The organism is Njordella calcicola, assembly GCF_056494125.1.
Window position 1 is genome coordinate 4,037,004 of sequence record NZ_CM151396.1, and the last position, 461,373, is coordinate 4,498,376.

355 protein-coding genes, 3 tRNA genes and 1 pseudogene (2 of these 359 running past the window's edge) are annotated in these 461,373 nt (G+C 52.9%); 179 read left to right on the forward strand and 180 right to left on the reverse strand.

Going from position 1 to position 461,373, the window contains the following annotated elements; genetic code table 11:
• Both SH302x_RS15715 and SH302x_RS15720 read right to left on the reverse strand, forming a co-directional pair.
• Positions 1–1,060: the 5' portion of an IS701 family transposase gene (locus SH302x_RS15715; protein WP_479363345.1), read on the reverse strand. 404 nt of this gene lie to the left of the window's left edge; 1,060 of the gene's 1,464 nt are visible here — the first part of the coding sequence; the start codon lies at positions 1,058–1,060; the stop codon falls past the left edge of the window.
• A 102-nt stretch (positions 1,061–1,162) separates the two neighbouring features.
• Positions 1,163–3,925: a protein kinase domain-containing protein gene (locus SH302x_RS15720; RefSeq protein ID WP_479363346.1), complete on the reverse strand. Its 2,763-nt coding sequence runs from the start codon at positions 3,923–3,925 to the stop codon at positions 1,163–1,165.
• A gap of 382 nt (positions 3,926–4,307) precedes the next feature.
• On the opposite strand from SH302x_RS15720, the gene tnpA (SH302x_RS15725) reads away from it, so the two are divergent.
• Positions 4,308–4,760, forward strand: coding sequence for an IS200/IS605 family transposase (gene tnpA / locus SH302x_RS15725; RefSeq protein ID WP_479363347.1), 453 nt, complete (start codon positions 4,308–4,310; stop codon positions 4,758–4,760).
• Positions 4,761–5,672: 912 nt separating this feature from the next.
• A complete protein-coding gene (locus tag SH302x_RS15730; RefSeq protein WP_479363348.1) occupies positions 5,673–8,117 on the forward strand; it encodes a hypothetical protein in 2,445 nt (814 codons plus the stop codon).
• 64 nt (positions 8,118–8,181) lie between these two features.
• Here SH302x_RS15730 and SH302x_RS15735 read toward each other — a convergent pair whose 3' ends face one another.
• The 3 genes from SH302x_RS15735 to SH302x_RS15745 are packed head-to-tail and all read right to left on the reverse strand — an operon-like array spanning position 8,182 to position 11,371.
• A complete protein-coding gene (locus SH302x_RS15735) occupies positions 8,182–9,393 on the reverse strand; it encodes a type III polyketide synthase (RefSeq protein WP_479363349.1) in 1,212 nt (403 codons plus the stop codon).
• Positions 9,390–10,583: an NAD(P)/FAD-dependent oxidoreductase gene (locus SH302x_RS15740; protein WP_479363350.1), complete on the reverse strand. Its 1,194-nt coding sequence runs from the start codon at positions 10,581–10,583 to the stop codon at positions 9,390–9,392. The genes SH302x_RS15735 and SH302x_RS15740 overlap by 4 nt, the downstream gene beginning before the upstream one ends.
• On the reverse strand, positions 10,580–11,371 hold the full coding sequence (locus SH302x_RS15745; RefSeq protein ID WP_479363351.1) for a methyltransferase domain-containing protein: 792 nt from the start codon (positions 11,369–11,371) through the stop codon (positions 10,580–10,582). The genes SH302x_RS15740 and SH302x_RS15745 overlap by 4 nt, the downstream gene beginning before the upstream one ends.
• A gap of 159 nt (positions 11,372–11,530) precedes the next feature.
• On the opposite strand from SH302x_RS15745, the gene SH302x_RS15750 reads away from it, so the two are divergent.
• From SH302x_RS15750 to SH302x_RS15800, 11 genes are all read left to right on the forward strand, one after another.
• Positions 11,531–13,768, forward strand: coding sequence for an efflux RND transporter permease subunit (locus tag SH302x_RS15750; RefSeq protein WP_479363352.1), 2,238 nt, complete (start codon positions 11,531–11,533; stop codon positions 13,766–13,768).
• A gap of 132 nt (positions 13,769–13,900) precedes the next feature.
• Positions 13,901–15,169, forward strand: a complete 1,269-nt coding sequence (locus SH302x_RS15755; protein ID WP_479363353.1) for a radical SAM/SPASM domain-containing protein — start codon at positions 13,901–13,903, stop codon at positions 15,167–15,169.
• A gap of 640 nt (positions 15,170–15,809) precedes the next feature.
• Positions 15,810–16,250 carry a CBS domain-containing protein gene (locus tag SH302x_RS15760; RefSeq protein ID WP_479363354.1) on the forward strand — a complete coding sequence of 147 codons (441 nt, stop codon included), beginning with the start codon at positions 15,810–15,812 and terminating at the stop codon, positions 16,248–16,250.
• Positions 16,251–16,561: 311 nt separating this feature from the next.
• Positions 16,562–17,950 (forward strand): Na(+)-translocating NADH-quinone reductase subunit A, encoded by a 1,389-nt coding sequence (locus tag SH302x_RS15765; protein WP_479363355.1) that lies wholly within the window; start codon positions 16,562–16,564, stop codon positions 17,948–17,950.
• A 7-nt stretch (positions 17,951–17,957) separates the two neighbouring features.
• Positions 17,958–19,247 (forward strand): NADH:ubiquinone reductase (Na(+)-transporting) subunit B, encoded by a 1,290-nt coding sequence (locus tag SH302x_RS15770; protein WP_479363356.1) that lies wholly within the window; start codon positions 17,958–17,960, stop codon positions 19,245–19,247.
• 13 nt (positions 19,248–19,260) lie between these two features.
• The gene (locus SH302x_RS15775) at positions 19,261–20,073 is read left to right on the forward strand and encodes a Na(+)-translocating NADH-quinone reductase subunit C (RefSeq protein ID WP_479363357.1); all 813 of its coding nucleotides are present in this window, start codon (positions 19,261–19,263) and stop codon (positions 20,071–20,073) included.
• Positions 20,054–20,680 carry an NADH:ubiquinone reductase (Na(+)-transporting) subunit D gene (locus SH302x_RS15780; protein WP_479363358.1) on the forward strand — a complete coding sequence of 209 codons (627 nt, stop codon included), beginning with the start codon at positions 20,054–20,056 and terminating at the stop codon, positions 20,678–20,680. Before SH302x_RS15775 ends, SH302x_RS15780 begins: the two co-directional genes overlap by 20 nt.
• 5 nt (positions 20,681–20,685) lie before the next feature.
• Entirely contained in the window at positions 20,686–21,318 is a 633-nt protein-coding gene (gene nqrE, locus SH302x_RS15785) for an NADH:ubiquinone reductase (Na(+)-transporting) subunit E (RefSeq protein ID WP_479363359.1), read from the forward strand.
• A 79-nt stretch (positions 21,319–21,397) separates the two neighbouring features.
• Positions 21,398–22,630: an NADH:ubiquinone reductase (Na(+)-transporting) subunit F gene (nqrF, locus tag SH302x_RS15790; RefSeq protein WP_479363360.1), complete on the forward strand. Its 1,233-nt coding sequence runs from the start codon at positions 21,398–21,400 to the stop codon at positions 22,628–22,630.
• Positions 22,623–23,699, forward strand: a complete 1,077-nt coding sequence (locus tag SH302x_RS15795) for an FAD:protein FMN transferase (protein WP_479363361.1) — start codon at positions 22,623–22,625, stop codon at positions 23,697–23,699. Before nqrF ends, SH302x_RS15795 begins: the two co-directional genes overlap by 8 nt.
• Before the next feature lie 60 nt (positions 23,700–23,759).
• Complete coding sequence (locus SH302x_RS15800; RefSeq protein WP_479363362.1) at positions 23,760–23,999, forward strand: hypothetical protein; 240 nt, start codon at positions 23,760–23,762, stop codon at positions 23,997–23,999.
• Positions 24,000–24,094: 95 nt separating this feature from the next.
• On the opposite strand, the gene SH302x_RS15805 is transcribed toward SH302x_RS15800, so the two are convergent.
• The 4 genes from SH302x_RS15805 to SH302x_RS15820 form a co-directional block, all read right to left on the reverse strand.
• The gene (locus SH302x_RS15805; protein WP_479363363.1) at positions 24,095–24,637 is read right to left on the reverse strand and encodes a shikimate kinase; all 543 of its coding nucleotides are present in this window, start codon (positions 24,635–24,637) and stop codon (positions 24,095–24,097) included.
• Positions 24,634–25,842, reverse strand: coding sequence for a DNA polymerase IV (dinB, locus tag SH302x_RS15810; protein WP_479363364.1), 1,209 nt, complete (start codon positions 25,840–25,842; stop codon positions 24,634–24,636). Before dinB ends, SH302x_RS15805 begins: the two co-directional genes overlap by 4 nt.
• Positions 25,843–25,988: 146 nt before the next feature.
• Positions 25,989–27,335: a glycosyltransferase family 4 protein gene (locus tag SH302x_RS15815; protein WP_479363365.1), complete on the reverse strand. Its 1,347-nt coding sequence runs from the start codon at positions 27,333–27,335 to the stop codon at positions 25,989–25,991.
• Complete coding sequence (locus tag SH302x_RS15820) at positions 27,335–28,207, reverse strand: hydroxypyruvate isomerase family protein (RefSeq protein WP_479363366.1); 873 nt, start codon at positions 28,205–28,207, stop codon at positions 27,335–27,337. The genes SH302x_RS15815 and SH302x_RS15820 overlap by 1 nt, the downstream gene beginning before the upstream one ends.
• Positions 28,208–28,769: 562 nt before the next feature.
• Between SH302x_RS15820 and SH302x_RS15825 the strand changes: the two genes are divergently transcribed.
• Positions 28,770–28,842 (forward strand) — tRNA-Arg (locus SH302x_RS15825).
• 633 nt (positions 28,843–29,475) lie between these two features.
• Here SH302x_RS15825 and SH302x_RS15830 read toward each other — a convergent pair.
• From SH302x_RS15830 to SH302x_RS15840, 3 genes are all read right to left on the reverse strand, one after another.
• Entirely contained in the window at positions 29,476–29,697 is a 222-nt protein-coding gene (locus SH302x_RS15830) for a putative toxin-antitoxin system toxin component, PIN family (RefSeq protein ID WP_479363367.1), read from the reverse strand.
• Entirely contained in the window at positions 29,697–29,984 is a 288-nt protein-coding gene (locus tag SH302x_RS15835) for a hypothetical protein (RefSeq protein ID WP_479363368.1), read from the reverse strand. Before SH302x_RS15835 ends, SH302x_RS15830 begins: the two co-directional genes overlap by 1 nt.
• A 288-nt stretch (positions 29,985–30,272) precedes the next feature.
• Positions 30,273–32,735, reverse strand: a complete 2,463-nt coding sequence (locus SH302x_RS15840; protein ID WP_479363369.1) for a DUF6288 domain-containing protein — start codon at positions 32,733–32,735, stop codon at positions 30,273–30,275.
• A 439-nt stretch (positions 32,736–33,174) separates the two neighbouring features.
• On the opposite strand from SH302x_RS15840, the gene SH302x_RS15845 reads away from it, so the two are divergent.
• From SH302x_RS15845 to SH302x_RS15865, 5 genes are all read left to right on the forward strand, one after another.
• Positions 33,175–34,548 carry a flavin monoamine oxidase family protein gene (locus SH302x_RS15845; protein WP_479363370.1) on the forward strand — a complete coding sequence of 458 codons (1,374 nt, stop codon included), beginning with the start codon at positions 33,175–33,177 and terminating at the stop codon, positions 34,546–34,548.
• Positions 34,549–34,888: 340 nt separating this feature from the next.
• Positions 34,889–35,458 carry a sigma-70 family RNA polymerase sigma factor gene (locus tag SH302x_RS15850; RefSeq protein ID WP_479363371.1) on the forward strand — a complete coding sequence of 190 codons (570 nt, stop codon included), beginning with the start codon at positions 34,889–34,891 and terminating at the stop codon, positions 35,456–35,458.
• Position 35,459: 1 nt separating this feature from the next.
• Positions 35,460–35,717: an anti-sigma factor family protein gene (locus SH302x_RS15855; protein ID WP_479363372.1), complete on the forward strand. Its 258-nt coding sequence runs from the start codon at positions 35,460–35,462 to the stop codon at positions 35,715–35,717.
• An 860-nt stretch (positions 35,718–36,577) separates the two neighbouring features.
• A complete protein-coding gene (locus tag SH302x_RS15860; RefSeq protein WP_479363373.1) occupies positions 36,578–37,222 on the forward strand; it encodes a hypothetical protein in 645 nt (214 codons plus the stop codon).
• A gap of 178 nt (positions 37,223–37,400) precedes the next feature.
• On the forward strand, positions 37,401–38,105 hold the full coding sequence (locus SH302x_RS15865) for a Crp/Fnr family transcriptional regulator (RefSeq protein WP_479363374.1): 705 nt from the start codon (positions 37,401–37,403) through the stop codon (positions 38,103–38,105).
• Positions 38,106–38,165: 60 nt separating this feature from the next.
• On the opposite strand, the gene SH302x_RS15870 is transcribed toward SH302x_RS15865, so the two are convergent.
• From SH302x_RS15870 to SH302x_RS15880, 3 genes are all read right to left on the reverse strand, one after another.
• The gene (locus SH302x_RS15870; protein WP_479363375.1) at positions 38,166–38,588 is read right to left on the reverse strand and encodes an anti-sigma factor family protein; all 423 of its coding nucleotides are present in this window, start codon (positions 38,586–38,588) and stop codon (positions 38,166–38,168) included.
• A gap of 11 nt (positions 38,589–38,599) precedes the next feature.
• A complete protein-coding gene (locus SH302x_RS15875; RefSeq protein ID WP_479363376.1) occupies positions 38,600–39,052 on the reverse strand; it encodes a thioredoxin family protein in 453 nt (150 codons plus the stop codon).
• Positions 39,053–39,203: 151 nt separating this feature from the next.
• The gene (locus SH302x_RS15880) at positions 39,204–40,208 is read right to left on the reverse strand and encodes a DUF3179 domain-containing protein (RefSeq protein WP_479363377.1); all 1,005 of its coding nucleotides are present in this window, start codon (positions 40,206–40,208) and stop codon (positions 39,204–39,206) included.
• A 260-nt stretch (positions 40,209–40,468) separates the two neighbouring features.
• Here SH302x_RS15880 and SH302x_RS15885 point away from each other — a divergent pair, with 260 nt between their 5' ends.
• A complete protein-coding gene (locus SH302x_RS15885; protein ID WP_479363378.1) occupies positions 40,469–40,711 on the forward strand; it encodes a hypothetical protein in 243 nt (80 codons plus the stop codon).
• Positions 40,708–40,887 (forward strand): hypothetical protein, encoded by a 180-nt coding sequence (locus SH302x_RS15890; RefSeq protein ID WP_479363379.1) that lies wholly within the window; start codon positions 40,708–40,710, stop codon positions 40,885–40,887. Before SH302x_RS15885 ends, SH302x_RS15890 begins: the two co-directional genes overlap by 4 nt.
• 39 nt (positions 40,888–40,926) lie before the next feature.
• Here the strand turns inward: SH302x_RS15890 and SH302x_RS15895 are convergent, their stop codons facing one another.
• The 4 genes from SH302x_RS15895 to SH302x_RS15910 form a co-directional block, all read right to left on the reverse strand.
• Positions 40,927–41,550: a peroxiredoxin-like family protein gene (locus tag SH302x_RS15895; protein ID WP_479363380.1), complete on the reverse strand. Its 624-nt coding sequence runs from the start codon at positions 41,548–41,550 to the stop codon at positions 40,927–40,929.
• A gap of 6 nt (positions 41,551–41,556) precedes the next feature.
• Positions 41,557–42,141: a peroxiredoxin-like family protein gene (locus SH302x_RS15900; protein WP_479363381.1), complete on the reverse strand. Its 585-nt coding sequence runs from the start codon at positions 42,139–42,141 to the stop codon at positions 41,557–41,559.
• Positions 42,138–42,713, reverse strand: a complete 576-nt coding sequence (locus SH302x_RS15905; RefSeq protein WP_479363382.1) for a carboxymuconolactone decarboxylase family protein — start codon at positions 42,711–42,713, stop codon at positions 42,138–42,140. The genes SH302x_RS15900 and SH302x_RS15905 overlap by 4 nt, the downstream gene beginning before the upstream one ends.
• A 65-nt stretch (positions 42,714–42,778) precedes the next feature.
• Positions 42,779–43,363: a TetR/AcrR family transcriptional regulator gene (locus SH302x_RS15910; protein ID WP_479363383.1), complete on the reverse strand. Its 585-nt coding sequence runs from the start codon at positions 43,361–43,363 to the stop codon at positions 42,779–42,781.
• A 275-nt stretch (positions 43,364–43,638) separates the two neighbouring features.
• On the opposite strand from SH302x_RS15910, the gene SH302x_RS15915 reads away from it, so the two are divergent.
• Together SH302x_RS15915 and SH302x_RS15920 are read left to right on the forward strand one after the other, a co-directional pair.
• Positions 43,639–44,295, forward strand: a complete 657-nt coding sequence (locus SH302x_RS15915) for a thioredoxin family protein (protein WP_479363384.1) — start codon at positions 43,639–43,641, stop codon at positions 44,293–44,295.
• A gap of 165 nt (positions 44,296–44,460) precedes the next feature.
• Positions 44,461–45,435 carry a vWA domain-containing protein gene (locus SH302x_RS15920; protein ID WP_479363385.1) on the forward strand — a complete coding sequence of 325 codons (975 nt, stop codon included), beginning with the start codon at positions 44,461–44,463 and terminating at the stop codon, positions 45,433–45,435.
• Here SH302x_RS15920 and SH302x_RS15925 read toward each other — a convergent pair.
• The 5 genes from SH302x_RS15925 to SH302x_RS15945 form a co-directional block, all read right to left on the reverse strand.
• A complete protein-coding gene (locus tag SH302x_RS15925; protein ID WP_479363386.1) occupies positions 45,432–45,803 on the reverse strand; it encodes a hypothetical protein in 372 nt (123 codons plus the stop codon). The two genes, SH302x_RS15920 and SH302x_RS15925, sit on opposite strands and share 4 nt — an antisense overlap.
• 170 nt (positions 45,804–45,973) lie before the next feature.
• A complete protein-coding gene (locus tag SH302x_RS15930) occupies positions 45,974–46,330 on the reverse strand; it encodes a hypothetical protein (RefSeq protein WP_479363387.1) in 357 nt (118 codons plus the stop codon).
• A gap of 44 nt (positions 46,331–46,374) precedes the next feature.
• The gene (locus tag SH302x_RS15935) at positions 46,375–46,581 is read right to left on the reverse strand and encodes a carbon storage regulator (RefSeq protein ID WP_479363388.1); all 207 of its coding nucleotides are present in this window, start codon (positions 46,579–46,581) and stop codon (positions 46,375–46,377) included.
• Between the two features lie 104 nt (positions 46,582–46,685).
• On the reverse strand, positions 46,686–48,203 hold the full coding sequence (locus SH302x_RS15940) for a mercuric reductase (RefSeq protein ID WP_479363389.1): 1,518 nt from the start codon (positions 48,201–48,203) through the stop codon (positions 46,686–46,688).
• Entirely contained in the window at positions 48,200–49,033 is an 834-nt protein-coding gene (locus SH302x_RS15945) for a TVP38/TMEM64 family protein (protein WP_479363390.1), read from the reverse strand. Before SH302x_RS15945 ends, SH302x_RS15940 begins: the two co-directional genes overlap by 4 nt.
• 281 nt (positions 49,034–49,314) lie before the next feature.
• Between SH302x_RS15945 and SH302x_RS15950 the strand changes: the two genes are divergently transcribed.
• The 6 genes from SH302x_RS15950 (at position 49,315) to SH302x_RS15975 (ending at position 56,829) form a co-directional block, all read left to right on the forward strand.
• On the forward strand, positions 49,315–50,142 hold the full coding sequence (locus SH302x_RS15950) for a DUF547 domain-containing protein (RefSeq protein WP_479363391.1): 828 nt from the start codon (positions 49,315–49,317) through the stop codon (positions 50,140–50,142).
• 415 nt (positions 50,143–50,557) lie between these two features.
• Positions 50,558–51,370: a glycosyltransferase family 2 protein gene (locus SH302x_RS15955; RefSeq protein ID WP_479363392.1), complete on the forward strand. Its 813-nt coding sequence runs from the start codon at positions 50,558–50,560 to the stop codon at positions 51,368–51,370.
• Entirely contained in the window at positions 51,363–53,027 is a 1,665-nt protein-coding gene (locus tag SH302x_RS15960; RefSeq protein ID WP_479363393.1) for a hypothetical protein, read from the forward strand. The genes SH302x_RS15955 and SH302x_RS15960 overlap by 8 nt, the downstream gene beginning before the upstream one ends.
• Before the next feature lie 116 nt (positions 53,028–53,143).
• Complete coding sequence (locus SH302x_RS15965; protein WP_479363394.1) at positions 53,144–54,322, forward strand: DUF8838 domain-containing protein; 1,179 nt, start codon at positions 53,144–53,146, stop codon at positions 54,320–54,322.
• A gap of 35 nt (positions 54,323–54,357) precedes the next feature.
• Entirely contained in the window at positions 54,358–55,407 is a 1,050-nt protein-coding gene (gene arsS, locus SH302x_RS15970) for an arsenosugar biosynthesis radical SAM (seleno)protein ArsS (protein WP_479363395.1), read from the forward strand.
• A 75-nt stretch (positions 55,408–55,482) separates the two neighbouring features.
• Complete coding sequence (locus tag SH302x_RS15975; RefSeq protein WP_479363396.1) at positions 55,483–56,829, forward strand: TIGR04283 family arsenosugar biosynthesis glycosyltransferase; 1,347 nt, start codon at positions 55,483–55,485, stop codon at positions 56,827–56,829.
• A gap of 176 nt (positions 56,830–57,005) precedes the next feature.
• Here SH302x_RS15975 and SH302x_RS15980 read toward each other — a convergent pair whose 3' ends face one another.
• Both SH302x_RS15980 and SH302x_RS15985 read right to left on the reverse strand, forming a co-directional pair.
• On the reverse strand, positions 57,006–58,040 hold the full coding sequence (locus SH302x_RS15980; RefSeq protein WP_479363397.1) for a cytochrome-c peroxidase: 1,035 nt from the start codon (positions 58,038–58,040) through the stop codon (positions 57,006–57,008).
• A gap of 165 nt (positions 58,041–58,205) precedes the next feature.
• Positions 58,206–58,820, reverse strand: coding sequence for a class I SAM-dependent methyltransferase (locus SH302x_RS15985; protein ID WP_479363398.1), 615 nt, complete (start codon positions 58,818–58,820; stop codon positions 58,206–58,208).
• Positions 58,821–58,899: 79 nt separating this feature from the next.
• Here SH302x_RS15985 and SH302x_RS15990 point away from each other — a divergent pair, with 79 nt between their 5' ends.
• The 4 genes from SH302x_RS15990 (at position 58,900) to SH302x_RS16005 (ending at position 62,332) form a co-directional block, all read left to right on the forward strand.
• On the forward strand, positions 58,900–59,034 hold the full coding sequence (locus SH302x_RS15990; protein ID WP_479363399.1) for an ArsR/SmtB family transcription factor: 135 nt from the start codon (positions 58,900–58,902) through the stop codon (positions 59,032–59,034).
• A gap of 6 nt (positions 59,035–59,040) precedes the next feature.
• The gene (locus tag SH302x_RS15995; protein ID WP_479363400.1) at positions 59,041–59,355 is read left to right on the forward strand and encodes a hypothetical protein; all 315 of its coding nucleotides are present in this window, start codon (positions 59,041–59,043) and stop codon (positions 59,353–59,355) included.
• 217 nt (positions 59,356–59,572) lie between these two features.
• Positions 59,573–60,175, forward strand: a complete 603-nt coding sequence (locus SH302x_RS16000) for a LemA family protein (RefSeq protein ID WP_479363401.1) — start codon at positions 59,573–59,575, stop codon at positions 60,173–60,175.
• A gap of 168 nt (positions 60,176–60,343) precedes the next feature.
• Positions 60,344–62,332, forward strand: a complete 1,989-nt coding sequence (locus tag SH302x_RS16005) for a M48 family metallopeptidase (protein WP_479363402.1) — start codon at positions 60,344–60,346, stop codon at positions 62,330–62,332.
• A gap of 15 nt (positions 62,333–62,347) precedes the next feature.
• Here SH302x_RS16005 and SH302x_RS16010 read toward each other — a convergent pair whose 3' ends face one another.
• Both SH302x_RS16010 and SH302x_RS16015 read right to left on the reverse strand, forming a co-directional pair.
• Positions 62,348–62,914 carry a chalcone isomerase family protein gene (locus tag SH302x_RS16010; RefSeq protein ID WP_479363403.1) on the reverse strand — a complete coding sequence of 189 codons (567 nt, stop codon included), beginning with the start codon at positions 62,912–62,914 and terminating at the stop codon, positions 62,348–62,350.
• Positions 62,915–63,099: 185 nt separating this feature from the next.
• Positions 63,100–63,984 carry an SDR family NAD(P)-dependent oxidoreductase gene (locus tag SH302x_RS16015; protein ID WP_479363404.1) on the reverse strand — a complete coding sequence of 295 codons (885 nt, stop codon included), beginning with the start codon at positions 63,982–63,984 and terminating at the stop codon, positions 63,100–63,102.
• 296 nt (positions 63,985–64,280) lie between these two features.
• Here SH302x_RS16015 and SH302x_RS16020 point away from each other — a divergent pair, with 296 nt between their 5' ends.
• Positions 64,281–64,853 carry a hypothetical protein gene (locus SH302x_RS16020; RefSeq protein WP_479363405.1) on the forward strand — a complete coding sequence of 191 codons (573 nt, stop codon included), beginning with the start codon at positions 64,281–64,283 and terminating at the stop codon, positions 64,851–64,853.
• Between the two features lie 176 nt (positions 64,854–65,029).
• Here SH302x_RS16020 and nhaR read toward each other — a convergent pair whose 3' ends face one another.
• Both nhaR and SH302x_RS16030 read right to left on the reverse strand, forming a co-directional pair.
• The gene (nhaR, locus tag SH302x_RS16025) at positions 65,030–65,953 is read right to left on the reverse strand and encodes a transcriptional activator NhaR (RefSeq protein ID WP_479363406.1); all 924 of its coding nucleotides are present in this window, start codon (positions 65,951–65,953) and stop codon (positions 65,030–65,032) included.
• Positions 65,954–66,365: 412 nt separating this feature from the next.
• Positions 66,366–67,196: a transglutaminase-like domain-containing protein gene (locus tag SH302x_RS16030; protein ID WP_479363407.1), complete on the reverse strand. Its 831-nt coding sequence runs from the start codon at positions 67,194–67,196 to the stop codon at positions 66,366–66,368.
• A gap of 661 nt (positions 67,197–67,857) precedes the next feature.
• On the opposite strand from SH302x_RS16030, the gene SH302x_RS16035 reads away from it, so the two are divergent.
• A complete protein-coding gene (locus SH302x_RS16035; RefSeq protein WP_479363408.1) occupies positions 67,858–69,138 on the forward strand; it encodes an aminotransferase class I/II-fold pyridoxal phosphate-dependent enzyme in 1,281 nt (426 codons plus the stop codon).
• The gene (hemG, locus tag SH302x_RS16040; protein ID WP_479363409.1) at positions 69,138–70,616 is read left to right on the forward strand and encodes a protoporphyrinogen oxidase; all 1,479 of its coding nucleotides are present in this window, start codon (positions 69,138–69,140) and stop codon (positions 70,614–70,616) included. The genes SH302x_RS16035 and hemG overlap by 1 nt, the downstream gene beginning before the upstream one ends.
• Before the next feature lie 369 nt (positions 70,617–70,985).
• Here the strand turns inward: hemG and SH302x_RS16045 are convergent, their stop codons facing one another.
• The 5 genes from SH302x_RS16045 to SH302x_RS16065 all read right to left on the reverse strand — a co-directional run bounded on the left by SH302x_RS16045 (position 70,986) and on the right by SH302x_RS16065 (position 75,122).
• Positions 70,986–71,777 (reverse strand): hypothetical protein, encoded by a 792-nt coding sequence (locus tag SH302x_RS16045; protein ID WP_479363410.1) that lies wholly within the window; start codon positions 71,775–71,777, stop codon positions 70,986–70,988.
• A 40-nt stretch (positions 71,778–71,817) separates the two neighbouring features.
• Positions 71,818–72,207: a hypothetical protein gene (locus SH302x_RS16050; RefSeq protein ID WP_479363411.1), complete on the reverse strand. Its 390-nt coding sequence runs from the start codon at positions 72,205–72,207 to the stop codon at positions 71,818–71,820.
• Entirely contained in the window at positions 72,207–72,986 is a 780-nt protein-coding gene (locus SH302x_RS16055; RefSeq protein WP_479363412.1) for a PepSY domain-containing protein, read from the reverse strand. The genes SH302x_RS16050 and SH302x_RS16055 overlap by 1 nt, the downstream gene beginning before the upstream one ends.
• Before the next feature lie 2 nt (positions 72,987–72,988).
• Positions 72,989–74,029, reverse strand: a complete 1,041-nt coding sequence (locus SH302x_RS16060; protein ID WP_479363413.1) for a DUF1559 family PulG-like putative transporter — start codon at positions 74,027–74,029, stop codon at positions 72,989–72,991.
• Between the two features lie 226 nt (positions 74,030–74,255).
• Positions 74,256–75,122: a dihydroorotate dehydrogenase electron transfer subunit gene (locus SH302x_RS16065; RefSeq protein WP_479363414.1), complete on the reverse strand. Its 867-nt coding sequence runs from the start codon at positions 75,120–75,122 to the stop codon at positions 74,256–74,258.
• A gap of 650 nt (positions 75,123–75,772) precedes the next feature.
• Here SH302x_RS16065 and hemB point away from each other — a divergent pair.
• The 5 genes from hemB to SH302x_RS16090 all read left to right on the forward strand — a co-directional run bounded on the left by hemB (position 75,773) and on the right by SH302x_RS16090 (position 79,799).
• Positions 75,773–76,783, forward strand: a complete 1,011-nt coding sequence (gene hemB / locus SH302x_RS16070; RefSeq protein ID WP_479363415.1) for a porphobilinogen synthase — start codon at positions 75,773–75,775, stop codon at positions 76,781–76,783.
• Between the two features lie 22 nt (positions 76,784–76,805).
• Complete coding sequence (locus SH302x_RS16075) at positions 76,806–77,555, forward strand: hypothetical protein (RefSeq protein WP_479363416.1); 750 nt, start codon at positions 76,806–76,808, stop codon at positions 77,553–77,555.
• A gap of 113 nt (positions 77,556–77,668) precedes the next feature.
• On the forward strand, positions 77,669–77,974 hold the full coding sequence (locus tag SH302x_RS16080; protein WP_479363417.1) for a hypothetical protein: 306 nt from the start codon (positions 77,669–77,671) through the stop codon (positions 77,972–77,974).
• A 2-nt stretch (positions 77,975–77,976) separates the two neighbouring features.
• Entirely contained in the window at positions 77,977–79,023 is a 1,047-nt protein-coding gene (locus SH302x_RS16085; protein WP_479363418.1) for a tRNA dihydrouridine synthase, read from the forward strand.
• Complete coding sequence (locus SH302x_RS16090) at positions 79,020–79,799, forward strand: M90 family metallopeptidase (protein WP_479363419.1); 780 nt, start codon at positions 79,020–79,022, stop codon at positions 79,797–79,799. Before SH302x_RS16085 ends, SH302x_RS16090 begins: the two co-directional genes overlap by 4 nt.
• Before the next feature lie 14 nt (positions 79,800–79,813).
• Here SH302x_RS16090 and SH302x_RS16095 read toward each other — a convergent pair whose 3' ends face one another.
• The 3 genes from SH302x_RS16095 to SH302x_RS16105 form a co-directional block, all read right to left on the reverse strand.
• Positions 79,814–80,377, reverse strand: a complete 564-nt coding sequence (locus SH302x_RS16095) for an A24 family peptidase (protein ID WP_479363420.1) — start codon at positions 80,375–80,377, stop codon at positions 79,814–79,816.
• A gap of 325 nt (positions 80,378–80,702) precedes the next feature.
• Positions 80,703–80,891: a Flp family type IVb pilin gene (locus SH302x_RS16100; RefSeq protein WP_479363421.1), complete on the reverse strand. Its 189-nt coding sequence runs from the start codon at positions 80,889–80,891 to the stop codon at positions 80,703–80,705.
• Positions 80,892–81,500: 609 nt separating this feature from the next.
• Positions 81,501–82,247 (reverse strand): Fe-Mn family superoxide dismutase, encoded by a 747-nt coding sequence (locus SH302x_RS16105; RefSeq protein ID WP_479363422.1) that lies wholly within the window; start codon positions 82,245–82,247, stop codon positions 81,501–81,503.
• Between the two features lie 316 nt (positions 82,248–82,563).
• On the opposite strand from SH302x_RS16105, the gene SH302x_RS16110 reads away from it, so the two are divergent.
• Both SH302x_RS16110 and SH302x_RS16115 read left to right on the forward strand, forming a co-directional pair.
• On the forward strand, positions 82,564–83,796 hold the full coding sequence (locus tag SH302x_RS16110; RefSeq protein WP_479363423.1) for an amidohydrolase: 1,233 nt from the start codon (positions 82,564–82,566) through the stop codon (positions 83,794–83,796).
• A 59-nt stretch (positions 83,797–83,855) separates the two neighbouring features.
• A complete protein-coding gene (locus tag SH302x_RS16115) occupies positions 83,856–84,983 on the forward strand; it encodes a carboxylate-amine ligase (RefSeq protein WP_479363424.1) in 1,128 nt (375 codons plus the stop codon).
• Positions 84,984–85,016: 33 nt separating this feature from the next.
• On the opposite strand, the gene SH302x_RS16120 is transcribed toward SH302x_RS16115, so the two are convergent.
• The 5 genes from SH302x_RS16120 to SH302x_RS16140 form a co-directional block, all read right to left on the reverse strand.
• On the reverse strand, positions 85,017–85,223 hold the full coding sequence (locus SH302x_RS16120; protein WP_479363425.1) for a hypothetical protein: 207 nt from the start codon (positions 85,221–85,223) through the stop codon (positions 85,017–85,019).
• Entirely contained in the window at positions 85,216–85,611 is a 396-nt protein-coding gene (locus SH302x_RS16125) for a Minf_1886 family protein (RefSeq protein WP_479363426.1), read from the reverse strand. Before SH302x_RS16125 ends, SH302x_RS16120 begins: the two co-directional genes overlap by 8 nt.
• A gap of 56 nt (positions 85,612–85,667) precedes the next feature.
• On the reverse strand, positions 85,668–87,449 hold the full coding sequence (gene ilvB / locus SH302x_RS16130) for a biosynthetic-type acetolactate synthase large subunit (RefSeq protein WP_479363427.1): 1,782 nt from the start codon (positions 87,447–87,449) through the stop codon (positions 85,668–85,670).
• Between the two features lie 4 nt (positions 87,450–87,453).
• A complete protein-coding gene (locus SH302x_RS16135; RefSeq protein WP_479363428.1) occupies positions 87,454–87,585 on the reverse strand; it encodes a hypothetical protein in 132 nt (43 codons plus the stop codon).
• Between the two features lie 1,190 nt (positions 87,586–88,775).
• On the reverse strand, positions 88,776–88,958 hold the full coding sequence (locus SH302x_RS16140; RefSeq protein ID WP_479369273.1) for a transposase zinc-binding domain-containing protein: 183 nt from the start codon (positions 88,956–88,958) through the stop codon (positions 88,776–88,778).
• Between the two features lie 166 nt (positions 88,959–89,124).
• Between SH302x_RS16140 and SH302x_RS16145 the strand changes: the two genes are divergently transcribed.
• From SH302x_RS16145 to SH302x_RS16170, 6 genes are all read left to right on the forward strand, one after another.
• Entirely contained in the window at positions 89,125–89,349 is a 225-nt protein-coding gene (locus tag SH302x_RS16145; protein WP_479363429.1) for a hypothetical protein, read from the forward strand.
• A 211-nt stretch (positions 89,350–89,560) separates the two neighbouring features.
• Entirely contained in the window at positions 89,561–90,619 is a 1,059-nt protein-coding gene (locus tag SH302x_RS16150) for a cytochrome c family protein (RefSeq protein WP_479363430.1), read from the forward strand.
• Between the two features lie 114 nt (positions 90,620–90,733).
• Positions 90,734–91,975 (forward strand): protein phosphatase 2C domain-containing protein, encoded by a 1,242-nt coding sequence (locus tag SH302x_RS16155; RefSeq protein ID WP_479363431.1) that lies wholly within the window; start codon positions 90,734–90,736, stop codon positions 91,973–91,975.
• Positions 91,976–92,258: 283 nt separating this feature from the next.
• On the forward strand, positions 92,259–92,969 hold the full coding sequence (locus SH302x_RS16160) for a hypothetical protein (protein WP_479363432.1): 711 nt from the start codon (positions 92,259–92,261) through the stop codon (positions 92,967–92,969).
• Between the two features lie 14 nt (positions 92,970–92,983).
• Positions 92,984–93,949 carry a 2-amino-4-hydroxy-6-hydroxymethyldihydropteridine diphosphokinase gene (gene folK, locus SH302x_RS16165; RefSeq protein WP_479363433.1) on the forward strand — a complete coding sequence of 322 codons (966 nt, stop codon included), beginning with the start codon at positions 92,984–92,986 and terminating at the stop codon, positions 93,947–93,949.
• Between the two features lie 4 nt (positions 93,950–93,953).
• Entirely contained in the window at positions 93,954–94,208 is a 255-nt protein-coding gene (locus SH302x_RS16170) for an RNA-binding S4 domain-containing protein (RefSeq protein WP_479363434.1), read from the forward strand.
• 27 nt (positions 94,209–94,235) lie between these two features.
• Here SH302x_RS16170 and SH302x_RS16175 read toward each other — a convergent pair whose 3' ends face one another.
• Positions 94,236–98,042, reverse strand: coding sequence for a S1 RNA-binding domain-containing protein (locus SH302x_RS16175; protein ID WP_479363435.1), 3,807 nt, complete (start codon positions 98,040–98,042; stop codon positions 94,236–94,238).
• A 532-nt stretch (positions 98,043–98,574) separates the two neighbouring features.
• Between SH302x_RS16175 and SH302x_RS16180 the strand changes: the two genes are divergently transcribed.
• Positions 98,575–99,696: a hypothetical protein gene (locus SH302x_RS16180; protein WP_479363436.1), complete on the forward strand. Its 1,122-nt coding sequence runs from the start codon at positions 98,575–98,577 to the stop codon at positions 99,694–99,696.
• A 153-nt stretch (positions 99,697–99,849) separates the two neighbouring features.
• On the opposite strand, the gene mog is transcribed toward SH302x_RS16180, so the two are convergent.
• Positions 99,850–100,344 carry a molybdopterin adenylyltransferase gene (gene mog / locus SH302x_RS16185; RefSeq protein ID WP_479363437.1) on the reverse strand — a complete coding sequence of 165 codons (495 nt, stop codon included), beginning with the start codon at positions 100,342–100,344 and terminating at the stop codon, positions 99,850–99,852.
• Between the two features lie 295 nt (positions 100,345–100,639).
• Here mog and SH302x_RS16190 point away from each other — a divergent pair, with 295 nt between their 5' ends.
• The gene (locus SH302x_RS16190; RefSeq protein WP_479363438.1) at positions 100,640–101,389 is read left to right on the forward strand and encodes a sugar phosphate isomerase/epimerase family protein; all 750 of its coding nucleotides are present in this window, start codon (positions 100,640–100,642) and stop codon (positions 101,387–101,389) included.
• 215 nt (positions 101,390–101,604) lie between these two features.
• Here the strand turns inward: SH302x_RS16190 and SH302x_RS16195 are convergent, their stop codons facing one another.
• Positions 101,605–101,967 carry a hypothetical protein gene (locus SH302x_RS16195; protein WP_479363439.1) on the reverse strand — a complete coding sequence of 121 codons (363 nt, stop codon included), beginning with the start codon at positions 101,965–101,967 and terminating at the stop codon, positions 101,605–101,607.
• Positions 101,968–102,364: 397 nt separating this feature from the next.
• Between SH302x_RS16195 and SH302x_RS16200 the strand changes: the two genes are divergently transcribed.
• The 3 genes from SH302x_RS16200 (at position 102,365) to SH302x_RS16210 (ending at position 105,638) form a co-directional block, all read left to right on the forward strand.
• Positions 102,365–103,369 (forward strand): hypothetical protein, encoded by a 1,005-nt coding sequence (locus SH302x_RS16200; RefSeq protein WP_479363440.1) that lies wholly within the window; start codon positions 102,365–102,367, stop codon positions 103,367–103,369.
• 259 nt (positions 103,370–103,628) lie between these two features.
• Positions 103,629–104,339, forward strand: coding sequence for a hypothetical protein (locus SH302x_RS16205; protein ID WP_479363441.1), 711 nt, complete (start codon positions 103,629–103,631; stop codon positions 104,337–104,339).
• A gap of 105 nt (positions 104,340–104,444) precedes the next feature.
• On the forward strand, positions 104,445–105,638 hold the full coding sequence (locus SH302x_RS16210; RefSeq protein ID WP_479363442.1) for a BtaA family protein: 1,194 nt from the start codon (positions 104,445–104,447) through the stop codon (positions 105,636–105,638).
• A 52-nt stretch (positions 105,639–105,690) separates the two neighbouring features.
• On the opposite strand, the gene SH302x_RS16215 is transcribed toward SH302x_RS16210, so the two are convergent.
• Positions 105,691–106,644: a S1C family serine protease gene (locus SH302x_RS16215; protein ID WP_479363443.1), complete on the reverse strand. Its 954-nt coding sequence runs from the start codon at positions 106,642–106,644 to the stop codon at positions 105,691–105,693.
• 341 nt (positions 106,645–106,985) lie between these two features.
• On the opposite strand from SH302x_RS16215, the gene SH302x_RS16220 reads away from it, so the two are divergent.
• From SH302x_RS16220 to SH302x_RS16230, 3 genes are all read left to right on the forward strand, one after another.
• A complete protein-coding gene (locus tag SH302x_RS16220; protein WP_479363444.1) occupies positions 106,986–110,705 on the forward strand; it encodes a caspase family protein in 3,720 nt (1,239 codons plus the stop codon).
• A gap of 269 nt (positions 110,706–110,974) precedes the next feature.
• Positions 110,975–112,165, forward strand: coding sequence for a Gfo/Idh/MocA family protein (locus tag SH302x_RS16225; RefSeq protein ID WP_479363445.1), 1,191 nt, complete (start codon positions 110,975–110,977; stop codon positions 112,163–112,165).
• Between the two features lie 24 nt (positions 112,166–112,189).
• Positions 112,190–112,846, forward strand: a complete 657-nt coding sequence (locus SH302x_RS16230; RefSeq protein WP_479363446.1) for a hypothetical protein — start codon at positions 112,190–112,192, stop codon at positions 112,844–112,846.
• Here the strand turns inward: SH302x_RS16230 and SH302x_RS16235 are convergent.
• The 5 genes from SH302x_RS16235 to SH302x_RS16255 form a co-directional block, all read right to left on the reverse strand.
• Positions 112,833–113,921, reverse strand: coding sequence for an NHL repeat-containing protein (locus SH302x_RS16235; protein WP_479363447.1), 1,089 nt, complete (start codon positions 113,919–113,921; stop codon positions 112,833–112,835). The two genes, SH302x_RS16230 and SH302x_RS16235, sit on opposite strands and share 14 nt — an antisense overlap.
• A 33-nt stretch (positions 113,922–113,954) precedes the next feature.
• Positions 113,955–116,219 (reverse strand): hypothetical protein, encoded by a 2,265-nt coding sequence (locus SH302x_RS16240; protein ID WP_479363448.1) that lies wholly within the window; start codon positions 116,217–116,219, stop codon positions 113,955–113,957.
• Positions 116,216–116,797 carry an RNA polymerase sigma factor gene (locus SH302x_RS16245; protein ID WP_479363449.1) on the reverse strand — a complete coding sequence of 194 codons (582 nt, stop codon included), beginning with the start codon at positions 116,795–116,797 and terminating at the stop codon, positions 116,216–116,218. The genes SH302x_RS16240 and SH302x_RS16245 overlap by 4 nt, the downstream gene beginning before the upstream one ends.
• A complete protein-coding gene (locus tag SH302x_RS16250) occupies positions 116,781–118,052 on the reverse strand; it encodes a DUF1501 domain-containing protein (RefSeq protein ID WP_479363450.1) in 1,272 nt (423 codons plus the stop codon). The genes SH302x_RS16245 and SH302x_RS16250 overlap by 17 nt, the downstream gene beginning before the upstream one ends.
• 71 nt (positions 118,053–118,123) lie before the next feature.
• Positions 118,124–119,872, reverse strand: a complete 1,749-nt coding sequence (locus tag SH302x_RS16255; RefSeq protein WP_479363451.1) for a DUF1549 domain-containing protein — start codon at positions 119,870–119,872, stop codon at positions 118,124–118,126.
• 590 nt (positions 119,873–120,462) lie between these two features.
• Here SH302x_RS16255 and moaC point away from each other — a divergent pair.
• A complete protein-coding gene (moaC, locus tag SH302x_RS16260; RefSeq protein WP_479363452.1) occupies positions 120,463–121,008 on the forward strand; it encodes a cyclic pyranopterin monophosphate synthase MoaC in 546 nt (181 codons plus the stop codon).
• 1 nt (position 121,009) lies between these two features.
• On the forward strand, positions 121,010–122,155 hold the full coding sequence (locus SH302x_RS16265; RefSeq protein ID WP_479363453.1) for a polyprenyl synthetase family protein: 1,146 nt from the start codon (positions 121,010–121,012) through the stop codon (positions 122,153–122,155).
• A 114-nt stretch (positions 122,156–122,269) separates the two neighbouring features.
• On the opposite strand, the gene SH302x_RS16270 is transcribed toward SH302x_RS16265, so the two are convergent.
• From SH302x_RS16270 to SH302x_RS16280, 3 genes are all read right to left on the reverse strand, one after another.
• Positions 122,270–123,151: a YciI family protein gene (locus SH302x_RS16270; RefSeq protein ID WP_479363454.1), complete on the reverse strand. Its 882-nt coding sequence runs from the start codon at positions 123,149–123,151 to the stop codon at positions 122,270–122,272.
• Positions 123,152–123,378: 227 nt separating this feature from the next.
• Positions 123,379–125,823 carry a PVC-type heme-binding CxxCH protein gene (locus SH302x_RS16275; RefSeq protein WP_479363455.1) on the reverse strand — a complete coding sequence of 815 codons (2,445 nt, stop codon included), beginning with the start codon at positions 125,821–125,823 and terminating at the stop codon, positions 123,379–123,381.
• On the reverse strand, positions 125,820–127,238 hold the full coding sequence (locus SH302x_RS16280) for a hypothetical protein (RefSeq protein WP_479363456.1): 1,419 nt from the start codon (positions 127,236–127,238) through the stop codon (positions 125,820–125,822). Before SH302x_RS16280 ends, SH302x_RS16275 begins: the two co-directional genes overlap by 4 nt.
• A 287-nt stretch (positions 127,239–127,525) precedes the next feature.
• Here SH302x_RS16280 and SH302x_RS16285 point away from each other — a divergent pair, with 287 nt between their 5' ends.
• A complete protein-coding gene (locus SH302x_RS16285; protein ID WP_479363457.1) occupies positions 127,526–128,719 on the forward strand; it encodes a dienelactone hydrolase family protein in 1,194 nt (397 codons plus the stop codon).
• Positions 128,720–128,840: 121 nt separating this feature from the next.
• On the opposite strand, the gene SH302x_RS16290 is transcribed toward SH302x_RS16285, so the two are convergent.
• The 6 genes from SH302x_RS16290 to SH302x_RS16315 form a co-directional block, all read right to left on the reverse strand.
• Entirely contained in the window at positions 128,841–129,185 is a 345-nt protein-coding gene (locus tag SH302x_RS16290) for a cupin domain-containing protein (protein ID WP_479363458.1), read from the reverse strand.
• Between the two features lie 93 nt (positions 129,186–129,278).
• Positions 129,279–130,385, reverse strand: coding sequence for an AI-2E family transporter (locus SH302x_RS16295; RefSeq protein ID WP_479363459.1), 1,107 nt, complete (start codon positions 130,383–130,385; stop codon positions 129,279–129,281).
• Positions 130,386–130,507: 122 nt separating this feature from the next.
• Complete coding sequence (locus SH302x_RS16300; RefSeq protein ID WP_479363460.1) at positions 130,508–130,696, reverse strand: hypothetical protein; 189 nt, start codon at positions 130,694–130,696, stop codon at positions 130,508–130,510.
• Positions 130,697–131,046: 350 nt separating this feature from the next.
• Positions 131,047–132,924 carry a serine/threonine-protein kinase gene (locus SH302x_RS16305; RefSeq protein WP_479363461.1) on the reverse strand — a complete coding sequence of 626 codons (1,878 nt, stop codon included), beginning with the start codon at positions 132,922–132,924 and terminating at the stop codon, positions 131,047–131,049.
• Complete coding sequence (gene tssG, locus SH302x_RS16310) at positions 132,925–133,950, reverse strand: type VI secretion system baseplate subunit TssG (RefSeq protein WP_479363462.1); 1,026 nt, start codon at positions 133,948–133,950, stop codon at positions 132,925–132,927. It abuts the gene before it with no gap.
• 10 nt (positions 133,951–133,960) lie between these two features.
• The gene (locus SH302x_RS16315) at positions 133,961–135,340 is read right to left on the reverse strand and encodes a S41 family peptidase (RefSeq protein WP_479363463.1); all 1,380 of its coding nucleotides are present in this window, start codon (positions 135,338–135,340) and stop codon (positions 133,961–133,963) included.
• A 255-nt stretch (positions 135,341–135,595) separates the two neighbouring features.
• Here SH302x_RS16315 and SH302x_RS16320 point away from each other — a divergent pair, with 255 nt between their 5' ends.
• Positions 135,596–137,545, forward strand: coding sequence for a GumC domain-containing protein (locus tag SH302x_RS16320; protein WP_479363464.1), 1,950 nt, complete (start codon positions 135,596–135,598; stop codon positions 137,543–137,545).
• A gap of 78 nt (positions 137,546–137,623) precedes the next feature.
• On the opposite strand, the gene SH302x_RS16325 is transcribed toward SH302x_RS16320, so the two are convergent.
• Both SH302x_RS16325 and SH302x_RS16330 read right to left on the reverse strand, forming a co-directional pair.
• A complete protein-coding gene (locus tag SH302x_RS16325; RefSeq protein ID WP_479363465.1) occupies positions 137,624–140,020 on the reverse strand; it encodes an FAD-dependent oxidoreductase in 2,397 nt (798 codons plus the stop codon).
• 356 nt (positions 140,021–140,376) lie between these two features.
• Complete coding sequence (locus tag SH302x_RS16330; protein WP_479363466.1) at positions 140,377–141,351, reverse strand: hypothetical protein; 975 nt, start codon at positions 141,349–141,351, stop codon at positions 140,377–140,379.
• 261 nt (positions 141,352–141,612) lie between these two features.
• Between SH302x_RS16330 and SH302x_RS16335 the strand changes: the two genes are divergently transcribed.
• The 4 genes from SH302x_RS16335 to SH302x_RS16350 all read left to right on the forward strand — a co-directional run bounded on the left by SH302x_RS16335 (position 141,613) and on the right by SH302x_RS16350 (position 147,793).
• Positions 141,613–143,655 carry a GAF domain-containing protein gene (locus tag SH302x_RS16335; RefSeq protein WP_479363467.1) on the forward strand — a complete coding sequence of 681 codons (2,043 nt, stop codon included), beginning with the start codon at positions 141,613–141,615 and terminating at the stop codon, positions 143,653–143,655.
• A gap of 46 nt (positions 143,656–143,701) precedes the next feature.
• Complete coding sequence (locus SH302x_RS16340) at positions 143,702–144,991, forward strand: HlyD family secretion protein (protein WP_479363468.1); 1,290 nt, start codon at positions 143,702–143,704, stop codon at positions 144,989–144,991.
• Positions 144,992–145,039: 48 nt separating this feature from the next.
• On the forward strand, positions 145,040–147,280 hold the full coding sequence (locus SH302x_RS16345) for a hemolysin D (RefSeq protein WP_479363469.1): 2,241 nt from the start codon (positions 145,040–145,042) through the stop codon (positions 147,278–147,280).
• A gap of 159 nt (positions 147,281–147,439) precedes the next feature.
• Positions 147,440–147,793: a DUF3467 domain-containing protein gene (locus tag SH302x_RS16350; RefSeq protein ID WP_479363470.1), complete on the forward strand. Its 354-nt coding sequence runs from the start codon at positions 147,440–147,442 to the stop codon at positions 147,791–147,793.
• Positions 147,794–148,069: 276 nt separating this feature from the next.
• Here the strand turns inward: SH302x_RS16350 and SH302x_RS16355 are convergent, their stop codons facing one another.
• The gene (locus SH302x_RS16355; RefSeq protein ID WP_479363471.1) at positions 148,070–149,110 is read right to left on the reverse strand and encodes a sugar phosphate isomerase/epimerase family protein; all 1,041 of its coding nucleotides are present in this window, start codon (positions 149,108–149,110) and stop codon (positions 148,070–148,072) included.
• Between the two features lie 269 nt (positions 149,111–149,379).
• On the opposite strand from SH302x_RS16355, the gene SH302x_RS16360 reads away from it, so the two are divergent.
• The 3 genes from SH302x_RS16360 (at position 149,380) to SH302x_RS16370 (ending at position 152,518) form a co-directional block, all read left to right on the forward strand.
• Positions 149,380–149,943, forward strand: coding sequence for a GNAT family N-acetyltransferase (locus tag SH302x_RS16360; RefSeq protein WP_479363472.1), 564 nt, complete (start codon positions 149,380–149,382; stop codon positions 149,941–149,943).
• A 198-nt stretch (positions 149,944–150,141) separates the two neighbouring features.
• On the forward strand, positions 150,142–151,500 hold the full coding sequence (locus SH302x_RS16365; protein WP_479363473.1) for a cytochrome P450: 1,359 nt from the start codon (positions 150,142–150,144) through the stop codon (positions 151,498–151,500).
• Positions 151,501–151,678: 178 nt separating this feature from the next.
• Positions 151,679–152,518 (forward strand): MBL fold metallo-hydrolase, encoded by an 840-nt coding sequence (locus SH302x_RS16370; protein WP_479363474.1) that lies wholly within the window; start codon positions 151,679–151,681, stop codon positions 152,516–152,518.
• Between the two features lie 22 nt (positions 152,519–152,540).
• Here SH302x_RS16370 and SH302x_RS16375 read toward each other — a convergent pair whose 3' ends face one another.
• Positions 152,541–157,067 carry a hypothetical protein gene (locus SH302x_RS16375; RefSeq protein ID WP_479363475.1) on the reverse strand — a complete coding sequence of 1,509 codons (4,527 nt, stop codon included), beginning with the start codon at positions 157,065–157,067 and terminating at the stop codon, positions 152,541–152,543.
• Positions 157,068–157,359: 292 nt separating this feature from the next.
• Here SH302x_RS16375 and tssK point away from each other — a divergent pair, with 292 nt between their 5' ends.
• The 15 genes from tssK (at position 157,360) to SH302x_RS16450 (ending at position 173,730) form a co-directional block, all read left to right on the forward strand.
• On the forward strand, positions 157,360–158,853 hold the full coding sequence (tssK, locus tag SH302x_RS16380) for a type VI secretion system baseplate subunit TssK (RefSeq protein ID WP_479363476.1): 1,494 nt from the start codon (positions 157,360–157,362) through the stop codon (positions 158,851–158,853).
• On the forward strand, positions 158,850–159,551 hold the full coding sequence (locus SH302x_RS16385) for a DotU family type IV/VI secretion system protein (protein ID WP_479363477.1): 702 nt from the start codon (positions 158,850–158,852) through the stop codon (positions 159,549–159,551). Before tssK ends, SH302x_RS16385 begins: the two co-directional genes overlap by 4 nt.
• Positions 159,552–159,605: 54 nt before the next feature.
• Positions 159,606–161,216: a hypothetical protein gene (locus SH302x_RS16390; protein ID WP_479363478.1), complete on the forward strand. Its 1,611-nt coding sequence runs from the start codon at positions 159,606–159,608 to the stop codon at positions 161,214–161,216.
• A gap of 70 nt (positions 161,217–161,286) precedes the next feature.
• Positions 161,287–161,682 (forward strand): hypothetical protein, encoded by a 396-nt coding sequence (locus SH302x_RS16395; RefSeq protein WP_479363479.1) that lies wholly within the window; start codon positions 161,287–161,289, stop codon positions 161,680–161,682.
• Positions 161,679–162,374 (forward strand): sigma-70 family RNA polymerase sigma factor, encoded by a 696-nt coding sequence (locus SH302x_RS16400; RefSeq protein WP_479363480.1) that lies wholly within the window; start codon positions 161,679–161,681, stop codon positions 162,372–162,374. The genes SH302x_RS16395 and SH302x_RS16400 overlap by 4 nt, the downstream gene beginning before the upstream one ends.
• Before the next feature lie 160 nt (positions 162,375–162,534).
• The gene (gene tssA / locus SH302x_RS16405) at positions 162,535–163,692 is read left to right on the forward strand and encodes a type VI secretion system protein TssA (RefSeq protein ID WP_479363481.1); all 1,158 of its coding nucleotides are present in this window, start codon (positions 162,535–162,537) and stop codon (positions 163,690–163,692) included.
• 243 nt (positions 163,693–163,935) lie between these two features.
• A complete protein-coding gene (tssB, locus tag SH302x_RS16410) occupies positions 163,936–164,439 on the forward strand; it encodes a type VI secretion system contractile sheath small subunit (RefSeq protein WP_479363482.1) in 504 nt (167 codons plus the stop codon).
• Positions 164,440–164,548: 109 nt separating this feature from the next.
• Positions 164,549–166,051, forward strand: a complete 1,503-nt coding sequence (tssC, locus tag SH302x_RS16415) for a type VI secretion system contractile sheath large subunit (protein WP_479363483.1) — start codon at positions 164,549–164,551, stop codon at positions 166,049–166,051.
• A gap of 181 nt (positions 166,052–166,232) precedes the next feature.
• Positions 166,233–167,867: a type VI secretion system contractile sheath large subunit gene (gene tssC, locus SH302x_RS16420; protein WP_479363484.1), complete on the forward strand. Its 1,635-nt coding sequence runs from the start codon at positions 166,233–166,235 to the stop codon at positions 167,865–167,867.
• Between the two features lie 80 nt (positions 167,868–167,947).
• Complete coding sequence (locus SH302x_RS16425; RefSeq protein ID WP_479363485.1) at positions 167,948–168,742, forward strand: type VI secretion system accessory protein TagJ; 795 nt, start codon at positions 167,948–167,950, stop codon at positions 168,740–168,742.
• A gap of 31 nt (positions 168,743–168,773) precedes the next feature.
• On the forward strand, positions 168,774–169,265 hold the full coding sequence (gene tssE, locus SH302x_RS16430) for a type VI secretion system baseplate subunit TssE (protein WP_479363486.1): 492 nt from the start codon (positions 168,774–168,776) through the stop codon (positions 169,263–169,265).
• Entirely contained in the window at positions 169,265–171,085 is a 1,821-nt protein-coding gene (tssF, locus tag SH302x_RS16435) for a type VI secretion system baseplate subunit TssF (protein WP_479363487.1), read from the forward strand. The genes tssE and tssF overlap by 1 nt, the downstream gene beginning before the upstream one ends.
• A 131-nt stretch (positions 171,086–171,216) precedes the next feature.
• Positions 171,217–171,585 carry a hypothetical protein gene (locus SH302x_RS16440; protein ID WP_479363488.1) on the forward strand — a complete coding sequence of 123 codons (369 nt, stop codon included), beginning with the start codon at positions 171,217–171,219 and terminating at the stop codon, positions 171,583–171,585.
• Between the two features lie 1,422 nt (positions 171,586–173,007).
• Positions 173,008–173,175: a hypothetical protein gene (locus tag SH302x_RS16445; protein WP_479363489.1), complete on the forward strand. Its 168-nt coding sequence runs from the start codon at positions 173,008–173,010 to the stop codon at positions 173,173–173,175.
• Positions 173,176–173,430: 255 nt separating this feature from the next.
• Positions 173,431–173,730, forward strand: coding sequence for a hypothetical protein (locus tag SH302x_RS16450; RefSeq protein ID WP_479363490.1), 300 nt, complete (start codon positions 173,431–173,433; stop codon positions 173,728–173,730).
• 20 nt (positions 173,731–173,750) lie between these two features.
• Here SH302x_RS16450 and alaS read toward each other — a convergent pair whose 3' ends face one another.
• Positions 173,751–176,573, reverse strand: coding sequence for an alanine--tRNA ligase (alaS, locus tag SH302x_RS16455; protein WP_479363491.1), 2,823 nt, complete (start codon positions 176,571–176,573; stop codon positions 173,751–173,753).
• Positions 176,574–176,808: 235 nt separating this feature from the next.
• Here alaS and SH302x_RS16460 point away from each other — a divergent pair, with 235 nt between their 5' ends.
• The 3 genes from SH302x_RS16460 (at position 176,809) to SH302x_RS16470 (ending at position 178,234) form a co-directional block, all read left to right on the forward strand.
• A complete protein-coding gene (locus SH302x_RS16460; protein WP_479363492.1) occupies positions 176,809–177,561 on the forward strand; it encodes an LON peptidase substrate-binding domain-containing protein in 753 nt (250 codons plus the stop codon).
• Between the two features lie 66 nt (positions 177,562–177,627).
• Positions 177,628–177,711 (forward strand) — tRNA-Leu (locus SH302x_RS16465).
• Positions 177,712–178,000: 289 nt separating this feature from the next.
• Positions 178,001–178,234, forward strand: a complete 234-nt coding sequence (locus SH302x_RS16470; protein WP_479363493.1) for a PDZ domain-containing protein — start codon at positions 178,001–178,003, stop codon at positions 178,232–178,234.
• 519 nt (positions 178,235–178,753) lie between these two features.
• Here SH302x_RS16470 and SH302x_RS16475 read toward each other — a convergent pair.
• The 3 genes from SH302x_RS16475 to SH302x_RS16485 form a co-directional block, all read right to left on the reverse strand.
• A complete protein-coding gene (locus SH302x_RS16475; RefSeq protein ID WP_479363494.1) occupies positions 178,754–179,065 on the reverse strand; it encodes a hypothetical protein in 312 nt (103 codons plus the stop codon).
• Positions 179,066–179,130: 65 nt separating this feature from the next.
• A complete protein-coding gene (locus SH302x_RS16480; RefSeq protein WP_479363495.1) occupies positions 179,131–179,508 on the reverse strand; it encodes a DUF2513 domain-containing protein in 378 nt (125 codons plus the stop codon).
• Positions 179,462–179,725, reverse strand: a complete 264-nt coding sequence (locus SH302x_RS16485) for a hypothetical protein (RefSeq protein ID WP_479363496.1) — start codon at positions 179,723–179,725, stop codon at positions 179,462–179,464. Before SH302x_RS16485 ends, SH302x_RS16480 begins: the two co-directional genes overlap by 47 nt.
• Before the next feature lie 1,101 nt (positions 179,726–180,826).
• Here SH302x_RS16485 and SH302x_RS16490 point away from each other — a divergent pair.
• From SH302x_RS16490 to SH302x_RS16525, 8 genes are all read left to right on the forward strand, one after another.
• Positions 180,827–183,544, forward strand: coding sequence for an SDR family oxidoreductase (locus SH302x_RS16490; RefSeq protein WP_479363497.1), 2,718 nt, complete (start codon positions 180,827–180,829; stop codon positions 183,542–183,544).
• A gap of 228 nt (positions 183,545–183,772) precedes the next feature.
• Positions 183,773–185,131, forward strand: a complete 1,359-nt coding sequence (locus tag SH302x_RS16495) for an AGE family epimerase/isomerase (protein ID WP_479363498.1) — start codon at positions 183,773–183,775, stop codon at positions 185,129–185,131.
• 62 nt (positions 185,132–185,193) lie between these two features.
• Positions 185,194–186,018 carry an NIPSNAP family protein gene (locus tag SH302x_RS16500; RefSeq protein ID WP_479363499.1) on the forward strand — a complete coding sequence of 275 codons (825 nt, stop codon included), beginning with the start codon at positions 185,194–185,196 and terminating at the stop codon, positions 186,016–186,018.
• A gap of 166 nt (positions 186,019–186,184) precedes the next feature.
• A complete protein-coding gene (locus SH302x_RS16505) occupies positions 186,185–187,876 on the forward strand; it encodes a trypsin-like peptidase domain-containing protein (RefSeq protein ID WP_479363500.1) in 1,692 nt (563 codons plus the stop codon).
• A 67-nt stretch (positions 187,877–187,943) separates the two neighbouring features.
• Positions 187,944–188,666, forward strand: a complete 723-nt coding sequence (locus SH302x_RS16510) for a lysophospholipid acyltransferase family protein (RefSeq protein WP_479363501.1) — start codon at positions 187,944–187,946, stop codon at positions 188,664–188,666.
• A gap of 150 nt (positions 188,667–188,816) precedes the next feature.
• On the forward strand, positions 188,817–190,181 hold the full coding sequence (locus tag SH302x_RS16515; RefSeq protein ID WP_479363502.1) for a tetratricopeptide repeat protein: 1,365 nt from the start codon (positions 188,817–188,819) through the stop codon (positions 190,179–190,181).
• Position 190,182: 1 nt separating this feature from the next.
• A complete protein-coding gene (locus SH302x_RS16520; RefSeq protein WP_479363503.1) occupies positions 190,183–191,940 on the forward strand; it encodes a CRTAC1 family protein in 1,758 nt (585 codons plus the stop codon).
• Between the two features lie 673 nt (positions 191,941–192,613).
• Positions 192,614–193,054: a nucleoside deaminase gene (locus tag SH302x_RS16525; RefSeq protein WP_479363504.1), complete on the forward strand. Its 441-nt coding sequence runs from the start codon at positions 192,614–192,616 to the stop codon at positions 193,052–193,054.
• Between the two features lie 189 nt (positions 193,055–193,243).
• Here the strand turns inward: SH302x_RS16525 and SH302x_RS16530 are convergent, their stop codons facing one another.
• The 8 genes from SH302x_RS16530 to SH302x_RS16565 all read right to left on the reverse strand — a co-directional run bounded on the left by SH302x_RS16530 (position 193,244) and on the right by SH302x_RS16565 (position 204,107).
• On the reverse strand, positions 193,244–195,241 hold the full coding sequence (locus SH302x_RS16530; protein WP_479363505.1) for a DUF1592 domain-containing protein: 1,998 nt from the start codon (positions 195,239–195,241) through the stop codon (positions 193,244–193,246).
• Between the two features lie 203 nt (positions 195,242–195,444).
• Positions 195,445–196,533 (reverse strand): Gfo/Idh/MocA family protein, encoded by a 1,089-nt coding sequence (locus tag SH302x_RS16535; RefSeq protein ID WP_479363506.1) that lies wholly within the window; start codon positions 196,531–196,533, stop codon positions 195,445–195,447.
• Positions 196,530–197,342, reverse strand: coding sequence for an acyl-ACP--UDP-N-acetylglucosamine O-acyltransferase (gene lpxA, locus SH302x_RS16540; protein ID WP_479363507.1), 813 nt, complete (start codon positions 197,340–197,342; stop codon positions 196,530–196,532). The genes SH302x_RS16535 and lpxA overlap by 4 nt, the downstream gene beginning before the upstream one ends.
• A gap of 79 nt (positions 197,343–197,421) precedes the next feature.
• Complete coding sequence (lpxC, locus tag SH302x_RS16545) at positions 197,422–198,309, reverse strand: UDP-3-O-acyl-N-acetylglucosamine deacetylase (protein WP_479363508.1); 888 nt, start codon at positions 198,307–198,309, stop codon at positions 197,422–197,424.
• Between the two features lie 50 nt (positions 198,310–198,359).
• Positions 198,360–198,977 carry an OmpH/Skp family outer membrane protein gene (locus tag SH302x_RS16550; protein ID WP_479363509.1) on the reverse strand — a complete coding sequence of 206 codons (618 nt, stop codon included), beginning with the start codon at positions 198,975–198,977 and terminating at the stop codon, positions 198,360–198,362.
• A 195-nt stretch (positions 198,978–199,172) separates the two neighbouring features.
• Positions 199,173–201,128 (reverse strand): M28 family peptidase, encoded by a 1,956-nt coding sequence (locus SH302x_RS16555; protein ID WP_479363510.1) that lies wholly within the window; start codon positions 201,126–201,128, stop codon positions 199,173–199,175.
• Between the two features lie 109 nt (positions 201,129–201,237).
• Positions 201,238–203,046, reverse strand: coding sequence for an ATP-binding protein (locus SH302x_RS16560; protein WP_479363511.1), 1,809 nt, complete (start codon positions 203,044–203,046; stop codon positions 201,238–201,240).
• A gap of 161 nt (positions 203,047–203,207) precedes the next feature.
• Positions 203,208–204,107, reverse strand: coding sequence for a deoxyribonuclease IV (locus SH302x_RS16565; RefSeq protein ID WP_479363512.1), 900 nt, complete (start codon positions 204,105–204,107; stop codon positions 203,208–203,210).
• Positions 204,108–204,357: 250 nt separating this feature from the next.
• Between SH302x_RS16565 and SH302x_RS16570 the strand changes: the two genes are divergently transcribed.
• Positions 204,358–205,020, forward strand: coding sequence for an ABC transporter ATP-binding protein (locus tag SH302x_RS16570; protein WP_479363513.1), 663 nt, complete (start codon positions 204,358–204,360; stop codon positions 205,018–205,020).
• Positions 205,021–205,323: 303 nt separating this feature from the next.
• The gene (locus SH302x_RS16575; RefSeq protein WP_479363514.1) at positions 205,324–206,058 is read left to right on the forward strand and encodes a hypothetical protein; all 735 of its coding nucleotides are present in this window, start codon (positions 205,324–205,326) and stop codon (positions 206,056–206,058) included.
• A gap of 150 nt (positions 206,059–206,208) precedes the next feature.
• Here the strand turns inward: SH302x_RS16575 and truB are convergent, their stop codons facing one another.
• Positions 206,209–207,084, reverse strand: coding sequence for a tRNA pseudouridine(55) synthase TruB (truB, locus tag SH302x_RS16580; protein WP_479363515.1), 876 nt, complete (start codon positions 207,082–207,084; stop codon positions 206,209–206,211).
• A gap of 163 nt (positions 207,085–207,247) precedes the next feature.
• Between truB and SH302x_RS16585 the strand changes: the two genes are divergently transcribed.
• The 5 genes from SH302x_RS16585 (at position 207,248) to tssH (ending at position 218,786) form a co-directional block, all read left to right on the forward strand.
• Complete coding sequence (locus tag SH302x_RS16585) at positions 207,248–210,103, forward strand: FtsK/SpoIIIE family DNA translocase (protein ID WP_479363516.1); 2,856 nt, start codon at positions 207,248–207,250, stop codon at positions 210,101–210,103.
• A 151-nt stretch (positions 210,104–210,254) separates the two neighbouring features.
• Positions 210,255–212,630 carry a SurA N-terminal domain-containing protein gene (locus SH302x_RS16590; protein WP_479363517.1) on the forward strand — a complete coding sequence of 792 codons (2,376 nt, stop codon included), beginning with the start codon at positions 210,255–210,257 and terminating at the stop codon, positions 212,628–212,630.
• A gap of 157 nt (positions 212,631–212,787) precedes the next feature.
• Positions 212,788–213,996, forward strand: coding sequence for a bifunctional glutamate N-acetyltransferase/amino-acid acetyltransferase ArgJ (argJ, locus tag SH302x_RS16595; RefSeq protein WP_479363518.1), 1,209 nt, complete (start codon positions 212,788–212,790; stop codon positions 213,994–213,996).
• Positions 213,997–214,425: 429 nt separating this feature from the next.
• Positions 214,426–215,703 carry a hypothetical protein gene (locus SH302x_RS16600; protein WP_479363519.1) on the forward strand — a complete coding sequence of 426 codons (1,278 nt, stop codon included), beginning with the start codon at positions 214,426–214,428 and terminating at the stop codon, positions 215,701–215,703.
• A 344-nt stretch (positions 215,704–216,047) separates the two neighbouring features.
• The gene (tssH, locus tag SH302x_RS16605) at positions 216,048–218,786 is read left to right on the forward strand and encodes a type VI secretion system ATPase TssH (RefSeq protein WP_479363520.1); all 2,739 of its coding nucleotides are present in this window, start codon (positions 216,048–216,050) and stop codon (positions 218,784–218,786) included.
• Between the two features lie 67 nt (positions 218,787–218,853).
• On the opposite strand, the gene SH302x_RS16610 is transcribed toward tssH, so the two are convergent.
• On the reverse strand, positions 218,854–219,678 hold the full coding sequence (locus SH302x_RS16610) for a 3-keto-disaccharide hydrolase (RefSeq protein WP_479363521.1): 825 nt from the start codon (positions 219,676–219,678) through the stop codon (positions 218,854–218,856).
• On the reverse strand, positions 219,675–220,619 hold the full coding sequence (locus SH302x_RS16615) for a helix-turn-helix domain-containing protein (protein WP_479363522.1): 945 nt from the start codon (positions 220,617–220,619) through the stop codon (positions 219,675–219,677). Before SH302x_RS16615 ends, SH302x_RS16610 begins: the two co-directional genes overlap by 4 nt.
• 379 nt (positions 220,620–220,998) lie before the next feature.
• On the opposite strand from SH302x_RS16615, the gene SH302x_RS16620 reads away from it, so the two are divergent.
• The 4 genes from SH302x_RS16620 to SH302x_RS16635 all read left to right on the forward strand — a co-directional run bounded on the left by SH302x_RS16620 (position 220,999) and on the right by SH302x_RS16635 (position 224,868).
• Positions 220,999–222,111: a sigma-70 family RNA polymerase sigma factor gene (locus tag SH302x_RS16620; RefSeq protein ID WP_479363523.1), complete on the forward strand. Its 1,113-nt coding sequence runs from the start codon at positions 220,999–221,001 to the stop codon at positions 222,109–222,111.
• A gap of 66 nt (positions 222,112–222,177) precedes the next feature.
• Positions 222,178–223,587: a TIGR01777 family oxidoreductase gene (locus SH302x_RS16625; protein ID WP_479369274.1), complete on the forward strand. Its 1,410-nt coding sequence runs from the start codon at positions 222,178–222,180 to the stop codon at positions 223,585–223,587.
• A 773-nt stretch (positions 223,588–224,360) separates the two neighbouring features.
• Positions 224,361–224,555 carry a Sec-independent protein translocase subunit TatA/TatB gene (locus SH302x_RS16630; RefSeq protein WP_479363524.1) on the forward strand — a complete coding sequence of 65 codons (195 nt, stop codon included), beginning with the start codon at positions 224,361–224,363 and terminating at the stop codon, positions 224,553–224,555.
• A 22-nt stretch (positions 224,556–224,577) separates the two neighbouring features.
• Positions 224,578–224,868, forward strand: a complete 291-nt coding sequence (locus SH302x_RS16635) for a Sec-independent protein translocase subunit TatA/TatB (RefSeq protein ID WP_479363525.1) — start codon at positions 224,578–224,580, stop codon at positions 224,866–224,868.
• A 29-nt stretch (positions 224,869–224,897) separates the two neighbouring features.
• Here SH302x_RS16635 and SH302x_RS16640 read toward each other — a convergent pair whose 3' ends face one another.
• Both SH302x_RS16640 and SH302x_RS16645 read right to left on the reverse strand, forming a co-directional pair.
• Positions 224,898–225,512 (reverse strand): hypothetical protein, encoded by a 615-nt coding sequence (locus SH302x_RS16640; protein WP_479363526.1) that lies wholly within the window; start codon positions 225,510–225,512, stop codon positions 224,898–224,900.
• A 64-nt stretch (positions 225,513–225,576) separates the two neighbouring features.
• Positions 225,577–226,632: a transaldolase family protein gene (locus SH302x_RS16645; RefSeq protein WP_479363527.1), complete on the reverse strand. Its 1,056-nt coding sequence runs from the start codon at positions 226,630–226,632 to the stop codon at positions 225,577–225,579.
• Between the two features lie 346 nt (positions 226,633–226,978).
• Between SH302x_RS16645 and SH302x_RS16650 the strand changes: the two genes are divergently transcribed.
• A complete protein-coding gene (locus SH302x_RS16650) occupies positions 226,979–228,739 on the forward strand; it encodes a SulP family inorganic anion transporter (protein WP_479363528.1) in 1,761 nt (586 codons plus the stop codon).
• A 42-nt stretch (positions 228,740–228,781) separates the two neighbouring features.
• On the opposite strand, the gene rarD is transcribed toward SH302x_RS16650, so the two are convergent.
• Positions 228,782–229,717 carry an EamA family transporter RarD gene (gene rarD, locus SH302x_RS16655; protein WP_479363529.1) on the reverse strand — a complete coding sequence of 312 codons (936 nt, stop codon included), beginning with the start codon at positions 229,715–229,717 and terminating at the stop codon, positions 228,782–228,784.
• Between the two features lie 258 nt (positions 229,718–229,975).
• Between rarD and eno the strand changes: the two genes are divergently transcribed.
• The gene (gene eno, locus SH302x_RS16660; protein ID WP_479363530.1) at positions 229,976–231,256 is read left to right on the forward strand and encodes a phosphopyruvate hydratase; all 1,281 of its coding nucleotides are present in this window, start codon (positions 229,976–229,978) and stop codon (positions 231,254–231,256) included.
• Between the two features lie 109 nt (positions 231,257–231,365).
• Here the strand turns inward: eno and SH302x_RS16665 are convergent, their stop codons facing one another.
• The 5 genes from SH302x_RS16665 to SH302x_RS16685 form a co-directional block, all read right to left on the reverse strand.
• Positions 231,366–234,746 carry a PAS domain S-box protein gene (locus tag SH302x_RS16665; protein WP_479363531.1) on the reverse strand — a complete coding sequence of 1,127 codons (3,381 nt, stop codon included), beginning with the start codon at positions 234,744–234,746 and terminating at the stop codon, positions 231,366–231,368.
• Positions 234,747–234,771: 25 nt separating this feature from the next.
• The gene (locus tag SH302x_RS16670) at positions 234,772–235,281 is read right to left on the reverse strand and encodes a response regulator (RefSeq protein WP_479363532.1); all 510 of its coding nucleotides are present in this window, start codon (positions 235,279–235,281) and stop codon (positions 234,772–234,774) included.
• Between the two features lie 207 nt (positions 235,282–235,488).
• Positions 235,489–237,000: a PAS domain-containing sensor histidine kinase gene (locus tag SH302x_RS16675; protein WP_479369275.1), complete on the reverse strand. Its 1,512-nt coding sequence runs from the start codon at positions 236,998–237,000 to the stop codon at positions 235,489–235,491.
• Between the two features lie 19 nt (positions 237,001–237,019).
• Complete coding sequence (locus tag SH302x_RS16680) at positions 237,020–237,196, reverse strand: hypothetical protein (RefSeq protein ID WP_479363533.1); 177 nt, start codon at positions 237,194–237,196, stop codon at positions 237,020–237,022.
• Between the two features lie 321 nt (positions 237,197–237,517).
• Entirely contained in the window at positions 237,518–239,278 is a 1,761-nt protein-coding gene (locus tag SH302x_RS16685; RefSeq protein WP_479363534.1) for a putative bifunctional diguanylate cyclase/phosphodiesterase, read from the reverse strand.
• 1,359 nt (positions 239,279–240,637) lie between these two features.
• On the opposite strand from SH302x_RS16685, the gene SH302x_RS16690 reads away from it, so the two are divergent.
• Positions 240,638–240,952 carry a response regulator transcription factor gene (locus SH302x_RS16690; protein WP_479363535.1) on the forward strand — a complete coding sequence of 105 codons (315 nt, stop codon included), beginning with the start codon at positions 240,638–240,640 and terminating at the stop codon, positions 240,950–240,952.
• Between the two features lie 362 nt (positions 240,953–241,314).
• Here the strand turns inward: SH302x_RS16690 and SH302x_RS16695 are convergent, their stop codons facing one another.
• Together SH302x_RS16695 and SH302x_RS16700 are read right to left on the reverse strand one after the other, a co-directional pair.
• Positions 241,315–242,736 (reverse strand): DUF1501 domain-containing protein, encoded by a 1,422-nt coding sequence (locus tag SH302x_RS16695; RefSeq protein ID WP_479369276.1) that lies wholly within the window; start codon positions 242,734–242,736, stop codon positions 241,315–241,317.
• 191 nt (positions 242,737–242,927) lie between these two features.
• Entirely contained in the window at positions 242,928–246,221 is a 3,294-nt protein-coding gene (locus tag SH302x_RS16700) for a DUF1553 domain-containing protein (RefSeq protein ID WP_479363536.1), read from the reverse strand.
• Positions 246,222–246,517: 296 nt separating this feature from the next.
• Here SH302x_RS16700 and SH302x_RS16705 point away from each other — a divergent pair, with 296 nt between their 5' ends.
• Positions 246,518–247,084, forward strand: a complete 567-nt coding sequence (locus tag SH302x_RS16705; protein WP_479363537.1) for a hypothetical protein — start codon at positions 246,518–246,520, stop codon at positions 247,082–247,084.
• Positions 247,085–247,501: 417 nt separating this feature from the next.
• Here the strand turns inward: SH302x_RS16705 and SH302x_RS16710 are convergent, their stop codons facing one another.
• The 3 genes from SH302x_RS16710 to guaA all read right to left on the reverse strand — a co-directional run bounded on the left by SH302x_RS16710 (position 247,502) and on the right by guaA (position 252,445).
• Positions 247,502–249,025 (reverse strand): hypothetical protein, encoded by a 1,524-nt coding sequence (locus tag SH302x_RS16710; protein WP_479363538.1) that lies wholly within the window; start codon positions 249,023–249,025, stop codon positions 247,502–247,504.
• A 138-nt stretch (positions 249,026–249,163) separates the two neighbouring features.
• Positions 249,164–250,837, reverse strand: a complete 1,674-nt coding sequence (gene ettA, locus SH302x_RS16715) for an energy-dependent translational throttle protein EttA (protein WP_479363539.1) — start codon at positions 250,835–250,837, stop codon at positions 249,164–249,166.
• Positions 250,838–250,849: 12 nt separating this feature from the next.
• Positions 250,850–252,445, reverse strand: coding sequence for a glutamine-hydrolyzing GMP synthase (guaA, locus tag SH302x_RS16720; RefSeq protein ID WP_479363540.1), 1,596 nt, complete (start codon positions 252,443–252,445; stop codon positions 250,850–250,852).
• A 582-nt stretch (positions 252,446–253,027) separates the two neighbouring features.
• On the opposite strand from guaA, the gene SH302x_RS16725 reads away from it, so the two are divergent.
• The 7 genes from SH302x_RS16725 (at position 253,028) to SH302x_RS16755 (ending at position 267,699) form a co-directional block, all read left to right on the forward strand.
• Positions 253,028–254,455, forward strand: a complete 1,428-nt coding sequence (locus SH302x_RS16725) for a phytoene desaturase family protein (protein ID WP_479369277.1) — start codon at positions 253,028–253,030, stop codon at positions 254,453–254,455.
• A gap of 57 nt (positions 254,456–254,512) precedes the next feature.
• Positions 254,513–257,509, forward strand: coding sequence for a CRTAC1 family protein (locus tag SH302x_RS16730; RefSeq protein ID WP_479363541.1), 2,997 nt, complete (start codon positions 254,513–254,515; stop codon positions 257,507–257,509).
• A 746-nt stretch (positions 257,510–258,255) separates the two neighbouring features.
• Positions 258,256–258,492: a hypothetical protein gene (locus SH302x_RS16735; RefSeq protein ID WP_479363542.1), complete on the forward strand. Its 237-nt coding sequence runs from the start codon at positions 258,256–258,258 to the stop codon at positions 258,490–258,492.
• Between the two features lie 581 nt (positions 258,493–259,073).
• Positions 259,074–261,149: an FG-GAP repeat domain-containing protein gene (locus SH302x_RS16740; RefSeq protein WP_479363543.1), complete on the forward strand. Its 2,076-nt coding sequence runs from the start codon at positions 259,074–259,076 to the stop codon at positions 261,147–261,149.
• Positions 261,150–261,193: 44 nt separating this feature from the next.
• Positions 261,194–262,573: a GntP family permease gene (locus tag SH302x_RS16745; protein ID WP_479363544.1), complete on the forward strand. Its 1,380-nt coding sequence runs from the start codon at positions 261,194–261,196 to the stop codon at positions 262,571–262,573.
• A gap of 415 nt (positions 262,574–262,988) precedes the next feature.
• The gene (locus SH302x_RS16750) at positions 262,989–266,312 is read left to right on the forward strand and encodes a DUF1592 domain-containing protein (RefSeq protein WP_479363545.1); all 3,324 of its coding nucleotides are present in this window, start codon (positions 262,989–262,991) and stop codon (positions 266,310–266,312) included.
• A gap of 4 nt (positions 266,313–266,316) precedes the next feature.
• The gene (locus SH302x_RS16755; RefSeq protein WP_479363546.1) at positions 266,317–267,699 is read left to right on the forward strand and encodes a DUF1552 domain-containing protein; all 1,383 of its coding nucleotides are present in this window, start codon (positions 266,317–266,319) and stop codon (positions 267,697–267,699) included.
• A 108-nt stretch (positions 267,700–267,807) separates the two neighbouring features.
• Here the strand turns inward: SH302x_RS16755 and SH302x_RS16760 are convergent, their stop codons facing one another.
• Complete coding sequence (locus SH302x_RS16760) at positions 267,808–268,509, reverse strand: histidine phosphatase family protein (protein WP_479363547.1); 702 nt, start codon at positions 268,507–268,509, stop codon at positions 267,808–267,810.
• 51 nt (positions 268,510–268,560) lie between these two features.
• A complete protein-coding gene (locus tag SH302x_RS16765) occupies positions 268,561–268,821 on the reverse strand; it encodes a hypothetical protein (RefSeq protein WP_479363548.1) in 261 nt (86 codons plus the stop codon).
• Between the two features lie 286 nt (positions 268,822–269,107).
• Here SH302x_RS16765 and SH302x_RS16770 point away from each other — a divergent pair, with 286 nt between their 5' ends.
• Positions 269,108–270,208, forward strand: a complete 1,101-nt coding sequence (locus SH302x_RS16770) for a glycosyltransferase family protein (protein ID WP_479363549.1) — start codon at positions 269,108–269,110, stop codon at positions 270,206–270,208.
• Positions 270,209–270,213: 5 nt separating this feature from the next.
• On the opposite strand, the gene SH302x_RS16775 is transcribed toward SH302x_RS16770, so the two are convergent.
• Positions 270,214–271,740 (reverse strand): sulfatase family protein, encoded by a 1,527-nt coding sequence (locus SH302x_RS16775; protein ID WP_479363550.1) that lies wholly within the window; start codon positions 271,738–271,740, stop codon positions 270,214–270,216.
• 400 nt (positions 271,741–272,140) lie between these two features.
• On the opposite strand from SH302x_RS16775, the gene SH302x_RS16780 reads away from it, so the two are divergent.
• Positions 272,141–273,406: an efflux RND transporter periplasmic adaptor subunit gene (locus SH302x_RS16780; protein WP_479363551.1), complete on the forward strand. Its 1,266-nt coding sequence runs from the start codon at positions 272,141–272,143 to the stop codon at positions 273,404–273,406.
• Positions 273,407–273,446: 40 nt separating this feature from the next.
• Here SH302x_RS16780 and SH302x_RS16785 read toward each other — a convergent pair whose 3' ends face one another.
• Positions 273,447–273,941, reverse strand: coding sequence for a hypothetical protein (locus SH302x_RS16785; protein WP_479363552.1), 495 nt, complete (start codon positions 273,939–273,941; stop codon positions 273,447–273,449).
• Positions 273,942–274,157: 216 nt separating this feature from the next.
• Here SH302x_RS16785 and SH302x_RS16790 point away from each other — a divergent pair, with 216 nt between their 5' ends.
• Entirely contained in the window at positions 274,158–274,898 is a 741-nt protein-coding gene (locus tag SH302x_RS16790) for a dienelactone hydrolase family protein (RefSeq protein WP_479363553.1), read from the forward strand.
• Here SH302x_RS16790 and SH302x_RS16795 read toward each other — a convergent pair.
• Positions 274,893–275,099: a hypothetical protein gene (locus SH302x_RS16795; protein ID WP_479363554.1), complete on the reverse strand. Its 207-nt coding sequence runs from the start codon at positions 275,097–275,099 to the stop codon at positions 274,893–274,895. The genes SH302x_RS16790 and SH302x_RS16795 overlap by 6 nt on opposite strands.
• 132 nt (positions 275,100–275,231) lie before the next feature.
• Positions 275,232–275,915 (reverse strand): response regulator transcription factor, encoded by a 684-nt coding sequence (locus SH302x_RS16800; protein WP_479363555.1) that lies wholly within the window; start codon positions 275,913–275,915, stop codon positions 275,232–275,234.
• 240 nt (positions 275,916–276,155) lie between these two features.
• Between SH302x_RS16800 and SH302x_RS16805 the strand changes: the two genes are divergently transcribed.
• Positions 276,156–276,470: an Hpt domain-containing protein gene (locus tag SH302x_RS16805; RefSeq protein ID WP_479363556.1), complete on the forward strand. Its 315-nt coding sequence runs from the start codon at positions 276,156–276,158 to the stop codon at positions 276,468–276,470.
• Between the two features lie 352 nt (positions 276,471–276,822).
• On the opposite strand, the gene SH302x_RS16810 is transcribed toward SH302x_RS16805, so the two are convergent.
• The 4 genes from SH302x_RS16810 to SH302x_RS16825 form a co-directional block, all read right to left on the reverse strand.
• Positions 276,823–277,794 (reverse strand): 3-keto-disaccharide hydrolase, encoded by a 972-nt coding sequence (locus SH302x_RS16810; protein WP_479363557.1) that lies wholly within the window; start codon positions 277,792–277,794, stop codon positions 276,823–276,825.
• Positions 277,795–278,106: 312 nt separating this feature from the next.
• A complete protein-coding gene (locus SH302x_RS16815) occupies positions 278,107–279,552 on the reverse strand; it encodes a hypothetical protein (RefSeq protein WP_479363558.1) in 1,446 nt (481 codons plus the stop codon).
• Positions 279,553–280,277: 725 nt separating this feature from the next.
• Positions 280,278–281,339, reverse strand: coding sequence for a protein arginine kinase (locus SH302x_RS16820; RefSeq protein WP_479363559.1), 1,062 nt, complete (start codon positions 281,337–281,339; stop codon positions 280,278–280,280).
• A 21-nt stretch (positions 281,340–281,360) separates the two neighbouring features.
• Positions 281,361–281,900, reverse strand: coding sequence for a UvrB/UvrC motif-containing protein (locus SH302x_RS16825; protein WP_479363560.1), 540 nt, complete (start codon positions 281,898–281,900; stop codon positions 281,361–281,363).
• Between the two features lie 274 nt (positions 281,901–282,174).
• Here SH302x_RS16825 and trpE point away from each other — a divergent pair, with 274 nt between their 5' ends.
• Both trpE and SH302x_RS16835 read left to right on the forward strand, forming a co-directional pair.
• Positions 282,175–283,671 carry an anthranilate synthase component I gene (gene trpE / locus SH302x_RS16830; protein WP_479363561.1) on the forward strand — a complete coding sequence of 499 codons (1,497 nt, stop codon included), beginning with the start codon at positions 282,175–282,177 and terminating at the stop codon, positions 283,669–283,671.
• Positions 283,668–283,904, forward strand: a complete 237-nt coding sequence (locus SH302x_RS16835; protein ID WP_479363562.1) for a hypothetical protein — start codon at positions 283,668–283,670, stop codon at positions 283,902–283,904. The genes trpE and SH302x_RS16835 overlap by 4 nt, the downstream gene beginning before the upstream one ends.
• Before the next feature lie 217 nt (positions 283,905–284,121).
• Here the strand turns inward: SH302x_RS16835 and SH302x_RS16840 are convergent, their stop codons facing one another.
• The gene (locus SH302x_RS16840) at positions 284,122–286,191 is read right to left on the reverse strand and encodes a hypothetical protein (RefSeq protein ID WP_479363563.1); all 2,070 of its coding nucleotides are present in this window, start codon (positions 286,189–286,191) and stop codon (positions 284,122–284,124) included.
• A gap of 79 nt (positions 286,192–286,270) precedes the next feature.
• Here SH302x_RS16840 and SH302x_RS16845 point away from each other — a divergent pair, with 79 nt between their 5' ends.
• The 3 genes from SH302x_RS16845 to SH302x_RS16855 all read left to right on the forward strand — a co-directional run bounded on the left by SH302x_RS16845 (position 286,271) and on the right by SH302x_RS16855 (position 290,270).
• A complete protein-coding gene (locus tag SH302x_RS16845; protein ID WP_479363564.1) occupies positions 286,271–287,638 on the forward strand; it encodes a dihydroorotase in 1,368 nt (455 codons plus the stop codon).
• Between the two features lie 343 nt (positions 287,639–287,981).
• Positions 287,982–289,769 carry an outer membrane protein assembly factor BamB family protein gene (locus SH302x_RS16850; protein WP_479363565.1) on the forward strand — a complete coding sequence of 596 codons (1,788 nt, stop codon included), beginning with the start codon at positions 287,982–287,984 and terminating at the stop codon, positions 289,767–289,769.
• A gap of 159 nt (positions 289,770–289,928) precedes the next feature.
• Positions 289,929–290,270 (forward strand): hypothetical protein, encoded by a 342-nt coding sequence (locus tag SH302x_RS16855; protein WP_479363566.1) that lies wholly within the window; start codon positions 289,929–289,931, stop codon positions 290,268–290,270.
• Between the two features lie 63 nt (positions 290,271–290,333).
• Here SH302x_RS16855 and SH302x_RS16860 read toward each other — a convergent pair.
• Positions 290,334–290,489, reverse strand: a pseudogene (locus SH302x_RS16860) (type II toxin-antitoxin system RelE/ParE family toxin); the annotation flags it as partial.
• Between the two features lie 125 nt (positions 290,490–290,614).
• Positions 290,615–290,851, reverse strand: coding sequence for a ribbon-helix-helix domain-containing protein (locus SH302x_RS16865; protein ID WP_479363567.1), 237 nt, complete (start codon positions 290,849–290,851; stop codon positions 290,615–290,617).
• 629 nt (positions 290,852–291,480) lie between these two features.
• On the opposite strand from SH302x_RS16865, the gene SH302x_RS16870 reads away from it, so the two are divergent.
• A complete protein-coding gene (locus SH302x_RS16870) occupies positions 291,481–291,915 on the forward strand; it encodes a hypothetical protein (RefSeq protein ID WP_479363568.1) in 435 nt (144 codons plus the stop codon).
• A gap of 1,013 nt (positions 291,916–292,928) precedes the next feature.
• Here the strand turns inward: SH302x_RS16870 and SH302x_RS16875 are convergent.
• Positions 292,929–293,168, reverse strand: a complete 240-nt coding sequence (locus SH302x_RS16875) for a hypothetical protein (RefSeq protein ID WP_479363569.1) — start codon at positions 293,166–293,168, stop codon at positions 292,929–292,931.
• A 401-nt stretch (positions 293,169–293,569) separates the two neighbouring features.
• Here SH302x_RS16875 and SH302x_RS16880 point away from each other — a divergent pair, with 401 nt between their 5' ends.
• On the forward strand, positions 293,570–293,797 hold the full coding sequence (locus SH302x_RS16880) for an addiction module protein (RefSeq protein ID WP_479363570.1): 228 nt from the start codon (positions 293,570–293,572) through the stop codon (positions 293,795–293,797).
• Positions 293,794–294,084 carry a hypothetical protein gene (locus tag SH302x_RS16885; RefSeq protein ID WP_479363571.1) on the forward strand — a complete coding sequence of 97 codons (291 nt, stop codon included), beginning with the start codon at positions 293,794–293,796 and terminating at the stop codon, positions 294,082–294,084. The genes SH302x_RS16880 and SH302x_RS16885 overlap by 4 nt, the downstream gene beginning before the upstream one ends.
• Before the next feature lie 286 nt (positions 294,085–294,370).
• Here the strand turns inward: SH302x_RS16885 and SH302x_RS16890 are convergent, their stop codons facing one another.
• Positions 294,371–294,703 (reverse strand): group II intron maturase-specific domain-containing protein, encoded by a 333-nt coding sequence (locus tag SH302x_RS16890; RefSeq protein ID WP_479363572.1) that lies wholly within the window; start codon positions 294,701–294,703, stop codon positions 294,371–294,373.
• Positions 294,704–294,967: 264 nt separating this feature from the next.
• Here SH302x_RS16890 and SH302x_RS16895 point away from each other — a divergent pair, with 264 nt between their 5' ends.
• The gene (locus SH302x_RS16895; RefSeq protein WP_479363573.1) at positions 294,968–295,393 is read left to right on the forward strand and encodes a nucleotidyltransferase; all 426 of its coding nucleotides are present in this window, start codon (positions 294,968–294,970) and stop codon (positions 295,391–295,393) included.
• A gap of 1,222 nt (positions 295,394–296,615) precedes the next feature.
• Here the strand turns inward: SH302x_RS16895 and SH302x_RS16900 are convergent.
• The 4 genes from SH302x_RS16900 to SH302x_RS16915 form a co-directional block, all read right to left on the reverse strand.
• Positions 296,616–299,069, reverse strand: coding sequence for a hypothetical protein (locus SH302x_RS16900; RefSeq protein ID WP_479363574.1), 2,454 nt, complete (start codon positions 299,067–299,069; stop codon positions 296,616–296,618).
• Position 299,070: 1 nt separating this feature from the next.
• On the reverse strand, positions 299,071–300,711 hold the full coding sequence (locus tag SH302x_RS16905; protein ID WP_479363575.1) for a serine/threonine-protein kinase: 1,641 nt from the start codon (positions 300,709–300,711) through the stop codon (positions 299,071–299,073).
• The gene (locus SH302x_RS16910) at positions 300,708–301,322 is read right to left on the reverse strand and encodes an RNA polymerase sigma factor (RefSeq protein WP_479363576.1); all 615 of its coding nucleotides are present in this window, start codon (positions 301,320–301,322) and stop codon (positions 300,708–300,710) included. Before SH302x_RS16910 ends, SH302x_RS16905 begins: the two co-directional genes overlap by 4 nt.
• A 172-nt stretch (positions 301,323–301,494) precedes the next feature.
• Positions 301,495–301,568 (reverse strand) — tRNA-Asp (locus tag SH302x_RS16915).
• Positions 301,569–301,827: 259 nt separating this feature from the next.
• On the opposite strand from SH302x_RS16915, the gene SH302x_RS16920 reads away from it, so the two are divergent.
• A complete protein-coding gene (locus SH302x_RS16920) occupies positions 301,828–301,971 on the forward strand; it encodes a hypothetical protein (protein ID WP_479363577.1) in 144 nt (47 codons plus the stop codon).
• 254 nt (positions 301,972–302,225) lie between these two features.
• Here SH302x_RS16920 and ppdK read toward each other — a convergent pair whose 3' ends face one another.
• From ppdK to SH302x_RS16940, 4 genes are all read right to left on the reverse strand, one after another.
• Positions 302,226–304,871, reverse strand: a complete 2,646-nt coding sequence (gene ppdK / locus SH302x_RS16925) for a pyruvate, phosphate dikinase (protein ID WP_479369278.1) — start codon at positions 304,869–304,871, stop codon at positions 302,226–302,228.
• A 348-nt stretch (positions 304,872–305,219) separates the two neighbouring features.
• The gene (locus SH302x_RS16930) at positions 305,220–305,543 is read right to left on the reverse strand and encodes a FliH/SctL family protein (protein ID WP_479363578.1); all 324 of its coding nucleotides are present in this window, start codon (positions 305,541–305,543) and stop codon (positions 305,220–305,222) included.
• A gap of 141 nt (positions 305,544–305,684) precedes the next feature.
• Entirely contained in the window at positions 305,685–306,248 is a 564-nt protein-coding gene (locus SH302x_RS16935; protein WP_479363579.1) for an Rpn family recombination-promoting nuclease/putative transposase, read from the reverse strand.
• 36 nt (positions 306,249–306,284) lie between these two features.
• On the reverse strand, positions 306,285–307,073 hold the full coding sequence (locus tag SH302x_RS16940) for an SDR family NAD(P)-dependent oxidoreductase (RefSeq protein WP_479363580.1): 789 nt from the start codon (positions 307,071–307,073) through the stop codon (positions 306,285–306,287).
• 188 nt (positions 307,074–307,261) lie between these two features.
• Between SH302x_RS16940 and SH302x_RS16945 the strand changes: the two genes are divergently transcribed.
• The 6 genes from SH302x_RS16945 to SH302x_RS16970 all read left to right on the forward strand — a co-directional run bounded on the left by SH302x_RS16945 (position 307,262) and on the right by SH302x_RS16970 (position 311,532).
• The gene (locus SH302x_RS16945) at positions 307,262–307,663 is read left to right on the forward strand and encodes a DMP19 family protein (protein ID WP_479369279.1); all 402 of its coding nucleotides are present in this window, start codon (positions 307,262–307,264) and stop codon (positions 307,661–307,663) included.
• 485 nt (positions 307,664–308,148) lie between these two features.
• Entirely contained in the window at positions 308,149–308,358 is a 210-nt protein-coding gene (locus SH302x_RS16950) for a type II toxin-antitoxin system HicB family antitoxin (RefSeq protein WP_479363581.1), read from the forward strand.
• Complete coding sequence (locus SH302x_RS16955) at positions 308,355–308,540, forward strand: type II toxin-antitoxin system HicA family toxin (RefSeq protein WP_479363582.1); 186 nt, start codon at positions 308,355–308,357, stop codon at positions 308,538–308,540. Before SH302x_RS16950 ends, SH302x_RS16955 begins: the two co-directional genes overlap by 4 nt.
• A 1,038-nt stretch (positions 308,541–309,578) precedes the next feature.
• Complete coding sequence (locus tag SH302x_RS16960; protein WP_479363583.1) at positions 309,579–309,986, forward strand: hypothetical protein; 408 nt, start codon at positions 309,579–309,581, stop codon at positions 309,984–309,986.
• Positions 309,987–310,428: 442 nt separating this feature from the next.
• The gene (locus SH302x_RS16965) at positions 310,429–310,836 is read left to right on the forward strand and encodes a hypothetical protein (RefSeq protein WP_479363584.1); all 408 of its coding nucleotides are present in this window, start codon (positions 310,429–310,431) and stop codon (positions 310,834–310,836) included.
• A 72-nt stretch (positions 310,837–310,908) separates the two neighbouring features.
• Positions 310,909–311,532, forward strand: a complete 624-nt coding sequence (locus tag SH302x_RS16970) for a hypothetical protein (protein ID WP_479363585.1) — start codon at positions 310,909–310,911, stop codon at positions 311,530–311,532.
• 63 nt (positions 311,533–311,595) lie between these two features.
• Here SH302x_RS16970 and SH302x_RS16975 read toward each other — a convergent pair whose 3' ends face one another.
• Positions 311,596–312,102 carry a group II intron maturase-specific domain-containing protein gene (locus tag SH302x_RS16975; RefSeq protein WP_479369280.1) on the reverse strand — a complete coding sequence of 169 codons (507 nt, stop codon included), beginning with the start codon at positions 312,100–312,102 and terminating at the stop codon, positions 311,596–311,598.
• Positions 312,103–312,372: 270 nt separating this feature from the next.
• Here SH302x_RS16975 and SH302x_RS16980 point away from each other — a divergent pair, with 270 nt between their 5' ends.
• The 5 genes from SH302x_RS16980 to SH302x_RS17000 all read left to right on the forward strand — a co-directional run bounded on the left by SH302x_RS16980 (position 312,373) and on the right by SH302x_RS17000 (position 315,475).
• On the forward strand, positions 312,373–312,570 hold the full coding sequence (locus tag SH302x_RS16980) for a hypothetical protein (RefSeq protein ID WP_479363586.1): 198 nt from the start codon (positions 312,373–312,375) through the stop codon (positions 312,568–312,570).
• Between the two features lie 134 nt (positions 312,571–312,704).
• Positions 312,705–312,869, forward strand: a complete 165-nt coding sequence (locus tag SH302x_RS16985) for a type II toxin-antitoxin system RelE/ParE family toxin (protein WP_479363587.1) — start codon at positions 312,705–312,707, stop codon at positions 312,867–312,869.
• 1,385 nt (positions 312,870–314,254) lie between these two features.
• Positions 314,255–314,689 carry an Xre family toxin-antitoxin system antitoxin gene (locus SH302x_RS16990; RefSeq protein ID WP_479363588.1) on the forward strand — a complete coding sequence of 145 codons (435 nt, stop codon included), beginning with the start codon at positions 314,255–314,257 and terminating at the stop codon, positions 314,687–314,689.
• A 2-nt stretch (positions 314,690–314,691) separates the two neighbouring features.
• Complete coding sequence (locus SH302x_RS16995; RefSeq protein WP_479363589.1) at positions 314,692–315,192, forward strand: RES family NAD+ phosphorylase; 501 nt, start codon at positions 314,692–314,694, stop codon at positions 315,190–315,192.
• Positions 315,193–315,283: 91 nt separating this feature from the next.
• Complete coding sequence (locus SH302x_RS17000) at positions 315,284–315,475, forward strand: hypothetical protein (protein WP_479363590.1); 192 nt, start codon at positions 315,284–315,286, stop codon at positions 315,473–315,475.
• 70 nt (positions 315,476–315,545) lie between these two features.
• Here SH302x_RS17000 and SH302x_RS17005 read toward each other — a convergent pair whose 3' ends face one another.
• The 9 genes from SH302x_RS17005 to SH302x_RS17045 all read right to left on the reverse strand — a co-directional run bounded on the left by SH302x_RS17005 (position 315,546) and on the right by SH302x_RS17045 (position 325,496).
• The gene (locus SH302x_RS17005) at positions 315,546–315,797 is read right to left on the reverse strand and encodes a hypothetical protein (protein ID WP_479363591.1); all 252 of its coding nucleotides are present in this window, start codon (positions 315,795–315,797) and stop codon (positions 315,546–315,548) included.
• Positions 315,794–316,015 (reverse strand): hypothetical protein, encoded by a 222-nt coding sequence (locus SH302x_RS17010; protein WP_479363592.1) that lies wholly within the window; start codon positions 316,013–316,015, stop codon positions 315,794–315,796. Before SH302x_RS17010 ends, SH302x_RS17005 begins: the two co-directional genes overlap by 4 nt.
• A gap of 753 nt (positions 316,016–316,768) precedes the next feature.
• Positions 316,769–319,960, reverse strand: a complete 3,192-nt coding sequence (locus SH302x_RS17015) for an efflux RND transporter permease subunit (RefSeq protein ID WP_479363593.1) — start codon at positions 319,958–319,960, stop codon at positions 316,769–316,771.
• Positions 319,948–321,213, reverse strand: a complete 1,266-nt coding sequence (locus SH302x_RS17020; protein ID WP_479363594.1) for an efflux RND transporter periplasmic adaptor subunit — start codon at positions 321,211–321,213, stop codon at positions 319,948–319,950. Before SH302x_RS17020 ends, SH302x_RS17015 begins: the two co-directional genes overlap by 13 nt.
• 49 nt (positions 321,214–321,262) lie before the next feature.
• On the reverse strand, positions 321,263–321,973 hold the full coding sequence (locus tag SH302x_RS17025) for a TetR/AcrR family transcriptional regulator (RefSeq protein WP_479363595.1): 711 nt from the start codon (positions 321,971–321,973) through the stop codon (positions 321,263–321,265).
• A gap of 166 nt (positions 321,974–322,139) precedes the next feature.
• Entirely contained in the window at positions 322,140–322,763 is a 624-nt protein-coding gene (gene rdgB / locus SH302x_RS17030; protein WP_479363596.1) for an RdgB/HAM1 family non-canonical purine NTP pyrophosphatase, read from the reverse strand.
• Positions 322,764–322,933: 170 nt separating this feature from the next.
• Entirely contained in the window at positions 322,934–323,386 is a 453-nt protein-coding gene (locus SH302x_RS17035) for a hypothetical protein (RefSeq protein WP_479363597.1), read from the reverse strand.
• A gap of 319 nt (positions 323,387–323,705) precedes the next feature.
• Entirely contained in the window at positions 323,706–324,239 is a 534-nt protein-coding gene (locus SH302x_RS17040) for a hypothetical protein (protein ID WP_479363598.1), read from the reverse strand.
• An 825-nt stretch (positions 324,240–325,064) separates the two neighbouring features.
• Positions 325,065–325,496, reverse strand: a complete 432-nt coding sequence (locus tag SH302x_RS17045; protein ID WP_479363599.1) for a hypothetical protein — start codon at positions 325,494–325,496, stop codon at positions 325,065–325,067.
• 311 nt (positions 325,497–325,807) lie between these two features.
• On the opposite strand from SH302x_RS17045, the gene SH302x_RS17050 reads away from it, so the two are divergent.
• Positions 325,808–326,734, forward strand: a complete 927-nt coding sequence (locus SH302x_RS17050) for a hypothetical protein (protein ID WP_479363600.1) — start codon at positions 325,808–325,810, stop codon at positions 326,732–326,734.
• A 28-nt stretch (positions 326,735–326,762) separates the two neighbouring features.
• Here the strand turns inward: SH302x_RS17050 and SH302x_RS17055 are convergent, their stop codons facing one another.
• Complete coding sequence (locus SH302x_RS17055; protein ID WP_479363601.1) at positions 326,763–327,848, reverse strand: S49 family peptidase; 1,086 nt, start codon at positions 327,846–327,848, stop codon at positions 326,763–326,765.
• Between the two features lie 95 nt (positions 327,849–327,943).
• Between SH302x_RS17055 and SH302x_RS17060 the strand changes: the two genes are divergently transcribed.
• From SH302x_RS17060 to SH302x_RS17070, 3 genes are all read left to right on the forward strand, one after another.
• On the forward strand, positions 327,944–329,140 hold the full coding sequence (locus SH302x_RS17060) for an ABC transporter permease (RefSeq protein WP_479363602.1): 1,197 nt from the start codon (positions 327,944–327,946) through the stop codon (positions 329,138–329,140).
• Between the two features lie 349 nt (positions 329,141–329,489).
• Complete coding sequence (locus tag SH302x_RS17065) at positions 329,490–336,173, forward strand: SDR family NAD(P)-dependent oxidoreductase (RefSeq protein ID WP_479363603.1); 6,684 nt, start codon at positions 329,490–329,492, stop codon at positions 336,171–336,173.
• Between the two features lie 6 nt (positions 336,174–336,179).
• On the forward strand, positions 336,180–340,373 hold the full coding sequence (locus tag SH302x_RS17070; RefSeq protein WP_479363604.1) for a non-ribosomal peptide synthetase: 4,194 nt from the start codon (positions 336,180–336,182) through the stop codon (positions 340,371–340,373).
• 7 nt (positions 340,374–340,380) lie between these two features.
• Here the strand turns inward: SH302x_RS17070 and SH302x_RS17075 are convergent, their stop codons facing one another.
• Positions 340,381–341,067: an ABC transporter ATP-binding protein gene (locus SH302x_RS17075; protein WP_479363605.1), complete on the reverse strand. Its 687-nt coding sequence runs from the start codon at positions 341,065–341,067 to the stop codon at positions 340,381–340,383.
• Positions 341,068–341,214: 147 nt separating this feature from the next.
• Between SH302x_RS17075 and SH302x_RS17080 the strand changes: the two genes are divergently transcribed.
• Positions 341,215–342,336: a hypothetical protein gene (locus tag SH302x_RS17080; protein WP_479363606.1), complete on the forward strand. Its 1,122-nt coding sequence runs from the start codon at positions 341,215–341,217 to the stop codon at positions 342,334–342,336.
• Positions 342,337–342,634: 298 nt separating this feature from the next.
• On the opposite strand, the gene SH302x_RS17085 is transcribed toward SH302x_RS17080, so the two are convergent.
• The 9 genes from SH302x_RS17085 to SH302x_RS17125 all read right to left on the reverse strand — a co-directional run bounded on the left by SH302x_RS17085 (position 342,635) and on the right by SH302x_RS17125 (position 350,844).
• Complete coding sequence (locus SH302x_RS17085; protein WP_479363607.1) at positions 342,635–343,414, reverse strand: enhanced serine sensitivity protein SseB C-terminal domain-containing protein; 780 nt, start codon at positions 343,412–343,414, stop codon at positions 342,635–342,637.
• A 907-nt stretch (positions 343,415–344,321) separates the two neighbouring features.
• Entirely contained in the window at positions 344,322–344,531 is a 210-nt protein-coding gene (locus SH302x_RS17090; RefSeq protein WP_479363608.1) for a hypothetical protein, read from the reverse strand.
• 444 nt (positions 344,532–344,975) lie between these two features.
• On the reverse strand, positions 344,976–345,443 hold the full coding sequence (locus SH302x_RS17095) for a hypothetical protein (RefSeq protein WP_479363609.1): 468 nt from the start codon (positions 345,441–345,443) through the stop codon (positions 344,976–344,978).
• A gap of 105 nt (positions 345,444–345,548) precedes the next feature.
• On the reverse strand, positions 345,549–345,914 hold the full coding sequence (locus tag SH302x_RS17100; protein WP_479363610.1) for a hypothetical protein: 366 nt from the start codon (positions 345,912–345,914) through the stop codon (positions 345,549–345,551).
• A 122-nt stretch (positions 345,915–346,036) separates the two neighbouring features.
• Positions 346,037–346,534 (reverse strand): hypothetical protein, encoded by a 498-nt coding sequence (locus tag SH302x_RS17105; RefSeq protein WP_479363611.1) that lies wholly within the window; start codon positions 346,532–346,534, stop codon positions 346,037–346,039.
• A 691-nt stretch (positions 346,535–347,225) separates the two neighbouring features.
• The gene (locus SH302x_RS17110; protein ID WP_479363612.1) at positions 347,226–347,840 is read right to left on the reverse strand and encodes a GyrI-like domain-containing protein; all 615 of its coding nucleotides are present in this window, start codon (positions 347,838–347,840) and stop codon (positions 347,226–347,228) included.
• A gap of 117 nt (positions 347,841–347,957) precedes the next feature.
• Positions 347,958–348,578 (reverse strand): ankyrin repeat domain-containing protein, encoded by a 621-nt coding sequence (locus SH302x_RS17115; RefSeq protein WP_479363613.1) that lies wholly within the window; start codon positions 348,576–348,578, stop codon positions 347,958–347,960.
• A gap of 480 nt (positions 348,579–349,058) precedes the next feature.
• Positions 349,059–349,460, reverse strand: coding sequence for a hypothetical protein (locus SH302x_RS17120; RefSeq protein WP_479363615.1), 402 nt, complete (start codon positions 349,458–349,460; stop codon positions 349,059–349,061).
• A gap of 895 nt (positions 349,461–350,355) precedes the next feature.
• Complete coding sequence (locus SH302x_RS17125) at positions 350,356–350,844, reverse strand: hypothetical protein (RefSeq protein WP_479363616.1); 489 nt, start codon at positions 350,842–350,844, stop codon at positions 350,356–350,358.
• Between the two features lie 1,114 nt (positions 350,845–351,958).
• Here SH302x_RS17125 and ltrA point away from each other — a divergent pair.
• Positions 351,959–353,032 (forward strand): group II intron reverse transcriptase/maturase, encoded by a 1,074-nt coding sequence (ltrA, locus tag SH302x_RS17130; protein WP_479363618.1) that lies wholly within the window; start codon positions 351,959–351,961, stop codon positions 353,030–353,032.
• Here ltrA and tnpC read toward each other — a convergent pair.
• The 3 genes from tnpC to tnpA (SH302x_RS17145) all read right to left on the reverse strand — a co-directional run bounded on the left by tnpC (position 352,998) and on the right by tnpA (SH302x_RS17145) (position 355,609).
• On the reverse strand, positions 352,998–354,740 hold the full coding sequence (gene tnpC / locus SH302x_RS17135; protein ID WP_479363298.1) for an IS66 family transposase: 1,743 nt from the start codon (positions 354,738–354,740) through the stop codon (positions 352,998–353,000). The two genes, ltrA and tnpC, sit on opposite strands and share 35 nt — an antisense overlap.
• A gap of 72 nt (positions 354,741–354,812) precedes the next feature.
• The gene (gene tnpB, locus SH302x_RS17140) at positions 354,813–355,202 is read right to left on the reverse strand and encodes an IS66 family insertion sequence element accessory protein TnpB (protein ID WP_479363297.1); all 390 of its coding nucleotides are present in this window, start codon (positions 355,200–355,202) and stop codon (positions 354,813–354,815) included.
• 26 nt (positions 355,203–355,228) lie between these two features.
• Positions 355,229–355,609 carry an IS66 family insertion sequence element accessory protein TnpA gene (gene tnpA / locus SH302x_RS17145; protein WP_479363620.1) on the reverse strand — a complete coding sequence of 127 codons (381 nt, stop codon included), beginning with the start codon at positions 355,607–355,609 and terminating at the stop codon, positions 355,229–355,231.
• 127 nt (positions 355,610–355,736) lie between these two features.
• Here tnpA (SH302x_RS17145) and SH302x_RS17150 point away from each other — a divergent pair, with 127 nt between their 5' ends.
• Entirely contained in the window at positions 355,737–356,018 is a 282-nt protein-coding gene (locus tag SH302x_RS17150; RefSeq protein WP_479369281.1) for a group II intron maturase-specific domain-containing protein, read from the forward strand.
• Between the two features lie 88 nt (positions 356,019–356,106).
• On the opposite strand, the gene SH302x_RS17155 is transcribed toward SH302x_RS17150, so the two are convergent.
• Positions 356,107–356,520, reverse strand: a complete 414-nt coding sequence (locus tag SH302x_RS17155) for a hypothetical protein (RefSeq protein ID WP_479363622.1) — start codon at positions 356,518–356,520, stop codon at positions 356,107–356,109.
• A gap of 103 nt (positions 356,521–356,623) precedes the next feature.
• Positions 356,624–357,070 (reverse strand): hypothetical protein, encoded by a 447-nt coding sequence (locus SH302x_RS17160; RefSeq protein WP_479363623.1) that lies wholly within the window; start codon positions 357,068–357,070, stop codon positions 356,624–356,626.
• Positions 357,071–357,247: 177 nt separating this feature from the next.
• Here SH302x_RS17160 and SH302x_RS17165 point away from each other — a divergent pair, with 177 nt between their 5' ends.
• A complete protein-coding gene (locus SH302x_RS17165) occupies positions 357,248–357,583 on the forward strand; it encodes a hypothetical protein (RefSeq protein WP_479363624.1) in 336 nt (111 codons plus the stop codon).
• 1,780 nt (positions 357,584–359,363) lie between these two features.
• Here the strand turns inward: SH302x_RS17165 and SH302x_RS17170 are convergent.
• Together SH302x_RS17170 and SH302x_RS17175 are read right to left on the reverse strand one after the other, a co-directional pair.
• Positions 359,364–360,362, reverse strand: a complete 999-nt coding sequence (locus SH302x_RS17170; RefSeq protein WP_479363626.1) for an ATP-grasp domain-containing protein — start codon at positions 360,360–360,362, stop codon at positions 359,364–359,366.
• 9 nt (positions 360,363–360,371) lie between these two features.
• Positions 360,372–360,905, reverse strand: a complete 534-nt coding sequence (locus tag SH302x_RS17175; RefSeq protein ID WP_479363628.1) for a MerC domain-containing protein — start codon at positions 360,903–360,905, stop codon at positions 360,372–360,374.
• Positions 360,906–361,090: 185 nt separating this feature from the next.
• On the opposite strand from SH302x_RS17175, the gene SH302x_RS17180 reads away from it, so the two are divergent.
• From SH302x_RS17180 to SH302x_RS17205, 6 genes are all read left to right on the forward strand, one after another.
• On the forward strand, positions 361,091–361,696 hold the full coding sequence (locus SH302x_RS17180) for a phosphoesterase (RefSeq protein ID WP_479363630.1): 606 nt from the start codon (positions 361,091–361,093) through the stop codon (positions 361,694–361,696).
• Between the two features lie 287 nt (positions 361,697–361,983).
• Positions 361,984–362,181 carry a hypothetical protein gene (locus tag SH302x_RS17185; protein ID WP_479363632.1) on the forward strand — a complete coding sequence of 66 codons (198 nt, stop codon included), beginning with the start codon at positions 361,984–361,986 and terminating at the stop codon, positions 362,179–362,181.
• 338 nt (positions 362,182–362,519) lie between these two features.
• Entirely contained in the window at positions 362,520–362,867 is a 348-nt protein-coding gene (locus SH302x_RS17190; RefSeq protein ID WP_479363634.1) for an HU family DNA-binding protein, read from the forward strand.
• A gap of 189 nt (positions 362,868–363,056) precedes the next feature.
• Positions 363,057–363,278: a hypothetical protein gene (locus SH302x_RS17195; protein WP_479363635.1), complete on the forward strand. Its 222-nt coding sequence runs from the start codon at positions 363,057–363,059 to the stop codon at positions 363,276–363,278.
• Positions 363,279–363,610: 332 nt separating this feature from the next.
• Positions 363,611–366,337: a DNA gyrase subunit A gene (gene gyrA, locus SH302x_RS17200; protein WP_479369282.1), complete on the forward strand. Its 2,727-nt coding sequence runs from the start codon at positions 363,611–363,613 to the stop codon at positions 366,335–366,337.
• A gap of 186 nt (positions 366,338–366,523) precedes the next feature.
• Positions 366,524–367,708, forward strand: a complete 1,185-nt coding sequence (locus SH302x_RS17205) for a S1C family serine protease (protein WP_479363637.1) — start codon at positions 366,524–366,526, stop codon at positions 367,706–367,708.
• 479 nt (positions 367,709–368,187) lie between these two features.
• On the opposite strand, the gene SH302x_RS17210 is transcribed toward SH302x_RS17205, so the two are convergent.
• Complete coding sequence (locus tag SH302x_RS17210; protein WP_479363639.1) at positions 368,188–371,670, reverse strand: transglutaminase family protein; 3,483 nt, start codon at positions 371,668–371,670, stop codon at positions 368,188–368,190.
• 301 nt (positions 371,671–371,971) lie between these two features.
• On the opposite strand from SH302x_RS17210, the gene SH302x_RS17215 reads away from it, so the two are divergent.
• Positions 371,972–372,715, forward strand: coding sequence for a hypothetical protein (locus tag SH302x_RS17215; RefSeq protein WP_479363641.1), 744 nt, complete (start codon positions 371,972–371,974; stop codon positions 372,713–372,715).
• A gap of 10 nt (positions 372,716–372,725) precedes the next feature.
• Here the strand turns inward: SH302x_RS17215 and SH302x_RS17220 are convergent, their stop codons facing one another.
• From SH302x_RS17220 to SH302x_RS17230, 3 genes are all read right to left on the reverse strand, one after another.
• Positions 372,726–373,019: a hypothetical protein gene (locus SH302x_RS17220; protein WP_479363643.1), complete on the reverse strand. Its 294-nt coding sequence runs from the start codon at positions 373,017–373,019 to the stop codon at positions 372,726–372,728.
• A 250-nt stretch (positions 373,020–373,269) separates the two neighbouring features.
• Positions 373,270–374,346, reverse strand: a complete 1,077-nt coding sequence (locus SH302x_RS17225) for a ParB/RepB/Spo0J family partition protein (RefSeq protein ID WP_479363645.1) — start codon at positions 374,344–374,346, stop codon at positions 373,270–373,272.
• A complete protein-coding gene (locus tag SH302x_RS17230; RefSeq protein ID WP_479363647.1) occupies positions 374,339–375,094 on the reverse strand; it encodes a ParA family protein in 756 nt (251 codons plus the stop codon). Before SH302x_RS17230 ends, SH302x_RS17225 begins: the two co-directional genes overlap by 8 nt.
• A gap of 394 nt (positions 375,095–375,488) precedes the next feature.
• Between SH302x_RS17230 and SH302x_RS17235 the strand changes: the two genes are divergently transcribed.
• The gene (locus SH302x_RS17235) at positions 375,489–376,151 is read left to right on the forward strand and encodes a Uma2 family endonuclease (protein WP_479363649.1); all 663 of its coding nucleotides are present in this window, start codon (positions 375,489–375,491) and stop codon (positions 376,149–376,151) included.
• A 265-nt stretch (positions 376,152–376,416) separates the two neighbouring features.
• Positions 376,417–377,079 carry a Uma2 family endonuclease gene (locus tag SH302x_RS17240; protein ID WP_479363650.1) on the forward strand — a complete coding sequence of 221 codons (663 nt, stop codon included), beginning with the start codon at positions 376,417–376,419 and terminating at the stop codon, positions 377,077–377,079.
• A 709-nt stretch (positions 377,080–377,788) separates the two neighbouring features.
• Here SH302x_RS17240 and SH302x_RS17245 read toward each other — a convergent pair.
• Complete coding sequence (locus tag SH302x_RS17245) at positions 377,789–379,111, reverse strand: DUF1015 domain-containing protein (RefSeq protein WP_479363651.1); 1,323 nt, start codon at positions 379,109–379,111, stop codon at positions 377,789–377,791.
• Between the two features lie 124 nt (positions 379,112–379,235).
• On the opposite strand from SH302x_RS17245, the gene SH302x_RS17250 reads away from it, so the two are divergent.
• Positions 379,236–380,036, forward strand: coding sequence for an SDR family NAD(P)-dependent oxidoreductase (locus SH302x_RS17250; protein ID WP_479363653.1), 801 nt, complete (start codon positions 379,236–379,238; stop codon positions 380,034–380,036).
• On the forward strand, positions 380,033–381,133 hold the full coding sequence (locus tag SH302x_RS17255) for an RluA family pseudouridine synthase (protein ID WP_479363654.1): 1,101 nt from the start codon (positions 380,033–380,035) through the stop codon (positions 381,131–381,133). The genes SH302x_RS17250 and SH302x_RS17255 overlap by 4 nt, the downstream gene beginning before the upstream one ends.
• Positions 381,134–381,251: 118 nt before the next feature.
• Here SH302x_RS17255 and SH302x_RS17260 read toward each other — a convergent pair whose 3' ends face one another.
• From SH302x_RS17260 to ald, 4 genes are all read right to left on the reverse strand, one after another.
• Entirely contained in the window at positions 381,252–381,644 is a 393-nt protein-coding gene (locus SH302x_RS17260; protein WP_479363656.1) for an endonuclease domain-containing protein, read from the reverse strand.
• Between the two features lie 146 nt (positions 381,645–381,790).
• Entirely contained in the window at positions 381,791–383,272 is a 1,482-nt protein-coding gene (locus tag SH302x_RS17265; protein WP_479363657.1) for a Gfo/Idh/MocA family protein, read from the reverse strand.
• Positions 383,273–383,446: 174 nt separating this feature from the next.
• Entirely contained in the window at positions 383,447–385,189 is a 1,743-nt protein-coding gene (locus tag SH302x_RS17270; RefSeq protein WP_479363658.1) for an AAA family ATPase, read from the reverse strand.
• 272 nt (positions 385,190–385,461) lie between these two features.
• Positions 385,462–386,550 (reverse strand): alanine dehydrogenase, encoded by a 1,089-nt coding sequence (gene ald / locus SH302x_RS17275; RefSeq protein WP_479363659.1) that lies wholly within the window; start codon positions 386,548–386,550, stop codon positions 385,462–385,464.
• A gap of 81 nt (positions 386,551–386,631) precedes the next feature.
• Here ald and SH302x_RS17280 point away from each other — a divergent pair, with 81 nt between their 5' ends.
• From SH302x_RS17280 to SH302x_RS17290, 3 genes are read left to right on the forward strand one after another with little or no spacing between them, the layout of a single operon-like run.
• Positions 386,632–388,209: an Nramp family divalent metal transporter gene (locus SH302x_RS17280; RefSeq protein ID WP_479363661.1), complete on the forward strand. Its 1,578-nt coding sequence runs from the start codon at positions 386,632–386,634 to the stop codon at positions 388,207–388,209.
• Between the two features lie 6 nt (positions 388,210–388,215).
• Positions 388,216–389,385, forward strand: a complete 1,170-nt coding sequence (locus tag SH302x_RS17285) for a cysteine desulfurase family protein (RefSeq protein ID WP_479363663.1) — start codon at positions 388,216–388,218, stop codon at positions 389,383–389,385.
• Positions 389,386–389,407: 22 nt separating this feature from the next.
• Positions 389,408–390,550 carry a hypothetical protein gene (locus tag SH302x_RS17290; RefSeq protein WP_479363664.1) on the forward strand — a complete coding sequence of 381 codons (1,143 nt, stop codon included), beginning with the start codon at positions 389,408–389,410 and terminating at the stop codon, positions 390,548–390,550.
• Between the two features lie 17 nt (positions 390,551–390,567).
• On the opposite strand, the gene SH302x_RS17295 is transcribed toward SH302x_RS17290, so the two are convergent.
• Positions 390,568–391,230, reverse strand: coding sequence for a redox-sensing transcriptional repressor Rex (locus tag SH302x_RS17295; protein WP_479363666.1), 663 nt, complete (start codon positions 391,228–391,230; stop codon positions 390,568–390,570).
• A 562-nt stretch (positions 391,231–391,792) separates the two neighbouring features.
• On the opposite strand from SH302x_RS17295, the gene SH302x_RS17300 reads away from it, so the two are divergent.
• The 4 genes from SH302x_RS17300 to SH302x_RS17315 all read left to right on the forward strand — a co-directional run bounded on the left by SH302x_RS17300 (position 391,793) and on the right by SH302x_RS17315 (position 399,739).
• On the forward strand, positions 391,793–393,454 hold the full coding sequence (locus tag SH302x_RS17300; protein WP_479363667.1) for a hypothetical protein: 1,662 nt from the start codon (positions 391,793–391,795) through the stop codon (positions 393,452–393,454).
• Positions 393,455–393,808: 354 nt separating this feature from the next.
• Positions 393,809–394,297 carry a hypothetical protein gene (locus SH302x_RS17305; protein ID WP_479363669.1) on the forward strand — a complete coding sequence of 163 codons (489 nt, stop codon included), beginning with the start codon at positions 393,809–393,811 and terminating at the stop codon, positions 394,295–394,297.
• A 332-nt stretch (positions 394,298–394,629) separates the two neighbouring features.
• Positions 394,630–397,002, forward strand: a complete 2,373-nt coding sequence (locus tag SH302x_RS17310; RefSeq protein ID WP_479363671.1) for a CRTAC1 family protein — start codon at positions 394,630–394,632, stop codon at positions 397,000–397,002.
• A gap of 697 nt (positions 397,003–397,699) precedes the next feature.
• Positions 397,700–399,739, forward strand: a complete 2,040-nt coding sequence (locus SH302x_RS17315) for a WD40 repeat domain-containing protein (RefSeq protein ID WP_479363672.1) — start codon at positions 397,700–397,702, stop codon at positions 399,737–399,739.
• 31 nt (positions 399,740–399,770) lie between these two features.
• Here SH302x_RS17315 and SH302x_RS17320 read toward each other — a convergent pair whose 3' ends face one another.
• From SH302x_RS17320 to SH302x_RS17330, 3 genes are all read right to left on the reverse strand, one after another.
• Positions 399,771–399,992, reverse strand: a complete 222-nt coding sequence (locus SH302x_RS17320) for a hypothetical protein (RefSeq protein WP_479363673.1) — start codon at positions 399,990–399,992, stop codon at positions 399,771–399,773.
• Positions 399,993–400,120: 128 nt separating this feature from the next.
• Complete coding sequence (locus SH302x_RS17325; protein WP_479363674.1) at positions 400,121–400,957, reverse strand: hypothetical protein; 837 nt, start codon at positions 400,955–400,957, stop codon at positions 400,121–400,123.
• A 611-nt stretch (positions 400,958–401,568) separates the two neighbouring features.
• Positions 401,569–402,555 (reverse strand): hypothetical protein, encoded by a 987-nt coding sequence (locus SH302x_RS17330; protein WP_479363676.1) that lies wholly within the window; start codon positions 402,553–402,555, stop codon positions 401,569–401,571.
• Between the two features lie 540 nt (positions 402,556–403,095).
• Here SH302x_RS17330 and tpx point away from each other — a divergent pair.
• Positions 403,096–403,614 carry a thiol peroxidase gene (tpx, locus tag SH302x_RS17335; RefSeq protein ID WP_479363678.1) on the forward strand — a complete coding sequence of 173 codons (519 nt, stop codon included), beginning with the start codon at positions 403,096–403,098 and terminating at the stop codon, positions 403,612–403,614.
• A 273-nt stretch (positions 403,615–403,887) separates the two neighbouring features.
• On the opposite strand, the gene SH302x_RS17340 is transcribed toward tpx, so the two are convergent.
• From SH302x_RS17340 to SH302x_RS17365, 6 genes are all read right to left on the reverse strand, one after another.
• The gene (locus SH302x_RS17340; RefSeq protein ID WP_479363680.1) at positions 403,888–404,682 is read right to left on the reverse strand and encodes an RsmE family RNA methyltransferase; all 795 of its coding nucleotides are present in this window, start codon (positions 404,680–404,682) and stop codon (positions 403,888–403,890) included.
• Between the two features lie 52 nt (positions 404,683–404,734).
• Positions 404,735–405,301, reverse strand: a complete 567-nt coding sequence (locus SH302x_RS17345) for a glutathione peroxidase (protein ID WP_479363682.1) — start codon at positions 405,299–405,301, stop codon at positions 404,735–404,737.
• Between the two features lie 1,446 nt (positions 405,302–406,747).
• The gene (locus SH302x_RS17350; protein WP_479363684.1) at positions 406,748–408,532 is read right to left on the reverse strand and encodes an aspartate kinase; all 1,785 of its coding nucleotides are present in this window, start codon (positions 408,530–408,532) and stop codon (positions 406,748–406,750) included.
• Between the two features lie 87 nt (positions 408,533–408,619).
• Positions 408,620–409,825 (reverse strand): cofactor-independent phosphoglycerate mutase, encoded by a 1,206-nt coding sequence (locus tag SH302x_RS17355; RefSeq protein WP_479363686.1) that lies wholly within the window; start codon positions 409,823–409,825, stop codon positions 408,620–408,622.
• A complete protein-coding gene (locus tag SH302x_RS17360; RefSeq protein WP_479363688.1) occupies positions 409,822–411,135 on the reverse strand; it encodes a homoserine dehydrogenase in 1,314 nt (437 codons plus the stop codon). The genes SH302x_RS17355 and SH302x_RS17360 overlap by 4 nt, the downstream gene beginning before the upstream one ends.
• 348 nt (positions 411,136–411,483) lie before the next feature.
• A complete protein-coding gene (locus tag SH302x_RS17365; RefSeq protein ID WP_479363690.1) occupies positions 411,484–411,732 on the reverse strand; it encodes a hypothetical protein in 249 nt (82 codons plus the stop codon).
• On the opposite strand from SH302x_RS17365, the gene SH302x_RS17370 reads away from it, so the two are divergent.
• The 3 genes from SH302x_RS17370 (at position 411,731) to gmd (ending at position 415,396) form a co-directional block, all read left to right on the forward strand.
• Positions 411,731–413,290 carry a hypothetical protein gene (locus SH302x_RS17370; protein ID WP_479363691.1) on the forward strand — a complete coding sequence of 520 codons (1,560 nt, stop codon included), beginning with the start codon at positions 411,731–411,733 and terminating at the stop codon, positions 413,288–413,290. The genes SH302x_RS17365 and SH302x_RS17370 overlap by 2 nt on opposite strands.
• The gene (locus SH302x_RS17375; protein ID WP_479363693.1) at positions 413,287–414,255 is read left to right on the forward strand and encodes a GDP-L-fucose synthase family protein; all 969 of its coding nucleotides are present in this window, start codon (positions 413,287–413,289) and stop codon (positions 414,253–414,255) included. Before SH302x_RS17370 ends, SH302x_RS17375 begins: the two co-directional genes overlap by 4 nt.
• Positions 414,256–414,379: 124 nt before the next feature.
• On the forward strand, positions 414,380–415,396 hold the full coding sequence (gene gmd, locus SH302x_RS17380) for a GDP-mannose 4,6-dehydratase (protein WP_479363695.1): 1,017 nt from the start codon (positions 414,380–414,382) through the stop codon (positions 415,394–415,396).
• 930 nt (positions 415,397–416,326) lie between these two features.
• Here the strand turns inward: gmd and istB are convergent.
• Both istB and istA read right to left on the reverse strand, forming a co-directional pair.
• Positions 416,327–417,172, reverse strand: a complete 846-nt coding sequence (gene istB / locus SH302x_RS17385) for an IS21-like element helper ATPase IstB (protein ID WP_479363697.1) — start codon at positions 417,170–417,172, stop codon at positions 416,327–416,329.
• Positions 417,169–418,386, reverse strand: coding sequence for an IS21 family transposase (gene istA / locus SH302x_RS17390; protein ID WP_479363699.1), 1,218 nt, complete (start codon positions 418,384–418,386; stop codon positions 417,169–417,171). The genes istB and istA overlap by 4 nt, the downstream gene beginning before the upstream one ends.
• A 562-nt stretch (positions 418,387–418,948) precedes the next feature.
• On the opposite strand from istA, the gene SH302x_RS17395 reads away from it, so the two are divergent.
• The 3 genes from SH302x_RS17395 to SH302x_RS17405 all read left to right on the forward strand — a co-directional run bounded on the left by SH302x_RS17395 (position 418,949) and on the right by SH302x_RS17405 (position 422,442).
• Complete coding sequence (locus SH302x_RS17395) at positions 418,949–420,307, forward strand: transglutaminase domain-containing protein (RefSeq protein ID WP_479363701.1); 1,359 nt, start codon at positions 418,949–418,951, stop codon at positions 420,305–420,307.
• Positions 420,308–420,363: 56 nt separating this feature from the next.
• Positions 420,364–420,849: a hypothetical protein gene (locus SH302x_RS17400; protein WP_479363703.1), complete on the forward strand. Its 486-nt coding sequence runs from the start codon at positions 420,364–420,366 to the stop codon at positions 420,847–420,849.
• A gap of 225 nt (positions 420,850–421,074) precedes the next feature.
• Positions 421,075–422,442 (forward strand): IS4 family transposase, encoded by a 1,368-nt coding sequence (locus SH302x_RS17405; RefSeq protein ID WP_479363704.1) that lies wholly within the window; start codon positions 421,075–421,077, stop codon positions 422,440–422,442.
• A 68-nt stretch (positions 422,443–422,510) separates the two neighbouring features.
• On the opposite strand, the gene SH302x_RS17410 is transcribed toward SH302x_RS17405, so the two are convergent.
• Positions 422,511–423,926, reverse strand: a complete 1,416-nt coding sequence (locus SH302x_RS17410; protein ID WP_479363290.1) for a transposase — start codon at positions 423,924–423,926, stop codon at positions 422,511–422,513.
• On the opposite strand from SH302x_RS17410, the gene SH302x_RS17415 reads away from it, so the two are divergent.
• A complete protein-coding gene (locus tag SH302x_RS17415; protein WP_479363705.1) occupies positions 423,927–424,154 on the forward strand; it encodes a hypothetical protein in 228 nt (75 codons plus the stop codon).
• Between the two features lie 161 nt (positions 424,155–424,315).
• On the opposite strand, the gene SH302x_RS17420 is transcribed toward SH302x_RS17415, so the two are convergent.
• Positions 424,316–427,021, reverse strand: a complete 2,706-nt coding sequence (locus SH302x_RS17420) for a hypothetical protein (RefSeq protein ID WP_479363706.1) — start codon at positions 427,019–427,021, stop codon at positions 424,316–424,318.
• A gap of 670 nt (positions 427,022–427,691) precedes the next feature.
• Here SH302x_RS17420 and SH302x_RS17425 point away from each other — a divergent pair.
• The gene (locus tag SH302x_RS17425) at positions 427,692–428,093 is read left to right on the forward strand and encodes a CoA-binding protein (RefSeq protein ID WP_479363708.1); all 402 of its coding nucleotides are present in this window, start codon (positions 427,692–427,694) and stop codon (positions 428,091–428,093) included.
• 5 nt (positions 428,094–428,098) lie between these two features.
• On the opposite strand, the gene SH302x_RS17430 is transcribed toward SH302x_RS17425, so the two are convergent.
• On the reverse strand, positions 428,099–429,136 hold the full coding sequence (locus tag SH302x_RS17430) for a zinc-dependent alcohol dehydrogenase (protein WP_479363709.1): 1,038 nt from the start codon (positions 429,134–429,136) through the stop codon (positions 428,099–428,101).
• 178 nt (positions 429,137–429,314) lie between these two features.
• On the opposite strand from SH302x_RS17430, the gene SH302x_RS17435 reads away from it, so the two are divergent.
• Positions 429,315–430,649, forward strand: coding sequence for an SPFH domain-containing protein (locus tag SH302x_RS17435; RefSeq protein WP_479363711.1), 1,335 nt, complete (start codon positions 429,315–429,317; stop codon positions 430,647–430,649).
• Positions 430,650–430,671: 22 nt separating this feature from the next.
• Positions 430,672–431,646, forward strand: coding sequence for a diacylglycerol/lipid kinase family protein (locus SH302x_RS17440; protein WP_479363713.1), 975 nt, complete (start codon positions 430,672–430,674; stop codon positions 431,644–431,646).
• Positions 431,647–431,777: 131 nt separating this feature from the next.
• On the opposite strand, the gene SH302x_RS17445 is transcribed toward SH302x_RS17440, so the two are convergent.
• The 8 genes from SH302x_RS17445 to SH302x_RS17480 form a co-directional block, all read right to left on the reverse strand.
• Positions 431,778–433,913: a HEAT repeat domain-containing protein gene (locus SH302x_RS17445; protein WP_479363715.1), complete on the reverse strand. Its 2,136-nt coding sequence runs from the start codon at positions 433,911–433,913 to the stop codon at positions 431,778–431,780.
• A gap of 28 nt (positions 433,914–433,941) precedes the next feature.
• The gene (locus tag SH302x_RS17450; RefSeq protein ID WP_479363716.1) at positions 433,942–435,288 is read right to left on the reverse strand and encodes a DUF1552 domain-containing protein; all 1,347 of its coding nucleotides are present in this window, start codon (positions 435,286–435,288) and stop codon (positions 433,942–433,944) included.
• Between the two features lie 163 nt (positions 435,289–435,451).
• Complete coding sequence (locus SH302x_RS17455; protein WP_479363718.1) at positions 435,452–437,773, reverse strand: DUF1592 domain-containing protein; 2,322 nt, start codon at positions 437,771–437,773, stop codon at positions 435,452–435,454.
• A 416-nt stretch (positions 437,774–438,189) separates the two neighbouring features.
• Positions 438,190–439,491: a glucose-1-phosphate adenylyltransferase gene (locus SH302x_RS17460; protein ID WP_479363719.1), complete on the reverse strand. Its 1,302-nt coding sequence runs from the start codon at positions 439,489–439,491 to the stop codon at positions 438,190–438,192.
• Between the two features lie 158 nt (positions 439,492–439,649).
• The gene (locus SH302x_RS17465; RefSeq protein WP_479363720.1) at positions 439,650–440,936 is read right to left on the reverse strand and encodes an anti-sigma factor; all 1,287 of its coding nucleotides are present in this window, start codon (positions 440,934–440,936) and stop codon (positions 439,650–439,652) included.
• 84 nt (positions 440,937–441,020) lie between these two features.
• Positions 441,021–441,722 (reverse strand): RNA polymerase sigma factor, encoded by a 702-nt coding sequence (locus SH302x_RS17470; RefSeq protein ID WP_479363721.1) that lies wholly within the window; start codon positions 441,720–441,722, stop codon positions 441,021–441,023.
• A 578-nt stretch (positions 441,723–442,300) separates the two neighbouring features.
• Entirely contained in the window at positions 442,301–443,365 is a 1,065-nt protein-coding gene (locus tag SH302x_RS17475; RefSeq protein WP_479363722.1) for an alpha/beta hydrolase, read from the reverse strand.
• A 258-nt stretch (positions 443,366–443,623) separates the two neighbouring features.
• Positions 443,624–445,930, reverse strand: coding sequence for a beta strand repeat-containing protein (locus SH302x_RS17480; RefSeq protein WP_479363723.1), 2,307 nt, complete (start codon positions 445,928–445,930; stop codon positions 443,624–443,626).
• Between the two features lie 191 nt (positions 445,931–446,121).
• Between SH302x_RS17480 and SH302x_RS17485 the strand changes: the two genes are divergently transcribed.
• Positions 446,122–446,679 (forward strand): sigma-70 family RNA polymerase sigma factor, encoded by a 558-nt coding sequence (locus SH302x_RS17485; protein WP_479363724.1) that lies wholly within the window; start codon positions 446,122–446,124, stop codon positions 446,677–446,679.
• On the opposite strand, the gene SH302x_RS17490 is transcribed toward SH302x_RS17485, so the two are convergent.
• The 4 genes from SH302x_RS17490 to SH302x_RS17505 form a co-directional block, all read right to left on the reverse strand.
• Positions 446,669–450,097, reverse strand: a complete 3,429-nt coding sequence (locus tag SH302x_RS17490; RefSeq protein WP_479363725.1) for a bifunctional serine/threonine-protein kinase/formylglycine-generating enzyme family protein — start codon at positions 450,095–450,097, stop codon at positions 446,669–446,671. The two genes, SH302x_RS17485 and SH302x_RS17490, sit on opposite strands and share 11 nt — an antisense overlap.
• 87 nt (positions 450,098–450,184) lie before the next feature.
• Positions 450,185–452,404 (reverse strand): serine/threonine protein kinase, encoded by a 2,220-nt coding sequence (locus SH302x_RS17495; protein WP_479363727.1) that lies wholly within the window; start codon positions 452,402–452,404, stop codon positions 450,185–450,187.
• Entirely contained in the window at positions 452,404–453,255 is an 852-nt protein-coding gene (locus SH302x_RS17500) for a protein kinase domain-containing protein (RefSeq protein ID WP_479363728.1), read from the reverse strand. The genes SH302x_RS17495 and SH302x_RS17500 overlap by 1 nt, the downstream gene beginning before the upstream one ends.
• A 76-nt stretch (positions 453,256–453,331) precedes the next feature.
• Positions 453,332–461,373, reverse strand: the 3' portion of a protein-coding gene (locus SH302x_RS17505; protein ID WP_479363729.1) for a PKD domain-containing protein. The gene runs 9,916 nt beyond the window's last position; 8,042 of the gene's 17,958 nt are visible here — the last part of the coding sequence; its start codon lies off the right edge, out of view; the stop codon is at positions 453,332–453,334.

Consider the following 461,373-nt stretch of genomic DNA (forward strand, 5'->3'; position numbering starts at 1 on the left):
AATTACCCCTGGTGTATTCCAGCAGTACCACTCGAACTGTCCCACCCACAACTTGGCTTGTCGCCAAAAATGTCTTGTAGCGACGCTCGACCATAACGCCGCGACAACAGTAGCTAATCGTTTTCCAACCTCGACGATTAGTCGCTCGCTTTTTGAGGCTGATACGGTTCTTGCCGTATTTGCGAGGCCGACCACGCTGTCCGGTTTTGTTCACGGGAAGCTCAAACAGCTTGGCGTCACTACGCAGCCTCGTCACTATGATCGCCCCTTCGGCAATCAGCGGTCGGATCAACACCATCGCTGCATACGCTCCGTCGAACACGACGATGAACCCAGCCTTGCTTCCCAGGGCTCTAAGGGTCCGCATCACTTTTCGGCAGAGCTCCAAGGCGAGTTCGTGTTTAGTGCGAAATTCCCATTCATATCGCTGTTTCAGCTTGGTGATGTCAACTTCGCGAACGTACAACATCGACAATATGGGCAGCGCGATTATGCCAAACAGCGGACGGCTTATCAGCATCGCCAAGCAGACCCAGTTGTGTCCGTAGAGCCAGTCTCCATCACCCGGGCCAGGAGTCGGATTGTGGTGAATGTTGGCCGCCTCCACGCATGGCCCAAATCGTCTGGTTGGCGAATCGTCGATGGCCATCGTCCAGTAACCTTTTTCACCAGGATCAAACTTTCTGAGGATTACCCCAAGAACCGCAAACGCCAACGCAGCGGCGTTCTTGCCGACGGATTGAAGCAGTTCATAAAAGCGATCCCAATCGTCTTTGACACCCGCACATCGAAACCAACTGGCGGCCGTCCGGCGACCTCCGGCCAGCAAAGCTCCGGCAACAACAATCGGCAGCCGGAACGCGATTCGCTTGTCCAGCAAGCTGCTCATGGCGGTAGTGAGTGTGGCTATACCGCCCAGCAGTGGCACGCTGGCAGCTTCAGTGGATTGACGATTCGGATTGGCCGTAACCAACCTCTGCCGTTTGTCGTGTTGAGACGACGTGGATTTCGCAGCATGTTGAGCTTGTGGAGGTCTGCCGGAGTGTTTACGCTTAGCCATCCTTGGCCCTTTGTGGATGATTGGTTTGGTGTGGTAACCTCCAATTTCCCGAAGGGCCTTTTTCGTGGCAAGATCAATCCTCGACTTGATTGATGAGATTCCCTAAAGTGCAGGTCGTAACGAAATGGTGTTAAATAGAGCGCACATGCCTCCTACCCAACTACCGTGCATAACTTCGCCGGCAGCGTAGATCTTGGAATTGTCTGGGGACCAGTGCAGTTGGGTGACGCTGTTCTTTGCGTGATGTTGCACCGATAGCTCACCATCTTCATCCGGTATCTGTGCACGCAACTCTGTCCCAACCGAACCTTGGCGAAGTATTTTGACATCCCTAGTGGAACCAATGACAAAGCGATCACCGGCTGGATCGACCGCTACGGAGTAGACCGGAGCATCCGACACGTGCCAACATTGCTGCTCCGATGTTTCGTTAACATCCCACATTCGAATCGAACCATCCTGCGATGACGACAGCAGATGCCGCTCATTGACCCAAGCCAAATCCGTAACGGTAGAGACATGGCCTGTGAAAGTGGCGACATCCTCGCCGTGGTCGGTTGCGATCCGGATATTTATGCCTTCCGAGGTTGCTAGCAATTTTCCCGACGGATTCCAAACTGCGGCATTTCCAACTTCGAGGCCTTGGGAGATTAAATTGGCTTTCGATTTGTCGGACAAATTGAATATCAGGCGTTTGCCGAACCGCATACTTGCGAGAATACGCTCTTCATGCGGATGCCAATCTAAATCACCTAGATAGTTTTCTCCTTCCACCGAGTATACGACTTCTGTCGTCCGATTTGCAATATTCACAATTGCGATATCACCATAGCGAGTTCCAATAGCAATACGATCGTTGTCGGCGTTCCAGCACAGTCCGCCAATCCTGGCCCCATCCATTTGTGAAGGGCGTGTTTCCAAAGGTTGACATCGCCACACCAATTGCCCGTTGCGGCTATTGATCACGAACAACTCAGTTTTATCCGTACCTACAGCGATGTGATCGCCGTTTGGCGACCAAGCGGCTTTTACAATGTGTCCTTGGCACTCCAATTGTCGAAGTTTCGTCAGCGTTTTTGCATCCCAGATATCAATTGAACCCTGAGCAGTTGAGATAGCAATTTCACGCCCATCAGGACTGAAGCCACCCCATGGATTAGCATTGCTTACCTCTCGAATATGCAAAACTTGATTAGCAGCCTCTACACGTTGTTTCATGTAGTACCATTCCCAACCGCGAAAATCGACCTCACCTGCTTCAGGTGAACTGTTTTCCAATAACGTAGAGAGCCTTCCGAAGCTGCGTTCCTTGAGCGCCGTCTGCATGGCCGCCAGATTCGCTGCATAGAGATTCCACTGCGACTCCCGAATCGCCGACTCAGCTTGTTGCCGCAAATCTTTCTCGATAGTTGCTGCCATTCGAGCTTGCGCCGCGGCTTGTTCCGCTTGGCTGCGAAGCTTTTGCTGCTCGATTTCCGCAGCTTGCACTTTGACTAGGGCGTCGCGAGTGTTTGACTGCTCAATTGTCACCTCCTGTAGCTTCTGCTCGACTTCACGCTCGGCATTCGTGGCGCGGATTGCTTGTGCGACACTCACTACGGTCCCGACCATAAGCGCAACAAACAGAAGAGCAAGTGAAGTCAGTGCTCCACGGTACTTATACATAGTCTTCTTGGTCGAATACCAGATTGAAGGCGGGCAAGCGTGCACTGGCGCGTTATCGAGAAACCGCTGAATGTCAGCCGCGAATTCCGACGCTGTACCATACCGGCGTCTGCGATCTTTCGCGAGCGCCTTCAGCGCGATCCAATCGATCTCGTTCGCAATGGCCTTTGATATTTCCCGCTGGTCCAAGCCGCGACTTTCTGCGACCGTAGATAGTGCGGCTTTGGGCATTGTTGTTACACGATGGCTCGGCCGAGGCGGATCTTCTTCACGGATAATCCGTCTCATTTCGTCGAAGCCAGACTTCAACAGCCGATCACGGTCAAAGGGAGTAACGCCTGAGACTAACTCGTACAACAAGACTCCCAACGAATAAATGTCAGTACGTGTATCGATGTCTAAACCGCTTAACTCGAGTTGTTCGGGGCTCATATAAAGCGGTGTACCTACGACTTGATTAAACGTGGTGTAGACTGTGTGCTGCGAAAGGCTCTGATGAAGTGCTTTCGCAACGCCGAAGTCAATGACTTTGACGACAGGCTTGCCATCGTGCAATGTTACTAAGATATTCGGCGGCTTTAGATCGCGGTGAATGATCCCCTTTTGATGCGCATGTTGAACAGCGCTGCAGACATCGATGAAAAGTCTAAGCCGCTCTGCAATGGTTGCTTTCGAATGGTCGCAATATTTAGTGATGGGAAATCCACGGACCAGTTCCATCACAAAGTAGGGAAGTTTCTGTTGCGTTGTCCCTGCGTCGAAGACTCGGGCGATGTTGGGATGTTCCATCATAGCGAGTGCTTGACGCTCGGCTTCGAAGCGAGCGATGACCGCTTTGGAATCCATTCCGGGCTTGATAACCTTTAGCGCAACTTTGCGTCGTACCGGTTCGGTCTGCTCGGCGACATAAACCACCCCCATGCCGCCTTCGCCTATTTGCTCCATAAGCCGGTAGCGATCGATCTGACAGCCAACGTCAATCGCATCCATTGGCGTAGTGACGTTGAGATCCACCGCGGGATTGGCCATGAAGCTGCCCGTATTATTGACGTTGGCCAGTAGATTTTCGACACGGCTTTTCAGGTCGCGGTCCCCTTGGCAAGCTTTTTGTAAGTAGGAACTTCGCTCCGCCGTTGGCAGTTCGAGCATTGCCAGGAGTAGGTCTTTTTCATTCGGGACCGAGGGGGTGTCTTCTGGCACGATCAATCATCCGGCAGGTAGGTTAAGAAAGAGTGTCCATGCTTTAGGGCGTAAGACTATTGCCGATTGTCGCATGGGATTAGGAGAAAAGCATCAAATTTGTTTGAAAGCCACAAGGCCCGACGTTTATCGCACGATGACGCGTTGATGGGGATAGGAAATCGGAACAAAATTTCGAAAATCGCCATCGAGTTAAGCCATTTGATTTAGGCCTGAAAGGCCGGGCTATTTCAGCCCAGGCCAAAGGCCTGGGTTGTTGGATCCCCCGGAATAAATGAGGCCTGAAAGGCCGTCTCAATTGCATATGTCTGTTGGGGGGGATTAAAATTGGGTCGTCATTCTCAGACACGATCATCATTTCCCTGACCACAAGAGGAATTTTATGTCGCAATCGCTTGCCAAAATCTATATCCATCTCGTTTTTTCAACAAAGAATCGAGAAAACAACTTAGCGGACGCTTGGCGGGAAGAATTGTTTTCGATATTGGGCGGAGCAACCAATAGTGTTCAATGCCAATCGTTGATCGTTGGCGGCGTAGCCGATCATGTGCATCTATTGTTTCAGTTGGGGCGGACTGTGACCATTGCTGACGCCGTAGGTAAGATCAAGTCGTCAGCGTCTTCTTGGATTAATAGCACGAGAGAGCTCTCAGAAGAGTTTCATTGGCAAGGCGGATACGCCGCATTTTCAGTGAGCCAATCCAATGTTGAGGCGGTCAGAGATTACATTCGCCGCCAGCCCGAGCATCATGCCAAACAATCGTTTCAAGATGAGTTACGAGAGTGGCTCAAGAAATACGAAATCGAATGGGATGAACGATATTTGTGGGATTGAACCTTAACCGCGTCCAACGAATGAACGGCCCCTACAGGGCCGAACGGTCATCATGTGATCCGTAAACCCAGGCCTTCGGCCTGGGCTGACAGAACGGCCCCTTCAGGGCCGGAGGATATTGGTTTTCGGCCTGAAAGGCCGGTCTCTACCAGCCCAGGCCCAAAGGCCTGGGTTGTTGGTCCACCCAGATTCATTAAGGCCTGAAAGGCCGTGCTCAATTTCGATCGCCTGGATAGGAACGGCCCCTACAGGGCCGGATGATCATTATGTAAATCGTAAACCCAGGCCTTTGGCCTGGGCTGACAGAACGGCCCTTTCAGGGCCGGAGAATATTGGTTTTCGGCCTGAAAGGCCGGTCTCTACCAGCCCAGGCCAACGGCCTGGGTTGTTGGTCCACCCAGATTCATTAAGGCCTGAAAGACCGTGTTCAATTTCGATCGCCTGGATAGGAATGGCCCTTTCAGGGCCGAAGGCAAATCTGAATGGATGATTTTCTCGACCAAACCTGTGCGGTGGCGTTTCTACATTTCTGAATGTTATGAATATTCCATGAGACAAGCCAGTCGATTTGTGCGCCCGTAGTGTTGAGGCAGATCATTTGTCACAAATGCAAACCTCAACGATGTCGGTTTTTCTCTGGACGGTTTACGGCTGTTTCTTGCATTGAGAATTGTCAGTCCGCAAGCGTCTGCCCGCGCAACTCAATCAGGCACAAGGATCTCAGGTATGTTTCACCGGTCAACATCGAAAGTCGCGGCAGTGCTGAACGCTGTGAGGAGCAAGGGTTCAGGCGGAACAGGTCGATCTAATTCACCGTCAACAACGAAGCTGCAAAGGCAACCCTTCAGCCGAGTACTTCGCACAGAGCAACTCGAAAATCGCGATTTGTTCGCTGGCTTAGCATTTGATTCTGTGATCACCACAGAAAGCAATTGGCCCATTGGTAAGTCCTATGGACATGCAGTTGTCTCAGATTCTTCTGGCAATATGTATCTGGGCGGCATTTTTGAAGGAACTACTGATTTCGACAGACACGCTGTTCATGCAGATTCTGCCGATATTCTGACGGCTCGCGGAGCGGGGGACGCGTTCATCGCCAAGTACGGACCAGCCGGTCAATTTCTATGGGCGCGTAGGATGGGAGGCGACTCGACTCGCAACTCGGATGACTCGATACTTCGAATGGCAACTGACCAAGCAGGAAATATCTTGCTTACAGGAAACTTCGCAGCCACTGCAGATTTCGGTGGAAGCTCACTAACGTCTCAAGGATCAAAAGACTCGTTTGTCACAAAGATTGACCCGAATGGTAATTTCCAGTGGACTTCAGGTTGGGGGACGGTCCATGATGAAAACACCAGCCAAATCGTCGTCGATGACAATGGCAATACTACTGTAATCTCTAGTAGCTCAACTCTTAACACTCCGCGGATAACGACTTCCAGTCTGTTTCAATTCGATGCGCACGGGAACATGGTTTGGACATCGCAGTTTCCGACAAATGCTACTGCAAGTGAACTTGTTCGCGATTCAAATGGTGATTTATATGCCTCTGGTATTTTTAAAGGAACGGTCGATCTTAATTTGGGGCAAGGAGATTTCCTCGTAACAGGTTCATCATCATCAAACAATCGATTCCTTACTAAGATTTCTGCAGATGGAGAATTTCAATGGGCTAATTCGTTTATCGCTGACACATCCGCAGTACCCGCTTCGACTATTATTGTTAACTCATTGGCAGTAGGCAGTAATGGATCCATCACCATTGTTGGTGCGTACGGTGGTCAGGTGCGATTTGAACACAGTAACAGCGTATACTCATTACCATCTGAGCAAGCATCCCGAAACTTCTTCGCGACATTTAATGAAACAACTGGTGCTCTTGAGATAGTAAACTTGAATGTTGGATCCTTCACAAGTAGCTCGCTGATCGGCGTGGATAATGGATTTATTGCAACAGGAATTACTGGCGTAAGTGGTTTCAATCCAGTAAGCGGGATTTCATTATCTGGAATGGGCAGCAATGACGTTTGGATCATGACCCTTGATCAGACTGGAAATATTACATGGGCTGGAATCGTAGGTGGGCAAAGCATCGATACGGTTGGGCAAATTTCACCAGATGGAAATGGTGGAGTGCTGCTATCTGGATTGTCGGCGTCGGCGGCCTTTGATTTTGATCCGCATCCAACCCAAGTTCATAGCGTGTTAAAGCCGGGGGCGTTTCTATTGAAACTAAAAGCAATGCCAGCGACAAAATTCTACGTCGTCGATGATGCCAGCGCGGATCGTACGTTTGAGTATGCCGCTGATGGCACAGCCGTTGAAAACTATGGCTTGGGTAGCGGAAATACAGCGCCACGTGGAGCGGCTAGCACGGTGGCGGGTGACAAAGTTTGGGTCGTCGATGCGAACAAGAAAGTCTACATCTATAACGATAGCGGCGTGTTACTAGGTTCATGGACTGCTGGCTCGGTGGCTTCCAATGCGACGATCGAAGGGATCACGACCAACGGGACCGATGTCTGGTTGGTTGACGCTCGGCAAGATCGTGTCTATCGCTATGCCAACGCAGCCAGTCGATTGTCTGGAAGCCAAAACGCAGCGAGCAACTTCGCACTCAACAGCGGCAACCTCAGTCCCAAAGATCTTGTAACTGATGGAACACACATATGGGTAGTCAACGATAGTACTACCGATAAAGTCTTTAAATACACGATGACCGGAGCGCTGGTCGGAAGCTGGACGATCGCTTCAGTGAATTCGAAACCGACTGGTCTTACCATCGATCCCTCAGGAGCAAGCCAAAGTATTTGGATCGTCGATAACGGCACCGATCGCGTCTACGAATATACCAACGCTCGCAGTCGAAACTCGGGCAGCCAATCAGCAGCTGCTTGGTTTGCATTGTCGAGCGGGAATGGCAATCCTCAAGGAATCGCCGATCCACCAGCCGTTGGAAGCAGTACTAACCTAATCCCGGCCACAGCAGCAGTGGCTGTCAGCGATATCGCGGTTGCGGAACAATGGACAAATCCTCTGACTCCCACGTCTTCCAATGCGACTGCCAATTACCAAGCCATTCCCGTCACTGTTCAAAGTGCTTCTGGCTTGCTAACAGCACACCGAAGCGTCCTTGACGAACCCGCTTCGATGCTGGTGTCATCGGGCGGCGTCACCGCAAAGCAAGCTGACGGCTCTATGAAATCGTCTAAGTTGCGATCAGACTCAGCGTCATCACAAAAGCCATTATTCACTGGAAAGCAGCTTAAGAATGCTCCTAACCAGCGAAACGAATCTGCAACTGCCGACAACGTTTTTGCTGATCTCGATTCGCTGGCAAGTATCTTCCGCTGAGAGATCGCTCTTCAGAACGTCAAGGAGTGCGGAGCGATCGTCGACAAACCTCAAGCAGTCAAACTCAATCGGTTACGCTGCAGTGCATGAGGCATGCTTCTACTGTCAGTCCCGGCCCAAAGCCCAGCATGACAGTAGGGCCTTCCTTTGCACTAGCAGCTAATTCTTCCATGATGAAAAATACGGTGGGCGACGACATGTTCCCGCATTGCCGCAGCACATGCCATGACGCTGTTAGTGTCGATTCGGTCAACGACAAACTCTCGACGACAGCGCTCAAAATTCTCGGACCACCAGGATGCACAATCCAGTTGGCGATGTCATCGATCAACAGATCGTGCTTGGCCAACCACGACCCCAGCCAGTCCTGCAATCGCTCTTTGATCACCTCAGGCACCTTGGGCGAAAGTCCCATTTCAAATCCAAAGTCTCCCACATGCCAGCTCATCATCTCACGCGTCTCTTCCAGCACGCTCGATGCATTATCCAGAACGTACCAAGCTGGGCTAGACGTAGCGTTCTGCGTTACATCCTCTGCCTGATCGGCATCCTCGGGCAGGGTAGTCGCTTGCATCACAACTGCAGCCGCACCGTCAGCAAACAAAGAGTTGGCCACGAGTTGCTGAGGATCATCGGTATACTGTTGATGGATCGTGCACAACTCTACCGAACAGATCAACACCGTCGCTTCCGGTTGCGATTCACATATTGCCCGCCCAACGCGCATTGCATTTAAGCTTGCGTGGCATCCCATAAATCCAACATGCGTACGTTGGACATCAGGGGAAAGTCCAAGGGCCGTGATCATTTCAAAGTCAACTCCCGGCGCTGCAAAACCACTGCAAGAGACGGTGATTAAATGAGTGATCGCCGCTGGAACAACTCCGCTAGCCGCGATCGCTCGTTGGCTCGCTTGAATTGCCAGAGCTGGTGCATACTTTCGATAAGCGGCCATGCGTTGGCTGGTCGAAGGCGCAAGCCGCTGGCGCTGCTGCGCGTCGGCGTCCTGGGGGATGACAGGAAAGAACGATTGGCGATCCATCAGCGGCGTATCCTCGCCATGCTCAATCAACACGCTGAAACGCTGCATCACTCCGGACTGCTTGTAAAGCATCTCCAGCGCTTTGCGATACCGCAAGGTCAGTCCCGCGTTGCGAGCGAACAAGCAAGCCTCGTCTTGAGTGATCGCATAGCTGGGTAACGCTGTCCCTAGCCCAACAATGTGGGCCTGTAATCGATCTTCGCGTACAGGAATCGCGATCTGAAGATGGGTCACTGGGCGCTCACTTTCTGTATGGCCCAATTGCGAATCATGGGAACATGATCCGCAACTTGAGCTAGGATTTTCGCTTGGAATGGCCGGCGCAGCAGTCGCGAGAACTGAGTGCAAAACCACTGTTTCCGAAATAAGGATTGATGCAGTTCCGATTGCCACTGACCGATGAATGCGTCGGACCAATTCCCAATGGCCTGCGGTGCAACCTTGTGTACTAATTCCGCAGACCTCAATGCCCACGACATGCCTTCGCCGGTAAAAGGCTCGACGTAACCCAGCGAATCACCCAGCAGAAGCAATCGAGTTGAACCGCAGCGCGTGGACTTCCGCGTCAATGGGGGCGTGGCTAACCATTTGCAGCCAGCCAAGTCCTCTGCCATCAACTCGATGTGGTTGTTGCGTAAAATGTGATGCACCACTTGCCAAACCTTTTGCCCCTCGGCCAAACTTTTTGGAGCAATCGCGGCTGCCAAATCGAATCGATGGCCCTCAACGGGAGCAAGTCCGACATATCCATTGTCCGAAACCACCATGGTCAACTGATTTTGTAATTCCTGTGGAATATTTCGCGGCTGTAGTAGCGCGTGGACACCGATGTGGGCGGTGGAGCAAACCTCGGATTGAAATTCGGGCAGTTTCGTCAAACTGGATTGCGTCAGCCCGTCTGCCACTAAAACCAACCGCGCTTTTACGAATGCTACTGCTTGTTCATTGCCACGTAATTCCACTTTACGCGTTGAACTATCTTCTGGTTCAGTGATTGGTAAAACAGTTGCCCGAGTGCTATCCAAAAAGACTCCGCCAGCCAATTGCACCTCTTGAACCAGCATCGCATCGAGCGTACTTCGCTGCGTCGAAATCATCGTCGGGATCTTCCAGCGAAACTTTTTTGCTTGCAGGTGCAATTCCATCATGTCAATCTCCGCTCCACCGCATGCAAGCAGTCGTTCGAATAAGCCAACTCGTCTCAGTACATTCTGACCTCGTTGATTCAAACAACTGCCACACACCTTGTCGCGCGGAAACGCTTTGGCTTCGACCTGCAGAACAGAATAACCATCGCGGCAGAGAAGCAATGCCGCCAATGAGCCCGCTACGCCAGCGCCGATGACCACGCAATCAAACTGTTGCTGGTGGAAATCGGTTGCGGATTGCTGCGCAGATGTGGCGCTCTGAGTTAGCTGAATCATTGTGTCGAAGCCTTCGCTGCATCGTTTGTCATGCCGCGTCGAGGATTATCGTGCAAGTACAACAACGTGAATCGCTGAGGCCAATGCGACGATAGCTTGATCGACTCCATCCCAGCCGCTTTTGCTAAACTAGAAACTTCATGCAACGTGTATGCCGCTCGCACCGACTGCGGACCATCAAAATGCACGATCTTGGATCGAGATAAGACATAGCACCCAAACTTAGCTAGTCCATAGCCAATCCTTGTTCGCTGAAGGTCATCAACGATCACACCGCAGGTAGCGCGACGCTTCATCGCCGTCAGCAATTGGATCGACTGCTCGTCGCTCAGATGATGCAGGAATAAACTGCAATAGATAAAATCGAACTGGTCATCAATCTCCAGCAGCCCTTCGATCGCTTGATGCACATGAAACGTCAACGTCGCATCACCGCTCTTGGTTTGCGATTGAGCTCTCGCAAATTGGATCGCCGTTTCGCTCATGTCCCAGCCTTGGACATGACAGGATTCGACCAGCGAATTCAACTGCCGCCAAACGCCGAAGGTCACGTCGCCACCACCACAACCTAGATCCAAAACGCGTAAAGGTTGAGTGTCCGGAGCATGGCGTGCAATCGTGCGAGCAATCCGGCTCGATGTGCCACTCCAGAAATTCACGCGGCGCAGTCCAGACAAGGCACGCTGGTGTTCTTGCGGGTCCAGCGCGGGATCATCCATTAACTCTGGGACAAGGTTGCGGTGTTGCATTAAGCCGATAAAGAGGATTATAAATAGACCGATGAACATGCATTTTCGCATGCTTTGCAGCTCGCGGCAATGAATATTCCGGGCATTTTAGAGAACCTTCGGAGAATCCGTGGTGTTGATCAACGATTTGAGCGTCTTGGTTGGTGCGCATACATTGTAGATTACGACATTCATTGGATGTAGAAGAAAGTTAGGTTCGTGCTTCGACAGATTGATCGCTACTCAACTTTCGCCGCCGTGTTTGTGCTTTTCGCGCTGCCACTGATCCTTTGGGGCGCATTGTCAATCCGCAGTGGAGCTGCCCGAGTGCATGATTGGATTCCCAGCCATCATGCTCATCGATCGGAATATGAAAATTTTCTTCGCTGGTTTGGCGACGACCAGTTTGTCTTGGTCTCTTGGGATGGCTGTGTTTTAGGAGATCCGAGATTGGCGGAGTTTCAACAACTGCTCTTGGCTCGAAATGCAAGTGTTGATGAACCTGTATTTGCTAAAGTCGAAACAACCGACTCCGTACTAGAACGCCTTACTAGCCCCCCTCTATCCCTATCACGTTTGCAGGCCGAGCAGCGCGTTGGTGGCTTCTTGATGGGTCCCGATGGCACGGCTTGCTTGGTAATCGAGATCGCACACGCAGGGACTGATCAGGGGCCTGAAACGATCGATTTAATTTATGAAGTTGGTGCCCGTGTGAAAGGGCTACAACGAGACCAGATCATTATGATCGGTACCTTGTTTGAAGAGGTTTCGGTCGATCGCGCAGGAGATCGTAGCTTAAGATATTTAGTTCCCCCGTCGACGCTAGCAGCGATCGTGGTAGCCATCGCTGCGTTAGGAAAATGGCGAGCGAGCCTGTTAGTTTTTATCTTAGCGGGCATTGGTCAAATGCTTGCCGCAGCTCTCGTTTACTACACAGGTGGTGAGTTCAGTGCGGTGATGATCGTACTGCCTACCTTGGTCTTCATGCTGACGCTTTCGTCTGCAGTCCATTTGGTCAACTACTATCGCGATGTCCCTCATGCGCATCACCGCGGCCCGCGAGCGTTGCTGGTTGGCCTTCAGCCGACTGCACTTGCCAGTTTGACAACCATGCTAGGCATGGGTTCGCTGATGGTCAGCGAGCTTGGGCCTGTCTCTTCCTTTGGATTCTATGCGGCCGCTGCACTTGGGCTATCTACGCTGACGGCCCTTGCAGTTTTTCCTTTTCTAGCAGACAAGCTACTGAAAAGGCAATTCCGGGCGACGGAGTTTGAGCCAGCAGGTTTGGAACCTTGTCAGCGCGATCGACCATACCATCAGTTCGCTGGCTTCGTTGAAAGGTTCTGTTGGCCATTGGTCATGATTGGTGGTGGATGCCTTGCCGTCACAGCCTGGGGCGCGATGCAATTATCGGCAACTACGAAATTTGATCGCATGTTCCCAAAAGATAGTCCGACTGTGAAAGGGATGGCATGGGTCGAAGATCGCATAGGCCCCATTGTAGCGATCGAAGTGCTGCTGCTGTTCGACGCTGGAGCGAACGATTTGTTACAGCAAGTTCGCTGGTTAACAAGCGTGGAGCATTCGCTGCGTTCGCTTGACGATATTGGCGGAACACTTTCCGCGGCAGACTTTCTACCGCCGGTACCGAACACCCGAGGTATCCGAGCGACCGCTTCACGGGCTGCTTATGAGAAGCGACTGGAGAGCCATTTGCCAGAGTTGGTCGATCAAGGCTGGCTAGCGATCGAAAACGAAAAACATATCTGGCGGATCACTTGCAAGTTCACAGCCTTGAACGAAGACTATGGGCATTTCATCCGGCAAGTCCGCCAGAGGGCGGCAGCGACTTTGGACAAGTATGCCGCCCAGCCCAACGCGCCGCAGGAGTTAATCGTGACTGGCTTGTCACCGATCGCTCATGAAGCACAACTGCTACTCATTGGAGATATGTCGCGCAGCTTCATGACCGCCTTTCTACTCATTACACCGGTCATGATGGTGATCGCACGCAGCGTCAGCGTTGGCCTGCTGTTGATGATCCCTAATATCTTACCCATCACGTTGGTATTTGGAACGATGGGGCTGCTGGGAGTTCGAATTGACATTGCCAGCTTGCTGACTGCGAGTGTGGCGTTGGGCATTGCGGTGGACGACACGTTGCACTATGTCAGTTGGTTTAGTCGCGGGAAGAAAAAGGGGATGTCAATACACAACGCTGTAGTGCATGCGTATCATCATTGTGCGCCAGCGATGTTAGAGACCACTTTGATTTGCTGCGCCGCCATGCTGCCGTTCATGTTCGCGGATTTTATCCCAACGCAACGCTTTGCGATCTTGATGATTTGCATGCTGGTGTTGGCGATTGTCGGGGATTTGTTGTTTCTCCCCGCTTTGCTGATCGCTTATGGCAAAGTCGCGTTACCGATTCGGGCATACGTTCGAAAATGGTGGTAATTGCGATTGAATTTTCATTTTGCCGCTTTGGCGGGTTTTGCGAGGAGACTGCCTAGCGGTACAATGTTGGGAACGAGGCGTAAGTTTCGTTGTGCCCCAAGCTGATACCTGAACAACCTTTCAAAATCCCCCATGTACCTTCGATTTGCAAAAAGACTGCTGGTTGAGACCGATAAACGCTTGCTCTGGAAGCTCGCTTATCAAGCAGGCTGGCGTGGCTTGCGCAGTGTGCAGAAGCACAAAAAGCGATTGAAGGCCGGTGAGTTCTTTCCACCGTTCTTGTACATCTCCATTATCAACAGTTGTAACCTCCGTTGCCAAGGGTGCTGGGTCGATGTTGCAGGCAAGCAAACCAAGATTGAGTTGGACGCGGCCAATCGATTGATCAACGAAGCGAAAGCGATGGGCAATGCGTTCTTTGGGATTTTGGGTGGCGAGCCCTTTATGCACAAAGATTTGCTAGAGATCTTAGGGTCGCACCCAGACGCGTACTTCCAAGTGTTCACCAATGGGCACTTCATCACCGACGATGTCGCCAAACAACTGCGTAAGTTCGGCAATGTGACGCCACTGATCAGCGTGGAAGGCAGCGAGATCGTCAGCGACACGCGACGAGGCAAGCTGAATGTGCTAAGCAAGACCATGGAGGGGCTGCAGAACTGCTTAAACAACAAGGTCATGACCGGCGTATGTACCAGCGTTTGCAAAACGAACATCGATGACCTGTTGAATGAACGTTGGGTCGATCGACTGATTGAGATGGGAGTCATGTATTGTTGGTTCCATGTCTATCGCGTCGTTGGACCGGAAGCGTCGCCGGAGCTGGCGCTGGATACCGAGCAACTGCAACGCGTGCGACGTTTCGTCGTTGAGACGCGAGTGAAGAAGCCGATCATTGTCGTGGACGCTTATCATGACGGGAATGGCCAAGCACTCTGCCCGGCGGTAACTGGTTTTACGCATCACATCGGCCCGGGTGGACATGTCGAGCCTTGTCCGATCATTCAGTTAGCGACCGAATCGATTCACGATGACCAATCGATGAAGGCGGTGTTTAACGAGAGTGCTTTCTTGCGCGATTTCCGTGAGACAGTAGCCAGTCAAACCCGAGGCTGTGTTGTATTGGAGCGGCCGGATCTTCTATTGGAGTTAGCACAGCGTCATGGCGCTCGCGATACTACGCAACGGCAAACGGTGATGCAAGAGTTGGCGGCAACTCAGCCGCGACGCTCGCAGTATGTTCCAGGCAACGAGATCCCAGAGAAGTCTTGGGCCTATCGATTGGCCAAGTGGTATGCCTTTCATGACTATGGCGCGTACACTCGACATTTCACGCCGGACGACTGGGTGGACCCGGAAGCCAGTCGTCCGTCGGCAGAACCCGAGCCGGTCTCGGTTTAGCGTCATTGATCTAGCATCGCTTTCGTTAAATCGCTTGCAGCAGGCGTATGCGTTCTTCTTTAACCTCCCGTTTCGGGAGGGTCGGCCGCGAGTTCTTAGTTCGTAGTCCCGGCTTCAGCCGGTCTTAGTTCGTAGTCCCGGCTTCAGCCGGTCGTAGTTCGTAGTCCCGGCTTTAGCCGGACAGACGTTCAAAAAAACATACAAAGATTCCGCCTGAAGGCGGTACTACAAACAGCAGCCGTCCGCGATCTTCTTCACCCTCCCGTTTCGGGAGGGTCGGCCGCGAGTTCCGCGAGCGTCCGGGGAGGGAGCACCATAGCCAACGCCCACTCACCAGATGATCTAGCATCGTTTTCGTTTAACCGCGTGCCCAGCGGGCCGCGTTACTACTGGCCGCCACCACCAACGCGGGGCGTTGCCCGCGCGGTTAAACCAAAACGAAGATTTTTTCCGTACCCCTGATTGAATCCACCTGCTACGGTGGTTAGAATCACTTTGTCGCTCCTGAATGAAGCCTTACGATCCCGAACGAGCTGAGCTCGATTTCGTCGCAGGTTTGCTAAATCGGCTTGTTTTTCAAGGATGCTCACCGTCGGTACGTTTGTTGGGTTTCGCAACGTCAATTAGCTGAGGTGGTTCTATGTACGTTCAGGATATTCTCCGCGCCAAAGGCGATTCTGTGTATCAGATTTCGCCGGATGCATCGCTGGCAGATGTCGTCGATCGTCTTGTCAAATTCAATGTTGGTTCTCTTATGGTCTGTGAAGACGAGTCCGTTTTGGGCATCATCACCGAACGGGATATTCTGCGGACGATGGCCGTATATGAATGCCCACTGAGCGAATTGATCGTGCGCGATTTTATGACGACTGAGATTGTCGTGGGCACACCGCAAGACGAAGTGTCCGAGGTCATGGGCAAAATGACCAGCCATTGTGTGCGGCATCTCCCCATTATTGATAAAGGCCAACTGGCTGGCATGATCTCGATTGGCGATGTTGTGAAATCGCAGTTCGATATCTTGGCCGTCGAGAACCACTACATGAAGGTTTACATCCAGCAAGGCCAAGACTTGTCTTAAATGGACTAGGTCTGGGACCTGGAATGGTCTATTAATCTCGAACACCTTGTCGCTACGTCCGCATGCGAGCCGTTACTGTGAACGGTCGGAATGCGCAGCGGCAGGGGTTCGTGGATGGCAAGTTGAGCTTGGTCGGCGTTGTCGACCATCGAATCGTGCGTGACCGCACGATGTGTCAACTCAAAGCGACTGCATGTTCGTGAACGTGCAAGAAAATTGGGAAGCGGTAGTACCGCTGTCGTGAATTTTTGTAGAATGACCCCAGCGTCATCAGCGATATCCATTTCTGACTAACGAATCGAAGTCGAACTATGGTCGAACGGTTTGAAGTATCGAAAGGACTCACCATACCGATTGCGGGGCAACCAGCTCAGCAGATCGATGAGAGAGCGGTCCGTCAGGTCGCTTTGGTGGGTAGCGATTATCATGGCTTACGTCCAACGCTTCTGGTCTCAGAGGGAGATGAAGTGAAATTGGGGCAGCCGGTTATGCTCGACAAGCAGACGGAAGGTGTGGTCTTTGTTGCACCAGCCGGCGGTCGAGTGGCGGCGGTCCATCGTGGCGAGAAGCGTCGCTTTCTTTCTTTGGTGATTGATGTTGCTGATTCTGAGTCGGTGGAGCAGCATGAATCATATACTGCAAGTCAGATAGCGAGTCTTTCGCGTCAAAGCGTTGTAGAACGAATTGTGGCAACTGGCTTGTGGCCTGCATTGCGTACGCGTCCATTTGGCAAGATCCCAAGCCCCAATGCAACACCAGCGGCGATCTTTGTCAACGCAATGGACACCAACCCATTAGCGGCGGATCCAGCGCCCATCTTACGAGCGGCTGAAACGAATTTCACTGCAGGATTAAACGCGATCCGCAAGTTGACTGATGGCGAAGTGTTTTTGTGCCGCGCAAAGGGCAGCAGTACTCCGGGCGAAGGTGTAGAGGGAGTCAAGCTGGCGGAGTTTGGCGGGCCGCATCCTGCAGGACTTGTGGGGACACACATGCATTTCTTGAAGCCGGCTTCCGTGCTGCGAACGAATTGGCATTTGAATTATCAAGATGTGATCGCAATTGGGATCGCTTTCTTAGAAGGTCGGCTCGACCCCTCGCGGGTCATTTCACTGGCTGGTCCAGCGGTGGCTAACCCGCGATTGATCTTAACGCGTTTGGGTGCATCGATCCCTGAACTGACCGACGGTGAGCTGAAGTCGGCAGCGGCAGGAGCTGATGATGATAAAGCTGCTTCGCTAACCACGCGAATTGTGTCGGGTTCGGTATTGTGTGGTCGGAGGTTGGAAGAGCATCCAAGCTTCTTAGGCCGCTATCATTTGCAAGTGTCCTGCTTGGTGGAAGGAAACCGTCGCGAGTTGTTTGGCTGGCAGATGCCGGGCTTTGACAAGTTTTCTGCGACGCGTGCCTTTGCTGGTGCATGGACTGGTAGAAAACAATTTGATCTAACAACCAGCAACGAAGGCAGCATGCGAGCCATGGTGCCCATCGGGACGTATGAGAAGGTTATGCCGCTGGATTTGTTGCCCACTTTGTTGCTGCGAGCTTTGATCGTCCGCGATACGGCGCATGCTCAAGAGTTGGGATGTTTGGAACTGGATGAAGAGGATCTGGGGCTGTGTACTTTCGTTTGTCCCGGCAAGTACGATTACCCCGGTATCCTTCGCGATAACCTGTCTATTATTGAGCAAGAAGGATAGTCCGCCTATGAAGTTCCTTCGGAATTTGTTGGATCGAGTCGAACCATGGTTTGCTAAAGGAGGCAAGCTTGAAAAATTGCATCCATTGTATGAAGCGGGCGACACTTTTTTATATACACCAGGTTATGTCACCAAAGGCTTAACACATATCCGCGACGCACTAGATCTCAAGCGCATGATGACGATGGTCGTCGTGGCATTGATACCGTGCACGCTCTTTGGCATGTGGAACTTAGGGTACCAATCCAATCTTGCTATTTCATCTTTGATCGCCAAAGGGATCGAACCAGCGTTTGATTGGCATCACTCGATCCACAGCACGCTGGGCCTAGCGCATAATCCTGGAAGCTTCTTGGATTGCTTTGTGCTGGGAGCGATCTACTTTTTACCGATCTACCTCGTTTGCATGACCGCTGGCGGCATCTGCGAAGTCATCTTTAGTATCGTGCGTCGCCACGAAGTCAACGAAGGCTTCCTGGTTACCGGTTTACTATTTCCGTTGACGTTGCCACCTGACATTCCGCTATGGCAAGTTGCTGTGGGGATCGCTTTCGGGGTGGTGATTGGCAAAGAGATCTTTGGCGGCACAGGACGGAATTTTCTCAATCCAGCCCTAACCGCTCGCTGCTTTCTGTACTTTGCCTATGCCGCTGATATCTCGGGGAATGTGTGGATTGCATCGAATTATGTGAATGAAGCCGCGAAGGTCGATGGCTACTCAGGAGCGACAATCCTTGGTCAACTGGCGAACGCGAATGTTGCCGATTATCCCAATCCGATCGATTCGCTCAGTTACATCGCGACGACCGGCGGTGAGCGCAGCTACACTTGGATGGATGCTTTCATTGGCACGATTCCCGGTTCGATCGGCGAGACCAGTGCGTTATGTTGCTTGATCGGAGCGGCCATCTTAATCGTAACGGGCATCGGCTCTTGGAAGATCATGCTGTCGGTTTGCTTGGGTGCGTTGGGAGTGTCGTCGATCTTCTACGCAGTAGGCAGTGAAACAAATGCGATGTTCGGTGTCTCACCAGCTTGGCATTTTGTCATCGGAGGGTTCGCGTTTGGAACCGTGTTTATGGCAACTGACCCAGTGAGCGCGTCGATGACGGAGACTGGCAAATGGTTCTTTGGCGCATTGATCGGGGGCATGACGATTCTGATTCGAACAGTAAATCCCGCTTTTCCGGAAGGCATTATGTTGGCGATCTTGTTCGCGAATGTCTTTGCTCCTTTCATCGATTACTGCGTTGTCCAAGCCAACATGAAACGGAGGGCTGCACGCTATGCACGCTGATCGAAAAGATTCCATGGCGAACACATTTATTGTGACGATTGTCTTGTGCGTGGTCTGTTCACTGGTCGTCAGTGGCGCCGCCGTGAGCTTGAAGGAGACTCAAGAGAAAAACAAACTGCTGGACCGGCAGAAGAATATTATCGAGGCTGCGGGATTGGCCGAAGACGTTAGCCGATTACAAGCGGACCAGATCACCGGGATGTTCAAGGATGGGACGATCGAGCCGATGATTGTGGATCTGGAGACGGGCGAGTATGTCGACGATCCCGCGATCGCTCAAGAATCATTCGACCAGCGCAAAGCAGCGCGGGACCCGGAAATGAATACGACCGTTGATAACTCGCGATTCAACATTGGCGTGGCAAAACGCGAAAAGTACACCTGGGTCTATCTAGTGCAGGATAAATCTGGGACGCTGCAACAAGTCATCTTGCCGATTTATGGCCAAGGCTTATGGTCAACCATGTACGGGTTTGTAGCCATCGATCGAGATTTAGAAACGATCAATGGTTTGACTTTCTATGAACATGGCGAAACGCCTGGCCTAGGCGGCGAAGTTGACAATCGCAATTGGAAACGCCAATGGGAAGGCAAGAAGATTTGGAAGGGCGAACCAGAGGATTCCAATCTGGCGGCCGGTGTTGCCAAAGGCAGTCCAACTCCTGAAAACCAACCCTACATGGTGGATGGGCTATCCGGCGCAACAATCACCAGTCGCGGTGTAGATCATTTGATCAAGTATTGGCTCAGCAGCGATGGCTTCGGACCGTACTTGCAGAAATTGGCTAATGAACAAGGAGTCAGAGATGCTAGCCCCAGCCCCTAAGCGCGTTTTGCTTAACCCGTTGATCAATGACAATCCGATCACTTTGCAGGTGCTTGGGATTTGTTCCGCGTTGGCGGTAACGACCCAATTGCTTACCGCTACGGTGATGTGTATCGCGGTGATCTTTGTGATCTGCCTTTCAAACGTCACGATCGCTGCGATTCGAAACTATATCCCCAACAGCATTCGCATGATTGTCCAAATGGTGGTCATCGCGTCGCTGGTTATCCTGGTAGATCAAATTTTGAAGGCTTACTTGTTTCAAGTCAGCAAGACGATGAGCGTCTTTGTGGGATTGATCATCACCAATTGCATCGTGATGGGGCGGGCTGAGGGGTTCGCCATGAAGAACTCGGTCTGGTTGAGCTTTCTGGATGGACTGGGCAACGGTTTAGGGTATAGCTTAGTGCTGATCCTAGTCGCTTTTGTGCGGGAACTCTTTGGCTCAGGAACGTTGTTCGGATACACCGTGCTCGCACGAGTGAACGATGGTGGTTGGTATTTGCCGAACGGCTTGATGTTGCTTTCGCCAAGTGCATTTTTCTTGATAGGAATTCTGATTTGGATTATTCGATCTTTCAGACCTGAACAGGTTGAGGAGGCATAAACGCAATGATCATCCATAGCTTCCAGCACTACTTGAGTATCTTTCTGACAGCGGTCTTCATCGAGAATTTGGCGTTGGCCTTTTTCTTGGGGATGTGCACTTTCCTGGCAATCTCCAAGAATGTGAAGACCGCGATTGGTCTAGGGATCGCAGTGATCGTGGTGCAAGGTATCACGGTTCCGGTCAATAACCTTTTGTTTCAATACTTGTTATCCGAAGGGGCGTTGGCCAAGTTCTTGGGGCCTCGATTCGCAGAAGTGGATCTTAGCTTCTTGGGTTTGATCAGTTATATCGGCGTGATTGCTGCAATTGTGCAGATTCTGGAGCTGACGTTAGATCGATTCTTCCCAGCCTTGTACAGCGCGCTGGGTGTCTTTCTGCCGCTGATTACAGTGAACTGTGCCATCTTGGCGGGTTCGCTGTTCATGGACCAGCGCGAGTACGACTTTAGCGAAAGCATGGTGTACGGTGTGGGATCGGTCGCAGGGTGGGCGTTGGCCCTCATCGCGTTGGCTTCGGTCCGAGAAAAGATGCGATACAGCAACGTACCGGCCGGTCTACGTGGCCTAGGTATTACTTTCATTACCGTTGGATTGATCGCGATGGCGTTTATGGCATTTTCTGGCATCCAGCTTTAGAGCGACGGTGGTCCAGCAAATCGCAGACAAACAAGGATTCGATTTCTATTCCGCAAAAGAGATTTTGGATTGAATAACCATGACGGGCATTTCCCTTGTACTACTAGGTGTACTCTTCTTTACGCTAGTCGTACTGGCGCTGGTCGTTCTGATATTGTTAGCCAAGCGTGTTTTGGTTGCTCAGGGCGACGTACAGATTGTTGTCAACGATAGCAAGACGCTGGTGGTCCCGGTCGGCGGCAAGCTGCTGGGTTGCTTGGCAAACAACGGCATCTTCGTATCCAGCGCTTGTGGCGGTGGGGGAACGTGTGCGCAATGCAAAGTCCGCATTGAATCCGGGGGGGGCGAAATTCTGCCAACCGAGCGGAATCATATCAGCAATGCGAAAGCGAAAGAAGGCTATCGCTTGAGTTGCCAAGTGGCTGTCAAACAAGACATGAAGATTGAAGTCCCGCCCGAAGTTTTCGAAACCAAGAAGTGGGAGTGCACGGTTCGATCGAATGACAATGTAGCGACATTTATCAAGGAACTGGTGCTCGAACTACCTGAGGGAGAAGCCGTAAACTTTAAACCCGGCGGCTACATTCAGATCGAAGTACCGCCGCACACAGTCAGCTATAAGGATTTTCTCGTCAGCAAACACTTCCACGAAGATTGGGATAAGTTCAAGATCTGGGAATATATTTCAACGGTTGCCGAACCGGTGTATCGCGCTTACTCGATGGCGAATTACCCTGGCGAAAAAGGCATTATTATGCTGAATGTTCGCATCGCATCGCCGCCGCCGCGAGCGCCAGCAGGCACACCACCCGGCAAAGTCAGCTCGTACATCTTTAATCTAAAGCCGGGCGATAAAGTGACGATCTCGGGGCCGTATGGCGAGTTCATGATCAAAGAGACCGATAACGAGATGGTCTATATCGGCGGTGGTGCGGGGATGGCGCCGCTGCGCAGCCACATCTTCGAACTCTTCAAGAACCGAAAGACAAAACGCAAAGTCTCTTTCTGGTATGGCGGACGCAGTGCTCGCGAACTATTTTACGTCGATCAATTCCAAGCAATCGAGCGCGAGTTTCCGAACTTCAGCTTCCATATCGCTTTATCAGAACCCAAGCCGGAAGATAACTGGACGGGACACGTCGGGTTTATCCATCAAGTCGTGCTTGAGAACTACTTGAAGAATCATCAAGCGCCAGAAGATATCGAGTACTATATCTGCGGACCACCAATGATGAACGCGGCGGTCTTTAAAATGCTCGATGATCTAGGCGTACCACAAAGCAACATCGCTTACGATGATTTCGGTGGCTAAATTGTCGAATCGACTACTGCGACGTTCATTCTTTCTGCTGCTGTTGATGGCAATGATCGTTACTGCCGTCATCTACAAGAAGCCAGAGCGTGGACAGATTCAGCCGGGGGACGATCATGTCGTCTTCCAGGGGCCGACGATGGGTACGACTTACATGGTCCGCTATCGCCCCGCCAATAGCGGGCTGTCGACGCAGAATTTGCAGCCACTGGTCACTCAAGAGTTGGCTGTGGTCAATCAGCAAATGTCGACGTACTTGACTGATTCAGAACTGAGTCGTTTCAATCAGTCGCAATCGCTTGAATGGTTTCCTGTTTCTTCGGAGACGGCTCAAGTGGTTGCACTAGCTCAAGAGCTTGCCAAGCTATCCGATGGAGCATTCGACGTGACAATTGGGCCAGTAGTCAACCTTTGGGGTTTTGGACCAACGGGGGCTCGATCCGATGTGCCAAGCGACTCAGAAATTGCCGAAGCGTTGTCCAACTGCGGTTATCAATCATTGTCCGTTCGATTGGATCCTCCAGCACTGAAGAAGTCGCTTCCGCTACTACAAGTTGATTTGTCGGCGATTGCGAAAGGGCACGGCGCTGATCGCGTGGCAGCGGTGCTGAAAGCCCAGGGACTGGAACATGTCTTTGTTGAAGTGGGGGGGGAAGTCGTTACCTCGGGATATCGAGCTGCTACACAGGCTTGGCAGATCGGCCTGGAAAAGCCATCGACGGATGCTAGGTCGGTACAGGCCGTGGTAGGTTTGTCTGGCGCGGCGCTTGCCACCAGTGGTGATTATCGCAATTTCTTTCAAGTTGCCGATCAAAAGTATTCACACACAATCGATCCCAAGACCGGTCGGCCAGTGAGTCACAAACTTGCCTCCGCCTCCGTGGTTGCGGATAATTGCGCATTGGCCGATGGCATCGCAACCTGCATGATGGTCTTGGGGCCGACCGCAGGTTTAGAGCTGGCACAGGCACAGCAGTGGGCAGTGATGTTAACATACTACGAAGACACAGGGTTTCAGACGATATGTTCCGATCGATTCGCTCAGCAATATCCAGAGTTATGTAAATGAGTGCCGGTACAGCGGGTTAAGCGACAAGCGGCCGAGGTTTTAAGTCAAAGGGGGTGGGAGATGAGTTGGATAAGTTTCGCGGTCGTCTTCGCGATCGCAGCGGCGGTATTCATGATTGTGGTCATTGGCATGGCTGTGGGCGTGATGTTTGGCCGCCAGCAACTGAAGGGCTCATGCGGTGGACTTGCGGGCAAGTTCGACTCTGGTGATTGCTCCAGAGACCGCAGCGGCTGTTCGATGTGTTCTCGCAACCAGCAAGCTAGCTCTTCAGCCAGCGATGAAGCGGCAGCTTCGCGATGATGATGTAATAGCGAGGTGATTCCGCGGACGGTGATGATACCGCAGCCCAATCGCTCGCTGCGGGTACGTGGGCAATGACCAATTGCTTGCAGGTGTTACGAAGTTCTCGCTGCGACTTCTTCGTTCAACCACAAAAAGATCTCTTCGACTATGTCGCCGATGGACTTATCTTCGGTGTTGACCGAGCAGCCTGCACACTCTTCATACAGCGGCGTTCGTTCCTTCATCACTCGGTTCACCTCCTCCAACAGTTCATTGGCATTGGTCAAGCGTGGGCGTCGATCCGCCGTGTTGCTGTCATGCGAAATCCGCTCGGCCAAGGTTTCCGGCCTTGCCTGCAGCCACACCACAAAACCAGATTTGATTACCTCGCGATTGCGAGGGCTGAGTACCGCGCCGCCGCCCAACGAGACAACTAATGCTTCGGGTTTGTTGATTAAACGCGTGATCGATGTCGTTTCTAACTCACGAAACTTCTTCTCGCCCTCCTGGGCAAAGATCTCTTTGATCGACTTGCCAGCGCGTTGTTCAATCCAATCGTCGGTGTCTATCGAGTTCAACTCTAACCGCGTCGCTAATTCGCGAGCGACCGTCGATTTACCGGAGCCTCGATAGCCAATCAAAAAAATATGTTTCATGAATCAGGTAGATTTCTGTCGCTGGGATTGTCTACAAACTTCTTGCTAACGTATGCATGTGCCGTACCACGGTAAACGGCTTTCTCGCCCAATTTGGCAACGATTGAATCCGTGAGCGATTCCAGTCGTTGGTGATGTGCGACCGTTTCTTGATCGAACAGTTGCAATTGCCGCGGCGCGTTCTTTTCCAAAAGTTCGCTGACAGCCACGCCGATCAAACGCACGGGTCGCCGATGGTTTTGATGCATGCTGGTCAATAGTTCGGTTACAGTTGGCCAAAAGTCATCGTAGCTATCGGAAGCATCCTGCAAAGTACGCGACTTATTGTAAGTGACAAAGTCTTGGGTGCGATACTTGATCGAAAGGCATTTTCCGCGACGCTCCGAATTTCGCAAGCGGCGGCACACTTGGTCAGTTAAGAAATTGGCAACCGATAGCAGAATCTCTAGTTCGGTAATGTCCTCAGCAAACGTTCGTTCGTGGCTGACCTGTTTTGCTTGATGGTCCGTCACCACCGGACGCGGGTCAATGCAGTTTGCCAGTTGATGCAAGTGCTTGCACCAATCGCCCAACAGATCAATCGTGGCTGGTGGCAGTTGCCGCAGATCACCAATGGTTTTGATACCATAGCGTTGTAGTTTTGTTTGCGCAACATTGCCCACTCCCCACAAGCGCCCGATCGGCAGCGGATCCAGAAAGCTTTGCATCTCAGCATGCGACACGATGCGGCAGCCGTCAGGTTTGTCGAGATCGCTTGCAATCTTCGCGATAAACTTGAGCGGCGCGGCCCCTACAGAAGCAGTTAGTTGCAGTTCCGTTTGAATCGTGCTCTTGATCTCATGTGCAACGTGCTGGACGCTAGGGAAGTGCCGTAGGGTACCAGACATATCGATGAACGCTTCATCACAAGACAAAGGTTGGATGACCGGTGAGAACCGCTGAAGAATCTCTCGCACTTGTCGTCCCACGGCGCTGTACAGCGCATGGTTTGCTTTGACGAAGACCGCGTTTGGACAAAGCTGAGCGGCCCGATATCCGCTCATCGCAGAATGCACGCCGAACTTGCGTGCTTCATAGCTAGCTGCGGCAACGACGCCCCGGCCTGTTTTCGAGCCGCCAACAATGACCGGCAAACCTCGCAGTTCAGGATGATCGCGCTGTTCGACGGAGGCGAAAAAAGCATCCATGTCAACGTGAAAGATCATAGCGTCAACGACTCCCGCAAGGTAGTAGGCACTCTCCGAGTGCCGTCACAAAGGTACTACACACACCCCGTGTGCCGTCACAAAACTCAACTATAACTTACTCCGCACCGCAACAAAAATCGATCGCCACATCACCGCAACACAGGCTATTTCGACAGCCCCGCCTGCGGTGTCGCGTGCTCGTCTACCGCACTTGTGCCCGCGAGCACCGCTAGCTGTCGCTTCGCCATCGTCGCTATGTCAATCTCCGCAATTAGTTCACTGGTTGTCCGGATGGATCTAGCGATTTGTTGTTTGGGCGGCAGGCCAGCTTGGGCAATCGATTCTAGCTTCGCAATCAAGTCTTGAGCGTTACGAGGTTGGAATAGCCAGCCGTACTGCAATCGCTCGTGCAGTTCAGTAAATGCACCATGAGCTGGCAGTAAGTAGGGAGTTGACGCGGTCACCGATTCTAAAACGAATAAGCCTTTGGGCTCCTCGTACTCAGTGGGGACACACAACAAATCGATCGCATTCAAAAAGCGAACTTTCGCTTCACGGTCCACGCTACCATGATATTTGACGCGGTGGTTCAAGCCTGCGGAGGCCAGTAATTTTTGCTGCTGGTTCCAGAACTCAACATTCTGAGGGCCAAGGTAGCCAGCGATTTCTAGTTTGAGGTGCGAGAATCGAGGCTGGCTGGCCACTGCGATAAACGCCTCCACTAGGTGGTGCAAGCCTTTCTCGCGTGATAGTCGAGCGAAATAGCCGATGGACAGCGAGCCATCCGATGGTACCGGCGTCGGCTGGACAACTGTCGTAAATGAACTAGTTTCAATTCCCAAGGGGACACAGTGGAATTTATTGCGAGGGATCGAAAGCATCTGGCTCATGCGATCGGCGTAGTCGAGCGAATGCGTAATGAAGCCATCAACATACTGGCTAAGCTGCGACATTTTGGAGATCGATTGTTGCCGGTAAGGGTCAGGCAAACTGTTCAAGAAGATATCGTCGCCTTGTAAGACGACCCACAAACTGGACTTCAATCGCTTGCGCAAGTCTGGCAGGATTCCGGTGATCATCATATTCGAGAAAATGATACACTCCGGAGCGACGTCGTTGCTCAGCCAATCGCACAGTCGCGCGGCTTCCTTGCGTTGATTGCCTGCGGAACCTTGCAACATGGATACGGTCAGTTGCCCCAGTAGTTTGGGAGACGTTTTCCCAGTGTTCTTGGTCAGTTGACGCACAAAGCCCGAATTGTTCAGCGGAGCGTCCAGCCAACGCGGCAACCAATTTAGAAACGGTAGCTTCTGCTGTAAGAACACGTTGACTCCGCCAAAGAAGACTTGGTCGATGCTAATGTCTTCTTCATCGGTGCGGATCGGAGTGTACAGTGGAACCAACAAGCACTCGTGACCAAGCCGGATTATCGCTTTTGCTAAAGCGTTATCCAGCATGCACGAACCGCAATACATGCCAGCGGCGCCAGCGGTCAGATAAGCGATCTTCATTAGACGGTGCAAACTTTGACGGCTTCGACCAGCCCTTCAAACGGGTCACGTGTCGGCATGAACTCGTGCACAAAGTATCCGTCGTACGGTGTTTCTGCGACTGCTTTGGCGATAGGCGGATAGTAAATCTCTTGTGATTCGTCCAGTTCATGCCGGCCTGGATTTCCTGCCGTGTGATAGTGGCCGAAATACTGATGGTTATTCTGGATGCTGCGAATGATGTCACCTTCCATAATTTGCATATGGTAGATGTCATACAGCAGTTTGAAGTTATCACTGCCCACACGCTTGACCAGTTCGATGCCCCAATCGCTGCGATCGCACATGTAGTCTGGATGGTTGACGCGAGAGTTCAGCAATTCCATGTTGAGGATGACTTTGTTCTTCTCCGCAATCGGCACGATCTTTTTCAGGGCCTCGACACAATTCTTCATCCCCGTTTCACGATCGATGCCTCGAGCGTTCCCAGAGAAGCAGATCACATTTCGCCAGCCTTCTTTTGCCGTCGCTTCGATGGCGGAGTTTAACTTTTCGAGTGACATGTCATGGTACTTGGGATCACACAGACCGTCGGTTAACGGATGCGAAGTGACCATGGTGCAGACTAAGCCATGTTTCTTGACGATTTCGAACTTGTCAGGCCCTAGCAGATCGATACCAGGCATGCCCAATTTTTTTGCCCACAGGCATTGCTCTTCAAGGGTCGCTTTGCCATCGAAGCACCAACTGCAGAAACCTTGCTTGAGTTTACCGGTCGAGCTGGCAGGAATTGCGTCAACTTGATTTGCGGTTTCTTGCGCAGTTGCGTTTTGAGCGAGACAAAGTGCCGAAGCGGTGACGGCAGAAGTGATACCGAAGTTACGTCGATTCATTTTTTGGATGTGTGATTGAGAGGGCTAGGCAGTCGAGTTTCGCGCGTGGGCAGGCGGTTGGGCGTGGACGATGCGTTGAGTCGCATTGAGGAACGCCCGCTTTAATATGATAGCACACCTCATTTCCAATTTGCAGGAAGCTTGCGAAATTTGGCGACAAGCGTTTGAGGGCCAAAAGGCTATAGCTTGATTGCTTTTCAGGGGTGATTGGATTGTAAGTTTGGGGGAAACCGTGAGCGAGCGGCATCCCTAGATTGGCTGTGTGTGGAAGCTCGGTGATGTTGAAGGCAGGTTTTCGAGGGGTTAGTAGATTCCGGCGCAATGGGTACGAAGAAGTCGAAATGGGTAGAGACCGGGCGCATGGTTTGGACTGGTTGAAGGGGAAAGGATGGATTTTTCCAGTAGGAACAGGGGAACCTTAGACTTCATACCAGAAATCCGTTGGAGCCCCTTTGAGAGAAGCCCGAAAGCCGCTAAAATCCCGCATCAGACAGTTTGCTTTTGAGAGCGACGAACATTTATGAGAAATGAATGTGAGTCCATGAATGAGGCAAGCTAACAAGCGTCCGTAGCTCAATGGATAGAGCACTGGTCTTCGGAACCAGGGGTTGTAGGTTCGAGTCCTACCGGGCGTGCTCATTTCATCCTGCGAACTTAAGGTTACCCGCCAGTTCGCAGAGTGAGAGGATTTCTTATGCGACGACTCAATCGCTGAAATCCCCAGTGTTTGGGGCGTTTTCGATTTTCTAGTCCTCGTTTGCCGCGCTCTCGACGCTCTTACCGCGGGCAGATTTTCCGAATGTTGCTTCCGTCCGAACGGAATTTTCGACCGCGAACTATCGCGCTCTCTTTTTTGTAAGGGGTTGCTTGTTAGAACGCCGATTGCTTCCGAACCACCGAACCCGACCTCAAACTACCCGACCGCCAGGTTAACAGCGGGGCCAAAATGGAGATTTCAGCCAAATAGCACGGCCTGAAAACTGCTCGTTCGCCTGAACTCGCTTGTTTGTTCCTGCAGAACTTCGCCGTCGGAAGTACTATTCGTGCGTTTGATTGCGGAGGATTGCGATGAGCGTTGTATCTGTGACAACCTCCACCCCGACTACTTTGCAATGGTCGAAAACCTCCTTTGCTCCGATATCTTTGTCGATGCTGCAAAGGTAGTTTGCTTTGGAGCGGATCGCTGTCTCAATTACCGGATCGTCGTCTCTATCTCGCGTAACTCGAACCGATTTTGCAGCGTCAACTTCGACGACTAAAGCGACCTGCTAAATAGATCGGACGAAGTCTTCGATTTCGGTGTCGGAGAGACCATGAATTTTTTGCACGCGCGGGTACCGTAATACTTGGTCCAATTCCGCTAACATGAAGTTGGACGTACAGAGCAAATTTCGATCTGAGATCGTGCGGCGCAACAGTTCAGATGCTAGCCCAGAAGGTGAAGCGACAGCACGAACGATGATATTCGTGTCGAGTACGATCTTTGCCATTACTCGTCAACGCTTTGAATAGCTTCGTCGATAGCGGCCTCAATCTCGCTAGGTGCCAAGTCTTGCTGCTCGGCATTCTGATGGGCTTTGAAGAGAAGCTCTTCAATCCGACTTCGAGCAACAGATTTTTCAGCTTCGGTCGGTTCTACCCCCGGGCGATAAGCAAGAACGAAGATCCTTTGGTCAGGAGCCAGATCTCCTCCGACCAGCTCTTCAATAGCGTGACGCTGATTGGGAGTAATGTCGCTAACGGTTCGGTCAACGGATGTTTGGATGGATTGGGTCATGAGTTTTGCTCCTTCTCCAATTATAGCACCTATCCGAATGACAGTCACGTTCAAAGACGAGACCTAGCGGATAAGGCCTTGATTGCCAGCCCTGAGGCAAGCAAGTGAATGCGCCATTGTTGCCGAAATCTATGATGAGATCGATTTTCCCGGCAAGCCAATTGTGCTTTGTCGCAGCCTACTCCATATCTGCCGTTGCTTGTTCCAATCGAACTTTTTGGCGATGGGGCGGATGTCGGCCTCTTTGATTGCGTCACGGCCATGAGTGGTCCCGGGCAGTAAGAGGATCTATTTCAATCGCTTCAAGCGAGGGCGATCCTGCGATGCTTCGATCTTCTTGATCGCTTCATAGACCGCGTTCGCTTTTTGTTCGCTAAGGTGCATTGGGAAATCCTGCTCGCCTTGGTCGAACATCGTGGCAGTTTCTCGTAAGTGAGGGATAACACGCTGAGCTTCGGCTCCGTACGGTATCAGGATTTTTAGAATCTCTGGCGTCCGGTGCTCACTTGCCCAAGGGTTCTGAGTGCGAAGGTAGTCCGCGCTGGCTTGCATCCCTTCCTCGATCTTATGCGAGGCCAACACTTTTAAGCCGTTGAGCCGCACGCCATCAGCAAACATTTCACCACTCGGCGCGGGTTTCTCGATGGCTTCAAGCACGGCGGGCAGAAGCGGCTTGAGTTCATCGTAGCTCAGACGGCTGTAGATCTCACTAATTTCGCTGCGCGCACGACCGTCTTGATTCTGCAGTCCGCGCGCAATGGCAATTCGAAGTCTATCGCGATCGACGCCGTCAAGCGAGTTCGAGCTGTTAAGCATTCTTCCGAAGATGGCGAAGGAAATGAAGCGCTGCTCCATTCCGCGAGGATCATCCGACGACGGTCCTCGAGCAATAAGTTCCAGCATGTCAGGCAATGCAGGCAGCGCAGGTTGGCCAATCGCAGCGAGCGCAGTGGCGGCTCGGACTCGCAGCCAAAGATCGTTGTGATCGAGCGAGCGTTGAAGCTGCGGCACCGCGGATGCCGATTTGCCTCGCAACTCCTCCAACGCATGGCATGCGCCGACACGCGCGTCGGGATTCTCGGAATCAAGCAATGCAATAATCTCGGACAAGGGTGCCTGCGTACGACGAGCGATCGCTGCCGCCGCCCGCTCACGCACAATCGGTGACCATGGGCCGAGTCTCGCGAGAAGTTCACTGTCGTTAAAACTGTCGTAGGTACTCGTGCGGTCTTTATTGTCCCAGCCGCGACCGTCAGCAATAAGGCTTTGCGCTTCCTCGGGTGCAAGCGTTTGTACCGTGCTGGGCTTGCGACCGGTCAGCGAAATCTTCTTGAGCGGCAACGCGTAAGCCAGCAAGTAAGCTCCTCTTGCGTCCCAACCACGGTAGCTATCGTAATCTGGTTCTGGCGGACCTTGATGTGAGAATGAACCATCCCAGCGCCGCGCGAGATCATGATAACTCGCGCCGAATTCTTGCATCCATTTGCCCGTCGCATGTGGCCCGGCCTGCGCGATAGCGGGCAAAGACCACAGCAAACTAAAGTCGTTACCGGTGTGCCCGCAGTCTCGTTCGCTGCCATGCGAGGCCACCGCCATGCGAGTGAAAAACGCCGCGTTATTCGCCTCGTCAAGATGATTGAAAAGAACTGCGGCCATACCGCACTTGCCATTGTCTTCGTGCGTCTCGGTCCAAGCCGCATGGTCACCATAGGGGATCGCTCCTTTCCCAGTGTAGAAGCGCAGGAGTTTTGCGCTGCGTTCGATGGCCCGCTGGACTTCGGCGTCCTTTACACCCGCATCGCGAGCTAGGACCATGCCGATGGTCAGCGGCAGGCCGGGAGCATTCATCATGCCGTAGCCTTGCAAGCGTCCGTCCGGCAGTGCGAAGGTGTGTCCCCACGAACCTACCGCGCTCTGTCCACCCGCGGCTTCCATGGCCAATCGGCGCAGACCAGGCAATACAGAATCATCACCCGTTACCGAGATGTACTCGGCAAGAAAGATCATTACATAGCCGTAGTACCAAGTTCGGAAGTCGCGCGTCGCAAATTCCGCTGCCCACCGCGACTCTCGCTGAACCAGCGGCAGATGGGCTGCATCTCCGCCAGCAAGTAGAGCGAGTGCATTGAGAGAACGCGGTATAGGGTCCTCAGTTTTCGCGTAGTCTGGCTTCGACATCCGCGCCGCAAGTGACTTCAGGCCTTGCGCAAGAATGCGCTGTGATTTGGGGCAGTCATACGGCGCCGTGGCGCTGAACGATCCAAGTACGGGAAGCTTCAACGCGATTTCTTCCGAGTTCCCAGATCGCCATCGTGTGAGCACGAACTTGCCGCCCCCAGCGTCTGTCTCTGCGACCGTGACCGCTTGTCCAAGCTCGGTACGAGGATCATAAGAAAACGGTTTGCCACTTACACCCAGAAGCACATCGCCAACTGCGATATGTCCGTCCGCCGGAGAGCCTGGATCGACCGCGGTGATCGCAATCTGCCGTGCGTCGGAGGTGACCAGTTGGTCACAGTACATCCAACCGCGCAGTCCGGTGGGACCGAGATTCCAATCGTGTTTTGCTGACGCGGGAACGGCATCCCCTTGAGTGAAATCGGGGATCTTTAAAGTCCGCTCATCAGCCGCGACCCATGCAGTTGCAGTAAAGCCGAACCATGCCGCGCCAAACCATGTCGCGCCGATCAATGTGTTTAGCAATAAGCAGACACTTTTTTCTCGCATGATTTTCAGCAGGTTATTTATCATGGCATTGACTGTTCAGCAATTCTTCTATTCTGGTTCTACCAGCATTTGGATGTGCACTTCAACGAACGCTTTGCCCATCGGCATCGGGATGGTTCAGATTTTGGATGTCGAAAAAGTTCGTTGCTGATTGATCCTTGCTCGCATTTCATCGATTGTACCAAGTTCATTGGACCAGAACGGAGCAAGCTGAACTTTTGATGCGCATGATGAAGGCGATAGTACGTTCGCGGCAGGGAAACTAGAAAGAATTTAAAGAAGATGTGTCTGCAGAAATTCGGCGGCTAACATATATTCTTGATCTTGATTGCGGAGAGTTGCAATGAATACTGTATCTGTAAGGCCCTCCAACCCTACTGCGATGCAGTGTTCGATGACTTCCGCAGCTCAAAAAGCAATCCTGAAACCCCGCTGCCTTACAATAGGCACTTAGGAGGCACACTTGCAACGAAGATCTCTTTTCCGGCTCGTCAACGCTCTGCTTCTGTCGACGTTTAGTCCATCCAGGATCTTTGTTGAGGGCAAAACAACTTCGAGTCAAAACCTAGAACAAATTCTGATTATTGGTGCCGGATTGGCGGGGCTGGCTGCGGCGAGAAAGTTAGCTGCAGAGGGGTATCAGGTTAGTATCTTGGAAGGGCGTGATCGGATCGGAGGGCGTCTCTGGACAAGTACGAAGTGGAAGGAACTTCCTCTCGATTTGGGCGCTAGTTGGATACATGGTGTCGATGGCAATCCGCTTACTGATTTAGCACTTCAAGCCAATGCCAAGACTTTGGAAACGAGCTATGACAGAAGCGTTCTCTACAATACCGACGGCCGTGTGCTAACAGCCAAGCAGGAAGAGCAGTTAGAGCGACTGAGAAAACAGTCTCGCGCCGAACTGAGATCGGCCCAGAACCAAGACCCGGATCAAAGCGTCCGGCAAGTTGTCAGTAAACTAGCAACCCGTCTTAAGAATGAGCCAACTACGGTGCGCTTGTTGAACTTCCTTGTCAGTTCGCAGATCGAGCAAGAATATGCCGGCAGCGCCGAGCGACTGTCAGCCCACTGGTATGACAGCGCACAGGCATTCGAAGGAAACGATGTTCTCTTCGCGCAAGGCTATCGCGTTATTGTGGAGCTTCTTGCCAAGGATTTGCATATCAAAACTGGTGAGGTCGTGCGTGAGATTCGCTGGCATGAAAAGCCCGTGCGAGTGATGACCTCGAAAGCTGAATACACTGCAGATAAAGTGCTCGTTACGCTTCCGCTTGGAGTACTGAAGTCCGGAACGGTTCACTTCGATCCTCCGTTACCGGCGTCCAAGCGGAAAGCCATTGCAACGCTTGAAATGGGAGTGCTTAACAAGTGTTATCTCAAATTTGCCAAGTCATTTTGGCCACGCGATATCGATTGGCTAGAGTACATACCGGAAGCGCATGGCGAGTGGACCGAATGGGTTAGCTTGACACGTACTACCGGCGAGCCAGTCCTGCTGGGTTTCAACGCCGGTGTTCGTGGCCATGAAATCGAATCCTGGACCGACCAGAAGATTGTCGCCAGCGCGATGCAAACCTTGAGGACAATTTTTGGAAAGCAGATACCAGAACCTATCGACTATCAAATTACACGTTGGTCCATCGATCCGTTGGCTGGTGGTTCGTACTCCTATAATCCAATCGGTGCAACACCTCAAACGCGAACTCAACTAGCCGAGCCGCTTGACGATGTATTGTTCTTTGCCGGAGAAGCGACCGAGAGCGAGTATTTTGGAACAGCGCATGGTGCTTATCTGTCAGGAGTCCGCGCGGCGGCTGAAATGAACGAAGGATAGGCCCGGTGCAGAACTCTTGCTGCTTAACTTCAACAACTCCTGAATCTAGTTGGAGCACAGAAGCTTGTCCGTTTCGCCACAACTGATGTGCAATGGAGTTTATGCCTAGAATCACATCACGGCGCAAGCCAAACGTGTTCCGAGTTTTAAGATATTAACGCCATGACAAGGCCAGTAACACTGCAGAGAGTGCGACAGCCCGTGCAACAGAGGGCGGCTCTGTTGAGCAAACCAGCCAATACATCTAGTCAAAAGTTGCGGAGAATGCTACATTTGGGACCGTATGGTCCAAAACGGCGGGTTGAGTGACCAGTCCCGGTTCTCCAGGTGACGATCGCAGATGCAAGAGCAGTTACCAAAGCTAGACCCTAGCAAATGGGTATCCGAACACGGAGAAACCCTCTACGCATACGCGATGTCGCGACTGAAAAACGCTGATGCGGCCGAAGATGCCGTTCAAGAAGCACTTCTCGGCGGGCTGAAGAACTTGAGCCATTTTCCTCCGGAAAGCGATGTCGGCCCATGGCTGATGGGAATTCTGAAGAAAAAAGTCGTGGATCGGCAGCGTCAATCAGCTCGGGTGGACACTGCAACCGGTGACGTAGATCCCATCCTCGACACGCTTTTCGACAAAAATGGTCACTGGTCCGAGGCGGCTCGGGCAGCTGACCCGCTTCGCCTGGACTCCCTTGAACAAGCAGAATTCACAGGAATACTGAAGCGTTGCCTGAAGGGCCTGCCGCCGAATCAAGCTGCTGTTTTCGTTGGTCGCGAGCTAAATGAGCGAAATCCAGAAGATTTGTGTAAGGAACTTGGTGTAAGTTCGACAAACTTATGGGTGCTCATGCATCGAGCTAGGCTTCGCCTTGCTGAGTGCATTCGTGCGAGATGGGCGATGGGGGAGGCCTAATATGCTCAACTGCAAAGACATGACGAAACTGATCTCCGATTCTTTGGAACGAAAGATATCGGTTCGTCAGCGCATGGAGCTCTGGCTTCACATTATGATGTGCGGCATGTGCCGACGGTTTCGTTCCAACATCATCGAACTCCGCAAACGCGTCCGTGGCTCAAAAGGTCTTCTGGATCAATCCGATATTGGCCCAGCTCCTCTACCACCTGCGACGAAAGCTCGGCTCGAAGAGGCGGTCAAACGGCAGCTCGGCTAAATCCATTCAGCCGAGTCCAAGCATGCCTTCTTCGTTATCGGCAACTTCGGCTCGTGACCGAACCGGAGCAACTGCTTATCGGTGCCGATGAAAAGACTTGAGTTGAACCGTAATGCATGGTGTATGGGGAATACGAAGTTGAGCTCGGTACCGGGTAGTACGCGTTATGAATTGGTTGCGGTGAACTCGTCACGCTCGAACCCATGACAACCGGATACTGAGTTACCGAATAGGTCGAGTGATTCATGATCGGTGCGGCTGATGACACAACCGGAGCCGCAGCGCTACGTGCCGAACAGCTACCATTTGCACAAGTCTGTCCTGTAGCGTAAGTGCCACTCGAAAGCGATCTGACGTTCGAGCCTTGATAGTAGCCGCCAATTGGCTGACTGCTTCGGTAGCTGCCTGATGGAAAAGCTGGCGACGAGGCTGCGGGCGACGAGTAACCGCCACGCCAATTATCGATATTACTGGCGCTTTGCGCAAACGCAGACGTCGCACAAAGGGCTGAGGCCAACAACAGGGCAAGCGAGAAAAGCGGATTTCGAAACACGGTGCATTCCTTCTGTGAAGTTGAATCTGTACAGGCTCCCTTCTGAGCCTGCTGCCTAGAGGCACGAGCATTTTGCCGATCGCTCCCCTCGGGCTCTGTGTGATTTCACACATTCAGAAATATTTGTTTAACCGCATGGGCAACGCCCTGCGTTTCATCAACCCAATCGCGGCCCGCTGGGCACGCGGTTAAACAAATTCTTCGTCGTCGCTGTAAGGTGCGAGGCTCTGCGCCGACAGTCAGATAGTCAGCAGTGGATTCGTTGGAGAATTGCTGCGCATTTCGGCGCAAATCAAGGGAACAAATTATGACCATTCGGCTTCGACACAAGTTAGTTTTTGCTTTGGGATTGTCTTCAGCACTGGGGCTTTCATCGCTCGCATGGGCTCAATCAGGTACAAAGGCTCCGGCGGGATCTTCGAAAACAGTTGTGCAAGGAAGCGGCACAGCAAAGAAAGAAGCAACAGTCGCTCTGAGCGGCTATTGCCCTGTCTGCGTGATCGAAATGAAAAAATGCGTTAAAGGCGACAATCGTTTTGCTGTGGTACAAGACGGCAAGACATACTTGTTCCCAAGCGACGAGCAAAAGCAAATGTTCGTCAAAAATCCCGACAAGTACACGCCTGCGTTGGGCGGTAAGTGCACCGTCTGTCTCGTAGAAATGGGTAAGACGGGAGATGGCTCAGTGCAGTTCGCCACGATGCACGAAGGAAGACTCTTCCTTTTTCCAGGCGACGAACAGAAGCAGATGTTTCTAAAGAACCCAGCCAAATACGCCAACGTGGATCTTGTGGCACAGGGACAATGCACCGTCTGCCGAGTTGAAATGCAGAAAGAAGTTCAGGGAAAGCCGGAGTTCGCAGCCATCCACAAGGACATGCGATATTGGTTCCCGTCCGAAGATCAGCTCAAGATGTTCGTCTCGAATCCGGCCAAGTACGAGGTCAAGTAGGGCTTTTTACGAACACCTCGTGTCTTGGAATCGCGGTCCGTGTTGCTCGCGAGTTTTCATGTGATGCATGCCCAGCGAGATGCTCTCAGCAGCTCGCCGGGCTCGCCGTCATAGAGAAGCAATCGTCGCGACTCAAATCACTGCAGTCCAAGCATGCACTCTGGATATTCTGACATCCATGCAAGAACGAATCTGGTACCTCAAGTCAAGCCAATTGCTGGAGATGTTTGACGCCGATCAACTCGCGGCGATCGAACGTCAATCTCGGTGGAAGAAGTATTCTCGAGGTACACCCATCTACTTGCCAGGCGAAGACGCTGACTCGGTCTACATTGTCTCCGAGGGATTAGTGAAGCTCTGCCACCTGACTGCTGATGGCAAAGTATCCACGCTGGCGTTCATCAAGATCGGCGAAGTCTTCGGCGAATTGTCGCTGTTAGAGTCGGGTAATCGTGGCGAGTACTGTGAGGCCGCGGCGGACACAACAATCATTCGCATTCCTCGCGAGACGTTGCTGCCATACATGGATGTGAACATGCAATTCGTAGTAGCCATCACGAAGATCGTCGGATTTCGCAGGCGACGAATCGAGAACCGACTTAAGAGCCTGTTGTTCTCGTCCAACCAACAGCGGCTCGCCCATTTGCTGCTCGACTTGGCGGAGCAGTTTGGATCGGCAGTTGACGATGGCATTCGAATTGGCCTCAAGCTCTCTCACCAGGAACTAGCGAACTTGATCGGCACCACACGCGAAACGGTAACGATCATGCTGGGCAAATTGAAGGCAGATGGCATGATCGGCGGTAAGCGAGAAAGCGTTGTACTCACGGACATTTTGCGACTGGCATCCTCAGTCGATCGCGAGTGGCATGGGCTAAAATAGCTTAGCGACAAATTCAGTGCCATTGGCGTAGTGCTTTGCGTCTTCGCGCCTTTGCGTGAGTCAATTATTCGCACGCAAAGGCGCAAAGCTCGCAAAGTGCCTGAGTTGATCAGGAGAAATGAGAGCTGTTTGCGATTCAATTTCACCGGCCTGCATCTCGCGTAGCTTCATGCGACATTTCTCACAGTTAACCAGGTGTTGCTCTACGAGTTGTCGGTTTTCTTGATTTAGATCCCCCGCCACGTATCCCGCCAACATCCCGCCGACGTCTCGGCACTCGCGGTTGATTGAGTCGAGGTCGATCGAGCTAGGTGTGAGGTAAAATGAAGCGACGACAAGAAGTAAAGCGCCAGTTAAAGTACTCGCGCCGAATCGGAGTAAATTGGCCTGTCGCCTCTTGGAGCGTACTCGCGCGACAGTTGAGGAGAGTGTTCCTTCTGCGCAGGGTGCCCAGCCGGCATCGTCTTTCGGTAGCATTTGCATCGTTTCCTTGTTTAGCGTAGTGGTGGTGTTTGAGTGGATTTCTGGCTGTCCGCGATTCGGATCTTTTCCAACAGGAGAGCCATTTTCTCAGCGTCGACGTAACCTTCCATTTTCGTCACAAACTTTCTGTCCGATGTGAAGACCAACGTCGTCGGAAATGCGTTAATTTGCATCACAGCCAAAAGCTCGTGATGTTTTTCGTCTGTTAGCTTTAAAGGCACATAATTCTGTTTGATCGCTTGCTGGACCTTTCCGTCCGTCCACGTCTCGCGGTCCATCTTCTTGCAATAGTGGCACCAATCGGCTCCCACACTGACCACGATCATTTTTCCCGAACGAGCAGCAACGCCCGCGGCTTCATCCGGAGAGTCAAACCATTTCCGATCCTGAGCACCTGCTGTCTGTGTCATTGCAAACATTAGAGTCAATGATGCGACCATTCCTCGAATAACATTCCGTTGCATGCTTTTTCCTCTGTATTGAGTGCGTCGTCGTCCGCTCAGCGAACGGTCCGGGGAGTCGCTACACTACGGAGCGACTGGCGATGTTGGGCGTCTGTGATCAATATCGTTCCAAGTGGCCTCTGCGATCTGTGCGAACCATCACAGCCATCTTCTATTTTTGGAAGATCTTTGTTGATGGATGAAACGCATGCCAGGCAAACCAAAATGCGTTCGCCCATTGGACGCCTTCGCCAGCGGCATTCACGCGAAGCGAATCGGTGGGAGCGTCATACGCGACCTCAACTTGCTCGCCATTGACTGCGACCGAAGCTGTCCCCGACTTTCCTCGGAAATAGGACGCCGGCACAACGATCGAATCCGTACCCGCCCAGACGGCGATAACTCGTTCTTTGAGAGGCAAGCTCGCGTTCTGTGGAACTGCAGGGAACATGAGCCCAGGCTGCTTGAAGTAGCTGGTGTAGAAATTCCTGCGATAGTCTCGTTGGAACCCGAGTTCAGTTGACATGACATCGGTTTCCGGATGTTTTGCCTGCCACGCGTTCCAACTGGTCAACTCCATGGGCAGCGTTTGCAGCTTGATCCCTTTGGCTGGCCCTGAGACGCCTTCCATCTTCATCTGTGACCAGAGGCTCTCCTTTTCACTGCGGTCGTACATCAGCACATTGCTGTTGTAGAGCAAGCCAGAAACGCCGAACTCCTTCACGCCGATGTCTGTCGTTCGGTCGAACACGATTACGGAATCACACAGCGGGCAGTAGGTCACCGCGATGGGTGTATCGCCAAGCTTGTCGTTGACGATTTCGTGCTGCGTTAGTATCGAGATCGGGTACGCCCGAGCTTGTCCATTTAGGGCCACCCCGACGACACGATCGTTGGCTTTGAGGAAGCGGGCGTCAGCGGCTGCAACGGTCTGTGGGCTGGTGATCGCGGGAATGCCGTCTTTGGGCGGGCCACCCCCGCGTATTTCTGCTGCAGGAATACTCAGATCGCGTAGGTCAAAGGACGGGGGCTGTCGCTGTTGGACTTGAGTCACCTGCGAGGGATCTAGGCGATCACCCTCGTTTAACCGCGTGGGCAAAGCCCCGCGATTCGTCCATACAGCAATCGAGACAGCCGCCAGTAACAGAATGCTGCCCATAAAGATCGATCTTGCCATCGCTAACCTCCCAGTATTGCCCTTCGCGCTGCGAAGGTAGTGCTTGCCGACTCGTCCGCAAAGCGAACAACATCAATCTTTACCACGATCAGTTCCCACTTCTGTGATGATTCGCACATTCACCGGATCACGTACGGCAGGTATTAGCTCGCCGCGATGGACTTTCTAGGCAACAGGCGCGAGACGCTCGCTATCCTGGATTTGGCGGGCTACAATAGGCGAAGAGATTCGATTTTTCGATCAACAAAAAGGAGTTCACCTTGAAAAATGAAGAATCAGTAGCAACCGCCGCTCGACCAATCTTTGAATCATTGAAAAGTCAGCTTGAAATGGAGCACCTAAACCGGTTTGTTTCAATTGAGCCGCAGTCCGGCGAGCATTTCGTTGCTGACACATTAAGCGAAGCCATCGGACAGTCGAGAAAAAAGTACCCTGATCGACTAGTCCACACGTTTCGGATCGGCCACGCTGCCGCTGTACACTTCGGAATGCAGACTCAATGAAGGGCTTTGATTGCCAGTTGACTTGGTTTGGGCGAATCAGGGAACTGGAGGTTATCGCAAATTCTGGCCAAACACCTTTGTTAGGTGTTGGCTTGCTGTTGGCAAAAGAGCTTTGTGTCGACTACACAAATCTTGAGTTATCTCTTGAGCTAAAGCCTAAGTACGCAGCAGAATAGCCCACCAAAAGATGTTATCTGCCCAAAAGGTTGAGCAACTCATTTGCTGATCTCCTTCAGCAGCTCCTTCACATCAAGCCGCTGACGATAGTCTGGGTTGCTATGTGCGAATGTGACCACGCCTTCCTTGCTAACGACATAGATGGCCGGAATGGGCAGCGCATGGTGGGTTTGGCCAGATGCCTTCTCGAGGTCGATGCCAAACCCCTTGTATTTGGTAACCGTTGCGTCGTCGACTTTGAACGCCAAGCCAAAACCCGAGGTCGCGTTCAGCTCAGAATCTGAATAGAGCGAGAACGGAATGGAACTCTTATCGATGTTGGCTTTCGTGCTCTCAACTGAGTCAGGGCTGACGCCGATCATCTCGAAGCCTTTCTCCATCAGTTCCGGATAGACTTTGATAAGCTGTTGGGTGTGCTTGGTACAAATGGGGCACCATCCACCGCGAAAGAAGACGATAACCAGCGGCTTCTCCTGATGAAGCGATGCAAGCGAAACATCCTTTCCATCCAAGCCCTTTAACGTCACCTCCGGAATTTTCTGCCCCTTCTCCAACGGCTTGGTCGCCGTTGGCTCGGCTGCGATCGGGCGTTCTTGAGCTGATGCGCCTGGCAACATGACGAATGAAGGAAGTAAAGCCGCAAAGAGTAATCGAGTGATCATTTTGAATTAACCTTGTGTTGATGAAAAAAAACTAAGTCCGGTTGCTGGTTTGGAAGCCGACCGCATCGCGAATGCGACAACTTCCGACATCGGCAAGTGATCTCCTTCGTCCTTGCCGTAGTACGCTTTGACGATGACGCCATCGCCATCAATTAAGAAATCCGCCGGCATTGTCGTCATGCTGCCGCGTATGGTCGTCGGCAGGTTCCCCATGAGCATCGATTTGATGAGCGTCGGGAACCTGAATATCATACCGCGCATGACGCCGGCCAATGAACGCTCGACGCGATAGGCCTTGTAGGACTGATTGGATTCGTCGGCCAGCACTGGAAACGGTGCCTCATGCTTGGCAACGTGCCGCTGCAGATTCTCGAGCGAAGAATCAAAGACGGCCACAAGTTCGAAATTGCCACCGAATTCAGCATACGAGTTGACGAGTCGGTGCATTCGCAAGTTGCAGAAAGGGCAGCCGGCAAAGCGATAAAAGGAGAGCATGTAAGCTCGACCAGCAAGGGTACGAGTATCGAAAGCACTTCCGTCAATGTTCGGAAGCAATATCGCAGGTGCGGTCTGCCCAGCTTGCAATCTCATGACGCACTCTGCGTTTCGCTCGTTACCGAAGGTGTCCAGGCATACTTTTTGGCAAAGTCGTCCAAGGGCGTTTGCGCTAAATGATTTACGAAGTTGGAGAGGGTCTTCTGTGCAATCCCAACGAGTACTTCCAGCGCATGCTTGGGTTCGTATCCCGCAGCCAGGAACGCCGATTGTTCTTCGTCCGAAACCTGTCCGTTCTTCTTAACCAGTGCTAGCGTGAACTGGCGCAATGCTTCCAACTTCGCATCCGCCAACGACTCGCCGGTTCGAAGTGAATCGATGAGCGGTTGTTCCAATCCGTCCATGTGCGCGATGGCGGTGTGCGCCGGCACGCAATAGTGACATTCGTTCGCGGTACTCACGGTCAGCCATACGACGCTTCGCTCTTCTGCTGTCAGCGAGGTTTGAGTGAACAGGTGATGTAGGTCCTGGTAGGCTTGAAGCGATTGGGGCGACTCCGCCATGACCGCGTGCAGATTCGGGATCATCCGCCAAGCCTTAAGCGACTTCTCGAGCAGTGGTTGCGAACCTTCAGGGGCGGTTTCGACGGTGTGGGTGGTAAATTGCATGGCATTACTCCTAGTTAACGCGAACGTAGTAACGGACCGAGCGGTCCAAAATATGGCAAAAAAAATTATGTGAGGATCGAATCGAGCACTTTTTGGGCGACCGCCTTGGCATCCCTTGGTGGCATACCGCCTTTAATCATGGTTCGCACGCCGCTCATCAGGGTCGTGATCGCTTTGGCAAGCAACTTCGGCGAGCTAGTGGTTGCGAACTCACCGTTACGAACCGCCATTTGAATGGCTGACTCGAATGCCTTCTGAATGGCTTCCAGTGCGACGCGAACGTCCTCGGTAAACTGCGTCTTGTGCTGACCGAACTCGACGGCCGAGTTTACGATCAGGCATCCTTTGGGATCACCAGAGGTCGCATCGTCGATCGCCTCCTGAAAGATCGCGTCCAGAAAATTGCGAAGCGATGACGCCCCCGACCGGACTTGATCCAAGTGGCAGACGATCATCTGCTGGTAGTCCTTCAGGCACGCACGATAGAGAGCCTCTTTGCTCTTAAACTCAGAGTAGAAGCTGCTCTTTGACAGCGACATGACGCCCAGCAAGTCGTCCAACGACGTAGCTGTGTAGCCTCGTCGCCAGAATAAATCCGTGGCGGCTTGAAGCGCGACTTGTTGGTCAAAATTCTTTGGTCTGCCTATCATGTCCCCAGTATTGGACCGCTCGGTACGGAAGTCAAGAGCTATTACCTCCTTCGAAAAGTGCAGACGCTCTGGGTGTTTGATTTCGCACAGAAGTATTTTTGCCGAACGTCGATAATCGAACCGGTCACCTGTGCGTGTGCGGGGTGACGACAGTCGAAAGATTTTAGCCTAAATCGCGAGCGAGCTGTAAGAACGGCGAGGTTTGAACGACAGGCTAATAGGACCTGCGCAAGGTCGATAAGTGTTCGCAGAAACTTTTTAAGGAGCGTTTTGTTATGGCAATTTTCAAGTCTCTCGCAGTGGTGGCTTCCATCGTTGGATTGGTCGGCATCGGTACGGTCGTGCGTCGCACCGTAGATTCGAAAGCTAGCCCGGTTTGCAGCGATTCATCCTGTCAGCTTTGCAATGTGGCCGGAGCGAGCGTCGACGGCACGTGCTCCTGTGGCCAGTGCTCCGATAGCGAGTGTTTAGGGCATGTCGATGGAACTTCGTTTGTCTTTGAAGGTAAGGCACCGGCCTGCTCGGCTTGCGCTCATGAACTAAATGTCGTGCCTGACGGTGACGTCGTTCCCGGAGAGATAACGGATACGGGAGACGTCCTCAACGATATGCGCAACGACAATCTGGTCACCGCAACAGATGTGACATTTGCGGCGCACGTTAACTCCAAGTCAGGCATGGTTCTTGTTGACTTCTACGCCGATTGGTGTTGGCCATGCAAAGTCCAAGGCACGATTCTGGCTGACTATGCTCGCAGCAATCCAAGCGTCACCGTTGTCAAAGTCAATGTGGACGACAGTCCCGAATTGGCCGCCAAGTTCAAAATCACAGGGATTCCCGCCCTGAAAGTCTTCCGTGGCGATGTGCTATCGGCTGAGCACGTTGGGGTTGCTGATGCTGCAACGCTCGATGAACTGCTGGGTGGAAAGTAGTGATGTCTGTCCGAACGCAGCACATTCATTGGCAACTTCAACAAGGGCCTGCCGAAAGGAGGCGAGATGCTCACGAAAAGAACAGTGTTCGTAAGTGGCGTATTCACCAAGCGCTTCTGCTGGCCGGTTGTCGCAAGTGCATTTTGCCACCTGGTTCTTGCGTCTATGGCTGCGCTACTTTTGATCGAACTACCGCAAGATGACGTGTTTCAGTTGGAGCTTCGGTTGCAAGCCCCGGAGATATCCGAGTTGGAGGTGATCGCACATTTTGAAGTTCCACCTCCAAAGGTCGAGATCGAAACGCAAGTCGAAGTCGAAGATGTCGTAGTTCCCAGCATAAATTTGGACGTCTCGCTGGTCAGCCTCGGTGGCTTACAAGGAACGTTACCGACTGAGTCGCCGTCGAGCCAGATGATGATGGCAATCGGCAGGGCAACTTCTGGAATTGGGCAAGGCAGCGGTGACGCAGAACGCCGATCGGGCAACGGTCATGGTGGCATCGGAGCCTATGAACCATTCAACGCGTTGCTGGAGAACTTGCGACAAGGACTCGATCTAGTCATCGTGTTCGACAGTACGGGCAGCATGGAACGTGAGATAAACGTCATGAAATTGAACTTCATGCATCTCGCAACGCGGTTGCTAGAAGTGCTGCCGAATACGCGCATCGCTTGTGTGACCTACAAAGACACGACCGACACTCCGGCAGTGGCTTACTCATCGCTAACCAATGATCTTCGACACGTTCACGCTTTCCTGTCGCAGGTACAAGCGTCAGGTGGTGGACAGGACATCCCCGAGGCAGTCGAATTGGGACTCTGGCAGGCCATCGAGGGCTATCCTATTCGCGAAGACGCAGTGAAGGTTATCCTCCTTTTCGGAGACGCTCCGCCGCGCCCAGACGGATTCCAAAAGGCGATGGGCTTGGCTCAACAGTTTTCATCGAATTCCAAAAGCTTCATCAGTACCGTTTCCGTTCGCCGTTTGCAGCCCATTCCTGAGTTCTTCCATATTGCGTCCGCAGGTGGTGGTGACGCAATGATTCTGGGCAATGGAAACATTCTTCACGAACTTCTTCTGTTAATCTTCAGGCAAACGCACCGCGAAGAGGCTGCTCGTATTCTCAACATCAACAACTAGAGCCATGAATCAACTGACAACGCGACGGGTAACACACCGGCGGAGATTGCAGGCGCGACAGGCGAACGCAGCCCGCGAACGATTGAAATGCAAAGCACGATGGCAAGGAGCATGGACAGCGGGCCATAGGGAAATGCATTCACAATGCACACCCCTACAACGCCGGTCAGCGGTGGAGTTAATGCCAGAAAGAACGGTGACCGCGCCCACTTGCCACCTGGGTTTCGAATCACTTCATATGCCAGTGCCGCTAGCTCAGGAAAGAAGAGCAGCGGAAAGTTCAATATCGCGGCCAGTGCAGCGATGAATCCGAGGTAGCAAACCGAACACGCCTCTTGTATAAATTGAGTTGTTCGCGAAGCACTCATCTTGCAGGAAGTTGTGTTCCTAGAGAATTGTCTTGGTTCAGCTGGCTGGCGGAAGTGGCGTCTATCGGTTGAATTTGCCGGAAGGCAGTAATGATCCACAGAATTCCCGAGAGAAGCAAGAGTGGAATCAGCGGCCAGTCCACGGCAGTCACGACCGCAAATCCACACCTTTACCAAATGTAGTCCTTCGACCATGCACCGGCCTGGGGCAGCCAGACTAGCCACTGCCATGCGACAATCGCTAGAACCCCGCTTAGCCCCGTGGAGAATAAGCCAAGCGACATTCTGCGAATGGCCGAACTCGACCACTTCAACCGCAAGGGGAAGTAGACCAATGGAGGGCCAATGACGGCGAGCCATCCAGCATGCATGGCGACGAGCGCGGAGGTTTCGGGACCGCAACCCCAAGGTCCACAGACTGAATGAGCTGACGCCGAGACAAGTAGTTTGGTCTGGAGCGATCCCAACACGAGTGCTGCCCATGCGATGGGCAGCACGATGATCTCGCCAATTCTGAACAACATCATCGCCATCTTTCGTAATAAAAGTTGGTAACGCTCCCGCGGTGAAGCTACTTGGGGCGAATGCACACGGCTTCCACTGGATCGCTATCGGGCACTGTGGCTAACAACTCGCTCCGCCGAATCGCCACGTCGATGGGAGCGTCGAAGGCGATCTGGACGCGACCTCCGGAGATGCGAACCACCTTGATCCATACCTCGTTATGATTGTCCGATACGACGACGCTCTCACCAAGTTTTCGGGATAGAACTAACACTTTTGCACCTCCTGGCAGGGACTGATTTCCAAAACAAACAGATTCTCTCATCTATGGAATCACACGGCTGTGTGAATTAGCACGTTCGCAACGTTTTCTCTGATTTATCGAGTCCATCTTAACCATGTATTGAACAGCGACTTGACGGTCGGTGTCAGCTTCGTCCGATTGAACTGGTCGCCCAGCTTTCGGACCGCTTCCGCCTGCGTTGGATAGGGATGAATGACGGATGCGATCTTCCCGAGGCCGATGCGATGCTTCATCGCCATGACAATCTCACCGATCACGTCACCAGCATGTGCAGCCACGATGGTGGCACCGAGAATTTGGTCTGAACCTTTCTTGCAATACACACGAACGAAGCCATCCGTTTCACCGTCGAGTATGGCCCGGTCGACGCCCGAGAGTGGCTGAGGGAAGGTGTTTAACTCGATCCCCTTGTCGGCAGCTTCATGGGGATAGATACCCACGTGCGCGACTTCAGGAGACGTGTACGTGCACCACGGAATAATCAGCTTGCTGGCTTTGGCCCGCCCCATGAACAGCGTATTCTGAATGACGATACGAGCGAGAAAGTCGGCAGAATGCGTGAACTTATACTTGGAGCAGACGTCGCCTGCCGCATAGATATTCGAGTTGGTCGTTCGCAACCGATCGTCGACCTCAACGCCCTGTTGTGGGTGCGCCGCCACACCGACTGTTTCAAGTCCGAGTCCGTCGAGATTAGGTGTTCGGCCAATACCGACCAGAATTTGATCGCCACTGATTCGTTCTTCTTGCCCAGACCGCGATACGACAACCACGCGATCGGAACCATCCTTCTCGACACGAATCACTTTCGCTTCGAGCACGAACTCGACGCCATCCTTTTGCATAGCATTTTGGACGATCAAAGCGGCGTCGTCTTCTTCACGGCTCATGATGTGCGACGCTTGCTCGATCAGCGTGACTTGTGATCCAAAGCGAGCGAAGCTTTGAGCCATCTCGCAGCCGATGGGACCGCCGCCAATGACAATCAGGCGTTTGGGCAATTCCGTCAGAGAAAATATCGTCTCGTTGGTGAGGTAGCCGGTATCCTTCAAGCCTGGGATGGGCAGTTCAGCGGCACGTGCACCTGTGGCGATAACTGCCTTCTTGAAATGCAGCGTTTGGTCTCCGACGATGACCGTATTGCTGCTTGTGAAAGTACCCTGGCCAAAGTAGACGTCGATATCAAGTTCACTAAACCGTTTCGCGGAGTCGTGAGGACTGATCGAGGCTCGCAGTCGTCGCATGCGCTGCATGACTTCGGCAAAGTCAATATTCGGCGATGTCGATTGAATTCCGTAGTGCCCGGCGTCACGTATCGATGCTGCGTGGCGCGCAGCGGAGATCAGAGCTTTGGAAGGGACGCAGCCGACGTTCAAACAGTCGCCTCCCATCAACCCGCGTTCGATCAGTGCGACTTTGGCCCCCAGCCCAGCGGCTCCAGCAGCGGTTACCAACCCCGCAGTACCAGCCCCAATAACGACGAGGTTGTATCGACCATCAGGTACCGGATTCGTCCAGTCGATCGGATGGACATTCGACTGCAGCGTCTGGTTGTAATGGTCGGTTGGTTTCAGTTGTTCGAGATAGCTCATGGTTGACTTTCCGTGGTGGTGTTGGCTTTCGTTGAATCTTCTGCATGCTGCTGGCAGTCACGCTGGTAATGGGCAAAGAAGGCCATGACACGTTTAATCACCAGCGGTAGCAGCCCAAGAATCGCAAACGCGAGCAACAACTGCCAACTGATGACCTTGCCAACGCCTTCTTCCGCAAGTTGCTTCAGACTTGGAACCGTCGAACCTGCGTAGACGTAGGCTGCGGTTCCTGGCAACATGCCAAGTTGACTTACCCACCAAAACGTGATTGCACGAATCTTGGTCAGTCCCATAACTGCGTTGATGACAAAAAACGGGACTGCCGGAATCAATCGCAGGGTAAAGAGGTAAAACGCTCCTTCGCGATCAAAGGCGTCGTTAATGGACTCAAGCCGCTTCGCAAACTTCTGCTGGACCCAGCCCTGCAAAAAGTACCGCGTCATCAAGAACGCCATGGTTGCACCGCCCGTCGAGCCGAAGCTCACGACGAGTAGACCTTGCCAGAATCCAAAGTACCAACCGCAGGCCAAAGTTAGTACTGCAGCGCCAGGCAGCGAGAAGCCAGCGACCGCGACGTAAACTGCGATGGCCACGACCGCCGCCCAAAACGGGTAGCTTTGGCGATATTCGCGTAGGGCTGATTCTTGTGTCGCCAGGTACTCAAACGACAGCCGATCGCCAAGCAGCCAATATCCGCCTAAAGCCACAACTGCCAGCAAAGCTAGCAAGCCGATCTTTTTGGCGTTCCCTTGTTTCTGCTGAACATTGTCTTCCTGGGATAAATTGGCCGAATGGTTGGAGTTCGGCAGCGAATCGAGGTCTTTGACCATGGACACATCTTTCCCTTTAGGGTGGTCTGAACGAAAGGATGTCGGCGCAAACGGCCCAAGCTTACAGTCGCCGGAGCGGATTTTCTGAATACGGCTCGCTTATCACAAATTTCTTTCAAATTGAGCGATCAGCTGTAAGCAACGACCTTTTTCCACGACAGTCTGGAGAAGGATCGCGGAAGTATGAAACCACACAGAACGGAAATTGGTATTCGCCTACCATTTCGCCTGTGTCAGTTCGACGGAACGAGCCAAAGTCAAAATCAGCAGGAGCAAGTAATATGCAAACCAAAGCCTTAACGACCGCCATTGTCCTTTTCTCTGTCCTCGCACTCACGCTTGGCAGCGGTCTCTTGGCCGCAGACGTACTCGTCGGTGCGAATGTGGCGGCTGCCAGACAAACGCCGCTTGATCAAATCGACCATTCGGTCTGGGATGGACTTCTTAAGAAGTACGTCGACGACAAGGGCATGGTGAATTACAAGGCCTGGAAGGCCAACTCAGGAGATGCAGAGGCACTGGATCAGTACCTCGCTCACCTGTCACAATCCAACGGCAAGGGGACCAAAGAGCAGCAACTTGCCTTCTGGATCAACGCCTACAACGCGGTGACCGTCAAGGGAATCTTGCGAGAGTATCCGACGACGAGCATTCGCAATCACACGGCAAAGCTATTCGGATACAACATCTGGAAGAATCTGAAGCTAGTCGTCGGTGGCAAGCAAGTCTCGCTGGACGAAATGGAGCACCAAGTCCTTCGCAAAATGGGTGAACCGAGGATCCATTTCGCGATTGTGTGCGCGTCGATTGGCTGCCCTCGACTGTTGAATGAAGCGTATGTTGCTGAGCGGCTGGATGAGCAGCTTACGGTGAATTCCAAATCATTCTTCGCCGACGCATCGAAGTTTCGTTACGACGCCAATCGCCAGACTTTCTACACCTCGCCGATCATAGAGTGGTTTGGTGAAGACTTTGGAAACTCAGAGCCCGCACAGTTAAAAACGATCGCACCGTACATTTCGGAAGCTGCCGCATCTCAAGCGGCCGCGTCCGGTCGAGGGTCGATGTCGTTCGTTGACTACGACTGGGGACTAAACGACCAGAAATAATGTCGAGTGTGAGAGTCGGCACATTCGCGCAGGAAGCGCCGTGCCGATGAAGGGTAATGACACCCCGAATTGGTACATCGCGTTTCATATTCGTCATATGAACGCACAAACAACGAAATGAAAGGAATCAAATGAAAACGAGAATCGTAACATTAACCACGTTCATGATTGGATGCGTGACGTTGGCAAGTGGCTGTCATCATAATCGCGGATCCGTCGGAGGCTCATGTTCTGGAGGCTCTTACGGCACACCAAGCTATGGTGCAGCCGCTTCACCACCGGTGAGTTACCCAAGCGGTGGATCGTATAGCTCACAAGAAACCTATGCACCGTCGGGTAGCGGCGGTTCGGGTACAAGATCGGCTCCAGTCTTCCAAGGCTCAGGCAGTCGATAGTCACCAACACGGAGTCACTCATGATTAGATTGCTCGATCAAAACGCAACCCCATGCCAGAAATCCGATGCATTCGAGAATGAGTGGCTCTTGCAGACCGCGGTGATCATCCCTGCCAGGAACGAAGAGAAATCGCTAGGGCTCGTGCTCGGTGACCTGCCTAAAGTCGGCAAGGTCTTTGTGGTCGACAACGGATCAACCGATATGACGTCCCACGTTGCGCAGGCAAACGGCGCGTTCATCGTGGATGAGGAAGTCCCCGGCTACGGTCGGGCGTGTCGCGCCGGGATTCATGCCTTACGGAGGTACAACCGTCAGCTTAAATCCAAGCCTGACGCGACTGAGAAGCGGCATTCAATCGTCTATGTCGCCTTCCTGGATGCTGATTACAGCGACCATCCAGAATTGTTACCCAAGCTGATCGAACCACTTGCGAGCGGTACTGCTGACTTCGTGCTCGGATCGAGATTGTTGGGGGAGCGAGAGAAAGGGGCGATGCCCATGCAGAGCATTTGGGGCAATCGGCTGGCCTGCTTTCTGATCAACTGCATTTGGGGAGCACGCTACACTGATCTTGGACCGTTTCGTGCGCTGCGACTCGATACGCTCAATCAACTGAACATGAAAGATACCAACTTCGGTTGGACAGTCGAGATGCAGGTGAAAGCAAGCCAATCGGGCCTGCGCGTACTTGAGATCCCTGTGCCCTACCGTTGTCGAATCGGCCAGAGCAAGATCAGCGGAACGATCTCAGGTACGATCCGGGCTGGATACAAAATTCTGTTCACCATCGCAAAGTACGCGATGCTTCGTAAGAACAGTCGCGATGTCTGACGTTGCAAAACAGCGGATGCCACGGTCGGTCCAGGTACTCATCGGCGTTCAGTTAGCGATCTATGGCGTGATCGCCTGGCTTTCGCCACTCTTCGACTTCTACGCGGCCGAACGCGAACGTCCATTGCTGTTGGCGGTGAGTCTACTGCTTACCAACTTCGCACTGCATCTGTGGTCGCTGGCGATACTTTTGAAATCGCCCGATTCGAGGAGCCTCGGATGGCGAATCGTCTTGGTCGCTCTAGCGATGCGAGTGATCCTGATCGGCTCGACGCCGATCCAAGAAGTCGACATCTACCGGTACATCTGGGACGGCATCGTGGCGACGCAAGGGATCAGCCCATTCCGCTATCCGCCTTTAGCCATCGCGGATAAGGACAAGCCAACGAACGAACCAGAGCTCCAGCGCCTTCGCAGCTTAGTCGCCCAGGATGCCGGCATTCACGAGACACTGCATCGCGTTCACTTCCCCGAGTTGCCAACCGTCTATCCAACGACGAGCCAGTTTGTGTTTGCGGGCGCGGCCTTGGTTACCCCGGCTGACACATCGGTAACGACTCGCCTGTTGATCATGAAATCATGGATCGTTGCGTTTGACCTTGGTGCATTGGGCCTGATCTGGCTGCTGCTGCGACGTTTCGGTAAACACTCCGCTTGGCTCATAGCTTGGGGATGGTCGCCGCTTGTTCTTAAGGAGTTCGCCAACAGTGGGCACTTGGATTCGATTGCCGTGTTCTTCACCTTGGCCGCAACATACGTCTTAGCGATACAACCCACGCGCAAAAGTCGATGGGCCAGCGGTTTACTGATGGGGTTGGCCGTTGCATCCAAACTTTATCCAGTGATTCTCCTGCCACTCTGGATCGTCGCCTATTCAAAGCGAACCGGATGGCTAAAAGGAATTCAATTAGCAACGCTTGCAAGCCTGACCAGCTTTGCATTGCTTTTACCGATGGCATGGGATCGATTGCCATTCAGTCAACAAACAAGCGTGGCATCAGCCGACGCAACCGATCAAGGGTCGCTGCAAGGTTTAAGCACCTTTCTGATGCGATGGGAAATGAACGACTTGCTGTTCATGATCGTTGAAGAGAACATCCGGCCGGCCCATCATGTTCCGCAACAGCCATCGCTTTGGTTCGTGATCGTCCCAGACACCGTTCGACGATCTGTTACCGGGCAGTTAGCAGCGTGGTCAGGGCTGCCTGAAGATCGCATTCCTTTTCTGGCCACCCGAGCATTCACGGTGGTGATCTTCGGAATCATTCTTTGCTGGCTCGCTTGGCAGGCATGGCGAGAGCCTGAGCAACTGCCTCAGTGGATGTTCTTGGCATTGGCTTGGTTATGGTTTCTGTCGCCGACGCAGAATCCATGGTACTGGTGCTGGGCGCTGGCCTTTGTGCCTTTTGCCAACTCAAAGGTGTGGCTCGCCGTATCGGGTTTGAGCCTCATCTACTATCTGCGATTTTGGTTTCTATACCATTTTCCCGATGCGGGAGCCGCCGACGTCGGGATTCTAGGCACGGCTTATCGCGGAACAAGCTTTTTTGATTTTGTGGTCGTTTGGCTGGAATTTGCACCTTTCTTAGCGATCCTCGCCTTCATCGCTTTTCGGCGAAAACGAAAAAGTTCTCACAAAATGGGCGAGGCAGTGTAAGGACGGATCGATTCAAACGACAACCTGGTATGCAGCCAGCCACAGCTCGTGCTAATCGCGACGATGGAATTGCATCAAACCAACTAAATGACACAACAAAGTGAGGAGAATAAAGGATGAGTAGGACTCAAGAAGCGACCGGCGAAGTAGCTGAAGCAAGTGTCTATCGCCGATATGCCGCAGCCGCTAACGAACGAGAAGCCGCACTGTGTTGTCCCGTTGAGTACGCTGCCGATTTTCTTTCCGTGATTCCCGACGAAGTGATCGAGCGAGATTACGGCTGTGGTGATCCCACGCCTTACGTGAAGCCCGGCGACACCGTGCTTGATCTTGGCTCCGGGGGTGGCAAGCTGTGCTTCATCGCGGCTCAAGTCGTCGGTGCGGAGGGACGCGTCATCGGCGTGGACTGCAATCGCGAAATGTTGGCGCTGGCCAAGAAACACGCTCCGACCGTCGCCGACCGAATTGGACATGCGAATGTCGAATTCCGTTACGGTATGATCCAGGATCTTCGGCTAGATCTTGCTTTGCTCGAAGAAGAGTTGGCCAAACACCCGGTGCGAAGCTCTGAAGATTTCCTGCGACTGCGGCATCTGCAAGAAACGCTGCGTTACGACCATCCCTTGATCGAAGATGACTCTGTGGATTGTGTCGTATCGAACTGCGTGCTGAATTTGGTTCGCCAAGAAGATCGCAAGACACTCTTCGCCGAGCTTTTCCGAGTTCTCAAGCGTGGCGGCCGAGCAGCGATCAGCGACATCGTTTCCGATGAGACAGTCCCTGAAGAGATGAAGCGTGATCCGGAACTCTGGTCAGGTTGTCTCTCCGGTGCATTTCGGGAAGATGAATTCCTCAAGGCCTTCGAAGACGCCGGATTCTACGGCATCGAGATCGCCAAACGAGCCAAGGATCCTTGGCAAACCATCAATGGCATCGAGTTCCGATCCGTGACGATCGTTGCTTACAAAGGAAAGCAAGGGCCATGTCTCGAGCGGAACCAAGCAGTCGTTTATCGCGGTCCGTTTAAGAAGGTCGAGGACGACGATGGTCACATTTACTGCCGTGGTGAGCGGATGGCTGTTTGTGACAAGACCTACCAGTTGTTGTCTCGCGCACCCTACGAAGGCTTGTTCGACGCCATTGAACCTCGAGTCTCGGTACCTCTCGAAGCAGCGGGCGTGTTCAATTGCAAGCGCGCTAAGATCCGCGACCCGCGTGAAACCAAGGGGCAAGACTACGAAGCCACGACCGACTCTGCGGGCCCGTGCTGTGGCCTAGACACGGATTGTTGCTAGGGCGAGTTGATACTTCAAAACCAATGGAATCGATCATGAAACTTCAAACCCTACAAAGAACGGGCAACTCGCTTGCTTCGCCAATCGAGCAATTGCATATCTTGCAAGACAGGCGGCCGAGTCACGTGGCTCCGTTCAGCAATAGGCTTGCCGAGCACGGTGTTTTGCCGCTGTACCGCAAGCAACTGACTACGCTACAAATCAACGTCGGCAAGGTATGCAACCAGACATGCACGCATTGCCATGTCGATGCTGGGCCCGATCGTCGCGAGAGCATGACTTACGAAACAGCTCGACAAGTGATTGATTTCCTGGCCAGGTCAGAAGTCAAAACGCTCGACATCACTGGCGGTGCTCCCGAGATGAATCCGCAATTCCGAATGCTGGTGAAAGAAGCCCGAAAGCTCGATAAACAAGTCACCGATCGTTGCAACCTTACGATCTTGCTCGCTAATGGTTTTACGGATCTGCCAGAGTTCCTAGCTGAACATCAAGTTAGCGTCGTCGCGTCGCTGCCATGCTACTTGGAAGAAAACTGCGATGCTCAACGAGGCAGCGGTGTGTTCGTCAAATCGATCGAAGCTATTCGCAGACTGAACGAACTTGGCTACGCGCAGCCGAATTCCAATTTGCAACTTGACCTTGTCTACAATCCAACCGGCCTCGGTCTACCCCCAGAGCAACTAAAGCTGGAGGCCTCCTACAAATCGGAACTCGACGCGCGTTATGGCATTCAGTTCAACAATCTGCTGACGATCACCAATATGCCGGTCAGTCGATTCCTGGATGATCTACTTCGACGCGGCAAGTATGAAGAGTATTTAGGGAAGCTGATTCAAAGCTTCAATCCGAGCACCATCGACAATTTGATGTGTCGCTCTCTGCTCTCGGTGGACTGGAACGGATTCATCTACGATTGCGACTTCAATCAAATGCTCGACCTTGTAGTCTCGGAAGGTAATGAACGAGTCCACATATCTCAATTGACCGACGATCTCCTTGCGGATCGCCCCATTCGAACCGCCAACCACTGTTATGGATGCACAGCGGGTTGTGGATCAAGTTGCGGAGGCAGCCTTGTTTAACCGCGTGGGCATCGTCCCGCGTTCGAGTTGCGAAACGTCAGGAACAACGCGGCCCGTTGGGCACGCGGTTAAACGATGGCTAACCTAACTGATCATCTGCTAATTTTTGCCAGACTGCCAAAGGCTGGAGCCAACAAGACGAGGTTGATCCCTGCGCTCGGAGCGGAGAATGCGACGCTGGTGTATCGTCAGTTGGTTGACCGAACCCTGAGCCAAGCACGGCAACTAGCAACCGAACGGCGCTGCCAAGCAACCGTCTGCTACACCGGTGGATCGGCCTGCGAAGTTCGAGCCACATTTGGTGACGATCTGACGTATTGCGAACAGAAGGGATCGTCGCTGGGCGATCGGCTGCAACATGCAACGAAATCGGCATTTGAAGCCGGCGCCAAACGAGTCGTTGTTATCGGCACCGACTGCCCGAGTCTAACCTCAAGTGATTTGACAAACGCTTTCGATCAACTCGAAACACATGACGTTGTCATCGGGCCGGCACAGGATGGGGGATACTATTTGATTGGCCTCAACGCTCAACGTGCCTCGCTGTTTGCCGATATCGACTGGAGCACTTCTCAGGTTCTCGAGCAAACATTGCACAGGACCAGGGAGTTGGGGCTACGCGTTCATCTGTTACGAATGTTGCCCGATGTTGATTATCCGGAAGACTTATTGCCGTTACGCCGAGACAACGATTGTCATCTTCTTCCATTCCAGACAGCAGCGGATAGGCTCTCCGTCATTATCCCAACGCTCAACGAAGAAATGAATCTGCAGCGAGCGCTCGACTCCGTGGGCTCGCCCAGTGACAATTTGGAAGTGATCGTCGTCGACGCGGGAAGTTCGGACCATACGGTCGAGATTGCCCAACGTCATGGCTGCAAAGTCTTCGGTGGCAATCCAGGTCGTGCAAATCAGATGAACGCAGGAGCCGCCATCGCCACGGGCGATCACTTGCTGTTTCTCCATGCCGACACGCGACTCCCAACCGACTACCGTTTCGAAGTCGATCGTGTTCTCGCCACAGCGGTCGCCTGTGGAGCTTTCCCATTGCAAATTGATGCCCCAGGACTTGCTCTCCGAATGGTCGAATTAGGCGTTGCATTCCGATCGCGGATACTGCAGATGCCTTACGGAGATCAAGCGTTGTTCTTTCGATCGGCTGACTTCTACGCACAGAACGGCTTCAAGCAGATGTCTATCATGGAAGACTACGAGCTTGTGTCACGAATGCGCAAGATAGGAAAAATTGGCATTGCAATGGCACCTGTGAAGACCTCTGCACGGCGATGGCTAAAGAAAGGAGTTCTGAAAACAACATTCATCAATCAGTTGTGTGTGCTTGCCCATCATCTTGGATTCTCAGACAAAGCCATCGTAAGGCTATACCGTCGTCGTCCTGAGGTCGATGATGAAGTACGCTGAGGAAGGTTTGCAGGACCATGAGAGAAGTCGAATCGTCGCAGTTTGATGCTTTGCTCATTAGGGTAAATTAATCGTCAAATTAATCGTGAGCGAAAACTTTTGGACTGCCGTAACTGGCGAAAGAATCAATCTTCGATGTTTGCCGTAAGTGCGCGGTGCTTGTTGCGGCTTACGTTCTAAGGCGTACTTTGTTGAATGAGTAGATCGGTGTAGTTTGGCGGAATATCGCCCGTCAAGGAACTTAGGAGCGCGACAATGGATTGAATCTGGCTATCGTTCAGTTCCTGGTCGAGCTGAACTTTTGCCATAACTCGAACTGCTTCGCCTAAGCTGGCTACCGAGCCATCATGAAAGTAAGGTGCCGTCTTCTCAATGTTGCGCAGCATGGAAACGCGGAACTGATACTTATCCTCTTCCTTATTCGATGATTCAAAAAGGCCTGCGTCCGTCTGCTTCGACCCCGTCGCCTTCCAATAGTCCTGATGAACGCCAAACTTCTCGAGCCCTTCGCCACCGAGCAACTTTCCCGAATGACAATCCACGCACCCAATGCTCATAAACAGTCGAAGCCCTGACTTCTGCTGTTCAGTTAGTGCCTCCACATCCCCACTCAAGTAGCGATCAAAGGCTGCTGGGGTGCTAAGCGTGGATTCGTACGCTTCAATCGCCTTGGCGTAGTTCATGGGATTCATTGGGTTTTCTGTCGCTGGAAACGCAGCTTTAAACTTGGCCTCGTAGCCATGCTGCTTCAGCAATTCAATGACGTCATCTGCGCTGGCAAATCCCATCGAACCGGTGAGTGACTTTTCCGCTTGATGAGCACCCGACTTGCGATCACCAGTCCACCGCAGTTTGGGTTGCAGCATTGCGTTAAACACTGTTTGCGAATTGCGCTTCGTTGGCTTTTCTTTAGCGTCGATCGAGAACTGCGCAGAGTCGGCTCCCCAGTCGCCTGCCGCATGACAAGAGGCACATGCAATTTTGCCATTGGCCGAGAGTCGCTTGTCCCAGAATAAGTGCTGCCCCAGGACAACCAGTGGCTTCTCCAGTTCTTCGGGTGCTGCAGATGTGATCAAGCCAAAATTAGCTTGAGCATCTTTATGCAGTTCATCGGCTGGCTGGTCTGCAAGCGATTCTAACATGCATACAATGAACGCTGCTGCGAACGATAGCAGCGTCGAGCACCTGAAAATACGGTCGAATTGGTTCATGACGGAATTCCTATTATTGAAGTATCGGTATCCTGTGTTTTGCGACGACAACGCTCCTCGACCAGACGTAGGCCACAACAATCGCAGCGCTGTTACGGCAATGGCCTTGTATTGTATCGTAACGCCGTAACTGCGCTTTGCTTGTTACGGCCTACCTTCTCTCGATTACATCACGCGCCGAAAGACACCGAAAAAGAACAACTGCTGCTTATCCGAGGGCGTAAGGTGCTCATAGTTGCAGCAACTCAATGATTCAAAAGACGGCCCCAGCGTTTCTTCCATCGTATCCGCATCGTATTGTTGGATCTGGAGTCCGCTACATTTCTCTGGACCACCGACGGCGAATGTTCCTACGACGAAGTAACCGCCAATAGGTAATGTTCGCTTGAGCAAATCGAGATAGCGCCGACGATCTTCGATATCGGTAATGAAATGAAACACCGCTCGGTCATGCCAGATGTCGAACTCGCCCTGCGATTCCGTTTGGGTAATGTCGGCAACGATCCATTTCACTTGCGACGCTCGTTCGCCGAGTCGAGCTTTGGTCGCTTCGATGGCGGCGCTGGAAATATCCAGCACAGCCACCTGCGGGAATCCCACGTCGAGCAGACGATCGACGAGAAACGATTGCCCGCCACCCACATCGATGATTCGGCCTCGCTTTTCACCGGCGGCCTCGAGGATCAAGTCCAGCGATTGTTTCGGATTGGGCTCGTACCAACTGACCTCGGTTGAGCTCTTCGTTTGGTAGACGTTTTCCCAGTGCGATGTGCGGTCCATAAAATCCTTGCTTGTTTGAGTCTTCAAAGGAAGTAAGATTGTATTCGGATATGCGAATACAACAACCCGGAGCAAGACCTTGACGGAGATCGACACAAAATCAGCCACCGTACTGCTGCGAGCCTTTGCGCATCCAACGCGACTGGCCATTTTGCAAGTGCTCTTTGGCGGACCCAAGTGCGTCACAGACCTGGAAGACCTGCTCCCGGAGTAGATTGTGGTGCCACTTGTTGGAGACTGGGGCACCGGGCTTGGCCGATCGCTTTACCAAGTGGCCGTGATCGCACAGCTCGGAGCTCACGAACAGTGTAGGCAGTTCACAGAAACCCAATGGCGAGGTCAGCGGACAGGTCGCCAGTCGGTCTCGCAGATCAAGCCTGGTACTGCATTGGAAATTACCTGCAAGAAGAAAGAACTCGACCGTTACGAGTCGCACCTACGACGCTTCGTAAGGAACACAGTGCTCGATGGAATCTTGTGGGTGAATATCGCGATGGGCTGCCTACGATTGCAAATAATCAAGCGGGAGCTGTGAAAGAAAGATGGTTGGCCAAAAAGATGAGGCAAGCGGAATGGATTACGAGCACATTGCTCGTCGAATACGCAATTACGGACTTGTTCTGCCGTGGGCGTGAAAATCGGTTATACTTCTGGCTCGCTGCAATTCACTTCCCATAATTGATTGGAAGTGTAAAGTTTGCGAGACATTGTTTTCGCTCATTGTTCTCATTCGTCGTTTCAGGAGACTTGCCGTGGCTGTTTGGATCATTCTAGCTGTACTAATCGGTATCGCTTTGATCGCTGTTTTTTGGATCGTCGGGATCTACAACAGTTTGGTCGCCTATCAAAATCGATTCAAGAACGCATTTTCGCAGATCGAAGTCCAGTTAAAACGCCGCTATGACCTTATCCCGAATTTGGTCGAAACGGTCAAAGGCTACATGGCTCATGAACGCGAAACCTTGGAAGCTGTCATCACTGCACGAAACCAAGCCGTCAGTGGTTTGCAACAAGCTTCGATGAACCAACAAGATCCTGCTGCCATGCAGGCGCTTTCCGGCGCGGAGCAAGGATTGACCGGCGTTCTTGGTCGGTTGTTCGCTCTGTCCGAATCCTATCCTGACTTGAAAGCCAATCAGAATATGGCTCAGCTCACCGAAGAGATTACTACGACCGAAAACAAAGTCGCGTTCGCTCGGCAAGCCTACAACGACTCAGCAACTGCTTACAACACTTACCGCCAATCCTTTCCGCCAGTTGTATTTGCTGGAATGTTTGGGCACACGCAAGACGCTCAATTGCTGCAATTCGACAGCGCTGCCATCGCCGATGCGCCCAAAGTATCCTTTTCCTAAAGCCTGATGTCGCAGTTGCGTTGATCCTCGACTGCAATTGGCCGCGGCACCTTAATGTGCTCACTCGTCATCATCAAGTGCTTTGGCTAGTTAAAGCTCAAGATAGATCGCGCAAGCAATCCGCCAAAGCAAGCTGGTCTCGCATCATCATTCCCTTTGAGTAAGTTTATGGCGACTGACTTTTTTCAGCGACAATCCGACGCGCAGCGCAGTACCGGTTGGCTTATTGGCATGTTCGTCCTATCTGTAATCGCGGTTGTCGGCACAGTCATGGTGGTGGCTTTCATTGCCGTGCGAAGTCAGATACCGATTACCAAAGAGCCTCTGGACCCATACCCCGAGCAGTGGATGATCCCTTTGCTCGCCGGTGCCATTACGCTGCTGGTTGTCTTGGGCGGCTCGTTATACAAGGTCTTGGAGCTTAGAATGGGGGGCGGCAAACGAGTTGCCGAATCGCTGGGAGGTCGCCAGCTTTATCCGAACAGCGAAGATCCCATCGAACGGCGTCTGATGAATGTCGTCGAAGAAATGGCGATCGCTTCTGGGACACCTGTGCCACCAGTTTTCCTGCTGGACGAGCAAGGCATCAACGCCTTCGCCGCTGGCTATTCCCCCAGCGACGCGGTGCTGGGAGTTACGCGAGGCTGCGCCGAGTCACTCACGCGAGAACAACTGCAAGGAGTGATTGCTCACGAGTTCAGCCACATCTTGAACGGCGATATGCGAATGAGTATTCGCCTCATCGGCATTTTGCATGGTATCCTCCTGCTCGGGTTGACGGGGCAACTGATCTTTCGACTTCTTTTTTATAGCGGTTCGGGGCGTTCCAGCCGAAACAGCAATGACAAAAATGGTGGTCAGATTGTCTGGATTATCATGGGGATCGGACTGGCGCTGATCGTCTTGGGGTATCTGGGGACGTTTCTAGGGAATCTCATCAAAGCGGCCGTATCGCGACAACGCGAGTTCCTGGCTGATGCTTCAGCCGTTCAGTTCACTCGTAATCCTGACGGGATTGCGGGTGCATTGAAGCGAATTGGTGCCTCGAGCGCAGGCTCGCGATTGCAAACCGCCAACGCATCCGAAGCGAGCCACATGTATTTTTCACAAGGAGTCTGGGAAGGATTTTCCAGCTTACTGGCAACCCATCCACCGCTGAAAAGCCGAATTCGCGCAATCGAGCCGACCTGGGACGGTAAATTCCCAGCGATCTACAACCCTCGCGCTGCAGTTGCCTCCAATGCCGCCTCGCAATTTGCCGGTGCAAGCAACTTGGGAACAGACACAGATCTCGTCCCTGTCGACGTGGTTGATCACGCTGTAGATCACGTTGGCGCACCCAGCCAGGAGCATCGACATTATGCGTCAAGCTTGGTCGCCGCACTCCCACCAACGATCGTTCAAGCAGCACATGAACCTTACTCCGCGCGTGCTGTCATCTACGCTTTGCTTTTGGACAAACAGCCAACTATTCGAGCGACGCAGATCGCTTCTCTACAGAACCATGCAAAGCCCGACATTGTGCATGAGACATTAAAGCTCAGTGACGAAGTTGATCGATTGGATGCGAAAGTGCGTTTGCCGCTGCTTGAGATGACGATGCCAGCGCTAAAGTCGATGTGTGAGACGCAGCACAAAGAATTCAACCGATGCTTTGTTGAGCTATCGAAGGCCGATCAACGTTTGGATCTCTTCGAATGGATGCTTTCCCAAGTGCTGCTTCGTCATCTTGCACCTCAGTACGAACGTGTCGAATCGCACCGAGTTCACTACTATGGTTTACAAAAGTTGACGCAGGAATGCTCCATCCTACTATCGATTGTGGCTTCGGCGGGTAACAGCGAAACAATCACTGAAAAAGCGTTTCAAGCGGCTGCTGGTCACTTGCCTGAGTTAAAGTTGGCATTGGTGCCTAAAGCAGACCGCAAGTTGCCGCAATTGCAAGCGGTGCTACGAACGCTGGTCCAAGTTACGCCGAAGCATCGTGTTCGCATTGTCGATGCTTGTGCGGCTGCGATTTGCGCGGACAACCACGTGCAGTGGCAAGAAGCAGAATTACTGCGTGGGATTTCCGACCTGCTTGATTGCCCCATGCCGCCGCTCTTGGTCAAATCGACTGCTGACCAATCAAAGGTCGCGGCGAAAGGGACTAGATAGACTGAGACGAAGTACTCAACGCACTTTGCCTGGAGCAAGCAGCGCTTGCCTCAAACCAGCGTCGGCTGGCTTGTTGGAAAGCCAGATACTGAACAGCGCTTGTTTGAACTTGTTGCCCGCTACCAATCCCAAGTACTTGCCATTCTTATTCACGATGACGCCGTGCTGTGGAAGATAAACGAGATCGAAGATATCACCCTTGGCAATATCATCCTTGAAGCACACGCGGAACTCGTCGATCTGTTTGCGAATTTCGCGTGTGTCCCCACCCGTTGCGTTTTTGAAACCATCTTCCAGCGAATCGAGCAGACTGCTTTGGCTGACAAAGCTTGATGTGATCTTGATTCGAATTGCCATCGGTTGTTCGTCGGCGATAATCGCCGCAGCATTAGAACTGGGTTGCTTCAGGTAAAGTCCCGCGACATACAGCTCGAGAAACGCTTTTGTTCGAGATCCTTCTCCGTTCAGGACCAAGCGATGTTCGCCCGCTCGAATCTCTGAAGGCAACTCGCCCGCGTTGGCAACCAGCGGAGCAACGCTTAGTCCTAAGGCGATGAAGGCAACGGCTACTGTCTTCCACATTTTACGCTCCTCCTGAGCTTTGATACTGCAAGCACTCGTTGGCATGCACAGCCTTGAGCATTCGTCAAACCGGCATGGACTTTAGCAACTTCTGCATTGGAGAGACAACAGAAGAACAGCTCGGCGGCTGCAGTTTTGCCAAACTAATCCGCCCGACAGCACCACGAACCAAGTCAGAATTGCCGTTAAACAAAAAGCTTCTTGTAATCTGGATGGGCGATTTGGTCGACGGCCGGCCCGCTGTAACAATGACGCCCTCCGTCCACATGCAAGCATTCGCCGGTGACGAATCCAGACTCCGTCAAGAATAATGCGGCTTGAGCAATGTCCGCTGGCGTTCCAATCCGTTGCACCAGCGCCGCAGACTCGAGTTCCGCTTGCTCGGTCTCCGATCGATGTGCACCCAACAAGACAATCCCGGGCAGAATTGCATTAGCGCGAACTTTGGGGTTGCGCGACGCGAGCTCGACGGCCATCGTACGCGTGAGTGTTGGGATCGATCCCTTGCCAGCAAAATAGCCTGCGAATCCCGGATAGGGTCGCGCAACGGCCCAGTCACCTGTCAGAACAATGCTCCCACCACTAGCTTGCGACGCCATCTGCAAGCCCGCGTGCTTCGCGATCAAGAAGCTGCCAAGGCAGTGATTATTCAAGTTCGCTTGGATATCGCTGGCCGACGTCTCTTCAAGTGCCTTACGTTCCCAGCTTGCCGCGCAATGCACCACCGCATCCAGCCGTCCATACCGTTGGCAGATCGCTGTGACCCATTGCTGCACGTCCGCCTCCTGTTGGATATCGCCGCAAACCAGCATCGCTTGCAACCCCAGCGACTCACACGTTGCGACACACTGCTGCCCCTTTTCTATGCTGCGATGTGCGTGAAAAACAGCGCGATAGCCGTGGCACAAAAAATACCTGGCTACATAGTTCCCAACGCGAGCCGAAGCGCTGCCGGTCACCAAAACTACCGGTTGATCGGTCTCAAAACGCTCTATTTGTCGTTGTCGGTCGGCCGCAGATCGGTAATCGCTGACGCTGTCAAGTTGTGGGTCAATCCAGATGTCAGTCATTTTTGTTCTGTGCAATTGTCGGTTCGTTTCGTCATGTGGCTCACGCACCTTTAATGCTAGAGCACTGTCAATGTTTGCCAAGCACACCGTACTCGCGTCGCCAATATTACCCATTGTGTCAACGAAGGCCGCAGATTGCTTGCCATGGGGTGCTTGCATTGACGAAATCGAGACCAAGTTTCGAAATTTTGAATCGGACGCTCGGCCGAATTTGAGCGTAACACCTGCTAGCGATTGAAGGTCGCCAAACGGCTTTAACGGTTGAATCGTCTCATGAAATCTTGGAGAAGTTGATCATGGTTACATCCAATAATCTATCTCGCAAACTGACACGACTGGAAGATGTTCGATTTCTGCGCGAGGAAATTCTCCTGCGTAAGAACTTAAATGGCTTCTTTACTCGAGAGAAGCAGCGGCGTGAGCTAATAGACGCCACAAGCATTACGGACCTAGGTTTGATAGATCGATTGCGCGACGCGGGCATATGCACCAAACGGTTGCTCGCGTTGGAGCTTGTGCCGATTGCCGTAATGGCGTGGGCCAGCGGTAATTGCACTGCGGGCGAACGTTCAGCCGCATTGGCTGCTGCGAATGTTTTTTCGCTGCCCAGTAGCGATGAATCGGCTGCCTTATTCGAAAGCTGGCTGGACCAACGCCCAGGTGCGCAATGGATGGACTTGTGGTCGGACTACATGTCGTTACGCATGAAGGGTATGCCAGCGAGCCAACTGCAGTTGTATCAGCTAGAACTGTTGAATCAGGCCAAACGGGTTGCTGAGGCCGCAGGTGGTTTCGCTGGATGGGGCAAAATTTGCGGTGCCGAACAAGCGATCTTGGATCGGGTCGGACAAGTGCTTGGCGATACGTAGCATGCCTGCTCAACCGATTGCTGCTCAACTTCGCCCCCCCGTAGTGGATCTTGTTAAGGCTCACTCGCGAAATCCTTCCAAGGTCCGCTACGAATTTTCCATATACTGTCATCTTGCAGTGCCAACCCGTCAGCGATTCAGCATAAGCATACCGAAACACACCCTGGTTGGGACCGCTAGGACACAGGGCTGATTTGGTTGGCGAACAGGCCTTCGCGTGCTGCATTCGATATCGCCATCACGGCAGGATGCTTCAGCCTGCGATCAATCGACACACAATAGAATCTTTCGACAATCTTTGAGATACGGCCAATGGGCTGCAGAGCGTACTGTCGTCCAACCTCTTTCGCCAAAATACTTGGAATAACAATCATGCCTTCGCCAGCTTGCGCGAAAACCTTAAGCAGCGCGCTATCTTCGAATTCGTGAACGACTTCAGGCGAGATCTCTTGATCATCGAACCATAGTTCCAGTGCCCGGCGCAACGTCGTGTTCTGAGTCGGCAGCAGCATCGGGGCATTGTTAAGCGAATGCGGAAAGCCTTCGGCGTACTGTTCGTGCATCTGTGCATTGCCAAAGACCATCACATCACATTCACCTAGCAGATGATTGAAGGCGCGGATGTTCAAGTTGGGGGCCAGCGGCGAATCCGCTAGCACGACATCCAGTTTGTGCATTGCCAGCTCGCTTAACAGATCATTCAGCTTACCTTCGTAACACACTAGCTTCACTTTCACATCAAGTTCCAGTGCTGGCTTGAGCAATTTATAGACGACCAGCTTTGGCAAAACATCGGGCACCCCGACAGTCAAACGCAAGTTATCATGGCTAGTACGTCCTTTCATCGTATCGGTCAATTCTCGTCCCAATGAAAAGATCTCATCGGCGTAACGAAACGCAATTTGTCCAACATCTGTCAAGACAATCGAGCGTCCTTTGCGCTCGAACAACTGGATACCCATCGATTTCTCCAGTTTCTGTATCTGCGTGCTGAGCGTCGGCTGTGACAGATGCAGCAACTCGGCCGCTTGCGTAATGCCGCCCTCTTTTGCAACCATCCAGAAATAGAGCAGATGGTGGTAGTTCAACCATTCTACCATGATGTTTCCTTGCTAAAGCTTAGCTTTTCTCAATGCGAGAAATCGTATTTATCTATAGGTCTTTTCAATCCAAATGCCTTGCGCACTTAGCTTTTGGTTATGAATACTATTTTGCTGAAAAAGAAGGGGTAGTTCACAAGAAAGGCTGAAAATAGTGAAGTTCCCACGGATTGTGTCGCGATTTTTTCGCCGTCTAATCTTTCGTGAATCTTCCGCAAGCAAGTTCCTGCAGTCGGCACTGGCATCCACACAAGTACTCGCGATGCCAAAGTAGTCGTCCGCCTATTCTGCGAAGTGAACCTGCAGCGTTTCGATTAACTTTATGAGGCAGCAAGTTCTGCAGACCACCGGCCAATAGATAACAAGCGGCAAGTTGCTGGCCAAGCTGGTGCAGGCTGGCTCGAGACTGCCGCTAGGCCGTGGATACCGCGGCGACGGTCGCTTGCGAAGGCATGGCGTCCACCGAACTCGCCTCAACACATTTCTCTAACAGCTTGGCCATTCCCGTCATAGTGGCAAACGCGCAATCCGCGGCGTCCCGCCCAACTCCAATCCGAACAAGTCCCTGCACCGGAGCAAGCTTCGTCGGATCAAACAAATACCAATTGCCATCCAAGTACGCTTCCATGAACCCGTGGAAATCAGGCGGTTGTAAGTCGACGGCATATCCCGCAACATAACGAGCCGGGATACCCACGCCTCGGCAAAGCGTTATTGCCAAATGAGCATAATCTCGGCAGACGCCAGTCCGCTGCAGCAGCACACTGGCCGCGGTGCTGTTCACGTTCGTGCTGCCAGAAGTGTAATCCAGATGGTGATACACCCAATCACAAATACCGGCGACCCGCTGAAAGCCCTTGGGCTTACTGCCGAACTCTTCGAAGGCGAATCGAGCCAACAGGTCGCTTTCACAGTATCGACTAGGATTCAAATAAGTAAGCACTTCTGCTGGCATCTGAGCGGCCGATAGTTCAGCGATATCGGTTGGCAAGTCGATCGCTGGCGATAATTCAACCGTGGCAGAGTAATCGATGCTCAACTGACATGGCTCAACCAAGATGCGATGCAGTTGATTGCCTTCGCTGCCCGGTTGGCATTTTTCAATCAACAGCGAAGGGGTGATCTGCAAGTTTTCTTCGATCACGTTCTGACGAGCAGTGGCTTGGCAAGCAATCTGAAACAGGAATGCGGTTTCTGTTAAGACTTCGTACACTAGCTTGGAGTGCACTTTGATACGCGGCATAAAGCTTATCTGCTATAGAAGTGAAAGATTCAGTGCTGGGCATAACAGAGCTCAGCCTGTCGCATAGAGTTTATTCGTTTTTCGAACCGCTGTCCAACGTATTGATCACATGCAAGCCGACTTTCATGGCCGTGTCACTGCAATACGGATCATCGAAACCGGCATGGTGGTTTGTAGCACCGCCTTTAGGCGGAAGTCAGTGGTTTGTAGTACCGCCTTCAGGCGGAAGTCAGTGGTTTGTAGTACCGCCTTCAGGCGGAAGTTTCCCAATATCTTAACCGCTATTTGTTGGCAAATATTTCGCAAACCGTTCGACCAATGGTCGTTTAACCGCGTGCCCAGCGGGCCGCGCTGGTCGAAGATGCGGCACACGGAGAGTGCCTACTACGTTGTTACGGCCCACGGAGAGTGCCTACTACCTTGGCTGCCTGCGGGGGGGTCGAACAGTTCCCGGACAAAAATGCCACTGCGAATCGCATCTATTGCTACCAGTTAGCGGATTCGAGTAAATTTCGGGCTAGGACTGGCTAGACCAGCTCGCTTTTGAAACGCATTGAGGATTTGGAAAAATTGGTTCTAATGATGCCACTGAACCTCGATGTGGTGATTTGGCTCCTTTTTTGAGCCTCATTTCCCGCAAACCGCCTTACTAATTTTAACCATGTCAACTTTTCAACTGACCCAAGGGCCCGATAACGAGCCCTTGATCCAAGAAGTTCCCTCACACCCGATCGAGGTCAGTTACGCGTCGCGAGTACATCGGCTGCCACCCTATTTGTTTGGCCGCATCAATAATTTGCTATACCAGAAACGTCGCGCGGGCCAAGACGTAATCGATCTGGGGATGGGAAATCCTTCCGATCCCCCCGATCCGACCGTGATCGAAAAATTGGCCGAGGCTGCTCATGATGTCCGCAACCACGGTTACTCCAAAAGCAACGGTCTGCTGAATCTGCGTCGCGAATTGACCAGCAAGTATTTGCGAAAATATGGCGTGCGATTGGACCCAGAAACCGAAGCCCTCGTCTGCTTGGGGTCCAAAGAGGGTTTTTCTCACATGTGCCTGGCATTGATGGGACCAGGCGATACCGCGATTATTCCTTCACCCTATTTCCCAGTGCACCAGTTCGGCGTTGTGTTGGCGTCTGGCAATGTGGTCGCTTTGGAAGTCGCCGATAGCGAAAAGTTTCTATCGAATATCGCGTACACCTGCCAGCATTTTTATCCACGGCCCAAAGTGCTAATCATTAACTATCCACACAATCCATCGACGGTAACGGTCGAGCCGGAGTTCTTTGTGGACGTGGTTAAACTCGCCAAGAAGTACAACCTGATGGTGATCAGCGATTTCGCTTACGCCGACGTTGCTTTCGATGGTTACACGCCGCCTAGCTTTCTTTCAGCTCCGGGGGCAAAAGATGTCGGTGTTGAGTTTACGACGATGAGCAAAGGCTACAACATGGCAGGCTGGCGGGTCGGCTTCTGTGCTGGAAATGCCGATATGGTCCGTGGTTTGGCGACCATCAAGGGCTATTACGATTACGGTATGTTCCAAGCGATCCAGATTGCAGCTATTGTTGCACTGCGCGATACGGACACGACCGTGGAACGCCAATCGGAGATCTATCAAGGCCGTCGGGACGTGTTGTATGATGGGCTGAAGCGAATTGGTTGGGAAATGGCCAAACCGAAAGCTGGCATGTTCATTTGGGCGAAGTATCCTCAACCATGGCGAGATCGTATGAACTCGATCGATTTCTCGATGCACTTACTGGAGCATGGTAACGTCGCTGTCAGTCCTGGGGGCGGATTTGGCCCTGCTGGCGAAGGCTATTTGCGAATGGCTTTGGTGGAAAACGAGAATCGATTGCGACAAGCGGTCAAGCAGATTGCAACTTGCCTTGAACACACCAGCCCACCTGAGCCTTCCACATCGCGCTGATGGAATCAACACGACCTACTAGCCCACGAATCGCTGTCCTAGGAGCTGGGATCAGTGGGCTTTCGGCTGCCGCTTATGTCGCTCTTGAACTTCCGCATGCCAATGTCGAAATTTTAGAAGCTTCCGATCGCGTGGGCGGAGTCATCCATACGCAATATGCTGACGGCATGATTCTGGAACATGCCGCCGATAACTTTGCGATGAATCTTGGGCATGTAGAAAAGCTGCATCAACGCTTGAACATCGCACCTGATCTGTATCGACCGAATCAGGATTATCGATATGCGCAAGTGTTGTACCGCGGCCAAGTGCATCGCATCCCGGTCGGTTTTTCATTGCTGCAGCCGACGCGGTTATCCAGTGTGCTGCAATCGCCCATCCTTTCGACAGCCGGTAAAGCGAGACTGTTGGCTGAGCAATTTATTCCGGAGCGAAAGTCCGGCGACGATGAATCGCTGAAAAGTTTCGCTTGTCGACGCTTGGGACGCGAAGTGTTTGAACGATTGGTCGAACCGATTGTCTGCGGAATTTTCACTGCACAACCCGATCAATTGAGCATGCAAGCTGCGTTGCCTCAGTATGTCGCGATGGAACGTGAGCACGGTAGTTTGATCGCTGCGGCGCGGGCCGCTCGCAAGAAGGCTCGTGCCGAGAATCCTCAAGCCGATTCCGCTCGTGACGCGACTGGCGCTCGCTACGATATCTTTGCTGCACCCAAGTCGGGTATGACGCGCTGGCTTGAACAACTGGTGCAAGCGATGCCTGCTAATGTTGCGATCAGGCTGGATCATCGCGTACAAGGTATGACTCGAACTGCTAGCGGACGCTGGAATCTGGATGTCCGTGTTGGCGGTGCCTTTCAGGACATCCTTGCGGCCGAGTATGACGCTTGCATTGTCGCGCTGAACGCTCCGCAAGCGGCAGCAGTATTAGCGAATGTCGCGCCAGTGGCAGCCAGCGAATTGAAGTCGATCGAATACGCCAGCAGTGCTATTGCCGTTTTTGGTATACCAGCAAGCGAGCTGTCGGAGCAGGTTAAGTGCTTCGGGATCGTCGTTCCTCACATTGAGAATCGCCAAGTGCTTGCGATCAGCCTATCCAGTTTGAAGTATCCTGACCGGTGCAGCGACGACACAGTGATTGCTCGTGTTTTCATGGGGGGGGCGATGCGACCTGAGATGTACGCTATGGCTGATGACCAATTGTTGCAGATTGCTTGGAAGGAGACACGCGGCATCCTGGCTCTGAAATCACCGATCGCTAAGTGGACGCGCATGGTACGTTGGCCAAGTTCGATGCCGCAATATGCCGTGGGTCATTTGGAACGTGTGACGAAGATTCGCGAGGACTTGAACGCTCACCCCTCCATTGGGTTATGCGGGAATGCTTATCAAGGTGTTGGCATACCGCAATGCGTTCACAGCGGTGAATTAGCGGCTAAGAAGCTAAGCGCTGCATTGCAAGCCATCTCAGGTTGATCGTAAGTCCAATGAAGGAAACTGATGGCCTCGTTGGTAGCCCCGCCGGAAGTCCGTAGTTCGTCGTACCGCCTTTAGTCGGAAGTTGAGCTACATCGATACCGCTAACTTGCAATTTGATTGGTCAAATGTCGTTTAACCGCGTGCCCAGCGGGCCGCGTTATCACCTCCGCAGAGCGCAACAAACGCGGGACAAGACAAACGCGGGGCGATGCCCGACGCGGTTAAACGGCCTGCCGTAGGCCGGGAACAAGCAAAGCCACCACCACGCCGGAACATCAGTCGCTTGAAACCATTCAACGTCACCAACCCAATCGAACATCTAACGATTGGCTTTGCGCAGTTCCGGCAAGAACCGTCGCGACCTTGTTACCGGCCTACGCCGTCCGCCGAAGGTGATAGCGATTCGCCGTCAAGCGACACTTCCGCATCATTCACCAAAATCTTGCGAGCGTGACATTGCACCGATCCTTCTTTCGTCAAATGAGCGTGACCATGGACCACAATATCCTGATCGATACTGACCGCTGATTGAATACCGATGGCAGTCCTGGGAGGAAACTTCACTGCGGTATGTGTAGCGACCACAAGTCCATCGACCTCGCCTTTATCATTCTTGTGAAAGGAAGTAACCTTGCCACTGACTGTCATCGGCATGTGCTGATCAGTCGCTCCCATTTCCACTTTACTCTTGGGTGAATGCTTATTGACCAGCATCGCTTGTTGGCCCGATTGAACCACAACCGCTTCGTAAACAGTCTCACCTTTTGGACGTACTTTTTTCTCTGCAAAAACGGTAATAGCATCTCCCTGTTTCAACCATCCTTTAATCTCGGTTGCATGATGAGGTGGAACATGAACCCATTCGCCGTTTTCAGTCTTCCAACCATCAATATCTCCCTTCTTGTTGATGCTCCATTCCGCGATGGGGCTTTGAATCACGTTCAACTCGCTGAGCGGAGGATGTTCGGCGGGGGGCTTGGGATGACTTGCAGGTGATTCGTTCGCTTTCGCGGTACTGGCTGCTGCTGGCAAGTCACTAGGATTTTGTGCTGCCGCTTGTCCCAACCACATGCGGCCTTGGCCGACGGTCATGGCCGATACGATCGCAATAAGCACGATCAGCAGTCCCAAAGTGACAGGGTGGAAAACTTTCATCATGGTCGATCTTTGAGTATTTCAATAGTAGGGAGGAGGAATGTCAGTTGCCGGACTGCTTTGTCGCTTCGGATAATTCGAAGTCCCAAATGTTTTCTGCATGCCTTTGGATTCTGCACAAGTCGGGAAAAGAAAGCTCTTCCTCTTGTGCATCAACAGCAGGCCGAGCCTTGACGAGGACACGGTATGTTCCGGACGGCATCGAAGTGTCTCTGTCAAATATATATTCGCCAGAAAGAATATCCGTCGAATACGCGGTAACGGGCTCAGTGCCCTCTAAGTAAAAACTAATAGTGCCTTTGGGTAGCAACTGCCCACGGTTGGTGACCGTGCCCTTCACGATGGTATCGCTTGGAGCTGGCTGGCAACCCGCGACCATGATCGTCAACATACAAGCAGCGAGTGTGCTGCATAAAATTCGCAACTTGAACATTAGACAGTTGTTTCTACCAGTTCCGTCGCTTCGCTCGATGCAAGCGATTCGGTGCTACTGGGGACTCGTGCCGTTGGCTGCACAGGCTCGGGTGACCTTACTGCTCGGGCACCGACCGCAACCTGCGGTTGTTTGGGAACGCTTTGAATCCTTCGTTGCTGATTGGCTCGTTTTTTGTAAATCGGCAATGCGTACAAAACCACTCCTGTGACTCCCAGGAAAAGAATTGCAAAAGCTCCGAAGTCCGACCACAGGAATCCATACTCACGACTGAAAAATGCGCCGGTGTGTAAGTCATGCACAACTTTCGCCCAGTCTGTACCGCCCTGGCCATTTGCAAGTTTGGGACCGCCCTTGCGCTCAATGATACGTTCTTCAGCCACCGACCATACAATCTCGTGAGCAGTCGAGACAGGCGCGTTTCGAGAAGCAACCTTGACGACCAAACCAAGCGCGGGATCATTTTTGATCTCCAAGCGATCGATCGCCAAGTCTTCATCGCCCCAAAGTGCTTTCGCCGCTTCAATTCCCTGGCTTGCTGCAGCAAGATTGGCAGGAGATAAGGCCGCGCGCAAACTGAGCTGCGTGTCAGAGTTCCCCGCACTGGTTTGCTTGGCAGCTAGCTGAGACTTCATTTCCGGCTTAGCCTGCTCGATGGGCTTTAAGCCTAATGTCTTTTCATGCATCCAGAGTACGCCGGTGGCCGAGGTCAACAGAATCGGTGCCAGCAAGACAAGCCCAAACCAGTTATGCAATGATTTGTAAGTGCTGTACTTCATGATTACTCCGCTAGTTCCGGGAAAGAGTCACCGCAAGCTGCCGTTGCAAGAGCAGCGAGTACTGACATGTTCATACCATCCGACATGAAATGCACACTACCATCGGCACGAACCGCGTTCGCTCCACCCACATGGAACGCATAAATGTTCTTCTCATTGGTGCAGTTGATAGCACACGGCCCCCCCTTAGCCTTCTTCTTCTCCCAGACTTGTTTATTCTCATCGAAGACTTCAATGGTCTCGGTTCGATCCAGCGTGCCATCAACCAGCGCGCCATGCAATTCGAGCGAGACCTCTTTCATCGCCCAACCACCACCTTTATTTGCAGCGGCAAAACCGTCTTTGAGAACCATGGCCTCACGGCCTAGCCGATAGAACTTGGAGCGGCCTGCAGCCTCAGAAATCATGATCGTGTTCGACAGTCCGTCAGTGACTGCTGAAGCCGGGTTGCCTTTGAAGTAGTCTTCGTCATCCTTCTCGGGTTTGGCAATAACGCCAAACAACTCCGACTTGCGTTTGACTGTAAAGAATCCCAAGTGGCCTAAATCTTCTTTCACACCGCGAATGGGAGCGTAGTCGCCTTTGGCAGCGGAATATTCTTTTTTAACTCGTCCCGTCTTCTTATCGAACTCCAGTACCCGGTCCAACATTTGACCGGCGGGTGTCGATGGGCAACGAAATATCGACAATTGCGACTCGCGGTAAACACGATTCGCGGGCTCGTCCACTTTCACAGCCGCATTATGTTGTTGCCAAACGCTGTGTTGTTCGAGGAAAGGCAATATCTGCCAAGCCCAACCATTGTCACTAGGTGTTTTGATTTCTGCGGCCGGGAAATATTTGAAAGCAAGCTCATGGTTGATAGCGGCGATCGCCAACTGGCGGAGATTGCTTTGGCAGTTCATCCTGCGCGCCGACTCTCTGGCCGAGTTAATTGCTGGGAGCAGCAAACTCGCTAATATTCCAATGATGGCGATTGCGACCAGCAATTCAACTAGTGTAAAGGCGCTGCGAGTCCGCTGCGCTCCGCGAAACAATTCCATAAACCAGCCCTTCCTCGTTCACTCCACGTTCCGTCTCTTGGATCGGAACTTGATACAAACTGCTGGCTGGCTACGTTTGGCTTGAAAGCGCCTTTTTGCTTGCCGAAATCACTCAAAACTAATGCTACTGAGAATTAGTCTCAATAGGATTGCGAAACCGATAACTTTTGTCAATCTGGGATGCGAAAAAACTGTGGGGAAGCCGAAGGAATTTTCTTCAGGCCGTCTACCAGCTCACATTTGCACAGTCAAAGACCGGGCCTTCGACACACGTGCGACGATAGTCCCATCCGCCGTCAGGCTGGTTGATTTTTGCAACGCAGGAATAGCAAATGCCAATCCCGCAGGCCATCGGCGTTTCTAATGACACTTCGCAAGGGACTTGAAAAGCCTGCGCCATCTCACCGACCGCTTCCATCATCGGTTCGGGACCACAACATGCAACTCGCAGGCTTTCGCCGCTTGCGCGACCAGCCAGAACCGAATTCAGTTCATCGGTAACGCGTCCGGCGCGGCCAAGGCTGCCGTCTTCGGTGGTCAAACGCACATCCAACCGATCGACCTCAGCGAACTTTGGTAGCCCAGCCAGATAGTCTTTCGATCGTGCGCCATAGATGAGCGTAACTTTCCGAGCGTAATTCGATGCTCGCGCCGGCACGCCGAACTTCTGCAAACCTAATGCTTCTTGGGCGACGGTCAACATCGGAGTTTGTCCGACTCCGCCAGCCACCAACACCAAATGATCGACGGGACTATTGCAGAATCCGTTTCCTAGCGGCCCCCAAACTTCCAACATTGTCCCAACGGGCATCGTGGCTAGCGGTTTGGTCAATCGGCCTTTCACTAGATAGACGAACTGGACACCATCCGGCCGCCCATCGTGATCGATGGTCCGATCCCAAAACGCGAACGCTCGGCCCAAGATCGCATCTTGGCGTCCTGCCAGCCGTAGCATCGCGAACTGGCCTGGCACAAAGCTCGCAGCGAGATCTGGGCAACGCAGCCCAATTTGCCAAGTCGCAGCGGCAATTTGCTGGTGAGAGCTGATAGGGGAGCGAACGAATTGTATGGAGGAGTCCGCTGGCGATGGCATGGATGGAGTGTTGATTCGAATCGTTGAGCGTAAGTGGATGGGACAGTGGGAGATTGTACGTAGGACTTCCGGTTCGTCGAGCCTCTCCAGGAAACGCGGGGCGATGCCCAACGCGGTTAAACGAAGACTTGGGGTAGGCCGGTAACAAGCAAAGCCGCCGCCAGCGCCGGAACATCGGTCGCTGGTAACTATTCAACGTCACCAACCCAATCGGACAATGATTGATTGGCTTTGCGCAGTTCCGGCAAGAACCATCGCGACCTTGTTACCGGCCTACGCGTCAGACGTGGATGTACGCGTTTTGTCGTTTAACCGCGTGCCCAGCGGGCCGCGATATCACCGCTGGGCACTACAAACGCGGGGCGATGCCCGACGCGGTTAAACGAAGACTTGGGGTAGGCCGGTAACAAGCAAAGCCGCCGCCAGCGCCGGAACATCGGTCGCTTGTAACTATTCAACGTCACCAACCCAATCGGACATCGATTGTTTGGCTTTGCGCAGTTCCGGCAAGAACCATCGCGACCTTGTTACCGGCCTACAGTTGAACGATTGCTTGGGGTATCCGCTGGCGGGCATTCACTTAGAATAATCCGTCTGAAACGATACTTTTTGTGATGCGTGTTACCCCAAGAGTCCCATTAATACCACTTATGGCCACAGAATTTCCACGAGGACCTTATCCCCGGACACGACTGCGACGTCTGCGACGTTGGGCGTGGACACGCGAGTTAGTCTCCGAAACCACGCTCGCTCCAAAACACTTGATTTGGCCTATCTTTTTAATCGAAGGCCAAAAACAACGCGTAGCGGTTCAGTCCATGCCGGGCGTGGACAGGTTGACGGTGGATCTAGCCGTTGACGCTGCTAGCGAAGCGGTCGATTTGGGCATCTCCTCGTTGGCCTTGTTCCCCGTCGTGCCAACGGACCGCAAAAGCGATTGCGGTAAAGAAGCTTATCGCAGCGATAACTTGATCTGCACCGCCACGGCTGCGATTCGTAAACGCGTTGGCGACCGTTTAGGGATCGTTTGCGATGTTGCACTGGATCCTTATACCACGCACGGACAAGATGGCTTAGTTGAACGCGACTACGTTGTTAACGACCCAACGATTGAAGTCTTATGCAGGCAGGCTGTAAATCAAGCCAACGCGGGCTGCGACTGTATCGCGCCTTCGGACATGATGGATGGACGCATCGGTGAAATTCGAGACGCATTGGACCGAGCGGGACATCATGAAGTGGTCTTGATGTCGTATGCTGCAAAATATGCATCCGCGTTTTATGGTCCGTTTCGCGATGCGGTCGGTTCTGCGAAGAACCTGGGTACGGGCGACAAGAAGACTTATCAAATGAATCCAGCGAACTCGGACGAAGCGTTGCATGAGGTGGCATTGGATCTACAAGAAGGCGCCGATATTGTGATGGTAAAGCCCGGTATGCCTTACTTGGATATTGTGCAGCGAGTTTCGGAAACCTTTCGAGTGCCCGTAACGGTCTACCAAGTCAGTGGGGAGTATGCGATGCTGCAAGCGGCGGCGGCGGCAGGCATGCTGGACCTCGACAAAGTAATGCTCGAATCGCTTCTTGCCTTTCGTCGTGCGGGAGCTTGCGGGATTCTTACCTACTTCGCACCGGCGGCGGCCAAGCTTTTGAATCATTAGACCAAGAGGATAAGCGATAGCCATGCGTCAGAATGATCAACTTGCGATCTTTAAAATTATCCCCCCGAAGCTTGCGATCGCGTTGATCGTGGTTGCAGTGCTTTATGCATTCCTGCAACCGGTCGTCAACGCAAAGTTCGGCTGGACATTACCATCGCTGGCGTCGATCGCCGAACTGGACTTCCGACCAGAAGTTAAACCGGAAGACAAACCAAAGTCCGCTCCACGATCTACATCAAAGGCCGACGAAGCGGTATCCGACAAGTCAGCAAAAGCGACCGCACCCACTAAAACCGATACAACCGCGACCGCGACGAACAAATCGACGGCCGACAAATCTGTTGACGCGAAGTCGACTACTTCGCAAAGCAATTTAAGATACGGGCTACTCAAATCGATAGGCCGCGATCGTTTTGAATCGCCAGCGGGATTGGTTTACGGTCCTGGTAGTCAAGAAGGCCATCGCTTAAAACACATTGAACGACATCTGCAAGATCAACCCAATCGCCCCGGCAGTCATGGGGTATTCAACGGCGACATGTCCGCGTTTCTCAAAGCGATTGATGACGCCTATACAAGGGCAGCGCGAGGTGCAAAGGGGACCAATCGACGCGATGAAGATGATACGATAGTGTATGAAGCTTCGTTTACCAAACCGATTGGTTACTTGGGTGGCAGCGAAGGCAAACGTCGCAACAACCCTGATCTACGACGGCTGCGCATTGTCGTGTCGGAGCGAAACCAGATGGTGATTACTGCTTTTCCGTTTTAGATCCAAACGTTGACTGCGTCCCGTTCCAAGGCTCCTTTCATCGACCGCCCGATTGACGCAGATTATCCTTTCACTATCGCGCAACGGCTTTCACACACAACGCACATACAACTATGCATGACTGGCTAATCTACACACGACATTGCCCACGTTGCCAACAAGGATTATGCCGCGTTCGCGTTTGCCAAGCGAGCGACGGTCCGCTCTACTTTCTATTGTGTGATGAATGCGAAGCGACGTGGAGTTGTCCTCAGCAAATGAATGCAGAAAAGCAATTCGATGCCGCTCAAGCGGTCTGCCCAAATACTCAAACATCCGTATGGGCAGACCAAACGCACTGGGCTTCGCTATTGGAAACAATCGATGCCGGGTGGTTTGGGCATGTTTACGTCGAGCGAAATCGATCGGAAGATAGCTGAAGATGCAAAACTTTCAAATTGGCAACGTAAACATTGCGAACCCGTTCGCTCAAGCGGCACTCAGCGGCTACAGCGATTGGCCAATGCGCATGATGGCTAAGCGTTTCGGGGCCGCTTACTCGCTGTGCGAAGTGATGTTGGATCAGTTCCTCGTGAACTTAAAAGATCGCGAACGCACTCGACATTTTCTGTACAACACCGCGGATGAACAGCCTGTAGCGGGCCAGTTGATGGGGGCCGAACCAGAGCAGTTTGCCTTGGGCGCTCAGCGTTTATCACAAGCGGGCTTTGCGGTGATCGATATCAACTTTGGCTGCCCAGTGAAAAAAGTGCTTGGCCGTTGCCGTGGTGGTTTTCACTTGAGCCAACCAGACGTTGCGATTGAGATCGTACAACGCACTCGCGATATTGTTCCACCGCAGATCCCGGTGACGTTGAAGATGCGACGTGGCATGGACGATTCGGCTGAAAGCCGCGATGCGTTTTACACGATTCTAGATTCCGCATTCGCTTATGGGATCGCTGCGATTACGGTGCATGGCCGAACGGTGGTTCAGCGCTATAACGGTCCCAGTCGCTGGGAGTTTTTGGCTGAGGTGAAACGCCATGTGGGCGAGCGAATCATTTTGGGCAGCGGAGATTTGTTTACCGCAGAAGATTGCATCGCCATGATGCGACAAACGGGCGTCAATGGCGTCACGATTGCCCGTGGATGCATCGGCAATCCCTGGATCTTTCAACAAGCGATCGCTCTGCTGGCTGGCCAAGCGCTGCCACCAGCTCCAACGTTATTCGAACAGCGCGAGGTGATGGCCGAACATTTTCGATTAGCCCAGCAGATTTATGGCGAGAAGCGAGCTTCGGTGACGATGCGAAAATTTGGAATAAAGTACGCGGCGAATCATCCCGAGTTTGAGTTGGTACGTAAAGCATTTACGCAAGTTCAATGTGGCGATGACTGGTTCGCTGCACTTGACCGCTGGTACAGCACCGATGGTCCGGGCTGCTACCCTGATACTATCCTTTCCGCTGCGATGTCCGAATCTTGATTTTCCCTTTTACTAAAGCTGCTCGTCGACGCAAACTGCTCAGCAAACCGGTCGACCTTGCTGAAATGCGAATGGCTGAAAAGTCGATTTGGCAATTTGCGCGGTTAGATAGACAACTGCAGCAAGACTTGATCTTGTGGTGTCGCGTATTCTTAAACGAGAAGTACTTTGAGGGCTGCAGCGGATTTACGATCACAGATGAAGTTCGCTGGACCATCGCCATGAGTGCGGCTCTCTGTGTACCAGCCAACTCGGGTTGGTACTTTGACAAAACGGAATCGATTTTAGTCTATCCGCAAGCGTATGTGGCTGAGGTCAAACCGAGTGTCTACAGCCAGTATGAGATCGTTGGCCAGTTTGCGCGAGCTGGCCAGACGATCTATCGTGGCCCGGTAATTTTGAACTGGGAGGATCTTGATGACGCACGTCAGTCAGATAACTTCGGTCATCAGATCGCGATCCATGAATTTGCGCATCAGATTGATATGATCAATAGTCCGCATGCTGACGGAATACCACCGTTATCGGCAGATGTGGAAGCGGCCTCGTGGATTGAAGCGATGCAGGTTGAACTAACGTATGCACGCAAGATGCGCGAAGACGGGTATCGCATCTACATCAATGACTACGGATTGACGAGTGCTCAAGAATTTTTTGCCGTGGCCAGCGAGTATTTCTTTCAGACGCCGCACAAATTGGCGGAGTTTCATCCTGGTGTATTTGCTCGGCTGATCGACTTCTATCGTATCGATCTGCGCAAGTACTTATCGACCTAGATTGGCCACCCGATTTAGAAGTACATGCCGCAGAAGGCAAAGTATCCCAGAGCAGCCACGGTCATTGGAATACCGTAGGGCAAGAGCAACATGGTCGGCTTGCGTTCGGTAGCGATTTCATAAAGTTTATCAGGGTTACGAACATGGAACCACTCGCACAAAATCTTGCCAGCTTGGCGGAAGTGATGTGACCAGCGACCGGTCCAAGCGACCATGATGACAGCCATCACTGCGCCGACAATCGTAGTCGCTACGAAGATATTCCAGACGTGTTCGGTGTAGACCCAAGCACCGATGGCACCCAGTAGTTTTACGTCGCCGCCCCCCATACCGCCGACCGCATGCAGGAAGTACAGCAATGCCAAACCGACGAAGGTACCCAAGACGCTCCAACCCAGAGCACTAGCGCCACCATCGACGCAGCTCCATATCCAACCGCCGATGATCAGCGGGAAAGTAATCTTGTTGGGAACTTTCAAATACAGTCCATCGATCACTGCAGCGACCACGAGCACCACCGAAAGCAACCAGATCGGCCAGTTTTGATAAATTGATGTGTAAAACCAAGTGCAGTCCATGTCAATCTTCCAACAAGATCAATTCAATGTGATTTAGTATACAGACAGACGCAGGCGAGGCCATGTTTGATGCGAGCCGAATGCCAGATCTGTTGCGAAAAAGAGTTGTGCTCTTTCTCTCGTTAACGAGCGACGAACATCCAAGCGATGGTTGCCATCAGCATCGTGCCCATGCAAGTGATCAGCTCCCATGCTCCGACAATCGCTTCGGACGGTAGATAAGTGGGAATCATGATAGTAAACCAGTGTGTAAGGAAAGTTGCAATAAAACGCCCAGCGATTGGGCGAACCAATCGCTGGACGTGAGCAAGCGTAACCGAGTCGATTACTTGTTTTCGTCAGCCGAAATTTGTGCAGCAACGCCATTGAACGTTGCTTGCGCGTTTTGACCAATCGTCTTTACTGCGGTCAAGCAGAGAACGATGATCAACGATAGCATCACCGCGTACTCAACTGCGGTTGGTCCATCTTCATTCTTCAAAAACTTCTTTAGCCTTAAAGCCAAATTCTTCATCGCAAACCTCCCAATAATGAAACCGGAGTGATGAATTCCAGTCTCGGACGATCTTTATCGCCAACCGTCTCGAAAGGGCACTCTACATCGCCATGCAGAATGTTGAGTTACGGCTGATCAACACGTATTCACTACGCGGTTGCGTAGTGGCCAATCGAACATCGATTCGCTGTAAGAAAGTTAGGTTACGGTTACTCGTAGGCAAGCAATTCACTTCAGTGAAAATGTCGCTTTTGCGTAATCCCTTTCGTTGCCCCCCCTATCAAGTTGATACAATCCGTACAACCGAACGTAGCAGGGGAGTCAGGGCGAGTCAGGAATTCAGTCTGCGCGATTAGCCGGAATGCGTTAGCACCGGTTCTCTCAGAAACCGTGAGCTAAGGCTCAACGGCTAATTGACGTGGATTCAAAAACTGACTCGCCCTCATGAGGGGAGTGCTGCTTGCTGAAGATTGTCGTAAGCGCGAGGCTGTGAGATCGATTCGATATTGTTGTCTGGCTGGAGGCTGGAGGCGTAGGTTGAGATTGCGATTGACGCGTCTGCTACGGCACTCGGAGAGTGCCTGCTGCTACCATTATTGCTGCGGCACACGGAGTGTGCCTGCTACTCTATGCGGGCATATTCTTGGCAACTTGGCTCCAGTTCACGACTTGCCACCAAGCTTTGACGTAATCCGGTCGTCGGTTTTGGTAGTTAAGGTAATAAGCGTGCTCCCACACATCTAAACCTAACAAAGGCGTCTTGCCACTGGAAAGTGGACTGTCCTGGTTCGCGGTCGAAATCACTTCCAGCCCGCTGCTGCCAAGCACCAACCAAGCCCAACCGCTACCAAACTGATTCAATGCTGCGGATGTGAAGAGTTCCTGCATCTTTTCTAACGAACCGAATTTGGCATCAATCGCTGAGGCGAGCTGCCCTGTTGGCCGCGGGTCTTTTCCAGGACTCTGCATCACTTCCCAAAACAAAGCATGGTTCGCATGTCCGCCGCCATTGTCACGCACCGTTTTACGAACGGACTCAGGAACCTTGTCCAAATTCTTGAGCAACTCTGCTACCGACTTGCCCTGCAGCTCGGAATGCTCAGCCACTGCTGCATTCAGCTTGGTTATATACGCCTGATGGTGCTTTGTGTGGTGGATCATCATGGTCTGTTCATCGATCACCGGCAACAAAGCATCGTAAGCATACGGTAATTGGGGAAGCTCGAATTTCCCATCCACCGGCGTTTGAGCCAGCACAGATCGCGTGAGCGACGAAGCGATTCCGCCCGCGACAACCGCAGTCGCCGTCGCTTGTAAAAAACCGCGACGACCGATACCCGAGTGGTTGTGCTCATGGTTACCATCTAAACTCATTGCGTATCTCCAATGTTATGTGTCAAAATCAAACTCAATTCGAGGTTCAATGCACCTCAGCAAGCGATATGCCTATAGCGTCCACTATTGGCATCGCAGAGCTCTGGGACATGTCATTGCATGCGACCGTACATTTGACCTGCTGAACATTATACCCAAAGTTAGGGCGTAGGTGATTGGATTCGAAAAAGTCGGCGGCTAACTGGGCGCTGAACAAAGGTTGGAAGTCAGCCGTTTGGCATGGGATGTTGATTGGCAGCGAGGTACACTAAAATCGCACGTAGCGAAAACGAGCAATCATCCGCACAACCATATTATGAGTTTAGTCGATCATCCAATGCAGTTTATCACATCTTTGGAGAACGAAACGATGCAGTTGGCGCCGCTGCTGATGCGCACGAGGCGCCATTTGCATCGGCACCCGGAACTGTCGATGCACGAGCAACAGACAACCAACTATCTAGCAGGAATCTTGGCAGAACATGGCTTGGCACCGAGAAAAACGAGTGCTCAAATCGGTTTGGTGTGTGACACGAATCACGAAGTTCCCGCGACTTGCACAGCACGCATAGGTATCCGCGGCGATATCGACGCGCTTCCTATCCAAACTTGCCTAAAGACCGCTTATCACAGCAGTCAACCGGGTATCATGCACGCTTGTGGCCACGATGCTCATGCAACAATGGCACTGGGCGCGACGCTTTTGATCGATCGCTTACGCAAGGCCGGTCAGCTTCCCTGGCCCGTTTATACGCGCACTCTTTTTCAACCAGCGGAAGAGACAAGCGAAGGCGGATTATTGATGATACAAGAAGGGCTGCTGGACGGTTTGAGCGCAGTTTTCGCGTTGCATGTTGAGCCGAGCTTGACGATTGGTCATGTTGCGACCAGAGCTGGTGCATTGACCGCGGGTTGCACAATGATCGAAATTCATATCACTGGAACATCTGGCCACAGTGCTCGACCACATTTGGGAGCGGACGCAATTGCGGCTGGAACATTGCTGATTAACCAAGCTTACGCGCTAACGCCACGAGCGGTCGATTGTCGTGATGCCGCTGTGCTGCATTTTGGTACCTTCCATGCCGGTAACGCGGCGAATGTTGTCGCCGACCAAGCGACGCTCACGGGTACGCTTCGCACACTAGGCGACTCCACGCGTGACATCATCCTTGCTAAACTTAAGTCCATCGCCGACTCTGTTGGTGCCATGACGGGCTGTCAAATTCAGATCAGCATGAGCTCTTATACGCCAGCCTTGCAAAACGATGCGAAGTTGGCATCAAAGGTGCTTACTTGGTGTCGTCAACTTCCGCGCGTTGAATTATCTACCGAGATACCAATGCCGAGCATGGGTGCAGAAGACTTTGCTTTTATCGCAGCGAAGGTACCATCGTGTTTATTGCGAATTGGGACCGCTAGTCGTGATGGAACCAGCAATCGTTACCCTCTGCATTCCGCAAGTTTTGACATCGATGAAGAGGCACTGTGTATCGGAGCTCAAGTTCTGGCAGCGGCAGCAATTTTCGCTTGCCAGCCCGACTTGTAGGGTCTCGACTAGCAAGCCTCAACGCGCGGAAGTTCTCATCTCTCATTTTATGCATCCCTATGAAATCAGGAATTCGAGTACCTTCGGTCGGTATTGAAGAAGAGTATCAGTTAGTCGATGTTCACTCTGGCGAATTGGTACCAACGGGACGTCGAGTCTTGAGGGCCGTTGCGCATAAAGCGGACGCCGATATCCAGCATGAACTGCATCTTGAGCAAATCGAGATGGCTTCGCCGATCCTAAAGAGTTCCGATGAAGTTCTTGAATGCCTCATAGACACTCGTCGAAAACTGGCAGAAGCAGCGGCTAGGTCAAACTCAAAGATCGTCGCCACGGGCACTCATCCGATGACCGTGCCCAGCCATGCGAACATCACTCCTGTAGCCCGATATCGAGCTATGGCGGAACGTTTCCAGTCGTTAGCAAACGAATTGATGATCTTCGGTTTTCACATCCATATCGATATGCCGGACCGCGAACTGGGCGTCCAAGTGATGAACCGGATGCGAATGTGGTTGCCGCTCTTGCAAGCGATCACGGCAAATTCGCCTTTTTGGAATGGCCACGATTCCGGTTATGCCAGTTTTCGTCGCGAACTTTGGGGGCAATGGCCGCTGGCGGGTATCCCGCCGATGTTCATCAACTATGAAGATTACCTCGATTGCGTTCATGAGTTATCTGATAGTGGTGCGATCGATGAACCGAGCAAAATCTACTGGGACATGCGCTTGCCGACCAAGTTGCCGACGATCGAAATTCGCGTCTGCGATGTCGTAACGCGGATTGATCATGTGGTTGCGCTGACAGCGCTGCTGCGTTGTTTGGTGATGCGTTGCGAGCTTGATTCTTTGGAACAGATTTCCTATCACAGCCCGCGTGCCGAATTGCTCAAAGGTGCCATGTGGCAAGCAGCGCGTTTTGGGCTAAGCGATTCGCTGATCGATCCCATTGCCAAACGCCAAATCCAAGCCCATGAACATCTCGATCAGTTGTCAGATTATATTCACGATGTAGCAGCAGAGTTGGGTGACTGGGACCTTATCGCTGAATATATCAGCGATCTGAAACGTGTCGGAAGTCCTGCCGAACTGCAGCGAGTGTACTTCAACGATGCGAGCGGTAATCTGGCCGAGGTTGTCCTGCGACTCGCTGCGGATACGTTGAGTGGAATTGCTGCGGGAGATTGAGCTGAAGTCGTTGATCAATGAGCGAAAACAGTTTCAGCGAATTTGAAATACGACATAAATAAGATAAGCGGTCCAAGTCAAATAGATCAGTACCCAGATGGCCGTTGCCGTGACGGAGCGCGGCGGTGGTTGCTTGGGATGGAACGCCGATGAACTGCGACGTTTCGACAGTTCGCTGGTCGAGTTCGACTGGACGGCGGAATTAGATTGACCCGTATCCGATGAACCCGATTTAGTCATTATTCAGCTCAAACACGGGCTGAAAAGCTTCATCGAAGTTGTAGCAATCGTCAAAATCGCTTCTCTTATCCGTCTTGCTTTTCCGCATTTCTTTGATGCGAATCAAGTTATAAACAATCTCGCCAAAATCACCGGTGGTGTAGACCCCCCAACTGTTGAAGACCAGCTTGGCCATATAGCCATACTGTTCATTTGCGAACAGCCGAATGGCCTCGCACAATTGTTGTCCCGTCAGATGCTTTCGTGGTCCAGCGCCTTCGCCTTGGCTGGGCATCTGCAGCACTTCCTGAGCGTACTGCAGAGCTTCACGAACAAAGCGATACGCTTCCAAGCGATATCGCTGGTCTTGTTCTAACAACTGGATAATTGTCGCCAACTCTTCTTTCATATCACTCTTCCGACGCGGAAAACCTGTCTGTTGGATAACCAGTTGCAAAACTACTATTACTTCAAAATCATATCGTCGGCGGTCAAGCCGGATGGAATCATCGGCAGCACGTGCTCTTGATACGGCACCTGAACGTCCAGGACATAAGGGCCGGGATAGTCAATCATCTCTTTGAGCGCCGCTTCCAATTCTGACTTTTTGTAGACGGTAGACGCCCCGCATCCATAGCCTTTGGCGATCTGGACAAAGTTAGGGTAACGATCTTCGACGAACGAGTGCGGTACCAAACTGCCTTGTCCACTAGCTTCCTCGTGATCGATGGGGCCAAGGTAAGTATGTGCGCGGTTGGCATTCATGAAGCGATCCTCCCACTGTACCACCATCCCCAAGTGCTGATTGTTCAGCAGCAGGACTTTCACCGGCAGTTTCTCACAGTACAGGGTTGCAAGCTCTTGGATGTTCATCTGAAACGATCCATCGCCATCAATGTCGATTACCAACGCGTCTGGGTTTGCAGCTTGAACACCCATGGCGGCAGGCAGACCAAAGCCCATGGTGCCCAGACCACTGCTGCTGAGCCAGCGGCGAGGTTTTCGGAACTTGTAGAACTGAGCGGCCCACATTTGATGCTGACCAACGCCCACGGTTACGAAAGTCTCGCGGTCCTTGGTCATGTCCGACAAAGTGCGAATCGCATGCTGCTGCAAAATGCCATTGAAGGATTGGTCATAGTCGAAGGGATACTTCAGCTTCAACTCTTTGCAATTCTTTAGCCAAGCCGACATGTCCTCTGGTGGCTCAACGATCTTGTTGAGTTCACCCAAAGCGAACTTCACGTCGCTGCAAACCGAAATGTGCGCGACCTTGTTTTTGTTTAGTTCCGACGGGTCGACGTCGATATGAACAATCTTCGCATGCTTGGCAAATTCAGCCAGCTTGCCCGTGACGCGGTCGTCGAAACGAACGCCCAGTGCGATCAGCAGATCACAATCGCGGACCGCATAGTTGGCATAAGCCGAGCCGTGCATGCCCAACATATCCATCGACTGTTCGGCATCTCCGGGATAAAGCCCCAATCCCATCACCGTCATCGTTACGGGAATTCCAGTCTTGTCGGCCAGCGCTCGCAGTTCGGCAGTTGCATCCGCGTTGATAACTCCACCACCGCAATAAATGATCGGACGCTTGCTGTGCTTGATCGCTGCAGCAACTTGGCGAATCTGCTCCGGTTTGGCATTCGGACGCTTGTAAGTTTTATAACCGGGCAAATTCATGGGCACATCCCAATCCACGACGCAACGATCAAGCTGAACGTCTTTGGGCATATCCACGAGAACAGGACCAGGCCGCCCGGTAGTCGCAATGTAGAACGCTTCCTTCATGACACGGGCAACGTCGTCGACTTTGGTAACCAAATAATGATGCTTGGTGATCCCGCGACAAACTTCAACAATCGGAGTTTCTTGGAATGCGTCGGTGCCAATGACCTCCGTGGGCACTTGGCCAGTGATTGCAATCAATGGAACGCTGTCCAGTTTGGCGTCAGCAATCGCGGTGACCAGATTGGTGGCTCCAGGACCGCTGGTTGCCATGACCACGCCAACTTCGCCGGTCGAACGAGCGATGCCTTGAGCGGCGAACGCTCCGCCCTGCTCATGGCGAGGCAGAATGGTTCGCAGTTTGTCCGCATATCGCGTTAAAGCCTGATGCATGGGCATCGAGCACCCGCCGGGATAGGCAAAAATCGTCCGCACACCATGATCCACCAAAGATTTGACGACGATATCCGCTCCGGTCATCAAAGCTTGGTCGGTCGTAGGTTGCGTTGCAGTTGCCATCAATTTACTCTCCATACAGCAGATCGAATTCCTGGGACGCTGCAGCGACTGGCAGTTCCGAGGCGTAGTTTTCGCGTGTCAGTTTCGACACGTCTTGGAATCTTATCAAGATACGAACCGAATTGACTTTCTTCAACGGTTAATTGCCAATATGTGCGTCTGGATACCTATTTCGGTCGTTAATGGTGGCGTAACCGGTAGGAAAATCGCCCCCGCAACCGAGAAATCGGACCCAACCCTCAAAATTGGCAGCCGTTGGAAGATTGCTGTTAGAGTCACTTCCGTCCATTTTGGTTCGCCCCAAAGTCGGTGCTTGGCACAAATTACGAATGCTGGCGTTTCTCCATCGAATTGAGGATGCGGAAGGTGCCTCGCGTGCTGCGGAAAGTGCCTGGCGGAAAGTGCCTGGCACCGATTGCGCGCGAGCTCTGAGCGACCGTTGGGCTTGCCCCAACGCGTCGCAATAGGATTGGTGTGCTAAATTCGTGAGGGTCCCCGCCCACCCTTGCTAGAGCCAGTCGCCGAAGGCGACTGGCTCTAACAGGAGAAGGGTTCCATTGGGAATGCTATCTAGTACTCCAAAGCGGTGTCCGATGGGGGCAAGCCCCAATCGGACATGCTCGCACGTCATACTTTAGCCCACCAATCCCATGGCGAGGTCAGGGCAAGAGAATGGGGGCAGGAGAATGGTCATGGAATCTATTCTACTGCCCTGATTCTGCTGCCATAAGAAATCCGGTCGCTTTTAGCGCACCAATCTCATGGCGAAGACTGAGCGCATCGCCCCGCTTCGCGTCGATGCATGCACCGCAGCGCGATCCAAATCCCACTGGCTTGTCCAGTGGATCGTTCGGCTTCTCGCTACAACAAAGAGCCCGCCATAACGGGAATCCCACCGGCTCGTCCGGTGGATCGTTCGGCTTCTTGCTTTGCAGTAACGACTTTAGCAGGAAACGGAACGATCTCCTGGGCAAGCCAGGAGCATTAGTGGTAGAGGGGTCGTTTGTTCGTAGGCATGTAGCGAGAAACGTAACAATCTCCCGGACAAGCCGGGAGCATTGCAAAGACAGAAGACCAAGGCACATCGTTCTGAGATCGCGAGCTCTGAGCGACCGTTGGGCTTGCCCCAACGCGTCGCAACAGGATTGGTGTGCTAAGCCTCGTGCCAACCCCCACCCCTTTTCCGGTTGGCCGCTCAGCGGCCAACCAAAAATGATCGGTAAGTGGGAGGCGTTTGCAGTTAGCGCACCAATCCTATTGCGAAGACTGGGCACAAGGCCCAGCTTCGCTTTCCCAATGCCGCTGCTTCGCAGCTCTGACGGGTGCCTAATGCATTTGCATTTGCCCTCCTCCGAATAGCTCGGTCAGTTCGTGTGGCGCGGTGAAGACGACGTGATAGTACTTGGTGTCCAGCTCCCAGGACTGGATCGTATCGAGCCATTTCTTACGCTTAAGCCTACCGCAGTTGGGGCAATGACGGTAGGAGCATGGCGAATACAGAATGCGTATGTCTTTGCCAGCAGTGGTTGGCGGTGCGAAAAAAGTCGAATGAACGGGAACTCAGATGCTAGGAATACACCGCAAGAGTTGGGAGTTTCGCCAGAGTTGCCTTCAAAATAGTTGTTCATTCATCCTCTCGCGGTTCTCTTTTCTCTCGCGGTGAAAAAAAAGGCGAATGATCTGGCAGTACTTGAAGGATATTTTGCATCGAGTACTAGCAGGCGAGACTCAATACGAAAAGCTTTTGCCGGACGTATGGAAGCAGGAGCATCCCGAAGCGATTCGCCAGTACCGGGCAGAGGAAAGCCGCTATAAATCGCACCGCAAGCAGATAACACGAGCCCGCAGGATCATCTCCGCCAAACTCAAGCGTCAGCAAACCCAGGGCCAATCCAACTAACCCCAACAACTGGTTGTGGTGGACGCTTACTCTTGTGGCGATTTTTTATTTGCTCTTGGCCTTGCGGATTTTGCAGGAAAATCTGACTACCTGCATTTCATGAGCTAAGGTTTCTTGGTCCGAGAAATCGCTGTTCGTCTGGGTTCTAGGCGACCCGGTGGCTCGGGGACCAAATTCGCACTCCAGCCGCAGGTCCGATTGCATTCATCCGATGAGCCGATTCAGCACACTTTTTCGCAGCAAAACCGCCCGAATCCTGACCGGTGTTTCCTTGTACGCCATCCTGGTTTTGGCCATGGGTGCCACGTCGCTGGACTCACAGATCGCTGACCCTCGCGATACCGCTTGGGATCTAGCCATTGACCCCCACAAAGTGACTGGGGCTCAGTCGTGCGAAAAGTGCCACGCAAATGAGACCAAAATCTGGAAACAGACCCCGCACAATAAGACCTTTTTGACCCTGCACCGCAAAAAAGAAGCGCAGGAGATCGCGAAAAAGTTGGGGATCGGGTCCTTCAAAACGGACGCCAACTGCATCCAATGCCACTATACGATGCAGCAACAAGGCGACCATTTGGAAGCGATTTCGGGTGTTTCTTGTGAGTCCTGCCACGGAGGAGCCAAGGATTGGTTGGAACTGCACAATGACTACGGCCCCGGCGTAACGCGACTTACAGAAACCGTCGAGCATCGCCGAAAGCGTCTGACTACCAGCATCAAAGCGGGCATGCGAAACCCGGTCAACGTCTACTTGGTGGCTCAATCCTGCTATCGCTGCCACACCGTGCCCGACCAGCGACTGGTCAACGTGGGCGGTCACACAGCGGGCAGCTTAGATTTTGAATTGGTCAGTTGGTCTCAGGGGTCGGTGCGGCATCGCTTTTTGGACGCCGACGGAGAAGCAAATAATGCGGCACCACTGGAACGCCAACGCTTGCTGTTTGTCGCAGGCATGATTGCTGACCTTGAGTTTTCATTGCGAGCGACTGCCAAAGCAACCGAAAAAGCAACATTTGGCGTCACCTCCGCTCAGCGAGCCGCCCGCGCCGCCAAGCGATTGCAGTCGGCTCAAGCGAAAATCGAAAATCCTGTCGTGGCCGAAGTGCTCGCGGTGTACGGTTCCATCAAGTTAAAGATCAACAATGAACAGGAGCTGACGCAAGCGGCCGAACAAATTCGCAAGCTGGGCATGCGGCTGGCCGCAACCACCAAACCCGAAACGTTGGCTGCAATCGACGATTTTATTCCACCGGAGCAGAGCTGGAAGTAACGCGGTCGGCGGGCTGATTTGTTCTGAAAAGTTCGTGCACCTACTTCAAACCCCGCTCGGGAACGTTTATCGTGTTGACGCGCAGTCAAACCGTTAGACCTTTTACTCGACGTTATGCACGAAGCTAAAAACACTCAACGAGCCCTCGTCCGTATCGCCTACGACGGCAAAGTCCACAAGCAGTTTCGTGGCCCGAATGCAGAGGAACGCTTTGCGAACGAAGTCCGCGTGCTGCGTTATTTGGAAGACCGCGACTGCCCGTTTGTTCCCCGGATCATCAGCAGCGACCCCAAAGAGCTGATTGTGGTTTTATCTAACTGCGGTTCGCGCGTGGAGAAGATTAGCGATGAGAAGATCAAATCGCTGTTCGAAGAATTGGAATCCTTTGGAGTTCGCCACGATGACCCTTTTGATCGCAATGTAACGTATCGATCTACCGACGGTCGGTTTTGCGTCATCGATTTCGAATTCGCAAAGATTCTAGACGAGTCCTATGACGATTCCGCTTTGGAAGACGAAGAAGTCGTTATCAGTCCAAGTGCTCCGACGCGATTGCAATGGTCTGCTCGGTCGCATCGTGGTCGATTTCGGCCAAACAATGAGGACACGTATTTAGCGGCCAAGATTCACAAAACTGGCTTGCGATTCTTGGGCGTTGAAGGCGGCGATAGTTTGGACAGCAACGAATGGCTGTTTGCTGTCAGCGATGGCATGGGGGGGGAGAAGTCGGGGGAGTTTGCTAGTCGAATTACCGTGCAACGGTGCAGCTCGATCCTACCGAATCATCACGGAGGCAATCTTTGTCCCACACGCACTTTTTCTCAAGCGATCTTGAGCAATCTGTTTCAGCAGATCCATCATGATTTGTTGATGTTAGCGAAATATGATGAGAATCTGCGCAACATGGGCGCGACCTTGACGCTGGTTTGGTTGCGCGGAACAACCGCCTTCTGGTCGCATGTGGGGGACTGCCGATTGTATTTGCAACGCGGTGATGGCGGGTTGACCCAACTGACCGACGACCATTCGCATGTAGGTTGGCTGCTGCGCAACAAGAAGATCAGCGAGATGGAGTTCCGTTCGCATCCAGGACGCAGTGTGCTGAGCCAGTGCTTGGGGTCGGGGCATCAATTCTTAAAGCCGCAGACTGGTTTTCTTGAGATCGAGAAAAACGACAAATTGGTTCTTTGTACCGACGGGGTTATTGATGGTCATTTTGATCGCGGGCTAGCTGAAATGGTCTGTGATCCCCCCCAGCGATGGAAGAACGCGTCGGCTGCCGATCGATTAGTTTACGCTTCGGTAGAAAACTCGGGCCGCGACAACAGTTCGGCGGTCGTCGTCGAGTTTTCTTAGCCGTTCAAGCTTTGTTGCCTATCCTAGCGTGCAGCCGATCGGCGAGCGTCCGTAGTTGACGGATAAACGATTCAAATATGCTAGCCGACAGCTTTTGCTCCTTGGCGCTTGCAAACCTTTGGGAGAGGGATAACGTAGAAGCCCGGATCAGAATATGATATCTAACCAATGGCAGGGAACTGCCTGGACTATGAAGCGAACGTTGGTCGAAAACGCCGGTGAAAATTTCGCTGAGCGGGTTGGTCGGCGTGAAGTTGGATTTATGTGAGGCTGGGTAGAAGACGTGGCGAAAAGCATCGAAGAACTAGAATATGAAGGCATGTCGATCGACGTCGAGGGCGTGACCGATGTGGCAGAACAATCGAAGCTAGCGATTGCGGCGGCGATTGTGTTGCTGATTGGCTGTCTGGCGCCGATTGAACCGAGACTTGCGATTTTGACTGCTGCGGCCACATTCTTGGCCGCTTTGGTATTGATCATCGCTCGTAAGAAGCAAATCGCAAAAGCCTCTGTCTTCATCGCGTCAGCCGTTGTGCTGCTGGGCAGTTTGCTGACCGTGTGGGGCATTACAACAAAACAAATGGCCAACGCGAAACTGTATTCAACGGCCACCGACGTCGCACGCCAATACATGGAGGCACTTCAGAATGGCGAAATGTTGACTGCCATCCAGATGGTTGGACTGGATCCTGTCGTACAAGATTTGCAAGAAGACGAGCTGACGCCTCCACAGAAAGCAGTCCGACTCTATCTAGAAGACTACACGATTAACCAAGTGATCAAACGCGGCAAAGCAGCCAAATGGGAAGCGAAAGAAATCATCGAGCATGTCCGTTTGATGGACGAACATCGATTCAAAGTGCGTTTTATCGACGCGAATCTAAACAATCCATTACCGTTTGACGTGGTCGTTTTATTTTCGCCGCCAAACAAGTACTCGCCAGAAGAAATTGATCGTTGGATGGTCGACCATGTCGAACAACCGTCTCGATAAAGGCGATCGGTCCAATGGCGTTTGCCTTAGTCAGTCTCGGTGCGAATCTTGGCAACTCACGCGTTACCATCAATCGGGCAGCGGCGTTGCTACGAGACGACTTTGGGGCAGATCAAGTTCGGCTGTCCGCGTTAATCACAAGCCCTCCCATCGGCGGGCCTGCACAGCAAGATGACTTTTTCAATGCCGTAGCCGCGGTAGATTACTCTGGCGACCTGTTCGACTTCTGGCATGTGCTGCGCAAGATTGAGTCGCAGTTGGGGCGGCAAAGGCGGCAACGTTGGGAGTCGCGCAAGATTGATTTAGATATCTTGATGTTCGATTCCGTTCGTTTGTGGACGCCGCACTTGAAGATACCTCACCCGCGAATGAATACCCGCAGTTTCGCCATCTTGCCTGCCGCTGAACTGCTGCCTCATGTCGTAGAGCCGGTTTCGGGTTTGACCCTGCAACGTTTGGCTGGCCGACTACCCTACGTCTATAAAACTGCAGCACAGCCGAGCCAAGGTCGCTTGCAACGGATCGAACCGTCGCAATGGAGTCGCGGTCCGGGCGAAGTAGTCGTCGTGTGCTTGGGCGATGATCTGCAGCATGAATTGATGCCGAAAATCTTGGACTGCGGATCGCCCTGGTTCAAGCTGCGAACGTTAGCGATCCGTGCCGCCGCCCCCTGGTCGCTCAGCCAGTCGCAAATCGCTGCGGCAGTCACCAGCGAAACGGCGCTGCTGGTCTTCGCGCTGCGTTGTCCGGATCCGATGGAGGTCGCTTGGGAAGATTACTCGCGGAAGTGGGCCGATCGATTAGGCTTCGAATCGACGGAATCCGAAAAAGATGGCTTGCGTTTTTCAGTTCCGAAGTATCTTCTGAATTGCTTCGATTTAGATTGGGCCGTTCACGAATTGTCGGCCGCCGTCTCGGCCATGAGCTGTGAGATTTCGTTTTCCAATCCTGGCTGGACGATCGACCAACAAAACGAGTGATACGATGACAGAAGAACTAGTAATCCGGTTGGACAATTTCCTGAAGACCGCAGGTTTAACGGCCACCGGCGGTCAAGCAAAAGTGTTGATTCAGAGTGGTCAAGTAACCGTGAATGGCGAAGTAGAAACGCGTCGCCGCAAGCAACTGCGCCCTGGCGACATCGTCGAGACCTTAGGCGCGTCGATGGAAGTCACCGCCGCACAGGCGAGCGACCAAGACGATGAAGAGGACGATTTGCAGTCACCGTCCCCTGAATAGCTCACGCGGGTCGCCCCGAAATCGAACTCACTCGTCCTTCGGCGGTTGTTTCGCGTCTTCATGCTTGGTCTGAAAACGTGCCAGCAAATCGGAAAAGGAACGCATGGGCTCTTTGCCCGAAGCAGCCACATCGCTGTTCGCAGCGTTGCCCTTGCGAGCTCCCGCCGATAGCTCCTTGCTTGGCAGATCGACGACCGTTGCCGCTCCGATGTTCGGCGGTCCGCGACGACCACCTCGATCTCGCCCTTTGCCGCCGCCACGTTGGTCACGACGATCGGACGAATACGACTTGCTTCCGCGGTCTTGCTGAGGTCGATTTCCTTGGCCGCCACCTTGGCCGCCGCCATGTCCACCACCTTGGCCGCCACGATTGGAGCCGCCTTGGGGACGCGAATCGCCAGCACGAGCACCTTGCGGGCGCTGAGCGTCGTTGGGAGCACCGCCGCGGGCATCCTGGTAGCCGCGAGCTTCTCGAGGCTTCTGATCACCGCTACGATTTTGACCGCGATTTTGACCGCCACCGCGATGGCCGAAGTTTCGATCGCCGCGATGTTCGCCACCGCGTTGCTCATTCCCATCTTGGAACGCTCGCGATTGTTGTGATACGCCAGGCGGCAAAGCACTCAACGAAATTCGACGTTTGGCTTGATCAACTTCTTGCACCCAGACTTGGATCAAATCGCCAACATTGACAACTTGGCGAGGATCTTCGACATAGTTTTTACTTAATCGCGAAACGTGGATTAGGCCGCTGCAGTCAGGGCCCAAATCCGCAAATACACCGAAGTCGGCGATGCCGCTTACGATGGCCCACAGCGTCGCGCCGACTTGTAAATCTTCGATCTTGGGAACGCGCTCCATCAACGGGATCGACAGCGAAAGTTCGCGTGGATCGTCAAACGGATGCTGCAGCACGTGGGCGACGAACTTAAGTTTCTCACGCCCGACTTGCCACATGCGAGCAAGCTTTTCAGCATCGACTTTGGCCGCGTCGACCGCTTTGGTTTCCAGCGAGAAGTTTGGCGTCACGCGGACCAATTCGTGCCCTCCAAAAGTTTTGACCTGCCCACCAGCCGCAACCGGTGGTGGTGCACCTGCATTCGACTGAGCATCCGCAGTTTCGCTTGTTGCCGCAGAGTTCGCATCGCCCGAAGTGTCGGACGCCGCAACATCCGATACAGTACTGGCCGCTAGTTCGTCGGTTGAATCAGTTGCCGCTAACGGTTCAGCGTCGGTTTCAGGCGGTGCAGATTGATCGGCAGTTGCCTCTTGGGCGAGTCCTTCGTCGGAAGCTGCCGCCGAAGCTTCTTCGCCAGTGTCGCTGGCATCGTCGGTTGATGGCGCAGAGCTGTCCGAAGCGTCGACATCAGAGATACCTTCGGCAAACGATTCAGGAGCCGCTTCGGGGTGTAGTTCGGGGTCGACTTCCGCAGCCGACTCGGGCACATCGGCCAGCGTCAACTTGCTCCAACCCGCAGGGGCCGCAGGTGGTGCTTGCAGTTCCGTGTTGCTGATCAAACGCTGAGCCAAACGGTAATCGTCGGGATGGATCAGGGTGCCATCGAGTGGTTCTTGCGATTCAAAGATACGCAGGAACCCGATCGATTGACGCAGGCTAATAGCCGATAGTTTCTCTTGCAAGGCTTCGACCAGTGCTTCGCGGGAAGCAGGCCCGAGCGCATCGCGAACTTCGCAAATGACACGAGCGGATTCCGCGTTCAGACCTGGCACACAAGCGATCGCTTTGCTGTGTCCATTCCAATAATCGATACCGCGTGTGGCGACCGAAGCAGCGACTGCTTCCTGCAACGATTCTTCGATAAGATCTGGTGGCAATTCCGCTTGGAAGACCGCTAGTCGCAATCGCGTTGGATCGACTTTCAGCAACTGAACCAGCGGATCTTGTAAACGCCATGCGAGCCACGCTGCAGCACGATGACGACGCGAAAGGTTCGGAAGTTCTTGCAACGCTATCCGCGTTGTGCAGTACGTGTCCGCTCCATCACGATCGACCATCGTCCAGCGAATCGTCGACGAATCGCACTGGCTCATGAACTCACGGATCGAAGGCAGTACGAAGCGACGCGCCGGACCGGTGCTGACCGCAAGTACGCTCACATTAAAGTTATGAGCCCACTCGCCTAGCAGTTTGACGTTTTGGTTGACAGCATCTGGACGCGAGCTGTTGCAAGGAAGCTCGGCAACGTGATCGATACGACCTTCTGGATCGACAATCACCACTGCAGCCGATTTGGTTCCGATGGCATCGATCATCATAATGCGATGATCGCGCAGAGGGCGCTGCATCAAGAGAGCCTGCAAGTGCTCGACTGCATACTCGATCAACTCTTGCTGCGCATGCTCTTCGGCAGCCGATAGTACTTCCTGCTCAATCCGATTGGTCAGTGCACCATCGACGGCAGTATCAACCGCATCGTTGAGGAAATCTGCCAGCGGATGGTCCTTAGGAAACAGCGACTCGCGAGCCATCCGTCCGACCGCTTTGCGATCGTAGTCCAATTCGACTTTGAGAATCTGTGAACGGCTGCCGCGGCCCAGCATAACGATTTGGAACGGGGACAGTTTGGCCAGCGAGCGACGCAACTTATAGTAGGGCTCAAGCTGGAACTTCAACCAGCGACGACGACGCTGGCGCGGTGAAAGTTCTTTTGCGGAAACGGCCCGCGTCTTTTTAGTCGTCTTGTCAAAGCCGGGGATAACCGGTGTTGGGTCAATCGCTTCCGAAGCTTCCGTCACCGCAGGCACACTTGCCGCCGCATCAGACGTTGTCGCGTCGCTAGGCTGCGTGTCATGGGAGGCTGAAGCGGGAGCGTCGACTTGATCGATTTGGCCAGCAGGTCTCTGGTCGTTGGAATCGCTGAAGTTGCCCTCGGGAGACGAAACATCGGACTCTTGTTGACTGAGGCTAGATTCGGAATCCGCACCGTCGGACGATTGTTGCTCTTGCGTGGAAGGCGATTCAGCGGCCTGAGCAGCAGGAGCGGTCGCTTCGGCAGCAACCGTCGATTCCGCAGCTTGCGCGGCAACTACTGGCTCAACGGCATTCTGAGGAGCAGCCTCCGAGCTTGTCGGGGATGACTCGAGTTGACCGGCCGTCGAAGCCACCGCCGTCGGATCGCTGCCGCCACTTCCGCCACCGCCGCCTCGGCGACTTTTCCGTTTCTTTTTGCCACGTTTGGGTTTTCCATCGGTGTCTTCGCCGGCATCTTCGTTAGCTGAACCAGGCGTTGGTCCCAGTTCGGTCGACTGCAGGACAGCACGTTGACGAATGAAACCGAAGATCTTGGAGACTAACGTAGAGTCTTCCAAAAGTAATGCTTGCAAGTAGTTTTTCGTTTCGCCCAGCAACGCATCGATCTGCGATTCGTCGACGCCGGCGGCTCCGCAAGCCCACTGCCGAAAGTCTGCGGGAGTTGGCCCGCTGTACATCAAGATTTCGGTCGCCAGTTTTTCGGACGCCGTATTGACCGCAGCGAGGGCTTTGGTGCCGCGTCGCGACGAACCGAATTTGGTCAGTGCGTTGACTTCGGCTTTGGATTCTGCGGCAGAGATTGCGGTCGCGAGTGATTCCGACCAAGTACCCAGGTCGCGCATCGATTGCTGAGCGGACTCCTTGTAGGCTTCCAACTGATCGCGATACCGCAGCGCGCGTCGCAATCGCGAAAGCGTTGCCGCGTCCAACTGATTGAGTTCGTCGGGACGAACGCGAGCCAAGTAGGAGGGATCGTAACCTTGTCGAAGGAGATCAGCAGGGAGACGAAGGTGTTCTTCGGGTCGGCGCAGATCGCGAGCGATCGCTTCCAGTAAACTCATGTGATTCAGACCGCTAATAGAGCGTGCACTTACCTAGGTTTATCCGAGGACCAACTGCACTCGCGCCACGACGAAACTAAACTTCCTCGCAACGATAGCCCTCGAAGCAGCAAGCAGCGAATCTATGACAGAGCCTATAAGTTGTCAAGCGCTTTCAACTTGTGACATGCGTGGACGGGCGTCAACGGCACCGACCTTAGAGCGAGCCGCCTTAACAAGATCGTGCGTCAAGCGACTTGCGACGCTGCGCTCATGTGGCGCCAGCGACACACAAACCGGCGAACAGCCCAGCTTTCCTAGACCTTCAATAGCACTCGGTTAAAACTTGAGGATAACCGGTATTTTTGTCGAATTTGTTAGTCCGTAACGATTTTTCATACAGTGACGGTAAATCCAAGTCGATGCAATGGGCAGGCGTGGAACTACAAACAAAAAGTGGATTTAGCCTCAAAAACTGATCTCGCGTGTTGGCATAAGATTTCGTATCGTCCCAGCGGAGACTCAGCTCGCATCAGAATCAAGGAAGAAAACAATGCGTTGCACTTTAAGCACAGCCAACAAAATCGCGATTTGCGGATTGATTGCCGTAACCGCGTCCAGCACGGGCTGCAAGAGCGGCTGGAAAATGCCAGGAGCGAGCATGTTCGCTTGGGGCAAAAAACCTTCGGAAGAGACATTGGCCGGTAAAGGGCCAACGATGACCACGCCAACCTCTCCCTCAACCACGCAAACACCAAGTTTGCTGGCTGGCAGCAACGGCAAAACAACCACGCCTAAGACGAGCCCTTATGGGTCACCGACTTCTCCAACCACACCGACAACCGGCGCGAGCTCTCTCGCGGCGAAAACACCGTCCACATCGCCCTATGGAGCTCCTGCCACCGCACCTTCGACGACAGGCATGGGCACCGCAGCGACAGCCAACGGTTACGCAACCGGACCATATAATACGTATGCCCAGCAGCCGAACCCTTACGCTTCGGCTGGCACCACCTACACAGGCACGCCAGCAAACGCGTACGCTCAAGCCGCGATGCCACCTAGCACAAGCACTGCGACGGCTCGCACCGCTAGCTCCACCAACGCCTACCCAGGCTTAGGTCCCAACGTAACCAGCGGCGGAATGGGCACGCCAGCAACACAGCCTCAGTTCGCTCAGCAAGCACCAGGCATGCCAGCAACACAACCTCAGTTCGGTCAGCAAGCAATGGGTATGCCTCCCGCATCGACTCAGTTCGCTCAGCAAGCTCCGGGCATGGTCCCCAACGCGACGAGCATGTATTCGATGCCGAACATGATGCAAGGACAGATGCCACCGCAACAACCCAGCGGTGGATTCGCGGCTTTGCCCAGCAATGTTCCCGTCGCAGGCGCGCCGATGACTCCATCCACCAGCGTCTACTCACCAGTTGGCGCCAGTGCAGCCAGCGGCAGCTTAAGCAGTTTTTCGACGCCGCCTACATCGTTCCCTTCGTCGGGCACCGTGCAAGCTTCCACGGCTAGCTTCCGTCCAGGCAGCACGCAACGGGCAACCGGCTACGACTTCTCCACCGGCGGACAAGCCGCTGGGGCAGACGCTGCACCAGCAAATACCGCGACCAGCACATCGAACCCAGGCTATCAACTGCCGCCAACCGGTTCCTTCAGCCGCTGATCCCACGGACGATTTCCAAAGGCCGCCTGCCTCTGCTTGCAACGCAGCATGGCGGCCGACGAAAAGTCCGCTGAGCGCAATGCGAAACCAACAAAAGGCGATTCGATGTCGCCTTTTTTCCTGCGCCGCTGCTTAGGAACCCCTGATTGGAAGTCAGCTCTTCAAGCGAATCTTCGGTCCGCCAATCAATTCGATGCAATAGGGTACAGCTCCCATAATCACGCTCAGGCACTCCGCAATGGCCGCGGGTTTGCCCGGCAAGTTGACGATCAGCGATTGCCCACGATAGCCCGCGGTTTGCCGTGAGAGAATCGCCGTCGGGACTGTCTTTAAGGAGTGAGCTCGCATCGATTCGCCAAATCCTGGCAAGATTTTTTCGCAGATCGCTTCGGTCGCTTCCGGAGTCACATCCCGCAAGGCTGGACCAGTGCCGCCAGTGGTGGCGATCAAGCTGCAACCTACTTTGTCGCATAACTCGATCAGCGTCTGTTGGATCAATTCTTGCTCGTCAGGAATCAAGCGATAGACAAATTCCAATGGACCATCCAGTTGCGAGCCAAGATAGGCTTGGATTGCAGGCCCGCTCAGGTCTTCGTAGACGCCGGTGCTCGCACGGTCTGAAATCGTCAGAATTCCGATTTTGGTCATTTGGTTCCCGCTTTCTTCATAAGACTGGCTATTATTTTTGACAAGTTGATGTGATAGTGCCGCGAGCCCCTGGACGACTTAAATTCTTGGCGACCTGCAGAAATGGCAACTTATCGCAAGCGCGTTGAAACTCAAGATCTGCTACAAACCCGAGTTGTGCCCGAAGCGACTTGCTGGATAATGTCGGCACAGGATTTTAGTTTGATAGACCAGACGCCCTGCTGGCTAGGCCGATAGCGAAATCGGGCGGGCCTGCAGAGCGGGCTGTACTAGAGATGTTGGAGTAAACGAAAAAGTGTTAGTTGCTGCTACGACTGCTTGCTTCCCAGAAGTTCCCTTCCCAGATGTCATTCAGCTCTTAATTGATTTGGAGTTTACGGCGGTTGAGGTCGCGATTCATGACCATGGCACGCAAATGACCTCGGATCGGATCGTGAATGACTTGCACGAAAGCATGCGGCTGATCTGGGACACACACCGTTTGGACATCGTGGCTTATGATGTCGTAATGAGTTGCAAGGGACAGGAGTACTACGATCGTTTTCGTAAGATCTGTCATTTCGCGAAAGCGACCAAGGTCGTGACGATCAACATTCCAAGCGCCGAGCAAGGAACGCCGTTCAATGAAGAGATCGAGCACTTGCAAAAGTTGGTTGCCATTGGCGAAGAAGACGGCGTACGGATAGCGATGCGCAGCAAAATCGGCTGTATGAGCGAAGACCCAGATACGGTAAAGAATCTGTGTGATTACGTTCCAGGCCTAGGACTAGCACTCGACCCAAGCCAGTATCACTGCAGCAATAATCGGAATCGCAATTACGAAAAACTGATGTCCAACGTATTCAACGTACACTTGCGAGATTCCAAGCGAGACAAGTTGCAAGTCCGCGTGGGTCAGGGCGAAATCGAATACGGACGCTTGGTCACACTCCTGCAACGCGAGGGCTATGACCGCGCACTGGTGGTCGATATTTTCCCAGATGGCGAGATCGATGTTCGGCAAGAGTTGCGCAAATTGCGTTTGTTGCTGGAAAGCCTTTTATAGAGGCATCGACTATTGCACGTCGATCCCACACGCCTCTGTAGAGCAACCGCTTGAGCTTGAAGTACAGTACGACGTGACTTCCAAGTCCGTCGCGTCTTCAACGGACAAGAATGCCCGTTGGTACTTTTATGCCGCGCAGTTGCCTCGGGCGATAGGACGCAAGCCATCCGCTCATTGGACAACCGTCAATCGCAGTGTGAAGCGAGTTGAGGATACTAAGTTCCCGATGGGATCGTTCGCATCGAGTTCAAGTTCGGCTGAATAGTTTCGCCAAAGCTGATGGAACCTTCGCTGTAGCCCGGCATGTATTCTCCATGCATCGGGTATTCGGGATAGCCTAGCGTCTCGGTACCACAAGTTGAGCATCCCGGCATGATGGCCGCTTGAGGCATCATAGGAGCCATCGGAGGCATCGGTTGTCCGCATCGACCGGAAGCGCACGGTGCACCCATGGATGAATCGCCATGAATGCGATTGTAGATACCGGAGAAGAAACCTGGTCGTCCATCCGAGCGACCAAAAATGCAGCCCGTGTTTATGCTCAGTAGGGCTAGTACGATTAAACTGCAGCGTTTCATGGAAATGCTCTTGGAAAAACTGAAAGAACTGTACGACTTTTAGGTTTGTACGTGTTGAAACCGCACAACTCTACGACACAGAAAACGTTGAGCAAACGAAACACGTCGATTATTTTCAACAATCCGAAAACTTTGACTGAAGTTTTGTAGCCTGAGTGCTACATTTGAGTACGTCATCGCCCTTGCACGTGATGTGATGTAGGTTGTTTCTCTCCTTCCTCACCAATACACCATGAGACTAGCCAAGGCCCTCTTCCAGATATCGTATTCATTCTCAGGCACAACTCTGCGACTCAGCAGGTTGTGCGCACTGATCGCAATGTGCAGTGTTGGTCTAAGTAGCCTTCCTGCGCAAGAACTTGTGGTCATACCTCATCCGCAAATGCATTCTGAAACGATGCCGTTGAACGTTCCCCTGACAGAAGTCGCTTTGCCAGTGGTCGATAGCCTTCGTCCGCCTGCTGGAACAATCGCACCGTCGATACGTCGATGCTATCAAGGAGATGTGTGGGAAGTTTCCACTCGCCATTTACCTTGTTGCAAGAACACAGCCATGTTTGCCAATCCCGACTTCCGCGTCTATCGCGTGGAGAATGGGCGTTGGAGAACAAAGACGATACAAGACTTTTTCGATGCAACACATACGGCGGACTATGCGAATGATGCAGCCGAGGTGCAGCAGCCACCGTTGACGATTTTTTACGTCCACGGCAACTGGATGACCGAGCAGAACACTCGCGAACGTATTCTGATTGTTAATCGAGCGTTATCCAAGCATGCGCTGCGACCCTATCGCTTAGTTGTATTGTCCTGGCCCAGCGAGCGTGATCGTGGTTTTGTATCGGACATCCGTGAGAACGCGGATTGCGCGGACGTCCAAGCGCACTACTTGAATTACTTGATTCAGCGCGTTTCGCCAGCGTCGCAAGTAAGTTTAATGGGTTTCTCGTTTGGCGCAAGAACAGTCATCGGTTCCTTGCATTTGCTGTCCGGTGGTTCGTTGTATGGTTTGCCCAGCCAGTGCGGCAATTGCAACTTTGAACGTCGCTACCGAGTCACCTTGATTGCGCCAGCGGTCGATCGCGATTGGATTGCTCCTAACGGTCGGTTTGGCGAAGCGACTCGTTCGATTGAATGGATGGTCAATCTTTACAATTCGAAAGATCCTGTGCTTCGTCGCTTCCGTTACATCAATCGTGTATCGAATCCGATTGCGGCTGGTTTTCGCGGTTTCGGGCCAATGTTCAATCCCCGTGCCACCTCGCCTTTGAATTCAGGCGATTTGATCGAGCAGTTTGACTGTGGTTCGGTGGTGGGTAACTCTCATGACGAGAAGACTTACTATGCCGAGTGCCCATACTTCGCCAAAGGCATTCAGAATCTGCTGTGGCAGTATCCTTGATGCGGTCTTTTTGGCCGGCAACAAAGGTAGCCGAGTAGCAGGCACACTCCGTGTGCCGTCCGCAGGAAGTTTTGCCACGGCACACGGAGTGTGCGTACTACCTTTTGCCACGGCACACGGAGTGTGCGTACTACCGATGCCACCAGCGGGCAATCTTGGAATTAATCTTCTGGACTACCAAAGCCACCTGTCGCGATGGCCGCGATTTCCGCTAAAATGATGGCAGCGTGGCGGACTCTTCCTACCAGGAGCAAATACGATGGACAAGCAAATTGAACTAGACTTAGTACCAGAACAAACAACGCAACCGTGCTGCGGCTTCACCACTTTCACTTCCATGCTAGGCACCAAATCCATGGTGCTTGGTATGCTCCTACTCAGCTTTGCCTCAATCGCAACCGCGGCATTTCTGGTAGGACGTTCACAAAGTACCACAGTAAGCCAACTGCCGCCGGAGTTTCTGCGAGCGACAGCCACGCATGGTGGCACCGATATGGCAATCGCGACAGCGACTGTCGATGAAGAAAATGAAGCGATCTTCTTTTTGGACTTCAAAACAGGTGACTTAACCTGCTACGTCTACTACCCACAGTTCATGCGTTTCGGTGCCAAGTACATGTGCAACGTTACCGAGCAACTAGCGGCGACCAAAAACGCGGAATACCTGTTGGTCTCAGGGCGCATGCAGAATCCGCCAGCGTCATCCAATACACGTTTGGCTCGCAGCCTCATGTACGTGGTCGACACCAAATCTGGACAATTTGCCGCTTATGGAATTCCTGTAAATCGAGCGATGCAAAATTCTGGCCAGATTCAAGCGGGCCCGATTGTGTTCGTTGGCGGTGGCGAGGTTCGAGCTCCTTCGGCAGGCAGCTCACGCCGTACAATTCCCAGTGGTGCTGACCCAGCGGCCGTTCCCGCGGATCCAAATGCCGCAGCGCCACCACAACGCAAACCGAATAATCGGTAGCGATGATTCTGGGCAAGTGGAAAACACTTGCTAGATTATGATCTTTCGGCTGGAACATTGAAGCGTCCAGCCTTTTTTACTTTATAGCGATCTTCGTCGAATAATATGGCATTCCAGGAGTGGGTCAGCGGCCGCGTTTTCAAGTTCGTACATGGCAATAACTTGGTCTACAACACTTGCTGGGAAGATCCACGGTTGGATCGCGAAGCCATGCAGTTGACCAGCGATGACCGTGTCTTAGTGATCACTTCCGCTGGATGCAATGCGCTGGATTATGCGCTCGCCGGCGCGGGCGAAGTCCATGCGGTCGACATGAACCCTCGGCAAAATGCGCTTTTGGATCTTAAGTTGGCAGCCGCCCAGGCGCTGGAGTATGAAGATTTCTTCCAAATGTTCGGATCGGGAACGATGCCTGGCATTGACGGGCTGTATGCATCCAAGCTCAGACCTCATCTGCATGATTGGTCGCGACGTTACTGGGACCGCTGGATCAAGTTCTTCGATAATCCGCGACGCAGCTTTTATTTCCGCGGAACCAGTGGCGCGTTCGCTCGAGGCATCAGCGTCTACATCGACCGCGTGGCTCGTATCCGCAAGGAAGTTAACGAACTCCTCGAAGCCAAAGACCTCAGCGAGCAGCAAGCGATCTACGAACGCGTGCACGAAAAAATGTGGTCGCGATGGCTGAAATTTGCGATGAATCGCGATACCACGTTAAGCTTGCTGGGCGTCCCGAAAGCTCAACGGCGACAAATCGACACTCAGTATCCCGGCGGCATTGTGAAGTTCATTCAAGATGCGATGGAAGCGGTCTTCGCCAAACTGCCGATGCATGACAACTATTTTTGGCGAGTGTACATCACTGGGAAATACACGCGCACGTGTCTGCCCGAGTACTTGAAGCCTGAATCGTGGCAGCAACTGCGCAGCGGACTGGCTGATCGGATTCACATGCATTCCGATAGCGTACAAGGTTTCCTTGAGAAATATGATGGCACCATTTCGCGATTTGTCTTGCTGGATCATATGGATTGGCTAAGCGACCATTTTTTTCCGCTGCTGGAAAGCGAATGGCAAGCGATCATTAGTCGCGCGGCTCCTAATACGCGGATCTTATGGCGCAGCGGTGGGCTGCGTACCGACTTTATCGACAACGTCAACGTCAGAGTGGCCAATCAAGAAACGCGACTGCCCGAACTGTTGCGATACCAAACCGATCTCTCCGATCGGCTTCACCAACTCGATCGTGTCCACACTTACGGCTCGTTCTACATCGCCGATCTAACCTTGCCTGCGTAAGGTTGGAACGATCTACGAAGTCTGGATCATGCGTTGGACTTAGAAGGTGTTTTTAACGTGCTGGTTGAACGGTTGGAGTGACCGTCAACTTCTGCTGTTCGGAACGCCGCTGAACTATAACGCCCAGCGGCTCACCGGCTTTTGCAGCCGCGATCAAGCGAATCGCTTGCGTCGGCCCAAAGACCTTTTGTCCGTTGATTTCAACCAGCAAGTCGCCTCGCTTCATCCCCGCTCGCTCCGCCGGCGTGTCTGTCCCCAAAAAACTTTGCACGATCGCACCCGTCACGTCTTTTCGGCCAGCGAGTATGGCATCGTCTTGGCTAACTTCCGCCAGTTGGACTCCGATCCAGGCTCGGTCAACCGCTCCCGTTTGTCGAAGCTGTGATATGATTTCGTTGGCAATGTTCGACGGAATCGCAAACCCCACCCCCGCGAACTGATCGCCAGCAATCGCGGTATTGATACCGATGATGCGACCAGTGATATCGACTAAAGGGCCACCGCTGCTGCCAGGGTTGATTGTTGCATCGGTTTGTAAAAAATCGTGGAAAGGGTTATCGGCATACAAGCTGCGAGTGGGCGAACTGATCACGCCTAAGCTTACGCTGCCATCCATTCCGAATGGACTGCCGAAGGACCACACGAGCGAGCCGGCTACCACGCCACGCGAATCGCCCCACTCCATTGCTGCAGGGACTTTATCCGCGAGCTTGATCAATGCAAGATCCGTCAAGGGATCATACCCGACAACCTTCGCCGACGTCTGTTGGCCATTTGCTAAGGTTACGCGGATCGCCTGCGAACCTCGGATCACGTGATAGTTCGTTGCCGCCCAACCGTCAGTGTCCACGATAACGCCCGAACCAATTTGCGATTGTTGCGGGATCATGCCAAAGAACTCTTCCAATCGATCGCTGATGGGTTCGCGTTGATAACTGATATCCAACCGAATTACCGCTGGCGAAACCTTCGCTACGATCGCCTCAGACCCTTCCGAGAACGACATAAGAACATTGGTGGTACTATCCGGACCTCTGTGTGCATCGCGTTGCCAGCAGCCAGCTAGACAGATCATCGTCAGCAGTGCGATAGATTTCGCTGATCTTGTCGAGTATGTCAAAAGCGTAACTCACTCGTTGCGAACCGAAGCCACGATGTTGGCCAAGCGTATCAGGAAAGGAACACAACGGGTTATAACATAATCGCGTACGATTGTCGTTTCCCCTGACCTGCTATTCAATTCCGGTTCATAGCCCCGCTTGATTTACAAAATGACCAGGAATCTACGCAACCTTGCCGATCAAGCTGCGATAATCTTGGCATCCACCTCTTCGCCCCGAGATTCTTATGACGCGTTCAAGCTCTTCTAATGCCGTGTTTTGTATGCTGGCTGTTGCCACGCTGTGGACCTCCGCATGCCAGATGGCAACAACTCTTCGCGCTCAAGACTCTTCCAAGCCAATTGCAATGCCCAGCGAATCGCAACTGCCTGGTCAAAAACGCACCGTACCCGCAGCCGACAAATTGCCCAGCGAATCGAGCTTGCCTCGCTTCATCCAATCCGACCCCAACCGTCCCGACGCGACCGATTCGAGTCCCGACGATTCTAACGCTGGGCGAGATCGACTGGACGCAGTGCTTGCAGAAAGTCGCGATCAAACAACATGGCTGCGACTTGTGGAAGCAGAGCATACTGCCACAATCAACACGCTGCGTTTTGACCACACAAGCGATCGGTTGTTCTCTGCAGGGCACGATAAAGTTGTATTGGGTTGGAGTCGTCGGGCTGACCAACGTTGGTTTCACTCTGGCACGTATCGCTGGCAAGTGCAACGGGCTGAGCGAGGCGTAATTCGCAGTATCGACGAAGCGAACGGACGGCTTGCCATCGCCGGGACAAGTGCCGAAGGTCAGTTGGGCGATATCGCGATCATTGATCATCAACGCAACCAATGGTTGCCACCCGTGGTCACTCCGGATGACGCGCATCGGTTCGAGGTTCACAAGGTGTGTTGGGTAGGTAAAGATCGCCGTCAGTTGGCGGCTATCGATTCAGGCAACGGGCTTGCGATCTGGAGCGAACTGGAATCGGGAGCTTGGCAACCACGCTGGCTGAGGAAGGCAGGCGTTGAACAAGAAAACCGTCGACACTTGGCTGCACTCGGTCTCGAATCGATCGTTTATCAAGCTGCCGATGATGCCAATGGAGTTTGGCGTTTAGGGATTTCCGATGTGGCCACGGGGCAAACAACTTTGACTTTGTCCCCGCTGATTGCTCGCGAAGATCTTGACCGCGTCCTGCAATCGTCCGTGACTAGGTTTCAGCAGTTCGCTCAATCCAAAGGCGTAACTGCGTCGCGCGAACAAGCCCTGCAAACGCTCGCTCAGCCAGCCAAGCTGGCGAGTATCGCAGCAGCCAAGTCGGGTAAGTATCTGTTCGCAAGCGACGATGCTGGATTCCTGTATGCTTGGAATGCCAGCGGCAAGCTGTTAATGAAACACAAATGCTCGTTCGAAGACAGGTTGGCTTATGTCGATGTCGCGACAAGTGGCGTTGGCAATCGATTCGCCGCTTTAGCCGTGAATCCGCAGGAAAGCCAATCGCTGGTCGAAATTTGGAACATCGAAAACGATGATAACTTGCAATGGATACGTTCCAGCAAGTTCGCTTCGCGTGCGATTGGCATTGATCTTGATTCGGGGAACCAACGCATCGCGATTGGGTTAGATCGCAGCGTTCGCTTGGAACCAATCGATGCACCGGAGCAAGCGGTCGAATTGCCCCAGCAGAAGACGATCTCTTCAATCGCTGCTGCACAGTTCAGTACCACGTTGCCTTATCGCTGGAAAGTCACTCTTCCGAGCGCGGCCGCACCGCAGCAGTCCAGTGGAGTCGCCTTCAGCAGCGAAACGATGAACTGGATCGGAGTCGACGAAGCGCTGTGGCATCCATTATCCAAACAGAGCGACAACTTTCAGAGTGATGTGCTATCGATTGTGCATGAACCGCCCACGGTGGCAAATCCCGTCGGCTTGACTTGGATTATGCGCGATAACATGAAGTGGACGGAGCTGCCTCAAATCAATGGCGACAAATCCTTACCGATCCGCCAGCCACGTTGCGTGGCATGGTGCTGCGACGTTGCCGCCGCGATCGCTCAGCGGACGCCGATCCTGTTCGCTTTGGCCGATGACCGCGAAGCAGCAATCTTTATGTTTGCGATCCGCGATCCGTTAGCGCCCAAATGTGAGTTGGTGCGCGTGTTTCGTGGGCATGAATCAAGAATCCATTCGCTCGATTGTTCGCCCGACTATCGATACGTGCTCTCTAGTGCGTCGGACTGTACGCTTCGATTCTGGTCCCTGGATCAGATACTAGCCGAACCCAAGGATCGAACACGACGGACTTGGGGTTGCGATTTTGAAGCGATTGAAGATGGAGTCGAGGTTTCCGCCGCTTTGTCCGCTGGGCCGCTGTATGCAAAAGGATTGCGGCAAGGGGACGTTTTGACAGAAATCTCATGGGAAAAACGACTGGATGGCGGGACAAGCGAGCGAATCCGCTATCAGGAACCACAAGAGATCGTTGCCTTTCTGGCTCAGGCCCCCTTGGACTTGCCGTTGCGTTTCATTTATCGTCGCGGCCAGCGCCAGAACTTAGGCTTTCAAGCGTACCCGCACTGGCGCGAAATGGCGACACAGCTTGTGGCCATCGATCGCGAGTGGGCGATGTGGACTCCGTCGGGCATCTATGATGCATCCTTCAATGGCAACTCTCTGTTTGGATGGCAAGTAAATCGAGGGCTTCGGCAAGCGCCCGATTTCTATCGCGCCGATCGGTTCCAGCAAGTACTGGAACGACCTGACTTGATGAAGCTGCTTTTGCCCTCTGGCAGCATCGACAATGCAGCGTTGACTCTCAGCGACAATCGGCAAGGCATGCAAAGTGTGCTTGACAATGCGGTCGCGCTGACGCCGCGTATCGATATCCGCTGGCCGTCGCCCAATGCGGTGATCGATAGCAACGTGATCGAAGTCAGCGCCGACATTCTACTGAGCGTTGGTCAGTCGCTCGATAAAGTCCAGGCGTATGCTAGCGGCGTGCCCGCTCAGCGTGTTACTATCGCACAAGCTCAACCTCTGAGCGATGGGTTCATGGTCGCTCGAGCGACTTTCGAAATGCATCTACCATCCGACGAAAACCAAATGATCCAAGTTTACGCGTCAACTCGTGAGCGGTTGGTGGGGGCTGCCGAAGTCACGGTCAGTCGTCAGAACGTGACGCGACCGGCGTTGAGCAAAATGCTGGTTGTCGCAGCCGGCGTCAGCAAGTATCGCGACAGCCAAATTCCAACTCTGGACCGTGGCAGCGATAACGCGTTGGCATTTACGCGAGCCGTACAAGCGTCGGCCAAAAGTTTGTATCAGGTCGATACGATACTGATGGTCGACGAAGAGGTGAATCGAGCGAATTGGCGAACGACACGCCGGGAGCTGCAGCACCAAACACAAGATATGCAACCTGATGACGTGTTGATCATTTACCTTTCTGGCCATGGCGTTGCGGATCCTGATTCTGACCAATACTACTTTGTTTCCGCCGATGCAAGCTATCGCGATTTGAAGCTTGGTAATTTCGTGGACTGTTTAAACTTCGCAGACATCGCCGTGTGGAAGGATGTCGCTTGTCGCAAGATCGTGATACTGGACACTTGCCACAGTGGTGCAGTGCAAACGTTGCAGCGTGAGCGGCTGAAGAACGCGGTCCGGATGTTGCAAAGCGATTTAGTGCTAACGCTCACGGCGACCGAAGGCGATCAGTTGGCGGCAGAGTATGTTGGGGAGCAAGCCAGTGTATTTACCTCGGCGATGGTAGCGGCATTGCAAAGCCAAGTGGACGACAACAACAACGGCTACTTGGACTGGCCAGAGATCACACGTCAAGTTTCGCAATCCGTGGTACAGCGATCGAAGTCATCCGCAGTGCCTCAGTTTCCGACAGCAGGCCCTCGCGAGTTGCTAGAGTATATCACGCTTCCATTTCAGAAGCTGCAAGCGAGCCGTTAGCGAGTTGCACCCGGCAGCGACGACGCGGCCCGATGGGCACGCGGTTAAACGAAAACGATGCGCAGCGTAGGCCGGTAACAAGGTCACTTGTGCTCTTGCCGGAACCGCGCAACGCCAACTAGCAGGAAAACTGCGATATGGTAAAACCTGAAGTGCGGATTCCCCCCGCCAGCAACGTGCGAAATCGACCTGCTGGCCGATCGACCGGGGACCTACATCCCAACTCAGAACACAACTCTCCCAACCACACTCAAAGAAGGAAATGCAACATGACGAATGATCCCCTGAACCGTATGCTGCGAATGGGCTTGGTCGGCGGCGGAATCGGTTCTTTTATCGGCAAGGTGCACTCGATCGCCGCTTGCTTGGACAACCGCGCCGAAGTGATCGCCGGGGCATTCAGCAGCGACCCCAAACGCTCCAAAGATTCCGCCGCGGCTTATGATGTCGCGCCCGATCGAGCCTACGGATCGTTCGAAGAAATGATGAAGGCCGAAGCAGCTAAACCAGCCGGTGATCGGATCGACTTCGTCAGTGTGACAACCCCCAACCATACGCACGCCGCAATCGCCAAAGCGGCTCTCAAAGCGGGCTTCCACGTCGTCTGCGATAAGCCGATGACGTTCGATCTGGCGGAAGCAGAAGATCTTTGCAATACGGTCGAAGAAACCGGCAAGGTCTTCTCGCTAACGCACACGTACACCGGTTACCCAATGGTGCGTCAAGCGCGTGAGATGATCCTGAACGGTGAGTTCGGCGAAATCCAAGCCATCCGCTCTAACTATATCCAAGGCTGGTTACGCTCCAAATTGGAAGACTCCGATCAGAAGCAAGCCTCTTGGCGTACCGACCCCAAACGCAGCGGTGCCGCTGGTTGCTTTGGTGATATCGCGACTCACGCCTATAACATGGCTCGCTATATGACCAATCTCAAGCCCGCTGAGATCGCTTGTAATCTAAAGACATTCGTCGAAGGCCGCGCGCTGGACGATTACGGCACAGCACTTGTCCGGTTTGAAAACGGGGCCTTAGGGACCGTCACTGCCAGTCAAATCTCGCACGGTCGAGAAAACGACATGTACATCGAAGTCGATGGGACCGAAGCGTCGTTGTTCTGGCGACAAGAAAACCCCAACGAACTTTACGTTCGTCGAAACGGCAAACCGCATCAAATCTACACGCGCGATCCAGGCGGCGGATACTTGCACGGTATCGCCAACGCCGCTTGCCGTCTGCCCAGTGGCCATCCAGAAGGCTACTTCGAAGCGTTTGCAAATATCTACACAGCCACTTACGAATCGATCTTGGCTGCCGAAGCAGGCAAACCTTTCGAAGCAAAGGACACGGTCTACACTAACGTGTATGATGGCGTCGAAGGTATGTTGTTCATTCAGCAGTGCGTCGCCAGCAGCAAAGCCAATGGCGCTTGGATGCCGATGAAGCACCCTCGCATTCGCTAGCCCCCCCCAACCTGCAGATATCTTATGACCCGCATCAGTATCGCTCCCCATTTGATGTTTCAGTTTGCCGCTCAGATTCACCAGTTGAAACCAAGCGTCAAACAGAAGGACATGTGGGAGCTCGCGGGCTCATACGCTCTACCTTGCTTTTCAAAACTGCAGAACGAAAAACTTAATCCCCCGCAGATCGCGGCCGCCATGGCTTGGTCGTTGCAAGGGATCTATCTGCAAGGTAGCCTGCCTATCGATTTGGTCAGCGGCTCGTTAGCGAAATCCAACAAGACAGTGTTTCGATTTTTCATCGATACACGCGGCGCGCTTGCTAACAAGAGGTTGACCAAGTTCTGTCACCAGATCAACTACGATATCCAATCGGGGACACAGAAAATTCAAGCGTCCCTGATCCAAGGAAAATCGGATCTCAACCCCAACTCCCGGGAAACCAACCACAACAGCGCAATCCAATGCCGAAGCGCAGTAAACGGGGACGCTTGGACCTTGTACAGCTTTTTGCCGGCTGAATTACTGCATGGGTATCAACCCAGTGAGTTCCCGCAAATCAGCTACTTCTTTGACTTGCTCAGCGGCCTGCAATGTATCGTGAATGCTGGGACGGACAACAAGATTCGCTACGACCAGGATCCCAGCGTTTGGATCCGCGGCCAACTTAAGGCAGAATGATTCGCACGCGATGGTTCTCGCTGTCGCCAATCAAAATCGCTCCGTCGGCTTCCACCCACACGCCATGCGGGCGTGCCAATCGACATGCCAGCGGATCGACGGAGTCTTGCCCGTCGCCGCGCACACCGTCGCCGGCAATCAGTTCCAAGGTCCCGCGAGCTCGATCAATCATACGAATAGAATGCGATTCGGTGTCGGCCAAATAGATGTTCCCATCGCGATCCAAACTTACACATTTCGGCCCTGACAAAGTCGCTTGCAACGCCGGGCCGCCATTGCCAGTAAAGCCGCTTTTGCCCGTTCCCGCAATTCGCGTCAACGTGCCTTTCTCCAAATCCAATTGCAGTACCGAATTGCCCTCGCGCAGCGCGACAATTAGACTTCCATCCTTGGCAAACGCCAGCGCCCGGGGGCCATGCAGCGACGAGCCGCTGATTGTCGAACCATCCGCCGCAGTAGTCCGCTCGCCCGTTCCTGACCACGTTTCAATCGTGCCCTGCCGGACATCAAGTCGGCGGATTCGATGATTTAAAATGTCGCAAACATAGAGCAACCCATCGGGACCAAAAGCCAGGCTATGCGGCTGGTTGAACTGCGCAGCTATCGCGGGACCGCCATCACCGGAAAAACCTGCTTGCCCAGTTCCAGCTACGGTGTGGATCAGACCTGTCTGGTGGTTGATCTTTCGCACAACATGGTTGCCAACTTCGACAAAGTACAGTTCGCCGGAGTTGTCCCAAGCCAGTTCGTACGGCTGATTCAAAGCTGCCGCAGTGGCAAGCCCACCATCGCCGGAGTAACCTTGCGTACCATTGCCGGCATACGTAGAAATTGTCCCGCGATCATCGATCCGACGAATACGGTGGTTGTCGACATCGCAGATATAGATCGCGCCATCAGGCCCTCTCGCAACTGCAAACGGATTGTTCAACCGAGCGAGTTCCGCTGGACCACCATCGCCGCTAAAACCTTTTTGCCCGGTCCCTGCCAGCGTAATGATTTCAGCGCTGCTAGCAGTGCTGAGCCAGCAGCATAAAACGGCAAGTCCCCACGCCAACGACAGCCACCCTCGCATGCCGAACTCCTGCTTGCTTCTATGGATTCAAGATCACTTCAACGACAGACTTGCCAGTATCCTAGCCAATGCAATTTCACGATTGCCGCTTAACTCCAGGAATTCGCGAGCGCGGCTGACTTCCGGACCGGACGCTTCACGTCCCAGTTTCGCCAAGTAAAGATGCTGGACCACTTGTGTCCAATCCAGCTTGGAAGCGGCCAGCTTTGCGATCCATTGCGATGTCGCGGGTGAAGGATGTTGCGATCGAATCAGCCAGTCTAGCTGGCCAGCGCTAATGCTGCGCGCAGCCGTCGAGCTCGCCGAGGGACGTGGAGGATTCGAATTCAACTCGAGCTGTTTGGGTTGCGCCAATACGACCGGAGAAGGTCGGTTCTGTTCCGACAGCCAAGCAATCAAGCGTTCGTCAGAAGTCACCGTCGCGTCAGGGTTGGGAGAATAACGTGCGAAGGTCTTCATCTGCTGTCGCAATTGTTCGATGTTCTCTGGCCGAGACACAAGGTACCACGATTCGGTAGGATCAGCCGTCGGCACCGAGAACGCGCTGGACATCACCATCGTCCGCAGCAAACTACGCAACGAATCACTGGAGCCACCTTTGGCTGTCGCTAGAAAGCTGCGCAACTCGCTCAGCTCACTAAACTCGGCCGTGCTCTCAGGATCACTTGCCAAGCGATTTCGAAACAACGCACTCCAAACGGCGTCAACGTACGCTTCATGAGCTGGCTGGCTGCGAACAAGCCACTGCACCCAAGTTGTCAACGCAGCGGACGCTTGTGCCTCGTCCTGCACCACGCGGCCGGTCAATCGGACTGCTGGCCCAAGCTCAGGGATTTTCGCCGCGGCCAACTGCACTTTGCCCTCGGCATCGTCATAGAAAAGCTCTTGCTTGACATTCCAAGCCAAACGTTCACCATCCACTTGAAGTTTGTTGACCAAACCAGCAAGTCCCCAGAAGCGATCAAAGGCGGCGCGGTCCACTGCCACCGCCGAACCGCTCCATGCCGCTGGCGAGTCGTTAGCGCTGTGGCACTGAGCACACGCGGCTTGACTGCCTTCGGCCATCGCAATCAAACGTGAACCACGCTGACGGCCATCCAACTGACGGTGAATTCGCCACCAAGCTCCCTTGGCATTCGCGTTGCCCGCGATCCCACTGGAGCCGCGGGAGGCAACTTCTTCGGTATCGACAGCCAACAGGTCTTGCCACAGTTGCACGACCGATTGATCTTCACGCAATGCTGTTGCAATCAACTCCTTCGCTGCTTTCACATCGACTGCACCTTGCGGCGAAGCATTCGCGGTCAAGCTAAAATAGCTGTCAGACAATCGATCGGTCCACAAGCGAATAAACGCGTCAGTGCGAGTCAGCGAATTGACAAATTCAGCCCGTGTTTGCTCATTATCCGGTTGGCTGGTAATCGCCAGTTCGATCGCTTCGTCAAGCGGTTCGCCAGTCAGTGCCAGCGATACGCGGGTTGCCCATTGGGCCAATGGAATCAGTTCCGGCCTTTCGTAACCCAGTTTCGCCCATAGCTGTTCAAATTGCGAGTTGATGGTGGCAACAATCTGCTGCTCGTCCGCACTCCAAAGTTCGGTCGTCCCCCCTGTCCATCGCTCATCGCCGCTGGCTTGGTTGCGATCGCGATCCAAACCAAAGGGAAGTTGAGCGATCGCAGTGCTTGTTGCATCCGCTGCATCGCCTTGTTCAGCCAACGAACTTCCGGAATCGCCAACTGCCAATTGACGCTCGCTGCTGTTTGCGATGATCGTCGCAGCAGGTGCCTCGTCTGGATTCCCGATGTTGGACTCCGTCGTAGAACCGCTTGTCGAACTGCCATTGGATGCAATGCGATCGGCGTCGGGCAAGTTCCAAGCATCATTATTGTCGGCGATGGAATCCGATGGATCATTCGTTTTAACTGGCAGCAGCGAAGCGGAGAAGATCAGCAAACTGGCGGCCAACGCTGCGGTAACGCCCATCGCAATTCTCGCTGGCAGCGAACGGAATCGCGGCTCGAATTCAACGCTTGCGGAACCAGTTCCCGCCGTATCGGTGTTAGCGATCTGTGATACCACGCGGCCTGTCTGAGACCAAGCAGCGAGCTCGAGCTTTCCAGCCGCTTGCGCCTTGTCCAAACGCTGAACATCCGACTCTTCCAAAAAAGTGGCACTTGCTAGAGCGGCTGAAAGCGTATCGCTATCGAGCATACGAGGCTTTTTTGACCGGAAGTGTTCGTCCAGCAAAGCATCGATGAGCGGATCGGCGTCGTCAGGGGGGAGATTCATAATGTTCATGTTTTATCTCGGCGGTCTTGAAGTCGGGCTTCAATGCACTCTTTGAGTTGTGATTTTGCCCGTTGCATCAAGTTCTTTGCGCCATTGGGACTTATCTTTAAGGCTTCAGCGATCGATTCGCGGCTGTTACCGTCGCGGAACCGCATCTTCAATGCCAGTTGCGCTCTGTCTGTTAAGCGATCGAAGCATGACTTTAGGTACTCAAAAATCTCGTCTTCGGAGTCTGCATTAATCCAGCGAACCCACAGTTCATCGCATTGATGAATCTCGGCTGACAGAATTGTGCGTTTTGTCTTGCGCCGGTAATCGATCAATAGATGGTAAGCGACGCGACGAAGATAAACGGCAGTCGCCGCGTCGTTGACGACTTCAAAAGGTTTGCGCAGCACGGCCACGAACGTATCCTGGGTCAAGTCGTCAGCCAGCGTGTCATCGCAACCCAAGACGCGCAGATATCGCCAGATCTTGACCTGATGACGGTCAATCAACGCTTGCAGGTCGATAGCAGGGTTCGCAGGGACGGTGCCTTCAGACTGCGAACCTTGCATAACCGAGTAATCCTTAAGCGAACAATCCATCGATCAATTTTCCGCCGCCAGCGATTTTCATCGGACGACCGTTCTTGGCAGTATACGTGGTTTCCAAGGATATCCCCAACGCGTGGCAAACGCTGCTCATCAGGTCTTCACTGCTGTAGGTTTGGCCTAGAATTTCGGTACCATCTTCATTGGTCGCACCGATCGCTTTGCCACCTGCGAATTTGCCGCCACCGACCACGACGCTCCAAGCTCGCGCCCAGTGATCGCGCCCAGTGTCAGCGTTGATTCGAGGTGTTCTACCAAATTCACCCATCCAAATGATAGCGGTATCTTGCAGCAAGCCTCGTTGCTCCAAATCTTCCACCAGAGCGCTCATGCCCCGGTCCATCTCGGGCAAGCGTTGATCTTCCAGCGAGCGGAAAATACCTGCGTGCATATCCCAGCCGCCAAGGTCCACTTCGACAAACGGCACGCCAGCTTCCACCAGACGTCGCGCCAACAGGCAGCCTTCGCCAAAGCCTCGACCATAGCGATCACGCACAGCTTGAGGCTCTTTCTCGATACGAAACGCATCCATTTGTTTGGAAGTCAACAAATCCAAGGTCTTGCCTAAAATCTTGCGGTGGTCTTCCGAAGCAGAACCACGTCGTTGCGATGCAAAGTTCGTTTCGATCATATCGAGCGCTTGCATGCGTTGCATCAAACGCGCTTGGTTCAGTCTCATATCCAAGTCGCGAATCTGCCCATTGCGAGAGACATTGAACGGTGCCCACGCCATACCTAGGAAGCCGGGCCCTTCGCTCGCGCCGCCGACGCTAACAAACGGCGGAATTTCCAAATCGGGTCGCGTATGAGCCAGCTCATGCGCGATCACCGCACCATAGCTTGGATGCTCGACGTTCGCATTGGGCACGTAGCCCGTATGCATATAATAGCGACCTCGGTTATGGTCCGCTTCTCGAGTGCTCATGGAACGCACGATCGATAGATTCTTCATCTGCTGAGCGATCATCGGCAAGTGTTCGCAGATTTGCACGTCACCAGTGGTCGAAATTGGTTTGAAAGGACCGCCGGTAGCTGAGCCTGGTTTGAGGTCCCACAAATCGATCGTCGAAGGGCCGCCCCCCATCCACAACAAGATCGCGCTCTTGTTATTCTTCTTCAGCGTGTCAGCATGCACGCGAAACGAGTGACCCAGCGACAGCGAAGCACCCAGCATGGCCGATGCACCCGCCATATGGCTCATGAAGTGCCGTCGATTCATTCCCGTTGGTGTAGCGTAACGATTCCACATGGTAGGTTCCTCAGAATGGTGATTGAGACGTTTAGATAAGAGCGAGCAAATGACGAAAAGAGACCTATCGATTAGTGAATAATGATAAATTCGTTGGAATTTAAGATGGCCCACCACAAATCCTGCAACATCTCGGCTTCATTGCCGTTGCGTGCAGAAAGTAAGTTTTTTGCAATAACCAATTCGTTCGGACGTGCCTTACGAGCCAGCCCCGCGGCGAACAAGTAATTCACCTTCTGGACCAGTGGCGCTTTGTTCTCGGCGATTTGCCGCAGCCAAGTCCCCGGTTCAATGCTGATCGCGTTGTTCATCAATTGGCCGTTGAACATCATCAACGCTTGTGGGATCGAACCATTGAAGGTCGTCGTCTCGTCCCCTTCGTCGGTACCGAAGGCAACCACGAATTGCTGCAACCACTGATTGCGGTTCGCTTGTTGCTTCTCCAGCGAATCGTTACGGTTCACTTGAGTGGCCACCACTAGCGACTGATAAAGTTGCTCGGCAGACATTTGCCTTGAGTAGAAGTGCGTGAAGCGTGGCGGTTCGCCAACGTTCGGATCGTCCACTTCGTTCTGTTTGGTTGAAGACGAAGAAAGCTGATAGGGTGTCGACAAAACGATCCATTCCATCAGCGCCTTCATGTCGTAGCTCGCCTTGCGAAAATCTTCGGCTAAAGTGTCCAGCAACTCGGGATGAGTTGGCGGATTGTGCGGCCCCAAGTCATCGATTGGCCGAGTGAAGCCGTAACCTAAGAAGTGTGCAAACATACGATTGACAATGGTTCTGTCCATGTAAGGGCTCGCCAACACCAGTTTGCCCAACTCCGTACGTCGGTCCACTTGGCTTAGATAACCGCTGCGTCCGATCGCTGTATCGTCTACAAAAACTGGGTACGCAGTGCGTACGACACTGTTGCGCAGTTCGTAGAAGATTTCCGCTTCTGTCGCATTACCGCTTTGTCCGGGGAAGTCTTCATTGATCAGTTCAATATGATCAATCTGGTTAGTGCCTTGCACATAACGCATCAGCGATCGCGATTGCCGGAAGAAGGCGTTCAGTTCCCAGAACTTGCGTTGCTTCCATTCGTTGAAAGGATGGTCATGGCACTGCGTGCATTGCACTTGCAAACCCAAGAACGTTTTGCTGACCGACGCTGTGGCCTGCGTGCCGTCCTCTTCGTTGACTTTCATCGCCAGATAGTTGACTGCTCCGTTAAATTTGTCCGTGCCAGGCTTGCTGGTACCGGTGGCCGTGATCAACTCGTAAACCATTTGGTTGTAGGGTTTGTTCCTTGCGAAACTATCGCGGAGATACTTCTCCATACCTTGCCGGTTCGTCAGCGAGCGGTCTTCCATTCCGCCATTGCGACCGATCAAGATATTGGTCCAAATGGTCGACCAGTTGGTTGCGTACTCTTCGGTGTAGCGGTCGTCGTACAACAGCGTTTGGACAAGCTTCTCACGTCGATTCTTGTCGGTATCTTTCGCGAAAGCTTCCAACTCCTGGAAGCTGGGGATACGGCCCAAGATGTCCAAGTAAACGCGGCGGCACCATTTCCAGTCATCTTCTACGGCGCTAGGGGCCAGTTCATAATCCCGCCAGCCTTGGGAAATCAGTTCATTGATCTTTTCTCGAGTTGTCGCGGTCGCGAAATCAAACTCCGTTGCCGCTCCTGCCGATTTGGCGACTGGGCGAGCCGAAGCGGTCGGCGATTTGCCATCAGGCTTGGTTTGAGCCGACAGTCCGCTGGCCAGAGCGACCAAGAGGCAGCAGGCCAAGGTGCCATAAAGCGATCGGTATCTCGGGAAAGTCGTTTTCATGAGGAACAGCTCCCTCCACGGGGCAGCGTGGAAATGTTGGCTTGCATGCGACTGGCGAAACGCCATCCATTGCGGAATAAACAACCAAAAGAACGCTCAGTCAACCTCAATTGTACTCTAGATTTCACAGCGAACGCGGGCTTACGGGCAGTTAAGCTCGTTTTGTCGACCAGCATCACCGTTAAAACCGTCGTTTCTGCGGAAGCACACGCAGCGCTTGAACTTCGGGACCAGCCAGCGACTGCCTGCGCACGACGGTCCGCTGAGCCACAGGGCAAGTCAGTTTTTCAGTCTTCGCGATTAGCCGGAATGCGTTAGCATCGGTTCTCTTGGAAACCGTGATCTAACGCTCAACGGCTGATTGACCTGGATTCAATAACTGACTTGCCGTGCGCTGAGCCATAGAAAAGTGGCTGAAACGGCCAGTCTGGCTAGATATTTAGCCACCATTTCTGGTAATCTGCTCCTATTCGCGGAACCTTTTAGAAAGTTCAATGTCGCGGTTTTTGTCAACCGTTCGATCCTAAACGCACTGGAAGCTAGCGAAAGTAGTTACGTTGTCTTGCAAAAAGCGGTCATGAAAGCGTTGGATGGCCGGAAAGACGACAGATTTTGAACCGCTGGATTTCCGCTGCATGGCGATCGAAGATCAAAAGATATCCTTAAGCCATTTGGACCGAGACGGATCGGCCCGAATGGTGGATGTATCGATGAAGCCAATCACGCAGCGGAGTGCGATAGCACGCGGTTGCTTAGTGATGTCAGCTTTGGCGGCTGAAACAGTCCGATCGGGGGCTTCGAAGAAAGGTGATGTGCTGCAGATTGCTCGCATCGCCGCCATTCAAGCCACGAAACAGACCAGCCAACTCATTCCACTTTGTCACGTCCTGCCTTTAGAAAAGGTCAATGTCGACTTCGTTTGGATCGAAGATTGCAGAATACAGTGTACCGTCGAAGTGCTCGCGACGGCCAAAACCGGCGTAGAAATGGAAGCCTTGACGGCCGTTAGCGCGGGGCTTCTAACGATCTACGACATGTTGAAAGCAATCGATCGATCGATGGTGATCCAAGACATTGCACTATGGACGAAAGACGGTGGTGCCAGCGGACCTTATCGACGCGAAAGTACTACTTAACATGGCTCCTATCACGGCAATTACCGACGACTTTACCAAGGCCAGCAAGATGCTCAAAGCCAACTTTCTACCAAGTCGTACTGGGACGTTTGAAATTCCCAAGTCGCGTGTAAACCTTCCCAACCGCTTGCGAGCCAACCGTGTTTCTTCTTCGATAACCAAGGCCGAGATGGACTACCGCGCTGAATTGCAAGACGCTTTGCGTACGATCGGCCAACCACTTGCCGATTGCGAACGCGTGCTCAGCGAATCGCTGACGAGCAATCAAGCGGCGATTCAACCGATGCTGGATTACGTTAAATTGCTCGGGGGCAAGCGACTGCGACCGGCGCTGCTCCTGCTGTCTGCCCAAGCGATCGGCACGGTTACAGAGGAAGCCATTCGTCTGGCAGCCGTGGTCGAACTTGTGCATACAGCCACCCTAGTTCACGACGATATCCTGGATGCCGCTCAGTTTCGTCGTCACCGTGCAACGTTGCATACCAAATGGGATGTGCACAGCGCTATACTTATCGGCGATTGGTTGTTCACACAAGCTTACAATCTAGCCAATGCTGGTGAATCGACATTGCCTGGCCGCTGGATCGCGTGGGCATCCAAGTCGGTCTGCGAGGGCGAGATTTTGCAGGGCCGCGCAGCAGGCGATGCGACGCTGGCGCAAAGCGACTATCTCCAAATGCTGGCTGGCAAGACGGGCGCGTTGTGCGCAATCAGTTGTGGCTTAGGCGCATGGGCGGCAGGTGCCGAACTGGATTGCTGCGAACAACTGTACGACTTTGGAATGAAGCTGGGCATCGCTTTTCAGATCCACGACGACTGGTTGGATATCTGGGGCGACAATCAAGCTACCGGTAAGAGCATTGGTGCCGATTTGCAAGCGAGAAAGTGGACGCTGCCGTTGCTTCGTTTCCGCGACACAACCAGCGCTGCACAGGGTCAGGCTTTGCAAAGTTTGCTTGATGCAGAAACGGTCGACGTGGAAGGGGTAAAGGCGTTGTTGGCTCAGACCGACGCTGAAGATTTCACGCGCGAACTGGCTTGCGATTTCGCAGCCCAAGCGTTGGCCAGCATCGATTGCCTCAAAGGCACTGCCCAATACGATGCTTTGTCTCGTTTGACGATGGCCGCAGTGCGTCGAGCTCGATAGGCTTGCGATCCGCCGCGCGGTCAAACATCAAAGCTCGTTGCGGTTGCTGAACTCCATCTTGAACCTACACTGTGCGCAAGACTCATAAAAACACCACCCATAAAAGGAACTCGGCTAGGAAACGCTACTTTTCGCGGCACGTCGCCACTGATTTATCTGCGCCAGATGATAAGCTTCATGGGACGCAAGCAGATATACAGCAACTGCTCCAACGTTTGCCGCGAACTGGCGAATCTCAATCGGCGTCTCGCGAGAAAAATGCGTCGCATGTTTGGCGCGTACTGCGTTCTCTGTCATGACATGCAATTGCTTCAGTTCCGACAGCAACTCCGCTTTGCTCTGGTAATCACTTCGATCCGTCGTCGGGATGGAGCCAGGACCAAATCGTTGCTGCTCCTCGGCAGTTAAGCTAACTTGATGCTCGTCGAGCAATGCAAGCAGGAACTTCAACGATACATTTAAGTGGCTGAGCGTCCAAGCAGGATGATTGACCAAGCCATTGGGTTGCTCTACAAAGCTCTCGTCAGGGATATCTTCAACAGATTGTTCGATGTAACCCAGATGATCCTGAAACACTTGCAACAGCGTCCCAAGCTCCTGGCCGGCAGGTCGATGCACAGCCATAACTCGCGCTTCGATCAGTGCATTGATGGTCTCGTCGGCTGGCCGAATCTCGAACGGCCCAAGCTTTACTCCCGGATGCTTCGACATCAGTTCGATGGCGTGAGCCATGTCATCCGCCTCCAGCAGCAGGATGCCGCCTAGCTGCTCTTTGGTTTCAGCAAACGGACCATCCGTGGCAATCGCTTTGTCGCTGCGGAAATGCAAGGTGACTGCATTTTTGGCTTCTTGTAGAGCTTCGCCTCCCAGGAAATGGCCATCTTTTCGCAATTGTTGGTCGTAAGCGAAACATTCTTCCATCGCGGCTTTCAATTCAGATTCGCTGAAGTTGGCAAACTTGCTGTGATCAGCGAATCCGAGACAAACGAATTTCATAATATTGGCACTCCTTGAAAGTGGATCGCATGTGGTTTTCGCATTAGTCGCTTGGCAACTTACCAATTCGACCGAGCGGAAGAAAAAAGTTTTGAGGCGAGATGCAGCGATCAATTTGCCGTGGTGGGATTCGCCAAAATTCTATTTTACAGAAGGAACTTTGGCGAAACCCACTGAGTTAGGGACGTTTTCTACCGTTCACGCAGGTTTGACCAAAAGTTGCCGAACTACAGTCGCATCAAGTAAGCGAGTAAGTCATTCATAGAATTGACGTCGATTGTTGATTCGAACCCTTCGGGCATGAGCGATCGACCGGTGTTCTTGATCGCGTCAATGTCGATTCGCAGAACGGACAAGATCTCATTCTGTGCGCTTCGCAGCGTCATGCTGGTTGAGCCTTCGTCAATAATATTGCCTGACAACATTCGGCCCTCCTGCGTCGAAATGATGTAGTGAACATATTGCGGATTCACTTCGCGGTTGGGATCCAGTATCGCGGTGAGGATCGATTCAACGCCTCGCGATTTGATGGTTGCTAGGCTTGGACCAATTTCATGACCGACGCCTTCCACTCGATGACAACCGCTGCATTGGGCGCGGAATATCAACCGACCTCGATCGATATCACCATTGGCTTCTAAAGAGAATCGATATGCGTCAATCACTTTCTGCCGCTGCTCTGCCTGCGTAACCGAACGCTTTTCTGACGCAGAGTCCACTCCACCTTGCACCGCGAAATCGTGCCGTATCTGCGTATGGCGTTGTCGATTTGCGGCTTGATCGTACAACTGCTGCAAGAAGTCTTCAGCGGTACTTTCCCGTAAGAGGGATTCGTTCTTGATTAGCTCGCCAAGCTGCTCGGATTGCGAACCGATCGAGCAGAGCACGGCTGCTTTCAACCAACGATCAGTCGGATCTTGCCGCAGAAGATCAGCCAAACGCGCCACGCGATTCTCAACTGGGAGCACGCCCAACGTAAAGGCCAATTGATATCGCACTTCGATCGATGGATCTTGCTGCAGCTCCTCCAACTTGCTCAACAGATGAGGCGTCAAATCGATATGCTCGATCAATTGCACAGCGTGTCTTCGCACTTGCTCATGAGGATCGCTGAGCCCTGCAAGCAAGGTCGGCTCGTCCAGCCCGCTGACTCCATCGAGCGCGCGCATGGCATGCATCCGTCCCAGCGGTGAGGGACATTGATGCACGAACCGCCGCAGCGACGCAATAGCTGCTTGGTCTTGTCGTTCATACAACAGTCGTGCTGCCGTTTCACGATGCCAAGCGTTAGGATGTGCGAGTGTTTCCACAAGGTCGTGTGTACTAAGCCGGTTCAGATTTGTACTGCGCGCTGGAGCAACAAAACCAGTTGGTACCACTTGATAGATGCGGCCTCGCTCACGTCCGGAAGTTAGATCAAGATGCTTCTTAATTTCATCGGGCAGTGATTGCGGATGCTCGATGACCTCACGGTACATATCGATCACATGCAGCGAACCATCGGGCGCGTTAGCGAACTGAGCAGGACGAAACCAGACATCGGTCGACGTCACAAACTCACTGTGCTGGTCAACGCGCAACGCGATGAATTCCAAACCGTTTGCCTTCAGATACTTGCGATGGATCAGATTGCTGCCAACATCTCCCACAATTGCCAGCCCGTTCCATGCCTGCGGCCAAGCATCCCCGCGATAGATTGTGGCACCGGTAGCACCGGTAAAATAGCCGGCTGCTCTACCGCCCCCTTCGATCGGTCCTTTCGCTTGCCCTGAAACCCGCAACCGCGTACGCAAAACCCGCCATGGCTCCACTGGGCTAGTGCGATAGACTTCCGCTTGAGGGCCATCGACAGCAATCGAGATCCTCGATGGCGGCGGAATAACGAAAGGGTTACGAGCAAAGTAGCGGTCTTCGTACATCACTTGCTGCAGGTGGTCGCTGTTGGATGAGACGAATTTGCGGCCCCAATCGTCAAAGCACATGCCATGTTGCGCTGCGCCGCTGGTCGCTTCGAATTCGTAGGTCCGCGGATTGATCGCAAGATCACGGCCACGTACATTGAGTGCAGGTCGATCGGCTTGGTCATGCACCAAGCGAATTTCGCCCCCCAGGCTACTGCATGCTAGGTGAACTCGATTGTCCAATCCCCATCGAAGCGAGTTCATCAACCCTTGGACATTGGAAGTTCCAAAGCCGGTCAGCACTCGCTGTCGCAAGTCCGCCTTGCCATCTCCATCGGTGTCTTTCAAATACAATAAGTGGGGTGCATCGCCGACAAACAAACCACCATCGTAGGGGAACAAGGCTGTTGGCCAAAGGAGACCCTCAGCGAATTCGGTGCGCTGATCATAAATGCCATCACCGTCGGTATCGGTCAGCTTTGCAATTCGCGAAATTTTATCCTCGCGGTTCTCGCTATATCCACGCATCTCGCAAACATACATCGCACCTTCAGCATCCCATTCAATGGCTACTGGACTCGCTACCAGCGGCTCGGCGGCTACCAAACGCATCTCGAATCCCTCTGCCACTTGGAATGTCGCCGTGGCAGGTCCAGGTTCGGTCGGCAGTATCCTTGGCAGTTCATTTGCATAGTCCAATTGCTGTGAGAAGGCTGGTGTTCCAAGCAGACCTACGAGGCATCCGAAAATCAACCGCGGTAGTACGCTCATGGCTGCGCCTCGTCAACTTGCAACAGTACTTTTATGCCGTTCATCAGTACCGCTTCTACCTCAGGGCTCACGTTAGATGCGGGCTCGCTGGTTTCGTAGCCACCTTGTCCATAAGCTTCTGCAGTACCGATATATCCTGGGCCGTAGTCGCCATAAGCGGCCATCGCTACGCGCAAATCAGGTCGTAGTTGTTTCGCTGCCAATTGGTACTCAACAAACAGTTCTCCAGGCATGTGCAAGATTCGAACATCTCCCACGGAGAGACAGCTTAAATCGATCTTGTGGCCATTCTCACAACGCAAGACCCAAGCTAGTTTGTCGGGACTTCCCCAATAGGTAACGCCATCCCATTTGCGGAGCTCTTTGGCCAAGTTATCGCGTTGCAGATGTTTGGCTAGCGGCAATGCAACAGCCTCAGTTGTCCAACCAACATGCGCCGATGTGACTTCAAATCTATTAGTAACCTCCAATGATTCACGCATCGCATCGGCCAAACGTCTTCCTAACAGCAAGCGATTCTCATTGGAGCCGTCGTTATACTTGCCTGCACCAATGTTTCCACCAGCACCGTTGAAATGGACGTAAAAAGGGCCAGGCGTGTCTTGGCTGCGGATGAATCTTGCAATGCCGGGAAAGTCTGGACTAGGTATTCCCGTTCGATAGTAGCTTTGCGGATGACAAGCATAGTAACTAAGCACAGCGACCGGAGTCTCGCCATTCCAAAACGAAAGTGAGCTGAGTTCTGGGTCGATGATGCCAACGGGTAACGCACGCAGTTTTTCATCTCGAGTGGCTGTGTAGCGTGTCGCGATGATCCTGCCCGACTCATCTGCAATACGCCGATTGGAAGCGACCTCCTTCACCATAGCCGATCCATAGCCTGCATGCGTGATGGAAGTCGCTGTTTTCAATGACGCTTGGATAGCGAGTGTAACTCGATCGAGCACTTCGCGAGCAAACGTGCCATCGTGAGCGCCCAGTTGCGTGGCACCAATTTCTTGCAACAACGCTTCTGCGCCAAAGTCACTACGCGGTGCATCATGTTGATGCAGCGTATGGACCGCAACTCGAGAGGGCAAAGTCCCAGCGGCCTGGGCAATTCGCTGCCGAAAGACATCTTGGCTTTCGTTTGCAATACCGATCCAATCTACAGCACACAACACAATAGGTTCACCGGCACCCAAAATCACAATGCCGCGACACCGCAAGCCAAGCTCATCAACGCGCCGAACGAGATCGTAAGCCATCATGAAGCCAACCGGCGGCGTCGCGTCGACGTCAAAGGTGGCCACCGAAAGCCTACCGGAAGGCTCCTCATCGGCCGCAACCAGGAGACTCGCATGGGTTAGCCCAATACTCAACAAAGCGAATAATTTGCAGACCAAGAGTGGTAAAGTTTTCGATGCAATATTCATCGATCAGCTCGACTTGTAAGGAGGCGGGGGGAGATGAAGGCTAGCCGTTCACGAACGCGAACCGGCGTGTTGTTCAGGGGTGGGGCGCAGTTTTTGGCTTTTTGACCGCAATTGGAAACGGGGAAGGGACGCTCAGCGGCAACCAGTCACACATGACCGCGTTCACTTAGAGCGTGATCCATTCTACACGTTTATATTCAGCAGCGGGTACAATACGAGGCACATCTGCGGCGATCGTCCGACGATGGAATACGATTTTAGTTCGTGTTTTAATTGAGGTAGCTCTTATGACGAAGGCAATTCGAGTTGGCTTGAAGTTTTTGGCGCTGTGCTGCCTGTGGATGGAAACTTCAGTGGCATGGACGCAGGAGCAACGCGGTGGACAAGTCGATGTCGAATCGGTTTCAACGACAGCGTGGAGTCGCATTGCGACGCACTTTCAACCGCCCCCCGGACTGGAAGATGCGTTGGGCAACTACCGCTCGCCCTTGATCTTTAATGATGGCCAGCTTGTTGCTACCAAAGAAGCATGGGCACAGCGTCGCGGTGAACTGCTGAACGACTGGCAAGAACTGCTTGGGAAATGGCCTGCACTTATTACCGAGCCGAATGTTGAAGTGCTGGATGAACAGCAGCGTGAGAATTTTCGTCAACTCAAGATCCGTTTCTTGTGGACTCCAAAAGAGACGACCATTGCTTATCTCCTGATACCCGATGGCGAAGGAAAGCGGCCTGCAGTCGTGACGGTGTTCTACGAACCGGAAACAGCGATTGGCGATGGTAAGGAATATCGGGATTTCGGTATCCAGTTAGCGCGTCGAGGTTTCGTCGTCCTTTCACTGGGAACGACGGAAGCGACTGCCGCTAAAACTTACTCGCTCTATTATCCATCATTGGATGACGCTCAAGTGCAACCGCTTGCGATGCTGGGATATGCAGCGGCAAATGGCTGGTATGTCTTAGCGTCACGGCCAGAAGTTGATTCCGCTCGGATTGGCATCGTGGGTCATTCATTCGGCGGAAAATGGGCGATGTTTGCATCTTGTTTGTTCGAGCAGTTTGCGTGCGCAGCGTGGTCCGATCCAGGCATCGTATTTGACGAAAGTCGCCCGAACGTCAACTATTGGGAGCCTTGGTATCTAGGCTACTATCCACCGCCGTGGCGAACTCGAGGAGTGATCACCGCTGGCAATCCCGCTCACGGACTTTATCCAAGTCTGACTGCTGCAGGACGAGATCTGCACGAGCTGCATGCCCTAATGGCTCCGCGGCCATTCCTGGTATCAGGAGGTTCGGAAGATCCTCCCGAGCGCTGGCAAGCTCTGAATCATGCTCGGGCAGTGAACAAGCTCTTAGGATTCGACGATCGCGTTGGCATGAGCAATCGTCCTGAGCATTCGCCAAATGCGGAATCCAATGCGATCATCTTCGATTTCTTTGAGCACTGGTTAGCGTCAGATCCAGTCACCGCAGCCGAGTAACGCGGCAGGAGCAAACAAGCTTTGGAATACCCAATACAACTTGCGTTACGGAAGCTGTTTAGGCCAACCGCGATTAAAAAAAGCAAAGCGTACTGCCAATTGTCCGCTGAAGATGCCTTCGTTATGCTTCGTTTGCCGTGCTAGGTAGCAACAAAGTCAGCAAGAGGCTTGAGTCTTCAATAGCGGTTACTGCGTGCGGCTGCTTCGCATTCAAGTAAAGCAGTTGCCCGGCTGTCATCTCAAGCGGCTTGCCTGCGACCGTGAAATGAATCCGACCTTCCAAACATTGGACGGTGATGTCCCCTTTCGCTTGATGCTCTGCGATAACTTTGCCGGCTGGAAGTATCAATCGGATAACCTCAAAGTGGCTCGTCTTAATCACCGCATACGTTTTTGTATTACTAAGTTCCAGACCAAGCGGTCGTACATCAACAATTTCGCCAGCTTGTGCATGTTGGATTGCCATGGAATAACTCCTGAGGGATAGTTGCCGCCGTTTAAACTACATTCATGCAGTCTTAATGTAACGTCATTTCATCATATTGATCCGAGAAACTGCTCAAGGCAGCTCAGGTTTGTCTTTCTCTTCGATGTTATCCTCAGGCGTTGCGATATCATCGCTGAGCACGTCTTCGACATAGAACATTTTGACGAGAACAAGGACCACTGCGGTCAACGGAGCGGCCAGCAAGACGCCAAGTGGACCGGCAACGATGGCCATAAAAATCTGCGCCAGGATCGTCAGCACGGGTGGTATACTGACGGTCTTCTGCATGACCAGGGGGGAAACAACCAACCCCTCAAACTGCTGAACCGCCAGATAGACCAAGATGACATAAAACCCCATTTGCGGTGATTCCACCATCGCCAAGAGCACAGCGGGCACTGCGGCGACGATTGGACCAAAGTTTGGTACGGAATCCAACAAGAAAGCTACGAATCCCAGCAGCAATGCCATGGGCATACCCAACAACCACAAGCAGATCGTTGTCAGAACGCCTACAACCGACATCACGAACAATTGGCCGATCAGCCACCATCGGAGCGTGTAACCGACCGACGCCAACACAACGCTCGCCCTTTCGCGTCTCTGGATGGGAACCATCCGCAAGATGCCTCGCATGTAAAGGCCAGGATCTGCTGTCAGGTAGATGGCGACGAAGAAAACAATGAATCCGCTGAACAAAGCCATCGACATCGAGGTCAAAGCCCCTCCGGCTCGCAGAAACATGTCGTTCTTTTGCAACAGCATCGACTCCAGGGCGGGCATATGGCTCAGTAACCATCGCGTCCAATCATTGCTATTAAGATACGCTTCGATGCTGGCCACTGATGCAGGCAGCTTGCGAGTCAGTTCGTTGGCTTGATTTGCCAATATGGGTACAGCATACACGCCCAGAGTCACGCAAAACGCGGCTAACAGCAGCAGCACAATTCCCAGTGACCATGAACGTGCTAGCCCACTTTTGCCCTCCACATAGTCCGTGGCGGCGGATAACAAGATTGCTAGCAGGACCGCCGCGATCAACAGTAGGATCACGTGAACGGCATACCACAAGAATGCAACCAGCAGTAACAATCCAATCACTATGCTGGCAACGATCAACGATCGGACCGCGATGTCGTGGTAGCGACCATGGGCTTGCGATTTTGGTGGCGTTTGCATTGAGCGGCGTCCTTGAGGCGATGCTGAAGCAGGCACGACGGAAGCCACACTCCAGAGTCATGACCTATGATGCGGTAGCCCACCGCCTCGTACTACCACTGAACCTTGAGCCGCTCCCGCGTTCAGCTAGCGTGATGAAGCGTCGGACCGCTTTTCTCTTGGACGATCAGCCCTAGCATCGAAGCCAGCTTTTGCTGACGCTTTTCAGCTTCTATTGATCGAGCGTCACGTTCCGATTTCGTCCAGGTCTTCTTGATCGCGCGGACTCGTTTGGCTACTTCACGATCTGTTAAGAGTCGGATGGTCTTCATAACTTGCTCCTACGAGAAAAGGTAAACATCTGAATGTTGGGTAATGCACTTTCCGGGCCAACTTTCTCGTCAATCAGCGTTTTTTGATTACGTCCCTCAAATTGCAAGGGTTTCAAGTTATTATTACTAGCAGTCAATCGTAAAACCGAACCTGACGGCAAGTTGAACGTTGAATTATTTGCAACCAGAGTTGCAAGTCGAACAAGAATGGCAGTTACCGATCAGCGATCAAAAAGTATGCAAGCATTGGCCGATCTACCGTTGGCTTGCAAATCGAATCACGAAAAGTCGATTGCTGCCAAGGCAACGAGACATAGCTATGATTCTGCTTCGCTATGATTCTGCTTCGTTCAGAGGTCGTCCAGCAAGCGTTTCGCTTTTGCGACAATTTCGCTGGCAAAGGGTTTGTTGGAATACAACCGGATGACACTTTGGTAAAATTCTCGCCGCTTTGCGGGAGGCAATTGCAACGCGGAGTTAAGCTGGTCGGCCAAGTAATCCGCCTTGCTCGCTTCGCCACGAGACTCAATGTTCGTCAACCGTTGCAGTTCGCGGGCTGCATAATCGACTAACTCTTTTTGTTCCGGGTCCAGCAGTGTCCGATCTTGAAAGACGACTAAGAAATCTTGCAAACTTTGGATCGCTTGCAGCTCGTTCTGGTCTCGCATCTGCATGGCTTCCACAAACGCAAGTTCAAGCGGCGAGACCGTCGCATCGCCAGTTCTGCGCGCGCGGCGCGCTAAGCTATTGACCTTTCGCTGCATCGCGATCTCTTCTTGATAATCGCTGAATTCGCTCAGCCGCGAGTCGTTCGGGTAGCTAGTCTCGAAATCCTTCAAAGCGACTTCGATCGTATCGAGCGACGCTGAGCTTGCGACGGCGGCCAGAGTTGTTCGATAGAGCGTGTCGGCCGATGGCTTGCGAGTCGAATAATAGATTGCAGCGATGCAGCCCAGGATAGCGATGCTCAACGTAGCAATCGACAAAAAGTTGCTCCAGTTACCAATCGGCTGCTCCTGAGTTTCGAACGTCATCCGTCGGCTGCGCGGCGCTTCTTCTTCGACGGTGGTGAAACGCGTAGTCGGAGTTCCGCCAGGTGCTGCTGCATCGCTCGTCAAAGCCGTCAAGTGCGTGGCAACATTGGTTGTGTGTCCCATATGCGACGCCGCCATCAGTTCCTCACTGGCGAAGGTAACATCTTTCCCCTTGGTCGCCGGCGCTTCAGCCGATACCGCTTCGGTCAAATCGCCTGGGACTCGAGTCTGTGTCGCATCTCTGGACTTCCGTCTCACTTCGTCCGCCAGATGTGTATCTAATTCGCTTAGATCGATGGACGACTCCGGTATGTTTCGGTAGCCATCGGCGATGGCTGTGTCAGACTTACGATATATTTGTGGCTCTTGGAATTTGCTGAGCCCCGCTTGCATCGCGGCCAAACGATTCCAGACCACGAGTGCTGTTTTTGGCCGAAGCTTTGGATCTTTCTCCAGCAGTTCAAGAATAAGGATGTCTAGCTCGCGAGGGACGCCGGGAATCCGTTGGCTGAGCGGATCGGGGATTTTATAGCGAACATTGTAAAGCGTTTCGGGAGTCGTTTTTGCATAATGCGGCGATCGCCCCGATAGACATGTATACATGACCGCCCCCAAAGCATACAAATCGCTTTGTCTTGTCACCCGCGTTCCTTCGGCCTGCTCCGGCGGCATAAAATCTGCCGTACCAAGGATCGATCCCAACGCGGTTTCATCCGTGCTACCATAGAGCTTGGCAATTCCAAAGTCAGTGATCTTTAGGTTGTCGGCTTTATCGATGAGCAGATTCGATGGCTTCAAATCACGATGGATAACGCCGATATCGTGCGCGTGTTTTAAAGCAGAACAAATACTGATCGCATATCGCAGCGTGTCTTGCCAGGACAAGACCGCTTGTCGTTTAATCTTATCATGCAGCGTTTCTCCCTCCACATATTCCATGGAATAGAAAAGCCGCCCCTTCTCTTCGCCGTAGCCTACCAGTTTGACAATATGCTTATTGGAAAGCTGACGCAGCGATTCGATCTCGGCGTCGAACCGGCGGCGAAAGCGTTCTTGGTTGGCGATCGCATCTGCGATAATCTTCACCGCCACGACTTCACCCGTCTTTGCATGATGGGCTCTATAAACAGACCCCATGCCGCCTTTGCCCAAAATCGAATCGATCTTGTAGGGCCCTAAGTATTCGAAATCCATTTAGTTCCCTTCACTGAATACAGCTTCACCAGGATCATGCTGATAAGGCCAATTCCCAAGCCACGTATTCCAACCTAGACGACCGGGATTTTCTTGACAGCCCAAGCGAATCCCTGGCACGTCACGTCGGTCCAAGATCACTTGCACATCATAATCAAACTGGGGACCAACATAGATGCGAATAAAGTCAAACAACTGACCTAATACCGAACCCATCGGCGAAAACTCGCGAAACCGCGTGGCCCGTAATGGGCCAATCACCACTCGAAATCGATTCTCAACATTCCAAATACGTGTACCAGCTACGACGTTCAGCCCCAGTTGATTGTTCAGCAAACTGCCCAGCGGCGCACTGCCCATGCGGCTTTGATCGCTGGCATCAATCCGAATCCACTGCCCTCGGAACTGTTGCACATCGACTTTCACACCAAAACTATCAGAGATAATGGCAGCAAGTGAAGCGGCGGTCGGACGGCCAGCGGATGCATGCCCGCTGTGATGCAGCAAAATCGATTCACGAAATCGGACTCGCGCTTGCAAGCCGTCAGTACCCAGGCCAACCAAGCACCAAAGCAACTGTGTGACGGAATCCTCGTGACCGGCGGCCTGTGAAGTCTCATAAGCGGCGGGCAGAAAATTCTTTTCCCAGCCTCGGTAAAACAAGGATAGCCAACGATGATTAAACAAATTGAGAAAATCTTGTAACGTCGCGTCTTTGGCTCGCAATCGATCGATGATCGCTTGCGTGTAATGCTGCGGCAGCGCACCCGATGGTCCGAACAGGCCAAGGAACGATACGGCCGCAGTCAGCTTGCCATCCGCTGCGTCGCTAATGCGAGCCACTTCAGTCGCCGGATAGCTGATCGATGGATCGGCCGCCAAATGGATCGGTTCATCGGCAACATTAGTATCGTCACCGATGCGACGTTTCGAGACCACTTGCAAGTAACGAATCGCAGCGAAAAAATCGGTACTCGATTGCAGCTTCTCTAGCATGCCCGTTTCCAGCGTTTGTTCTGATGTCATCTACGGCAACCTACTTCGACTGCTGGTCAATCCAACACAAGACACGCAACAATTGCGGATCGTCAATCAAACTGGGGTCGGCCGCAAGCAGCCGATCGATCGATTCGGCGCTGCCTAAACTGCGGATATCATATTGACCTGGCGCAGCATCTTGCGTGTCCGATGGCGTTTCCGCAGTTGAAGATTCGTCACTGAGCCCGAGTTGTCCGGAGTCGCGTCGAAACATGCGATTGAATACCGCCGCACGTTGTTTGCTGTCGAGTTCTACCTTCAGTTCGGGGTCAGGTTCGACTCCCCATTCTTTCTGCTGCGGATTCTTTAAGTCGCGGTGAATCCTTCGTTCCTTAGGCGAGTACCAATAGGCGGTGGTCAGTTTCAATCTCGCTCGACCGCCATCCATTTCGATCACGTTTTGGACCGAGCCTTTGCCATACGAGCGCTGGCCCGCCACTTTAGCGCGCTGCAAATCCTGCAAACAAGCGGCCATCACTTCCGACGCGCTAGCAGACCCTTCGTCAATCAATATTACGAGCGGTATCTCGCTGGGCAGCAACACACCAGGTTTCGCTTTGATCACACTGGCCGCTTGAGCGATTCGCCCCTTGGTCGAAACAATCGTCCCCGCGTCCAAAAACATATCGCACAGATCTCGCGCGGTATCCAATAGGCCTCCTGCATTGTCGCGCAAGTCCAATACAACCGCTTTGGCTCCTTTGGCTTCCTCGCGCAAGAACTTCTCCATCTCCTTCGGACTTTGCTCGCCGAACACAGACATATGGATATAAGCGATCTGATCATCCGCTTGCATACGGTGAATCGTTCGCCCATTCTGATCGCGATAGTCACCAATGATCGACGGCGTTTCGATCATAGCACGTTGGACAGTGACCTCCCGCGTCGAATCGCCATCGGCTGATTGAATGGTTAGAACCACTTTGGAGTCAGGAGGGCCCCTGAGATACTTGCTCGCTTGATCCGTCGTCAGCGGAGCGGTAAGCTGACCGTCGACAGCCAAGATCAATTCGCCCACTTTCAAACCAGCTCGTTCCGCCGGCGCATCATGGATGGTACGGACCACTCGCAGCGGCGCATCCTCGGCTGACTTGGTGATGACAACTCCCAAGCCCGCGAAATGCTGCTCTATCTGCGCACGAAAGGCATCTAAGTTATCTGGCGGAATGTAGCCACTGTAAGGATCCAAACTGGACAGCATGCCTGACAGCGCCGATCGACTCATGTCCGCTCGATTGACTGGTTCGACGTACAACTGCTGCACCATGTCCATGGCTAACGCAATGTCGCTGACGTCGCGGAACCGCCTTGCTTGAACCGCGCAGGCACAGCAGCCAATCATGGCCATGATCAATATTCGAAGATTTCGTCCAGTCATTTTTTCGCAGTCGTTAAGTTTCCCGTAATCGCAACTCTAATTGTAGCGACTGTATCAATTCTGCGAGCGCCTGTTCAAAAGAGTTCTTCGTTAGATAACGAGAAACGTGATCGATTCTTTATGAAGAGCTAGGTTTGCTCGCTGGACGATAGCGGATAGTTGACTACAGATCCGACGCCATGGCAACCTCAGCCATCGCAAAGGGCTCAACCGCTCGCGTCCTTGATATCCTACTCATATGCGAGTTGCCAAGCGATGTTTTTACAACAACCTGCCGTCAAATCGATTCTACGCGGAATCGTCTTGTGGGCTCCTTTGTGGATTGGTACCACTCTTGTGTTTGGTGCTCTAGGGGCAGCGTACGCATTTGTACTGAAACAGGACACTTATCGAGCCTCCCAAGCATTGCTGGTTCGCGATGAAGCCAAAGCGACGATGATGCGACTGGGACGTTTTGAGTCGCAATCGCAAATGAAAGCAGCTCAAGAGACGATTATGGAAATGTCCAAGAATCGTCAAGTCATCCGCTCCGCATTGCAAGAAGTTGGCCCAGAAGGCTCCGTGTGGTCGCCTTGGTCGCTGATCGGTTTGCCGGCAACGACCGACAAGTTTCCAACGGACCGCGAAGTCGAAGTCTTTGCCACCCAAAACGTCTCCGTGCACGCTCCCAAAGGTGTTGAGTTTGGGAACACGGAGGTGATCTACCTGGACGTCGAAGCGAGCAACCAGAAGCGGGCTCTAACGCTGGTGCAAGCGGTCTCCAAAGCGCTCGACTTGCGGCTTCGTCAAGTTCGCGAGGCACGCGCCACCAGTATTATCAGCGAGCTAGAAACCGCGAAGCTTGCCGCTCAACACGAACTGTCTGAGACTACGGAACGCATTCAACGCATGGAATCTCAAGCCGGCTCGCTGCTGCCTGACCTGCGTGGATTGACCGATACGATTGGCTCGTCCACTTCCCGGTCGCAGATCGATACGATCATGAATGAACTGCGAGTCGCGCAAGCTCAACTGGAACAACTGCTGGCCGATCAAAGGTTGCTAGACGAAGCGCTCGCTGATCCAACAGCGTATGTGGTCGCTCCAGGCAGTTTGCTGAACGCTCAACCAGGACTCAAAAAGCTGCGTGAGGGATTGGCCGACGCTCAACTGAGCACTTCGCAATTGCAAGGACGATATACCGACGCCCACCCCCTGGTTGTGGCTGCCCATGATGCTCAAACTACGATCGAACGGCGCTTGATTGATTCCTTGCAAGCATCGAAGGTCACTTTGGTGCAAGACATCCAGACCAGCCAGAAACGCATTGACCAATTGAACCGGCAAAAAGAGTTGGCCGAAGAACGCCTCGACAGCTTGGCGAATATCCGGACGCAATATGCGAACCTGAGCGCTGAACTCAAGACGCGCAGCACGATCCTGGAAGAAACAGAACGCCAACTTGCAGAAGCGTACGCTTCGAAGCAAGCGTCGATCTCGGTCAGCTTGTTAACCTTGTTGGATGCCCCACAAGTTACCGATAAACCGATCGGTCCCGGCCGGATCACTTTAACTGCCATGGCAGCCATCGGCGGATTGTTGCTTGGCCTAGGCTTCGTGTTCGCGGTAACGCCAATCGATGGCGCCGGGCGATTTGGACGACGCTCTAGCGACCAAATGAGCACCGATCGCCGCGCATCGGACGCTCAAGCTCCTGCAGTTCCAACTCCGGAACCCAGCGCTGCCAACCAACCTGCTACGCCACGACTACGGCCGATGGTGACGGACGTCCCAGCCCCCCCCGCAACCGCTCCCACCGATGCGGAACTTGCACTACAGCGACGATTGTCGGCTGATCGGTCCAGCAACATGCACGCGGCACGCAGCGCGCTAGCACAACACAGCAAGACCACTCCAGCCGTCGGCTTGGAATCGTTGATGGCCGACGAGAAGGACTATGAGAGCGCGGCCGAGAAGGTACGCCAGACTAAAGAAGATGATTCGGCTTTGACCATTTTAGAACGATTGTCGCAGGTTCAGGAAGCGTTCGAAGACAAACAACGCGAACGAGAATCGCAGTCGGACAACAAGACGACGTTGCCACATGTCGTTGACCAGAAATCGAAAGCTGCTGCCGATACCGGTGAGCGTCGTACCAGACCTCGCAGTGAAGAGAGCGTGGATGCGCCAATGCAAGTCGCCGTTCGCTCCAAAGGCGATCGTTAGAATCGCCGATGGTTGGGATCGTCGTTTGACCGTCATCCGCAATCTTTTTGCCGGTCGACATGCGACCGGTCATGCACGTCATCGAGCACGACGCAGCACGGCACCCGCGGCCGCCATACCGCTCAAAAACGCGCCTTCAATCTTCGCTCCACCAGCCCAATCACCGCAAGCCACCAAGCGACCTGAATCGCTAACATAACAACGTTCCGGATGCGTGTGCTCCGATATCGCGTAACGCCAACGATGGACACTCTGCTCCACAATCGCACTCGGCGGAAGATCAAACAAAGCCAAAAATTCCGACTGCATTTCCGCTCCTACGTCCGCTGGCTCTCGCTCAATGTTCGCCGCAGACCACTCGAACGCAGCATGCACCACGACCGTCTCGGCAATCTCACTTCGCTTCGGCTTGGTTCCGTTGCGAGCAAGCCAACGCAAGCTGGAACCGCTGATGAACGCGGCATCCCAAGTCTCCGATAAACGCTGTTGCAATTGCAACATCATCGCCCAGCATGGAGACATTTGAATCTGAGCGATCTGCGCCGACAACTTACGATCGATACTCAGCAGCTTGGCCGACTGTGGGGCCGGTGCGCTGCATATCACATAATCGTAGTCCGATAACTCGCGACCATCGCTCAAACGTAACAAGTTGGTTTCGGCGGCTTGAATCGATTCGACCTGCGAGCCCAGCTCGACCGTCAACCCCTCGACTAAATGCCGGCAGATCGATTTCATATCGGACACTCCAACGTAGCGATCAGGATTGCTAGTCAACAGCGTCTGCTGCTGATGCTCAACCACCGCAATGCGAGGGTTCCACAAATCGACAAGGCCTTGCTGACGCCAAGCGTGCACGTAACGACGGAAATCAGGATGCCGAGCAGTGAAGTATTGAGCGCCATGATCGTACGCCCCCCCCGCTGCTGTGCGGCGAGTCGCCATGCGACCGCCAACGCCGCGACTTTTCTCGAATACTGTCACTCGAAAACCATGATCGGCCAAAGTTCTCGCGGCAACGCAACCGCTCAAGCCAGCTCCGATGACTGCCACTGTCGGCACATGGCGCATGCGTGGCAAAGTCGCTTTACGAACATATTTTGCAAGGTCCATACGCTGAGCATGCTCGCTGGTTGACCTCCCGCGCACCGTACCGCTGATCGGTTCTTCCGGTGTAAAAGGACGATCAAATTGCCCTAGGCACCAGAGCAGCCCACCGTAAGAGCTGGGATCGCGCCCATCAAGCGCATAGCGGTGATTTAAGTCGATCAGCATTCGCAGCGCAGTCTTAGCATCTGGCGTCCATTGCAAGATCGCTTTGCCCCAAGTCATGCGAACGTTGTTGTGCAGCTCGCCATGGATCAGCAGCGACTTCTGTGCAGCGTCCCATAACGCATCTCCCGTTTGTCCACGTGCAAGCTGCTCCCAGCTCAATATCTGCGGCCTAACATCCGATTCATGCTTGCTCAAAGTTTCCAGCGCCCAAGCGGGCAGCGTTTTCAACGTACCGTGCTCGGGACGATAGAAACAAAAGTTGTAAGCAAGCTCGCGCCATATCAATAGCTCGTCCAAGTACTTTTCAGCTCCTTCATGCCGCCGATCGGCTGCTTCCCGTGCAAGCCGCATCGGCGACACCATCCCATAGTGCAAGTAAGCTGACATGCGACTGACGCCATCGATCGCCGCGTTATTGCGAAGCTTTGCATAATCGCGAAGCCCTTTGCCACAGAACGCAAGCCATCGAGTATATCCCGCGGTAGAACCGCCCAACGTATCGGCCACTGGGCCAACACCATGGTCGATGTCACATTGCCCAATCAGTTCCGCAAGATCCGCGTGCTGCAGATCCAGCGGTTGGAACGACAAGCGTTCAAGGTCATAGGGCAACGCGGTTTGTTCGACAGTAGGCCAATCGCTGCTAACTCGTTCCGCGTATAGCTTGGCGGTCGCTCGCCGAAACTCGAACGCTCGATCGTACGCTCGACCGACCAATTGCATGGGGACTACGCAAGCGGTATCGACCGCCAACATCGAGACTTCATTATTCGTGGCTAAAGCTTGAGCAAACAGGCGCGCGGGGTCAGTGGGCATATCTTCCGTGATGACCAGCGCACTTTGCTTAGCCAACTCACGCAGCACTGGCTGACGCGTTTGCGAAGTCTCTAAGTAGAATGCATAGCTGATCGACTGCTGTGCACACGCCGACTGCACGTCACGTGCACCTTGCAAAATGAATTGATGATGTCGATCGGACGCCATCGGATAGCGTTGGGAGAGCGCATGGTAAACCAACAACGGTTGCTTCAATTGGATGGCCAGAAGCTTGGCCACGTCCAAAGCAGGATTCTCATCGGTTCGGACGCCGGTGCGCATCCAATACACAACGCCATATCGTTGAGGATCAATTTGTTGTGCAGTCAGCCAACGACAGCGCTGCTGTAAATGTTTGGGAAGATTTTCGAGTGAAAGATCCATGCGCGGTTTCTGTGGGCAACTAAGCTTCTATGTTTCGCGTAACTGTTCAAGCCACCACGTCGATCCAACGCAATTCCCTTCAACGAGCAGTTACCGTGGGGCATTGTATCGCTGATGGAACCCCTTGCATGCGGGGCAATATGCTGACGCAAAATTGAGTAGACGTTCACACCTCGACACCGCGCTCAGCGGCAGGGAATAAGCTCAAGTTTTTGTAGCCTTGCACATGAGACAACCGCGGCTATCGCCCAGCGGCTATTGGACGCGTGAACGTTTGCAAAAGGTCCAACGCTAAGACAACCGCGGCTATCGCCCAGCGGCTAATGGAGGCGTGAACGGTTGCAAAAAGTGCAAAGCTAAGACGGATGGAGTTGGCTGGCTATGGCGGACGGTTGGCGTTGGCCAGTTGCAACGGTGCGATGCGGTTTGTCGATCACAACCAAGCTTGGCAGTTCGTTGCGGCCGCCATGCATCGTGCGTCGTCCGTGGATCCGATGATCAAAAACAAAACAACCTGTCGTGCTATTTCCCGCTTTGAGGCACCGCAAGATGGCCGCTTCCCCGCAGGTTGGGCATTGCAATCGCAAGCCATTCTCTTCGAGCAGTAGGTGGACAGCGCGGGCCATCTGCTGGTTTTCTTTTAATGTCGGTAGCCGTTTGCCCTCCAGCGACCTTAACTGCTGCGTGATACGGTCGCAAAGCAATCGCCGCTGTTGCAATAAATCCAAGGCGACGGAATCGACCAGCGAAGCGGTCCGCTGGGGTAAGCCGATCGGCAACCAAAGCGAGCTGGCATAACGTTCGACCAAGCCCACGCAGTTCTCTAACCCCAACAATATCGCGTCGCGATGGATCGGCAATTCGGCCGCTCGGCTGACTTGATACGCCAGCTCAACCACCATCGACGATTGCGGCGTACTTCCAGTTTCTATCCGCCCAAAGACCAAGCACGCGGACGAGCCACTGGACGGCTCGACCCAAAGAATCCCTGCTTGTCCGCTGGCTAACTGCAGCAGCCGCGTTTTGGTCGGATCCGCTGCCGACCAGCTCAATTCTCCACGGTGGCCGCTGTAGGCGACACGATCTGGGCCGTCGCTGGACAGCTTCCAAAGCGTCGCATGGTCGGCGGACCAAAGCTGTCGAAGCGATCCGATCAGTTCACTTGGCCACTCCAAACAAGCAGAATCGCTGAACGTTCGGCCAGCGTTTTCCTGCAAAGCTCCCCGCAGAAACTGTTCAAACAGCTCCAGTCGCTCGGGGACCGTCATTGAGTGGGTATCGGACAATTCCGAAAAATCCGTGGGAAGAATCTTGCCATGTCGTTTATACATCTGGTATAAACCATGCTAATTCGGGTTTGGGAGGCTGGAAAGGCCAATTTGTTAAGTTCTTGTAATCGATAGATTCGGCTTGGACGTCCCAATCGGTCCGGTCAGCTTGTCCGTTCCAGAATGCTTAGTCGACATAGATGGCCCTAGGTTTGTGGAATCCGCAACCTTGGTACGGCAACGAACTTTGCAAGCCGCCTGGGCCTGTCTAACCTCGTAAGTTCACACCCAATCATGGAAAAGCCAGAGTGAGGCGGTTAGCGAATGTCGAGCGCATCGATGGATGAAAGCGTTGAAAGCACCAAACGTCAGATACGAACGTTGGTCAATGAAATTGGCGATTTGTCCAAGACTCAATGCGAGCCCAGCGAATATTATCCAGCGGTTCTGCAGCGGATTGTGCAAGCCTTGGCCGCCCCTGGCGGTGCAGTCTGGCTGGTTGATAACGGTTCGTTGTCTTTGTCGTATCAAGTGCAAACGCAACCCGACGAACTTAGCGAAGAGGGTGAAGACACCAAACGTCATGGTCGCTTGTTGACCCAGGTGATGCAGCAAGGCAAGCCCGAGCTGATTTCGCCCAACGCGGTGTTTGGTGACAAAGAACAATTAGCGAATCCAACTCCATATCTGCTGATTTTGGCTCCGCTGGTTTCAGCCTCCAAACCGGTTGGGATTATCGAGGTATATCAGCGACCAGACACCCAAGCCGATGCGCAACGTGGTTACCTGCGCTTCATCGAGCACATTGCGAAATTCATATCAGAATGGTTGAAAGGACATGCCTTACAGGAAGTATCGACGCGGCAGGAACTGTGGCAGCAGGCCGACGAGTTCGCGCGATTGGTGCACAATAGCTTAGATTTGCGAGATACGGCATTTACCATTGCCAATGAAGGCCGCCGTTTAATCCAGTGCGATCGTGTCAGTATCGCGACGGTCAAACGGAACAAGGCGAAAGTGATCGCCGTCAGCGCACAGGACTCGATCGAAAACCGATCTAACGAGATCCAAGCACTCAATACGCTTGCAACGCGCGTCGTACGTTCGAAAGAACCGCTGTGGTATGACGGGGCCACAGAAGATTTGCCGCCTCAGATCGAAGAAGCGATTGAGGATTATGTCGACCTATCGCATGGCCGTACGGTAACCGTGTTGCCAATTCTGCAACCTGAAAAACCGATCGAAGGCGACGTGATGGCTGATCGGGAAGCGATCGATCAGCGTGGGCGACACCGAACGATTATTGGTGCGATCATTATCGAACAGATCGAAACTCAACTATCGCGGACGGAGCTAGAAGGCCGCGTGGACTTGGTTTACGAACATGCTTGCAGAGCGATGTCCAATTCGCTGGTGCACAGCAATCTATTCTTGATGCCTGTCTGGAAGACGCTGGACCGAGCGACATGGTTTTTCCGCGGGTCGGCTCTTCCCAAGACATTGTCCATCCTGACATTAATTGGGCTAGCGATCGCCGCATTGTGCTTGGTCAAAATCGATTTTGATATGGAAGCCAAAGGGAAACTAAAGCCCGCTTCGGAACGCAACGTTTACGCGCACGTCAACGGCGAGATCCAAAGCGTGTTGGTCAAGCAAGGGGATTATGTCAAAGCGGGTCAGGAAGTCGTCTTGCTGAAGAATAATGAATTAGAAGTCCGCTTGAAAGAGATCCAGGGGCAACGTGATATCACGAACAAAGCCAGGAACTCGGCCAGCTATTCACTGCAAGTGCCCAACTTGAGTGAAGTGGAACGTCGTCGTTTGGCATCGGAGCAAGCCGAACGCGATCAACAATTGCTCAGCCTGCGAGCTCAAGAAGAATTGATCCTGGAGCAGATGCGGCAGCTTGTCCGAACTAGTCCGATTGATGGCATCGTAACAACCTGGGACGTAGAAAAAACGTTGCGAGCCAGACCGGTCGTAACCGGACAAGTGTTGTTGAACGTGGCGAACTTCCAGCAAGGTTGGGAGTTGGAAGTGTTAATGTCAGAGAAGCGAATGAAGCACATCGACGCCGCCTTTGCTGAAACCACAGAGGAATATTTGCCAGTCGATTTCATCTTGAAGTCGGACCCTTCGAAAAATCATAAAGGCAAACTGTATCGCTCGGGCGTTCATCAACAAGCGGAGATGAATGGCGACGAGGGAACTGCGGTGAAGCTGCGAATTGTGCCCGATACGATGGAAGGTATATCCGAGCTTCCAGGTGCTGAAGTCATTGTCGATGTCAAATGCGGTAAGGCGGCTGCAGGTTATGCGTGGTTCCATGAGATCCCGGAATGGATCCGTGCGAACATCATTTTTTAGTTTCAATCTACCTCCGAATTGCCTCCTCTCATCGAGTGTTTTTTATATGAAGTATTCATTACAACTCAAACCTTTCATCGCATTTTGTGCACTGGCATTGCTGCAGCCAGGTTGCGATTATTTGCCTGAAGCGTTTTCAGGAAAAGCGGCTCCCGACTCCAAAGTCATCCAGGCGGTGGGTCCGCAGGGCACGCCAGCAAACATGGCTTCCGTAACTGCCGCTGGACCTGTCGACGTTGCGCTGGACGCTAACGATCCCAACTACAAATTGATCGACAATCCTTCGTCGCCTATCAATGCGGGAACTGGTACACAGCGGCTCAACTCGCTGGGGGCTGATGGTCGCCCCTCCCAGATCAAAACCGTGGCGGAAACGCGGCTGTTGGATAATGCGGAAACTTTGCCGGCGGTACCCAACGGTATTAATGTCCCCGCAATGCCACGCGAGGAATTCGCTCCCAACACAGACCGGCCAACTTATGCGTCCACGTCTGCGGATTCGACAGCAACTGTGGATGGAGTGGTCGTCGTCGATTTCGCGAACTTGAAGTTTGTAGATGACATCGAAGTCGCTGCTCATGCCGACGGAATCATTACCAAGCTAACTGCCAGCGAAGGCGATTTGGTTCAAAAAGATAGTATCGTCGTCGAACTAGACACGCGGCTTGCAGAAGCGGAATTGCAGGTAACCACGCGGGAACTGGAGTCGGCGATTGAAAAGAGCAAAGATGATTCGGAGATTCAGTATGCGAAGTCTGCCGAGCAAGTCGCTAATCAAGATTTAGAGAACAGCAAAGAGCTGATGAATCGCCGAGTGGAGAGTGCTGGCGATTATCGGAAGAAGTGGCTAGAACATCATCGCTCGGAACTCGCCATTACGGTCGCTCAACTGAAGAACAAAGAAGCGTTCTCTGCGGTGGGAGTTAACGAAGCGAAGAAGCGAGCTGCAGAAGTACAGATTGAGATGCGGACCATTCGCGCGCCGTTCGATGGCATCCTGGCGGAAAAGAAGAAGCATGCTTTTGAATGGGTTCGCGCTGGAGATGTGATTATGCGGTTGGTTTCATTAGACAAACTGCGCGTGGTGGGTATGGTTCGCGTCGACAGCCTCGAAGCTCCCCCGCATATGCTGCTGGGAGCTCCTGCGGACATTACGATCCAGTTGTATCCAGGTGCAGCTCGGGAGGTCAAAGGCAAGGTTGGCTTCGTTTCACCGGTTATGCAGTCTTCTGGCGCTTACAAGATTTGGGTCGAAATCCCCAATCAAAAAGAGAACGATCAGTGGCTGTTTCGTGAAGGCATGACCGCCATGATCCGCATCAATACTCGGCCTTAACGCAAGCGGCGCTTTGCATTTCATCACGCGATCGGGCTTTGGTTCAGCATGACTTCCTTGGCGGATTCCTTTGTCAACAGTGCCGCACGTTCGTTGCAATTGCGGAAACGCCCTGACTTGCGTTCCAAGAAGCAAACGTACCAAGGCCGCTCGTATTGGGTGGTCAAAGATCCGATTGGATTGAATTACTTCCGATTCCACGAGGAAGAGTACTGCATCCTCAATTGGTTGGATGGGCACCGTTCGCTGCAATCGATTCGCGAGTTGTTTCAAGCGAAATTTGCGCCTCAGCGAATCTCGCTGCAGGAACTCCAGCAGTTTGTGGGCATGCTGCATCGCAGCGGGTTATTGATCAGCAACAACAGCGGCCAAGGCAGGCAGTTGCGTCGCCGTGGCGACAAGAAAAAACGCAAAGAGTTGCTCGGCAAGCTGTCGAATGTCTTTGCCATGCGATTTCGTGGCATCGATCCAGAGAATATTCTGAACAAGCTGTTGCCATGGTTTGGCTGGCTGTTTACTCCATGGGCGTTGCTATGTGCGATCGCTTTTGGTCTTTCCGCTTTGCTGTTGGTTTTCGTTCAATGGCAAACGTTTACCGCCAAGCTGCCGTCGTTCCAGCAGTTCTTTGCGGCGGACAACTGGATTTGGCTGGGATTGACCATGGCGGTGGTCAAGATCCTTCATGAATTCGGGCATGGTCTGTCATGCAAAAAGTTCGGCGGCGAGTGCCATGAGATGGGCGTAATGCTGTTGGTCTTCACGCCATGTTTATACTGCAACGTTTCAGATTCTTGGATGTTACCTAACAAGTGGCAGCGAGTATTTATCGGTGCAGCGGGCATGTATGTCGAATTGATCTTGGCGTCCATTGCGACGTATTTGTGGTGGTTCAGTCAACCTGGCATGCTCAACTTCCTAAGTTTGTCGGTGATGTTTATCTGTTCGGTTTCAACAGTGGTCTTTAATGGAAATCCGCTATTGCGATTCGATGGTTATTACATCTTGATGGACATCATGGAGATACCGAACTTGCGTCAGAAAGCGACGGAAGTCTTGAAGCGATGGTTCCAAAAGACATGCTTGGGATTAGAACTGCAAGACAACCCATTCCTGCCCCAGCGTAACAAGTTTTGGTTCGCGACCTTTACCGTCGCCGCGGGGATCTATCGTTGGGTGGTCGTGTTCGGAATTATCTGGTTCTTGAATCAGGTCCTCAAACCGTATGGGCTCGAGTCTGTTGGACGCACGATCGCGATGGTCGGATTCATAGGAATGGTCGCTCAGCCGATCAAACAAACTTACAAGTTCTTTAAAACACCTGGAAAGGCCGCAAAAATGAAGCCAAAGCGCGTGCTGGGCAGTTTAGCAGTTTTGGCTGCTGTGATCGGTTTTGTTGTTTTCGTACCGCTGCCCTTTCATGTCAATTGTGCGTTTGAGATCCAACCGCAAGACGCTTATCAAGTCCGCGTGATTCAACCAGGCGTACTGGTCCAATGGAACAAACGCCCAGGTGACATGGTTCAGATGAACGAGCCGATTGCTCAACTGAAGGACATGCAGCTAGAGATGGACTTGTTAAGCTATCAGTCGCAGCGCGACTTAGCTCAAGTGCGACTGCAACAAGCTCAACTGTTAGCGGCGGTTGACCCAGCGATGGAGAATCAAATTCAAGAGCAACGAGCTCAGGTTGCCAGCAAAGACGAACTGATCGCGATTACACAATCGAAACGCAAGAACTTGATGATCCTCGCACGTCGGGACGGCGTCATTATTGAACCACCTAGCAAGGAAGACCAAACGCGAAAGGTGGACGACGAACAGTTGCCAACTTGGTACGGTTCCCCGTTTGCTACCAAGAATGCCGACGCCTATTTTTCCGAGAATGATTTGCTTTGCTTTGTCGCGGACCCCTCCAGGATGGAAGCGGTGATGATTGTCGATCAAATGGATGTTGAATTGCTGAAGATTGGCGACGATGTCGAAATGATGCTCGATTCCGCGCGGCTCAATAGCATTCACGGGAAAATTGAAAAAGTGTCACAGGCACAGATGAAAGAAGCTCCGCAGTCCCTAGCAGCTCAGGCCGGCGGATCGCTGGAAACGATCGCTGATCCTTCCGGCAGATTGCGCCCGATCAGCACATCTTATCAAGCGCGAGTGCCAATCGAATCGTCGCACGTGCCATTGCGAGTTGGCTACCGTGGGCAGGCGAAGATTCATTTGGAGTGGAAGTCTTTGGGATGGCGCTTTATGCGATTCCTTAACAAGACCTTCAAGTTTGAGTTTTAGTTCGATCCTGACGGTGAGTTATCGGCTGCTAGCGGCATAATGTTGTATTCGTACTGTCGCAGATGTTTAGTTCGTGCTAAAACAACAGCAAAGCAATTCCAGAGATGAGTAACTCTGGCAAGTTTTGCATTTCTTGAGGAATTAATAAGGAGTTATCCCATGTCCGGAGATGAAACAACTGCACAGGATGATAAGGGCGCTGTGGAGCCACAGCGAGCTCAGCAGCAAACCGTACAAGTACAAGTAAAAGATGAAGACGCACTGGCACTATACGCCAATTTCTGTCGCGTGACCGGATCGCCTGAAGAGTTGATCATCGATTTTGGTTTGAATCCACAACCAGTGGGTGTCCCCAAGGACCCGATCTATGTCAAGCAGCGTATTATTCTGAATTTCTTTACCGCCAAGCGATTGCTAGCGGCACTACAAATGTCGGTCCAACGACACGAAGCCGTCTTCGGAGTTTTGGAAACCGATATCAACAAGCGTTTGCGCATTCAGCAACCTGGATAAGGTTCGTTGGAAGTGCTTAGCCCGCTGCGATCAAGGCTTAGCCCGCTGCGATAGTAATGACCCGCGGGCTGCGTCCGTTTCTATTTCCCCCTCCTTCGCGAGGGGGCAAAGGTAGTAAGCACTCACCGTTTGCCGTAACAACAAACGTAACCGTTCACACCTCGATCAGCCCCAGGGCGATAGCCCCGGTTCTTGTGACGGCGAGCCGGACAACCGGGGCTATTGCCCTGCGGCTAGTTGCCCCGTTTAAAGGCTCAGCCCCAGTTCGGCAAGGCGTTACGACTTACGACCCAAGATTCTATCCAATGAATCGGAAGTCTGATAAATGAGCGCCTCGGGATAATGCGTATAGGGATGAAAGTATTCGAAGGTCACAAAGCCTTCGTAATCCTGCTGCTCTAGCGATTCTGTGACTGCGGGCCAATTCGTGGTGCCATCCAACAACGGTCGGAACGTCTCTAGCGAGTAGTCGGTGCCCTTCTTGGTAAACTCTTTGAAATGGATGTTCTTGGTTCGTTTGCCCAAGATAGCAATCCAATGCTCAGGAAACTGAAACATCGCAATGTTTCCAGTATCAAAGTGGACTTGGATCGCTTCACTAGCAAAGCTATCGACAAATGCATTCATCTCCATCGGAGTGAGCAGATAGCCGTTAAAAAAGATGTTCTCAATATTCAGCGATAACTTTCGCTTCTCAGCCGCCGCGACCATACTTCCAATCGCTTCACGAGCGCGCGAGTCGCAAACATCATTCGGTACTGGCTCGTGATCGTCGCGCCACGGTATATGTACCGCCCCTGGCACGACCAAGACATTTTTTACCGACATATGATGAGCAGCATCTGCAATCAAGCCCGCCAATTCTAAACCACGCGCACGCTTCTCAGGGTCATTGCTAGTCAATGGATATGGCCAAAACAAAAACGAACACAAGCCGCTGATTTCTATCCCGATGTCATCAGCCATTTGACGAATCGCCGCTAGTTCTTTTGGGCTTGCCTTCGGGGACAGGTCGCTTTCGAGATCAAAGTTCAATTCAATGCCGTCGAACCCAGCGTTCTTTGCCAATTGCATCGACTCACGCAAACTCATACGATCAGGATATGGGAAGGCCCAAAGATTGATGGACTTCTTCATACGATAACGTTTAGTGGCACCTTTGCGACTATCGCCAGTTGCAGGAACGTTGCTTGATTGTGTTTGGCCATACGTGCTATCAATGCTGCCAGCCGCAGCCCCAAGTCCTAAAGCGATTGTGCTCCAGCGTAACATATCACGACGATCAATTGATTTGTTTTGAGCGAACGGGCCTTGCATAAGCGTAACCTTCTGGTGGGACAAAGCGGGAGGGATCGAAAAAATTGAAGCTTCAATATACATGACTCAGCACCTCAATTGTATAACAATGTGCCAGTACTAGGTGCACACCGTCAACGAGCTGGAATGCAGAATCCGAAGCGTTAGCTTGGGAACGGTCAACTCGATTCCCTGACATTCGCCACGTGTTATGAGTCCAGTTATACTGAGGGAGCCAGCGAGAGTAGTGGCCTTGATGCGTTTGAACGAATGGTAGCCTGAAATTGAGTGTGCCTTATAAAATCGAGATTCTTAGCAGGCGATGTATTCCGGCTGGCTTTTTCCAGTGGCGTTGGCAGCGATTGGGAGTGATGCCGCTGGTGACATCTGCGGGCAGTAAAAAATCGGCGGTGGACATTCGACTTGCCGATCACGGCCAGCGCGACGTCGCCTTTCTGCAGCAGCAAGCTGGCCACCGCGTCTGCTCCGATCGACTGGCGGCTGGCCATCAAGCGATTGTGGCCGAGGAGTCAGGTGAGCTGATCGGGGTCTGCTGGTTTGCGCTACACAGCTATCACGATGCCGATACCGGATTACTCTTTACGCTTGAGCATGACGAAGCGTGGCTGTATGGTTCTTGGGTACACCGTGACTTTCGAGGCCGCGGAGTCTACCGGAGCATGGTCGCGCTACTTTCGGACCATCTTTCATCCAAGCATGTCCATCGCATCCTGTTTGCGGTCGACCAATCCAATCGATTATCGCGGATCGCTCATGAACGATTCGGCGCGACGTGGAATGGAACATGCTGGGGCTTAAAGGTTTTCGGGCGCGGAACGTATCGCAGAAGCTAGTGCTAATTTATGCATCTGTTGCGGCAGTGCGCAAGCGCTCTGGTGTTCGTTAGCGGACGGATAGCAGCGTACCAAGTATAACCGCGACGCTATGGGGCTTGTCATGTGACGTGAAGATGCCAAGCTATGCGTTGCATGCAACTTCCCTATCTGGCATGTGAGCATCCGCAACCTCCATCTTTGATTAGCAAATCGTATATGAACCAGCAAGCCGATTCAGTGCAGGCATCGTCGTCGGTTCGACTGCCCCCGGGTCCGCGAGGATCGTTGCTTCCAACCTTGCAGCTTATTCGGAATCCTCGATTAGCGATGGAGGGATGGGCCAAAAAGTATGGCGACCCTTTTCTGGTGCACGCCTTGAATGGACCAGTGGTGGTTACAGGACGCGAAGATTTGATTCGAATCATTCACGGCCAAGACCCCAAAATTTATGCGCCGTTCGCGTCAGCAACGATCGATCCACTGATGGGAAATGGTTCCATGTTGACGTTGCAGGGCGATTCGCACCGTCGCGAGCGGCGTTTGATGATGCCCATGTTTCATGGCGATCGCATGAAGGCATATGGTCACAGCATGCAACAAGGCGCACTGGACCGATTCGCAGCCTATCAAGCCCAACCTGCAATCCCAACCTTGAAGCTGATGACCGATATCTCGCTAGAGATCATCGTGCGGACCATCTTTGGCGGCAGCGACCCGGCGATAGTGGAACAACTGATGCGGGCCAGTCAAAAAGTGGTTGCGGGCGCCTCGCCATTGCTGTTCTTTTCGCGAAAGTCGCATTGGCCGTTCTTCGGACTGTCTCCATGGGATCGTTGGAACAAAGCCAAACACGAATTGCAAGATTGCCTTGATCGGATCATCGCACAACGGCAACAGAGCGACCAGCCTGGTGAAGATATCTTGTCATTACTTTGTTCGGCGACCTACGAGGATGGTCTGCCTATTACGCGTGAGCATATTCATTCCGAACTAATCACGTTTCTGTTTGCAGGTCACGAAACTACGGCTTTAACGCTCACCTGGGCCATGTATCATCTGCACCATCACCCGGCCGCGTACAAGACGTTATTAGAAGAGCTGGATTCCCTAGAGGATGATTCGCCAGAAAAACTAGCGTCGGCAGCCTATTTAAAGGCAACAGTGCAAGAGACGTTGCGGATCCATCCCATCGTGACAGAGACGCTGCGTAAGTTGCTGTCGCCCTTGGAGCTTGGCGAGTATCGGCTACCGGCTGGAATGGCAGTTGCGCCAGCTACCGTATTGGCACATTACAACGCTCAAACATATGAGTCGCCTGACGAGTTTCGCCCCCAGCGGTTTTTGGATCGCACTTACTCGCCGTTTCAGTATATGCCATTTGGAGGCGGGCATCGTCGATGCATCGGTGCCGCGTTTGCTTCCTTTGAAACCGCAATCGTATTGGGAACGTTGCTGAAACGCTATCGGTTTGAGCTGATCGACAATACGCCAGTAGTGCCAAAACGCAGAAATGTCACTATGGGCCCGTCGACCGATGTCCCGCTCCGTTTCATTGGTACGCGTTCTCAGCCCTAGCAGAAGTGCATCTACACTATGGTCGCGTCATTTGAGGTTAGTTCGGATCGTTCCGCTGGAAGTGTTGCAATACTGCTTGCCGATGAGCGGCCGACGTGGATGCATTGGTGTGAAGAAAGATGTTCGTAAAAACACATACTTACTTCCGTGCAGAGCCGCGGTTCGGTACACTTTGGAAATGGAAGTCATCACTCTGCAATCAGGAAGTTCCGGTAACTGCGTGTTCGTGCGGAACAGCGATACGTGCGTCCTCTTTGATGCTGGGATCAGCGGTAGCAAAGCGGAATCGCGTTTGGCTCAGTTCGGCTATAACATTCGCGATTGCCAAGCCCTTGTGATCTCGCACGAGCATAGCGATCATATCTGTGGAGCTGGAGTATTTCACCGCAAATTCAAACTGCCAGTCTATGCGAATCAGAGGACTTGGAATGCGACGTGCGCAAGACCGAGCTCAGGCTGCTTGGGGAAGCCCAACCACTTCTGCTCTGACCAGCCATTCCAAATTGGTTCGCTGCGGATTGAGCCGTTACGAACTCCGCATGATGCCATCGAAGGCGTCTGCTTTGTGATCGAAGACACGAATTCTGGTCAGCGATTCGGTTTACTTACCGACTTGGGGCACGTCTTTCGTGGCCTGCGACAAATCATTAGCACACTAGATGCCGTACTGATCGAAAGCAATTATGACGACCACATGCTGCGGTATGGTCCGTACCCTCAACACTTGAAGACCCGCATCGCAGGCAAGGGGGGGCATATTTCCAACGCGGAAGCTGCAGAGTTGCTGGATGCTTGCCATGCGGCGCAGTTGCAGTGGGTATGCCTCGGGCACTTATCGGCCCACAACAACTCGCCCGAAGTGGCGTTGGCCACTCACCACCAGCGCCATCAAGGTCGCTTTCAGATTTTCTGCGCCGATCGCGAAGGTGCCACCCAATTGCCCTTCATCCAGCATCAACACGCCGTCATTGGATCAGAATTTAGCGGAGCGGAACAGGCTGCTCGGTATTGCCCCTAGCTGCAATTAGGTGGTGCGGCTGCTACTTCTCGGTTACCGATATCACCCAATCCTTTTGGGAGTCATTCGGGCCTTGGAAGTCAACGGGCAATTCACCAACATAAGTCTTGCCCTGATAGAGAATCTGGCCAATTAATGTGTACTTGCCTGCTTCAATACCGGTGAAACTAAAGCGACCGCCATCAATCGGCGCTTCCTTCCCCAACTCCTTGATCGTCACCTTGTTCTGGCCTAGATTCGCGCCTGAATGCGGTCTGCCTGACGTGCCTAAGGCGACGATGCCTTTCAACGTACCCTTGTAAGCTGGAACAGTGGACCCTGGCGTACCAGGCAACGGTGCCGGAGGTGGCTTGGGGACATAGCGAAATGGCGCATAGGAGTAACTGGCGGTGTTCCCAACATGGTCGACGGCATTGATCGTGACGACGTAGGCACTGTCGGGCGCGAGCTCTTCACTGGCAAGGTTCAGAGAATACTCGATTGCGTACTCCTTGCGGTTACTGCCCGATCCCAAATCACGCTCAACCGGCTTGCCTTTTGCCAGCTTCGCTGGTTCTCCAGGCTTGTTGATAGAGACAGTAGCCGATACGGGTGAACGATCACGCACGGTGAACTTCAATGTCGGAAGCCGGCCTTCCTGATACGATGCATCCAACCGCGAACCATTGATGGAAGGTTTCGCATCGTCCATTACAAACTGTGCGAGGTTTTGTCGACCGCCATTGCTATCGGTCAGGACAAGCGGCAAATCTTGCTTGCTTGCGTTGCGAAAATCAAGATCGAAGACCCAGTCGCTAACATCACACTTCATGACAAAAGCGTTTCCATCGAGCGGTTGGACGGTCACCAATACATTACGGTCGCCGTAGAACACTTCTCTAGCTTGGGTATCGTCACCAAAAGTAAACTTTGCTGGATACTCATCGGTCCGTGTCGTCTGTGATCGATAGTCTAGATTCATGAGGACGGAGACGGTTTCATTCAAACGTCCAGGAAAGAATGCATCAAGCTTGTTCAAATCAAACTGGCGCTCTGCTGGCATCAAAAAGCTGTTGCGGTCATAAGTGAAACCATTTTCTTTTGCGTTCTGTTGGATTCGCGCGATAGAAAAGGATTCGCGATGTTCAAACGGGTCCGCCTTGCGAATCGCGGTTGTATCTAAACGATAGATCAATGCGCGAGGATTCTGATCCACCGTGATTAGGATCGGGATATCGGTTGGTAAAGTCGATGCCGCGGTCGCTTCGAATGTCACCGCTGGAGTCTCTGGATCGAGTTCGCGGTCAGCGTTGACCGCCAGCTCTTCCGTTTGCCAAGGCCATGTGATCCACTGCAGCGAGATCTTCTTCTCTTTCGAAAAGTCGACTGGGACTAGATCAGGAATTCCATTGCCAAAGTCATCGCGCAGCGCGACTGTCATTTCAATTTGACGGCGTCCCGGTTTGGTCCGCGCGTCCACCGTCAAAAACTCTGCCGCATCGCGAGGGATCGTTTCTAGCCAAGTCGCAACTGTTTTGCCCGACTGCGTGGCGCGGACAATCGCCAGTAAACCATAGTTCGCTTCGCCAGCAACTGGACTTGCCGTTGCAGTTCCATTGGCGCTGGAATTCGCTGTACTTCCAGAGGCAGGTGCGGGGGTTGAAAAACGAACGTCGCTGGTCATTCCGGCGTCTAATGAGATCGCTTCTGAACTAGCGATCAGCCTCATACGGTTCGTTTCAATACTCGAAAGTCCTCGGAACAGTTGGCCGTTCTCATCGCGCAAACGTCCCAACGGGCGAGACTGTTGCGAGGGGACCGGGAGAGCATACAGTTCAACCGTCGCTTGCAAAGGAGCGTCCGCTTTGTTGCGCAGCTTGAATCGAAACGGAGTGTCGTGATTAGGGAATGGTCGCAGCGTCACAATGTTTGATGGGCGATCCAAAGGCTCCCATCGCTGTTCGCCGTCCAGTTTGCGGCTCTCTTCGACAATCAATTCGAACGGCTCTTTTGGATCGACAACAACCGCAAGTTTCGCAGCTAGTGGCAATTGGCCCGCATCAGCAAACTGAACTTGAAAATTGATCGATAGCGGTTCGCTATCGGAGCGGTTGGCAATCGGTTGAACGTCTAAATACAATGCGACCTCTTGACCGGCGTTGGTCATGCGAGCTGCATTGTCCCAGTCCGCTTTGGTCAACTCAATCGCGCGCGATTCCATGGGTTTCGCAGTTCGTTCGACAACGCGCCCTTGCATACGATTGAATTGGATCTTCACTGACGAAACATCTGGTGGGGTGCCTGTGCGAGTCAGTACCAGTTTGACTTGTTGGCTCTTGTTGTCATCAATGAAGCGGAGTTTTTCCAGTGTGGAATTGTTGGAAGCATCCGCGATCGATACTTGCCAAGCCGATCTTGGTTTTGGTCGGGCGGGCAAGGCTGGCAGTTGGCGTTCCAGGTACATGGCGTCGCCGGAGCTCAATTGCCACTGGCCGTTGACCAAGTCGCGACGGTCCAGCAGCAGCCACGCTAGCTCGATGTCGCTGGCACCGCTGCGCAAGTTTTCACGCAAAAAACGATTGACGTGCATTACGATCGCTGATTGTTCCTTAGGCACTTCCAATCCGGACTCTGTGCTCAACAGCGCTGTCGAGTAGAGTAAGCCCATCGTTCGTTCGTCATCGCCGTTGACGGCTTGTGGCAGTGAGCCAACCGTATTCACCGAGTCGATGCGCAGCGTTGGTAAACGTTCTGAGATCGCAGCCCATAACTTCTGACGTTGTTCCAAGGTCGGCAGTGCCGTGCGCAGAATCGCTTGGCAGTACACGTAACGATTCTTTCTTGAAGACGCAGCGTCATTGCAAATTCGTTCGATGCTGCTGGTCAGCGCCGCGTCGGCTTGTTGAAACGCATTGGTATGGTCGGACCAAGCGATCGAGCCAAGCGACGACGGTGTTCTGACGGCCGCTTGCCAATCGGGTCGCCAAGCTGTTGTTGCTTGGACCATGTTGGATACCACTCCGTCCAGCGGATGCTGAATGCCAAGCGCTTTGAATGAGTACGACAACTGGGCTGCATCATGGAAGCGTAGTGCGCTGGCTCGATACGCCTTGAGTGAATCGATCGCGGCAAGCCACTTGGGATCTTCGGCCGGATTGATGTTCCTTTCAAACAGTGCTTTGGTTTTGTTGTGACTGGCGAACTGATTGAGCGCGTTTTGTTGAGCTTGTCGAGCAACATCGATCAACATTGAAACGCTGGCAGCGATCTCTGCATCCAAGATCGTATCGCGACGGTAATCGTTGCCCGCTTGCGCTCTCGCTTCAAGGCGAACTGCATGCGCGGCAAGCTCTTTGGCGGCAGCAGGCATGACTTGCGCGAGCGACCAGCCTTTCAATTGCTGATCGTTGGGAGCGGACCATTGTTGGATCAGCTTCCAAAGCTCATCCGCGGGACTGATAGACATGTTAGCGATTGAGGCGTCTTGAGCAGCCGGAGGATTGCTCGCAGCGGAAGTCGCCTCGTCTTCTTCCGTCGTATCGATGGCGGGCAAGCCGATGGGGCGACCGATGCGGCTGAGCCTAGCGAGCGTAGTGCTGCGAGCGGTAACGAAGTGACTGTTTTCATTTTCAATATGTACCAAGCCCGTTTGACCGCGAAACAAGAGAGGTCGTTGTTCTTCGTGCGAAGCTTCCCGAACGCGGCGGATGACGTATTCGGAGTAGTCCGCTAAGTTCAATAGCTTGGGATCGTTGCTGAGATCCATCAGCCGCTTGGTAAAGGGTTCCTGGCGTTGGCACAAGAGGCCCTCCAAGCACGCTTGAAGGAAGATCGCATCACCGCTTAAGGATGAAGGAGCCTTGCCAGCGCGAAGGTCTTGTGAGATTTCATTTGGCCCGTGCGAAGCGATGACCCATAAGCGATTTGGGGTAGCGGTTGAGGCTAGTTGCTTTTCCAAAACATTGATGAATTGGTTTTGGCCAACGCCCATGCGAGCGTCATACAGCACGCTTCCCCAGTCCAGTAGCAGCAGCGTGGTGCCTGTGTGCCTTGAAGCTGCGGCCAGCACGTCATCCAACGGTTCCAAATTTTCTACCGTATCCAGTTCGTCTGGCAACAGATATAGGTTCTTGACCAAGTACGCTTTGCCGTTAAGCACGACGGCGTGTTGGCGGCAGATGACCACCAAGATATCCGTCGACTTAAGTTTTACGCTGGCGCGGCGAATTTGTTCCGCAAAGGACTCGCTGGTCGCGCCGCGCTGGAAGGCCATGTATTTTGCTTTTGGCTTACCTGAAAGGACATCCAGCTTGCTAAGCGTTTCGGAGTTGAATCCCAGTGGCGGCAGCGTGCTTGAAATCGACTCGCCAGCGTTCAACCAGAGGATCGCCGTGTTGCGTGCCGGTCGAGTAATCAGGTATACCGCCAGCGCAACAAAGCCTGCGATGGCGATCGTGGCCAGTGTTGTGGCGACCAGACGCTTGCTGCGAACGGTTGTTTTGGGCTGCCCGCGACGCGGAGCTTTGCTGTCCCGCCAGCTCTGTTTCGATTTATGATTCTGTGGGGGCATAGCATAAAATCCGATGGATAAAACGTTGGAATTGGAAGAGCATCCACCATAGCGGGCTTTGTTTATAAAGGGGGCTGACCCTCGCGGGCGCTGCAGTGGTTCCAGAAGCTCCCGATCGCCTCCGACGGGGGCAACCGCCTATATAATCAAAGACTACCATCTAACTTCCGAGCGTAGAACCGTTTTTTTGGCCAATGTTCGCTGATCAACCCGTGTTGTGGGGTAGTAAATGCAGTCATGAAGTGCTTAAGATATCACCTCGCCGTTGATCCGTGTGATTCGAGGTCCTCATATGTGGCTACACAGACCAGATTGGGACCGGCGTATCAACTCCGCTTACTCGACTGTAATGATTCATACGATGCGACAACAGCCTGTCAATTGGTTTGAGGGAATGTTTTTGCGACCGCAGCATTTTCAAGCTTCGGATCGCTATTGGCAAGACACCATGGGGCTCGCAATGCGTTGGCAGACGCATTATGCGTATGGTATCCGTAGCTTCCAACATCAGCGAGACGCACTGCCCGCTTATTTCTTTCAGTTAAACGCTTGCGAAGCGATCTTGCGCGATGGCACGTTGCTGCAGGTCGACAGTGGCAGCATGCGCATTAGCATTCGCGAAGCGTTGCAGGCGGCCAGCGACGTGACAGTATATCTGGCGGTATCCAAGTTGGTGTTGGGCCGCGCGAACGTTGGCGACGAAAGCTATGTTGAACGCCGCAATACGCCTCGTACACTCGAAGTGCCGGACGAAAATGCCGGTGGTGGCGAGACCGAGATTGTCTTCAAGCCCTTGCATGTGCGTCTGCTGCTATCGACAGATAATCTCGAAGGCTATGAGACTTTGCCGATTGCGAAGATTAAACGCATTGGTAGTGAAGAAGCGAGTCCGGAACTAGATCCCGATTACTTCCCCCCCCTGCTGGCTGTCGACGCATGGTCGGATTTAGCTCAAGACGTGGTGCGTTCGGTATATGATTTGATCGGTCAAAAAGTAGATGTGCTTGCGCAACGTGCCACACAACGAAATCTTGCTTTCAATAGCCAAGAGCCAGGGGAGCTGGACGACTTGTGGATGCTCGGGCAGCTCAACCAGGCGTTGGCCACGCTGCATGGGCTGACGTTTGCAACCGGCATTCATCCGTATACTGTGTATGTGGAAATGTGCAGGATTGTGGGGATGTTGAGCATCTTTGATCCCACGCGTCGTTTGGACCCACAACTGCCAACCTACGACCATGATGATTTGGGTAGAATATTCCGCTGGCTGCAGCGACGCATTGGCGAGTTGATGGGGACAGCCAAGCGATTGGAGTTCGAGCAACGCTTCTTTGTCGGCGTCGATCGCGGCATGCAAGTAACCTTAGATCCGAAGTGGCTGCATGCCAGTTGGAAGTGGTATATTGGTGTGCATGGCGAGAACGTATCGCAGGATGTGATTCGAGATTTGTTGCGTGAAGGTGCGATGGATTGGAAGATGGGGAGTGTTCAGCAAGTCGATTTACTGTTCAAACATCGTATGCCAGACGTCAAAGCGGATGACGAACTGCGTACACCGCCACGCGCGCTGCCATCCCAGCGCGGTTGGCTGTATTATGAAGTGCGACGTGAGGGGCCTGCGTGGAAAGATGTCCTGGCAACTCAGTCGCTGGCAATGCGTTTCAATACCAATGTAATCGGAAATCTCGATCGACTGCCCAATCAGCGGCGATTGGAAGTCATCTATCGAGATAAACGTGCTATCCTAGAATTTGCTTTATTCGCTGTACCAACAACTAACGCATGAGTCCAGAATTCGCTGAAGCCGTCGATCCTATTTTTTTACACGTGATCAACGCCATGGAATTGGTGGCGAATCATCAGCGTGTGGATCCGTCCAATTTACATACGGCGGTGCAAGTCAAACTGCGACAGGCCGAAGATAAACTGCAGCATGGCGAGAACCATGAGGTTTGGCAGCTAGCGCGATACGCCCTGTGTGCTTGGATCGATGATTTGATGATCAACACGACTTGGGAAGGCCAACGTTGGTGGGAGAATCACACGCTAGAGTTTCAGTTCTTCAACTCCAAAGACGCGGGGACTTTATTCTTTCAAAAGGCCAAACAAGCACAGCAGTTGCTGCGACGTGACGCAATCGAAGTCTATTATGTCGCCGTCGTGCTTGGTTTCCGAGGATTGTACGCTTTGTCGGAGTCCACGTTTCTCGCTCAGCAATACGATTTGCCACCCACGATTGAAGACTGGGCTCGACGTACCGCCGGCTTGTTGCAGACTCGGCGACAAAGACCTGCGTTGTCAGGTATTGCCCAACCGGTGGATGGTGCTCCTCCGTTGGACAGCAAATTTACTGTCGTTGGTGCTGCTGTGTTGACCTTGATGCTTTTCGTGATCGCCAGCGTCTTAGGCTATTACGTCTTGATTTATGACGATCGCGTTGCGACCGATGCGGCAGCTTCCACCACTAGCAGCTCGTCACCCTGAAAGGCTTGCCGTCGTGAAAACTGAATTGAACATAGTTTCGAGAGAGGCCTTCGCGTGTTGAATTGGATACTCAGACCTTTCCGTTGGTTGTTTACTTCACCGGCCCGCTGGCTGGGGGGGGCTCGCAGTTGGACCGGTTGGTCCTTGCCGACTCGAGTGTCGGTGATCATTTTTATTTTCCTGCTGCTGTGCATCCTGATTTATTACACGTTCGCTTACTTCAATTCTGAAGCGGCTATATCGCAAGCGGCCAGCGAAGTTCCTTTCAACTTGGCCTTGCTGTTGCTGCTGGTTGCTATTCCAAGTGCTTCTTATTTTGCGGTCAAAAGCTGGCTGGAAACCGAGCCTAGTCAATTTCCAGATATCGATGACGCGTGGAACGAAGGGTTGGCTGCGGTGCGTCGCAGTGGTATTGAGCCCAATGAGACACCTCTGTTTCTCGCTTATGGTGTGTCGACTGCGAAACAAGCCGACCAAATCATGGAGGCTACCGATTGGGAATTGGTGGTCAAAGGGCAACCCGAAGGGCGAATGCCATTGCGCTGGTATGCGAATGAAAATGGCATTGTTGTGTTCATGCTGGATGCATCGGCAACTTCGAAAGCGCAAGCGATTTTGGGCCAAGCCGCATTTGCCAGTGGCGATAGTCTCGCAGGCGGAGCCGGTGGTTTGCGAGGAACGCTAGTGGGCAACCAACCTGCCGCAGCACAAGCACCCAATGTCGGCGGAGGCATGCGTGGCACCATTGTCGCTTCATCGGACGCAGCCGCAGCGGCACCCGTTGCCCAAGCTGCCAACGTTGGGCATCGTGGTACGATCGTGGTGTCGGGCCCAACGAATCTGCTGAGTCCAGCTCTGCAGCCAACCTCGAATCAACCGGCCTCCGTGTTGGACAAACACATGTTGGCGACGCAATTGGAGCGACTTAAACGCGTTTGCCAACTCGCAGTGCAAGGCCGACAGCCGCTGTGTCCCATCAACGGATGTATCGCAGTGATCGAATGGGAAGTACTGCTGCGTTCTACACCTGGGCAGTTATCGGGCCCCTTACGCGATGATACGCGAGCGATCATCGAAGCGGCAGAAATACATGCACCTACAGCGGTCTTGATCACCGGCCTCGAAGATGAGCTTGGCTTTATTGAATTGGTGCGGCGAGTGGGTGAGAACAAAGCGCGCGAGAATCGATTTGGCCATGGCTACAATCATTTGGCACCGGTTGCGCCGGATCAACTGCAGTTACTTGCGGCGCATGCTTGTGGCGCATTTGAAGATTGGATTTATGATTTGTTCCGTCACCCTGAGTGTTTGGGACGCAGCAAAAATGACAAATTGTTCGCGTTGTTATGCAAGATTCGCAACCTAGCGCAGCCCAAGATTGTGGAGTTGCTAGCATGCTTTGCGAGTGTTCCCGAGACGGTCGACCAGCGGGGTCCCTTATTGTGTGGCACCTATTTTGGTGCGGCAGGAAGTACTCGAATTCGGCAAGCGTTTGTTCGAAGTGTATTTGAAAAACTGTTTGATTTAGAAGAAGATTTGGAGTGGAGCGAAGCGGCTTGGCAACGCGATCAAGGATATCGCGTCGTTGCGAGAACGTTAATTGGAATTAATGCCCTACTCACGGTTTTCATTGTCGGCTTAATCGTTTACCATCTAATGTCATAACAAAAAAGAGCGAAGCATGGGCGACGCTGTTATGGTTTAGCAAGGCACTTGGAATTGAAGGGGACACACGATGTCGCAAGGCTTTGGCGAACATCAACCGCCCACCCATGACTCGGTCAACGGTGCTGCTGAACAAGCCTCGGATATCTTGCGATCCGTGTTGGAGAACACGTTGGCTCGTGGCTCTCAAGACATCACGCCAGCGGAGCTGGAGCAATTGAAGGCGGTGGCGGTAAAGCATCAAGTTGATTCGCTGCCCCTTTCGCAGGTAGCGGAGCTGCTGGTGGCCAAATTCTTGGAATCACGCTTTGGAAGCGTTGGAACCGGAAGCAATCAGACTGCCGATGCGCGGCAAGTTCAGTTTCGTTTGATGACCAAATCCATCTCCGAGACCTTGTGCAGTGATCCTACGAGCGCAAGCCGTTTAACTCAACTATGGCGTTTATTGCAGCAGTCGAATCCATGACCACCACAGACGCTCAAGAACGAATGAACTTGATCGAAGAGGGCCAAGCGCTAGTGCGTTCCCTTGCATTGCGTATCATGCGAAACATTCCGGTTCGCGTCGACTTGGATGACTTGATTGCTTACGGAGAGGTTGGATTGGCTGAAGCGGCACGCGACTTTGATGCGTCGCTGGGCAATCAATTCAGTACGTTCGCTTATTATCGAATTCGTGGCGCGATCTACGATGGTGTCGCAAAGATGACGTGGACCAGCCGGGCACGCTATCGACGTTTGCGTTACGAGCGAATGGCCGATGACGTGTTGGAAGCGGAACGCGATGTTGATTACCGCGAGCCGCCGACATTGGACGATGCGGGGAACTGGTTTGCGAGAGTGACGGAGAAGCTAGCTGTTGTCTATTTAGCTAGTGGTGGTGACGAAGCGATGGAACGTGCTGCCAGCGTAGAAGATCCGGATCGTAGCGGTGCGCAGGCTGTTTTGCACAAGGAAGCGAGTGAGAAGCTTCGGAATTTGGTAGAAACTTTAGATCCGACCGAACGTCACATCATTCGAGCTGTATATTTCGAGGGATACTCGCTGCAAGACGCTGCTAGTCAGATCGGTATCAGTAAGTCGTGGGCCAGCCGGATGCACGCTAAGATTTTAGAGAATTTGGCCACCAAGCTTCGGCGGCTCGATTTGCACGATTAAGCGAACGACAGATGAAAACGTACCCGATGTAGTGGGATTCGCCAGATTTCCCGAAGTAGAAATGGAAGTCTGGCGAATCCCACTACGGTAATATCATTGCTGCCGCTCGCTTTACGGTTTGCACAACGTTTCCTATTCAAGTCCGCACTGATGAACTCCTATGGCAACACCCGCAATCTTTGAACTTGAAAATTTCCTGCGGCCTTTGAGCGACGAGGAGCCAAGTGGCCCTGCGGCACGCGAGCATCCGGAGCTCAGCCGGAGCTTCTATGCGATTCGCGAGGCCCGGAACGCGGCGCTCGATTCGGAAAAGATGATCGCGAAATTCGAGCTGATGACGGACGAAGAGATTCAGCAGGAGATGGCCGGCCGCTCGGACGACCCGCGCAAACCACCCGATTGGCGCAAAGTGTACCAATTGGCAGAGAAGATGCTGACGGAGCAATCCAAGGATTTATGGGTCGTCAGTTGGTTGGTTGAAGCGGCCACGCGGCTGCATGGGATTGTGGCGATTCGTGACGGACTGACTTTGTGTGTTGATATCTGCAGCCAGTTTTGGGACACACTGCATCCGCGCCCCGACGAAGATGAAGAAGGCGCACGTTATACACTTTCGCAAATTGAAGGCTTAAACAATTCGCTACCGGGAGTTATTGAGAACGCAAAGATCTTCCCAAACGACAGTCGTTTCACCTGGGCCTCGTACCGCAACGCATTGCTGATGGAAGCCGATCCATCGGACGTCCGGGCGATGAAGTTGGAAGCTGGCGAGATCTCGCTGCAAATGTTCAACACTGCGATGGCCCAAGTCGGCGAGGAAGTCCTAACGAGTGTTGCCGAGGACATCCAGCAAGCCATCGACGCTTGCACGCGATTTGACCAAGTGATGTATGATGCTTGCGGCCGTGACGATGACGGTGTGATTGCACCGTCGATTTCGCGAATCTCCGAAATGCTACAGAAGATTCAAAAGGATTTTGCGGACATGTCGGCGTCCGTGTTGGGCAGTTCGGACGACATCAGCTCGATCGACGACAGCAGTGGAGCAGCGGCGGGGGGGCTGGCAACGCCAAGTGGTCTGGGCGCTCCCAAACAAGTGATGTCTCGCGAGGACGCCTTCCAGCACTTGCTGAAAGTCGCAGAGTATTTTCGCAAGACCGAGCCGCACTCGCCGGTTTCGTATGCTTTGGAGCAAGCAGTGCGTTGGGGACGAATGCCGCTGCCAGAACTGTTGCAGGACTTGGTGGGAGACTCGGATGCACTGGCCTCCATGTACAAGCGGATGGGGATCATTCCGCCAAGAAATGATGATTACTAGAATTTTAACGTTTGCCGTTATTGATTAGCTAGGCGCTATACCGCACAATAGGCTTTTGAGTCATGGCCAACGACGCTTTGTTAAGACAAAGTCAGAAAACATGCGTGCCGCTTTTGCGACCCACTGTTTTTAGGATGTTTCCGACTGTCACACCAAAAGGCTAGACACCTTTTCAAAAAGTCTATTTGAATGTTAACTGCGATCGCAGGTATGGTTAGTTATTGAAACGAAAGAGGTTACTCGATGGGTTCTTATCAAAGCAGACTGGGTCGTGTTCGCAAGCCACGCGTACATATCACTTATGATGTGGAAACTGGCGGCGCGATGGAAAAGCGAGAACTGCCATTTGTGGTTGGCGTCTTAGGTGACTTTTCTGGCCATCCCACGCAGAAGCTCAAGCCTTTACGTGATCGCAAGTTTGTCGAAATTGATCGCGACAATATTAATGATGTCTTGCGTCAAATGACACCGGGACTAAACCTTAAAGTTGAAAACACGTTGGCCGGTGACGGCAGCGAATTGGGCGTGCAACTGAAGTTCGAGTCGATGGAGGACTTTGAGCCAGCCAAAGTGGTCGAGCAAGTTGAGCCACTGAAGAAGTTGATGGAGACGCGAAATCAGTTGCGTGACCTGCTGGCGAAAATTGATGTGAGTTCCGATCTAGAGGCGACGCTAGAAGATGTGCTGCAGAACACCGAGAGTGCAGCCAAACTAGCGAAGGAATTGGGAATCGATCCGAAGAGCTAAAGGCATCTGCCTGCCAAGAATTTCCTCTGCGAGCGTGCATCGTGCTCTGCAGTAACCCATACCTAAGATCAATCATTGTTTTGGATACGACACAGGGAGCACTCAATTTATGGCCGCTCAGAAGCAAGAGAACACAGCCGCCTCGGAAGTTACCACCAGCGAAGGTAGTTTGCTAGAATCCGCGATTGCTGCAACACGACAAACAGAACGTTCACGAGCAGAAGAACTACTTCGTACGTTCACGGAGCAAGCACTCGAAGGTGCCGTGACCTTCGATAAAGACATTTCGCGTTCGATTCGCCGAACGATCGAGAAATTCGACGAACAAATCTCGAAACAACTCGCCGCAGTGATGCATCATCCCGATTTCCAGAAGCTGGAAGGCTCATGGCGCGGGTTAAGCTACCTGGTCATGAACTCGGAAACCGGTACCGAACTGAAAATCCGCGTGATGAACTGCAGCAAGAAAGACCTGCAAAAGGATTTGGAAAAAGCAGTCGAGTTTGACCAAAGCGATCTGTTCAAGAAGATCTACGAATCAGAATTTGGTATGCCTGGAGGCACGCCATACGGTGCTCTGATCGGTGACTATGAATTCCAGAACCACCCTGACGACATCGCGATGCTTAAGAGTGTGGCTGGTGTTGCGGGGGGGGCGTTTGCTCCGTTCTTGTCGGCTGCCTCGCCCGCTCTCTTTGGGATGGAGGATTGGACCGATCTTTCACGACCTCGCGATTTGAAGAAAGTGTTCGATACCGTCGAACATACCGCTTGGCGAAGCTTCCGTGAAAGCGATGACTCCCGATTCGTGACCTTGACGATGCCGCGTACGTTGGCTCGCTTGCCGTACGGTGCTAACACCAAGCCGATCGAAGAATTCATGTACGAGGAAGTTGAACTGGGTGCAGATGGGAAACCAAAAGCAGTCGATCATGATGAATATTGCTGGATGAACACCGCTTATGTTCTAGGCGCGCAAATGACCAGAACGTTTGCGGAAACCGGTTGGTGTACCGCGATTCGTGGCGCTGAAGGCGGCGGTAAAGTGGAAGGCTTGCCAGCCCACGTATTCAAAGCGGACGACGGTGACATCGCGCTCAAGTGTCCGACGGAAGTTGCGATTACAGAACGCCGCGAAAAAGAACTCAGCGATCTGGGCTTCCTGCCGCTCTGCCATTACAAAGACAAGGACTACGCGGTCTTCTTTGGCGCACAAACGACGCAAAAGCCGAAGGAGTATCAAGGCAAAGAGGGCCCTGCGGCGACAGCAAATGCCGCCATCAGTGCTCGTCTACCATACATTATGGCCACTTCACGTATCGCTCACTATCTAAAGGTGATCGCCCGCGACAAGATTGGTTCATTCCAAGAGCGCGAAGATATGGAGAAATGGATGAACGACTGGATTATGAACTATGTGTCGGCTGATTCAAAAGCAGACCAGAACACCAAAGCGCGTTATCCATTGGCCGAGGCAAAGATCGAGGTCCGCGAGATACCTGGCAAACCAGGTTCGTACAACGCGGTTGCTTACCTGCGACCTTGGCTGCAGTTAGAAGAGCTGACCGCGTCGCTGCGTATGGTTGCTGAGATTCCAGGCAAGAAGGGCTAAGCTAAGATTGCTTGGCGGTAGTCGGTAGTTTGTAGTACCGCCTTTTGGCGGGACGTTCGTTAGTTCGTAGTCCCGCCTTTAGGCGGAATAGTTTCCTGAAAACATAAAATGCAAGACCGCCTAAAGGCGGGACTACAAACAGCGGGCACTTACTTATTCACTCGTATACAACCTTGGTAGCATGTCAGAAGCGGATCGAACGACGAATTCGACGGGCCACCAAGAAATCGTTCTAGAGCGGGCTCCTAACACTCTTACGCAGGCCGCTAACTCGGGCAGTGAACCGACGGTCCCGCTTTCACTGCTGGACGGCTTGGTGCAATCGACGTTGCCAGTCAACTTGCTTGCCAGCGATGCGACGACAGCTTCGACTGAAAAGCAGAATCGGGTTTCTCTGGCAGACTTTCTGGCCGAATCAAGTGTTCAAGGCAAGCTGTCGCTATGGTTCGGCGAAGCGGTATTGGAGCGGTTGGCCGCTGAGCGTTGGAGCGTGCTGGCCCGCAAGCTGCAGGCGGAGATCGCTCGGATCGACGCCATGCTGAACAGTCAGATCAATGCCGTACTGCATCATCCCGACTTCCAAAAACTGGAGGCAACTTGGCGAGGCATTGAATACCTGACCAAGTGCCTTGATGCGGCGGGCGATGCTCCGATCAAAATACGGATGTTGAACGCGAGTTGGCCCGAGTTGTGCCGCGATTTTGACCGCGCTGTGGAACTGGACCAAAGCCAACTGTTTCGCAAGGTCTATGAAGAGGAGCTGGGAACTCCGGGGGGCACTCCCTTTGGTGTCCTGATCGCCGATTATGACGTTCAACCACGTCCCAGTCGCGAGCATCCGCATGACGATATCGCGATGCTCAAGTCGTTGTCCAAGGTGGCGGCAGCCGCGTTTTGTCCGGTGCTGATGAATGCAGATCCGACGATGTTTTCATTGGACAGTTTTGAGCAGATGCAACCCGCGATCGATTTTTCCAAGATCCAGGACGACCTAACCTTTCTGTCTTGGCGACAATTTCGCGAGACCGAAGATTCGCGGTTCGTTGGATTGGTCATGCCGCGAATGTTAATGCGCCAACGTTATCCCGACTTCGCGGACCGGCACGATGGTTTTCCCTTCCAAGAAAACATCCAATCTGCCAAAGACCAGCTTTGGGGGGGGGCTTGTTTTGCAATGGGAGAAACCCTGATCCGCTGTTTTTCCGAGAACCGATGGCTGGCAGACATTCGCGGGGTAAAGCGAGGGAACACGGGCGGAGGCTTGGTACTGGGAAATGCACAAGAAGATTTCCAAACCGACTCGCACGGCATCGCGATCAAACCATTTACCGATTTGATGGTAGGCGATTCGCTGGAAACGCAGATGGTGGAGTTGGGTTTTATCCCGTTGTGCAATTGCAAAGACGCAGGAACAGCGGCATTCTTTTCGACCCCTTCGACGCAGAAGGCAAAAACCTATTCGGATCTGTCGGCCAGTAGCAATGCGAAGATGTCCGCGATGTTGAATTATATATTTTGCGTTTCGCGGTTCGCACATTACATCAAACTGATGGGCCGTGATAAGATAGGCTCGTTCAAAGAGCCTGAGGACCTGCAGTATGAGCTCAACGATTGGTTGAGAGGCTACGTGACGGCTGATTCGGAAGCAGATGAGTACATTAAAAGCAAGTACCCGCTGCGAGATGCTGAAGTCCGCGTGATCGGAACACCAGGCAAGCCGGGCGCGTTTGAAATCACGATGAAGCTATCGCCGCACTTTGAATTGGAGGATATGCAAGCTTCCATACAATTGCGAGCGGAACTGGTGCGGAAATAATGTGTGGCCCCTTATTCCGATGTTCTTTTGCCGTTAAAAATTATTTCAATTCCAACTTTAATTTCTGAAAGTGCCCGCTCATGAACGCAATCGAACTCTACAAGCAAGGAAAACTGAATGAGGCGCTTGCTGAGGTGACGGCTCATTTAAAATCGAAGCCGACTGATATCGACGCTCGCATGTTCTTCGCAGAACTGCTTTGCTTTGCAAAACAATATGATCGTGCCGACAAGCAGTTGGAAACGATCGGCCAGCAGACGACCAAGGCGGCCGTGACTCTTGCATTGTATCGCCAGATCCTGCGAGGCGAGATCGCTCGAGAACAAGTCATGCGGGAGGGCCGCGCGCCGGAGTTGGTTGGCGAGCTGCCGAAGTTCGCGCAACTGACGCTTGAGTCGTTGGTTGCCATGCGTTTGGGGCAAACCGATGAGGCAGCACGCTTAATCAGTGAGGCTCATTCCCAACGTCCACTGATGCCTTGCAATTGCAACGGCAACCCATGCAGCGATTTTGGTGATTTGGATGATCGCGTCGCAGGAGTCATGGAAGTCATCACCAGCACTGGGAAATACTACTGGGTGCCCATGCATTTGATTGGCTCCATGGAGTTTGAGGCACCGGAAGTCCCACTGGAATTGGTTTGGCGGAAGGCTCAAATCAGCGTCAAAGGTGGCCCGGAAGGCGAAGTCTACATTCCAACTCGCTATGTGTGTGCAGACGAAGAGGACGAATCCTTGCTACTGGGTCGAGCGACAGATTGGACGGCCGACGACCAACCGATCATTGCCGGGAAAGGCTTGAGGACGTTTGTGGTCGACGACCAAGAGATGACCATTATGGAGTTAAAATCGCTGGCCTTTGACGAATCCACTTGATGCCTAGTTTCTCTGAAGCGATCGCGAAATCATGAGCCGCATTCGTCCCAACCAATTGCTTCTGCCATCGGTCTTCGATCGACTGCTGGACTTCGACCCAAATTTGAGTACCGAGACGCCGAAGAATCGCAGTCAGTTGTTGCGTGAACTGAAGCAAAGCGTTCGGCGTGATCTCGAAAACTTGCTCAATACCAGAATCTGTGTGTACCCAATCCCAGACGATTTGCCTCAATTGAAGACGTCCGTGCTCAACTATGGAATTCCTGACTTCACAGGGCTAACAATGGGTTCGCGTGAGAATCGCGAAACGTTGCGTGAGATTGTGGAAGCCACGATTCGGCGTTTTGAAACGCGATTTCAATCGGTGAGGGTCGAGATCTCGGAGGATTTCGATTTGCGCAAACGTACGCTACGCTTTCGGATCGACGGTGTCTTGTATGCTGAACCGGCGCCAGAGCCCGTGGTGTTCGATTCGGAGTTGCGACCGCAGTCTTGCGAGTTTGAAGTGAAAGGTGAAGCGTAGTGATCGATCGCTTGTTGGACTACTATCAACGCGAGTTGACTTTTATCCGAGACTTGGGAGCCCAGTTTGCGAAACTACATCCCAAGATCGCAGGACGGTTGCGACTGGACGCCGACTCGGTAGAAGACCCGCACGTCGCTCGATTCATCGAAGCTTCGGCCTTGCTATCGGCTCGTACGCGATTGAAGATCGATGACCGCTTTCCAGAAATTTGCCAAGCGATTTTGCAAACGCTTTATCCGCACTACTTGGCTCCGATTCCTCCGTCGGCCATCACTGAGTTTGTACTCAACGAAATGTCGACCGATAGTGTAGTCGGCTATCAGTTACCGCGCGGTAGTCGTGTGGAGACCGAGCCGATTGGCGGCGAACCTTGTCGCTTTCGTACTTGTTTTGATACCGAGCTTTGGCCAATCAAAATTTCGCAGATCGATTACTTGGTACCACCGCTGCCCTTTCCAGCTAGCCCTTGGAATCGTGAAGTCCATGCGGCAGTTCGTATTCGATTCTCGGCTCCGTCACCGAAAGTCAAAATCGATCGGCTGCTGATCAAGAAGCTGCGGTTGTTCTTGGGTGGTTCGCCAGCCTGCTCGAACACTTTAGTTCATGCGCTGTTGGGGCAAAGTTTAGGTGTCGCATTGTCCAATGACAAGCAGACGCTATTTTTGCCCAAAGATAATATCCAACAGGTTGGTTTTGCTAATGAGGAAGCACTGTTGCCGCACAATCCTCGCGGCATTCCGGGCTACCGCTTGATCAGCGAATTCTTCAGCTCAAATCAGAAGTTTCGGTTCGTGGATGTGCATTTTGGCGACCAGTGGAACCAATTGGAAGAATCGTCACATGTCGACTTGGTTTTTTTCATCGGCCGGAATCACCCGTTGCTCATGCGCGAATTAGATGCCGACACGATTCGGCTGGGCTGCGCGCCGATGGTCAACTTGTTTTTTAAACGAGCTGAACCTATACGCCAAACGGCCAATCAAACCGAATATCGAATCATACCCAGTGCGCGAGCTCAATCGAAGATCGAGATATACTCTATCGATCGAGTTACGGCTTTGACGGTGGCAGGACAAGAGCAAACGTTCTTGCCTTTCTATCATCCCAATCATTCCAGTGAAGGTTCTTTGTACTGGCATGCCCGTCGCGAGCGAGCGCTGGGAGTCACCTCGGAGGATGACCGTGGGACTGAAATGTATTTATCGACCACTAATCTCAGTGGCATGGCAAACTCCGACGAGAATCGAACGTTGGATGTTGAGACGACCTGCCTGAATCGCGATTTAGTAGCGTCATTACCCTTTGGCGGCGGTCAACCTCGACTGAGCGTTGCCAGCGCAGCGGGTGCAGTCGGAGCGAAATGCGTAACTCCACCTACCCCCACGTTGCGGCCCGCGGACCATACCGAGTATTACTGGCGACTGGTGTCCCACTTGTCATTAAATCAGCTTTCGCTTACCGACTCCGATTCGGGTGCGACCGCGATTCGTGAGATTTTGCGATTGTACAACCACGACGAAGAGGGCGAGAATCCGAAAGCGATTTCTTCCATTGTTAGTATCAAATACAAAAGGTCGACAGCACGTGTGGTTGACAAACATGGCTCTAATTTTTGTCGTGGAATTGATGTCGAGATCGTCGTAGACAGCGAACGATTATCGGGAACTGGCGAATATTTGTTTTCATCGGTGTTGGATCATTTCTTCGCGCTGTACAGTACGATAAACTCATTCACACGCCTGACCGTTCGGTCTCGCGAGAACAATGCCGTGATCTATTCTGGTAAACCAAGAGCAGGCATGCAGCAGTTGATCTAATAGGGATGGTAAAGCAACGTTCCCTGGTGGTCCAGTTTTTGAAGTGCTCGAGACTGATTTGCAGAACGTAACACGGGACTGGATTTGGCTGGGAGCAAAGCAAAAAGAATAGATCACCCGAGGCTAAGTGGATGAGTGACGACAGGTTGGTAGATGAGCTATTCCATGATCCGGACGATGGAGCAATGGAAGTCAAAGACAACGCGTACATACCTTTGACGGAACGCGTACCACAAGATGTCTGGCATGACAACTTTGTTCCAAAGTACAGTGCGTTAGCCACTGCGCCGCCAACGAAGTTAACCCTCATCGGTGTGTGGTTACTCATGGTCCCGATGATTTTCATCCATTGGATTTCCATGACTGCGTTGCGGCTGCCCGGAGAAAGTACAATCGCATCTGTACTGTTTTCTGCATTCAATGGAATGATGTTGATACTGGTGACCGCAGTGCTGTTCACCCAAACAGCGCGCTTTTTTCGCCGCAAGGAACTGGAATAGCTGGGCCATGTGCCCAGACTTCGCAATAGGATTGGTGCGTTAAGAGGACGAATTTAGCACACCAATCCTATTGCGACACGTTGGGGCAAGCCCAACGGTCGCTCAGAACTCGCGATCTCAGAACGATGTGCCTTGGTCTTCTGTCTTTCCAATGCTCCCGGCTTGTCCGGGAGATTGTTACGTTTCTCGCTACATGCCTACGAACAAACAACCCCTCTACCACTAATGCTCCTGGCTTGCCCAGGAGATCCTTCCGTTTCTTGCTGGAGGGCGTTACTGCAAAGCAAGAAGCCGAACGATCCACCGGCCGAACCGGTGGGATTCTGCAGGCTATGGCGGCCTCTGTCGTTTAGCGAGAAACCCAACCATCCACTGGACAAGCCAGTGGGATTCGGTTCGCGCTGCGGTGCAAGCATCGACGCAACGCTTGGCCTTGTGCCCACTCTTCGCAAGAGGATGGGTGTACTAAAGCATGACGAGCGAGCATGTCCGATCGGGGCTTGTCCCCGTCGGGAACCGCCTTGGTGTTCTAGACAGCGAGCCCATTGCGACACGTTGGGGCAAGCCCAACGGTCGTTCAGAGCTCGCGATCTCAGAACGATGTGCCTTGGTCTTCTGTCTTTCCAATGCTCCCGGCTTGCCCGGGAGATTGTTACGTTTCTCGCTACGTGCCTACGAACAAACAACCCCTCTACCACTAATGCTCCTGGCTTGCCCAGGAGATCCTTCCGTTTCTTGCTGGAGGGCGTTACTGCAAAGCAAGAAGCCGAACGATCCACCGGCCGAACCGGTGGGATTCTGCAGGCTATGGCGGCCTCTGTCGTTTAGCGAGAAACCCAACCATCCACTGGACAAGCCAGTGGGATTCGGTTCGCGCTGCGGTGCAAGCATCGACGCAACGCTTGGCCTTGTGCCCACTCTTCGCAAGAGGATGGGTGTACTAAAGCATGACGAGCGAGCATGTCCGATCGGGGCTTGTCCCCGTCGGGCACCGCTTTGGCGTTCTAGACACCAATCCCATTGCGACACGTTGGGGCAAGCCCAACGCTCCCTCAGAACTCGCGTTCTCAGAACGATGTGCCTTGGTCTTCTGTCTTTCCAATGCTCCCGGCTTGCCCGGGAGATTGTTACGTTTCTCGCTACATGCCTACGAACAAACAACCCCTCTACCACTAATGCTCCTGGCTTGCCCAGGAGATCCTTCCGTTTCTTGCTGGAGGGCATTACTGCAAAGCAAGAAGCCGAACGATCCACCGGACGAGCCGGTGGGATTCTGCAGGCTATGGCGGCCTCTGTCGTTTAGCGAGAAACCCAACCATCCACTGGACAAGCCATTGGGATTCGGTTCGCGCTGCGGTGCAAGCATCGACGCAACGCTTGGCCTCTTGCCCATTCTTCGCAATAGGATGGGTGTACTAAAGCATGACGAGCGAGCATGTCCGATCGGGGATTGTCCCCGTCGGGCACCGCTTTGGCGTTCTAGACAGCGAGCCTATTGCGACACGTTGGGGCAAGCCCAACGGTCGCTCAGAACTCGCCTTCACGCAACAAGCGACTGAATCTCTTATGGCAGGAGAATCAGGGCAGTAGAATAGATTTCATGACCATTCTCCTGCCCCCATTCTCTTGCCCATTCTTCGCAAGAGGATTGGTGCGCTCAGAGCTGTTCACCCAAACAATGCGTTTCTTCCGCCGCCAGGAACTGGAGTAAGTTTGAATCCTTACGAACCCTCTTCGAAGTTGACCGAGCGACAAGTGGTTGTTGGGATGCGATGCCCCGTTTGCAGCCAGCCTTGTCGACGCGTGAAAATAACGTTTCGCATAAGATGCGGCGGATGTGGCCAGATGCTGGGCGTCAAGAACTTAGCTTTACTCATTCCTTTGCAGATGCTTCTGACCGTCGGGTTCTTGCTGTTTTCCGTCTACATCAATTCTTTTGTGGGCAACGCAGGAGCCGCTTTTCTAGTTGCGGTCGTTTTAGCGTTGATCGCAAACTCTATGCTAGATTCTTGGCTCGGGAAGCCTTGGCCATATAGGGGCTTCCGCGCATTGTCCACTGCCGAAGTACAGGAACTGCGTGACCACTACTGGGCGCAAAGAGACGCGACCCTGTTACCGGATCGCGTGAATAAAGATCGTGAATGACATTTGGCGCGTGCTGGCGGCTACCAAACTCGTTTGGCTTCGGCGAGCGCTTCGTCGATTTTTGCGATTTCGCGTCCTCCGGCTTGAGCCAAATCTGGTTTGCCTCCGCCGCCGCCACCTAAGATCTTCGCGACGGGGCCGATCCATTTGCCCGCGGATTTGCCTTGTTTCACCAAATCGCCGCTCAGGCCAGCAATCAATGTGACTTTATCATCCTCCGCAGGAGCCGCCAACATGATCGCTACCGGCTCGGCCAACGTATTGCGAATCTTGTCGATCCACTGACGCATGACCAACGGCGTTGCTCCGTCCACACGTTGAATGATCAATCGCACGCCTCCGACCACTTCACCTGCGGCAATCAAATCCTCAGCGGTCAGTGTCGTTGCACCAGCCGCATTCTGAATCTGGCTTCGCAAAGTAACTTGATCATTCAGCAGCGTTTCTAGTCGCGATGGAATTTCTTCAACGGGAACATTCAAAATGCGAGCCGTTTGACGAATGACCATGCGGATCTGCTGACTGGCAACACCATCGGTAGAAACCGCAGTGACCGGAGTCGATACGTCACGTCCGACGGCTGGTAGCAAGTTGTCCGCGCTGGAGCCTGTAGCAGATTTCTTGAGCTTGCGGATCGCTTGCATCAATTCGTTTGCGACATCTGGGATCTGAGCAACACTGCAACCCAAAATGCCAGCGGCTTGAGAAGCGGTTTGAGCGATCTGTTGGCGATACGCATCGGCGCGAGGACCGGTTAAGGCGGTGATGCGACGCGTCCCCGACGATATACTTTCCTCATTCAAGATCAGTAGCGTACCGATGTCGCCGGTATTATCGGCATGCGTGCCACCGCACAGCTCACGCGAAAATTCGCCCATGCTGACCATACGAACTGGGTCTGGATATTTCTCACCAAAAAGCATCATCGCACCTGCGGCGCGTGCGTCGGCTAACGAGACTTGCTTCCAACTGATCGGCTCGCCGCTCTGGATACGTTGGTTGCAGATCGATTCAATCTGCTCAAGCTGCTGTTCTGTCAGCGATTCTTGGTTCGTGAAGTCGAATCGCAGCCAGTCGCAATCCACCTTGCTGCCTTGCTGTTGAGCGTGACCGCCAACGGTTTTCTGCAATGCGTGATGTAAGACGTGTGTGGCCGAGTGAGCGCGACGGATGCCGTCCCGTCGCTCGTTGTTGACGTTGGCAGTCACGGACATGCCTTCATCCATGCTGCCGCTGGCCAATCGTCCGTAGTGTACGACGAGGTCGCCCGCCTTCTGTGTATCGGTGACTTCGAAGGTCATCGCGCCAGCGGTAATGGTGCCTGTATCGCCGACTTGACCACCGCTTTCACCGTAGAACGGAGTCTTGTCCAGGACAATCCGCATCTTGTCCGTGCCTTCATCGGAACTGGTGACAGTTGAAACGAGCTTCTCGGAATCGGCTTCACCGACGACGATGCCCTTCAATTTGCTTTGCGCGGCCGTGGAGATGTAACCCAAGAACTCGGTGGACCGCAGCGCTTCTTTCAAGGTTTCGATAGGACCGGTTTTGAAGAGCTCCTTTTGCTCGTCACCACTGATCGCTTCGTGTTCAGCCATGGCATCGCGGTAGCCTTCCCAGTCGAAGGTGAAACCTTTCTCGGCTGAGAGTTGCTGAAACAGTTCGGGAGGCACGCCGTAAGTTTGATACAAACCAGCGGCCTCGCGACCGTCGACCATTACTTTGCTGCTAGACTGCATATCGCTGAAGACGCGGTTGATTCGATCCATCGCCGAATCGATCGTGCGATAGAAGTCCGCTTCTTCGCGCTGCATGACTCCACTGACTCGTTCGATCGTGTCCATCAATTCTGGATAAGGCGACTTCATCATCTCTGCCACCACCGGCACCAAGCGATGGAGGAAAGGTCCCTTCATACCCAGTTGGTAGCCGTCCAGCACAGCGCGGCGCAGCAATCGCTTGATGACATATCGAGCTTTCTTTGGGCCGGGATACACGTTCTCATGAATCGCAAAAGTGCAAGCACGAACGTGGTCGGTGATACGTCGCAAGCGGCGTCCATTCTCGCTGTCGTACGAGTAATCAACGCTGCAAACTTGTGACGCAGCCTGTACGATTGGGAATAGTGAATCGATATGAAAGTTGCTGGGTTTGCCTTGAAGTACGCTGGCCGTTCGCTCAAGCCCCATGCCGGTATCGATATTCTTGCTAGGCAGCGGGCGTAAGTTATCTGGTGGTTCGCCCACGCGATTGAATTGCGTGAAGACCAGATTCCAGATTTCGACGTTCTTGCCATTTTCCAGTTCGTAATAGATCTCGCTGCACGGACCGCAAACTCCGTCGGGGCCTTGGCTTGGGGCGCTAGCTGGCCAGAAATTCTCGTCCTCTTCCATCCGCGAAATCCGTGTAAATGGCAACCCAATCATTTCGTTCCAGAACTTGGCCGCCTCATCATCATCCTTGTACACCGTTACAGTCAGACGGTTGGGATCGATGCCAAGCCACTTTTTGTCGGTCAGAAACTCCCACGCCCACGCGATGGCGTCCTTTTTGAAGTAATCGCCGAAGCTAAAGTTGCCCAACATTTCGAAAAACGTGTGGTGGTAAGCTGTACGGCCGACATTGTCGATATCGCCCGTTCGCAAGCACTTTTGGCACGTGGTGGCGCGGGTAAATTCTAGTTTAACTTTTCCGAGAAAATGGTCTTTAAACTGGTTCATCCCTGCCGGCGTGAACAAGACCGAGGGGTCCCAGGTCGGCACCAGGACGTCACTGCCCTGTAGGTGGTGGCCCTTAGAAACGAAAAAATCTAGGTATTTTTGGCGTAGTTCGTCAGTTTTCATTGAATGCGACTGTGGAGTATCGTGCATCGATAATCGAAGCGATTTCGACATGTCGCCGAGTATATCGAACTATGGATTGATAGTTAAAGGGTAGAGTTGCAGAAATTCCTCCGCTTGTCTGCTCCATACTATGTCTTAGGATTAGAAAGCGTTGGCTACAATCGACGACGACCAGTAGGACAACGTCGGAAATACGTACGATTCGAAGCGCGACACTACTAACGGCGAGGACCTTGTGTCAGAACCAATCCAGGAAATACGACTGCCCGATGACTTTAATGGTCACGTGCGCCTATTTCCGCTTCCCAAATTGGTGATGTTCCCAAATGTGGTGCAACCATTACACATTTTCGAACCGCGTTATTGCGACTTGCTACACGATGCGATGCTGGACGACGGGTTGATTACGCTGGCCACATTGCGACCGGGGTGGGAACCTTCGGTGTCTGACAAACCAAAGATAGCGCCGATTGTTTGCATTGGCAAAGTATTCAGCCATATGCCGACCGAAGATAGTCGCCACAATATTTTGTTGGTGGGGGTTCAACGAGCGAAAATTATCGAGGAAATCTCGGTCAAGACAGCTTATCGGCAAGCGATCGTGGAACCAATTCCTGACATTTACGATCCCAATCGCGACCATGACCGCCCCGCTCGGCAGGACGCATTGGTGGCTGCTTACAAACGTGCGTTTCCAGCGGTCAGTGCGGCGGGCAGTGGATTGACCAAGATTCTCAAGAGCGGCATTCCGCTTGGCCCCCTTACGGACATTATTGCCTACAGCGTTGAATTCCCCGTTGACTTGAAGACCAATTTGCTCAGCAACGGCGATGTCGATGTGCGAAGCGACCTTTTGAAACGGATGCTCGAGAACTGGGATGGCTCATCAAAAAAGTTTGACTTTGAAGAGTTCAACGATTTGGGCTCTGCCAAAAGTACAACGCACAAGGATGATGACGACTACGTTCCACCATTTTCGGTCAATTGAGTGACCATAGTTCGCTTGACGGAATCCAGGAACGCTTTAGACTTTGGGACTTCGTCAGTAGAAACCGCGGCCATGGCGGAACTGGCAGACGCGCTAGGTTGAGGGCCTAGTGGGGTAACTCCCGTGGAGGTTCGAGTCCTCTTGGCCGCACTTAGTCTTCCGCGATTTTAGTTCGCGATGGGTCGACGCTAATAGTAAAGCGTGTTCAAAATCCGTACTGTTCCCGCAGCAGGGCAGCTACGGAAATGTCACAGGAAGGACCCAAATGTGTTCCAGACGGCACCTAAGAAATTCTCCCTTACTGACTCATATTCTTTCGCTGCAACTACTTTGGTGTCTTATCGGCGGTCTTTTGCTGAATGCAAATGAAGTCAATGCATTCACTGCTAACGATCAATCGTTGGGATGAAAAACCGTCAAAGCCTCTTCAGTCAAAGAAATGCATGATCTTCCTGCATCCAGGCGTGATTCCCTCGCCGTCTCGGTTGTCGTTCCGAAGGGGCCGGTCGTCGGTATCTTGAAAGCAGGAGATGTGATCGTCGCGGTGAACGGAGTTGACGTAGAAACTCATGAGCAGCTTACACACGAATTGAACACAGCTCCGTCCCAAAAAAGGGTCCGGATAACAACCAGCGTCACAGCCATGACAACCAGTGTCATCCAACAACCCTAACTCGTTCCCTAGAAGAAACAACAACAACAACTCTTGCGCTGAGAACTACTCACCCGCCAACTGCTGCTTCACCTCGCCCACTTGTGGGAGAGGGGCCAGGGCGGAATGTAAAATTGTTGCTTTGGAGGAATGTGGAGTTTCATTGGCGGATGCTACGGTCGACAAGGCTCGGCGGCTAGGGTACACGCCTCAGCGGTGCCAGGAGCTGATCGGCCAGTGGCGAAACTCTGAGTTCGTGGACAATCCAGGTGTGCTCTATCGTGGGTGACCATAGCCAGGTCGGCCCCCAAGCCGGCAGCCGTCTCATCGCCTCGAGGTACACGGAGCACGATCGGAGCTACGCTTAAGGCAGAGTTCGAGCGAAATGCCGCCATCAACCGCTGACGCGAGGAACTGAAACGGCGTTACGGCATAGCGGCCCTTGGGGAACAGAAACAGGCAGAGTTGGACCGTTTTATCGAATGGCTTAGTACCAATCACCAGGAGGCAATTCGCATTGATCCGCAGATTATTTACCCTCTATGCGCGGTATTCAGGACGGTGTTCCGCTGTAACCACGCGAACCCCATCCTGCACTTCGTTGGACGTAATGAAGTACTTGTGAATGGTTGTCTTTTTTGCAACGTCTTTTGGGAGTGCATTATTACGCATCGCCGTAGTTGCCATCGGGCCGACAGACATCGCACCCTTTCCAACAACGCCTTCAGTAATCTCGAATGTGCCACGAGCTAACGTACTGACGTCATCAGATGAATCGGGAATCGGACTACCCTCCTCAAACTCAATGGTTCCATCTAGTGGACCGCCGATATGCGTCATTCGAACAAGCATTTAAGTTCCTTCCAACTTAAGATATTGCCCTGGCGGACTATACAAGGTTTGGTCAAGGTGTGGGGCTACCAACTGCCAGGTTCTAAGCCGACTTGCCTAGCTGCTTCTTGCTTTAAGTATCCTATCATCATCTTAATCGTAAGCTCAATTCCTTTTTCTTTGAGTGTACGCTTCGCGGTATTCCAAATAGATTCGCTTCGAGCCGCATCTACAAAGTCATGTCCTCGGCTTGTCAAACGTTCAATGATAAACTCGGCATACTTGGAGCCAAGATGCGATGCGTCAATCACCTTTAACAGTCCCGCTTCATTCATGATTTCTAGGTGGTACGCAATCTTATCTTCCTCGTATCCATCGATCTTGATGTTCAATGAATACACCTGGTCAGTCGCTTCTTCAATCTTGAATGCGAGCTGGCGAATTAAATCCATGTCTCGTTTCATGAGTTGCCTCGTATAAGTTCGCCAATTTCTTTTGCACCACCACGCCCACGAACCGATGTCCACCGATCGTATAGTCGTACTTCACGAATCGGTCGCCGAAGTACTTCTTGATCGTGACGTCGTCCGTCAAGGCATCGATGCGGACGGTCTCTTGGCCGCGGGCCATCTTCGCGAACTGCTCGGCTTCACACTGGGCAGCGGTTTCAATCTGTGTCACGAGTCCTCCATCGGAATCGCCGAGTCCACGGAGTTTGTATCCCTATTCTAAAACGAGTTGCCAACGGCAGTGCAAAGCGCCTGCAATTTTAGCAAGTTGTTCTCCGGCAGGATACTGCTTGCCATTCACAATGTCCGACGTCAACGCTCGACTCTAACCGCATACCGACGCTAGCTCGTTGATGCTCATCGATCGATCCGAGCGAGTTGGCCAACGTCAACACCGCGTTGATCAACGCGAAGCTCAAGAGCAAGCGTAAATACTAAATCGAACAGCACCTCGCCCCAGAGACGATGCAGTCAGAGATCGATTCCGAAAGCAACGGCAGCCAGGCGACCAACGACTCGGGGTCCGCTCATAGCGCCGACGGCACGCTGGCCGAGGAGTCACCGACCGGAGTGTTTGCGGCGCTCACCAGAGCGCAGCTCATCGCCAGATATAGTCCGAGGCTCAAGATGCAACTTCACCCTGCGAATTGTTAAATCAGAGCGCAACTCTTCGATCGACTCTACTTTCTGAAGACGCTCGTTAGCGCTTCGCAATCGCGAAAGTAGCTTACTCTCGAAAGCATTGAGTCCATCGCCTTTACCGCTTATTTTGCTGCTTTTCTTGTCCATAATTTTACCTCTTTTTATCCATAAACCTTCAATAGTCTTGCCTTGATCTCCTCAGCTTCTTGCTTAAACAACTTCAACGCCTTGGCCCCAACATTGTCCCTAACGGACTTGGGATAGACAAGGCTGAAGACGCACTGCTGAGCATGCCCCCCGGCGGATCAAGCGGAGATCTGCTCCGGACTCAAAAGCGGTTTCCCGTGGAAGCCAAGCTTAGGGCGGAAGCTCTTCGAGCATGAAATCATGCCTGCTGGTCGCACGATTACTCCAGCAAACAGATCGTGTGCTAATCGACAAAGTTAAGCTGTCAGGCTCGAGTGCGTTGACCGCGTGTATGCAAAGTTTCGGACGATAGGCCACGCTCCGCTTGTAGACTTACCGCTAGTATATAGTCGTCTGGGCGGAGATGATACGAAACTGAATATTTCGCGTTGAAGTTACACCGTCCGTCAATGCTTTTCTTGATCGCTATTAATCCGGAAACTAAGTGAATAAGCCAGACAATCGTGGTGAAACGATCTTTGTAACAGGTGCGACGGGCTACGTCGGCGGCCGGCTCGTGCCTGCGTTGCTGCGAGCTGGCTATGCCGTCCGATGCTTGGCCCGCGAGCCACGGAAGCTGGCGGAACGTCCTTGGCGGAATAATGCTCAGGTCGATGTCGTTTCGGGCGATCTTTCCAGTGTCGCTCAGATCGAACAGCAGTTACAAGGGTGCAGCGTTGCCTACTTCTTGGTCCATTCGATGGAAGCAACCGGTGGAAAGTACGCTCAGCGAGATCTGCAACTGGCGTCCAATTTCGCTCAGGCCGCCAAAACTGCAGGCGTCCAACGCATCATTTACCTTGGTGGCCTGGGCGAACAAGGCGATGGTCTAAGCAAGCATCTGCGTTCGCGTCGCGAAGTCGAAGAGGCGTTGGCATCCACCGGTGTCCCAGTCACCACATTTCGCGCAGCAATGATTATCGGTTCGGGTTCGGCTTCATTTGAAATACTGCGATATCTCGTCGAACGACTTCCAGTGATGGTCACTCCATCGTGGGTTTCGACCGAATCACAGCCAGTTGCAATCATCGACGTGCTGCATTGGCTGGTGCGTTGTCTGGAAGTTCCGGCGACCATCGGTCAAACACTGGAGATAGGCGGGCCCGATATTTTGCCTTACCGCGAACTGATGCGGATCATGGCGGAAGAATTGCACATCCCCAAAAGGTTGATTGTGCCCGTACCCATCCTCACACCGCGGCTCAGTTCGCTGTGGATCAGTTTGGTCACGCCAGTCTCGTACAAGATCGCCAGACCATTGGCAGAAGGCCTTCGCAATCGTGTTGTAGTTACGGACGCCAAAACGCAACGCATGATGCCGCATGACCCCTTGGGCGTTCGGGAAGCTATTCGACGCGCACTCCAAAAGATCAACGCGAACGAAGTCGAAACGCGATGGTCAGTCGCTGGACCCATTGTAGGCGATCCCCATTGGGCTGGCGGCAAAGTCTTCATCGACCAACGCTCGGTGATGATCAAAGCGGACGCCGCTTCCGTCTTTGCCGCGGTGTGCCGTATCGGTGGCGGCAATGGATGGTATGCCGGTGATATTCTTTGGCGACTTCGCGGTTGGATGGACACGTTAGTGGGTGGGCCGGGACTGCGGCGAGGCAGACGTCACAGCGAACATGTAGAGTTTGGCGAAGCACTTGATTTTTGGCGAGTGGTTGGCATCGATCGAGATCGATCGTTAGCACTGCTGGCAGAGATGAAACTGCCTGGCGTCGCCATGTTGAACTTCGACCTCGAATCGATAGGCCAAGCGGATCGGACCAAGCTAACAATGACGGCGCGATATCGCCCTCGGGGCTTAATTGGCATCCTGTATTGGTATGCCGTCGTGCCGCTACATAACTTGGTTTTTGGTGGGATGTTAAAAGGGATCCGCAAGACGGCTGAGACCATGCACTTCAACAAGACCCAAACCGCGTTGCAACCGCTGGAGCACGATCATTTCGAGACCAGCTCGCAAGCTGCGCGCACCGCCACAGTTGAGCCCAACTCCACCGCTGAGTCTCGTGCCATCGCCAAGCCGGGATATGGAAGAGCTCGACTTTGGCTGGGCATCTCCGCGGTTGGTACGATGGTTACCTTAGCGACGTTGGCGTTGGCATTTGGGTTACCGCGTGCGCTGCAGCCTGCTGGGGACGCCAGTTTACCAACGCAGATAGCTGGACTGGTGATGTTCTTCATCGCTTATACGTTGATCCAGTTGCCGTTCGATTGGATGGGAGGATACTGGTTGCCAAAACGTTTTGGCCGGGCTCACCCTTCGTTTAGAACGTTTATAGTGCGACTTGCTCGCGGCATCGCAGTTCATAGTCTGCTTTTGTTTCTGGCTGCTGTGAGCATTATGGTGGCGGGAAGATTCGGCGGCGTTGTCGGGACGATGATAGCGGGGGTGGGCATCGCTTTTTTGCTGCTGTACTTGCGAACTACGATTGCAACGCTGATGTCGCCATTGATCGTGATACCCGACACGGCAGCAACAGATTTGCCTCCCGAGTGTTTGCCGATCAAGATTGCGGACAGCAACGACGAAGGATTCACGGGTGGTATCGTGGGAGTGTTTAGCGCTGGTCATCATTTGATGCCGATGCGATGGCGAGAAGTACTTGGAGCCGACGGGTTCCGGCTGGCTGCTAGTCGACGAACGTTAGCGGTCCGAACTGGCAGTTGGATGCGGGGACGTATGCTTGCGATAAGCTTCACCGCACTGGGGCTGTTGCTTGCGACCTATCTTGTGGGCCCAGCGCAGCTTGGCACGGCTGCAGGGACGATGGAGTTGAGTTTGTGGTTCAGCCTCTGGTCATTCTTTGGTTTACTGACATTGCCAACACTCAGTCGGCGTGGGGTCATTGAGATCGACGAGCGTGCGCAAGGCCAGGGCCACTCAACCGCATTGATACGACAGAACACCGAGCGGCTCGATCGATTGCAAGATGGCGAGCCGGTGCGACCGACGTTGATTGAGACGATTTTTCATCCCGTGCCAAGTGTCGAGAACCGACTTGAAGGGCCACGCTCGCATGATGTGGTTGGATATTGGGATGCGGCTCGGACCTCCATTTATCTGAGCACCGTGGGGCTAGGGCTACTTGGTCGCGCCGTCCATTGCAACTGCGGGCGTCCTTCGTTATGGGTGTTCTTGCCAACTGACTGACCAATGCCAAAGGGCTAGTTACAGTTCGGCAGCCTGAGGTCGCCGCGCGTCGAGCTGACGGCTTTTGTTTCTACCGTGAAAATTCCGTGCGTCCGCCTCGTGACGCTGGATCGATGTATACTCGGGATTGCATCAGCAACAACGACGGATCGTGACGCGAGAACGCGCCACGGTACGCTGTTTCGAAGATGTTGTTTTGTATGCTTCGATAATCACTTTGGTCAACAGATGAAACTTGGTGCCATCTTGCGTTTGAAATCACTTCGGTCGAGGGCCGCTTTGCTCTGCAGTTCGTGCGTTTTTGCGATTGCGGTCCTTGTATCCAGCACTTGTAAGTTGTGGGGCCAGTCGATTACCGCTGATGCTTTGCGAGAGCAAGCGGCGGAATGTTTGCAACTGGCGGAGTCCACGGTCTTGAAGTTCTATTTGCCAGGTTGCATCGATCGCCAGCACGGTGGCTATTATGAAGAGCTCGGGCCTAACGGTGACTTCCGATCATCGGGAGCTAAGTTTTTAACGCTTCAGGCACGGCAGGTTTGGACCTTTAGCACTTTCGCAACTCGTGGGATCCAAGAAACCGCTTGCTTGGCGGCGGCGAAGCATGGCTATGATTATTTGCGTGAAAAGTTTTACGATGCGGAGTTTGGCGGCTACTTCAATGAACTGCACGATGACGGGTCGGTCAAGGATTCAAACAAGCATGCTTATTTGAACTCGTTTGTGATCTATGCATTCGTAGCGTACTACCGCGCGTCGGGCGATGAAGGTGCACTGGTCGCTGCAAAAGAGTTGTTCGATCTGTTGGATCAGAAAGCGTACGACCAAACACATGGAGGTTACCAAGAGTTCTTCCATCGCGATTGGACCTTGATCACCGATCCAAAGCAAGCAGGGATTGTGGGTGCTGTTGGGACCAAGACCTACAATACGCACTTGCATTTGCTGGAGTCGTTTGCCGAACTGTATCGAGCGACGCAGGACACTCGAGTGGCCGGTCGGCTAGCGGAATTGTTGACGATCAACACAACGACCGTGCAGCACACCAGCTACCCATGCAATATCGATGGATGGTCGCCCGATTGGACGATGGTCGAAACCGAACAGAATTTGCGTGCCAGCTACGGTCACGATGTCGAATGCGCGTGGCTGGTGCTGGACGCGGCCGATGCGTTGGGTTGGCGAGAATTTGTCTTGCGGCCTTGGGCGGTCAGGATCGTAAGCTACAGCATGCAGTATGGCTACGACCATCAACATGGCGGTTTTTATTACTCTGGCCCCGTCGGCCAGTCAGCGACGGATCTGCATAAGGAGTGGTGGGTGCAAGCCGAGGCGTTGGTCTGTTTGTTGGAAATGTATCGTTTGACGCAAGACCCACGGTACTTGGCGGCCTTTGAAAAAACGTACACGTTCGTCAAAGAACATCAGATCGCCCAGAAAGGAGGCTGGTGGGCGGCGCGCGAGGCGGACGGCTCACCTTCCCGAAATCAATCGCGGACGTCAAAATGGCAAGCTGGTTATCACAATGGCCGCGCGATGTTACGATGTGCTGATCTTTTGCATGCCTTGGCAGACGATGCAGGGCGTTAATCGCGATTCCTGCTTAGTGTTTCCGTTTCTTTTTCCTTTCCGTTGTTAATGTAGGTCCCGCTATGAAGTTATTCGACCGATGGCAATCGCTGGCAAGCGTTGTCCTGATGAGTGTTCTGTTTTTTGCAATCAGCAGCGTCCACAGCTTGCGAGCGGATGACGAAGCAGCAGCAGGCAAACTGTATGAATTGCGTATCTATGTTGCCAATCCAGGCAAATTGGAAGATCTGCACAATCGATTTCGTAACCATACCGTCAAGCTTTTTGAGAAGCATGGCATGGAGAATATCATTTATTGGGATGTTGTCGAAGGCGACAGGTCGGATGGTGAGCGAGCTGCGAACATGATGATTTACATCGTAGCTCACAAAGACGAGGCCGCTCGAGATGCTTCATGGAAAGCATTCTCGGCCGATCCTGATTGGCAAGCGGCATTGAAGGCTTCGGAAGAGAACGGCAAGATATTGGCGGAAGCACCAATCGCCATTTTGATGCGAGATGTTGAATTTTCACCGGCGGACGAAGCGGTCAACGCGACGTCGGACGCAGCCGCCAGGTTGTACGAGTTACGTCATTATAAAGACGGACCGGCTCGCGTGCCTTTTACGATCGATCGCTTTGGTTCTGGTGAAGTGGAAGTGTTCCAGAAGGCTGGCATGGAGACTTTGAAATTTTGGCGGGCCAGCGATGACAGCGCGTTCATTTACCTGCTAGCCCACAAAGACCGTGAGGCTTCGAAGAAGTCATGGGAAGCCTTCATGGGGGACTTCCGCCCGTTCATGAAAGCTTACACGGACAGCGGTAAGGGCCCGCCAGCCGATGCTCCGCGCGGCAATGGGATTGAAGTCCGATTCCTGAAGCCTACCGACTATTCACCGCGTAAGTAGGAACTTCTTTCTTCTTGCTACGACTGGAATAGTTTCACGCGACAGCCAATTTTGGTGAATAAATTTCCCGAAATTGGCTTTACCGTGCCGACACTGGCCTTCCGCGGCGATTATCATTACCAAACGTTCACACTTTGGTAGTTCAAGTTGCGGGGGGCGTCCAGTTATGATTCTTTCTACTTTCCGAGCATGCAATGGTGGCGCTCGTTCATTCTCATTGGCACTCACAGTCTGTCTTTCGATAGTTTGCCTTTCTACTGAGCAGCGGCAGTTACATGCTGCGGAAGATCTCGCCGATCTGATGGAAAGATCGGAGAAGTGCGTCGTCCGAATCAACACGCAGTCGACCAGCGGCGGTGGGCAAGGCAGCGGTTTCTTGATTGATGACAAAGGAACCTTAGTCACCAACTGTCACGTGCTGGCAGGTGCGGCATCTGCTGAAGCGGTCTTTGCGAACAAACGCAGCTATGTCATTGAAGGAACGTATTTGATCGACCCGGAAAGAGATATCGCCATTGCTAAGATTTCCGGTTCCGGACTGCCCTATTTGCCAGTTGCTTCCCAGGTTCCACGAAAAGGGGAATCGGTAATTGCGATTGGAGCACCCATTGGATTTGATTTTACGGTCACGCGTGGGATCGTGAGTGCTGTGCGCACGGAAGCGCAGATGCGAGACACTGTGATCAAAGATTTAAAAGGCACATGGGTGCAAGTCGATGTTGCAATTTCGCCTGGCAACAGCGGAGGTCCCATTATCAATTCGATGGGGCAAGTGATCGCGATGAGTACATTCATCATATCAGATGCCCAAAATCTGAACTTTGGCATTTCATCGATCGATATTGCGGAGGCTATTAGTAAAGCTCGCTCTATGCCTTTACAAAAACTCTCTAGCGGTGCTGCGAATGTTTCAATGCCCAAGAGCCAGCCATCGGTTGGTGATTTGCCCGAGGTCCCAGGACCGGCTATTGATGCTTACATTTCCGAGGGTCGCGCCAATTACACAAAACTGATCGCGAGTCTGAAGGCTGATATTACCGCCGAGCAGGTTATTCTTAAGGAAATGAAGAAAGGCATCATTGGTGACGTCGTCACGTTGGGCGGGCGTCCTGTTGAGGCAGGTCAGGTGCGCAATGATTTCCGCGGTACGATGGAATGGGTCTTTCGCAACGAGCGCATCCGGCAGTCTATGGTTTCCAAGCAATTGTCGGTCATTAAGGACATGGTGGAAACCTACAATGCTGGGAAAGACAAGCTGACCGATGAGAGCTTGGCAGAGATTCTTTGCAAGGCGGGCCCCAGACTAGATACTCGTAGAGTACACACGTTAGGTTTCGTGCGCGATGCGGTGGCCGTTACCACGCTGGGAGATCATTTAGCGTTGTTGATGTACGAGTCTAAACCTTACTTTGCTGCTTTGGAGTCAACGGCGGGGCTTTATCCTGGCGATAAGATTTTGCCAAGCACATTCTATGTGGGCGGGACGATGACGTTTGATACCAAAGATGGAAGCCTTACCTTAACCCAATTGCAGCAAGTACCCGACAAAAGTATTCGCAGGGCGGTCGGCGCACCGGTCAAAGTCGATATGCCTCCTAGCAGTAGTCCGAACTTGTCCAGTCCCAGCAGCGGCAGTACGGAAGCCGTTGGGAACAAAGCGAATGAGTTTGCTGACTTCTTCTCTACCCCGTCGGATGGAAGTCGCATGTGGACGAGCCGTAACGGTCATCAGATCAAGGCGGTTTTGCTGAGTCGATCGCCGACGCATATTCGGATTAAACGCACTGACAATGGTAAAATTGTCGAGGTTCCCATCAGTCAGCTTTCCGATGCAGATCAAGCGTACTTGAGGAATTAAGTAGACTCGCCAACAACGCACCTCGGATTTAGAATACTGCTTCAGAGTTGTTCACTGGATTGATTTCTTGACTATCGAATCGGGCGTGCGATTGCTTCCTTTCATCGTGTTTTTGTCCCTTGTGGGTTATGTACTATGGCGGTTACTGCAGTTGGTGACCGCCAAGAGCGAGTACTCGTTGTTTGAGAAGTTGTTGTATGCGCCGGTATACACGTTTGCCAGACTGATGTGGCGAGTGCGTGTTGGGACGCGTGCCAAGATATCGGATTTGCCGATTCGTGGGGCGATTTTGGTTGCCAACCACCGCTGCTCGTTGGACCCATTTTTCGTACAATTGGCCGCTGGTCGCCGCGTGCATTGGATGGTGGCTTCGGAGTATTTCAAGCATCCGTTGTTTGGAGCGATCTTGCGGGTTTTCCAAGCGATTCCGACCACTCGCAGTGGTGCCGATAACTTGGCAACGAAACAGGCCTTGCGACTGGCTTCCGAAGGCAGGCTAGTCGGGATGTTCCCAGAAGGCAGACTCAATCGTACGCGACAACCGCTGATTTCGATGCGTCCTGGGGCAATTTTGGTCGCGCAAAAAGCGTCCGTTCCCATCGTCCCGCTATGGATTCGCGGAGCGCCCATCGGCGATGATGTGTGGAAGCCGGTGCTCATGCCCGCTGCTGTGCAAGTGAATATCGGAGTCGCGACGCCAGCGAGCGAACTGCCGACGAGTCTAAGTCGTACGCTGCAAAGCGATTGGTTACGCGATCAGATCTTGGCTGCAAAATCGATGGCAGAATAAATCTTCTTGCTCAAGTCGCTGGGGTCTGCCTGTGTCTACCCGCAGAAAACATGGTAGACTGTTTTGCAAGAGCTAAGCTTTTAACGAGCTAAGCTCGTTGTCACTTTATTATCCTCCAAAAAACTCTTTCGGTAATTACCTGTGTCTCCTATGCAGTCGGCTAGTTCAACCGATACCCATGACGGTAACGAGAATCCCACTCAAAACTCTGCGCCTAAACGTTTGCGTAAACCGAAAAAGTCCATTGTCGATTCCAAGGCGATGACGGTTTTGGAACGTGTGCGGTTGGCAATCTTGTTGGTGGCGTTAGTCGTGCTAGCAACATACGCTTGGCGCTATCACACGTGGAATGGACAACTCAAAGAGGTCGGCGTGCTGCTGGAAACAGAAGATGCGCATGCCGCATTAGAGATGGTGCGAACGCTGGAACAGAAGTGGGGACGCAGCGGCGCGACGAGTTTCTTACGAGCTCGAGCTCATCGATATCTAAACGAAGTCGAGCTTTGCGATCGAGCTTTGAATCAATCGCGAGTCGCGCAGTATAACGCCGATCGCTTGGACCATGAGCAACAATTGCTGTACGTCCAATGCGTAGCGCCGGAAATCAGCGAAGATCTAGCCAAAGCGATCCTTACTTCTTATCAAGCAGACATTGATGAAAACGGAACCGCCTTGGTACGTGGCCTGATTCGTTTGAACGATGTGTTTGGTGCGCACGCAGTGCTCAGCTTATGGAATCATGAGCAGCCCGATTCCTACCGCATGAAGTATCTGACGGGAATCGTCGCGGTTCAGATCAATGAGTTCGTCAAAGCCAAAGAGGCCTTTGAGACCGCTTACCAATCGCGTCCAGATTATATCCCATTGTGGTTAGAACTCGCCAAGACTTACTGGCGTGATACGCAGCCAGAGCAAGCTTACGAGTACTTTGACAAGTATTATCAAAAGCGACCTGACGATCCGCAGGCCGAAGGCGGACGCATCGAGTCGCTGCTCGCTTTAGGCGAGTACGAGAAGGTGGATGACTATTTTAAAACGTACAAGGACTCGCTGGACATCAATGGCAGAGCGCGCATTTTTCGAGCTCAATCTTACGAAGGCTTGGAAAAATATCCGGAAGTGATCGAAACGCTCACGCCGCTGATTAAGGTCTGGCCGCGCGACATTGCCGCCAACCAACTGCTGGCCGTTGCTTATCAAGCTGTGGATAAACCAGAGGAAGCGGCAAAGTATGCAGAGCAAGCGAGACAGTCAGTCGCGGAGCAAGCGGACATTCTTGTCTTGCGCCAGCGAATCGCCGCCAACTATGAGGACGCGGCGGCACATAGCCAATTGGGAGCTACGCTGCTGCATCTTCTGTCGCGTCCCGAAGGTGTCAGTGAGTTGACCATTGCATTGCAATTGGATCCTACGAATCGTTTGGCTCATGAGAATCTCGCAATCTATTTCGAAGCCGCCGGTAACTTTGAACGTGCGAATATGCATCGCGCAGCCCTTGGGCAGGAACCTCAGTAAGATGCGTTGGTGGTTGATCTCGCTATGTCTTTTGGCTTGCGTAAATGTCGGTTGTCGTCCCGCTCAAACACCCGGTTCTACAGGGGAATCCAAACAGCCGGCTGCAAGCGGACTTGCAGACAGCAAGACGAGCGCCGCGTCGAAATCGCCGATCCGTTTCCAGGATGTGACGCAGCTAAGCGGGATTGAGCATACGATCACGACCGGCTACGAAAGCAACATTCATGGCATGACCGAAGTTCTGGCTGCCGGCGTGGGCGTGATCGATTTTGACTTGGATGGTAAACCAGATCTGTTTTTCGCTGGCGGAGGCTACTACCCGACTGAGACGACGATCGCTGGCAGGCCTGGAGCGTTGTATCGCGGGCTAGGGGATTTTCAGTTTGAGAAGATCTCTGCCTCGGCAAAGATTGATCTAACACGCGCTTACAACCATGGCGTATTGATTGACGATTTTGATGCGGATGGTTTTGACGACGTGTTGGTGACAGGGTACGGCCAGTTGCAAGTGTTCCTCAATCAAGGCGATGGGACCTTTGCGTTTGCAGCGGACTATTTAAATTTGCATGACGAGCTTTGGTCAAGCACCGCTGGCAGTTGTGACCTCAATCAAGATGGTTTGGTCGACTTGTACGTTGCCCACTACGGCAATTGGTCAATGGAGAATAACCCCGTCTGTGTCTCGGATGCGTTGCCAGGCAAGCCACGGGTGACTTGTTCGCCGGATGTCTTTCCAGGTATCGACGACAAGATTTTCATCCTTGGAGCAGACTCAAAGTATTCGAATCAATCGACGGAGATGGGAGTTGGCAAAGGCGGCCGAGGCTTGGGCGTACTGTGTGCCGATTTCGACTTCGATGGCGATGTCGATATCTATGTGGCTAATGACGAGGACACGAATTTCTATTACTTGAACGACGGGACCGGTAAACTGGTCGAAAGCGGTATCCAACTGGGCTGTGCCACCGATCAATATGGTTCAGCACAAGGCAGCATGGGTGTTGCAATTGGCGACTTTCAAAAGGATGGAGCATCGGACATTTTCGTTACCAACTTTCGAAACGAGTTGTGCGCGTTGTATTCAGGTCGAGGCCGGTTGGGATACCGATTTGCAACGACGCAAGCGGGCATTTCGACGTTGGGGCCCGCTCAAGTAAGTTGGGGGACGGCGTTTGCGGATTTCGATTTTGATGGCGATGAAGATCTGATTGTCATCAGCGGCCACGTGGATTGGCAAGACCCGCAGTTTCGACAGTTTCCAACAATTTTGACCAATGAGAATGGCAGTTTCACAGATACGACCAAAGAGGCTGGCGACTACTTCAACCAACGCTGGCCGGGGCGAGGGTTAGCATTATTGGATGCTGATGGAAACGGTAGCTTGGATGCGGTGACGACACATCGCGACGATCCTTCGCATGTATTGAAGAACATTACCGAACCGGTCGGAAAATATCTAAATGTGCATTTGGTAGGTAGGCAAAGCAATCGGAATGCAATAGGTGCTGTCGCTCGATTTTTGGATCATGATGGCAAGACGCAAGTGCGACATATGTACGGCGGCGGCTCGTACCTGTCGACCTCTCAGCGATTACTGTCGTTTGCGACTGCCGCGGTAGAGCCCCAAGTTCCTATCAAAATTGAGATACAGTGGCCCAGTGGGCTTCAGCAGGTGGTCAACGTAGATCAGTGGAATCAGGCGATTACAGTGGTCGAGCCGTTGGGTTCGGACTTGGCAGGATACTGGTTCGTCAATTAGTCGTCCGCATCGCGTCCCGGACGCTGGTACAAGAACGGTGTTTGGCGTTTGTACGTAGTGCCGCCTTCAGGCGGAGTTACCCTGTTCGTAGTACCGCCTTCAGGCGGAAGTCTTCGTTCGTAGTACCGCCTTCAGGCGGAATTGCCCTGTTCGTAGTACCGCCTTTCGGCGGGAATGCCACGCCAAGAATGTAGAGCTCAGCCGCACTAGCGCATAAAAAAAGCGTCAGTTCCAGAAGCAGTGAAACTGACGCAAGTGTTCAAAAACAGGTCTTGATTTGAACGTTTAAGGATTTGAGCCTTCTTTGTCAAATCCGTGTGCTTAACGAACTTAGTTCGCAGAGCTTACTTCTTCTTTGCAGCAGGCTTGGCAGCAGGCTTGGCGTTCTTTGCAGGAGCTTTGCCTTTGGGTGCGGCTGGCTTTGCAGCAGGTGTGTTCTTGGCCATAACTAAAGACCTCTTTACATATCCTGTGGACCAGCCGCTCGACACATTCGAACATCACTGTCCACGTCATAACATAAGCTTCCAAATTTCTTGGTCGCAATGCAACGTCAGCATAGGAGCATAAGCAAAGAATTTGAAAAAAACTTTTGATTTGTTGTCGCGTCTGACATACGATCCATGATGTTAACGCAGTGAATCTATAGCTCGATTTTTAGAAGGATGAATCGATGGATCCGTTTCTTTATGAAGCATACTTGGAAGCTCGCAAGGGGTTGGATGAAGGTGGCATTCCAATCGGATCGGTCTTGGTCATCGATGACCAGATCGTTGGCCGTGGTCACAATCGCCGGGTCCAGCAGGGAAGTGCGATTCTGCATGCAGAGATGGATTGTCTAGAGAATGCCGGTCGATTGTCCGCCAGGAAGTATGCCCAGGCGACGTTGTACTCGACGCTTTCGCCGTGCGATATGTGCAGTGGCACCGCGTTGCTTTACAAGATCCCGCGAATTGTGATTGGGGAGAATATGAATTTCCAGGGACCGGAAAGCTATACCGCTTCACGGGGAATTCAATTGGAGGTCGTCAACGATGCTAAGTGTATCGAGCTGATGCGAACCTTCATCGAAACGCATCCTGAGCTATGGAACGAAGACATCGGCGAGACCTGAGCGTCCCTGCCGATCGCCCAAAGTAGCAGGCCCACTCCGTGGGCCGTAGCAAAGTAGCAGGCTCACTCCGTGGGCCGTAGCAAAGCCGTTGAGCAATAGCTCACGGTTTCCAAGACAACCGATGCTAACGCATTCCGGCTAATCGCGCAGACTGAAAAACTGACTTGCCCTGAGTGACAGGATTCCCACCTATGGCTGAGCTGGCGACTGCGGTAAAAAAGTTGGCGATGTCACCACCGCAACGACCAGTTCGCGAAACACAAAACCTGAATCTCGAAACTTTTCATAGACTTCATCGATAACCGGCTGGTCAGCCGCATTTTCTTCGCGGCCAAAAGCGTATCGAAAGAATTGCTTTACGATACTGCGTTGGCACGTTTCACTATCGGCCAAAACGCGTCCCAGTTGCTTAGGCTGTTTGAATTCCGAATCAACTAGCCCTTGCACATAAGCATGTGTATCTAAATCTAATTCGATCGTCTTGGGATTATCGCGACTGCCAAATCGCAGCTCCATCTTCTCTTGATATCGTCCAACTGCATCATATTGTTCAAATCCGTAACCAATCGGATCGATCAGCCGATGGCAACCCGAACACGCTTCGCTGTTTAAATGAATATCCAACCTTTGACGATTGGTCAGCGGTTGGTCGACCGTCAATTCCGGTAGCACAGAATTGACACCCGGCGGTGGCGGCGCGATCTCTTGCGACAGAAATTGATGTCGCACAAAGAGCCCTCGGGCCGTTGGCGAGGTCTCCGCTGGTTTACTGGTCAGCACCAAAAACGATCCGTGCCCCAATACTCCTGACCGACCAGATTCCGGAGGATAAGCGACTTGGGCGAAGTCTTCGGCAGGAGCCGGCAGGCCGTAAATCTGAGCCAATGTCGAATTGACGAAGGTGTATTCGGCCGTAAAAAACTCCATAAAGTTCACGTCGTTCCATACTAGATGCCGGAACAACTGCCGCGTTTCTTGAGTCATCGCGGCGGCCACTTCCGAGTTGAAATCGCGATACTTACGGCGGTCTCGAGTTGCAGCCAACACGTCATCGAACCGCATCCATTGCGCAAGAAACTCGTCCATCGCGTCTACTGCACGTGGGTCGACTAGCATCCGCCTCGCGATCGCTTCCACGTCGTCCGCAGTGGCCAAACGCCCTTGCTCAATCGCTTGCCAGATCGATTCATCGGGCATGGTATCCCAGAGCAAATACGACAGTCGGCTAGCCAAATCCCACGCATCCATGTTCCCCTGCGTTTGCTTTGCCGTGCGGAAGAGAAAATTCGGTGACTGCAGCATCGCTTCAACCACCAATTGCAAGCCAGCCATCGATTCCGAAGTGGCCAACTGTTCGGCTTGAAACAACCGCATGTACTTGCCCAACTCGTCCTCATTCAGCGGTCGCCGAAACGCTTTAAATCCAAAGTTGCGAATCAACTGCTTTGCTGCTTCCTCATCGATAGCAGCATCGGAGGTAGCTGGCAGGTAGCCTCGCAACGCTTGTCCGCGAAATGCACTGCGAGCCAATCGCTCGGCCGCGTCGCTGTACGCTTCCGCCTGCAACGGAGAAATGCTTTGCGCCTCGATCTGGTTCTTAAAGCCGCGAACATAGTCCTCTTTCGGAAACCGATTCGCAGGCTGGCTTTGATCTCCCAGTAAATCACGTACCGTGTTGTTGTACTGGCTATGGGTCAGTCGCGCGATCGACAGCGGTTGTTCGTTGTACACCTTGGCGGATTCCATCAACTCCAGTGCGCGTTGCTGCTGGTCGGCGGTAAGTCCCGATAGGTATGCGATCCACTGCTTGAGCCACTGCTCTTGTGGACTATCGATCAAAATCCGCTGGCCACCGGTATGTTCGTCACGGTTGGTGGGGACACGCAACAAAAGCGAATTGTCTGGTTGCTCTCGATCCACATATTCCATCAGCGTGTAACCAAACGCCAGAATTTGGCTGGGGGTCGCTTGTCCGCTCGGAAACTCAATCCCGTAAGCTGACGCGACGCCGTTATCGTTGTGGCACAAATTGCACTGTACCGCTTTCATCGCGGGATACAGTTGATCGACAAACAACGCTTCCGCGTCTTGCGTAGCTAAGCCGTCGCCTTGCAATCGACCGCCGCATGCAGAAACGACAATCATCGTGATCGCAATACAACGGAAATAGCGTGCGAAAATTTGCATGCTGAAAACTTGTGAAAGAATAACTGCTAACCGCCACAGGCGACGGGGTATCGTCGCAACCATGTAAGCATCCTTCAGGCTGACCTAGAGGACAGCAGGTGGGTAAGGATGCCATGGCGCGGATCTATGCCCTACGACCAGCAAACATTATAGCAGTTTTCGCTGGCCTGTGGCACAAAAAGACATTTACAAACGCTACCAAACTAGGCTGCGACTCGACGCGGCTTTGACAGCACGCTGGGAAAAGTAAGCACTTCGGGCTTAACTTGCGGCTGTTGGCTGCGTTCCCAGTTTGAATGTTCGATTGCCGCTAGGACTTGTTCAGCCATAGTCACAGCCCGCAAACCGCGCGCACCCGAAACAGCCGGTTGGCTTGACGTCTCGATGGCATCCGCGAAATCAAGCAATTCTTGCTCGATGGCGTTCGTCGATTTGAATTGATGAACTTCGGTTGGCATCCACTCAGTAAACAGCGACTCTTTAACACGTAAGCGTTGTTCGTAAGGCAACGAGTCAGCGTTGTTGAAATCGCTATTCTGTCCGCAATGGCACAGCCGTGCTGAACCATCGGCAAAGTTGAGATGGGCCGTCAAGCTTTCGCTGTAAACTGACATCGTGCGTTGCAAGTGTTCATCCAGGCGACTGGCGCGAACTCGCGCGATGGTTCCGTTATGGAAATGGAAGTGAGCCTCAGCAAAGTCTTCTTGCTTCGATAGCACGCTGAAGCCGAATGCTGAAACGCGTTGAACAGTCGAATCAACTAGTTCGGCGATCAGATCCAAATCATGAATCATCAAATCCATCACGATACCGATATCGGTACTGCGTCCGGTGTAGGTTCCACTGCGAACGGCATCGATGAATCGAACGTCGTGTAAACGATTGCGAACTCCGGTCCACACAGGGTTGAAGTTCTCAACATGCCCCACTTGGATGGTCGCTTGATGCTGATCCGCCAATTGAATCAGATCGCGGCACTGTTGCATGTTCAGAGCAAATGGCTTTTCTACAAAGCAGTGTTTGCCCTGGACCAACAAACTGGAGCCAATCTGATGGTGCGTCACCGTCGGGGTGGCAATAATCGCGGCATCGATTTGGTCGAGCACTTGATGGACCGATGCTGCTGCGTTGACTCGTAGCTGTGAAGCGATCGCGTTTGCTCGCTCAGTGTCGCTTTCGACCACCGCGACCAGTTTTAACCGGCCGGTATCATTTTCGATCTTGCGAATTAAGCCAGCATGGATCTTGCCCAAGTGACCGGTGCCGATGACAGCACAACGAATGGAACTCACGCTGCTTTCCTCCGATCTCGGCCACGACCATGACGGCCCTCGGTCGAGTTGTCAATGAATTCGAACAGGACTTGAATCTCAGGGACCAATTGGTCGTTACCAGCCAGAATTTCGCGAGCGTGCTTGAGTCCAACTTTGGAGCGATAGATCAGCTTGTGAGCTTCGCTGATGGCACGGATGGCTTCGGAGCTGAAGTTCTTCCGCTTTAACGCGACAACGTTGACGCAGCGTGGTCGAGCTGGAAAGCCTTCGGCTAGCATATAAGGTGGTACGTCTTGCAAGACGCGAGACAAACCGCTGACAAAACTGTAGCATCCGATCGAGGCAAAGTGATGTACGGCCACGCCACCGCTGAGCGTTGCGTCATGCTGGACGCAAACGTGTCCACCCAGCATCACGTTGTTAGCCATAATGACGCGGTCCTCAACGGTGCAGTCGTGCGCTACGTGCGAACAGGTCATCAAGTAGCAGTCATTGCCGATGGAAGTGATCCCAAGATCCTTTTCGGTACCGCGGTTGACGGTCACCGATTCGCGGAACACGTTTCGATCGCCGATAATGACTTGAGTTGGACTGCCTTGATAGGAAAGATCTTGAGGTTCGGCTCCAATGACGCAACCTGGGAAGAAATGATTGTCACGTCCGATGGTCGTATTGCCGGTTAACGTGACGTTGTTTTCAAGTCGCGTGCCACTGCCAATTCGCACGTGGGGGCCAATAACACAATGATGTCCGATGCGTACGCCCTCTTCGATTTCCGATCGAGGGTCAACGACGGCGGTGTGTGCGATGATGGTAGGCATGTTCATAGTGGGCTAGAGCTTTCTAGCATTCGGAAGCTTGTGGTTTTTCATGGGTGTCATCCTGCATTGATGCTGATACAAGTTATCAAGCAGCCGCCACGACGGAATGGGAATGATTGTACTGATCAACGATTGCAGCGGCCATTTTGGCATTCAAAGCATGCCCGCTGCGACTGGCGATAATTCGCCCTGAAATCCGGAGCCCTGACAATGCGAGGTCTCCGACAAGGTCCAACAGTTTGTGCCTTGCGCACTCGTTGGAGTATCGCAACTCGTTCTCAATCGGTCCGCTATCACCGAAGACAAGCAAGTCTTGATATGTCACATGTTCAGCCAATCCGAGCGATCGGATATGACTGGCTTCATACTGAGTCACAAACGTTCGCGCTTCTGCAATCTGCTCGGCGAAAACGCCAGGGCTCAAAGTTGTCTGGTACGAACATGGTTCGATTACGCTGCCCAGTCCGTAATCCAAACGATATTCCAGCGTTAACTGATCACCCATCGCAGGAGAGGCGATGATCCAGTGCTTGTCGTCACCCAAACGGATAGCGTTTTCGATCTCAAAGACCTTCGCCTCGCAAGCTTGCTCTCGCACGCCTGCATCCGCAATGGCTTGCAAATAACCAGCCGCACTGCCATCCAAGGCAGGCAGTTCTTGTTCATCGCACTCAACGCGGCAATTATCAATGCCAGCCGCGTACAAAGCAGCCAGCAAATGCTCGGTCATATCGATTGCCGCTGACCCATGAGCCAGACGCGTTCGAAATTGCGTTGGCCGCACGGAATCGACACTTACCGCGATGCGTGGCGAACCAGGCAAATCCACGCGATAAAAGCAGATGCCGCTATTGGGAGCGGCTGGCAAAAGCCGCACCGTCACCCGCTGGCCGCCCCAAAATCCAGTCCCCTGAATTTCGACGGCCGTTTCTAACGTTCGTTGCTGCAGTGTCGGCTTCATATCGATGGCCATTAACCGTTGCTTTGAAAGTACGAAAATCAAATGCTCCGCAGAGCAACAAACTATCGACGAGGATTTTGTCCACCGTTGGCCTGCTGCGGTGTCAACATTTGCAGAATACCTGCAGTCATGTCGATCGAGCCGTTAAAGTAGACGATATCACGGCCGATTCCTTGAGTGACCGAAGCAGGCTTCTTGGCATCCATCTCGTCTTTGGTGTAACGGAACACAACGCTAATCTGGTTGTAGTCCGACAATTGCTTGACAGCGCTTTGGACTTCCTTGTAGGTCTCCAACAGCACGCGAGCCTTAGCTTCGGCGAACTCTTTTTCCTTGCGAACGAATTCAAGCTTCAGCTCGGATTCGGCAGCCGCGATCTTTTCTTCCAGCTTGCGGTAGTCAGAAGTTTCTTCTTTGTATTCGACACGCAGCTTTTCGAGATCCTTTAGGATCGCTTCGCGGCGAGTGTTGATGCTTTGCTCTTCAGCTTGAATCTGAGCATCAATGGCTTCAATCTTCGACTTCATCGTCGGGTGATTCATGAAGATGTACTGCATGTCAATCACACCAACCCGAGTAGGTTGAGCAGTCGGAGCAGCTCCTTGCGCGTTGGTGACCGATGGCACTGCCGCTGCACCCGCCAATAAAACTGCAACTGCAAAAGTTTTCCAGATACGCACTGTTCAGCACTCCTTGCTAAGCGTAAGCGTTTAATCGTAATTTCGCCAAAGGCCCAGCAGCCGATGGTCTGTTTCCTAAGAGCCGGGATGTGAATCATCCACAACCGACTCAATTTTTCGTGGCCGAGCATTTCTGTTCGGCTACAATTCGCATAATTAGCGTAAACCAGGTAGCCAAGTGAAGATCAATCCAGATTAATAGTGCCCTAAAATCACCGGAATTTTGATCTTTTCTCCGTTCCTCTCGACGAAAACTTCGACTTTTTGCTTGGGAGCGAAACTTCGAAGCGTGGCCAAAAGGTCCGTTACATTGTTCAATTGCTGACCCTCTATCGCTAATATTCGATCACCGCTCGCAAGGCCAGCTTTTTGAGCTGGCCCGTCGTTATCCACCATCGCAATGGTTGGGGCCGTTAAATCGCCGCGGAGGCGGACGCCTAACGAGCCTTGCTCTTGACTTGCAATCTGGATATTCGCTCGCCCCCCGACCCGCACAAACGCGGGACGTACAGGTCGCTGAGCCAAATCATTAGCGACTCGATAAACCATATCGGTTATTCGGACTATGCCGGTTGTATTAATCTTCTCAAAATCGTCACTTGGTCGATGATATTGCGGGTGGATGCCCGTAAAGAAGTGCAAAACGGGCACTCCTAGCTCAAAAAAAGGTTGATGATCGCTTGGTCCCATCGCTGGCCGCTGCAAGTCCGTATTCAGCCCCACTTGCTCCGCGGCCCCTGTCACAAGCGAACCGAAATCAGGCGAACTGCCAACTCCGTACACCACAATGCGATTGGAACCCAACCTTCCAATCATGTCCAAATTGATCATCGCGACGGTATCGGAAATAGGATGCACCGGATGTTGGACATAATACTTACTGCCCAGCAACCCCTTCTCCTCGGCCGAAAATGCTATCAATATCACCTTGCGGTAGTGCTCAGGACGATCACCGCGATAAGCGGCAAATCGATTTGCCAGTTCCAGTAGAGCGGCCGTGCCCGACGCGTTGTCATCGGCTCCGTTATGCACATCATAGATGCCCGGCGCGAGCGAACCATATTCTCCCATGCCCACGTGATCGTAATGAGCACCGACTACCACTGCTTCTGAAGCGAGATTGCCTTTGCCCTCCAGCACCGCGATGACGTTCGACGTCGTGAGTTTCTGTTGACTCAGTTCAACATTGCCCATCAAACGTAAACCGCTCAGGCTATGTGATTGAGGCACCAATTGCTCGTCGATCGCTTGCTCGAGCTTCGGCAAGTCTAGATTCGGATCGCTCATTCGCAACAGCGATTGGGCCGTTGCTCGTGTGATGAACATCGTGGGCAAACGTGCGTCGGCATTGAACTTCCCAGCGGCATCAAAAGGTGGCAACCCGTCTCGCGCCGCCCCTGCTTCACCTGCGTTTTCGCCCGCACTGACAAAATCGTTGACCAGCAACATGGCTTTAGCCCCATGCAGCTTGGCATTATTCAGCTTAGTAGTGAACAACGCATGTTGCGAGGTCGATTGGCCATCGAACGGGCTGTGGACATCTGCTTGTTGCGGTTCTTTGCGCAAGACGATCACCACTTTGCCGTTGGCATCGATCGACTGATAATCGTCGTAAGCCCAGTCGATTCCACTGGCCGTAATCCCGTAGCCTGCAAAGACCACTTCGCCTTCGAACGCGCCATTTCCACCGACCGACATGGGGCGAAAATCTTCATCGATCACCAGCGATTGCAGCCCCCCCTCGCCAGTCTGGACTTGCAAGGAATTATTGCTGGTGCTGGCCAGCGACGTCATGTTGCTGACAGGAAAGTATTGGTAGGGCAACTGATCGAACAAGTTAATCCGCAAGCCTGTAGCCGCTAGCGAGTTGGCGATATAGTGAGCCGCAGCGGCAAGCCCCGGTTTGCCCAAACCGCGGCCCATCAATTCGTCGGACGCTAGATACTGAACCGTTGCGGCAATCCGTTGCTCCGCCATCGGGACACTGAAAAACGATTCAAGCTCGGCAGATTGGGTGAGCAGCGTGACATCAGCAAACGGTGTATTGCTCTGCAGCAACTCTAAACCGTCGGCCCGAATAATATTGCATTTGAGACACTGGGAAGCCAGCAAAGCGACGAGAATGAGGTGGCACCGTGCTGTCAATTTCAACAGTTTGTCTCCGTACATAGTTGCTGATGATTCCGTTGGATGATTCGAAAAGTGGCCTGACTCTCGCTTCAGCGAAAGGTCCCCCCTTCCCTGAAAGCTGGTTTGGTTTCTAGTAGGAAATCGTTTGTTCGCTAGTTCCACGCGAGGCATCGGGGTCGACATCGGCCGGTAGCTGGATGATAAAGCAAGAGCCCCTGCCGATCTCGCTGGTTACCAGGATATTGCCGCCATGTTCATTGGCAATCTTGCGGCTGACAGCCAAACCAAGTCCGCTGCCACGAGCGCCCTTGGTCGATTCAAACGCCACGAAGGACCGTTCCGCTTGAGCTTGATCCATTCCCGCGCCGTTGTCCAGTACATGAGTCTCGACATGAGCACGATTTGATTTGATTTCAACGAACACTTGCGGCTGATAATCGTCATGCTCCTCATTCTTTTTGCGATCCACACAAGCGTCGATGGCATTGGTGATCAAATTTACCACCGCATGATAGATCGCGTCCGATTCGCCGTAGATTCTGGCGGGATGAGTGGTCGCTTGAAACAACAGTTGTACACCTTGATCGCTGGCATTGGCCATCAATAGATCGACCGCATCTTGCACAATGGTATTCATGTCATGTTCGGCCATTTGCGGCTGGCGCTCTTTGCCATAAGCTAACATATCCAAGACCAGCGATTTGATGCGGCGTTGATTCTTTTCCACTACCTTCCAACCTTGTTGCACCGCTTGCAAGTCGCCGTTTTTTAACGCTGTATTGACCAGAAAGCTACCGCCCTCGATGCCTTGGAGAATGTTCTTGATATGGTGCGAGATGGAAGCGATAACGGTCCCCATCGCGGCCAATCTTTCAGACCGCAACATGGTTCGATAGTTGTAAGCATCTTCGACGACCAATGCCGCGTGGTGGCCAATCGCGCTCAGCAGCTTCAAGTGCTCCATGTTCAGCAGTTCTTGTTTTTGCTCTGCCGAAAGTTTGCCCAATGACATCGATGTGTCGATATAGATGACCCCTACAATTCCATGGCGGCCTGGCATGGGGACACAGATCGCTTCGCGAACGCCAGCTTGAGCAATACTGGCACTGACGTCCCAACGTTGATCGCTGATGGCATCGCCCGTTAAGACCGCTTCGCCGGTCTGCAAAACATAATCCAGAATCGTTTCGCTGATACGAAGTGCCGAACTGCGAGCGGACTGGTTTCGATCCAGCCTACCAGCAGGCTTGAGCGTGCGCGTCACCGGATCTAAAAACAGGATGCAAGCTCGATCGCACCGAATCCACTGAAAGATCATTTCCAAGATCTGTTGCACAAGCCCTGGCAGATCGCTGGTGCGAGAGATCTGAATGACCGCGCGGTACATCATCTGCCAATACTCTTCCGACGGCTGGTTAGCGATCGCAATATCCACTGGCTCTAATGGATCAACCGGGTTCTCAAGCCGCTTTTTGACTGCTTGGTCGATCGCCGCTGACGATTTCATATCCAGGACGTGTCGGATCTGAGACAAATTTCCTTCTTCGGACGCTTCGGAATCTTCTTCTTTGATGATCTCGATATCAAAGACGCTTGCGGACGCGGATTCGAACGCCCCAGAATCGGTGACTTTCGACTTTCGTCCCTGTTCGCCAGCGACAAAAACCATCAAATTGCGACCGATTTGGATTCGATCACGGTCGCAAAGCACATGCGTTACCACGCGTTGGCCGTTGACCAGCGTGCCATTGCTGCTGCCCAAGTCACGCAATTGAATTTGATCATTTGCGGCGGAAACTTCGGCGTGGCGTCGCGAAACCTCGCGATCTCGCAGCACGACGGAACATCGGGGACTGCGCCCGATAACAAGCTCTGCACGTTGCTCCAGTTCGATACGACGATCGACATCAGGGCCTTCGAGAATAAGTAAATAAGCCATGCGGTCATTAGTCCAGTAAGCTCGACGGGCGATAGCCGAGTTGGGCTGTGGTAGGCAGCAAGCGTCACGCAGAACACTTGACAAGCCGCAATTATGACCTGGATTGACGCTGCTGCAAGCAAGGCAAATAAAGAACTCTGCCGGTGGATGGCGACGGTGCGTTAGACATACGTTTCTGGGCCGGGCACGGGGTACTCTTGGCCAATCAGTTTGTAGATCAATCGCATATTGACCCAATCCCAGTCTTCGCGATTCTTATTCAACCCCTTCTCCGTTTCCAGAATCATCGGATGCTTCTTGATCTCGGGATGGTGAATAAAGCGGCTGATGCCCTCTTCGCCGATGGTTCCCATCCCTAGATGATGATGCCGATCCACGCAGCTTCCAGCAGGCTTCTTGGAATCGTTCAAATGAATCACGCGGACCTTGTCCAGCAATTGATGCTCCTGCAACTCTTCGATCAATCGCTCTAGACCTTCATGCGCGGACAGATCGTAACCGGCCGCATGCGCATGGCAGCTATCGATGCAGATTCCCAATCGCAAATCAGATCGATACGGGCTTAACATGCTGCTCAATTCGCTGACCGATCGCCCCAGCGTTGTGCCTTGTCCAGCCGTATTCTCAATGATCAATTGAGTATGCTTAGGCTCAAAGCGTTTGAGTAATTCATCCATCGACTGGTGGAAGCGTTGGATACCCTCGCTGGCTGAATCGGTAACAAATGCGCCGGGGTGAACGACGACGCCTTGCAACTTCAGTGCATCGGCCCGCTGCAGTTCCACTAGCAAGGATTCAATTGACTTTTGACGCAGTTCTTCTTTGGGCGATGCCAAGTTGATTAAGTACGACGCATGGCTAAAGATATCTCCGATAGAAGACTCGTTCCAGTCAGATTCAAAGGTTTGGATAGCCTCCGGCGTTAAAGGTTTGGCTTGCCACTGGCTTGCATTTTTCGTAAAGATTTGGCAGGTCGTCATGGCCAACTTGGCGGCTGCATCGATTGCCAAATGCAAGCCACCTGCGACGCTCATATGCGAGCCTAGGGTCCAACCGTTCATCGCGATGTCTGTCTACTGTTAAGGAATAATGGACTTGATACGGAAAACCATACAAACCAGCTTCGCGAAGAAAGGTTTTGCCGCAAGCGGTAAAATCATTTTGTCGCAGTTGCTCATGCGGCTTAACAAAGCTGCGGTTGGATTGAGCTCCCGTAGCGACAAGCACCAAGTACGCGTAAGATAACGGCCTTACGATTTGGAGATGCAGCTTGATTCGACCCCTTCGAGATTGCGGAAGATTGTTAAACCAATGAGCAAACTGATTGCTGAAAACTTACGCAAAGCGTACCCCACCCCTGGCGGCGAATTGGTCATTTTTGAATCGCTGTCGTTGCAATTAGCGGCGGGCGAATCGATCGCTATTGTTGGCCCCAGCGGCTGCGGCAAGTCGACTTTACTGCACTGCTTAGGGACATTAGATCCTCCCAGCGGCGGGACGGTGATGATCGATGGCGTGAACCCATACGAATTGTCCGCTTCCGAAATGGCTTTGTTTCGCAATGAAAAGATTGGCTTCGTTTTTCAAGATCATTTCTTGCTGCCGCAACTGACAGCTCTGCAAAACGTTTTGATCCCAGCGCTAGCACGCGGCAAAGTCAGTCCGCAGATGGCGGACCGCGCCCAAAAGCTTCTCGAGCGAGTCGGGTTGGGCGGTCGACTTGATCATCTTCCCAGCCAGTTAAGCGGCGGGGAACGAGCTCGTGTGGCAATTGCCCGAGCCCTCGTGGCGCAACCCAGCGTCATTTTTGCCGACGAACCGACTGGAAGCCTTGATCCCAAAAACGCAGGGATGGTCGCGGATTTATTGCTGACGATTCAGCAAGACGAAAACGTGGCCTTATTGGTAGTGACACACAGCGTCGAGCTAGCTGGCCGGCTGCCCCGGCAACTACAAATGGTCACTAACGCCTGAGTTCGTGTTTAAAGCCACGCACCGCTTCAATGCCGGGATCCGACCGTCGAGCGATTCAAACTGCAGATAATCAAGCCTAAACAGAAAAGTTTGCCAAAAATTGCGTTTTTGGAGCGGCATTTTGGAAATGTTGTTTCGAGCAGCTTAACTAAAGTTTGAAAATCGAGCCGATACAGCTTGAGATGACTAGGACACGCGTGGAACAACATTACCGCTGCGAACGAAACGCCTGGTCAATTTTGGGACTTCCGCCCGCGGCATGGATTGCATCGCTGGCAAAGCTTTCGCAAAGGACTGTGACAAATGCGTCGTACTTTCTTAGCCATTTTTGCTGTAGCTGCGACCGTCGCTCCAGCGCTGTTGAGCGCTAGCGGACTATTTCACAAATGTGATAAGTGCGGCAAGGACTGCGAACAACATGTATTGGTTGAACGCACCATCATGGTCCCAATGAAAGTGATGGAGACTCGCGTCAAGTACTGCTTGGTGGAAACAACCGAGGAACGCGAAGAGACCTACACCATCTTCCAAGCTAAGCCTGTTAAACGTGAGATCAACAAAGATTTTTGCTATCTCGAAGTTGAAGTCAAATCCAAAAAGATCACGCTAAGTGAATGTAAAATCATCGATGTCCCGGTCAGCATCGCCAAGAATGTCAAGGTACCGCAGATTGAATGCGTCGAAGAGACGTACTTGAAAGAAGTCTGCACAGAATGCGGCCCAGTGTGCGTTGAAGAAACTTGCTTGGTAGAAAAAGCCCGCATGGTGGACGATGTCCAAGTCACGCAAGCGTGTGAGCCTCGCTTGGTATTCGAAAAGACGACCAAGGATTTCTTCTACTGTGTGAAGACACCTAAGAAGCATACGGTCGAGTGCGCGGTGGAAGAGACCGTCGAACTGATTCCGGTTGAGAAGACTCGCAAAGTGTGTGTCACCGTACCGAAGTTCGAGAAGCAGTGCTATGAAGTGGAGACCGTGAAGATGGTTCCCAAGAAGATCATGTGCTGTGCCAAATGTTCGCAAGCACATCATCGCTAAAGTAGCTGGCACACTCCGTGTGCCGTCCGCAGAGGTACATTATACGTCTGACGCCAGTTCGTAGTATCGCCTTTAGGCGGCATGTTGAAATTGAAGACATCCGCCTGAAGGCGGTACTACAAACGAAGGCGGTCTGTGCGCAGATGAGCCTTACTCCGTATCCGCAAGATCAAAATTCTTGATTGATTGCCAATAGGCATTCTTCTTAAACACAATCGATCGCAGATTGTTCTCCGGGTCCAATACAGCCAGTTCTTCCACTGCGACATGATCCAGCTCAACCAGCTTGCCTTGCCGCAACGCAATACACTGCGATTGGGTCGCGACATACTGAGGTAACGCAGCAACTGCCAGCCGCGTCGGCAATAAATCACTGGCCACAAACTTGCCTTGCTGGAAATCCGTGATAGGTAACGCATGGTCGATTGAAAACACGCCCACCGCTTCTCGCAACAGGGATTTCATCACCGCGCCCGTGCCCAACTGGCTGGCAATATCACGAGCGATCGAACGTACATAAGTTCCCGAGCCGCAGCGAATGCTTAGCTCAAACTCCGGATACCGATAACTTAGTAACTCGCAACGTTCAATTGTCACCAATCGTGGCGGCAATTCCACTTCCACACCTTTGCGGGCCAAACCGTACGCTCGCTGGCCGTTGATCTTTACTGCGCTGTAAGCTGGCGGGCGTTGCTCGATCACACCCATTTGGCTGCGGCAGGCCGATTGCAGTTGCTCCCAAGTCGCAGTAATTTCCGCGCCGACTGGTTCCATGGGCGTTTCAACATCCAGCGAAGGACTTTCTAGCCCCAACAGAAAAGTTCCTCGATAACTTTTGTCTTGCCGCTGGATATACTCGATCAGCCTCGTCGCGGTTCCGACTGCGATGACTAAGACACCTTCAGCGATTGGATCGAGTGTACCGGCATGTCCGACTTTGCGAGTATCCAGGCATCGCATGACGATGTTCACGCAATCGCGACTGGTCATACCCGCTGGTTTGTAGAGATTGATTAAGCCGAACATAGGGATGTTGCCGCGCGTGCTTTAGGTTCTAAATTGAAGGTCGCAAAATCTACAACTTAGATCATTTCGTGTCTACTCGTGGACGATAGCAGTCGATGGTGCCTGATTGTGGACCAGGATTGTATTGTTTCACAGCCCAACTCCCACGTTACGCTCGAGTTGTATGTCCGAATCGCGAAACATCCGTTGGGATATAGCCGCTCTGATCCTCGCCACCTTTGCGCTTTTCGTGTGGGCATCGCTGCTCACCTACGATCCGGCCGACCCGTTGACTCCCGCTCCGGTTCTGTTGAATGTCATCTTCGAACCCTATCCGGCCCAGCAGATTTCGTATCCGCCCAACGAATCGATCACCAACCGTTGCGGCTACATCGGCGGTTGGGTCGCGCAAGCCATGATGCACGCCTTTGGAGCGGGTGCGTTTATCGTCTCCGCCTTGCTTGTTTTGGCGGTGGTGGTCATGATTCGCCAGCGCCCGTTGGCGTCACCGCTGGGCCGATCGCTGGGGTGGACGATCGTACTTACAACCCTGCTCACGCTGATGGAACTTACGCGACTGCGACTGCCGATGGCGTTACCGCTAGGTGCAGGCGGTGCGATCGGCGCGATGGGAGCGATGTGGATCAGTAGCCAGTTCGCCTTTGCCGGTGGCATTTTGGTGTGTTTGTGTTGTTTGACCATCGGCTTGATGCTCAGCACCGAGTATGCGGTCTTTCGGGGCGTGAGTTTTTTAACCATAGGCATGATCGTTATCTGCAAACGCATGGGCTGGCCGGTCGCCGAAGCGGTCCGACAAGGCGCGGCCTTGGGCAGCCGCACCTTGGGGCGAACTCAACATCAACCCTCCGTGACCGTCAAAGCCAGCGAAGCCGAGAAGGAAAAGCTGGTGCTGGCCGCCACCGAAGACCGCGAACCTTATCAAGGCGAACTCAATGGTCCCACCATCCGCATCGGGGGCAAGCAAGGGGACGGCAAACTGCCGGACAGTAAGCCAGCGGATGCCAAGTCGGATGCAGTCACCGGCCATGACGCGAAGGTTAGCGTGGCAGGCGAGTCGTCTGCGGAAGAGCCCAAGAAGCATCAGAACCCACGCACACGCAGCATTACGACGACAGCGGTAGGTAAGCTCGCTGGCAAACTAAGTTCGATTGCAGGTCTGAAAAGCAAGCAGGATGCAGACGACGCCCAAGGCGAAGACCATCACGACGAAGATGCGAGCGACGATGCCTTCGTGGACCTGAACGTTGATGGTGAAGATATCTCGGCCCGCATCGATGACTCGCACGATGGCAGCGAGCCCAAGATTAAAACTCGCAAGTCGCGTAACGAGAAGCCAGCGACGAACTTCTTGGAAACACTGGATGATACGCGTTTGCCCGATGGTGCCGAGGAATACGTCCTGCCTGGCATTGATCTGCTGACACCTTCGGAAGATTTCTCCTACGAAGAGCAGATGGTCGAGATTCGACGCAAAGCGAAAATCCTCGAACAGACGTTTGCCGACTTTGGCTTCAACATCCGCGTGGTTGAGATCGAAACGGGACCGGTGATCGCGCAGTACGAGATCGAATTGGAAGCCGGATTGCGGCTCAGCAAAATCACGTCGCTGGCGGACGATCTCGCGATTGCTTTGCGCGTACCCAGCGTTCGTATCGTCGCGCCGATCCCGGGCAAAAATACCGTTGGTATCGAAGTGCCTAACGAGAAGCGGCAGATCGTGCGCATGCGTGAGGTCATGGAAGAGACCGGCAGCGAAATCCGCAAGATGAAGATCCCTCTGTTCCTAGGCAAGGACGTGTCCGGTAAATCATTGTGTGTCGACTTGGCTTCGATGCCCCACTTGTTGATCGCTGGTCGAACGGGTACCGGTAAATCGGTTTGCTTGAATACGATTATCACTTCGATGTTAATGACACGGCGACCAGATGAAGTCCGCATGCTGATGATCGACCCGAAGATGGTGGAGCTATCGGGATATGGGCGTTTGCCTCACTTGATGCATCCCGTGGTGACCGATATGCAGAAGGCCGAAGCGATTTTGGCATGGGCAGTCGACAAGATGGAAGAGCGTTATGCGTTGCTTGCGCGGGCCGGTGTGCGCCATCTGGTCAGCTATAACCAGTTGGATCGTACCGAACTGATGGAGCGTATTAAACCGGAAACGCCAGAGGAAGAACAAGCGATCCCCGAACACTTGCCGTTCATTGTCATTGTGGCTGACGAGATTGCGGACATGATGATGACCGCGGGCAAGGAAGTCGAGCAGCATATTATTCGGCTGGCTCAAAAGAGCCGAGCGGTTGGTATCCATTTGATCTTGGCCACGCAAAAACCGACAGTCGATGTTATTACGGGATTGATCAAAAGTAACTTGCCTGCTCGTATTAGCTTCCAAGTCGCCAGCCGCACCGACTCGCGCGTCGTCTTGGACGAGATGGGGGCTGATAAGCTGCTGGGCAACGGAGATATGCTGTTCTTATGGCCGGGCACTTCGACGCTTCTGCGCGGCCAAGGCACGTACTTGGGCGACGACGAGATCAATCGGGTGGTCGATTATTGCAGCCAAGGCGAGCAGAAGTTTGTGCAAGAACTGATGCACATCGACGTCAACAAGGAAGAAGGCGATTCCAAGGAGAATGCCGCTCCGGGCAACTTCCGCAAACGAGACGACTTGTACGAAGCGGCCGTCGATGTGGTCGTAAGGGAAGGCCGCGGGAGCTGCTCGTTGTTGCAACGAGCCCTTGGGATCGGGTACGGTCGAGCCGCTCGCTTGATCGACTTCATGGCCGAAGACGGCATCGTGGGGCAATATAATGGCTCGCAGGCCCGCGACGTAACGATCTCGCTGGCACAGTGGGAAGCGATGCGAACCGGAGGCGAAGTCCCCGCAGCCGCAGCAGAACCTGCCAGAAAGAACCGCGTCCGTCGCGACGATGGCTGGGACGCTCCGCAAGCCTCCAATAAGGTGCTGGCGGGGGCAGAAGACGACGAAACGGCCTCTTGGGACGAAGAAGACTAAGAAACAATGGCCTGTTTTCGACCAAAGTTGCTTATACAGCTAGGGTTGCAATTGCGTTGAATCGCTAAATTCTTAAAATCGTGCGACTTTCGATGAGGCTGGGTGTCAGCTTCGTCGGCCATTTCTTCCCTAGTCTCGCTAGGTTTGCAGGATGTCAAGCCCGTTCTCTCTATTCCGAAAAAACCAACGTGTCTGGATGGCTTTGCTAGTCGTCCTGGCGATGGTGTCCTTTATCATTTTGCCAATGCTTGGTTCCTTGGGGGATCCGACCGGCGTTGCTAATCGCACGACCGCCGTCCGATGGAAGAATGGTTCAATGAGCATCGACGATGTCAGAAATCTGACGGCATCGTACCAGCGATCCTACCAATTTTTGGATCGGCTCGCTCGCGAAGTCGTCCAATTAGGTGGACGGCCAACCGTTCCACGCTTCTTCCAAAGCGGCACCGAGATCGATTTAGGGCTTGAGCGTCCGGTCGACGCCAGCGTCGCGATTCAAACCAAACTGCTGGCTGATGAAGCTCGTCGCCACGGCGTCAATATCGACGACGAAACAGTCGACATCTACATCCAAGAGCTGACCAATGGCAAAATCTCGCAAAGCCGATACTTGGAGCTGATGCGTGAGACAGCCGGTCGCGATTTGAACCGCTTCCAGCTTTATCGTTACATCAAAGACGAAATCAGCAAGCAACTGTTGCTGCAAATGCAGTCCGCTAGCTTGGGCTACAACGGCGGCCCATTGGTTACGCCCTCGGGCAATTGGGATAACTTCCGTCGCTTTGAACAACGTACCAAGATCGAAGCCTTCCCAGTGTTCACGCAATCGTTTGTCGATGAAGTCAAAGGCGAACCGACTGACCGCGAGCTGCGCGAGATCTACGAAACCGGCAAGAATTTCTTCGCTGGCTCAGTCAACACGTCCGAGTTTGGCTTTGCGGAACGTTATGCAGCCGACTTCGAGTACGTGAGAGGCTACTTGGATCGCTATATCGCTGAAGCCAAGAAGAACGTGACCGAAGAAGAAATCAAAGCGGAATACGATCGCCGCATAGGTTCAGGCCAATATCAGGAAGAGGACAAAACCGGCAGCTTGGAACCCACCACACCAAGTAAATCGACCGAGCTAGCCGAAACGCCCGCTCCGTCCGATACGCCAGAGCCTGCAGCCACGACGGAAGAATCCAATGTGCCAGCAGAGACGGATACGCCTGCCGAACCTGCGGCGGAAACGCCCGCCGAAAGTGAAACACCCGCCGATACGCCTGCCGAAGCGGGAGCTCCCGCCGCGCCAGAAACACCAGCCACCGGCGATTCAGGCAGCCAAACTCGCACCAATTCGTTGCGATTGGTCGCTTTCCAAGACGAACCGACTGCTGAGACGGCTGAGCCTGCGGGCGATGCCGACGCAGTTGCGGCCGACGATGCGGTCCCGGCCGAAACTGGGCTAACAATTACTGACTCGCCTGCGGAAGAGGCAACGCCTGCGGAAGCAGAAACGGCATCTGATGCCGCGCCAAACGCCCCAGAAACGTCCGCTCCAGCGAACGCCAAACCTACGATGCGCACCAAAACGCTGGATGAAGTTCGCGACGAAATTGCAGAGTCACTCGCATACGGGCCCGCCCAAGAGAAACTCCAAGAGGCTTTGCAAAAGGCACTGGCCGAAATGGAAAAGTACCAGCAGGAGATGCAATACTTCTTGGACGCTGAACGCACGGGCTTTGACAAAGTCGCCAAGCCTGCGCCGCTGGATTTAGCGAAGATCGCTGACGCCAACGGCTTGGAGTATGGCCGCACCGGTATGCTGAATCAAGTGACGGCAATCGATACCGATTTGGGCAAGAGCTTTTTCCAAAGTCAACGCTCGTTTTCGGCGACTCGCTTTCCGGATTTGATGTTCAACAAGCAAGTGCCGTTGTACGTTCCGTACGGTTTCGATTCGCTAGGAATTGGGTCATCGCTGTCATCGTTCTTGACATGGAAGATCGAAGAGAAAGACGCTTATGTTCCCACGTTTGAGCAAGCTCGAGCTAACGTTGCGGCCGCATGGAAACAAAAGAAGGCTCGCGAGTTAGCGAAAGCGCGTGCCGAGGATCTGGCCGCTCAACTAATCAGCAAGGATGGCTGGGAATTGGTCTTGAACGAAACCGAACAGGCACTGGTTTTACGGCCGACGCCTTTCACTTGGCTGCAACAACCGTCCTTCACATCGCGTGAGATCATGACTTCGTTGGTTGAAGGCATTGGGCCAGTGGATAACGATTTTATGGAGCAAGTCTTCGAGACCGAGCCGGGTAAATATGCGGTAGCGCCCAGTATTAGCCAGGATCGCTTCTTTGTGTTCAAAGCGATTGAGCGGACGCCTAACGACAGTGATTTGCTACAGAAGTTTGCTTCCAATCCGCTGAGTCCTGCGACACAAGCATTGGCCAGTGCGCAGTTGCAAGTCTTGCGAGCAGCATGGTTCGACAAGTACCGCGAGGACCTCAAGCTGGACATGTCCGCTTTGACCTCCGAAGAGTAATCCCAAAGTAGCGGCACACTCCGCTGTGCCGTAACAGAGTAGTAGGCACACTCCGCTGTGCCGTCAAAGTACTAGGCACACTCCGCTGTGCCTGCTACAGAACTGTGCGGGCGGCACACGGAGTATGCCTGCTACCATTCCCTAACGCATACTATCCATGAAGCTCCCACAAGGTTTTCAATTCGCAGGCGTCTCAGCGGGCATCAAAAAGAAGGCCGCTTCACGCGACGTCGCGCTGGTCGTCTCCGATCAACCCTGCACGATCGCTGGCGTCTTTACCACTAACCAAGTCGTCGCGGCACCTGTGGTCATCTCGCGCCAGCGCTGCCCACGCAGCGACCTGCGAGGCATCGTCATCAACAGCGGCAACGCGAACGCTTGCACCGGCGAGCTTGGTTACGCCAACGCTTTGGAAATGTCACGGCTCGCAGCCGAATATGTAGGGAAAGCTCAAGGAAGCCCGATATCGGCCGAATCGTTCTTGATCATGAGCACCGGCATTATTGGGCATCAATTGCCGATGGGCAAAATTCGTTCTGGGATCGAAGCGGCTAGCAACGCTTTATCCGCAACCACGGAAGGCTTCATGGCCACCAGCGATGGGATCATGACCACCGACGCTACGCGGAAAATAGCCGACTGCACGGTGACCATTGCCGGGCGCAAGTACTCCATGGTCGCGATGGCCAAAGGCGCAGGCATGATCGGCCCTTCCATGGCAACTATGCTAGGCATTGTCGTGACCGACGCGCCACTGACGGCCGATCAAGCCCAGCGGATGTTGCAATATGCAGCGGACCGATCTTTCAATTGCATCAGCGTAGAAGGCCACACTAGTACTAACGATTCGCTAGTACTGATGGCACAGTGCCCCGGCGAATTGCAGCAAGAGTTCGACGGCGATGAATATACAGCCTTCCGAGATGCGTTAACTTCATTGTGTATTCAGCTTGCCAAAATGATTCCAGACGATGGCGAAGGGGCAACGCATACGATTGAGATCATGGTGTGCGGAGCTCGCTCGGACAAGGACGCTGATACAATCGCGCGGACCATTGCGATGAGCAATTTGGTGAAGACGGCGATCTATGGCAGCGACCCAAACTGGGGACGTATCGTGTCCGCGGCCGGTTATGCTGGTGTCCCGATCAAGGTAGACGCGTTAAGCTTGTTTCTCAATGGTCACATGATATTCAGCCAAGGCCAGCCAGTTGATTTTGATGCCAAGCAGGTCAGTGCCTCGATCCGTGAGAAGCGGAACACGAACATTGAAATGGTGGTTGGATATGGAAGTGGCACAGCGACGCATTGGACCAGCGACTTAGGTTGTGCGTATGTCGAGTTTAACTCGGAGTATTCGACATAGGCTTGCCTGTTCCTACTCTCACGTTGAGGCGAGCGGCAGGTGGAATTCTGCCAGCCACACCTTTGTACGACGGACTTCCAACTGCAAGTAACCCTCCTGCGGCTGATCGAGGTGTGAACGGGGACCGAGGTGTGAACGGGGAGGTGTGAACGGGGAGGTGTGAACGGGGACACACAAGCATGCTCTCGACCATTTCTGCGGCTGCCTTACCGAATATCGCCACCTTGCACACCGGCACGCTAAGATCGCATAACGCCAAATTGGTAGCTTAGGCAAACTGTAGCGATGACCTACGACTTGGTTGGTATCGCATTGCATTATCGGCTGAAGAATCCCTCCCCCCGGCTCCGATAGGCAGATGGAGATACGGACTTATAGTTCTGCTAAATCAATGATTGATTCGCAGCCGGTGCAAAGGAGTGCACTCCCATGCCAACACGCAAAACCTCGTTATCGCTGGCCATTCTAGCCGCGTGTGTTTCCGCTCCGGTCCACGCCCAGGAGGAAGTCGAAGCACTCGCTGCAATCGCGGCGGCAGATGCCGCTCCATTGGCGGCGCCTGCAGCGCCAGCTCCCACGTTGTGGAATTACTTGGGTGTCCCCACCGGCATGCAGAAGGTACGCGGAGCACTCACCAATCGCCGCGGAAACCTGCCTGCCACTGAGCCCAGGCCGGGACTGACCGCCTTGAACGCTCCCCAAAACTTAGACTCCCCCGTCCCGGCGATTCGTCGAGCTGCAGAGATCAAGCAAGAGGAAGATTTAGCACCACAAAAAATTAAATCCGTTAAATACCTAGCGACCATTGGTTGTGGCTGTTATGACGCGGATGGATCCGTGACTGACGCATTGATTGCCGCTTCGGAGAACTGTACGGAGTCGGTGCGACTGGCCACTGTAGAAGCTATCCATGATGCAGCCAGCGGAAAATGTTGTTCGCAGTGCGGCCAAACTTGCTGTTGCAATGACACTTTGAAGAAGAAGCTTGCCGAAATAGCTTTCGACGTTGACGAAGCTGGCTGCTTTAAAGAACCGTCCAAGCGAGTTCGCGTCGCAGCCTCTGCTGCCTTAGCCGCTTGCTGTCCTAGCACAACGCCACCGATCATTGAAGATTACGCCGAAGCGCCTCAGGATCTGCCCAAACCCACGCCGGTACCTCCCAGCATTGCTCCCGAAGTCAACCCCAGCGATGGAAAGCAGATCGCGCCGGAAGCAGGTAGCTTAACGTCCGCATGGGGACACAGCGGATTTGGTCCTGCGATCGGCACCAATCCGGTTGCTCAACACCCCGCTACTGGTAATGCAATGCAGTTGGTCTCACGCAGCGGGAGCTTTGCTGGCGAGTTTGACAATGGTCTCGCTCGCATGCAAAAACTGCTTGCCTTTACGCCGCATGTTGGCAACATGACGCCTAACCCCGCAGGCGGAATCGTGTTGGCGTATGACGCGGTGAATGCGATTGCCTACATCCAGTTTGAGGACGTGCACCGGCACGTTGAACCTGGAACGCGGATGCAGTTGAATTCCGACCCACGCTTTGGCTCTATCCCCAAGGGCATTTGGGAAGTTGTCGAATCTTTGCCTGGCCAAGCGAATCTGCGCCCTATCCATCGATTCAGCAATGAATCGATACGGATCAGTGATCACGCAGTATTCGCAAGTGCACCGTTTGTTGCTGATGGCCAGTACCCCAATATGAATCGATGACAGCAGCTCCACCGTAGTGGAGTTTGTTAAGGATTCTTCTCGCACACTGCTGCGGATGCCGGTTCAACGAAAACGATGCGGGATCATCGGTTCAATGGGCATGGCTATGATGCTCCCTCCCCGGTCGCTCGTGGAACTCGCGGCCGACCCTCCTCCCGAACCGGGAGGGTAAAGAACTCGGACGCTGCTGGGTGTAGGCCGGAAACAAGTAATGGCCCCCCCCGCGTCGGTGCCGCCTAAGTTTATTTTGGATGGGCGATTGTTTCTGCGGACAGATTGGCCACAATACTTGCAATCGCAGCGCCTCGCTTATTTGATCCGCGTTCACTTCTTGAAAGGTAATTATGGTCCAGGTTAATCTGAAGAAATTGATCGACCGTCTCAATCCAACTTGCAAGCGAACGCTTGAAGGGGCCGCAGGTCTCTGCCTATCCAGGACCAACTACAACGTTGAGATCGAACACTGGGTCGCCAAACTACTGGAATCCAACTCAACCGATATCATAGCGGCACTGAACGCATTCGACGTCGATCTATCGCAACTGCAGCGCGACGTTACTAAGGCAATCGACAAGTTCAAGACCGGGAATGCGAAGCCACCAGCGTTGAGTCCTGACGTGGTCGATTGGGTTCGTGAAGCTTGGCTGCTAGCAGGCATCGAATACTCCGCCGCCGCGGTCAATTCAGGCCATCTGCTGTGTGCACTCTTAGGCAGCGATACGTTGTCGCGGTCCGCCCTAGCGATGTCCAAAGAGCTTGAAAAAGTATCTTCGGAATCGCTTCGCAAGAATATGTGGCAGATATCAGCCGACACCGACGAAAGCAAGGAAACACCGTTAGCCAGCAGCGATCACTCCGGCGCATCCGCCCGCGGGCCAGCTACCCCAGGCGGTCCCAGCCGTACGCCATCTCTTGACCAATTCACCATTGACCTGACCGATCGTGCTCGTAATGGCAAAATCGATCCGGTCTTAGGCCGCGATGCCGAGATACGTCAGATCGTTGATATCCTCACCCGCCGCCGTCAGAACAATCCTATCCTGACTGGTGAAGCGGGGGTGGGAAAAACTGCTGTTGTCGAAGGTTTCGCTTTGCGCATCGCAGCCGGTGATGTCCCCCCCGCCTTAAAAGACGTCGCCGTGCGCACGTTGGACTTGGGTCTGTTACAAGCAGGCGCTGGGGTCAAAGGCGAATTCGAGAATCGACTGAAGTCGGTGATTGACGAAGTGAAGGCGTCCGCCAAACCAATTATTATGTTCATCGATGAAGCGCATACGTTGATCGGTGCCGGCGGATCGGCTGGCCAAGGGGACGCAGCCAATTTGCTGAAGCCCGCGCTGGCGCGAGGTGAATTGCGAACCATCGCAGCGACAACTTGGGCCGAGTACAAGAAGTACTTTGAGAAGGATGCCGCTCTGGCGAGACGTTTCCAAGTGGTCAAAGTGGAAGAACCGTCGGAAGCCGTTGCGATCGAAATGATCCGCGGTTTGACGGATACCTTGGAACTGCACCACAGTGTTCGCATCTTAGACGAAGCGATCGTCGACGCCGTGAAACTTTCCAATCGCTATATCAGCGGTCGCCAATTGCCCGATAAAGCGGTTAGCTTGATCGATACGACCTGCGCGAGGATCGGGATCAGCCAGTCTTCAACGCCCCCTGCTCTAGAAGACGTTCAACGTCGCATCGACCAGCTTGGGGTATCGGAGGAGATCTTGCAACGTGAATCGCTGACGGGGTCTGACCATGCCGAACGCATGCAAGAAATCGCCGCGGAACGTACGCGTTTACTGGACGAGCAGACCAAATTGCTGGCGCGCTGGGAGCAAGAGAAGGAATTGGTAAAGAGCGTCAGTGAGCTGAGCGATTTGCTGGAAGGGCCGCGTCGCAACAAAGCGAAACCCAAAGCGGCCGAAAAGACCGCTCCAGCCGCAACGGACAAAGCGGCCGCCGCCAGCAGCGATGCAAGTGAGGATCTGTCTGCAGAAGATCGACTCGCGAAGCTAACGGAACTGCGACAGAAGCGTGACGAGCTGCATAAGCTGCAAGGCGAACAACCATTGGTGCATCCTTGCGTCGATTCGCAAGCGGTCGCTGAAACCGTCGCGTCATGGACCGGAATTCCTGTTGGACGGATGGTGGCCGATGAAATCAATACCGTCTTGAATCTTAAGAACTTGATGGAAAAGCAAATCGTTGGCCAGGGGCATGCACTGGACCGCATCGCTCAGTCGATTCGTACTTCGCGCGCCGGACTGGCTGACCCACGTACACCCATTGGCGTGTTCTTGCTAGCGGGCACTTCCGGCGTGGGCAAAACGGAAACTGCGATCACTCTTGCGCAACTGCTGTACGGCGGCGAGCAGAATATGACGGTGATCAACATGTCGGAGTTCAAGGAAGAGCACAAAGTGTCCTTGCTGATGGGTTCACCTCCGGGCTACGTTGGTTACGGTGAAGGGGGCGTCTTGACCGAAGCAGTACGTCGCAAACCGTACAGCGTGGTGTTGCTGGATGAAATGGAAAAAGCGCACCCCGGCGTGCAAGACATCTTCTATCAAGTTTTCGACAAAGGCATGATGAAGGACGGCGAGGGTCGCGACATCGATTTCAAGAACACGGTGATCTTGATGACATCCAATGCTGGAACGGACCTCATCAAGAGTCTGTGCAGTGACCCCGAGACAGCGCCGGAACCAGACGCGTTTATTGAAGCGTTGTTTCCTGAGCTGCTGAAGACGTTCAAGCCTGCATTCTTAGGCCGCGTGGCGGTGATCCCATATTATCCGCTCAGCGATGAAGTGTTGCGAAGGATTGTGGAGCTGAAGCTGGGCAAAGTTGCCAAAAGGGTGGTCGAGAACTATCGCGCGAAGTTCACTTATGCGCCGGAGCTGGTGGAGACGATTGCCGCACGATGCACCGAAGTGGACACGGGAGCACGTAATGTGGATCACATTTTAACGCGTTCGTTATTGCCGGAGCTGTCAGCGGAGTTCCTTTCCTTCCTCGCTGAAGGCAAAGAGGTCAATGAGGTTCACATCGACATCGATGCGGACCAAAGGTTTGTGTACAAGATCACGTAGCACGCGGCCCGATGGGCTCGCGGTTAAACGAAAATTGATGCAAGATCGTCGGTTGAGTTAGCGCGGTTCACGGCAGCTCGCGCAGATAAATCTCTCGGAAATCGATCGGAGCTCCCTCGGACTCCAAACATAAATAGCCGCTGGCTGGCTGACAATCGGTTCCTCCAGATACCTCTTCGCCATTAACCCACAAACGAATCTCGCCGTTGATGCCGCGAACATAATACTGATTCCACTGGCCGACGCCTTTCGACAATTGCTTCTTGGGAAAACTTCGCGAACCATTGGGCGACAAAGGTGGAAAGGGCTTCATCTTCGACTGACCAACCGCGAACACATCGCCATGCGTTGTAAAGAAATCAGGCTCGCGATTGTTACGCTCGCGAAAGTACTCAATGTAGCCTAAGTCCAACATTTGGATCTCGATGCCACTCTTGGGCAACTCGCCAGGCGGCAAATCCTCCAGTGCAGCAGGATCAACCCATGCAAAAACGCCTGAGTTACCGGCTGATTGTAAGTGCCGCCACTGTATCAAAAGCTCAAAGTTGCGTACTTGATCTTTCGTCCGCGTTACGCCAATTGGTAGTCCGCTGCCATGCGCCATCGTGCCTTCCCAAACCAACGTCTGATCGTCGCCGTTGACGCGCACGAAATCTGGTTCGCTCAACTGACGCCATCCGGTTTGGGCCGCTACATCGAACTTAATTTCAGGTACAGACTGCCCCACCACGGTCGAACCATGCAAACAAATGCATAGCATCGCCCATCGGTATGAATGACCTTGCTGGCTTAATGATTGGATCAAACGCTGCAACGCGATGACGCTAGCGGAAATGTGGTCAGCAAGGGAAGCAAAGCAGAGAGCAAAGGGCTGGGAGTAAAGGTGGGTCATGACAATTGATTACGAATAGGGGACGCGTAGAAGGTTTGCACAAACTCTTCTAACTGTCGCATATTCGTAAAGCAATGTAAACGATCCATCTCGGGCAGATCGATCCAATTAGCCACGCGTCCACCGACCAAACAATTGCAATCAAGCGGCAGCTCACGCAAGAATTCCGAAAAGTCGGCCGCAAAGCTTTCGCGATTCTCCACGTGAGACACACTGACCCAAACCAAGTTGGGGCGGTAAGCATGGACGGCTTTGAGCAGGTTCGAAAAGGGAATGTTGGTCCCAAGATTGGTCGCTTGGAAGCCGTTTTGACGCAGCACCATCTCGACTAGCGAAGTTGGCAACAAATAGTCATCGCCCGACAGGGAACAGCCTACGGCGACTCGTCCACCGGTCGCTTCCGGCAGCAACCGTCGCAGTTCGTGCAGCGTTTGCAGCGTGATCCCCACGGCCCGTCGTTCTTGAAACACGTCGACTTTGCCCGTCGACCACGATTTACCGATCTCTCGGAAACATGGAGCAATCAAATCGTCAGCGACCTGGGAAATCCGCTCGCATATGGAAAAATGCTGAGTGATCAATCGCCGGGCGTCCAATTCGTTGCCGGAAACCAAGGCCGCCAGCAGCCGCTGCTGCTGAATCGTAACGTCGGTTTGCAGACCACGAAAATCGGATCTAGGCTCCGGCTCAGCTTCGTTTTTTGGAACAGCGGCCGATTCCGAATCAAAAATCTTTAAACGAGTTTCAAGCTGATTCGACTCTTCCAGTCCAGTCGAACTGGCGGTTTTCAGGAAAGAAGCGATAGCGTCGCGAGTGATTCGCCGATGCCCACCGCCCGTACGATGGAACTCAATCAAACCACGATCGCACCAGCGTTTCACAGACGATTCGCTAACATTCAGCAATTCGGCAACCTGCTTGGATGTGTAATCGTTCGTCATGGGCTGTGTAGTAAACCGGTAAAGAGTGAACGTTTTGACCGAATAGAATTCGTTCCAAAACCGTTCTACGAAGTGCGGAATGGTGTGGCAGGCCGCAACACGCTTAGTCAGTGTATCGCAAGTGGGCCTGTAAAACTATAGGCTTTGATCAAGGGTTTTCAATATAAAACCTATTCTTTTGCGAATTAGCCAGCCAAGCACTTGCCAAGTGGTAGCAAAAAAGCGTATAAATCTTGTGAACGATTTGAACGTTTTTCGGTTCGGGAACGTATCCCTTATAACCGATAAAACTGGCACGTCTGGACGGATTGAACGTTTCCACGCCCTCATGCCAGCACAAGCGGTCAATTAATTAGTATCCTTAGTAAAGGTTGTCGTCATGCCCGCTATGAAAACTCGCCCTGCGAAAGATTCGAACTCAGCTACCGTGGCTCTCGCGAAACCGAAAAAGTCGACCCGATCGACCAAGACCCCGAAGGCTGCCGCATCGAAGCCGCCCTTGAATGTGTCGAAGACAGATGTCTTTGCAACCGGCTCGATTCAAAAAGATTTCCAGGCATTCTGCCAAGCGCACTTTGCGGACTTGCGAGGTTTGGAGAAAACCATCGCTTCGCTTAAAAGTCCAATCGAGTTTATCGACAATGAAGTTTTTCCAAGCCACGAAGCTGAGCAGCTTGTGCTGGGCGAAACTTTGTTTTCTTTCGGAGGCGACGCTGGCGAACGGAAGCCGGTGAAGCTGGCGGACATGCCAGTCCATTTGGCTCGTCTGTGCGAAACTCGCTTGTTGAAGCCCGAAGAAGAGCGAGCTTTGTTTCAGAAGATGAACTACTTGCGATTTCTGGCCGAACGCATCCGAGCGGTCGCTCACCGCAATGGCGAACTGAATGAGAACGCGATTGCAGTGCTCAGTTTGATGCGAGCGGCGGATTGGTATCGCGATGCGATTGTCAAAGCGAACATGCGTTTGGTAATTTCGATTGTCAAGAAGTTTGTGAACACGAGCAACAACTTTGATGACTTGCTGAGCGATGGAATAGTGGCATTGATCCGGGCAGTGGACAAGTTCGACTTTGATCGCGGCTTTCGTTTCAGTACTTATGCGACGCAAGTGGTACGCCGTAATGCATATCGCAATGTGATGCAGAAGCAGAAGGAACGATTGCAGGTCACCGCCAGCCTGAGCGAAGGCGGTTTGGATATCAGCGATGAAGCAAAGCCTTCTTCGATGTCGGAAAGCCGCTGGAATGAACTGCGCACCAAGTTATCCGGTATGCTGGATACTTTAGATCGACGTGAAAAGTTGATTATACGAGCTCGTTTCTCTTTGGGCGGACATCGTAACGTCAAGACGCTACAATGCTTGGCAGATCGCTTGGGTGTTTCCAAAGAACGCGTGCGTCAATTGGAAAAGCGATCGTTAGAGAAGCTGCGTGGGATGGTTGGCAATCCCGCTTTGCTAGTAGACTCCGCTGAAGCGAACGAAGGCGAATAAGCGTCCGGCGCATGCTTGTCGAACGAATCGAACTTCGCTTCCTACTCCTATGAATGTGACTTAGTGATGAAGTTCGAAAAGCGATCGGTTTTTCCGACCACGATCCAGGAGCTGTTTGAGTTCCATAGTTCGCCTAGCGCATTAGAACGTTTGTTGCCCCCGCGGCAACGCGTTGAAATCGCCAAGCGGACGGCGTCTCTTGAAGTCGGTCAGCGGGCGGAATTGGTAATGACGATGGCCGGTGCCATCAAGCAACGGTGGTTGGCCGAGCATGTCGCTTACGATCCACCACACTCTTTTACGGACCGACAAGTCTCAGGTCCGTTTGCTAGCTGGTTACACCAGCATCGCTTTGAAGAAGCGGACCAGGACTGGTCGCAGTTGTCTGATGAGGTCGAATATGAGATTTCTGCTTTTGCACCGCTCAACTATTTGCTTCGCGGCTACATTCGGCGTGAACTGCAAAGTATGTTTGACTACCGTCATCGCCTGACCGAGCAGGACTTGCGATTCAAATCCTCATTGCCCGTTGGCCCTCCGCGACACATCATGATCAGTGGTAGTAGTGGGCTATTGGGCAAACGTGTTGTCGCGTTGGCCCTAATGCTGGGGCACCAAGTGTCGATCCTGCAACGCGTTCCCGACCAGCAGTCGGTCACAAGCTTTGCACACCAGCAACGTGAGAATGATCTGCCTGTCAAAGTCACTCCTTGGCATGTTGAATCGGGCATGATTCGATTATCGGATTGGCAAAGCGTCGATGCTTTGATTCATCTGGCCGGAGCGAACATAGCTGGGAAGCGTTGGTCCGATACGTACAAGCAGAAGCTACGCAGTTCGCGAGTCGATTCCACTTTGCAACTGGTACGTTATCTGAAGCAGCACGACGCTTTGCCGCAGGCTTGGGTGACGGCCTCGGGATTAGGTATTTATCCCGATTCGGCCGACAGGTTGCTGGACGAGCGGACGCAGCCTGGGTCTGATTTCCTGGGTCAATTGGCAAACGATTGGGAGCAAGCTTCGGCCTCAGTTGAAAACTCTGGCAAGCGTTGGTGTGCTGGGCGACTGGCGATGGTCCTGGATCCGCTGGGGGGGGCCTTGGTTCCATTGTTGTGGCAGTGGAAACTGTTCGCAGGAGGTAACCTTGGAAAGGGGAATATGTATTGGAGTTGGATCGAGCGTGACGATGCAGCGTCGGCATTGTTGTGGATGGCGCTGAATCCTAGCTGTCATGGTCCCTACAATTTGAGTGGCCGAGCGGTTAGTAATGCGGAGTTTGGTCGCAATCTATCGCGGATCTTGCGTCGTCCGAACTTGTTTGCTGCTCCAGAGATTGCAATACGTACGGCGTTAGGTGAGATGGCAGACGGATTGTTGTTGCGGAGCAATCGAGCGGACAGTAGTAAGCTGCTCGATTCTGGTTACCCGATGCGATACATTGAGCTTGAGCAGGCGCTGCGTCATTTGTTGACGTAGATGTTAGCAGGCACACGCCCGATGGGCACGCGGTTAAACGAAAACGAGGCGGGATTATCGGGCGCGTTGGCGTTCGTAGTACCGCCTTTAGGCGGAATGGCGTCGTTTTTAAAGCGAACTTCCGCCCAACGGTGGGACGTTGAGCAAGGCCCCCCAGCCAGCTCGCCTAGCTGGAGGCGAAGGTCAAAAGCTAAGCACTTCGTTTAACCGCGTTGGGCATCGCCCCGCGTTTGTGATATGGCCGATGAAGATGACGCGGCCCGATGGGCACACGGTTAAACGAAAACAAGGCGGGATTATCGGGCGCGTTGGCGTTCGTAGTACCGCCTTTAGGCGGAATGGCGTCGTTTTTAAAGCGAACTTCCGCCCAACGGTGGGACGTTGAGCAAGGCCCCCCAGCCAGCTCGCCTAGCTGGAGGCGAAGGTCAAAAGCTAAGCACTTCGTTTAGCCGAGTTGGGCATCGCCCCGCGTTTGTGATACGGCCGATGATGATGACGCGGCCCGATGGGCACGCGGTTAAACGAAAACGAGGCGGGATTATCGGGAGGGTGAAGAACTAAGTCACCGATTTTCTCACTATTAAAACAACTCCATTTGACATATTTGGCATGCATGCCAATACTTATATGCAGAGGGTCATCCCTCGTGCTTGTGACGAGCAGGTCCCGGCGATGCTCCGCCTTGAAAGCGGTGGCAGTCGTAACGGCTTAAGCCGCTTTCGTCCGTAACGCCCCGGAACAGGTTATCACGAGTCTTTTTTGGAAACGCAAACATGTTTGGAATTGGTCAAACTGAGCTAATTGTCTTGGCTATCGTATTGGTAGTGCTTTTTGGGTCCTCCAAACTGCCTTCCTTGATGCGAAATCTTGGTCGCAGTGCTACAGAGTTCAAAAAGGGGATGCGAGAAGAGGTCGACGAACCTACCGATCGCGTCGAAAGCCGCAAAGAAGACACGATCAACACCTAAGACTACTGCATAGGGTGCTGATATGTTTAGCGGACTTGGTTACAGCGAGATGCTGCTGTTCGGCGTCATCGCGCTGATTCTATTTGGTTCTCGATTGCCAGAAGTCGCTCGCAATTTGGGCGGCAGCTATCGCGAATTGAAAAGGCATTTGAACGACTTCCAACGCGAATTCAACGCGATCGAGAAGTACGAACCGCCGAAGCGACCGACCTACGAGCAGGACGAAGCGGAATCGAAATCGGAGGCTGTGGCAGCAAAGAAAACTCCACGCTTTGTGCCCCCGCCCGCCGACGACGACAAGGCTGACAGTTGAGAAAAACTTGCACGCTGGTGCAAGTTTGATTAACGCTTGACCGCCTTTTTCCTCACAGACTTGGCGGCCGCCTTTTTCTTGGCGACGGTACTAGGCTTCGACCGGACCTTCGCCTTCGCGACCGGCAATGCACTAGAGGACTTCTTGCGTTTGGCCTTCTTAGCGAACGCTTCGATTTCAGACTTGAACTTGGATTCGACCTTGTCGCGATCCTTTGTCGTATGCTTGCGAGCATAACAAGCAAGCTTAAACGCCAAATCTTCTCCATAGCGATTGAAGCCGAACGAGATCTTTTGTCGCTGCCCATCCTCAGTCACCCAAGAAGCGCAGTACGCATAGTATTCTGAATCGTTGTATTCACGACTGATGGAATACGCCAAATGGACGCCAACCACACCGGTCGAGTTGCGGTGGGTCAGCAGTCCCCGCGTCGCCCTCTGCCGAGCTGGACCGTACTGCTCGAGCAATTCTTGATAGCGAACTTCGGCCGCCTTCTTGGCCTTGCGAGTCCCACCGTGCTTGCTGTCGGAATAGAACTCGTTGATCCGATTCCCTTCGCGACACAACCGAACCATAAATCCGTTTGCGTGCGAATCTTCATCTTCGAACCTAGTGATCCCTTGGCCAGCTCGATAAGTTGGCATACCCACCCCTTCGTGATTCAGTCAAGCAAGTTTCTTGCCTCGATCTCACAGCGGGATCGAGGAATCATTTCGCAACCAGCTTATTGCGAACGCTCTTTACGGTCGCAAGCAGATTGTTTTGGGGCGTCGCAAATTTCTCAAGCCCCTCGGACATCAGTTTGGCCTCTAAATCTTCCATGTCAATCGCCGCATCCAGTTCTTCCTGGATCGACTCGGCGGGCAGCTCACGAACTTGGCTGGTAAACTCCATTCCGCTGGCGGCCACGGCATCGTTGGTAGCGGGTGGGTTCGTTTGTATATCAGAGCCAGCCAATGCCGCCACGTATTTCCACGCGGGGTCTTTCGGATTCTTGGTGCCGGTACTGGCGAAAATGATTTCTTGTGAAAGCGGCGTGGGATGCGATTTCCAAAACGCTTCATTCATCGCAAAGATCCGTTTGGCGTTCAAGATTCCATATTCGCCTTGGGCTGCCGAGCTCAATTGCGGACAATGTGTTGCCGTGTACTGATCGATGCGCGATACGAAGATGCTGTAGACGCTTTTGAGCTGCTTAAGGTCAGACAACTGCTGTGCCCCTTTCCAAACGCTGTCACGAGCCGCGATGTATTGCCGTTGAGTGAACACCAGCGTAACGTTCAAGGTCACGCCTTCGGCCACCAAGGTTGGCAAGGCAGCGATCCCCGCGGGCGTAGCAGGGATTTTGATCATGCGGTTTTTGTGGCCTGCAGACCACTTACGGCCCAGTTCAATGTAAGCAGCAGTCCGGTCCGACTGCGATAGTTCGCCAGCGGGATCATCAATCAACGGGTCAAGTTCAAAGCTAACCCATCCAGCATCGCCACCTGTGCTTTCCCAAATCGGCAAAAACTCCGCTTGCGCTTCTTGCACGATATGGTCGTTAACAGCCCAGCATATATCGTGATCGCTTTTCCCCTCGCTGGCCAATGATTGAATCATTTCATCGTAAGCGCCCTTCTTGATGAGGTCAGCGATGATGATCGGATTGCTGGTTGCTCCGACCGCTCCCCACTGGATATTTTGTTTCACCAGTTTCGGATCGACCGAGTCCAGATAAAGTTTCGTTCCAGTTGCGATCAGCGATTGAATCGATTTCGTCATGATAAGATTGCTTTAGACTTTCGTTAGATATGAGACGTTACGTACATCGAGTTGTGCGATAAGATGTAGCGGCATAAGCGTAAGCTAGCTGCTTACCTAGCTGCTACACAGTCCGCTCATTCTAACGCATCGACAGCAAGTGGTGAACGACCCACACCCGCAAGACCGTGTAATGGTACAGAGGTTGTGGCTAGACGAGCGGCAGAAGGAAACGTACCCAATGTAGTGGGGCTCGCTAGAAATCCCGGAATAGAAAGGGAACTCTGGCGAGTCGCAATACGGTAAAATAATTGCCGCCGCTCGCCTTACACAAATTTTTATTGCCGCTGCCATTGCCCAAGTGACTGTGCCTGCCACCTCCCCAACTTCGTCCAACATCAGCGTCAGCGAAAATCGCTGGGAGCGTTGGTTTCCCAGCTTGACGATGATCAAGTCCTATCAACGTGGCTGGTTCCTGAAAGACATGATTGCGGGCTTGGTCATGACCGCGCTGCTAATTCCCGTCGGCATGGGTTACGCTCAAGCATCGGGTTTACCGCCTATCTTTGGCTTATATGCAACCATCGTCGGCATGTTGACTTACGCGGTGTTCGGTCCCAGTCGCATTCTGGTGCTTGGTCCCGATTCGACGCTGGTGGCTTTGATCGCCGCAACCATCTTGCCACTAGCGGCGGGCAGCCCGGACCGAGCGATTGTGCTGGCTGGGGCGCTCGCTGTCTTCAGCGGGTTGATCTGCGTAACGGCCGGTATTGCGGGGCTAGGTTTTCTGACCGAGTTGATTTCTAAACCGATCCGTTACGGCTATATGAATGGCATCGTGTTGACGGTTCTTGTCAGCCAATTGCCAGGGTTCTTGGGATTCACCACTGCCAGCGGCGGCTTTATAAGTAGGACTAGGTTGCTGTTTGACGGCATCGTGCAGGGACGCGTGAATTGGATAGCATGTTTGATCAGCACCTGTTGTTTCCTCATCATCATCGTATGCAAAAGATGGTTTCCCAAAGTTCCAGGAATCATGATTGCCGTGATCGGATCAACGCTGGCGGTTGCATTTTGGAGGTTAGATGTCTCCGCAAATCTTTCGATCGTCGGTGCTTTACCGCAAGGCCTACCCGCGCCGCGCTTGCCGCTTGTTAGTTTGCAAGACATGCAAGCGATGTTCTCCGGCGCACTAGCGATCGCGCTGGTATCGTTCGCAGACACCAGCGTCTTATCAAGAGTCTATTCTCAACGGGGGGGCTACCGCGTGAACTCCAATCAAGAACTGATGTCACTAGGACTAGCCAATGTGGCCGTCGGTTTCTTCCAAGGGTTCTCCATCAGCGCTAGCTCCTCTCGCACACCAGTCGCCGAACAAGCGGGCGCCAAGACACAAGTTGCCGGCGTGGTTGGCGCATGCTGCATCATGTTGCTACTGCTAGTGGCACCCGCGTTGCTGACCTACTTGCCCTTGGCGGCGCTCAGCGCTATTGTCATCAGCGCTTGTTTGAGCCAACTGCAGATCGAGGGCGTTTATCGACTGTATCATTTGCGTCGCAGCGAGTTAGCGTTTTCGCTGGTCTGCTTTTTCGGCGTGGTGCTGCTGGGCGTTGTGCAAGGCATTTTCCTGGCCGTCGGTCTTGCCTTCCTTGCATTTGTGTGGCGAGCGTGGCGGCCTTACACCGCAGTCCTAGGTCGCGTGGACGGTCGCAAAGGTTACCATGATATCTCGCGGCATCCCGATGCGCGGTTGATCCCAGGCTTGGTGTTGTTTCGCTGGGATGCTCCGTTATTCTTTGCAAACGCCACTTATTTTTATGATCACGTACTTCGAGCGGTCGCAAGCGCGCCGACCAAGACCTCTTGGGTCGTGGTGGCCGCTGAACCGGTAACGGACATCGACATTACGGCCGCCGATATGCTCCAGCAATTAGACCAACACTTGCACGACGCGGGCATGGACCTGTGCTTTGCGGAAATGAAAGGGCCCGTGAAGGACTTGCTCAAGCGTTATGGGATCTTTGAACATCTTGGTCCCGAGAACTTCTTTCCTACGATTGGCCAAGCGGTTGATCGTTATACCAAAGTCCATCGAGTCTCTTGGAAAGACTGGCAGGATCAAACTTGACCAACCGCATCAGCGCCATTTAGTTTAAGCAGTTTGTACAGCTTAGGCATTGTTTGTTGACGCTTCGGATTGCGCCGCCAGCGTCTCACTGAGCTGTCGAAGTTTGGACCGACGTTGAAATAGGTCATACGTGTAGATTGCCAATGACAGCCATACCAAACTGAAAGCAATCCAGCGTGTGGCTGGCATCGCTTCTTGATACAGCAACCAACCGATCAAAAGCCCGATCGATGGCCCCAAGTATTGCAACATGCCGATGGTAATCAGGCTTGTACGCTGCGCCGCATAAGAAAACAGAAACAGCGGGATGGTAGTCATGGGCCCGGAACTGACCAACAAACACCAATCCCATGGGGTCCAATCCATGACATGGCTAGACGCGCTCACGGCGCACCACGCCAGTGCGAAAGGCACCAAGATGGCGGTTTCGATCACCAATCCGATGCCCGCCGTAAGCTTGGCTTGTTTCTTCGCCAATGCGTACAATGAAAAAGTGATCGCTAGCGTCAAAGCGATATAGGGAAAGGTGGATTGCGTTTGAAAACTATAGAGAATTGCGCTCGCGGCGATGGCGATCGCGACGGCTTGCCAGCGATTGACGCGTTCGCCGATAAAGATGACTGCCAAAATAGTGTTGCAAATTGGGTTTAGAAAATATCCCAGCGAAGTATCGATCACATGTCCGTTTTGCACTGACCAGATAAACAACAGCCAGTTCGCGGCAATTAGAATGGCGGCTGGCAGCGATGCTTTCCAGATGGCAGGCTGAGACATGGTCGACTTCAGTTGCCTTAGCTGGCCATTTCCAATGGCGACTACCAGCAGGAATACCAGCGACCAAATAACGCGGTGGCAGACAACCACTAAAGCATCGATGTGGGAGAACGACTTCCAGTAGATTGGCAACAAACCCCAGATCAGGAACGCGCCGACGGCGGCTGGGATCGCGAATTGGTTCGATTTCTCGACCGGAACCATCCAGAATATGCTTTCGATAGGGAGGAATAACGTGGGCAAATCTGGCCACACGAGCTATTGGCCAGATTAGAACACTTTGTCAGGGAAGCAGAAGGCGAATTGCCGCTACAGTCGCACGGCAAAACGCAAAATCAAGCTCTTCTAAATGATTTTCGGCCGTCCAGCGCACTAGCCAAAAACGGTTCGCTCGCGCAGAATACCAACTCTTGAAATGGCATTGTGCAATCTCCCAATCACCCACGCATTTAGGAAATTTAGATGAGCTATATTGAAGACATCCGCGGCCGCCAGATCCTGGATTCTCGAGGAAATCCAACCGTAGAAGTCGAAGTGACCTTGGCCGATGGCTCGGTCGGCCGCGCTGCGGTCCCCAGCGGCGCTAGCACGGGAGCTCACGAAGCATGGGAATTGCGCGATGGCGACAAATCAGTCTTCATGGGCAAAAGTGTCTACAAGGCTGTTGAAAATATCAATACCTCAATCGCCGAAGAACTGGTCGGCTTCAATGCCTTGGACCAACGCGGCTTGGATCAAGCGTTGATCGCCCTGGATGGCACTCCGAACAAAAAGAATCTAGGCGCCAACGCGATTCTCGGTGTATCGCTGGCCGTCGCCAAAGCAGCCGCTAGCTTTACCCACCAACCTTTATACCGATACCTTGGCGGCTCGAACGCTCACCTGCTGCCAGCTCCGATGATGAACATCGTCAACGGTGGACAGCACGCGGATAACAGCGTTGACGTTCAAGAGTTCATGGTCATGCCTTTGGGCTTCGATTGCTTCAGCGATGGCCTGCGAGCTGGAACGGAAATCTTCCATCACCTCAAGAAGGTGCTGAGCGAGAAGAAATTGAACACGTCAGTTGGCGATGAAGGTGGATTTGCTCCTGATTTGGGCAGCAACCAAGAAGCCTTGGACTTGATTATGGACGCGATCGGTCGCGCTGGCTATGAAGCTGGCAAGCAGATCTTTATCGCTCTGGACGTCGCAGCGACCGAGTTCTACGACTCGAGCACAAAGAAGTACACGATTGATGGCAAGCAAATCACCGGCGACGAAATGGTCGATTTCTTGGCCGCTTGGGTCGACAAGTATCCGATCTGCTCCATCGAAGACGGTTGCAGCGAAGACGATTGGGAGTCCTGGAAGAAGCTGACCGACAAGCTTGGCAACAAGATCCAATTGGTCGGTGATGATTTGTTCGTGACCAACACCGAGCGACTGCAACGTGGTATCGACACCGGTACTGCCAACAGCATCTTGATTAAGGTCAACCAAATCGGAACTTTGACCGAGACGGTCGAAGCGATTCAATTAGCTCATCGCAACGGTTACTCGTCCATCTCGTCGCACCGCAGCGGCGAGACCGAAGATTCCTTCATTGCCGACTTGGCTGTTGGACTGTCGACCGGTCAAATCAAGACAGGCTCGGCCTCGCGATCGGACCGCATGGCCAAGTACAATCAGCTATTGCGAATCGAAGAAGAACTTGGTGACAACGCTAGTTACGGCGGCCCGTTGTTCCCTCGCAAGAAGTAATTCATTGGCATTGTGTCAATGAGCTGATCGCGAAACAGGCCAAATATTGTTTAACCGCGCGCCCAACGGGCCGCGATACTGCTAAGGCGCACGGAGTGTGCCTTCTGCCTCAAGCAATACGTTTGCGCTCTTGCAGGTTTCTTAAACACAACGCAATCAAGGCCATGCGTTCGACGGGTTTCGCGGAATACGAATTGCAACCGGATTCAAAACACAACTCTAACTCTTTCTGCATGGCGTGAGCGGTCAAGGCGATGATCCGCAAATCAGATCCCTTGGAACGTAATAGCCTCGTCGCGGTATAGCCATCCATGATTGGCATCTGCATATCGCATATCATCAGATCGAATGGCGCAGGATAAATCAAATCACCTACCAGCGACCGATCGACGGTCAGTTGCTCCACCGCCAGCTTACCATTCTCGGCAATCACCACCTCAGCCCCCGCCTTGCGCAGGATGAACGATATCAGTCTTTGATTGTCCGGACCATCCTCGGCTAACAGCACACGCACGCCGGACAAAGGTTTGATCTCGCAACTGGTGGGAGCCGGCGGCGGTAGCAATTCCGTAGCATTCGGTCGCGAAGCCTCAAGATACGGGCTATTCCAGTCTTGTACAAAGCTCACCTCATCCACCGAACCAGTGGCAATCCAGAAACGGAATACGCTGCCGCTTCCAAGCTCACTTTCCACGGTGATCCCTCCGCCCAACATCTCCGTAAAGCGTTTGCTCAAATGCAACCCTAGCCCCGAACCGCCAAAGGTCCGATTGGTACTTGAATTCGCTTGCTCAAACATTCCAAAGATACGAGCGGCTGCGTCTTTCGAAATCCCAATCCCGGTGTCTTCAACCGCGATATGCAACAACTGCTTTTCTTGATTGCAGGACATCGAAACAGTGATTGCTCCAAGTTCGGTAAACTTGATCGCATTGCCCACCAAGTTCACTAGAATCTGCTTCAACTTGACTGGGTCTGTTTGAATGCTGGTTGGAATGGCCGAAGCGTACTTGGCAAACAGCTTCAACCCCTTGGCTTTCGCCTTTACGTCCATCAACGCTAGAACGTCATCGACGATTTGCAGTGGATTGGTCACGAGTTGCTCGATGGACATCTTCCCAGACTCAATCTTCGAGACGTCCAGAATGTCATTGATAATGTCGAGCAAGTGTTCTCCGTTTCGACGAATGATGTCGATACATTCAGCGCGGCGGTTAACGTCCTGCGAGATCTCTTCATCGTGAGCGAGCAACTCCGTAAATCCCAAGATAGCCGTCATAGGCGTACGGATTTCATGACTCATATTGGCAAGAAATTCCGATTTGGCTGCATTGGCGGCTTCGGCCCGCGAGTTGGCCGCCATCAATAATGTCTCTGCCGCCTTTTGTGCAGTGATATCGAAACGAATTGAAACATACTTTTCGACGCGGCCATCAAGTCCAAGATAGGGAACAATCGTGCTGTCGACCCAGTACAAGCTGCCATCTTTCCGACGATTACACACTTCACCTCGCCACGCTTGCCCCGTACTGATCTTTTTCCAGACTGCCTTCCAGAACTCTCGTGGGTGGACGCCTGAGTTTAAGATTCGATGGTCTCTTCCAATCAATTCATTGCGGTTGTAGCCGCTGATCTTACAAAAGCCAGTATTTACATCAATGATCTTCCCAGATCGATCAGCCACCGATAACAGCGAGTGTTCGTCCAATGCCGTGCGCAGCGCATGCACTTCACGCAACGCCTTTTCAGCGTCTTCGCGCGAAGTGATCAACCATTGCTCGGTCGATTTCAACGACTGAATGTCTTGAATACTTCCCGCCATTCGAATCGGCTTGCGATCACCATCGAACTGCGTCGCACCACGAATTCGAAACCACTGATAATCCCCACGATGGTTCTTTAGCCGAACTTCTTTATTGAATTCCTCGCCGTGATCTCGGTTGGAAGCCATGGCCGAACGAATATCGTCGATATGATCTGGATGCACGCGGGCTTCGAAATCTCCGAGAGTTTCGATGGTATCATGCCCATAAGCTTTGTATCCCAGCAGCCGCCAAAAGTGCTCAGAGAACCAAAAGTTATTAGTCACAAGATTCCAATCCCACAGCCCATCGCTTGTACCATTGATTGCGGCCGAGTATCGATCGGAAAGCTCTTTCAATTCCAGTTCAAGGCTCTTCGATTTTGAGATGTCAACATGTACGCCTACCATGCGCAGTGGCATTCCATGTTGGTCGTACTGCGTAATCCGTCCGGTGGCCAGCACCCAACTGTAGGTACCGTCATTTCGCCTCATCAACAGTTCATTACGATACTCGGGCGTGAACCCCTGCAAGTGCTCTTGCACAGCTTCCCATGCATGTGCAATCTCAGACGGGTGAACTAAACCAATGAAAGAACTGATGTCCGGCGCAAGTTCATTTAGCTCATACCCCAGCATCTTTGCCCAATGTTCATTGAATAACACGTGTCCTGTTTGAATATTCCAATCCCAAGTACCCGTCTTTGAACTGTCGATTACATGTTCCAGATGTTCCGATTGCTCGCGTTGCAGCGAAACGTCCTTCATGCTAGTGACAACCGCAATGATCTCGCCTTCTGAGTTTCGCACAGGCTCGACGTTCATCGAGATCCACATCATGGGGCTATCTTCCGTATAGTGACCGATGACGTGATCACGGAAAGAGCGTCCGGTCCGCAGAGCAACCAAGCTTGGGTGGTTAGCAAACTGCAATTCGACTCCATTGTCGTGCATAAACTGCAAGCCCAGCTCGTCGATTCGCCGTCCCTGAAGATCTCCTGCCGCCCGTTTGAGAATCTTCTCTGCTGCAGGATTGCACTCGACAATAACTCCTTGCCTGTCCTGCATCACAAGTCCGTCACTGACAGCTTGGAAGATTGAACGAACTCGCTGGGAATCGAGAACCTGCTGCGTGACATCGGTCTCGATCGCAATATATTCCATCACTTGGCCTGCTTCATCAAAAACAGGCTGTATATCGATATCGAGCCAGTACTCTTGGTGCGATTTGCTGCGATTCAGCAAGATTGTCCGAATCGGCTGCCCATTGTTCAGCGCATCACGGATACGAGCAATCTCTTTTTTGTCTGTTTTTTCAAATTGCAGCAGACTGCCCGGCGATTTCCCTACGACTTCCTCAAGCCGATAGCCAGACATGCTGGTGAACGCGGCATTGACCCACTTTATTTTGCGCTCAGCGTCCGTGACCACAATGGATGTCGGCGCTTTTTTAGCGACCTTCATGATCAAATCTTGATCGCGACGATTAGCCAAGAATTGCTCGCGGTACTCGGAGAACCGACTGTCTGAGCTAGCGGTTATGCTTGAAGGTAACATGATGTAGGAACTTTGCATTGGACACTTACCATCAAACAAACGCGACAATTCGATGCCTGGGAATGAACCGATTCCCGCAGGACTGAACATGAGTTCGCGAATGGACGTGCCAATCGTAGCAGATGGATTCACGACATGTCATCAGCATCATGGGCGATTAGCTAACTTCAATTTGACTCTCGGGCTTCTTGCGAGCATTAGGCGTCGAATACTGCGCGAAACGAATTTCACTAAGGAAACTATTGATCGTTTTCTTCCGCTCGAACCAGTCTCGCAACGCGTCCCACCAGCGATCAATGTCCTCAAACGCTCGATTCACGGCAAAAGCAATGTGGTTAGTATCATCGATCGGCTTAAAGATACATCCTTCAGCCCCCAGCGATGTGGCTCGCAAAACGGTGCTCATCGACACCATGCCTGTGCACATGATGACCTGGATCCCCGCGTCATACTCTTTGATTTCACGCAGTAATGTCAGGCCATCTTTCTTGGGCATATCGATATCCAGCAAGATCACGCGAGCCCCCGACGTCATAATCGACTCGATCGCATACTCGGGATCCGCCAGCGATATCACCTCGATGCCTTGAGCGTTAAGCACTCGTTTCACCAGACTTAACACCGCAACATCATCGTCAATGTGTAGCACTAACCGTGGACCGTTCATAAACTAGAATTCCCCTGGGCAACCGCATGAAGATATTGTTAGGACGATAGCAATTTTCAAGTCATTTTTGACATGCTTGTATGACCTCATCCGAAATCAATATGGCTTCGCCGTGGGAACTCTGCCGAACTTTCTGATTCCAATGAGAGCTTTTGCACAGATTGCACTATTTGCACACTTGCAGTGTCCACAAGTTCGCTACTAAAACTAAGGTGAACCGAAGTGCACGGTCTTCATTGGAATTCGCACTTCGGCTCGTAAACCACGGGGGGACTTCGGAGCCAAAACTAGGCACCCGTTATGCTGCTCGACAATGGTTTTGCTCAAGCTTAAACCCAGCCCCAGTCCATTCGGCTTGGTCGTGTAATAGGCCTCCGACATCATCAATATCTTGTCGTCACTCAGTTCCTTGGCATCGTCGCTGATCGTGACAACTGAGTGCAATTTATCCACTCCCGAAGTTACATGGATTATCCGCTCGCAGTCTTCCTCTTGAATCGCTTCCGCTGCATTCTTGATCAGATTCACAAAAACTTGCGAAAGCTGAATCGAATCGCCCAAGACCGTCAGAGCATGGTCGGTAAGATCCATTTGAATGGCGATCGCACTCGCTTTTAACTCGGTACTCAACAAACGTACCGAGTCCATGAGCACTTCGTTCAGATTGACTACGTTCGAATCCGTTGGACTTTTTGTGGCATAGCTGCGCAAGCGATTCAATATCTTGCCAGCCCGCAACACCTGCTCTTGGACTCGTTTGAGCACATTGGGGACTTCTTCCAGCGAAGGCTTCGCATCGCGAAACAACAGGCTCAGGCCTCCAATGTAATTGCTGATCGCTCCCAACGGCTGATTGATCTCATGCGCCAACACTCCTGCCATTTGCCCCACGGTGGAAACCCGCTGCGCATGATTGGCAATCTGCCTCATCTTATCCAGTTCCACCTCCGCCGCCCGCTGCGCGGTAATATCAAACAACACCCATACACAACCGTTGGTTTTCGCTGGCGTTTCTTTAATCTTGGAGATGTTCAGCCGAAACTGCTTCTTCGCGACGCCAACCGAGGTCGACTGATTCGTACGCTCTGCAATCCGGATCTCGGCTTCAAAGCGCTTTGACTCATCCGCATTGGCCAGCCAAGGGCGGACGTTACTCTCAAGATCACTCTGTACAGAATCCACAGCACAAAAGAAGCGGAACACGTTGCCTTCCAGAATCTCGAACTCGCCTGACGCCAAAATCTCCTGCATGATGCGATTGACATAGATCACGTTCAGCTTATGGTCCGTGGCCAATACACCTTCCTGAAGCGCATCCAACAAACCGATCTGAAACTTAAGTTCGCGATCGGCAACGATCAACGATTCCTTCATACAGGCTGAAACTGCCTTTTCAACTTGCGCGACCAAAGCAGCGATGCCGGATGATTTTTCAACGTAAGCATAGATCCCCAGTTCGATCCCTTCACGTGCGGAATCAAAACTGGAGTTCGCGGTATAGATGATCACCTTTGTTCTGGTACGCCGTCGCGAGATCTCGCGTACAACCTTCAGTCCCGAGTCTTCATCCAAACCCAAGTCAACAACGGCCACGCAGAATCGATGATGCTTTAATACGCGATTCGCATCCTGGATGGAGGCACATGCGTAGACATCAAACTTTGCATTGGTCAAAGCTCTCTTCACAAGCTCGCGTTGAGCTGAATCATCTTCGACCACTAAAACGTGCAAACTTGTCCTACCCCTGCTCGCCGCGTAACGTCTGAGTATTCCGCAACCGCGATCGCGTTTTCCATCGCAAGAGGAGCGCTGGCACAAACAGCCATGCTACGCCTTTAATGGCGAAAAAAGAAAATGTTCCAATCGCCAGTACCCAACGGTTACTGACCACGGCATCCAGCAGTTCTGCAAACATAATTGAATCCTACAGCGAAACCATTTCGAAAGAGCTGTCACTCAAAAATCGCTCTTACGTCAGCTAGATATCAGCCATCGCACTGCTGCAAAGTCATTTGAAACCGAAGTAGTTGTCGTATTTTGCAGCAATTACAGCCAACGTAATAGCCCCCTTTTGCACTTTTCAAACGACTTAATTAAATACGTTGCTTCATAGGTCAGTCGGCTTGGCTTGTGCAGCAATACCTTGCACCTGCTGTTTGATCTTGCCACTGCGTCAATCGCCTATTTGCGATTCCTTTGGACCTCTTGAAAACAGGCCCTAGCACAACGCGTTGAATCAAAGTCGGCTTACGTTGCGTTGCTTACAGCTACGATTCCATTCCTTCGCAAACTGCAGGAAAGCCGCTGAGTCCATCGGCCGAGCCAACAAATAACCTTGCCCAAACTCGCAACCCCAAGCCCGTAACAATTGCTCTTGTTCGGCTGTCTCGATCCCTTCCGCAACCACCGACAATCCGGTTTCTTTGCAAAGCTGTAAGACTAACTCGACGAGCTTGGCCGAATATCGCTTTGCAGAGATGTCTTTGATCAGCGATCGATCCAGCTTCAAAGAGTCAATCGGAAAGCGACTCAAACAAGCCAGCGATGAATAGCCTGTTCCAAAGTCGTCGATGTCAATGCGGAATCCCAGACGCCGCAATTCCTGCATGGTACGGATAGAGGTTTCCAAGTCCTCCATCATTTCCGACTCAGTGATTTCTAGGTGCACACGCCTCGGTTCCACAGAATACTTCCTAGCAATCGACAAAACATGCTGTGGGAAATTGGTCTGCAATAATTGCTGGCGGGCGAGATTGACGCTGATACTTTTGGGTGCCAATAACGGTTCCTCGTTTCGCCAGGCCGCAAATTGCTGAAAGGCAGTTTCCAAACACCAATCGCCAATCACATTGATCAGCCCAGTTGCCTCTGCGATTGGGATAAAGTCGGCCGGAGATACCACGCCATGTTCGGGATGATCCCAACGAATCAGTGCTTCAGCCGACGCCAGTTGCAGGCTTTGCATCTGTACAATGGGTTGATAAACGAGATGGAAATCCATGTTGACGCAGGCTTTTCTAAGCTCAGTTTCCAGCATCACACGCTGCTCGAATTGTGTCCGCATCACATCGTCAAACATTCGCCAGCATCCACGGCCGGCCATCTTGGCAACATTCAAAGCAATATCTGCCTGAACGATAATATCGTCCGCTTGGACCGGTTCAATTTTGTCGAACGTAAAGGCGATTCCCATACTCGCGCTGGTATAGAAAGTCCTAGCACCAGAGGCATACTGTCGATTCAGACACCCTAGCAACACATCAGACATAACACTCAACTGACCGCGATTGGTAAAGCCATACGCATACAGCAGAAACTCATCACCACCCACACGGGCTAACGTAAAATCCAGATCCATCAGTTCCGGATGCGAGTTTGCCACCGTGCCTTGCAGTCGTCTTGCCGTTTCGATGATCAGACGATCGCCGCACGCGTGCCCCAGGCTATCGTTGATCACTTTAAAGTTATCCAAATCGATGTAAAACACCGCGGTCCCAACGTCGTTGGCTGTCGATCTTGTCAATTGATCAGCCAAGGAATCGGTGAACGAATTCAAATTTAGCAAGCCAGTCAGAGGGTCGCATTGCGCAGCCACCTCCAACTGCTTGATCAACGACTTTGTACGAAGCGCCGCTAGAACTCGCGACAACAGTTCGCTGACCATAAACGGCTTGCGCACATAGTCAGCGGCCCCTTCATCGAAAGCTTGTTGAATCAGTGCCTGCTCCTCCGATGCCGTGATCATAAGCACGGGGATCGACCTTAGAGCAAAAGTGGACTTTATTCGGCGTAAGACATCCAGCCCATTGATGTCGTGCATCAAATAATCCAGCAAGATCAAGTCCGGCAGTTCCTCGGCGGCCATTGCCAGCCCAGATTCTCCATCAAAAGCATGCAGAGTCGACATCCCATAAATGGAAAATGTCTTCGCTGCTAAAACATGGATGTCGCGAGCATCGTCAATAACAAGTACACGAGGATTTCCCGGTAGACTCATGAAATCACGATGCGAAGGAGCGGATGGATTACCTTAAACATATTAGTTCACCTAAAATGAGTGACTCCTGCCGCTTTGCTACTAACGACAGCAGCATTCACCACAGATGCAGTCGGGCTTGGACAACGAATCTGCAACTAGATTATGCCCAAGCTTTAACGAAGCGACTTATCCGCACCGACTGTTGGCAGAGAATTGCACACCCGAGCGACGGTTTTAGCAGAGACTACCTGTCGCCCAATCGCTTGCGATTCCGATTTTGACATGCCTGCACCAATGTCTTCTGACCGATTGACTTCGACAGGTAATCGTTACAACCCACTGCCCTGCGAATGTCAGTGTCGCCTTGCATGGGCATAAGCCGTTAAAGCAAGAACTGGAATCTGCAAGTTTTCTGTCAAAAGGAAACATTTTCACAGCCGAAACGGACCACTCGCGTTCCGCTCGCATTTCATCAAAAACGAACTTATGTCCTTTGCCTGAAAACACTACTGGTTCCAAAAACGTGAAAGAGTTGCCCCTAGGAAACTCGGAACCACTCTGCGAACAGAGTTCGTTCTTAGTTGCAATTGACAATAGTGCTAAACAGTGTCTGCCAAACGCCGTTAAAATTGTCGCGCAAATCGCTATAAAGGTAAACCTCAAATTAGCGAACTAAAGTACAGCAGATGGCGAACTAAAAATGCGGCGCCTGTCCTAGATTGCACTAGCGCTCGGACTTGCACGTCTGCAGGAAAACCGAAAAATCAAAATTTGCTGAATACCGATAGGGTTTCCCTTAGCTCATTTTGTTTGGGCAACATTGAATCCCAAGTTTCCGCGCGTCGATAGTGAGAGCATACTCTCTCCAGCTTGTAGACTTACGAATTCAAGCAGTCGAAATGTTGAATTGGAAGTAGTTGTCGGGTGAAGAGACGTGTGTCAATCTTCATTGGTCAAGCGAAACTTTACGACACGGCAGCAACATGTTTCCCCCTCCTACCTCCCACTTGCAATTTGTTAAACATCGCCCAGCGCATGAGGCAATGAGCAATCTTAAGCCGATGGTTTATCTTGTGAATCCAAGTCAAACGGCCCTTGCACTTGTGCAAGCCGCTTGCATCGACAATGAACTGATCGTCTTCCCATTTGAGTGCTTCGCGAGCTTCGCTCCGGAGTACGATGCGAGTACCCCGAACTGTGTATTTTTGTGCTTTGAACAATATGACGAGTATGCGGCCAGTTGCGTCCAGCAATTGCTGCGACTGAATTCTGACTGCCAAATCATTTTGAAGATTAGTCGCTGGAACGTACCTTCGATCGTTCGGGCCGTACGCGATGGCGCTTGTGAACTGTTTGGGGAGGAGGTTGACTCAATGCTTGTCAGCAAAGCTGATACTAGAGGCATTAAAGAAAGATCGAATTCAACGCAGCAATCTCCGATTAGACGTGCCTGACGAGATTATCGACAAGCTGTCCTCGGAAGAAGCGAGAATCTTTTGCCTTATGATCCAAGGCCGGACAACCAAGCAAGTAGGTTCTGAGCTCGATTTAAGCGTGCGAACGATACACTACCGCAAGAAGTCGATCTTTGAGAAGTTGGGCGTTTCGAACCGACTGGAAGCGATTGAAGTCGTGCGTCAATTGCGACGTAACCGCATCCCCGCCTCTAACCTAGCAAGCTCGTTCGCTTAACGTGCCTTCCGCCTTCTTCACCCTCCCATTCTGGGAGGGTCGGCCGCGAGTTCAGCGAGCGTCCGGGGAGGGAGCACCATAGCCGACGCCAACTCACCCGATGATCTTGCACCGCTTTCGTTTAACCGTCAGCCGCTAGGCGTACGCGTTCTTCTTCACCCTCCCATTCTGGGAGGGTCGGCCGCGAGTTCAGCGAGCGTCCGGGGAGGGAGCACCATAACCAACGCCAACTCACCCGATGATCTCGCACCGCTTTAGTTTAACCGCGTGCCCATCGGGCCGCGTCGTCACCCTCGGCATCACAAACGCGGGGCGATGCCCAACGCGGTTAAACGAAGTGGACAATCGACCCTGCTACTGTCCTATGCCAGTATCCCCTTGACGACCTCGCCATGCACATCCGTCAAGCGAAATCGACGACCTTGGTAACGATAACTTAAACGCTCATGATCAATCCCCATCAAATGCAAGATCGTCGCATTCAAATCATGAACATGCACCCCGGCTTCGGTCACGTTATAACTAAACTCATCCGTCGCACCATAAGTCATCCCAGGCCGAATACCGCCGCCAGCAAGCCACATCGTAAAACATCGTGGATGATGATCGCGGCCATAGTTCGTCGGCGTCAGTAACCCCTGCGAGTAAGAAGTCCGCCCAAACTCGCCACCCCATATCACCAACGTATCGTCCAGCATACCTCGCTGCTTCAAGTCCTTCACAAGCGCCGCTGAAGCTTGATCGGTCTTCTTCGTCTGTTGCCGGATCCCTGAAGGTAACCCGCCATGATGGTCCCACCCCTGGTGGTACAACTGAATAAACCGCACGCCCTTTTCCGCCAGCCGACGGGCCAACAGACAGTTCGCAGCAAACGTCCCTGGCTGCTTGGCATCTTCACCATACAAATCAAAAGTACTCTGCGGTTCACTGCTTAAATCCGTCACCTCAGGTACACTGGTCTGCATGCGATATGCCAGTTCATATTGAGCAATCCGCGATTCAATCTCTGGGTCTAGTTCCGCCGCATACTGCAGTTGGTTCATCGCGTTGATGCGATCCAACATCTCACGACGGCGGCCACGCGAGACACCTTCCGGCGTCGACAGATACAACACAGCTTCAGCACCAGCCCGCAATCGCACTCCCTGGTACTTCGAATCCAAAAAGCCCGAACCCCACAAGCGCGCATACAGCGGCTGGTCGCCCTGCCCCGCAGTCACCAACACTATGAACGACGGCAAATCATCATTCTCAGACCCCAGACCATACGACAGCCATGAGCCCAACGACGGCCGGCCAGCTATCTGAGAGCCGGTTTGGAAAAACGTGATAGCAGGATCATGATTGATTGCTTCAGTATACATCGACTTCACAAAACATAACTCATCAGCCACTTGGCTATGGTAAGGCAACAGCTCACTCAGCCAAGCTCCGCCGGTTCCATGCTGCTGGAACTTGAAATGACTGCCTGCCAGCGGCAGCGACGCTTGGTTCACCGACATGCCCGTCAACCGCTGCCCTCCCCGAATCTCTGATGGCAATTCTTGTCCGTTTAATTCATTGAGCAGCGGTTTGTAATCAAAAAGATCTTGTTGAGCGGGTCCGCCGGACTGAAACAAATAGATCACTCGCTTGGCCTTGGGGGCATGATGCAACGCATCCAGCGCACCGCGCGGCAAATCGCTGGCCCGCGACGCCTCATCAGCTAGACTCGTGTTTTCGCGAGCCAGCAGATGCGCCAGTCCTAATGCTCCGATGCCGTAAGCACTGCGTCCAAAAAACATACGCCGGTTGCTCTGCAGCCCTTCGCTGCCATTGCATCCACCGGTCGACTGCCGCAATTCGAACGGATTCGCGTACGACTGCGGCTGTCGGTTCAACGAAGAAGCAACCGGCGGCAAGTCCCCTGCATGACAATGGCTTGCAGCGCCGTGGAAAGTTGTCGATGTCAAATTTTTCATGTAGTTGAACTCTACTATCGAAGCCATACGGCTGCATCGAGGTTTTGAATCGCCAAACACACAAGGGTTAGGGCAGCAAGCTCCGGCTGATCCGCGTGGTCAGACACCCAGTCGCCGACAGATAGTAGCTTGGCTGCATCGTCAGCATGCTCACGGTAGTAAGCCAACTCTGCTTCGTACAGCGTGACAAGCTGTTCCAGTTCTGCTGTAGAAGCTAGTCGCGTACAGTAGTGGCGAAACGCAAGCTGCAGCCGATCGCTGGTGTCAGTAACCTCCAACAATTGGCTGGCCGCGACGCGACACGCTTCAACGAACTGCGGATCGTTTAGCAACACAAGCGCTTGCAAAGGCGTATTGGTTCTGGACCTCTGGACCGTACATACTTCACGCGTCGACGCATCAAACGCCAGCATATTCGGCAGCGGTGCGGTGCGCTTCCAAACAGAATACAACGATCGTCGATAAAGATCCTTACCCACCGATTGGTGGTACGCCGGAGACATCGTATTGGACTCGCGCCACAAATCCCCCCCCGCTTGATAAGGTGACACGGGCGGGCCTCCCAAACGTTCATCTAACAAGCCGCTAACCAATAAAGCGGAATCGCGAATCTGCTCGGCACTCAAACGACGCGCAGGTCCACGAGCCAGCCATTGATTCTCTGGATCAGCTTCGCGTAGCACAGCGTTCGCTTTCGAATCTTGGCGATAAGTGGCGGAAAGTGCGATCTGCTTGCAAGCTCTTTTTATATCCCAACCATGATCAACCAGATCGCGTGCTAACCAATCGAGCAATTCGGGATTAGTCGGCCTGGCCCCTTGTAATCCAAAGTTCTCTGGCGTCATCACCAGAGCGTTACCAAAAAAATTGGCCCACAGTCGATTCACCGCGACACGCGCCGTCAATGGATGATCGGAACGAGTCAGCCAGTGCGCTAGCCCCAGCCGATCGTTGGGCAGTTCACTCGAAAACGCTGGCCCAATGGACGCAAACGTCATTCGGCTCACACGAGTCTGCTCCGAAGTCACCGCATCATACTGACCTCGAGCCAGCACGTGTGTCTGACGTGGCGTCTCCAGCTCCTGCATGATCGGCACCTCATGCATCGCCTCTTCGGCTTCCACCAAAGCTCGGCGCGCGTGCTGCAACTCAGCTTGCAGTTGCTTAACTTCTTCATCACCGATCAACAAACGCTCGCCCAGCGTTGGTTCGACCGCCCCGCCCGTCGCAAGCTGCTCAAGTTCGCAAGGCGCTAACTCGCGCTGGTAAATGCGCAAATCGTCCACCACACCGTCCTTCAACCCTCGCGATCGAAAGCGTTGCCCCAAAGTGAACTTGCCCCCCAAACTGACCGCAACATTAGCCGCCTTTTTTATCTGATCGCGCATCACCTCAGTTTCTACCAGTTTTCCATTCACAAAGATCTTCAAGCCGGATGCAGTGGAACTGCCGTCGTACGTGGCTGCGACCTGCAACCATTCCGCCCCCCCCTGAATTGCGGTGGCAGTTCGAACTCCGATTGCATTCCCAGGCCAAACACGATACATCCGCGATTCTAGATGACCGTCGACCACCGACAGGTCCCAGCCATTAAAACCAGCATCCGTCCCACGACTGTGATGCGCCACGATCAACCGCTCCGTATTACGCTTGGGCAGTTGCACGGTCATGATCACCGAAAACGGAGTCCAGCGGTCAAAGGCCGGAATATCATGGACGACAATGCCCCGTTCGCCATCCAGTTGCAGCGCCTTACGATAAGGCTTGGTGGCATCCAACGGCGGTATAGAACAATCGTGAACCTCGATCAACATCGGATAATCCGAATTGGCCAAGTTGTCTGTCCCCGAATAGAATCGCTTTTCAACGGACGCATCATACGGATCATCAAATCCGTCAGCAAACAGCAGGCCTTCTATTACAGCAGGCTCACTTGCCTGGTTTTTCAGCGAAGCTTTTGGATGGGTGACAGACGATGCCTCAGCCGTAGCTTGTAGTTTTGTATCGATAAGCCCCGCGAGTTGCGATTCCAGCCCGCGGACAACTTGGCTCGCCGCTTCCCAAGCCTGCTGCTGCTCAGACGTCGGCAGCAACAGCGACGGAGCGGGAACTTTAGCCGCTTGATCGTACATCCCATATTCGTCGATCGAATTGAAGAAGGCAGACAAGCCATAGTACTCCTTCATCGAAATCGGATCATATTTATGGTCATGACACCTTGAGCACTCTAGCGTTAAACCTAGCATCGCCGTCCCAAAGGTATGAACGCGATCGGCCACACCTTCAATCCGCCATTCCTCGAAAACGCCGCCACCTTCATTAGTCATGCGGTGCAAGCGATGAAAGGCGGTCGCAAGTTTTTGCTCACGCGATGCATTGGGCAATAAATCACCAGCAAGCTGCCATGTCAGAAACTGGTCATAAGGCAGGTTATCATTCAACGCCTGCACGACCCAATCGCGATACGGCCACTGCATGTTAAGTTGATCGGATTGGTAGCCATAGCTATCCGCATATCGTGCTGCATCTAGCCAAGCGACCGCCATATGTTCGCCGAATCGTGCCGAGCCAAGCAAGCGATCGACGACATTCTCGTAAGCCGAGTTCGATGAATCAGCAAGAAAAGCATCCGATTCTTCGACGGTAGGCGGCAGTCCTGTCAAATCGAATGTAACGCGCCGCAACCATCTCCATTTATCTGCTTCTGGACTGGGGGCAAGTCCGCGTTGCTGCAGTCCTTGCAGTACGAACTGATCAATCGCATTGCGAGGCCAATCGGAAGCGGGCTCTTGCGGCGGCGTGACTTGCTGTGGCAATGCAACGAACGCCCAATGTTGTTCGTAGGCAGCCCCTTCGTTCACCCACCTTATAAGGATATCGCGTTGAGCTGCCGAAAGTTCTAGATTGCTGCTGGGAGGCGGCATTTGCAGATCTGGATCCGCGTGCAAAATGCGTTGGATGATGGCGCTGCTGGCGGCATCTCCTGATACGATGGCAAAACCGTCACCGCTGGGCAAAGCTTTGGTCGCTTCGTCTGCAGAGTCAAGTCGCAAGCCAGACTCGTTCGTGCCTGCGTCGGGACCATGACACAAGAAGCAGCGATCGGACAATATCGGCAACACATCGCGATTGAAGCTAACTGACGTTTGTTCCGCGACTGCATTCGAGCCGCCAAGCAAGATCCAGATTAGGCAGCCGAGGAACATAGCGAGCAATCGCTGGCACAACGCGAGCGGACGGTTCGCACCATTGAGCCTGAGCATGCGACGATTCCAGCGGCTAGAACGAGCAAACAAAGTGGACTTCATAAGCTAAGTCGGGGAGGGGCAAGTGAGGCGGGGCAAGTGAGGCGGGGGCATACACAGGGCAAGACATTCATCGTTGGACATTCGATTAACGCGAATCTCTTGTCGTAATCGACAACATGCCTACCCAGTACATTCTAGCCGCAAACCAGCAACTATGCCACGCAATCCTATTACCAATTTAGGCCTACGCGTTCTTCTTCACCCTGCCATTGAGGCATTGGCATCTTCACAAGTATGGTTATATTGCGAGGCAATCGATGACCTGACTCCGCACTCCTCTTCGTCACGGAACAAGAATGATCAGTAGGATTTCGCGCTTTGGCGCAATAGGAAGCTTCGTTTTCTCCTTGGTTACTGCTTTCTCTCAGTCGTCGGATGGACAGGTTGTCCAATTGCCTTCGATCGGCACCTTTACGTACTCCGGCGCGGCTTTGGTGCCCGACCGAGGTTCCACATCCCTGGGCGGTATCAGTACCAATCAACCGTACGCTAGTCAGTATGGTCGTCCTCGGTCACGCGCTCTGGGGACCAGCGTCTCGCAAGGGAATGTGTCGGTCCACGCACACGTGATTGACCTGGACGACATTGATCGCCAGATTTTGGGACAAGCGCCTGCGAACGCGGTGACCTCTAATACTTCGCGAGTTCCTGCGCGAGTGAACCATCAATCGATGCGATCATTATCAAGTCCCGTGGCCGGGATTTATAGTGCTCCGCTGCCGGACGAAAAGGTAGATCCGCAAGCCAACCGTCGTCGCAAGACTATGCGAGATTTCACTTCGGGCGACTATATGATGCTGCTCAGCCATCCTGGTCTAGTGGATACTGCTCGGAAGTCGAATAGCATTAATGCGAATCAGTGAACGCATGCGCCTGCGGCTGACGGTTAATCGAAAGCGATGCGAGATGATCTGGTGAGTTGGCGTTAATGTGGTGCCCCCTCCCCGGACGCTCGTGGAACTCGCGGCCGACCCTCCCGAATCGGGAGGGTGAAGACGAACGCGTACGCCTGACGGCTGACGGTTAAACGAAGGCGATGCGAGATGATCGGGTGAGTTGGCGTTGGTTATGGTGCCCCCTCCCCGGACGCTCGTGGAACTCGCGGCCAACCCTCCCGAATCGGGAGGGTGAAGACGAACGCATGCGACTGACGGCTGACGGTTAAACGAAAGCGATGCGAGATGATCGGGTGAGTTGGCGTTGGTTATGGTGCTCCCTCCCCGGACGCTCGCGGAACTCGCGGCCGACCCTCCCGAATCGGGAGGGTGAAGACCGACTGGCTAATTCAAATGACGACGACGAAGATTCGTCAGGCCACTCAATAGGTCACTCGCGTTGCCGCTGGCGTCCATTAAACCAGCGCCTGGATAGTTCGGCGTCGTCAACGAATCAGGTTGGTTCCAGAACAATCCATGCACGCTAGGCTTGGCCAACGCCAAGGCGATCGTCTCAAACATCTGAGAACCATACGTTTGCCTCACCAAACCATGCAGCTCATCGGGCCGGGAGGGCGGCGAGGGCAACTTCCAATTCGCGATCGGCGCGTATCGCCCGCCGAGATTTGCGGCGGCTTGCGAAGCGCCCTTAGTAAGCTCGCCGCTAAGCGACAAAATCATCGGTATGCCCAACGTGGACCACAAGTCCAATAGATTCGAGAGGTCAATCGCGTCATGCCAAGGCGTTCCATGCGGCCACACTCCATAGTTTAACTCTAACGCAAATCCGTTGAGCCCCAAGTCAGAACGCATCAACGCATCCGCAAAATGAAGCGGACTGATCGCCGCTTCGTCTTGCCCTAAATACTCGCCAAACGGCATGTCGATGCCAAACACGACTGGCGTCATCGAATCACCCCGACGGACCGCTTCCAAAATACTGACCGACAACACAATCACTTGCTCTTCGGTCAGTCCCAAATCGTTGGAGGCGTTGAAGCCGCTGGCAACGTACCATAAATGCACGCGACCTCGCAGCCGCTTCACAATCTCTTCGGCGTAATCACAAGCGGCTTCCACGATCGCATCGAATCCGTCCGCAACATAAAACCATTCTTGCATCGCATGCGGTTGCAGACTGATCAGCGGACCTGCCATGACACGCATCTGCCGATCGGCCGCCCAACTGCATTGCTCTTCCAAGCGTTCGATATCCAGCTTGCCAGATTTCTGACGGACGTTATGCCAACTGGCATCGATCCACGCCGTGTTCATCATCGGCTCCAGCGAACCGGCTCGCGAGGCCCAGTTGCTGTGGAAGGGCAAACGTGCTCCCATCAGCGATTGCAGTTTGCCTTCTTGACGCAAGCGATTGGCCAACAACTGCCGCGAGTAGGATTGGCACAAGAGACGCGAAGCGGCAAGTTCGTATTCAATGGAATGCTGCGCCGCAATCGACGAACCTAACTGATTTTCGCCATACACGATCGAATCAACAAAGCTGCGTTGAGCTTGATCAATCAATTCGTCGATGCTGGCCGACGGTTGGATTCCCCAACGGACCCATTCGGAATAGCGATTGGCCAACGTGTCAAGCGACCCGCGTGCAAGCTCGCGCTGCAGCAAATAAGGCGATTCCGAGCAACGCAGCGACGCGGTGGAAAGCATCATAGGGCCGCGTGTCAGAGTGGGCCACACAATGCGAGTCTTGCCCGATTCGTCAATCGACCGATGAATCGAGATCACATTGTCGTTGGCGCGAATTTGGCCGGCCCACGGTACCCCTTCAATCCCAATGACATGAGCGGTCGTCGGCAACCGCTCGTCAAATTCAGCTAAACCAGGGACGTAAAACTTGATCGATCCCATTCGCTTAGCAATAACTCGACTTCAACAAAGGTGTAAGGACAAGGTCTTCCGGGCAAGTACAAGGCAAATCAATCGGTCAATTGTAGACGAATTCCAGCTTTCTGCGATGGGCTCGCAAAGTTCTCGCTGCTGGCCGATCTACGTTTTCAACTTTCGATAGCGATATCGTAAGTTCTCTTCGTCGGACAAGCCCAAGCGTTCCTTGCGTTGTTCTTCATAAGTTTGGAAGTTTCCTTCGCACCAGTGGACGTAGCCGTCACCCTCAAACGCCAAAATATGCGTTGCAATGCGGTCCAAGAACCAACGATCGTGGGAAATAACGACGACACAACCGGCAAAGGACAGAATCGCCTCTTCCAACGCTCGCAGAGTGTCGACGTCCAAATCGTTGGTCGGTTCGTCCAACAGCAGGACGTTACAACCTCGTCGCAGCAGTTTTGCCAGATGAACGCGGTTTCGCTCGCCACCGGAAAGATTGCCCACCTTTTTCTCTTGGTCCGGGCCGCGGAAATTGAACTTAGAAACATAAGCTCGCGAATTCATCCGCTTGCCCCCCATCTCCAGCCAATCCAAACCACCGCTAATTTCGTCAAAGACCGAATTGTCCGCTTCCAACGAATCACGGCTTTGGTCGACATACCCAAGCTCGACCGTCTCGCCGATTCGCAATAATCCGCTATCGGGTTTATCCTGGCCGGTGATCATGCGAAACAACGTCGTCTTTCCAGCACCATTGGGACCAATGACTCCGACAATTCCGCCAGCTGGCAATCGGAAGGTCAAATCGTTGATCAACGCTTTGTCGCCAAAGCCCTTGTTGAGGTTGGTCGCTTCCACGACCACTTCGCCCAGATGTTTGCCGGGCGGAATTTGGATTTCCAACTCTTCCGCTCGCTCTTCAAACTGCTGCGATGCCAGTTGTTCGTACGAGTTGATGCGAGCCTTGTTCTTCGCTTGTCGCGCTTTCGGAGACATACGAATCCATTCCAGTTCGCGAGCCAGTGTTTTTTGCCGAGCGACCGACTGCTTTTGTTCGATCGTTTGCCGCTTCTGCTTCTGCTCCAGCCAGCCGCTGTAGTTGCCTTCGAACGGGAACCCTTGCCCGCGGTCCAGTTCCAAGATCCACTGAGCGACATTATCCAAGAAGTAACGATCGTGCGTGACGGCAACGACAGTTCCTGGATAGTGAGCCAAATGTTGCTCCAACCAATGCACCGCGTCCGCGTCCAAGTGGTTGGTCGGTTCGTCCAGCAGTAGCAAGTCGGGCTGTTCAATCAACAGCTTGCACAGCGCCACACGTCGACGTTCACCACCGGACAGTTTACTGACATCAGCGTCGCCGGGCGGCAAGCTCATCACCGTCATCGCCATCTCAACAGCGCGATCCAGTTCCCACAGATCGTTGGTATCGATAATGTCTTGCAGCGTCGCCATCTCGTCACACAGCTTCTGCATTTTGACATCGTCGGTGACTTCGCCCAGCAGCATGGCGATCTCGTTATAGCGATCCAACACCTTGCGTCGTTCGGCAACCGCTTCGGCAACATTCCCCGCGACATCTTTGTCGGGATTAAGCTGCGGTTCTTGCGACAAGTAGCCCGCCTTAAAGCCGTTGGTCAGTCGAGCGACGCCGTCAAAGTTTTTATCTTGACCGGCCATGATGCGCAGCAGCGTACTTTTGCCCGCGCCGTTGTTGCCCAGCACACCAATTTTGGCGCCTGGATAAAACGCCAACCAGATGTTCTTGAGAACTTCTTTTTGACCATGCTTTTTGGTCAAGTCTTCGATTTGATAAATATATTGTCGACTCATATCAGCAGACGATCACTCCCATTCAATCGTAGCAGGTGGTTTCGAACTAATGTCGTAGCAGACGCGGTTTACGCCTTGGACTTCATTGATGATCCGCGTGCTGATTCTCGCAAGCAAGTCATACGGCAAATGCGACCAATCAGCGGTCATGAAGTCATCGGTATTCACGCAACGGACCGCAACCGTATTCTCATAAGTGCGACTGTCACCCATTACGCCGACGCTTTGAACCGGCAGCAAGACCGCGAAGGCTTGTGAGGTTTGTCGATAGAGACCCGCACTCTTGATTTCCGAGACCACGATCTCATCGGCCTCGCGCAGCACTTGCAGCTTCTCCGCCGTGACTTCCCCCAAGCAGCGAACGGCCAGACCGGGGCCTGGGAACGGATGTCGCCAGACCAGTTGGTCCGGTAAGCCCAGTTCCAATCCCAGACGACGAACTTCATCTTTGAACAGATCGCGTAGTGGTTCGACCAGTTCGAAACCAAGCTCTGCGGGTAGGCCGCCCACGTTATGATGCAGCTTGATCGTTGCCGCAGGGCCATCTGCAGCCGCTCCGCTTTCAATCACGTCTGGGTAAAGTGTGCCTTGCGCGAGGTACTTGGCACCATGAATTTTCTTGGCTTCTTCTTTGAAGCATTCGATAAAGGCGTGGCCAATGCGTCTGCGTTTCTCTTGCGGGTCTTCAACGCCTTTGAGCACACTTAGGAATCGGTCACCCGCATGAACGACATGCAAGTCCGCTTTGAAATGGTTCGTGAATTCGCTGATCACCGTCGCTTGTTCGTCTTTGCGTAACAATCCATTGTCGATAAGAATGCAAGATAACTGTGACCCAATAGCTTTGGTCAACAGTGCCGCGGTAACGCTGCTGTCGACGCCACCGGAAAGGCCGCAGATGACGCGGTCATCGCCGATTCGTTCACGCATGGCCGCAATCGTCTGGCTAGCGAAATCACCCAAGTGCCAGTGGCCTTCGCAGCGAGCGATGTTGTACAAAAAGTTGTGCAGCAGCGTGCTGCCCAGCGAGGTATGGGTCACTTCTGGATGGAACTGCAACGCGTAGATCGGCAGTTTGCGATGACGTACCGCGGCCACTGGGCAAGTGGCCGTGTGAGCAAGCGGTTCGAATTCATCGGAGATCTGTTGGACTTGGTCCCCGTGGCTCATCCAGACATCAATCTCGTTGGGGAAGCCGGTGAAGAGGCCATCCATATTGTCGATATGGAGCCGGGAACGCCCGTACTCGCGAGCTTCCGCATGTTCGACTTTGCCGCCCAGCGTTTCGGAGATCAGTTGCATCCCGTAGCAAATCCCGAGGATGGGGATGCCCAATTCAAACAGTCGCGGATCGCATTTGGGGGCGTTTTTTTCGTAAACGCTGGAAGGTCCGCCGCTGAGGATAATCGCAGAAGGCTTTCGCTGCAGGATTCGGTCGGCCGAGATGTCGTGGCGAACAATTTCGCAGTAAACGTTTTGTTCGCGGACGCGTCGAGCGATCAATTGGGCGTATTGCGATCCGAAATCGAGTACGATGACCGACTCGTTGGAAAGGTTGCTACCCACGCGTGTCGAATCGGGTTTTGGGATAGATTGTGGGGTATTCAAGGCGTTGCAGCTCGGTTTGGCGTCCAAATTCGTCGCCGCAGGCCGCGCCGACAAAATGCAAACGGCAGAGTATAAGAGACAGGGGCGAAGTGAACTAGGGCTTTTGTTTTTGGCCGATAAAGTCCCGTCAATCGTTGAAGCTTGCCAGTACCGGCGTACGAGTCTGCTTCACCCTCCCGCTGCGGGAGGGTCGGCCGCGAGTTCCACGAGCGACCGGGGAGGGAGGCCATTTGCACGCTCGATTGGCTTTCGCTTCCGACCGGGGCGAGCCCGGCGGAAACACGAAGTGCACTCGTAGGCCGGTAACCAGTAAAGCCACACGGTCGCCGGAACTTCGGTCGCTTTATTCCCGCCAACGTGACGAACTCCGTCCAGACCATTTTGACAGGCTTTACGCAGTTCCGGCAAGAACGATCGCGGCCTCGTTGCCGGCCTACGGGGACTACGAACAATAGGCACGACCGGCTAAAGCGGGACTACGAACGAGGCATACGCGATAAGAGCGATTTTTGAAAACTCGTCGCGACGATACAATATCAACCTATGAACGAATCGCAAACCACTGAAATCGATCCGAAAACGATGGCCCAGCCGGCTGCAACCCCTCCCACAGAACACTTCGATACGATCATTATCGGTGCTGGAATGTCGGGATTGGCCGCTGGTATTCGGCTGGCTTACTACGACCAGCGCGTTTGTATCCTCGAGCGGCATTGGACCATCGGCGGGCTGAATTCGTTCTACCGCATGAACGGCCGAAACTACGATGTCGGCCTGCACGCGCTGACCAACTACACCACCAAAGGGACCAAGAAAGGCCCACTCGCTCGGTTGCTCAAGCAACTGCGATTGCGCCATGAGGATTTCCAATTAGCCCCGCAATCGGGTTCGGCGGTGCGTTTCCCCGGCGTGCAACTGCGGTTCAACAATGACATCGAACTGCTGCGCAGCGAAATCGCCGCTCGCTTTCCGTCGCAGATCGATCGCTTTGAAACCCTGCTCGGTCGCTTGATTGAATATGATGATCTGAAACAAGAGGACTTCGAAATCTCGACCCGCGAGGTATTGTCCGAAATCTTTACCGAGCCTCTTTTGATCGAGATGCTGCTCTGTCCGCTCATGTGGTACGGCAACGCCCGCGAAGATGATATGGACTTTGGTCAATTCTGTATCATGTTTCGCAGCATCTTTTTGGAAGGGTTTGCCAGGCCCATCGGCGGCGTGCGTTTAATCTTAAAGCACTTGGTGCGACGCTTCCGGTCGCTGGGCGGTACGCTAAAGTTGCGAAGCGGTGTGGCTCGCATCGCGGTGGAAGATTCTCGAGCGGTGGCGGTCGAGCTAGAAAATGGGCAAGTACTGACCGCTAAAAATATTCTGTCCAGCGCCGGTGCAGTCGAGACGCTGCGACTGTGCGATGATTCTAGCGAACTGACCAATGTCCAAGCGGGCGAGATGTCGTTCATCGAATCGATTTCCGTCGTGGACCGTCAACCCAAAGATTTTGGCTTTGATGAAACGATCGTCTTCTTCAACGATTCGCCAAAGTTTGATTGGCGTAAGCCGCAGCACCAACTGTGCGATGTGCGAACCGGCGTGATCTGCTCGCCGAATAACTATGAGTACCAGGACGAGAAGTCGCGGGAATCGGAAGGCTTCATTCGTTTGACCACAATCGCCAATCACAAATTGTGGGAGCAATTATCGCCGGAGGACTACGCTCGCGCAAAATTGCGATGGTATGATGAAAGCGTTGCGTCGGCGGTAGCGTTCATGCCCGACTTTCGCCGGTACGTAATCGACACGGACGTTTTCACTCCGAAGACCATTCGCCGGTTTACTTCGCATGACAATGGCGCTGTATACGGCGCTCCGCGCAAGCAATTTGACGGCACAACGCACTTAAAGAACCTGTTCTTGTGTGGCACCGACCAGGGCTTCGTCGGGATCATCGGGGCCATCGTCAGCGGCATCTCGATGGCCAACATGCACTGCTTGCGAAGCGATTTGTAGCGGTTGCCAATCAATCCCACCCATCGCATCCAAAGAATCGCAGACCAAGGAATCCTCATGCTACGCGCGGCTCAACTTGTTTCCATCGCTGCGGTCTCGTTCAGTTTGACCCTTGCGGGTTGCAATCCATCTCCGCAAGCCACCAAATCCCCAGCCGACGGCTCTGCCATTGCACCTGCCAACCAAACGGCCAGTGATACACCCAAAGTAAAACGCAAAGCGAACGCGAAATGGGCTGAACAGCTTTTCCAGCAACAGCAATACGCCAAAGCGATCGAGGAATGCACGGCCGTGCTGCTGTCCGATCCGACCCATGCTCATGCTCTTTTTGTTTTAGGGCAATCGCTGTACGCAATCAACGACACAGCCGCTGCGATCGAGACGCTGCGATCGATCCCAACCAATGACCTGTTGTACGGAGCTGCCGCTCAAGGGTTATTGGTCGATATGTTAATCAACGATGGACAATGGGACGCCGCCGAGCATACCTTACGAGGTCTGCTGGACAAATCGCCCTCCGACGCCAAATCACAGCGGCAGTTCGTGACCTTAATGAACTTGGCTGGCCGGCGATACGAAGCCAACCGGATGATCGAATCGTTGTTGGTGGATGGTCAAGTGGACCGCAATTTGTTGCTTCTGCTGTTGGACCCAGCAGAACCGCTCGACTCACGCATCCCAGCGAGCGAAGTCCTCAAGCAATACCCCAACGACACATTAGCGCAATCGGCATTGGCGAATTATGCGATGTTCTTGCAAGACTATGACGACGCAGTTGGCCGCTTCGGGGCAATTGTGGCCAGCGGTAAAGCGATACCCAGCGCCTTTGCTAATCTTGCTTTGGTGTACGCTCGGACTGAGCGATGGAATGAGTTGACGCAGATCGTTGCAAAAGCTCCGGCAGAGGCACGGGCGTTTCCAAACTTTTGGATCGCGATCGGTCTGCTGTACGAGTCACAGGAGAAGCAGGCAGAAGCGATCACGGCCTATGTACAAGCGGTTGATATCTTTTCCGCGGAAGCCGAGGCGCTGCGTGGGCTTTCACGAAGCTTGCTGATCGAAGGTGATCAAGCCGCAGCGGACCAGACCGCCCAACGACTTGCAAAATCGGCCTTGATTCGAGAGCGATTGAAGCTGCTCTCTCGCGATCTGGATGACCAGCAGACTATGTTGCTGCTCAGTGAAGATTTGCAGTTCTTGGAGCGTCATCATGAATCGCTCGCTTGGTTAGCCCTGGCGTTGCAGGGACAAACTCCGTCCGCTCAGCAAGTTGCACGAGCCAACGCATTACAAACGATCGTGGCCAATTCCACGGTCGACCTCGGTCGCTTATGGCCGTCGCTGCAGCCATGGCAAACGCGGCAACTCAATCTCGAAGAGCTTGTCGGCACGTCGACGCAAAACAGCACGCTGGCAGCCGCTGTCGGTGGCCCTAGCTCGATTCGCTTTCGTGAGATCAGCCAAGAAGTCGGAGCGACCTTTCGATACGACATGGGGCCCACTCGAGACGGCGGCTATAACCTTTATCAGACCAACGGCAGCGGCGTGGGCGTTTTGGATTACGACTTGGATGGTTGGCCTGATTTGTATTTACCTCAAGCGGCCGGTAAGCCGCTGGAACCCTCGGCGGCGCGCATCAACGCCATGTATCGCAACATCGATGGCCAGCAAGCGTTGGATGTCCACGCATCAGCGCGATTGCAGAATCCGGATTGGGGACAAGGAGTTGCGGTGGGCGATTTCGATGGCGATGGCTTCCCCGATCTGTTCGTAGCCTGTCTGGGCGAAAGCGTGCTGTGGCATAACTTAGGCGACGGTACGTTTGAAAAGATGACGCTGCCCATGACCACCTTTGAACGCGAATCGATGACGATCTCGGCCGCTATTGCGGACATCAACGGCGATGGTTTACCTGACTTGATCGAAGCGAACTATGCGGATTCGAGAACCGTGATCAACACGTTGTGTCCGGGGGCCGACGGCAAAGCGAAAACATGTTCGCCGACCGAGTTCGCTTCGGCCAGCGACCGCATCTATGTCAATCAAGGCGACGGTTCTTTTCGCTTCGTCAACGACTTATGGAACTTGCCGATCGATGGCGGGCGTGGGTTGGGCATCGTCGTAGGTAACTTTGATAAGCAGTATGGGAACGACGTCTATATCGCCAACGATATGAATGCGAACCACTATTTGGTCAGCGTGCCCGCCAGCGATAGTGCCCAAGCGCCGTACCAATTGCGTGAGGAAGGTTCGGTGCGCGGGTTGTCCGTCGATGGACAAGGGCGCGCTCAGGCGTCCATGGGAATTGCCACGGGGGATCTTAACCGCGATGGCTTGATGGATTTTTTCGTGACCAACTTCTACGATGAATTCAACGTCGTCTATACCGGTCGCCGCGGCGGATTGTTTCTCGATTCAACCGCTAAGTTCGCGATGGCCAATGCGAACAAGCAGACGTTGGGCTTTGGAACGCAAGCGGTCGATTTTGACCGCGATGGGTATTTGGATTTGGCGATCGTCAATGGGCATGTCGACGATTTTCGAGAAGAAGGCAAACCATTTGCGATGAAGCCAGAACTGTATCGTGGAACGCCTCAAGGATTTGTGCTTGTCCCCAATGCGGAGGTTGGCCAGTATTTCGAAGCTCCCACTTTGGGGCGCGTGCTGGCCACGGTCGATTGGAATCGCGACCTGCATATGGACATGGTGGCAACTCATTTGGACCGCGAGATGGCGCTCTTGAGAAACGAAACGCAGACCTCCAACCATGGCATCCAGTTCGAGTTGGTGGGGACGGTCAGCGATCGCGATGCGACAGGAGCTTACGTGGAACTGCTAGCGGGAGAGCAACGATGGACCGCTTCGGTGGTGAAGGGCAGTGGTTTCGAATGTTCGAACGAAGCGGTGCTGGATTTGGGGGTCGGGGAACTGACGAAGATCCCCCAAGTCACAATCACATGGCCTAGTGGTACAATGCAGACTTTGCGAGATCTTGCAGTGGACCAACGTTATCTGGTGGTTGAAGGTCAGTCGCAAGCGTTCCCACGTTATTGAAATTGCCATGGAGCAAGTTCAAGTGAACGCACCAAACCTATTGCCAATACTGGGCACAAAACCAAGTTTTACCCGCTCTCACGCCTACGCCTAGTGTTTTGTCAACATTTAGTTTTAGGGTACGACGGACTTCCCGTCCGTCGGCAAAGGGCGACAGCGTATAGAGATATGGGCACTTCACGACAGAACTTTCCTTTGCAGCATGGGCTCGCTCAGCCGGATCTAATGTTCCCGTTTAGCGGCCCCTTGCTGGCTCGCCCAGCAAGAGCCAGAGTTTTGTGGTTAGCAAAGCGACACCTCCCGCCTTTCCCCGGTTGGCTTGCCAACCGGAAGAGAAGTTGGCTAACTTCAAAACTGACGCTCATGTCGGCAAGCCGACATGGGGCGAAGGGTTGCATTTTTAAGCTTGGCTGCTGGATGCCGATGGCAACGGGAAGATTGATTCGGAGACAGCTTGGGTTTACAGCAGGTGCATGAGAGGGAGCGTAGCGACACGGCGGTCATGGATGCTGACACCATGGCGAGGTATACTTGGACGGTAAGGAGCCAGAGATGCCTAGAAAAGTAAGAGAGCTGATTGCCGACCTAGAAAATGCTGGGTTTAAGAACCGAGGCGGAAAGGGAAGTCATTGAAACTTTGCACATCCTAAGGTGAAGGACATCGTAACGATTTTGGGGAAACTCGGCGATGATGCAAAAAGTTACCAAGAGAGAATCGTAAAATACGCAATCGAGGAGAGCAAAAAATGAGTGATGCTGACCGCTATGCAAAAATTGTTTATTGGTCGGAGGAGGATCAGTGTTTCATTGGGTGTTGCCCTAAACTAGTCTTAGGTGGTTGCCACGGTGATGATCCCAAGGCAGTATTCGCTGAGTTATGCGAGATCGTTAGTGAGGCTGTAGAGCTTTACGCGAAGGATGGCCGCACTTTACCGCCACCTGATACAAGCGATGAATGGCCTTTCCAAAGACAATCAGTTTAGCACACCAATCCTGTTGCGACGCGTTGGGGCAAGCCCAACGGTCGCTCAGTTCTCGCGGTCTCAGAATAATGTGCCTTGGTCTTCTGTCTTTCAAATGCTCCCGGCTTGTCCGGGAGATACTTTCACTTCTCGCTACACGGGTCGGCCCCCTGAATCCTAAAGCTAATGCTCCCGGCTTGTCCGGGAGATGTTTCCGTTTCTTGCTAAAGAGCGATGTTGACTAGCGAGGAACCGAACAATCCACCGGACGAGCCGGTGGGATTCCCGTTGTAGCGGGCTCTTTGGTGTAGCGAGAAACCCAATGATCCACTGGACAAGCCAGTGGGATTTGGATCGCGCTGCGGTGCAAGCATCGACGTCCATCTGGGCCTTGTGTCCAGGCTTCGCAATAGTGCCGTCGGATATTTTGAGCTAGACGCGACGGGCTGGCAAAATTTACTTATAACGTCGCAAACCGTGACTGAACCGGCCACGGCAGTAATTGTGCCTAGCCTTCGGCTCGAAAGCCCAAGATCGCTGCTTCTGGTACAATTTCCACTTTAAGAGATCTTGCTGCTGACCCATGTTCTCGAGGCGCTGCCATGTCCCGGCTATCTGCTTATAAAATCAAAAGCTTGCCACGTTTGACCGATCGGTTTCTCGCACGGGCCAATCGCTTTTGGGCATTTGCCGCTACGCTCATCGCAACCAGCGGACTGCAGGCAGAAGAATTGGAATTCAAAGTCCACGCAGTCAATCCAAACAGCGAGTATGTTGCTGCAGCGGCTGTCGATGTCAACCGAGACGGGCTGCTGGATATTGTGTGCGGTTCCCATTGGTATGCTGCTCCCGATTGGCAGCCGCACTTCCTGCGAGATGTTGCGGTCATTGGGAATCGCCCCGACAGTTATGCCCATCTACCGCTGGACCTCAATCGCGATGGTCGACTGGATTTGTTGATTGTGAACTGGCGGAGCCGCAGCTTGCAATGGGCGCAACAACCTGCGTCAAACCTTGAACCTTGGCCGCTGCATGTGATTGAGACACCCGGAAGCATGGAAACTGGTCGGCTGTATGATATCGACAGTGATGGGCAGCTAGATCTGTTGCCCAATGGCAGCAAGTTCGCTGCTTGGTGGGCAATAGATCTGCCAGAACACAACGCTGCACCCAGTGCTAACCAGGGCCCTCGATTCAGCCGCATTGACTTGCCACCTGAAATGGCGGGGCACGGAATCGGTTGTGGAGACATCGATGGCGATGGTCGGCCTGACATCGTCGGCCAATTCGGTTGGGCTCAAGCACCTCAGCAACCGCGTCAGCAGCGATGGTTGATGCATCGCGATTTTGACCTGGGCCGCGCTAGCGTGCCGATCCTGGTCGTCGACGTCGATGGTGACGGTGACAACGATCTTGTGTGGTGTATGGGACATGACTACGGATGTTACTGGTTGGAGCATCAGCGGCAAGGTGATCAAATAGAGTGGGTGCGTCACACCATCGATGTAAACTTTTCCGGCGGCCATTCACCCTTGTGGGTCGACTTGGACAACGATGGTCGCAACGAATTGGTCGTGGGCAAACGTTACTTGCCTCATGAAGGAGCCGATCCTGGCGAATTCGATCCCTTGGTCGGCTATCGCTATCAGTTTGACCCGACGACAAGAGCTTGGCAGCGTTGGCCGATCACGCAAGGCGAGCCGGTCGGATATGGCTTGGACCCGAAGGCGGTCGACTTGGATGGCGATGGCGATTTAGATCTATTGTGTGGAGGCCGCCATGGTTTGTTTTGGCTCGAGAACTTAGGACCGCCAGCAGGTAGTGCGGGACCAGCGGTCGGGCCGCTGGCTACGCAGCTTGAACCGACGCTCGATCGGGCGTTCGTGCGCGGCGAAAGTCCTGGCCGCATTGCACCCGCTTTTGAACAAAAGCATCTGGCGAAGTTTACCGCAGCAGACCAACGCTATGGCGTCGTTCGCAGGATTGAGCACGCGATGGATGACTTTAATCATCCGCGGCATCGCGTGCCGCTAGATATGCAAGTCGCCGAGGAATCGAGCTCACACTTTCAAGTGCAATTTACGGCTAAACCTGATCGAATTGCAACGGCAGAGATTCATACGCCGCTTGGTTTGGCGCAGCGAACTGCGACTGCCTTAGACTCACCGCCTATGACGGAAGATCAGCCCGATGCAAGCAGGCCTGCAGTGGTGATTGTTCATGACGCGCAGGAACGTGAAGCGGTACATGCGATCGTGCAACGCGGACTGAGCCAAGGGGCTGTGGTGCTGCGAATCGAGTTGGACGTAAAGGCAGATTGGGCCAAAGCTGAATTGCAGGATCATGTATGGAACGCTATCCGGTGCATCGATGTTTTAGAAGCTTGGCCGCAAGTGGATCGAGGCGCGGTGGAGATGCATGGCCAAGGTACATTCGGCTCGCAAGTCGCATTGTTGGCAGCGGCTGTGGATCCGCGGGCGCGTCGCTTGACACTTGATAGCGTCCCCTTGTCGATCGAAAATCTTGGTATGCTAGTGCCCGACGTAGCGGCGGCGATCGCGCCGCGACCACTTAAAGTACTGCAAGCGGACGCTGGTTCGGATTGGACGCGGTTGCAAGTGGTGTACGATTCGATCGATCAGGCGGAACAGTTACAAGTTTCGTACGTTGGCGATTGATCCAGCGTGGGCTTGTTGCAAACGGGGCGGCAGCAGAGGCGGAAATGATTGACTGGTATCCGGTCGTGATTCTTGTAGTGGGAATCACGGTCGTCATCGGCTTGATATTGTTTATGCGGATCAACGCGTTCTTTGCGTTGATTTCCGGCGCGATGCTGGTCAGTTTGATGGCAGAAGGTGCCGCAGCCGATAAAATTTCACGTGTCGCTAAAGCGTTCGGCGATTCGGCAGCAGGGGTGGGGATCGTGATCGCGCTGGCCGCCGTGATTGGCAAATGCTTAATGGAAAGCGGAGCGGCTGACCGCATTGTACGATCGTTCACAAGGTTGCTTGGAGAGCAGCGAGCGCCGCTGGCTTTAATGGGCAGCGGATTTGTGTTGTCGGTCCCGGTCTTTTTCGACACCGTGTTTTATCTGTTGGTACCGCTGGCCAGATCGCTGTGGCAAAGCAAACGCAAGAACTATGTCCTGTACACCACCGCCATCGTGGCTGGTGGAGCAGTGACGCATACGATGGTTCCACCGACGCCGGGGCCGCTGGCGATTGCCGCGAACTTGAATATCGATTTAGGTTTCATGATTGTTGTTGGCAGTGCGATTGGGATCTGCATGTCGATCGTTGGGCTGGCGTTCTGCTGGTTCTTGAATCGATGGTTAGACATCCCGATGCGGCCTTATGTGGGTGAACTGGAAACGGTGCCGTTTCGCGACGAAGACTTGCCGCCGCTGCTCAGTGCCCTTTTGCCCGTCGTACTACCTGTGATATTGATCGCCATGAATACCGCTGCGATGGCGTTTTCGAAAAGCGATCCAGTGGCTTGGGAGAATACCTTGGCGGTGACAGGGATACTAGGAAATCCAAACTTAGCGCTGCTTATATCTGCGGCAATTTCAATCTATCTTGTGATTCGCTATCGCGGTCGGTCTTTATCGGCAATGGGAGAATCGATTGAGCAATCGTTGATGAGTGGTGGGGTGGTGATCTTGATTACCGCGGCTGGCGGCGCATTTGGCAAGATGTTGGCGGCTGGCGGTATTGACCGTACGATTCAAGGGCTATTGGGGGATTCCGATACAGCGTCTGGTTTTACGGTACTGACGGCAGCTTTTCTGGTTGCGGTCCTGTTGAAGTTCGCGCAAGGTTCTGGGACCGTTTCGATGTTGACGACATCCGCGATGTTTGGTGCGATGGGTTTCACTTCGCAGCAGCTTGGGTTCAACATGATCTATCTGGCAACCGCGATCGGCAGTGGTTCGTTGATAGGAGATTGGATGAACAATAGTGGGTTTTGGGTATTTGCGAAGATGAGCGTATTAACGACCGGCGAGACATTGAAGACGTGGAGCTTCTTGACGGCCGTGATGGGTCTGACTGGCTTTTTGGTAACGCTGCTGGCGGCGTATTTTATCCCCGGTATCGATTAGTGGGAGATGTAAGAAGGCTTTCGTTTAACCGCGTTGGGCATCGCCCCGCGTTTGTGATGGCGATGATGACGACGCGGCCCGATGGGCACGCGGTTAAACGAAGGCGGTGCGAGATCATCGGGTGAGTTGGCGTCGGTTATGGTGCTCCCTCCCCGGACGCTCGCGGAACTCGCGGCCGACCCTCCCAGAATGGGAGGGTGGAGAACACGTACGCCTCAAGTTGGGTTAGTTCTCCAAAAAACCTTGCTGCGGGAGTGAAGACGCCGTTAAAAACTGCTACAATGGATTGCATGGCTGGCGTTGTTGTGTGTTTGGCTAACCGAACAACGTCGCGTACGCCCAGCGGCTGACGGTTAAACCAACACCGCTTGCCCACCCCACCCCCCACCAATCCTACCTTCCACCCCACAATCCCATGGTCAAATCAGGAATGCGGCTGATTGCCTTGAGCGCCCTTGCGCTGTGGTGGCACTCCCCATGCCACTTCGCTCAAGCGGAAGAGGTCTTTCATGTCCCCGCGGCAATGCAACAGCTCGTCAGCAAATACTGCTTAGACTGCCACCAGGGGGCAGATGCGGAAGCTCGGCTGGACCTGCAACAGCTCTCCAGCGATTCGATGGATCGCCACCTGCCTCTATGGCGCAACATTACGCGAGTGCTCGGCGATCGATCCATGCCGCCAATAGATGCCGATCAACCTAGCGACGCTATGCGAGCTTCGGTCGTGGATCAACTGCAAACGGCGATGCAATCGACGATGCGTCATTTCGCACACGATCCAGGTCCAGCCCTGATCCGTCGGTTGACTAATGCAGAGTACGAATACTGCATCGAGGATCTCACCGGCGTGCAGTTCGACGTGCAAGCGAAATTGGTCAGCGATGGCGTTGGCGGTTCAGGCTTCACCAATTCCGCGACTTCCCTGTTCATGCAAGACGTGACGTTGGAACGATACTTGGAAACGGCCAAACATGTTGCCGACCACGCCATGATCGGGGCAGGCTCGCTGTACTTTTTCGATGACCCAGGCCAGACTGGGCTCGAAATCTCCGCGGCCAAACGTATCCAGAAGATCTACCGCCAGTTCGGCTTTCGAGCGGCGGCCGGCGAAGGTGGCGAGCCCTATGGCATGCATCGCTTTACCGACGCATTTGTCGTCGCATGGAAGTATCGTTATCGAGACCAACTGGGACTTCCTGACACTTCGCTGGCAGAACTAGCCAAGCAAGCGAACCTCGAACCGAGATTCGCACAGCACATTGTCAACGTTTTGAACTCAAGTTCGCCCAAGTTTCCGCTCAACACGCTGGTCGATCGCTGGCACCAATTTCCACCGCCGCAGTCTGCAGGGGAAGATATTGCTGGTCGCATTGAAAAAGAGGCTAGCGAGTTGTTTGCATTGATGCAAAGCTGGCAGAAACGTTTCGCCGCGTCGGCGTCTGCGGAAGAAGAAGCCGCGCTGCTGACCGGTGGCCAGATCAAGTTGCCTTCGGAAGCGAGCTTCATTGCGAGAGCTTCGCTGCGCATTCGACGCAATGCGGACAACACAACCTTTACGCCCGATCTGAACAATGCGACTTTGTTTGATCCTAACGACCGGTTCTTGAAGTTTCGGTTTACGGTTGAACCTGCTAGTCCAGAGATTGGCAATTCGGCTGCAGTCATCTTTCACCAGCCAAAATTTCGAGTGCGCGTGGTCGGGAATTTGGGCGCTGTCCAGCCCGATCCGGTTCCGCTGCGGACAGTGCTGAGCGACGATCAAGCGGCACTGCTAAGCTTTGGGAGCAATCCAGATGGCGATTCGATTGCAGCCGACGATTTCGTGTTGCACGCAGGGCAAACGAAGGAAATTGCGATCGAGATTCCTGAAGGCAGTCGATTTGGCGAACTGATCGTGCAAACACGCTTGGACAGTGTATTGGGAGTGGATGCGGTGACACGCTGTATCATCGAAGATATCTCCAGTCAACGCGGTCGGCAGTACTCATCGTTATTGCGAGATGCCGATAGCAAATTAGTTGACCAATGGATTGGCGGCATCGAGCAATTCGCGTCTGCCTTGCCGCAGATTTCACATCGCGAACCAACGCCCAGCGACCGCGATCCAATCCCAGAACCGTACGACAACACCTACAACGTTCCCGAACGGAACTATTTTCATACGGCGATCAAGTACGCGAGGGAGGATGACTTTCTATACAAGTACATGCTGCCAGACACTCAGCGTCGGCTACTGGATGGAGCTTGGACCGATCTATTGACGTCGTTCGATTATCATCAAGTCAATCTCAACTTTGTGCTGCAGAAGTATCAAATCAGTTTGCCGGATGGGATGAACATCGACAATATTGAAAAGAGCTGGATCAAGACTTTGCCCGATACGGTGCAACGATTTGTTCTGGCTTATCAAGACGAGTTCCATGAGATGGCATTTGATCGCCAACAAGCAGAAGTGGGGCAACTAGATGATGTGGTGCGATTGGCAGATTATGCGTGGCGACGCGAGTTACATTCCGACGAGCGCGTCGGACTTGTTGAATTCTACGATGCTTGTCGTAGCGAACATTCAATGACTCATCCCGCGGCGATTCGAGCGACGCTGGTACGTGTGCTGACAAGTCCTGACTTTTTGTATCGAATTGAAAATTCTGCGACCGGTGGCGAGGTCGCTGAACTGACCGATCAAGAGTTGGCCAACCGCTTATCCTTCTCGCTTTGGTCGTCATTGCCGGACGACACCTTGTTGCGCAGCGTACTGGCAGAGAAACTAACGGATGATCAAGAGCTTGAATCGCAAGTGCGACGGATGTTGGCTTCGGACAAAGCAAGGCGGTTTGCGACCGAGTTCTTTGGTCAATGGTTTGGCTTTTATCAGTTCGATTCATTCCGAGGAGTCGATCCGAACAAGTTTCCTGAGTTCAATGAACGGCTTAAGCGGTCGCTGTACGACGAGTCGATCTCATTCTTCGAATATCTGGTCCGGAAAGACCGCCCCTACACGGAAATACTGGATGCCGACTACAGTTTCGTCGACGCCAACACGGCCGCTCATTATGGACTTACGTGGAATGCGGCCGACGGTCATGCAATGCGGCGCGTGGTTGCCGACGCTCAATCAACACGGGGGGGGCTGTTGAGTTTGGGGGCCGTATTGACGACGACTTCGGCTCCTCTGCGAACCAGTCCGGTCAAACGTGGAGACTGGATTTTACGCCGAGTGCTTGGAACACCAGTGCCTCCGCCGCCAGCCGATGCGGGTTCAATTCCTGCTGACGATGTGCTGACCGATGGGCTAACGGTACCCGAGCGGCTGGCGCTTCATCGGACTCGCGAGGAATGCAATAGTTGCCATGTGCGGATCGATCCGCTGGGTTTTGCACTTGAAAACTTCGATACGCTTGGCCGATGGCGGCAAACGTATGCCGATGGCCGCGAGATTATTGCGTCGGGGACGGCTGTTGACGGTGCGGAGATCGACGGGCTGAGCGGACTAAAAAAGTACCTCGTGTTGCAAGAGGCAAGCTTTCGTCGAACATTCGCCGCACGTTTGGTCGCATACATGATGGGCCGCGCCGAGACCATTTACGATGCGGCGTTGATCGAACAAGTGGCTGAGAACTTGAAAGAGGACTCGCGGATATCGACAGCCGTGATGACCGTCGTACGCAGCCCTCAGTTTCGGAAGATACGCGGAACCGCCGACGCGGCCACCATTGCACTTCAAACTCAAGGAGACTAACCCCATGGAACGTTCAATGCAGCCAGTAGAATCGATCGCGCGGCGAGGCTTTCTGGGCCAGTGCCTGCGCGGGGCAGGCGTCAGTCTCGCGCTGCCTTGGCTGGGCTCGATGCAGGTGCGAGCGGAAGAGACAGGAAAACTTGCCAATGTCGATACCTTAGACAACTCGCCGCCGGTTCGCTTCGGTTGCGTATTCTTCTCCAATGGCGTCGAGCCAGAGCATTGGTGGGCGCGTCAGCAAGGTGCAGCGATCGAGTATGGAGAATGTTTGAAGCCGCTGCAGGCCCACAGTTCCGACTTTACGTTCATCAAAGGCTTATTCAATGAGCAAGCCGCATTGCATCCTAGCCCGCACATGGGCCGCATGGCCAACATGCTTTCCGGAGCGTGGGTCAGCGAAGACCAGTCGGAGATTCGTGTTGGAAAGTCGATGGATCAATTGATGGCTCAGCGACTGGGCCGTGAGACGGATTTGCCAAGCCTTGTGTTGGGCGTTGAGCCGACGGAGTTGCGTCTCGAAGATGGTCTGTCAATGATCTACGGTTCCTGCATCTCGTGGGCGACGGACACCAAGCCAGCGACGAAAGAGATTTATCCAGCTCGAGTCTATGATCTAATCTTGGGCAACGGTTCAGACCGGAAGCTGGACCGCAGTGTCCTGGATGCCGTGCTGCAAGACGCTCAGCGAGTTCGCAATCATGTGTCAGCGGCGGATCGCGTGAAGCTTGATGAGTACTTCGATTCGATACGTGACATTGAAACGCGGATCGATCGAGCTCGCAAGGGCGATTCGCTGGAAGGCTGGCGGCCATCGATCAGCGAGCCGACGTTTGGTCGCCCAGCGGAGGATTTGCCTCAGAACGTAGCGGAGCACATGCAATTGATGCTGGATTTGATGGTACTTGCATTCCAGATGAATAAGACGCGGATTGCAACTTGTATGCTCAATAATGATCTGTCGCAGATGAACTTCAGTTTTCTTGAGGGCGTTGAAGGGAGCTTGCATTTGGACCTAACACACAATGGCCGCAAACCAGATCTAGAAGCCATGTACTTGCGGACCAATCAATTCCACTTCCAGCAATTAGCCTATTTGATGGAACGCATGAAGGGCATTCAAGAAGGGGATGCAACGTTGTTGGACAATTCGATTTTGATGTTTGGCTCGAACTTGTTTGATGGCGACCGTCACCAAGCGACGGAGATGCCATTGCTATTGGCCGGAGGGGGCGGTGGAACGTTGCAGCATGGACGCGTGATTGATGTTAGCCAAGAGTCGCTGGACAACCGTCGTGCTTGTAGTTTGTATTTGTCGATCATGGATCGCATGGGAATGTCGTTGCCCAGCTTTGGTGATTCGCGACAACGCTTCGAGCCGTTGGGTTGATTGGTGGAAGTGCCTTCGTTTGCAGGCCGGCCTGTCGGCGGAAGTGCGTGGGAATGTGTAGAATCATTCCGCCTGAAGGCGTTACTACGAACAACTGGACGACTTTCGTTATTCGGTCACTAAATGCGATGCTAAGTGATCGACGTTGTTGTATGCCTCGATGTTACAATCGGTCGCCTTGTATCGAATGGTCGTGACAGATGTGTTCCGCGGTGTATCGTACAACCAAATCGAATCGTCCAAGTTGACGGAGTTTAGACGAGCGATAGCCGAAAGGAGCTTCACTTTGAAGTCCGCGTGAATGATCATCGCGATCGTCGATTCACGTGTCCCAACAGGCGTTTGAGCCATGGCATGCATCCAAGCGGCAACGTCGCTGGCTCGGGCATCGGCTTCATGTTCCAGTTCGATGTTGCGGCCATGATGCCAACCATCGTCGTTGATCGCGGGATCGATCTCCCAATGTGAGAACCGATTCAGAATCGCGGCACGACCCATCCCCGGTTCAGCTCGCATCTTGCCAGGCAAATGGCCGCTGTAGCACCCTTTTACCTCAAACAATTTCGCGTGCACGTACGCAGGCATGCCTAGCGCATGTGCCAGCGGAGCGGCGGTATCGATGGAGCGTAAAAAGCCGCTGCAATAGATCTTGGTAATGGGTTGATCGGACAAGTATTCCGCCAGGCAGCGAGCTTGCAAGTGCCCCAGCTCCGTCAAGCCAGGATCGCTGACCCGCTGGTGTTCAGGCAAGGCGTTGTTGGCCGACTGAGCGTGGCGAATGATTAAAAACTTACAGCCAAAGTTACTCATCGTGGTGCAGCGGTGCCTTGAAATCCTTCGTTTGGTGACATCGTAGGCAAACTACCTACCGAAGGGATCCGCTAGCAGATCCCATAACCACCATTCAAGAAACAACAGCATAAAGGGGCCAATATAAAGAAATAGTTGGCCGCCATACATAGCCACCTGTTCAGGAACGTATTCGACCAGCGAAGTGAACACCATATAGATCAGAACCATATTCACGGCAAGGGCTAGGATGCTGAGCAATGTCGTCATAAAGACGTACAACGCCAATCGCCAGCTTGCGCCCCAGGAGTTTGTTGGAGGAGTGTTCTGCATGGTTCGTCGCTTGAATGGATCTCGCTATTGAATACAGACTCTATGGTAAGCGGGATTTCGAATCTGAGCAATCGGCGCATTCCTCAAGATCGATACTTTCATAATCACCAATTGAACTTCCTTAGGCGGACAAGTTTACCTTTTTGAAACAGAATCTATTTCTGGGGTACAGTTTTTTTGATTCGTTGACCAAGCTTCCCTTGAAAGCCGGACTGCAATCGGCTGCCTCCATTTTCACCTCTTGCGTCGACGGCGACAACTCAGATTCCCACCAAAGGCGTTTTCGATGTCCACAACTTCGGCTAGTTCCCAATTGTCTCAAAAGATGCTTGCAGTCGTAGTTCCCATCAGTGCCGAGACGCTTGCCGCACCGCGAACCATCAATGATATTCGATCCGTTCTTCGGTCTTTGCGAATGCCCTTTACGCTTGTCATCGTACGCAATGGGATTGTGAAGCCGCATATGGCGGAGTATCTGGATGCAGTATGTTTTAGCGAAGCGAGTATCTATTGTGTGACGTTGGCCAGTCATACATCCAATCAGCTTGCCATTCGAGCCGGTCTGGAAGCGGTCGAAGCGGACGCTTATGTGACCCTGAGCGCAGATGGAACAGACGATGTCCGCACCATCGCTCAGATGTTGCGTAAGTGGAGTAAAGGCGCAGAATGCGTTCTGGCTGTTCGCGAAGAAGAAAATGATTTGAGCCGTCGACGAAGGTTGATCAAGGCGTTTTACCGAGCGGCAGGACGACGTTGCTCGGTCCCAGTCGCTTACGGTGCGGCTGATTTTTGTTTATTAGACAGACGAGTCGTCGATGCTTTGCGAGCCTTGCCAGCAGACAATCGCTCGCTCGCTCAGCAAACCTCGAGACTGGGTTTTCGTCGCGCTATCGTCGGCATGGAAGATTCATGGCGACGCCCTCAATCGTTATTCCAACGAGGCAGAAATCATTTCCGCTCGTTGCGTGAAAGCTTGATCTCCCATTCGCGATCGCCAATGCATGCGTTGTACTGGTCGGCAGCGAGTATCGTTGGCATGGCGACATTCAGTTCCATTAGCGCCATCGCCGCTCTTTTCGCGGGAGTATCGGCCGCGACTGTCGCATGTGGTCTGCTGCTCTCATGTCTAGCGGCACTTGGTTCCATGTCGGTTGGAATGATTGTCTTGGGCGAGTATCTCTATCGGCTGATGCAGAACGGACCTTCGGTGCAGAACTATGCCGTGGAAGCAAGTTTCGCGAAGACTTGTCAGTTGCCAACAGTAGCGACGCGACGCACGATTAGCGAAGCGGAGATACTGACCGAATTGAATTCGATTCGCGAAGATTTGTTAGTTCCCAGCAAATCGCCGAATTCATCGCCTCGTTACGAGGAATCGTCGTTGTAGTTCAGCTATAACCTGCCTGGAGGCCGACGGCCAGTGCCTATTTGCTTGGTTAATGAATCACCAAGATCTGACCGCCACTTCGACGCCTGCTCGCGAAGTGCTACAACTTGATCTGGATGCTCGGCCGATACGTCGACGTCTTCAAGGCCATCGCCACGCATATCGTAAAGCGATTCTTGGGTGACGGAGACCATTTCATAGCGGCCCGGCGCACCATCTTTACCACCCAGGCCGTAGCCCAACGCGTCTTTCTCCATCGATCGATATTGATGAGGAAAGACAAGTTTGAAGTTTGAATTGCGGATGGCTTGCAACTGCCCATCTGCGTAATAGATCGGTATCGAATCGTGTGGCGAAGCTTGGTCGACATCGCCTTGCATGATCTGGACCAGCGACTTACCGTCGATCTTGTGATCAGGAAGTTCTGCGTCGATCAATTCTGCGATGGTCGGCAGAATGTCTACAGTGCCTGCCAAAGTATTCGTGCGAGTGTTGGCGGGTATCTTGCCAGGCCAGCACATGATGGTTGGCACGCGAACACCGCCTTCAAAGCTCGTGCCTTTGCCTTCGCGCAGATCGCCGGCCGTACCGCCGTGGTTTCCATAGGATAGCCAAGGACCATTATCGGAAGTGAAGATGACTAATGTGTTGTCGGCTAAATCAAGTTTGGCCAATGTGTCGCGGATCGTGCCCAGCGACCAATCTAGTTCGGCCGCAACATCGGCATACAGTCCCTTGCCCGTCTTGTTCTCAAACTCTTTCGAGACATACAACGGCACATGAATCATCGAGTGCGGCAAGTAGACCAAAAAGGGTTTGTCCTTGTTACGTTCGATAAAGGAAACCGCTCGTTGTGTGTACCACTTGGTTAGATTACCTTGCGTCGTATCATCCACGTCCGGATTGACAATTGTCGATTGTTCAAACAAAGGCAAGCGAGGAAAACGCCATTGGTCTTCAGGGATCGCATGTCGCGTTGCGATTGGACCGGGCCACATATCATTGGAATAGGGCAAACCAAAGTATTCGTCAAAGCCGTGTTCGGTGGGCAAAAATTTTGGATGGTGTCCTAGATGCCATTTGCCAAAGCAAGCCGTCGCGTACCCTTTCGACTTGCACAGCTCACCAAGTGTCAGTTCCGAGTCCGAAATTCCGATCACACTGCTATGGTTCAAAGCTCCACGGATTCCAACTCGTTCGTGATAACAGCCGGTCATGATTGCGGCACGTGAGGCAGAGCAGACCGCCGATGAAACCAGGAAATTCGTAAAGCATCTGCCGTCGCGGGCCATCTGCTGCAGATTAGGCGTTTCGTAGGATTGGCTGCCGAACGGTTCAATGTCGCCGTAACCCATATCATCGATAAAGACAACGATAACATTGGGCGGCTGCGTTTGATCCGCCCGGGCATGATATTGCAAAGCGAACGCGGTGATGATCGCCAACGTTAATCGCGCGGCAAAACAAAATTCCGCCCCATAGTGTGAGGTCGCGAAATTCTTGTCCGAAAAATTGTGACAGTGCTGTGACATAGGGGGGATTCGTGGGTTCAAGGTAGGATCGGCGGGCTTTCGTCAGAAGACGGACTGATGCCGAGATGTAGGTAGGGAATCGGTTTCCGATTTGCTCATTATATCGAAATGGAAACGGTCCGTCGCAGCAGGAGCGACATTTGCCTTTGAACAGTTCGGAAATGAGGCAGCATTGCCGGAAAAAATGCAAGAAGCACTTGCCCCAAGACGATACTGCCACGTGGGCAGGGGGCGTCGAAACCAAGTTAGCCTATGGAAAAATCTGTCGCCGTGATGTATGATCTTGTGACAGGTCCAACAGACCCTCCCGCCTTGAATCCCTCCGAAATCCCACCTCGTATCGCGTCATCCGAAGCTTAATGTTTTTGATTGGCGTAGCTCTTAACCCAACAAGCAAACAATGAAACCAACTTCAGCAGTGAAGCGTTCCTCTATCGCAGCATGTTTCGCCCTCGGTAGTCATTTTGTGCGAGCCGCCGTACCCATTGCCTTGTTGGGAGGCGGCGTTTGGGCATATGGAAAACTTGCTACCGGATTGGAAGCCGAACCCGTAGCACCTCCCGTGCCGGAGGTGATTCGGACCAATGTGACCGAGATGCATGTCAGCGACTATCCGATTGTGATCAAGACGCAGGGGATTGTTCAGCCGCACAACGAAGTGACCTTGAGTGCACAGGTGACGGGCTTGATCACAAAGATCACGCCCGCTTTTGAGTCCGGAGCGTATTTTTCTGAAGGCGATATCCTCGTTGAAATTGACCCTCGCGACTATCAGACCGCATTGGCAGTGGCAGAGGCTCGCAAGCTGAGCGCAGAGGCGGCTTTAGAGCTCGCTCAGCAAAATCATCTTCGTTTAGAAGAGTTGTTTCGCACCAAGCATGTCGCGGAAGTCGACGTGTTGCAATCGTCGGCAACCATGAAACAAGCGGCCGCAGAATTAGGTTCCGCATCGGCCGAGATTGAACGAGCAGCGCGAGATTTAGAACGTACCAAGATCCGAGCTCCTTTCAACGGCCGCGTGCGTAGCGAAGTCGTCGGGATCGGGCAAAATGTTTCAGCGGGCACGCCGTTGGGCGTCGTGTACTCGATCGATTACGCTGAGATTCGTTTGCCGATCGCGACTCGAGATTTGCATTATCTTAAACTACCCGATTCCGAATCGGAACCATCGGTGGAAGTCACGTTGTACGATGCCATTGACGCTGGATCGGAAGAATACTGGACAGCAAAAATTGTGCGCACCGAGGGTGCACTGGATGTCAATTCCTTGGAACTGTTTGCGATTGCGCGAGTCTATGATCCGTTTGGGCGAATGTCGGATCACGCGCCGCTGCGAATCGGGCAACCTGTTGTTGGCACAATTCAAGGCAAGGTATTGCAGGATGTAATTGCACTGCCTCGATTGGCCGTGCGGCAGCTTGATAAGGTTTACTTGGTCGATCGTGAGAAGCTGACGTTGCACGGCAAAACGATTCGGCCTATTTGGTCTGACGAACAACATGTCATCGTTCGCGATGAAACGTTGAAGGAAGGCAAGCTACTTTCTACGACGCAACTTGTTTATGCACCAGATGGCGCGACGGTGGAGATCATTCCCACGCTGAATGCAAAGGCTAGTGCGGTGAAAGCCGCATCGACGATCAGCACCACTTCGCAAACCAACTAAGCGTCTTGCCGATGAGTAGCTGCGAATCGACAGAACAGCTTTAGGCTGTTTTCAAAGTTTCCATTGCGGCACGTTCCTCCGCTGCAATGCGTTGGATGTAGCGAGCGAAGTTTTCATCTTCTCCATGCAGCAGTTGAGGCAAAGCAGCGAAGAAATCATCGCGACGACACCATTCTCGCATAAAGTCATCCCAACTGTGCCAGCGCCGTTTTTGCTGGATCGTCATGGTATCTTCGTAAGCGGTCAGGAACGCGCGTTCAAACAGGGAAATCAGAATCTCAAATAATACCTGCGTTCGTTCCCGTTGCTCATCGGTCAGGCCAGGCGTTGAAGTTTGAGTCCGCAGTTTGAGATCCGAATGTTGTAAGACCAGCTTCAAAAAATCGGTATAGGCATCGGATAGCAATTGGTAGATTTCTTCGTCTTCATTGTCCCGTTCCTTTCGTTGCTCCAAGACGAACGTGTAGATCGCCAGCGGCAAACCAAAGAAAGTGACCACGTTGGCGAGGAATTGGGCTAGATCGAAAAAATTCATGATTGCTATTAGCGAAAATACCGGACTGGCTCTAATCGGTTCGGGCAAAAGCGAAACGGCCGCGATACCGGCCTGCCCGAATCCTGCTGAGCAAAATACCGCTGGCGATTCGGCTCACGATAGTAGTTTTTGATCGCACGTCAACGCAGCATGTTGCATAGATTCAATCGGCGCTTACGATGAAGGCGTTCCCGCAGCCCCGTTCAGGACACTAACATGCGACTTGCCCCGACCACTTCGATTGACATTCCAACTTCCACCGGACTGATGCGAACACATCTGTTCCGAGCTGCGACGGCCGCCGAATTGCCGACTGTCGTCTTGTACTCCGAAATCTACCAAATGACGGGGCCTATTGCGCGGACCGCAGCATGGTTGGCTGGCCATGGCTATCTGGTGGCCGTTCCGGAAGTCTATCACGAATATGCCGAACCTGGTGAAGCGTTCGCTTACGACAAAGTGGGAACGGATCGAGGCAACTTGCTGAAGGTGACCAAATCGATCGCTGCGTTTGACGCGGACGCAAAAGCTTTGACAGAGTATCTGCGAGGCCTTGAAGGATGCGATGGTCGCTTGGCAACCATGGGGATTTGTCTGGGAGGCCATCTTGCGTTTCGTGCTGCCATGCAACCAGCGATGCAAGCTGGCGTTTGCTTGTATGCAACGGACATTCACAAACGCAGTTTAGGAGCGGGAATGAATGACGACACACTCGATCGGATGCACGAACTGAAAGCGAAAATGATGATGGTTTGGGGAAGGCAAGACCCGCACATTCCAGTCGAAGGGCGACAGTTAATCTATCAAGCGATGCATGCTGCCGAAGTCTGTTTCACTTGGCACGAATTCAACGGCGAACACGCTTTCTTAAGAGATGAAGGGCACCGCTACGACCCCAGCATTGCCGGTCTGGTACATGCCTTAGTACTTGAGCACCTGCACTCGGCGTTTCTATAGTTCTCCACCGCCGGACGTCGACATTTGAATTCCCGGGGCGGAACGAATCGTGATTGTGCCGATCAGTAGCAGCAGGATGGCGATCGGTGCCAAGCTCAAGCGGATTCCATCCTGCAGAAACGCGTTGGAAAAAAGCTTATTGGCAACAGCGTTTCCAATTTCAGAATTGCAGTATGGACATGCAAGAAACCAGAATGTCACTGCGGTACCTCTTTGCAAATTTCGACCAGAATGAGCTGACCGATTTCCGTACGATGATTCGTTGGAAACACCGGCTTTTGGCGAGAGCAACTCGGGTACCAGGACCATGCCGATCCCAGTGCCAGCCGACTTTTAGCGAATATTCGCTTTTGCGAGCATCAGGATGAGATGAGCCAGCGATTTCGCGCCCAGCTTTTTGGAGATATGACTGCGGTGCACTTCGATGGTCTTGACGCTCAAATTCAATCGACCAGCGATCTGTTTTGTGGGCATGCCAGCGGCAATCATACTGACGATTTCACGCTCGCGCTGAGTGAGACTTTCAAACTTTGTTTTGAAGTTCTCCAGCTCAAGATTGCCAGAATTCCGCTGGTCGTCAAGCTGGACCATGCGCGTGACTAGATCGATCAGAATTTCATGCGCGATCGGCTTTTCGACAAAATCGACCACGCCCAACTTCATCGCTTCCACCGCGCTGGCCACCGATCCGCGCGCGGTCAGCATCAGCACTGGTTTGTTGAAGCCGTTGGCCCTCAGGACTCGCAGCAACTCAATGCCCGACATGGAAGGCATGGCAAGATCCAGAATCAAACATCCAGGCCCGTCGTCCAAAATACTGTCAAGAAATTCCCTTGGGCTAGGGAAACTTCGGCATTGAAAACCAGCTTTGGTTATGACGTAAGCTAGACTATCTAGCATGTCAGGATCGTCGTCGACGAGATAGACGCGTGCCAAGTCCTTAACCAACGGGTCCAATATCTGGTCCGCGATCGGGGGCGTTTGTTCAAGCGGAGTGATGGCTGTGAATAATATCACGCTGATGCTTGTTGGCTAATTGGTCGGTGGTGGGATTTGAAGCGACCGAGGCGGGAGCTTAAAAACGATAATGTCTTGGACACGATTTCAACGACTATGGCGATTTCATGTGTCCAATACAATTCGTCGTCAGCAGATGATGCATACAGTAAACCGAATGTTGGATTATTAGTCAAGTTTTTATGCGCTATACCGAACGCAGTTTTTGAAATACGGTACTTCGAATAGAAGGTTTTCGATATGTCCGAGCAAAGTGATTCCTTTATTCATTCGACATTGTCCAGCGATCCGGATTTCACGGACTTAGTCGCCGAATTCGTGGCCGCTTTGCCGGCTAGGCGTGCAGCGCTGGAACGCTACCGCGCTGCGGGCAATGTCAAGGAATTACAACGAGCCATCCATCAGTTGCGGGGCGCTTGCGGAGGATACGGATTTAACGATCTATCGCTGCAAGCGGCTGCAATTGAAGAACGCTTGAAAACAGGAGCCACCATCAAGTCGCTGCAGACCCAGATCGACCATCTTTTGCACTCCATCAGCTTGGCACGCGTCTAGGCTTTCTTTCTAACTGGCTGCGTGCCTTTTCGTAGCTGGAAATTCGGGGCGAGTTCACTGATACGACGGGCTTCCAGGCCGTCGGGGCCAAGCCGTATCGACGGACTGGAAGTCCGTCGCACCCCAAGAATTGGCGATGACAAAGCACTAACTTTTGCTCTCTAACGCATTTACTCTTCCTCGCTAGTGAGACTCAATTGCCGCGACTCTCACTGCTGGACAATGCGAAATATACCGAATCGTTGATCCCCGCCGTCTGAAAAGGTGTGCAAGTAGTCCGATGGCAGCTTCCTGAGTTCGAAAGAGCTCCGAAGGCTGATCGACGATTCCATTGCCACTTATTCAGTTTGTTTTACTCCCTGGCAGGTATGACTTGCAGCTTGCGAAATTCGACCGCGCCATGATCTCCTTGAATCATGATCGGACCGGGCGCCCCTTCGTCGCTATCGATCGCTCCGCCTGTGATGCCAGGTATCGATTGACGATCAATAATGCGCTGGCCATTCAGTTCGATCGATACTTGACGGCCATTCAATGTCACATGCATGGTTTGCCACTGCCCCGCGGCGGCACTGGCGTTTACCGATGGAGTCAGAAAGCCGTAGACGCTGCCCATGTTGTGGTCGTCAGGCTGCTGATCTGGCGTATCGATGATTTGCACTTCGTACCGCCCTCGCAAATAAATCCCACTGTTGCTGCCCTTGGGATATCGAAACTCGGCCAACAACTGAAAGTTGCTGAAACGTTGCTCGCTGACCAAATTATTGCCCGGTTCGGCATTCACCAGCACGCCCTCACGAACTTGCCAACCATTCTTGCGCTTAGCAAACTGTGTCGTCCAGCCCGAGAGATCTTGACCGTTGAACAAGTCGATTGCGTCACCCCAAACGATCGGCTCCGTCGGCAACAATTCCGGAGCGCGACTCGCTTGCCAAGCCAACTCGCTACCGTCGGCTTGGTTTGTTGTCCCTTGCAGCTTGCCTTCTTCCAAGCGTCCTTCAAAGCGTAGGTCTGTTGCACGTTCTTCCCATTGCGGAGGCACACTGAATCGGAACGTTCCCTCTTGAATTTCTACTTTGGAGATTGGGCGGGAACTGCCCGAGGGACCGACATAGCTGCCCACCACGGTCCGATAGCCCGACCTGCGAAACTCGAACCACGCTGGTTGGGCATCCGCACCGCTTTGCAAGGTCACATTCCAACGGCCAAGAAATCCTTCGATTGCCTTTCGATCGGATTGCTGGCCAAGCAACATGCTACACTCGCTGGCCAAGAGCACGATGAAGAACAATGGAACGATGCGAAGTGATTGACCAAAGACCATGGAAGCGAACTCAGCTAAGGCGGGAAATAGGGAGGTGCAACGGAGACCTCCCTATGTTAGCTGAAATGCAGGCCATCGGCGACCTGCCCAAAGTCTTGTTCCAAAGATTCTTCGGTTTTCGACCTACCGTTTTGCCAAAGCGAATCTTTAACGTACGACGGACATCCTGTCCGTCGTCAGCCGTAATCAACGGACTGGAAGTCCGTTGTACCATTCTACGATGGACTTCTAGTCCGTGGTGAGCAGTGCGGCGGCGGACTGGAAGCCCGTTATACTTTTCAACTCAACCCTAAATCCATCGGCAACAAGACACTAGAAATATCGGTTAAACGTCAAACGCAGCTCATTGGAAAATGGACTGTCTGCTCCATTGCCCAACGGCAACGCATAGCCGACTCCAAACCGTGACGCTCGATTCATTTCAACCGTAAAGCCGGTCAATACGTTGATGTTGTCGAACGTACCAACGCCAGCGGAAACTTGCCCCACCGATGTCCCAAAAGTATCGCCGGAACTGAGCGATCGATTGATGTGCAACTCGTTTAACCAAGCGATACCGGTCAAGCCGTAACGTTGCGAGTTCGGAGCGCGGAACAACCAGTAGCCAGTATTCAAATCGATGTAGATCAGGTTCTGCTGTTGCAGTGTACCTTCTCGTACCAAAATGCCTTGTCCCTGATCGGCGTAAACATTGTTGCCGGTTGCATCAATATCGACTTGCACCATCCACTGCGAGAAATGCCGGCTGCTGTGACTGATGGCACCGCCGATAAAGGGCATCAGATGCACTGACCCGTTATCGATTCTACCGATGGTCCGCCCGCTTCCATCAACCAATGTCGAATCCTCGGCGGTTGGAGCCATCACGGATACGCCTCCGGTTAATACCCAGCGGTCGCGTCCCAATAGAATGCCTTTGACACCCACGAACATGTTACCGAACTGTGTCTCGCTGGTGTTGGTCGGCAATCCCGAAAGGTCCGAAGTGTTGCTGACACTGGAGCCGAACGGAGTCCGCAGTTCGACCGATGCCAAGCCGCCTAGAAACGTCTTTTCAAAGCCTGGCGTGAATCGATCGACGTCGACGCCATCGGTAGTGAAGGGCACTCCACCAAATCGGCTGTAGTTAAAAAAGACGCGATCTTGCGGGATCGGCGAGTTGTTCTCGATCAGCTTCTGACGTCCTAGTCGTCCACCGGGTGTTACCATGACCGAGCGTGGATACTCATAGCCATAATAGTCGTAGACATTGACCGCTTCAGGTCCGAGGAAATCCCCCATGAACTCCGGCGTTTCGGCACCGAGCATGGAGCTGCGATTGGACCCGCCGAAGTTCGCGCCGGCCGAACTGCTCATGGCCAGCAGACTGTTCAGGTCTTGCGAAGGTCCTGCCGCCCGCGGGCTGAGCGCTTCTGCACCGGGGACATCGCCGAACATTCCATTGTTCAGATTGATCTCTGGCTGCGCTAAATCGGAAGGTGAACCATAGGTGGGGGCAGATTGGCTAGCACCGGGGGCAAGTCCCATCCCTTGGCTCGATGGCGGCATAGGCACTCCCTGCCCATCCTCGCAACAACCGCTGCGGCCCTGGCAATTCACGCATGTCCAACTCCCGCATTGGCAGTCGGCTACCACGCGGCATTCGCAGCCAACTTGTTGGACTTCCTGGCCACAAAGCAGCGATGACTCGGAAGCAGCCCCAAAACTGATCGCCATCAACGCCGCAACGAATTTTACACGTCCGTGCTTGTTAACCATCGCATCCCTACCCTTAGCTTTCGCGGGCTATCCATAGCCAGCATGATATGGCCTTGCCTCATTGCAAAACCAAGTGAGTGATTCCCAAGTTTCCGTCAGACCATCTCACGACTCCATGTGCGATGGTTCTCGCTAGCCTTGCCCCCTTGCAGCCGCCAACGTTTTGTCTCGCACGCTATCCATAGCCGTCGAGACTTTTTCAGAATCGGAAGGAAATCTTTAAACCTTTCGTTAAACTCAATAAAGGCACCACTAACATAGAAGAAACTTTCGATTGTCCGGAATATCTCAACAAAAACAATGCTAGCGCGATTCCGACACGTTCGGGAGTCCGCAAATGGGCGTTCATGGAAATTCGCTGTGTCCCCTCCCCGGTCGCTCGCGGAACTCGCAGCCGAGCGTCAGACGTAGGCCGGTAACCAGCAAAGCCAACGCCAGTGCCGGAACATCGGTCGCTGGAAACTCGTCGACGTCACTAACTCGATCGGATCTTGCGTGAAGGGCTTTGCGCAGTTCCGGCAACAGCACAGCAACCTTGTTACCGGCCTACAGGACTGCCCTCCCCGGTCGCTCGCGGAACTCGCAGCCGACCCTCCCACGGGAGGGTGAAAGATGCAGGCCGGAACATCGGTCGCTGGAAAATCGTCGACGTCACTAACTCGATCGGATCTTGCGTGAAGGGCTTGGCGCAGTTCCGGCAACAGCACAGCAACCTTGTTACCGGCCTACAGAGGCGGTTTCTTGACCAAGTGCTGCTGCAGATAATCCGCGCGGACGACATTGCGTTCCGAACTGGATAGATTGCGACCACTAATCTTTTGTAAATGTGCCGGTTGCGTATGGATGAACAATTTATTGACCGTCTCGATATCAACGTCTTGTATCAGCTTCAAATTCACGCCCATCCGGACCTTTGAGAGATAGTTCATTGTCTCTTCGCTGCTGATCTTGCGAGCTGTGCACAGAATGCCTAAGGCTCTGGACACGTCGTCATGCAAATCGCGATTTTTTTCGTTCATCAAAAAATCTCGCGCTTTACGCTCGTAATCGATCATCACAGGAATAATCTCTCGAACTTGCTGAATCAATTCCTCTTCCGATCGGCCCAGGGTGATTTGGTTGCTGACTTGGTAAAAGTCCCCCATGAACTGCGACCCTTCGCCGAACAGTCCCCGCACCGCAACATTGATCCGCTGGAACGATCGAAAGACCTTGTCCATCTGCTTGGTCAACACCAGCGCTGGCAAATGCAACATAACGGAAACTCTCAATCCCGTTCCAACGTTGGTTGGACAAGCGGTCAGAAAGCCAAGCGTGTCGCTAAAGGCGATATTCATCTTGGCTTCGATCGCGTCGTCGATGGCGTTGATCTTCTTCCAAGCGGTCTTCAGATCCAATCCGCTTTGCATAATCTGAATTCGCAGATGATCCTCCTCGTTGACCATCACGCTGAACTGCTCTTTGGAATCGATCAGCACACCGCGAGCGCCAGACGTTTCGCTTAATTCGCGACTGATGATCTGCCGCTCCATCAAGAACTGGCGATCGATTTCCTCCAACGCCTCGACGTCAATGAACTCTGGTTTGCCAGGCAATTTGAAGCTCTTCAGTTTACGCCGAAACTCTTTGAGCAGTGTTTCCTGGTCCTTCGGCGTGCATTTACGAATAAATGGGTAGTCCGAAAAATTCCGGGCCAACCGAATACGACTGCTAATGACAATGTCCGATTCCGGACCACTGCCAGCCAGCCAAATACCACATTGTTGAGCTAATTCGTTTAAATTCACAGATCAAGCAATCCGCACTTGTTAGGTCTCGCCAGTTTCCGCCTCGGGATGGTCCGACGATTCGTTGTTTTCTAGTGTTTTGATTTGGTCACGCAGACGGCCGGCCGCTTCATAATCCTCGCGATCGATGGCCTCTTTCATTTCGCGTCGCAGTTGTATCAACTCTTGACGATGGTCTTGTGTCACAGCCGAACGCGCAGGACGCTTGCCGCGATGCGTGACCGCGCCATGGATATTGATCAACAGCGGCTCCAGTTCATCGCTGAAGCAGACGTAGTCGTACGCACAGCCCAAGCGGCCTGCGTTGCGAAACTGAGCGAATGTGATACCGCAAACTGGACAAGTTTTCTGCTCAGATTCGGCAATTTTTTCTGCCGACTGCTCAATTTTTAGTTGCTGGGCCAGCATGTTCGCCAGAGCCGTTGCAGGCGTTTCTTCGCTGCCTTGTGCCAAATAGACTCGCGCATGATCCTCGCACAGGTGCAGCGCAACGGGTCCATCGGGCTCAGTAAGCTCCGTAATATGGAATGTTGCAGGTTTATCGCAATGTTGACATTTCATCGCATGAGTTCGTTCGGCTAAGCTTTTTTCAGGGTTTGACGCAACCGGTGAGCCAGGAAAGCGATCGCAACTTACGCGTTGCAGCTTTGCACAAACAATCCGTTGCCTTATATTCCGCCTAATCTTCTGCGAACAAAGTAGCACCCAAGAGCAACATTCTAAAGGGGGCTTCCCGCTTTCGCGGCGACTTCAATACTATGTAGCAAAGGCGTCGAGCTTAAAGTTAGGCATCTTTTCGCAAATTGTCCATGATTATATGCCTCAGTTCAATTCTATGAAGACCGCTCCCAATTTCGACCGCTTTTCCGACTTAGCTGCCCAGCACGACTTTGTACCCGTCTACCGACAACTGCTGTCAGATGTCCTGACGCCCGTCAGTGCCTTTAAATTGCTGGACGACGGCATTACCGCCGCTTGTCTATTTGAAAGCGTCGTCGGCGGCGATACCGTCGGACGCTACTCGTTCATCGCCGTCGCCCCCACTGGCAACCTACGGGCCTGGGGCCAGCAAATCGAAGAAGAAATTGCCGACGGTTCCACCGAAGATTTCGAACACGAGGATCCACTGGAAGTGCTGCGACAACGCATCGGCGAGCAGTCGGTGGCGGAAGTCCCCGGCTTGCCCCCATTTCTGGGTGGTGCGATCGGTTATGCTGCTTACGATGTCATTCGATACGTCGAAAGATTGCCCAATGTTCCCCAAGACGATCGACAATTACCAGATCTGGACTTCGGGTTCTACCGCACCATCGTGATTTTTGACAACGTCAACAAGACCATGTTCGTGGTCCACTTGGCTTGCATTGATCAATTCGAAACGCACCAAGCAGCATACCAATTCGCTAGCGACGAGATCGCCGCAGTCGTCGCAAAGCTTTCGATGCCAGCGCAGAATCTGCAGCCTCAAGATATCAGTTTTCAAAGCAAGACGGCCGTTCAAGTGGAATCGAATTTCACGCAAGATCAGTTCTGCGATGCGGTCCAGCAGTGCACGGAGTACATCCGAGCAGGCGATATCTTTCAAGTGGTGATCTCGCAACGATTCGAAGTCGACGCGAAACTCGACCCTTTCGAAGTGTACCGCTCGCTGCGAGTGATCAATCCGAGTCCTTTCATGTTTTTCCTGCGCACCAAACATGTCACGTTAGTGGGCGCATCTCCGGAAGTCATGTGCCGCGTAAAAGATGGCCGCGTCACCGTGCGTCCGCTGGCAGGCACGCGCAAACGTGGTGAAGACGAAGCGGAAGACCGCCTGCTGGCTCAGGAGTTGTTGTGTGACCCCAAAGAGCGTGCGGAGCATGTGATGTTAGTGGACCTAGGTCGCAATGACGTTGGCCGAATCGCGAAACTAGGTAGCGTGGAACTGCTGGATGTGATGTCGATCGAACACTATTCGCACGTCATGCATATCTCATCAACCGTGCAAGGCGAATTGGCCGCGAACAAGACGTACATGGATGCTTTCAAAGCGACCTTGCCGGCTGGGACGGTCAGCGGAGCTCCCAAGATCCGCGCGATGGAAATCATCGATGAAATTGAGCCGACCAAACGTGGACCTTACGCCGGCGCCGTAGGTTACTTTGATTATCGCGGCAACACGGACACTTGTATTGCGTTACGTACCATGGTCTTCTGCAAGGATAAGATTTACATCCAAGCGGGAGCCGGGATCGTGGCCGATAGCGTACCGGAAATGGAGTACCAAGAGACGGTCAATAAGTCCAAAGCGATGGTACGAGCGATTGAAGCGACGATGGATCGGCTATCATGAGCGAAGATCAGGAGACTCACGAATTTAACGAGACGGAGGAAGTTGCGGCAGTTGGCAGTTCGGGGCCATGGTCGATTCTGCTGTGTGCGATCGCTGGTTTTGCGGGCATGATTCTGTATTTTCTAGTTGGCAGTCGCAACGAAAGTGGATATCTGATTTCGTTTGTCGCTTTTGCTGCGCTGATGTATGCCACGCTGTGGGCCAGCAGCCGAAATGACGAGTCGTCCTCGTAGCAGGCACACTCCGTATGCCGTCGCCTTCTTCACCCTCCTGTGGGAGGGTCGGCCGCGAGTACCACGAGCGACCGGGGAGGGAGCATCATTTAGACGCAAAATTTCTAGATCATGTCGCAGAGCAGCTTCGTTTAACCGTCAGCCGCAGGCGTACGCGCCCCCCCCCGTAGGCCGGTAACAAGGTCGCTGTGCTGTTGCCGGAACTGCGCAAAGCAGCTTAGCGTTGTGACTTAACACCCATTCCCACCATCGTCATCACGGCCGCAAAAGCCATGTAAAACACCACTGCAATTCTTGCGGAGATGGGCTGCGGCGATTCGATCTTTGACGTCGCGGCAGGCTTACTCTTGACTTTCATATAAGCCAGCTCTTCACGAAATGAACCCATCTGCTGCGCATTCATCACCTGATAAGTCATCAGGCTGCTAGGCTGAGAGCTCGACTGGCTAGCACCAGACTTCACGATCCTCTCCGATTCGATCACAAAGTCATCTTGGAAGGGAATCACTTTTCGCGTCGCGCTTTGCACGATGTTGTTTTGCTCTATGGAGACCTTGGTGACGCGGAAGTTCAGCGCAGGAGCTAAAACAATCTTCAGCGTTTTTGGCTCTTTCGAATCCTGGGCAATCAAAGCGATCGACCACTCCGAATCGTCACCCCCAGCACTGATCTCTGCCAGCAGCCACTGATCGTGCGTTGGAAGCTGCTCTTCCATCAAGCTAAAAAAATCACCGTTCAGTAGCCATTGACGCATCGCTGCATCTACCTTGATGGTCGCTTGGCGTCGTTCGACATCCGATGAGATGCTGCGTGTGTTTCGCGACATGGCCGTCGCCGCTCGTTCAGCCCGATACGCCGCGTTGGGGATGATAATCAATGCTAACTCACCACTTGGGTCGCTGGCCGAATACCAGCGTCCTTCGTCGGTTTTCATCGCCCGCAAACGCCAGTCGGGCGCAGCGCCCATCGAGCTGTTGCCAATCGACTTGCCGACCGAATCGATAGCCATCGGAAGGTCGGCTGCCAATCGCCGCTGGAAATGGAGTTGAGCACGCGTGAGCAGATCTTCCCAGACGCTAGCTTGCTGCGGATCGCTTGGCCGAACCTTTTTGACTTGCTCCATCACACTCGCTAAGCGTTGGCTACGCGTCAGATCATCTACCGGTAGCTTGGGACCAAAAATGGTACTGGCATCCCAACCATATGCGGTTGCTTGAACGGACAGCCAGTTTTCAAAATCATCGCTAACTTCAGACCAAGGTTTGCCCAGCTTGTCGGCCACCGCTTGCTCAAACGCTTCGGCACTTTCAACATTGCACAAGTGATAATAGTCTTGCGTACGAATGTGTTCGATCAAGTAAGTCGCCAAAGCGCCACCAACCACGCGGTGTTCGTTGCTATCGATGCCATAGAAGTCGGGCTGTGTCAGATCGCGTGGCTGAGCGACAAAGTCTAGCTTGCTGCGAGCCGCATAGTAATCGTCCATGACTTCTTCCGTAGGGCGACTGAAGTACTCAAGGTAGCCACGGATCAATAGGCTTGGTGGATTTACGCGGCTGGGCAAATCATTAAGCAAGGTTGCCAATGCACTTTGTCGCCAAACACTTTCGGGCACATTGTCGCTGGCGATCGAATCATGCAAAATTGCCCAGTTCGCCGAACTGGTCGTCAAGCCATTGGCGAGCGGCTTGGTTTGAATGATCACGGAGTTGGTCGCCGGACTATTGGTCACTTTGCGAATCTGCGTCACAAAGTCATCCAGCTCTTGAACCATCGGCGTTTCGACGGCAGAACTATCTAAGCCGACGAGGCGTATCGATGTCCCCTGGGCGATCGGTTGCCACAGCGAGCCGCCAAACAAACGATTATGAGCCAACTGATTTACGGCGATCCAACGCTGTACGATGGTCTTGGGAAAGTACGCGTCCATGGAGCCCGCCATGTATCGGCCTTCGACCAGCCCCCACAAACACAGCACGGCAGGCATCATGCCCAAGCAAAACACCCACACGTCCGAAATCCGCCGCTGCGAAATCACCAGCCGAAAGAGTAACCACAGCGTCAGCAAGATACTAAAGCCATAGATGACGCCCAGCCAGATCGATGCACCGCTGACAGCATTTTGAGCCCATTGACCGCCGGGAGTGGTCAGGCGATTATGCCAAAAGATCGAAAGTAGTCCGACGATCAGCGCAACCCAAGGAAAGACCGCGATGACTCGCGCAAAACCGCTGATTTCTGGTCGCTTTCCCAGTGGGCTAGAGTTGTCGAACTTTGTGGAAACCATAGTCTATACACTTTCAGAGAATCGGCCTCCCTTGGCCCAGACGTCGTTCAGAACTCCATTGTACTTATAGATGACCAATATGAAACGGACTCTTATTCGCGGCGGCCAAGTCGTTTTGCCGAGTGGTTGTGTCGAAACGAACGTACTGATTGAAGGGGGCAAAATAGCGGCCGTCGACGCAAGTCCCAACGCCGCGGCCGATAAAGTCATCGAAGCTCGCGGTCTGGTGTTATTTCCAGGCTTAGTCGACGACCAAGTGCACTTTCGCGAACCCGGCCTGACGCACAAAGAAGACTTGGCCACCGCATCCGCCGCATGTGCCGCTGGCGGCGTGACTTCATTCTTGGAAATGCCCAATACGATTCCCAATGCAACCAGCATGACCGAGATACGGCATAAGTATCAACTGGCCAGCCAGAAGTCGGTGGTCAACTACGGTTTTTATATCGGTGCAACTTGCCAGAACATCGACGAACTAAAACAAGCCACAGACGTCCCCGGCATCAAGATCTTCATAGGCTCCAGCACTGGCGATCTGCTGGTCGATGAGCAAACCGCGCTGGAGCGAATCTTTGCCGAGACCACATTGCCGATCTGCGCTCACTGCGAAGACGAAGCCACGATCAACTTGAATCGCAAGACGCTTGGCGAAATTCGCAGCGTGTCGGATCATTCTAAAATTCGCGACGAAACCGCAGCGATTCTCGCAACCAAGCGAGTCGCCGATTTGGCAACGCGTCACCGCCATCGCTTTCACGTCCTGCATGTTAGCACGGCGATTGAGTTGCCAATCATTGCCGCGACGCGACCTTGGTTCACGGCCGAAGTCTGCCCCCATCACTTGTTTTTTAGCACCGACGACTACGATCGATTGGGAACGAAGATTCAAATGAATCCATCGGTGAAATCCGCTAACAATCCACCCGCGTTATGGCAAGCGATTCGTGATGGAGTCATCCAAGTGATCGCGACGGACCATGCACCGCACACGCTGGAAGAGAAAGCGGCAGCATATCCGAAATCGCCCAGCGGACTGCCTGCGGTTGAGAACTATTTTGCACTGATGCTGGATTCGGCGGAACGACAAAACTTATCTTGGTCGCAGTTAGCCAGTTTGTGCTGCGACGCGCCGGCTCGCATCTGGGGATTGGTGGGCAAAGGGCGTATCGAAGTCGGCTACGATGCGGATTTGGTACTGGTTGATCCTCAGCGGAAGCGAGTCATCCGCGATGCAGAGCAGTTTACCAAATCGAAGTGGTCGCCCTGGAACGGAGTCGAGCTGCGAGGTTGGCCAGTGCAGACGCTTGTACTGGGCGAGTCGGTGTTTCGACTTGAGCCCGACCAGGCTGTAGGTCAAGTTGACACCCAGCATCGCGGCAGACAACTGCGTTACGATCACGGTCGCGGCGGCTACTGGTCAACGCTGGACGGCATCGGCCCAGAGTAGCTGGCACACTCCGCTGTGCCGTACACAAATCTATGCTTTGCCGCATAACTTCAAAGCTCATTCACCTATGGAGTCCGATTCGATCGCGGAGCGATCGACGACAATAAAACCCCAGGGCAAGTCATTTTTTAATCCAAGTCAATCAGCCGTTGAACGTTAGCTCACGGTTTCCAAGAGAACCGATGCTAACGCATTCCGGCTAATCGCGCAGACGGAAAAACTGACTAGCCTTGGATAAACCCAAAGCCTGGGAGCAAACGAGCAATCAATCTGATTAAACCTGCATAGCGGCCCAAATCGCAACCGCGTATGATTGTACCACCGCTGCTAACTTACTCTTCCAATGACAACTCTTCTTGCGACCTGGAACTTGCAAATGCCCGAACAAATTATGGAACAAAGTCCAACTTCCAAATGGTACAGCTTGCGGATTTGGCCGGTGGTACTATTCCTGGGCGGCATGGTACTGACAAAGAATATCCCCAAGCTAGTTTCCGACGGACCTAGCACCATTTGGATGATTGCTGGCTTTGGCCCTGTGCTTTGCGCCTTGGCCATTCTGATCTGGTGGTTAACTTTCAGCCGAGCTCGCTGGTTTGAACGTGTCGCTGGATTTGTTCTGCTGACCATTGGTTTAGTGGTCACTGTATTTATGCTCGATCCCAGCATGTATGGTGTCGCATTTATGGTCATGACGGTTCCGATGGGAGTCGCCGCGTTTGGAATCGCATTGATTGCACTTCGGAATGTACTAGCCGCGCGTCGAACCTGGATTGCGGTCGGTTTTGCCTTTCTCGGCTTCTTCACATCCACGCTATTCAAGTCAGATGGGATGTGGGGAAATTTTGCTGTCGGTTTGGATTGGCGTTGGAGCAAATCGGCGGACGAAAAGCTAGCCGAACAGAAGGCGGCCCTCGAATCCCAAGTGGTAGACGTTGACAGCACGGATATTACCGCCGCGCTTGCCAGTGCGCAGTGGCCCAACTTCCGAGGCCCGCAGTTTAGCAGCAGCGTGCCAGGGCTTGTGATCAATAAAGATTGGAAAGCGAATCCGCCTAAGCAAGTTTGGAAGATCCAAGTGGGAGCAGCTTGGTCGTCGATCGCTGTCGCTGGCGATTACCTGTTCACTCAAGAGCAACGCGGTGAAAACGAAGCAGTGGTCTGTTACCGAGCGACCGATGGCGCGGAGGTCTGGAGCTCGGAGACGCAGTCGCGTTTCTTTGATGCACTAGGCGGCTTGGGGCCCAGGAGCACGCCAGCACTCGCTGGCGAAGCGATCTACACGATGGGTGCCGAGGGATGGCTGCAACGCTTGGACGCGGCCACTGGCAAACTGGTATGGCAAGTCGACTTGCGCGAGGTCGCCCAGCGGACGCCGCCCATGTGGGGCTTCTCTGCTTCGCCTTTGGTACATAATGATGTGGTGGTTGTCTACGCTGGCGGCAACGGCAAAGGCATTATTGCATTCGATACCGCAGATGGTACTGAGCGATGGTCAGCACCGTGCGGCCAAGAAACGTACGGTTCTGTTCAAAGGCTGACCGTATTGGATCGCGAGTATCTCGCGCTACTTACCGACGAAGGGCTGCACTTGTATGAGCCATCCGATGGCAGCGTCGCGTTGAAGTATGAATGGAAGCATCAGGGGTATCGGTCTTTGCAGCCGCAGGTCATCGAAGGCAGCAAGATCTTGATCCCAACAGGTATGGGCTCCGGCACGCGGTTGATTGAAGTAGTCGAGCGAGAAGGCAAACTGGAAGGGACTGAGTTGTGGACATCGCGTAAACTCAAACCCGACTTCAATGACTGCGTTGTCCATGAAGGCTACGTCTATGGGTTTGACGATGGAATATTTGCTTGTATCAATTTGAAGGATGGCGAGAAGGCTTGGAAGGGCGGTCGATACGGTAAAGGCCAAGTGCTGTTGCTACCTGACAGCGATGCCTTAATTATTCAAAGCGAGACGGGCGAAGTGGTATTATTGGATGCGAGTCCCAGCGGCAACAAAGAGCTTGGCAAGCTTACATCGATGACCAGTAAAAGCTGGAACCATCCCGTCGTCGTTGGCAACAAATTGTTCGCTCGCACGGCCGACGAGCTAGCTTGCTGGGAATTGCAGTTGGCTGAATAGAGAACGATTTGCCGCTGGATGTTCGCGACCGTTGACTAATTGCCTGACTTCGAGTTTTCACGTTTCGCGCGAAGGTCCGCGTGTGGAGCAATGTGCAGATGTCTGAATGATACTTGTTCTGCCATAGGAATTTAACTTCTCGTGCGAACGGAGTCACAAATGACCGATGCGATTCACAAGCCCAAAAGCCGGTTTTGGCAATTCCGGCTCCGAACATTGCTCTCAATCCCGGTTTTGATTGCTATGTACTTTGCGATTGGAACTTATACTCATACGACAGGAGTTCGAGACGTATCGGAGCGATTGACACGCGAGAATGGTGGCAACACCGTGAATGCCAGATACGTTGCGCCACTTCTGGTAGAATTTCCAATCCTTGAAATGCGGCGTCCACCAGGCAAGCCTGACGTGTTTATTACCAAATCCGATTACTATCTATGGATATTCGGATTCACCGTCAAACTCCCTTATCGCAGCGTAATTGAAAGCGACCACGAGTGAGTGAAGGACAGATAAACGCCTACGAATCATGGCAGAACCAATAAGGATTGGACCTCGCGATTCTTAGAGGTCTCGACTAGCATGTAGGATTCGTGCTACATCGATACCATTAAAACTCGGCCTGAAGAAAATAACGTATCTTCCAACCGTAAACGAACGACAGCCGGGCACGCCAAATCCTGTCCTGACTTCACCCAACTCCGGATTCTCGGCCAATGTTTGACAGGCGGCCTTTCACTCTCCAAGCATCTTGATAGCCGCAGATGGGTTTCTGTCCGCAATGTAATTCGTGATACCTGCAATATCTTGGCTCGCTATTTCCGATAGAACGTACGTTAGATTCATTAGTCCTTGATTCGAGATTGCAGCGAACTACTCAGTTCCGAAAAAAATGACGAGCCGTCAACGATGTTGCCTTCATCAATTTGATCAAAACCCATCTGCACCTCAGATACCAATAGTTCTCGGGCCTGCAACAGCCTCAGGCTCTCAGACAGGACATCATTTTCACTCAGAAAACGACGACTTGCGACAAGAGAAGTTACAAATGACTCAAACTCGGGTGGAACGCTAATCTGCATGGCTTTTTCTCCTTCTTTCAGAAATTGTATCTTTCAATCAACACTTTTGCCACCGCAAACGGGCTTGCCGCACTGATGGGCCGGATTCGGATAACCAAAAAGGATTTGACAGCGCGAGTCTTCGAGCCGACGCTTAAATCATTTATTCAAGAGGCCCGGGTTGGTTGACGCTAGAGAGTCGATGCAGCTTAAATTGAACCAAACGATCGAGATAGGGCCCGGTTACCTGGTACTCCTGTCACAACATCTAGCATGCGGGTCCGCTACTGGGGCCGTTTCATTTTTTAAGAGCAAGCCTTTTCCAGACATCTAATAGACTTACCAAGCTGGTTGTTGATAGGTAGGCGTTAGTCAAAGTGCTTTGCAGGCTTCTTCTCACGGCAGGTTACCCTTCCGCAGTTGCCTTCGCCTCATGTCTGTTTCTTACGAGCTATTCATTTGGTATACTGATTCCCGTAAGAAAATCTGATCTGAACACAGGGGACAGAGAACTCACGCGAGTTCCGGCCCCCACAAACTCACGCCCATGTTAGACGTACATGCTATGGAGCCGGCGGTCGGATCGGTTTTGAAATCAACGTATCTCGCGCCGGCCCGCTGATGCGTAACTTTCGACCACATAGAGACAAATGGAAACTAACCCTTACGCTCCACTCGTTCATTCAACGAAAGTCCCGGACGACCAACCTTCCGAGTTGCGACGCGAATTAACGATCAACGAACGTCAGCATATACGCAAGTTACTTTTAGACCGTGTTCATCCAAGTACCTTTGACCGCTATTGCGAGGAAATCGGCATTTCGCGTCAGAACGCGGACAACATCCTTGCGAACGCCAATATTCGTCGTTCTTTGCTGCGAGATGGCTACCGCATCAAGCAAACGAGTCGAATTGCAGCCGTTTTCTTGATTTTAGTAGGCTTCGGGTTTCTTTTGACCTTGAATCCAATCAATTTTATCGCTGGCTCCGCTATTATGGGTTATGGCTTTTCAATGTATTCGACAGGGAGTCTTTTCCTGGTGCCATGCAGTGAATCTTTCATAAAGCGTGTGAAACAAATCTAGGAATCATCATGGATTCTAATGATTCCTAAGATTCGTACTACTTTCTGGCGGAACAAACACGGCATACATCGACAACAAAGGACGGGGACGAACAATGCAATCGAGATAGGGGCCCGGTTACCTGGAACACCTGTCACACCATCGGACATGCAAGTCCGCGACTGGGGCCGTTTCATCGCGTAAGATCAAGCCTGTTCCCGACATCTACATCGACTGACCAAGCCGGTTGTTGATAGATACGCGTCGGTCAAAGTGCTTTGCAGGCTTCCTTCCCACGCCCAGTCGCCGCTGGTCGCAGTTGCCTTCGCCTCGTGTCTGTTTCTTACGAGCTATTCATTTGGTATACTGATTCACGTAAGAAAATCTGATCTGAACACAGGGGACAGAGAACTCACGCGAGTTCCGGCCCCCACAAACTCACGCCCCTGTTGGACGTACTTGGATCGAAGCGGTGGATCGGCCGCTTCCTGAAATCCGAGTCTCTTGGCGGCGACTCGGTTACCGCTGACGTTAGCGCTAGAAGGAACGCGACAAGCGTCATGGCTCTGGAATGCCTCCCGCTTGCCGGGTGGATTGTTACGCTTCTCGCTACATAACCGCTCAGCCCCCTTCCCTCCCCTCTTTGCTCGGCGGCAAAGCCGCCGAGCAAAGAGGGGGGCGTTACAGGTGGTACCAGCGTATTAGCGAGAAACATGAAACTCCACTGGACAAGCCAGTGGTATCTAATGTCTGTTGTCGCTTGCACTCTCGTCCCTGCTGAATGTTGAAGTCACCTGTGGTACGGTAGTGTGATGTCGGAGACGGTCTCTGACTGAGACTAACACGTCAGCAGCGCGGACGACGGCACTCGATCCTCCGGGCAAGAACGCGTGCCCCGCTAAGCTATAAGGATTTGACATCGCGGAGTGAGGCACGAACGTAGCCGATGCTCAAGTCCTTTGTTCAAGAAGCCCGGGATGGTTGCGGCCGCAGATTCGATTCAGCTTCGCTTGGGTTTTGCTTTGGTCAGCAAGCTAGGTTTGGGTTGACAAACCGTGGCTTAGTTCTTCAACTCGTAGAACATGAACCTTGGATCGTATTCCCTCGGTGCTCATTGCCGCTTCGCCAAGCTGATAATGGTTCTGTTGGAAGTGTTGAGATACGCTTTTGGATCGCGGTGAATACAACTTTCCAACATCAGCGCAGAACTCTAGCGACCACACTGCCAAGTGAGTTTGATTTGGCTGGGTTTTGTCCAGTTCAATGCCATTCATTGGGCGCACCATCAATCTCTTCTAACCAACGCACTCGCAGGCTTCCTTCCCACGCCCGGTCGCCGCGGGTCGCAGTTGCCTTCGCCTCGTGTCTGTTTCTTGCGAGCTATTCATTTGGTATACTGACTCCTGTAAGAATATCGGAACTAAACACAGGGTACAGAGAACTCTCGCGAGTTCCGCACCCCACAAACTCACGCCCATGTTGGGCGTACTTGGATCGAAATGCTCGAATGCTCGTCATTGACTTGCTTAGAGTGAACTTCTCGCACTCGGCCAGCGCTGACTTTAACCGCGTGAAACCGGTCAAACCTGTCTTCCCGCATTAACCACTGTTTGACTGGCTCCCGCTGGCGACCGTGCTATACTTAAAGCGTTACTTTAACCACTAGGAACACTCAATGACCGCCGAACAAGTGATATCTGACGCGGCTTCGCTGCCACCATCCGACCGACTTCGGATTGCTCAGGCAATTTGGGATTCTTTACCCGAAGACGCTTATCCGGCGCCACGCCCCGAAATGAAGGCGGAACTTGATCGTAGAATGGCAAAGTATCGTGAGAATCCAGAGAGCGGTATGACGATTGATGAACTTCGTGGCCGGCTGGAGGCAGATCGAGCCAAATGAATGTACGTCTTGTCGACGAGGTCTATCTTGATCTGCGAACGGCTCGAGACTGGTACGACGGAAAGAGGGCTGGCCTGGGGGATGAGTTTGTGGACCAGTTTTTTTCTACTGTTCTTAGTTTGCCAGGGGTTTCTCTGCATCACGCGATTGACGAGACTGGATATCGCCCTATCCGAATGCCTCGGTTTACTGCTGTGATTTATTATGAACTATTTGATTTCGAGATCATCGTGGTTGGCGTTTTGGTGAATGGACGAAGCGCCTCTGCACTAAAGAGTCGCGGGTAACCAAGCGATCGAGATAGGGCCCGGTTACCTGGTACTCCTGTCACAACATCTAGCATGCGGGTCCGCTACTGGGGCCGTTTCATTTTTTAAGAGCAAGCCTTTTCCAGACATCTAATAGACTTACCAAGCTGGTTGTTGATAGGTAGGCGTTAGTCAAAGTGCTTTGCAGACTTTGACAGCCAGACATGATCCAGGCGCCTCGCAAGCTAGAGCCGAATGGAACCGCGTCGTTTCGTTCTAATCCCATTTGCATCAAGTTCCTGATGCGTGCCGACGGCTTCCGCCACTACTTCCAGTAACATGACCGCAAGCGACGGCGAACCCACTTATCCAGGTCGCTAAAGAAACTCTTGATTGGGACCAAGCAGAAGTAACCGGTCCAGCCCCGAAGATAGTAACCTAACCATTTCAAGCGATCTGACATCGATACGCTCCACGTTCGACGTGTTAACTCTCGAATTCGCTCTTTGAATTTGATCACATTCTTGGGGCTCACTCGCAACTGTCCGCCGTAACCGCTGAACTGGTATCCGAGGAATTCCAATCCATCTGTTTTGCGTACACTACTCTTGTCTTGGTTCACCACCAACTTGAGCTTGCAAGTTAAGTATCGCTGCACCGAAGCGAAGACTCGTTGGGCCGATCCTTACTCAAAGCTTCGAACGTCCTGGCCTAAACACAGAACGTTGGTACAATTTAAGAATGAATAACCATCGCCCAAATAACCGTGAGATTGTCCGGAAGCTTGATCTGAATGAAGAAGATGGCACGCTTGCTCCAGCGGGTTCTGACGCCGCGGAACGGGTTTTGATGATGTGGAGAATTGCGCAAGATTGTTGGGCTTTTGTCCCAGGAAACGATGCTAAACGAGAATTTCAGAGACATGTTACTCGCATTGAACGACGCGGGCGTTGAGTTTTTGCTCGTTGGTGCATACGCATTGGCGGCTCATGGCTGCCCACGCGCAACTGGCGATATTGACTTTTGGGTCCGTGCTGATTCGGAGAACGCAAAACGTGTGTTTTCTGCTCTAACCGCGTTTGGTGCTCCCACTTACCAAGTATCAATAGAAGATTTTGCTAAACCGGGTATTGTTTTTCAGATTGGTGTTCCTCCTCAAAGGATTGATATTCTGACAACGATTTCAGGGGTTTACTTTGAAGAAGCATGGGAGAATAAACTGACGGTTGAAATCGAAGGAATAACGGTCGCTGTCCTGGGACTCAAAGATCTGCTATTGAACAAACAATCGACTGGGCGAGAAAAGGACGCTGCCGACATACCGATAATCAAACGTCTGCTCGGATGACAAACCGATCGAGATAGGGGCCTGGTTGCCCTGGACACCTTTCACAACACTTAGCATGCGAGGCCGCTACTGGGGCCGTTTCATCGCGTAAGATCAAGCCTTTTCCAGACATCCCATTGTCTGACCAAACCGGGTCTTGATAGATAAGCATTGGTCAAAGTGCTTTGCAGGCTTCCTTCCCACGCCCAGTCGCCGCTGGTCGCAGTTGCCTTCGCCTCATGTCTGTTTCTTACGAGCGATTCATTTGGTATACTGATTCCCGTAAGAAAATCTGATCTGAACACAGGTGACAGAGAACTCACGCGAGTTCCGAACCCCACAAACTCACGCCCCTGTCGGGCGTATTTGGATCGAAGCGGTGGATCGGCCGCTTCCTGAAATCCGAGTCTCTTGGCGGCGACTCGGTTACCGCTGACGTTAGCTCAGAAGGAACGCGCCAAGTGTCATGGCTCTGGAATGCCTCCCGCTTGCCGGGTGGATTGTTACGCTTCTCGCTACATAACCGCTCAGCCCCCGTCCCTCCCCTCTTTGCTCGGCGGCAAAGCCGCCGAGCAAAGAGGGGGCGTTACAGGTGGTACCAGCGTATTAGCGAGAAACATGAAACTCCACTGGACAAGCCAGTGGTATCTAAAATCTGTCGCTTGCACTCTTGTCCCTGCTGAATGTTGAAGTCACCAGTGGTACGGTAGTGTGATGTCGGAGACGGTCTCTGACTGAGACTGACACGTCAGCAGCGCGGACGACGGCACTCGATCCTCCGGGCAAGAACGCGTGCCCCGCTAACCAATAAAGATTTGACATCGCGAGTCTTCGAGCCGATGCTCAAGTCCTTTGTTCAAGAAGCCCGGGATGGTTGCGGCCGCAGATTCGATTCAGCTTCGCTTGGGTTTTGCTTTGGACAGCAAGCTAGGTTTGGCTTGACAACCCTTGGCGTAATTCAACAACTCGTTGTTGACGAACCCTTGACCGTGTTGCCAGCACGCTCTTTGGCTCTGCAGCGTGCTGAAAATGGTTCTGTTGGAAGTGTTGAGATAAGCTTTTGGATTGCGGTGGATACAACTTTCCACGATCGGCGCAGAGCTCTATCGACCACACTGCCAAGTGCTTATGATTTGGCTGGGTTTCGTCCAGGTCAATGCTATTCATCAGGTTCACTTTCAACCTCTTCCAACCCCTTTGCAGCTAGCGCACCTGGATTGGTTCAGTTTAGAGTGCCGGATAGTCAATTTCTCGGGGCGGAAATTGGCTGGTTCGGGAAGTTGTTCGGGACGAATGGTTGACGAACGGGTGGGTTGGGGAGGACTTGCCCCGGAAAGGGATTTACGGATGGATTTTGATATAATTCTGGCAATACCGCGGGAGCTTGCTGCGTGTCCCACTGATACAGGGGATCGACGCCTAGCAATTGTTCAACCCGTCGCTCGATGATTTTGTCCTTGACTTCATCGCGCTTGGCCAAGTTCGCTTTGAGCTCTTCCAATTGCTTTTGTAGGTCGGCGACCTCTTGCTCACGCGCAGCTCGCATGGAATCATATTCGTTGGCAACAGCCGTAGTCAATGAAGCACGGATTGCCGCCTTCGCTTCACTATCTTTCTCTTGGCGATACTGAGCACTCAGCTTGAGCGTTTCAACATGTACTTTTGCGTATTCCATGCTCTCATAAGCTCTGCCGTCCGAAGTTCTATAAATTTCTCCATATTCTACCGAGGTAACTTGTCGGCCGTCTCGAACTCCACTCTTCATTATTGGGACTTGTTGCACTGTGACCTGATCTAGAGCCGCGGCTGGAGTTGCAGGATATAGCGGCGCATAAGACGTTTGCCCCGTCCATGTGTTGGTTGCGGGAACGTGAACAGTACCCGAATACGTTTGAATGGCGGGATTCGAAGTCTGCAAACCGGGATAACCTAATGTGGGCGAAGTGAATTGGGGAGAATTCAATGCGGATGGATTGAGTTGCGGGACTTCGGCTGGGGTTCGATTTTTCAAGGGCAACTGGTAAAAAGGATCTGTAACCTTGTTCGAATTCGCAGCAATCTCATTTCTCACTTTCGATAGGTCGCTTTCATACGTCGCGACGATGTCATCGAACTTAACCAAGCCTGGGCCGTAGCTTCGCAAACTAACCATGATCTTTTTGCAACCGTTCGGAATCTGGACGACACCTCTATACTCTTTCCACCCATGCCCAAGCGGCTTGCCACCGGTGTTGTTACGTAAAATGTGAATCACGCGTTTGCGCTCAAGCAACCGATCGTACTCGTCAACAAAAACAACATCAATACTTGCGCTATTCGGCTCGGAACCGAGCTTGGATGCCTCTACTTTTGCTGAAATCGCAATCGCTGGCTCCTTGGAATTATGCTGGAATGTTTGATTCCAAGTTGCGGCATCGAAAGGTCGAAACAAAGGATTTTCAATCTGTAAATTGGACTCCTTTGAAGCTTCGGTAGACTTTTTCCAAAAGTACCAGACGTCATTGCCTGAGGGGCCTTCTACCCAATATGCTGGTTTGCTCTTATCCCCCTCGTCGGCCTCATCAAGATTGCCGTTCTTGATCAGATTTTTGTTTGCTTCTAAGGCTTGAACTGTCGCTGGATTAGCAGGATCGAATGGCGGGACGGAGGACAATTGCGCTGGATAGCTGTTTTGAGTAGCCTGGCTAGTATTCAATCCTAGGGGGACTGGTTCAACCCAAAGCTCTTCGGTCTCAGGCTTGTAAATATACCGCATACCATCGGGGAGTTTTGGTAATTGCAAATTATTAGCATGTACGATCATGCTCATATATTCTTCGTGCGTGGCGGGGCCTTTACGAAAGCTGTTCTGCGTTTTGTACCGCTGCAACGCCTGCGGCAACTGAATTTCAAAAATGATTCTTTCCCGGTCATCGAAGTAGGTGCGAGCAGAACTAATACTCTCAAAGGATTGCGAAGGAGCGATGGGCTGGAAGCCGTCTCGATTCTGAACCTGTGGGTCCAAACCTTTTTTGAGATCGTTGATCGGGTCGTAGTAATTTTGGCTTGATAAAAAATCAGTTCCATTAAGCGGATCGGTTACTTTGGATAGATCCTCTTCGTAGGTGGCGACGATATCATCGAACATAACTACACCGGGACCGTAGCTGTGCAGGTTAACACGGATCTCTTTGCATTCTGGTCGGATTCGGACGACACCTCGATATTCTTTCCACTCATGTGTAAGCGGCTCGTCACCAATTTTCTTCGGCCCAATGTAAGCCACCCACTTGTGCTCAAGCCAGTTACCGTTCTCGCCAATAAATCTGACGCCAATCACTGCCCTATTGACCTCCGAAGCCTTTACTTTCGCTGAAATTGCAATCGCTGGCGCTTGGTAATCATACGCGAACGTCTGACTCCAAGTTGCGAAGTTAAATCGGTGAAACAAAGGATTCTCAATTTGCAAATAGGATTCCTTCGACGCTTCGCTTGGCTGTTTCCAATAGCAGTTGACGCCCTCGACCGGGGAATCTTCTACCCAATATGCTGGTTTGGTATTATCCCCCTTGTCGGCCTCATCAAGATTGCCGTTCTTGAGCAAGTTCTTGACTGGCTCATCGGCACGTGCTTGCGGCGTTGTTGTACTCCATTGGAAGCCTGCAACTACAACACTTACCGATAGCAGTGCAGATACAATCCATCGTAGTCTTCGCATCTTAATCATGGCTCTCCGAAACTCCGTCAAAGAAAGGTAATTGAAGTTGCTCGATTCGCTGGCGGATCGTTTGCAACTGGTCGTCGATCGATTGCGATTGAAGTTCGTCGGCGGATAACCCTTGGACGAATGGTTCTCTTGAGTAAGCTGGCGGCTGAAATGCCGGACGAGCTGACGGAACAGCAAATGGAGTTGCCGCGCTAGGAGGAATCGCATTCCATGATGAGTTCAACGGCAGAGGCAACTGAGGATTGACTTCAGGGGCCGCTTGAAGCCTGACATCTGACCTGCTTGGGCTCATATCAGATACTAATGGGACTTCAGCTTGAGAAGCGATCGACGGCTGCTGCTTGAATGCTCCAGAAAACCAAACGCCAAGCCCAATCAATGCGCTTGCAGCAACTCCCGCGAGCACGTAAAGCCATGGTTTTAAGATCGGGCCCCGGCCGCGAGCACCTCTGCGTTCTTGCTTTCGCAATTCCTTCAGTGCGCTTTGCAATTTCTGTGCGGCCACGGGCAGTGGCGCTTGTTGCGGGTTCCCTAAATGCAAAGCACACTGCCTTAACAAGTCCCCGGCCGCTTGAGCACTGTCGAATCGATCATGCGGCGATTTACTTAACAGCTTGGCGACGATCGCTTCGATCCACAGTGGGACTTCCGATCGAATCTCACGCACGGCTCGGGGCTCGTGATCGACGATCCGGCGCAGGACCGCCAAACTAGATTCCGCTCGGAACGCCGGGCGGCCTGCAATCATCGTGTACAACACGCTGCCCAGTGAGTACAGATCGCTGCGGTGGTCGACCGCTTCCCCGCTGGCTTGTTCAGGTGACATGTACTGAGGCGTCCCAGCGACAAAGCCGCTTGCGGTGACCGTTGCATCGTCGAGTGTTCTCGCAAGCCCAAAGTCGGTCAGCCAAACTCGCGCGGTGCCTCGTTCGAGCAAAATGTTCGCTGGCTTGATATCACGATGGACCAGCCCGTGTCCATGCGCAGCGGCCAGTCCGTCAGCGACCTGAGCGGCAATGCTTAAGCAATCTTCCAAGGCCAGTCCGCCACATTGGTCAATCCGCTCCTGCAGCGAATCGCCGGGAATATACGACATGACTAAGTAAGGCAGTTTTGCTTCTGCGACCACGGCATGGATGGGCACGACATTGGGATGAACTACGGCCGCCGCCGCGCGAGCTTCGCGAGCGAATCGTTGTCGAGCTGCACCGGAGACCGCAAAATGCGGATGCATCACTTTGATTGCCACCGTGCGATGCAGCGTAGGATCGAAAGCGGCAAACACTACGCCCATACCGCCCGAGCCCAACAACTGCTGGATAGAGTACACGTCGATGCACCCAAGCGCGTCGGATGAGGGGCTGGGTTGAACGTACTGCTCCAGCGGAAACGCCGCAGGAGGCGGGCTGTCTGCTGCCGTCGCTCTGGTGAACAACGCCGTCGACTCGTTGGTCAAAATGGAAGTCGTCTCGTGCCACCACGCCGCAGGTGCCGCAAGCTCTTCAAACCTTTGGCGGCAATCCTCGCAGACTTCCAGATGCTGCGTCAACTTGCGAGCTTGCTTCACGTTAGCTTGATCGCTGAGCAACGCTTGCCATTCTGCATCGTCAAAACTGCAAACTCGCTGGATCATGCTGGGCCTCCATCTGCACTCGCTTGCTGGTATAGCTTAATCTGCTCTCGCATTTTAGCGATCACTCGTGTGCGAGCGACGTAGACCGACCCGATGGACATGTGCAGTTGAGCCGCAACTTCCGCTGGCGATAGCTCTTGGACGCAACTGCGCCAAAATGCTTGCCACGTCGACTCATTGACGCATTGACGGACCTTGTCTGCGGCCCATAGAAACAGTTGTTTGCGATACTCGCGATCAAAGTCGTTTTGCAAGTCGCAGCGTGGGTCGACTTGTTGTTGCAAGCGTTGCGAGAACTCGGTGCCACCAACGCTGCGGTGGTTTGCCTGTCGGCTGAATTGGTTGATCGCTTTGGTACGTACGATCGTCGATAGCCAAGCGCGGAAGGCACCGTTGGTTTTGGTGGCTTCAAAGTGTTCGATGTGTTTTGAAACGGCGATCATAACTTCTTGAACGACTTCGCGGGCATCCGCATCTTGGTGGCCGCGCGAACGAGCCATGCGGTACAAAACGGGCTGATAGATCTCTACGAATTCCTCCCATGCCGACTCATCATCGCGGTTTTTCAATCGCAACAGTAAGCTAGCTCGAGTATCGGGGGGCGTCGACAATCGGAAATTCCAGATTGGGCGTATAGGAACTCTTTGGGCGTCTACGAGAAGAACACCGCGCACCACGAAATCTTACACAAGAATCCAGAATCTTGCGAAGTTTGCTGTAGAGCAAAACCAGCGCACAAAAAAACCCTGTTCGTCAAATGACAAACAGGGTTTTTTAAACAAACGAGGCGGACGGGGGTCGAACCCGCAACCTCTGGATCGACAGTCCAGTGCTCTAACCGATTGAGCTACCGCCCCAGCGTTGAAGGTTGCTCAACTGCTAGAAGTATGCCAAGGAATATAACCTCTATCGCTCCAGAAGCAAGGCCAGTATACCGACATTTTTGGTGCGAATCCGGGTCTCTTTCTGCAGCAAAATCCTTTTATTCGCTCCAACCGATCGCTTTCCATTTTTATCGCATTCGAAAAACCTTCTGCTAGCCCTGTATGTCTTTGCCAAAAGCTAGCGTGAAGTATCAGCGGACCACATGTTGTCCCAAAATAGGTAACAGAGTTTATGTTCAAATTCATCGATAGCCTTATCACCGATTTCGCCGAGCGATTGAATTATAGTGTCTTGCATATGACGGTCCCTCAATGGGGAATCCTGACTGCGATCGCGCTGACGATTGGCATCGTCATGCTGAAATCGCGACAGTAGTCGCGAACCGGCTTCTTAGTTCGTAGTACCGTCTTTAAGCGGGCATCAATTTACGAGCATTTCCGCCTGAAGGCGGGACTACAAACGAAGCATTTCCGCCTGAAGGCGGGACTACAAACGAAGCATTTCCGCCTGAAGGCGGGACTACAAACGAAGCATTTCCGCCTGAAGGCGGGACTACAAACGAAAATGGGCAGGTCGCTTTAACCTGCCCATTTTGCATTGGATGATCTAGTGATCTAACATCACCGCGATTACTTCTTGCCAAGAGCCGCTTGAGCGGCAGCTAGACGAGCGATAGGTACACGGAATGGACTGCAGCTTACATAATCCAAGCCAACGTTGTGGCAGAAGAATACGCTGCTTGGGTCCCCACCGTGCTCACCGCAGATACCGCACTTCAAATCCTTTTTGGTCGAACGACCCTTCTTCACAGCCATTTCAACCAATTGGCCCACACCGGCCGCGTCCAAGGTTTGGAACGGGTCGATCGGCAACAACTCTTGATTCAAATAGTCTGGCAAGAATGTGTTGATGTCGTCACGGCTAAAGCCGAACGTCATCTGAGTCAAATCGTTGGTGCCAAAGCTGAAGAACTCCGCTTCTTCCGCAATCTGGTCAGCGGTCAACGCAGCCCGTGGAACTTCGATCATCGTGCCCACCGAGATATCCAGCTTGGCCGTGAACTTCTGCTCCTTCTTGACTTGCTCGATGACTTCAATCGTCTTGGCCTTGAGCAGCTTCAATTCCGCTTTCGTACCAACCAATGGAATCATGATTTCAGGAATCGCATCGATCTTCTTCTTCTTGCAAGCGATCGCGGCTTCCACAATCGCACGCACTTGCATCTCAAGAATTTCTGGATACGTCACGCTCAAGCGGCAACCGCGATGACCCAACATTGGATTGAACTCGTGCAACTGTGCGACGCGAGCCTTAATCTCCGCAGGCTTCACATTCAGTTTCTCAGCAACTTCCTTTTGCCCCTTGTCATCGTGAGGAATAAACTCATGCAATGGGGGATCCAGCAAGCGGATTGTCACTGGCAAGCCCTTCATGGCAGTGAAGATGCCGATAAAGTCTTCGCGTTGGAACGGCAGCAGTTTGGCGAGCGCCGCTCGGCGTGAATCAACATCCTTGGCCAGAATCATTTCACGCATCGAGATAATGCGATCGCCTTCAAAGAACATGTGTTCTGTTCGGCACAGACCAATGCCTTCAGCACCAAAGCCACGAGCACGTTCGCTGTCGGCTGGCGAGTCCGCGTTGGTGCGAACCTTCAACGTTCGATAGCCGTCAGCCCACTTCATCAGTTTGGCAAAATCGCCGGTCAACTGGGCGTCTTGCGTCTCGATGGAACCGATGGCAACTTCGCCCGACGTACCATTGATGCTGATCGTATCGCGTTCAGTGTAAGTCTTGCCGTTAATAACCGCTCGACCGTTCTTGGCATCGATCTTGACCGCACCCGCTCCAACCACGCAGCAACGCCCCCAACCTCGAGCGACCACCGCAGCGTGTGAAGTCATACCACCGGTGCTGGTAAGAATACCAGCGGCCGCGTACATGCCTTCGACGTCTTCTGGGCTTGTTTCGCTGCGGACAAGAATCACTTTTTCGCCTTTGCCAGCTCGATCGCGAGCGTCTTCGGCAGTGAACGATAACTTACCAACCGCAGCACCTGGTGAAGCTGGCAAGCCTTTGGCAACCTTTTCTGCTTTGGCCCAAGCCGAAGGGAGGAAGCTGGGCAGCAGCAATTGAGTTAAATCGCCTGCTGGGACGCGAAGCACCGCCGTCTTTTCGTCGATCAACTTTTCCTTGACCATGTCGACCGCCATCTTTACTGCTGCGGTGCCCGTTCGTTTACCGTTACGGGTTTGCAGCATGAACAGAGTTCCCTTTTCAATGGTGAACTCAATGTCCTGCATATCCTTGTAGTGCTTTTCCAGAATGTCCTTGATTTCAAGAATTTGCTTGTAGACCGCCTTGTTCCATTTGCCCATTTCTTCGCAAGGTTGTGGGGTTCGAATACCGGCCACCACGTCTTCACCTTGAGCGTTGATCAAGAACTCACCAAAGAACTTGTTCTCACCGGTGTTCGGGTTGCGAGTGAATGCCACGCCTGTTCCCGAATCGTCGCCCATGTTGCCGTAAACCATCGATTGAACGTTTACTGCGGTTCCAAGCAAGCCGCGGATGTTTTCGATCTCACGATACTTGACCGCTTTGTTGGACATCCAACTGTTGAAGACCGCTTCGATCGATTTTTCGAGCTGCTTGTAGGGGTCTTGAGGAAACTCTTCTTTGGTCGCTCGCTTGTACAGCTTCTTGTAAGCTTCACACAATTCCTTGAGGCCTTCGGCGGGCACGTCGGTGTCTTCGGACACTTTGTACTTCTTCTTGATGATATCGAATTCGTGCTCGAATTCATGGTGTTCCATGCCCATCACGACGTCGCCGAACATGTTGATCAGGCGGCGATAGCTGTCGTAGGCGAAACGGGGATTGTTGGTCGCTTTGGCCAAGCCTTCGGTCGAGACGTCATTCATCCCAAGATTGAGGATCGTATTCATCATCCCAGGCATCGAAACGGCGGCACCTGAGCGGACGGAGACCAACAACGGGCTTTTGTCGTCACCGAATTTCTTCTTCAATTCCTTTTCCATCGTCGCAACTTGCTTGCGAACTTCGTCCATCAAGCCGGCGGGCATCTTCTTGCCGCCTTTGTTGTAAGCAGCACACATCTCGGTGGTGATGGTGAAACCTGGAGGAACAGGCAGGCCGATGCTGGTCATGTCCGCCAGATTCGCTCCTTTACCGCCCAGGATCGCTTTGCTGACGCCAACGCCGTCGGTTTTCGTCTTGCCGAAATAATAGATCATCTTGTTTGCCATAGCGATTCCTGTGCAGTTGCCCTATCTAGTGAAAAAAGAGTGACGAAGACGTCGATCCAGGGTGGCTGGAGCAGAATTAGCCCAAAACCCTAGCCGTACGCATGTTTTTGAGGCGAAAGTCTAAGGTAGCTTGCGAGGTGCGTCAATCGGGCAAGGAGCGTCCAGTTGTCGCGGAAGCGGCCTTACAGACGTCGCCAAATCGCCGCGTGGTGAACAATATTGGCCGTTAGAGAGACCATTACGCTTCCGTCGTTGCCGGTGCCGGGGTGCTGCGTCGGTAAGCTGATCGATCCTGTAGCTGCCGGGAACTGAGCCGTCGGCAATCCTGACGGTCGGGAAATGGCAAAGTGAAATCTATGCGCAAGTTGACTTAAAGCGGGCAAAGAGTTCGTCTCGCTGTCGCTGCAAGTCGCCATTAGGGACGGCGTTAAGCGTCTCTTGCGAGCTGATTTGGTCACCAAGGATTTGCTGTAACATAAGGATTTGACCGATGATCGCGCCCTTCTCTATCCCCTTCTCAATCCCCTTTTCAATGCCTCGCTCAATTCCCTTTTCGATCCCCTTTTCAATGCCTCGCTCAATTCCCTTTTCGATCCCCCTCTCGAGCCAAGAATCGAAAATGGTGTGGATCACAGGCTCGCTTGGTCCATCGTACAGTTCTTCTATTGCGTCGGACATGACTTTCTCCGTGACGAATGGATTGACTTTGCTTAGGTAATGCAGGACAGCCATCAGGTTCTGCAAGTTCTGCCTCTCGTCCGCTTCGGAGGTAGAATTTCGCAGGATACCGGTGATCAATTCAAGGATCTCGACGGTCCGTCAATATTTTAGTGCTACAAGGGTCGCTTGTAAAAGCGCAATCCCTCGAATCTCCTCCACCGGCATACGATGAAGGTCATGCAAGAGTATTGTCATTTGAGGCGAGAACTTCCGCAGTGCAGGCGGAATGTCCAGCAAATCTTCCACGGCGAGGGCCGCGTCCCAAGGCTTCTGCCCATGGTAAATCAAAACAGGAATGACGCACGTCAGCGACAGTTTGTCACGCAGACGCTTTTCGTTGATCTTCAACGTGTAGTTAAGCACTTGGAACGACGTATTGGGATCTGCAAAACTTTTGTGCTCAAAGAGCAGGTAAATGAGCACACGTTTACCAGGCTCCGAAATCAGCGGGACGGTGAAGAGAAGATCTGCACGGCGTGTCTTTAACGCTTCAGAAATGAATTCATTGGGCACCTGCTCCAGCGAACCAAGGTCGATTAGGCTCAGGACGTCTGCCGGCAAGTTGTTCTCGCAGAAACTTCTTGCCACTTCAAGCTTGCTGAACGAAAACTGAAAAAACTTGTCATGTGGGGACGTTAAATCCCCGTCCGGCCGCACAGACATGGTTCCCGGAATTCCTTGAAACGAATTTTAAAAATGCTACTGGCCGCCCTCGGTGCGTTTCGACCACCACGGCAACTGCACGCCACCGTCCATCGTCATGGTCGAACCGGTCATGTAGGACGCTTCTTCGCTGAGCGTAAAGCAGATGCCATGCGCCATCTCTTCGGAAGTCCCCAGTCGCTTCATCGGCAGCGACTGAGCTCCTGAGGACAACTGGTCTTCCGAGAAAAATTTCCGTTCACCGGGCGTGTCTATCCAACCAGGGTGGAAAACGTTGACGCGAATGCCATGCTGCACAAGCTCGATGGCTGCTGTCCGCGCCATATGATCGATCGCCGCTTTGGCCATGTTGTAAGCCATCGCTGTCGGAAAAGGGATTTGCGAATGAGGCGAACTGACGACGGTGATCGCACCGCCTCGCTCCTGTTGAATCATTTGCCTGGCACTCGCTCGGACGCCAAAAAATGCTCCCCACATGCTAACATCGATCGTCTTGCGGAAGCCCTCCATTTCCGCATCGACCATTAACTGGCGATCGCTGTAGACTGCGTTGGAGACAAACAAGTCTAAGCTGCCAAAGGCGGCGACCGTATCGGCCACCATTGCTTCCACTGCCGCTTGGTCGGACACGTCGCACTGGCACAAAATCGCTTTCCGGCCAAGCTTTTCAATTTCGCGGACGACTTCTTCACCTTGAGCTCGGCTGGAGCTGCAATTGATCGTAACGTTCGCTCCGCCTCGCGCCAGCTCGATGGCCACCGCCCGTCCGATTCCTTTGGATGATCCCGTAACTAACGCGTTTTTGCCTGTGAACGAATACTGCATCTGCCTAACTCGACGATTCCTTACGAACAATGAAGATTACCGAACAAAAAGTGTACCATGCAGAATGCAGCGTGGGGATAGTACCAACTGTCGGACGCATGCGCTGAGCGGGCATGTTAACGCCGCATATCACACTCTGCCGCTGGAACGTAACGTCCTAAAGTCAAGACGCGAGAATTGACAACCATCTGAACAATGGTGGTATGCACCAATTTTTTTGGAATTCATCTGGCGCACTCTACCGTGAAGCGCTAACAGGTCTTGGGATTTTGGGTGCAGAAGAAACCAAACGCTTGTTGCTCAATGCGTCGTCTGTACTATTTGACGATATCGAGCCTCCCGTAGATCGCTTGGCAAGACAGGAAGCAATGAAACAGTATCCGGAATCAAACGATAGAAATGCATTGCCTGATTGGTGTGAACAGCTTCGCGCGATTGACAAGGCGTACCGGGGAGATCCTGACGATCTGAATTCCAAGCTGAATGGCTTCGCTGAACAGAATGGTTTAATCGAGCCTTTCCTACAACGCATCGAACAAAATGATCGCGATAGGGACTCAGTTCCCCGGTCCCCCTTTCACAACACCTAGCATGCGGGTCCGACACTGGGGCCGCTTCATCTTTTAAGAGCGAGCTTCGTCCAGACATTTATATAGAATTACCAAACTGGTTGTTGTTAGATTGGCGTTTGTCAAAGTGCTTTGCAGGCTTCCTTCCCACGGTCGGTCGCCGCAGGTCGCAGTTGCTTTCGCCTCGTGTTTGATCCTTACGAGCTCTTCATTTGGTATACTGAATTCTGTAAGAGTATCGGAGCTAAACTCAGGGGGCTAGGAACTCTCGCAAGTTACGCACCTCACAAACTCACGCCCATGTTGGGCGTTCGTGCAGACAGAGCCCTCGATCAGGCGCTTTGACCTACGCCGAGTAATCTGCTGGGGCTCGCTGAACCCGGCCGTTCGTCGCTTTGAGAAACCTAGGGGTTAGTACAAGATGTACTCGTCTAAGATCGCACGTTGTGGTAATCTCTAAGTGGTTTTCTAAACGTTAACTACAAAGTCGGAGGCCTAGATTAACGATGACAGGATATACGGCAGTAATACGGCAGGACGGACCATGGTGGATTGGCTGGATCGAAGAGATTCCTGGGGTCAATTCCCAAGGTGAATCTCGTGATGAACTTATTGCCAATCTGCGTGAGGCGCTGTCCGAAGCTATCGAGATGAATCGAGAGGATGCAAAATCCGCAGCAGGGGCATTCTTTGAAGAAATTGCTATTGTACCGTGAAGCGTCGTGACCTCATTCGACATCTTGTAGACAACGGTTGCGAACTTGTTCGTGAGGGCGCGAATCACTCGTGGTGGGGTAATCCCGCAAATGGACGACGTTCGGCAGTACCACGACACAGCGAAGTTTCCGATCATTTGGCTAAGAAAATCTGCCGAGACCTGGGAATTCCTGAGCCTTGATAATTCTCAAAACGTGACGAACGATGCTATCGAGATAGGGGCCCGGTTTCCCGGGCCCCTTTTCACAACACCTAGCATGCGCGTCTGCTACTGGGTCCGTTTCATCTCTTAAGAGCAAGCCTGTTCCGGACATCGAATAGATAGACTGACCGAGACAGTTGTTGTTAGATTGGCGTTAGTCAAAGTGCTTCGCAGGCTTCTTTCTCACGCCCGGTCGCCGCAGGTCGCAGTTGCCTTCGGCTCGTGTCTGTTTCTTACGAGCTATTCATTTGGTATACTGACTCCTGTAAGAGTATCGGAACTAAACACAGGGGACTGAGAACTCTCGCGAGCTCCGCACCCCACAAACTCACGCCCATGTTGGGCGTACATGGACACAAAGCGGGGGATCGACCGCTTCGTGATGGAAAATTTACTTGTCCCCGCTCGGTCATCGGGGCCGTTCGTCGTTTCGCGACTAACAGTTGCTGACCGGCGGAAAAGCCTGAAGACAAAAATCCTATGCCCCATAATCAGCCATTCCTAACTTTCACCGAAGCATTGCTTTATTCGCTATTGCTCGGTCTGATGACCTGGGTTGTTCGATTTGCGACGACTCAGGCTCGAATGCGCCGTTTAATCGCATCTGAATCTGATTCGATTATCGTAGAAGACTTACGGAAAGATTCACTGCGGATCAGTACGATCGTATGGTGTTTTGCTCCATCGATTTGTCTATGGTTTGGATATCTGTACGTAGCCCATTTTATTCCTCCGCGAACAAGCCAATGGTTGGTAGCGATGTCGATTCCACCTGCGATTTTCTGTATAATCAATTGCGTTGCGTTCATGGTTCGTGAACGACACTACAAATCCGTGTCTGACTCAGTCGCAGGATGAAGGACGAACAAAATCGTGCACCCAAGTCGCGGATCGGGTGCTTTGAGTTTTAGAAGCGTTACTTGCCGCTACTAGGTGACGATGGTCGTTCGTCTATATGATTCGATGACTCAGCAACGAGAAACAGTTTTGATAACGCGAAGCCGTTGGAACCGGTATATGTTTCCGACGCTTATCATTGTGACGTTTCTCGGATGCGTGAATGCAATCCAGAACGACGATGTTCGAGGCGTATTGATCGTTGCCCCTATTCTTGCCATGTGGATTGTATTACGCCTGACCACGCCAAAAGCTGGAATGATGGCCGAATCCATACGGTCAATTGGTGGACTTACAGTCTTACTGTGGTCGTCAGTCGCAGCGATATTGGCTATGGTCGCATTGCTTTGGATTGACGTACGACTGCTTGGTCATCCGTTACACGCTCCACTGGAACTGTATCATGTGTTACTTGCCATTCCTCCATTCGTTATTCTCTTCACCGGCGCATATTTCGCAGACCGACGCAGGAAACGACACAGCGAATCTAATAGTCCTCGGCCTGATAAACTTACAGACGAGGCTTAGAGGAACAATTCGATCGAGATAGGGGCCCGGTTATCCGGTACCCACTCAAGGCACTTAGCATGCAAGACCGCTACTGGGACCGTTTCATCGATTAAGTGCGAGCCTGTTCCAGACATCCAATAGACTGACCAAACCGGTTGTTGTTAGATTGGCGTTAGTCAAAGTGCTTCGCAGGCTTCTTTCTCACGCCCGGTCGCCGCAGGTCGCAGTTGCCTTCGGCTCGTGTCTGTTTCTTACGAGCTATTCATTTGGTATACTGACTCCTGTAAGAATATCGGAACTAAACACAGGGGACTGAGAACTCTCGCGAGCTCCGCACCCCACAAACTCACGCCCATGTTGGGCGTACGTGCACCGAAGTGGCACCCATTACTTTTTTCAACTTATTAGCGTTCAATGCGCCACTCGGTGAACGCCCACGTTCGTTACTTCAGGTAGAGCCATGAATACTCCCAACCTTGAACATCCGGACCACGCCGAAGCCGAGACTCCGAGTGAGGAGTTAGGCGTCGTCATGTATATCGAAGAGAAACCTGGACTTGCTGGTTATGCCCGAATCGGACGTGTGCGTTTCTCACATTCGCGCCGCACGGTGTACTACCGTGGACGGAAACTTCAATCGCTTAACGGCTCGGGGTACAAGGCTAACTACTTCAACGTGGAAACCGGACTAGAATACTGGATTTCCGGATGCAAGAAAAAAGGAAATGACACACTCTATCCTGGCATCATTGAGATCGATGAGGATGCCAGAGAGGAATACTGGCTTCGGATTCGAAACAGACCGGAAGACCTGCATCTCACGAAGTTTCGGTCTGAGGGAAAATACTCGAAACGCCGCCCGTCGTGATGCCATGTGCCGCAATGAACAAAGTCGTGCACTAAAGTTCGCGATCGGGTGCAATTTCGATGGAAGCGTCACATGCGTGAACTTGTTACGACCAGCGTTCTGTCGCTTATGATTCATAACATTAATCCGACTCGCTGGAGCATCATTACCTGGCTCATATTCGGGACTTGGTTCGTGTTTTCTGTCACGATGAACATTCCACGTCAGATTGAGATGAAGGACTTCCAGACCAATTTAAACGTCCCTTCGACAGCTCAACCCGAAGTCATCGACTCCGAAAGCTATGATGGTGGCGCAACTATCACATTACGTTCCCATGTGACGACATACACATCAATGATTAGTCTTGGCTGGCCACGCGCCTATATAACGCACACTCAGTCTCCCCTCTCTCCTAACATCACAACAAACATTGACTACTTCGCCTTATTCCAGAATTGCTTTCTAATCTGCCTTGTGCTACTTTCAATTCTTGTAATTGGTCAAAGTATTTCGAGGTTATCAATACTGAGCATTCTTGGAGCTACGGCTGCGGTAGCGATTCTGATTTCAACGTTGCTGCTGCTTAGCAATTTGGGGTATTTTATGATCGCCTATTACATTGCACATGCTATCTATGTAATGCCGATCGTCGTCTGCGTGCTCATTGTGGGTCGCACGATCTTGAAGTACGACAGAACAATTCGATCGAGATAGGGGCCCGGTTACCCGGGACCCCTCTCACAACACCTAGCATGCGCGTCTGCTACTGGGGCCGTTTCACCTTTTAAGAGCAAGCCTGTTCCAGACTTCTAATAGACTTACCAAGCCGGTTGTTGCTAGATAGGCGTTAGTCAAAGTGCTTTGCAGACTCTGCCAGCCAGACATGAACCAGGCGCCTCGCGAGCTAGATCCGAATGGTACCGCGTCGTTTCGTTCTAATCCCATTTGCATCAAGTTCCTTATGCGCGCTGACGGCTTCCGCCACTGCTTCCAGTAGCATGACCGCAAGCGACGACGAACCCATTTATCCAGGTCGCTAAAGAAACTCTTGATTGGGACCATGCAGAAGTAACCGGTCCAACCCCGTAGATAGTGCCCCAGCTCCTTCAAGCGATCTGACATCGAGACGCTCCACGTTCGACGTGTTAACTCTCGAATTCGCTGTTTGAATTTGATCACATTCTTGGGGCTCACTCGCAACTGTCCGCCATAACCGACGAATTGGTATCCGAGGAATTCCAATCCATCTGTTTTGCGTACACTACTCTTGTCTTGGTTCACCACCAACTTGAGCTTGCAAGTTAAATCAGTTGTCAATTCACGGGTGTCGATATCGAAGTGGCCGTGACAGTGGTTGAGTTAACGCGACTCGAGATCACGATCCCGAGCCGCGCGATTTTAATCCAATGGCTCCCACCCTAAACCCACGACTTACATGGATTCCTTTCCCCTTACAATGAAGAACATTCAGCGTTTTTCATCGATTTGGACTTTGATCGTCATCTGCTACAATTGTTGCGTCCGGATGGATCTCTATATCGAAGGAGGCAGACTATGTCGCAAGTACCTATGACTGACATTAAAGAAAACGCCCATAAACTTATTGACTCGTTGCCGTCTTCCGCTACTTGGGATGACGTGATGTATCGGATTTACGTCCGACAATCGATTGAAGCGGGATTAAGAGATGCCGAACGGGGGAATACGACCAATGTGGACGAAGTTCGCAAGAAATTTGGTCTTTCCGAATGAACGTTGAATGGACCTCCAACGCGATTCGTCATCTCAATGGAATTTACGACTACATTTCGAAAGATTCAGAGTTCTATGCAAGAAGGATGACTGATAGGTTGACTTCGCGGTCGATTCATATTCAAGAGTAGGCTTTGTCGGGCAAAATAGTTCCTGAATTTAGAGATGCGACGATTCGCCAGGTCATAGAGGGTCCTTATCGACTTATCTATCAAGTGGTCGGTTCAACGCTATTTGTGCTCGCTGTGATTCATGGAGCTCGAACACTAACGTCCGAACTGCTGGAAGATCAGGGGTAACAATGCGATCGAGATAGGGGCCGGGTTATCCGGTACCCACTCAAGGCACTTAGCATGCAAGACCGCTACTGGGACCGTTTCATCGATTAAGTGCGAGCCTGTTCCAGACATCCAATAGACTGACCAAACCGGTTGTTGTTAGATTGGCGTTAGTCAAAGTGCTTCGCAGGCTTCCTTCCCACGCCCAGTCGCCTCGGGTCGCAGTTGCTTTCGCCTCGTGTCTGTTTCTTACGAACTGTTCACTTGGTATAATAACACCTGTAAGTAAATCGGAACTAAACTCAGGGGACTAGGAACTCTCGCAAGTTCCGTACCCCACAAACTCACGCCCATGTTGGGCGTACTTGGACCGAAGCGGTGGATCGGCCGCTTCCTGAAATCCGAGTCTCTTGGCGGCGACTCAATTACCGCTGACGTTAGCGCTAGAAGGAACGCGACAAGTGTCATGGCTCTGGAATGCCTCCCGCTTGCCGGGTGGATTGTTACGCTTCTTGCTACATAACCGCTCAGCCCCCGTCCCTCCCCTCTTTGCTCGGCGGCAAAGCCGCCGAGCAAAGAGGGGGCGTTACAGGTGGTACCATCGTATTAGCTAGAAACATGAAACTCCACTGGACAAGCCAGTGGTATCTAAAGTCTGTCGCTTGCACTCTTGTCCCTGCTGAATGTTGAAGTCACCAGTGGTACGGTAGTGTGATGTCGGAGACGGTCTCTGACTGAGACTGACACGTCAGCAGCGCGGACGACGGCACTCGATCCTCCGGGCAAGAACGCGTGCCCCGCTAAGCTATAAGGACTTGGCATCGCGGAGTGAGGCACGAACGCAGCCGATGCGCAAGTCCTTTGTTCAAGCAGCCCGGGATGGTTGCGGCCGTAGAATGGGTGCAGATTAACTTGGGTTTTGCTTTGGACAGCAGGCTGCGTCCAAGCTCGATAAGTCGCAGATGACAAGTCTTTGAGCCTTTCGCTGCCCCGTGCCAGCTCATCTGTAACGAGCAAAGGTTTTGATAGTGAGCGTGACGCGGGGAGGATAAGCGTGAGGGCGGGCAGGGACTAAGGTGGCGGGGGCTAACTTGAAAACTTATTCACCCATGAGTCAAGCTCATGGGGTTCTTGAAATGCTTCTGGGGCTTTGGCGAAGTCAGCTAGCTGTTCGACGGCGCGGAGGTAGCCGCTGTGGGTGCGAGGAGCTTTGCCGGTGAGGTGCAGTCACTCGCGACAACTCCGCCCGGTGAGCTTAGTCGTCATCGGGCTGGCGCATTCCGCTTTTTTCAGCCAAAAACCTTGCAAAACCTGTACAATCCGTTTTAAATTCGGCCTTCCTGTTGACTTGTCATGTGGCATCGCGAATAATGCCATATGGCACAGCATGATTTGTGGAGTTGGCGATGGAGTATGTCAAAAAATTAGCGGAGTTCTTGGGCGGTGGTTCCGTTGTCGGATCCCCGAAATCGGATTTTGAGTTCATCAAAATTATCAGAGCGGGCTTTCCATCAAAGGTAATTGCATGCGTGGTCAAGTCATCCGCAATAAGCGAAGATGTAATCTACAAATCTCTTCGCATCGCAAAACGAACGGCTGCGCGGCGCAAAGCGACGGCATCCAGGCTCAAACCTGCTGAATCGGAGTTGATTTACCGATTAAGCAAGGTCTTGGTTACAGCAGCCGAAACCCTTGGTGATAGAGACAAGGCACGTGAATGGCTCTTGACGGAGAATTGTGCGCTGCACGGCAATCGGCCACTTGACTTGCTAGATACCGCAATTGGGTTCGAAGACGTGATGGATGTTCTTCGTCGAATCGAATACGGTGTATACAGCTAGCGATGTACGTTTGGCGAATTTGCCGATCTAAATACGAACTTTCGGCGTTCTTTGGACAGGGTGCTGAGAAGACGGGTGGTCGTTGGAACTACAAGGGGCATTCGGTTATCTACGGTTCTGAAAATCTTTCGCTTGCCGCACTTGAATTGTTCGTACATGTCTCCCCAGGAATCATCCCAGCGGACCTCATATCGTTGCGAGGTACCCTGCCAGACTCGACATCCATCGAGCGCATCGAAGTGCCTGACTTACCAAAGAATTGGCGGGAATATCCGGCGCCACCTGAACTACAAGAAATTGGAACAAACTGGATTCTCGGGTTAAAGTCCCTCGTCCTTGTCGTTCCGTCAGCGATCAATCCACTAGAGTCGAACATACTTGTGAATCCAGCTCATCCAGATATCAAGGAATTGCAAGTGCACACTGGGCAACCGTTTCAGTTTGATCCAAGAATGTTCGGAAAGCAGCCGAAGCAAGGCCCGATAACAGAGCGATCGAGATAGGAACCCGGTTGCCCGGGCCCCTCTCACAACACCTAGCATGCGGGTCCGCATCCGGCGGCCCAAAGGCAGCAAGGTTCAGGGCGATGCTGCGATGAAAGCGATGCTGCGCCGAATCGTGGCGATGCTGACTCTGATGGCGATGAAATTCGATGGTGTCGGCGAACTGGCCGCAGGGTACGATGCTGAGAACGATGCTGAGAACGACGATAACGAGCACCGCTACGCTGAGCACGAGCACGATACTCAAAACCGAAGAAACGCCAGAACAATGCCGTCCACCTAAGCGCCCGAGCCAACGTTTATTTGAACCCTACCAAAACTCCGGCCTCTAGGTGACGGAGGTCGTTCGTCGCCTAAAGAATTCGGAAATCGGTAATCTCAACGATCATCGACTGGGTGTCGATCAAGAAGAACGCACGAAGAGGTTGCTCGTCGATGTAGTACAAGCCTTCGGATAGAAAATCTCCTTTTTCGGCTGGATCATTTTCCAACTGACGTCGAATTGCTTCCGCTGCTTGCAACACCAAAACTGCTGATCCCAAGACTTCCGCGATTCGTAAAAGCTCTGCTGCGGCGTCCAGCGAAAATTCAACATCGTATATCACTTGGCAAATCCGTCCCTGACTTTCGCCGCCACTTGAGCCCACGACAGGCGCTCTCCGTCTTGGCTCGCTCGGCTTCGCGCTCGTTCAATCTCCGCCTCGGTCGGAGGACGTCGGACAACGCCAATCGTCTGCCCCTGCGCATCGATCAACTCGATTGGGCCCTCGCTGTTTCGGATTCGTTCGGCAATTTCTTCGGTTATCGCTACTTTTGTCATCATTTGCTCCTTGGCTGCCCTTATTCTATCTATAGATGGGACGTTCCTCAACTGAGACTCCAACGCACTCGCAGGCTTCCTTCCCACGCCCGGTCGCCGCAGGTCGCAGTTGCTTTCGCCTCGTGTCTGTTTCTTACGAGCTATTCACTTGGTATAATAACACCTGTAGGAAAATCGGAACTCAACCCAGGGGACTAAGAACTCTCGCAAGTTCCGCACCCCACAAACTCACGCCCCTGTTGGGCGCACTTGGACCGAAGTGCTCGAATGGTCGCCATTGACTTGCGTAGAGAAAGAACTTCTCGCACTCGGTCAGTGCAAACGTTCGCCAATGACGAGGGGGCTACAATACGATCAGTAGTTATTACTGTTTTCCTCCTGCTCATCGGGCAAACTTCGCATTTGCTCGCAGAGTGCCAAGGCTGAAGGATACTCAGTTGATGAAGGAGTCTGATCCTGTGGTTATTGTGCACTCATTAGGGACAAGAGAGCCGATGATAGAGGACATCATCGTACCTCTTGACAATGAAGACGACTCGCTCGCGCCAATCTGCACGAGATTTTGGGTGTTAACCGTTTCGACAGTACGACATGACTCAGAACCCTTTGAGTTATGCCACTCCAAGCGTGAGCTGCGATATGGCCATGTGGCATTGGCGGGAAAGATAGCAGGAACTCTCGGAGTGCCGCGTAAGAGGAATTGTTACGGCCCACGGAGTGTGCCTGCTACGGTGTGCGGCCCACGGAGTGTGCCTACTACCTGGGGTTTCGCACGCGAAATAAAATGACGTACAGAGCGGGCAGATTCAATAACGTCAAAAAAGTCGCTAACGATAAACCGCCCATAATCGCAATGGCCATCGGCCCCCAAAAAACACTTCGCGTCAACGGAACCATCGCCAGAATCGCAGTGGCCGCGGTCAGCACAACTGGCCGCGCTCGTCGCACCGCAGACTCAATCACCGCTTCCCATTCGCTCAGCCCCTGCGACTTGTCATACTCGATCTGATCAATCAAGATCACCGAGTTGCGCATATCCATGCCCGCTAGGGCAATCACTCCCAGCAATGCCACGAAGCCAAACGGGGCATTAAACAGATGCAGGAAGACCGTCGCACCAATGATTCCCAGCGGAGCGATTCCAAAAACCAACAATGCCTTTCGAAAATTCTGAACTTGTAACATCAATAACGTCAACATGACCAAAATCATCAACGGAAACACTGCAAACAACGCCTTGTTGGCCTTCAAGCTCTCTTCAATGCCACCTCCTTGTTCGATTCGATATCCCGGCGGCAAACTCGCTCGCAGCGCATCCAACCGCTTAAAGATACGAGCACTCACATCAGGCGGTTGAACCCCGTCGACCACGTCGCCCCGCACCGTCAACATCGTCTCTTGGTTTCTGCGCCAAAGGATCGGCGGCTCTTGGCGATAGCTGATCTTGGCCACTTGGCTTAACGGCACCGATGTCCCACTGCCAGCTCTGACCATCAAATCACCCACCGTCGCTGGATTCGAGCGATCGGCTTGATCGGCGCGGACCACAATATCAATCAGCTCCGTACCCTCACGCACCTGTGTCACAGGAACTCCGGTCAACATGGCTTGTAAAGTGTCCGAGACGCGTTGTGGGTCCAACTGCATCGCGGCCAACCGTTTGTGGTCCAACTCCAACTCAATCGACTTGGCTCTTTCTCCAGCATCGATATGAGGTTCCACGATCGCTGCATCTTGGCGCATCACCGCTAGCACTTGTTGAGCGATCCGAGCTACGTTCGCTTCATCATCCCCCAGAACACGCATCTGCACAGGAAATCCAACTGGCGGACCAAATTCTAATCGGTTCACGCGAGTCCTCGCAATCGAAAACTCTGGATCTTCCTGCAGCAGCGAACTCAGCTTGGTATGCAACGCCTCTCGTGCCTTCAAATCCCGCGTCACAATCACTGTTTTCGCGAAGCTTGGGTCTGGCAAATCGGGATTCAGCGCCAGAAAGAACCGCGCTGCCCCCACTCCAACATAGCTAGTGTAGTGATAGTAGTACGGCTGGTCGGGCTCCGCCTCTTGCAATTCCACCAGTCGCGTTTCCAAATACCGCGTCAATCGCTCGGTCGCTTCGATCGAACTGCCTTCGGGCAGCCTTAGATCGACCAACAACTCCAGCCGCGATGAGGTCGGGAAGAACTGCTGCTGCAGCTTGGTAAACGCAAACAAGGAAGCCACAAACGCAATGATGGTTGCGCCCACCACCATATAAGGATGCGAAACACAAACAGTAATCCAACGCCTCATCCAGCGATGAAAAGGTCGTTGATACGCCTGCACCACCACGGCGGGCTTTGATTCGGTCTCTATTGCGGGCTCGCTTGGTTCATTCGCTTTCTTGGCAAGTCCCAATCGCTGACCGATTGCCAGCAACCAGGACCGCCGCGGCTTGGTCGAATGATGTTCGGGCAGCAGCAGTACGCCCAAGAAAGGAATAAACAGAACTGCGACAAACCACGAAGCGATCAAGGCGATCCCTACGACCCAAAAAATTCCACCGGCGTATTCGCCTGCGGCGCTTTTAGCCAATCCCACCGGTAAAAATCCGGCCGCTGTAATCAAAGTCCCCGACAGCATCGGAAATGCGGTCGATTGCCAAGTGTACGTGGCCGCCGAAGCTCGATCCCAGCCCTCTTCCAATTTGACGCTCATCATTTCAATCGCAATGATCGCATCATCCACCAGCAACCCCAACGCGAGAATCAAAGCGCCCAAGGAGATGCGGTCAAAATCCATACCGATCGCTTCCATCACCACAAACACGACCGCCAACACCACTGGCACACTCACTGCGACCACGATGCCCGTTCTAAACCCAAGACTCAGGAAGCTGACCAGCAGCACGATCACGAGCGCTTCGGCAAACGTTCGCAAGAACTCCGTCACCGATTCATCGACAATCTCTGGCTGAAACGCGATCACCCCCAGTTCGACGCCCGCTGGCAATTCCGCTTTAAACTGCTCCATCGTCTCCGCCACGTGCGTGCCCAACTGCAGCACGTTTTCGTTGTCCGCCATGACAACGCCAATCCCCACTGCCGGTTGGCCGTTGTAACGCATCAACGTGTCCGGTGGATCTTCATAACCTCGTCGAACCGTCGCGATATCTCCCAAGGTAAACGTTCGCCCTTGCACAGCGATCGGAACGCTCCGAATCCGCTCTTCCGTACACAGCGACTTATCCATTCGCACATAGATCCGGTCGTGGGTGGTATCGATCGAGCCGGCGGAGCGTAGGTCGTTATGGTTGCGCAGCGAATCAAACAAGTCGTTCGGCGAGATCGCAAGCGCATTGAGTTTGTCTTGCGAGAACTCCACAAAAATCTTTTCTGGCAAGTCACCGAGAATATCGACCTTCTCTACCTCTCGCCATCGCAAGATGCGTTTACGAGCTGTCTCGCTGATACGCTTCAGCTCGGCCGGCGAATACCCCTCGCCGGTGAAAGCATAGATCGCGGAATATACGTCACCATACTCGTCGTTCACGTTGGGGCCAAGCAACGTTGGCGGCAGTTCTGGTCTCAAGTCGTCGAGCTTCTTACGTGTCTGGTACCAGATCTCGTCCACTTGATTTTTCGGTACATCATCACGCAATTGCACCATGATCAGTGTGCGATTGGGCAAACAGTAGGTTCGCAGAAAATCCAAGTACGGTAACTGCCTCAATTTCGCTTCGATACGATCGGCAACTTGGTTTTGCATTTCGATCGCAGTCGCACCCGGCCACGTGGCCGATACGATCGCGGTTTTGATTTTGAAGCTAGGGTCTTCTGCACGGCCTAATGTAAAGTATGCATTCAAGCCTGCTGCCAAGATGGCGATCAACGCGAACGCGGTAAAGGCGCGATGATCAATAGCCCATCTCGATAGATTCCAACGCGAGGATCTTACTTCGTCCATTTTCGCACCCGCGTTTCCGTGTCCAGCTTGTGAACACCTGCAGCAACTATCGTACGGTCAAGGATCGGATCACTGGTAACATGGACGGTTGCGTCGTCCATTCGTAGAACTTCTACCGAAACCTTTTGCAATTGGAACACATCATCCGAATCCCCCATCGGTTTTTCAATCACCGCCCACACGATCGGCTGAGTATTATCGTAGGCCAGTGCGGTCGCGGGAATTGCCACTAGATCTGCAGCCGAAGAATTGCCGAATGCGAGATTCACGGTCATGCCCAACTTGATCGGTAAGCCTTGCACGATCCAATTCGTACCGCCATCGTGTGGCACCTTCACTTCATCGACAAAAGAATACCTCGCTCGAAAGGTGCGCGCTGCGGTATCCGCGATGGGACTAAGCTCCCGCAGACGCATCATCAATCGAATGCTTGGATCGGTCCAGACGGTCAAGTCCGCGTATTCCAAAGCGTTACGTTGCGTTAATTGCTCAGGCAGATTGACCTCGACCTCCAATTCATCGCTGCGCACGATCTCTACGATGCTCTGCCCAGCGTTGACGACTTGGCCAACTTCCGCATAAACGCCCACGACGATACCGTCAGCGTCCGCCACGAGGCGCGTGTAGCTGAGTTGACGATTCGCAAGTTCGGTTTGTTTGCGAGCTGCAGTTTGCTTGGCGGCACTGGAGTCCAACAACAATCGCACGGAATCATATTCCGACTGGCTGATCGCTTTCTGCCGCAGCAACTCGGCCATCCGTCGCTCTTCTTGCTCCGCTTGCAGGACCGCTGCATCAGCGGCGCGCTCATTTGCGATTGCCGTCGCTAATTGCAAGTCGTAGTCGTCGGATTCCAGCTCATAGATCACTTCGCCGGCGCGTACCGATTGCCCAAGCTCGATACGACGAGCCGTGATCTTTCCTGCGACGCGAAACGCGATCATCGAATCGTAGCGACCGACGATGCGTCCTGTGAACGTCTGCGTCGCAATCGGCCTTGCCAATTCCCGCACGCTCACCGTTTTTACCAAGATCGCTGGCCTCACCGGGGTTGGTCGTCGCGACGAGGGCAGCAGCGACGAGGGTGTCAACGAAGACCGCTTGCCTCCCGCCTGCTCCGAACTGCTTGCGTGTTGCGACTGGTTCTGCTGCCAAACACTCGCCGCGACCGCTCCGCCGGCCACCAGAGCCAAGACCAAGACGCTGGCCGAAATCGCTGCCCAGCGCCTTTTTTTGTTAAGCTGTATCATCATCGTGTTCGCTCAGGAAAGTGACGTTTCGTCAAATTTAGGTTAAAAAATTTTAAAAGTGAAAAGTGTTCATTCGGGTGCGAAACTCGTCCATCATCTTGGACTGCGCGTTAAAGTCCTGCATCGGCTCCCATTTCATCGCCGTCATCAAATGGTAGCAGTGGCGGCGAATGACCTGATGCGTGTTCGCAATGCCGACGTCCTTAATCGAAGGGCTCGTAGCCGCCAGGACTTGGCCGCCGTGCACCAAAGCCCAAAATCCAAAGACGACCTCTTCCGGCGTCATGCCATCTAGTTCCAGTTCGCCGTGTTCGATGCCCGCCCGCACAATACTCGAGACGATGCCCATCGTATTCTGTTCGCACTGGGTAATCACCGATTGGAAATCACCGCTAGATTTTTCCCAGATGTGGTGATTTCGCGTCCACATTTCGACGCGAAAATGGTCCGAAAAATTATCGCAGAAGTACTCTGCAGCCGCACCGATCGCCAGTAAGCGATGTCGGCTGGTAGTAGAAAAATTCGCCGCGGCCGAAAACAACGCCAATCGCGTTTGCAGAGCGCGAGTTGCCAGGGCCAAAACAATGTCTTCCTTATTGGCAAAGTGATTGTAGATAGTCCCCTTGGAGACCGCTAAATCGCTAGCCAACCGGTCGATGGTTAAATCCTTATAACCCTCGTCCAGCAAGATCCGCCGCGCAAGCTGCAGGATGTCCTCCTCGCGCTGAGCAATTTCCTGTTGTTTTCTACTGATTGTGGCCATGCGTCAATTATTGACTATGCGTCAACAAAAGTCAAGTTCGATTGAACAGGAAGTCAAGTTCGATTGAACAGGAAGTCAAGTTCGCTTTGGGCGGAACTTGTTCGTAGTACCGCCTTTACTTACGAGACAACAGACAGCATTCCTAGATTGCCCTACGTAAGGGGCGCTACGCGTGACTAGCCAAACCACTTAATCCAGCAATAAATTTTCGCAGTGATCGACCGCGATGCGAAATCGCCGACTTCACGGCTGGAGACAGCTCCGCAAACGTCTGATGAAATTCACGGACCAAAAAAATTGGGTCGTAGCCAAATCCGCCAGCTCCTCGGCGCTGCGGCAAGATCAATCCATAACATCGATCTTCCGAGGTCAGCAAAACTTTACCGTCAGGCATTGCCAGGGCAATGGAGGACACATAATAAGCCAAACGCTGCTGGCCTTCCAAATGCCGCATTCGCTCAAGCAACAAGTCGATGTTCGCTTCATCGTTCGATTTCTGATCGGCCGCGGTACGACCTGCATATCGAGCGGAAAAAATCCCCGGCTCTCCATTCAAAGCCGGAACGACTAGTCCACTATCCTCACCGATGGCTGGCAACTGAAAGTGCTTGGCTTGGCCGACGGCTTTCAGCTCCGCGTTCTCGGCAAAAGTGCCGCCGGTCTCTTCTACTTCAGGCCCAGAACTCAAGTCGGCTTCGGCAATCTCAAGCCCCACCGACAGCAACAAACGCCGCATCTCCGATAACTTTTTTACGTTGGTGGTCGCCAATAGAATTTGCTTTAGCTTCATAAGTCCAGTGAGTTTGCGATCGAGATTGAAGGATGTCCAACGCCAGCGTAGTTTCCGCAGCTCATTATAATGCCGCGTTAGAACTTCGCGGTAGGGCGCAAACTTAAGCTATTCCATGCGATGATGGGCGAACTGAAGAATAATTTCACGCCGCGATGGATTAGATGATGTTAGCTCGAACGTCCGCAGCTACGGATCGTCGCGCGAATTCGCTCCAGGATTCTACGGATGTATTCAGCGGATTTGCCAGGGGCCCAAGCAAGCTTGATGGTTGCCATGTAGAAGGGCATGCGAGAAGTTCGACGGTAGTCAGGCAATGGCGTTTCAGGCGCACGCCCAAAGAAGGCATTTAACCGATGAACATAAGGGGTGGGCGGCGCTGGCTCGAGCCGAGGGTTCGATACAATACTTTTCGTTTCGGACGGGATTGTCGTCGCTGCCCCCGTGGACTCAACGCATGGCAATTGACCTTCGGCCAGATCGCGTTGGTCTACAACATCCAGCTTAACCCTCATGCGTTGCAGTTCTGGATCGCGTTGGCCAGACGAATCCGCACCACACTTCCAGCAGTTCTGGAACTGATCGCTGTGTGTTTCACTGCAACATTCGCAGTACCACGCCATGTTGAACCTCTGGAAGTTGACGCGTTCCACCGAGAGCACTTCGTTTGGAAAATGAGTTCACGCAGTTCCCCGATCGTAGTTTATCCTCAATCCTGTTCAAAGCAAAGGCTCGCAGTTCGTAGTCCCGCTTATCGTTCGTAGTCCCGCTTTTAGGCGGATTACAATACCATCGTACACTTCCGCATGAAGGCGGGACGACCAACCAGGGCAGAACTTACAATTTCTTTTAATTGCATTGACCAAAAGCATTGTGAAACTTTGCACGTGAATGTCTGTTACCTCCAGCATGATTTGCGATTTCGTCCACTTACAGTGCGGTTTAACTCTTATCGAACTGCTTGTCCAGCAACTCTCTGACCTCGTTGCTACACTCCAAATTCGGGATCTGCAACAACGATTGAACTCGAAGCTGCACAGCGTGTTGTTCCATTCGTTTAGCACGCATGGTTAAGTCCCCAAGAACTATGCTCAGAATATCTGCACCATCCCCGCTTTCGACTGCAAGCAAGATTAGTTCCTCAGAATTTTCGTGGCCAGCATAAAAGCAGGAGGGTCCCAGTGCAGGAATATGAATCAATGCGGAATAACCTCCTTCTATTGATTTCACATCGGAAATACGGATTGCGTCTGCGTATGGATTCGACGCATTGTCAGGAAATGACTCTGCAAGAATCATTCGTTCGCCATCGAACAGCAATAATAGTTCGCCGCGAACGACATCCGGTTGATCGTCGACTGATGTAGACGCAACTAGCCACGCACCAATAAACTCGGGAGAGGGTTTTTCAAAACCGGCAGAATATCCAGCCGAGAACAACACCGCCAATACAATGAAAATTGGGATACGATTCATGCGAGGCACTTTTAGTTGACGATTGCAATGGCTCCGAGAATTGAGCTTGTCGTGTATCCTGAACAATTGGAGCCACTACCCTTCAGCTATGCATGAATCCATTGCATTCAGCAAGACTCTAGCAACCAAATTTAAAAACATGTTCGTTGTTGCCCCATTGAATGTACTCAAAGAGCAATTCCTGCTTTTGCTTGTGCCAATGCAACCAGAGGTTGCTTACACTTCCAAGTGGACACACAATAGTCTCTGACGACTTGAACGCAACGTTGGTTGAGTCCCCTACCGCCTTCACAGACAGCACCGCGACCTCCGTTGCACCTACTTCAAGCTTTCCAACAAGATTGTCCGTGGGTCTGTACAATCTTATCTCTGAAACAGTTGCAACAAATGCAACTCTTCGAATGAAAGAGTCATTCGATTCATCAATACTGGCTTGGACTGCATGTAACCTTGCATAAACATCAGTGGTGGTTGCCGCTGACGTGCCGACCTGGGATCGCTGAGCAGACGATCGTTTGCTAATAACAAACTGATTGCCAACGATTGCAATGATGAGTAACGTACAACAGATCGCGAACAGCTTGCAAAAATGGGGCATGGCTAAGACTCATACAATTGCGGCGGAAGTAACCATGATACTCAACACTTAGTTACACTACCAACAGTATCGTGAACAACCGTGGTAGTCAACAATATAGATATCCCCGTTTCAATCCAAGGCAATAACCAGTGTTCAGCAATGAGAATCAGTCGGCCTACGGCGTTGAACGATCTAGTCGCATTCGCGAAACATCCCAACGCTGAAATCGCATGCTAGCAATTGCTTTAATGGCCTTTTGAACTCCTTAGCCGGTTCCAGGCATATGACATAATTACCGGCAGGACAAGCCAAAATAATCCAATGACGTAGCTGACCAATCCGCGTCGAATTTGCATGGTACGTTGCGAGTCATAAACTACGGTAAACGGAGAATCGGTGTGTCCATCTTCATCAACGACGGGTGCAAGGTCCAGAAATGCCCCCACTGCAGGCTCATTAGCTAGTAGGAAATAGTCGTCCACTGCAGGCACCTTTTGTTTGGCGGTTTTTTCAATCAATAGTGTAGGGATCAAGACTAGCGGTGCTGAGCTCCCTTCGGCCACATAGACAGATCCTTCGAACTTGTGATACGTCACTGCAGCGACTCGCCAATAGCTTGAGGGTTCGAAGAATGCAAGACTTAACACCACCGCGGATATGCCTGTAAAGTACATCACACTTCTTATTCTAACATTGGTACTATGGGGGCCCCAGCTCCTACAATCCAGTAATCCTTCTACTTACAAAGTGAAAGTCCCCTATAGAGCCAACGGCCGGTATGTGTGCATTGAAACTCAGCCCGATGTGGTAGATACGGTCAACATCTGCCAAGAGCTTTAGTACCACAATAGTCCGCAAAAGTTTTCGATCGCCGGACGGTTAGAGGTATCGCCCATACGACTGATTCCCTCAATCCTCCGGCGGTTGCGAAGTGACAGGCGCAACGATCTAATGTAGCATTTCTTTCAAGCCGTTGGGACTGCGTATCATGTGTCGCTATTGGTTTTGCACGGTTGCTTGCTGCGTGTTGATGGCCGCCACAACCATTGAAACGTCGCCGGCTCAAGAACGCGATACGTTACCAACCAGTAACGTAAATATGCTCCTCGAAAAACTAACGACAGTCGGTGTGGATCTACCAAGCGGCCTGAATGTCGTGCTGCCACCACCAACTCTTGGCGGCAATCTAGACTCAACTAGCACTCTACAGGCGCTCGAGCAATTATCAGGTGGCATCGGTTGGGAACGCTTCAGTCGAGACTCCGCGGTCGCTCCAATCGAAATCGAATTGCAGTACCTCAAAGACGCCGACGATCAACGCGTTGGACATCTGGTTCGCGTCGTGTTCGTCGCTCATATCGACTTCGAACAATTGCGCGATGCAGAGCAGATGAAGAAAGTATTCGGGGCCGCAGCGGACCAATCCGATGCAGCACAACAGCATGCCCAGGAAGCCACCGTCGAGCAACTTGCCCAGTGGGGAATCAATCCAGTGGAAGCCAACACGTCCTATGTCGTGCTGCAACTTCCGCTTCTAGAGCGAGTCTGGGTCGAAGGTTGGCTGCAAGTACAACATACCGATGATCGCGATCGGATTGCGCTGAGCTGGCTGCTGGACCCTCGCTTTACCTCAACCGCCGACGCAGAACGTGGGAACCGTTGGAAGCCAATTTCAACCCCAACAAATAACTCGGCCGTCGATCAGCCCAGCCACGCGTATGAAGGCTTTGCAGGATACTTATATATCACGCCCTTGGAGAAACCAGCCGGTGCGAGTTTGGTTGAAGCGAGGATGGTGATCTACGAGCCAACCGATTGGTTTCGCGGCAGCAATATGCTACGCAGCAAGCTGCCACTCATGATTCAGGAATCCGTACGTACGTTTCGCCGTCAGTGGGCCGAGCGTCGGCAATAGTCTCTCGCAAACGCGCGCTAGCCACTTGCTAGAGTGGTGCTGCTAGCGTCGGCTCGGGTTGCCATAGATACAGGAAAGTGGGCAGCGAGCTGCGTTCCAGCCCTGGCAGCTTGAATGGCAACAACGACGTCTGTAGAGGTTGATTGGGCGTCACGTCAAGCACTGTGTAAGCGCGGTCATTATCGCGGCGGAGCATGACAATATTCGGATCGGTATCCAGTCCAGCCATAATCCTAGCGGCTTCGATCGCGTCATCGATGTATCCGACTTGATCAATCAAGGAACTCTCAAACGCTTGAACGCCCGTCATCACGCGTCCGTCGAATATCTGAGCGTCCTTCTTTGCATCGGAGAGTTGCGAACGGCTTTCGCGAACTTGATCGATAAATCGCAAGTGAAACGCGTCTGCCATCTGTTGCAACAACTGGCGCTCATCGCCTTCGAAGACGCGTTCGGGCGAGCCCAAGTCGATCTTGTCGCCCGCTTTCACGTGCATCGACAAGACATTGAACTGACCCATCGTGTCTTCTACATTGTAATGATTCAAAATCACACCAATGCCTCCGACGATCGATGTTGGATGAGCGACAATGGTGTCCGCATGTGTCGCTAGATAGTATCCCCCGCCGGCTCCGACACTCATCAAGCATGCGACAACGGGAATCGGGCGACACGTCTTCAGCAATTGCAGATCGTGAGCCATGATGTCGGAGGCTGTCACGCCGCCACCAGGCGAGTTAATGCGCAGGATGATCGCTTTGATGTTGCAGTCCGCAGCGATCACTTGGAGTTTTTCGTGAAAGAGTGCAACGGGGTTTTCACCCATTGAACCAAAGCCGCTCAAATTTTGGTCGATCAGCAGGCCATCGACATCGACGATGGCGATTGAGCCGCTGGCGTGGGTGGCTCCAGACACTGAAATCTTGGCCAGGCGTGATGCCGTGTTGTCCGATTTCATGCTAGCCGTCACATCGCCCTTCATGACCATAGCGCCGGTCATGTTCACATCACCGCCAAAATCCATCGCGCCCCGCATCCAAAATGGGCGACGCTGGCATCCGGCAAGCGCCAGTATCGCGATGGCAAAGCATAGGAGGCAACGGAGTTTAAACACGATAAATTGCAGGCTAATTTGGTCGAAAACGCAACTCAACCTATACTTATTCGGTTCACCAGCGGCATAAAATTAGCTTCGATAACTTGTACCGCATGGCTTCGCTGGCTTTCCTGACCAAAGTCTGCTTGTTATTCTTCAATATTTTTTCGACATTGGCTCAAGCTCTTATGCTCTTCATTTCGCTGGTCATCAAGAACCTAACGCGGCGGCCATTTCGAACGAGCCTTACCGTCTTGGCATTTGCAACAGCCGTGGCAGCCGTCGTGTCGCTGTTGGGCGTGGCCAACGGTTTTACGGAATCGTTTGCAGACATCTACAAGGCGCATGCCGTTGATATCGTGGTCTCGCGTCATGGTTCAGCGGACCGACTGAGCAGCGCGGTGGACGAAGCGTTCGTCCAGCGGATCGAAGCGTTGGACGGGATCGAGAAAACCGCAGGCGTTCTGCTGGAGACCTTATCGCTCGAAGATCAACGCATCTATGGCATTCCAACCATGGGGATCAAAAGGGATTCTTGGCTGCTCGATAGCTTCGAGATTGTGGGCCAAGCTGAGGGGCAAAGCGGCAATCAGTCGTTGATGCTGGGCCTGCATCTGGCCGAACGCGTCGGAGTGAAAGCTGGCGAGACGGTGCAGTTATTTGAAGAGCCTTACTTGGTGAGCGCCATCTTTAAAAGCGAAAGCGTTTGGGAAAATGGTTCGATGGTCGTGGACTTGGATCGCTTACAAGCCTTAACCGATCGCAATGGCCAAGTGACTTATATTAACGTGGTGCTGGACGCTGCGGCAGACCAGGGCGATGCTACGCGATTGATCGAGCAGATACAAGCGCTGGACGCTCGCTTGCATGCCTTGACGACCAGCGAATTTGTCAGCACCGATACGCGGATGCGAATTGCCAACGCGATGGCTTGGATGACATCGATGATTGCATTAGTGATCGGCGCAATTGGAACGCTTAACACCATGATGACAAGTGTGATGGAGCGAACGCGTGAGATAGGGATACTTCGCGCCATCGGATGGCCGCGACGACGCGTGGTGCGAATGATTATGCTGGAGTCCGCTTTGCTAGCAGTCGTCGCTGGTGTAGTGGGTTGTTTGTTGGCGGTTGTGTTAACGCGACTGCTAGGTCAATCGGATGCAGCTCGCGGCATTTTAACTCCGTCGATTAGTCCGAACGTTCTCGTGCAAGGGCTTTTCTTGGCGATCGCGATTGGTTTACTGGGAGCGTTGCTGCCCGCATGGCGAGCAGCGCGGATGTTGCCGACCGAAGCCTTTCGCGAATAGGATGCGATCGTCAATTGGTGGCTCGAAGTAGCGCATGAAGGTGTTCGTAGTACCGCCTTTAGGCGGAGTAGCTTGTTCGTAGTACCGCCTTTAGGCGGGTCAGTATTGAGTTTTTTACTAAGAACTCCGCCTAAAGGCGGGACTACAAACTACTCAGAACTCCGCCCAAAAACGGGCCTGCTGTCCATGCCGTGAAACTGGGCGGGCGGTTTGCCGCACATTCTGTGTCACTTTTTTTGGCTGCATTATTTCGAAGCGATTTGTCACGTTTGGCAACTATAATGCTATGTACCAACAAGTTGATTAACTATCCGCGTTTTTTGTTTTACTTTTCTGGGTGCGACCAGCAGTGACATCACCGAACGAATTCCAGTCCCCACCCGCTTCTCAATTCGATTCTCAATTCGATGTTCACGACCAATACATCGAGGCCTTGTCTACAAAACGTAACTCATCCCCAATCGCGATCATCGGGATTGGTTGTCGCTTTCCCGGCGACGCAGATGACGTGGATAGCTACTGGCGCTTGCTGCGAGATGGAATGGACGCCATTTCTGAAACGCCGCCAGAACGATGGAGTCTGCAGAAGTTCTATGCGGCTGGCGCAACGAGCCCCGGCAAGACGCAGAGCAAATGGGGCGGGTACGTGGCAGGGATCGACCAATTCGATCCGTCGCTCTTTGGCATCTCGCCACGCGAAGCGGCCAGCATGGACCCTCAACAACGTATGCTACTGGAGGTCGCTTGGCGAGCATTCGAAGATGCCGGCCAACCTTTGCAGTCCGTCGCTGGACGATCTATCGGCGTGTTTACCGGAATCTCCAGCTTTGACTATGCAGTCGCTGGGCTAAGCAATCAAGACCGCGGTGTTATCTCGGCCTACAGCAACACCGGTGGCTCCAGCAGCATCGCGGCAAACCGTATCTCGTATTGTTTTGATTTGCGCGGGCCAAGCGTCGCGATCGATACCGCTTGCTCTTCATCGCTGGTTGCGGTTCATCTAGCGTGTGAGAGTCTGCTGCGCGGGGAGACCGAAATGGCGCTGGTCGGTGGCGTCAATGCGCTGCTGTTGCCTGACTTCTACGTGGCGTTCAGTCAGTTGGGTGTCTTGTCGCCCGACGGTCGTTGCAAAACCTTCGATGCTCGTGCCAATGGTTATGTGCGCAGCGAAGGCGCTGGCATGGTGCTTCTTAAACCGTTGCACCACGCCCAACGTGATGGCGACAAAGTGTACGCGGTCATTCGCGGAACCGCCACCAACCAGGATGGCCGCACTCCAGGCATGACGGTCCCCAGCCAGTCAGCCCAAGAAGCGCTGATGCGGACCGCTTGTCAACGCGCAGGAGTTGCTCCGGCCGAGATCCAATATGTCGAAGCACACGGCACGGGCACGCCGGTGGGTGATCCGATCGAAGCCCACGCATTAGCCAGCGTGCTGAATCAAGGGCGAGCTCGCAATCGGCCGTGTTGGATCGGTTCGGTGAAGACCAACATCGGTCACTTGGAAGCGGGTGCGGGTATCGCGGGTCTGATTAAGGTTGCTTTAGCACTTCGCCATAAAAAGATTCCGCCCCATCTGCACTATCAAACTCCCAATCCAAGCATTGATCTTGAACGCTTGAATTTGCGAATCCCAACGTCGCTTGAACCCTGGCTGGGCAATGACGGCAGTCGAGTTGCGGGCATCAATGGGTTTGGGTATGGAGGTGCCAATGCGCATGTTATTGTGCAAGAGGCCCCGATCGCCGCTTTTGGATCTTCGCCATCCAACAAATCACTATCATCGACGATGCCGATGCCGCTTCCGCTTTCAGCGCGAAGCCCAGTGGCACTTATCGAAGTGGCGAAAGCAACCGTAGCGTGGTTGAGCTCGCAAGGGGCCGCGATACCACTTCGCGAGATCGCCTGCTACGCTGCTCATCGGCGCTCACATCTTGAGTGGCGAGTGGCGGTCAATGGTAGCAGCCACCAACAATGGATTGACCAACTCCATGCGTTTATCGAAACCAAAGGCACGCAGCCCCAATCGACAGCCTCCCATTCCAAGAGCCCAGTGTCTCATGGCGATCGTTTGCCAGCGGCTCAGGTCGCAGCGGGTGCGTTGTTCGTTTGTTGTGGACAAGGCCCTCAGTGGTGGGCGATGGGGCGTGAGTTGTTGCAGAGCGAGCGTGTGTTTCGCGAAACCTTGGAAGCATGTGATCGGGAGTTTTCTCAGTATGTCTCATGGTCGTTGCTGGAAGAGCTTACGCGTTCCGAACAACACTCTCGCATGCAGCGAACCTCAATCGCGCAGCCAAGTCTCTTTGCGATCCAAGTAGCGCTCGCAGCCGTATGGGCCGAGCGAGGTGTGCGTCCGGCGGCCATCGTCGGACACAGCGTGGGGGAGATTGCGGCGGCATACCTCGCGGGGGCACTCACGTGGCAAGACGCTTGTTGTGTTGCGGTACATCGCGGACGCACCATGGACCTAGCCACCTCACATGGCAAAATGATTGCCGTTGGTATTTCGGCAGATGAGGCAACTGATTGGATCAGCGATTACAACGATGTGGTATCGCTGGCCGCAATCAATGGCCCATCGTCAGTCACAATTTCGGGCGATGCGAGTACGATCGAACGTTTGGCTGCAAAGTTCGACGATGCGGGAGTTTTCTGCCGACAGCTCGCCGTGGAATATGCATTCCACAGTCCGCAAATGGAACCTGTCCAAGCATCACTGCTGCGCAGCCTTGATCACATCCGTCCTCAGGCAACGCACACACCACTCATTTCGACCGTTACAGGACAACTCGCTGCCGGTACGGAATTGCAGGCCGATTATTGGTGGCGAAACGTAAGGCAAAGTGTCCGTTTTGCCGATGCGATGCAAGTCGCGGCGGAGCATGGATACGGAGCGGTCGTCGAACTTGGCCCGCACCCTGTCTTGGCATATGCGATCACCGAGTGTTTTCAGCAACAGAACGCACCGGTTCAAGTCTTTGCCTCACTGCATCGCCAGCAAAGCGACCTTGATTGCATGAACAGCTCGCTAGCCGCACTCTATGCAAGTGGAATCGAAATCGATTGGTCAAAGCGATATGCGCTACCAACTCAGCACGTGGACTTGCCAGCTTATCCTTTTCAACGTCAGCGTTACTGGTCGGAATCGCAGGAGTCTGTTCTCGCGCGATTAACCGACCGGGTGCATCCCTTGCTGGGCGAATCGAATCACCAGTATCAGACAGCTTGGCACAGTCGCGTTGATCTTAAGCTGCAAGATTACTTAGCCGAACACCGAGTGCGTCAAGCATGCATGTTCCCCGCCGCAGGGATCATCGAGTTGGCGATTGAAGCGACACGTCAACAATCAGGCCAAGAGCAATTTTCGCTGCAGCGTTTGCGGCTGCAGAATCCTTGTATCCTGGAGGCAGATCGCCCCAAACGTTTCGAGACCATTTATCACCGCGAACGGAAACGCTTTGAGATCGCGGCTCGTGAAGTTGATGGTTCGGATTGGCAAGCTTTAGCTAAGGTCCAATGGAGCGACCATGCAAGTATCGAAGATTGGGACGCGAGCCTAAAATCGTTTGGAACCGAGCGCTGCGCGGAAGTTTTCACTGCCGATCGATGCTATGCATATTGTAAACGTCTAGGACTGGATTACGGTCGGCGGTTCCGAGGTATCGTTCGCGGTGTGCGACGACGCTGGGAAGCGATCGCGGATGTGAATCTAGCGGGGCACTTGACTGAATCGCCCGAGGGCTACAACATTCATCCCGCAGTGCTCGATAGTTGCTTCCATGCCATGATCGCTGCTGATGAGAAATTTGATCATCAGCTCGGTGGGTTGTACTTGCCAGTTGAGATCGATCGCATCACCTTCCTTAAAGCGGTCCCGAATCGTGTCACCGTGCATGCGCGACTGCTCAGTAAAGATGAGCATCGAATGGTCGCCGATATCGACATCTTCGATCAGGACGATCAGCCGTGCTTGTTGCTGCGCGGCTTTACAAGCCAACGCGTTGGAGCGCCGGAAAAGCTTGAGACGATTCACGATATGATCTATCGTTATCAATGGGTACCGCAACCGCAACTTGAGCCAGATTCAGATCGACCGCCCGCAGAAGCGATTGCCCCAGCGCCGCGAAAGTGGTGTATCTTTGCGGATCAGCAAGGGCTGGCCGATGCAGTGATTGAATCGCTGCGACGTCGCGGCGAGCAAGTCGTTCGCATCGAGCAGAATGAGCGACTATTTCAAGTTACCGGCAAGTCCGCTATGCTGCGACCTCAAGTTGCGAACGACTTTGAACTGTTGTTTCGGCAACTCAGTGACGCGCAAGCGGATCGCTCTGTCACAGATATCGTTTACCTCTGGGGCTTAGACACCGATTCCAACGACACCTTGAATGCTGATCGACTTGCTGCAAGTCAGTCATTGTCCACGTTAGCGCCAATGCATTTGGTGCAAGGTTGGGAACTGGCTGACGACGCTGCAACCGCGCGGCTGACGATTGTGACTTGTGGCGGGCAGACAGCCGACGAAAAATCTGAAGCGGTCGCTATTGCGCAGACGCCTTTGATCGGATTTGGCCGAGTCATCGTCAGCGAATACGCGCGCTTGGTAACAAAGCTTGTCGATTTACCACCGGGTGATTGGGAAACGGCCAGTGCCTATCTTTTGGCGGAGTTGATTGCAGTTCGAGATGATGAAGACGAAGTGATGTATCGTGACGGCAGACGCATGCTGCATCGCTTCTTGCCTCAAGCCGATGTAAGCTTGCCGCCGGCCGCTGCGCTTCGGTTACCCAGCCGTTTAGTCAAAGGGCGTTCGTCCGCGATCACGGATCTTCACTATCGTACGACGGAAAGCTCAGTTTTGAAGCCTAGCCAACTTGAGATCGAAGTGCTGGCGACAGGATTGAACTTTAGCGATGTCATGAAGTCGTTGGACCTTTATCCTGGATTGCCGCGTGGTCCGGTCTTGCTGGGTGCCGAGTGTTCAGGCCGCATCACGCGCGTTGGTGGGCAAGTGAGCCAATGGAAAGTTGGCGATGAAGTGATCGCGGTGGCTCCGGGAGCTTTCGCAACGCATGTGGTGGTCGATCAATCGCTGGTGGCGCGAAAGCCAACGCGACTGTCTCACGCCCAGGCCGCGACAATTCCAATTGCGTTCTTGACGGCCCAGTATGCTCTGGTCCAGTGCGCACGTATTGGCCAAGGGGACGATGTATTGATCCACGCTGCAAGTGGCGGCGTGGGCTTGGCGGCGATGCAGTTGGCCAAGCTGGCAGGGGCGAGAATCTTTGCTACTGCTGGATCGGACGAGAAGCGAGCTTTTGTCCGCGACCAAGGGGCCTATCTTGTCATGAACTCCCGCGATTTGGCTTTCGCTCAGCAGACCCTCGTTGCCACCAACGGACAAGGCGTTGACATGGTGTTGAACTCCTTGCCAGGTGAAGCGATTGCCAAAGGTATCTCGATCCTAAAACCGGGCGGTCGCTTTCTGGAAATTGGCAAACGCGATATCTATGCCGACGCCACGCTTGGACTTGAACCTTTCCGCAACAATCTCGCATTGTTTGCGATCGACTTGGATCAATGGTTCCAGCAACGTCCTCAACAAATGGGGGACCTGCTGCGAGCTTTGGCTAAGCGGTTCGATACTGGGGAACTGACGCCGTTGCCAGTTGCAAGATTTGCAGCGGATCAAACTCGCGAAGCGTTTCGGTACATGCAACAAGGCAAACACATCGGTAAAGTCGTCGTTGACTTTGCGCATCGACCACAGGATGTCCAACCAGGTGAAACCAGTCCAGTTCGATTTTCGCCAGACGCCACCTATTGGATTGCAGGCGGGCTGGGCGGATTCGGATTGCAAGTTGCCAAATGGATGATCGCGCACGGAGCAATGCATCTTGTGCTCAGCGGTCGACGCTGCAAGCTCACACGCGAGACGGAATCGCAACTGCAAGAACTGCGATCCAGCGGTGCGACCATTGCGATTATGCAGACCGATATTGCCGATGTTGATTCGGTTCGCAAAACGCTTGATTCCATCGACGCCACCATGCCCACGCTGCGCGGCGTATTCCATACCGCGATGGTCTTGGAGGACCGCTTGCTCGTGGACCTGGACCGCGATACGCTCGAGCGTGTTCTGCGACCGAAGTTGATCGGCGGCTGGAAATTGCATCGCGAAACAATTGACCGACCACTCGATCACTTTGTTTTGTTCTCGTCATTGTCCAGTGTCTTTGGACATGCGGGCCAAGCGAACTATGCAGCCGCGAACGCATTCCTTGATGGGCTAGCTCATTATCGAAAGAGCCAAGGCAGGCCGGCGTTGGTCGTCAACTGGGGGCACCTTGGCGAAGTCGGTTATCTTGCCCAGCGACAACAGTTGGGCCAGCGGCTTGAGCGGCAAGGCGTGCTATCGTTTACTGTCCAACAAGCGCTTGATTGCCTGTCACACTTGATTCAAGTTGACGCGGTGCAAACGAGTGTCTTGCGGATGGATTGGTCGCTGTGGCGTGGGCTTGGCATCACTTCGCGCGTATCACCGCGCTTTGCACATCTACTGAAACATCATGCAACACCGGGCAGCGAGTCGCAACAACGGTTAGCCAATGCCGATGAGATTCGTCGAGCGGCGCCAGAGCAGCGTCGCATATGGGTCAGCGAGGTCTTGCGTTCCAAAGCTGGCACACTTTTGGGGATCGATCCGGGGACAATGCCCTGCGATCAACCGTTGCTTGAACTGGGACTCGATTCACTCATGGCAGTGGAGATGCGAAACTGGGTCGCAAGCCAAATCGAGATCAATCTGCCTATCTCAGCGTTGATGCGCAGCGCGAGCCTCGATCACCTTTCCCAATCGCTCTGCGAGCTCATCGCTACCGAGCAAACGTCCGGCCAGAAACCCATTGATGAATCGAAGCAATCAGACGTGGCCAGCGACCAAGCCGGCGCGTTGTTGGAACAGCTTCCCGATATGGCAGATGATGAAGTGAGCCACTTGCTTGACCAACTGCTGCGTCAGCAGAGCAAAGGGTAAGGCTTGATGAGTATTCAGCCTCAACGCCCAGCAGAACCACTGCCAGAAGAAGTGGCCCAGATGTCGCCCGAGCAAAAGCGTTTGCTAGTGCGGCGCTTGTTGGAACAACGCACTCAGTCAACGCAATGTTTTGAGATGTCGGTTGGGCAACAGGGGTTGTGGTACGCATATCGTCGCGATCCTGCTTCGACGGCTTTCAATGTGTTCTTGCCGACACGCATCCGTTCAGAATTGGACTTGGATGCGCTGCGTCTTGCCATCCATTCGCTCGTGCAGCGACACCCTTGCTTGCGAACTACGTTCAGCGATCAAGGAGCTCATCTGCAACAGACCGTCCATCGCTCGCTGCTTCCAGAGTTTGAGGTGATTGATGCCGCTGGGATGGACGACCAGCAAGTGCGTCAGCGAGTACTCCAGCAGACGCAGCGCGGCTTCAACCTCGAAACTGGGCCACTATTGCGAATGGCAGTCTTCGTGCGCGGCCAGTGTGATCATGTGGTCGTTGCAACCACGCATCATATCGTCGTCGACTTTTGGTCGCTGGTACTGGTGCTCAATGAACTGCGCGAGACGTATCGCAGTTATGCTGTCGGCGCAGTCCCTTCACTGCCACCGCCTTCTGGCAACTATGCTTCGTTTGTGGCGGATCAACGGCGGATGTTAAGCGGACCGCTTGCCGAACATGCTTGGCAACACTGGAAAGAAACGCTCTCTAGAGTTCCGCTGGTACTGGATTGGTTTACCGATTATGAACGCCCCCTTGCGTTCACGGGACGAGCCAGCGTAGTCGCAATTCCTTTGACGGCTTCCATTTCGTCCGCGATCAAACGCATTGCGACTGAGCAATCGACAACCCAGGCCGCTGTCGTGCTGGCGGCACTCCAAGTCTTTATTGCTCGCTACACAGGTGAGCAGGATTTTCTGATCGGCAGCCCGTTTTCCGGACGGGGCCATTCAAAGTATGAAGCGACCGTTGGCTTTTTTGTCAACATGCTGCCGCTGCGAACCAAGCTTTCCGACAATCCGACGTTCGCCATGCTGGTAAGACGCGCCAGCGAAAGTCTGCTTACGGCACTTGAGTATGAATGGCTTCCGCTGGCAGAAATTGTGCGACGCATTCAACCGCCGCGAGATCCTAGCCGCAGCCCGCTGTTTCAAGTGACATGCACTTTCGAAAAATCGCATCTCCGCGAGGAATCTGGTCGCGCAGGATTTCTCATGCCCGCTGGGAACGCATCGGCGGATGTCGGCGGTATTCGGCAAGAAGCCTTTCACATCCCCCACCCCACGTGCCATCATGATGTTGAGTTCATTTTTGATCAGACCGATTCATCCTGGCAAGGCATGATCTGTTTCTGCCGAGACCTCTTTGATGACGCCACAGCCCAGTGCATGGCCGACAACTTCGCGGTGTTGCTCGAACAATTGACGCAATCACCGAAGTTGCATTTAAGCGATATAGCTTGGGGCAGTTCGCGTCGCTTGCCTGACATGAGCATTGAGCTTGCCGCTAACGAAACTATAGCGAGCCAACTTGAAGCGTCGTTCCAACGTCACGCTCAGGCCACCGCGTTGACCAGCGCCGATTCGACGTTGAACTACAGCCAATTGGATCAAAATTCGCTGCATGTTGCACGCTCGCTGCAAGCGTACGGAATGGGTCGCGGAGATTTTCTGCCAGTCATTGGATCGCGAGGACCGCAAACGACGACAGCCATCGTTGGTGTAATTCGATCAGGAGCGACGGTAGTTCCAATTGATGCCGATCAACCTGCGGTCGGTTGGGAGGTTTTACTGGAAGATACCACCGCGAAGGCAATCATCGTTGCACATGCGGGCATCAAGGAGCGTTTACGAGCTAGCTTAACTCGCGATGTCGAACTCTTTACAGTAGAAGAGCTGCTGCAAAAGTCCACCGCCAACGAACTAGATTCGACGTTGAGTCCGCCTAATATCTCCAGCGACGACCTTGCCTACGTGATATACACGTCAGGTTCTACCGGACGACCCAAGGGTGTCATGATTAGCCATGAAGCGATTGCGAATACGATTCGCTGGCGGATGGAGCACGTGTCACTATCAGATTCCGACCGCGTTCTCATGTTGCTTTCGCATCAGTTTGATGCTGGCTTTGGAATCGCCATGAGCACTCTGGCTCAAGGCGGTGCTTTAGTTTGGCAAAGTTCGGATAGTAAGCTAGATCTTGAGCGAACGATCGAGACGATTGTTGACCAGCACGTCACTGTCTTGCCGGGGGTGCCTAGCTTGCTGCAGCTATTCGCCGCGCATCGTCGCTTTGGCGAATGCCAAACATTGCGGCAAATTTGGTCAGGCGGCGAACAGATGCCACTGGACTTGCCGCGTCGTATCTGGAGCCAATTGCAAGTGCGGATTTGGAATTTCTACGGACCCACAGAAGCAAGCGTGGAGGTGACCGCACACGAAGTTACCCTGCGGGACATCGAAGGCGATCCGAGCAGACGAGCGATCGCGATTGGCAAACCGATTGCAAACACCAACGTCATCGTTTTGGACCGCTGCCAACAAACCGTGCCAGACACGGTCCCCGGTCAGCTTGCGATTGTCGGTCGCGGACTAGCACGCGGTTATCTCCACCGCGACGAATTGACGACGTCCGCGTTTGTGCCGGCTGTCAACGACGCATCTGGCTTGTCACGCATGTACTTGACCGGTGACTTGGGGCGTCGACGAAGCGATGGAAGTTTGGAATGGTTGGGGCGTATCGACCATCAAGTCAAACTGCATGGCTATCGGATCGAACTGGAAGAGATCGAACATGTGTTGCGGGCATTTCCGACGGTACTGAACGCGGCGGTCATAGTGGCCAGCCCCGATCTCCCCGCCGCGAGGCTGGTCGCTTATGTCGTGGCGGCAACTGAGCTGATCGAGTCAGCGGATTCATCTGGCCAGTGGCTGGCAGCGATTCGACGATACTTGGCGGATCACTTACCTGCTCATAAGCGACCAACCCAAATTCATCTGGTCGCAGAATTGCCGCTGGGTGCCAATGGAAAGGTCAATCGCAATCGACTGGCCAGCGAGTATGCAGAAAACATCGAAGTCACGTTTGTCAATTCCGATGTACCAACCACGCCTCTCGAAGCACACATCGCCGAACTTTGGTCCGATCTATTGCAGACAACGGAGATCGGGGTACACCGTAACTTTTTCGAGCTTGGCGGCAGCAGCCTTCAAGCGGCAATGATGACCGCACGATTAAGTGAAGACCTAGGAGTCCATGTCCCAACGTCGCTTGTATTCGATCTTGCCGACATCGCGTCGATGGCCCAACGACTGACGACGCTTCATCCGCAGATCATCGCCGCTCGCTTTGCGACCACGATCGAACCGACACGATCGCCAAACGCAACTCCATCGCGATTTGTTCACCCCCTCATTGCTCCATTGCGCACGACCGGAAAACATGAGCCGATCTTCATGGTGCATCCGCCCGGTGGAATCGTGATCTGTTATCGCGAACTAGCCTTACAGACCACTTGCGACCGTCCCTTTCTTGCCATCCGCTCCCGTGGACTTCATGGCACCGAACTGCTGCCTGAAACGATCGAGGCCATGGCGGCGGATTATGTCACTGCAATACAATCCGTCCAGCCGTCGGGGCCTTACATTGTGGGCGGCTGGTCTCTGGGGGGCGTCATCGCTTACGAAGTTGTTCGCCAATTGCAGGAACAGGGTAAATCGGTTGGCAAGCTGCTGTTGCTTGATAGCACCATACCATTGGGTGCCAGCGAGCTGGTCGATGCGGACGATTCAAGCCAAGTGGGCCTGGAGTACGGGATTGATATGACACTGCGTCAGCTCAGCGAACTGGATGAAGATGCTCAGCTCCCTTTCCTGTGGCAGCATGCAGTAAATCTTGGCGTGTTACAGGAGACGTCCCATCAAGATGTGGTTCAACGCGTGTTGGGAGATCTGAAACATTTGTTTCGTCACCATGTTCAGCTTACAAGCAACTATCGCATGCAACCGCTGGATGTATCCGTGCTGTTGGTACGTCCTCAGGATACGCCGATGAAGGTAGCGACTTCGCTTGATCGAGGTTGGAGCCGATTGGCCAAAGACTTGCAGGTCAAATTTGTCTCTGGGCATCATCACAGTATGGTCACCCAGCCGCATGCTGGCGAATTGGCCAAGCTGATTGACGCTTTTCTCGGGTGAAGCCCTGCTACCGCGTTTCGATTCGCCCATCTCGCATGTGGATCACTCGATCGCCACGACTAGCGACACGTTCGTCATGAGTTACTACCACCAGCGTGAGCGACGCGTTTGTGTTCAATTCGCCGAGCAGGTCCATGATGTCGCTACCGCTTTGACTGTCAAGCGCCCCAGTCGGTTCGTCGGCCAAGATAAGTCGAGGTTGGTTTGCCAGCGCACGAGCGATTGCGACGCGTTGCCGCTGGCCGATCGACAACTGGCTTGGAAGATGTTTGGCTCGATCGCTTAAGCCCACTTGGTCCAATAGGCGGTGCGCTTCCGCAACTCGCTCGGATCGCGATCGGTGGCTTTCAAACATCGGGATCTGAACATTCTCTATCGCAGTAAGGTTGGGTAGCAAGTAAAACGATTGAAACACGAACCCGATCTGTTGCGATCGTAAAGAGTCCAGATCGTGCACGTCCGCAAGTGATTTGCCTTCGAAAAAAAGTTCGCCTGAGGTAGGACGATCGAGCACTCCCAGCATATTGAGCAGCGTCGACTTGCCGCAACCGCTGGGCCCCATGATGCAGACGAACTCACCAGCAGGAATGTCGAACGTGACATGGTCGAGTGCCAGGACATTGCCATCGCGATAACGTTTGGAAACATCACGCATCGAAATCAGCGGCGAAGTGAGTGGAGTGGTCTGTGACATTAAGGATTCTGTCTCAAGTGACGCCTATGAGATTGGGCTTATGGTATCGTCCACAAGCCGACGGATGTCTGGGAGGTTAAAGTTTTACGATTAACTTCGTCCACTGGCTTGGATAAAATGATAACCGGAACAAGCAAGGCTTGCGCTATGCTTGGCAAACGTGCTTACGATATTCATGTTCGTAGTACCGCCTTCAGGCGGCGACCTGCGTTCGTAGTACCGCCTTCAGGCGGCCATCCGCATTCCAAGACCGATTCAATCCCACACGTCCGCTTCGTAGCGGTACAACAAATAAAGATCCATCGTATCGCAATTCAACGAACTGTATCGCATTCGAATAGGAAGCAAGCGATCTGCAATCGCATTATCATGAAGTTTAAACTCGCTACTTTGCCCGACGCACGGATTCGCCGGTGGCTTGGAATGGCCATCTTGCTACTGTGCATGGTACAGACCGATTTGTCAGCGCAGGAGTCGATGGCTCGAATCACTCCAGGCACGATTGTCGAGCGTTCGGACGACGAAAGCTTAAAACCGCACCGCTGGAATCATCTCATTTTGCTTGCAACCCCGAGGATTTCTAGTGGCGATACGGACAAGCTCAGCGAAACGATTCGCAGTTCCGTTTCAACTCTCTCCTTAACGCTGCTTGCAACCATCCAGCAAGGCGACCAAGGAACCTACCAGCTTGTGGAAGCGGGCGTTGGGTATAGCGTTCCGATTGGTGGAAAGCAAACGGTGATCAGTTCCGAGACCGCTTCGCAATTGGGCGCAAAGCTGGGGATCATCGCAAGTCAGATGCTGCGTCAGAATGAAACTCGTTTGCAGCAAGTGAAAACCATTGCCCAGACGCCGACGTTTGTGGTATTCGATGCACCGGCCATTATGCTGCGGGCAGGCAAGCATCTAGATTTTACCGTACGTCATCTTTGCTGGATTGACTCAGCGACAGGCAAGGCGGCCACGTTGGTTTGGTTGTTGAGCAAAGACGCCGACGGGACGACGCGAGTCGATGTGGAGCCGCCATGTTTTGTACCAAGTAGAACGTTGGAAGATCGTAGGATCCATGTCGATGGAGCACAATTTCTGTTTGGCATTCCGAACGAGCGCGCGTTTGCACTGGAGGGGTTGCCGCCTGGCAGAACGCTTCGTTGGCTCGAGCCGATTAGCACGTTAGCCAGCCAGCCAAGTTATACTCAGCCGGAGTTGGCCGAACTGGTAGCTTACTTCAATCGCATGCTCTCCACAGCGACCAAATCCGAGGAGTGAAGTGAGCCCACGCCTCCGGGCCAATCCCGTCCTTGTTAGTAGCCGTCTTTGGCGGCCACGGACAATGCTGATTTGCCTCCAAAGGGTCAACCCCCTTATTTTAAACATGTTCCAAAATCAATGGCTCGTCAACTACGGCTTATCGAGCTGACCGCAGCCTGCCGCCCCAGAACATAAAACCAAGTTCATCTGAGCCGATTCTACCGGCATAACGATCCGGCTTCTTGCACAAAGGATTTGAGCATCGGCCCGAAGACTCGCGATGTCAAATCCTTATTGGTTATTCCCATTCCTCATCTTAGCCGAATAGACGACCTAGCAACGACTTCTTGTAGAACGGTTTTGTTTCCTTAAGCAAGTATTGAGACATGCCAGTGTCACCCGGGGACACACGAACAAAGTCAATCAATTCATTTGCCGAAATCGTCTCTCTGGCAACCATTCCAGCGTCACCAACGATCCTGCCCCAATCGCCAACGGCATCAATTCCAATGAGCATGTGAGGAGCTTCGTCACGTTCAGGATTTTGAATGAGGGCCAAATATGCTGCCTTAACTACTGGCATTTTGCGGAAGAGTCGAACTAACGCTTCGACTAATTTTTTTGGGTATACAGCAGGCTGACCAAGGAGCACCTGGGTCGATTTCCCCAAGGTGTATTCTTGGCCAGCATGAAAAACTGAACCATCGAGAATGCTGGCAATCTCAGGTGCTGTGAATTCCTTTCCGTATTCAAGATTTGGGTTCAGGACAACGTTTGAACCGCGAGAAATTTCAAAGAAGGACTTCGTGTTGAGTCGTAGGTAAGTTGCTTCCGTATGCAATGACTGCTGGAGTCGAGGCAAAGAGGAAAACATCGGAATCCAGTTCTCGCTATCACGTTGCCAAGATTGCAATTGAATGTTGCCGCCCACTTGAACAACTCCATTATCAAGTTCGAGCGACTCCCCCCCTACGTTGATGACGAAAATATCTGATCCGAGTAGATCGCGATAGAATTGCGGTCGATGGCTGGTGTCGGTACTGGCCTTGACGAGGGAACGTTCAAGATCGTTATTAGGCTCAAACATCGTCGTCATAAAAGGGAATCATATCCAACTTCACCGAGGACGCGCGAAAGACTCAATCATTTCCCATCCGCTCGGTTCGCGTCTTTCGGGGCATGGCATTGTTCAAGTAAGCCGCTGGCACGGTAAAGCAAATCTTAAATATTCTTTTACAAGTCTGGCATTCATTGGGAACACCAGGAAACTTCACACGTAAACCTGTAACACCCCGCACATGTCCAAGTCTAATCGAAAACCCACGCCAAAGTCTACCTCCAAGTTCTTCCGCCATGAACTCTACCAACGCATGAGCGTGAACCTGCACCTCACCGGCAAAGCTCTGCGGACGCATGAGGAACCGTTCACGCCTCGATCAGGCAAGCCACAAAAACACGAGCCTTTTAGCCGCTGGGCGATAGCTCCGGTTGTCCAGAGAGACGCCACAAAAACCCGGGCTTCTTGCACAAAGGATTTGAGCATCCGCTCGAAGACTCGCGATGTCAAATCCTTATTGGTTATCCGCCGCCGAATGGAGAAAGTGTAAAAAACTGATGCGAACGGAAGAAGCAAACGTCAAACGCCATGAAAAAATTTGTTTGTCCAAAAATCAATGGAATGTCATCACGACGCGTCCACGCAAAAACAAGTTTGACAGGTGCAAGGGTGGCAACGTGAGCAGTTAAAATAATCGCACGAGCGTCGGAGCTAGCCAAGCTACCAGACAAGCGTATTGGCGTTGTTTGTTGCTCCCAGTCAAATCCAAGATCGTAGCCTAACTGAAGGGGTAGGACGTTTACAGACGCACCACTGTCAACGAGGCCTGTTGCGTCACGTTCAAGGTCGTTGTGAACTAGTCGAACGGATACATATGGCATAAGACTCGCGTTCCCAAGCCGCGAATCCATTGGCGTGTAGGCAATTCGAACGAGTGAAGTCACAACTAGCCGACACCGTTAGAACGGGCAAATGCAATTAAGTCCGCAGCAGCCTGATAAGAGTCATAAGGCGACCAGATCGATTGTGGTTCGGAAGGAATTTCAAGTTCAGTTTTGCCAAGTGCTTTCAATTCGGCAGTAAGAATCTCCACCAGTTGCAATTTTTCGGCAACTGGTAACTGTTGAATCTGTGGCAAAATTTCAGCGATCGTCATTGAGAATCCCCTTGTTGTTATTGTAGCAGAAAAAGCCTTGCACACCAAGAACTGCTCGTCTCAAGCGGGTAACGGCACCATCGACCGAGCCCACGCGTGAGACTCAACGCAAGTCAAAACGGCTGATCGAGGGTTGCGTGTCTAATGGCATTGTCCAAAAAAGCCACAAAAACCGGGGCTATCGCCCGGCGGCTGATCGAGGTGCGAACGGTTATGACGCATCATAGCTACCTCCGCCCCGTCGGAAAGTGAACTGACTTCGCCAATGCCCCAGAAGCTTTTCAAGCCCCCGCGAGCTTGACTCATGGGTGAATGAGTTTTGAAGTTAGCTCAAAGAATCGTCAACGCCAGCAAGTCTCACCCGGGCTTCTAGCACAAAGGATTTGAGCATCGGCCCGAAGACTCTCGATGTCAAAACCTTATTGATTACCCGGCCTTTCTGTCCTATGTTAGCGGAAAAACGGATCTTATGACATCATCACAGTCACCAATACGTGCATTACCAAAATACTGCCGCACAGGCCCGAAACAAGGCAGTGGCCAAGCCGCAGCCATTTCAGGGTTGGACTTCGGTGGATAAAGAGATGGTCGTCGTCCACCGAGCCGAATGTAGTGTGAGCCAACACAATCATGGAAGTCGAACGTGCCCGAGTGATAAGTGTAAAACATTAGCCACAAATCCTGAAATGGGCTTTCCGTATCGGTCACACTCCCAATTCCGCCCCGTCGTTCTTTGTTCCAATTGAAATACTCAAGAACCGTGAAGTGGAATTTCGGCGGTAGATCGTGGGACTTCCATTCGCCGTCGTCACCTTCAAATTGTGCCCACCCCCAGCCGTAATATGGCCGTGCGATTAGTTGGACGCCAATGTATTCCAGGACTGTATCAGCGAGATTAGACGGTAGAGGCATTTTTCATCGATCAAGCGAATCCATCGAGGAACGGCGGACAGCTCCGAGGACGTGTGAAAGACTCACTATCGCCAAACCCGCCCGACTCCCGACTTTCGGTACATGTTATTGTTCTGCCGCGCTGGATAGCGACCTGGATACGGAGCGTTTCTTCCATCTTGTTCCCGGCAGCCAGCCAAGAACGCCCAGAAGTAGTCCAATGATACCCAACAACATTGGAACCATAGCCCAAGCAAAACCGATCCATTCCATAGTCTGCTGTGATGGTCCACCGGTTGCAGAACTCGCAACCGCGAAGTAGATGCCAGAAGCAAATCCTAGCAACATAGCGCTGCCAATGAAAAACACGATGGTCCAAACACAAGTGAGAAGTACCTTCCTTGCCAATGCAAGAATCGAACCACGTCGCCAAGTTGGTTCAGTTTCAGATTCTTGATTCGGCGCAAGGTATGGGTTGTTTCTCAATTCCATAGTTCTCGTTTTCTGGTCAACCAATGGGGCAGAACAGCCACGTACACCGAGACGCAGCGATAAACCTAAATTCTCAGGCTATTTATGCGTGTTCGGCGCAACGAATTATTCTACTTTGACTGCTACATACTTGATGGGTCGAAATTATCAAGAAATAGAATTGTTCTTATGCTGTTACGCAGTTCAATTCCTTTGAGGTTGCGAGTGGGGCCGTTATCATGTTCCAAATCAACGGGTCTTCTTAACTCGACGATAGCTGCCGTGTCGACGTCCGAAGTTTTATAGATTGGAAGTTTCTGTCCATTGGGCCCTGGTCGAAACTCTCCGGTAACGGCGGATTTACGACATCGAATCTGCACGCGAAATCGTCCATCATTTAAAGCCTCAACGACACCCGATACTGAAATCTTGTCTGAATTTATCATGGCACTACCGTAAAATGGAACGTTGATGCGTGCAACAACTGCAATGCTCTCAAGAAGCTTCGGCTCAGGATCCTGGGTTCCCTTTGGAAGATCGCGAAAACCGACAGTTTCCAGACGCAACATATAGTCTTGCGCAACTGCGTGCGTGCTGAACAGCAAGGCAAGCAAAGCAGCAACAAAATAGCTTTTATTCATCAGAAGAACCTTTCCTTGGAACACCGAAAGCAGAACGAAACACATCACCGAGCCCTGCCAGTGATTTCTCCAAAGTCGAAAACGCACCGTCGGGGGCTTCGGTGCACGGCATTGTCCAAAAAAGTCGCTAGCGAGGCGGGGTATATCGCGAGGGATCGTGACAAGTCTGGCATTCACTGGGAACACCAGGAAACTTCACACGTAAACCTGTAACACCCTGCACATGTCCAAGTCTAATCGAAAACCCACACCAAAGTCTACCTCCAAGTTCTTCCGCCATGAACTCTGCCAACGCATGAGCGATGACATACACCTCACCGGCAAAGCTCAGCGGAGGCATGAGGAACCGTTCACGCCTCGATCATGCAAGCCACAAAAAAACGAGCCTTTTAGCCGCTGGGCGATAGCCCCGGTTGTCCAGAGAGACGCCACAAAAACCGGGGCTATCGCCCGGCGGCTGATCGAGGTGCGAACGGTTATGACGCATCATGCCTACCTCCGCCCCGTCGGAAAGTGAATTGACTTCGCCAATGCCCCAGAAGCTTTTCACCCCCCCGCGAGCTTGACTCATGGGTGAATGAGTTTTGAAGTTAGCTCAAAGAATCGTCAACGCCAGCAAGTCTCACCCGGGCTTCTAGCACAAAGGATTTGAGCATCGGCCCGAAGACTCGCGATGTCAAAACCTTATTGATTACCCGGCCGTCATGGGCTGACGAAGCACCGTTTTCCATTTTGCCGGTGCAGCACGTCGTATGTCGGACAGATAGATTTCGTGATGTTTGCCACTTAGTTTTGCCTTCGATTCGATGTAGGTATGTAAGCGTTCGATCGTGCGGCCTTCATCGGAAAATGGGCCAATATGGAGCGTTTGAGCACACAATCCTTCCGTGAAACTTTCGAGCCGCAGTAGGTCTATTGCCTTAAGTGACTTTTTAGTGCGAACCTGATCAATTGCTCCGCTGATTGTATCGTCGGACACAAAGTTGGGCTGCATGATCATCATAGTCCATTTCCACGCCGACCTGTCCCCAGATGTGAACGCCGACCAGTCGTCTGACCACCAGAGTCCCTCTAGTGGCATCACCGAATAATCGACAGCAGAATGCGAACGTTTCACGGAAAATTTCGTGACGTAGGAAACCGAGAACAAGGCTTCGACCGCTTCGGCGTACTCGGTCGAGTTGTTTGGGTCGCCCTGTCCGTCAATCATGAGGAAACGCATTGCCGGAACGTCAACCGTGGCTACCGACTTGGCCGATGGCTTGTATAGATGTTTTAGTTCTCTTTTGAGGTCGATCTTCGACATGGCATTCTTCGGCGGGTAAAGGCGGCGACCATCCTGTCGCCGCCAAAAAACTATAATTCAAATTCGCGGCCGACCGGCGACTTGGGTGGATCGCATTGTTCTGCCTTTTTTGCACGATTAGGCTCGATAATTCCCATAGCACAGCATGCGCAGAATGGCTCTAGGCCGTAGATGCCAACTTGCCCATGTAAGCGGAGAATCTCCATTCATATCTTTTGCGTCGACACGAGCACCTGCATCAAGTAGCATCTGAATTGACTCTTCGTTACCAAACGCCGCAGCACGATGAAGTGGTGTTTCCGATCGAGTTCTGATATCGCGCATGAATGCACCTGTTTCCACAGATGGTTTGGTGACGCAGTTCGGATTCGCGCCATGGGCGAGGAGTATTTTAAGTACCTGGTCGAGACTTTTTCGATCCGTCTTGCATAGCGAAGAATGCAACGGAGTTTCTCCGGTGTCTGGCAACGGCTTGTTCACGTCCGCTCCTTGTTCAATTAGGAACTGGCACAGACGCGGATAGCCGTGAAAGACAGCTCCGTTCAGATCTAAGTTGTCCCCAAGAGATTGAAGGGACTCTCCGTTGCGGAGTAGGAACCTGATTGCACTGACATCACCGTGGTACGCGCACCATTTGATGAGTGACACTCCTCCACTGTCTTTTGAGTCGGAAGAGTGACCAGCATCGACGTAGTCAAACACCAAATGTGTTTCCCCCTCCGAGATTCTCTCTAACATGCTACGTGCCATAGTGCTCCCAGTAGGATTGAAGGCATAACGCTGGCGGTAACCCAGTAGCCGCGTTTGATGTTGATGTAGGTAACGACGTTATCGGCGACTTGAGTGCAAGTACGCCCAACATGGGCGTGAGTTTGTGGGGTGCGGAACTCGCGAGAGTTCTCAGTCCCCTGTGTTTAGTTCCGATATTCTTACAGGAGTCAGTATACCAAATGAATAGCTCGTAAGAAACAGACACGAGGCGAAGGCAACTGCGACCAGCGGCGACTGGGCGTGGGAAGGAAGCCTGCAAAGCACTTTGACTAACGCCAATCGAACAACAACCAGCTTGGTCAGTCATCCACTAGATGTCCAGAACAGGCTTGCTCTTACGCGATGAAACGGCCCCTGTAGCGGACCCGCATGCTAGGTGTTGTGAGTGGCAGCACGGGTAACCGGGCTCCTATCTCGATCGCCTGGTTGGGCGATTACATCGCATGCTCAACGCACAGCGGCGGTAGACTTAAGAGGTGGATAGATGTACGCCGCGCCAATGGGAATTCCGGCTATCGACGAGCCATTATATCGCGTAGCGAGTGGTGCAGGATGACGATCGCGAATCTCTTTTACTTTCATTGCTAGCGCATCATCGGAGCTGAGCAACTTAATTTGAAACGCATCGAGCCACATCTGCTTACCGCTACCAACCAACCTGAGCACCTCCCCGTATGCCACGTCGAAATTGCCGTCATTTATTGCTGGCGATGCAAGGTAAAGCTCCCACTCCGACGATTCATCGGGGTTTAGCCAAAAGAGAGCGTCAACCGTCTGGTAGTTATTGAACGCTTCTGCAAATTCGCGGCCCGCATCGATCTGTTCGTTTACCAATATAGCTTTATCCATTGCAGGACTCCGTTTGTAGGGTCAGAAACCGCATTGTACAGTGAACGGGCTTGGTTTTGTATTGAATTTCTATAGCGGAACAGTTCATTCCAATCTTTCGCAATTAGCCAATTCGTTCCGAGTTGGGCATTCGCGGAGATAGCGTTCGCGCGAGTTACTTCGAGATCTGCCATTCTCACGAGAACTTCAAGATCGTGCGTCCAACATTTTTCGGCGAATTTCTTGTCTTCAAAAATGATACCGGTTCGGTCAACGTATCGAAGAACTGCCGCCTTCAATGCGCACTCAATTGCATAGCCTGCCAAATAATATGCCCCAGCCCATCGCGAAGCCGCGATAAGAGTCGCCGCGTCAAGCAAGCGATCTTAGGACAGTTGTTGTAGTTCTGTTCGATTCAATCGGTTTAATCCGATATTGGCATTTTAGCTTTTTGGCAGAACGGCAGGGTTTCGCGAGCCCGAGCAGTTGACTTGGCGCAAGTCAAAATTACTGATCGGGGGCTTCGTGTGCATGTACGCCCAACATGGGCGTGAGTTTGTGGGGTGCGGAACTCGCGAGAGTTCCTAGTCCCCTGTGTTTAGTTCCGATATTCTTACAGGAGTCAGTATACCAAATGAATAGCTTGTAAGAAACAGACACAAGGCGAAGGCAACTGCGACCCGGGCGACCGGGCGTGGGAAGGAAGCCTGCGAAACACTTTGACTAACGCCTATCTATCAACAACCGGCTTGGTAAGTCTATTGGAAGTCTGGACGAAGCTTGCTCTTAAAAGATGAAACGGCCCCAGTAGCGGACCCGCATGCTAGGTGTTGTGAGAGGGGGCCCGGGTAACCGGGCCCCTATCTCGATCGCCTTGTTCGTCGGGATTTCTATCTTCTATATGGGGCAGCACGTTTCAAATTGCGTTGATCGCAAAGGCAAGTAAGAAAGAAAGTGCTCCGGCGAGTACAGAGGAGCCCGACGATATTGCAAATCCAAGTTTACGTGTTTTAGAGTTTGGAATTAGAATTATACCGAAAATAAATGGAAATAAGGTAAAAACGATAAGCACGAAGCCTGGCGATCTGGTGATAGGAAAAGGTCCGTTCCACATTGAATTGAGGTAAATGAGCTTGTTCGAATCGCCAGCAAGCCATCCGATCGCAACAAAGAAGGGCCATGCCAGAATGCACGCTACTGTCCATACGCACGAACTTATATTGAGGCGACTATTTTTCTCATCTTCCGCTTTCGGCTGCTCGTAGGGCGAATGTAACAACGTGTGGATCTCCTGACGAACGGCGGCCGTCACCGGGCCGCCGGAGAAACGTTCTCCATTGGCAAGCCGCGCGATCGGCGGCTCCGTGTGCACGGCATTGTTATCGCGACTGTTTGTCCGTTTCACAGTCCGTTGGGACCAGACTCGTACGCGTCACGAGTTAAGTATAGTCGATATTCGGTTTGAATGGTCTTTGTCCACGAACGAAGCGCAATGAGAAGATCAACGTACTCGGATTCGGAGATCTTCAGATCATACGGCCAAATGCCAACGTAACCATCAGGGGTGTCTTCGCAAGGAATTTGCAGTTCAAGGTTGTGCTTTGATGCGGTGAGGGAGTGGCAATTCATGTGAACATTGCGTCGGAATTCAATGCTCCATCCGTTGTGGACGGCTTGTTTCTTTTTTCGCGGTGATGGCATGTCGTTACGATACAATTAACGTTGGATGCATTCTTGCCGCGGGTCTGATGACGCGATAACGACCGCCATCACCGGGTGGCGGGAGTAGACATTGATTTCAGGAAACGCTGACCACCGCCACTCCGGTGCATGTACGCCCAACATGGGCGTGAGTTTGTGGGGTGCGGAACTCGCGAGAGTTCTTAGTCCCCTGTGTTTAGTTCCGATATTCTTACAGGAGTCAGTATACCAAATGAATAGCTCGTAAGAAACAGACACGAGGCGAAGGCAACTGCGACCCGGGCGACTGGGCGTGGGAAGGAAGCCTGCGAAACCATGGGTAAGCGCCGAGTCTGTCGACCGCCATCAGTGCGTCACCTACCCCACTCGGATGGTTTCTCGCCAAGACCTGCGAGGCTACGTACAGAAACCGCATAGAGGCCGGTCGCTCTAGCCGAGCGTGCTTGAGAACGCGAAGGCAAATCGGAAACGGAGGATTGGTAGATGCGGAGCTTGTGCAGGGATAATTCACGCTCTTATTTGGGGAGATCTGCCGATGTCCCTGCCTGAAAACGTAGGTCCTTGCGACCGAAACTCAGGGCGTTGCAAAGGCGACTTTGCTCGCACATCAGCAGAAGTCAGCAGCGGCCGTAGTATGAAGCTTCTAACACCAATAGAAATCAGAAGGGCCAAACATCTTTTAGTAAGGAAGAACCATTCATGATCTCACTACGCAAGCAACACATACAAGCTAGTCGACTGTCCCCACGGGAAGCGGCACTACAAAGCTCCGTGCACTGCCTGAATCTCAGTCCCGAGATCAATCGGAAGCGGCGATCATGAAGAAGACAGCCTTAAACTTATTCACAAACGATCTAATGGAACAAATTGTTGACGAGCGAAACGTCCTACAGGCGTGGCGCAAAGTCAAGGCGAACAAAGGGGCTCCAGGTCCCGATGGAATCACACTGAACGAATTCCTCACAAGCTTTCGAACTCAGTGGCCTACGATCCGTCAACAGTTACTCGATGGCACCTACGCCCCGCAACCAGCGCGGCGAAAGTCTATCCCCAAAAGCGATGGCAGCCAGCGTCACCTTGGCATTCCCAATGTCATGGACCGATTGATTCAGCAAGCCATCCTCCAAGTTCTCACGCCAATCTTCGATCCACACTTCAGTGAATCGAGTTTTGGCTTTCGGCCAAGACGCTCTGCTCATGGAGCCATTAAACAAGTCCAAGCTCATATCCGATCTGGATACCGACAATGTGTCGACATGGACTTGTCCAAATTCTTCGATCGCGTTCAACACGACGTGCTGCTTGCAAGAGTCGCACGCAAAGTGAAGGACAAACGCTTACTACGTCTGATCGGAAGATATTTGCGAGCAGGCGTCATGGTCGATACCTCGTGGCAACCATCGCATGAAGGCACGATGCAAGGCGGCCCGCTTTCACCCTTACTGGCGAACATCTTGTTAGACGATTTTGACAAGGAGCTAGAAAGCCGCGGGCTGCGCTTTGTACGGTATGCGGACGACTTTCTGATCTTCACCAAGACTCAGCGAGCGGCCCAGCGCGTCTTCGTTTCGGTGCAGCGATACTTAACTTGCAAGCTCAAGCTGGTGGTGAACCAAGACAAGAGCCGTGTTTGCAAAACAGATGGATTGGAATTCCTCGGATACCAGTTCAGCGGTTACGGCGGACAGTTGCGAGTGAGCCCCAAGAATGTGATCAAATTCAAAGAGCGAATTCGAGAGTTAACACGTCGAACGTGGAGCGTCTCGATGTCAGATCGCTTGAAATGGTTAGGTTACTATCTTCGGGGCTGGACCGGTTACTTCTGCCGTAAGCGTCCACCACAACCAGTTGTTGGGGTTAGTTGGATTGGCCCTGGGTTTGCTGTCGCTTGAGCTTGGCGGAGATGATTCTGCGGGCTCGTGTTATCTGCTTGCGGTCTGATTTATAGCGGCTTTCCTCTGCCCGGTACTCGCGAATCGCTTCGGGATGCTCCTGCTTCCATACGTCCGGCAAAAGTTTCTCGTATTGAGTCTCGCCTGCTAGTACGCGATCCAAAATGTCCTTCAAGTACTGCCAGACATCCAAGTGGTGACGTTTGGCACTGCTCACAATGCTCATCAACCTAGCCACCCGCTCGCCAGATTCCACGTTGCCAACAAACAACCAGTTCTTCCGTCCCAATGCCACCTGACGCATCAACTGCTCTACGCGATTGTTGTCGATCGGAATCTGGCCATGCGCCGTGTAGATCGTCAGAGCATCCCAGTGGTTACGGATATATCCCAACGCTCCTGCCATGTCCGACTTGGGAAACAATTGCCCTTCATCCAAACTATCAATGTACTTCTTCATCGCCTCCAACAACGGTACCGCATAACGCTGACGATGCTCCACTCGTGATTCCGCATTCATCCCCTGCTCGCGCGCGTTCACATCGTAAAGCCCCTGCAGCATATCCAACAGCTTTTGCCGATACGGATTCTCCTTGGACACCTCGTAAACCTTACGACGCGCATGCGCCCAACAAGCCGCGAACTGCAAGCGATCGCGGTTATCAAGCACCACGGCTTCATTTCCTGAGAAACAATCACCTTGAATAATACAGCGACTCTCTCGAAAGAATTCATCCGGGCCATCCCGGTGACGCGATATCCGAAAGTCAAAGATGTTATAGGGCGCTTGATCTAGACCCCGATAAGCCCACATCTTCCCTATCAAGCTATCTTCACCCTTGCCTTTCGCTTCACGCATCTTCTCGATCAACCGCTGCGTCTTCAGGTCACCGGGTTTAACCTTCGGCTCCTCCTCTGGCATCAGCATTCGACAACTGCTTTCATCCAGTCCGACTGCGGAGTCCTTCTGCACACGCCTGGCCATGAACATGAAGAACCCAAGCAACGCAAAGTCCACTTGCACCATCAGATTCTGCAATGTCGAACGACTGGGCGTCCAACCACTGCTGGCAAAGACATCCGTCTGACGATACAGCGGAAGATGCAAGTCAAGCTTCTGAGCGACCACCACCGCACCGATACTCGAATCGTATTTGTTACCCTCAACCAATCCGGTTGGTCGCTCGGCAGAAACGATTCCATGCTCTTTGCAACATGGGCAGCCATACTTGGGGTTCTCGATCACTCGCTTATAAAGCTTGGCTGGTTCATAAACCAAGGTTTCGGTCCTATCGACACCGATCATCGCCATGGGACCATGCTCTGGACAGATGCGATCTTGCTCTGGAACATCGCGAAGTTCCTTCACTTCAGGAAGGTGCGACGGGAGCGATTCATTGCGTTTCTTCTTGGCTTTGGGCGTGCTTTTGGATTGAGCGTCATCCAGAACCTTTTGTGCTTCGGCCTCCGCTTCTTGCCGAGCTTGCTCAAGTTCTTCTTGCGAATCGAAGGGGAGCCAAGGAGTCGCACCGGGCGAAATATGCTTCTCTTTTTTCTTGTGCATGTTGGCAAGCATCGCTGCCAACTTGCGGTACTCTGTCTCGAACCATTGGAGCTTGGCCTTGAGTTGCTCGTTCTCTTTCTGCAGCAATTCGATTGCCGAGAGAGGCTTGTCAGATGGATGATTATTCGAGGTCGCGTCTTGCATACTTATTGAACGCATGAAGCCCTAAAGTGGTTCCGCAATATCTTCAAAAAAGAGTAACTTGATAAAGAGATTTTACAAGCCTGATGACGAGGTAGTATTGTTGCTAACATGAGCCTGCACCGAGAATCGTTTTCGACGCTTGATGTTGGAGACATCGATGCCACTGAGCAACATGGAAAGCTGAGCGTGATCAATGACTAGGCTCTTGGACTGGCTTGAAGTAAGTGGCACCTGGATGGTACCAGCTTCTAATCTTTTCATGAAGATGGCGAGCCCATCTCGATCCCACCAGAGTATCTTGACGCGATCACGACGACGATTGATGAACATGAAATAATCACCAAGTCGAATATCGCGTTGAAAGTTGGCTTGGACGATGGCGTGCAGGCCATCGTAGGAACGTCTCATGTCGACCGCTTGCATGTAGAGGTAGACCCGAGTGGTTGAGGCGACAGCGAGCATAGACGGACTCAATAAGTTGCGGATGGCTAATTGCGAACAATGAGTTGCTGGAAACCGGCGTCTAGATGATCGCCGGAGTCATGCTGTCGAGCGGCCCATGTCAACAAAGTCTCGACAGCGCTGGAGGAATCAGAGCGGCAAAGGATCTTGATGCCACGTGTTTCGATGGTGAAGTGAAGCGTATTGTTGCTTGAATCGGATTGCGTTTGGCTTGGTGACGTTGCGCTAAGAGTTGTTGGATTAGGATTAAGGGCTGTTGGACTGGAGTGAAGCTTCTTTCTCCAATAGTTGAAGACATGGAACGAAAGGTTTTCATTTCGACAGAACTGAGCGATGCTAAGACCCGACGACTGAAAACGTAGGAGTCGTTGAGCCCAGAGTTGGGACTTGGAAAGATCACGAGTCATGCTGTAGGTTCCTGGCATAGAGGTTTCGGCAACCCCATCGGTCGCCGTTATCAAACCCTACCCTCCAAATCAAGCCCCCGCCGACTAAAAACCCACTGGTTCTGATGTACGCTTAACCTTCTGCCTGATCCCAATCAAGAGTTTCTTTAGCGACCTGGATAAATGGGTTCGCCGTCGCTTGCGGTCATGTTACTGGAAGCAGTGGCGGAAGCCGTCAGCGCGCATAAGGAACTTGATGCAAATGGGATTAGAACGAAACGACGCGGTTCCATTCGGTTCTAGCTCGCGAGGCGCCTGGTTCATGTCTGGCTGTCAAAGTCTGCAAAGCACTTTGACCAACGCCTATCTATCAACAACCGGCTTGGTAAGTCTATTAGAAGTCTGGAACAGGCTTGCTCTTAAAAGATGAAACGCCTAGTGCGGACCCGCATGCTAGGTGTTGTGAGAGGGGTCCCGGGTAACCGGGCCCCTATCTCGATCGCATTGTTCTGCAAGTCTTAGCTGGAGTTGGAGGCAGCATCCAGTACGTACACTTTGAACTTGGTCCATACATTATCGCCAGGGCCATCAAATATTCTCTTTTGACACCAGCCATACGGGTACAAGTTTGCTGTTCCCCATTTAAAAGGAAATGAATCGTCTCCCATGTGTTTACAATTACGTGCCCACTTTCCGCCATCGAAATTCTGTTGAATTACGGTAACGATATATGCCGCAAATTCCAACGCTATGCCGTTCAATCCTTCGGTCGATTTCGATTTCTTGTAGTGCTTATGGATGGCCGACAGAATCTTCTCGACGTGCTGGACTGATTCTGGAGAATAGTCGAGTGTAATCGAGAAGTTTTCGCTTGCTATTTGCTCAGCGAGCTTAGCAAGTTCCTTTTGTAGGGTTGGAAGTGATTTTCCCATTTTGATTAAGATAAGTAGCAGAAACGACAGCCGTAACCGGGCGGCCGCCAAGAGATCTTGATTTCAAAACCGGCGCCATCGGCCGCTCCGGTTCACGGCCTGGTTATGCACACTTTAACATCTCCATTTCGCGAAGTACATCAGCATCTTGCAGCGGATCGTAGTTCGACCAATGCTTCACACCTTTTAGATCGCAGACGATCGACCAGATGCGATCACCATCATCGATGCCATTGGAAAACCGATGATACAACAGCGCGATTGTAAAGTCAGGAGGCATCGGGAACTCGCGTGTTTTGTGTTTGTGATCGCGGGCAGCATAGAACAACACGATTTGGGCTGTCTCCCAATGTTTGGATTGTTTGTCATCAAGCAGGATTCCGACGAGCAATTCGTAGAGCTGTTGCCAGCCGAATTCGTTCGCGAGCAGATAGATGGCTTCGGAGACGTGGTCGCTGCCGTATTCGGCGACCAGTTGTTGCTCGTCGCCATCGTCATCCGCGAGGCGTGGATCGTTCAGGATTCGTGCGACCCGAGATTGCAAGTCCATGTCGGTGAGTTTTGTGCATAACTATATTAATTCACAGGCACAAGTATAGGATAAATCACGTTGGCTGGGAAATATCGATACTCAGTATCGCGCTAATGGGATTATCACTATACCCATGTGAGTGTATGATAACGCGGCAAATTTTGACAGTCAATCAGTTTACTGAGGTATTGAGGAATGTCTTTAGGACGCTATAAAGCTGCCCTTCGCGAACAAAATACTCACCGCGATCTCTTGATTTGGTTTCCGCGATGGTTGCAAAGCTATGCAAGCTTTATCGGTGTGGATCCCGCTCAGACCATCCCAATTAGCCACGATCATGTCCTTCAGTTCCTGCGTTCGCTGCTAAAGAAGAAGATTCAAGCTTGGCAGAGGTTGCAGGCAGTCAAAGCAATCGAAGCTTATCGCAACTTCGTCTTGCAAACGTCGCACCCGGATCTGACTTACTTCGTTACCAAACTGTACGAGGGAGTCCGAAAGCTCTTATGTTATTTCCGCTGCATCTTCATTTAGATAAGCGGCATCGCGAACGGCGCGGACTTCGTTCCCGTGGGTGACACCGCTGGTGTACTTATACTTTTATTAGGGAGCGAGTATGACGGATGGTTTGTGTTGGACAGGCGGGTTCGGTTTCGTGTTGAGTGTGGCTTGGCAAGCGAACAGGTTGCAACGCATGGCACGAGCTTTCTATTTTACAGAGGCTGAATGCCGCCGTGTTGTAGCTTGAAGCGGCACGAAGGGGCATTTTTAAGGATTTTTTTCGTGGTTCTGCCTGGAGCGTGGGATGTAGGCTGGTAACAAGTAAAGCCAAGCACTGCGATTAACCGCGTTTGCAACGCTATGTGTTTGTGATGGTTGGTGACGCGGCCCGATGGGCACGCGGTTAAACGAAGAGGGTGCGGGATCATCAGGCTATCGCGCGTGCAAATGACGCTCCCTCCCCGGACGCTCGCGGAACTCGCGGCCGACCCTCCCAAGATGAGAGGGTGAAGAAGATGCGGGATCGTCTGGTGCGTTGGCGTTGATATGCTGCTCCCTCCCCGGACGCTCGCGGTACTCGCGGCCGACCCTCCCAAAATGGGAGGGTGAAGAAGATGCGAGATCATCTGGTGCGTTGGCGTTGATATGCTGCCCCCTCCCCGGACGCTCGTGGTACTCGCGGCCGACCCTCCCGAATCGGGAGGGTGAAGAAGAAACGCGTACGCCTACGGCTGACGGTTAAACGAAGAGGGTGCGGGCACATCTGGCTATCGCGCGTGCAAATGCTGCTCCCTCCCTGGTCGCTCGCGGTACTCGCGGCCGACCCTCCCAAGTTGGGAGGGTGAAGAAGATGCGGGATCGTCTGGTGCGTTGGCGTTGAGATGCTGCTCCCTCCCCGGACGCTCGCGGTACTCGCGGCCGACCCTCCCGAATCGGGAGGGTGAAGAAGATGCGGGATCATCTGGTGCGTTGGCGTTGATATGCTGCCCCCTCCCCGGACGCTCGTGGAACTCGCGGCCGACCCTCCCGAAGGAGGGTGAAGAGGGTGCGCGATCATCTGGAGCGTTGGCGTTGAGATGGTGCCCCCTCCCCGGTCGCTCGCGGTACTCGCGGCCGACCCTCCCGAATCGGGAGGGTGAAGAAGATGCGGGATCATCTGGTGAGTGGGCGTTGAAATGACGCTCCCTCCCCGGACGCTCGCGGTACTCGCGGCCGACCCTCCCAAAATGGGAGGGTGAAGAAGATGCGGGATCATCTGGTGCGTTGGCGTTGAAATGACGCTCCCTCCCCGGTCGCTCGTGGTACTCGCGGCCGACCCTCCCGAAGGAGGGTGAAGAGGGTGCGCGATCATCTGGAGCGTTGGCGTTGAAATGACGCTCCCTCCCCGGACGCTCGCGGTACTCGCGGCCGACCCTCCCAAAATGGGAGGGTGAAGAAGATGCGGGATCATCTGGTGCGTTGGCGTTGAGATGGTGCCCCCTCCCCGGTCGCTCGCGGTACTCGCGGCCGACCCTCCCGAATCGGGAGGGTGAAGAAGATGCGGGATCATCTGGTGCGTTGGCGTTGATATGCTGCCCCCTCCCCGGACGCTCGTGGTACTCGCGGCCGACCCTCCCGAATCGGGAGGGTGAAGAAGATGCGGGATCATCTGGTGCGTTGGCGTTGATATGACGCTCCCTCCCCGGACGCTCGCGGTACTCGCGGCCGACCCTCCCAAGTTGGGAGGGTGAAGAGGGCGGGCGGCTGCGTCTGAACGAAGACCGGCTGAAGCCGGGACTACGAACGAAGACAGCCTTCATCCAGGCAGCAGGTGCTACGCGATTGCCGATAACTCGCGAGATAAATCCGCTATAGGGAAACAACCAACCGAAGTGGTAAAGCGCGGATTTATCTCAATCAAGACTGCGTCGCCGCACGCCGGATCCGCGGGAATGACAAAGTCAAATCCAACCCACCCAAGTGCTTGGCCAGGAAACTGCGCCAGTACCGATCGAATCACATCAACACCACAAGCTTCATCCAATTCGGAATAACAACTCGCGCCAACATAGCTCAATGTCTGCCCAAGCCTGCCGCCCGCCAGCGGCAACGTTTCAAAATCCTGCGTCATCCAGGGCAGAATGGACATGGACGACTTTCGACAAACTATCGATCGACTGACCGCTTGGCCTTCGATCCAGTCCTGTACGATCCAACGATCGGGTTGGCCTATGTGCAAATCACTGCTCAAGACACTGCGGCAAGCGGCGCGTGCGTCCTTGTGGATCTCCAGCCCCATGCAACCGGCGCCATCCCGCGATTTCACTACCACTGGCCCTTGGAATGGTATCCAATCTTGCGGACCATGCAGTTCCGATAGTAACCTTGTCCGTGGGTGCGGCAGTCGATGCTGCTCGCAAAATTTGGCCACAGCCCACTTGTCGGTGGCAAAGTCAATGAAAGTCGAAGTGCAATTCCACAGTACAAACCGATGCGCCCGAAGCCGCTGCACCAAGTCGCTCAGCTCGCCGCCGATTTCGGGTGCGATCACGATCAGCCAATCGCATGCTTCGCGATCCAATGAGTCGACCAACGCTTGCAGAAAGCGTTGGTCACCAAAACGCGATGTATCTAACGCAAAGTGATGTTTTTCTGCTTCAGGAATCCGCGCATGATTAGCCAGTGCGACAACGTGGCAGCCTGCGTTAGTCTGCAAGCCAGCTTGGATCGCTTTGACCATCGTCATGCCTTCCAGCAGAAAATGATCCGGCAGCGGCTGGGTAGGGTCCTCGTTATAGCCAGCACACAACGTTTCAAAGATGCCAACTTTCATTCCATCGACCTAGCAACACGCACTACGAGTACTCAAACGATTTCGCAAGTTTGCCACATGAGCGGCAATCAAACAACAACCGCCGAGAGGACTTAGCCACGGTTGCGCTTGGCTAACCCAGTATCTTAAGGATTCTTCGGCCTGCAAGCTGCGCAGCCAGTCGATAAGGCTTCCCGCTAAGCTCGCTTGGTGCACGGTCGCTGTTGAGCTCGCCGCAGGGCTAGTTCCAGCACAGCAGAAATCCTGCAGCACAAACGCTTCCAAGAATAAACAGCTCAATCCCAGTGCCAACAGGGAAGCGACAAACGGATCACGATGCCGTCGAAGCTCAGGCATAATCGCAAACAAGGCGGCCACTAGGGCCGCGGCGAACGTAAGCTGATGCGCTGTTGGACCAGCCAAGAACGCAAGCAGCTTGATCGACGGAGCCAATGCGACCAGAATCGGCAGCGACCAGCAATGGACCAAACACAGAATCGCGCACGATATGCCGACCAAGTCGGAACGTCGCTCAAGTTTGGGATTCGATCTTGCAGTTGCCATATCAGCTTTCAGCTATGACCCAGTAACGTTGGGCGGTCGGACGTCTCGCTCGGTTCCATTTCGGACGTTTCGCTGAACGCAAGCAGCGAATGTCGTCGGCGATCTCAACAAGCCTCGAGCATGCGGTGACAAATCGGCATAAATCGGATAGATTGCTAGCTTTGCAGAAAGTGAAGGCCGCGAATATGAGTTCTAAGGACGACGAAGAGGTGTTGGTAGTGCCGGCTGCGCTGATTGAGCAGATTGGACGCATCGAGGGTTTTACTTCAGCGGTCGATAGATACTTGCCAGCGGTACTGGACCGAGCCAATCAGTCATTTATGGCGCGGCGTGATTGCGAGCATGATCCTAACTTTAAGCAATTGATCCCTTACGTCGTGCTGCAAACGGCCGGCGAGTCGCCACAGGTTTTTCGGTACACGCGTGGCAGTGGCCAGACCGAAACAAGATTGCATGCCAAGCAAAGCATTGGGATTGGCGGCCACATTGCGATCGAAGATTGCCAGGGAGATGACTTGTACCGAACCGGGATGCTGCGTGAGTTGCACGAAGAGATGGTGATGCCGGAAAGTTTTCAAGATGAAATCGTTGGATTAATTTACGACGACTCCAACGCGGTAGGTACAGTGCATTTGGGTGTGGTCCATCGCATCATTGTCGGTTCGCCGAACGTTCATCCGCGTGAGGAAGATCTTCACGAAGCGGGGTTTGTATCGCTGGTCGACTTACAAGCCGGGTTCGAGCGACTTGAGACTTGGTCGCAGCTAGCCCTGCGAGCGATGTTTCGTTAAGGGTGCCAAGCCCGAAATCCGGTGGCCTACGGCACACCGGCAATCATTGCTTCGGCCCTTTAGGCCGACGTCGAGCCTAGAAAATAGGTGCCAGCCTAGAAAATAGGTGCCAGGCACCTATCGGGTTAGGCACCTGTCGGGTTAATAGGGGTTAATAGGGGTTAATAGGGGTTAATAGGGGTTAATAGGGGTTAATAGGTGCCAGGCACCTGTCGTGCCCAAAGTTTGACTTCTGGCAGAATGGGACCCCGTGATCTATAATTGACAGCAGGAAATAAGGAGGAAGAATGACACTTCATGAACTAGAGCAGACCATCGCGAAGTTGCCGCCCGCTGAGCTATCAGAGTTTCGCGAGTGGTTCTTGCGTTTTGATGGCGATCGTTGGGATGAGCAAATCGAGAAAGATGCTACAGCAGGCAAGCTTGAATTGCTCGCACAAGCCGCACTACGTGAGTTCCGAAGTGGCCAAACGAATCCTCTATGATTCATAGAAAATAGGTGCCAGGCACCTGTCGGGTTAGGCACCTGTCGTACTATTGGAGATGTTTCGCTAGCTCATCAAAAGAAATTGGTAACTGTTCTAGGGGGCGTTAAAGTATTCCGATTTTGCGGTCGATAACGATATTGAGCCTGTTGTGGCGTTCAATGGTGGTAGCGAATTTACCGAAAGGTGCGGTTCGGCCGCTTGGAACGTTGGGTCGGCTTTGGCAAGACGCTTGACTAGTTGCCAGGCAAGGCATAAGGTTGGTTAGTTAACTACTTGATTACTAACACTTTAGGTTGGCTGGATCAGCCCCACCTAAACAAACCGGAGCATTGTCGGTGACTAAGAAAGAAATCGTTCGCACCATTGCCCACCAAACTGGATTGCCACCCCAGGACATTAAGCGAATCGTTCAAGAAACCTTCGACTCGATTATCGAATCCTTGGTTGAGGAAGGTCGGCTGGAACTGCGGAACTTCGGTGTCTTTCAAGTAAAGACTCGGTCCGCAAGAAAAGCTCGCAATCCGAAATCAGGCCAAGAGGTCGAGGTGCCTGAGCGGTACGTAGTGACCTTCAAACCTGGATTGATTATGCAGCAAAAAGTGGCTGCGATTGATTCAAAGAAGGCTGCGAAATGGGATGTCGAATCGGCTGGCAGCGGCGATGATTCGGATTCGGACGATTGATTGATAGCCCAAAAGGGTACAGGAAAAGCGGTCATTGGGTCGCTGTGCCTGGTACTCTTGAGCGGCTGATGGGCTCGGTTAGGAACGAGCGAGCGGTTTACGCAACTTGGTAGTTAATTCAAAGTACGATTGTGCTGTTTGTCGGCGGGTGCTGGCAGAGCCGATCAAGGGATCACGGAGGATCGTTCGATGCGACAACGACTGTGTCTGCTCATTTTGGTATGCGGTTGCCTCAGTTCGATGGTCGGTTGCTTAATTCCAGCCTACTCCGCATTGCCCACGCGGCGTGCAGAGCAACTGATTTACACCTCCGAGAACCTAAGAAACTTAGTCGACGAGTGGGAACGCTTCTGGTTGTTGGATCAGCCTTCGCACTTATCCCCCTATCGCGTACATGGCGGCGTCATCTAGTTGGACTTCTCCGTCCACTTCTGCGACCAGACCGCTTATCGAAACGCTTAGTTTTGCTATACTTACGGCTCGAAATTCGAATACCCTTCGGATTTCGGCTAGATGGTGCCTTAGATCGAGGTCCGATGCGGCTAACGCAGCCGTAATGGGGCTTTGTGCACCGCTAGCTCGATTTAATTTCGGCTGTAACGAGGAAAGCTAGCTTGTCGAACATCCCGCCCAACGACGACGAATTACCCGCAACAAACAATAACGGCAGCGGAGACGGCACCGGCGATTTGCCACCAACAGTCCCAAGTGGCGACGGCGGCAACGGTGGTCGCATGACGGATATGCCGATCGAGGATGAGCTCCGCGACAGCTATCTGACCTATGCCATGAGCGTCATCGTCTCGCGCGCTCTGCCAGACGTCCGCGACGGCCTGAAACCTTCTCAGCGGCGTATTCTGGTCGCGATGAACGACTTGAATTTGACTCCTGGAGCATCCCGCGTCAAATGCGCGAAAATCTCCGGCGATACCTCCGGGAACTATCACCCGCACGGTGAAGCGGTCATCTACCCCACGCTAGTTCGCATGGCCCAGGAATGGAACATGCGACATATCTTGATCGACAAGCAAGGGAACTTCGGTTCGATCGCTGGTCTGCCCGCCGCTGCCATGCGTTATACCGAAGCTCGCTTGAGCCCTGCGGCAGCGTCGATGCTGGAAGATATTAAGCTGGATACGGTCGACTTCATTCCGACCTACGACGAACAGCGTTTGGAGCCGGTCGTGCTGCCCAGCAAATTCCCAAGCTTGCTGGTCAATGGAGCGACCGGGATCGCGGTCGGGATGGCAACTAGTATTCCGCCGCATAATCTGCGCGAGGTCTGCGCGGCAATTATCAAGGTGATCGATAACCCGGACGTGACCATCGATGAAATGATGGAAGTGTTGCCGGGCCCCGATTTTCCAACCGGCGGCATTATCTGCGGACGAGCCGGTATTCGACAAGCTTACACGCGTGGCCGCTCCACCATTGTGGTACGCGCCCGCACCACGATCGAAGAAAAGAAGAATCGCTCGCGAATCATCATCCACGAGATCCCCTTCCAACAGTTCCGCGATCGCGTGGTCGAAAAGATCGCTGACTTGGTCAAAACCGATCGCATCAAAGGGATCTCCGGAATTCGCGACGAAAGCGATTTGAAGGAGCCCGTCCGCTTGGTGATTGATATCAAGCAAGGGCACGACCCCGAAATTGTCTTGAACCAACTGTACCAGTTCTCGCCGCTGCAAGACACTTTTTCGATGATCTTCCTGGCGCTGGTGGATGGCAAGCCGCGCGAGCTGACGATCAAAGAGATGTGCCAGGAACATATCCGGCATCGCGTGACGGTCATTCGTCGTCGGACGCAATTTTTGTTGCTGCGAGCTCGCAAGCGCAAGCACGTGGTCGAAGGATTGTTGCTGGCGCTGGCTGATATCGATCACATTATCCAGATCATCCGCAACTCGCGAACACAAGCCGAAGCCAAAGAACGCTTGATGGGCGTCGAAGTCCCTGCGTCCATGATGGAGCGAGCTTTGGGCGAACGCGGTTACAAACAACTGCAGATCGAAAACGAGCCGACGGATGTCTTCCGTTTAACCAGTATTCAAACCGATGCGATCTTGCGGATGACGTTAGGTCAGCTCGCTGGGTTGGAACAAGAAAAACTGGTCAACGAGCATTCGGAACTGCTGACCGAAATCGAAGATTACCTCGATATCTTGGGCGATCCAGAACGCATCCTGGGGATGATCCGCAGCGATCTTCAGGACTTGGCGGATCGTTTTGGCGATAACCGCCGAACGTACATTTCCGAAGAGCAATTGGGCAACTACGACATCGAGGATTTGATCACCGAAGAATCGATGGTGGTCACGATCTCTCATCGCGGTTACATCAAACGTACGCCTTCCACAACGTATCGAGCTCAGCGACGCGGGGGCAAAGGCATTGCTGGTGCCAAGTCCGAAGATGAGGATCCAATCGAGCATCTGTTTGTCGCTAGCACACACGCTTATCTCTTGTTCTTTACCAACCAAGGGAAAGTCTATTGGCAAAAGGTTTACGATATTCCGCAAATGAGTCGCGAGAGCCGTGGTCGTGCGATCGTCAATTTGTTGAATCTGACTCCGGAAGAGAAAATCCGCGACTGCGTTGCGGTTCGAGACTTCGATCTGCCGGGCTACTTCCTGATGATGGCGACCAAAGCGGGCGTCGTAAAGAAGACCGCCTTGGAAGCTTATAGCCGTCCCAAGAAGGGTGGCATTATCGCAATCAAACTGCGCGAGGATGACGAATTGGTCGATGTCGTGCTGGTCAAACCCAACGATCAAATCGTGCTTTCGACCGCCGATGGCATGGCCATTCGTTTCGCGGAAACCGACGCGCGGCCTATGGGTCGCAATACGTCCGGTGTTCGCGGGATCAAGCTGAAGAAGGGCGACGAAGTCGTCGGCATGGTGGTCGCTGATCCGGATGCGACGTTGCTGACTGCGTGCGAGAAAGGCTACGGCAAACGGACAACGTTCGGCCCTGGCGATGTGCTGGCCCCGCCACCGGAAGAGGCTGTCGATGAGAACGGCGAAGTCATCGAAGCGGTCGAAGTTACAGCGGAAGAGATCGACGCGACTGCTGAGTCGCCTGAGGCAGAAGACTTTAATTCGTCCAATCGATATCGTACGCAACGTCGCGGCGGTAAAGGGGTCAAGGACATCAAGACTACGCAGCGCAACGGCCGCGTGGTCGCAGTGGTGCCTGTCACCGACGCGGACGAACTGCTGCTGATGACCACGCGTGGCAAGATCCAACGCATCGCCGCCAAAGACATCTCCATTGTCGGACGCAATACACAAGGCGTTCGCATCATGTCGATGGACGATGCCGATTCCTTGACAGCCGTCGTTCGCGTACCGGTAGAAGCTGTCGAGCCGGTGGACGATATCGAAGCGACGACAACGGTCGATCCGATTGCACCTGCCGAGCCGATTGAGCCGGTTGAAGGCGACGAAACGACTGGCGAACTTTAATAATTCTTTGCAAGATTCCCTAAACGGCACGACTATTCTGTCGCGCCGTCTCTCGGCAAATAACGCATGCTTTAGCCAACGTCCACTCATTTGCTAGTATTCGATCGCCGATCAGCGTAGAGGCGTTCTGCTGGCAATTTACATTTGGTCGTTTTTGGTTCTTGAGAGTTAGGCGAGGCATCCTTCATGGCGCGCTGGAAAATGTTGGCAACGCTTGCGGTCCCTATGATTGCGTCTTTGAGCCATATGTCGTTGGTGCCGTGCCGCGCCCAGACGCCCGTTTCGGTGCAGCAGCAGAACCCAGTGGCGGTTCCGAAGTTCAAGAATCGCGATCTGGAACGAGACGTCTTGTTCTCGCAGTTGGCCGAAGACGTCCAGCGATTCGAAGCTCAGTATTCGCTGCTGCGCCGCGCGGTACAACTGGTCTTGCCCAGTATCGTTCACATTGAAGCGATCAAGACCACCGCCGGCGATTCATCGCTGACGTCCGCTTCGCGCAGTGAGTCTCGCAAGATTGAAGAGGCCGGAGCCGGAATCATGGTCGAGGTCAACGGCCAGCAATACGTGGTGACGAATCGGCACGTGATTCACTCGGCCGAACTGCGGTCGATTCGTTTGGAGACCAGCGATCATGGGCGTTTGCAACCGGTGCGGGTGTGGAGCGATCCTTCGACCGATATCGCGGTCTTGCAGGTCCAAGGTGACGCGTTCACACCCGCTCGCATTGGCGACAGCAGCAACATGGAATGTGGTGACACAGTGTTTGCGGTTGGCAGCCCCTTTGGATTGAATCACAGTGTGACATCGGGGATCCTCAGTGCCAAAGGTCGCCGCAATTTGGACTTGGGCAACCGAGCGATCGATATTCAGGATTTCTTCCAGACTGATGCCGCGATCAATCCTGGCAACAGCGGCGGGCCGTTGTTTAACTTGCGAGGAGAAGTCATTGGTATCAACACCGCGATTGCAAGTAACTCGGGCGGCAACGAAGGTATCGGTTTTTCGATTCCGATCAACATGGTAACGACCGTGGTGGAACAATTGGTCAGCAACGGCCAGTTGAAGCGTGCTTACCTGGGCGTTCAGATGGAGAACCAGTTTGATGCGACCAAGGCGAGGCAATATGGACTGAGCCAACCTGAGGGTGCGTTGGTCAAAGCGATTCGACCGCAATCGCCGGCTGAGGCGGCGGGGCTCCGATTCGGCGATATCATTCTGTATTTCAATGGCGTCAAGATTATGGATGACGGCCATCTGGTACAGACCGTTGGCTTGTCGCCGATTGACAAGCCGATCAAGCTGCTGATTTTGCGTGACAAGCAGCGTATAGAATTGCTGATTACGTTGCGGGAGCTGCCTCCGGTCTATTAAAGCGAACGCGTTTGGCGTAGGCCGGTAACAAGGTCGCGATTGTCGTTGCCGGAACGTCGTTTAACCGCGTGGGCATCGCCCCGCGTTAGTTGTGGTCGGCGTTGGCGCCGCGGCCCGATGGGCTCGCGGTTAAACGAAGAGGGTGCGGGATCGTCTGGGACGTTGGCATGGTAATGGCGCTCCCTCCCCCGTCGCTCGCGGTACTCGCGGCCGACCCTCCCGAAGGGAGGGTGAAGAAACGCGTACGCCTATCGGCTGACGGTTAAACGAAGATGCGTACGCCTTCGGCTGACGGTTAAACGAAGATGCTCGTAGGCCGGTAACAAGGTCGCTTCATTTCTTGCCGGAACTGCGTAAAGCTTCTCCAAAAATGTCCGATTGGATTAGTGAAGCTGAAATAGATCAAGCGGCCGAAGTTCCGGCGCAGGAGTTGGCTTTACTAGTTCCGGCCTACACTACTCTTCAGTCTTCACTCAATCTCATCGCTCGCGACGAAGATCTAACGTCATCGGGAAATCAGGATTCTTCCTAGGCAATCGACCTACGAGACTCTGTGCTGGCGTGCCAAACGTACTAAAGCGAGCAGCACGACGCGCTTCGGCCTCCAATGCGTTTACTGGGAACGTCTCATAATTGCGACCCGCTGGATGAGCCACATGATATGTACATCCGCCTAACGATCGCCCCGAACGAACATCCAGCAAATCAATCACCAGCGGCGTATGCACCGGGATCGTTGGATGGAGGCACGATGGCGGTTGCCAAGCTCGATAGCGGACGCCGCAAACATAATGACCTGGCGTCGACGTGTTATGCATCGGCGCAACAAAACCATTCACCAAAATCTGATGACGCCGTGGATCTAGATTGTTCGCCGAAACTTGCATCCGCTCAACCGACGAGTCCACAAACCGCACCGTACCGCCCCCACCAGGCTCTTCACCCAGTACGTACCAAGGCTCAATCGCACTCCGCAGCTCAATTTGCACCCCGTCATACAACACATGACCAATGATCGGCATGCGGAATTCGTAGTGCGGCTCAAACCAAGCCGGATCAATCTCAAAGCCCTCACGCTGCAGATCGGTTACGACTGAGTAGAGATCTTCCCGCAAAAAGTGAGGCAACATGAATCGGTCATGCAACTGATCACCCCACTCAATGAGCGGTGCTTGGTAAGGCTTCTTCCAAAACATGGTCAACAAGCTGCGAACCAACAAATGCATCGTCAAACTTGTTTGGGCATGTGGCGGCATCTCGAAAGCTCGAAGCTCCACCAACCCCAATCGACCCGAAGCACTGTCGGGCGAGAACAGCTTGTCGATACAGATTTCCGAGCGGTGCGTGTTCCCCGTCAAATCGATCAACAAGTTTCGCAGCACTCGGTCCACTAGCCAAGGCGGTACGACTTCGTTTGGACCTGGCAATGTCTCCAAAGCGATCTGCAGTTCATAGATCGCGTCACGACGGCCCTCGTCCACTCGCGGTGCTTGACTGGTTGGTCCAATAAATCGCGAACCAAACACGTACGAAAGCGAAGGATGGTTGACCCAATAAGCGATCATGCTGCGCAGCAAATCAGGCCGACGCAAGAAGGGACTATCGGCCGGATACGCCCCCCCCATGACGACGTGATTCCCGCCGCTGGTGCCAGTGTGCTTGCCGTCCAAATCAAATTTTTCAGTGCCCAAACGCGTCTGTCGAGCTTCGTCGTACAGACCAGTCACAATATTCGTAAGCTCGTCCCAAGTTCGCGCGGGCTGGACGTTGACTTCGATAACTCCTGGATCGGGCGTCACTTTGAAATTGCCAAGCCGATGGTCCATCGGAGGCAAGTAGCCTTCGATCACCACGGGCATATGCAGTTCATCGGCGGTGACTTCGACGGCAGCCAGCAGATCGACGTAATCTTCCAAGCGTTCCACCGGCGGCATGAAAACATAAAGTCTTCCTTCGCGCGGTTCGACACACATCGCCGTTCGAATCACAGGTCGCTTGTCCGCATCCTTAGGATATGGCGGCAGTTCAGTACTTTCCGCTTCGAACAAGTCCGACTCTTCATCCAATTGCTCCGCATAACTAGCACGATAGCGTTCATGAGCGTCCATACCGTATGTCGCTCCAGAACTGATATGCATCGCGGAGTAGTCCGGTTCGTGGTCAATCACGCTCTCGCGGTCGACAGCGCTCTGCGCGACCTGAGCTTGCTTGCGAGCCATGCGTTGCTGCATTAACGTCTCCGTCGGCAGCGGGGGGCGATTCGTGAATGGATCTTGTGGAAAGAAATCGCCCAGCATATTCTTGCCCTGATAGGGCAACGAATCCAATGGCAAACGCAAGCCCAGCGGCGAATCGCCCGGCAACAAGTAGAGCTGTTCGGGACGCACGGGCCATGGACCACTGCTCCACACATAACCGAACTTACCGCCAGATTGCTGTTGCTGGATCTGTTGCCACTGACGCTTCAAAGGCAGCACAACTCCGGTCGGTTTGCTTAGCCCCTCGCTGAAGACGCGAGCCATTCGCGCACGCTCCTCGGGGTCTTCCAGCTTGGGGTCCGCGGGATCAAGATTGACTGGCAAATTGCGTTCACGCCAAAGATAGTAAAGCGGATCTTCGTAAGCCGGCATCAACCAATGCGGTTCGACGCCCAATACGCGAGCCAACGTTTTTGCAAATCGTTTCGCGTGTCGAAACTTAAATCCGTAGTCGCGACTTTCGTCGGCAATCAAAGCTTCGTTGTGCCACAGCGGGACACCGTCGATTCGCCAATAGCAACCCATGGCCCAGCGTGGAAGCGATTCGCCAGGATACCATTTGCCTTGTCCGTAATGCAACAATCCGCCTGGTGCAAAGCGACGTCGCAAACGCTTGATCAGTTCGCCGCTCAAGCGACGTTTGTTCGGACCAACGGCGGCTCCATTCCACTCGGCGCCTTCCATGTCATCGATCGAAACGAAGGTTGGCTCCCCCCCCACGGTCAGTCGCATGTCTTGCGCATGGATCTGTGCGTCGACAGAGCGGCCTACTTCATTGATCTTCTGCCACTGCAAGTCAGTGTACGGTTTGGTCGTTCGAGGATCTTCGCGGAACCGCGTCAACGTCATCTCGAATTCAAAGGTCGATTCACACAGTTCGATCGCGCCGGTGATCGGCGCTGCACTGGCTGGTTCTGGCGTGCACGCCAACGGAATGTGCCCTTCGCCGCACAACAAACCGCTAGTTGGATCCATCCCGATCCAACCCGCGCCAGGAATGTAGACTTCCGTCCAAGCGTGCAGGTCCGTGAAGTCGGTTTCCGGGCCGCTGGGCCCGTCCAAAGACTTCATATCGGGGGCAAGCTGGATGAGATAGCCGCTAACAAATCGCGAAGCAAAGCCCAAGTTGCGTAAGATCTGAACCATCAACCAAGCGGAATCGCGACACGAGCCGCGCTTGATCTTCAGCGTCTCTTCTGGAGTTTGAACGCCGGGCTCCATGCGGATCGTGTAACTGACCTCCGATTGCAAACGCTGGTTCAACGCGACCAGCATATTGACCGTGTTCTTTGGAGTCCGATCGATCGAGTCGATCCACGCTTGCAACAACGGCCCGACGGGAGCAATCCGCCGAAAGGGTGCGAGGTCGGCCGCTAAATCGGGGTCATATGCGAACGGAAACGTGTCGGCTTCTTCGTCGACAAAAAAGTCGAACGGATTGATGACCGCCATGTCGGCGACCAACGAGACGTCGATCTCGAAGCGACCGGTTTTCTCAGGAAAGACGTAGCGGGCGATGTAGTTGCCCTGCGGATCTTGTTGCCAATTGCAGAAGTGCGTCGACGGCGTGACCTTCTGCGTATACGACAAAATCGGCGTGCGGCAGTGCGGCGCGGGCTTTAAGCGAACGATTTGCGGAGCAAGTGAGATATTCCGATCGTAAACATAAGCAGTACGATGGTGCAGACTAACTTGAATCGACATTCTGACTTTCAATTACAGGTGCAATGATAAGCTGTACGGGCTGAAATGTACAACGCGGAGATGAAATTGCTGCCCCAATCGCATCTCGCTGCCTTTGCATGATACGAGAAACCGGCGGCGGAGAAAGCCAAAAAGGCACGCTTTCCAAAACTTCGCAATTTTTTCAGCAAACTAACCGCACGGTCCAATTCCCTAACCTACATACATACGTCGGTGAAGTGCCGCCCAAGCAGCGGCTCCCCCGCCAACGAACGCGGGCCTTGCACGCACCCTTTTGGCCGTAACTCAAGTATGTATTGCGATGATTGATCAACTAAAACGCTATTGGATCGGGCTGCTGGTCGTTGTGCTGGTAGGTTTGCACGGTGCAATTGTAGCGATGATCCGGATGGAAGCGGCAACGGCAAAAAAGAACTTTTCCTGCGAAGTCGATTTAGGCACTTATGTCGTCCGCGGGCCCGATTCGCTGGGGCCACTGCAACTGCGCGTCCACTCGCTATCGCCAGTCAACCATCGCATGCAAGCTCGCCACTTGATCGAGCTGAACCAGAATCAAGTGCGACAAGCGATCGAAGAATTCCTGCGTCAAACGCCCAACGAACTGCTCCAGGATCCGATTCTGTCGGACTTGAAGCAACAGTTGCTGGACATCATGATTCAAACGGTTGGTAAAGCTTCTGTGGAAGAGGTCCTGATCACCGAACTGCGGCCCGTCGACCAGCGTTTGCAGTGGACTTTCGGATCACCATCCCACAAGGACGTGCCGCGTGTGGTTATTACTCGACGTGAAGACCACGAAGCTTATCAAGCCGAAGCCGAGAAGAAACTTGCCGCCGCAACCGCAGCCGCTCATGGTGGCGGACATGGCGGTGGGCACGGTGGCGGACATGGCGGTGGGCATGGAGACGATCATGGTGGCGGACATGGCGATGATCATGACGACGGACACGGAGATGAACACGGCGCTGATCATGGCGATGGCCACGGAGACGCACATGGCGGTGGGCATGCCGCGGATTCGCATGGCGGGCATGGTGGGCACTAAGTGACTACAGCTAAGCTGCTTTGTTCTTATCCCGCTCACTCAACATTTTCGATATCTCCAGCTTCTTGATTTCCTCTTCGGCCGCGGCCGCTTGAAGCTCTTGCTGGATGCGCAACTCAGCGCGTTTTTTACGTACGACTTCAAACAGATGCTTCTTCTGTTGCAGCGTCTTCACTTCGTTGGTCAACCACGTTTGCAGCTTGTCATGCAGCGCGCGACTTCGCGCGTTCGAAAGTCGCAGGAAGCTGGTTAGCGCAAGGAACGCTCCCACCAGCCAAACTGCAGTTGTCCAATCGAATGTCATAGTGGATGCCTATGGAAACTTGTGAATTGTGCCACTCTTCGTTTATTCGTCAGCCCCAGGCGTACGTGTTTCTTTTTCACCCTCCCGTTCGGGAGGGTCGGCCGCGAGTTCCGCGAGCGACCGGGGAGGGGGGCAGTTGTTCGTAGTACCGGCTTTAGCCGGACTGACCTGCGGAAAACTCAAACCAATTCCGCCTAAAGGCGGGACTACAAACCTCCGGGCCCGCTTGCCCCCTACCAGTGTCAAATCACTACGCCGCTTTGCTTCCCGAACCTGACTTGCCAGAGAACATCGAGTGCAATCGATCAAACTCCTCCAAGCTCGTAAAGTGTACGACAATGCGACCGCGGCCTCGCGATGTCCGCTGGATCTCCACCTTCGTCCCCAAACCCATCTTCATCTGCTGCTCGAGCAACGCCAACTGATCGTCCTTCATGCTCGTCTTCTTCGACTTGGCAACCGCGGTCGCTAAACCGCCATCTTCGTCGTCCTCGGCTCGCACAATCTCGCCCACTCGACGCTCCACCGCCCGGACACTCCAACCCTCCAACACCACTTGCCGCGCCAACTCGAACTGCGCCTTCTCCGACCCCAATGCTAGCAAAGGCTTGGCATGGCCACCGGTCAGCTCACCGCGTTGCACCATATCGATGATCGACGAAGGCAACTCCAGCAGCCGCATGGCATTTGTAATGGTGGTTCGATCGAGCGACAAGCGGTTCGCGAGCTCTTCTTGCGTACAGCGATGTTCGTCCAGGTAGCGACGGAACGATAGTGCTTTTTCGATAGCATTCAGGTCTTTACGCTGCAAGTTCTCGATGATCGCTAGCTCGGAAACCAAGCGATCGTCGGCCTCGCGAACTTCGGCGCGAATGGTCGGTAGCCCCGCATGGATGGTCGCTCGCAAACGGCGCTCACCGCTGATCAACTGGTAGCGATCGCCGACTTTGCGGACCAACACAGGCTGGATCTGCTGGTGCGTCTTGATGCTCTCGGCCAGTGACGCAATCTCTTCGGGGTTGAATTGTCGTCGCGGTTGGAACGGGTTCGTATCGATCTCGGTGACCTTCAATTCCATCGAGCGGATGGGGATGCTGACCGCTTGCGAATCGGCGTCGTCGCTGGACTGACTGCGAGCTTCATGGGCCAGCGCGGCGATCTTGGCGACGCGGCCTGCATCGGCCGAAGCTGCTGGTTCGTGAGCTGCACTTGTGTCGGATGAATGCAGTTGAGGCGAGCCGGAACCGTGCTCAAAGCCCTCTTCACCATCCACGGGCGTACCTAGCAATGCGGCCAGCCCTCGGCCAAGTCGACGGTCTTTAGTCACGATTCATAACCTCCATGCAAAGTTCAATATAGGCGCGAGCACCACGGCTGCGCGGAGCGTAATCCAGCACGGACTGGCCGTAGCTGGGAGCTTCGCACAGTGCGACGTCGCGGGGAATTACAGTGTCAAAAACAATCTCGCCAAAGAACTCGCGGACCTCGTTGTCGACCTCATGCGTCAACTCCAACCGCGGGTCATACATCGTAAGTAGGATGCCTCCGAACGTCAGCGAGTAACGTTTGGATTTCATGATGTCGCGAATGACATGAATCATTTGGGATAGGCCTTCCATCGCGAAATACTCACAGTGGATTGGCATCAGCACTTCCGTACTGGCTTGCAGAGCAGCTCGCGTCAACTGGCCTAGCGAAGGCGGGCAATCGATCAGGATCGCGTCGTACCAGCGGGCTTCATTGGCCAGATGCTGAGCGATCTGTGCGGATTCGTTTTCGGTGGAATTGGCAAGCCGATCGACGTCGACAAAGGACCTGCTGCCTGGAACCAAGAACAAGTTTTCTAAGTTGGTCGATTGCGTGCTTGCTCGCAGGGGTTGGTCGAGCAGCAGGGGATGTTTGTCGACAGGTTCGTGTCCCATCCCGCTAGTGGCATTACATTGTGGGTCGAGGTCGACGACCAGCGTCCGTTGTCCTGCTTCGGCAAGGCATGCGGCCAGATTGATGGCTGTCGTTGTTTTGCCGACGCCACCTTTTTGGTTTGCGATACAGAAGATACGAGTTGACGGGTCCATGGGATGAGCAATACAGGATTACCACGTGACGGGTCAAGCGGGGTTTGGGTAGCCGACCGTTTTGCACAAACGCTGCTTCACCCTCCCTTCAGAAGGGTCGGCCGCGAGTAGCACGAGCGTCCGGGGAGGGGGCGTCAATTCAACGCTCACTTGTTAAGTAAGAGCACATTGTCATCGTTTAGCCGTAGGCCGGAACAAGTAAAGCCAGCCCAGCGGCGGAACTTCAGTCGCTTTCACTTTGCCAACGTCACTAACCCGCCTAGCCATTGTTTGATTGGCTTTACGTAGTTCCGGCAAGTAGCTAAGCGACCTTGTTCCGGCCTACCGACAAGAACGTTCCATTCCGCCTAAAGGCGGTACTACAAACAACTGAAAATCCGCTATAATTCACGGTATGAACGCTCCACTTGATTTGAAAGAACTACTGGCCAGGCACGATCTGCCCATGATCGCTGAGATCTTGCGAGATAAGCTGGAAGCTGAAAAGCTTCAGCGCGCTCAGTTTCGCCAAGACCTGACGGCAAGTGTCAAGCAAGAATTCATTGCCGGCGAGATCATCATGCACTCGCCCGCAAAAGCGCGACATTTGCGAGCAACAGAAAATCTCTCGACTCTAGTGAGGAACTACATTCATTCGCGGCGTCTGGGAGAAGTCTTCAGTGAGAAGGCATTGATCTGTCTAACTCGTAACGATTACGAACCCGACATCTGCTTCTTCGGCAACGCCAAAGCGACTGCATTCACGCCGGATACGACGGAGTTCCCGGCTCCAGATTTTATTGTAGAAGTGCTTTCCCCATCGACCGAGAAGATCGATCGCGGCACCAAGTTCGAGGATTACGCTTTGCATGGCGTCGCGGAGTATTGGCTAGTGGATTGTGAAGAACAAGCGGTCGAGCAGTATATCTTGCGTAGTGGCGAGTCATCGTATCATTTGGCTTGCAAGGTCGCTCAAGGCGAAGTGCGCTCGACCGTCATCGATGGTTTTGTGATTCCAGTCCAAGCGATCTTTGATGCGCATCTGAATCGCGAAGTGTTGCTCAAGATGCTTTCATAAATTAAATGCTAGTGTTACGTGCCACTTTTGTTTTGCCGCGTTCGTTTTTTCTTCACCCTCCCTTCGGGAGGGTCGGCCGCGAGTTCCGCGAGCGTCCGGGGAGGGGGCACCATTTAGACGCACGATTTCCAGATGATCTCGCAGCGTCTTCGTTTAACCGTCAGCCATGCTTGTAGTCCCGCCATTAGGCAGAGCGGTACTTGAACGCTCCATTCCGCCTAAAGGCGGTACTACCAACAATTGAAACTTCGCTATAATTCACGGTATGAACGCTCCACTTGATTTGAAAGAACTACTGGCCAGGCACGATCTGCCCATGATCGCTGAGATCTTGCGAGATACGCTGGAGGCGGAAAAGCAACAGCGCGCTCAGTTTCGCCAAGACCTGACGGCTAGTGTCAAACAGGAATTCATTGCTGGCGAGATTATCATGCATTCGCCCGCGAAAGCGCGACATCTGCAAGCGACAGAACGATTGTCTCGATTACTGGCAACATACGTCGAGGTACAAGATCTCGGCCAAGTCTTCAGCGAGAAGGCATTGATTTGTCTAACTCGTAACGATTACGAACCCGACATCTGCTTCTTTGGCAACGCCAAAGCGACTGCGTTCACGCCGGATACGATGGAGTTCCCGGCTCCAGATTTTATTGTAGAAGTGCTTTCCCCATCGACCGAGAAGATCGACCGCGGCACCAAGTTCAAGGATTACGCTTTGCATGGCGTCGCGGAGTATTGGCTAGTGGATTGTGAAGAACAAGCGGTCGAGCAGTATATCTTGCGTAGTGGCGAGTCATCGTATCATTTGGCTTGCAAGGTTGCTCTAGGCGAAGTGCGCTCGACCGTTATCGATGGTTTTGTGATTCCAGTTCAAGCGATCTTTGATGCGGAGCTTAATCGCGAAGTGTTGCTCAAGATGCTTTCATAATTTAATGCTAGTGTTACGTGCCACTTTTGTTTTGCCGCGTTCGTTTTTTCTTCACCCTCCCTTCGGGAGGGTCGGCCGCGAGTTCCGCGAGCGTCCGGGGAGGGAGCGTCAATTCAACGCTCACTTGTTAAGTAAGATCACTTTGCCTTCGTTTAGCCGTAGGCCGGAACAAGTAAAGCCAGCCCAGCGCCGGAACTTCAGTCGCTTTCACTTTGCCAACGTCACTAACCCGCCTAGCTATTGTTTGATTGGCTTTACGTAGTTCCGGCAAGAAGATACGCGACCTCGTTCCGGCCTACGGACAAGAATGACCCATTCCGCCTAAAGGCGGTACTACGAACAACCAGAGGCGTACGCGTCCTTCTTCACCCTCCCTGCGGGAGGGTCGGCCGCGAGTTCCGCGAGCGTCCGGGGAGGGGGCGTCAATTTAACGCTCACTTGTTAAGTAAGATCACTTTGCCTTCGTTTAGCCGTAGGCCGGAACAAGTAACGCCAGCCCAGCGCCGGAACTTCGGTCGCTTTATGACTATCAGCTCCATTAACCCAATCGGACATTTTTGGAGAGGCTTTACGTAGTTCCGGCAAGTAGCTACGCGACCTTGTTCCGGCCTACAGACAAGAACGCTCCATTCCGCCTAAAGGCGGTACTATGAACAGGCACAACAAACGCGGGGCGATGCCCACGCGGTTAAACGATGTTTCCGACGGCTCAGGTCAACGGATTGACCACCAAACCACTCACAAGCTTCGGATAGAAGTACGTACTCTTGGCCGGCATGCGTTCGCCGTGCAACGAGATCGCTCGGATATGATCTATCGTAGCTGGCATCACCAAGGCCGCTACTGGATACTCAAGATTACCCTCCAGTTGCCCGTGCAACCCGGAAATTACTTCATCCACTTGATGCACATACGTCGGTTTTGGATGTCCTGCAAATCCCAGTAGCTCATCAATCACCAATCGATGCAAGATCGATACTCCTAAGTTCCGCCAATCATCGCTCTGGTCCGGCGACAACTCAGCCATCTTGTCTAACGCCTCAGGTTTGGCAGTCAACAACAACCACTCATCGGACGCTTTCGAATACAACGCCATAATCGACTGGTCATCTTGAAACTCCATCTGCTCCCAACATTCATGCGCCTTCTCCGCCCCCTTGCCCAACGACTCCACGTCAAAGTACCCTGCGACCTTGGCGCGAATCTCGTCGGCCGTCAACGATCCCACACCACTTAAAAGTCGATGTGTCGGTAAGACCACCAGGCCCGGATCGCTCATGCCAACCAACATAGTCAACACAAAGTTTGCGGGGTCTTGGCTATCCAACTGCCCGCCAGCCGCTTCAGCCCTCTCGTCGCGATAGTTGCAAGCTGTCTCGTAACGATGATGCCCATCAGCGACAAACATCGGCAGGTTCTCGATCGCCGTCGCGACGTGACTGATCACGTTAATGTCCGCTATCGGCCACATCGTATGTTTGACTCCCAAGTGATCGATTGCCACCAAGCCCTGCTGCCCCGCAACCGTCGCTTCGATCATGTCGGCGATGAAGTTTTCGGGATCAGGGTACAAGCCAAAAATCTGTGACAAGTTCGCTTGCGTTGCTCGCGTCAGCTTCAGCCGATCGTCCTTCGCTTTGGCATGCGTCTGCTCGTGCGGGTAAATGTTCCCTTCGCCGAACCGCTGCAGCCGCACTCGGGCCATGAAGCCGCGACGGGAAAGCGTTTGACCATCGACCTCGAAAGTTTGAGTATAAAAATAGATTGCCGGATCCGGCTCGCTTTGCAAAACGCGTTCGGAAGTCCACTCCTTAAAAATGTTCGCGGCACGAGCGTAAACTGCGTCGGCATCCGGGTCGTCCGGTTCGGCCCGATTAAGCTCCAAACGCAGGAAATTGTAAGGGCTCAAGTTGTACAAATGGTTCTGTAAAGCAGAATCCACCACATCGTAGGGCGGCGCGATGACGTCAGAAAGCGATCCTACGCGGGCAAGATCAAAACGTAGGCCGCGGAAAGCTTGAATTTCAGGCATTGTGCAGTTTATTGGTTGGAATGTTGGAGCGGCGTCAATTGCGACTCGTAGATTTGTCGCCGCCAACTATAATCGCCAATCTCAAATTCGGAAAGCACTTGGGATCAGGCGGGGCAGATACACGATGAGCGACAACAAACCACTTCTAGGCTTAAATGCCTTAGTCACCGGGGCCGCACGCGGGATCGGCCAAGGCATCGCGGTCGAGCTTGCCAAGTCAGGTGCCAATGTCATGCTGAACGATCTGAATGACGCTAGCGAGACGGCGGCAATATGCCAATCGCATGGCGCTCGCGTCGCGATGTCACTGGGTGACGCTTCGTTGCGCGAGACTTGCGACGCGGCCGTGGAAGCGACCATGGCCAAACTTGGCTCAATCGACATCGCGGTATCCAACGCGGCCTACAGCGACCGCGAGCGATTTAACGTTGCGAGCTTAGAGGGCTTCGAGCGGACGATCAACGTCTGCATGTGGGGCCCCTACTTTCTTGCTCGGGCCGCTTCCAATGCCATGATCGCTCAAGGCAAAGGCGGTTCGCTGGTCTTCATCAGCTCGCCACATGCTTACAAAGCGATCCCAGGTGCGACCGCTTATAATATGGCGAAAGCGGCGATTGATCAGCTCGCTCGAACCGCGGCCGTTGAACTTGCCGAGTATCGCATTCGATCGAACTTGATCCATCCCGGTTGGACCGACACTCCCGGCGAACGCAAGTTTTTCAGCGAAGAGACCCTGCAGCAACGCGCAAAGCAATTGCCACTAGGCCGTTTAGCTCAACCCGCCGATATCGCCCGCGGCGTTGTCTTTCTAGTTAACCCAAGTAACGATTACATTACCGGCGCGACGCTCACCATTGACGGCGGTATCAATCTGCCGTTTGACCAAATGAGCCGCCTTCAAGAGAAACCAGCATCCCCCTCATGACCAAGAACCTTCGCGAACCGCTCGTGTTCCATGCGCTGCAGGAGCACGACAAACAGACGTTGTCAGCCGCTCTCCGCAGTTGGATCAAGGGGCAAAGCTGGAATGCTATCAAAAAGACAATCACTTCGCGTCGCGTACAGGTGAACGGCAATTTGTGTGTGGACGACGCGAGGCGTTTGAAGGTTGGCGACGTGGTACGAGTTTTACCGCGGCCGGTTGCCAAGCAGATCGACGCGTCGCTGATCCGCGTTGCCTATTTGGATGACCATATTGTCGTGTTGGAGAAGCCTGCGGGTGTGACTTCCGTGCGGCATTTTGAAGAGCGAAAGATGCATGTGCGTCGACGTCAATTGCAGCCGACGCTGCAGGAGTTGGCTCCTGAGGCGATCGCGCGCAAGCTGTACGAGTTGCGGCACGCTCATCCGGATGTTGACCTGAAGCGACGCAAGCCGCGATCCGAGCAGGAGGTCGATGCGTTGATCAGTTCCGCCAAACGTCGGCATCGCGTGGCGGCCGTCCACCGTCTGGACCGCGACACCAGTGGGCTGATCATGTTCGCTCGGACCAAGGAAGCGGCATTAGCACTGAATAAGATGTTTCGCAAGCATGAGATTGATCGTCGCTATACGGCGGTGGTTCAAGGCGAATGTCCAGCGCAATCGTTGGTCAGTTATATGGTGCGTGATCGCGGCGATGGTCGTCGAGGCAGCATCGCAATTCAAGATGGTAAGGTGCCTGAAGAGGCCCGTCGAGCGGTCACGCATGTGCGACCGGTGCAGCATTTTGTGGTTCGTACCAAAGACAATGCGCCTCAGACGTACACGATGGTTGAGTGCAAGTTGGAGACGGGTCGCACTCACCAGATTCGCATCCATTTATCGGAAGCGGGCCACATGATTTGTGGCGAGTCGATCTACAACCGCACGTTGACTGGCAAGTCGATTGCGGATGTCAGTCGAGCTCCGCGGCAAGTGTTGCATGCGGGTGCTTTGCGATTTGTGCATCCACTGACGGGCGAGAAGGTTGCCTTGAAGATGGATTTGCCGGAAGAGTTACGGCGTTGGCTAGACGGCCTAGCTGCATCCAAAGTGCAGTAGGACAGGCTTGTGGGGGCCTTCACCCTCATCTGGGAGGCTTCACCCTCCTTGGGGAGGGTCGGACGCGAGTAACACGAGCGGCCGGGGAGGGGGCGGCTATAACCTACTTACCACCACATTAACCTGTTGACTTCATCCCAGAGCCACTACTAATTCGACGAGAAAACGAATACTCGATTCGAAGATGTTTTGCGATCGCTCGCCCAACATCTTCAGCACCTTTCTCGACATCCTTATCGGTGAATCGGATAATATCCCATCCGAGCTCGCGTAATGCTTTCTCTCGTGCAAGGTCTTCTGACACGATGGCGTCGTGGTACCCACCATCGATCTCGATGACTAGCTTTTTCTCAATGCATGCAAAGTCAACGATGAACTGACTAATTGGATGTTCTCGTCGGAACTTTAAACCACATAGCTGCCTTGATCGCAGAATGCTCCATAGTAGTCCCTCGGAGACCGTGCGTATTTTTCGTCGTTGTCGCGCGTTTGAGATAGACTTATTGGACATAGCTGCTTGATCAACCTTTAATGTATCGCAATTCCATTCCCCCCTCCCCGACCGCTCGTGGAACTCGCGTTCGACCCTCCCGAAGGAGGGTGAAGCCAGCCCCCCCCCGCGCACTCCTTCACTGCACCATCAAATATCCGATTCGCTCAGATATCCGATTCGCTTGGAACGACGTAAGGCTTTCGATACTCGCGAGTCAACATGGCGTTGGCGGCGTCGTTGCCAATGAACGTCTCACTCACTGGGTCCATCTTCAACAATGGACCAAAGGCCAGCGGAGTCGCCTTCAAGTCGACTTTGTTTTCGCCCAAGTGCTCCTTCATGCGATCGAAAGTCTCTTGAATCTCCTCTTGCCGCGGCAAGCCCTCGACAAACGACGTCACATCATCCACTGTCGCTGTTTCGCCTAAGCGATAAGAAATATTGCCCGTATGGCAAAGTGCGCTGGATAGATGGCCTTCCAAGATCGACGCGTTCAATTCATCTGGATTACGCGACGTCACAGCCGACAAGAAGTTGTCGTAATGGATCTGATCATCCCCCCCGCGGAAGGTGCGAACTTCTTTACCATCCAAATCGAACACGGTCGCCGAAGTATAGTAGTTCGGAAACACAACGTAGCCAGTCGAACCGTATGCGATCAAGCCAACCGCCGCACCTCGATAAGGCTTGGTTTCCAAGCCACGAACTTCGAAGATAATCCGCTTGTCGCCAAACTCGTGAATCAGAGTTTGCGTATTGGCCGTCTCGCCTGCATCCTCATAACCAACGCGACCACCGAATGAGAACACTTGGTCGCTCAGTTGGTTCACACCCAGGGCCCAGCGGCTAATATCCATTTGATGGATGCCTTGGTTGCCCAAGTCACCGTTGCCATAAGCCCATTGCCAATGCCAGTCGTAATGGAACTTGGGTCGTGTTAAAGGCAGAATCTCTGCAGGCCCGCTCCATAGATCGTAGTCCACGTAAGCAGGCACGTCGTAATTGCCCTTTTCGCCAATCGAAGGCCGACGCTTGTAGCACAATCCGCGCACCAGTTTGACTTCGCCGATCCCGCCTTCGTGGATGTACTTGATGGCATCGCTGATACCGGGGTTCGAGCGGCTTTGAGTTCCTGTTTGGACGATCTTGCCATACTTCGCCGCGGCCTGAACCGCTCGACGGCCTTCGCTTACGTTGTGCGACACCGGCTTTTCACAATAGACATCTTTGCCTGCTTGAACCGCCCAGATAGTGGCCAGCGCGTGCCAGTGGTTGGGCGTACCAATCGACACGGCATCGATCGATTTGTCTTCGAGTAGTTTGCGGATATCCTTGACCCACTCCGGCTTGCGGCCATTCTGCAATTTGGCGGTGTCTTCGCATTTCTTGTATCCGACTTGTTCATCTGGATCGCAAATGTGGGTTACAACACTGTTGGCCGCTTTTGCAAAGGCCGACAGGTGCGAGCTGCCACGTCCATTAGCACCGATAACAGCGACGTTGATTTGCTCGTTCGCGGAGACTTTTTCTTCGGCTTCTTGAGCGAAAAGGGACCTATTTTGAGCAGCATGAGCAGCGGCAATGGCGGTGGCTGACGCGAGCAGAGAGTCGCTTAGGAAACGGCGGCGATTTTTTGGGTGGGACATGGAGGGATACCTTGCTGGGAAATAGAGGCGGAAACAAACCAAGCCCCATTCTACCTCCATCTGTATGGCAATGAAAGTAACCTAATCGAATCGATAGACATCGCCGGGCTTCCTTCAGCAGGATATGCGGAGCGAGATGTTCGCCGCAGATTCATGATGAGTGGACAACGCCGGTTACTCCTCCTCTTCCGACACACCTCCCAGAATCCGGCGATTGAAGGCTCCTGCGCTAAAGAGCATTTCCTCGACGGCCACGTCGACGTCGACGAGCGTGATCTGTTGGTCGGGGCCGCGGGCAATCGCATACTGAGTGGCTCGACGCATAAGCTCCTTGATAAAGGCCGCACTGGTCCGATCCGTCTTGCTGACGATCGCTGTCACGACGTCATCTTCGAGCTGCTGACTTCCCGCATACAGTTTGGCCAATCGACGTCGACTGTCATCATCTGGAAGCGGGTACTCAATGGCCTGATCAATTCGACCAGGACGCGCGGTCAACGCATTCTCCAATGCTTCCGGCCGATTGGTCGTGAGAATGAAAATGATTTCTGCGTCAGGACGAAGACCGTCCATCTCATTCAACAATTTATTCAACAGTACCTCTTCACACGTATTCATGTCCTCGCGCTGACGCGCAATAAGGTCTGCGTCTTCGATAATCACAAGGCTGGGCTGAAGGAGCCTCGCCAGATTCATATATTCAGACAACCAACCGATCTGTTCCGAAGTTATGATCAGTGTCGTCGTTCCAGGAAGCGCTTGGCTGAGATAATGAACGGTATGCGTTTTCCCCGTTCCCGGAGGTCCAAACAGCAGCAGACCTTTCTTTAGATTCATGCCTCGCTTGGCAAGCTCGGGTCTCTGTTGTACGAACTTGATCACGTTGCGATCGAGCAAGTCGAGCGTCCGCTGTGGAAGAATGACCTCTTCGCGGTCAACTGTCTTCAGCTCATGAACCTTGATTCCAGCCGCATATCCGCGATAGTCACTTGACCGTTCAAACGACAGGATCTTGCCGCGATAGCAAGTGGAAGATTCAACTCGCCGTTGCATTTCGGTTAGAAAAGCCTGAGCGAAATCAAGCGATGGTTTCGAATTCGGAACCGCGATCTCAAGCTGCACATGCTCTCGCTCGCGATATGCTGGCGGTGCCCCTAACACCACCGCGTACGGTTCACCGGAGTTTGTCGCCAGCCAAAGCCCATTGCTCAAGCAACTGACGGTCTCGCCGTTGCCAACTTCGATATCCGTATAGGTCAACGGACCCACTTTGGCGGCCAAATGCTTGTCTTCCTCGGTCAGCGTTCGAAAATCGAGCCCGTCATGTCGATTCCGCGAACTCAGTCCAAGCAACTTGCAACCCGGATCGCCGCTCAGCAGAGAACTGAGCGCCAACTGCACGTCGGCTCGCACGTGCGCCGGAAATTGACGTTTCGAGATCACTAGAGTATCCAGTTTGAAGTCATGGAAATGATTCTTCAATAGCTGAGCGGTCGTCTCAAACTTCGGAAAAGCGTCCTCCTCCGGTGATAGTAGCCAGCGAACTGGAACAAGCTTCGCCGACTTGCTCTCGGGCTCGAACAAATTCTTGTATGCCTTTGGGTCAACCTTCAGCTTCTTGACAACTCTTGCATTCGGTTCTGCCTGCACGGCGGCAATGATCCGACCAATATCGGATGAAGTTTGGATTCCGAATTGTGCAAGAGTCCCCCAGGGATTCTCCGGGTGGTGAGCAAACAGATAGGCCAGTACGGCGGAGCAGATGTTGACCGCAGTGTAGAACTCCTCTTGATTCTGCTCATGCTTCGGAGGAAAAACGCATGCAGCCTTCATATTCTTCAAGACAAAGTGAATCAGATGAATGGCCTGTGACGGAAAGCCAAGTTCTCTGGCGATCGTTTCGTAAACTTTTTCCACGTGGATTCCTCCGAAGTTAAGTGCACGGATTGCGGAGCGGACACTGAGTTGCGATCGACTCAATTGTAATGACAAAGCGATTCTCTTGAGGTTCACTTTGAAGAAGATTGGCGTAGGCCGGTAACAAGGTCGCTCTGGTTCTTGCCGGAACAGCGCAAAGCCAATCGAGCAATGGCTAGGTGGGTTAGTGATATTTCATGAGATTAAGCGACCGCAGTTCCGGCGCTGGGTTGGCTTTGCTTGTTCCGGCCTACGGCTACTACAAACACGGCCTACATCTTGTAACCAAACGTGTCTGCGACGGCGCGATTGGTGACGGTGCCGCGATCAATGTTCAAAGCGGATCGCAACGGAGGATACTTTTCTATCGCAGCGTCCAAGCCCGCTTCGCAAATGCGCAAGACCCATGGCAACGTCACGTTACACAAAGCATAGGTACTTGTACGCCCCACCGCACCTGGCATGTTGGTCACACAATAATGAACTACATCGTCCACAATATAGGTCGGCTGCTGGTGCGTCGTCGGCCGAGATGTCTCGAAACAACCACCCTGATCAATAGCAACATCTATCACCACACTGCCAGGCTTCATCAATTTGAGATCTTCAGCTCGTACCAAATGAGGAGCCTTCGCGCCAGGAATCAATACCGATCCAATCACAAGATCCGCCAGCTTCAACTGCTCGCGTATCGTATACCGGTCGCTGAAGAGGGCGTTGACGTTGGGCGGCATGACGTCATCCAGATACCTTAAGCGATCAAGGTCCACGTCCAAGATCGCAACGTCCGCTTGAAAACCCGCTGCAATCCGAGCGGCGTTCGCACCCACAATCCCGCCACCTAAAATAGTAATGTGCGCCGGCGCAACACCTGGTACTCCGCCCAACAAAATCCCGCGCCCCATTTGCGGTCGCTCAAGGTATTTTGCTCCCTCTTGAATGCTCATGCGACCAGCCACTTCGCTCATCGGCGTCAGCAGCGGCAGTCGGCCGCGTTCGTCACGCAACGTTTCATACGCCAAACATCGAGCTTCACTGCATCGCATCGCTTCGGTCAACTCGCGACTCGCAGCGAAATGAAAGTACGTAAAGATCACTTGGCCTGGACGCACCAACGGCCACTCCTCAGGCATCATCTCTTTGACCTTCACAATCAAATCAGCTCGTTCGAACAAGTCTTCGGTCGATACCAGTTTCGCACCAGCTCTCAAGTACTCATGATCTGCAATCCCGCTGCCCACGCCGCTGTTAGGCTGCATCAATACGGTATGGCCACGCAGTGTGAGCTCTTCCACGCCGACTGGCAACATTGCAATACGATACTCGTCCGCTTTGATTTCCTTGGGTACCCCGATAATCATGAACTGCTCCTAGAGATTCTGTGGTGTGTCCGACGTTGGCAAATTATTGTAGACTTGTCGTTAACACCTTTGGAGCGATAAATGGCGGACAATACTGAAAACTTACCTCGCAGTGCCGATGATCAACTTGCAATCATCCGCGACCTGCGCGATCCACCCACCAAACTAACTCAGATCCTTGGGCAGCTAGGCCCCGGTTTGATCATGGCAGCGGCGATCGTCGGCAGCGGCGAATTGATCGCAACGACTCGCACAGGCGCAGAAGCGGGCATCTCGCTGCTGTGGCTGATTATCATCGGCTGCGTGATTAAAGTGTTCGTCCAAATCGAAATTGGTCGGGCAACCATCATCACGGGCAAGCAAACGTTGTCTGCCCTCGATACGATACCTGGCCCACGCATCGGAAAACGTGGAAACTGGTTGGTTTGGTATTGGTTCATCATGTGGTTCTGCAGCATCTCGCAACTGGGCGGGATCGTCGGTGGTTGTGGCCAAGCGCTCGCGACGGTCGCTCCGCTGACCGAGCGCGGACGCGAGTTTGTCGCTCAAAGTACGATGGAAATCGAAAAGCAATTGGCGTCGGTTGTGCCTGCGGTGGCCGAAGCGATCGAAGCCGAAGGTAACGCAACGGAAATTGCACCCTCGCCTGCAGTGCAAGAGAAATCCAAAGAACGACCGATCGATTCCAAATTGTGGTGCATTCCCATTGCCATCGGTACTTCGATCTTGCTGATTGTGGGCCGCTACAGTGCAATCCAATCGATCTCGACCGTCTTGGTAGTGGTCTTTACTGCCGTTACCTTATGGAATGTGATCGCAGTCCAGCAACTGCCCGACTGGCAAATCACGACCGCGCAGTTCATCGAAGGGTTATCGTTTGGGCTGCCGGATGATGCGGGCAGCAAAGCGATCGTGATTGCGCTTTCGACCATCGGTATCATTGGCGTGGGAGCAGCCGAGCTGATTCAATATCCTTATTGGTGTTTGGAAAAAGGGTACGCGCGATGGACCGGTCGTAACGACGGTTCGCCAGAGTGGGTCACGCGAGCGCGAGGCTGGCTGCGAGTGATGAAGTTTGATGCGTGGGCTTCCATGGTTATCTATACATTCGCGACAATCGCATTTTACATTCTGGGTGCCGCTATTTTGCATCGAAGCGGACTGATGCCGGAAAGCGACCGGATGTTGCAGACGTTGATGTCGATGTACACGCCGGTGTTTGGCACTTGGGCGACTCCAATCTTCGTCATCGGTGGCTTGGTCGTGCTGTATTCGACTTTCTTCGTGGCCAACGCCAGCCACGCTCGCACGTTTACCGACGGCATGTGCGTGCTGAGCGTGATCGAGAATTCAGGACGCAACCGTACACGCTGGGTCAAGATCTTAAGTGGCTTTTTTCCGATTCTGTGTTTGATCATTTATTGGCTCGTGCCTGAGCCCGCTTTCCTTGTGGCCATTAGCGGAGCAGCGCAGACGTTGATGCTGCCCATGTTGGGTTTTGCTGCGTTGGTCTTTCGCTACCGCGATACGCCAGCGGCCCTGCGGCCCACGATGTGGTGGGATGTTTGTTTGTGGGCCAGTATTGCGGTCATGTTTATTATTGCCGGCTGGCAACTGTACAGCCACGGCAGCCAACTGCTGAAGCTGTTCGGTATGTAACGCAACATGATCTATTTGGACAATCACGCAACGACACGGATGGACCCTCGAGTGCTCGAAGCCATGTTGCCGTATTTGCAAGACAGCTTTGCAAACGCGGGCAGCGTGACGCATGAGTTCGGGCGACAAGTTGCTCAAGACGTTGCCGTCGCCATCGATCAGATCGCCAAATCGATGGGCTGCGCAAGCGATGAAGCGATTATCACCAGCGGCGCGACCGAATCGCTGAATCTCGCGATCTTCGGCGTCTGCCAACATCCGCGGATGAAGCGTCGTAAAATTATCGCCGTGCAGACCGAGCATCGCGCGGTGCTAGATCCGCTCAGCCGACTGGAAGCATCAGGATTCGAAGTCGGCTGGCTGCCCGTGCAAGCTCAAGGGCACGAGCAAGCGGGCGTCGTGGATTTGGATATCGCGAAGGAGATGATCGATGACCAGACGGCGTTGGTGTGTATCATGTTGGTCAACAATGAGATCGGTGTGATACAACCGATCGAAGAATTGAGCGAACTTTGCAACCGGCGTGGCGCGATTTTACTGTGTGATGCAACGGCAGCAGTTGGGCGAATGGAGCTGGACGTGAAACGTTTGGGCGTCGACTTGCTCGCCTACTCCGCTCATAAGTTTTACGGGCCCAAAGGCATTGGCGGCTTGTACCTCAACAGCAACAACCGCGGTTTGCGACTGCGAGCTCAAATCCTGGGTGGTGGTCAACAGCAGGGGCTTCGTTCGGGGACACAGAATGTTCCTGCATTGATCGGCATGAGTGAAGCTTTAGCGATCGGCGATGACCAGCGAGCGAGCGATCGGCTGCGTATTGCGAGCCTGCAACAGTTGTTTTGGGGCACATTGCAGCGCGAACTAGGCGATCGCGTTCGGCTGAATGGGCCTGCCATTGGAGTGCATCGAGCGATTGAGAATTTGAATGTCCAGTGGCTGGGCGTGGAAGGTCAAGCGTTGATGTTGGCCGCTCCAGAGGTTTGCATTAGTTCTGGCAGCGCGTGCAGTGCGGCCGAGCAAACGGTCAGCCATGTATTGACGGGAATTGGGTTGTCGGTGGATGAAGCTCGATGTTCCACGCGGATCGGGTTGGGAAGATTTACGACGGAAACTGAGGTGCGTGCAGCGGCAGAGACCTTAGTTCTTGCGTACAATGAGCTTCTGCGGCTTGGGTAGGCAGCATTTCTTGGAGAACCCGATGATGGGAATCATCTTTATCAATATCTTTGCTTTCCTGTACTGGCGAGTCCATGCAACCAAGGCGAAAGGCTGGACTTGCTTTTGGACAGGGCTGGTTTGCTTTTTGTTGAGCGTCATAGGTAATTCGTTATTCCTTCTCGTTTGCGCGGTTGCATTTTGGACTGTGGGGGTCGCCGCGAGGTATATGCAGGAGAGTTCACGCCGCAGGCTTGCTGCAGCAGTGGTTCTGGTTGGACTTTGTGGGTTCTTGATTCCAGTTGGCATTCGCATGAAGAACACAATAGCAGCGAGAAATGCCAATCAGCCAATTTCGCTTCGCGAAAGACTTCCTACCAAAGACCATATCTTGACTTCCAAATCTAGTATGCGCTATTTCGATGTGGTTTCAAACCGTGGAGTTCGCAAGCGCCGCAATGCGCTGGCAGAAATTCATAGCTCAATTGTTTTTCAGTTTATTACTGCCCCTGAGTTTGGAATTGGCAGGATGTATGAAAACCCGCTCTCGGCAATTGCAGTAGAGCCCAGTCCAATCCATATTCTTGATTGCGAGAATCATGAACAATCAAATTGGCCTGAAAATCCTAGCGTTGTTTTGGGCGTAGAATATCAAGGTGTGGATTTTGAAGGCGGAAACGAAGTTTTTGCTTCTTGGTTTGTGAACGACAGTTCGCTTGCCAAAGATGTCGATTTTGTAGTCGGGTATCGAGCTCACGGGATGTTGGAGTATTCATCCGAGCCCTGGGGATTTCCCGAAGTGCAGCGATCTGCTGCAATGACTGGCATTAGACTTCCTCGTTGGACCAATATGACCAAAGCCAAGATGGAAGAATGGGGAGCAGTGAGTTTGCAGCAAGTCCAGTTAGTCAGCTTGTTACTACACGATGAACCGAAAGTGTACGTACTGGATACGTTACCAACGATGGAACGGATCCATGAAGCGAGAACTCGGGAGTTGGATGCGTTCGAACGGCGAGGGCTTGAATTTGTACAATCCAGTGTTCCCGTCTATTCTGAAAAGTATAGGTCCACCATTCGATCTTTTGGCGCGATGCTTAATGCAGCCGAATGCCAAAAGTGTCACGAGGGACCTGGCAACCAATTGTTAGGTGCATTTTCATACATATATTCAATAGAGCCATGAGCGAGGTATCGCCCGATCTATTTTTCATCACTTTTGCGTACCACCGCAAAGGCGAGCCGTTGGAGTTCGAGGGCAAGGTCGACGTCAAGCACAGTGGCGTCGGAAGAGTGACGGCGAATGCTGGTGGGGGCGAAATTAAGGATACCTTGGATGCCCAGTTCACTAATTTGAGCGGCAATGGTGCCAGCTTGCGCCGCCGGGACCGCGACGATGGCAAGTTGTATATCGCGTGCTTTGCGAATAAAGCTTTCCATCTGGTCGATTGCTTGGATCTTTTGACCGGCGACCGTTTTGCCAACTTTTTTTGGATCACTATCAAAGACGGCGGCCAGTTCGAAGCCTTGTTCGTTGAAGCCCTTGTATCCCGCGAGAGCTTGGCCAAGGTTTCCCATACCGATCAAGATAACTTTCCATTTGCGGTCGGTCCCCAAGACGCTGCGAATTGCACGCATCAATTCTTTGACCGTATAGCCTACGCCGCGGCGGCCAAGCAGCCCGACATGCGACAAATCGCGACGGACTTGCGAATCGCTTAATCCCAGCCGATCGGCTAGCACGCTAGAGCGGATGCTGATGACGCCGCCGCGGGAAAGCTGTTGCAGTTCGCGAAGGTACAGGACCAACCGAGTAACCGTCGCTTTGGGTACAGGCGTTGGCTCTGTTGGGGAACTTCGACTCATGCAGCATCCTGTACGATCAAGTAGGGCTTAACGTCTTGACTACCGTTAGTATAGCTTTCTTCTATCCTTAGTGTGCACTGCGACAGGGCTCACTGTAGTACGACAATGTCGGACAGTGTGGTCAAACCAATGATCATGCGCGCACAAAAATTTAATAGGAAAGTGGTAGACCGTATAACCCGCAAAGTCGTTGCAGGTTTATCCTCCAAAGTTCGCTAAGTGAACTATTCTTTCCTACCCGCCCATTTTCCTTATGCCATGTTAATTAACCAGACGATGAATCTGGTGCTTTGAGAACTCGTTTCCCAGCACACCTATTTTAACACGATGCCGCTCCCGTTGCCTCGGCTTGAGGTTGCTCCGCCATCCGAGGCAGACGCACGGAAGTTTAAGGCCCTTTGAAAATTGAATCAGGACAGTCGTGACAGGAATAGGGCGTTAAGTAGGAGCTTAACGCTGGGTCAACCGTAGCCATTGAAGTCGCTTTGTACAACCTGAGTCAAAGCATGTCCCAAGTTTTGTCTTGTTTCTTCCAGCGATGTAATCCCTTAGGAGATCGGTGATGAGAAAAATTCTCGCCCTTCCGGTGCTGGCGGCTATCCTTAGCGCCTGGACTGGTACTGCTGCTGAAGCTGCTTATAGCGGCGCAGTCAGCTATGATAATTGTGGTTGTGGTGTTGTAGATTCCTGCGGCCCACAAACCTACACGGTTATGAAAACCGTTCGCAAGACCGTTTACGAACAAGAAACCGTAAACGCAACGCGTATGGAAAACCAAGTGGTCTATGAAGACCAAACCGTAACACGAAATCGCATTGAGCGTGAAACGCAATATCGCGATGTGTCCTACACAGTACAAGTTCCTGTGTACGAGACCAAAACCGGCGTTCGTACTTACACAGTACAAAAGCCTGTATACGAAACACACACCAAGCAAGTTACGTACACGGTCCAGAAGCCTGTATACGAAACACACAGCAAGGTTGTTAACTACACTGTGATGAAGCCTGTGTATGAGACCCATGAAAAGGTCATCAACTACACCGTCAAAGTCCCTGTGCAAGAAACACGCACCAAGACGGTGAACTACACCGTCATGAAGCCTGTTCAAGAAACACACAGCAAGGTTGTTAACTACACGGTCATGAACCGCGTTGTTGAAAACCATGAAAAGACCATCAACTACACCGTGATGGTTCCTGTGACTGAAACCAAAGAACGAACGGTAACATACAACGTTACCAAGCCTGTGAACTACACCAAGACCGTTACGGTCAACGGTGGTCACTGGGATACTGTAACTGAAGAAGTTGCTGGCCCAGTAGTTCGCAAAGTCGTTCGTGAGCCAGGTTCTTGGGTTTTCGATCCAAGCACTTGCAAGTGCGTGTACTGCCCAGGCGAATGCCGAGTAGAGTGCGTACAATGCCCACCGAAGACAGTTTGCAAGAAGGTTTGGGTTCCAACGTGCGAAACCAAGGAAATCAACTGCGTTCGTTATGAAACCGAATGCCAAACCAAGGTTGTTCCTTACACTGTTACCAAGTGCGTTCCAGAATGCCGCAGCAAGGTTGTAACATACCAAACCTGCAAGATGGTTCCAGAATGCCGCAGCAAGACTGTGAACTACACGACCTGCAAGATGGTTCCAGAGTGCCATAGCAAAGAAGTCAGCTACACCGTTTGCAGCTATGTTTGCGAGCCACGTAGCAAGACCTGCACCTACACCACCTGCAAGATGGTTCCAGAGTGCCGTAGCAAGACTGTAAACTACACGACCTGCAAGATGGTTTGCGAGCAACGCGTTAAAGACGTTTGCTACACCACCTGCCGTATGGTTTGCGAGCAACGTCAGCAAGAGTACAGCTACAAGGTCTGCACGATGACAACTGAGTGCCGTACCAAGCAAGTTCCTTACTGCGTTACCAAGTGCGTACCTTACACCTGCACGGTGAAGGTTGCCAAGTGCGTCAAGGTTTGCGTTCCTTACACCTACACCCGATGCGTGCCAAAGGTTGTTTGCGAAGAAGTGCCTGTAACGGTCACTTGCGGAGCAGCAGCAGCATGCGATCCATGTGCAGGTAACGGGATCGGCAGCAACGGCGGCTTGTTCAACGGTCGCTTGAAGCGAGCTGTCAAAGGCTTGCTAAGCTGCGGTTGCAAGAGCGGTTGTGCAGCACCGGCTGCAAGCTGCGGATGCGATGCAGCTCCAAGCTGCGGTTGCTAATTAAAACCAAACAGTAGAATCGAATCTGTAACAGTGGGGCATTTGTAGAGCACCACTGTCACGAGCCAACCGATTCGAAAGACGGGATACAGTACGCAAGACAAAAACGCCAAGTAACTTGGGTGTCAAGAATGACTCCAGTTACTTGGCTTTTTGCTTTAATAAGGGCGTCTTCTGAACACAGGCAACCTGACTCACGCTCGGGCAACCCGCAAATTCTTGAGCAGTAGTGACCTAGCCCATCCATGCGGTTTGCCGCGGATATCTCTTGTGGCATCTTGACGCTCCAGTTAAGGTTGGTGAACATTTAGATGGTGGGCGCACCCTGCCGCCGTCTCGTTCTCATCGAAGGTTATGCAACGCAAATCCTCATCCGCTGCAATTTTTAATTTTCGCGCTGCCCAGTGTTGCAAGCCTGCGCTCCCGCTATTGATTATTGTCTGGTTGATTGTCCAGTTCGGCGGCAGTTCTGTTTACGCTGGTTGCGCCCGAGAACGTGATCCAATCAATAGAGTTGACACGCCCGCTCTTACTGGCTTTCGGCATGAGCAGTTAGTACTGATGCCAAAATGCCGATGGATCTACGAGGATGGTCGGCTCCTGATCTCGTACGATTTTGGCAAGACGGAATGTAAAGGGCCAAGTTGCAAACAGCATCGCCAGCGCATACCTGCGGAGTCATCTACCGGTACGTTATCCAAAGGCAACTCCCATGATTGGGCGGATTGCCGTGCGAGTATCTGCTATCGCGACCGCGTGCAACAAACTCCATGGTCAGAACATGACGACCATGTTGAGTCGATGGTGATTTCTCCTCTTGAGCGTCCACCAATTCTGCAATAGCTGTCTGAAGCCAAATGCTGCGCGTTGATTTTTGTGGTCTCGTTGTTAGTCGAAAGAAGCTCGAGAGTTGCAACAGCGTTGACGCTTGAGAGATGACGCGTTCTTGCCTGTCTTCGTGGGAATCTCGTCCCACCACGACGGAGTTGACCCGACGCGCATCTTTGAAATGGATGCCTGCAACCTGGTTTCAAAAAGCGCTCAGAATTGCTGCATGTGGCACCACGCTCTTGCACCTTCTTTCCCCATCGCGCCTTATGTGGTGGCCGCGAGTGATCGCAGCGCCAACCACTGTTCGCGGTTCAAACACCATCCAATACTACAAATCAGTCAACATGAAAAAAAATCTATATTACAGCCGACTCGGAATCTTTTTAAGAGCAGCGATCGTGACCAGCCTGTTAATTCTGGCGTTGATGTTCGCATACTTTCTGGGGGTAAATGCTGGCACCGCTGCAACCAGCGAAGCGAGGATTTTCGAAAAGTATGCAAATCAAACTCGGACCGATCCCAAAGATGAACCGAAACGCTCAGCAGATGATCAGCTTGGGTTAGACTTGAATGACCACAGGCTCGTTAACGTCAAAAACGCGTACCCTCGGCAACCGGTGGATTCTAGCGGCTTCAGTACCGGGCTGCCAAAGAACGGTTGGAGTACAAATGCAACACTTCCGGAAATAAAACAACTTTGGATCAACAGTTCTCGTCAACTAGAGCAAAATCTAGACAGGTTTCTGCTAAAGTCTGATGCTTCCAACATAGAAAGAATAAATGCACTTGGAACGAAAGCCAGCTTGCTTCTGGCTGCTGGAAAAGCAGATGAAGCTTACAGCGTATTACAAAACTTGCGAAATGTCGTGGTTGCAAGCGGACCTGTTTGTATGCAGAATATCCTGAGCACAACCGTTTACTTCCAAGGGGTTGCTGCACTGCGTTTGGGGGAAAACGAAAATTGCGTCAACTGCATTGGCGAGTTTGGTTGTATCTTGCCGCTACGAGCGGAAGCTGTTCACAAACGACAGCGCGGATCACGCCTAGCGATTATGCATTTCACTGAATACTTGGAGGCTTTCCCCGATGATTTACAAGTGAAGTGGCTGCTGAATCTTGCTCACATGACAATTGGAGAATTCCCGGAAAAAGTCGCCCCACAGTATGTTCTCAACCTGAATGCATACGACAAAGCAGTGGACTTTCCAAGATTCATAAATATCGCAGATAAAGTCGGCGTGGATCGATTCGATCAAGCTGGAGGTTCAATCATGGACGATTTCGATGGTGATGGATTATTGGATCTAGTGGAGACCACTTGGGATATCAAGGAGGGTATGACAATTTATAAAAATCTGGGCAATGGAAAATTCGAGGAATGTACGGAGCAGATTCTAAAGCAAGAACAGCTTGGTGGATTGCAGTGCATGCAGACAGACTACAACAATGACGGCAAGTTGGATATCTTCATTGTTCGAGGCGCCTGGATACCTGATCCAGTTAGGCCAACCCTTCTTCGCAACGATGGAAATATGAAGTTTACGGACGTGACTGCAGAAGTCGGACTCCTAACGCCAATAAATTCTAATTCGGCGCAGTGGGCTGACTATGACAATGATGGCTGGCTGGACTTATTTATCTGTTGTGAACGGCAGAACCACAGGTTGTATAAAAACGACGCAGGGCGAGCATTCGTGGAGGTCGCGGAAAAGAGTGGTTTGACGCAGAAAGATCAAGGATTCGCAAAAGGCTGCGTCTGGATCGATTATGATCGCGACCGCTTTCCGGATTTATTCATTAACTACTTGGATCGAGCGCCACAACTCTTTCATAATAATCAAGATGGCACGTTTGCCGACGTCACGCAGGACATGGGAATTGACGGACCCGATTGCGGTTTCACGTGCTGGGCCTGGGACTTCAACAATGATGGTTGGCAAGATATTTTCGCGACATCCTATGAGCGGACTGTTGAAGATATTGTCAGCGGACTTATTGGTGTACCACACACACTTGGGTCTAATCGCTTGTTCTTGAACGAAAATGGAAAGCGATTCAAAGATGTTACCAAAGAGGTGGGCTTGGACCTAGTATTTTCCACGATGGGAGCAAACTTTGCTGACTTCAATAACGACGGCTGGCTAGACTTTTATCTAGGCACAGGCGAACCCAGCTTCACCACGCTGGTTCCAAATCGTATGTTCAAGAACGATGCCGGAAAATTCTTTACTGAGGTTACAAGTTCGGCCGGCGTTGGGCATTTGCAAAAGGGGCATGCCGTAACCTGTGGTGACTGGGATCAGGATGGACACAACGACATTTTCATACAGATGGGTGGCGCGGTGGATGGCGATAAATTTCGAAACATCCTATTTTCTAATCCGGGCAATGCGAACAAATCGATCACTGTCCAGCTTGTAGGGACAACGTCAAATCGAGCAGCAATTGGAGCTGAAATCAAGATTGTGACAGAGCAGTCACCACCTTTAACTATCTACCGGCAAGTGCAGACTGGCAGTAGTTTTGGCGCGAACTCACTACGCCAAACAATTGGGATTGGCAGTGCAGACAAGCTTGCGAGCCTCGAAGTTTATTGGCCGTGCAGCGACTCACGCCAAGAGTTTTTTGACCTCAGCAGCGGGCAGCTATTGACAATCACGGAAGGGAGCTCGTCGTTGCAAAGCAGCCAATTATCTAGAATCAACCGCGAGGACTAAATTGCGGTTGCTAGTTAAAACCAAACAGTAGAATCGAATCGTGGGACATTTGTAGAGCACCACTGTCACGAGCCAACCGATTCGAAAGACGGGATACAGTACGCAAGACAAAAACGCCAAGTAACTTGGGTGTCAAGAATGACTCCAGTTACTTGGATTTTTGCATTTTATGAGCAGATGTCATGCGAATTTCAAGGTGCTTCGTTTATCCCATCAGCCAGCCGTACGCGAAGGTAGTCGGTCGCTCTACCCACCCAACTTCGCCAACGCAATTGGATATGGCTCGAGTGTCTTGCGCACCGCGAAGAACGCGTACGCCTAGCGGCTGTCGGTTAAACGAAGTCGGCCCTCGATGGGCTTTACGGAGTCGCGCCAAAAAGTAAAGCTACCTCCGTGCCACAAGCGGATTGAACGCAACTCTGGTACACTATCGTTGGCAACACTGTCGTTAGACGCAAACCTGCGAACATTTGCATCGGGACATCGAATCAATATGGACAATCCGAAAGTAAGAGCAATTGGACTTGGGGCACTCTGTCTGCTATCGCTGAGCGTGTTCGTCGGAGGCTGTCGGGAGTCCGAAGAACTACTTGCGATATCAACTGCGAAGCTAGATTCCGCAAAATCGCGAGTGAGCAAGGAAACTTTTAGACGCAGGGAACTCAAGGATGTTGTCGACCTTTCAAAATTCGACGCGATGAAAGGCAAGCTTGAGATTGAATCGCTGTGGCCAGAGTTGAAGGATGACACCATTGATCCACCGCAATACGATCCCAATAGACCTATCACAACGTACATCAATCGCTTTCTCTACGAACCATGGCTGATTGAACTAATTTCGATCCCCGACGATCGCATACCGTCACGTCTCGCAATCGATTTGTCACCCGATGGCAGAACCCTTTATACGATCAGCAGTGATAATCAAATTGTTGTCATCGACGTGGATTCCGCTGAAGTCGTCAAGAGTTTCGGTGCACCGTTTCTGACGAGCAACGCTATCCTTGTCGACGTCAGCGGTGATTATGTCTTTGTCGCGAATGAATCGAATATTGCCAAGATCCATCTGGAAAGCGAAAGTGTTGAGAAGGTGCTTACTGGCCTGACTAAACGCTTTTACGATATTGCCCGAGCAAGGAACAACAATGCGATTGCCGGGTTGACCAGCGATGACCGTCAAGTCGCGATCGATTCAAGCTTCGAGACAATCGAGTATTTGAAGGATTGTCCCACCACGAGCAAACACATCGCCATACATCCCGACGGAAATTACATTATCGGTGCAACAAAAGAGTCGATCTATCGATGGCACTTAGACCAGCAACCCAGCCGGGTAGAAATATTACCGTCGCACAATTTCAAGTACTTCGATATCCCAGTTACAAGTGACCATTATGCCGACCGATGGCTGTCTGCTTTTTCCGTGCATGAATATGTTGGCGACAAACACTCTGATGGTGTCAATAACCAGGGTGTTGGTTTCCCTTTTATCATCAATCCTTTACCGATGCACGCTGTCAGCTTCGGAACAGACTGCGAAACTTGGCTGACGATCGCGGGACGGATTGCCAATGAAGACAAAAGTTGGCGTCATGTGCTGTGCAATGTCCAGTGGAACAACGATGGCGAACCACAACAATCCGCGCTTGTGGATATCGACGCGAAATCGATCCGAAACCTTTGGGCTTCGCGAGCGGGTGAGCGGGTCGCACTGCTAACGGATTCCGGACTGCATTTGTATCGACGTGATCCCCATGATGATCCCTCTGGCAAACATACGGTAAGATGCATCGCTCAACTCGTTTATGAGGAAGACTCCCTCGATGAAATTATCGAAGCGGCAAATTTTCTTCGAAGTCGAAATTGGCCCAACCGATTGCTGTTGGGCGAGGAAGTCTACAGCCAGATTATTATGCGTATTGCTCGATCTTGGGCATATTGTGAGACACACTCGGACGAACCAAAATATGCGAAAACGCTTGCTAGATTGGAAACATGGAAGGATTCAGATCACGAAATACCGGTCCTAGCGTCCGCACAGCGACATTACCATATAGGAGTTGATGCGAGAGGCGACGACTGGGCAAGTGAAGTACCTGAGGGCGGATTCGAAGTGCTCTATGCACGCGTAGAAAAAGCTTGGACGGAACTGGAACCAGTCCTTGCGATGGAGAAGCCGCCGCTGTCCGCATTTGAACTCGCACTTGCGTTGGCAACCTACGACGACACTTCGCTGACGGAATGCATGGAAATCGTACGCAGAGGGATGTTACTTTATCCAGAAGCGATTAAGTTGCACGGCTATATGGACGATCTGCTTCTGCCGCGTTGGGGCGGTGGTCCCGGATTTGTGAATGAGTACGTTTCCATGATTTGTGAATTGTATCCAGAGCGTTTTCGCGACCAAATCTATGCGATTTTGCTTACCGATACGCTCCGGGTTTATCGATGGCAGACGATTGAAAGCAAGGATGAAACCAACGCTGATTTAGCACGGATCTTGAGGGGCGGAGCAGAATTGATGGCGGAATCTCGCTTGGACCCGTTTCAGGTGGAAACGCTGGCCGAAGTTGCTTGTTTAGTAGGCAATACGAAGGCCAGCGATCAATACATTACCTATCACATCAACAATTTTGCCATGCCTACGCGTCTGTCGAACATCCCACCGAATGCAGACACCCAATTGAGGCTTAAGTTCTATGCGATCAAGGCAGCCATTGAAGCCGAATCCAAATGACTTCATCTTTTTACATTTTGAGTTGAAGCTGTCACGGAATCCCAGGCGTGATGGTCAACGACTTTTCGTCGAACTGTATTGACATCGCTGCATCGTCAGTCCTTCGCAGTTCATGGCCCGCGAATTGGAACGATTCGACCGACCGTTGCCCTAGCAAGTGATCGCCTGCATTCTCCTGAGCGGCAACCTTTTCAGGCAGAGCATAAATGATGCTATCAGGATCAAAATAAGACTTCGCATAGATTCCTCGCACGCACAAGCAGATTCTGCAGACCTATGCGGATCAACGCTACTCACCCGACATGAGCCTGTCTCGGCCAGTTGCAGAATGATCAAACGCGCTCGCCAAGCGAACATAAATGCGAATTCGCAAAACACATACTAGTTTTCAATTTTCGCGGGAAGATCGAGAAACTTGATAGCTTCTTCCTCTAAAGCAATCACTTTCTCCCAGCCACTGAAATCGACATCATCGTCAATAACTTTCCAGCGATAATCCACGGTGCGCTGCGTCTCCAACGCAACAGTTTCGCCATTGTCGCTCTGCGGAGACGGTATGACTCCAGACATGTTGTCTTTCAGCAAGTAATGAAATCCATTCTTTTCGCCATACTCCATTTCTCGATTCATCTTGAGCTGAAAGCTACTACCAATCTTCGCGGAAGTCACACTCTTGACAGGAACCATCCTTAACTCGTCAAACCACATCTGTGCTAGCGATTCGGGACGATCAAACAGTGCAGTTTCTTTACGCGAATATACGAGGACGTTTCCAAGCCGCCTGGTAAGCTTGAAATCGTCAAATTGATAAGCATAAACGCCAACCTGATCGAGTAATGGCGAGTTGTTGTTAAAGAACAACGTTACAAAACCAGCGGCGTTGACATAAGGGATTGAATACTGAGCGTGCGCTTCTTGAAAGCTCATATTCTTCGAGATTAATGGCCGACCAACAGTCTTTTGGTAAAGCTTGCCCTCTTGATAGCATATTGACACAATCTGGGTCGAAACCTTTTCTTCATGTTCCCCAAGCTGATCAAGCTCGGTTCGTACTACGTACATAAACTTCTCACCCTGGTAATCCATTACCAGACGCGTATCTACTATTACTCGCTGAGGTTGTACTGTGCCAGGCACTTCCGGAACTTCAAGTGTGTCGCTATGGCTGCAAACATCAAGTCTTTGAATGGCTTCGGCCGCAGCAAAATACGATCTCATCAGACTCGCTGCCGTGGGTTCGACTCCAGACGATTCCTGGCAGCATGCACACAACATTAAGCCTACAGTAGTGTTACTTAGCAATCGCGAAATCATTAATTACAGCCCTCTGGTAATTTATCACGGATCGATTGGAACTTCACGAGGACCACAAGCGACATTGCCATAAGGCATTTCCCCGCGCCGATGATCCTCACAACCTCCGCCCATAGGCGACATGCATTGCTTTAACATGCCATAGCTCATCGAATACGAGTACGAATCGAAAACGCATGCGCAAGTCGTTGCACATGTTACGTTTGGGAATGTACCGGTTAAACCTTGTTCATTCACGGATGGCTCCCTCGCTTTGAAATAGTTGTTCCCCTCATAAATGGTAGTTGCGGGTGGGCAATTCCAGAGATTGTTGGGGCAGTCCAATACGGCGTCGCGGAACTACAACTGACAGATGTTGGCCCAATGTCTTCAAGCACGAGCGTACAATTGTACTGAGTATCAGTATTCAAGACAAAGCAATCGGCAGCTCCACAAATTTCTGCCGAAAAAACTAAAACCAAAACAATCGACAATATAGATTGCATGATATACCCCTCTCCAATTCTCACAGAAAACTAAAACTTTAACTCTACCTTCTCTTCAAAAATCTCGTCACCTATCAATACCCTTACCACGCCAAAAACACTCTCAGATAATTCAAGGACTGGCTTTCTGTCTCGTTGCTCCACCAAGTAGACCAAGCGATATAAATTGTTGGAGACTTTGCTGTATTCGATCTTAATCAAGTAGTCAGAGTTGGTGGAATCGAAATATACAAGCATATTCGCCAAGCTCTGCTCTCGAAATTTAGAATAGTCAAGGCGCAGAAACCCTCGTCCTCTCCACCGTCTACCATCTCCGTTCTCTTCACCCAAAAGCACGCGACCGGGCGATAGTTCGACCGCCTCGACATTAATTATTGTCAAAGTCCGCTCCGCTCTTATCTGCACCTCTTCGTCTGGTCCCTGCACGCCTAACTTCAGCCTACCTGTAATCACGGTCGGAGGAATATCCGAATAAGGGGAACTTCCAACTAGATTCCATCCACTATCATCCTGTTGCAATTTCCAGTCAATAAACGCTAGCGAATCGTCCGTGATCACTTCGATGGCGTTACTTTGGACTGGCATGCTGAATGAAATTGGAATGCGAAAGGATGCTGTTTCTGCATCCGCCATTTTGCTGCCGCTTGCAACTCGAAACATGGCAGAGAAAGGCTTGAAGTTTAACGCATTACTTACTCTCGCAACCAAAACGATCGTAACAGATTGCACAGATCCATCGACATCGAACTTTATGTCGTACGTTCTGCGAGGATTAGCATCCAGCCCGACGTCTATCGAAAAATCGATCGCAACCTCGCCCAGTGGCGGAATAGACTGTTCCGCAGGCGCGTTCAGTTCAGTACAACTACAGGTCGGTGAAATTCTGACAATCCGCAAGTCAGCACCGGTCCGGTTCACTAACAGAAGCTTGTAATGACTTCGCTTCCCCGCAGACTGTTCTCCTACTTCAACCCTGGCATAGGGCTGTTGACCATTTACTGCTGGCGTTACAGCCACGCGGACAGATTCTCGGAGGGGTTCACTGGCAGAACCAATAGAGGCTGATATTGGCCACGAAAATATGAATACCAGTAGCCCGAGAATGCGACCCGATGCACATGGGCGAATAGTGCTCGCTACTGAGAAAACGTGACCGACCGCCGACGCCGAAAGCCGTAAACAGCATTGAACAACAACCCTGCTGCATGTAGATAAAACTTGCATTTCGTCGCCTCAAAGAAATGTCGGTAGCATTCCTGAAAAGGGATCGGTTCAGTTTGTTTCAAAACTAAGGCTACGCGTTCACCTGGCAACTGTCAAGTATTTGTACCTTCTCGCACGCCTGTTGCTGCCGGCTCCCGCGGAGGAACAATCGGGGGGCAGTTGCCGGTGGCAGGTCCGTCGCAGCTTTTGAATTCGCAGTCAGTTGTTCGTGCCGCGAGCGGATGCGACTGGCGACGATTCAAATGCTCGGTATCATAGGGCACTTGGTTTGGTCGCAAAGATTAACTGCCAGTGCCCGTTGCTTGATTTTATCCACATCAGAAAGTTCCAACTATGGCTCGAAGCGGCGCTATTAAATTCAAAGGCAACCCCATGACGTTGGTCGGCAACGAATTGACGATCGGCGCAGTCGCTCCCGACTTCAAGGTTCACTATTTTAAAGACGGCATGCAGGCGATAACCTTGGCCGATCTTCGCGGAAAACCGTCGCTGATCAGCGTTGTCCCTTCGCTGGACACCGGCGTTTGCCAAACACAAACCAAAACGCTCAACGGCCAGCTCAGCGATATGGGCGACAAGATCAACGCGGTCACCATTTCGCGAGACCTGCCGTTTGCCATGAATCGTTTCTGCGGCGCTGAAAGCATCACGAATTTGAAGGTCGGTTCCGACTATCAATCGGGTAAGTTCGGTGACGACTGGGGCCTGACGATTGACGAACTGAAGCTATTGGCTCGAGCACTCTATGTCTTGGACGCTGAAGGCAAAGTGGTCTATGCTGAGATCGTCCCTGAAGTGACCCAAGAGCCGAATTATGCGGCTGCCATCGATGCCTTGAAGACGCTGGTGTAACCTCGCAGGCCGGAATCTCCTCGCAGGCCGGAATCTCCTCGCAGGCCGGAATCTCCTCGTAGGCCGGAATAAGCCCTCGTAGGCCGGAACAAGCAACGCGCAGTTCCGGGAGCACGCCAGTCAGCGAACCCCGTAGGCCGGAACAAGCCCCGCGCGGTTCCGGCATAACACCCTGGCAAACTCATGGGGGGTGACCGCGATCTAACTTCAAAACTTACTCAACCATGAGTCAAGCTCATGGCGGGCCTTCTCAGAACGATTGTCCCAAGCGTTTCAAATTCTCCGACTCGTTCGCCCAATCTCCAGCAGCATTTTCGCTTGCGCAACTGCGGCAGTCAAAGCGGTTTCGACTCTCAATATAAGCGGACCTAAATCCAAAGGCCGCCAGCCACACTCAATCGCCCGCGCGACTTCGGCGTCGCTAAATCCGCCCTCGGGACCTATTGCAAGATAGACTGGCAAACCCGCTCGTACGTCGTCCGAAGCCGTAGCACAATGGTTATCATCAAGCCGACTCCCAACAAGCGATGCGAACGAAATCGCGTCCGATACTCCGGGATGGCATATCAACCGCAACGCAGGCTCGCTTCGGTGTGATGGGCTATCAGCACCAAACCAATCGACGCATCGCGTCGGCTCTGCAATCGCCATCAATCGATTCCGACCGCTTTGCTTGCAGGATTCGACGACCGTCCGCCGAGCTCTTTCGACGGCATTATCAGTAGCCACAGCGACACCAAACTCGCAATCCAATGGCACGATGGAATCGACGCCCATTTCAGTGGCGCGTTCAATCACGCTACGTTGCCGATCGCCGCGCGGGAGTCCAACACCCAGGATCAGCATCGGCCGGCATTCTGACGACTCGCGATGAAACGCTCTAACCTCTACGCTCACCCGGTTGCGGGCGATGCTAGCGATGACCGCATTGGCATAGTTTCCTAAGCCATCGAACAGCTCACATGGATCGCCGACGCGCAGCCGCATGACTTTGGTTGCATGGACCGCTTCGTCGGCAGGCAGCTCCACACAGCCATGCTGCGGGAGCGTAGGGCAATAGATTCTCATGTCGAAAGGGTTTTTTAATGTCCCTTTTCAGATAGGCTTTAGTGAAGAGAACTTACTTTGCAGCGAGCGCCTTTTCGATCACCGACATGAGTTCGGGATCATTCGGCTTGGTCGATGAAGGGAAGCGAGCGAGCACACTGCCATCTTTGCCGATTACGAACTTCTCAAAGTTCCATTTCACTTCGCCAGCGCCTTTGGGAGCCGCATCCGCCTTCTTGATCTCTTGGTAGAAAGGATCGGCAGTTTCTCCGTTGACATCGATCTTGCTAAACATGTCGAAGGTAACCTTGTAAGTGGCGTCGCAGAACTCTTTAATCTGAGCTTCTGTGCCCGGTTCTTGCTTGCCGAACTGATTGCAAGGGAAACCTAAAACCGCAAAGCCCTTATCTTTGAGCTTTTGGTTGAGTTCTTCCAAGCCAGTGTATTGTGGTGTGTACCCACACTTGCTGGCGACGTTGACAACCAAGAGCACTTTGCCTTGGTAGTCCGCCAAACTGATCTCTTTGCCATCGATCGTCTTTACTTTATGGTCAAGCACGCCAGCCTCTTCTCCAGATGCAGAAATGAATGTCATGGAACAAAACGCTGCCAGAGCAGCTACAGACAATAATCGCAACATAAAAATACCTTTGATTGAAAGTGGGACTACGGTGACGCAATTGTATCCTAGCATGATTACCCGCTGTCAACTGGCGGGAACCGAACGTTTGCGACTGGCCTGCAAGCGGGCCCGCAACGGGTTTGGGTAGGAAGTTCCATCATACCAGATTCCCCGCAACGGCGTAGCGGGAATCCAAATCGTGTACAAACGGAACTCTTCGTAGGCCGGAACAAGGTCGCGTGTGTAGCAGGCACACTCCGTGTGCCGTCCGCCTTCTTCACCCTCCTATCTTGGGACGGTCGGCCGCGAGTTCCGCGAGCGTCCTGGGGAGGGGGCATGTTCGTAGTCCCGGCTTTAGCCTGTCTTCGTTCGTAGTCCCGCCTTTACGCTGTAAACACAACCTCATTCCGCCTAAAGGCGGTACTACAAACAGTGCTCTTTGCCGGAACTGCGCCAAGCCAATCAAGCGTTTGCCGATTGCGTCGATAACATCGAATAGTTTCCAGCGACCGATGTTCCGGCGCTGGCGTTGGCTTTGCTTGTTCCGGCCTACGTCTTTCACCCTCCCGCGGGAGGGTGAAGAAACGCGTACGCCTATCGGCTGACGGTTAAACGAAAGCGATGCGAGATCATCTGGCAATCGAGCGTCGTAAATGGTGCCCCCTCCCCGGACGCTCGCGGAACTCGCGGCCGACCCTCCCGAAACGGGAGGGTGAAGAAACGCGTACGCCTACGGCTGACGGTTAAACGAAAGCGATGCGAGATCAACTGGCAATCGAGCGAGCAAATGGTGCTCCCTCCCCGGTCGCTCGCGGAACTCGCGGCCGACCCTCCCGCGGGAGGGTGAAGACGGCACACGGTACAGGGAGAGTGAAGAAGAACGCGTACGCCTATCGGCTGACGGTTAAACGAAAGTGATGCGAGATCATCTGGCAATCGAGCGTCGTAAATGGTGCCCCCTCCCCGGTCGCTCGCGGAACTCGCGGCCGACCCTCCCGAAACGGGAGGGTGAAGACGGCGTACGCCTATCGGCTGACGGTTAAACGAAAGTGATGCGAGATCATCTGGCAATCGAGCGTCGTAAATGGTGCCCCCTCCCCGGTCGCTCGCGGAACTCGCGGCCGACCCTCCGGAAACGGGAGGGTGAAGAAACGCGTACGCCTACGGCTGACGGTTAAACGAAAGCGATGCGAGATCAACTGGCAATCGAGCGAGCAAATGGTGCTCCCTCCCCGGACGCTCGTGGAACTCGCGGCCGACCCTCCCGCAGGAGAGTGAAGAACGCGTACGCCTATCGGCTAACGGTTAAACGAAAGTGATGCGAGATCATCTGGCAATCGAGCGTCGTAAATGGTGCCCCCTCCCCGGTCGCTCGCTGTACTCGCGGCCGACCCTCCCGCAACGGGAGGGTGAAGAAGAAAACAACCAACAACCAACAACCAACAACCAACAACCAAGAACTCCCTAAATCTGCTGCAACGATCGGAACTTGGCTTGCAGTGCAGCGAGCCCTGTCGCTCCGTGAGCACCATCGACTACGACGTTCACTCGCAATTCACTGGTGTTGATCATCTGAATGTTGATCCCCTTGGCCGCCAACGCTTCAAACATGTTGATCGCAACACTGGTATGGCTACGCAAACCGATCCCGCTCACACTCAGCTTGGCAATGTTCTTGCTGGAAGTTACCTCGCCCACTCGGTCCTTCATCGACGCTAGAATCTTTAAACAAGCGTCGTACTGGGAACGCGATATCGTAAAACTGATGCTGTTGACATCCGACTGGCCATCATAGCTTTGCACAATCATGTCCACAAAGACACCTTGCTTGGATACCGTTTCAAAAATTTCGGCCGCCAAGCCTGGTCGGTCAGGCACATCAGACAATGTAATCCGCGACTGATCTTCGACTAATGCAATATCATCCAACATCAATCGCTCCATGTCGGCGTATTGTAGCCGCTCAATCACTTGCTCAGGCGTGGACCTCGCATGCTGGCTGTAATCGTCGCCCGACCAAGATTTCGCATCAGCCGGAGTCTTCGAAAGCCCGAACGCTTGATGCACCGCACGCAAGGCGGGTTCCGCCGAAGCGCGATCGACCAACACACTGATCTTGATCTCGCTGGTGGAGATCATCTGCAAGTTAATCTTCGAGGCGGCAATCGCATTAAACATCTGATGAGCGACGCCGGTTTGTTGCGACATCCCTAGCCCAACTACCGAGACCTTTGCCACGTCGTTATCGGTGCTTATGCCAGCCGCTTGGACAACGTCACGCGCTTCCTCGAGCGCTTTGAGCGTCTTCTTCAGTTCGTTCTCTGGCACGGTAAAAGAGATATTGGCCAATCCATCAGAACCGATGTTTTGAACGATCATGTCGACGTCGATCTTGCGATCCGCCAGTCGCTTGAAGATCTCATAGCTCGTCCCCGGCTTGTCCGAAACCTTCTGAATCGTCAGTCGCGCTTCGTTGCGAGTCAGCGCTGCTCCGCAGACAGGTGCTGACGCGGATTCCGATTCCGCGACGATCATGGTTCCAGGAGCGTCCGAAAAACTGCTGCGAACTCGGATGGGGACACCGAACTTTTTCGCAAACTCGATCGATCGATTATGCATCACGCCGGCACCTAAACTGGCCAGCTCCAGCATTTCGTCATAGCTGATTTGAGCGACCTGCCGTGCCTCGGGCAAGATCCGTGGGTCCGTAGTGTAGACGCCGTCCACATCGGTAAAAATCTCGCATGCACTTGCTTGCAATACAGCAGCCAACGCGACCGCCGTGGTATCACTGCCACCGCGTCCCAGTGTGGTGATGTTGAAGTCTTCATCGATCCCTTGGAAGCCCGCCGCTATGACAATGTTACCGTCGTTGAGCAGCGAAGTAATTCGTTCTGTCGCAATCGATCGGATGCGAGCTTTGCTGAATGAGCTATCGGTGCGAATCCCAATTTGCCCGCCTGTCAACGAAACCGCGTTGTGACCGAAACGTTGGACCGCCATCGCCATCAGCGCCACACTGACTTGTTCGCCGGTGCTCAACAACATATCCATTTCGCGATTGGATGGTTCAGTGTTGATCTCGTTTGCGAGATCGATCAACAAGTCGGTGTTATGGCCCATCGCGCTGACAACGACGACGACTTGATAACCCTCTTGCTGTGCGCGAATCGCTTTACGAGCAGCGGCTAAGATTTTCTCTGGGTTTGCAACGCTAGTACCGCCGAACTTTTGAACGAGGATAGGCATTTGAGAGGCTTTTTTGAATTGAATCGTTGGGTTGATCGTGATAGGGAAGTAAAAGTGCAGCTTGCAACGGACTGCGTCGACGATAGCTTAATGTTTGATGAAGCGTTCCATGAGCGTCCAGCCTTCGTCGAAGACATCCTTCGACGTCGCAGCGACGACTTCATCATAAGTCGCACTCGCATCAGGCGTGACCCCCGAACCGGCCATCGCAAAGGGCACGTAACCATGTTCATGTTTTTTCGTGCGCACAAACGTCGGATGGTCAGGCAAAACCCAGATGCGGTGATCGGGAAAGGTCTTCAGTTTCTCGTAGACTGGTCCCACGATATGCTGATCGATCGACTCCAAAGCCTTGATCTTTTCATCGCCGCGTCCCTCATGGCTGGCTTCATCGGTCGCTTCGACGTGCACACAAACAATGTCGTATTTGTCCAACGCTTTGATGGCCGCTTGCCCTTTGCCTGCGTAATTCGTGTCGAGATAACCCGTTGCGCCTTCGACTTCGATGCGATCCCAACCGACCAGAGCCGCCAGTCCGCGCAGCAAATCGACCGCGGTAATCATCGCGCCGCTTAAGCCGAAGCGCTGGTGAAAGCTTTGCAACGAAGGCCGCTTGCCCAAGCCCCATAGCCAAAGGTTCGTCGCCGCCAACTTGCCCGCCGCAGCGCGCTGTTGGTTCAGCGGATGGTCTTTGAACAGTTGCACGCTGCGAGCCATCAAGTCATTGAGCAGATCGCTGCCGGGACCACGGGGATAATTATCCGCGACACTCAAATCGGTTAAATCATGAGGTGCTGTTGTCCGCGTGTCGTCGCTAAAAGGGGCATTACCTTGCTGAGGGCGATAGAGCAGCAAGTTCCGGTAACTGACGCCGGTCACAAACTCCAGCTCCGGTGCACCCAATTGTTCTTGAGCCGCTTGCAGCAGCATCCGCGAATGATCGGTCGAAATATGCCCAGCGGTAAAGTCGACCATGATTTGATCGATGACCGTTACGATATTGCAGCGAATCGCCCAGTCGTTGGGACCTAACTCGATCCCTTGCGCAGCGGCTTCGATGGGAGCTCGGCCTGTGAAATAGCGATGTGGATCATAACCAAAAAGCGTCATGTTGGCCACTTCGCTGCCCGGCGTGAATTGCTTAGGCACATTGTTCGTGCGTCCCACAATGCCCGCTTTAGCGATCGCGTCCATATGCGGTACCTTGGCGGCTTGCAAAGGAGTGCGATTGCCCAGCGACGCTTGCGGTTCATCGGCGCAACCGTCAGGAATAATGATCACATACTTTGTCATGAGTTTGCTTTCTGTTGCACGCGCAGTCGGATGGCCGGCCCGATGACCGAAGGCAGCTTGCAGATCTCAGCGACCGCTTTGGCTGTATCGCCCTCGTTCGCTTCGTAAGTCATAATGACCAGCGGCACCGTGGAATCTTGACCGGTACCGTTGGCTTCATGTTGGATCACCGAGGCAATGGATATCTTGTGAGCTCCCAGCATGCCTGTTATTTGAGCCAACACACCCGGCTGATCCAAAACGGTGATTCGTAAATAGTAGCGAGAGTTGGTTTGAGCATGCGGGACTAATCGGACGGTTGCGGGTCGATCCGACCACAGCTCGAGCGTCTTGAAGGTCAACGCCGTACGCCCTACAGCCGTATCGATCATATCGGCGACCACGGCCGAAGCGGTCGGCATTTGTCCGGCCCCTTGGCCGTGCAAAAAGATATCGCCCACCGCGTCACCAATAATCGAAACCGCATTGTACGGCCCACGTACTTCCGCCAGCGGTCGGCCTTTGCGGATCAACGTCGGCGCGACGCACATCTTCAGCCCGTCGTCGGTCAGTTCCGCGGATGCGACCAAGCGGATGCGATACCCCAACGCCGAAGCATATTGAATGTCTGCTAGTTCGAACGACTCGAGCCCCCAACGTGGGATCTCTTTCCAATGAGTTCGAGAGCCGAAGGCCAAATGAGCCAGGATTGCTAGTTTTTGAGCGGCATCCGAACCGTCGACGTCCATTGTCGGGTCCGCTTCGGCATATCCCAACCGCTGAGCTTCGGCGACAACGTCTTTGTAAGCCAGCCCGGCTTCTTCCATCCGCCAAATGATGAAGTTGCTGGTGCCGTTGAGGATGCCTTCCAAAGATTGGATTTGGTTGGCCGAAAAGCATTGGCTGATATTCGCGATGACGGGAATCCCGCCGCCGACGCTGGCTTCGAAAGCGATCGATCGCCCCAGTTGTCGAGCTTTATCGAACAGTTCGGGGCCAAACTCCGCCAGCATCGCTTTATTGGCCGTCACCACATCCTTGCCCGCTTCCAGAAGTTGCAGGGTGATGGTCCGAGCGGGCTCCAAGCCGCCGACCAGATGGGCGACGACTTTGATTTCGGGATCGTTCAGTACATGTTTCAGGTCGCAAGTCAGAACGCCCTCGGGCAGTTCAATATCGCGAGGCTTTTTGGGGTCGGAAACGACGCTTTTTTCCAGCCACAAAACGCGTCCGGCATGTCTGGCGGTACGGTCACCGTGATCTAGGAGTAACTTGGCCACGCCGGTGCCGACCGTCCCCATCCCGACGATCGCGACCTTGGTTTTTTCCATCGAATTCTATTGCGTTGAACGAGTGTAAAGCAGTTTCCCGAGCCCTTTGCGGTTTTGGAGCGACAATCGTAACAGAAAACCGAACCTTGAGTAGCCACAACGCAACCGCAGCCGGGCAAGTCAGTTTTTCAGTCTGCGCGATTAGCCGGAATGCGTTAGCATCGGTTCTCTTGGGCAACTGCTCAGAATAAATGTACCAGCGGACTTCTTTGTCCGTTGAAGTATCGGCGGACTTGGAAGTCCGTCGTACGGTACTCCAATTTCGAGCGGTTCTCTTTAGAAACCGTGAACTACTGCTCAACGGCTGATTGACCTGGATTCAAAAAATGACTTGCCCTGCCGCTGAGCTCAGTACTGGCTCGGCACTTGATAGGAGCCAGTCGCTGGGGGGGGGACACGCATGGGGAGACCACCGTTCTGCATCCAGCCGGCTTGCTGCTGGCATCCCAGTGCTGCGGCGATCAATGCAACGACAAAGAGGCGTAGGAAGATCTTCACAATACAAACCTTGATTACTTGTGCTTTTGACGCGATGATATAGAGGCACTTTACGAGCGAACCGACATCCAACTCAAGACCGATTTTGCAATCCAACATGACCGACCAGCCGGAAGTTCAAGCGAGTCGGCATTTTCGCAACGGTTTGCCAGCTCTAATTGTCGGAGGATTAGGCGTCCTGCTGGTGATTTATGGCGTCTTGATCCAACCACGGCAGATCGGTACTTGGTATCGCCAACAGAGCGATTCGGCCAAAACCGAGCTGCTCAGTGCCGTTTCCGCGGGAAACCCCAATCGTACCGTCGCAGGCTCGATCGAAGCGGTCCGCCGCGGCCATATTATCCAGCAGCGACTGCTGCGGATCGAAAATAACGCTCCCGAAGCTCGCCTGCGATCCGCTCAATACCAAGTCGACGCGGTCAGCGAACTGGACAAATGGCTGGCCGCCGATCGCGGCTTTATGTCCAGCGATGAACGAGATTCGCTGCGGCAGTTGTGTGTCGAGTATCTGGGTGCGGCCAAATCGACGCTACTAGGATTGCTGCAGGATGCCAACAGCCAGACCGGTGCGGCAGCCAAATTGCTTGCGTCCCAGTTCCTGTTCCGCAGTGTGCTGGCACCCAGCGAAGTCCGATTGCTGCAGCAAAAACTGGTATTGGCCTCAGACGCTCAACCGGCTGATGTAGATCTGGCGATTTTGGCGGCCGAGCTGACTTTGGAAGTTCAACCGGCTGTGCGAAACGAAACTTCAAACAAGGATGTGGAATCGGCCGAGCAAGCCGACGTTTGGAACCGACTGACGCAGCGTTTTCAAAGCGAAAAGCGATTGCGAGGGCTGCTGGCTCTGGCGACCAAAAACCTGCAGAAGAATCCTCGCCCGGCAGCGTTGCTGATTGCCAAAGGGCTGGCCGACAAAGCGGTCATGGCATCGGTGACTGATTCGCCGCTAGACCAACTGGCGAACATCAAAGCGCTTGCGTTCGTGGCGAAATGGACCGAGCTGCAGCCGCAACTTTCATCGCTGCTGCAACGTTTTGGGCTGACGGAGAACGCTCGCACAGCCCGTTTCTACGTCGCCACGTTCGCTCAGCAACTGCTGACCAGCGAGCTTCCTCGCCAAGTCCCGACGTGGTGCGAGAATTCCGACGACTGCTTAAACCTTGTGCTGCAACTCGATGCAGGCTCGAAATCGACTTCCGATTTGCTGTTTTCGTTGACCGAATCGGACCAAAAGGACTCGCAGGACTGTATTTCGCAAAGTTTAGGGAGCAGCAATTTGTTTCCTTTGAAAGCGGTGATTAAGCTATTGAGGCAGTCGGATCCGAGCCAGTCGAGCGAGAAAATCGGGCTTGTTGCCGGCGATGCAGACACGAACATGGCCATTGGCATCGCGTCGCAGTTGAGCATTTCGCAGATCAGCAGCGACCGCCAAACTGTCGACCGCGTGCAAGGGCTGAGCGAGCGTTGGACCAAAAGTTTTCCGGAAAATGGGAACGCTTGGTATGTGCTGGCGACTTGCCAGTGGATGCAGGGCGAACTGGAAACTGCCAGAACTAGTGCGTCGATGGCCGAAAAACTGCTTGGGGATTTGCCCTCAATCCGCTACCTTATCCAAGAGCTAGATCGCCAATCGCCGACCTCCAATCCAACTCCATGACCAAAACTCATTCCAATTCGATCCGTGGACGCATCTTTGTCGCTGGGCATCGCGGTATGGTGGGCAAAGCGGTCGTCCGTCGGCTGAACCAGTGCGACGGCGTGCAGATCATTACCGCTCCCCGCAGCGAATTGGATCTGACCAACCAAGCCGCGGTCGACGATTTCTTTGCCGCACATCGCCCCAACATTGTGGTCTTCGCCGCCGCTAAGGTCGGAGGCATCCATGCGAATATGACTTATCCGGTCGAATTCATGATGGAAAATCTTCTGATGAGCGTCAATGTGACGCGATCATCGTACGAGAACCAAGTCGACCGCATGCTGTACTTGGGTTCGACGTGCATTTATCCACGCAACGCACCGCAACCGCTGGAAGAAAAATCGTTGCTCAGCGATTACCTGGAAAAGACGAACGAAGCGTACGCACTGGCCAAGATCACGGGCTTGAAGTTGTGCGAATACTATCGGCGTCAATACGGAGCGTTGTTCTATTCCGCGATGCCGACCAACATGTATGGGCCGGGCGATAACTATCATCCCGACAACTCGCACGTGCTGCCCGCTCTGCTGCGTCGCTTTCATGAAGCGAAAATCAATCAACAGCCAGAAGTGACCATCTGGGGCACCGGTTCGCCGAAACGAGAATTCATGCATGTCGACGATTTGGCCGACGCGATTTTGCACCTGTTGCAGTTGGACGATCCACCCGACTGGGTCAACGTCGGCACCGGCGAAGATATCCCGATTCTTGAACTGGCTAAGATTGTTGCCAGCACGGTTGGATACCAAGGCGAAATTACGACCGATCCAAGTAAGCCGGATGGTACGCCTCGCAAAGTGACGGATATGACGCTCATGCACTCTTTAGGGTGGCGGCATAAGATTTCTCTCGCTGACGGCCTACGGCAGACATATCAGGACTTTCTTAACGAATATCAATCCGGTGTAATGCGTACGGCTTAATGTTTACGACCAGACATCATCGATAGGCCACAGTGCGACAGGCCACAATGCGACAGGCATTGGGTTACCAACTATTTAAAGAATTCATTCCTTCAACGCTGCGTACCGAACGCATACTTAATCAATGAAGAAGACAGCACTCATCACTGGCATCACCGGACAAGATGGCAGTTTCCTAGCGGATTTGTTGTTGGCCAAAGATTACCAAGTTCACGGTTTGGTTCGACGCAGCAGTTCGTTCAGCACCGGTCGTATCGATCATTTGTATCGCGACCCACACACCGAAACCAATCTGTTTTTGCATTACGGCGATTTGAGCGACGGGCAAGCGTTGACTAATCTGGTGCTGGATATCAAGCCCGATGAGATCTACAACTTGGGTGCTCAAAGCCACGTGCGCGTATCGTTCGACCAACCGGTCTACACGTTGATGACTGACGGAGTTGGTTCGCTGAACGTCTTGGAAGCCGCTCGTCTGTTGAACAAGCAGAAGGACGTCCGGGTTTATCAAGCCAGTAGCAGCGAGATGTATGGCGACGTACTGGAAACTCCGCAGAAGGAAACGACCCCCTTTAATCCTCAATCGCCATACGCTTGTGCGAAAGTGTACGCTTACTTCCAAACGGTCAACTATCGTCGCAGCTACGATTTGTACGCCAGCAACGGGATTCTATTCAATCATGAATCCGAGCGTCGTGGCGAGACGTTTGTTACGCGCAAGATTACGCGAGCGGCCACGCGGATCAAGCTGGGGTTGCAAGACAAATTGTATCTTGGCAACATCGAAGCGAAACGCGATTGGGGTTATGCAAAGGACTATGTCGAAGCGATGTGGTTGATTCTGCAACATGACGAACCCGATGATTTCGTGATAGCGACCGGCAAGACGTACAGTGTGCGATCGTTCTTGGACACCGTGTTTGGCCTGCTTGATTTGAATTGGGAAGATTACGTCGAGATTGATCCTCGATATTTCCGACCGGCGGAAGTCGATTTGCTTTTGGGCGATGCGACGAAGGCTCGCCAGAAGTTGAATTGGGTTCCCAAGACGGATTTAGCGGAGTTAGCTCGGATCATGGTTGAGCATGATTTGGACATGGCCGAACGCGAGTTGCACGGCAAGAGCTATGTGCGACACTGATTGTAAGTTTCGAAAGTAGCGGCACACTCCGTGTGCCGTCCGCCGTCTTCACCCTCCCGCGGGAGGGTCGGCCGCGAGTTCCACGAGCGACCGGGGAGGGAGCATCATTCCCACGCCAACGTACCAGTTGATCCCGCATCGTTTTCGTTTAACCGTCAGCCGATAGGCGTACGTGTTTTCTTCTTCACCCTCCCGCGGGAGGGTCGGCCGCGAGTTCCGCGAGCGACCGGGGAGGGAGCACCATTTGCTCGCTCGATTGCCAGTTGATCCCGCATCGTTTTCGTTTAACCGTCAGCCGATAGGCGCACGCGTTTTCTTCTTCACCCTCCCGATTCGGGAGGGTCGGCCGCGAGTTCCACGAGCGACCGGGGAGGGCGGTCTTCGTTCGTAGTCCCGGCTTTAGCCGGTCTTCGTTCGTAGTCCCGCCTTCAGGCGGACGCTTGCTGTAAACACAATCTCATTCCGCCTGAAGGCGGTACTACAAACAGCAGGCCACCACCGGACCTGTTCCGGTGGGGCCATGACTGAGCAGCTACAACTCACGCACCTCAATGGCCACTTCGCATGTTGGATTGGTCGCTGTGCGACCAATCCAACATGCGAACAGAAGAAGGGGGGGCGATCAGGTAGCCATCCAGTCACGCTCCCACTGGCACAGGGCCAGTGGTGAGCAAAAGCCAGATCAAGGGGTACGGCTCGAACACCCTCTTCGTTTAACCGTCAGCCGATAGGCGTACGCGTTTTCTTCTTCACCCTCCCGCGGGAGGTGTCAACGAGCAGATAAATTTGACCCACTTACGAGCATTTAGTTTTGACCCGGGGTTTTGATAGCGTTGCTTTTCGGGATTGCTCCTGTTCTTCGAGTTTCGTTGTTTTTGCTAGAGGTTATTTGTGCTCGACCAACGCGGGGCGTTTACCGCTCGCGAGCAGTTAGTTGCGATCCGCTTCGGAACAGCTACTGGCTGCTCCGCTCTTGCGCTTTTCCCGCAAGCGATAGCTCTCGCCGCGAATGTTCACCACCGTGCTGCGGTGAAGTAATCGGTCCAACGCCGCACTGGCCATCACTGAATCTTCTGCGAATACACTGGCCCATTCACCGAACGCCTTATTGCTCGTCAAGATGATCGGCTGGTTGCGTTCATAGCGATAACAGATCACTTGAAACAGCAAGCTCGCTTGCACCTTATCCAACTGCAAGTATCCCACTTCATCAATCAGCAACACCTTGGGCTGCATCAGCATGTTCAACTGACGATGCAACTGATTTCGTTCCATCGCCTTGCTCAGCTTACTGGCCAGGTCACTTGCCGATGTAAAGTACACGCGATGTCCCAACTCAGCGACCATCACCGTCAGCGATACTGCGAGCATCGTCTTACCAACTCCGGGTGGGCCCAAGAACACCACGTTACGTCCTTCGCTGATATAACGACAGGTCGCCAGTTCATCGATTAAGCGTTTATCCAGACCTGGCTGCGCCGTGAAGTCGAATTCACTCAATCGCTTGATGAAGGGGAACTTCGCGAACTGAAGGTTCAGTTGCACTCGTTTGCGATGTCGCTCTTTGAGTTCTCCATCAAGCAGATACCCTAAGAAGTGCGTGTATGACCAGTCTTGGGCTGCCGCCCTTTGGCTAGTCGCATCCAGATGCCCCCTAGCGACAGTTAAGCCAAGTAGCTCAAGTGCTTCGCTGGCTCGCTCCTGGTAGACTCTCGCACCGTCGCCTTCAGCGTGTAACTCTGGTGCAGTTCTTTGTTCTGTAATCTTAGTGCTCATGCGCATGCCTCCTCAAAGCTGTTTAAACTGCGAACTTCTACCGACTCATCAAGCTTTACATTGCAGTGCCGCTGGCCCACCACGGGGTGTTGATCCAGCGTGCATCGCCATAACTCTTCGATATGCTGGTCATTGGCCACACTCTGTCCGATACCCTCGGCCAATGGATGTTCGGCAATAATCGTGTCGTTGCACCGAATGATAATCTGCGTGCCTTGCATTTGAAGTTGCACGCATTGACCAATGTATTGCGGTGGCACACTGTATCGCGCACGGTTGTAAGATACGAACGTATCTTTGCTGACCTTGCGTTCGACTCTAATGCTCGACACATATGGCCTATTGGGATCAAGCTGTAGAAGTTGGTCTTTCTCTTGCTTCCAGAGTTGCACAGGCTGTTGACCAGTCGTGCCATGGGTACGTACGTTGGCTGTTTCATCAAGCCATTGCTGACCTTGCAGATTGAGCTCGTCAAGGCCCGTAAACTCGCGAGCGTTGAGGAAGTTGCCTTTGATGTAATCGACCATGCGTTCGACCTTGCCTTTGGTGCGAGGTCTGTAGGGGCGATGCGTTTTGACTTCGAAGCCGTGATGATCAGCGAAGTCCGCGAAAGTGCTGTTAAGTCGACCAGCACCCGAACGCACTTGGGCCATGTTGTCGTAGAGGATCGACTGCGGTACTCCTTGAAAGTACTCGAAGGCTTTCTGGTGACACTCGATGAGCGTGGGAATCTTCATGCTCGTTGTAAAGCGAATGAACATCTGCCGTGAGTAGCTCAAGACAATCACAAAGACGTAGATGTTGATGAGCTTACCGGTGGCGTCAGGGAATTTGCCCACGTGGCCCCAGTCGCATTGAGCTTGCTTGGCAGGCGGCGTTTCGAAACGCACGGTGGCAGAGGCAAGCTGCTTGGAGCGAGCCTTCAGCTTATTGATGTAGCGTCGCAAGGAGTGAATCCCACCGCTGTAGCCCATGGCTTCAATTTCTGGGAGTACGCGCGTCGCATCCAGATCGAATTGCTCGACCCGCGAGCGAATATACTCGCAGAAAGGGTCAATCTTTTTTGCTCGTGGCTTTCGCGGTTTGCGAGCATTTGCTGTTTGCAAGGGATGCTCGCCGCGAGCAATTGCGCGGACTGTGTTTCGTGAAAGGTTTGTATCTTTGGCAATAGAGCGAATAGATTGCTTATTGGCCAATCGTGATTTAACATCCATGTATTGATCCACCAAGATCATAGGAATGAAGACCTCCTGTCGAAGTTGCCTGAAACCAAATCAGGCGACCTAGGAAGCCGTGGTAAGCTGGGTGGTCTGGGTCGCCCTAGCTGCTGCGCAGCAGCTAGGGCAAATTCCTTCTCTAATCCCAGCTTGGTGGGTCAATTCCTAATTGCTCGCTACTGGGTCATTTCTTCATGCTCGATGACAGGAGGGTCGGCCGCGAGTTCCACGAGCGACCGGGGAGGGCGGTCTTCGTTCGTAGTCCCGGCTTTAGCCGGTCTTCGTTACGGCACACGGAGTGTGCCTACCACCTTGACGGCACACTGAGTGTGCCTTCCACCTTGGTGCGGTTGCATCAATCGCAACGAAGTTGACGGGCAGACCTCTGGCGTATCTTGCCTATTGTGCATTTTTTCTCAAGGCTAACTCAGCCGACTTCTAACGGCAGCTTATGGTTAGCCGCAGATCACGCAAGCATCCGTGATCAAGTACATCTGGCCGAACATTCGATTCCGCCAATCAACGTACTTTACGTCTTTGGATCATGAGACCCTTACCCATGCGTCAGTTCGTAACTTCTACGCTCGTTACACTCCTGGTAGTTCTTGTCGGACTTGCTAACCAAGCATCCGCCGAATATGAAACCATCGCGGGCTGGGACAACCAAGTGTTCCCATCCTATCTAATTGGCACCGCAGCGGTTAAAAAGCGACCGTCCAACGATCCTCATACGCTGGGCGACAGCTTCGGTAGCTTTGGTATCCAAGTCACAGCGCCAGCAGATAAGACACCGATCAGAGTCAGTATCACTTGTGACGGGATTTCGGAGCCAAGCGAATATGTTGGCGTGCTGAGTAATAAGGGCGAGAGTTACAAAGTCTTTCCCAAAATGCGATACAACTTCAACAAGCTCAGCTCTTGCCGCCAAGCGACACCCAGCATTGTGGTGTATCGTGTCCAAATCGGCGATCGTCCTGTGGAAGAGGATACCGAAACAGTCACTATTCGATCTATTAATGATTGCCCGTTCGCAGTGGTGGACGAAGAAGGCATCGTCGATCTGAGCGTCGTCTTTGCCGTCTACGTTAACGAGCAACATCCGTTTGTCGACAAACTGCTGCGAGAGGCATTGGATCTTCGCCGCGTCGATGCATTTATCGGCTATCAGGTGCCAACCAAGGAATCCGTCTTGGCTCAAGTCTACGCGATGTGGGATTTGTTGGTCGCTCGGGACGTAAAGTACAGCAGTATCACCACGACCGCGGCTGCGTCCAACCAAACGCACAGTCAACATGTGCGTTTGCTTGAAGAGACGATCAACAACACGCAAGCGAACTGTGTCGACGGTTCGGTATTGTTTGTTTCGATGTTGCGAAAAGTGGGCATTGATGCCGCCTTGGTTTTGACAGATGACCATTGCTACGTCGCCTTTTGGACCGATCCGTCGCACGAGTGTATGTATGGATTGGAAACCACGATGATGGGTTCGGAGATCGAGCTGGATGAAACTCCAGAAGCGTTTGAAGCGTGTGTTGCTCCGGAGCTTCGCTGGGATTACTCATGGGCAAGTTTCATCGGTGCCATCTTGGATGGGACCGGCAAGCTGCAGAAAGCCATTGATACCGACGACGAATCGGTGCAATTGATCAATGTGGCCACAGCGAGGCTCAACGGAGTCCTTCCGATCCCGTTCGATGGCAAAGAGCAGTTTGTGCACGCCAATTTCGAATTCGATGACACAGAAGACGCGTACGACGAAGAATCGTACGACGAAGAAATGGATGACGAAGACGACGAGGCAGATGAGTCCGAAACAGACTCGACCGACCTAGAGTGGGACTCCGGCGACGACACCCAAACCAAATCGAAATCCAAGCCCCGCAAGTCGACCAAGTCCGCTGATGTGGAATGGGAATAAGCTTGTTTCGCGATACCTTCACTGACCATTTTTACTTTACCCTTTGGAGAAACACTATGTTGAATCTACGTTCGTTCGCTTCGCACACCATGTTGGCCCTTAGTTTGATGACCAGTGCGGCAATATCGCCACGTTTGTTTGCTGAAGAAGCCGCCGAAGAAGTGACTTACGAGCAAAAGACGTCTGAAACGTTGGGAGCGTCGTTAGTAGCCTATGCCTTGAACGCTCATGTCAACATCACGTTGATCGGCGAAAGTTACCATGGTGACGCGATGGAATCCGATCGTGCGGCCGCGCTAATCCAGATGAACGTGAATTTGCTAGACTACGTTGGTCCTTCGGTGATTGCGTTGAGTAAGTTTGATGAGAGCGAAGGGGAGGATCGCAAAGTCTTAGTTGCGATTGCGAAAGGTTTTAAGGCCATCAAGGCAGAGGCAGTCGCCTTGTCCGCTTACATTGAATCCGAAGACGAAGCGGACTACAAGAAGTTTATGAAGCTTCAAGAGAAGACCCAAACTGAACTCGACAACATGTTGAAGTAGTTGCGTGTCGGCGAAGGCTATGGCGTTTAACCGCGTTGGGCATCGCCCCGCGTTTGGTTCGTAGTACCGCCTTCAGACGGCCTCTCGTTCGTAGTACCGCCTTCAGGCGGCCTCATGTTCGTAGTACCGCCTTTAGGCCAATACCGCTAAGTTAGTATTCCAAAAAGGCAGGCTTCCTGCGAGGATCGGAGGTGTTGAATTTCATCACCAAGCAAGGAAGCTGCCATGACTCATGTTCGCACGATCTCTCAATCAAAGCAAGACAAGTTAATTTCACATGAGCGAATTACTTGCCTCAAGAGGACTGTTCGCAGTTGCATGCTGAAAGCCGAAGTACGCCGTCGCAAGCTCGAAAAACGAAGCAGTCGAAAGTGCCCGGCTGACATGATGGTTTGGTTTACGATCGCCTTGTGGCTATATGGCGACGATTGCTACACACACGTGTTTCGCTGGTTGCACCGATTCTCCATTGGGCTCATGCCCTCATCCAGCGCCCTGACTCAAGCCCGAGGGCGGCTGGGCGTTGCAATCTTGGCATTTGTCTACCAGAAGTTGGTTCACTGCCTATGCGATAGCCAGACACCTGATTCCTTTTACGCAGGTCGTAGGCTCGTGGCGGTCGATGGATTTGTATTGAACCTTCCTGACAGTGATGCCAATCGCCGTGCTTTCGGAAGGCCCAAAAATGGAACAGACTTCGGTGCGTTTCCACAAGCCAGGATCATCGCACTTTGCGAAGTGGGCTCGCACGTTTTTATCAACTTTCTTATTAAGCCAATGCGATGTGGCGAAGCGACCATGGCGAAACACGTTTATCGAAAATTGCCAGAGAAAAGTCTACTTTTGTTCGACATTGGCTTTTGTTCGTACCAACTAATGAACCAGGTCATTGATCAGAAGTCGGACTTCCTGGGGCGTTCGAAAATGAACCGTTGTTTCAAAATTATGCAGGTGCTTTCCGACGGAACGTTTCTGTCAAAGATCTATGCCAACGAGTATGACCGGCGCCATGATCGTAACGGCCAAAGCGTTCGCGTGATCGAATACAAATTGGATGACCCTCAGCGTACTGGCCATGGCCAGACGCATCGTTTGCTGACAACACTGCTTGATGAGCATGAGCACCCAGCCCAGGCACTGATAGTTCTATATCACGAGCGTTGGGAAGAGGAGATTGCTATTGATGAGGCTAAGACTCATCTTCGCAATTCCCCAAAACTCCGCAGCCATAGTCCGGCCGGGGTTGTGCAGGAAATCAATGGTTTACTGATAGCACATTTCGTGATTCGCAAGTTAGCACTTGAGGCGGCAGTCCAAGCTGTAGTGTCGCCGCGTCGGATATCATTTACAGGTGCGATCAAGGTACTGCGAATGTGTTTGGTAGAAGCTCCGCGTTCGCAAAAGTTGTTCCAGCCATGGTACAGCAACATGGTCTTGCAGATCAGCCTTGAGGTAGTTGAACCACGTCGCAACCGCCTCAATCCACGAGTGATAAAACGCACACAAAGCAAATGGCCCAAAAAACGCGACGAACACTGTAATTTGCCGCCTCCAAAGCACACTTTCCCAGAAACCATTCGCCTGCTAACTTAGCGGTATTGGCCTTTAGGCGGAATCTTGTTGTGTCTTAAGCAAGCATCCGGCTGAACAGAACGTCCGGCTTAGATTGGTTCGTTTTTGCGGCGTTCTTCTCGTTTGTAAAGGGTCAAGGTATTCTGAGCCACGACGAGCAGTCCAACTTCCGCTTTGACACGGTCCAGGCCGCAGCCGTTTTGACACTCTTGCCCGCGGTGCCGTTTGCCATCGGCGAAGCGGCGTTCGATCACTTGCGAACGCAAGCGTTGGCTGCGCTTGCCTGCGTCGGTACTCATCTTCGCGGCTTGTTCGTCCAGTAACGCCTGCTCGGTTTGACGCGATACGGTGCGACGTTTACCGCTACCGCCAAGGCAGCGGGCCGCCAACGCACAGCCACTACAACGCTCGGGAAGTTGCTCATAACGAAGCTCCCCGACGCAGCGCCCGTCAGCTCGGGGAACCTGAGCTTCTCGTACTAGTTTCATCGTGTGACCAGCCGGGCAGGTCATTTGCTTGGTCGACTCATCGTATGCGAATTCGCGAGAAGGTATCTGCGCTTGACCACTTGCCGCCTTGCGTCCCAGTAGCATCGTTCCGTCTTGAACCGGTGCATATAAGTCGATGCCCAGAGCTTGGCAATCCTTCAGCTCAAGGATCGAGCAGTAGCCAGAATCGGCATGCAGTGTTGTGAATGTTGACCCGACGATCCACTGAGTCAGCGCGATCATTAAAGCCAAGGTGCCTGCATCCGTGTTTTGCGCCAAAACGTCATAGGCGACGATCACATCGCTGGCACAATCGGTGACGTACTGCGTGTTATACAGCGGTCGAAGAACATTCTTCTTGTCTCGTCCAATCACCGCATCGAGATCCATCGGACTCACTACCATCTTCGATTCGTCACGACGATGGCGGGCGTGTTTTTCGCGGTTTTCTTCGATTTTTCGCAGCAGGCATCCCTTGGCACGCCGCAATCGCTCCAGTTGGCCGTGGCGTCCCGCAGGGGTCGATGCGATCCACCCAGGGACTGGCGACAATGGTTTATTCGAAGCAACTTGATCTTTGTGATCCAGAGAGCGTATGGCACGTTTGAGCTTGTTCAGTCGCCGACTGATTTGTTTGAGACTCAAGATCTGATGGCGAGATGCATGCGCAGCAGTGAAGGTGCCATCGATCGCACACTCTACAGGTTCGATGAGTGATTCACAAATGGCGCTTTGGACTAAACTGCGATGCACTTTGTCGATGAACTTTGCAGCCCGATCGCGGAATGCATACCAGGTGGAGCGAGCTGGCGAGATGCCTTGCCCTAGAAGTTTGCACTGATCGCGGGTTGTCGCGTCCTTGTGCCACTTAGCAGGCGAGGTGTTGCCGTTGAGGATTTCGTAGAGGGCAATCGCCAACATGTTCTGAGGTGGAAATGCGTCCGATCCAGTTCCCCGATAGGCTTGGTACAAGTCGTCCAAGTCGACTTGGCGAATGGTTCTCAGAACAGCTTGCACATGGTCATCGTCTTTGAAACGTTGATTGAGCAGTTGGAGTTCTTGCGAACCGGACTGCAGCAGTGTTTGGGAGAAGTGGACTTTTTAATTGCGGCATTCATGGTTAAATTCCATTGGTGGCCCGTCGGTCTGGAACAATTCATTCGCATTATTAATGCGAAACCCACCATGCCGGCGAGGCCACTTTTTTTGCTAGCATCGAAAAATTCTAAGCCGGACGTTCTGTGAAGCCGGGACTACGAACGAAGACTGCCCTCCCCGGTCGCTCGTGGTACTCGCGGCCGACCCTCCCGCAGGAGGGTGAAGAAGAACACGTACGCTTGTCTGTAACTATTGGAGAAACAGGACTAACCTTCAACTGCAATCGGTGGGATCGTAAGCTTGTGGATTTATGTGGGTCGCGTGGCTAATCTTTGGGGTACAACAGACGTAAATCGATATCCATACTTATCAGCGGCACAGGCCAAAAAATGTCTAATAATCACTTTCGTCTTACCGCTCGATTTTAAAAATCTGGGTACCACGAACTTTTCGACGATGTTCTTGGCGCCCAGTGTGCGAACCCAATCTTCGGCATGAAATCCATACTCGCTTGCGAACAATAAGTCGCTCGCGTGCACCAACATTTCATCCGATACTTGGCTCGGATCGTTTCGGATCAATATGCCAATAGTTGTGCTGAAAATGTACTTACTGCGAGGGTCGCTTTTATCGCTTGCGATCGCCAAGAGCCACTTGAAACATGCTTCGTTTGCCTGCACAACAATCTGTCCAACAAGCACTTCTTGATCCGAGTTCGCTTCATTTTCTGACGCAACGAGCTTTTTCAGCAACGGTTGTGCTATCGAGGAAGTGATCCGAACGTCTCGCGGCAAATCGCAAACTCCCCTCTTCGAAAAACAGTGTCTTAGTAAATTAGCTTCTCCCAAGCGAATTAGATCTAAAATTAAATCCGTACGCTCGGGCTGTGTTTCCCACGTGAGACAGAATTGGAAATAGCGTCGCTCAATCTCGGAAAGCAAGTCACCGCTGGTCGCAATCTCTCTCAGTTTTTTAGAATCGTCGGGATCAGGAATCGAGCAGGCCTTTCTGACTGCGATACCAGCCAGCACCGGAGCCGCGACCAAGTCTTGCAAATACTCGGCGGCGTCTCGATTTCCAAGTTCGATAAGTTTTTTGAGTAGACCTAATGCGTCCAAACAGCTTTGAACCTCGCCGATGCAGCGTTTGAGAATTCCCCAAAAAAAGTTTCGATTTCGTTGCAATTGGCCAAGATAGCTCTCTGCTATATCGTAGACATCATCAATGGCATATCGGAACGTGTTGAATAGCGACACGGCAATGTGCTCGCTCTCCATATTTTTCAAATTGCTATCGATCACAGTTAAGATAAACTCGATGCATCCTGCCGCACGCTTGGCCAACAGATAACGTGCGATCATTTTTGCGACGAGAGGATTCTCGAGTGCGTCCCTATCAACCGATTGAAGCACTTGTTCCGCGTCTATAGACTCAAGCAACTGACTTGCAAACTCTTCGATACCATCAGTCCGACGCGACGCCGGATCGCACTGACGCCAAAGTATCTGAATAAGTTCATTGCTTGAAAATCGGTGATGCCAGTCGGTAAAACCGGATCGTGTCCAGAATCCATGCGAACCTTTCGTCTCGCTTAAGATGTCTTCGACCTCGGGCAAGGTGATGTCTCCACCACACTCGAGATACTTACAAAGCGCGATCCCACCCAGATCGGAATGAGAAATTGCAAGTTCGCGAAGCAGAGCTTGATGCTCTGGAACGAAAACTACATTTTGGAGCTTGAATGAAAAATACGCATCCCTCGACAAGTCTTTTGAATGGTTCGCCACAAGAAACTTTAAAGCCAATGTCGTAATTTCAGTACTAACTCCAAGTCCGACTCCCAGTACATGAAACGCAGAATACTCATCTGCGACCAAAAGGATTTCGAAGAGTTCCTTTGCAAGAGTCGGACTGCTATGCAGGATCAAATTCTCGATCTCTTCGTCTGTCTGCGCATTAGTGACAATGTCGTGCAAACTCTCATGATGCTGTTGACGTGCAATAGACCAAGTATGCAGTCTATTTGAAACAGGTTTCAGTAAAGCGTAAGTGCGCGTTCGTCTCCGCTTCAATAAACCGCTCTTCAGTCCATAAAGCACGGCCTCTCGTATAGGTTTATCGATCGCAACTGAGCGGTGAAGTTTAACTTCGTTTCCACTCGAAGTCATGAAACGCTCTAGTGGAGCGATTCGTCGATACCAAGAATCATACGGGCTGACATCGGTCCAGTTCGCGAAAGAGTTAAGAACATCATCGAACCCAAAAGTATCTGCTGGTGACGACTTCAGAAATGCCTCTAAAATGTACGGTATACGTAACAACTCGATGCACTCGTTTTTTTCGACTTCATGCGGGTGAGCGCCAATCTCATCAAGCTTGTTTTCAATCATTCCCATTTGCACTCCAGCTATGGTGAATGTATCTCCTTGAAACCATACCGTAGCTTTCGTATCAAATGTCGCTACAATCCAATTGCTGCATCCAAGCAGCGACATCAATCGGTCAATGCGCTCTCCGACTTCTTTCGAATTGCGGACGCAAGCTTCTGATCGATCGAAATTATCGAAGAGCGGATATACCCGGAGATTCTTGATCGCTAACCCTTTGCGAGCCGCTTCCATTTCAGCATGGACAAACGCTTCGAAGTTTAGCGGGTGTTTGCGAAGGTCAACATAGATTGGCCAGAACCATTGCTCCCAAGTAGGCTCGTCGCTCCCCAGATAGTGCAATCGGTATACGAGCAACTCGAAGGCGAACCTGCGTAGGGCGAAAGTCTTTCCGATGCCGGGCTGACCACCGAGAATGAATGAGCGCGGATATCCACGAAGCAATTCGGAAACAGTTTTGTGCCGATAGGCCATATAGTATAAGTAGAAATCGTCGGAGTTCTCGCGATTTAATGGCGCGTCAACATCAAGATCGTAGTACGGACTCTGTTGCTTGGCGATATCTTCATACTGCTTCATCTTGCTCACGATAAAGCGGAAGCGATGTGCGTTAGGGTGATAAATCATTTGGCAGATTCTAATTGTGCTCCAATACTTGCAATGGAATCCGAAGTAAAGAAGCTATGCGTGGCTCATGTCTCGATCAAGTCAGGAGAGTCTTTTGTCCCAAGTATAACGTTGATTCGTTCGGTGGAAATTTTTGCGACAGATTTGGTTGTAGCGAAGTCGCTCGCCAATTGAATGGTTACGCCGATGGATCAGTGGTAAGACGACATTGTTGTTGACGGGTTAGACGTTTGTAGTACCGCCTTCAGGCGGAGTGAGGTTGTGTTTACAGCAAGCATCCGGCTAAAGCCGGGACTACGAACGAAGACTGCCCTCCCCGGTCGCTCGTGGTACTCGCGGCCGACCCTCCCGCGGGAGGGTGAAGAAGAAACGCGTACGCCTGCTGCTTGTAGTACCGCCTTCAGGCGGAATGAGGTTGTGTTTACAGCAAGCATCCGGCTAAAGCCGGGACTACGAACGAAGACTGCCCTCCCCGGTCGCTCGCTGTACTCGCGGCCGACCCTCCCGCAGGAGGGTGAAGAAGAACACGTACGCCTATCGGCTGACGGTTAAACGAAGACTGCCCTCCCCGGTCGCTCGTGGTACTCGCGGCCGACCCTGCCGCAGGAGGGTGAAGGACACGATCGCCCAAGCGTGATACACTTTGATGATTTCCGGAAAGTCGACCATAATGCACGCAACTCAAAAATTCCTAAACGCAAATTCCTTTGCAGTCGCAGGCGCTTCGCGAAACATCGACAAATATGGCTACAAGGTCTTCCGCGCTTTACTAGATTCAGGTCGACAAGCGATTCCAGTCAACCCGACAGCTAGCGATGTCGACGGCTATACCGCTTATGCTTCGATCAACGATATCGCCGAAGTCCCAGAAGCGCTTTCCATCATCACGCCGCCTCTGGCCACGCGCCAAATTGTGGCAGATGCAATTGCGGCGGGCGTTCAACATATCTGGATGCAACCAGGGGCCCAAGACGAACAAGCAAGCCAGCTTGCTCGCCAAGCTGGACTCAATGTGATCGACGACGGCAGTTGTATCTTGGTCGTGCTTTCGTACGAGAAACGCCTGAGCTAACCGCACTACGCACTGGGCTGCAAGATGACTTTCATCGCACCTTTTTCGCCAGCATACAATCGCTTGAACCAAGCGGGCCCTTCGTCCAATGTTGCAGTTGCTGTAATCAACGGTCGAACGTCGATCGCACCAGAACTTAATAGCTTAATGCACTCAGGAATCTCACCGTTACTGGCGCATGAACCATAGATCGTCAGCTCGCGTGACACGACCGCTTGCAGCGGCAATTCGATTTTAGGTGCTAGATTCCCAACCAGCGTTATCGCCCCCCCTCGCCGAGTACAATCGATGGCTGTTTGAACCGTCGCGGTGGCTCCGACCACTTCCATCGCCGCATCACAGCCATGGCCATCAGTTAGCTTCAAGACTTCTTCAACTACATTGCAGTTGCGAGCGTTTAGAACATGAGTCGCACCCAACGCTTTCGCCTTGGCTAATTTTTCGTCTTCCAAATCGATGGCAATGATTTGCGAGAACCCGGCCAGTCGTGCCGTTTGAACGCATAAAAGTCCGATCATGCCCGAACCTACGATCGCAACACTTTGCCCCAATGTCTTGGGAGTGCGATTGGTGGCGTGTACAGCGATCGACACCGCTTCGATCAACGCCGCATGCTCGAACGATAAATTGTCGGGCAGATGGTACGAGATGTTTTCAGGGACAACCACATACTCGGCAAACGCGCCGTTGCGACGAAACTCACCGCAGGAAACCCCCAGCACTTGACGGTTCAAGCATAAATTAATGCGACCCGCGCGGCAATTCACGCATTTGCCACAAGACACCGTCGAATCGAACGTCACACGATCACCAACCTTGAATCGCGTGATATCGCTGCCAACCTTTGTTACAACTCCAGCCGCTTCATGGCCCATGACCAACGGCGGAATTCGACGACCGGTAGAACCGTCGTAACCGTGGATATCGCTGCCGCAGATGCCACACGCCTTGACCGCGACCAAAAGGTCATTGGGGCCAACTTCCGGCTCAGGTAAATCGACGATGGTCAGTTGTTCGTAGGCTTCTAACAGCATTGCCTTCATGATGGATCATCCGCTGTAATGTGGAAATTCTATTTTCAGTGTGATCCACGAACTAGCGGGATCTTGATAACATAAGCATAATCGTAGCCGATCACGTGAGCTCCTAAAAGGACAGGCTGCTAGAGTTCACTGCAGAATGCGGGCGGCTGTAAGATTTGGACACCAGAAGGGGATTTTGATGTTTCGCTTGGAAGTCATAGACTATTACGATCAGACGAACCAAACCGTGGTGGCACGCGTGCCCGAACATGGTTCGGCCGCGATTCAGTTTGGTGCACAGCTTATTGTCCAGCAATCACAGGTCGCGGTCTTTTTTCGCGATGGACGCGCGATGGACGAATTCGGGCCCGGTCGCCACACGTTGACCACCGCGAATATCCCAATCCTGAGCAAAGTGCTCACGCTGCCTTTCGAACGATCGCCGTTTCAAGCGGCCGTTTACTTTATCGGCAAGCAGACTTTCCTAGACCAACGTTGGGGCACTCGCCAGCCAATCACGGTACGCGACAAAGATTTCGGTGTCGTGCGTCTGCGTGGCTTTGGCAAATTCTCCTACCGCGTGAAAGACCCCGCACTGTTGCTCAACTCCGTCGTTGGCTCGCAAGGCCGACTCACCACGACGGAGATCGTCGATTACTTGCGCGATCAGATCATCGCTGGCTTAACGGATGTGTTTGCCAACGCGAACATTCCGCTGCTGGACATGCCCGCTCGCATGAACGACCTCAGCGTTGCGACCCGGTTGCAGGTGGCCGACCGATTCACCAAGATGGGCTTGGAACTGGTCGAGATCGTGATCAGCTCGATTACGCCGCCCGAAGAAGTCCAAAAGGCGATCGACGCACGCTCCAGCATGTCGGTGCTGGGCGACTTGAATTCTTACACTTTGTATCAAACCGCCAGAGGGATCGAAGCGGCCGGCCAGAACAGTGGCGGTGGCCCAGGCATGGGCATCGGACTGGGAATGGTCTTGCCATCGCTGGTTCAACAAGCCATGCAGCAAGCGGCTGTGCCCAAGCCCGCTGCGCCAGCCTTTGGCCAACCCGCCGCAGCGCAGCCAGCGGCCATTGCCGCATCTTCTGAAATTAAACATGTCGACATCAAAGCACCGCTGGAAACGCTCCGCGAGATTGCCAAGAAATCGAACTGGACCATCGAAGTGGACGAAGCCAGCCGCATCGTATTGAATATGTTGGTTGGCCCGATGCGTCGCCAGAAGGTAACGGCCGAAACGGGTATCGTGGATGAAAGCGGATATGGTGTCATGAGCATCTGGTCGGTCTGCGGCCCAATCAACCCCGGTAGTGCAGCGTTGATCTTGCGCAGCAACGATCAGATCGTACACGGCGCATTGGCCCTCAAAAAGATCGGTGACGGAGAAGAGCTGGTATTGCGCAGCAATTTGCTGATTGACACTATCGACGTATTAGAAATCACGCGAACGATCGCCGCGATCGCTTGGCAAGCTGACCAGATTGAATCGCAACTGCATAGCGGTGCGGATGTCAACTAAAGATCGCTCCGCCTTGGCTTCTATGAATGACGCATCTACCATCCATGGATCATCATGTCGCCGAGTGATTGTGGTCGCCAATCCCAATAGCGGTTCTCGCAGTCGCGCCGACTTGATCAACGCACTGCATGCCGACTTGATCGCGCAAGGCCTGACGCCCGAACCCTGCAACAGCTTGGATCAACTGTCTGTACGGGTCGAAACACTCCACCAGCAACATGAGTTAGCAGCGGTTGTCGCTGCCGGCGGTGATGGCACAGCTTCCGCCGTAGCCAGTCGCTGTGTCCCCGAAATTCCGATCGCCATCTTGCCGCTGGGTACTGAAAACTTACTTGCAAAATATCTGGGGCTAACTTGCGACACACGCAAGCTTGCCACGGCAATTGCGCAACAGCGAATACGCTGCATCGACTGCGGTCAAGCGAACGGCAAATTATTCTTGGTCATGGTCGGCATCGGCTTTGACGCTCAAGTGGTCTATGAAATGTCGCGGCAACGCAAAGGGCACATTCATCAGTTGTCTTACACGGTGCCGATCCTGCGATCAGTTTGGCAATATCAATTTCCGCAATGCCACATTACCGCGGAAGTCGTTGTCCCTCAACCGACCGACACAGCCCCCACCCACGGGCAATCGTTACCCGATCCACCTGCGATAGAAACCCGAACCGAAACTTGGGACGCTCGCTGGGTCTTCGTCGCTAACTTGCCACGCTATGCGGCTGGACTACCGATTGCCAACTGGGCGGCCAGCGACGATGGCTTGCTGGACATCTGCAGTTTCAAGCATGGCGGCGTCATGCGCTCGCTGGGCTATTTCGCTTACCTGTATATGAATCGTCACCGTGACCTGAGCGATTTCCGCACGTGCGTCGCTACTTCGGTTCGCATCACCGCCGACAGTTCGGTGGCTTATCAAATTGACGGCGACTATGGCGGAGAGCTGCCGGTAGAAATCAAAATCTTGCCCAAACGTCTTAAGCTGATCGTCGCCTAATCAGCAGGGCAAGTCAGCTTTTGAATTTAGGCAAATTAGCCGTTGAGCAATAGCTCACGGTTTCCGAAAGAACCGACGCTAATGCGTTTCGGCTAATGCGCAATGTGAATAAATGACTTGCCCTCGCCTGATCAGCGTTGGATCATTTCCAGCGACGCCTTGGCCGCGTCACTGACTTTGGGATTCGTCGAAGCACGCAGTTCTTCCAGCACAGGGATAAGCTGCGATGTTTCGCCTTTCGTATAACCCAAAAACTGGATGGCCAGCACGCTGACTTCAGGGCTGCTTGATTTGGCAAGCTGAAGCAATCTTGGAATCGAAGCGGGGATTGGGCCAGCTTTCTGAAAGCCTCTCAGCGATCGCTCGATACGTCGCGCCATATCTTCTTGATCGGCTAAGGCAATCATGTCGGGGATCAAGACCGCCGCATCTCGCCCTAGCCTGCCCGGTATCCGAATCGCTTCACCGACGAGTGCTTTGTCGCCGGACTGCAGAGCACGAACAAGTTGCGGTTCAAGCACGGCAAAATCTGACTCAACCAGCGAAATCGCGTTCAGGGCCGCGGCTCGAACACTTTCAGAAGAGTCATCGATCCGAGCTACCAATGCCTCAAAGGCCGGTCGACCAGCAGTTCGCATTTGCGTGATGGCTTTGACGGCTGCCAGTCGAGCGCCGTCGTCGGGATCATCCAGCATCTGCTGCAGGTCGCCCAGCGACTGGATTCCAGCAGAACCGTGGCTGCCGATAAATGTCGCAGCGGCAAGCCGGACGTCCAAGCTCTGCAGACGAAGGCATTTCGCAATCTCAGCTAGAGCCGGTTTGGCGATTGGCCCCAGCGCTTGTAGTTTTTGAATGACGTTCAGTTGAACCGCAGGATCTGGATCGCTTACCAAACCAATGAGGTCATTCACCAATTCAGAATCCCGCGGCGCGATACCGAACAGAACATCGGCGGCAGCACTTCGAATCGCAGAAGAGTCGCTGTGAACGAGCGTCCGAACGGAACCAACCGCGTTTCGAGCTCGCGGCCCAAGCTTGCCAATGGCGCTGAGCGCATGGACTTGCACATTCTCGTCCCTATCGGCCGTTGCTTGACTCAGCATTTGTACAATCTCCGCTTGCGTGGGAACGATGCCTCCCAAGGCGACGACCACGCCCGATCTCACGTGCGCGTTCTCATGCCCTATCGCGGTGATCAAATCAGGAATCGCAACCGGCCCCAGCCGCCAGATCGATTCCCCAATCTCTTCGACGTGGCTGCCGGGAGCTTCCAGGGACGATAGCAAAGTCGGCAGCACTTGTTGACCTAACGTTACCAAGACCAATGCTGAATCGCGAGCAATCGCTTGATTGGTTGACAAGAGCAATGCGTCCAGTTCCGGCCGCATGGCTTGAATCACGCCCGGCTGACGTCGCAACGCGTTGTATACAGCGACCCGCACGATGTCTTGCTGGTCCTGCAATCGCTGCAGATAAATCCGCGACAATTCTGCTTCCGGCAAACCACATTGAGCGACCGCTCGAACGCTTGCAGCACGTTCTCCAGCATCTTCGCTTTGCGTCTGCGTGATGACAATTTCGTGCAGCTCCATCGGAATCTGCTGCCACTGGCCGATCGCATTGAGCAAGCCTAGCCTTGCGACTGGAGTTGCATCGCCAAAGCGCTGGACGATCGACGGTGCAGCCAGCGGGCCAAGATTTGCCAACGCAATGGACGCTTCTTCGCGTACGTTGGCCGCGTTGTCATCGAGCCTGTCGATGATCTTTTCCACCAATTGAGGATCATTCGGCTTGATGCGTCCCAAGGCGATCAGCGTGCTGGCTCGAACATGACGATCGGTTGAATCCAGCAAGGGCTCCAGTCCACTTAACGCAGGCTGTCCAATTTGGGCTAACAGCAAAGCGATTCGATAATCCTGATGCTGCTCCTCCTTCCCCGGTCCCACTTTCTTTTCGCGCAACGATTCCAGCAGGACTTCCAAGGCCGGTTCAGCTTTGGGCCCAAGCGTTTGCAGGCCTTCCAGCAAAGCCAGACGTGTTTGGCTGTCCTTCTCGGTCTTCAACGATGCGATTACATCGTCCAAGACGATCAACATCTGCTGGGCAGCCATGTCACCGATGGCGACCGCGGCCTCGCGACGAAGCTCAACTTGTTCGCTGAACAAGGGTCGTTGCGATTGGGAAGCGATGACGTTGTGCTTTTCATCTGCCTGCGCAACGATATGATTTGTCGCGCAAGTCAAACTGCCGACGAACAAGTATCTCATCGCGATGATGCGCACGCATTGCATTCGATTAACCATCCGCCAGTAGCCCCGGTAATGGTTCCGTACTATCGCCGAATCGATCCATTTTGACTCCTACCTGATGCAACATTGCAAGCAACAAATTGGACATCGGCGTCTCCTCGCGGTACTTGAGATATTGCCCGGAGCGCAGAGTGCCACCGCCTTTGCCCAGCAAGATGACGGGCAAGTTGATATGGTCATGTCGATCGCCATCGCTGATCCCGCTGCCGAACAGCACCATGGAGTTATCTAGCAAGGTCGAACCATCTGCTTCCTCGACCAGCATCATCTTCTCGATCATGTAGGCCAGGATTGAAATATGGTAAGTGTCGATCTCTCGCAGCTTCCTATTCCGCTCGGCATCACCACCATGATGCGAAAGCTCATGATGCCCATCCGTAAATCCAAGCCACGGGTAATTGCGATCGGTCGCTTCTTTGGTCACCATGAACGTCGCGGACCGCGTCGAATCCGTCTGAAACGCCAAGACCATTAGGTCGCACATGAGCCGCAGATGATCATCAAAATCATCGGGAATTCCCGCTGGCTTGTCCAGCGTAAGCCCACGAACGTTTAACCCATTGCCCGCCGACTGAATGCGCCGTTCGACTTCACGAACGCCGGTCATGTATTGGTCCAGCTTCCGTCGGTCTTGGGAACTGGCATTTGCACTCAGTCGATTCGCATCTTCAAGCACATAGTCCAAGATGCTGCGGCGATAGTAGTCGCGATCGCCTAATGTTTCCTGCATCAAATTGGAACTGCTATCGGTAAACAGTCGATCAAAGACGAGCTTCGGATTAATCTCGTAGGGAGCGGGCGACGTTGCATTACGCCATGAGATATGCGTTTTGTAAGTACCGCTGAAACCAAACGCATTGCCTGAGCGAGCGGTTTCGCAACCTAGTTCCAAGCTTGGCAGACGCGTTGCATTCCCAAGATGTTGGGCGTAAACCTGATCGATCGACGCGCCCGCACGAACATTATCTTGAGTCCGGTAAGCTTGAGCTCCCGTCAAGAAGCTAGCCGACGCCTGGCCGTGGCCGCACCCGTCGGAATCACCATTGGTGCGAGCTCGATTGTGCGTCAGGCCATAGAAACAATTGAGGTAGTCGCTGGCAAAAGAAAGTGGCTTGAGCGTCGGCGGCAAATCAATCAGCGCGCCTTCATGTTCAGGAAACCACGTCGGTAAATGAACACCATTGGGTACATACCACGAGCACATACGGACCGGAGGTCGATCCGCCGCTGGCTCCGACGCATTGGCAACTCGCGGAATGCTCTCCAACCAAGGAAGAGCGATCGCGGCACCGAGCCCCCGCAAAAGGGTCCTTCGTTCAAACTTGGTATTCATGGCCATGCTTCTCCGATTATGAAACGACTGTAAAAGTGATTTGATGATAATGTGGGCGATTGAGTTTTTAGTACCGGCTTCAGCCGGACAGGACTGTCGTGGTGTTTGTAGTACCGGCTTCAGCCGGAATGTTCAAGACAAACACGGCCGCCTGAAGGCGGTACTACGAACCTCCGCCGTGGTTTTGAAACACTTCACTTTCAACGATCCCATAAATGATGCTTTGGAAGCGGAATTCGTCTTCCTCAAGTTGCCTTCGGATACTCTCGACGGTCCCTAGGTCCTGAATTTCTAAGCCCCTTCCCAGCGCATAGGTTAGCAGGTTCTTGATTATACTGCGGCTGAACCGTTTGCTGCCAACCTCTTCCAGCTTTTGCTTGAAATCCGAACCGTCCTCAAAAGCGATCCCACCTGGCAATTCGCCCGATGCATCAATGCCAAATTGATCATCCCGATCTCGCCAGCGGCCAATTGCATCGTAGTTCTCTAAAGCGAATCCGATCGGGTCCATCTGTGCGTGACATGAGGCGCAGGCTGGATTCGCACGATGAAGCACCAGCCGATCTCGCAACGAAGCTTCCGCACTAGACTCGGAACTCTCATCCAACGATTCCACCATCGGCGGGGGGGGCGGAGGCGGTGTTCCTAATATCTGCTGCAACACCCACTTCCCACGCTTGACGGGAGACGTCCGATTCGGATTGGACGTAACTGTCAGCACGCTGGCATGTGTCAGCACACCTCCGCGCCGACCATTGTTGAACTCCACTTTATGAAACCCTTCACCCACGAAGTCATCGAACCCATAATGTTTCGCTAAGTCTTGGTTGATGAACGTATAGTCGGAATGCAGCAACTCCAGCGCACTGCGATTGTTGGAGAGTACGTAATGGAAATAATGCTCGGATTCCCCCTGCATCGCATCCCGCAATGCGTCGGTGTAGGTTGGAAAGAGCTCGCGATCGGGCGTCACCTCCGATAACTTGCGCAGTTGCAGCCATTGCCCACAAAAGCTCTTCACAAAGTCGTTCACCTTGGCATCTTGCAACATGCGAGCTACTTGCGATGGCAACTGCTGGCGCAATTGACCACGATCGGCCAACTGCAATAACTCTTCATCGGGCATCGTGTTCCAGAGAAAGTACGCTAAGCGACAAGCCAGTTCATGTTCGCTGAGCAACGCTGGCTGGTCGACGCTCTTGGGCTCAATCAGATACAGAAACTGAGGAGACACCAAGATGCTAGTGATCACAATCTGCATCGAACGCGGAAAGCTTTCGCCGCGATCTGCAGCCAACGCATAGATCTTCATCAAACGCTGAACTTCAAGCTCCGATGGCGGTCGCCGAAACGCGCGACGCGCAAAGGACCTGACAATCGCTTCGGCGGATGCCGATCGAGCTTCATCGCCAGCGGTTGGCTCAGCCATCATAATTGCCTGGTGCCCCGGATAGGTCGATTGATCTTTTGCATTGGATGCAATGCGCACGACCATGGAATCCACATGCAAGCCGTAATTGGAGCCGTATCGCTGGTCGCCACTGACAGCACTGGTGATCAGTTGCGTGCCCTGGCCTTTTGCGGCAGCTTCTTCGTCAGCGACCACGGCAACGGATACTTCTTTGTCGCCTTGGTATGTGTGAATCCAAAACCGATAGACAACCGTTTCGTCTTGGACCCTGACTGCTTGAACAATCCTTGAATCGCTACCGAAACTGATCGCTACCCGCGGCGGCGGAACAGTTTCAGAGATCCCAACGCGAACCAAACTGAATTCAGTCAAGTAGTATCCTGGCGCAAGAGTATGTTCGAATCTTACCGGCTCGTTGTTGCTCAGCGGATAAGTGCGCAGGCCGATCAGCTCAATGGGCGGCGAGTTTTCGACATTGGGCGTCCAAATCGCTAAGTCTGCAGCCTTCTCAGCCGCGGCAAGGAGCTTCTCAAGGTGAATGGGCGATACACTTAATGCAGACCCAATGTTGTCAAATCCGAAACCGATTTCATCGGCCGGGAACTCTTTGGCAAGATCGATGTCGATATGCATGAGGTCTCGAATCGTGTTGTTGTATTCAAGTCGATTCAAGCGTCGAATAACCGCCGCCGGCTTTGGGAGATCCTTGCCCGAGATGGCACTTACAAAATCGTTTTCAATCCATTCGACGACCGCTTGTGTTTCCGCGATCGTTGGTTGTGGTGCATCGACTGGAGGCATGCTTCTGGCTTCGAGTACGTCCAAGGCCTTTGGCCACAGCGATCCGAACTCGATCGCTTGCGATTCATTTTGAAAGCCATCGAAGGCGACGCCCGCTTCACCACTGCCGCCCGAGTGGCATTCGATGCAATAGCGTTGCACAAACGGCAGTACATGTTGCTCGAACTGCAGATTGCTATCGTCGTTCAAGCTTTGGCCGCTGGCGCAGATGCAAAGCATGAGCGAAGCGATCATCGACGCGAACAGAGTGTGCAATAGGGAACGCTGTGCCATGCGAACGCTTTCCAAGTGCAAAGGTAGGTGGAAGCTCTGGCTTAGCGAACTGCATTGGGCGAGGTGAATACTGCAAGGTCGCTGAAGCCAAGTTTGGCGGGGACAATCTAGTATATACGATTCCGCCAGAGTATGCGGGCTCAGTTCGTAGTCCCGCCTTCAGGCGGCCCCAGTTCGTAGTCCCGCCTTCAGGCGGACCCAGTTCGTAGAGCACCATTCCGCCTAAAGGCGGGACTACAAACGTAGAGTACCATTCCGCCTAAAGGCGGGACTACAAACGTAGAGTACCATTCCGCCTAAAGGCGGTACTACAAACACGGCGTTGGATTTAATTGCTACCGGCCTAAGGTTTGATTTTTGGTCACGGCCCACGGAGTGTGCCTACTACCTTGGCCACGGCACACGGAGTGTGCCTACTACAGCGTCCAACCGTCGGGCAACGTTGCGTCTTTGACCAAAATTGGAATTCCGTCGCGTACGTAACACGGCGCATGGGCATCGGACTCCTCTTCGCGATTGCGATTCACAATCTTCACATGACGCCCGACTCGAACGTTCTTGTCCAAAATCGCGCCTTCAATCAACGAACCACTGCCAATCCCAATCGGGATTCGACCAGTCTGCGTATTCAATTGCTGGTCATGGTCATTCTCCATCAAGTCCGCACCCATGATGATACTGTTGCGAATCGTGACGCCCTCGTTGATAATGCAACGCAATCCAATCACGCTGTTTTCAATAATACAGCCTTTCCCAATGCGGCAACCGTCGGCAATCAACGATTGATTAATGGTCGCTCCATCTACAACTGTCGGTGGCAGAAAACGCGCTCGTGAATAGATCGGATTGTCCGCTTGCACCAAATCAAATGGCGGATTCGGTTTGGTCAGCGCCAAGTTCGCTTCGTAGAACGCTTTGATCGTACCAATGTCTTCCCAATAATCGTCGAACAAATGCACTTGCACTTTGCGTGACCGAATCGCCGCTGGGAAAACTTCCTTGCCGAAATCTTCGTAATCGGTCTTGTTCAAAACATCAAACAACAAGCTGCGATTAAAAATGTACAACCCCATGCTGGCCAAACAATCGCGGCCATTGGCGGGAATGCCTCGCGCGTCGATCCAAGCCGGATCAGTACGCACCATGTCGACCTCCTCATCCGTCTTGGGCTTTTCTAAAAACCCAGTAACGCGTCCTGTATCATCGCAGCGCATCACGCCCAACGAACTGGCGGCCGAGCGGTGGACGGGGATTGCCGCGATCGTCACGTCAGCTTTCGATTCAATATGCGTCTGCAACATTTTGGCATAGTCCATGCGATACAACTGGTCGCCGGACAAAATCAATACGTACTCCAGATCGTTGCTATCTAGATACGTCAAATTCTTGCGAACCGCATCGGCAGTCCCTTGGTACCAATCGGTGGTCCCTTCCATCGTTTGCTGAGCGGCCAGCAGTTCGACAAAGCCTCCACCAAAATGGTCAAATCGATAGCTTTGACGAATATGTTGATGCAGCGATACGCTCAAGAACTGCGTCAGAACGAAGATTCGATTGATGCCTGAATTCAAGCAATTGGAAATCGGGATATCAATCAAACGATACTTTCCACCCAATGGCACCGCGGGTTTAGCGCGAATCTTGGTCAGTGGAAATAAACGTGTGCCTCGTCCCCCGCCGAGAATGAGTGCTGTGACATTACGCATGTCGTAGTTCATGAGGCCTATCCTGGTCGTCGCTGAGAATCAAAAGATCTGACACAAACATCAGACTAAATCAACAACCAGTAGCTTAACGCTGAACATGCCACAGAAAAGTCCCCTCAACAAACTTTTCAAGCGTGCCAGCAAGCACACTCCCGGCTACTGATTCGCAATTAGCGATTCTTTTTCTGGAGTTTGTCGTCGACTTTCAAACGCTTATACATATTCGAAAGCCACATTTCCGCAAAACCCGAATCCTTCAAATCGAGCATTTCGCGTTGCGAATCGGGAATGTTTCGATAGACATCGATCAACTCATTGACGTTCAAGGCCCCTGTGGTCGTCCCCAAACCTTCCGCATACAGAATCCACTTCAACAAGACGACTCCGCGGTCCTTGGTAGCCACTCCGCTCAACATCTGTTGCGCTTTCGTTGACAAACTGGGTGTCAATCGGTTAATGATCTCTTCATGGTTCCGAATACGCAGTTCATCCAAACTGCCCATCCAAATCAGCCACCGCCAGATCTCACGCGGATTTCCAAAGGAAGCCATCAAGTCCTTTTCGACCCAAAGATTAATCGCGCGACGATCGGTCGAATCCAAGTTGTCGGCATACCAAAGACAAACTTTATAGTACGCCTCCTCTTTCAATCGCACAATCTGCTCGTCTTCTTTGAGCAATTGCAGTTGAGCTCGCTTTCCAGATTCCAGCGATTGCAATAACGCAGCGAACAATGTCGCTGTCTCTTGCAACGACACACAGTCGCTTTGGCTTGCGCAATTCTGCCAAGCACTCACGTAACGTTGGCGGTCTTCCACTGGTAAACGTTGAAAGTCTTCCTCTCGCAAACGCAATAACTCTTTGTCTCTTGCATCCAGTCGCTCAAGCCACTTGGTCACTTCACTTACATCCGCCGGAGGTACTGGCAGTGTACTGCGAGATAAGTCTGTTTGATTCAATTGTTCGAGCATCGGGAAGTCGCGGAGCTTGGCGGCGATACTCAGATTCGGAAACGACTTCAGCGTTGGCAGAACGGCTGCCGTAGCAACTTCTGTTAGATGCGCTTGCTGCGCTGCATTGCGTTGATAAATCCCCGCAACGACTCCACCAGCAACCAATGCAAGCAATAAAGGCACTGCTACTGCCACGCGCAAGATGTTATCAGAAAAGCGATCGCAGATCCGACGCCAAGACCAACCGTTAGCCTCGAGAGGTTCCTCTGCGATTGATTTGGCGATCATCTGCATGGTCGTGGTCGTAAAATCTCTACTGACCGTCACCTCAGGCCACGCATCCAGCAGGTCCCAAGCTCGTCGCAACTCGCGCAGCTCCAAACGAAGCATTTCATCCGTTACGAGACGTTGCTCCAGTGCCGCACGCTCGCTAGCGTCCAGCTCGTTATCCAAGTATGCCGTAAGCAACTCGGTATCGCTATTGACGTCAATCTCGTCCCGCATGAACCAAATTCCTGCTTAGGAAGTTCGACAGTTTGCACTTCGGATGAACAATATTCTACACACTTCTGTCATATCAAACGCTACTCAGTCAACGTTAGGACCGCTGAAATCTTCAGCTTTTGTAACTTTTTCTGTGCCATCGCCGTTGTTGACACTCATCGCGGGGGGAATCCCCTCCTCTAAATACGGCTCAAGATAGATCTTCAAGTTCACGCGAGCTCGGCTGAGCAGCGACTTGACCGCCTTGACCGTCAGGTTCATCGTGTCGGCAATTTCTTGATAGGAAAGGCCTTCGAAACGACTGAGCATCAATGCCACTCGTTGCCGCTCGCCCAACGCCATCACCGCCTGCTGGACCATCGCCGCACGTTCCTTTTTGTCCAAAGATCGCGTCGGCACCGATTCGCTGGCGGCCATCACCAGTTGTTCTAACCCCACAGCGGTCGATTGGTTTGCAGTTTGTGGGTTGAGATTTACCTCACGCCGCCGATTTTTGTCACGAACGGCATTGCTAGCTACATTGTTGGCAATACGGTAAAGCCAAGTAGAAAACTTGGCCGTCGGCTGATAGCTCTTCCGAGCGCGATAGACTCTTAAAAAAACTTCCTGAGCCAGATCCTCGGCCGCTTGCTGATTGCTGACCCAGCCCATCATCAACCGAGTAATCGAGGCATTGTGCCGCTGCATCAACATTTCAAACGCAAGCGAATCGTCGTCACGGACGCGCAGCATCAGAACCACGTCTGGATCTGAAGTGTAATCCGATGTTGTTGATCCTTCCTGCAAAGCAACAGTCTTTCAATGCAACTTAGCGTGTTCCAATACCCGCGGGGACGAACCGTCTAGTCTATGGTCCAATCTGCACAATGCACCATACCAAATCCACGCTTCCCCTAAGATGGGAAAACAGCTTCGAGCAACCTAACCTAACATGAACACGCTGATTTTGGAAAAGTTCCGAGTCTGCCGATGCTAATTCAAGCAATTTGCAGTTGCCATGTGCCTCGCTTAAGTCCTATTCGCTGAAGCACTTATGAAAATCGCTCGCCGTCGGCCCGAAGACTTGTTTACGGATTCAAGGGCGATTTGGTTCGCTTAAACCGAACAGCCGCCTAAAGGGCATTGGTATCTACACCAGTATGGGTGAAGCGGAAATGTTCGCTTGTTTCGCTACGTGAGTCTGCAGGGGTTCGTTTAACCGCGTTGGGCATCGCCCCGCGTTGGTTGTGCCTTTAGCAGTATCGCGGCCCGTTGGGCTCGCGGTTAAACGACGTTTACCCCGTTTCGCCTGCGAATCAATCGTAACGATGTGTAGATACCAAAGCCTAAAGGGCGTACGACGGACTGCCGCCTAAATCACAGGCTTACTGTGGCTGATAATCTTGCCACATCCAAACCAGAGTGTCGGCCAGCGTTTGCTCGAACACTTTGCGATCACAATGCTTGGTGCCCTTCGTAAATACGTAGCGATAGTCGTACCCTTTCGCTTTCAACGCATCCGCCGTCCGCTCATTGGCCATGACCCAGTTGTGATAAGTTTCTTCCGGGTCTTTAGCTCGAAGATCATTCTCAGAAACATGTGTGAAGATTCGCAGCGGCTTCTTGTCGGAATTTTCAATCAGCTTCATGCTCGAATGATACTCCCAAGCACCTAGCGGATAAGCCGACTCTTCGGGCGCATCGTCATCTTGCTGATCGACAAAAGTCCCAGAGTATGTGATTAACCGATGGAACAGGTCTGGCCGAAACCAGCCCATGGTCAATGCCGCCGCTCCGCCGGAACTGCAACCCATCGCACCCCTGCCCCACGGATCGTCGGTAAAGGCGATCTTCGGATAAGCAGCCTTGATCGCCGGATCGCTCAATACCGCAGGCAAGACTTCTTCATTGATGAACCGAGCAAGCCGATCGGACATGGTGTCATATTCCAAGCCGCGTTGGCTGCCCTTGCCATCGTTGCCGCCGTTTTGAACTGCAATCGCAATGAACGCTGGCAGCCTGCGAGCCGGATTTTTTGAAATGGTAAGATTGTCTAGTGCATTGCGAACAAGATTCAGATTGCTGGGGCCATCATGCATGACCAAGATCGGAGCTTTCGTGCCATCGACATAAGCGGCCGGTACATAGACGGTAATCTTGCGCTCGGTGCGTACCTCTTTGCGAGGGTCCAGCGTTTCATCATCACCGCGGAAGATCTTGCTATCAGCCAACTTCATGCTGAACTCGAACTGCTGCCCTTTGGCATTGCCATGATCCTTCAAGTCCGAATGCAATTCGTAATCTGGACCGATCACAAAGTTGCCGTTAGCTAAAGCAGCAGAATCCTGAGCCTTGCTGCCCTGCGCATGGACTGCACAATCCAAATGACTGATAAACAAGGCGGTAGCAATCAAACTCAAAGGGACCGTGTAGCGAAAGAGGCGTCGCATGGTGGGCTCGTTCTTTAAGGGGCAAGTAGTTGGAAGGAAACTGCCCTAATCCTAAACGCTGCCCAATCGAAATGGAATCACCCCAAACAGGCTTCACTCTGGCTAAATCAGACGTAACCGTTCACACTTCGATCAGCCGCAGGGCATTCCTACCGGTTTTTGTAGCCTCTTACCTGACAACCGGGGCTATCGCCCAGCGGCTCATTGGCTCATGTTTTTGTGACTTCCATGATTGAGGCGTGAACGGTTGCAATCAGACTAAGCGTTTGCCAAAGGTTCCTCTGAATTCAACCCACTGAGCGATTTTCGCAGCCTGCGATAGCCGCCGAAAACGAACGCACTGGAGATTAGCAAAATGCTACTTGGTTCCGGGATCGCTGAAACAGAGGTGTAGCTGAGTGCGAGATACCGACCACTAGCAAGGTCGCCACCAAGTCCTACCGTGAGCTGGCCATCACCATTAATCACTGCATTGAACAGTTCTGAGGTACCGACGAAGGTGATGCCAGTAGCAGCGAAGTCTATGTTTCCACCAGCAAAAGTCTCCATCATTTTCCAACTATAGTTTTGCCCAGCGTCAAAACTCGACGCGAATCCAGTTCGCTCGGTGATGAGAAACGTCGCGTTTTGGATTGTGATATGGCCATCCACCAGAAGTCGATCTTGAACTGCTGTCGCGGAGCTTCCGCCCAACACACTACTGGTATCTCCTGCGTCCAGCAAATCCCATCCGTAGAAGCTGCGATCTGTTGTGGAGCTGGATGAGAGATAAAAATCACCCTCAATGTTAAAAGTTCCGATGTCGTTGAAGCCTGGTGTGAAGATGCCTAACGAGTTTATGCGAACATCGGCATTGATCAAACCAGTGCCGGCCAGTTGTCCGCCTTGATTGACATTGACCGCCCCTGCCATACCGCCTAACTGCCCCACATAGACTTGTGCATTCGGACTCACCTCCAGCATTCCTTGGTCGTAGACAAGTAAATTATCTCCGATGAACATGGAGCTATTATTGGTTACCAATGCTGTTGCAACTCCGCCTTGTTCAAAGACGTTACTTGCAGCTCGACCACCAAGATGAAAGTTGCTAGCCGTTGAAACGGACGAGTTATCGCCAGCGATCAAGAGCTCAGCGGAACTTGTAGCACCTATTCCCATAAACGTTGAGTCGCTAACTTCTACGGTGCCACCTGTGTTTACAGTAAAGGAACCTGCGCCTTCGCGTCCGATCTGCAATTGGCTGGTACTCAACATCGCTTGCTGGCCAACCACAGCTTCGCCATAGCTGCCCGCAGCAGAACCCAAGATGGTGATGCCGGATATATTGACTTCCCCTTGGTCAGTCGCATTCAGCCTGCCGTCTCCTTCGCCTCCGAGCGCTAGATTCGTTGCGTTCAATTGACTACCGGTCCCTGATACGCCAACCGTTCCGACGCCTGTCGCAAAACGACCTGCGACTAATTCGTTTTCTAATGGAGCAAGATTGGCCGCATTGCCGACATTCATGATCCCGCCATTCGCAATATCAAGGGCACCAGTTCCATGTGCACCTACCATGATGCTATCGGTAGGCCCTGAGGCTGACTGTAGAACCTCGCTTGCATCGACACGAAAGTTGCCAAACGAACCTTCGCTTACGCCGATTTGGATGCTGCCGTCAAAGCTGGCAGTCGAACCGGAATACAAATCAATCGACCCAATCGAGCCGTTGAGACTGCCTACATTCACGACGTTCGAAAAACTTGCGGCGGCTGAATCCTGCAGAATGAGCGAGCCAGTTCCCGCATTGCCAATAAAGGATGGGCCGCTTTGGATGAGCTGCGTCCCTGCTCCCTCAACATTCACTTCTCCAATCGCTCCAATCCCATTGCTGATAACCAATTGGCCTGACCCGTTAACAACGGAACCACCTTCGATCGAGATACTTCCACTGCTGCCATTTGCATCTGCAGCGACAATGTTGCCAATATCATATGAACTGCCGTTTATGCGTGTTTCGCCAGAGCGCGAGGTCAATTGGCCTAGGCCAACTCCTGAAGTCCCGCCGTTGAGTTCAAGGATCGAACTACTACTGTTGATCTTGAAAAGATTCGTACCTTCGACTGTTCCCGAAATCGTGAGTAATCCGTTGCCCGCTCCTTGAACCGTCAGACCTGCGCCAGCAATGGAGATGTTGTTGCTGATGACTGCCGAACCACTCCCCATTTGGTCAATAATGCTTTGGCCCGTAGGAGCGGGTCCCTCAAAGGCCAATGCGTTGCCATTCAACTCGATCGTACCCGATCCGGTATTGTTGAATCGCACGGCGAAGAGTTGAAACGGCGACGCTAAATCGTTGGCAGCGATGTACGAATTCGAACCCGACGCTCCAAACTGTAAAAATGTGCTTGTCGATGGAGTTGGAATCCCAACCGGCGACCAATTCGTATCGGTGGACCAATCCCCGCCTGCAACATTGGCTTGCCAGGTTTGTGAATGGACTTTTTGGATGCTACCAAGTATGGCAAGTGGCACAATGCAACATAGAAATAGGATTCTCGTGTTGGCAATACGGCTGGTGTACATGCGGTCTTCTATCCTTGGCGATTGAAAGCTGATTCAATAGACCATCCCTGGCGAGCACTCGAATTCCATCTGAGCTAGACGATTCATTTGGAACATGCCAGCGCCGAAAAACCAAAAAAGATAGAACTTTCGGAATTATCCGAATACAATCGCAATTCCAACAATCGATCACTTTGCGACTAGGTGGGGGCATGAACGACGCGCAGTTCGAGAGATTCGAAAGCTACCTCATCCTGCTTGCTACTACGCAACTTCGAGCAATGCGAGAGGTTAGGCTCGAACCGGTGGACCTAGTGCAAGAGACGTTCGCTCGAGCACACGCGAAAATCGATCAGTATCAGGGATCCTCGGAATCGGAACTCGCAGCATGGCTTGGCCAAATCTTGCGAAACTACGTTCGTGACCGCTTGCGAAAACTGAGTCGTGAAGTGGACGAACAACAACTGCTGCAACGTCTGGATGAGTCTTCGAAACGATTGGAAGATTGGCTGGTCTGTGGAGAGCTAACGCCCAGTCGCCGGTCGCTGCAAATGGAGCAAAAACTTCAGCTCAGCGATGCTCTCTTGACGCTGAGCGACGACCAGCGGACCGCCGTTGAACTTCGGTATATCGACAGCCTGCCGATCCGAGAAATTGCCAGCACCATGGGCCGTTCAATCGAGTCGGTAAGCGGTCTGCTGCAACGCGGGCTCCAAAAACTGCGCATCAAGCTGGACGCCAAGAATCATTCATCAAACGTCAAGGAATAATCGAACTGGATCGCACAGTCCGACACACACGCAGTCCGTTGTTCAACACTCTGTCGCTGACTAAATCATTCGCGCGATACGAACTGCGTTGACTTCTTGCCGCGTAGTCATAGGAGCCTCCTCGCAGCACACGTCGCTGGTTATCAATCACGTTTTGCTCGAGTACACGATCTGAGATGCTGGATTGTTCGCCCGCGTCAAATTGGCCGCCGTAGGGCAAATATAAATTATGACACCACTCGAACTGATTCCCCAGAATGTCAAATAGCCCAAATCGATTAGGACAGAGAAGCCCAACCTCTTGACATTGTTCACCCGCGTTTGAAATATGCCACGCGTACTTTCCTAACAGCGCAGGATCGCTGCCGTAAGGTCTGCTAGCCAAGCTGCCTGCCCGACAAGCAAACTCCCATTCAGCTTCAGTAGGCATCCGGTATCCTATAAGCTGTAGGGAGTTATCCTTTATACGCATCCCTTCAGCATATTCACCATTTTGATTGGGTTCATAGCACCATTGTTCTTCAGGAATCTGCTCTTGTTGACTCAGCCAGTTGCAGTAAGCAGCCGCTTGGTACCAGCTAATAGCTCCGATAGGACAGTTGAGTCGCAATTCCGTGCCACGTTGGTTGATCTGAAAATTTGGGGCGTGGCGCAAAAAATCAGCACGTGTAATCTCGTGCGTCGCAATCGCAAACTTGCGACCAATAAAACGCTGATGCAATTGTTCATCCCAATCTCGCGCACCTATATCTTCACTGCTCCCCATGAAAAACTGATCCGCGTCCAAGACAACCAGGGTGTGTCCCTGCCGGTTGACAATCCAACATCCGTGGCACAAATCTGCGTCGGTTGCAGTCCCCTCGCTGCTGCTGCTGGCCGCAACCGATAGAACGTCTCCGTCGCTTGAAAAACCAAAGCGTCGAAGCAAACTGCCTGCGGCACTATGTACGCCTGCATCAACGTGAGCTTTATGCAGTTGCTTCACTTGAATCTCCAAACTCGCTAGAGTTTGATCTGTGATGTCTGCGACCTGATACTCACCTATTGCCAATAGCAATGCGTACTGAAGATCCGCACTTGATTCAACAGTTAGCCGATCAAGCAGAATCTGAATCGGTACGCCGTAATCCGACATGCTATGGACTAGACTACTTCGCAAGGAAGGATCCTCAATTGCCATCAGCAAGGACCAGTCAAAGTCCTGTGGACTTATTTGGAGCGAACACATTGCCGCATTCGTAACTTGTTTAAGAGACAATGTGTCGGCATTTGAGCTGTCCCGCATCGAGTCTGGAACATTGCGATACTCGTTGATCTTGCGTTGGCAAAGTCCCAAAGCGGTCGTAGCATGAAGTCCTAACCGCTCGAACACGGCACTGTATTCAGCACTATCTGCAAGGCACAGTAAATCAAATAATCGTTCCGGCTCAGAACTATAGTGTTCACATAGCAGATCGAATGCAAATAATCGGCGGCGATTCGAGGCTTCGGATGAAGCGATGTATCGTAATGGAACGGCGAGAACGTCGAACGTTGGCTTGAACAAAGCTCGCCAAGACGCAAGTTCCGATGGCTCGACGCGTACCAGTTCATTGCAGACCCGACGAAGCGTCATTTCATCTAGCTTGGAGAAAGACGCAGGCGCAACCCAAGACAACGCTCCGGCGATGCGCAATTTTTCTCGTGGCTTCAATGCTTCGTCTGCGAGAATGGATTTGCATCGATCGACAAAAGGCGAATAGTACAGCGACAACTGCTCTGCCACGATACCAATCTCACTAGGCCGCAAATACCCAATCGATTCAAACAGCAAATCGGCTTGGGTCGGATCCCTTGCTAGTACCGCCATCGCAAGGTTTAGCCGTTGCTCTTTGTTTAACCCTGTCATGGAAGCACGCTGTTGAACTAGCGGAATTAGCTCGTCGGCCTGCATTTCAATTTTCTTCAAGATTGAGGGCAATTGACCAACAGACGCACTCAACAACGATTCCACAACGGACGCATTCTCAAGCTCCGCTCGCTGAAGTTCAGACGCGACACGATACTGATAACGGACCGTTGCAATACCGCCCAGGCCAATGACAATGGACACGCAAAGCAACGACGCATACAGCGTGAAGTGCGGACGGCGTTTTGCAAATAGCATAGCGCGGTGAATGGGATTTCTCCGACGAGCGAGTATTGGCCGCCCCGAAATCCAACGCTGCAAATCATCCGCTAGGGCCTCGGCACTCGCATATCGATCCTGTGGATTCCTGGAAATTGCCTTAAAGCAAATAGTGGCTAGATCACGCGGTACACGAACACCTAACTTGTGAAATGCAAGTGGCTCCTCACCCTTCAGTTTTTCGAACAGCTCAAGCAACGAACTTGCAGTGTGTGGACAGTGCCCAGAGAGCAACCAGTACAAGATCGTCCCAAGCCCATAAATGTCTGATAAAGTCGTGGCCTCTCCACTGCATTGCTCCAGGGCCATAAATAGCGGCGTTCCCACCATAAATTCAGAATAGGTCGACTCATCCATCGCATCCAATTTTTTCGCGATGCCAAAGTCCGCTACATATGGCCTTTCGTTCTGGTCTACTAGAATGTTCGCTGGCTTCAGGTCGCGATGAAGGATTCCGCGCTGATGCGCATAACTTACAGCGCGCGAAATTTGCACGACGATCTTCGCTGCTTCATTCGGCTCGGCCGGATGGTGGCGGTAACGATCTCGAAGACTATTTTTCTCCAGCAATTTCATCGAGAAATAATCGATGCCATCGATTTCCCCTACGTCATAGATTGGCACAATATTGGGATGATCAAGACCAGCTACCGCCTCAGCTTCGCGGCGAAACCTTCTGCGATCGCGGTCCTTGCATGGCTGACCAACACACAACTTGATGGCAACTTCGCGTTTGAGTGTGACATCGAAGGCCTTGTAGACTATCCCCATGCCGCCGCGTCCCAACAATTCGATCAGCCGATATCTTCCAAATTTGCGTGGAAGCAGTTCCTGAATGTGTCCCGTTCCACTTTTGCTCTCCACATCGCCAGTATCGTGACTTGGAGTCAATGTTTGCTGTCGTGCATCCAACGTTCGCGACGTCGTTGGAGGCAAGCCAGGAGGTACTTGCTTCGTTTTCTTATCTCCCAGCACCCGTTGCACCAAAGCCTGCGCTGCAAGATAAGACCCTAACTCCGGCGCGATCGCTTGATTGCGTTGCATCCATTCGGCCACATTGAAATCAAGCCCTTCGTCGACGGCACTCAAATACTCTGCGATCGCTAACGCCAGTCGAGGATTGTTTGAATGATTCAAAAATTCATCGACAGAGCGTGACGCAGTATTGTCGGGAGGATTGGCTTGCAACACCGAATTCAAATCGATCTTTGAGTTTGAATCGTCGAAATGATCTGCGGTGTGCTCTGACATCGGCTTTACTGAAGATAGGAAATGCCTAACGGATCCTCTATCAGTCTAAAGCCTTGCGTGCATGACGACAAACTATTTGAAAGTAATTTATCGCGATTCAAATGAGAAGCTGCTGCGGATGGGAGCGAGCTCTGGATCAAAACGTAGATCGGCGGGACGACGAAATCCGCTAGATATCGCTGAATCCAACGTCGAAATAGCTCGTTGCCGCAACTTGTCACTGTCCCAACCCGCTCGACTGACACCGGTCCGTCCAAACGATTCGGCAGCCTGCGCATAACTGCAAGCAAGCACATATTTCACTCCACTGCTGGCTTGCTCAACATCGATCCCCATCAACGACTCAAAGCACGATTCAATACGATCCAACCTCGCCGCGACTTGCGCTAACAGTGCAACGTATGCGATATTGTCAGGCTCTAGTTGATACAACTCGCTTCGCAATCGAAAACACGCTTCCCACGCACCAGTGGCTTGCTCCGTTTGATCTGACAACCAAGATGCCATCCCCAGCAAATAGTAAGCGTCCGCTAAACGCTGCTTGTAACGCAGACTCTCGCCTACATTCTGCTGGACCGCTAACATCCGCTCGACCGCTTGCTGAGCGATCTCTCTGGCTTCCTCTGTCTGATCGGTATACATGAACATCACTCCCAATTCTACCATCGCGAGAACCGTATTCTGCTGCAATATCACGTTCTGCGGATTTACTTCAGCCTTCTTGCTCAGCAGTTGGACAACCGACTGCATTTCGCTCATAGACGCATCAAGCTGCAGGCGTTGAAAGTTCAGCGAGGCAAGCGTCCAACGACTTCCGATCACTTCCATCTCCGCACTCGCACTGGACGGTTGCTTGTCAAAACTCGCCTGCCGCAGTTGAGCTGACTCGGTAAGGTAAGCTAATGCGGAATCCAAGTCGCCTTCGTCTTTTGCCAACACGCCCAGTCGACCAAGTATGGCTGCGAGGTTCTGCTGTACATCATCGCTGTCGGGTACTTCTTCCACCCATTTGCGTCGCTGCTCTAGGCTAATCAAGAAGTGCTTTTTTGCCGATTGCAGATCGCCCAAGTTGTGCTCCACGGTGCCCAGCAACTCGTGAATCGTTGACAGATTGTGACGACGGCCTGGCAGTTGTTTTTGTTGGTCCAAGGTTTCAAGTGCCGCGAGGCATTTCGCATAGCTGGCACGTGCTTGCTGCATTCGGCCAAGCTCCATGTTGACGTCACCCAAGCGACGATCGATACCAGCGGCGATGATGTTTTGAGTGACCGCATCCCCACCAGACTGCTCGATGCGATCCAAACCATCGGAGGCAACCTTTAACAACGAGCTGCGCAGTTCCAGCAGTCGTGTATCGTCCGCCATCTTGCGTTGCACTTCAAAGACCAAGGACTTCAGCGCATCGACCGCGTTCTTCTGCTGAATCAAAGCGGCTTCCGCGTTCTTGGCCGCAATCTGCTCGTTGTGTTGGGCAGCTATTGCGTTTCGACTAGCAAGTTCGGCTTGCTCCAGTGCTTCATTTCGAGCCATTTGCGCAAGCTGAGCGTTTTGCTGTGCTTCAACTTTCGCTTTCGCTTCCTGTTCTTGCGCTGCGATAGCTTGCTGAGCGTTCTGCTCTGCAGCTTTCGCTGCCTCATTTGCAGCGTTACGAGCACTAACGGCTTCTTGCTTCTGTGTAAAAATCGCTCCGGCAGCTAATGGTCCTCCGATCGCAAGGACCGCAGCGAGACCGGCCGCCGTTGCAATCAACGCGGCTTGACGTGGCTTGCGTCGACTCCAACGCACCGCTCGCTCCAGCGCGCTGACCGGTCGAGCTGCGATTGGTTCGCCTAAGATAAATCGTTGCAAATCGTCCGCGAACTCCGCGGCCGAAACATACCGTTTGTCAGGCTCTTTCTGCAAGCATTTCAAACAGATCGTCTCCAAGTCGGTCGGCAAACCGGGCTGCAGCTTCGTTGGCGCGATCGGTTCATCGTGCAACAATTGAATCAAAGTATCCGTGGGCTTGGCAGCTAAAAATGGCGGACGTCCCGTTAACGCGCAATACAACACCGCCCCCAATGAATAGATGTCTGCTGGCCGATCGACGCTGCGTTCCCCCAACGCTTGTTCCGGAGCCATATAGCTGGGCGTTCCGACAATGTCACCAGTACGACTAATGTTGCTGTCAGCTTCCAATTGTTTGGCCAATCCAAAGTCGGATAGCTTGGGTACCCCCCCGCTGGTCAGCAGAATGTTGCCGGGCTTCAAATCGCGATGGATCACGCCTGCTTGATGAGCGAAATCCAATCCGCGCGCCAACGGCATCAGGATTTTGCCGCTTCCATCGGATCCAACGGTTTGCCATCGATCTTTTCCGACAGCGATTTCCCATCGACATACTCCAACGAAAAGTACGGCATGCCTTGAAAGTCACCAATGTCGTAAATACGCACGATGTTTTCGTGTTGAAATTTGCCGACCGCGCGAGCTTCCGCCTGAAAGCGTTCTAAAGTTTCACGGCTTGCATGCGCACCGGCCAAGACCATCTTCAATGCGACATCACGACCTATACCAATCTGAGTTGCAAGGTACACGATCCCCATTCCACCGCGACCAAGGATGTCTTTCACCTCGTAACCGGGAATCGCAGGTAGCTTGGTATAATCGTGCTTTGCAGTACTGCTTGCCCCGGCAGATGCAGCCGACTTTTTACCAACCGAAAAATCAAGACTCGCACCTTCAGAAGCTTGAAAGACGAACGTGTCATCTCGAGCGGTTGGGTCGGTCCGATGAGGCAACGTTAGATCGTTTGGCTGAGCAACATAGCCATCGCTGGCCAGACGTGTCACGGAGCGGTTGAGTTCCTCCGAAGAAAACTCCATGGTCGCTTCGGCCACAGGTCTCTCGGTGGCTTGCAACTCTTCGCCGCGATAATAACTATCGATCGACGAAAGCACCTTGCTAGCTTCCGCCCGCTGCGCTTCGCTCAACACTTCCAACAGCACATTAGCCGCTGGTGGCACCCCGCCTTTCAAGGCCAATTGCCAATCGGCTTCATACCAACGCGCAAGTTCGCCAATCCAACCCGCTCGATGTGCCCATCCCAGTTTTTCTGCCGCTGGGAACAAGGACCCAGACTTCGAAGAAAACTGTTCCGTTTCTTGGCCGCTCATCATTCCGTCTTTCTGCGCCGAAAGCGATCTCCGCTTTCAAGTTCACCCGGTAGTTCGTATTACCTATCGCCGCCAGATCCTAAATCAAATCATCTTGAATATCGCTGCCGTTCTTATCCAGCACATCATCTTCCAGCGATTTGAAGAACCAATCTCTGTTCGCTTCACCCTTCAATTTATCAACCGATGTGTCATTGAGCACCGTTTGATTGGCCTTCAAGAAGAAGTTGCCGTTGCTGCGTGTCCCCGATCCTGTTCCGCGGATATTCGCGACTCTTGTATTGAAGTTCCGATTCGATGTCCACTCTTGAAGGATCGATTTTAAAGCCAGATCATGATTGTCGTAGATGGTATAGCCGCCAATCAAGATATCTTCACCTTGATCGCCTTCTATGGTGTCGGCCCCCATTCCGCCAATCAAGATATCGCGGCCATGACCGCCATCTAGGAAGTCGTCGCCATCATCGCCAATCAAGATATCATTGCCCGCTTCGCCAAAGATCTGATCATTTCCGTCGCCACCACGAATGATATCATCTCCAGCGCCCCCGTAGATCGTATCGTCGCCCGCGCCACCAAAGATCGTATCATTGCCCGTGCGGCCATCAATATAATCGTTGCCAGTTCCGCCATCGATCAGGTCGTCACCAAAACCACCGAAGATGGTATCATTCCCGGCTCCACCATAGATCTCGGTTAAATTCGTTACGAAAAAGCTCACGTCAATCAAGTCGTCGCCATCGCCGCCGTCAATAAAGATCGAATGGATTGGGTTTTCCCAGAAGATTACAACACCCGGCGATGGAAGGAAGCTGGCGAAAACAGCATACACACCAAGCAACTGGTAAACACGAATCTCGTCCGCGGCTGAGGTGCCGATGATTTGAAGCTGCCCATTGACGATCTCAACCGTCCCCCCCAAAGGTGTCACCGTTGCCAGTACCGCCTGAGTGGCCGAGGCAACCGCATTACCGTTGTCAGTTATGGTCAGCGTTACAGTGTACGTGCCACTGCTGGCGTACACATGGCTGGCCAAAATCGAACCGCCGCCGGAGAACTGTGTTACCGAGATCGCTTGAACGGTTCCATCCCCCCAGTTGATCAGCGCTGTATGATTATCCAACAGCCCAGCGTCAGTGAAAGTGGCCGTCAAGCTGACTTCGCCAGCAGTTCCCACGGCTGCAACTTCCAATAACGTAACCACCGGAGCTCGATTGGCCACAGTTACTTCGACCGCATCGAAAGCACTGGCTCCGTCGTTGTCCGTAACTGTCAGCGTGGCGTAGTAAACACCATCGTCGATCGCTGTGAAATCAAACACCAGATCGGTTGATGTTGCGACGACGTTGTTGCTTGCGTCGCGAACCTCCCACAGTACCGCATGAGTGTCCAATACCCCCACGTCAGTAAAGCTGCCCGCTAAAGTAATTGAGTCACCTTCATTTGCGACGATTGGTAATCCGGCTTCGACGATCGGCGCGACATTCGTAACGGAAATGGATACGATCTGACTGTCAAACAGCCCCGAAGCATCAGCGACTCGGATGCGAACTTGATACTCGGCATCGTCTACTCCCGTAAAGCTGAACTCGCCTGTGACTGGATTGATCGACGCACCCACCGGGAACGGCTGGCCATTGACCGGCTCAATACTCCACAGCAGATTTACGCTATCGACATCCGTCGCACTGGCTACGAACGTCAGCGTACTGCCTTCCGAAACGGTTTGGTCAACAATCAAATCCAGCACCGGTGGCTCATTGGAGAAGAATCCGCCGCCAGAGCTATCAAACAAAACGTCGCCATTAGCAGGGTTAAAGCCCAGTAGTAATTCTTTCGCCGAATTCCCGATATACGTATCCGCACCAGAACCGCCACTAAGTGTATCGCCGGCTGCAGATTGCGCGATCGTGCCGTCGAATCGATAGATGAATAACTCGTATTCCCCAGTGTCGTTGTCGGCGCATGCGATATGCAACGGATTGGCCGAACAGAAGCCGAGTATGTTAAAGCCACCCAGATAACTGGAAATCTCCGGGTGATAGAAACTGAACGTGTCGACTTCGACCGTAAACGTCTGCACTTGGCCGATCGCACCGGGCAAAATCAAATCTAACAATGTAGAATCGGTCGGCTCAAACTGATCGTCATTGAACGCACCAAGGATACTCGAATAGTAAGCGACTTTATTGCCGTTCTCGTCAAAAACGCGGACAATCGAATCAATGGGATTGAACACGCGATGACGTAACACTTGGCTGAGCACTTCGATGGTCACAACATCGCCGCCTCGGCCAGTGAAGGTGTAATAGTCGCTTTCACTTACACCGCCAGTCGTCAGATCGATACGACCTTGCACACTAATTGCCGCCGCGGACAACTCTTTTCCAGCGTTGACGCCCTGCACGACCGTGTTGGGGACCGTCAGATACGGCAGTTCGCCCAAATCAATCACACCTGTAACACCATGCAGCAAACGCATTGCCGCTTCGGAAATCATGCGGCCATTTTCCGCAAACGCAAGCTTGAGCGCTTCACGCTCGCCGAAGAATGGATTGCCCAGCGCATCGATCAACGACGTGCCAATCGATGCTGGAGATGCCATGATATGCAATCGCGTCTCTTCCGCAGCCGCTGGTCCAGTGTAAATCGGACGATAACGTCCAGCGTTATCCAGCCCCGCGAAGACGCCACTGCCCGGAGGTCCGAAGGCATCTTGATGGCGAAGGCCATAGGTGTGACCTAGCTCATGTGCAGCGATAGTGCTTGAAAGTGCGATGTAGTTTTCGCTGGTCGGTGGTAACTGGTTTACACCCGTTCCAAAGAACCCATTGACGTCGACTTGCACGAAATCTTCGATCGAAAGTTCACGCCAACCGATGCGATTGCTGATGCCACCTAACACGAATCGCGAGCCAGGCAAGTAAACTGCCGCGTTAAAGATAATCGATACGAATTGGTCCGTTGTCGGCATCGACTGCGTAAACTCGATATCAAACGGAGCATAATCCTGCTCGATGCGAGCCTGAATCGCATCTCGTTCAACTTGGCTGTACTGATACTCGCCCGGCTCGGTCGCTGAATCAAAATCCAAGAAGACGGTTCGGCGCAAACCCGCTTGCAAAATATCATCGCCATCGCGACCTTCCAGGTAATCAGCTCCTCCCAAACCATACAGCTTGTTGTTTAACTCATTACCCAACAGTCGATCGTCGAAATCGGTTCCATACACGTTTTCTAGGTTCGTGGGGATCGTCAAGTACAGGAAACCGCCCACATGTTGTGTGGCACTGACCGCGAGATCGACTTCGATCGGGGCAAAGAAGCCTCGGAAATCCAATGTATCTTCGCCGCCCAGATCCGTGATGGTCTTACTTCCCGAATCAAGGTTCGTAAAGTGATACCAGTCCGGTCCAACTCCACCGATCAAGACATCGTTGCCGCTGCTGGGTTCAAAGCGCGATCCCATCGGACTGCCGATCAGCATATCGTTTCCAGTGCCACCAACCAGCTTGACTGGCAGTGGACTCGCCGATGCGTCCAGCGTATTGCCTGAATTGCCGCCAATTAAAAGCCCGCGTTCGAACTCCGCAATAGAGAAGCTCAACGCCCCAACGCTTAACGTCGTCGCAGTCAACGTGATGTCCGCATCAGCCGCTCCGAAGATCATGTCGTTGCCTTCGCCGCCAATCAACGTGGCACTCCCACTTCCGCCACCGATCGTATCATTACCAAATCCACCGAAGATCAAATCATTTCCGCTGCCGCCGATAATTGAATCATCGCCGTTTCCGCCGCTGATCGTATTGTCGCCGCCGTATCCACCAAAGATCAGGTCGTTACCGTCGCCGCCGTCGATCGATTCGTTGCCGCTACCACCTATGATTGAATCGTTGCCATAACCGCCAAAGATCAGATCATTGCCGCTGCCACCAACGATCGTGTCGTTGCCGTTGCCGCCGTCAATCGTACTAGTCCCCACAGATCCACCGAAAATCAGATCGTTGCCATCACCGCCATCGATCGAATCGTTCCCCAAGCCAGCTCGGATCGTGTCGTTGCCGGGGCCGCCAAAGATCAGATCGTTGCCACTGCTTCCAATGATAGAGTCGTTCCCGCCACCACCATTGAGTGTGCTGTTTCCATAGCCACCAAAGATCAAGTCGTTGCCTTCACCACCATCAATGGATTCGTTACCACTGCCACCGATGATGGTGTCATTTCCAAAACCGCCAAAGATAAAATCGTTGCCTTGGCCGCCAATGATCGAATCGTTTCCGTTGCCCCCGTTAAGCGTAGATGAACCGTAGCTACCGCCGAAAATTAAATCGTTCCCACTACCACCATCGATGGACTCGTTTCCACCGCCCGAATGGATGGTGTCATCACCAAAGCCTCCAAAAATCAGATCGTTGCCACCGCTGCCGATGATCGAATCGTTTCCATTACCGCCATCGATCGTGGTATTTCCATAGCCACCAAAGATCAAATCGTTCCCTTCGCCGCCAACGATTGTCTCATTGCCACTTCCACCCACAATCGTATCATCGCCGTAGCCGCCGAAGATCAGATCGTTGCCGCCTCCGCCAATGATCGAATCATCGCCGGAGCCCGCTACAATCGTGCTCGCACCGTACGACCCGCCGAAGATCAGATCGTTACCGCTGCCACCATCGATCGAAGAATTGCCGCCGGAGGAGTAGATCGTGTCATCGCCGAAACCGCCGAAGATCAGATCATTGCCGCTGCCGCCAACGATGGAATCATTGCCACTGCCACCATCGATCGTGCTGCTGCCGGTCCCTCCGAATATCATGTCGTTGCCGTTACCGCCGACGATCGTCGATTCGCCGCTGCCTCCGGAAATGGTGTCGTCGCCATAACCACCAAAGATCAGATCATTGCCATTACCGCCAACGATCGAATCATTGCCGTAGCCGCCATCGATCGTATCGCTGCCGCCAAACAAGCTGCCAAAGATCAGGTCATTTCCACTGCCACCTATTATTGTTTGACTTCCAGAGCCCGCGTAGATCGTATCATCGCCAAAGCCTCCGAAGATCAAATCATTGCCGCTGCCACCGATGATCGAGTCATTGCCCGCTCCGCCATCAATCGTCGAAGATCCGCCAAAACCACCGAAGATCAAATCGTTGCCTTCGCCTCCACTGATCGATTGATCGCCTTCTCCAGCCACGATTGAATCATCACCGAATCCGCCGAAGATCAGGTCGTTACCGTTTCCGCCAACGATCGTATCGTTACCGCCACCGCCACTGATGGTACTGCTGCTAAACCCATCGCCCCCGAAGATCAAATCATTGCCTTCGCCGCCGTCGATCGTTTCATTGCCGCTGCCGGAAAAGATCGTGTCATCGCCAAAGCCACCGAAAATTAAGTCGTTTCCGCTGCCACCGATAATCGAATCGTTTCCTCCTCCACCGTAGATCGTATCATCACCGAAGCTGCCGAAGATCAAGTCGTTGCCTTCACCGCCGTCGATCGATTCGTTGCCTTCGCCCGACAGAATCGAGTCATCGCCAAACCCGCCAAAAATTAAATCGTTACCACCACCGCCGATAATCGAATCATCGCCGTTGCCGCCATCGATCGTTGCATCGCCAAAAGAACCGCCAAAGATCAGATCGTTGCCATCGCCACCACCTAACGAGTCGTTACCGCCTCCTGAATAGATGGTGTCATCACCCAAGCCACCAAAGATCAAATTGTTTTCCGTGCTGCCCGTGAAGACATCTTTAAAGGGCGTTCCGATTGCATTTTCAAAACTACCCAGCAGCGACACCGTCCCACCTGTACGAACCGTTTGAATTTCACCTGAACTCAAACTTAAGTCCAACGTGACTCCATCAGCTTCATCGCTGGACGCTGTCGTCACGCCACTGAAGTCCAGCGTGTCATTTCCGCCAAAGTCCGTGAGTGTTTTGCTGCTAAAACCCCAGATGCGAATCACGTCATCCCCAGATCCCGTGACGGCAGTATCATCGCCTTCACTAACGTCAACGATGTTATTTCCATCGCCAGCCAAGATCAAATCGTTGCCCGGCCCGCCAATCAAGATGTCGTTCCCACTGGACGCAATGATCGTGTCGTCGCCGTCTCCCGCATCGATGTATGCGTCTATGTCCAACAACGAGTTGATCGTGATCGTGTCGTTGCTACCGGCGGCGGCAATAATCACGACATCGCTAATGGGGAAATCTTGCGAGCTAATCAACGCTCCAGTTTGCACCGTAACGGTCACTTCCCCAGCTTGCGTTCCTGGATCAATAGTGATCACATCTGCTAGGTCAGTGCCCGCTACAAAGATCGCTGTCGCCGTGGCTGAACCACTGTCATCATCGGTCACGGTAATTTGCACCGTTCCACTGCTAGCCGCTGGTCTTGGGAACTCAATAGTCGCTTGATCAACCACGGTACCAACCGGAATGGGAACTCCAACCTGCCAATGGTAGACGAACGTATCTTCCGGCGAAGGGTCCGTCACGATCGCTCGCAGTCGAACCGTCGTCGGATCACTACCGTTGTCTTCCAAGCGGACAGTAGGCGCTACGTTGGCCACCAGAACATTGGTAAAGGTGCTGCTGTTGCCGCCGTCTTTGTCAGTCACCGATACGCGAATCTGATACGAGTCGATGGGACTGCCGGTTGGATTGTCGTCTGCGTAAATGTGCGTCGCAGTAAAACTGCCAACACCAGCATCAAGATTCAAAATCAAATCGGGCGAACCATCGCCCCAGCGGATGCTTACGATTTGCGAGTCTTCAAGACCAGGGTCCACAATCGAACCTGTAAGCGTAAACATGCTGCCTTCAGGAATAACCGTCAGCGGCGAACCGTTGGCGTCGAGCACTTGCAGACTAGCTAAAGGAACTGTTGGTACCGCGTTGGCCACAGTAACGCTCCGCAAAGCCGTTGCCGTCGCTCCCTCATCATCACGAACCGTAAGCTCGATTATATAGCTGCCATTATCCACGGGAGTAAACGTAAACTGGTCACCGACGCCATCCAAGATCGGCTCGCCATCCTTAAGCACTAGCCACTCTTTGGTCAGCACATCCAGCACGCCGGGATCGGTCGCGATGGCAGTGAAGCTCAACGTGCTGCCTTCGACACCACTGGTTGGCCCAAGGATCGCTGCCGATGGCGGCAAGTTCTGGATCACAACCGACTGCGTTACAGTAGCTGCGCCCGTGTCATCATCACGAATAGTCACCGTAACTTGATCGCTATTGTTTGCGAACAAGTGCGGGACGCTAAAGGATCGTGCGCCTAGTGGCAGTACAACCGTCTGCACCGCAGTCCCATCTCCCCAATCGATCAACAAAGTATGTTGGTCTTCGCCGGCGTCTTCGAACGAGCCGATCAGCGTGGCCGAACTGCCTTCAAAACCTGTTGCTGGAACCAACTGCAATGGACCGCTGAACTGCGGCGCTTGATTCTCAATCGTGACGAGGATCGATCCCGCTCCCGTCGCACCATCATCGCGATCGCTGACGATGACGGTAATCGTGTAAGTCGCGGTCGGAACTCCGGTCGGCTTGTCATCGCGATAGATATGTTGCCCGGTAAATCCGCGTGGGTCTGGGAAGCCTGGAGCAGCACTTGGTACAAAGATCGTCGTGACGGGCGTGCCATCACCCCAATCGATCGTCACATCATGACCATTGTTGGTATCGGCGTTGTCGAACAAGCCATCCAGCCGCACGGTACTGCCTTCTACGAAGACCTGCAGCGGTTGTCCAAAGCCATCTTCGCCGAGGACTTCCGTCAAGATCAGATCGCTGGAAGCAATCGTCGGCGGCAAATTGTTGGTCGCGCCAATGGCAAACGAAAACTCGCTGCTATTGCCCGCGGTATCGGTCGCGATGGCCGTGATGACTTCACCCGAAAGAGTCGCCGCGCCGATGGTAACGTCGAACACCGCTAGTCCACTTAAGTTGGTGGAAACAGAAGTAGATCCGAGGTACCTTTTTCCTTCGCCGTGACCGCTGCTATCGACGGCCGTGGAAGTATAAAAATCGATGAAGAATGTTTCGCTTGGTACGCTATCAAGCTGGCCGACAATACGCGTTGCGCCACCGGCCGTCGCGTTATTGAGCG

Coding starts and splice junctions, on each gene's coding strand:
- tnpA (WP_479363347.1), top strand. CDS start 4,308: ATGTCGCAATCGCTTGCCAAAATCTATATCCATCTCGTTTTTTCAACA.
- SH302x_RS15740 (WP_479363350.1), bottom strand. CDS start 10,583: ATGATTCAGCTAACTCAGAGCGCCACATCTGCGCAGCAATCCGCAACC.
- SH302x_RS15745 (WP_479363351.1), bottom strand. CDS start 11,371: ATGTTCATCGGTCTATTTATAATCCTCTTTATCGGCTTAATGCAACAC.
- SH302x_RS15755 (WP_479363353.1), top strand. CDS start 13,901: ATGTACCTTCGATTTGCAAAAAGACTGCTGGTTGAGACCGATAAACGC.
- SH302x_RS15760 (WP_479363354.1), top strand. CDS start 15,810: ATGTACGTTCAGGATATTCTCCGCGCCAAAGGCGATTCTGTGTATCAG.
- SH302x_RS15765 (WP_479363355.1), top strand. CDS start 16,562: ATGGTCGAACGGTTTGAAGTATCGAAAGGACTCACCATACCGATTGCG.
- SH302x_RS15770 (WP_479363356.1), top strand. CDS start 17,958: ATGAAGTTCCTTCGGAATTTGTTGGATCGAGTCGAACCATGGTTTGCT.
- SH302x_RS15775 (WP_479363357.1), top strand. CDS start 19,261: ATGGCGAACACATTTATTGTGACGATTGTCTTGTGCGTGGTCTGTTCA.
- SH302x_RS15780 (WP_479363358.1), top strand. CDS start 20,054: ATGCTAGCCCCAGCCCCTAAGCGCGTTTTGCTTAACCCGTTGATCAAT.
- nqrE (WP_479363359.1), top strand. CDS start 20,686: ATGATCATCCATAGCTTCCAGCACTACTTGAGTATCTTTCTGACAGCG.
- nqrF (WP_479363360.1), top strand. CDS start 21,398: ATGACGGGCATTTCCCTTGTACTACTAGGTGTACTCTTCTTTACGCTA.
- SH302x_RS15800 (WP_479363362.1), top strand. CDS start 23,760: ATGAGTTGGATAAGTTTCGCGGTCGTCTTCGCGATCGCAGCGGCGGTA.
- SH302x_RS15805 (WP_479363363.1), bottom strand. CDS start 24,637: ATGAAACATATTTTTTTGATTGGCTATCGAGGCTCCGGTAAATCGACG.
- dinB (WP_479363364.1), bottom strand. CDS start 25,842: ATGATCTTTCACGTTGACATGGATGCTTTTTTCGCCTCCGTCGAACAG.
- SH302x_RS15815 (WP_479363365.1), bottom strand. CDS start 27,335: ATGAAGATCGCTTATCTGACCGCTGGCGCCGCTGGCATGTATTGCGGT.
- SH302x_RS15820 (WP_479363366.1), bottom strand. CDS start 28,207: ATGAATCGACGTAACTTCGGTATCACTTCTGCCGTCACCGCTTCGGCA.
- SH302x_RS15830 (WP_479363367.1), bottom strand. CDS start 29,697: ATGGCAAAGATCGTACTCGACACGAATATCATCGTTCGTGCTGTCGCT.
- SH302x_RS15835 (WP_479363368.1), bottom strand. CDS start 29,984: ATGACCCAATCCATCCAAACATCCGTTGACCGAACCGTTAGCGACATT.
- SH302x_RS15840 (WP_479363369.1), bottom strand. CDS start 32,735: ATGATAAATAACCTGCTGAAAATCATGCGAGAAAAAAGTGTCTGCTTA.
- SH302x_RS15850 (WP_479363371.1), top strand. CDS start 34,889: ATGCAAGAGCAGTTACCAAAGCTAGACCCTAGCAAATGGGTATCCGAA.
- SH302x_RS15855 (WP_479363372.1), top strand. CDS start 35,460: ATGCTCAACTGCAAAGACATGACGAAACTGATCTCCGATTCTTTGGAA.
- SH302x_RS15860 (WP_479363373.1), top strand. CDS start 36,578: ATGACCATTCGGCTTCGACACAAGTTAGTTTTTGCTTTGGGATTGTCT.
- SH302x_RS15865 (WP_479363374.1), top strand. CDS start 37,401: ATGCAAGAACGAATCTGGTACCTCAAGTCAAGCCAATTGCTGGAGATG.
- SH302x_RS15870 (WP_479363375.1), bottom strand. CDS start 38,588: ATGCAAATGCTACCGAAAGACGATGCCGGCTGGGCACCCTGCGCAGAA.
- SH302x_RS15875 (WP_479363376.1), bottom strand. CDS start 39,052: ATGCAACGGAATGTTATTCGAGGAATGGTCGCATCATTGACTCTAATG.
- SH302x_RS15880 (WP_479363377.1), bottom strand. CDS start 40,208: ATGGCAAGATCGATCTTTATGGGCAGCATTCTGTTACTGGCGGCTGTC.
- SH302x_RS15890 (WP_479363379.1), top strand. CDS start 40,708: ATGAAGGGCTTTGATTGCCAGTTGACTTGGTTTGGGCGAATCAGGGAA.
- SH302x_RS15895 (WP_479363380.1), bottom strand. CDS start 41,550: ATGATCACTCGATTACTCTTTGCGGCTTTACTTCCTTCATTCGTCATG.
- SH302x_RS15900 (WP_479363381.1), bottom strand. CDS start 42,141: ATGAGATTGCAAGCTGGGCAGACCGCACCTGCGATATTGCTTCCGAAC.
- SH302x_RS15905 (WP_479363382.1), bottom strand. CDS start 42,713: ATGCAATTTACCACCCACACCGTCGAAACCGCCCCTGAAGGTTCGCAA.
- SH302x_RS15910 (WP_479363383.1), bottom strand. CDS start 43,363: ATGATAGGCAGACCAAAGAATTTTGACCAACAAGTCGCGCTTCAAGCC.
- SH302x_RS15915 (WP_479363384.1), top strand. CDS start 43,639: ATGGCAATTTTCAAGTCTCTCGCAGTGGTGGCTTCCATCGTTGGATTG.
- SH302x_RS15920 (WP_479363385.1), top strand. CDS start 44,461: ATGGCTGCGCTACTTTTGATCGAACTACCGCAAGATGACGTGTTTCAG.
- SH302x_RS15925 (WP_479363386.1), bottom strand. CDS start 45,803: ATGAGTGCTTCGCGAACAACTCAATTTATACAAGAGGCGTGTTCGGTT.
- SH302x_RS15930 (WP_479363387.1), bottom strand. CDS start 46,330: ATGATGTTGTTCAGAATTGGCGAGATCATCGTGCTGCCCATCGCATGG.
- SH302x_RS15940 (WP_479363389.1), bottom strand. CDS start 48,203: ATGAGCTATCTCGAACAACTGAAACCAACCGACCATTACAACCAGACG.
- SH302x_RS15945 (WP_479363390.1), bottom strand. CDS start 49,033: ATGGTCAAAGACCTCGATTCGCTGCCGAACTCCAACCATTCGGCCAAT.
- SH302x_RS15950 (WP_479363391.1), top strand. CDS start 49,315: ATGCAAACCAAAGCCTTAACGACCGCCATTGTCCTTTTCTCTGTCCTC.
- SH302x_RS15955 (WP_479363392.1), top strand. CDS start 50,558: ATGATTAGATTGCTCGATCAAAACGCAACCCCATGCCAGAAATCCGAT.
- SH302x_RS15960 (WP_479363393.1), top strand. CDS start 51,363: ATGTCTGACGTTGCAAAACAGCGGATGCCACGGTCGGTCCAGGTACTC.
- SH302x_RS15965 (WP_479363394.1), top strand. CDS start 53,144: ATGAGTAGGACTCAAGAAGCGACCGGCGAAGTAGCTGAAGCAAGTGTC.
- arsS (WP_479363395.1), top strand. CDS start 54,358: ATGAAACTTCAAACCCTACAAAGAACGGGCAACTCGCTTGCTTCGCCA.
- SH302x_RS15975 (WP_479363396.1), top strand. CDS start 55,483: ATGGCTAACCTAACTGATCATCTGCTAATTTTTGCCAGACTGCCAAAG.
- SH302x_RS15980 (WP_479363397.1), bottom strand. CDS start 58,040: ATGAACCAATTCGACCGTATTTTCAGGTGCTCGACGCTGCTATCGTTC.
- SH302x_RS15985 (WP_479363398.1), bottom strand. CDS start 58,820: ATGGACCGCACATCGCACTGGGAAAACGTCTACCAAACGAAGAGCTCA.
- SH302x_RS16005 (WP_479363402.1), top strand. CDS start 60,344: ATGGCGACTGACTTTTTTCAGCGACAATCCGACGCGCAGCGCAGTACC.
- SH302x_RS16010 (WP_479363403.1), bottom strand. CDS start 62,914: ATGTGGAAGACAGTAGCCGTTGCCTTCATCGCCTTAGGACTAAGCGTT.
- SH302x_RS16015 (WP_479363404.1), bottom strand. CDS start 63,984: ATGACTGACATCTGGATTGACCCACAACTTGACAGCGTCAGCGATTAC.
- SH302x_RS16020 (WP_479363405.1), top strand. CDS start 64,281: ATGGTTACATCCAATAATCTATCTCGCAAACTGACACGACTGGAAGAT.
- nhaR (WP_479363406.1), bottom strand. CDS start 65,953: ATGGTAGAATGGTTGAACTACCACCATCTGCTCTATTTCTGGATGGTT.
- SH302x_RS16030 (WP_479363407.1), bottom strand. CDS start 67,196: ATGCCGCGTATCAAAGTGCACTCCAAGCTAGTGTACGAAGTCTTAACA.
- SH302x_RS16035 (WP_479363408.1), top strand. CDS start 67,858: ATGTCAACTTTTCAACTGACCCAAGGGCCCGATAACGAGCCCTTGATC.
- hemG (WP_479363409.1), top strand. CDS start 69,138: ATGGAATCAACACGACCTACTAGCCCACGAATCGCTGTCCTAGGAGCT.
- SH302x_RS16045 (WP_479363410.1), bottom strand. CDS start 71,777: ATGATGAAAGTTTTCCACCCTGTCACTTTGGGACTGCTGATCGTGCTT.
- SH302x_RS16050 (WP_479363411.1), bottom strand. CDS start 72,207: ATGTTCAAGTTGCGAATTTTATGCAGCACACTCGCTGCTTGTATGTTG.
- SH302x_RS16055 (WP_479363412.1), bottom strand. CDS start 72,986: ATGAAGTACAGCACTTACAAATCATTGCATAACTGGTTTGGGCTTGTC.
- SH302x_RS16060 (WP_479363413.1), bottom strand. CDS start 74,029: ATGGAATTGTTTCGCGGAGCGCAGCGGACTCGCAGCGCCTTTACACTA.
- SH302x_RS16065 (WP_479363414.1), bottom strand. CDS start 75,122: ATGCCATCGCCAGCGGACTCCTCCATACAATTCGTTCGCTCCCCTATC.
- hemB (WP_479363415.1), top strand. CDS start 75,773: ATGGCCACAGAATTTCCACGAGGACCTTATCCCCGGACACGACTGCGA.
- SH302x_RS16075 (WP_479363416.1), top strand. CDS start 76,806: ATGCGTCAGAATGATCAACTTGCGATCTTTAAAATTATCCCCCCGAAG.
- SH302x_RS16080 (WP_479363417.1), top strand. CDS start 77,669: ATGCATGACTGGCTAATCTACACACGACATTGCCCACGTTGCCAACAA.
- SH302x_RS16085 (WP_479363418.1), top strand. CDS start 77,977: ATGCAAAACTTTCAAATTGGCAACGTAAACATTGCGAACCCGTTCGCT.
- SH302x_RS16095 (WP_479363420.1), bottom strand. CDS start 80,377: ATGGACTGCACTTGGTTTTACACATCAATTTATCAAAACTGGCCGATC.
- SH302x_RS16100 (WP_479363421.1), bottom strand. CDS start 80,891: ATGAAGAATTTGGCTTTAAGGCTAAAGAAGTTTTTGAAGAATGAAGAT.
- SH302x_RS16105 (WP_479363422.1), bottom strand. CDS start 82,247: ATGAGTTTAGATGGTAACCATGAGCACAACCACTCGGGTATCGGTCGT.
- SH302x_RS16110 (WP_479363423.1), top strand. CDS start 82,564: ATGAGTTTAGTCGATCATCCAATGCAGTTTATCACATCTTTGGAGAAC.
- SH302x_RS16115 (WP_479363424.1), top strand. CDS start 83,856: ATGAAATCAGGAATTCGAGTACCTTCGGTCGGTATTGAAGAAGAGTAT.
- SH302x_RS16120 (WP_479363425.1), bottom strand. CDS start 85,223: ATGACTAAATCGGGTTCATCGGATACGGGTCAATCTAATTCCGCCGTC.
- SH302x_RS16125 (WP_479363426.1), bottom strand. CDS start 85,611: ATGAAAGAAGAGTTGGCGACAATTATCCAGTTGTTAGAACAAGACCAG.
- ilvB (WP_479363427.1), bottom strand. CDS start 87,449: ATGGCAACTGCAACGCAACCTACGACCGACCAAGCTTTGATGACCGGA.
- SH302x_RS16145 (WP_479363429.1), top strand. CDS start 89,125: ATGATCTGGCAGTACTTGAAGGATATTTTGCATCGAGTACTAGCAGGC.
- SH302x_RS16150 (WP_479363430.1), top strand. CDS start 89,561: ATGAGCCGATTCAGCACACTTTTTCGCAGCAAAACCGCCCGAATCCTG.
- SH302x_RS16155 (WP_479363431.1), top strand. CDS start 90,734: ATGCACGAAGCTAAAAACACTCAACGAGCCCTCGTCCGTATCGCCTAC.
- folK (WP_479363433.1), top strand. CDS start 92,984: ATGGCGTTTGCCTTAGTCAGTCTCGGTGCGAATCTTGGCAACTCACGC.
- SH302x_RS16170 (WP_479363434.1), top strand. CDS start 93,954: ATGACAGAAGAACTAGTAATCCGGTTGGACAATTTCCTGAAGACCGCA.
- SH302x_RS16175 (WP_479363435.1), bottom strand. CDS start 98,042: ATGAGTTTACTGGAAGCGATCGCTCGCGATCTGCGCCGACCCGAAGAA.
- SH302x_RS16180 (WP_479363436.1), top strand. CDS start 98,575: ATGCGTTGCACTTTAAGCACAGCCAACAAAATCGCGATTTGCGGATTG.
- mog (WP_479363437.1), bottom strand. CDS start 100,344: ATGACCAAAATCGGAATTCTGACGATTTCAGACCGTGCGAGCACCGGC.
- SH302x_RS16195 (WP_479363439.1), bottom strand. CDS start 101,967: ATGAAACGCTGCAGTTTAATCGTACTAGCCCTACTGAGCATAAACACG.
- SH302x_RS16200 (WP_479363440.1), top strand. CDS start 102,365: ATGCCGTTGAACGTTCCCCTGACAGAAGTCGCTTTGCCAGTGGTCGAT.
- SH302x_RS16205 (WP_479363441.1), top strand. CDS start 103,629: ATGGACAAGCAAATTGAACTAGACTTAGTACCAGAACAAACAACGCAA.
- SH302x_RS16210 (WP_479363442.1), top strand. CDS start 104,445: ATGGCATTCCAGGAGTGGGTCAGCGGCCGCGTTTTCAAGTTCGTACAT.
- SH302x_RS16215 (WP_479363443.1), bottom strand. CDS start 106,644: ATGTCGTTCTCGGAAGGGTCTGAGGCGATCGTAGCGAAGGTTTCGCCA.
- SH302x_RS16220 (WP_479363444.1), top strand. CDS start 106,986: ATGACGCGTTCAAGCTCTTCTAATGCCGTGTTTTGTATGCTGGCTGTT.
- SH302x_RS16225 (WP_479363445.1), top strand. CDS start 110,975: ATGACGAATGATCCCCTGAACCGTATGCTGCGAATGGGCTTGGTCGGC.
- SH302x_RS16230 (WP_479363446.1), top strand. CDS start 112,190: ATGACCCGCATCAGTATCGCTCCCCATTTGATGTTTCAGTTTGCCGCT.
- SH302x_RS16235 (WP_479363447.1), bottom strand. CDS start 113,921: ATGCGAGGGTGGCTGTCGTTGGCGTGGGGACTTGCCGTTTTATGCTGC.
- SH302x_RS16240 (WP_479363448.1), bottom strand. CDS start 116,219: ATGAACATTATGAATCTCCCCCCTGACGACGCCGATCCGCTCATCGAT.
- SH302x_RS16245 (WP_479363449.1), bottom strand. CDS start 116,797: ATGGATTGTTCGCTTAAGGATTACTCGGTTATGCAAGGTTCGCAGTCT.
- SH302x_RS16250 (WP_479363450.1), bottom strand. CDS start 118,052: ATGTGGAATCGTTACGCTACACCAACGGGAATGAATCGACGGCACTTC.
- SH302x_RS16255 (WP_479363451.1), bottom strand. CDS start 119,872: ATGAAAACGACTTTCCCGAGATACCGATCGCTTTATGGCACCTTGGCC.
- moaC (WP_479363452.1), top strand. CDS start 120,463: ATGGCCGGAAAGACGACAGATTTTGAACCGCTGGATTTCCGCTGCATG.
- SH302x_RS16265 (WP_479363453.1), top strand. CDS start 121,010: ATGGCTCCTATCACGGCAATTACCGACGACTTTACCAAGGCCAGCAAG.
- SH302x_RS16270 (WP_479363454.1), bottom strand. CDS start 123,151: ATGAAATTCGTTTGTCTCGGATTCGCTGATCACAGCAAGTTTGCCAAC.
- SH302x_RS16275 (WP_479363455.1), bottom strand. CDS start 125,823: ATGAGCGTACTACCGCGGTTGATTTTCGGATGCCTCGTAGGTCTGCTT.
- SH302x_RS16280 (WP_479363456.1), bottom strand. CDS start 127,238: ATGAATATTGCATCGAAAACTTTACCACTCTTGGTCTGCAAATTATTC.
- SH302x_RS16285 (WP_479363457.1), top strand. CDS start 127,526: ATGACGAAGGCAATTCGAGTTGGCTTGAAGTTTTTGGCGCTGTGCTGC.
- SH302x_RS16290 (WP_479363458.1), bottom strand. CDS start 129,185: ATGGCAATCCAACATGCACAAGCTGGCGAAATTGTTGATGTACGACCG.
- SH302x_RS16295 (WP_479363459.1), bottom strand. CDS start 130,385: ATGCAAACGCCACCAAAATCGCAAGCCCATGGTCGCTACCACGACATC.
- SH302x_RS16300 (WP_479363460.1), bottom strand. CDS start 130,696: ATGAAGACCATCCGACTCTTAACAGATCGTGAAGTAGCCAAACGAGTC.
- SH302x_RS16305 (WP_479363461.1), bottom strand. CDS start 132,924: ATGGATTTCGAATACTTAGGGCCCTACAAGATCGATTCGATTTTGGGC.
- tssG (WP_479363462.1), bottom strand. CDS start 133,950: ATGACATCAGAACAAACGCTGGAAACGGGCATGCTAGAGAAGCTGCAA.
- SH302x_RS16315 (WP_479363463.1), bottom strand. CDS start 135,340: ATGACTGGACGAAATCTTCGAATATTGATCATGGCCATGATTGGCTGC.
- SH302x_RS16320 (WP_479363464.1), top strand. CDS start 135,596: ATGTTTTTACAACAACCTGCCGTCAAATCGATTCTACGCGGAATCGTC.
- SH302x_RS16325 (WP_479363465.1), bottom strand. CDS start 140,020: ATGGATCTTTCACTCGAAAATCTTCCCAAACATTTACAGCAGCGCTGT.
- SH302x_RS16330 (WP_479363466.1), bottom strand. CDS start 141,351: ATGTATAAACGACATGGCAAGATTCTTCCCACGGATTTTTCGGAATTG.
- SH302x_RS16335 (WP_479363467.1), top strand. CDS start 141,613: ATGTCGAGCGCATCGATGGATGAAAGCGTTGAAAGCACCAAACGTCAG.
- SH302x_RS16340 (WP_479363468.1), top strand. CDS start 143,702: ATGAAGTATTCATTACAACTCAAACCTTTCATCGCATTTTGTGCACTG.
- SH302x_RS16345 (WP_479363469.1), top strand. CDS start 145,040: ATGACTTCCTTGGCGGATTCCTTTGTCAACAGTGCCGCACGTTCGTTG.
- SH302x_RS16350 (WP_479363470.1), top strand. CDS start 147,440: ATGTCCGGAGATGAAACAACTGCACAGGATGATAAGGGCGCTGTGGAG.
- SH302x_RS16355 (WP_479363471.1), bottom strand. CDS start 149,110: ATGCAAGGCCCGTTCGCTCAAAACAAATCAATTGATCGTCGTGATATG.
- SH302x_RS16365 (WP_479363473.1), top strand. CDS start 150,142: ATGAACCAGCAAGCCGATTCAGTGCAGGCATCGTCGTCGGTTCGACTG.
- SH302x_RS16370 (WP_479363474.1), top strand. CDS start 151,679: ATGGAAGTCATCACTCTGCAATCAGGAAGTTCCGGTAACTGCGTGTTC.
- SH302x_RS16375 (WP_479363475.1), bottom strand. CDS start 157,067: ATGCCCCCACAGAATCATAAATCGAAACAGAGCTGGCGGGACAGCAAA.
- tssK (WP_479363476.1), top strand. CDS start 157,360: ATGTGGCTACACAGACCAGATTGGGACCGGCGTATCAACTCCGCTTAC.
- SH302x_RS16385 (WP_479363477.1), top strand. CDS start 158,850: ATGAGTCCAGAATTCGCTGAAGCCGTCGATCCTATTTTTTTACACGTG.
- SH302x_RS16395 (WP_479363479.1), top strand. CDS start 161,287: ATGTCGCAAGGCTTTGGCGAACATCAACCGCCCACCCATGACTCGGTC.
- SH302x_RS16400 (WP_479363480.1), top strand. CDS start 161,679: ATGACCACCACAGACGCTCAAGAACGAATGAACTTGATCGAAGAGGGC.
- tssA (WP_479363481.1), top strand. CDS start 162,535: ATGGCAACACCCGCAATCTTTGAACTTGAAAATTTCCTGCGGCCTTTG.
- tssB (WP_479363482.1), top strand. CDS start 163,936: ATGGGTTCTTATCAAAGCAGACTGGGTCGTGTTCGCAAGCCACGCGTA.
- tssC (WP_479363483.1), top strand. CDS start 164,549: ATGGCCGCTCAGAAGCAAGAGAACACAGCCGCCTCGGAAGTTACCACC.
- tssC (WP_479363484.1), top strand. CDS start 166,233: ATGTCAGAAGCGGATCGAACGACGAATTCGACGGGCCACCAAGAAATC.
- SH302x_RS16425 (WP_479363485.1), top strand. CDS start 167,948: ATGAACGCAATCGAACTCTACAAGCAAGGAAAACTGAATGAGGCGCTT.
- tssE (WP_479363486.1), top strand. CDS start 168,774: ATGAGCCGCATTCGTCCCAACCAATTGCTTCTGCCATCGGTCTTCGAT.
- SH302x_RS16440 (WP_479363488.1), top strand. CDS start 171,217: ATGAGTGACGACAGGTTGGTAGATGAGCTATTCCATGATCCGGACGAT.
- SH302x_RS16445 (WP_479363489.1), top strand. CDS start 173,008: ATGACGAGCGAGCATGTCCGATCGGGGATTGTCCCCGTCGGGCACCGC.
- SH302x_RS16450 (WP_479363490.1), top strand. CDS start 173,431: ATGCTGGGCGTCAAGAACTTAGCTTTACTCATTCCTTTGCAGATGCTT.
- alaS (WP_479363491.1), bottom strand. CDS start 176,573: ATGAAAACTGACGAACTACGCCAAAAATACCTAGATTTTTTCGTTTCT.
- SH302x_RS16470 (WP_479363493.1), top strand. CDS start 178,001: ATGCATGATCTTCCTGCATCCAGGCGTGATTCCCTCGCCGTCTCGGTT.
- SH302x_RS16475 (WP_479363494.1), bottom strand. CDS start 179,065: ATGCTTGTTCGAATGACGCATATCGGCGGTCCACTAGATGGAACCATT.
- SH302x_RS16480 (WP_479363495.1), bottom strand. CDS start 179,508: ATGAAACGAGACATGGATTTAATTCGCCAGCTCGCATTCAAGATTGAA.
- SH302x_RS16495 (WP_479363498.1), top strand. CDS start 183,773: ATGAAACTTGGTGCCATCTTGCGTTTGAAATCACTTCGGTCGAGGGCC.
- SH302x_RS16500 (WP_479363499.1), top strand. CDS start 185,194: ATGAAGTTATTCGACCGATGGCAATCGCTGGCAAGCGTTGTCCTGATG.
- SH302x_RS16505 (WP_479363500.1), top strand. CDS start 186,185: ATGATTCTTTCTACTTTCCGAGCATGCAATGGTGGCGCTCGTTCATTC.
- SH302x_RS16515 (WP_479363502.1), top strand. CDS start 188,817: ATGCAGTCGGCTAGTTCAACCGATACCCATGACGGTAACGAGAATCCC.
- SH302x_RS16520 (WP_479363503.1), top strand. CDS start 190,183: ATGCGTTGGTGGTTGATCTCGCTATGTCTTTTGGCTTGCGTAAATGTC.
- SH302x_RS16525 (WP_479363504.1), top strand. CDS start 192,614: ATGGATCCGTTTCTTTATGAAGCATACTTGGAAGCTCGCAAGGGGTTG.
- SH302x_RS16530 (WP_479363505.1), bottom strand. CDS start 195,241: ATGCAAATTTTCGCACGCTATTTCCGTTGTATTGCGATCACGATGATT.
- lpxA (WP_479363507.1), bottom strand. CDS start 197,342: ATGAACATGCCTACCATCATCGCACACACCGCCGTCGTTGACCCTCGA.
- lpxC (WP_479363508.1), bottom strand. CDS start 198,309: ATGGCCATCGATATGAAGCCGACACTGCAGCAACGAACGTTAGAAACG.
- SH302x_RS16560 (WP_479363511.1), bottom strand. CDS start 203,046: ATGGCTTATTTACTTATTCTCGAAGGCCCTGATGTCGATCGTCGTATC.
- SH302x_RS16565 (WP_479363512.1), bottom strand. CDS start 204,107: ATGAACGGTTGGACCCTAGGCTCGCATATGAGCGTCGCAGGTGGCTTG.
- SH302x_RS16570 (WP_479363513.1), top strand. CDS start 204,358: ATGAGCAAACTGATTGCTGAAAACTTACGCAAAGCGTACCCCACCCCT.
- SH302x_RS16575 (WP_479363514.1), top strand. CDS start 205,324: ATGCGTCGTACTTTCTTAGCCATTTTTGCTGTAGCTGCGACCGTCGCT.
- truB (WP_479363515.1), bottom strand. CDS start 207,084: ATGTTCGGCTTAATCAATCTCTACAAACCAGCGGGTATGACCAGTCGC.
- SH302x_RS16585 (WP_479363516.1), top strand. CDS start 207,248: ATGTCCGAATCGCGAAACATCCGTTGGGATATAGCCGCTCTGATCCTC.
- SH302x_RS16590 (WP_479363517.1), top strand. CDS start 210,255: ATGTCAAGCCCGTTCTCTCTATTCCGAAAAAACCAACGTGTCTGGATG.
- argJ (WP_479363518.1), top strand. CDS start 212,788: ATGAAGCTCCCACAAGGTTTTCAATTCGCAGGCGTCTCAGCGGGCATC.
- SH302x_RS16600 (WP_479363519.1), top strand. CDS start 214,426: ATGCCAACACGCAAAACCTCGTTATCGCTGGCCATTCTAGCCGCGTGT.
- tssH (WP_479363520.1), top strand. CDS start 216,048: ATGGTCCAGGTTAATCTGAAGAAATTGATCGACCGTCTCAATCCAACT.
- SH302x_RS16610 (WP_479363521.1), bottom strand. CDS start 219,678: ATGACCCACCTTTACTCCCAGCCCTTTGCTCTCTGCTTTGCTTCCCTT.
- SH302x_RS16615 (WP_479363522.1), bottom strand. CDS start 220,619: ATGACGAACGATTACACATCCAAGCAGGTTGCCGAATTGCTGAATGTT.
- SH302x_RS16620 (WP_479363523.1), top strand. CDS start 220,999: ATGCCCGCTATGAAAACTCGCCCTGCGAAAGATTCGAACTCAGCTACC.
- SH302x_RS16625 (WP_479369274.1), top strand. CDS start 222,178: ATGAAGTTCGAAAAGCGATCGGTTTTTCCGACCACGATCCAGGAGCTG.
- SH302x_RS16630 (WP_479363524.1), top strand. CDS start 224,361: ATGTTTGGAATTGGTCAAACTGAGCTAATTGTCTTGGCTATCGTATTG.
- SH302x_RS16635 (WP_479363525.1), top strand. CDS start 224,578: ATGTTTAGCGGACTTGGTTACAGCGAGATGCTGCTGTTCGGCGTCATC.
- SH302x_RS16640 (WP_479363526.1), bottom strand. CDS start 225,512: ATGCCAACTTATCGAGCTGGCCAAGGGATCACTAGGTTCGAAGATGAA.
- SH302x_RS16645 (WP_479363527.1), bottom strand. CDS start 226,632: ATGACGAAATCGATTCAATCGCTGATCGCAACTGGAACGAAACTTTAT.
- rarD (WP_479363529.1), bottom strand. CDS start 229,717: ATGGTTCCGGTCGAGAAATCGAACCAATTCGCGATCCCAGCCGCCGTC.
- eno (WP_479363530.1), top strand. CDS start 229,976: ATGAGCTATATTGAAGACATCCGCGGCCGCCAGATCCTGGATTCTCGA.
- SH302x_RS16670 (WP_479363532.1), bottom strand. CDS start 235,281: ATGAACGGTCCACGGTTAGTGCTACACATTGACGATGATGTTGCGGTG.
- SH302x_RS16680 (WP_479363533.1), bottom strand. CDS start 237,196: ATGTTTGCAGAACTGCTGGATGCCGTGGTCAGTAACCGTTGGGTACTG.
- SH302x_RS16685 (WP_479363534.1), bottom strand. CDS start 239,278: ATGAGTCTACCGGGAAATCCTCGTGTACTTGTTATTGACGATGCTCGC.
- SH302x_RS16695 (WP_479369276.1), bottom strand. CDS start 242,736: ATGTTTTTTGGACGCAGTGCTTACGGCATCGGAGCATTAGGACTGGCG.
- SH302x_RS16700 (WP_479363536.1), bottom strand. CDS start 246,221: ATGAAGTCCACTTTGTTTGCTCGTTCTAGCCGCTGGAATCGTCGCATG.
- SH302x_RS16705 (WP_479363537.1), top strand. CDS start 246,518: ATGATCAGTAGGATTTCGCGCTTTGGCGCAATAGGAAGCTTCGTTTTC.
- SH302x_RS16710 (WP_479363538.1), bottom strand. CDS start 249,025: ATGGGATCGATCAAGTTTTACGTCCCTGGTTTAGCTGAATTTGACGAG.
- ettA (WP_479363539.1), bottom strand. CDS start 250,837: ATGAGTCGACAATATATTTATCAAATCGAAGACTTGACCAAAAAGCAT.
- SH302x_RS16725 (WP_479369277.1), top strand. CDS start 253,028: ATGGCCCAGCCGGCTGCAACCCCTCCCACAGAACACTTCGATACGATC.
- SH302x_RS16730 (WP_479363541.1), top strand. CDS start 254,513: ATGCTACGCGCGGCTCAACTTGTTTCCATCGCTGCGGTCTCGTTCAGT.
- SH302x_RS16735 (WP_479363542.1), top strand. CDS start 258,256: ATGAGTGATGCTGACCGCTATGCAAAAATTGTTTATTGGTCGGAGGAG.
- SH302x_RS16740 (WP_479363543.1), top strand. CDS start 259,074: ATGTCCCGGCTATCTGCTTATAAAATCAAAAGCTTGCCACGTTTGACC.
- SH302x_RS16745 (WP_479363544.1), top strand. CDS start 261,194: ATGATTGACTGGTATCCGGTCGTGATTCTTGTAGTGGGAATCACGGTC.
- SH302x_RS16750 (WP_479363545.1), top strand. CDS start 262,989: ATGGTCAAATCAGGAATGCGGCTGATTGCCTTGAGCGCCCTTGCGCTG.
- SH302x_RS16755 (WP_479363546.1), top strand. CDS start 266,317: ATGGAACGTTCAATGCAGCCAGTAGAATCGATCGCGCGGCGAGGCTTT.
- SH302x_RS16760 (WP_479363547.1), bottom strand. CDS start 268,509: ATGAGTAACTTTGGCTGTAAGTTTTTAATCATTCGCCACGCTCAGTCG.
- SH302x_RS16765 (WP_479363548.1), bottom strand. CDS start 268,821: ATGCAGAACACTCCTCCAACAAACTCCTGGGGCGCAAGCTGGCGATTG.
- SH302x_RS16770 (WP_479363549.1), top strand. CDS start 269,108: ATGTCCACAACTTCGGCTAGTTCCCAATTGTCTCAAAAGATGCTTGCA.
- SH302x_RS16775 (WP_479363550.1), bottom strand. CDS start 271,740: ATGTCACAGCACTGTCACAATTTTTCGGACAAGAATTTCGCGACCTCA.
- SH302x_RS16780 (WP_479363551.1), top strand. CDS start 272,141: ATGAAACCAACTTCAGCAGTGAAGCGTTCCTCTATCGCAGCATGTTTC.
- SH302x_RS16785 (WP_479363552.1), bottom strand. CDS start 273,941: ATGAATTTTTTCGATCTAGCCCAATTCCTCGCCAACGTGGTCACTTTC.
- SH302x_RS16790 (WP_479363553.1), top strand. CDS start 274,158: ATGCGACTTGCCCCGACCACTTCGATTGACATTCCAACTTCCACCGGA.
- SH302x_RS16805 (WP_479363556.1), top strand. CDS start 276,156: ATGTCCGAGCAAAGTGATTCCTTTATTCATTCGACATTGTCCAGCGAT.
- SH302x_RS16810 (WP_479363557.1), bottom strand. CDS start 277,794: ATGGTCTTTGGTCAATCACTTCGCATCGTTCCATTGTTCTTCATCGTG.
- SH302x_RS16815 (WP_479363558.1), bottom strand. CDS start 279,552: ATGGTTAACAAGCACGGACGTGTAAAATTCGTTGCGGCGTTGATGGCG.
- SH302x_RS16825 (WP_479363560.1), bottom strand. CDS start 281,900: ATGAAATGTCAACATTGCGATAAACCTGCAACATTCCATATTACGGAG.
- trpE (WP_479363561.1), top strand. CDS start 282,175: ATGAAGACCGCTCCCAATTTCGACCGCTTTTCCGACTTAGCTGCCCAG.
- SH302x_RS16835 (WP_479363562.1), top strand. CDS start 283,668: ATGAGCGAAGATCAGGAGACTCACGAATTTAACGAGACGGAGGAAGTT.
- SH302x_RS16840 (WP_479363563.1), bottom strand. CDS start 286,191: ATGGTTTCCACAAAGTTCGACAACTCTAGCCCACTGGGAAAGCGACCA.
- SH302x_RS16845 (WP_479363564.1), top strand. CDS start 286,271: ATGAAACGGACTCTTATTCGCGGCGGCCAAGTCGTTTTGCCGAGTGGT.
- SH302x_RS16850 (WP_479363565.1), top strand. CDS start 287,982: ATGACAACTCTTCTTGCGACCTGGAACTTGCAAATGCCCGAACAAATT.
- SH302x_RS16855 (WP_479363566.1), top strand. CDS start 289,929: ATGACCGATGCGATTCACAAGCCCAAAAGCCGGTTTTGGCAATTCCGG.
- SH302x_RS16865 (WP_479363567.1), bottom strand. CDS start 290,851: ATGCAGATTAGCGTTCCACCCGAGTTTGAGTCATTTGTAACTTCTCTT.
- SH302x_RS16870 (WP_479363568.1), top strand. CDS start 291,481: ATGGAAACTAACCCTTACGCTCCACTCGTTCATTCAACGAAAGTCCCG.
- SH302x_RS16875 (WP_479363569.1), bottom strand. CDS start 293,168: ATGAATGGCATTGAACTGGACAAAACCCAGCCAAATCAAACTCACTTG.
- SH302x_RS16880 (WP_479363570.1), top strand. CDS start 293,570: ATGACCGCCGAACAAGTGATATCTGACGCGGCTTCGCTGCCACCATCC.
- SH302x_RS16885 (WP_479363571.1), top strand. CDS start 293,794: ATGAATGTACGTCTTGTCGACGAGGTCTATCTTGATCTGCGAACGGCT.
- SH302x_RS16895 (WP_479363573.1), top strand. CDS start 294,968: ATGTTACTCGCATTGAACGACGCGGGCGTTGAGTTTTTGCTCGTTGGT.
- SH302x_RS16900 (WP_479363574.1), bottom strand. CDS start 299,069: ATGCGAAGACTACGATGGATTGTATCTGCACTGCTATCGGTAAGTGTT.
- SH302x_RS16905 (WP_479363575.1), bottom strand. CDS start 300,711: ATGATCCAGCGAGTTTGCAGTTTTGACGATGCAGAATGGCAAGCGTTG.
- SH302x_RS16920 (WP_479363577.1), top strand. CDS start 301,828: ATGTTCAAATTCATCGATAGCCTTATCACCGATTTCGCCGAGCGATTG.
- SH302x_RS16930 (WP_479363578.1), bottom strand. CDS start 305,543: ATGTCCGACGCAATAGAAGAACTGTACGATGGACCAAGCGAGCCTGTG.
- SH302x_RS16935 (WP_479363579.1), bottom strand. CDS start 306,248: ATGTCTGTGCGGCCGGACGGGGATTTAACGTCCCCACATGACAAGTTT.
- SH302x_RS16940 (WP_479363580.1), bottom strand. CDS start 307,073: ATGCAGTATTCGTTCACAGGCAAAAACGCGTTAGTTACGGGATCATCC.
- SH302x_RS16950 (WP_479363581.1), top strand. CDS start 308,149: ATGACAGGATATACGGCAGTAATACGGCAGGACGGACCATGGTGGATT.
- SH302x_RS16960 (WP_479363583.1), top strand. CDS start 309,579: ATGTTTCCGACGCTTATCATTGTGACGTTTCTCGGATGCGTGAATGCA.
- SH302x_RS16965 (WP_479363584.1), top strand. CDS start 310,429: ATGAATACTCCCAACCTTGAACATCCGGACCACGCCGAAGCCGAGACT.
- SH302x_RS16970 (WP_479363585.1), top strand. CDS start 310,909: ATGCGTGAACTTGTTACGACCAGCGTTCTGTCGCTTATGATTCATAAC.
- SH302x_RS16980 (WP_479363586.1), top strand. CDS start 312,373: ATGTCGCAAGTACCTATGACTGACATTAAAGAAAACGCCCATAAACTT.
- SH302x_RS16990 (WP_479363588.1), top strand. CDS start 314,255: ATGGAGTATGTCAAAAAATTAGCGGAGTTCTTGGGCGGTGGTTCCGTT.
- SH302x_RS16995 (WP_479363589.1), top strand. CDS start 314,692: ATGTACGTTTGGCGAATTTGCCGATCTAAATACGAACTTTCGGCGTTC.
- SH302x_RS17000 (WP_479363590.1), top strand. CDS start 315,284: ATGAAAGCGATGCTGCGCCGAATCGTGGCGATGCTGACTCTGATGGCG.
- SH302x_RS17010 (WP_479363592.1), bottom strand. CDS start 316,015: ATGATGACAAAAGTAGCGATAACCGAAGAAATTGCCGAACGAATCCGA.
- SH302x_RS17015 (WP_479363593.1), bottom strand. CDS start 319,960: ATGGACGAAGTAAGATCCTCGCGTTGGAATCTATCGAGATGGGCTATT.
- SH302x_RS17020 (WP_479363594.1), bottom strand. CDS start 321,213: ATGATGATACAGCTTAACAAAAAAAGGCGCTGGGCAGCGATTTCGGCC.
- SH302x_RS17025 (WP_479363595.1), bottom strand. CDS start 321,973: ATGGCCACAATCAGTAGAAAACAACAGGAAATTGCTCAGCGCGAGGAG.
- rdgB (WP_479363596.1), bottom strand. CDS start 322,763: ATGAAGCTAAAGCAAATTCTATTGGCGACCACCAACGTAAAAAAGTTA.
- SH302x_RS17035 (WP_479363597.1), bottom strand. CDS start 323,386: ATGGCGTGGTACTGCGAATGTTGCAGTGAAACACACAGCGATCAGTTC.
- SH302x_RS17040 (WP_479363598.1), bottom strand. CDS start 324,239: ATGAATCGTATCCCAATTTTCATTGTATTGGCGGTGTTGTTCTCGGCT.
- SH302x_RS17050 (WP_479363600.1), top strand. CDS start 325,808: ATGTGTCGCTATTGGTTTTGCACGGTTGCTTGCTGCGTGTTGATGGCC.
- SH302x_RS17060 (WP_479363602.1), top strand. CDS start 327,944: ATGGCTTCGCTGGCTTTCCTGACCAAAGTCTGCTTGTTATTCTTCAAT.
- SH302x_RS17070 (WP_479363604.1), top strand. CDS start 336,180: ATGAGTATTCAGCCTCAACGCCCAGCAGAACCACTGCCAGAAGAAGTG.
- SH302x_RS17075 (WP_479363605.1), bottom strand. CDS start 341,067: ATGTCACAGACCACTCCACTCACTTCGCCGCTGATTTCGATGCGTGAT.
- SH302x_RS17080 (WP_479363606.1), top strand. CDS start 341,215: ATGCTTGGCAAACGTGCTTACGATATTCATGTTCGTAGTACCGCCTTC.
- SH302x_RS17085 (WP_479363607.1), bottom strand. CDS start 343,414: ATGACGACGATGTTTGAGCCTAATAACGATCTTGAACGTTCCCTCGTC.
- SH302x_RS17090 (WP_479363608.1), bottom strand. CDS start 344,531: ATGACGATCGCTGAAATTTTGCCACAGATTCAACAGTTACCAGTTGCC.
- SH302x_RS17095 (WP_479363609.1), bottom strand. CDS start 345,443: ATGCCTCTACCGTCTAATCTCGCTGATACAGTCCTGGAATACATTGGC.
- SH302x_RS17100 (WP_479363610.1), bottom strand. CDS start 345,914: ATGGAATTGAGAAACAACCCATACCTTGCGCCGAATCAAGAATCTGAA.
- SH302x_RS17105 (WP_479363611.1), bottom strand. CDS start 346,534: ATGAATAAAAGCTATTTTGTTGCTGCTTTGCTTGCCTTGCTGTTCAGC.
- SH302x_RS17110 (WP_479363612.1), bottom strand. CDS start 347,840: ATGTCGAAGATCGACCTCAAAAGAGAACTAAAACATCTATACAAGCCA.
- SH302x_RS17115 (WP_479363613.1), bottom strand. CDS start 348,578: ATGTTAGAGAGAATCTCGGAGGGGGAAACACATTTGGTGTTTGACTAC.
- SH302x_RS17120 (WP_479363615.1), bottom strand. CDS start 349,460: ATGGATAAAGCTATATTGGTAAACGAACAGATCGATGCGGGCCGCGAA.
- ltrA (WP_479363618.1), top strand. CDS start 351,959: ATGAAGAAGACAGCCTTAAACTTATTCACAAACGATCTAATGGAACAA.
- tnpC (WP_479363298.1), bottom strand. CDS start 354,740: ATGCAAGACGCGACCTCGAATAATCATCCATCTGACAAGCCTCTCTCG.
- tnpB (WP_479363297.1), bottom strand. CDS start 355,202: ATGCTCGCTGTCGCCTCAACCACTCGGGTCTACCTCTACATGCAAGCG.
- tnpA (WP_479363620.1), bottom strand. CDS start 355,609: ATGACTCGTGATCTTTCCAAGTCCCAACTCTGGGCTCAACGACTCCTA.
- SH302x_RS17155 (WP_479363622.1), bottom strand. CDS start 356,520: ATGGGAAAATCACTTCCAACCCTACAAAAGGAACTTGCTAAGCTCGCT.
- SH302x_RS17160 (WP_479363623.1), bottom strand. CDS start 357,070: ATGGACTTGCAATCTCGGGTCGCACGAATCCTGAACGATCCACGCCTC.
- SH302x_RS17165 (WP_479363624.1), top strand. CDS start 357,248: ATGTCTTTAGGACGCTATAAAGCTGCCCTTCGCGAACAAAATACTCAC.
- SH302x_RS17170 (WP_479363626.1), bottom strand. CDS start 360,362: ATGAAAGTTGGCATCTTTGAAACGTTGTGTGCTGGCTATAACGAGGAC.
- SH302x_RS17175 (WP_479363628.1), bottom strand. CDS start 360,905: ATGGCAACTGCAAGATCGAATCCCAAACTTGAGCGACGTTCCGACTTG.
- SH302x_RS17180 (WP_479363630.1), top strand. CDS start 361,091: ATGAGTTCTAAGGACGACGAAGAGGTGTTGGTAGTGCCGGCTGCGCTG.
- SH302x_RS17185 (WP_479363632.1), top strand. CDS start 361,984: ATGACACTTCATGAACTAGAGCAGACCATCGCGAAGTTGCCGCCCGCT.
- SH302x_RS17195 (WP_479363635.1), top strand. CDS start 363,057: ATGCGACAACGACTGTGTCTGCTCATTTTGGTATGCGGTTGCCTCAGT.
- gyrA (WP_479369282.1), top strand. CDS start 363,611: ATGCCGATCGAGGATGAGCTCCGCGACAGCTATCTGACCTATGCCATG.
- SH302x_RS17205 (WP_479363637.1), top strand. CDS start 366,524: ATGGCGCGCTGGAAAATGTTGGCAACGCTTGCGGTCCCTATGATTGCG.
- SH302x_RS17210 (WP_479363639.1), bottom strand. CDS start 371,670: ATGTCGATTCAAGTTAGTCTGCACCATCGTACTGCTTATGTTTACGAT.
- SH302x_RS17215 (WP_479363641.1), top strand. CDS start 371,972: ATGATTGATCAACTAAAACGCTATTGGATCGGGCTGCTGGTCGTTGTG.
- SH302x_RS17220 (WP_479363643.1), bottom strand. CDS start 373,019: ATGACATTCGATTGGACAACTGCAGTTTGGCTGGTGGGAGCGTTCCTT.
- SH302x_RS17230 (WP_479363647.1), bottom strand. CDS start 375,094: ATGGACCCGTCAACTCGTATCTTCTGTATCGCAAACCAAAAAGGTGGC.
- SH302x_RS17235 (WP_479363649.1), top strand. CDS start 375,489: ATGAACGCTCCACTTGATTTGAAAGAACTACTGGCCAGGCACGATCTG.
- SH302x_RS17240 (WP_479363650.1), top strand. CDS start 376,417: ATGAACGCTCCACTTGATTTGAAAGAACTACTGGCCAGGCACGATCTG.
- SH302x_RS17245 (WP_479363651.1), bottom strand. CDS start 379,111: ATGCCTGAAATTCAAGCTTTCCGCGGCCTACGTTTTGATCTTGCCCGC.
- SH302x_RS17250 (WP_479363653.1), top strand. CDS start 379,236: ATGAGCGACAACAAACCACTTCTAGGCTTAAATGCCTTAGTCACCGGG.
- SH302x_RS17255 (WP_479363654.1), top strand. CDS start 380,033: ATGACCAAGAACCTTCGCGAACCGCTCGTGTTCCATGCGCTGCAGGAG.
- SH302x_RS17260 (WP_479363656.1), bottom strand. CDS start 381,644: ATGTCCAATAAGTCTATCTCAAACGCGCGACAACGACGAAAAATACGC.
- SH302x_RS17265 (WP_479363657.1), bottom strand. CDS start 383,272: ATGTCCCACCCAAAAAATCGCCGCCGTTTCCTAAGCGACTCTCTGCTC.
- ald (WP_479363659.1), bottom strand. CDS start 386,550: ATGATTATCGGGGTACCCAAGGAAATCAAAGCGGACGAGTATCGTATT.
- SH302x_RS17280 (WP_479363661.1), top strand. CDS start 386,632: ATGGCGGACAATACTGAAAACTTACCTCGCAGTGCCGATGATCAACTT.
- SH302x_RS17285 (WP_479363663.1), top strand. CDS start 388,216: ATGATCTATTTGGACAATCACGCAACGACACGGATGGACCCTCGAGTG.
- SH302x_RS17290 (WP_479363664.1), top strand. CDS start 389,408: ATGATGGGAATCATCTTTATCAATATCTTTGCTTTCCTGTACTGGCGA.
- SH302x_RS17295 (WP_479363666.1), bottom strand. CDS start 391,230: ATGAGTCGAAGTTCCCCAACAGAGCCAACGCCTGTACCCAAAGCGACG.
- SH302x_RS17300 (WP_479363667.1), top strand. CDS start 391,793: ATGAGAAAAATTCTCGCCCTTCCGGTGCTGGCGGCTATCCTTAGCGCC.
- SH302x_RS17305 (WP_479363669.1), top strand. CDS start 393,809: ATGCAACGCAAATCCTCATCCGCTGCAATTTTTAATTTTCGCGCTGCC.
- SH302x_RS17310 (WP_479363671.1), top strand. CDS start 394,630: ATGAAAAAAAATCTATATTACAGCCGACTCGGAATCTTTTTAAGAGCA.
- SH302x_RS17315 (WP_479363672.1), top strand. CDS start 397,700: ATGAAAGGCAAGCTTGAGATTGAATCGCTGTGGCCAGAGTTGAAGGAT.
- SH302x_RS17325 (WP_479363674.1), bottom strand. CDS start 400,957: ATGAGATCGTATTTTGCTGCGGCCGAAGCCATTCAAAGACTTGATGTT.
- tpx (WP_479363678.1), top strand. CDS start 403,096: ATGGCTCGAAGCGGCGCTATTAAATTCAAAGGCAACCCCATGACGTTG.
- SH302x_RS17340 (WP_479363680.1), bottom strand. CDS start 404,682: ATGAGAATCTATTGCCCTACGCTCCCGCAGCATGGCTGTGTGGAGCTG.
- SH302x_RS17345 (WP_479363682.1), bottom strand. CDS start 405,301: ATGTTGCGATTATTGTCTGTAGCTGCTCTGGCAGCGTTTTGTTCCATG.
- SH302x_RS17350 (WP_479363684.1), bottom strand. CDS start 408,532: ATGCCTATCCTCGTTCAAAAGTTCGGCGGTACTAGCGTTGCAAACCCA.
- SH302x_RS17355 (WP_479363686.1), bottom strand. CDS start 409,825: ATGACAAAGTATGTGATCATTATTCCTGACGGTTGCGCCGATGAACCG.
- SH302x_RS17360 (WP_479363688.1), bottom strand. CDS start 411,135: ATGGAAAAAACCAAGGTCGCGATCGTCGGGATGGGGACGGTCGGCACC.
- SH302x_RS17370 (WP_479363691.1), top strand. CDS start 411,731: ATGACCGACCAGCCGGAAGTTCAAGCGAGTCGGCATTTTCGCAACGGT.
- SH302x_RS17365 (WP_479363690.1), bottom strand. CDS start 411,732: ATGTTGGATTGCAAAATCGGTCTTGAGTTGGATGTCGGTTCGCTCGTA.
- SH302x_RS17375 (WP_479363693.1), top strand. CDS start 413,287: ATGACCAAAACTCATTCCAATTCGATCCGTGGACGCATCTTTGTCGCT.
- gmd (WP_479363695.1), top strand. CDS start 414,380: ATGAAGAAGACAGCACTCATCACTGGCATCACCGGACAAGATGGCAGT.
- istB (WP_479363697.1), bottom strand. CDS start 417,172: ATGAGCACTAAGATTACAGAACAAAGAACTGCACCAGAGTTACACGCT.
- istA (WP_479363699.1), bottom strand. CDS start 418,386: ATGGATGTTAAATCACGATTGGCCAATAAGCAATCTATTCGCTCTATT.
- SH302x_RS17395 (WP_479363701.1), top strand. CDS start 418,949: ATGCGTCAGTTCGTAACTTCTACGCTCGTTACACTCCTGGTAGTTCTT.
- SH302x_RS17400 (WP_479363703.1), top strand. CDS start 420,364: ATGTTGAATCTACGTTCGTTCGCTTCGCACACCATGTTGGCCCTTAGT.
- SH302x_RS17405 (WP_479363704.1), top strand. CDS start 421,075: ATGACTCATGTTCGCACGATCTCTCAATCAAAGCAAGACAAGTTAATT.
- SH302x_RS17415 (WP_479363705.1), top strand. CDS start 423,927: ATGGTCATCGTCTTTGAAACGTTGATTGAGCAGTTGGAGTTCTTGCGA.
- SH302x_RS17420 (WP_479363706.1), bottom strand. CDS start 427,021: ATGATTTATCACCCTAACGCACATCGCTTCCGCTTTATCGTGAGCAAG.
- SH302x_RS17425 (WP_479363708.1), top strand. CDS start 427,692: ATGCACGCAACTCAAAAATTCCTAAACGCAAATTCCTTTGCAGTCGCA.
- SH302x_RS17430 (WP_479363709.1), bottom strand. CDS start 429,136: ATGAAGGCAATGCTGTTAGAAGCCTACGAACAACTGACCATCGTCGAT.
- SH302x_RS17435 (WP_479363711.1), top strand. CDS start 429,315: ATGTTTCGCTTGGAAGTCATAGACTATTACGATCAGACGAACCAAACC.
- SH302x_RS17440 (WP_479363713.1), top strand. CDS start 430,672: ATGAATGACGCATCTACCATCCATGGATCATCATGTCGCCGAGTGATT.
- SH302x_RS17445 (WP_479363715.1), bottom strand. CDS start 433,913: ATGAGATACTTGTTCGTCGGCAGTTTGACTTGCGCGACAAATCATATC.
- SH302x_RS17450 (WP_479363716.1), bottom strand. CDS start 435,288: ATGAATACCAAGTTTGAACGAAGGACCCTTTTGCGGGGGCTCGGTGCC.
- SH302x_RS17455 (WP_479363718.1), bottom strand. CDS start 437,773: ATGGCACAGCGTTCCCTATTGCACACTCTGTTCGCGTCGATGATCGCT.
- SH302x_RS17460 (WP_479363719.1), bottom strand. CDS start 439,491: ATGAACTACGACATGCGTAATGTCACAGCACTCATTCTCGGCGGGGGA.
- SH302x_RS17465 (WP_479363720.1), bottom strand. CDS start 440,936: ATGCGGGACGAGATTGACGTCAATAGCGATACCGAGTTGCTTACGGCA.
- SH302x_RS17475 (WP_479363722.1), bottom strand. CDS start 443,365: ATGCGACGCCTCTTTCGCTACACGGTCCCTTTGAGTTTGATTGCTACC.
- SH302x_RS17480 (WP_479363723.1), bottom strand. CDS start 445,930: ATGTACACCAGCCGTATTGCCAACACGAGAATCCTATTTCTATGTTGC.
- SH302x_RS17485 (WP_479363724.1), top strand. CDS start 446,122: ATGAACGACGCGCAGTTCGAGAGATTCGAAAGCTACCTCATCCTGCTT.
- SH302x_RS17490 (WP_479363725.1), bottom strand. CDS start 450,097: ATGTCAGAGCACACCGCAGATCATTTCGACGATTCAAACTCAAAGATC.
- SH302x_RS17495 (WP_479363727.1), bottom strand. CDS start 452,404: ATGCCGTTGGCGCGCGGATTGGATTTCGCTCATCAAGCAGGCGTGATC.
- SH302x_RS17500 (WP_479363728.1), bottom strand. CDS start 453,255: ATGATGAGCGGCCAAGAAACGGAACAGTTTTCTTCGAAGTCTGGGTCC.